At 50.5% G+C, this 461373-nt stretch carries 427 protein-coding genes, 5 tRNA genes, 1 other RNA gene and 3 pseudogenes (2 of these 436 running past the window's edge); 215 read left to right on the plus strand and 221 right to left on the minus strand.

All coding sequences use genetic code 11. The features are described 5' to 3' along the window. From IE181_RS00225 to IE181_RS00275, 11 genes are all read right to left on the minus strand, one after another. Positions 1 to 1503: the 5' portion of a sensor histidine kinase gene (locus tag IE181_RS00225; protein WP_191249555.1), read on the minus strand. Its footprint begins 681 nt before the window's first position; 1503 of the gene's 2184 nt are visible here — the first part of the coding sequence; the start codon lies at positions 1501 to 1503; its stop codon lies off the left edge, out of view. Positions 1504 to 1850: 347 nt separating this feature from the next. Next, on the minus strand, positions 1851 to 2252 hold the full coding sequence (locus tag IE181_RS00230; protein WP_191249556.1) for a nuclear transport factor 2 family protein: 402 nt from the start codon (positions 2250 to 2252) through the stop codon (positions 1851 to 1853). After that, positions 2249 to 2665, minus strand: a complete 417-nt coding sequence (locus tag IE181_RS00235; protein WP_191249557.1) for an MAPEG family protein — start codon at positions 2663 to 2665, stop codon at positions 2249 to 2251. Before IE181_RS00235 ends, IE181_RS00230 begins: the two co-directional genes overlap by 4 nt. 107 nt (positions 2666 to 2772) lie before the next feature. Further along, a complete protein-coding gene (gene htpG / locus IE181_RS00240; RefSeq protein ID WP_191249558.1) occupies positions 2773 to 4662 on the minus strand; it encodes a molecular chaperone HtpG in 1890 nt (629 codons plus the stop codon). A 174-nt stretch (positions 4663 to 4836) separates the two neighbouring features. Then, entirely contained in the window at positions 4837 to 5925 is a 1089-nt protein-coding gene (locus IE181_RS00245) for a DUF4340 domain-containing protein (protein WP_191249559.1), read from the minus strand. Between the two features lie 19 nt (positions 5926 to 5944). Continuing rightward, positions 5945 to 7798, minus strand: coding sequence for a GldG family protein (locus tag IE181_RS00250; RefSeq protein ID WP_191249560.1), 1854 nt, complete (start codon positions 7796 to 7798; stop codon positions 5945 to 5947). Then, on the minus strand, positions 7798 to 8529 hold the full coding sequence (locus IE181_RS00255) for an ABC transporter permease (protein ID WP_191249561.1): 732 nt from the start codon (positions 8527 to 8529) through the stop codon (positions 7798 to 7800). Before IE181_RS00255 ends, IE181_RS00250 begins: the two co-directional genes overlap by 1 nt. Then, on the minus strand, positions 8529 to 9476 hold the full coding sequence (locus IE181_RS00260; RefSeq protein WP_191249562.1) for an ABC transporter ATP-binding protein: 948 nt from the start codon (positions 9474 to 9476) through the stop codon (positions 8529 to 8531). Before IE181_RS00260 ends, IE181_RS00255 begins: the two co-directional genes overlap by 1 nt. A gap of 97 nt (positions 9477 to 9573) precedes the next feature. After that, complete coding sequence (locus tag IE181_RS00265; protein ID WP_191249563.1) at positions 9574 to 10269, minus strand: glutathione S-transferase N-terminal domain-containing protein; 696 nt, start codon at positions 10267 to 10269, stop codon at positions 9574 to 9576. A 370-nt stretch (positions 10270 to 10639) separates the two neighbouring features. Next, a complete protein-coding gene (locus IE181_RS00270; protein ID WP_191249564.1) occupies positions 10640 to 11356 on the minus strand; it encodes a head GIN domain-containing protein in 717 nt (238 codons plus the stop codon). A 38-nt stretch (positions 11357 to 11394) separates the two neighbouring features. After that, positions 11395 to 12093 (minus strand): head GIN domain-containing protein, encoded by a 699-nt coding sequence (locus tag IE181_RS00275; RefSeq protein ID WP_191249565.1) that lies wholly within the window; start codon positions 12091 to 12093, stop codon positions 11395 to 11397. 164 nt (positions 12094 to 12257) lie between these two features. Between IE181_RS00275 and IE181_RS00280 the strand changes: the two genes are divergently transcribed. From IE181_RS00280 to IE181_RS00310, 7 genes are all read left to right on the plus strand, one after another. Beyond that, a complete protein-coding gene (locus IE181_RS00280) occupies positions 12258 to 12635 on the plus strand; it encodes a DUF2794 domain-containing protein (RefSeq protein WP_229819031.1) in 378 nt (125 codons plus the stop codon). A gap of 215 nt (positions 12636 to 12850) precedes the next feature. Continuing rightward, entirely contained in the window at positions 12851 to 15268 is a 2418-nt protein-coding gene (locus IE181_RS00285) for a TonB-dependent receptor (protein WP_191249566.1), read from the plus strand. Positions 15269 to 15369: 101 nt separating this feature from the next. Beyond that, entirely contained in the window at positions 15370 to 17364 is a 1995-nt protein-coding gene (locus IE181_RS00290) for a tetratricopeptide repeat-containing sulfotransferase family protein (RefSeq protein WP_191249567.1), read from the plus strand. A 138-nt stretch (positions 17365 to 17502) separates the two neighbouring features. Continuing rightward, positions 17503 to 18732 (plus strand): glycosyltransferase family 4 protein, encoded by a 1230-nt coding sequence (locus tag IE181_RS00295; protein ID WP_191249568.1) that lies wholly within the window; start codon positions 17503 to 17505, stop codon positions 18730 to 18732. A 154-nt stretch (positions 18733 to 18886) separates the two neighbouring features. Next, positions 18887 to 19909 carry a hypothetical protein gene (locus tag IE181_RS00300; RefSeq protein WP_191249569.1) on the plus strand — a complete coding sequence of 341 codons (1023 nt, stop codon included), beginning with the start codon at positions 18887 to 18889 and terminating at the stop codon, positions 19907 to 19909. A gap of 67 nt (positions 19910 to 19976) precedes the next feature. Continuing rightward, positions 19977 to 20780 carry an enoyl-CoA hydratase gene (locus tag IE181_RS00305; protein ID WP_229819032.1) on the plus strand — a complete coding sequence of 268 codons (804 nt, stop codon included), beginning with the start codon at positions 19977 to 19979 and terminating at the stop codon, positions 20778 to 20780. 1 nt (position 20781) lies between these two features. After that, positions 20782 to 21201 (plus strand): CoA-binding protein, encoded by a 420-nt coding sequence (locus tag IE181_RS00310; protein ID WP_191249570.1) that lies wholly within the window; start codon positions 20782 to 20784, stop codon positions 21199 to 21201. A 29-nt stretch (positions 21202 to 21230) separates the two neighbouring features. Here IE181_RS00310 and IE181_RS00315 read toward each other — a convergent pair whose 3' ends face one another. Next, complete coding sequence (locus tag IE181_RS00315) at positions 21231 to 21671, minus strand: Lrp/AsnC family transcriptional regulator (protein WP_191249571.1); 441 nt, start codon at positions 21669 to 21671, stop codon at positions 21231 to 21233. A gap of 123 nt (positions 21672 to 21794) precedes the next feature. Between IE181_RS00315 and IE181_RS00320 the strand changes: the two genes are divergently transcribed. The 4 genes from IE181_RS00320 to IE181_RS00335 all read left to right on the plus strand — a co-directional run bounded on the left by IE181_RS00320 (position 21795) and on the right by IE181_RS00335 (position 30023). Next, positions 21795 to 25253: an indolepyruvate ferredoxin oxidoreductase family protein gene (locus tag IE181_RS00320; RefSeq protein WP_444542926.1), complete on the plus strand. Its 3459-nt coding sequence runs from the start codon at positions 21795 to 21797 to the stop codon at positions 25251 to 25253. Between the two features lie 10 nt (positions 25254 to 25263). Next, positions 25264 to 26451, plus strand: a complete 1188-nt coding sequence (locus IE181_RS00325; protein WP_191249573.1) for an amino acid aminotransferase — start codon at positions 25264 to 25266, stop codon at positions 26449 to 26451. Positions 26452 to 26458: 7 nt separating this feature from the next. Then, on the plus strand, positions 26459 to 27358 hold the full coding sequence (locus IE181_RS00330; protein WP_191249574.1) for a helix-turn-helix domain-containing protein: 900 nt from the start codon (positions 26459 to 26461) through the stop codon (positions 27356 to 27358). 325 nt (positions 27359 to 27683) lie between these two features. Next, positions 27684 to 30023 (plus strand): TonB-dependent receptor, encoded by a 2340-nt coding sequence (locus IE181_RS00335; protein ID WP_191249575.1) that lies wholly within the window; start codon positions 27684 to 27686, stop codon positions 30021 to 30023. A 100-nt stretch (positions 30024 to 30123) separates the two neighbouring features. Here the strand turns inward: IE181_RS00335 and IE181_RS00340 are convergent, their stop codons facing one another. Further along, entirely contained in the window at positions 30124 to 30438 is a 315-nt protein-coding gene (locus IE181_RS00340) for a DMT family transporter (protein ID WP_191249576.1), read from the minus strand. Positions 30439 to 30729: 291 nt separating this feature from the next. Here IE181_RS00340 and IE181_RS00345 point away from each other — a divergent pair, with 291 nt between their 5' ends. From IE181_RS00345 to IE181_RS00385, 9 genes are all read left to right on the plus strand, one after another. Continuing rightward, positions 30730 to 31386 (plus strand): TetR/AcrR family transcriptional regulator, encoded by a 657-nt coding sequence (locus IE181_RS00345; RefSeq protein WP_191249577.1) that lies wholly within the window; start codon positions 30730 to 30732, stop codon positions 31384 to 31386. A 139-nt stretch (positions 31387 to 31525) separates the two neighbouring features. Continuing rightward, entirely contained in the window at positions 31526 to 32683 is a 1158-nt protein-coding gene (locus IE181_RS00350) for an amine dehydrogenase large subunit (RefSeq protein WP_191249578.1), read from the plus strand. Positions 32684 to 32694: 11 nt separating this feature from the next. Next, on the plus strand, positions 32695 to 33234 hold the full coding sequence (locus IE181_RS00355) for a MauE/DoxX family redox-associated membrane protein (protein WP_191249579.1): 540 nt from the start codon (positions 32695 to 32697) through the stop codon (positions 33232 to 33234). Then, positions 33231 to 33833 (plus strand): redoxin domain-containing protein, encoded by a 603-nt coding sequence (locus IE181_RS00360; protein WP_191249580.1) that lies wholly within the window; start codon positions 33231 to 33233, stop codon positions 33831 to 33833. Before IE181_RS00355 ends, IE181_RS00360 begins: the two co-directional genes overlap by 4 nt. Before the next feature lie 74 nt (positions 33834 to 33907). Continuing rightward, complete coding sequence (locus IE181_RS00365) at positions 33908 to 34444, plus strand: methylamine dehydrogenase light chain (protein ID WP_191249581.1); 537 nt, start codon at positions 33908 to 33910, stop codon at positions 34442 to 34444. Positions 34445 to 34454: 10 nt separating this feature from the next. Beyond that, a complete protein-coding gene (locus IE181_RS00370) occupies positions 34455 to 34979 on the plus strand; it encodes a c-type cytochrome (protein ID WP_191249582.1) in 525 nt (174 codons plus the stop codon). A gap of 10 nt (positions 34980 to 34989) precedes the next feature. Further along, entirely contained in the window at positions 34990 to 35514 is a 525-nt protein-coding gene (locus IE181_RS00375) for a cytochrome C (RefSeq protein ID WP_191249583.1), read from the plus strand. 55 nt (positions 35515 to 35569) lie between these two features. Next, positions 35570 to 37258 carry an AMP-binding protein gene (locus IE181_RS00380; RefSeq protein ID WP_191249584.1) on the plus strand — a complete coding sequence of 563 codons (1689 nt, stop codon included), beginning with the start codon at positions 35570 to 35572 and terminating at the stop codon, positions 37256 to 37258. Positions 37259 to 37290: 32 nt separating this feature from the next. Beyond that, entirely contained in the window at positions 37291 to 38694 is a 1404-nt protein-coding gene (locus IE181_RS00385) for an aldehyde dehydrogenase family protein (protein ID WP_191249585.1), read from the plus strand. A gap of 89 nt (positions 38695 to 38783) precedes the next feature. On the opposite strand, the gene IE181_RS00390 is transcribed toward IE181_RS00385, so the two are convergent. Next, a complete protein-coding gene (locus IE181_RS00390) occupies positions 38784 to 39395 on the minus strand; it encodes a TetR/AcrR family transcriptional regulator (RefSeq protein WP_191249586.1) in 612 nt (203 codons plus the stop codon). A gap of 225 nt (positions 39396 to 39620) precedes the next feature. Here IE181_RS00390 and paaZ point away from each other — a divergent pair, with 225 nt between their 5' ends. From paaZ to IE181_RS00445, 11 genes are all read left to right on the plus strand, one after another. Continuing rightward, complete coding sequence (gene paaZ, locus IE181_RS00395) at positions 39621 to 41651, plus strand: phenylacetic acid degradation bifunctional protein PaaZ (RefSeq protein ID WP_191249587.1); 2031 nt, start codon at positions 39621 to 39623, stop codon at positions 41649 to 41651. A gap of 22 nt (positions 41652 to 41673) precedes the next feature. Beyond that, complete coding sequence (locus IE181_RS00400) at positions 41674 to 42462, plus strand: enoyl-CoA hydratase-related protein (protein ID WP_191249588.1); 789 nt, start codon at positions 41674 to 41676, stop codon at positions 42460 to 42462. Between the two features lies 1 nt (position 42463). Further along, a complete protein-coding gene (gene paaI / locus IE181_RS00405; RefSeq protein WP_191249589.1) occupies positions 42464 to 42898 on the plus strand; it encodes a hydroxyphenylacetyl-CoA thioesterase PaaI in 435 nt (144 codons plus the stop codon). Between the two features lie 12 nt (positions 42899 to 42910). Beyond that, positions 42911 to 44116: a 3-oxoadipyl-CoA thiolase gene (pcaF, locus tag IE181_RS00410; RefSeq protein ID WP_191249590.1), complete on the plus strand. Its 1206-nt coding sequence runs from the start codon at positions 42911 to 42913 to the stop codon at positions 44114 to 44116. A gap of 27 nt (positions 44117 to 44143) precedes the next feature. Continuing rightward, on the plus strand, positions 44144 to 45436 hold the full coding sequence (gene paaK / locus IE181_RS00415; protein WP_191249591.1) for a phenylacetate--CoA ligase PaaK: 1293 nt from the start codon (positions 44144 to 44146) through the stop codon (positions 45434 to 45436). 72 nt (positions 45437 to 45508) lie between these two features. After that, a complete protein-coding gene (gene paaA / locus IE181_RS00420) occupies positions 45509 to 46507 on the plus strand; it encodes a 1,2-phenylacetyl-CoA epoxidase subunit PaaA (protein ID WP_191249592.1) in 999 nt (332 codons plus the stop codon). A gap of 18 nt (positions 46508 to 46525) precedes the next feature. Further along, positions 46526 to 46810 (plus strand): 1,2-phenylacetyl-CoA epoxidase subunit PaaB, encoded by a 285-nt coding sequence (gene paaB, locus IE181_RS00425; protein WP_191249593.1) that lies wholly within the window; start codon positions 46526 to 46528, stop codon positions 46808 to 46810. 11 nt (positions 46811 to 46821) lie between these two features. Then, positions 46822 to 47610, plus strand: a complete 789-nt coding sequence (paaC, locus tag IE181_RS00430; protein ID WP_191249594.1) for a 1,2-phenylacetyl-CoA epoxidase subunit PaaC — start codon at positions 46822 to 46824, stop codon at positions 47608 to 47610. Further along, positions 47610 to 48110, plus strand: coding sequence for a 1,2-phenylacetyl-CoA epoxidase subunit PaaD (gene paaD, locus IE181_RS00435; RefSeq protein WP_191249595.1), 501 nt, complete (start codon positions 47610 to 47612; stop codon positions 48108 to 48110). The genes paaC and paaD overlap by 1 nt, the downstream gene beginning before the upstream one ends. Before the next feature lie 12 nt (positions 48111 to 48122). Beyond that, positions 48123 to 49184, plus strand: a complete 1062-nt coding sequence (locus IE181_RS00440; protein WP_191249596.1) for a 2Fe-2S iron-sulfur cluster-binding protein — start codon at positions 48123 to 48125, stop codon at positions 49182 to 49184. 212 nt (positions 49185 to 49396) lie between these two features. Further along, complete coding sequence (locus tag IE181_RS00445) at positions 49397 to 50125, plus strand: sulfotransferase family protein (protein ID WP_191249597.1); 729 nt, start codon at positions 49397 to 49399, stop codon at positions 50123 to 50125. Between the two features lie 51 nt (positions 50126 to 50176). Here the strand turns inward: IE181_RS00445 and IE181_RS00450 are convergent, their stop codons facing one another. After that, on the minus strand, positions 50177 to 51496 hold the full coding sequence (locus IE181_RS00450) for an acetyl-CoA hydrolase/transferase family protein (RefSeq protein ID WP_191249598.1): 1320 nt from the start codon (positions 51494 to 51496) through the stop codon (positions 50177 to 50179). A gap of 224 nt (positions 51497 to 51720) precedes the next feature. On the opposite strand from IE181_RS00450, the gene IE181_RS00455 reads away from it, so the two are divergent. Then, a complete protein-coding gene (locus IE181_RS00455) occupies positions 51721 to 52197 on the plus strand; it encodes a MarR family winged helix-turn-helix transcriptional regulator (protein ID WP_191249599.1) in 477 nt (158 codons plus the stop codon). 69 nt (positions 52198 to 52266) lie between these two features. On the opposite strand, the gene proB is transcribed toward IE181_RS00455, so the two are convergent. Beyond that, complete coding sequence (proB, locus tag IE181_RS00460; RefSeq protein WP_191249600.1) at positions 52267 to 53424, minus strand: glutamate 5-kinase; 1158 nt, start codon at positions 53422 to 53424, stop codon at positions 52267 to 52269. A gap of 321 nt (positions 53425 to 53745) precedes the next feature. Here proB and proC point away from each other — a divergent pair, with 321 nt between their 5' ends. The 3 genes from proC to putP all read left to right on the plus strand — a co-directional run bounded on the left by proC (position 53746) and on the right by putP (position 57446). Then, positions 53746 to 54525, plus strand: a complete 780-nt coding sequence (proC, locus tag IE181_RS00465) for a pyrroline-5-carboxylate reductase (protein ID WP_191249601.1) — start codon at positions 53746 to 53748, stop codon at positions 54523 to 54525. A 36-nt stretch (positions 54526 to 54561) separates the two neighbouring features. Next, positions 54562 to 55827, plus strand: a complete 1266-nt coding sequence (locus tag IE181_RS00470; RefSeq protein ID WP_191249602.1) for a glutamate-5-semialdehyde dehydrogenase — start codon at positions 54562 to 54564, stop codon at positions 55825 to 55827. Between the two features lie 104 nt (positions 55828 to 55931). Beyond that, the gene (putP, locus tag IE181_RS00475) at positions 55932 to 57446 is read left to right on the plus strand and encodes a sodium/proline symporter PutP (RefSeq protein ID WP_191249603.1); all 1515 of its coding nucleotides are present in this window, start codon (positions 55932 to 55934) and stop codon (positions 57444 to 57446) included. Between the two features lie 120 nt (positions 57447 to 57566). Here the strand turns inward: putP and katG are convergent, their stop codons facing one another. Continuing rightward, entirely contained in the window at positions 57567 to 59816 is a 2250-nt protein-coding gene (gene katG, locus IE181_RS00480; protein ID WP_191249604.1) for a catalase/peroxidase HPI, read from the minus strand. 350 nt (positions 59817 to 60166) lie between these two features. Between katG and IE181_RS00485 the strand changes: the two genes are divergently transcribed. Continuing rightward, positions 60167 to 60823 carry an EF-hand domain-containing protein gene (locus tag IE181_RS00485; RefSeq protein WP_191249605.1) on the plus strand — a complete coding sequence of 219 codons (657 nt, stop codon included), beginning with the start codon at positions 60167 to 60169 and terminating at the stop codon, positions 60821 to 60823. Here the strand turns inward: IE181_RS00485 and IE181_RS00490 are convergent. From IE181_RS00490 to IE181_RS00510, 5 genes are all read right to left on the minus strand, one after another. Next, positions 60820 to 61914, minus strand: coding sequence for a hypothetical protein (locus IE181_RS00490; RefSeq protein ID WP_191249606.1), 1095 nt, complete (start codon positions 61912 to 61914; stop codon positions 60820 to 60822). The genes IE181_RS00485 and IE181_RS00490 overlap by 4 nt on opposite strands. A 173-nt stretch (positions 61915 to 62087) precedes the next feature. Then, complete coding sequence (locus tag IE181_RS00495; protein WP_191249607.1) at positions 62088 to 63212, minus strand: nuclear transport factor 2 family protein; 1125 nt, start codon at positions 63210 to 63212, stop codon at positions 62088 to 62090. A gap of 105 nt (positions 63213 to 63317) precedes the next feature. Then, positions 63318 to 64352 (minus strand): helix-turn-helix domain-containing protein, encoded by a 1035-nt coding sequence (locus IE181_RS00500; protein ID WP_191249608.1) that lies wholly within the window; start codon positions 64350 to 64352, stop codon positions 63318 to 63320. Positions 64353 to 64498: 146 nt separating this feature from the next. After that, complete coding sequence (locus IE181_RS00505; RefSeq protein WP_191249609.1) at positions 64499 to 65095, minus strand: trimeric intracellular cation channel family protein; 597 nt, start codon at positions 65093 to 65095, stop codon at positions 64499 to 64501. A 136-nt stretch (positions 65096 to 65231) separates the two neighbouring features. Next, positions 65232 to 66314: a beta-eliminating lyase-related protein gene (locus tag IE181_RS00510; protein ID WP_191249610.1), complete on the minus strand. Its 1083-nt coding sequence runs from the start codon at positions 66312 to 66314 to the stop codon at positions 65232 to 65234. 136 nt (positions 66315 to 66450) lie between these two features. Here IE181_RS00510 and IE181_RS14670 point away from each other — a divergent pair, with 136 nt between their 5' ends. Then, positions 66451 to 66585, plus strand: a complete 135-nt coding sequence (locus IE181_RS14670) for a hypothetical protein (RefSeq protein ID WP_268245722.1) — start codon at positions 66451 to 66453, stop codon at positions 66583 to 66585. A gap of 339 nt (positions 66586 to 66924) precedes the next feature. Here the strand turns inward: IE181_RS14670 and IE181_RS00515 are convergent, their stop codons facing one another. Next, entirely contained in the window at positions 66925 to 67359 is a 435-nt protein-coding gene (locus tag IE181_RS00515) for a hypothetical protein (RefSeq protein WP_191249611.1), read from the minus strand. Positions 67360 to 67501: 142 nt separating this feature from the next. Here IE181_RS00515 and IE181_RS00520 point away from each other — a divergent pair, with 142 nt between their 5' ends. Then, complete coding sequence (locus IE181_RS00520) at positions 67502 to 67909, plus strand: PadR family transcriptional regulator (protein ID WP_229819034.1); 408 nt, start codon at positions 67502 to 67504, stop codon at positions 67907 to 67909. Continuing rightward, positions 67902 to 68774 carry a sensor domain-containing protein gene (locus IE181_RS00525; protein WP_191249612.1) on the plus strand — a complete coding sequence of 291 codons (873 nt, stop codon included), beginning with the start codon at positions 67902 to 67904 and terminating at the stop codon, positions 68772 to 68774. Before IE181_RS00520 ends, IE181_RS00525 begins: the two co-directional genes overlap by 8 nt. Positions 68775 to 68851: 77 nt before the next feature. Here IE181_RS00525 and IE181_RS00530 read toward each other — a convergent pair. After that, positions 68852 to 68927 (minus strand) — tRNA-Val (locus IE181_RS00530). Positions 68928 to 69087: 160 nt separating this feature from the next. On the opposite strand from IE181_RS00530, the gene IE181_RS00535 reads away from it, so the two are divergent. The 3 genes from IE181_RS00535 to IE181_RS00545 all read left to right on the plus strand — a co-directional run bounded on the left by IE181_RS00535 (position 69088) and on the right by IE181_RS00545 (position 72593). Then, positions 69088 to 70044 (plus strand): N-formylglutamate amidohydrolase, encoded by a 957-nt coding sequence (locus IE181_RS00535; protein WP_191249613.1) that lies wholly within the window; start codon positions 69088 to 69090, stop codon positions 70042 to 70044. 436 nt (positions 70045 to 70480) lie between these two features. Beyond that, positions 70481 to 71440 (plus strand): UDP-2,3-diacylglucosamine diphosphatase, encoded by a 960-nt coding sequence (locus IE181_RS00540; protein WP_191249614.1) that lies wholly within the window; start codon positions 70481 to 70483, stop codon positions 71438 to 71440. Positions 71441 to 71447: 7 nt separating this feature from the next. After that, the gene (locus tag IE181_RS00545) at positions 71448 to 72593 is read left to right on the plus strand and encodes a glycosyltransferase family 4 protein (RefSeq protein WP_229819035.1); all 1146 of its coding nucleotides are present in this window, start codon (positions 71448 to 71450) and stop codon (positions 72591 to 72593) included. A gap of 3 nt (positions 72594 to 72596) precedes the next feature. Here IE181_RS00545 and IE181_RS00550 read toward each other — a convergent pair whose 3' ends face one another. After that, positions 72597 to 74687 carry a M13 family metallopeptidase gene (locus IE181_RS00550; protein ID WP_191249615.1) on the minus strand — a complete coding sequence of 697 codons (2091 nt, stop codon included), beginning with the start codon at positions 74685 to 74687 and terminating at the stop codon, positions 72597 to 72599. A 185-nt stretch (positions 74688 to 74872) separates the two neighbouring features. On the opposite strand from IE181_RS00550, the gene typA reads away from it, so the two are divergent. Then, a complete protein-coding gene (typA, locus tag IE181_RS00555) occupies positions 74873 to 76717 on the plus strand; it encodes a translational GTPase TypA (protein ID WP_191249616.1) in 1845 nt (614 codons plus the stop codon). A 93-nt stretch (positions 76718 to 76810) separates the two neighbouring features. Here typA and IE181_RS00560 read toward each other — a convergent pair whose 3' ends face one another. Both IE181_RS00560 and IE181_RS00565 read right to left on the minus strand, forming a co-directional pair. Beyond that, on the minus strand, positions 76811 to 77626 hold the full coding sequence (locus IE181_RS00560) for a transporter substrate-binding domain-containing protein (protein WP_191249617.1): 816 nt from the start codon (positions 77624 to 77626) through the stop codon (positions 76811 to 76813). 163 nt (positions 77627 to 77789) lie between these two features. Continuing rightward, positions 77790 to 78932: an acyl-CoA dehydrogenase family protein gene (locus IE181_RS00565; protein ID WP_191249618.1), complete on the minus strand. Its 1143-nt coding sequence runs from the start codon at positions 78930 to 78932 to the stop codon at positions 77790 to 77792. A gap of 193 nt (positions 78933 to 79125) precedes the next feature. Here IE181_RS00565 and IE181_RS00570 point away from each other — a divergent pair, with 193 nt between their 5' ends. Further along, the gene (locus IE181_RS00570) at positions 79126 to 79314 is read left to right on the plus strand and encodes a YqaE/Pmp3 family membrane protein (RefSeq protein ID WP_191249619.1); all 189 of its coding nucleotides are present in this window, start codon (positions 79126 to 79128) and stop codon (positions 79312 to 79314) included. Then, positions 79314 to 79571, plus strand: coding sequence for a GlsB/YeaQ/YmgE family stress response membrane protein (locus tag IE181_RS00575; RefSeq protein ID WP_191249620.1), 258 nt, complete (start codon positions 79314 to 79316; stop codon positions 79569 to 79571). The genes IE181_RS00570 and IE181_RS00575 overlap by 1 nt, the downstream gene beginning before the upstream one ends. Positions 79572 to 79677: 106 nt before the next feature. On the opposite strand, the gene IE181_RS00580 is transcribed toward IE181_RS00575, so the two are convergent. Both IE181_RS00580 and IE181_RS00585 read right to left on the minus strand, forming a co-directional pair. Beyond that, the gene (locus IE181_RS00580) at positions 79678 to 80508 is read right to left on the minus strand and encodes an MOSC domain-containing protein (protein WP_191249621.1); all 831 of its coding nucleotides are present in this window, start codon (positions 80506 to 80508) and stop codon (positions 79678 to 79680) included. 1 nt (position 80509) lies between these two features. Further along, on the minus strand, positions 80510 to 81688 hold the full coding sequence (locus IE181_RS00585) for an NAD(P)/FAD-dependent oxidoreductase (protein WP_191249622.1): 1179 nt from the start codon (positions 81686 to 81688) through the stop codon (positions 80510 to 80512). Positions 81689 to 81757: 69 nt separating this feature from the next. Here IE181_RS00585 and hisN point away from each other — a divergent pair, with 69 nt between their 5' ends. Together hisN and IE181_RS00595 are read left to right on the plus strand one after the other, a co-directional pair. Beyond that, positions 81758 to 82549: a histidinol-phosphatase gene (gene hisN, locus IE181_RS00590; RefSeq protein ID WP_191249623.1), complete on the plus strand. Its 792-nt coding sequence runs from the start codon at positions 81758 to 81760 to the stop codon at positions 82547 to 82549. Positions 82550 to 82705: 156 nt separating this feature from the next. Continuing rightward, complete coding sequence (locus IE181_RS00595; protein WP_191249624.1) at positions 82706 to 83413, plus strand: transporter substrate-binding domain-containing protein; 708 nt, start codon at positions 82706 to 82708, stop codon at positions 83411 to 83413. 47 nt (positions 83414 to 83460) lie between these two features. Here the strand turns inward: IE181_RS00595 and IE181_RS00600 are convergent, their stop codons facing one another. After that, positions 83461 to 84432 (minus strand): alpha/beta fold hydrolase, encoded by a 972-nt coding sequence (locus tag IE181_RS00600; protein WP_191249625.1) that lies wholly within the window; start codon positions 84430 to 84432, stop codon positions 83461 to 83463. Between the two features lie 217 nt (positions 84433 to 84649). Between IE181_RS00600 and IE181_RS00605 the strand changes: the two genes are divergently transcribed. From IE181_RS00605 to IE181_RS00665, 13 genes are all read left to right on the plus strand, one after another. Further along, the gene (locus tag IE181_RS00605; RefSeq protein WP_268245730.1) at positions 84650 to 85948 is read left to right on the plus strand and encodes a pilus assembly protein TadG-related protein; all 1299 of its coding nucleotides are present in this window, start codon (positions 84650 to 84652) and stop codon (positions 85946 to 85948) included. Positions 85949 to 85952: 4 nt separating this feature from the next. Then, positions 85953 to 86444: a TadE/TadG family type IV pilus assembly protein gene (locus IE181_RS00610; RefSeq protein WP_191249627.1), complete on the plus strand. Its 492-nt coding sequence runs from the start codon at positions 85953 to 85955 to the stop codon at positions 86442 to 86444. Continuing rightward, positions 86444 to 86929: a TadE/TadG family type IV pilus assembly protein gene (locus IE181_RS00615; RefSeq protein ID WP_191249628.1), complete on the plus strand. Its 486-nt coding sequence runs from the start codon at positions 86444 to 86446 to the stop codon at positions 86927 to 86929. Before IE181_RS00610 ends, IE181_RS00615 begins: the two co-directional genes overlap by 1 nt. A 412-nt stretch (positions 86930 to 87341) precedes the next feature. Then, on the plus strand, positions 87342 to 87530 hold the full coding sequence (locus IE181_RS00620) for a Flp family type IVb pilin (protein WP_191249629.1): 189 nt from the start codon (positions 87342 to 87344) through the stop codon (positions 87528 to 87530). A gap of 115 nt (positions 87531 to 87645) precedes the next feature. Further along, the gene (locus IE181_RS00625; protein WP_191249630.1) at positions 87646 to 88131 is read left to right on the plus strand and encodes an A24 family peptidase; all 486 of its coding nucleotides are present in this window, start codon (positions 87646 to 87648) and stop codon (positions 88129 to 88131) included. Between the two features lie 70 nt (positions 88132 to 88201). Beyond that, entirely contained in the window at positions 88202 to 89200 is a 999-nt protein-coding gene (gene cpaB, locus IE181_RS00630; RefSeq protein ID WP_191249631.1) for a Flp pilus assembly protein CpaB, read from the plus strand. After that, positions 89197 to 90645, plus strand: coding sequence for a type II and III secretion system protein family protein (locus IE181_RS00635; RefSeq protein WP_191249632.1), 1449 nt, complete (start codon positions 89197 to 89199; stop codon positions 90643 to 90645). The genes cpaB and IE181_RS00635 overlap by 4 nt, the downstream gene beginning before the upstream one ends. A 12-nt stretch (positions 90646 to 90657) precedes the next feature. Further along, entirely contained in the window at positions 90658 to 91296 is a 639-nt protein-coding gene (locus tag IE181_RS00640) for a CpaD family pilus assembly lipoprotein (RefSeq protein ID WP_191249633.1), read from the plus strand. Positions 91297 to 91313: 17 nt separating this feature from the next. Next, positions 91314 to 92540: a CpaE/TadZ family protein gene (locus IE181_RS00645; protein ID WP_191249634.1), complete on the plus strand. Its 1227-nt coding sequence runs from the start codon at positions 91314 to 91316 to the stop codon at positions 92538 to 92540. Between the two features lie 56 nt (positions 92541 to 92596). Further along, positions 92597 to 94327: a TadA family conjugal transfer-associated ATPase gene (locus tag IE181_RS00650; protein WP_191249635.1), complete on the plus strand. Its 1731-nt coding sequence runs from the start codon at positions 92597 to 92599 to the stop codon at positions 94325 to 94327. A gap of 4 nt (positions 94328 to 94331) precedes the next feature. Next, on the plus strand, positions 94332 to 95318 hold the full coding sequence (locus tag IE181_RS00655) for a type II secretion system F family protein (protein WP_191249636.1): 987 nt from the start codon (positions 94332 to 94334) through the stop codon (positions 95316 to 95318). A gap of 19 nt (positions 95319 to 95337) precedes the next feature. Beyond that, positions 95338 to 96303 carry a type II secretion system F family protein gene (locus IE181_RS00660; protein WP_191249637.1) on the plus strand — a complete coding sequence of 322 codons (966 nt, stop codon included), beginning with the start codon at positions 95338 to 95340 and terminating at the stop codon, positions 96301 to 96303. A gap of 488 nt (positions 96304 to 96791) precedes the next feature. Then, positions 96792 to 97691, plus strand: a complete 900-nt coding sequence (locus IE181_RS00665) for a hydrogen peroxide-inducible genes activator (protein ID WP_191249638.1) — start codon at positions 96792 to 96794, stop codon at positions 97689 to 97691. Between the two features lie 11 nt (positions 97692 to 97702). On the opposite strand, the gene IE181_RS00670 is transcribed toward IE181_RS00665, so the two are convergent. The 8 genes from IE181_RS00670 to IE181_RS00705 all read right to left on the minus strand — a co-directional run bounded on the left by IE181_RS00670 (position 97703) and on the right by IE181_RS00705 (position 108234). Then, entirely contained in the window at positions 97703 to 98218 is a 516-nt protein-coding gene (locus IE181_RS00670) for a GNAT family N-acetyltransferase (protein ID WP_191249639.1), read from the minus strand. A gap of 88 nt (positions 98219 to 98306) precedes the next feature. Beyond that, positions 98307 to 99569, minus strand: coding sequence for an amidohydrolase family protein (locus tag IE181_RS00675; protein ID WP_191249640.1), 1263 nt, complete (start codon positions 99567 to 99569; stop codon positions 98307 to 98309). Next, complete coding sequence (locus tag IE181_RS00680; RefSeq protein ID WP_191249641.1) at positions 99566 to 101002, minus strand: amidohydrolase; 1437 nt, start codon at positions 101000 to 101002, stop codon at positions 99566 to 99568. The genes IE181_RS00675 and IE181_RS00680 overlap by 4 nt, the downstream gene beginning before the upstream one ends. A 165-nt stretch (positions 101003 to 101167) precedes the next feature. Then, complete coding sequence (locus IE181_RS00685; RefSeq protein ID WP_191249642.1) at positions 101168 to 101782, minus strand: sulfotransferase family 2 domain-containing protein; 615 nt, start codon at positions 101780 to 101782, stop codon at positions 101168 to 101170. Positions 101783 to 101867: 85 nt separating this feature from the next. Continuing rightward, positions 101868 to 103424 carry a peptide MFS transporter gene (locus tag IE181_RS00690; RefSeq protein ID WP_191249643.1) on the minus strand — a complete coding sequence of 519 codons (1557 nt, stop codon included), beginning with the start codon at positions 103422 to 103424 and terminating at the stop codon, positions 101868 to 101870. Between the two features lie 157 nt (positions 103425 to 103581). Then, a complete protein-coding gene (locus tag IE181_RS00695; RefSeq protein WP_191249644.1) occupies positions 103582 to 105570 on the minus strand; it encodes an alpha/beta hydrolase family protein in 1989 nt (662 codons plus the stop codon). Positions 105571 to 105803: 233 nt separating this feature from the next. Further along, a complete protein-coding gene (locus IE181_RS00700; protein WP_191249645.1) occupies positions 105804 to 106058 on the minus strand; it encodes a hypothetical protein in 255 nt (84 codons plus the stop codon). A 94-nt stretch (positions 106059 to 106152) separates the two neighbouring features. Further along, complete coding sequence (locus tag IE181_RS00705) at positions 106153 to 108234, minus strand: TonB-dependent receptor (protein WP_191249646.1); 2082 nt, start codon at positions 108232 to 108234, stop codon at positions 106153 to 106155. A gap of 129 nt (positions 108235 to 108363) precedes the next feature. Between IE181_RS00705 and IE181_RS00710 the strand changes: the two genes are divergently transcribed. Together IE181_RS00710 and IE181_RS00715 are read left to right on the plus strand one after the other, a co-directional pair. Continuing rightward, positions 108364 to 108966 carry a nitroreductase family protein gene (locus IE181_RS00710; protein ID WP_191249647.1) on the plus strand — a complete coding sequence of 201 codons (603 nt, stop codon included), beginning with the start codon at positions 108364 to 108366 and terminating at the stop codon, positions 108964 to 108966. Continuing rightward, positions 108966 to 110393 carry a protein adenylyltransferase SelO family protein gene (locus IE181_RS00715; protein WP_191249648.1) on the plus strand — a complete coding sequence of 476 codons (1428 nt, stop codon included), beginning with the start codon at positions 108966 to 108968 and terminating at the stop codon, positions 110391 to 110393. The genes IE181_RS00710 and IE181_RS00715 overlap by 1 nt, the downstream gene beginning before the upstream one ends. Before the next feature lie 61 nt (positions 110394 to 110454). Here IE181_RS00715 and IE181_RS00720 read toward each other — a convergent pair whose 3' ends face one another. Continuing rightward, positions 110455 to 110826, minus strand: a complete 372-nt coding sequence (locus IE181_RS00720) for a tetratricopeptide repeat protein (RefSeq protein WP_191249649.1) — start codon at positions 110824 to 110826, stop codon at positions 110455 to 110457. Between the two features lie 362 nt (positions 110827 to 111188). Between IE181_RS00720 and IE181_RS00725 the strand changes: the two genes are divergently transcribed. Next, positions 111189 to 111845, plus strand: a complete 657-nt coding sequence (locus IE181_RS00725) for a hypothetical protein (protein ID WP_191249650.1) — start codon at positions 111189 to 111191, stop codon at positions 111843 to 111845. Here the strand turns inward: IE181_RS00725 and IE181_RS00730 are convergent. Beyond that, the gene (locus IE181_RS00730; RefSeq protein WP_191249651.1) at positions 111808 to 113094 is read right to left on the minus strand and encodes an MFS transporter; all 1287 of its coding nucleotides are present in this window, start codon (positions 113092 to 113094) and stop codon (positions 111808 to 111810) included. The two genes, IE181_RS00725 and IE181_RS00730, sit on opposite strands and share 38 nt — an antisense overlap. Positions 113095 to 113213: 119 nt before the next feature. Between IE181_RS00730 and IE181_RS00735 the strand changes: the two genes are divergently transcribed. Next, complete coding sequence (locus tag IE181_RS00735) at positions 113214 to 113900, plus strand: DUF6134 family protein (protein ID WP_191249652.1); 687 nt, start codon at positions 113214 to 113216, stop codon at positions 113898 to 113900. Next, positions 113897 to 114664: an SDR family NAD(P)-dependent oxidoreductase gene (locus IE181_RS00740; protein ID WP_191249653.1), complete on the plus strand. Its 768-nt coding sequence runs from the start codon at positions 113897 to 113899 to the stop codon at positions 114662 to 114664. The genes IE181_RS00735 and IE181_RS00740 overlap by 4 nt, the downstream gene beginning before the upstream one ends. 59 nt (positions 114665 to 114723) lie before the next feature. Here the strand turns inward: IE181_RS00740 and IE181_RS00745 are convergent, their stop codons facing one another. The 19 genes and pseudogenes from IE181_RS00745 to hppD all read right to left on the minus strand — a co-directional run bounded on the left by IE181_RS00745 (position 114724) and on the right by hppD (position 132788). Then, on the minus strand, positions 114724 to 115248 hold the full coding sequence (locus IE181_RS00745; RefSeq protein ID WP_229819037.1) for a DUF3833 domain-containing protein: 525 nt from the start codon (positions 115246 to 115248) through the stop codon (positions 114724 to 114726). 44 nt (positions 115249 to 115292) lie between these two features. After that, positions 115293 to 116540 (minus strand): SAM-dependent methyltransferase, encoded by a 1248-nt coding sequence (locus IE181_RS00750; RefSeq protein WP_191249654.1) that lies wholly within the window; start codon positions 116538 to 116540, stop codon positions 115293 to 115295. Further along, entirely contained in the window at positions 116537 to 117364 is an 828-nt protein-coding gene (locus IE181_RS00755; protein ID WP_191249655.1) for a DUF1365 domain-containing protein, read from the minus strand. Before IE181_RS00755 ends, IE181_RS00750 begins: the two co-directional genes overlap by 4 nt. Continuing rightward, entirely contained in the window at positions 117361 to 118728 is a 1368-nt protein-coding gene (locus IE181_RS00760) for an NAD(P)/FAD-dependent oxidoreductase (protein ID WP_191249656.1), read from the minus strand. Before IE181_RS00760 ends, IE181_RS00755 begins: the two co-directional genes overlap by 4 nt. A 175-nt stretch (positions 118729 to 118903) precedes the next feature. Then, positions 118904 to 119779 (minus strand): HpcH/HpaI aldolase/citrate lyase family protein, encoded by an 876-nt coding sequence (locus IE181_RS00765; RefSeq protein WP_191249657.1) that lies wholly within the window; start codon positions 119777 to 119779, stop codon positions 118904 to 118906. Between the two features lie 11 nt (positions 119780 to 119790). Next, positions 119791 to 120543, minus strand: coding sequence for a PepSY domain-containing protein (locus IE181_RS00770; protein ID WP_191249658.1), 753 nt, complete (start codon positions 120541 to 120543; stop codon positions 119791 to 119793). After that, a complete protein-coding gene (gene mnmH / locus IE181_RS00775) occupies positions 120540 to 121634 on the minus strand; it encodes a tRNA 2-selenouridine(34) synthase MnmH (RefSeq protein ID WP_191249659.1) in 1095 nt (364 codons plus the stop codon). The genes IE181_RS00770 and mnmH overlap by 4 nt, the downstream gene beginning before the upstream one ends. Then, on the minus strand, positions 121635 to 122669 hold the full coding sequence (selD, locus tag IE181_RS00780) for a selenide, water dikinase SelD (RefSeq protein WP_191249660.1): 1035 nt from the start codon (positions 122667 to 122669) through the stop codon (positions 121635 to 121637). A 69-nt stretch (positions 122670 to 122738) separates the two neighbouring features. Beyond that, positions 122739 to 123437: a phosphate regulon transcriptional regulator PhoB gene (phoB, locus tag IE181_RS00785; RefSeq protein ID WP_191249661.1), complete on the minus strand. Its 699-nt coding sequence runs from the start codon at positions 123435 to 123437 to the stop codon at positions 122739 to 122741. 17 nt (positions 123438 to 123454) lie between these two features. Continuing rightward, positions 123455 to 124165, minus strand: a complete 711-nt coding sequence (phoU, locus tag IE181_RS00790; protein ID WP_191249662.1) for a phosphate signaling complex protein PhoU — start codon at positions 124163 to 124165, stop codon at positions 123455 to 123457. Between the two features lie 51 nt (positions 124166 to 124216). Then, positions 124217 to 125017 carry a phosphate ABC transporter ATP-binding protein PstB gene (pstB, locus tag IE181_RS00795; protein ID WP_373308329.1) on the minus strand — a complete coding sequence of 267 codons (801 nt, stop codon included), beginning with the start codon at positions 125015 to 125017 and terminating at the stop codon, positions 124217 to 124219. Positions 125018 to 125022: 5 nt separating this feature from the next. Beyond that, a complete protein-coding gene (pstA, locus tag IE181_RS00800) occupies positions 125023 to 126270 on the minus strand; it encodes a phosphate ABC transporter permease PstA (RefSeq protein ID WP_191249664.1) in 1248 nt (415 codons plus the stop codon). Continuing rightward, positions 126263 to 127207: pseudogene (pstC, locus tag IE181_RS00805) on the minus strand (phosphate ABC transporter permease subunit PstC); the annotation flags it as partial. The pseudogene pstC and the gene pstA, both read right to left, overlap by 8 nt. A 46-nt stretch (positions 127208 to 127253) precedes the next feature. Next, positions 127254 to 128282: a PstS family phosphate ABC transporter substrate-binding protein gene (locus IE181_RS00810; protein WP_373308354.1), complete on the minus strand. Its 1029-nt coding sequence runs from the start codon at positions 128280 to 128282 to the stop codon at positions 127254 to 127256. A gap of 149 nt (positions 128283 to 128431) precedes the next feature. Beyond that, positions 128432 to 129457, minus strand: coding sequence for a sensor histidine kinase (locus tag IE181_RS00815; RefSeq protein WP_191249667.1), 1026 nt, complete (start codon positions 129455 to 129457; stop codon positions 128432 to 128434). Positions 129458 to 129561: 104 nt separating this feature from the next. Next, positions 129562 to 130269 (minus strand): ChrR family anti-sigma-E factor, encoded by a 708-nt coding sequence (locus IE181_RS00820; protein ID WP_191249668.1) that lies wholly within the window; start codon positions 130267 to 130269, stop codon positions 129562 to 129564. Continuing rightward, the gene (locus IE181_RS00825) at positions 130266 to 130820 is read right to left on the minus strand and encodes a sigma-70 family RNA polymerase sigma factor (RefSeq protein ID WP_229819038.1); all 555 of its coding nucleotides are present in this window, start codon (positions 130818 to 130820) and stop codon (positions 130266 to 130268) included. The genes IE181_RS00820 and IE181_RS00825 overlap by 4 nt, the downstream gene beginning before the upstream one ends. 323 nt (positions 130821 to 131143) lie before the next feature. Beyond that, positions 131144 to 131692: a VOC family protein gene (locus IE181_RS00830; protein ID WP_191249669.1), complete on the minus strand. Its 549-nt coding sequence runs from the start codon at positions 131690 to 131692 to the stop codon at positions 131144 to 131146. Positions 131693 to 131702: 10 nt separating this feature from the next. Beyond that, positions 131703 to 132788 carry a 4-hydroxyphenylpyruvate dioxygenase gene (hppD, locus tag IE181_RS00835; RefSeq protein ID WP_191249670.1) on the minus strand — a complete coding sequence of 362 codons (1086 nt, stop codon included), beginning with the start codon at positions 132786 to 132788 and terminating at the stop codon, positions 131703 to 131705. Between the two features lie 165 nt (positions 132789 to 132953). Between hppD and IE181_RS00840 the strand changes: the two genes are divergently transcribed. Both IE181_RS00840 and IE181_RS00845 read left to right on the plus strand, forming a co-directional pair. After that, positions 132954 to 134153, plus strand: coding sequence for a lipid A deacylase LpxR family protein (locus IE181_RS00840; RefSeq protein WP_191249671.1), 1200 nt, complete (start codon positions 132954 to 132956; stop codon positions 134151 to 134153). Between the two features lie 138 nt (positions 134154 to 134291). Continuing rightward, positions 134292 to 135470 carry a pyridoxal-phosphate-dependent aminotransferase family protein gene (locus tag IE181_RS00845; RefSeq protein ID WP_191249672.1) on the plus strand — a complete coding sequence of 393 codons (1179 nt, stop codon included), beginning with the start codon at positions 134292 to 134294 and terminating at the stop codon, positions 135468 to 135470. Positions 135471 to 135548: 78 nt separating this feature from the next. Here the strand turns inward: IE181_RS00845 and IE181_RS00850 are convergent, their stop codons facing one another. Then, positions 135549 to 136280, minus strand: coding sequence for a Coq4 family protein (locus IE181_RS00850; protein ID WP_191249673.1), 732 nt, complete (start codon positions 136278 to 136280; stop codon positions 135549 to 135551). A 139-nt stretch (positions 136281 to 136419) separates the two neighbouring features. Beyond that, positions 136420 to 136737, minus strand: coding sequence for an ArsR/SmtB family transcription factor (locus IE181_RS00855; RefSeq protein WP_229819039.1), 318 nt, complete (start codon positions 136735 to 136737; stop codon positions 136420 to 136422). Positions 136738 to 136803: 66 nt separating this feature from the next. On the opposite strand from IE181_RS00855, the gene IE181_RS00860 reads away from it, so the two are divergent. The 3 genes from IE181_RS00860 to IE181_RS00870 all read left to right on the plus strand — a co-directional run bounded on the left by IE181_RS00860 (position 136804) and on the right by IE181_RS00870 (position 138790). Continuing rightward, positions 136804 to 137151, plus strand: a complete 348-nt coding sequence (locus tag IE181_RS00860) for a carboxymuconolactone decarboxylase family protein (protein ID WP_191249674.1) — start codon at positions 136804 to 136806, stop codon at positions 137149 to 137151. Positions 137152 to 137208: 57 nt separating this feature from the next. Beyond that, positions 137209 to 137769 (plus strand): Tll0287-like domain-containing protein, encoded by a 561-nt coding sequence (locus IE181_RS00865; protein ID WP_191249675.1) that lies wholly within the window; start codon positions 137209 to 137211, stop codon positions 137767 to 137769. A gap of 127 nt (positions 137770 to 137896) precedes the next feature. After that, the gene (locus tag IE181_RS00870; RefSeq protein WP_191249676.1) at positions 137897 to 138790 is read left to right on the plus strand and encodes a coiled-coil domain-containing protein; all 894 of its coding nucleotides are present in this window, start codon (positions 137897 to 137899) and stop codon (positions 138788 to 138790) included. Positions 138791 to 138919: 129 nt separating this feature from the next. Here the strand turns inward: IE181_RS00870 and IE181_RS00875 are convergent, their stop codons facing one another. Together IE181_RS00875 and IE181_RS00880 are read right to left on the minus strand one after the other, a co-directional pair. Then, complete coding sequence (locus tag IE181_RS00875; RefSeq protein ID WP_191249677.1) at positions 138920 to 139798, minus strand: TolB-like translocation protein; 879 nt, start codon at positions 139796 to 139798, stop codon at positions 138920 to 138922. 187 nt (positions 139799 to 139985) lie between these two features. Next, positions 139986 to 140072: transfer RNA gene (locus IE181_RS00880), tRNA-Leu, on the minus strand. Between the two features lie 150 nt (positions 140073 to 140222). On the opposite strand from IE181_RS00880, the gene IE181_RS00885 reads away from it, so the two are divergent. The 3 genes from IE181_RS00885 (at position 140223) to IE181_RS00895 (ending at position 141952) form a co-directional block, all read left to right on the plus strand. Continuing rightward, positions 140223 to 140813, plus strand: coding sequence for a YqaA family protein (locus IE181_RS00885; RefSeq protein ID WP_191249678.1), 591 nt, complete (start codon positions 140223 to 140225; stop codon positions 140811 to 140813). Between the two features lie 58 nt (positions 140814 to 140871). Further along, on the plus strand, positions 140872 to 141360 hold the full coding sequence (locus tag IE181_RS00890) for a disulfide bond formation protein B (RefSeq protein WP_229819041.1): 489 nt from the start codon (positions 140872 to 140874) through the stop codon (positions 141358 to 141360). A 94-nt stretch (positions 141361 to 141454) separates the two neighbouring features. After that, entirely contained in the window at positions 141455 to 141952 is a 498-nt protein-coding gene (locus IE181_RS00895) for a demethoxyubiquinone hydroxylase family protein (protein ID WP_373308355.1), read from the plus strand. A gap of 37 nt (positions 141953 to 141989) precedes the next feature. Here the strand turns inward: IE181_RS00895 and IE181_RS00900 are convergent, their stop codons facing one another. Continuing rightward, on the minus strand, positions 141990 to 142574 hold the full coding sequence (locus IE181_RS00900; RefSeq protein ID WP_191249680.1) for an HNH endonuclease: 585 nt from the start codon (positions 142572 to 142574) through the stop codon (positions 141990 to 141992). A 180-nt stretch (positions 142575 to 142754) separates the two neighbouring features. On the opposite strand from IE181_RS00900, the gene gluQRS reads away from it, so the two are divergent. The 7 genes from gluQRS to IE181_RS00935 all read left to right on the plus strand — a co-directional run bounded on the left by gluQRS (position 142755) and on the right by IE181_RS00935 (position 148227). Next, entirely contained in the window at positions 142755 to 143636 is an 882-nt protein-coding gene (gene gluQRS, locus IE181_RS00905; RefSeq protein ID WP_191249681.1) for a tRNA glutamyl-Q(34) synthetase GluQRS, read from the plus strand. A gap of 88 nt (positions 143637 to 143724) precedes the next feature. Beyond that, on the plus strand, positions 143725 to 143916 hold the full coding sequence (locus IE181_RS00910; protein WP_191249682.1) for a twin transmembrane helix small protein: 192 nt from the start codon (positions 143725 to 143727) through the stop codon (positions 143914 to 143916). Positions 143917 to 143981: 65 nt separating this feature from the next. Continuing rightward, positions 143982 to 144548: a cob(I)yrinic acid a,c-diamide adenosyltransferase gene (locus IE181_RS00915; RefSeq protein ID WP_191249683.1), complete on the plus strand. Its 567-nt coding sequence runs from the start codon at positions 143982 to 143984 to the stop codon at positions 144546 to 144548. A 268-nt stretch (positions 144549 to 144816) separates the two neighbouring features. Next, complete coding sequence (locus IE181_RS00920) at positions 144817 to 145563, plus strand: electron transfer flavoprotein subunit beta/FixA family protein (RefSeq protein WP_191249684.1); 747 nt, start codon at positions 144817 to 144819, stop codon at positions 145561 to 145563. Then, positions 145563 to 146489 carry an electron transfer flavoprotein subunit alpha/FixB family protein gene (locus tag IE181_RS00925; RefSeq protein ID WP_191249685.1) on the plus strand — a complete coding sequence of 309 codons (927 nt, stop codon included), beginning with the start codon at positions 145563 to 145565 and terminating at the stop codon, positions 146487 to 146489. Before IE181_RS00920 ends, IE181_RS00925 begins: the two co-directional genes overlap by 1 nt. Before the next feature lie 92 nt (positions 146490 to 146581). Next, a complete protein-coding gene (locus tag IE181_RS00930; protein WP_191249686.1) occupies positions 146582 to 147454 on the plus strand; it encodes a 3-hydroxybutyryl-CoA dehydrogenase in 873 nt (290 codons plus the stop codon). Between the two features lie 98 nt (positions 147455 to 147552). Beyond that, positions 147553 to 148227, plus strand: a complete 675-nt coding sequence (locus IE181_RS00935) for a glutathione S-transferase family protein (RefSeq protein WP_191249687.1) — start codon at positions 147553 to 147555, stop codon at positions 148225 to 148227. A 64-nt stretch (positions 148228 to 148291) separates the two neighbouring features. On the opposite strand, the gene IE181_RS00940 is transcribed toward IE181_RS00935, so the two are convergent. Then, positions 148292 to 148867, minus strand: a complete 576-nt coding sequence (locus IE181_RS00940; RefSeq protein ID WP_191249688.1) for a TlpA disulfide reductase family protein — start codon at positions 148865 to 148867, stop codon at positions 148292 to 148294. Between the two features lie 25 nt (positions 148868 to 148892). On the opposite strand from IE181_RS00940, the gene argH reads away from it, so the two are divergent. Then, the gene (argH, locus tag IE181_RS00945) at positions 148893 to 150353 is read left to right on the plus strand and encodes an argininosuccinate lyase (protein WP_191249689.1); all 1461 of its coding nucleotides are present in this window, start codon (positions 148893 to 148895) and stop codon (positions 150351 to 150353) included. Positions 150354 to 150507: 154 nt separating this feature from the next. Further along, positions 150508 to 151779 carry a diaminopimelate decarboxylase gene (lysA, locus tag IE181_RS00950; protein WP_191249690.1) on the plus strand — a complete coding sequence of 424 codons (1272 nt, stop codon included), beginning with the start codon at positions 150508 to 150510 and terminating at the stop codon, positions 151777 to 151779. Here lysA and IE181_RS00955 read toward each other — a convergent pair. The 3 genes from IE181_RS00955 to IE181_RS00965 all read right to left on the minus strand — a co-directional run bounded on the left by IE181_RS00955 (position 151719) and on the right by IE181_RS00965 (position 154021). Further along, positions 151719 to 152159 carry a response regulator gene (locus tag IE181_RS00955; RefSeq protein WP_191249691.1) on the minus strand — a complete coding sequence of 147 codons (441 nt, stop codon included), beginning with the start codon at positions 152157 to 152159 and terminating at the stop codon, positions 151719 to 151721. The genes lysA and IE181_RS00955 overlap by 61 nt on opposite strands. A 115-nt stretch (positions 152160 to 152274) precedes the next feature. After that, on the minus strand, positions 152275 to 152829 hold the full coding sequence (locus IE181_RS00960) for a phosphoribosyltransferase (RefSeq protein WP_191249692.1): 555 nt from the start codon (positions 152827 to 152829) through the stop codon (positions 152275 to 152277). A 4-nt stretch (positions 152830 to 152833) separates the two neighbouring features. Next, positions 152834 to 154021 carry a zinc-ribbon domain-containing protein gene (locus tag IE181_RS00965; RefSeq protein WP_308430906.1) on the minus strand — a complete coding sequence of 396 codons (1188 nt, stop codon included), beginning with the start codon at positions 154019 to 154021 and terminating at the stop codon, positions 152834 to 152836. Between the two features lie 164 nt (positions 154022 to 154185). Between IE181_RS00965 and ftsE the strand changes: the two genes are divergently transcribed. Genes ftsE through IE181_RS00985 form a run of 4 tightly spaced genes read left to right on the plus strand, consistent with a single transcriptional unit; the run spans position 154186 to position 157460 of the window. After that, positions 154186 to 154959 carry a cell division ATP-binding protein FtsE gene (ftsE, locus tag IE181_RS00970; protein WP_191249694.1) on the plus strand — a complete coding sequence of 258 codons (774 nt, stop codon included), beginning with the start codon at positions 154186 to 154188 and terminating at the stop codon, positions 154957 to 154959. Beyond that, positions 154952 to 155839 (plus strand): cell division protein FtsX, encoded by an 888-nt coding sequence (locus tag IE181_RS00975; protein WP_191249695.1) that lies wholly within the window; start codon positions 154952 to 154954, stop codon positions 155837 to 155839. The genes ftsE and IE181_RS00975 overlap by 8 nt, the downstream gene beginning before the upstream one ends. 13 nt (positions 155840 to 155852) lie before the next feature. Continuing rightward, the gene (locus IE181_RS00980; protein ID WP_191249696.1) at positions 155853 to 156407 is read left to right on the plus strand and encodes a YdcF family protein; all 555 of its coding nucleotides are present in this window, start codon (positions 155853 to 155855) and stop codon (positions 156405 to 156407) included. Positions 156408 to 156419: 12 nt separating this feature from the next. Continuing rightward, complete coding sequence (locus tag IE181_RS00985) at positions 156420 to 157460, plus strand: DUF2125 domain-containing protein (protein ID WP_191249697.1); 1041 nt, start codon at positions 156420 to 156422, stop codon at positions 157458 to 157460. A gap of 35 nt (positions 157461 to 157495) precedes the next feature. Here the strand turns inward: IE181_RS00985 and IE181_RS00990 are convergent, their stop codons facing one another. Together IE181_RS00990 and hisC are read right to left on the minus strand one after the other, a co-directional pair. Further along, positions 157496 to 158425: a prephenate/arogenate dehydrogenase family protein gene (locus IE181_RS00990; RefSeq protein ID WP_191249698.1), complete on the minus strand. Its 930-nt coding sequence runs from the start codon at positions 158423 to 158425 to the stop codon at positions 157496 to 157498. A 23-nt stretch (positions 158426 to 158448) separates the two neighbouring features. Continuing rightward, a complete protein-coding gene (gene hisC / locus IE181_RS00995) occupies positions 158449 to 159567 on the minus strand; it encodes a histidinol-phosphate transaminase (RefSeq protein WP_229819045.1) in 1119 nt (372 codons plus the stop codon). A 168-nt stretch (positions 159568 to 159735) separates the two neighbouring features. Between hisC and metX the strand changes: the two genes are divergently transcribed. Together metX and metW are read left to right on the plus strand one after the other, a co-directional pair. After that, entirely contained in the window at positions 159736 to 160869 is a 1134-nt protein-coding gene (gene metX, locus IE181_RS01000) for a homoserine O-acetyltransferase MetX (protein ID WP_191249700.1), read from the plus strand. After that, positions 160869 to 161480: a methionine biosynthesis protein MetW gene (gene metW / locus IE181_RS01005; protein ID WP_191249701.1), complete on the plus strand. Its 612-nt coding sequence runs from the start codon at positions 160869 to 160871 to the stop codon at positions 161478 to 161480. The genes metX and metW overlap by 1 nt, the downstream gene beginning before the upstream one ends. A 64-nt stretch (positions 161481 to 161544) precedes the next feature. Here metW and rraA read toward each other — a convergent pair whose 3' ends face one another. The 5 genes from rraA to IE181_RS01030 all read right to left on the minus strand — a co-directional run bounded on the left by rraA (position 161545) and on the right by IE181_RS01030 (position 164587). Then, positions 161545 to 162045: a ribonuclease E activity regulator RraA gene (gene rraA, locus IE181_RS01010; RefSeq protein WP_191249702.1), complete on the minus strand. Its 501-nt coding sequence runs from the start codon at positions 162043 to 162045 to the stop codon at positions 161545 to 161547. A gap of 2 nt (positions 162046 to 162047) precedes the next feature. Beyond that, complete coding sequence (locus IE181_RS01015) at positions 162048 to 162260, minus strand: SMc00767 family acetate metabolism repressor (protein ID WP_229819047.1); 213 nt, start codon at positions 162258 to 162260, stop codon at positions 162048 to 162050. Between the two features lie 135 nt (positions 162261 to 162395). Further along, on the minus strand, positions 162396 to 163106 hold the full coding sequence (locus IE181_RS01020; protein ID WP_191249703.1) for a class I SAM-dependent methyltransferase: 711 nt from the start codon (positions 163104 to 163106) through the stop codon (positions 162396 to 162398). A 94-nt stretch (positions 163107 to 163200) separates the two neighbouring features. After that, the gene (locus IE181_RS01025; protein ID WP_191249704.1) at positions 163201 to 164403 is read right to left on the minus strand and encodes an alpha/beta fold hydrolase; all 1203 of its coding nucleotides are present in this window, start codon (positions 164401 to 164403) and stop codon (positions 163201 to 163203) included. Then, a complete protein-coding gene (locus IE181_RS01030; RefSeq protein ID WP_191249705.1) occupies positions 164396 to 164587 on the minus strand; it encodes a hypothetical protein in 192 nt (63 codons plus the stop codon). The genes IE181_RS01025 and IE181_RS01030 overlap by 8 nt, the downstream gene beginning before the upstream one ends. 158 nt (positions 164588 to 164745) lie before the next feature. Between IE181_RS01030 and phaR the strand changes: the two genes are divergently transcribed. Continuing rightward, complete coding sequence (gene phaR, locus IE181_RS01035; protein WP_191249706.1) at positions 164746 to 165357, plus strand: polyhydroxyalkanoate synthesis repressor PhaR; 612 nt, start codon at positions 164746 to 164748, stop codon at positions 165355 to 165357. A gap of 261 nt (positions 165358 to 165618) precedes the next feature. Further along, on the plus strand, positions 165619 to 166791 hold the full coding sequence (locus IE181_RS01040; protein WP_191249707.1) for an MFS transporter: 1173 nt from the start codon (positions 165619 to 165621) through the stop codon (positions 166789 to 166791). Between the two features lie 53 nt (positions 166792 to 166844). Here IE181_RS01040 and IE181_RS01045 read toward each other — a convergent pair whose 3' ends face one another. The 4 genes from IE181_RS01045 to IE181_RS01060 are packed head-to-tail and all read right to left on the minus strand — an operon-like array spanning position 166845 to position 170348. Then, positions 166845 to 167474, minus strand: a complete 630-nt coding sequence (locus IE181_RS01045) for an ABC-type transport auxiliary lipoprotein family protein (protein ID WP_191249708.1) — start codon at positions 167472 to 167474, stop codon at positions 166845 to 166847. Next, on the minus strand, positions 167474 to 168442 hold the full coding sequence (locus tag IE181_RS01050) for an MlaD family protein (RefSeq protein ID WP_191249709.1): 969 nt from the start codon (positions 168440 to 168442) through the stop codon (positions 167474 to 167476). Before IE181_RS01050 ends, IE181_RS01045 begins: the two co-directional genes overlap by 1 nt. A gap of 2 nt (positions 168443 to 168444) precedes the next feature. Further along, positions 168445 to 169206: an ABC transporter ATP-binding protein gene (locus tag IE181_RS01055; RefSeq protein WP_191249710.1), complete on the minus strand. Its 762-nt coding sequence runs from the start codon at positions 169204 to 169206 to the stop codon at positions 168445 to 168447. 11 nt (positions 169207 to 169217) lie between these two features. Then, positions 169218 to 170348, minus strand: a complete 1131-nt coding sequence (locus IE181_RS01060; protein WP_191249711.1) for an ABC transporter permease — start codon at positions 170346 to 170348, stop codon at positions 169218 to 169220. A gap of 189 nt (positions 170349 to 170537) precedes the next feature. Here IE181_RS01060 and IE181_RS01065 point away from each other — a divergent pair, with 189 nt between their 5' ends. Then, entirely contained in the window at positions 170538 to 171935 is a 1398-nt protein-coding gene (locus IE181_RS01065) for an MmgE/PrpD family protein (RefSeq protein ID WP_191249712.1), read from the plus strand. A 45-nt stretch (positions 171936 to 171980) separates the two neighbouring features. Further along, positions 171981 to 172799, plus strand: a complete 819-nt coding sequence (locus IE181_RS01070; RefSeq protein ID WP_191249713.1) for a nucleotidyltransferase family protein — start codon at positions 171981 to 171983, stop codon at positions 172797 to 172799. A gap of 87 nt (positions 172800 to 172886) precedes the next feature. On the opposite strand, the gene IE181_RS01075 is transcribed toward IE181_RS01070, so the two are convergent. Next, positions 172887 to 173945 carry an ATP-grasp domain-containing protein gene (locus IE181_RS01075; protein WP_191249714.1) on the minus strand — a complete coding sequence of 353 codons (1059 nt, stop codon included), beginning with the start codon at positions 173943 to 173945 and terminating at the stop codon, positions 172887 to 172889. A 177-nt stretch (positions 173946 to 174122) separates the two neighbouring features. Between IE181_RS01075 and IE181_RS01080 the strand changes: the two genes are divergently transcribed. The 3 genes from IE181_RS01080 to IE181_RS01090 all read left to right on the plus strand — a co-directional run bounded on the left by IE181_RS01080 (position 174123) and on the right by IE181_RS01090 (position 176531). Continuing rightward, on the plus strand, positions 174123 to 174938 hold the full coding sequence (locus tag IE181_RS01080; RefSeq protein WP_191249715.1) for a nucleotidyltransferase family protein: 816 nt from the start codon (positions 174123 to 174125) through the stop codon (positions 174936 to 174938). A gap of 104 nt (positions 174939 to 175042) precedes the next feature. Then, positions 175043 to 176014: a prolyl aminopeptidase gene (gene pip / locus IE181_RS01085; protein ID WP_191249716.1), complete on the plus strand. Its 972-nt coding sequence runs from the start codon at positions 175043 to 175045 to the stop codon at positions 176012 to 176014. A gap of 46 nt (positions 176015 to 176060) precedes the next feature. After that, the gene (locus IE181_RS01090; protein WP_191249717.1) at positions 176061 to 176531 is read left to right on the plus strand and encodes a copper chaperone PCu(A)C; all 471 of its coding nucleotides are present in this window, start codon (positions 176061 to 176063) and stop codon (positions 176529 to 176531) included. 9 nt (positions 176532 to 176540) lie between these two features. On the opposite strand, the gene hemH is transcribed toward IE181_RS01090, so the two are convergent. Beyond that, positions 176541 to 177554, minus strand: coding sequence for a ferrochelatase (gene hemH, locus IE181_RS01095; protein ID WP_191249718.1), 1014 nt, complete (start codon positions 177552 to 177554; stop codon positions 176541 to 176543). Positions 177555 to 177723: 169 nt separating this feature from the next. Between hemH and IE181_RS01100 the strand changes: the two genes are divergently transcribed. Next, on the plus strand, positions 177724 to 177915 hold the full coding sequence (locus IE181_RS01100) for a hypothetical protein (protein WP_191249719.1): 192 nt from the start codon (positions 177724 to 177726) through the stop codon (positions 177913 to 177915). 138 nt (positions 177916 to 178053) lie between these two features. Here the strand turns inward: IE181_RS01100 and IE181_RS01105 are convergent, their stop codons facing one another. Next, entirely contained in the window at positions 178054 to 179202 is a 1149-nt protein-coding gene (locus IE181_RS01105; RefSeq protein WP_191249720.1) for a succinylglutamate desuccinylase/aspartoacylase family protein, read from the minus strand. 96 nt (positions 179203 to 179298) lie between these two features. On the opposite strand from IE181_RS01105, the gene IE181_RS01110 reads away from it, so the two are divergent. The 4 genes from IE181_RS01110 (at position 179299) to argB (ending at position 183096) form a co-directional block, all read left to right on the plus strand. Next, positions 179299 to 179928, plus strand: a complete 630-nt coding sequence (locus IE181_RS01110; protein WP_191249721.1) for a cation efflux transmembrane domain-containing protein — start codon at positions 179299 to 179301, stop codon at positions 179926 to 179928. 101 nt (positions 179929 to 180029) lie between these two features. Continuing rightward, positions 180030 to 181322, plus strand: coding sequence for an MFS transporter (locus IE181_RS01115; protein ID WP_191249722.1), 1293 nt, complete (start codon positions 180030 to 180032; stop codon positions 181320 to 181322). 125 nt (positions 181323 to 181447) lie between these two features. Then, the gene (locus tag IE181_RS01120) at positions 181448 to 182137 is read left to right on the plus strand and encodes a lysoplasmalogenase (RefSeq protein WP_191249723.1); all 690 of its coding nucleotides are present in this window, start codon (positions 181448 to 181450) and stop codon (positions 182135 to 182137) included. A gap of 74 nt (positions 182138 to 182211) precedes the next feature. Then, a complete protein-coding gene (argB, locus tag IE181_RS01125) occupies positions 182212 to 183096 on the plus strand; it encodes an acetylglutamate kinase (protein ID WP_191251463.1) in 885 nt (294 codons plus the stop codon). Between the two features lie 91 nt (positions 183097 to 183187). Here the strand turns inward: argB and IE181_RS01130 are convergent, their stop codons facing one another. Together IE181_RS01130 and IE181_RS01135 are read right to left on the minus strand one after the other, a co-directional pair. Further along, positions 183188 to 184456, minus strand: a complete 1269-nt coding sequence (locus tag IE181_RS01130) for a DUF2336 domain-containing protein (protein ID WP_191249724.1) — start codon at positions 184454 to 184456, stop codon at positions 183188 to 183190. After that, the gene (locus tag IE181_RS01135) at positions 184446 to 186116 is read right to left on the minus strand and encodes a bifunctional diguanylate cyclase/phosphodiesterase (RefSeq protein ID WP_191249725.1); all 1671 of its coding nucleotides are present in this window, start codon (positions 186114 to 186116) and stop codon (positions 184446 to 184448) included. The genes IE181_RS01130 and IE181_RS01135 overlap by 11 nt, the downstream gene beginning before the upstream one ends. 99 nt (positions 186117 to 186215) lie before the next feature. Between IE181_RS01135 and IE181_RS01140 the strand changes: the two genes are divergently transcribed. From IE181_RS01140 to dapE, 3 genes are all read left to right on the plus strand, one after another. Continuing rightward, positions 186216 to 186887 carry a pyrimidine 5'-nucleotidase gene (locus tag IE181_RS01140; RefSeq protein WP_191249726.1) on the plus strand — a complete coding sequence of 224 codons (672 nt, stop codon included), beginning with the start codon at positions 186216 to 186218 and terminating at the stop codon, positions 186885 to 186887. Positions 186888 to 186965: 78 nt separating this feature from the next. After that, complete coding sequence (gene dapD, locus IE181_RS01145; protein ID WP_191249727.1) at positions 186966 to 187811, plus strand: 2,3,4,5-tetrahydropyridine-2,6-dicarboxylate N-succinyltransferase; 846 nt, start codon at positions 186966 to 186968, stop codon at positions 187809 to 187811. Between the two features lie 4 nt (positions 187812 to 187815). Then, the gene (gene dapE, locus IE181_RS01150; protein WP_191249728.1) at positions 187816 to 188964 is read left to right on the plus strand and encodes a succinyl-diaminopimelate desuccinylase; all 1149 of its coding nucleotides are present in this window, start codon (positions 187816 to 187818) and stop codon (positions 188962 to 188964) included. 19 nt (positions 188965 to 188983) lie between these two features. On the opposite strand, the gene IE181_RS01155 is transcribed toward dapE, so the two are convergent. From IE181_RS01155 to ffs, 5 genes are all read right to left on the minus strand, one after another. Beyond that, positions 188984 to 189373: a GFA family protein gene (locus tag IE181_RS01155; protein ID WP_191249729.1), complete on the minus strand. Its 390-nt coding sequence runs from the start codon at positions 189371 to 189373 to the stop codon at positions 188984 to 188986. Further along, positions 189370 to 189975 carry a recombination mediator RecR gene (gene recR / locus IE181_RS01160; RefSeq protein WP_191249730.1) on the minus strand — a complete coding sequence of 202 codons (606 nt, stop codon included), beginning with the start codon at positions 189973 to 189975 and terminating at the stop codon, positions 189370 to 189372. The genes IE181_RS01155 and recR overlap by 4 nt, the downstream gene beginning before the upstream one ends. A 24-nt stretch (positions 189976 to 189999) precedes the next feature. Further along, positions 190000 to 190323: a YbaB/EbfC family nucleoid-associated protein gene (locus IE181_RS01165; RefSeq protein WP_191249731.1), complete on the minus strand. Its 324-nt coding sequence runs from the start codon at positions 190321 to 190323 to the stop codon at positions 190000 to 190002. Between the two features lie 22 nt (positions 190324 to 190345). Continuing rightward, the gene (locus IE181_RS01170) at positions 190346 to 192127 is read right to left on the minus strand and encodes a DNA polymerase III subunit gamma/tau (RefSeq protein WP_191249732.1); all 1782 of its coding nucleotides are present in this window, start codon (positions 192125 to 192127) and stop codon (positions 190346 to 190348) included. A 115-nt stretch (positions 192128 to 192242) separates the two neighbouring features. Continuing rightward, positions 192243 to 192340, minus strand: an RNA gene (gene ffs / locus IE181_RS01175) — signal recognition particle sRNA small type. An 82-nt stretch (positions 192341 to 192422) separates the two neighbouring features. On the opposite strand from ffs, the gene nudC reads away from it, so the two are divergent. Further along, on the plus strand, positions 192423 to 193355 hold the full coding sequence (gene nudC / locus IE181_RS01180) for an NAD(+) diphosphatase (RefSeq protein ID WP_191249733.1): 933 nt from the start codon (positions 192423 to 192425) through the stop codon (positions 193353 to 193355). 13 nt (positions 193356 to 193368) lie between these two features. Here the strand turns inward: nudC and IE181_RS01185 are convergent, their stop codons facing one another. Together IE181_RS01185 and IE181_RS01190 are read right to left on the minus strand one after the other, a co-directional pair. Beyond that, positions 193369 to 193662, minus strand: a complete 294-nt coding sequence (locus IE181_RS01185; RefSeq protein WP_191249734.1) for a 4a-hydroxytetrahydrobiopterin dehydratase — start codon at positions 193660 to 193662, stop codon at positions 193369 to 193371. A 25-nt stretch (positions 193663 to 193687) separates the two neighbouring features. Then, positions 193688 to 194392, minus strand: a complete 705-nt coding sequence (locus IE181_RS01190) for an NAD-dependent deacylase (protein ID WP_191249735.1) — start codon at positions 194390 to 194392, stop codon at positions 193688 to 193690. A 114-nt stretch (positions 194393 to 194506) separates the two neighbouring features. Between IE181_RS01190 and IE181_RS01195 the strand changes: the two genes are divergently transcribed. Further along, positions 194507 to 194995 carry a low molecular weight protein-tyrosine-phosphatase gene (locus IE181_RS01195; RefSeq protein WP_191249736.1) on the plus strand — a complete coding sequence of 163 codons (489 nt, stop codon included), beginning with the start codon at positions 194507 to 194509 and terminating at the stop codon, positions 194993 to 194995. Between the two features lie 30 nt (positions 194996 to 195025). Here the strand turns inward: IE181_RS01195 and IE181_RS01200 are convergent, their stop codons facing one another. Beyond that, the gene (locus tag IE181_RS01200) at positions 195026 to 195715 is read right to left on the minus strand and encodes an arylesterase (protein ID WP_191249737.1); all 690 of its coding nucleotides are present in this window, start codon (positions 195713 to 195715) and stop codon (positions 195026 to 195028) included. A gap of 118 nt (positions 195716 to 195833) precedes the next feature. Between IE181_RS01200 and IE181_RS01205 the strand changes: the two genes are divergently transcribed. Both IE181_RS01205 and IE181_RS01210 read left to right on the plus strand, forming a co-directional pair. Continuing rightward, complete coding sequence (locus tag IE181_RS01205) at positions 195834 to 196574, plus strand: ABC transporter ATP-binding protein (RefSeq protein WP_191249738.1); 741 nt, start codon at positions 195834 to 195836, stop codon at positions 196572 to 196574. Then, positions 196571 to 199108, plus strand: coding sequence for an ABC transporter permease (locus IE181_RS01210; protein WP_191249739.1), 2538 nt, complete (start codon positions 196571 to 196573; stop codon positions 199106 to 199108). Before IE181_RS01205 ends, IE181_RS01210 begins: the two co-directional genes overlap by 4 nt. Before the next feature lie 22 nt (positions 199109 to 199130). Here IE181_RS01210 and IE181_RS01215 read toward each other — a convergent pair whose 3' ends face one another. The 6 genes from IE181_RS01215 to IE181_RS01240 all read right to left on the minus strand — a co-directional run bounded on the left by IE181_RS01215 (position 199131) and on the right by IE181_RS01240 (position 206252). After that, positions 199131 to 199490, minus strand: a complete 360-nt coding sequence (locus IE181_RS01215; protein WP_191249740.1) for a hypothetical protein — start codon at positions 199488 to 199490, stop codon at positions 199131 to 199133. A gap of 80 nt (positions 199491 to 199570) precedes the next feature. Then, positions 199571 to 200101, minus strand: a complete 531-nt coding sequence (def, locus tag IE181_RS01220) for a peptide deformylase (protein ID WP_191249741.1) — start codon at positions 200099 to 200101, stop codon at positions 199571 to 199573. 23 nt (positions 200102 to 200124) lie between these two features. Then, the gene (locus IE181_RS01225; protein WP_191251465.1) at positions 200125 to 200778 is read right to left on the minus strand and encodes an RluA family pseudouridine synthase; all 654 of its coding nucleotides are present in this window, start codon (positions 200776 to 200778) and stop codon (positions 200125 to 200127) included. 69 nt (positions 200779 to 200847) lie between these two features. Continuing rightward, positions 200848 to 202551: a Na+/H+ antiporter NhaC family protein gene (locus IE181_RS01230; protein ID WP_191249742.1), complete on the minus strand. Its 1704-nt coding sequence runs from the start codon at positions 202549 to 202551 to the stop codon at positions 200848 to 200850. 41 nt (positions 202552 to 202592) lie between these two features. Further along, positions 202593 to 204956, minus strand: coding sequence for a patatin-like protein (locus IE181_RS01235; RefSeq protein ID WP_191249743.1), 2364 nt, complete (start codon positions 204954 to 204956; stop codon positions 202593 to 202595). A 105-nt stretch (positions 204957 to 205061) separates the two neighbouring features. Next, the gene (locus IE181_RS01240) at positions 205062 to 206252 is read right to left on the minus strand and encodes a hydroxymethylglutaryl-CoA reductase (RefSeq protein ID WP_191249744.1); all 1191 of its coding nucleotides are present in this window, start codon (positions 206250 to 206252) and stop codon (positions 205062 to 205064) included. 133 nt (positions 206253 to 206385) lie between these two features. Between IE181_RS01240 and IE181_RS01245 the strand changes: the two genes are divergently transcribed. Continuing rightward, positions 206386 to 206664 carry a hypothetical protein gene (locus tag IE181_RS01245; RefSeq protein ID WP_191249745.1) on the plus strand — a complete coding sequence of 93 codons (279 nt, stop codon included), beginning with the start codon at positions 206386 to 206388 and terminating at the stop codon, positions 206662 to 206664. An 86-nt stretch (positions 206665 to 206750) separates the two neighbouring features. Here the strand turns inward: IE181_RS01245 and IE181_RS01250 are convergent, their stop codons facing one another. The 9 genes from IE181_RS01250 to IE181_RS01290 form a co-directional block, all read right to left on the minus strand. Further along, a complete protein-coding gene (locus IE181_RS01250) occupies positions 206751 to 208181 on the minus strand; it encodes a serine hydrolase domain-containing protein (protein WP_229819054.1) in 1431 nt (476 codons plus the stop codon). A gap of 79 nt (positions 208182 to 208260) precedes the next feature. After that, positions 208261 to 209349 carry a hypothetical protein gene (locus IE181_RS01255; RefSeq protein ID WP_191249746.1) on the minus strand — a complete coding sequence of 363 codons (1089 nt, stop codon included), beginning with the start codon at positions 209347 to 209349 and terminating at the stop codon, positions 208261 to 208263. A 136-nt stretch (positions 209350 to 209485) separates the two neighbouring features. Next, the gene (locus tag IE181_RS01260; protein ID WP_191249747.1) at positions 209486 to 210628 is read right to left on the minus strand and encodes an aromatic ring-hydroxylating oxygenase subunit alpha; all 1143 of its coding nucleotides are present in this window, start codon (positions 210626 to 210628) and stop codon (positions 209486 to 209488) included. Positions 210629 to 210630: 2 nt separating this feature from the next. Next, positions 210631 to 211497: a dimethylarginine dimethylaminohydrolase family protein gene (locus IE181_RS01265; protein WP_191249748.1), complete on the minus strand. Its 867-nt coding sequence runs from the start codon at positions 211495 to 211497 to the stop codon at positions 210631 to 210633. Further along, on the minus strand, positions 211490 to 212803 hold the full coding sequence (locus IE181_RS01270) for an amino acid permease (RefSeq protein ID WP_191249749.1): 1314 nt from the start codon (positions 212801 to 212803) through the stop codon (positions 211490 to 211492). Before IE181_RS01270 ends, IE181_RS01265 begins: the two co-directional genes overlap by 8 nt. Positions 212804 to 212863: 60 nt before the next feature. Then, entirely contained in the window at positions 212864 to 214138 is a 1275-nt protein-coding gene (locus IE181_RS01275) for a M24 family metallopeptidase (protein WP_191249750.1), read from the minus strand. A gap of 12 nt (positions 214139 to 214150) precedes the next feature. Further along, positions 214151 to 215431, minus strand: a complete 1281-nt coding sequence (locus IE181_RS01280) for a Xaa-Pro dipeptidase (protein ID WP_191249751.1) — start codon at positions 215429 to 215431, stop codon at positions 214151 to 214153. Between the two features lie 12 nt (positions 215432 to 215443). After that, positions 215444 to 215992, minus strand: coding sequence for a hypothetical protein (locus tag IE181_RS01285; RefSeq protein ID WP_191249752.1), 549 nt, complete (start codon positions 215990 to 215992; stop codon positions 215444 to 215446). Between the two features lie 13 nt (positions 215993 to 216005). Then, positions 216006 to 217745, minus strand: coding sequence for an OPT family oligopeptide transporter (locus tag IE181_RS01290; RefSeq protein ID WP_229819057.1), 1740 nt, complete (start codon positions 217743 to 217745; stop codon positions 216006 to 216008). Positions 217746 to 217862: 117 nt separating this feature from the next. Between IE181_RS01290 and IE181_RS01295 the strand changes: the two genes are divergently transcribed. Then, a complete protein-coding gene (locus IE181_RS01295) occupies positions 217863 to 219227 on the plus strand; it encodes an MATE family efflux transporter (RefSeq protein WP_191249755.1) in 1365 nt (454 codons plus the stop codon). A gap of 202 nt (positions 219228 to 219429) precedes the next feature. Continuing rightward, entirely contained in the window at positions 219430 to 220311 is an 882-nt protein-coding gene (locus tag IE181_RS01300) for a MipA/OmpV family protein (RefSeq protein WP_191249756.1), read from the plus strand. Positions 220312 to 220377: 66 nt separating this feature from the next. Here IE181_RS01300 and IE181_RS01305 read toward each other — a convergent pair whose 3' ends face one another. Then, entirely contained in the window at positions 220378 to 221049 is a 672-nt protein-coding gene (locus IE181_RS01305) for a nitroreductase family protein (protein ID WP_191249757.1), read from the minus strand. Positions 221050 to 221122: 73 nt separating this feature from the next. Between IE181_RS01305 and IE181_RS01310 the strand changes: the two genes are divergently transcribed. The 3 genes from IE181_RS01310 (at position 221123) to IE181_RS01320 (ending at position 224032) form a co-directional block, all read left to right on the plus strand. After that, entirely contained in the window at positions 221123 to 222907 is a 1785-nt protein-coding gene (locus IE181_RS01310) for a serine hydrolase domain-containing protein (protein WP_191249758.1), read from the plus strand. A 215-nt stretch (positions 222908 to 223122) separates the two neighbouring features. Next, complete coding sequence (locus tag IE181_RS01315) at positions 223123 to 223392, plus strand: hypothetical protein (RefSeq protein ID WP_191249759.1); 270 nt, start codon at positions 223123 to 223125, stop codon at positions 223390 to 223392. Positions 223393 to 223402: 10 nt separating this feature from the next. Further along, on the plus strand, positions 223403 to 224032 hold the full coding sequence (locus tag IE181_RS01320) for a DNA-3-methyladenine glycosylase family protein (RefSeq protein ID WP_191249760.1): 630 nt from the start codon (positions 223403 to 223405) through the stop codon (positions 224030 to 224032). A 9-nt stretch (positions 224033 to 224041) separates the two neighbouring features. On the opposite strand, the gene IE181_RS01325 is transcribed toward IE181_RS01320, so the two are convergent. Beyond that, complete coding sequence (locus tag IE181_RS01325) at positions 224042 to 224671, minus strand: OmpW/AlkL family protein (protein WP_191249761.1); 630 nt, start codon at positions 224669 to 224671, stop codon at positions 224042 to 224044. A gap of 150 nt (positions 224672 to 224821) precedes the next feature. Between IE181_RS01325 and IE181_RS01330 the strand changes: the two genes are divergently transcribed. Beyond that, the gene (locus IE181_RS01330) at positions 224822 to 225262 is read left to right on the plus strand and encodes a TIGR01244 family sulfur transferase (protein WP_191249762.1); all 441 of its coding nucleotides are present in this window, start codon (positions 224822 to 224824) and stop codon (positions 225260 to 225262) included. A 27-nt stretch (positions 225263 to 225289) separates the two neighbouring features. Here IE181_RS01330 and IE181_RS01335 read toward each other — a convergent pair whose 3' ends face one another. Both IE181_RS01335 and IE181_RS01340 read right to left on the minus strand, forming a co-directional pair. Then, the gene (locus IE181_RS01335; protein ID WP_191249763.1) at positions 225290 to 225874 is read right to left on the minus strand and encodes a GNAT family N-acetyltransferase; all 585 of its coding nucleotides are present in this window, start codon (positions 225872 to 225874) and stop codon (positions 225290 to 225292) included. Beyond that, the gene (locus IE181_RS01340) at positions 225871 to 227937 is read right to left on the minus strand and encodes a S9 family peptidase (protein ID WP_191249764.1); all 2067 of its coding nucleotides are present in this window, start codon (positions 227935 to 227937) and stop codon (positions 225871 to 225873) included. Before IE181_RS01340 ends, IE181_RS01335 begins: the two co-directional genes overlap by 4 nt. Before the next feature lie 101 nt (positions 227938 to 228038). Here IE181_RS01340 and IE181_RS01345 point away from each other — a divergent pair, with 101 nt between their 5' ends. Then, positions 228039 to 229832 carry an aminopeptidase P family protein gene (locus IE181_RS01345; protein ID WP_191249765.1) on the plus strand — a complete coding sequence of 598 codons (1794 nt, stop codon included), beginning with the start codon at positions 228039 to 228041 and terminating at the stop codon, positions 229830 to 229832. A 70-nt stretch (positions 229833 to 229902) separates the two neighbouring features. Here the strand turns inward: IE181_RS01345 and IE181_RS01350 are convergent, their stop codons facing one another. Continuing rightward, positions 229903 to 230337, minus strand: coding sequence for an OsmC family protein (locus IE181_RS01350; RefSeq protein ID WP_191251470.1), 435 nt, complete (start codon positions 230335 to 230337; stop codon positions 229903 to 229905). 55 nt (positions 230338 to 230392) lie between these two features. Beyond that, on the minus strand, positions 230393 to 231091 hold the full coding sequence (locus IE181_RS01355; protein WP_229819061.1) for a glutathione S-transferase N-terminal domain-containing protein: 699 nt from the start codon (positions 231089 to 231091) through the stop codon (positions 230393 to 230395). Between the two features lie 95 nt (positions 231092 to 231186). On the opposite strand from IE181_RS01355, the gene bfr reads away from it, so the two are divergent. Continuing rightward, positions 231187 to 231666, plus strand: coding sequence for a bacterioferritin (gene bfr / locus IE181_RS01360; RefSeq protein ID WP_191249766.1), 480 nt, complete (start codon positions 231187 to 231189; stop codon positions 231664 to 231666). A gap of 66 nt (positions 231667 to 231732) precedes the next feature. On the opposite strand, the gene IE181_RS01365 is transcribed toward bfr, so the two are convergent. After that, positions 231733 to 231924, minus strand: a complete 192-nt coding sequence (locus IE181_RS01365) for a (2Fe-2S)-binding protein (protein WP_191249767.1) — start codon at positions 231922 to 231924, stop codon at positions 231733 to 231735. A gap of 189 nt (positions 231925 to 232113) precedes the next feature. Between IE181_RS01365 and IE181_RS01370 the strand changes: the two genes are divergently transcribed. Next, entirely contained in the window at positions 232114 to 232557 is a 444-nt protein-coding gene (locus IE181_RS01370; protein WP_191249768.1) for a Rid family detoxifying hydrolase, read from the plus strand. 162 nt (positions 232558 to 232719) lie between these two features. On the opposite strand, the gene IE181_RS01375 is transcribed toward IE181_RS01370, so the two are convergent. After that, positions 232720 to 232929, minus strand: coding sequence for a hypothetical protein (locus IE181_RS01375; RefSeq protein ID WP_191249769.1), 210 nt, complete (start codon positions 232927 to 232929; stop codon positions 232720 to 232722). Positions 232930 to 233235: 306 nt separating this feature from the next. Here IE181_RS01375 and IE181_RS01380 point away from each other — a divergent pair, with 306 nt between their 5' ends. The 4 genes from IE181_RS01380 (at position 233236) to IE181_RS01395 (ending at position 242069) form a co-directional block, all read left to right on the plus strand. After that, positions 233236 to 233919, plus strand: a complete 684-nt coding sequence (locus IE181_RS01380) for a PEPxxWA-CTERM sorting domain-containing protein (RefSeq protein WP_191249771.1) — start codon at positions 233236 to 233238, stop codon at positions 233917 to 233919. A 309-nt stretch (positions 233920 to 234228) separates the two neighbouring features. Further along, a complete protein-coding gene (locus IE181_RS01385; protein WP_191249772.1) occupies positions 234229 to 236622 on the plus strand; it encodes an ATP-binding protein in 2394 nt (797 codons plus the stop codon). A 231-nt stretch (positions 236623 to 236853) separates the two neighbouring features. After that, the gene (locus tag IE181_RS01390; protein ID WP_191249773.1) at positions 236854 to 238014 is read left to right on the plus strand and encodes a DUF4347 domain-containing protein; all 1161 of its coding nucleotides are present in this window, start codon (positions 236854 to 236856) and stop codon (positions 238012 to 238014) included. Positions 238015 to 238226: 212 nt separating this feature from the next. After that, positions 238227 to 242069: a beta strand repeat-containing protein gene (locus tag IE181_RS01395; protein ID WP_191249774.1), complete on the plus strand. Its 3843-nt coding sequence runs from the start codon at positions 238227 to 238229 to the stop codon at positions 242067 to 242069. Between the two features lie 159 nt (positions 242070 to 242228). Here the strand turns inward: IE181_RS01395 and IE181_RS01400 are convergent, their stop codons facing one another. Then, positions 242229 to 242567: a PilZ domain-containing protein gene (locus IE181_RS01400; RefSeq protein WP_191249775.1), complete on the minus strand. Its 339-nt coding sequence runs from the start codon at positions 242565 to 242567 to the stop codon at positions 242229 to 242231. A 302-nt stretch (positions 242568 to 242869) separates the two neighbouring features. On the opposite strand from IE181_RS01400, the gene IE181_RS01405 reads away from it, so the two are divergent. From IE181_RS01405 to cysK, 3 genes are all read left to right on the plus strand, one after another. Then, a complete protein-coding gene (locus IE181_RS01405; protein ID WP_191249776.1) occupies positions 242870 to 243445 on the plus strand; it encodes a lysophospholipid acyltransferase family protein in 576 nt (191 codons plus the stop codon). A gap of 188 nt (positions 243446 to 243633) precedes the next feature. Further along, positions 243634 to 244482 (plus strand): serine O-acetyltransferase, encoded by an 849-nt coding sequence (locus IE181_RS01410; RefSeq protein ID WP_229819064.1) that lies wholly within the window; start codon positions 243634 to 243636, stop codon positions 244480 to 244482. A 59-nt stretch (positions 244483 to 244541) separates the two neighbouring features. After that, positions 244542 to 245462, plus strand: coding sequence for a cysteine synthase A (gene cysK / locus IE181_RS01415; RefSeq protein ID WP_191249777.1), 921 nt, complete (start codon positions 244542 to 244544; stop codon positions 245460 to 245462). A gap of 71 nt (positions 245463 to 245533) precedes the next feature. Here cysK and IE181_RS01420 read toward each other — a convergent pair whose 3' ends face one another. From IE181_RS01420 to IE181_RS01440, 5 genes are all read right to left on the minus strand, one after another. Further along, positions 245534 to 245902, minus strand: a complete 369-nt coding sequence (locus IE181_RS01420) for a hypothetical protein (RefSeq protein ID WP_191249778.1) — start codon at positions 245900 to 245902, stop codon at positions 245534 to 245536. An 87-nt stretch (positions 245903 to 245989) separates the two neighbouring features. Then, a complete protein-coding gene (locus IE181_RS01425) occupies positions 245990 to 247060 on the minus strand; it encodes an AI-2E family transporter (protein ID WP_191249779.1) in 1071 nt (356 codons plus the stop codon). Positions 247061 to 247084: 24 nt separating this feature from the next. Beyond that, positions 247085 to 247843, minus strand: coding sequence for an SDR family NAD(P)-dependent oxidoreductase (locus tag IE181_RS01430; protein ID WP_191249780.1), 759 nt, complete (start codon positions 247841 to 247843; stop codon positions 247085 to 247087). Between the two features lie 81 nt (positions 247844 to 247924). Next, positions 247925 to 249013, minus strand: a complete 1089-nt coding sequence (locus IE181_RS01435) for a hypothetical protein (RefSeq protein ID WP_191249781.1) — start codon at positions 249011 to 249013, stop codon at positions 247925 to 247927. A 153-nt stretch (positions 249014 to 249166) separates the two neighbouring features. Continuing rightward, complete coding sequence (locus IE181_RS01440; RefSeq protein ID WP_191249782.1) at positions 249167 to 250060, minus strand: peptidoglycan bridge formation glycyltransferase FemA/FemB family protein; 894 nt, start codon at positions 250058 to 250060, stop codon at positions 249167 to 249169. A 107-nt stretch (positions 250061 to 250167) separates the two neighbouring features. Between IE181_RS01440 and IE181_RS01445 the strand changes: the two genes are divergently transcribed. Next, positions 250168 to 250407, plus strand: a complete 240-nt coding sequence (locus tag IE181_RS01445) for a hypothetical protein (RefSeq protein WP_191249783.1) — start codon at positions 250168 to 250170, stop codon at positions 250405 to 250407. Between the two features lie 18 nt (positions 250408 to 250425). Here the strand turns inward: IE181_RS01445 and bamJ (IE181_RS14580) are convergent, their stop codons facing one another. Next, the gene (gene bamJ / locus IE181_RS14580; protein ID WP_268245731.1) at positions 250426 to 250869 is read right to left on the minus strand and encodes a BamJ family beta-barrel-assembly machinery protein; all 444 of its coding nucleotides are present in this window, start codon (positions 250867 to 250869) and stop codon (positions 250426 to 250428) included. Further along, a pseudogene (bamJ, locus tag IE181_RS14585) lies at positions 250843 to 251388 on the minus strand (BamJ family beta-barrel-assembly machinery protein); the annotation flags it as partial. The pseudogene bamJ (IE181_RS14585) and the gene bamJ (IE181_RS14580), both read right to left, overlap by 27 nt. Positions 251389 to 251461: 73 nt before the next feature. Here bamJ (IE181_RS14585) and IE181_RS01455 point away from each other — a divergent pair. Together IE181_RS01455 and IE181_RS01460 are read left to right on the plus strand one after the other, a co-directional pair. Then, the gene (locus IE181_RS01455; protein WP_191249785.1) at positions 251462 to 251764 is read left to right on the plus strand and encodes a DUF3253 domain-containing protein; all 303 of its coding nucleotides are present in this window, start codon (positions 251462 to 251464) and stop codon (positions 251762 to 251764) included. Beyond that, positions 251742 to 252095, plus strand: coding sequence for an Hpt domain-containing protein (locus IE181_RS01460; RefSeq protein WP_191249786.1), 354 nt, complete (start codon positions 251742 to 251744; stop codon positions 252093 to 252095). Before IE181_RS01455 ends, IE181_RS01460 begins: the two co-directional genes overlap by 23 nt. A gap of 53 nt (positions 252096 to 252148) precedes the next feature. Here IE181_RS01460 and yihA read toward each other — a convergent pair whose 3' ends face one another. From yihA to rpmH, 5 genes are all read right to left on the minus strand, one after another. After that, positions 252149 to 252805, minus strand: a complete 657-nt coding sequence (yihA, locus tag IE181_RS01465) for a ribosome biogenesis GTP-binding protein YihA/YsxC (RefSeq protein WP_191249787.1) — start codon at positions 252803 to 252805, stop codon at positions 252149 to 252151. A 2-nt stretch (positions 252806 to 252807) separates the two neighbouring features. Further along, positions 252808 to 254565, minus strand: a complete 1758-nt coding sequence (gene yidC / locus IE181_RS01470; RefSeq protein WP_191249788.1) for a membrane protein insertase YidC — start codon at positions 254563 to 254565, stop codon at positions 252808 to 252810. Positions 254566 to 254639: 74 nt separating this feature from the next. Beyond that, positions 254640 to 254924, minus strand: a complete 285-nt coding sequence (gene yidD, locus IE181_RS01475) for a membrane protein insertion efficiency factor YidD (RefSeq protein ID WP_191249789.1) — start codon at positions 254922 to 254924, stop codon at positions 254640 to 254642. Beyond that, entirely contained in the window at positions 254924 to 255340 is a 417-nt protein-coding gene (gene rnpA / locus IE181_RS01480; RefSeq protein WP_191249790.1) for a ribonuclease P protein component, read from the minus strand. The genes yidD and rnpA overlap by 1 nt, the downstream gene beginning before the upstream one ends. A 137-nt stretch (positions 255341 to 255477) precedes the next feature. Then, positions 255478 to 255612: a 50S ribosomal protein L34 gene (rpmH, locus tag IE181_RS01485; protein WP_191249791.1), complete on the minus strand. Its 135-nt coding sequence runs from the start codon at positions 255610 to 255612 to the stop codon at positions 255478 to 255480. Positions 255613 to 255935: 323 nt separating this feature from the next. Between rpmH and IE181_RS01490 the strand changes: the two genes are divergently transcribed. Both IE181_RS01490 and IE181_RS01495 read left to right on the plus strand, forming a co-directional pair. Beyond that, positions 255936 to 257333, plus strand: coding sequence for a sensor histidine kinase (locus IE181_RS01490; protein ID WP_191249792.1), 1398 nt, complete (start codon positions 255936 to 255938; stop codon positions 257331 to 257333). A gap of 22 nt (positions 257334 to 257355) precedes the next feature. Next, positions 257356 to 258270: a P1 family peptidase gene (locus IE181_RS01495; protein ID WP_191249793.1), complete on the plus strand. Its 915-nt coding sequence runs from the start codon at positions 257356 to 257358 to the stop codon at positions 258268 to 258270. 59 nt (positions 258271 to 258329) lie between these two features. Here the strand turns inward: IE181_RS01495 and IE181_RS01500 are convergent, their stop codons facing one another. Next, positions 258330 to 258866 carry a hypothetical protein gene (locus IE181_RS01500; protein WP_191249794.1) on the minus strand — a complete coding sequence of 179 codons (537 nt, stop codon included), beginning with the start codon at positions 258864 to 258866 and terminating at the stop codon, positions 258330 to 258332. 168 nt (positions 258867 to 259034) lie between these two features. Here IE181_RS01500 and IE181_RS01505 point away from each other — a divergent pair. After that, positions 259035 to 259111, plus strand: a tRNA-Arg gene (locus IE181_RS01505). 317 nt (positions 259112 to 259428) lie between these two features. Here IE181_RS01505 and IE181_RS01510 read toward each other — a convergent pair. Continuing rightward, positions 259429 to 260622, minus strand: a complete 1194-nt coding sequence (locus tag IE181_RS01510) for a BaiN/RdsA family NAD(P)/FAD-dependent oxidoreductase (protein WP_191249795.1) — start codon at positions 260620 to 260622, stop codon at positions 259429 to 259431. A 245-nt stretch (positions 260623 to 260867) separates the two neighbouring features. Here IE181_RS01510 and IE181_RS01515 point away from each other — a divergent pair, with 245 nt between their 5' ends. Next, positions 260868 to 263096 (plus strand): methyl-accepting chemotaxis protein, encoded by a 2229-nt coding sequence (locus IE181_RS01515; RefSeq protein ID WP_191249796.1) that lies wholly within the window; start codon positions 260868 to 260870, stop codon positions 263094 to 263096. Positions 263097 to 263373: 277 nt separating this feature from the next. Further along, positions 263374 to 263461: transfer RNA gene (locus IE181_RS01520), tRNA-Ser, on the plus strand. 118 nt (positions 263462 to 263579) lie between these two features. On the opposite strand, the pseudogene IE181_RS01525 reads toward IE181_RS01520, so the two are convergent. The 12 genes and pseudogenes from IE181_RS01525 to IE181_RS01580 form a co-directional block, all read right to left on the minus strand. After that, positions 263580 to 263720: pseudogene (locus tag IE181_RS01525) on the minus strand (IS3 family transposase); the annotation flags it as partial. 269 nt (positions 263721 to 263989) lie between these two features. Then, on the minus strand, positions 263990 to 267076 hold the full coding sequence (locus IE181_RS01530; protein ID WP_191249797.1) for a type III restriction-modification system endonuclease: 3087 nt from the start codon (positions 267074 to 267076) through the stop codon (positions 263990 to 263992). Positions 267077 to 267086: 10 nt separating this feature from the next. Beyond that, positions 267087 to 269081 carry a site-specific DNA-methyltransferase gene (locus tag IE181_RS01535; RefSeq protein ID WP_191249798.1) on the minus strand — a complete coding sequence of 665 codons (1995 nt, stop codon included), beginning with the start codon at positions 269079 to 269081 and terminating at the stop codon, positions 267087 to 267089. Positions 269082 to 269093: 12 nt separating this feature from the next. Then, positions 269094 to 269789, minus strand: a complete 696-nt coding sequence (locus IE181_RS01540) for a DUF4391 domain-containing protein (RefSeq protein WP_191249799.1) — start codon at positions 269787 to 269789, stop codon at positions 269094 to 269096. Continuing rightward, positions 269789 to 273058, minus strand: a complete 3270-nt coding sequence (locus IE181_RS01545; RefSeq protein ID WP_191249800.1) for a helicase-related protein — start codon at positions 273056 to 273058, stop codon at positions 269789 to 269791. Before IE181_RS01545 ends, IE181_RS01540 begins: the two co-directional genes overlap by 1 nt. 116 nt (positions 273059 to 273174) lie before the next feature. After that, on the minus strand, positions 273175 to 273660 hold the full coding sequence (locus IE181_RS01550; RefSeq protein WP_191249801.1) for a hypothetical protein: 486 nt from the start codon (positions 273658 to 273660) through the stop codon (positions 273175 to 273177). 10 nt (positions 273661 to 273670) lie between these two features. Beyond that, positions 273671 to 275014, minus strand: a complete 1344-nt coding sequence (locus IE181_RS01555; protein WP_191249802.1) for an McrC family protein — start codon at positions 275012 to 275014, stop codon at positions 273671 to 273673. Next, a complete protein-coding gene (locus tag IE181_RS01560; RefSeq protein ID WP_191249803.1) occupies positions 274956 to 278240 on the minus strand; it encodes a DUF8426 domain-containing protein in 3285 nt (1094 codons plus the stop codon). The genes IE181_RS01555 and IE181_RS01560 overlap by 59 nt, the downstream gene beginning before the upstream one ends. A gap of 90 nt (positions 278241 to 278330) precedes the next feature. Next, entirely contained in the window at positions 278331 to 279725 is a 1395-nt protein-coding gene (locus tag IE181_RS01565) for a hypothetical protein (protein ID WP_191249804.1), read from the minus strand. Positions 279726 to 279739: 14 nt separating this feature from the next. After that, on the minus strand, positions 279740 to 282838 hold the full coding sequence (locus IE181_RS01570; protein ID WP_191249805.1) for a helicase-related protein: 3099 nt from the start codon (positions 282836 to 282838) through the stop codon (positions 279740 to 279742). 49 nt (positions 282839 to 282887) lie between these two features. Next, a complete protein-coding gene (locus tag IE181_RS01575; protein WP_191249806.1) occupies positions 282888 to 283385 on the minus strand; it encodes a hypothetical protein in 498 nt (165 codons plus the stop codon). Continuing rightward, positions 283372 to 286743, minus strand: a complete 3372-nt coding sequence (locus IE181_RS01580; RefSeq protein WP_191249807.1) for a TM0106 family RecB-like putative nuclease — start codon at positions 286741 to 286743, stop codon at positions 283372 to 283374. The genes IE181_RS01575 and IE181_RS01580 overlap by 14 nt, the downstream gene beginning before the upstream one ends. A gap of 174 nt (positions 286744 to 286917) precedes the next feature. Between IE181_RS01580 and IE181_RS01585 the strand changes: the two genes are divergently transcribed. Beyond that, positions 286918 to 287208, plus strand: coding sequence for a hypothetical protein (locus tag IE181_RS01585; protein ID WP_191249808.1), 291 nt, complete (start codon positions 286918 to 286920; stop codon positions 287206 to 287208). 661 nt (positions 287209 to 287869) lie between these two features. Here IE181_RS01585 and IE181_RS01590 read toward each other — a convergent pair. Further along, positions 287870 to 288853 (minus strand): helix-turn-helix transcriptional regulator, encoded by a 984-nt coding sequence (locus IE181_RS01590; protein WP_191249809.1) that lies wholly within the window; start codon positions 288851 to 288853, stop codon positions 287870 to 287872. 139 nt (positions 288854 to 288992) lie between these two features. Here IE181_RS01590 and IE181_RS01595 point away from each other — a divergent pair, with 139 nt between their 5' ends. The 3 genes from IE181_RS01595 to IE181_RS01605 are packed head-to-tail and all read left to right on the plus strand — an operon-like array spanning position 288993 to position 290049. Continuing rightward, positions 288993 to 289388 (plus strand): HNH endonuclease, encoded by a 396-nt coding sequence (locus IE181_RS01595; protein WP_229819067.1) that lies wholly within the window; start codon positions 288993 to 288995, stop codon positions 289386 to 289388. Further along, on the plus strand, positions 289381 to 289686 hold the full coding sequence (locus tag IE181_RS01600; protein WP_191249810.1) for a hypothetical protein: 306 nt from the start codon (positions 289381 to 289383) through the stop codon (positions 289684 to 289686). Before IE181_RS01595 ends, IE181_RS01600 begins: the two co-directional genes overlap by 8 nt. Positions 289687 to 289740: 54 nt before the next feature. Continuing rightward, positions 289741 to 290049 carry a hypothetical protein gene (locus IE181_RS01605; protein ID WP_191249811.1) on the plus strand — a complete coding sequence of 103 codons (309 nt, stop codon included), beginning with the start codon at positions 289741 to 289743 and terminating at the stop codon, positions 290047 to 290049. Positions 290050 to 290790: 741 nt separating this feature from the next. On the opposite strand, the gene IE181_RS01610 is transcribed toward IE181_RS01605, so the two are convergent. The 4 genes from IE181_RS01610 to IE181_RS01625 form a co-directional block, all read right to left on the minus strand. Then, positions 290791 to 290979 carry a hypothetical protein gene (locus IE181_RS01610; protein WP_191249812.1) on the minus strand — a complete coding sequence of 63 codons (189 nt, stop codon included), beginning with the start codon at positions 290977 to 290979 and terminating at the stop codon, positions 290791 to 290793. 394 nt (positions 290980 to 291373) lie between these two features. Further along, positions 291374 to 291556, minus strand: a complete 183-nt coding sequence (locus IE181_RS14720; protein WP_191249813.1) for a helix-turn-helix domain-containing protein — start codon at positions 291554 to 291556, stop codon at positions 291374 to 291376. A gap of 90 nt (positions 291557 to 291646) precedes the next feature. Continuing rightward, positions 291647 to 292510: a hypothetical protein gene (locus IE181_RS01620; protein WP_191249814.1), complete on the minus strand. Its 864-nt coding sequence runs from the start codon at positions 292508 to 292510 to the stop codon at positions 291647 to 291649. After that, positions 292510 to 293751 carry a tyrosine-type recombinase/integrase gene (locus tag IE181_RS01625; RefSeq protein ID WP_191249815.1) on the minus strand — a complete coding sequence of 414 codons (1242 nt, stop codon included), beginning with the start codon at positions 293749 to 293751 and terminating at the stop codon, positions 292510 to 292512. The genes IE181_RS01620 and IE181_RS01625 overlap by 1 nt, the downstream gene beginning before the upstream one ends. Positions 293752 to 294285: 534 nt before the next feature. Here IE181_RS01625 and IE181_RS01630 point away from each other — a divergent pair. Beyond that, a complete protein-coding gene (locus IE181_RS01630) occupies positions 294286 to 295473 on the plus strand; it encodes a DUF885 family protein (protein WP_191249816.1) in 1188 nt (395 codons plus the stop codon). Positions 295474 to 295535: 62 nt separating this feature from the next. Here the strand turns inward: IE181_RS01630 and IE181_RS01635 are convergent, their stop codons facing one another. The 3 genes from IE181_RS01635 to gabT all read right to left on the minus strand — a co-directional run bounded on the left by IE181_RS01635 (position 295536) and on the right by gabT (position 297759). Beyond that, entirely contained in the window at positions 295536 to 295979 is a 444-nt protein-coding gene (locus IE181_RS01635; protein ID WP_191249817.1) for a hypothetical protein, read from the minus strand. Between the two features lie 33 nt (positions 295980 to 296012). Further along, the gene (locus IE181_RS01640) at positions 296013 to 296309 is read right to left on the minus strand and encodes a hypothetical protein (RefSeq protein ID WP_191249818.1); all 297 of its coding nucleotides are present in this window, start codon (positions 296307 to 296309) and stop codon (positions 296013 to 296015) included. Positions 296310 to 296475: 166 nt separating this feature from the next. Beyond that, positions 296476 to 297759, minus strand: coding sequence for a 4-aminobutyrate--2-oxoglutarate transaminase (gene gabT / locus IE181_RS01645; protein ID WP_191249819.1), 1284 nt, complete (start codon positions 297757 to 297759; stop codon positions 296476 to 296478). Between the two features lie 185 nt (positions 297760 to 297944). Between gabT and IE181_RS01650 the strand changes: the two genes are divergently transcribed. Then, positions 297945 to 298865, plus strand: a complete 921-nt coding sequence (locus IE181_RS01650; protein WP_191249820.1) for a LysR family transcriptional regulator — start codon at positions 297945 to 297947, stop codon at positions 298863 to 298865. Between the two features lie 40 nt (positions 298866 to 298905). Here the strand turns inward: IE181_RS01650 and IE181_RS01655 are convergent, their stop codons facing one another. From IE181_RS01655 to IE181_RS01675, 5 genes are all read right to left on the minus strand, one after another. Further along, complete coding sequence (locus tag IE181_RS01655) at positions 298906 to 300501, minus strand: Na/Pi cotransporter family protein (RefSeq protein WP_191249821.1); 1596 nt, start codon at positions 300499 to 300501, stop codon at positions 298906 to 298908. Next, on the minus strand, positions 300498 to 301835 hold the full coding sequence (locus IE181_RS01660) for an APC family permease (RefSeq protein ID WP_191249822.1): 1338 nt from the start codon (positions 301833 to 301835) through the stop codon (positions 300498 to 300500). Before IE181_RS01660 ends, IE181_RS01655 begins: the two co-directional genes overlap by 4 nt. Before the next feature lie 74 nt (positions 301836 to 301909). After that, positions 301910 to 302290: an MGMT family protein gene (locus IE181_RS01665; protein ID WP_191249823.1), complete on the minus strand. Its 381-nt coding sequence runs from the start codon at positions 302288 to 302290 to the stop codon at positions 301910 to 301912. Then, entirely contained in the window at positions 302290 to 303675 is a 1386-nt protein-coding gene (locus IE181_RS01670) for an L-serine ammonia-lyase (protein ID WP_191249824.1), read from the minus strand. Before IE181_RS01670 ends, IE181_RS01665 begins: the two co-directional genes overlap by 1 nt. 79 nt (positions 303676 to 303754) lie before the next feature. Next, the gene (locus tag IE181_RS01675; RefSeq protein WP_191249825.1) at positions 303755 to 305191 is read right to left on the minus strand and encodes a helix-turn-helix domain-containing protein; all 1437 of its coding nucleotides are present in this window, start codon (positions 305189 to 305191) and stop codon (positions 303755 to 303757) included. Between the two features lie 154 nt (positions 305192 to 305345). Here IE181_RS01675 and aceB point away from each other — a divergent pair, with 154 nt between their 5' ends. The 6 genes from aceB (at position 305346) to IE181_RS01705 (ending at position 311911) form a co-directional block, all read left to right on the plus strand. Beyond that, positions 305346 to 306956 carry a malate synthase A gene (gene aceB / locus IE181_RS01680; protein ID WP_191249826.1) on the plus strand — a complete coding sequence of 537 codons (1611 nt, stop codon included), beginning with the start codon at positions 305346 to 305348 and terminating at the stop codon, positions 306954 to 306956. Between the two features lie 62 nt (positions 306957 to 307018). Next, entirely contained in the window at positions 307019 to 308644 is a 1626-nt protein-coding gene (locus tag IE181_RS01685) for an isocitrate lyase (RefSeq protein WP_191251478.1), read from the plus strand. A 250-nt stretch (positions 308645 to 308894) separates the two neighbouring features. Next, entirely contained in the window at positions 308895 to 309215 is a 321-nt protein-coding gene (locus IE181_RS01690; RefSeq protein ID WP_191249827.1) for a 2Fe-2S iron-sulfur cluster-binding protein, read from the plus strand. A 4-nt stretch (positions 309216 to 309219) separates the two neighbouring features. Further along, positions 309220 to 310608, plus strand: a complete 1389-nt coding sequence (locus tag IE181_RS01695; protein ID WP_191249828.1) for a leucyl aminopeptidase family protein — start codon at positions 309220 to 309222, stop codon at positions 310606 to 310608. 132 nt (positions 310609 to 310740) lie between these two features. After that, positions 310741 to 311097 carry a MarR family transcriptional regulator gene (locus tag IE181_RS01700; RefSeq protein ID WP_229819068.1) on the plus strand — a complete coding sequence of 119 codons (357 nt, stop codon included), beginning with the start codon at positions 310741 to 310743 and terminating at the stop codon, positions 311095 to 311097. After that, complete coding sequence (locus IE181_RS01705) at positions 311090 to 311911, plus strand: C40 family peptidase (protein WP_191249829.1); 822 nt, start codon at positions 311090 to 311092, stop codon at positions 311909 to 311911. Before IE181_RS01700 ends, IE181_RS01705 begins: the two co-directional genes overlap by 8 nt. An 83-nt stretch (positions 311912 to 311994) precedes the next feature. Here the strand turns inward: IE181_RS01705 and IE181_RS01710 are convergent, their stop codons facing one another. Continuing rightward, on the minus strand, positions 311995 to 312606 hold the full coding sequence (locus IE181_RS01710; RefSeq protein WP_191249830.1) for a c-type cytochrome: 612 nt from the start codon (positions 312604 to 312606) through the stop codon (positions 311995 to 311997). Positions 312607 to 312879: 273 nt separating this feature from the next. Here IE181_RS01710 and IE181_RS01715 point away from each other — a divergent pair, with 273 nt between their 5' ends. Beyond that, positions 312880 to 313740 carry a prephenate dehydratase gene (locus IE181_RS01715; protein WP_191249831.1) on the plus strand — a complete coding sequence of 287 codons (861 nt, stop codon included), beginning with the start codon at positions 312880 to 312882 and terminating at the stop codon, positions 313738 to 313740. Between the two features lie 72 nt (positions 313741 to 313812). Here IE181_RS01715 and IE181_RS01720 read toward each other — a convergent pair whose 3' ends face one another. The 6 genes from IE181_RS01720 to ubiE form a co-directional block, all read right to left on the minus strand. Then, the gene (locus IE181_RS01720) at positions 313813 to 314223 is read right to left on the minus strand and encodes a DsrE family protein (RefSeq protein ID WP_191249832.1); all 411 of its coding nucleotides are present in this window, start codon (positions 314221 to 314223) and stop codon (positions 313813 to 313815) included. Then, on the minus strand, positions 314216 to 314998 hold the full coding sequence (locus IE181_RS01725) for a HesA/MoeB/ThiF family protein (protein WP_191249833.1): 783 nt from the start codon (positions 314996 to 314998) through the stop codon (positions 314216 to 314218). Before IE181_RS01725 ends, IE181_RS01720 begins: the two co-directional genes overlap by 8 nt. Continuing rightward, positions 314998 to 315453 carry a dUTP diphosphatase gene (gene dut, locus IE181_RS01730; protein WP_191251482.1) on the minus strand — a complete coding sequence of 152 codons (456 nt, stop codon included), beginning with the start codon at positions 315451 to 315453 and terminating at the stop codon, positions 314998 to 315000. The genes IE181_RS01725 and dut overlap by 1 nt, the downstream gene beginning before the upstream one ends. Before the next feature lie 13 nt (positions 315454 to 315466). Next, positions 315467 to 316681 carry a bifunctional phosphopantothenoylcysteine decarboxylase/phosphopantothenate--cysteine ligase CoaBC gene (gene coaBC / locus IE181_RS01735; protein ID WP_191249834.1) on the minus strand — a complete coding sequence of 405 codons (1215 nt, stop codon included), beginning with the start codon at positions 316679 to 316681 and terminating at the stop codon, positions 315467 to 315469. Between the two features lie 65 nt (positions 316682 to 316746). Further along, positions 316747 to 318270 carry a 2-polyprenylphenol 6-hydroxylase gene (gene ubiB / locus IE181_RS01740; RefSeq protein WP_229819073.1) on the minus strand — a complete coding sequence of 508 codons (1524 nt, stop codon included), beginning with the start codon at positions 318268 to 318270 and terminating at the stop codon, positions 316747 to 316749. Positions 318271 to 318274: 4 nt separating this feature from the next. Continuing rightward, positions 318275 to 319030: a bifunctional demethylmenaquinone methyltransferase/2-methoxy-6-polyprenyl-1,4-benzoquinol methylase UbiE gene (gene ubiE / locus IE181_RS01745; protein WP_191251487.1), complete on the minus strand. Its 756-nt coding sequence runs from the start codon at positions 319028 to 319030 to the stop codon at positions 318275 to 318277. 121 nt (positions 319031 to 319151) lie between these two features. Here ubiE and mutM point away from each other — a divergent pair, with 121 nt between their 5' ends. The 8 genes from mutM (at position 319152) to gyrB (ending at position 328922) form a co-directional block, all read left to right on the plus strand. Beyond that, positions 319152 to 319988, plus strand: coding sequence for a bifunctional DNA-formamidopyrimidine glycosylase/DNA-(apurinic or apyrimidinic site) lyase (gene mutM, locus IE181_RS01750; protein WP_191249835.1), 837 nt, complete (start codon positions 319152 to 319154; stop codon positions 319986 to 319988). Positions 319989 to 320070: 82 nt separating this feature from the next. Further along, a complete protein-coding gene (locus IE181_RS01755) occupies positions 320071 to 320451 on the plus strand; it encodes a hypothetical protein (protein WP_191249836.1) in 381 nt (126 codons plus the stop codon). 99 nt (positions 320452 to 320550) lie between these two features. Further along, positions 320551 to 321327 carry an enoyl-CoA hydratase gene (locus IE181_RS01760; protein ID WP_191249837.1) on the plus strand — a complete coding sequence of 259 codons (777 nt, stop codon included), beginning with the start codon at positions 320551 to 320553 and terminating at the stop codon, positions 321325 to 321327. A gap of 264 nt (positions 321328 to 321591) precedes the next feature. Beyond that, a complete protein-coding gene (gene rpsT / locus IE181_RS01765; RefSeq protein ID WP_191249838.1) occupies positions 321592 to 321855 on the plus strand; it encodes a 30S ribosomal protein S20 in 264 nt (87 codons plus the stop codon). A 540-nt stretch (positions 321856 to 322395) separates the two neighbouring features. Next, positions 322396 to 323799, plus strand: coding sequence for a chromosomal replication initiator protein DnaA (gene dnaA / locus IE181_RS01770; RefSeq protein WP_191251489.1), 1404 nt, complete (start codon positions 322396 to 322398; stop codon positions 323797 to 323799). A 286-nt stretch (positions 323800 to 324085) separates the two neighbouring features. Then, a complete protein-coding gene (gene dnaN / locus IE181_RS01775; protein ID WP_191249839.1) occupies positions 324086 to 325201 on the plus strand; it encodes a DNA polymerase III subunit beta in 1116 nt (371 codons plus the stop codon). A gap of 91 nt (positions 325202 to 325292) precedes the next feature. Further along, the gene (recF, locus tag IE181_RS01780) at positions 325293 to 326474 is read left to right on the plus strand and encodes a DNA replication/repair protein RecF (RefSeq protein WP_191249840.1); all 1182 of its coding nucleotides are present in this window, start codon (positions 325293 to 325295) and stop codon (positions 326472 to 326474) included. Between the two features lie 18 nt (positions 326475 to 326492). Continuing rightward, positions 326493 to 328922: a DNA topoisomerase (ATP-hydrolyzing) subunit B gene (gyrB, locus tag IE181_RS01785; RefSeq protein ID WP_191249841.1), complete on the plus strand. Its 2430-nt coding sequence runs from the start codon at positions 326493 to 326495 to the stop codon at positions 328920 to 328922. Positions 328923 to 328994: 72 nt separating this feature from the next. On the opposite strand, the gene IE181_RS01790 is transcribed toward gyrB, so the two are convergent. The 5 genes from IE181_RS01790 to IE181_RS01810 all read right to left on the minus strand — a co-directional run bounded on the left by IE181_RS01790 (position 328995) and on the right by IE181_RS01810 (position 334255). Next, positions 328995 to 329861 (minus strand): class I SAM-dependent methyltransferase, encoded by an 867-nt coding sequence (locus IE181_RS01790; protein WP_229819078.1) that lies wholly within the window; start codon positions 329859 to 329861, stop codon positions 328995 to 328997. Positions 329862 to 330101: 240 nt separating this feature from the next. After that, the gene (locus tag IE181_RS01795; protein ID WP_191249842.1) at positions 330102 to 331067 is read right to left on the minus strand and encodes an Hsp33 family molecular chaperone HslO; all 966 of its coding nucleotides are present in this window, start codon (positions 331065 to 331067) and stop codon (positions 330102 to 330104) included. 31 nt (positions 331068 to 331098) lie between these two features. Further along, positions 331099 to 332034 (minus strand): ornithine carbamoyltransferase, encoded by a 936-nt coding sequence (gene argF, locus IE181_RS01800; RefSeq protein WP_191249843.1) that lies wholly within the window; start codon positions 332032 to 332034, stop codon positions 331099 to 331101. A gap of 5 nt (positions 332035 to 332039) precedes the next feature. After that, entirely contained in the window at positions 332040 to 333245 is a 1206-nt protein-coding gene (locus tag IE181_RS01805; protein WP_191249844.1) for an aspartate aminotransferase family protein, read from the minus strand. A 188-nt stretch (positions 333246 to 333433) separates the two neighbouring features. Beyond that, positions 333434 to 334255, minus strand: coding sequence for an ABC transporter permease (locus IE181_RS01810; protein ID WP_229819080.1), 822 nt, complete (start codon positions 334253 to 334255; stop codon positions 333434 to 333436). 153 nt (positions 334256 to 334408) lie between these two features. Between IE181_RS01810 and IE181_RS01815 the strand changes: the two genes are divergently transcribed. Both IE181_RS01815 and IE181_RS01820 read left to right on the plus strand, forming a co-directional pair. Beyond that, positions 334409 to 334825: a GcrA family cell cycle regulator gene (locus tag IE181_RS01815; RefSeq protein WP_191249845.1), complete on the plus strand. Its 417-nt coding sequence runs from the start codon at positions 334409 to 334411 to the stop codon at positions 334823 to 334825. 134 nt (positions 334826 to 334959) lie between these two features. Next, positions 334960 to 335403 (plus strand): c-type cytochrome, encoded by a 444-nt coding sequence (locus tag IE181_RS01820; protein WP_191249846.1) that lies wholly within the window; start codon positions 334960 to 334962, stop codon positions 335401 to 335403. Positions 335404 to 335487: 84 nt separating this feature from the next. Here the strand turns inward: IE181_RS01820 and IE181_RS01825 are convergent, their stop codons facing one another. Genes IE181_RS01825 through IE181_RS01835 form a run of 3 tightly spaced genes read right to left on the minus strand, consistent with a single transcriptional unit; the run spans position 335488 to position 338172 of the window. Continuing rightward, positions 335488 to 336144 (minus strand): cytochrome b/b6 domain-containing protein, encoded by a 657-nt coding sequence (locus IE181_RS01825; protein ID WP_191249847.1) that lies wholly within the window; start codon positions 336142 to 336144, stop codon positions 335488 to 335490. A 25-nt stretch (positions 336145 to 336169) separates the two neighbouring features. Beyond that, positions 336170 to 337189, minus strand: coding sequence for an alpha-ketoacid dehydrogenase subunit beta (locus IE181_RS01830; RefSeq protein WP_191249848.1), 1020 nt, complete (start codon positions 337187 to 337189; stop codon positions 336170 to 336172). Next, positions 337186 to 338172, minus strand: coding sequence for a thiamine pyrophosphate-dependent dehydrogenase E1 component subunit alpha (locus tag IE181_RS01835; RefSeq protein WP_191249849.1), 987 nt, complete (start codon positions 338170 to 338172; stop codon positions 337186 to 337188). The genes IE181_RS01830 and IE181_RS01835 overlap by 4 nt, the downstream gene beginning before the upstream one ends. Before the next feature lie 291 nt (positions 338173 to 338463). On the opposite strand from IE181_RS01835, the gene IE181_RS01840 reads away from it, so the two are divergent. From IE181_RS01840 to IE181_RS01890, 11 genes are all read left to right on the plus strand, one after another. Continuing rightward, on the plus strand, positions 338464 to 338922 hold the full coding sequence (locus tag IE181_RS01840; RefSeq protein WP_191249850.1) for an SUF system Fe-S cluster assembly regulator: 459 nt from the start codon (positions 338464 to 338466) through the stop codon (positions 338920 to 338922). Positions 338923 to 338983: 61 nt separating this feature from the next. Further along, positions 338984 to 340453 carry a Fe-S cluster assembly protein SufB gene (gene sufB / locus IE181_RS01845; RefSeq protein WP_191249851.1) on the plus strand — a complete coding sequence of 490 codons (1470 nt, stop codon included), beginning with the start codon at positions 338984 to 338986 and terminating at the stop codon, positions 340451 to 340453. A 6-nt stretch (positions 340454 to 340459) separates the two neighbouring features. Further along, on the plus strand, positions 340460 to 341197 hold the full coding sequence (gene sufC, locus IE181_RS01850; protein WP_191249852.1) for a Fe-S cluster assembly ATPase SufC: 738 nt from the start codon (positions 340460 to 340462) through the stop codon (positions 341195 to 341197). A gap of 27 nt (positions 341198 to 341224) precedes the next feature. After that, positions 341225 to 342511, plus strand: coding sequence for a Fe-S cluster assembly protein SufD (gene sufD / locus IE181_RS01855; protein ID WP_191249853.1), 1287 nt, complete (start codon positions 341225 to 341227; stop codon positions 342509 to 342511). Further along, positions 342508 to 343749, plus strand: coding sequence for a cysteine desulfurase (locus IE181_RS01860; RefSeq protein WP_191249854.1), 1242 nt, complete (start codon positions 342508 to 342510; stop codon positions 343747 to 343749). Before sufD ends, IE181_RS01860 begins: the two co-directional genes overlap by 4 nt. A 20-nt stretch (positions 343750 to 343769) precedes the next feature. Beyond that, entirely contained in the window at positions 343770 to 344309 is a 540-nt protein-coding gene (locus IE181_RS01865; protein WP_191249855.1) for an SUF system Fe-S cluster assembly protein, read from the plus strand. Positions 344310 to 344311: 2 nt separating this feature from the next. Continuing rightward, on the plus strand, positions 344312 to 344638 hold the full coding sequence (locus IE181_RS01870; protein WP_191249856.1) for a HesB/IscA family protein: 327 nt from the start codon (positions 344312 to 344314) through the stop codon (positions 344636 to 344638). Between the two features lie 212 nt (positions 344639 to 344850). After that, the gene (locus IE181_RS01875; RefSeq protein ID WP_191249857.1) at positions 344851 to 347154 is read left to right on the plus strand and encodes a putative bifunctional diguanylate cyclase/phosphodiesterase; all 2304 of its coding nucleotides are present in this window, start codon (positions 344851 to 344853) and stop codon (positions 347152 to 347154) included. 103 nt (positions 347155 to 347257) lie between these two features. Then, entirely contained in the window at positions 347258 to 348664 is a 1407-nt protein-coding gene (locus IE181_RS01880) for a sodium-dependent transporter (protein ID WP_191249858.1), read from the plus strand. Positions 348665 to 348715: 51 nt separating this feature from the next. Next, positions 348716 to 349378 (plus strand): GntR family transcriptional regulator, encoded by a 663-nt coding sequence (locus IE181_RS01885; RefSeq protein WP_191249859.1) that lies wholly within the window; start codon positions 348716 to 348718, stop codon positions 349376 to 349378. 24 nt (positions 349379 to 349402) lie between these two features. Then, positions 349403 to 350443: a trans-3-hydroxy-L-proline dehydratase gene (locus tag IE181_RS01890; RefSeq protein ID WP_191249860.1), complete on the plus strand. Its 1041-nt coding sequence runs from the start codon at positions 349403 to 349405 to the stop codon at positions 350441 to 350443. 30 nt (positions 350444 to 350473) lie between these two features. On the opposite strand, the gene IE181_RS01895 is transcribed toward IE181_RS01890, so the two are convergent. The 4 genes from IE181_RS01895 to hemC are packed head-to-tail and all read right to left on the minus strand — an operon-like array spanning position 350474 to position 354762. Continuing rightward, on the minus strand, positions 350474 to 351838 hold the full coding sequence (locus IE181_RS01895; protein ID WP_191249861.1) for a heme biosynthesis HemY N-terminal domain-containing protein: 1365 nt from the start codon (positions 351836 to 351838) through the stop codon (positions 350474 to 350476). A gap of 3 nt (positions 351839 to 351841) precedes the next feature. Beyond that, on the minus strand, positions 351842 to 353095 hold the full coding sequence (locus IE181_RS01900; protein ID WP_191249862.1) for a COG4223 family protein: 1254 nt from the start codon (positions 353093 to 353095) through the stop codon (positions 351842 to 351844). Beyond that, positions 353096 to 353812: a uroporphyrinogen-III synthase gene (locus IE181_RS01905; RefSeq protein ID WP_191249863.1), complete on the minus strand. Its 717-nt coding sequence runs from the start codon at positions 353810 to 353812 to the stop codon at positions 353096 to 353098. Next, positions 353809 to 354762 carry a hydroxymethylbilane synthase gene (gene hemC / locus IE181_RS01910; RefSeq protein WP_191249864.1) on the minus strand — a complete coding sequence of 318 codons (954 nt, stop codon included), beginning with the start codon at positions 354760 to 354762 and terminating at the stop codon, positions 353809 to 353811. Before hemC ends, IE181_RS01905 begins: the two co-directional genes overlap by 4 nt. 147 nt (positions 354763 to 354909) lie before the next feature. Here hemC and tsaD point away from each other — a divergent pair, with 147 nt between their 5' ends. The 5 genes from tsaD to IE181_RS01935 all read left to right on the plus strand — a co-directional run bounded on the left by tsaD (position 354910) and on the right by IE181_RS01935 (position 358176). After that, positions 354910 to 355989, plus strand: a complete 1080-nt coding sequence (gene tsaD / locus IE181_RS01915) for a tRNA (adenosine(37)-N6)-threonylcarbamoyltransferase complex transferase subunit TsaD (RefSeq protein ID WP_191251495.1) — start codon at positions 354910 to 354912, stop codon at positions 355987 to 355989. Between the two features lie 81 nt (positions 355990 to 356070). Then, entirely contained in the window at positions 356071 to 357060 is a 990-nt protein-coding gene (locus IE181_RS01920) for an NAD(P)H-dependent glycerol-3-phosphate dehydrogenase (protein ID WP_191249865.1), read from the plus strand. Positions 357061 to 357072: 12 nt separating this feature from the next. Continuing rightward, entirely contained in the window at positions 357073 to 357372 is a 300-nt protein-coding gene (locus IE181_RS01925; protein ID WP_191249866.1) for a YciI family protein, read from the plus strand. Between the two features lie 3 nt (positions 357373 to 357375). Next, positions 357376 to 357783 (plus strand): EVE domain-containing protein, encoded by a 408-nt coding sequence (locus tag IE181_RS01930; RefSeq protein ID WP_191249867.1) that lies wholly within the window; start codon positions 357376 to 357378, stop codon positions 357781 to 357783. Positions 357784 to 357795: 12 nt separating this feature from the next. Then, positions 357796 to 358176 carry a Rieske (2Fe-2S) protein gene (locus IE181_RS01935; protein ID WP_191249868.1) on the plus strand — a complete coding sequence of 127 codons (381 nt, stop codon included), beginning with the start codon at positions 357796 to 357798 and terminating at the stop codon, positions 358174 to 358176. 71 nt (positions 358177 to 358247) lie between these two features. Here IE181_RS01935 and IE181_RS01940 read toward each other — a convergent pair whose 3' ends face one another. The 3 genes from IE181_RS01940 to IE181_RS01950 all read right to left on the minus strand — a co-directional run bounded on the left by IE181_RS01940 (position 358248) and on the right by IE181_RS01950 (position 360302). Next, on the minus strand, positions 358248 to 358931 hold the full coding sequence (locus IE181_RS01940) for a hypothetical protein (protein ID WP_191249869.1): 684 nt from the start codon (positions 358929 to 358931) through the stop codon (positions 358248 to 358250). 82 nt (positions 358932 to 359013) lie between these two features. Next, positions 359014 to 359487, minus strand: coding sequence for a tetratricopeptide repeat protein (locus IE181_RS01945; RefSeq protein ID WP_191249870.1), 474 nt, complete (start codon positions 359485 to 359487; stop codon positions 359014 to 359016). A 290-nt stretch (positions 359488 to 359777) separates the two neighbouring features. Next, the gene (locus IE181_RS01950; RefSeq protein ID WP_191249871.1) at positions 359778 to 360302 is read right to left on the minus strand and encodes a SixA phosphatase family protein; all 525 of its coding nucleotides are present in this window, start codon (positions 360300 to 360302) and stop codon (positions 359778 to 359780) included. Positions 360303 to 360523: 221 nt separating this feature from the next. On the opposite strand from IE181_RS01950, the gene IE181_RS01955 reads away from it, so the two are divergent. Beyond that, the gene (locus tag IE181_RS01955) at positions 360524 to 362881 is read left to right on the plus strand and encodes a hybrid sensor histidine kinase/response regulator (protein ID WP_191249872.1); all 2358 of its coding nucleotides are present in this window, start codon (positions 360524 to 360526) and stop codon (positions 362879 to 362881) included. A gap of 31 nt (positions 362882 to 362912) precedes the next feature. Here IE181_RS01955 and acs read toward each other — a convergent pair whose 3' ends face one another. From acs to rpmI, 6 genes are all read right to left on the minus strand, one after another. Beyond that, positions 362913 to 364850, minus strand: coding sequence for an acetate--CoA ligase (gene acs / locus IE181_RS01960; RefSeq protein ID WP_191249873.1), 1938 nt, complete (start codon positions 364848 to 364850; stop codon positions 362913 to 362915). 115 nt (positions 364851 to 364965) lie between these two features. Further along, positions 364966 to 365961, minus strand: a complete 996-nt coding sequence (locus tag IE181_RS01965) for a methyltransferase domain-containing protein (protein WP_191249874.1) — start codon at positions 365959 to 365961, stop codon at positions 364966 to 364968. Positions 365962 to 366100: 139 nt separating this feature from the next. Next, the gene (gene pheT / locus IE181_RS01970) at positions 366101 to 368494 is read right to left on the minus strand and encodes a phenylalanine--tRNA ligase subunit beta (RefSeq protein WP_191249875.1); all 2394 of its coding nucleotides are present in this window, start codon (positions 368492 to 368494) and stop codon (positions 366101 to 366103) included. Further along, the gene (pheS, locus tag IE181_RS01975) at positions 368491 to 369570 is read right to left on the minus strand and encodes a phenylalanine--tRNA ligase subunit alpha (protein ID WP_191249876.1); all 1080 of its coding nucleotides are present in this window, start codon (positions 369568 to 369570) and stop codon (positions 368491 to 368493) included. The genes pheT and pheS overlap by 4 nt, the downstream gene beginning before the upstream one ends. 118 nt (positions 369571 to 369688) lie before the next feature. Then, entirely contained in the window at positions 369689 to 370048 is a 360-nt protein-coding gene (rplT, locus tag IE181_RS01980; RefSeq protein ID WP_191249877.1) for a 50S ribosomal protein L20, read from the minus strand. A 40-nt stretch (positions 370049 to 370088) separates the two neighbouring features. Continuing rightward, entirely contained in the window at positions 370089 to 370286 is a 198-nt protein-coding gene (gene rpmI / locus IE181_RS01985; protein WP_191249878.1) for a 50S ribosomal protein L35, read from the minus strand. A gap of 200 nt (positions 370287 to 370486) precedes the next feature. Here rpmI and IE181_RS01990 point away from each other — a divergent pair, with 200 nt between their 5' ends. Beyond that, positions 370487 to 371356, plus strand: a complete 870-nt coding sequence (locus IE181_RS01990; protein WP_191249879.1) for a TraB/GumN family protein — start codon at positions 370487 to 370489, stop codon at positions 371354 to 371356. A gap of 29 nt (positions 371357 to 371385) precedes the next feature. On the opposite strand, the gene pyrF is transcribed toward IE181_RS01990, so the two are convergent. The 5 genes from pyrF to cmk all read right to left on the minus strand — a co-directional run bounded on the left by pyrF (position 371386) and on the right by cmk (position 375756). Then, positions 371386 to 372096, minus strand: coding sequence for an orotidine-5'-phosphate decarboxylase (gene pyrF / locus IE181_RS01995; protein WP_191249880.1), 711 nt, complete (start codon positions 372094 to 372096; stop codon positions 371386 to 371388). Between the two features lie 58 nt (positions 372097 to 372154). Next, a complete protein-coding gene (locus tag IE181_RS02000) occupies positions 372155 to 372508 on the minus strand; it encodes a LapA family protein (protein WP_191249881.1) in 354 nt (117 codons plus the stop codon). Between the two features lie 81 nt (positions 372509 to 372589). Further along, positions 372590 to 372868: an integration host factor subunit beta gene (locus IE181_RS02005; protein WP_191249882.1), complete on the minus strand. Its 279-nt coding sequence runs from the start codon at positions 372866 to 372868 to the stop codon at positions 372590 to 372592. A gap of 306 nt (positions 372869 to 373174) precedes the next feature. Beyond that, positions 373175 to 374872: a 30S ribosomal protein S1 gene (gene rpsA, locus IE181_RS02010; protein WP_191249883.1), complete on the minus strand. Its 1698-nt coding sequence runs from the start codon at positions 374870 to 374872 to the stop codon at positions 373175 to 373177. A gap of 194 nt (positions 374873 to 375066) precedes the next feature. Beyond that, positions 375067 to 375756, minus strand: coding sequence for a (d)CMP kinase (cmk, locus tag IE181_RS02015; RefSeq protein ID WP_191249884.1), 690 nt, complete (start codon positions 375754 to 375756; stop codon positions 375067 to 375069). 108 nt (positions 375757 to 375864) lie between these two features. On the opposite strand from cmk, the gene IE181_RS02020 reads away from it, so the two are divergent. Together IE181_RS02020 and IE181_RS02025 are read left to right on the plus strand one after the other, a co-directional pair. Next, positions 375865 to 376284 (plus strand): VOC family protein, encoded by a 420-nt coding sequence (locus tag IE181_RS02020; RefSeq protein WP_191249885.1) that lies wholly within the window; start codon positions 375865 to 375867, stop codon positions 376282 to 376284. Positions 376285 to 376294: 10 nt separating this feature from the next. Beyond that, positions 376295 to 376975, plus strand: coding sequence for a phytanoyl-CoA dioxygenase family protein (locus IE181_RS02025; RefSeq protein ID WP_191249886.1), 681 nt, complete (start codon positions 376295 to 376297; stop codon positions 376973 to 376975). A 94-nt stretch (positions 376976 to 377069) separates the two neighbouring features. Here IE181_RS02025 and aroA read toward each other — a convergent pair whose 3' ends face one another. Next, positions 377070 to 378395 (minus strand): 3-phosphoshikimate 1-carboxyvinyltransferase, encoded by a 1326-nt coding sequence (gene aroA / locus IE181_RS02030; RefSeq protein WP_191249887.1) that lies wholly within the window; start codon positions 378393 to 378395, stop codon positions 377070 to 377072. Between the two features lie 161 nt (positions 378396 to 378556). Between aroA and IE181_RS02035 the strand changes: the two genes are divergently transcribed. The 16 genes from IE181_RS02035 (at position 378557) to IE181_RS02110 (ending at position 394979) form a co-directional block, all read left to right on the plus strand. Then, complete coding sequence (locus tag IE181_RS02035) at positions 378557 to 378868, plus strand: FYDLN acid domain-containing protein (RefSeq protein ID WP_191249888.1); 312 nt, start codon at positions 378557 to 378559, stop codon at positions 378866 to 378868. A gap of 129 nt (positions 378869 to 378997) precedes the next feature. Further along, positions 378998 to 379073 (plus strand) — tRNA-Ala (locus tag IE181_RS02040). A gap of 492 nt (positions 379074 to 379565) precedes the next feature. Next, positions 379566 to 380126 (plus strand): DUF2087 domain-containing protein, encoded by a 561-nt coding sequence (locus tag IE181_RS02045; RefSeq protein ID WP_191249889.1) that lies wholly within the window; start codon positions 379566 to 379568, stop codon positions 380124 to 380126. After that, positions 380123 to 380485 (plus strand): VOC family protein, encoded by a 363-nt coding sequence (locus IE181_RS02050; protein WP_191249890.1) that lies wholly within the window; start codon positions 380123 to 380125, stop codon positions 380483 to 380485. Before IE181_RS02045 ends, IE181_RS02050 begins: the two co-directional genes overlap by 4 nt. A 160-nt stretch (positions 380486 to 380645) precedes the next feature. Then, the gene (locus IE181_RS02055) at positions 380646 to 381065 is read left to right on the plus strand and encodes a winged helix DNA-binding protein (protein ID WP_191249891.1); all 420 of its coding nucleotides are present in this window, start codon (positions 380646 to 380648) and stop codon (positions 381063 to 381065) included. 131 nt (positions 381066 to 381196) lie between these two features. After that, positions 381197 to 383368 carry a TonB-dependent receptor gene (locus IE181_RS02060; protein WP_191249892.1) on the plus strand — a complete coding sequence of 724 codons (2172 nt, stop codon included), beginning with the start codon at positions 381197 to 381199 and terminating at the stop codon, positions 383366 to 383368. Between the two features lie 11 nt (positions 383369 to 383379). Next, entirely contained in the window at positions 383380 to 384321 is a 942-nt protein-coding gene (locus IE181_RS02065) for an alpha/beta hydrolase (protein WP_191249893.1), read from the plus strand. A 111-nt stretch (positions 384322 to 384432) separates the two neighbouring features. Then, a complete protein-coding gene (locus IE181_RS02070) occupies positions 384433 to 385602 on the plus strand; it encodes an NnrS family protein (protein WP_191249894.1) in 1170 nt (389 codons plus the stop codon). 198 nt (positions 385603 to 385800) lie between these two features. Further along, positions 385801 to 386658 carry a formyltetrahydrofolate deformylase gene (gene purU / locus IE181_RS02075; protein WP_191249895.1) on the plus strand — a complete coding sequence of 286 codons (858 nt, stop codon included), beginning with the start codon at positions 385801 to 385803 and terminating at the stop codon, positions 386656 to 386658. Between the two features lie 74 nt (positions 386659 to 386732). Next, on the plus strand, positions 386733 to 387038 hold the full coding sequence (locus tag IE181_RS02080) for an Lrp/AsnC ligand binding domain-containing protein (RefSeq protein WP_191249896.1): 306 nt from the start codon (positions 386733 to 386735) through the stop codon (positions 387036 to 387038). A gap of 322 nt (positions 387039 to 387360) precedes the next feature. Further along, positions 387361 to 389781, plus strand: a complete 2421-nt coding sequence (locus tag IE181_RS02085; RefSeq protein WP_191249897.1) for a TonB-dependent receptor plug domain-containing protein — start codon at positions 387361 to 387363, stop codon at positions 389779 to 389781. A gap of 193 nt (positions 389782 to 389974) precedes the next feature. Further along, positions 389975 to 391288 (plus strand): aminotransferase class V-fold PLP-dependent enzyme, encoded by a 1314-nt coding sequence (locus IE181_RS02090; protein ID WP_191249898.1) that lies wholly within the window; start codon positions 389975 to 389977, stop codon positions 391286 to 391288. Positions 391289 to 391304: 16 nt separating this feature from the next. Next, entirely contained in the window at positions 391305 to 391838 is a 534-nt protein-coding gene (locus tag IE181_RS02095) for an RNA polymerase sigma factor (protein WP_191249899.1), read from the plus strand. A gap of 147 nt (positions 391839 to 391985) precedes the next feature. Beyond that, positions 391986 to 393701 (plus strand): GMC family oxidoreductase, encoded by a 1716-nt coding sequence (locus IE181_RS02100; RefSeq protein ID WP_229819086.1) that lies wholly within the window; start codon positions 391986 to 391988, stop codon positions 393699 to 393701. Beyond that, a complete protein-coding gene (locus tag IE181_RS02105; RefSeq protein ID WP_191249900.1) occupies positions 393701 to 394333 on the plus strand; it encodes a gluconate 2-dehydrogenase subunit 3 family protein in 633 nt (210 codons plus the stop codon). Before IE181_RS02100 ends, IE181_RS02105 begins: the two co-directional genes overlap by 1 nt. 1 nt (position 394334) lies before the next feature. Continuing rightward, positions 394335 to 394979: a 3-keto-disaccharide hydrolase gene (locus tag IE181_RS02110; protein WP_191249901.1), complete on the plus strand. Its 645-nt coding sequence runs from the start codon at positions 394335 to 394337 to the stop codon at positions 394977 to 394979. 68 nt (positions 394980 to 395047) lie between these two features. Here the strand turns inward: IE181_RS02110 and IE181_RS02115 are convergent, their stop codons facing one another. Continuing rightward, entirely contained in the window at positions 395048 to 395959 is a 912-nt protein-coding gene (locus IE181_RS02115; RefSeq protein ID WP_191249902.1) for a sugar phosphate isomerase/epimerase family protein, read from the minus strand. A 1-nt stretch (position 395960) separates the two neighbouring features. Beyond that, entirely contained in the window at positions 395961 to 397103 is a 1143-nt protein-coding gene (locus IE181_RS02120) for a Gfo/Idh/MocA family protein (protein WP_191249903.1), read from the minus strand. A gap of 146 nt (positions 397104 to 397249) precedes the next feature. Here IE181_RS02120 and IE181_RS02125 point away from each other — a divergent pair, with 146 nt between their 5' ends. Continuing rightward, positions 397250 to 398485 carry a nucleoside permease gene (locus tag IE181_RS02125; protein ID WP_191249904.1) on the plus strand — a complete coding sequence of 412 codons (1236 nt, stop codon included), beginning with the start codon at positions 397250 to 397252 and terminating at the stop codon, positions 398483 to 398485. A gap of 87 nt (positions 398486 to 398572) precedes the next feature. Then, positions 398573 to 399574 carry a LacI family DNA-binding transcriptional regulator gene (locus tag IE181_RS02130; RefSeq protein ID WP_191249905.1) on the plus strand — a complete coding sequence of 334 codons (1002 nt, stop codon included), beginning with the start codon at positions 398573 to 398575 and terminating at the stop codon, positions 399572 to 399574. Positions 399575 to 399629: 55 nt separating this feature from the next. Here IE181_RS02130 and IE181_RS02135 read toward each other — a convergent pair whose 3' ends face one another. Beyond that, complete coding sequence (locus IE181_RS02135) at positions 399630 to 400649, minus strand: LacI family DNA-binding transcriptional regulator (protein ID WP_191249906.1); 1020 nt, start codon at positions 400647 to 400649, stop codon at positions 399630 to 399632. A gap of 243 nt (positions 400650 to 400892) precedes the next feature. Here IE181_RS02135 and glk point away from each other — a divergent pair, with 243 nt between their 5' ends. Further along, the gene (gene glk, locus IE181_RS02140; RefSeq protein WP_191249907.1) at positions 400893 to 401846 is read left to right on the plus strand and encodes a glucokinase; all 954 of its coding nucleotides are present in this window, start codon (positions 400893 to 400895) and stop codon (positions 401844 to 401846) included. A gap of 30 nt (positions 401847 to 401876) precedes the next feature. Here the strand turns inward: glk and IE181_RS02145 are convergent, their stop codons facing one another. From IE181_RS02145 to zwf, 4 genes are read right to left on the minus strand one after another with little or no spacing between them, the layout of a single operon-like run. After that, positions 401877 to 402509: a bifunctional 4-hydroxy-2-oxoglutarate aldolase/2-dehydro-3-deoxy-phosphogluconate aldolase gene (locus IE181_RS02145; protein WP_191249908.1), complete on the minus strand. Its 633-nt coding sequence runs from the start codon at positions 402507 to 402509 to the stop codon at positions 401877 to 401879. Between the two features lie 2 nt (positions 402510 to 402511). Then, positions 402512 to 404332 (minus strand): phosphogluconate dehydratase, encoded by a 1821-nt coding sequence (edd, locus tag IE181_RS02150; RefSeq protein ID WP_191249909.1) that lies wholly within the window; start codon positions 404330 to 404332, stop codon positions 402512 to 402514. Between the two features lie 24 nt (positions 404333 to 404356). Then, on the minus strand, positions 404357 to 405064 hold the full coding sequence (gene pgl / locus IE181_RS02155) for a 6-phosphogluconolactonase (RefSeq protein WP_191249910.1): 708 nt from the start codon (positions 405062 to 405064) through the stop codon (positions 404357 to 404359). Between the two features lie 21 nt (positions 405065 to 405085). Continuing rightward, complete coding sequence (zwf, locus tag IE181_RS02160; RefSeq protein ID WP_191249911.1) at positions 405086 to 406543, minus strand: glucose-6-phosphate dehydrogenase; 1458 nt, start codon at positions 406541 to 406543, stop codon at positions 405086 to 405088. Between the two features lie 176 nt (positions 406544 to 406719). Between zwf and IE181_RS02165 the strand changes: the two genes are divergently transcribed. From IE181_RS02165 to IE181_RS02180, 4 genes are all read left to right on the plus strand, one after another. After that, positions 406720 to 409536, plus strand: a complete 2817-nt coding sequence (locus tag IE181_RS02165) for a phosphoenolpyruvate carboxylase (protein ID WP_191249912.1) — start codon at positions 406720 to 406722, stop codon at positions 409534 to 409536. A 248-nt stretch (positions 409537 to 409784) separates the two neighbouring features. After that, a complete protein-coding gene (locus tag IE181_RS02170) occupies positions 409785 to 411221 on the plus strand; it encodes an amidohydrolase family protein (RefSeq protein WP_191249913.1) in 1437 nt (478 codons plus the stop codon). Positions 411222 to 411232: 11 nt separating this feature from the next. Beyond that, positions 411233 to 411727 carry an RNA polymerase sigma factor gene (locus IE181_RS02175; protein ID WP_191249914.1) on the plus strand — a complete coding sequence of 165 codons (495 nt, stop codon included), beginning with the start codon at positions 411233 to 411235 and terminating at the stop codon, positions 411725 to 411727. Beyond that, entirely contained in the window at positions 411720 to 412283 is a 564-nt protein-coding gene (locus IE181_RS02180; RefSeq protein WP_191249915.1) for a hypothetical protein, read from the plus strand. Before IE181_RS02175 ends, IE181_RS02180 begins: the two co-directional genes overlap by 8 nt. On the opposite strand, the gene IE181_RS02185 is transcribed toward IE181_RS02180, so the two are convergent. Next, entirely contained in the window at positions 412280 to 412438 is a 159-nt protein-coding gene (locus tag IE181_RS02185; protein ID WP_191249916.1) for a hypothetical protein, read from the minus strand. The genes IE181_RS02180 and IE181_RS02185 overlap by 4 nt on opposite strands. Before the next feature lie 361 nt (positions 412439 to 412799). On the opposite strand from IE181_RS02185, the gene IE181_RS02190 reads away from it, so the two are divergent. Together IE181_RS02190 and IE181_RS02195 are read left to right on the plus strand one after the other, a co-directional pair. Further along, entirely contained in the window at positions 412800 to 413138 is a 339-nt protein-coding gene (locus IE181_RS02190; protein WP_191249917.1) for a tRNA-binding protein, read from the plus strand. Then, positions 413119 to 413295, plus strand: a complete 177-nt coding sequence (locus IE181_RS02195) for a hypothetical protein (RefSeq protein ID WP_191249918.1) — start codon at positions 413119 to 413121, stop codon at positions 413293 to 413295. Before IE181_RS02190 ends, IE181_RS02195 begins: the two co-directional genes overlap by 20 nt. On the opposite strand, the gene IE181_RS02200 is transcribed toward IE181_RS02195, so the two are convergent. Then, entirely contained in the window at positions 413276 to 414895 is a 1620-nt protein-coding gene (locus IE181_RS02200; RefSeq protein ID WP_229819088.1) for an AMP-binding protein, read from the minus strand. The two genes, IE181_RS02195 and IE181_RS02200, sit on opposite strands and share 20 nt — an antisense overlap. Positions 414896 to 415199: 304 nt before the next feature. Here IE181_RS02200 and IE181_RS02205 point away from each other — a divergent pair, with 304 nt between their 5' ends. Continuing rightward, entirely contained in the window at positions 415200 to 415676 is a 477-nt protein-coding gene (locus IE181_RS02205) for a MarR family winged helix-turn-helix transcriptional regulator (RefSeq protein ID WP_191249919.1), read from the plus strand. 74 nt (positions 415677 to 415750) lie between these two features. Continuing rightward, entirely contained in the window at positions 415751 to 416542 is a 792-nt protein-coding gene (locus tag IE181_RS02210) for a cyclase family protein (protein WP_191249920.1), read from the plus strand. Positions 416543 to 416575: 33 nt separating this feature from the next. Here the strand turns inward: IE181_RS02210 and IE181_RS02215 are convergent, their stop codons facing one another. Continuing rightward, positions 416576 to 418966: an oxidoreductase gene (locus tag IE181_RS02215; protein WP_191249921.1), complete on the minus strand. Its 2391-nt coding sequence runs from the start codon at positions 418964 to 418966 to the stop codon at positions 416576 to 416578. Positions 418967 to 419081: 115 nt separating this feature from the next. Between IE181_RS02215 and IE181_RS02220 the strand changes: the two genes are divergently transcribed. Then, entirely contained in the window at positions 419082 to 419552 is a 471-nt protein-coding gene (locus IE181_RS02220; protein ID WP_191249922.1) for a MarR family winged helix-turn-helix transcriptional regulator, read from the plus strand. Between the two features lie 64 nt (positions 419553 to 419616). On the opposite strand, the gene IE181_RS02225 is transcribed toward IE181_RS02220, so the two are convergent. Further along, a complete protein-coding gene (locus IE181_RS02225) occupies positions 419617 to 420819 on the minus strand; it encodes an acyl-CoA dehydrogenase (RefSeq protein WP_229819091.1) in 1203 nt (400 codons plus the stop codon). A 243-nt stretch (positions 420820 to 421062) separates the two neighbouring features. Between IE181_RS02225 and IE181_RS02230 the strand changes: the two genes are divergently transcribed. From IE181_RS02230 to IE181_RS02260, 7 genes are all read left to right on the plus strand, one after another. Further along, positions 421063 to 421815 carry an SDR family NAD(P)-dependent oxidoreductase gene (locus IE181_RS02230; protein WP_191249923.1) on the plus strand — a complete coding sequence of 251 codons (753 nt, stop codon included), beginning with the start codon at positions 421063 to 421065 and terminating at the stop codon, positions 421813 to 421815. Further along, positions 421812 to 422324, plus strand: a complete 513-nt coding sequence (locus tag IE181_RS02235) for a MarR family winged helix-turn-helix transcriptional regulator (RefSeq protein WP_229819093.1) — start codon at positions 421812 to 421814, stop codon at positions 422322 to 422324. Before IE181_RS02230 ends, IE181_RS02235 begins: the two co-directional genes overlap by 4 nt. Then, complete coding sequence (locus IE181_RS02240) at positions 422321 to 423136, plus strand: enoyl-CoA hydratase family protein (protein WP_191249924.1); 816 nt, start codon at positions 422321 to 422323, stop codon at positions 423134 to 423136. The genes IE181_RS02235 and IE181_RS02240 overlap by 4 nt, the downstream gene beginning before the upstream one ends. 2 nt (positions 423137 to 423138) lie before the next feature. After that, on the plus strand, positions 423139 to 424341 hold the full coding sequence (locus IE181_RS02245) for an acyl-CoA dehydrogenase family protein (protein ID WP_191249925.1): 1203 nt from the start codon (positions 423139 to 423141) through the stop codon (positions 424339 to 424341). After that, positions 424338 to 424769 carry an acyl-CoA thioesterase gene (locus tag IE181_RS02250; protein WP_191249926.1) on the plus strand — a complete coding sequence of 144 codons (432 nt, stop codon included), beginning with the start codon at positions 424338 to 424340 and terminating at the stop codon, positions 424767 to 424769. Before IE181_RS02245 ends, IE181_RS02250 begins: the two co-directional genes overlap by 4 nt. Positions 424770 to 424781: 12 nt before the next feature. Continuing rightward, entirely contained in the window at positions 424782 to 425177 is a 396-nt protein-coding gene (locus tag IE181_RS02255; protein WP_191249927.1) for a RidA family protein, read from the plus strand. Positions 425178 to 425298: 121 nt separating this feature from the next. Further along, the gene (locus tag IE181_RS02260) at positions 425299 to 427320 is read left to right on the plus strand and encodes a TonB-dependent receptor plug domain-containing protein (RefSeq protein ID WP_191249928.1); all 2022 of its coding nucleotides are present in this window, start codon (positions 425299 to 425301) and stop codon (positions 427318 to 427320) included. A gap of 55 nt (positions 427321 to 427375) precedes the next feature. Here IE181_RS02260 and IE181_RS02265 read toward each other — a convergent pair whose 3' ends face one another. The 9 genes from IE181_RS02265 to IE181_RS02305 all read right to left on the minus strand — a co-directional run bounded on the left by IE181_RS02265 (position 427376) and on the right by IE181_RS02305 (position 441722). Further along, a complete protein-coding gene (locus tag IE181_RS02265; protein WP_191249929.1) occupies positions 427376 to 428368 on the minus strand; it encodes a dipeptidase in 993 nt (330 codons plus the stop codon). Between the two features lie 2 nt (positions 428369 to 428370). Further along, positions 428371 to 430038, minus strand: a complete 1668-nt coding sequence (locus IE181_RS02270) for a hydantoinase B/oxoprolinase family protein (protein WP_229819095.1) — start codon at positions 430036 to 430038, stop codon at positions 428371 to 428373. Positions 430039 to 430040: 2 nt separating this feature from the next. Then, entirely contained in the window at positions 430041 to 432119 is a 2079-nt protein-coding gene (locus IE181_RS02275) for a hydantoinase/oxoprolinase family protein (protein ID WP_191249930.1), read from the minus strand. A gap of 22 nt (positions 432120 to 432141) precedes the next feature. After that, the gene (locus IE181_RS02280; protein WP_191249931.1) at positions 432142 to 432477 is read right to left on the minus strand and encodes an AraC family ligand binding domain-containing protein; all 336 of its coding nucleotides are present in this window, start codon (positions 432475 to 432477) and stop codon (positions 432142 to 432144) included. A gap of 9 nt (positions 432478 to 432486) precedes the next feature. Further along, positions 432487 to 433797: a cytosine permease gene (locus IE181_RS02285; RefSeq protein ID WP_191249932.1), complete on the minus strand. Its 1311-nt coding sequence runs from the start codon at positions 433795 to 433797 to the stop codon at positions 432487 to 432489. Between the two features lie 121 nt (positions 433798 to 433918). After that, the gene (locus tag IE181_RS02290) at positions 433919 to 436054 is read right to left on the minus strand and encodes a TonB-dependent receptor (protein ID WP_191249933.1); all 2136 of its coding nucleotides are present in this window, start codon (positions 436052 to 436054) and stop codon (positions 433919 to 433921) included. Positions 436055 to 436105: 51 nt separating this feature from the next. Beyond that, the gene (locus IE181_RS02295; RefSeq protein WP_191249934.1) at positions 436106 to 437200 is read right to left on the minus strand and encodes an S-methyl thiohydantoin desulfurase family protein; all 1095 of its coding nucleotides are present in this window, start codon (positions 437198 to 437200) and stop codon (positions 436106 to 436108) included. A 21-nt stretch (positions 437201 to 437221) separates the two neighbouring features. Continuing rightward, positions 437222 to 438763 (minus strand): hydantoinase/oxoprolinase N-terminal domain-containing protein, encoded by a 1542-nt coding sequence (locus IE181_RS02300; RefSeq protein WP_191249935.1) that lies wholly within the window; start codon positions 438761 to 438763, stop codon positions 437222 to 437224. Between the two features lie 223 nt (positions 438764 to 438986). Then, complete coding sequence (locus IE181_RS02305; RefSeq protein ID WP_229819231.1) at positions 438987 to 441722, minus strand: LuxR C-terminal-related transcriptional regulator; 2736 nt, start codon at positions 441720 to 441722, stop codon at positions 438987 to 438989. Positions 441723 to 441957: 235 nt separating this feature from the next. Here IE181_RS02305 and IE181_RS02310 point away from each other — a divergent pair, with 235 nt between their 5' ends. Together IE181_RS02310 and IE181_RS02315 are read left to right on the plus strand one after the other, a co-directional pair. Beyond that, positions 441958 to 442920 carry a mechanosensitive ion channel family protein gene (locus IE181_RS02310; protein ID WP_191249937.1) on the plus strand — a complete coding sequence of 321 codons (963 nt, stop codon included), beginning with the start codon at positions 441958 to 441960 and terminating at the stop codon, positions 442918 to 442920. Beyond that, entirely contained in the window at positions 442917 to 443888 is a 972-nt protein-coding gene (locus tag IE181_RS02315) for a zinc transporter ZntB (protein WP_191249938.1), read from the plus strand. The genes IE181_RS02310 and IE181_RS02315 overlap by 4 nt, the downstream gene beginning before the upstream one ends. Here the strand turns inward: IE181_RS02315 and IE181_RS02320 are convergent. The 3 genes from IE181_RS02320 to IE181_RS02330 form a co-directional block, all read right to left on the minus strand. Then, positions 443885 to 445522, minus strand: coding sequence for a PAS domain-containing sensor histidine kinase (locus tag IE181_RS02320; RefSeq protein ID WP_191249939.1), 1638 nt, complete (start codon positions 445520 to 445522; stop codon positions 443885 to 443887). The genes IE181_RS02315 and IE181_RS02320 overlap by 4 nt on opposite strands. An 80-nt stretch (positions 445523 to 445602) precedes the next feature. After that, positions 445603 to 446067, minus strand: a complete 465-nt coding sequence (locus tag IE181_RS02325; RefSeq protein ID WP_191249940.1) for a Dps family protein — start codon at positions 446065 to 446067, stop codon at positions 445603 to 445605. A 220-nt stretch (positions 446068 to 446287) separates the two neighbouring features. Further along, positions 446288 to 447142: a LysR family transcriptional regulator gene (locus tag IE181_RS02330; RefSeq protein ID WP_191249941.1), complete on the minus strand. Its 855-nt coding sequence runs from the start codon at positions 447140 to 447142 to the stop codon at positions 446288 to 446290. Positions 447143 to 447259: 117 nt separating this feature from the next. Between IE181_RS02330 and IE181_RS02335 the strand changes: the two genes are divergently transcribed. Next, a complete protein-coding gene (locus IE181_RS02335; protein ID WP_191249942.1) occupies positions 447260 to 447466 on the plus strand; it encodes a hypothetical protein in 207 nt (68 codons plus the stop codon). Positions 447467 to 447586: 120 nt separating this feature from the next. Here IE181_RS02335 and IE181_RS02340 read toward each other — a convergent pair whose 3' ends face one another. Next, the gene (locus tag IE181_RS02340) at positions 447587 to 448642 is read right to left on the minus strand and encodes a succinylglutamate desuccinylase/aspartoacylase family protein (protein WP_191249943.1); all 1056 of its coding nucleotides are present in this window, start codon (positions 448640 to 448642) and stop codon (positions 447587 to 447589) included. A gap of 145 nt (positions 448643 to 448787) precedes the next feature. Between IE181_RS02340 and rimK the strand changes: the two genes are divergently transcribed. Further along, positions 448788 to 450188 (plus strand): 30S ribosomal protein S6--L-glutamate ligase, encoded by a 1401-nt coding sequence (rimK, locus tag IE181_RS02345; RefSeq protein WP_191249944.1) that lies wholly within the window; start codon positions 448788 to 448790, stop codon positions 450186 to 450188. A 31-nt stretch (positions 450189 to 450219) separates the two neighbouring features. Here rimK and IE181_RS02350 read toward each other — a convergent pair whose 3' ends face one another. From IE181_RS02350 to IE181_RS02385, 8 genes are all read right to left on the minus strand, one after another. After that, the gene (locus IE181_RS02350; RefSeq protein ID WP_191249945.1) at positions 450220 to 451335 is read right to left on the minus strand and encodes a DUF5700 domain-containing putative Zn-dependent protease; all 1116 of its coding nucleotides are present in this window, start codon (positions 451333 to 451335) and stop codon (positions 450220 to 450222) included. 114 nt (positions 451336 to 451449) lie between these two features. Beyond that, a complete protein-coding gene (locus IE181_RS02355) occupies positions 451450 to 452781 on the minus strand; it encodes an ATP-binding protein (RefSeq protein ID WP_191249946.1) in 1332 nt (443 codons plus the stop codon). A gap of 12 nt (positions 452782 to 452793) precedes the next feature. Continuing rightward, positions 452794 to 453453: a response regulator transcription factor gene (locus tag IE181_RS02360; protein WP_191249947.1), complete on the minus strand. Its 660-nt coding sequence runs from the start codon at positions 453451 to 453453 to the stop codon at positions 452794 to 452796. Positions 453454 to 453538: 85 nt separating this feature from the next. Further along, positions 453539 to 453838 (minus strand): DUF3240 family protein, encoded by a 300-nt coding sequence (locus IE181_RS02365; protein WP_191249948.1) that lies wholly within the window; start codon positions 453836 to 453838, stop codon positions 453539 to 453541. 15 nt (positions 453839 to 453853) lie between these two features. Continuing rightward, positions 453854 to 456919 carry an efflux RND transporter permease subunit gene (locus tag IE181_RS02370; RefSeq protein WP_191249949.1) on the minus strand — a complete coding sequence of 1022 codons (3066 nt, stop codon included), beginning with the start codon at positions 456917 to 456919 and terminating at the stop codon, positions 453854 to 453856. Continuing rightward, positions 456919 to 458037, minus strand: a complete 1119-nt coding sequence (locus tag IE181_RS02375; protein WP_191249950.1) for an efflux RND transporter periplasmic adaptor subunit — start codon at positions 458035 to 458037, stop codon at positions 456919 to 456921. The genes IE181_RS02370 and IE181_RS02375 overlap by 1 nt, the downstream gene beginning before the upstream one ends. Beyond that, on the minus strand, positions 458034 to 459329 hold the full coding sequence (locus IE181_RS02380; RefSeq protein ID WP_191249951.1) for a TolC family protein: 1296 nt from the start codon (positions 459327 to 459329) through the stop codon (positions 458034 to 458036). The genes IE181_RS02375 and IE181_RS02380 overlap by 4 nt, the downstream gene beginning before the upstream one ends. 161 nt (positions 459330 to 459490) lie before the next feature. Further along, positions 459491 to 460375 carry a hypothetical protein gene (locus tag IE181_RS02385; protein WP_191249952.1) on the minus strand — a complete coding sequence of 295 codons (885 nt, stop codon included), beginning with the start codon at positions 460373 to 460375 and terminating at the stop codon, positions 459491 to 459493. Between the two features lie 548 nt (positions 460376 to 460923). On the opposite strand from IE181_RS02385, the gene IE181_RS02390 reads away from it, so the two are divergent. After that, positions 460924 to 461373, plus strand: partial view of an SIS domain-containing protein gene (locus IE181_RS02390; RefSeq protein ID WP_191249953.1) — the 5' end (the start) only. It continues 588 nt past the right edge of the window; only the first 450 of its 1038 coding nucleotides appear in the window; its start codon is at positions 460924 to 460926; its stop codon lies off the right edge, out of view.

Genomic DNA, 461373 nt, shown 5'->3' on the forward strand with positions numbered 1-461373 from the left:
ATCCGAGAAACCAATGATAGCGTTCAGAGGGGTCCTCAATTCATGGCTCATATTTGCCAGAAATTCTGACTTGGCCCGGCTTGCAAGTTCCGCCCGCGCGCGCTCGGCCAACAGAGCCGCTTCCTGCTCTTTTTCGTAACTAATATCTCGCAAAGCAGCCGTGAAAAGTGTTTGTTCCCCAAAATCGACTTTCGCGATTGAACCAGCGGCCTGAAAAATTTCGCCATTACTGCGCCGCCCCTGAATATTGGCCCGCCCATTCATCAGGCGTGTTTGCTGCCCTCCTTTATCAAAGGAATTAACCTGCTGATGATGCATCGCACGAAACTGCTCAGGTAGCAGAATATTGATATTCTGCCCTATAATGTCTTTCGCGGCATAGCCAAACACTTCCTCAGCGTGGCGATTAAAAATACAGACCTTGTGATCCTTATCAATGGCGACAACAGCTTCCCCCATCAATTCCAGGATGCGAGAAAATTTTTGCTTTTCCTGCTCTAGCGCTTTTTCTGCTTCATTTCGTTTTTGAAGATAGGACCGAAAAATTGACAATGCGCGTGCAAGTGACCCAATCTCATCTGACCGCTTCAGATAATTGTCTACCTTTACGTCTTGGCCCCGTACCATTTTGCGCGTTGTCATGATCAACAGGTGCAGCGGTTTTGCCAATCGAAAATAGGTGAAGTACGTCACAATAATCAGGAGTACGCTAGCCACCAGCTGCCACTGAAACACGGATGCCCTGAAGACTTTTTCGGCCTCGCGTTTACGCATTGTCAGGGATGCATGCAATTGATCACCCAGCACACTTAGCCCAAGGTCTTTAACCTCGGAGACAGACTTTATACTAGCATTGATAGCCGTATTCAGCGCCTCCAGGCGCGGCAATTCCTTTGACAGAAAATACTGACGGGCTTCGTCTCTGCCACCTTTTGACACCACCATCGCCATTTCGGCGTGTCCTTCTGTAGCCGTTGCAGCAAGCTTCTCAACCTGGGCAATAGACTGCACGACACTGGGCCAGAGGTCATAGCGTATCTGGGTGAAAACAAATGCTTTTGAAGCCGGATCAAGCAAGCCGGCGGCAATGAATTCTTTCTCTAAATAATCTGCCATACCAACCAGATTATTTGCGCGCTTTACAAGACTATATCCGTCAGGCATTGCTACACTGTCTGCGGCTGTATCAGTCGGCCACAGAAGCGCATAATACCCATTTCTGATCTGATCCAGCTTTTCCGAGTAATCCGAGATTTCATTCTCTAGATCACTAATACCGTGGAACAAAACGACCTGTTTGGTACCTGTTTCTTCAATGACGGAATAAAAACGATCCCCGATATCCCCGAGGTCACGAAACGTACCAGACGACATATAAAGAAGGAGTGCAATCGGAAAAAAGGTCAGCACAAGAATCTGTGCGACAACACCTGTTAATGTTAAAAACAGTTTCTTCCAGAAAGGCAGTGATTCCAGATCATACTTTAGACGCTCATCTGTCATACACTCTTAACAACCCCGCAAATGCCTAGCAGACGTTCCAACCCAATATTCGATCACACAGGCAGCAGCCCCTTCCGGGAAAATGGCCGCTAAGTTATTGTCCTCTCTGACAGAGTTGACCTTGTGTGATCTCGGGTCGTCTTTTGCCTGATAGATACCCTACACCAAACCTTAAACTAACCAACGCACAACCTATGAGCGCAACTAAATTAAGGGTTGTATGATACCTTAAAGGAACGACCCCTAACAAAAAGTAAATTATAAGCAGAAATTTCAGAGTGAACTATAAATAAGCCCAGCGGTGCCCATAAGGTCAGTCACCTTCAGAGTCACCACTGGACATGCGTTTATTTCATAGTTTCAAGCATATGCATCATCTTTTGATGCAGCAGGTTCACAGCTTTAAGCGGACGCACCATGACCTTAAATTCAGTAATCTGACCGTCCTGATTGAAAGTCATCATATCAATGCCGTTGATAACAATGCCATCAATTTCAGTCCTAAACTCCAATACAGCACCAGTCTCGCTCTTGAATTCATTCACATATTCAAAACTGTCATTTGCCAACGTCAGAAACGCCGCCATCAGATACATCTTGGTAATGTCTTTTCCCTGTTGCGGTGTATGGACCACTGGGGACCAGAAAGTGACGTGATCTTCAAGGAGCGTATCCAGCCCCGATGGATCATTATTTTCAAGAATCTTGTGCCAGCTTTCCAGCCCAGCCTGAACATGCGAAACAGTCATACGAGGGCTCCGATGATAGCAACAAGCGACCAAACAAGAACAACGAACAAGGTAAGCATGTTAATGCCAAAACCAGGGCCGCGTTTTTCAGGTGTTGTCCAGTAAGTAACGGCATACATCAGGCGACCAACCACCCAAATGCCGCCCGCAATGCCGGCATACATGTCATCAACCATCACGGCGAACAACCACAACGCCGGCAGGAACAGCACCAATTGCTCAACCGTATTCTGCTGAACGCGAAATGCATTATTGAAAGCATCAGGGCCAGAAACAGACGGTGCCTGAACACCGTGTTTAACGCGCATCCGACCGACCTGAATAACTGTCATTAAAGCCACGATAAGAATAAGAACTGTTGCCAGCGCCGTATAAAGATAAGAAAAGCCCACAGTGGGCAATGAAAGATCCATCGAATTCTCCCCTCCTCAGTGATCAGAAGGAACGATAGCAGGCTTTATTCCCAAATAAAAGTGGGGAGCAAAGCCCCCCACGATTGATCATCTCAGCCGGATAAAAACTAGGCTGCAAGCCCTTTTGCCATTGCCGTTGACAACCGTTTTGCAAATGCTGTCGGGTCATCAAGCGTCTCCCCTTCCAGGATTTTAGCCTGATCAAAGACAAGAAGAATAATATCTTCCAGCGACTGCACGGCGCCAGTTTCTTTTGCTTTCTCGGTCAAGACTTTCATAAGTGGATGATCCGGATTAACCTCCAGCACCTTGGCAGCGATCTGGTCAAGCTGATTATGGGCTTTCAAAATACGTTCCAGGTGCATATCCATTGCATCATCGTCAGCAACCAGGCAGGCCGCCGTTTCCGTCAAACGGTCCGATGCACGCACATCCTTCACCTTATCGCCAAGAACTTCTTTCATCACGGTGGTCAACGTCGTTAGATCACCCTCCTTGACCGTATCATCAGAAGCGTCTTTTTTGTCTGAATCTAAATCTTTCAGATCGCTACTGCCGCGCGTGATGGACTTGAAAGGTTTCCCGTCAAAGTCTTGCACAACCTGCAGCCAGAATTCATCAACTGGGTCAGACAGCAAAAGAACCTCAACGCCCCGGGACTTGAAGCCTTCAAGCTGTGGGCTGCGCCGTGTCGTAGCTTCGTCCGGGCCAGTGACATAATAGATTGTCGACTGCTTATCTTTCATACGCTCAACATAGTCTGCAAGCGTAACCCAGTCGTCATCGGCTGTGGTTTTAAACCGTGCAAGTTTCAACAGAAGATCGCGACGTTCGAAATCTTCATAAATTCCTTCTTTCAAAACTGGGCCAAATGTCTCCCAAATCTTGAGGAATTTTTCCGTATCCTTGGTGGCTAGCTTCTCCAGTTCAGAGACAACACGCTTCGTAATTGCCTTAGACATACGGTTTAGTGTCGGATTGTTTTGCAGCATCTCCCGACTGATATTCAGCGGCAAATCCTGACTATCGATTACCCCGCGCATAAAGCGTAGCCATCCCGGCAGCATGTCCGTTGTGTCGTCTGTTATGAACACCCGTTTTACATACAATTTCACCCGGGACTTGCGGGCGGGGTCAAACAGATCAACCGGCCGGGTCGTCGGCACAAACAACAGCACTGTATATTCCTGCATACCTTCGGCCTTATAGTGCAGGGTCAATGCAGGGTCATCAAATGCATGGCCCGCATGGCGATAAAATTCTGTATACTGTTCTTCGGTTATGTCTGACTTGGCGCGTGTCCAGATTGCTGACCCCTCATTTACCACTTTCGGGTCTGCATCCGCTTCTTCGCCACCCTTTATTGCCAGCGTGATCGGTACGGCGATATGGTCACTGTAAGTAGTAACAATCTGCCGCAATCGGTGTTGCTCCAGGAACTCGGCAGCGTCTTCTTTCAAATGTAGAGTGATTTCAGTGCCGCGTGTGTCCTTCTCTGCGCCGCTAATGGTATATTCACCCTCGCCTGTGCTTTCCCATGCCCAGGCATCCGCATCCCCTGCACGGCGGGTTTTTACCACAACACTGTCCGCAACCATGAAGACACTGTAGAAACCGACACCAAACTGACCAATCAGCTGTACGTCTGTTTTTGCATCCCCGGTCAGCTTGTCCATAAATCCTGCGGTACCAGACCGGGCAATCGTACCAAGATTGGCCACCAGATCATCACGGTTCATACCGATACCATTATCCGACACCTGAATCGTTTTGGCAGCAGGATCAACCGTGATTGCAATACCGAAATCCGTATCACCGGCAAGCAGGCTATCATCACTTAAGCCTTCGTAGCGCAGCTTGTCACAGGCGTCAGACGCATTGGAAATCAGTTCACGCAAGAAAATTTCCCGATCTGAATAAACAGAGTGAACCATCATGTGAAGCAACTTGGAAACTTCTGCTTCAAATCCCAATTTTTCGGTTTTTACGTCGCTCATTGCTTACCTCATGTATAATTTTTACGATTGAGGGGCATGTCTGACAATAAACCGGTCAACACCAGCAGCCCCTGCCCCTTCGCGGTAGTGCTTGTTCCTCATTTAGGAAATGATAAACCGGCTTCAAGGGCCGGTTTATCAGTTTTATTATCAGGCTATGTATATTGGTCAGTTTTAATTCTGTTCCGGCGCTGCTGCTTCGACATACTCACTGCGGTCCCGCAGCAATACAACTGCATCAGCCGGTGACAATTTATATAGCCATCCTGCTGTATCCGCAGTCAGCTCAGCCGCTTCGGCGGCGCCGTCCTGTGGCGCACCGGGGAACTCTTGTGCCACTGTTTCTGCATCTACCGCGGCATCAGATACCGCATCAGACACACTTGCATCCTGCTCCAATTTGGCAGGGTCATAGCTTGGACGCACCTGCAGCCAGAAACTTTCTTCCAATTGATAGATTGCAAAATCAATATCAAGCCCATCAAAGGTAGTCAGCGCAATTGATGTTACCGGGTCGACAATTGGGTTCGACAGCTTTTGCACGTCTTCCACCTGCAGGCTCGTCAACACGCGGAGCGGCTCTGACACCTGATAGCCGGTTTTGGCTGTCTCACCTTGTGCAATCTCGCTGAGGATCATATCACCCGGCGTGTCAGCCCGCACCAGTGTATAGCGCCCAAAGTCAAGGGAAGCTACCCTGTCAGGATCGATTGCGTAAACATCTGGAACAATCCACCAAGCCGGATTTTCTGACAGTTCCGGAATGTCGGACACAAGCCAACTGCGGCTGTCTTCCTTTTTTAACACATAGGTCAGCGAACGCCCCGTCGCCCCTTCCTTGCGGGTGCCGATTTTAACAGTTGCAAGCGGTGTCTCCGCCGCAGCAAGCAACCTCACATCCAGGGCGCTTTCATCCAGTCCAATCCGGTCCATACGGTCCTGATTATCGGTTTTTGGCTCTCTCCGCGTTGACTGAAACAAACCACGCAGTATGTCCCGGACTTTCGCAGGATCTGCGGCATACCCGTTACGCTCCTGCACAGTCCAGCCAGTATCGCCGCTCAGCAAAGTGACTTTATCGTCCCCGCCCTGACCAATGCGAATAACAGACACCGTATCAATAGTTGCTTCCAGTTCAGGGAAAAGCTTCTCACCGCGCCCTCCCTGTTCCAGGGTCGGGTCTTCGCCAAACAACACCCATATGGCCGCCAGAAGGGCGATCAGGGTGGTGTATCCAAGAATATTTGTCAGTTTTTCAGACATAGAATTACTCTACTCTTTTTTATCTAGTACGGCGTCGAATAAAAGAACGACCCAGCGCAATAAGAATGATCAGGAAAGGCACCAGCGCGATGTTAATTATCGCCAGATTGGTGCCAAGGCTTTCAATTTCCTGACGCAGGCTTCGTTTCACTTCCCGCAGGGACTTCCGCGTTTTCAACAGTTCCTCACGGAATCTCTCTATCTCTGCTTCTGTCTCAGGCGTAACAATGGCAGCATCGTCACCCATTTGGGCTTCCAGTTCAGCCAAACGACTTTCTGTTGTTGCCATCTGATCCTGCAGGCGTTGTTCTTCAGCAAGAAATCTTGCTTCTGCTTCACGCCGCAAGTCCCCTACCACAGTAAAGGGCCGTTTGGAAACACCTCTGCCGCGCAAATCCAAAAGCGCTTCTGAACCAGAAATATGATCCGCCAAATTTAGGATGAAACTTCCGTTACCGGCAAGAGGAACAGTGATCCGTTGCCCCAGGAAGTTTTGCACCTGAACCCAGAAACGATCATCAAAGATATCTGTATCTGCCATCAGGACAATATTGATATCCCCATCAGACACACCTGGGTTCTCCACCGGGCCAGATATCTCAGCAACACGGTCAGGGAAGGCAGTCCCTGCTTGCCCCTGAATGCGGGCTGCAATGATATTGGTTTTCCCTTGCGGCTCCAGATCTCGCAGCAAGCCATCCGGGTCCGGCATACCAACTGCACGGTTACTGTCAAACAAGTCAGACACAGCACTGCTTGTCACAAGCGGTGTGACAGTTGTTGTAGCACCTTCTGCCACCTCAATAACGCCGGGTGTAGCAATATTCAAACTGTCTACCGCGACGGTTACGATGTCACCGGCTGCAAGGAACTCTTTTGTAATGCTTTGCCAGAAAACATAATCCTTAACACTGTCCGGGCCATAACCACCCATGGAAATACGCTGAGCCAGAGAGACATCGCCAATGATTTTATCCGTTGGCACGGAAACACCCCATGCAGGTAACAATGGCCCCAGTGTACTCATGGCCGGGACAGAGGCACGCGGGTTCATCGCCTCGGAATGCGGGTCGATGAAGAAGAGCGCCCGCCCGCCTTTCAACACATATTGATCAATGGCAAAAAGCTGATCGTCTGTCAGTTGCCAAGGCTGAGCAACCAATAGAACATCCGTCGCGTCCGGCAGACTGGTGAAATCCTGCTCAAGCGTCACAACATCAAAAAATTCCTGCAGTTGCTCATAAATGACATATGGCTGTGGTGGTTGACCAGACATCATAGCCTGGGCCCCGCCGGGTCCATACTCCATGGGCAAGCTGGTCACAAGTGCCAGTGTACGGCGACCTTCTTCTTCTAGCGAGGCAATCATCTTAACCAGATCATATTCCAGGAATGTTTCCCGCTCTTCTGACAGGAAAGGGATGGACCCTTCACCGTCCAGATCATTTCGCGCGGCGATACCCATATAAAGTGTTGAACCATCTCCGAGCGGGATGCCGCGGATACCCGCTGCGACCGCATCGTCTTCTTCTTCGGAGAAAGGCTCAGGATCAATAACATTCAAGAGAATCTTACCGCCAGCACGCCCTTCGAAAGATCGCAGCAAGTCTTCTACCCGTTTGCCGTAAGACAAAAGCTGGGCATACGGTGTTGCCAATTCGCGGGAGAAATAAAAATCAATCGTAACAGTGTCTTCCAGTGTGCCAAGCATGTCTTTGGTGCCTTCAGACAAAGTGTAAAGCTTGTCTTCTGTCAGATCGAGATTGATCCCACGCGTGAAGCGGTCAGCCAAGATAGTCACAGACAGGAACAAGAGTGTTGCAAGCCCTATCAGTACAGGAGTACGGGACATCAAAGATTTATTCTGTGTCATTAGCCTGCCTCCCTTTTAGAATCTACAATGATCCGCGTCACCCAAAGCCAAAACACCGTTACCGAACCGAAATAAATTATATCGGCCAGGCTTACGACCCCTTTTTGCAGACCGTCGAAATGAGTCAAAAATGACAGGTTTGCAATCGCAAGAAGCAGGGTCTCAGGTAGCCATGAGCTGAAGAAGTCCAGAACCATCGGCAAGCCCGACACAACAAAAAGAAAACAGGTGGTAACGGTCAAAATAAATGCAATGACCTGATTTTTTGTCATAGCCGACATAGCCGACCCGATCGCCAGATATGCAGCTGCCATCAGAAGTGAGCCCAAATACCCTGTCAGGATGACACCATTATCAGGATTACCCAGCCAATTAACCGTGATCCATATTGGAAAAGTAAGAAACAGCGCAAGGCCGACAAAGGCGATTGCCGCCAAAAATTTCCCTGCCACTATTGCTCCGACCGGCACAGGCAATGTCAATAGCAGTTCAATTGTGCCGCTTTTGCGCTCTTCCGCCCAAAGACGCATGGCAACCGCAGGCACCAGAAATAGATACAGCCAGGGGTGATAGGCGAAAAAGCTGGCAAGGTCAGCTTGCTCACGCTCGAAGAAGCCCCCAAGGTAGAAGGTAAACATGCCCTGAAGCACAAGGAAAATCACAAGAAATACATAGGCGAGTGGAGTGGCAAAATAGCTAGAAAACTCGCGTTTAAAAATAGTTCTAATCATTAGGCGCGCCCCCCGGCAGTCAATTGGCGGAAAACATCGTCAAGTCTGCCGGCATCAATGGCAAACTGGCTGATGTGCCATCCTTCTTTATCCGCAATGCCCGCAACTGCATCAGCAATCGCAACACCCCGTTTTGGAATGGCTGTTACGCGCACCCCCTGCCCCTCAGACGCGGTTTCAATATCCTGAATACCCGATATTGTTTTTAGTCCAGCCTGAATAATGGCGACTTCTTCTGCCTCCACCAGCATGGACACAGCCCCCGCATATCGGGACTTTTCCTTCAGTTTCGACGGCACATCATCGGCAACAATTCTACCTTTGTTGATGATGATCGCGCGGGTACACAAGGCCTCCACCTCTTCCAGAATGTGTGTCGAGATAATAATGGCCCGGTCTTTTGCCATTGCTTTGATCAGCCGGCGGACATCATGCTTCTGGTTTGGGTCCAGCCCGTCTGTTGGCTCGTCGAGTATTAATACATCCGGCGCATGCATGATGGCGGCAGCAAGGCCAACACGGCGTTTAAAGCCCTTGGACAGGGTTTCAATTTTCTGCCCCATCACACCTTCCAGATGCACTGCAACGCTTGCCTCTTCCACTCTTTCTGCGGCATCTTTGCCTTTAAGGCCATGTGTTTGTGCAACAAAAAGCAGAAAATCACGAGTTGTCATCTCGCCGTACAGCGGGGCGCCTTCGGGTAAATATCCAATATTCTTCCGGGCGTCCACGTTGCCAGTTGTCACCTGTTCGCCGCAAATGGATGCAGACCCAGAGGTCGGCGCCAGAAATCCGGTCAACATTTTCATCGTTGTGGTTTTACCCGCCCCGTTCGGGCCGAGAAAACCAAGTACCTCGCCCTGTTTGAGCTGAAGCGAGATTCCGTCAACTGCTCTCAGGCCACCAAAACTTTTATGTAAGTCTTGGGCCTCCAGAAGTAGGCTCATAAAAATATCCCCAGTTTATTGCTAATTACTGTTTCCCAGTGCTGCATCTAGATAATTTTTTCTGTGATAAAAAACAAGACCCGCAGGGACAACAAGTTTATCCGGAACGATGAACTGTTTTCGCTTTCCGACAATATCCGTCAAACAAATCCATCATACGACCAAACCAGCTATTCAAAATATCATCCTCTTCGAAAAGCTTGATGTCGCTAATTACTTGTGGCCACATCAGAGTTCCAAACACGGCATAGTCAAACCATGCAGGGGTTGGGCCGCACAAAAACGCATTATCCGCCAGCGCCTTACGAAGTGGCTGCAAAGACTGCCTGAACACCGGCAGTGCCTCTGGCCGCGTCGCTTGCGCATCTTCAAGCGTACAGCCAAGAAACTTTTCCCGACTAAGACGGAAATAGTCAGCACAGTCTTCTGTTTGCTCCTGCACAATATCAACGACGATCATCGGGAATAATGGCCTGACGACAGTGCGAGCAATCCAGTCATTAAGAAAATATGCCTGTGCTCTCGAACTTGCGCTGTCAAAAAGCGGGGCCTCCGGATAGGTGTCGTCCAGATAGTGCGCGATTACAAAGCTGTCGGCTACCCAGGTATCCCCATCCTTCAATACCGGCACTGTTTTGGAGCCTGACGGCGCATATTTTTCTTTTTCCAGAAAGCGCGTTGGAACTGATGTGTACGACAAGCCTTTATGCTGCAGGAACAAATGAACCCGCCAGGCAAATGGACTGAACACAGTATCCCTGTCTTTACCACATAATTCATATAACTGGATCATCCCTCTGCCTCCTTAATGTGGGTTGGTCGGTACGAGCCGTACTGCCATTACAGGCAAACTAAAGTGACGGTAGCAGATAGGGATGTCAAAATAAAAACTGGTCCAGTCTGGGGGTAACATGCGGATAAGGGGGCTAGGGTTATAGTACCGCATATAAAGACTGGACCAGTTGAGGCCAACAATGAAACTGTGGACCCCGACTTAGGCCGAGCCGTGGCTTAAATAAGGCGAGATTTGGGCAGGAGATACCCCCCTATTTGGGACAGAAAGAAAGCCCTAAAAAAAGCCCCATTCAGAAGAACAGGGCTTGCATACTTTTCTTATTACAGCCTTCAGACAGGTATTCCCAGAAGAAGGTTTGTGGGCCATTTTACCTGACCTCTACGTCCCCGGAACCGCGCACTTTGCTGGATACTTTATCAGGATCGCCGTGAACCGAGACATCGCCTGACCCCTGCAATAGCACATCTGCCATATCCGATGCATAAACGGTCACATCACCAGAGCCCTTTAAGGTCACATCCGCTGACTTACAGCGCATATCGCGTGCGTCAATATCACCTGACCCTGCTAGGTTTACAGTCACTGTATCACAGCTTCCACTGGCTACTATATCGCCGGACCCTTTAAGATTAATATCCAGGTCATCCACGTCCGCACTTTTCAACGTGATATCGCCGGAACCCCTAAGGCTCATACCGAAATCCTTGCGTTCAAGGCCTGTAATTTCCATGTCACCACTGCCGGTAAGGTCAACATCCGTTAAATCCGGTACTGTTACCTTCACAAGCATCTTTCGAATATTTCTGTATGAATGACCACGTTCCAGACCAATCACAAGCTCGTCACCTTCAACCTCTGTCTCAATCCGGTCAATAATATCACTGTCTGCGATAACGGTAACACTGCGTGCAGGACCAACTTTTATCTCTACATCCATGGAACCACGTAATTTCACCTGATCAAAGGAAGATACGGAACGTTCCTGTGTTGTGGTTGGTGTATCTGCCAGTGCAAAGGGACTATTTGTCATGACTGCGCCCACAACCAAGGCCGCACAGGCCGATGTCGCCAGTAGCTTATTCATCTGCTGTCTCCCATTTAGTATGTCAGAGCACTGTCTGCTTATTTGATAGAAATGGAACCAATACCACCGACAGACTTATTGACTTTGTCGGGGTTGCCGTAAACAGAGATTGACCCAACACCACTGACTGTCGCATCAACGGCATCTCTGGCATACACAGATGCGGACCCGGCACCTTTGACATGCACATCCACTTCGGCGCATTCAAAGTCGCGTGCATCAATGTCACCAGCACCTTTGACATCATAAATCGCACTGTCGCATGTACCTTCGATATCAAGGTCAGCTGCACCGCGCAGATCCAGTTCAAACGTGTCAGTTTTCAGATTTTTAATCCTGCCGTCGACTGCACCACTGATGTCCAGCTTTTTCAATGTCTCCATAGAAATAGTGACATCAACGTCAGTTTCATTCCAAAAGTCAGACCATTTGCGGGACGGGTTATCCATATCGATGACAAGCGTGCTGCCGTCCAGATAGGTTTTAACATTTTCCTGACGGTCCGCACGGGTTCTAACCTCAACCGACTGGTCTTCACCTGCGGTTACTATGACTTCAATCGCACCCTTTACCAGAATACCGTCAAACGTATCCAGATCACGTTTCTGGGTTACATACTGGTCATCCTGCGGCGCAGACAAACCGCTGACGCTGCCCGTGGACAAACCCACGACGCCTAATACGCCAACAATTGCTGCTGCTTTCCATGAAGAAGGTACACGTGTAGTGTAAATCATTTTAGTCTCCTCGCTATATGTCGTTTTTATAGTATCCGGCATTTTATTTTTTATGCGCCGAACCAGCCCTTTTTAGAGCTTTCACTTAATATGCGCTCATTTTTAGAAAAATCAACCCCCTGATTATCTGGGCTTGAATTCAGCCATTTTGTCCGGCATTCTTAATGCCGATGGAAAGTAATGCACTTATATATCTACACAGCGGTTCAGACACCTCCGCGCAGTCTCACAGCAAGACTGTCAACCGGGTCTATTTCCTGCGACAGGAACTGGGGAAAATCCTGAATGTATATGGCCGGATGGTCTCGGCGGGCATCTGGAAAGACTATGCCATTGACCAGTTAAAAGACGTTGCCATTTTCTCCATCCACCGACGTACAGGCGAAGTACCGCGATACAGCATTATCAAAGAACCTGCCCTTGCAGCCAAGCAGGGACAATGGCGCATAACCAGCATGAATGGCCAGATAGTCAAACGCGGCAAAAACCTTGATCACTTACTGCGGTACTTTGACAATAAGATCCTTAAAGACCTGAAATAAAACGATCTTTTCCTGACAATTACCGCTGTCCCGGGCAACAGGCGGTGCATTTTAGTCACACCCATAAACTTATTTATTAAAACTTCTGAGGTTCCTGCGGCTTGGCGTGTCTAAACCATAGGGCAATTAGACCGACCTATGGTCTAGGCCCTTTGGTGCGAAAGACACCACCTGTCCTGTTGGGGGGACACAACATTAAAAAATTGGAGGAAAGAATGTACGCAAGTTCTTACACGAAAGCTGGCCTGTATAGGTCGCTGATGTGCGGCGTGGCAATTGCCACGCTTATGCCTGCTGCATGGGCACAAACAGAATCTGATTCAGACGCAGTCACTGAAATCGAAGAAGTTTATGTAACCGCCCGAAAAAAACAGGAACTGATCGTAGAAGTTCCAATGAACATCGCAGCAGTAGGCGCGGAAGAAATTTCAAAAAGAAACCTGATTAACAAGGAAGATGTTTACCGCTCGATCGCCGGTGCCGCTGCTCCAGGCGTTGGGGATATCAGTGGACGGGGTCAGCTGATTTTACGGGGCCTCAGTGGCGGTAACGATGCTACACCGAACACAACAAGTACCTTCACAGATGGCATTCCGCTAAACTTCTCCGATCTGTATGATGTAGAGCGTGTAGAAGTCCTGCGCGGCCCACAAGGAACACTGTACGGGTCCAACGCCATCGGTGGTACGGTACGGATCATCACCAAAAAACCAGATTTGTCAGAAATGTCAGTGGGCGGATCAATTCTCTTTAAGACAGAGCATCACCGTCCTGGGACAGAAGTCCGCGGATACGGCATGATCAACGTGCCCATTATGGAAGACAAACTTGCCCTGCGCGTATCTGGCTCCAGCGGGTCCAAAGCGGGCAAGATTATCAACGTCTATAATGATCATAACGGCGAAGAAGAAGAAAAATTTATCCGGGCTCAGCTTATGTGGGCCCCGTCAGACACAACGCGCGTAAATCTTAGCTATGTCAATCAGGACTTTTATGACAGCACTTATCAAGCTGTAGATGTATCCACGCCGAGCTACTATTATGAAGCAATCCTGACGGCTAACCCTGATGCTCCTTACGGCTATGATGTTGCATTCGACTTTCCAAACTGCCCTACCGGAGCGTCCCGTCCTGAATGTAAGTCCGGTGGTAATATTATGGGTGACTACAACCCGGAATTTGCCGTCTGGAACTTGGTAGATAATTATACAGAATACAATATGGATGTCTTTGGCTTAACCGTCGACAAGGATAACCTGATCGACGGAATTGATATGTCGTATGCCGGGTCGTACCGTGACTTTACCACGTCTGGTCGCCAGGGCGGCTGGTCACGCTTTGATGCAAACGACATGTTCCGCACCTGGATTCTGGATCAGGATGCTTACGACCGCTGGACCCATGAAATTCGTTTTCAGTCTAATTCCGAAGGTCCGCTGGAATGGACAGTCGGTGCGTTCTATGACGAAATTGACTATGCACCAAGCGATTCCTGGCAGTGGCAGTATCACGCCAGTGACAATAAAAGCCGTGCAATTGCCGCTTATCTTTGGGGCGATTACTGGGGACTTGGTGATCCAACACAAATCGGCATAGATATGTATGGTGACCCAACCAAAAACTACAATGCTACACGGTTTGAGACCAACCTGAAGGAATTGGCACTATTTGGGGAAGCCAGCTACACCTTTGACCTGGGCGATAGTGGCAAGCTCGAAATCACAGGTGGCCTTCGCTATTATGACCTGAAAGATAAAATCCATACGGAAGTATCCGGCATCTGGGTCGGCGCTGAACCTAGTGTCACACGCACAGATGACGGGGAAAATGGTACCCGGAAGAAAGTCAGCGTCAACTGGATGCCAAATCAGGAATTTGCTGTCTTTGGTATTTATTCAGAAGGCTATCGTCAGGGTGGTAATAACGGCCCAACCGCACCAAATGACTGTGCCAATGATGAAAATATCGATTCGTATGTAGACCGATATTCATCAGACAAAATCAAAAACTACGAGCTAGGTATGAAGGGCTTCCTATTTGAACGGAAGTTCCAGTTCTCGTCAGCTGTGTATCAGATTGACTGGACCGATGTGCAGACAAGTGTCTACATGCCGTCTTGTGGCTTCAGCTATACTGCGAATGCAGCATCCGCTCGGTCACGTGGGCTGGAGTTTGAGAGCACAACCTCTCTGACCGATACGCTGAAATTCCTTGCTAACTTCTCCTATACAGATTCGAAAATGACATCTGATGTAGAAGCGCTTGGTGCGAAAGACGGCGATGATATGACCATGGTGCCAAAATATAACTTTTATGCAGCACTGGATAAGGAACTGGAAATTTGGGGACGGGAAGGCTCTGTCCGCATTGATGTATCCGGATACGGAAAATATAAATCACACTTCAATGTGAAGGATGAGGATATTTCCCCAGCTTATCAAATTGTCAATCTATCCGGCGGGATACAGGTCAATGAATATGCCCGTATCAGCCTGCATGTGAATAACATCTTTGATAAAAAGGCGGTCCGCTACGCGCGTTCTCGTAGTCGTAGTGACTGGTCCGGTAACACTTTGTCTGAATTTTACATTGACGAACGTACAGTCGCACTGCGCCTGGACTTTAACTTCTAGTAAATCCTTAAAAAATTGGTGGTCCTTTTGAGGTCCACCACCCTCTATGGTGTCTTAAGCTGATAATTATAGTAGATAATTTTACAGTCGGAATTTTGCCTATGTCAGCGCATCAAAGTTTTTATCAATCCGTTGCAACCCAGATCAAAATGGGAAGCACTGATGTCGCTATTCACCGATTGGATGCTTTTTTGCGAGATGAACCAAATGATCTGACAGCCCTGTCATTCATGGGATCTGCCTGTCTGGCATCAGGTGATCAGCATAAGGCTTTTTCTTATTTTGAGAAAGCAATCAAAATTGCGCCGAACTCCTATCAGGTTCATGCTGACCTTGCCTATGCCGCGATGCGGGCAAAACGACGGGAAAAGGCCGCCCAGCATTTTGAAATTGCCACCAAACTTAATCCTGATTTTTATCAGGCATGGGTCAATCTGTCTAAACTCTACTTTGAAATGGAACGCTTCACCGACGCAAGAAACAGTCTTGACCAGTCAGAAGCCTGTGATCCCATGGAAGCAGACTATCTGGATATTCATAGGGCCATGCAGGAAAAGGCCCACGGCAAAGCAGAGAAAATTGCCCGGTCCATGCTCGACAAAGTCCCGGGACATCCACGGGCGGCTTATGTTCTTGCCCATCTGGCAGGCACGGTTGGCGCCTACGAACAGGCAACCAAGATCCTGAAAAACACGCTTGATCTATACCCTGCCAACTATTGGACCAGGCAATCGCTTATTCAATATCTGGAGAAGATCGGTGCCTATATCCCTGCAATCATAGAAGCCAAAATACTGACGAAACTGCGTCCGGACAGTCATAGCTGGCTAATTCTTTCCCAAACCTATGAGCAAACTGGACAATATGAAGACGCCTTGAATGCCTTGGATAAAGCTGCCGAACTGATAGCGGAAACTCCGGAGCTACAAGCCACAATTGACCAAACACGCGGGCATCTTCTGAAAATTCATGGGCGCTACGGAGAAAGCGAACAAGCCTACCGTGCCTGTATCGCAAATTCCCCTGGAAATGGCGCAGGATGGTGGGGACTGGCTGACTTTGAAAACTTTCAATTTAGTGAAGATGACCAGACCAGCATGCTAATGCTGGCCGATGACTATAGTGCAGATCAAGATCAGCGTTGTCTGGCTGCTTTCGCACTGGCCAAGGCCTATGAGCAGGACCATGATTATGAAATGGCATTTCACTGGTTCCAAAAGGCAAATTCCCTTCGAACAGATATCTTCTTTGACCCCAATAAAAACCAGGAATTTTGCGACCTGCTGTGTGCAACCTTTACACCCGATATGTTGCAGGCTCAGGCCACCCCAGAGCCAGAAGGCCCAACACCAATATTCATTGTAGGCTTGCCGAGGGCTGGCTCAACCCTGCTTGAACAGATACTTGCAACACACAGCAAGATTGAAAGCACCACAGCGTTCACAACACTACCAAGTCTTGAACGGCGTATTACCATCAAAGGGAATGAATTTGGCGCCCGCTATCCTATGTCTCTTGAGTATTTCAGTGCAGCTGACCTGTCACGGTTTGGTCAATCCTATCTTGATGAGACCGCTGTCTACCGATCCGGAAAGCCCTATTTCATTGATAGACTACCACCAAACTTTGAGCGGATCGGATTGATTCATAAAATACTGCCGCAAGCCATCATTATTGATGTCCGAAGACACCCGCTTGATTGCGGGCTCAGCGCCTATACCCAGCATTTCGTAGCAGGACACGACTATAGCTATAATATGGACCATATCGGAGCATACTATAACGGATATCTACAAATTATGGATCACTGGGACGAGGTTATATCTGACAAGGTGATTTTGGTGCACTATGAACAGCTAATCAATAATCCAGCTGATACCATTCAAAACCTGTTTGAGTACATCGGCATCCCGTTTGAAGAAGAATGTCTGAACTTTCATACTAATCATCGCGCAGTCGGCACAGCTAGTTTAGAACAGGTCCCCGGGCCGCTTAATAAAAAAAGAATTGGTCGATGGCATAACTATGCCGATAATTTAACACCTCTTATGGATGCGCTTGGTGATACAACACTCGCCCGCTTTGACGATATTTAATCAGCCTGCCAGGCCATAAAAGCGGTAAGAGAGATATTACTCCGCAAAAGCGTAACATTTCTGTCACAATTCAGTTGTTATTATATCGTCAGGTGTAGATAATCCTGCACGCTTGGGATTGTTACAGAAAGAGTGTTGATGGTAAGTACGCGAAGAAACACAAACAAGACACAGGAAACATCTATTTCCAGCGCTTCAAATCGTGACGAAGTACCCTCTGCGTCTAATCTACGGATTGCTTTGTTTTCAGGAAACTACAACTATGTGAAAGACGGTGCCAATCAGGCGCTGAATAAACTGGTTGCCTTTCTTGAAGCGCAGGGCGCTGCTGTGCGTGTGTACTCACCAACCTCTTCTACCCCGGCTTTCAAACCGGCAGGCACCCTTATAAGCGTGCCGTCTATTCCAATTCCGCTAAGGGATGAATACCGTCTTGCCATTGGTCTGCCGCGCTCAATCATCCGCGACCTTGACCGGTTCAATCCCAATATTGTGCATATCTCTGCGCCGGACATACTGGGCCAAAAAGCCATTAGCTATGCCCGCAAACGCAGCCTGCCTGTTGTCGCAAGCGTGCATACACGCTTCGAAAAGTATCTGAGCTATTACCGGCTGGGCTGGTTAGAGAAATATTTAGAATCCAAGATCGCCAAAGTTTACAACAGCTGCGATGAAATTTTCATCCCTACCCCCTGCATGGAAGATATTCTGCGGGACACCGGGGTGATTGTGCCGATGAAAACATGGACACGCGGCATCGACCTTGATCTCTACAGCCCCACCAAACGGGATGAAAGCTGGCGGCAAAAACAAGGCTTTGCCAAAGATGATGTGGTTATCACTTTTGTCGGCCGTGTCGTATTGGAAAAAGGACTGGATACATTCGCTGATGCCCTTGATATCCTGATTGACCGCGGGGTAAAATTCAAAACCCTTGTGATCGGCGAAGGCCCCAAGCGTGAATGGTTCACAGAGCGTATGCCCCATGCCCAGTTCCTTGGCTTTCAAAGCGGCGAAGACCTGGCACGCGCATATGCGTCGTCTGATATTTTCTTCAACCCGTCCAATACAGAAACATTCGGCAATGTCACCCTGGAAGCGATGGCGTCCGGTGTAGCACAGGTCTGCGCGCAGGCGTGCGGTAGCCAGTTTCTGGTCGTGGACGGGGAAACAGGCTATCTGGCGCCCCATGATGATGCACCCGCGTTTGCTGAAAAACTCGAAATGTTGATCACCGACAAGGAAACCAGGCAGAAATTCTCAGAAGCGAGCATTGCCAGAGGGCTCAGCTTCAACTGGCGGTCTGTTCTTGGGCAAGTCATAAGCCACTATCAGGAACTGCTATCCCTGAAAGAAAGAGCCCACTAAGGCGGAATACGCCAATCCCTTACTTAAAGCCGTAGAAGATTAGCTATGCGGGGCTGTGTGCGGATAACAGGGGTGTACTTCTTCGTCCCATCTGGGGTAAAGGAAAGTTACATAACGACCCTGCTGGCAACACTAACAAGGAAAAGAACAGACAGTGCCCCTCGTACGCATGCGAAACCTGCTCGCGAGCATTGATCCTGATCTTTCGAAAAAGATTGGCGCTGTGCTACAGCTAACCCTGCTGGTTTTGCTTGTATGGTATCTGTTAGGGCGTCTGTCCGATCTGGGCTGGCGGGACGTGTTGGCTAACCTGCCAACCAATCCTCTGTTCTATGCTATTTTTCTTTTTAATTTTCTTTTATTCCCAACGAGCGAATTGCTGATCTACCGGCGTCACTGGCGACCCCATGCGCCGTCGGACAAAGCCCTGTTTTTTGCCTTTCTTCGTAAGCAGGCCCTGAATGATGCGGTATTAAGCTACAGCGGTGAAGCCTTCCTGTTTTTGTGGGGACGGCGAAACCTGACCCTAGGTGCGCATAAGATTTTCGCCATCGTCAAAGACAGCACCCTTTTGTCAGCCGCAGTGTCATCATCCGCAACCTTCTTCATTGTCTTGATTTTCTGGTACACAGGCGGGCTGGAGACTTTGCTGAACGGTATTCCAACCTCTCTGCCCTATATTGCCGCAGCCCTTACTGTCGGCATATTGGTTGTGCCAATACTATTGGTGTTTGGAAAACGCATTTTGCAGCATTCAAGGAAAGAGCTAAGACGCATTGCCGGGATGCACTTTCTTCGTATGATGCTGTTTGAAAGCCTGCTGATTGCACAGTGGTCCCTGATCCTGCCTGAAGTGCCACTGTTGACATGGGTCGGCTTTATCGCAGCCAAGCTTGTCCTGACCCGCATCCCCTTCATGCCCAACAAGGAACTGATTTTGCTGGGGCTGGCCGTAACGCTTGTCGCCTACATCCCAACACCAGAAGCAGCCCTTGCAGGGCTTTTTCTTGCAAACACGGCCCTTAGCCAAATATCCAATTTGCTGGTGATTATTGTTTTTGGCCTATTGGGGTTACGCAAGACACCCGGAGCCGCGCTGCCAGACGAGGCCCCTGTCACACCACCCGAAACAACTGAACAAGCGCACCCCGCACAGCAAGAAGCTAACAAGTCATAGACCTGATGCTAATCTCTCCTGTAGGGTATTTCCAAAGTGATAGAGAGAACAGCAGAAGGAAGGTTCCGTGCAAAATAATACACCCTTTGTATTGTATGAAATGTCAGGCCATGTTGTGTGGTTAACAATGAACCGCCCACAGGAACGCAATCCACTGTCATCAAAGATGATCCGCGCCCTGACGGAGGCAGTTGACAGGGCAACACACGACCCGGATGTCCGCGTCATCGTTCTGACTGGCGCCGGTCCAGTCTTCTCTGCCGGGCATGACCTGAAAGAAATGTCAGGCAAAACAGAAGGATGCGAACCCGATCCGGAAAAGCGCATATCTACAATTCTGGCAGACTGCGCCCACATGATGTTATCACTGGTACGGTCGCCCAAACCGGTCATAGCCTGTGTGCAGGGCACTGCCAGTGCAGCAGGCTGTCAACTGGTGTCGATGTGTGATCTGGCAATTGCGCAGAGCGAGGCAAAGTTTTGCGCGCCCGGCGTTAACATTGGCACATTCTGTACTACACCCCTTGTCGGCATTGGCCGCAATATGCACCGCAAACATGCTATGGAGTTGGCATTGACCGGCGATATGTTTAGCGCAGAAGACGCCTTCCGGTTCGGGTTAATCAACAGGGCCGTTGATGCGACTGCCCTTAGGGAAGAAGTGGAAAGCCTGGCCCAGAAAATTGCGGCCAAATCTGCAGTGGGTATCAGTAGTGGCAAGCGGGCCTTTTATCATCAAATAGAAGAAACCATGGAGCAGGCATATAAGATCGCCAGTCTTGACATGCTACAAGCCATGATGTCCGAGGAGTGCGATGAAGGCGTAGCTGCGTTTTTTGAAAAACGGGCGCCCCACTGGAAAGGGCTTTAACATGAACGATGCAGATATCGCGCACTGGCTGAAGAAAACAAAGACGATAGCACTGGTTGGTGCCAGCCCCAATGTATCCCGACCCAGTAATAGGGTTCTGAAGTTCCTTTTGCAGGAAGGCTATGATGTCTATCCAGTCAATCCGGGCCACGCTGGCAAATCGTTACATGGCCGCGAGATATTCCCGAATTTGCACGCCATACCAAAGCCTGTTGATATGGTGGATGTCTTCCGCCAGTCAGATGCACTGCCCGGCATCGTGGAAGACAGTATCGCCATCGGCGCACCGCTCGTGTGGACACAGTTAGGTGTTAAAAATGCCGACGCGGAACACATGGCGGCTAAGGCCGGGGTCACCATGATTATTGATCGCTGTCCCGCAATTGAAATTCCCCGCCTGCGTCGGCTGGGGCTTTTCTAATTTCTAAACCTAATAGGCTTCAAGTCAGGTTACCGTTTAACCTGCCGCAGGGAAATACTGGTGTGCACATGCTCAACCCCAGGCGCGCTGAATAATTCAGCATTCAGAAACAGTTCGTAATCCCGGATATTTCTCGCATGAATTTTTAAAAGATAATCTGCCTGCCCGGTGATGGAATGACACTCCAGAACCGCTTTCGATTGCTTTATCACGGTTTCAAACTTTCCCACATTGTCCTTGGAATGCCTGTTAAGGTTTACAAGCGCAAATGCGGTCAGCTCAAACCCCATTTTCTCGTCACTGACCCGAACCGTATATCCCTCGATAATACCCGCAGCTTCCAAAGCCTTGATTCTGCGCCATACTGACGCCTGCGAACTATTGACCTTTTCACCTATCTGCTGATGCGAAATTTTCGCATCTTCGATCAGGCAATCCAGAATGGCTTTATCAACATCATCAATCTGCATGTATTATTTATTCCATAATATAATTTATATGAATTATTCATTGCACAATTTCCCCTTACCTGTCGATATTTGATCAGATAATTCAGCAATTAGTGCTAAAATTACCCCCAAAGAGAGACGGAGCTGGATACAATGACCCCTTTGGATACACAGTATACGCTGAATGATCGCTACGACCGGACCACGGGCCGTATTTATATCACTGGAACACAGGCGCTTGTGCGCATCCTGTTGATGCAGGCCCAGATGGACAAACGGGATGGCATCAATTCTGCTGGTTTCATTAGTGGCTATCGCGGCTCGCCACTGGGAGCTGTGGATCAGGAACTGTGGCGTGCCAGCAAGCGTTTGGAGGCATCAGGCATTGAATTCCTGCCTGCAATTAACGAAGACCTGGCTGCAACAGCCGTTCTTGGAACGCAGCAAGTAGAAACGGACCCTGACCGTACCGTCGATGGTGTTTTTTCTATGTGGTACGGCAAAGGGCCAGGGGTTGACCGGGCTGGCGATGCGCTGAAACACGGCAATGCGTACGGTTCAAGCCAGCACGGCGGCGTTCTTGTTGTTGCCGGCGACGATCACGGCTGTGTTTCTTCATCCATGGCACACCAATCAGACGTGGCCTTTATGGACTGGTTCATGCCGACGCTTAACCCCGCTTCCATTTCAGAATATCTGGAATTTGGTCTGTATGGGTATGCCCTGTCTCGCTTCTCTGGCATGTGGGTGGGCTTCAAGGCCATTTCCGAAACCGTCGAAGGCGCAGGCTCTGTTGAACTTAAAGAACTGCCAACTTTCAAGAAGCCGGACGATTATGAAATTCCGCCCATGGGGCTGCATTACCGCTGGCCCGATCTGCCCGGACCGCAAATTGAAAACCGTATGGTGGTCAAAAAAGAAGCTGTGCTAGCATTCGCCCGCGCCAACCCGATCGATAAGACCATCTACGGCGTTAAAAACGCCCGTTTCGGTATCGTAACAACTGGCAAGGGGCACCTAGACCTGATGGAAGCGTTGCGCCTCCTTGGGCTGAACGAAGGCGCTTGTCGCGATCTCGGCATAGATATTTATAAAGTTGGCATGACATGGCCGCTTGAGATGCAGGGTCTGACGGACTTTATGCAAGGCAAGGAAGAGATACTTGTTGTCGAAGAAAAGCGCGGCATCATTGAAAGCGAAATCAAGGAATATTGCTTTGCAAACCAGACAGCACCGCAGCCGCGTGTCTACGGTAAAGAAGATGGCCACGGCAACGCCCTGCTGCCGTGGGTTGGGGAACTAAGCCCCGCACTGGTTGCAAAAGCCCTGACCGCCCGCCTGAAAGCCACCCTTGATCTGGACACATCAGATAAACTTAGCGCCCTCCAGCGTGCGGTTTCAAAAGTAGAGCCGGTCACAAACGTTAGTCGCCTGCCCTACTTCTGCTCTGGCTGCCCTCATAACCGATCAACCAAAGTCCCCGACGGTAGCAAGGCGCTTGCAGGCATCGGCTGTCACTTTATGGCAAGCTGGATGAACCGTGACACGGAAAGCCTGATCCAAATGGGTGGTGAAGGCATCAACTGGGTTGGTCGTTCCAAATTTACCGGTAATGGCCACATTTTCCAGAATTTAGGCGAAGGTACCTATTATCATTCTGGGTATATGGCAATCCGTCAGGCAGTCGCGGCCAAGACCAATATCACCTATAAAATCCTGTTTAATGACGCTGTTGCGATGACAGGCGGTCAACCCGTGGATGGCCCCATTTCTGTCCCGCAAATTGCAGCACAGGTGCGCGCCGAAGGGGTTGAGGCAATCTCTATCCTGACGGACGAGCCAGAAAAGTACCACGGCATCCCCCTGCCTAGCGGTGTAAAAGTCCATAATCGGGATGATCTTGATATGCTGCAACGACAGTACAGAGAAATCCCCGGGGTATCGGTTTTGATCTATGATCAGACATGTGCCGCTGAAAAACGCCGCCGCAGAAAACGGGGTACATTCCCGGACCCTGCCAAACGTGCTTTTATCAACAGCAGGGTTTGTGAAGGCTGCGGTGATTGTTCGGTCCAGAGTAACTGTCTCTCAATTGTTCCCAAGGAGACACTGGCAGGCCGCAAACGCCAGATTGATCAACATAGCTGTAACAAGGACTTTTCCTGCGTCAATGGTTTCTGCCCAAGCTTTGTCACCGTTGAAGGAGGCAGCCTGAAGCGCCCCGCAGTGACGCAGGCCGCAGGGTTTGACCAAGCCGCAGCGGCCTTGTCTGCACCGTCCCTGCCTACGATCGACGGTGCTTATGACTTACTGGTATCGGGCGTTGGCGGCACAGGTGTTGTGACCATTGGTGCCATTCTGACCATGGCCGGGCACCTAGAAGGCAAGGGCGCAAGTGTTCTGGACTTTATGGGCTTTGCGCAAAAAGGCGGGTCGGTCCTGTCTTTTGTTCGGTTTGCTCAGTCCCCGGACACGCTTAATCAGGTCAGAATTGAAAGTGCACAGGCCGATGCGGTTATCGCTTGTGATATGGTGGTCGCAACTGGCCCGGCTGCAATGCGGGTTCTGGGTACAGACACGACCAAGGTAACCCTGAATGACGAACAAATCCCGACCGGCGATTATGTCCTTAACCGTGATGCGGATATGAATATTGATTTGCGGACGGGCACTCTGGCACAGGTAGTTGGTAAAGAGAACCTGACAATTGTCCACGCAACTCATCTTGCACGTACGTTGATGGGCGACAGTGTCTTTTCCAACATGCTGATGGCTGGCTATGCCTGGCAGCAGGGATTAATACCGGTTTCTCTTGATGCAATCATGCGAGCCATTGAGCTTAACGGTGTGGCTATTGATAAAAACAAGGAGGCTTTCACCTGGGGCCGACTGTCTTTTGCAAATCCTGATTTTGTCAACGGCTGTGCGAAGCCGGAAGTTGCGCTTGATACCAGTCTGCCTGCCCTGATGGCCTATCATCAAGAATTCCTGACCGACTATCAGTCAGCAGACTATGCAAACGAATATCTGAAAGTCGTTGAGAGTGTCAAAGCTGCGGAGGCAAAAGTATCTTCATCATCCGACCTTACAGAGGCCGTCGCACGGGCCCTGTTCAAACTGATGGCTATTAAAGACGAATATGAAGTTGCACGCCTGTTCACGGATGGCAGTTTTGAAAAAGAACTGGCTGAAAACTTCGAAGGCGATTATGCGGTGAAATTCCATATGGCCCCACCAGTTTTTGGCGGCAAGCCCGGACCAGACGGACGTCCGAAAAAACGGGAGTTTGGTGCCTGGATGAAAGGTGCCCTGAAAATTATTGCCAAACTGCGCCCCATACGCGGCACCGCTTTCGATATTTTTGGATACGGGCAGGAACGCAAACACCAACGCCAACTGCTTGTGGACTATAAAGCACTAGTCGCTGACATCACCGATACTCTGACATCGGCGAACCACGATGCAGCAATTTCGCTGGCAAATGCCGTTCTGGAGGTTCGCGGGTATGGACCTGTGTTCGAAGACGCGCTAAGAGACTATCAACAAAATCTGCCGAACCTGAAAGCTGCCTTTAAAAAGGTGCAGGCTTCAGAAGCCGCATAAGGAGATCCGTATGTTTACCGCGTTGACCGAATTACCAACTGACCCGATCCTTGGCCTGATGGCAGCGTACCGCGCTGACACCCGCCCGGGAAAAATCGACCTTAGTGTCGGTGTCTACATGAACGAAGACGGGCATACGCCTATTTTTGACGCGGTCAAAAAGGCAGAAGCATACCGACTGCAGTCTGAAACGACCAAAGCCTATATCGGCATGGAAGGCACGCCGGGATTTAATACGTTGATGCAGCAGGAAGCGTTCGGCGCAGATCACAGTGTTTTAGCTGCTGGCCGTGTGGCAAGCGCACTGACCCCCGGTGGCTGCGGCGCCCTGCATCTGGCAGCACAACTGATCAAGGCCGCGAATGCAGATGCGACCGTTTGGGTCAGTGACCCAACCTGGGCAAACCATGTGCCACTGATCGGTGGCGTCGGGCTTAAACTGGAAACATATCCGTATTTTGACCGGGCCACTCACGGTGTAAACTTTGATGCCATGATGTCTGTTCTGAACGGCCTTGGACCTTCTGATGTTGTCCTTTTGCATGCCTGCTGCCACAACCCGACAGGGGCTGATCTACCCCCTGAACAGTGGGACCAAATTGCTGAAAGCGCGTCGATAAAAGGATGGATTCCGTTCCTCGACAGCGCCTATCAGGGGCTTGGAACAAGCCTGGACGCAGATGCTTACGGCATTCGCCGCATGGCAGATGCTGTTGATGAAATGTTGCTTGCCATGTCCTGCAGCAAGAACTTTGGACTGTACCGCGAACGCGTCGGCATGGTGGCTGCTGTCACACCTGCAGATAAACAGGCTGCAACGCTAAGCCATATCAAAACCATTGCCCGCGGCATTTACAGCATGCCACCTGCCCACGGCGGGGCGATCGTTGAACATATTCTCGGAACGCCAGAGCTGCGCACAAACTGGGAAAATGAACTGAAAGACATCTGCAGCAGCATCCAGACTAGCCGGGCCTTGTTGTCCCGTGCATTGACAGCGTCAGGTGCGCCGGGTTCCTTTGACTATCTGACAGAGAACAAAGGCATGTTCTCTTTCCTTGACCTCAGCAAGGAACAGATTGAAAAATTACGTACCGATCATGCCGTTTATATTGTAGGGTCTGGCAGAATCAATCTTGCCGGTGCCCATAAAAACAATGTGGACCGGATAGCAGAGGCAGTCAAAGCCGTTAGCTAAAGGCACTATGACAAACGATCAGGATATAGACCAACAATCTGAGCAAGCCGGTGTAGTGTCGGCGTCCGATAACAATACGTTTGGTAAATATCTAAAGTTCTGGCGTACCACCAAGAAAATCAGTCAGGAACAATTGGCATATGATCTCAATTGTTCCTCCAAACATATTAGCTTTTTGGAAAACGGCCATACGCGGCCCAGCCAGAACTTGATTCTGCGCATTTCAACCGCCCTGCAACTTGCCAAAAGCGACACCAACCACCTGTTGATCGCCGGGGGATTTCGCCCGCTGCATGATCTGCTTGAAGATGATGCCAAAGAGCGTGAGTTTTTAAATCAGTCTCTAAGCCTGTTGTTGCAAACAGTAGGCGCCGCACCTGCACTGATCCGTGACAGGATAGGCAATATCAAAATGATGAACAGGGCCTGTGTCGTTTTCTGGCAGGAATGGTTGGGCGACGCCATCTATGATCCGGACCTGATGAATATCTACCGCTTAGCGTTTAGCGAGCGGGGATGGCGCCCCTACCTGCTGAACTGGCCAGCACTTGCACAGAAATTCATGACAAACCTGAAACAGGAACTGCTTCTCGAATATGATCCAGAAGCCGAAGCCCTACTTGAAATTCTAGCAACACAAGTAGGCATAGAAGCGTCGACTACGCCAGATAATCTTGGTGATATCTATCTTACCAAACGGCCTTCCATCCTACTTGAACTGTATAACCCCGAAAAAGATCAGCGCATCTCTAGTCTGATTTGCACCAGTACCGTTGGCAGCCTGAGCCAGAATGTAAAATCCAGTCTGATCCTGGAGGTTCAGTGCCCGTATGATTATGACCCTCCTTTCAGCGCAGAGGAAATTGCTGCAATGGATGATGTGCGTCATCCACTTTTACCATACTAGACGGTCAAATTTCGTCCATTATTGCCCAAAAATGTCAAAATTTAATCCCTTCCATTGATTTTTTTACTAGCGTGAAACACGTAATTGATTGCATTAAATTTCACCTAATATCTAAAATATATTAAATATATCAAAAATTTAATGCCGTTTTATCGCAGGATATAATTTTTCAATTTTACCCGTTAAACGCGATATAAAATTGGACTAATGACCTATTTTGTTCATTTCGCCATCATTTTCGTATATAGTACATACGTCCTAGAAGAAGGGCGTATTACACAACAAAAAATAAAATAATAATATTTTGGAAACTCTGGAGGAAAATATGAACATTACGAGGTGCATTCCTGATTATCCGACTTCTCTGAAATCTATTCTTTCTACAACAACAGCCATCGGTCTTTCTTTGGTCGCTGCGGCACCTGCGATTGCCCAGGAAATGTTACTTGAAGAAATTCAGGTTACTGCGCAGAAACGGTCCCAAAGTGTACAGGATGTCGGTATCGCAATCACCGCGCTTTCGGGCGATCAGATGCGTGCGCTTGGCTATACCAACGCGCAGCAGGTTACTGCCCTGGCACCAGGTGTCAGCACGGTACAGCCCAACGGCGAAGCAAATTATGCTGTCGCTATTCGGGGCGTTGCCAACAGTGACTTCACAACCAATGTTGAAAGTCCCGTAGCGATCTATGTGGATGAGGTCTATATATCACAAATGTCTGGAACCGGGTTCCAGCTATTTGATATGGAACGGGTCGAGGTGCTTCGCGGACCGCAAGGAACTCTGTTTGGCCGTAATGCGACAGGCGGTCTGGTGCAATTTATCACTAAAAAGCCAACCGAAGAATTTGAAGGCTATGCATCTCTGTCATATGGTAGCTGGAACCGCGTTAAGGGCGAGGCAGCTATCAGCGGACCCGTCAGTGAAAATCTGTCTGCAAGGGTCAGCGTTACCGGGCATAAAGGCGGTGGCTACATTGAAAACCGTCTAAGCGACAAGGACCTGAATAACGTCAATGATTATGCGGGACGTCTTCAGCTTCTTTTCAAACCGACCGATACGATGGACATTCTACTGAATGTGCGTGGATCCAGTCAGGATATTCGTACTGGCTTCTTCGAGCATGCAACAGCGATCTATCCGGATTCGACACCAACCCCAGGAGTGCCGAACTCTAATCTCGACGGATATACGGATACAGATGGGGATGTCTATGCCGGCGACTATAACTTCCAGGGCTATAATGATCTGGAAACTATGGGGTATACGGCAACGATCTCATGGGATGTTTCAAGCAACATGACCCTGACAAGTCTGACCGATTATCAAACAGTGCAAAGAAATTATATTGAAGACTCAGATTCTTCCCCGTCTGACTATTTCAATTTCTTCCTGACGACCGATTCAAAACAGTTTTCTCAGGAACTGCGCCTGAACGGCACAACGGACAGAATGAAATGGGTCACCGGTTTCTATTATCTTGATCTGGACATTGATGACAGCAACGGCACAGTCGCCCGTGACTGGTTCAAGGATGCCCTGCCCGCACTGTTTGGCGGAACACAGGAAGAATTCGGTGGTCTGAATGGTATTTACAACCCATACAGCCTGCAATCTGAAAGCTGGTCCATCTTCGCGGATATTGAATATGACCTGACGGATACTTTGTCCCTGACAGGTGGTTTCCGCTGGATCGAAGAAGACAAAACCATGGAATACCGTGATATCGGCGTCCTCTTTACAGATAATGCTGAAGCAGCGCCCATTGAAAATTACACGGAACTGTTTGATCTGGTTATGCCCTATAGCGGCGAACGTGATGACGGCAACTGGTCTGCACGTGTGCAACTGAACTATAAGCCGAATTCTGACTTGCTGACATATCTTAGCTGGAACCGCGGCGTGAAATCAGGCAGCTTTAACGCGCCTGTTCTTCCAACCGATATTCTGGTCACCGATACATTCATGAACTATGAGCCAGAGAAACTGGATGCGTTTGAAGCAGGTTTTAAACTGGATATCCCAGACAGCAATCTCAGGATCAATGGTGCTGCCTATTATTACGACTATAAGAACTATCAGGGCTTTTCGATCGTAGGGCTGGATACTTTCACCCTGAACACTCAGGCTAAAAACAAAGGGTTTGAGCTGGAGGTCTTCTCCTCACCGGCACCGGGGCTGGATTTGATGGCAGGTGTTGGCTACATCGATTCTGAAGTAACCGACATTCCCGGCATGACCATTGATGTGGAAACACCAGCAGGTACCGCAGAAGCGTTTTTGCCCGGTGCAGTCCTGACGTCTGTTCAGACACCTAAATGGAATCTGAACGGTTTGGCGCGCTACGAATTTGCAGTCGGTGAAGGCAGCATGTCCGTCCAAACTGATTTCCAGTATCGCAGCAAGCACTATTTCTCGTTACTGCAGTCACCTGCATCAACAGAAAAAGGCTACGCAATTTTCAATGCATCAGCCGCATGGATGAATGCAGATGAAGACTGGGAGGTTCGTTTCTCTGTTGATAACCTGTTTAATGAGAAGTACCGCGTTCAGATATTCGATCTGTCGGGCAACATTGACAATGGCGGCCTGTTCTTTGGCATGATCGAAGAATATTACGGACGTCCACGGTCATGGCGTCTGAGCGTTACGCATAACTTCTAGAACCTAGGGACTAGATACGCACGGCCAAACATACAGTCTTTTTACTGCGTGTTTGGCCATTTAAATAGTGTCAGAATTAAAGGAAGCGCCACAGCACTCCTTAGGAGAATTTCAACATCGCGACACCGGAGACAATCAAAGCAACGCCAAAAAACCGGGCAAATGATGCAGGGTCTCCATACACCAGCACGCCAACCAAAAACGTTCCAGCCGCACCAATACCTGTCCACACTGCATATGCCGTACCCATCGGTATATGGCGCTGGGCCAACCACAAGAAAAAGCCACTTGCCACCATAAAGATCACGGCAAGACCAACGCCGAGCCAACGTGTGTCCGGAGCCTGTGCTATCTTAAGACCGACTGGCCAGCCAATTTCCAAAAAACCTGCAATCACCAAATATAACCAGCTCACGTATCCTGCTCCTTATTCAGCTACGGATAAAAACCGCACCACGTCATCCTTAAACTTTAGACTGTTCATACACCGGGTGCTTAACTGTATCAGGAAATACTGCCGGAAAAACGAATGTATGCGCATGCCTGCTATGCGCAATAGCACATCCGCACTCAAGTCCAAGATACAGAATCTGATCACAATAACTTGCAACTGCCGAATGATATTTGACCCACCGTTATACTTGATGCTAAATCCCGTTGAACTGGCTCAATCCAGACTATTCTTTAAATATTCAGGACACAGATTATGAAGAAGCTTCGCCTTCAAGGGCGTCACGATAAGGCAACATCCAAGAAAGGACGTGACCGCGTTCTGAAAATTTTGAATGCTGCCCGCGATCTCATCATCGATGAGGGCTTCCACCGCCTGTCTATGCGGCGTGTCGCAGAACGGTCAAAAATGACTGTCGGTAATCTGTCGTATTATTATTCCAGTAAATCTGACCTGCTTCATGATCTGGTAGAAAGTGTTTTGCAGGGGTATGAAGACGACTGGGACCGTTTCCTGGTTGATGAGCATCTGTCAGCAGAGGAAAAGCTTGCGTCTATCATCACGGCGATTATCGAAGATTTAGCAACTGTTGAAACGACACGTTTCTTCCCTGAATTGTGGGTTATGGCAACCCATGATCCGGTTGTGAAAGAATGTATGATTGATGTCTATTCTCAGGTCAGACTGATTATCGCGCGATTGATACAGGAAGTGAACCCAGCCCTTGATGAAACCTCCTGTTATGCGCTGGCATTATTCATTGTTTCATCTATCGAAGGGCATACCGTCTTTATTGGTGACGACAAATCCTGCACGCATCTTGCCCCTCACATCCTGAAAGTTGCTGTCCCTACGTTTTTGTCACTGGTAAAAAATGCCACGAACGATTCTGTTCAACCCCTTAGTGCATAATAAGTTTTCTTAAAAACCGCTGTTTCTTACCGCTTATGACATCAGAAATCTGATTTCTGATGCTTGACTCTATCTTTTTAATGGATAAGATTAGTACACATGTCCTATTAATGGGATTTCTTAAAGGGGAGACATCACCATGACGACACTGAAGTCACTAGTGGCAACAGCTTGTTTTTTTTGTACCGGCGCGCTTGCAGCCGATGACCTGCCAGTAGAACCAACGCCAAATGTTGTTACCCTGCCCTCGGAATATTCCAAGGACTGGATTTTTGCACAGGACCTGAATTTCGTGGAGCCCGTTGGCGGAAAAATTGTCGTCCTTGATGTCGCAGCCGATACCAGAAACTATAAAGGCGCGATGAATGCTTCCCTGTTCGCCAGTTTTACACAATCTACAACCCGCCCAGAACTATACAGTGCCCAGACATTCTATTCCCGCGGCACATACGGTGACCGTATTGATGTACTGGCTATCTATGATACTGCGACATTGTCGCCGGTAGATGAAATCATTCTGCCTGGCGGCAAGCGCGGTCAAACAATGTCTACCCGCAGCAACCTTGTTATGAGCGGTAATGACCGCTTTGCGTTCGTTTTCAATTTCACCCCTGCCGCATCGGTTCAGATTGTGGACATGGTTGAACGCAAACTGCTCGAAGAAATCCAAACCCCGGGGTGCTCTCAACTATATCCCACCGGGGATACGAACTTCGCGATGCAATGTGCTGCGGGTGGCATGTCCGTCTTTGAAATTGATGCATCTGGTGCCTTCCAGAAACGGCACGACACCGAGGCTTTCAACGACATTGATGACAATCCACTTTTTGTAAAATATGCGCGGATTAATGACGTTGCCTACTTCCCTACATTCCTTGGCGACATCCAGCCAATTGAACTGAAGGACGGTACGGCCAAGCCCCTTGAAAGCTGGTCAGTCTTAACCCCGGAAGAAAAAGCCCAGAACTGGCGCCCTGGCGGTTGGCAGGTGATCGACGGTGGTGACACTGATGGTCTTTTTTATATTCTGATGCATGCAGACGGCGTGGAAGGATCCCATAAAAATGGTGGATCAGAGGTTTGGGTGTTTGATCCGGAGACACGCACTAAAGTTCGTACCATACCGCTACCTAATTGGGGCATCACAATTGCGGTTACGCGCGGTGAAACACCGTATCTGACCGTGACCAACGGAAACTTTGAACTGGATGTGTTTAACGCCAAAACCGGTGAGCTTCTGCGCACGATCGGTGGCGGTGCTACCCAGCATGCATTCCAGCTATTCCCCGTTGAATAAAGGGTGCCGTCGTGATTGACCTTGGTATTCAGTTCGCAGTTTTAACATTTCTGGCAATCTTCTTTGCTGGTAGTGCCCTGCATAAACTTACACATTTTTCCAGCTTCCGGCTTGCCATAACCGGCTACGGAATTATGCCTGCCGCGCTTGTACCCACTGCGGCCGCTATCGCCGCAAGCGCGGAAGTACTGGTCGTTGTCTTAGCCCTACTGCCTGGATATCAGCCTGTTGCGGCCCTCCTTGGAGCCTCCTTGTTCCTTGGCTATGCCTGCCTGATGATGGTTGCTATTTTGCGCGGTAATGCCGGGGCAGATTGTGGCTGTAACTGGGGCAACAGTCGTCAGTCCACGCCTCTTGGCAGACCCCTTATCTACCGTAATCTGGTGCTTGCATTGATCACGTTGATCGCCGTTGCGACACCTGACATACGGTCACTTGTATGGCTTGACTGGGTAACCGCCCTTCTTGCATCCGCCGCGATCATTCTTCTTTATCAGGCATTTAACGCCCTGATCGCCACCCTTGCCTTTCAACAGGAGCATTCTTCATGACCACGGCCCTGATCATTTCACAAATCCTATCATGGGTTATTATTGTTGCACTGGCTTTGATGGTGCTGGCTCTGATGCGGCAAGTCGGTGTCCTGCATGAACGGATTGCGCCGGCAGGTGCCCTGTCTATGAACCAAAACTTAAAAAAGGGCGATACAGCCCCGACACTTGCAGCAAACCTGCTGGGTGGTGGCAAAGTTTCTATCGGCGGCGCGGAACGCAATGGCAAAAGCCAGCTTTTATTCTTCCTGTCGCCTGATTGCCCTGTTTGTAAAACACTGTTACCCGCGCTTGGTTCGATGAAAAAAGCCGAAGCAAAATGGCTGGACGTTATTCTGGCAAGCGACGGCGCAGAACCTAGCCACCGCGCTTTTATCAAAGAACGTGGGCTGGAACATTTCGATTATGTTGTCTCAGAACTGCTTGGCCGCTCATTCGGTGTCAGCAAACTACCTTATGCTGTGCTGATTGATGAAAACGGCAAAATCGCCTCGCTCGGCCTGATCAATTCACGCGAACATCTTGAAAGTTTGTTTGAAGCAAAAGAGCGGGATGTAGCTTCCATTCAGGACTATATGCAAAGCAGAACGGCAAGCTAAACACCAATAAGTATTCAAGAGGGTAGCCGGTAAGGCACCCAGTCAGAATTAGGGAAGTACGGAAGGAAAAATCGGTGAAATTTATTGACCAACTGACGGAAAAATTCTCCCGCCAAATAGCGATGAAAACATCACGTCGCAGTTTCTTGACGGGGCTTGGCGGTACATTGATCGGCGGTGCATCCATCCCGTTACTGCCTGTTGCTCGGGCTGCAGAAAATGGCTACCCAGGGGTTGCAACGCAAACAACCGGCAACATTCAGGACCCAGGCGACCCATCATCATGTGATTATTGGCGCTACTGTGCCATTGACGGTTTTCTCTGTAGTTGCTGCGGCGGCACGCAAAACGCCTGCCCACCGGGCACGGAAATGTCACCCATTACATGGATCGGTACTTGCCAAAACCCTGCTGACGGCAAAAATTACATCATTTCCTACAATGACTGTTGCGGCAAATCCGCTTGCGGACGTTGTCTATGCAACCGTAACGAAGGTGACCGCCCCATGGTTCGCCCACAGGCAAACAATGACACCAACTGGTGCCTAGGCACAGCCAGCACGTCCTACACGTGCTCTACGGCTGTTATCCTTGGCACGGCACTCGAATAGCAGAACCGCTATGAAATGGTCCGTGAAATCATCAGTTCGCAGTAGCTTCACAGCCGCTATAGTCGTAGGTCTTTTCTCTGCAATGCCAGTGTCTGCTCTCTCTGAAGTGTCTGCCCTATCTGGCACGAACGAAGCAGGTGCAAAAGCCTATAAACGCTGCGCTGCCTGTCATCTAGCCACTGGCAAAGGTGTCCCAGGCGCATTCCCGCCAATTGATAATCGCCTGACAGGATTAATGGCAACACCGGAAGGGCGCGACTATCTGGTCATGATTATATCTGCCGGTTTGATGGGGCCCATCGCGGTCGACGGCATGACATATCGCGGTATTATGCCAGCACAGGGCAACATCCTGAAGCACGACGGCATTGCAAATGCGCTAAACTATATCGCCACTGACCTGTCTGAGACACCAGAAGACTTTGCCCCGTTCACTGCGGAGGAAGTCAAGGAAATCACGGCACGCCACAAAGGCATGAACAGTCGCGGTACACACGGGCTCCGTCAGCCTGCCTGGGATTCGGTTAAAGAGTAAAGGGCACCCTATGCAGCAACGCAAATACCACACACAAACAGCATACGTGAAATCGGCGCTGATTGCCTGCGTGGGCATACTTCTTGGACTAAACGGCTCTGCCGCCACGGCATCTGACAGCACTACAAACAGTCTATCAAACAGCATGGCCCATGCCGCTGCTGAAATGCCGACACTGAATGCGCACCGTGCCATGATTAATTACATCATTCATTGTCAGGGCTGCCATCTCCGAAACGGCGAAGGATCTGAAGGCGGCGCTCCGTCAATGGTCGGTGTTGTTGCGAACTTTCTGAACGCCCCCGGCGGCCGGGAGTTTCTGTTGCGCGTACCGGGTGTTGCCACCACCGCGCTGGATGACGCTGCGACGGCAGAAGTGATGAACTGGCTAATTTTCGAATTTGACAAAGACCATATACCAGCAGATTTCAAGCCATTCACCCCGGATGAAGTGGGCCACATGCGCAAGAAACCATATGTGGAAGAAGCAGAGAAAATCCGCGCAGAACTGATTGACTATCTGAACAGTAATTAGGCCAACAACACAGGGCGTTTCACCCAGCGGCCCACAAGTATAGAGAGGATGCCCAGTGACACTTTTAAGCCATACCCAAGGTAAAACCGATATACCGCTGTGGGACTGTACGATCGGTCAGGCCCTTGATCAAACGTCAGAAAAGTTTGGTGACCGTGATGCGCTCATTAGTCTGCATCAGGGCATCCGTTGGTCTTATGCTGACTTTAATCAGAAAGTCGATGAACTGGCAGCAGGTTTTGTCGCGCTTGGCCTTGAGAAGGGTGACCGAGTAGGCATCTGGTCTCCGAATAATGCCGAGTGGGTTTTAACCCAGTTTGCCACAGCAAAGGCTGGTTTGATCCTGGTAACCATTAACCCTGCCTACCGAGTTTCCGAACTTGAATACGCTCTGAATAAGGTTGAATGTAAGGCGCTTGTACTTGCGCAGACCTTCAAGACATCCAATTACGTCGAAATGCTGCAGCGTCTGGCCCCTGAGATCAGCAACTGCGTGCCAGCAAGGCTTAAGGCTGCCAAGCTGCCACATCTGAAAATTGCCGCCGTTATTGCAGACACGGCACCAGACGGTTTTTTAACATTCAGCGACATCTCTGATCGTGCAACGGACACCGCGCGGCAAAACCTGAAAGAGGTACAAGCCAGTCTTTCCCCCGATGATGCCATCAATGTTCAGTTCACATCCGGGACAACAGGTTTCCCAAAAGGGGCGACCCTGTCCCACCGTAATATCCTGAATAATGGCTATTTCACAGGTCGCCGCCAGAATTTAACCGAGGCAGACCGTATGTGTATCCCGGTTCCTTTGTATCACTGTTTTGGAATGGTGCTTGGGACCTTGTGCTGCGTCTCTTTTGGTGCCGCCATGGTTTTCCCGGGTGAAGCCTATGACCCTGAAACAGTACTGAAGGCTGTCGAACAGGAAAAATGCACCAGCCTGTACGGGGTGCCAACCATGTTCATTGCGGAACTGTCGCACCCTGATTTTGATCAATATGACCTGTCATCCCTGCGCACAGGGGTTATGGCAGGATCCCCCTGCCCGATTGAAACAATGAAAAAAGTCATCGGCAAGATGCATATGTCAGAGGTCACAATTGGGTACGGTATGACGGAAACCAGCCCGATCAGCATGCAATCAAACCCCACAGACACGCTTGAAAAACGTGTCACAACCGTTGGCAACGTACACCCCCATGTTGAAGTCAAAATCATTGATGAAGACGGAAATATTGTTGAACGCGGCATACAGGGCGAATTTTGCACACGCGGATACAGCGTCATGAAAGGCTACTGGGGGGATGAAGAAAGAACCCGTGAATCCATTGATAAAGACGGCTGGATGCACTCCGGTGATCTCGCCACCATGGATGAAGACGGGTATGTCAATATCACGGGCCGCGTCAAAGACATGATTATCCGCGGCGGAGAAAATGTATACCCGAAGGAAATTGAAGAATTTCTCTACAGACATGAGAAAATACAGGATGTTCAGGTTTTTGGTGTACCAGACGACAAGTACGGCGAAGAAATCTGTGCCTGGATTCAACTGAAACCCGGACAGTCTGCGAATACACAGGAAATCAAAGACTTCTGCCGTGATCAGATCGCGCACTATAAGGTGCCGCGCTACATCAAATTTGTAGAAGAATTCCCAATGACCGTAACCGGCAAAATTCAGAAATTTGTCATGCGCGACATGATGAAAGAAGAACTGCATCTGCATACGCAGAAAACAGCCTAAAAATATCATTAGAATTGGAAGAGGGGATCGACGTGTCAGACTATAAATTATGGATTGATGGTAAAGCAACCGAAGGAGCGTCAAACCTTGATGTCGTAAATCCGGCGACAGAGAAGGTCTTTGCCTCCATCGCCAGATCAGACACCGCGCTTGCTGATAAGGCTATTGCATCGGCAAAGGCCGCACAAAAAATTTGGGCAAAAACGGCTATCGCAGACCGGCAGGTAGCACTGAATAAAATCGCAGATGCCCTGAACGCCAACGCAGACAAAATTGCTCGCGTCCTGACACAGGAACAAGGCAAACCAATCGCCGAAGCATCTGCAGAGGTCATGTATACCGAAGCCTTTATCCGGTATTTTGCGACCATGGACCTGCCTGTAGAGGTTCTTCAGGACGATGATGCCAAGCGTGTTGAATTATACCGTAAACCCCTCGGTGTTGTGGCCTGCATTATACCCTGGAACTTTCCCTTGCTGATCATTGCTTTTAAGGTTCCGCTGGCCCTTCTCGCCGGTAATAGCTGCGTGATCAAGCCGTCCCCGACCACGCCACTGACAGCTGCCCTGTTCGCTGAAATTTGCGCGGATATTCTGCCAGCGGGTGTCATAAACACCGTCAATGACGACAATGATCTGGGCGGCTATCTGACCCAACATGCTGATGTTGCCAAAGTCTCTTTCACTGGCTCGACCGAGACAGGTAAAAAAGTTATGGCGTCGGCGGCAAATACACTGAAACGACTGACCCTGGAACTTGGCGGCAATGACCCCGCCATTGTCCTGCCCGATGTGAATGTTGCAGAAACAGCCGCCAAAATGTACGGGGCAGCATTCATGAATTGTGGTCAGGTTTGTCTGGCGCTGAAGCGTGCCTATGTCCACGAAAGTATCTATGACGAAATGTGTGACGAACTTGCAAAACTGGCCAAGGCAGCCATTGTCGGAGACGGCCTTGAGCAGGGTACGCAAATCGGCCCGCTGAATAACAAAATGCAGTACGAGAAAGTCAAAGGCTTCCTCGAGAACGCCAAAAAAGCTGGCAAGGTTATCGCCGGTGGCGAATTGCCGGACGGTCCCGGCTATTTTATTCCGCCAACCATTGTCCGTGATGTGAAAGACGGCGATGAAATTGTCGATGAAGAACAGTTCGGCCCCATCATGCCTGTCATTAAATACACTGACAGCGATGATATTATCGGCAGCGCCAATGGCGTAGATGTCGGCCTTGGTGGCTCTGTCTGGTCAAAAGACATCGCCAAAGCCAAAGAAATCGCCCTGCAGGTGGAAAGTGGTACTGTATGGATCAACACCCATCTGGACTTTGGACCAAACATTCCCTTTGGCGGTGCAAAACAGTCTGGAATTGGCGTAGAGTTTGCGCAGGAAGGACTGAACGAGTTCACACAGGTTCAGGTTATTAATCAGGCGAAATAATCTCCCCCTACCCTCTGCGTCTGATTATACTTTTAGGGGAGCTCAATAGCTCCCCTTTTATCTGTAGCAACATTGATATAGCTGTCTGGCTAAACAAACACGTCCTCGGTCAGACCTTTCAGACCATCAATAAACATCTTGGTTATAATCGCTGCCAATTGCTCGGAGCTTACAGGCCCATCCGGTTTAAACCAGATATAGGTCCAGTTCACCATTCCCAGCATCAGCATGGAAATCGCCGTTTTTGCCTTATGCTTTTCAAAAGGAAGGGGTGATATTTCATTCGCTAAATCTGCAAATGCATGCACAACACTGTTTTGAAGGCCCACGACTTCTGCCTTTTGTTCAGCGGTCAGGGACTTCAGTTCATTGATCATCAGATGGTGCTGAGGCACTGTATTTTCATACACGATCAGATACCGACGGATAATCTTTTTCAGCCTTTCCTCGGCTGAAATATCCATCGCCATCACTTCCTGAGCCAGCTTGTCCAATTCAATCACATGATCCAGCATAGCGTGATACAGCATACTCTGCTTTGATTTAAAGTAATGATAAATCAAGGACTTGGACATGCCGCATGCATCAGCAATCTGGCTTATTGACGCCTTGTGGTAGCCCCCATCAGCAAATACTCTGGCGGCCGTATCCAGAATAGACTGCTTTCTTTCATCATAATCTTCGGCCTGTGGTCTAGCCATAATACCCCCTTGGAAACAAAAAGATGCTGCGTGCCTGTGATACGCCGTACACCCTTGGATGGTTGCCAGCTATATAAACGGATTTTCGATTCAAAATACACAGTAAATTGATCAGATTATTTAATTGACTGATTGGTCGGTTAATGTTTTACTCCCCACCTGCCCTTTCTGGGAGAGAATATGGGCACGCCCAAAAATCTATCACGCTGCTTTAAGGAGAGTTTCATGAAACTGCAGAGTTACGCTCTTGGTGAATGGTATACACCCCCACTTGACGGAAGCCCGATCAAGGACGCATCAACCGGCGAAACTATCGCTACAGTTTCAAGTGATGGACTGGATTTTAAAGCCATGCTGGAGTATGGCCGCACTGTGGGTGCCCCTGCACTGCGCAAAATGACATTCCATGAGCGTGCTATAATGCTAAAGAACGTTGGGTTAGCCCTGACGAAAGCAAAAGACGAACTGTACGAATTATCATACCAGACAGGCGCAACAAAGTCTGACACCTGGGTGGACGTAGACGGTGGTATCTCTACTTTCTTTGTCTATTCCTCCAAGGGTCGCCGGGAAATGCCAAACCAGCCATGGTATGTCGACGGTGATGTCGAGCAGCTCTCCAGAGGTGGCACATTCCTCGGCCAGCATATTATGGTGCCACGCCGGGGTGTTGCTGTTCATATCGATGCCTTCAACTTCCCTGTATGGGGCATGATGGAAAAGTTGGCGCCAACACTACTTGCTGGTATGCCGGCCATTGTGAAGCCTGCTTCCTCTACAGCGCATCTGACTGAAAAAGCCTTTAAATATATGATCGACAGCGGTGTCCTGCCGGAAGGTGCCATACAGCTTATCTGTGGCCGGACTGGCGATCTGTTTGATCATCTGACGTGCCAGGATGTTGTAACCTTCACAGGTTCTGCCAGCACCGCCCACTATCTGCAGAAACACCCAGCTTTCACCGAGAAGGCAGTCCCGTTTGTTGCAGAATGTGACAGCCTGAATGCCTCCATCCTTGGCCTTGATGTGACCAAGGACTCGCCTGAGTTTGATCTTTTCATCAAGGAAGTTGTCCGCGAGATGACTGCCAAAGCAGGCCAGAAATGTACTGCTATTCGCCGTACAATCGTACCGCGCAATCTGGTTGCAGACGTGAAAGACGCACTGATCGCGCGTCTTGGCAAAACCACCGTTGGTGACCCGCGCGCAGAAGGGGTCAGAATGGGCCCACTCGCCAGTCTTGACCAGCGTGAAGAAGTCATCAACCGTATTAATGACCTGAAAGAATACTGTGATGTAGTCCTGGACGGCACGACTGAATTTGACGTATCCGGTGGTGATTATAAGGCTGGCGCATTCCTGAAGCCTACACTTCTGTACTGTGATGCGCCGCTCGAAACTCCAGAGGTCCACAGCATCGAAGCCTTTGGCCCCGCATCAACAATTATGCCGTATGACACGACAGAAGATGCAATCACTCTGGCTAATATGGGTGAAGGTAGCCTTGTTGCGTCACTGTTTACCTATGACCCTGAGATTGTCTCAGACGTTGTGATGGGCATCGGTGCCTATCATGGCCGCCTTGTTGTCCTGGACCGTACCAGTGCAGGCGAAAGCACGGGCCACGGTTCTCCCCTGCCGCATATGAAGCATGGTGGACCAGGCCGCGCCGGTGGTGGTGAAGAACAGGGCGGTATCCGCGCCGTTAAACATTATATGCAGCGCATCGCTATTCAGGGCTCCCCTGATGTTTTGACGAAAGTAACAAACAAATGGGTTTCCGGCTCCAAAGAGCTTGAAATGGATGCGCACCCGTTCCGCAAAACTTTCGATGAGATTAAAATCGGCGATACACTCCACACCAAGGAGCGTACTGTCACACTGGAAGATGTTGAGCATTTTGCAAACTTCACCGGCGATACCTTCTACGCACACATGGACGAAGAAGCCGCAGCCGCAAACCCGATCTTTGGTGCCCGCGTGGCACACGGCTATTTGCTCCTGTCTTTCGCAGCGGGTTTGTTTGTCGACCCTGCACCGGGGCCAGTTCTGGCGAACGTCGGCCTTGAAGGGTTGAAGTTTACCAAGCCTGTGTATCCTGGTGACACCATCAAGGTTCGTCTGGTTTGTAAGCAGCGCACAGCCCGCATGAATGAAGACTTCGGCGAAGTCCGCTGGGATGTGACCGTTACCAACCAAGATGGTGACGAATGCGCAAATTATGAACTGCTGACGCACAACACACGCGTCCAGTAACACTGTATACCGGGAGAAAACCATGACGTACGAAACCATTCTTTTCCGTGTTGAAAACGGTGTTGCCTGGGTATCGCTAAACCGTCCTGACAGGCTGAACGCAATCAATGATCAGATGTTGAAGGAACTAACATCGGTCCTTGACGAGACAGAGAGCAACGATGCTATCCGCTGCTTGGTCCTAACCGGTGAAGGCAGAGCCTTCTGCCCCGGTCAGGATTTGAATGACCGGAACGTATCCGGCGGTGAACGTCCTGATTTGGGTGAAACGGTCGGCAACGGCTATAATCCTTTCCTGCGCCGTTTCTATAATCTGTCAGTTCCGACCATTGCAGCCGTAAACGGCGTCGCAGCTGGCGCTGGGGCCAACATTGCCCTGGCCTGTGATATTGTCATCGCTGCTGACACCGCCAAATTCATCCAGGTGTATTCCAATATTGGCCTGATTCCTGATGCAGGTGGCAGCTTTATCCTGCCAAGACTAATCGGCATGGCCAAAGCCAAGGAGCTGACCTTCACTGCACGACCGGTCAAAGCAGACGAAGCAGAAAGCATGGGCATGATTGCACGCTGTGTGGCCGCTGATGACCTGATTGCAACGGTAAAGGAAATGGCCGAAGGGTTCGCGGTAAAACCAACATTTGGACTGGCGAATACGAAAAAAGCTTTGCATGCCTCCTATTCCAATGACCTGGATACACAGCTCGATATGGAGCGGGACCTGATGCAAAAATGCGGATTTTCTGACGATTATAGCGAAGGTGTTTCTGCGTTTCTGGAAAAACGCACGCCTGTCTTTAAAGGGCGCTAGGATGACGGATACGCCGACCAACTGCCCAATTGATCTGATTACCTCTGTTTGGCACGATCGGGGGCTAGAGGGGTTACTTGGCGTTACCATAGACAGCATCGAAGACGGCAAAGCATCAGTGTCGATGGATCTGAAGCCAGAGCATCTGAACTTTGCAGGCACCGCCCACGGCGGCGTGCTGTTTTCTCTGGCCGATAGCGCCTTTGCGCTTGCCTGCAACACCCGGCACAATCTGAATGTCGCATCGGGCTGTTCGATAGAATTCATGCGTCCAGCGATGCCAGGGGATAAACTGACGGCCACAGCCCAGTGGGTGGATACAAGTGGAAGATCCTCTATTTACGACATTGTCGTTACCAACCAAAACAACGATACGATTGTCCTGTTCAAGGGGCGGTCTCACCAGACATCAAAATCACTAAGTGATCTAAAATAACGGAGAGTTTTCATGGCTGATGCCTTTATTTGTGACGGTATTCGTACCCCGATTGGCCGGTTTGGCGGTGCCCTTTCAAGTGTTCGCGCGGATGATCTGGCTGCCCTGCCTATCAAGGAACTAATGAAACGTAACCCTGGCCTTACGGCGGACGCGATTGAGGATTTGATCCTTGGCTGTGCAAACCAGGCAGGCGAAGACAACAGAAACGTTGCCCGGATGGCATCCCTTCTGGCGGATCTTGGTACACCCGTACCCGGAACAACGGTTAACCGCCTGTGCGGGTCTGGCATGGACGCGATTTCCATGGCCGCACGTGCGATCAAAGCCGACGAAGCCAACCTGATGATTGCTGGCGGCGTTGAAAGCATGAGCCGCGCGCCGTTTGTCATGCCCAAAGCCAGCAGCGCATTCTCCCGCAATGCTGAGATATATGACACCACCATCGGATGGCGTTTCGTTAACAAGAAGCTGAAAGCCGACTACGGCATCGACAGCATGCCTGAAACCGCAGAAAATGTTGCCGAAGAGTTTTCCATCAGCCGTGTCGATCAGGATATTTTCGCAGCTGCCTCCCAGGAAAAGTACCAAAAGGCAAAAGCAGACGGTTTCTTCGATGAAGAAATCATGCCGGTTGAAGTACGTGTCAGCCGTAAGGAAACAGCAACTATCACAGAGGATGAGCATCCACGTGCTGGTACTACGGCAGAAAGTCTTGGTAAACTGCCAACACCCTTCCGCGAAAACGGCACAGTAACAGCGGGTAACGCATCAGGCGTCAATGACGGAGCATGTGCGGTGATTGTTGCCTCAGCTGATGCAGCTAGAAAATACGGCCTGACACCAAAGGCACGGATTGTTGGTACAGCAGTTGCCGGACTACCGCCCCGCATTATGGGATTTGGTCCAGCGCCTGCCTCCAAACTGGTTCTGGAACGCACGGGTATTGCCCTTAGTGACATTGACGTTATCGAACTGAACGAAGCGTTCGCAGCACAGGGCCTAGCAGTAACACGTGATCTGGGTCTGGCCGATGATGACAGCCGGGTTAACCCGAACGGTGGTGCCATTGCAATTGGTCACCCACTTGGCATGAGCGGTGCGCGTCTGGTCTGGACCGCCGCGCGCGAGCTAGAACGCCGGGACGGCAAATATGCACTTTGCACCATGTGCATTGGGGTTGGTCAAGGTATCGCCATGATCATTGAACGCGTTTAAGGGATAGTCTGAATAAGGAAACTTGCAATGCATGTACATTTTGATGACACGATCATCCATATAGATCGTGACCGACTGAAAGAAATCCAGCTTCACCGGATGCAGAAATCAATCCGGCATGCCTACGATAATGTTGCACACTACCGCGCTACATTTAAAGAAGCTGGCGTCACACCAGACGACCTTCAGTCCCTTGATGATCTTGCCAAGTTTCCTTTTCTTACCAAACAGGACATGCGCAACAACTATCCTTACGGCCTGACAGCAGTTCCAATGGAAGATGTTGTGCGTACCCATGCTTCGTCCGGCACCACCGGGCAGGCAACTGTGGTTACCTATACCAAACGCGATATTGATATGTGGGCTGATGTTGTAGCCCGTTCTATCCGGGCGGCAGGCGGAAATTCAAGCGATACTGTGCATGTTGCGTACGGATACGGCCTTTTCACAGGCGGTCTGGGCGCCCATTACGGTGCCGAACGTGCTGGCTGTAACGTGATCCCTATGTCTGGCGGGGCTACTGCCCGACAGGTGGATTTGATCATGGATTTCAAACCCACCATTATCATGGTAACACCAAGCTATATGCTTGCACTGGCTGACGGTTTCCGCAAAGCCGGGATCGACCCGCGCGATACATCGCTGCGCATCGCTATTCACGGTGCAGAGCCGTGGACCGAGGAAATGCGCCGCGAAATCGAAGAAACTTTCGATCTTGATGCTGTTGACATTTATGGTCTCTCTGAAGTTATCGGACCGGGCGTAGGTCAGGAATTTGCCTCAACAAAAGACGGCCCTACTATTTGGGAGGATCATTTCTATCCTGAGATTATCAACCCGGAGACAGGTGAAGTCCTGCCGGACGGCGAAGAAGGCGAGCTTGTTTTCACCTCCCTTACCAAGGAAGCCTTCCCAATCATTCGGTACCGCACCCGTGACCTGACCCGTCTGTTGCCGCCAACAGCCTGTTCTATGCGTCGGATGGCGAAAATCACAGGTCGATCGGACGATATGATGATTATTCGCGGTGTAAATGTCTTCCCGATGCAGATCGAAGACCTGATCCTGAAAGATTCGCGCCTTGTGCCACATTATTACTGCGAGATCCGCCGGGAAGGTCCAATGGATACCTTAACCGTCGTCGGTGAAGCCGCTGAGCATGCTGCCGATGAAAATACCCGGATTGCCGCGAGCCAGCAACTGGCCCACGCTATCAAAGCTACAATCGGCGTTTCCTCGACTGTGGTTATCAAGGAACCAAACGCTATCCCGCGGTCTGAAGGCAAGGCAAAGCGGGTCCATGACCTGAGGAATAAATAATCGAATTAATTAATTGACCGAATGGTCAGTTAATTGTATAAACATGCATCACGCATTCAAAGGGGAGTGACAATGTATACGACCGACTTACGGACTGCGGAAGAGAAAGCCAAAGCTGCAAAGGACGAGATTAAGGTTGCAGAAGAAGGCATGGCTGAATTTCAGGCCCGCATCGACCGCGATGAGTTCATTGAACCAAAAGACTGGATGCCGGAAGGCTACCGCAAAACCCTGATCCGCCAGATGTCGCAGCATGCGCACTCTGAAATCGTGGGCATGCATCCTGAGGGCAACTGGGTAACTCGTGCGCCTACCCTCAAAAGAAAACTTATCCTGATCGCTAAAATTCAGGACGAGGCCGGGCACGGCTTGTATCTTTACAGTGCTGCTGAAACGCTGGGCGTTTCACGGGAAGAACTGGTACGCCAGCTGCACGCGGGCGAAGCCAAATATTCCACTATCTTCAATTACCCAACAATGAACTGGGCAGATGTCGGTGCCGTTGGCTGGCTTGTGGACGGTGCTGCAATTACCAACCAAATTCCGCTTTGTCGTTGTTCGTACGGCCCCTATGCCCGCGCCATGACCCGCGTCTGTAAGGAAGAAAGCTTCCACCAGCGTCAGGGCTATGAAGCGCTGCTGGAGATGATGAAAGGCACAGACGAACAGAAGAAAATGGTGCAGGACGCCTTCGACCGCCTGTTCTGGCCTGCCTTGATGATGTTTGGCCCACCAGACAGCGACAGTGCGCATTCAAGCCAAAATATGGCATGGAAGATCAAACGATTCTCCAATGATGAGCTGCGCCAGCGTTTTGTTGACGCCACAATTCCGCAAGCCGAATTCCTTGGCCTGAAGATTCCTGAGCAGATCAAATGGAATGAAGAAACTGGCCACTATGACTTTGGCGAGCTGGACTGGGATGAATTCTGGGACGTTGTTAAAGGAAACGGCATTTCCAATGATGACCGTATGAACGCGCGCAATGAGGCACTGGAAGACGGTGCATGGGTTCGCGAAGCGGCGGCTGCATATGCCGAGAAGCAACGCGCAAAGTCTAAAGCTGCATAACGAGGGAAGGATAAATCTATGCAAAACGATTGGGATCTTTACGAAGTATTCATCCGCTCCAAGCGCGGACTGTCTCACAAACACGTAGGTAGTGTGCATGCAGCTGATGGCCGCATGGCAATTGAAAACGCCCGTGATCTGTACACACGCAGAAGCGAAGGCGAGAGCATCTGGGTTATTCCAGCCAAGGAAATTGTGGCATCTGACCCGGCAGAAGGCGATGCGCTCTTTGGCCCTGCTCAGGACAAAGTGTACCGCCACCCTACATTCTACGACATCCCTAAAGAAGTCGGCAAAATGTAAGGAGCCAACGGATGACAAGCATCTATACAAACGGGGACAACCCCCATTTCCAATATGTTCTGGGACTTGGCGATGATGCGCTGATCCTGGGACACCGCTGGAGCGAATGGCTATCCAAAGGACCAAATCTGGAACTGGATATTGCTGCGTCTAACCTTGCACTTGATCTGATTGGTCAGGCTGATCTGTGGCTGTCCTATGCCGCCGAACTGCAGGGCGAAGGTAAATCGTCCGATGACTTGGCGTATCTGCGGGATACACATGACTTCCGCTGTCACTGGCTTACTGAACAGCCTAACACTGACTGGGGTCTGTCTACTGCCCGTATGCTGATGTTCAGCGTTTACCAGTATATCCGCTATGAGCGTCTGGTAAATTCTTCTGATGAACGGATTGCGGAGATCGCGAAAAAGGCACTGAAAGAGGTAACCTATCACCGCCGTTTTGCGACTGAGTGGACAATGCGCCTTGGTCTGGGTACCGATGAAAGCAATCGCCGTCTGCAAAAAGGGTTTGATACTCTGTGGCGTTTTGTGCCTGAACTGTTTGAAACAACTGCGTGGGAACAGGAACTGGCCGACAAGGGCATTGCTGTTGCTTCGAAGGACATCGAAGCAGAATGGACCGAAGTCATCAGCGCGATCCTTGCAGAAGCCGACATTACAATGGCTGACACTGCAGGAAAGCGTGTGATTGGCAGCCGCCATGATGGTCATCATACCGAGCATCTTGGCCACATTCTTGCAGAAATGCAGTTCCTGCAGCGTGCCTACCCAACAGCACAGGGTGCAACCTGGTAATGACACGCACGGCTGAGACAATGGAAATATGGAACACTCTGGATACAGTACTGGATCCAGAGGTTCCTGCCTTGTCAGTTACTGACCTTGGTATCATTCGAGATGTCAAACTGTCTGATGGCGGCAAAGTCGTGATTGATGTGACACCGACATACAGTGGCTGTCCGGCTACTGACCTGATCAGCGAAATCATCAAGGCAGCGGTTGTTTCATCTGGCCATGAAGATGTTACAATCAAAACAGTTCTTAGCCCTACATGGACAACCGACTGGATCACCGAAGACGGGCGAAAGAAACTGAAAGAATATGGCATCGCACCACCCGTGGGCGAAGCAGCCACTGGCAAGGCTGCGCTTCTGGGCATCAGCCCGGTAGTTCACTGTCCACGGTGCGATTCCACACAAACCGAACAAGTAAGTGAGTTCGGCTCAACCGCGTGCAAGGCAATGTATCGATGCACCTCCTGCCTTGAACCGTTTGAGTATTTTAAGTGTATTTAATGGGAAGCAACTATGCATCAACATCACGAACTTACCGTTTCCGGTGTCGAGAAAAACACACCGGAAACAATCGTCGTTACCTTTGACGTTCCAGAAGGCCTGCGCGACGCATACCAGTATAAACAAGGCCAGCATCTGACGCTGATCAAAGATCTGAACGGTGAAGAGCTTCGCCGTTCCTATTCCATTTGCAGCAGTGTTGGAGAATGCAAACTAACCGTCGCCATCCGAGAAGTGGAAAACGGTCGATTTTCAACTTATGCCAATGCAAATCTTGCGGTTGGTGACAAAATCGATGTTATGACGCCGACAGGCCATTTTTATGTTGATCTGGATGACACGTCATCCCGCACCTATGCCGCCTTTGCAGCGGGTAGTGGTATAACGCCCTTGATGTCGATCATCAAAACAACCCTCCAGACTGAGCCAAACGCACGCTTCCTGTTGTTTTACGGCAACCGCACAGGCCGGTCGACCATCTTCAGAAGCGAGATTTCCGATCTGAAAAACCGCTTTACCGACCGTTTTAGCTATTGGCATTTCCTCAGTCAGGAAGATCTTGAAATGGAATTTTTCAATGGTCGTCTGGACTGCAATAAAACTCAGGAAATCTTTAAACGCATCATCAGCGCCGACAAGATTGATCACGCCTTTGTATGCGGCCCCGACGCCATGATTGATGGCGTTATTGAAGGACTGAAGTCCAGTGGCTTTACTGACAAACAAATTCATAGCGAGAAATTCCTGAGCGAAGGCCAGCAGGCTGTGGCACCAGGCAGGGCCGCCGAAGTAGAAGGCGAAGCTGAAATGACACTGGTTATCGACGGCGACGAATTCTCGATCACCTCATCGCACAGTGTCGCCATTCTTGATGCTGCGATTGAAGGCGATCTGGATGTACCTTTTGCCTGTAAAGGCGGTGTTTGCTGTACCTGCCGCGCGAAAGTACTTGAAGGCGATGTGGAAATGGTCCTCAATCAGGGACTGGAGCCGGAAGAAGTGGCAGCCGGCTATGTACTGACATGCCAGTCGTATGCAGTCAGTGATAAAGTCGTCCTAAGCTTCGACGAATAAGCCTGCCCATCGCTGGCAATCGCTTCTTCAATTTAACACCAATTCCCCCTGCCCTTCTGGGCAGGGTTTTTTGCGCTTGCCACCCAGAAATCCACTTACTGCCATCACCAATAAATTGTGAATTGACCAATCAATAGCAATCATACTAAGAGTATATAAATTTACACCTTTAAGTATTTTTCCGCGCATTTCACTGAACAAGGAAACCAGGATTGGTTACTCAGACTTTAGTCCGCAAGCTATTTGCCTCCAAAAGGCCGAAGAAGCAGGAGCGTCATTATCTGGTGCTTCCACATCATAATATCGCCTACGCCCGGATTCCAAAAGCCGCCAATTCATCGGTAAAGCATGCTTTGCATGACTTTCTTTTTGGCCACGAGGCCACGATTGATGGTGGAAGACGAGACCGTTTCTGGTATCAACATCCTAGTGGTCTTGCCGATATGATGTCTTATGGTGCGCTAAAACAAAAGCATCCTGATGCGTTCATATTTTCTTTTGTACGAAACCCATACAGCCAGACGGTGTCCTGCTATCATGAAAAAATTGTCAAACGAAGGAAGTACGGTTTAATCAATTCTTTTCGGGATAGCGGCTTCACGCCTGAAATGACGTTCCGTGACTTTGTTGACCATATTGCAACCATTCCAGACGAAGTTGCAGACGTGCATTTCAAGTCTCAGGCCTCTATGCTGACTGTCAAAGGAAAAAGCACCTGCGATTTTATCGGCAAAACCGAGACAATGGATAAAGACTGGGCGCATCTGCAGGCGACAATTTCTGGCAAATCTGGACACCACCTACCAAACATACGGACCATTCACCAGCAAGCTGATAGACCAAAACCACGTGACCTGTATAACGACTATCTGATAACAAAAGTACGCGAAAGGTATGACAATGACTTTCGTCTCTTCTACCCAACCGACATCACGCCTTGATCCTTAATCAGGCTAAAGCCGCAACTGCTGGCCGGCATTCAGATAGATAGCTTAAATCAGGCCCATTTCATTGGCTTCGCGCGATAAATCCTCCCGAAACTCTGGCGCCGCAAGACTGATCAGTGCCTGCGCCCTGTCGCGCAAGGATAGTCCTTTCATATTGGCCATACCATGTTCGGTCACAACATAGTGGGTGTCCATCCGCGGATCTGTAACTGCCCCACCTTTCAGTCGGGGCACTATCTTACTGATAGTGCCGCCTTTGGCCGTAGAGTGCAGGGCAATAAAGCTTTTTCCGTTTTTGCCGTCATAAGCGCCGCGCACAAAATCCAATTGTCCGCCTGTTCCTGAAAATGGTCTGCCGTCAAGCTGCTCACTGTTGATTTGCCCGGTCAGGTCCACTTCAATCGCAGCATTTACACTGATCATATTACGATTTTTTCGAATAACACTCGGCGCGTTTACCCACGACACCGGATACCCAACAATTGATGGGTTATCGTCCATAAAATCGAACATGGCACGGTCCCCCAGTGCCAGCGTAAAGACATGCTTATACGGCAGAATTGATTTTTCCGCCCCAGTCAGAACCCCTTTCTTGATCAGGTCAACCATCGGCGGTGAAAACAGCTCTGAGTGCAGACCAAGGTCCTTATGGTTTTCCAGATTTGACAGAACGGCTGCCGGCACCCCGCCAACCCCCATTTGCAGCGTAGCACCATCCGGAATTTCCGAGGCTATCAAGTCCGCAATTGCTTTGTCAGTTTTACTGGGCGGCTTACCAACGGTTTCCATCAAATCGGCCGTATGCTCTACCACGGCATCCACATCACTGACATGAAGAAGACATTCCCCAAATACCCGCGGCATATTGGGGTTTACCTCAACGATGACATGTTTGGCCTTGCGTACAACCGTCGCGCCGTAGTCAGGATTAGTGCCTAGTGAAAAATATCCGTGCTTATCCATTGGGCTGACGGTAACCAGAAAATAGTCCGGGCTGATACTTTCGGTCAGTAAACGCCCCGCCTGGTGAAAGGCAGACGGCACAAAGTCCACATACGATTTTCCCACGTTGCGCCCCTTTGCAGCAAGCGCCCTGTCATGGCTACTCATAAACAGTGGCTTGGGCCGGATCACATCCATCAGGTCTTCGACAAGGAGTGTTTCCATAGCATCATGGGAAGCATGCATATAATATACATTCAAACTGCTAAAGGACCCTGCATATGCCCTGTCTGCAAGCGCTCTCATCAACGCTGGCGGCATGGCAACCCCCATCCCCAAAATAACATTGGAACGATCCTTGATAACTGACGCGGCATCAACCGGGCTCGTCAGTTTTTCTTGGTAGGCTGATTGTGGGTTCACTGCTCTCTCCCCTGTAAGGATCTGGCAGAAACACCAGACGGAAATTGCTACCGTATTTCTATAAGAAAATTATGAGACTGCAAAGCTTCCAGTCTTTCTCTTGTGGGTAAAATCAGCTAGGTTCAAACACATGGGTACAGAAACACTGCAAAAACATTTATGAACTCTTCGAGATCTGCATATCTTGAAACCAGGGCATACCTTTACGGATACTAAACACGATAATGACCGACTATGATGACATTTTGATTTCTATTCGCCGCATAACCCGCGCGATTGATCTTCAGTCCAAGCAATTGGTGAAACAAACGGGACTGACGGCACCGCAACTGGTTGTCATGCACGCCATCCGCAAGCAAGGCAGAATACCACCTAGTGCCGTCGCACGCGAAGTTGCGCTTAGTCAGGCAACAATTACATCAATTCTGGACCGCCTGGAAAAGGCTGGACTGGTAAGGCGCGAGCCAAGCGAAAAAGATAAACGGGTTGTTCACGCCTGCCTGACATCTGATGGCATGAGACGCCTGGAAGAATCGCCCGAACTGCTTCAGGCTGGTTTTCTGCGCCAGTTCCGAAAGCTAGAGGATTGGGAACGTTCAATGTTAATCAGTTCTCTGCAACGTGTTGCCGCCATGATGGATGCCGAAGGCCTGGATGCATCCCCTATCTTGGAGCTTGGTGATATTGTCAGCCCTAAATAAAGGCTGCAGCCTTCAGAATATATCGGTGCCCGTAACGCCTATACAGGCACCGAAAAACAGACTAGCCCGTTAACAGGCGACCGACTGTAAGGATTCTGTGGGAACATCCCAGGAAAGATGACTTTCTTTCAAGATCACCATATTTTTTGTTGTTATTACATCCGGCACCGCCGAATATCCTAACAGTTCTGCCGTGGACGATTCCGGGTGTCGCGCAAGAAGCAGCACTTCATCCGACGAGAAGTTGGTTAGCCCGCGCGCAATCTCCTGCCCTTGTTCATCATAAACATGCAGAATATCACCCTTTTGAAAGCTATCTGCCACGGAGATAATATCAGTGTGTTTGATAGGAGCGAGCTTGGATGTAAGCGCATCCGCAACATCCTGCTTGAGGATCAGGCTGCCTGCCACTTGCAAACGGTTCGTCAGCCATACTTTCCAAGCTGACTCTGGCGTCCCCTTGGCAACACATTCCGTATGACGGCGATTGCCTTCCAGGACCGACAAGATTGGGCGGTCGATAATGCCTTCTGCGATAATTGTACTGCAGCCAGCATGCTGGGCCATATTTGCGGCCTGCAATTTGGTATACATACCGCCGCTACCCAGTGCATTTGTGCCTGATGCAGCTTCCAAATATTCGCTTACATCATCCAGTTTCTCGATAAACTGGGCGCCTTCATCCCCCGGAGGTCGGTCATAAAGGCCATCAATGCTGGTCAATAATATAAGGTGGTCTGCCTGGATCATCTGTGCAACCTTGGCAGCCAGACGGTCATTATCACCAACACGCAGCTCCTCGGTCGTCACTGTGTCATTCTCATTAACGATAGGCATAATGCCATTATCAAACAATCGCTCGACCGTATTTTTAATATTGATGAAGCGGCGCCGCTCCTCCATATCGCCGATGGTCACCAGAATTTGGGCAATATCAAACCCGAACTCATGCGCGACTTGCTTATATGCGTTTAACAGTAGCGGCTGCCCGTATGCAGCAGCTGCCTGTTTATCAAGGATGCCGGCATCCTCTGGTGATTTATGAATTGCATTCAGGCCAAGAGCCACTGCCCCGGAGGACATGAGAACAACTTCTACGCCGCGCTCCTTCAATTTTGCGATGTCACTTAACAGCCCATGCATGAATGCGTAACGAAGCGTCAATTCCTGGCTATGAGCCAATAAGCTCGAGCCGATTTTGACTACAATACGCTTTGATTGAGACACGTGTATCCTCCTTGGTGTGTTATTCAACATGGCCCTGATATAAGCGGACCTCCGCCGCATTACCAGTTTTATTTCGCATTATAATTAAATTTACTCAGTTTATTTTTGCCGGAAATTAGTTTTTTGCACTATATTTCAATCGTTTAATAAATTTTTCCTTTCTGCGGTGCGACTAATTATTAATTTTTCCCTTGAAATATTGCTTCGTATTCTAATATTTAAGCAGCAACCCCGATGTGGGGTGCCTGTGGTTTCTTATTCCCGGACCATCACCCAGGACACAGGCAATAATTTTTTATTACGGATAAAAGGAGTTGTTGGATGGATATTCTAATGGTCGGTTGCGGCCGTATGGGCGGTGCTATGTTGGAACGCTGGACCACACAAAAGAATGCCATCTTTACAGTCGTTGACCCCGCCGCCACTGATCTTCCTGGTGGTGTTCGTGGCCTTAAACAGGCAGCGTCCCTTGGCTCTGATACATTTGACATGATCATCATTGCGGTTAAACCCCAGATGATCGAGGACGTTATGCCTGCCTATGATGGCCGTCTAAGGGATGGTGGATGCATGGTTTCCATCGCCGCTGGTTACAGTCTGGACAGCCTTACCAAAGCAGTCGGCGATGTGCCTATCATTCGCGTCATGCCTAATCTGCCAGCTTTGATCGGTAAGGGCGCGACCGGCTTGTATGCAAGCGAACACTGCAGCGATACCCACAAAGACGCAGTGTCAGATTTAATGGCGCACATTGGTCTGTCTGTCTGGGTTCCGTCCGAAGATCACCTGGACCGGCTGACAGCGGTATCCGGTAGTGGCCCTGGCTATGTTTTTCAGTTCATTGAAAGCTTCACAGAAGGCGCAAAAGCACTAGGATTCTCTGATACAGATGCCCAAACCTTAGTGCTGCAAACCGTACTGGGAGCAGCAGAAATGGCTGCAAGCACACGCCGCCCTGCCAGTGACCTGAGGGACAGTGTTACCAGCAAAGGCGGCACAACACAGGCTGGGCTTGATCAATTACGGACCGAACAAGCTCTGGACAAGTTGATGCAACAAACAACCCAGGCAGCTTACGAGCGCGCTGTTGAACTGCGCTAATCCTCCCCAATTTAAATTCAGAAAATGGAGCTATCCATGACCGCCCTCTCAAACGAGATTAAAGACTATATTTACGGCTTGGCAGAAAAAGCCAAAATAGCATCAAAACAGCTGGCAACAGCGTCGACCGAGCAGAAAAATCAGGCATTGCTCGAATCTGCTGGTGCCATCCGTAAGCATGCTAAACGCATCATTACTGAGAACGCCAAGGATGTGGAAAGCGCCCGCGCTGACGGCAAACCGGCATCTTTCATTGACCGCCTGACCCTGACATCAGAACGGGTCGAAGCTATGGCAGATGCAATCGAACAAGTCGCCAAGCTTCCAGATCCCGTTGGTCGACAACTTGCGTCCTTTGACAGACCAAATGGCCTCAGGGTGGAACGTGTCGCTGTGCCTATCGGGGTTATTGGAATGATCTTTGAATCCCGTCCGAATGTCGGTGCTGACGCTGGTTCCCTTTGCCTGAAATCGGGTAATGCCGTTATTCTGCGCGGCGGGTCAGAAAGTTATCATTCAACAACTGAAATCGTTTCCTGTCTGAAAACCGGACTGGCTGCCGCCAATCTACCGGAAGACAGCATCCAGGTGGTTGAGACCATCGACAGAGACGCGGTTAAATATCTCCTGAAATGTTCAGAATATATTGACCTGATCATCCCGAGAGGCGGCAAAGGTCTCGTCTCGCTGGTGAAAGAACAGGCAGAAGTACCAACACTGGAACACCTTGACGGCAACTGCCATACCTATATCCACGGTGCCGCAGATATGGACAAGGCAGTCTCCATTGTCCACAACGCTAAAATGCGCCGAACCGGTATCTGCGGGGCGACAGAAAGCCTGGTCATCGACGCTTCCATCGCCGCAAAGGTCCTTCCCAAAATCATTGACGCGATGCCGGACTGTGAATTTCGCGGAGATAACGGCGCCATCTCAGCAGATAGTCGTGTGCATGAAGCCTACGAAGAAGACTTTGGCACCGAATTTCTAGATGCTATTTTGTCCGTCAAAATTGTTGAGGATATTGACGAAGCTATTTCGTTTGTTGATGAACAGTCATCCCAGCATACAGACGCCATCATCACCGAAGATCAGGAAGCCGCAGATCTGTTCATGAACAAAATTGATTCTGCTGTGGTAATGCATAATGCATCAACACAATTTTCGGATGGCGGTGAATTTGGCATGGGTGCAGAAATTGGCATCGCAACGGGTAAAATGCATGCACGCGGCCCTGTAGGCCTTGAACAGTTGACAACCTTTAAATACAAGGTACACGGCTCGGGCCAAACCCGTTCTTAATCCGGACTACCTCAGAATATCCTTGCAGGCACCCCCGCAATAGTGGTTGGGTGCCTGTTTCATAGACAATTTGGACAATCTTTCAAAACACCGGGACACTATTTATGCAAACAGAAGTGATGATCTCCCTTGCTGGGTATTTTATCTTGATGATGGCCATCGGCCTGTATGCTTACCGTAAATCCACAAGCGATGTCTCCGGATACATGCTTGGCGGACGTCAACTCAGCCCTGCGGTTGCATCCCTGTCGGCTGGCGCATCTGACATGAGCGGCTGGATGCTTATGGGCCTGCCCGGCGCTGTGTATGTCACTGGTCTTAGTAGCGCATGGATTGCCGTTGGTCTGATGGTCGGAGCATTTCTTAATTATCTCTATGTTGCACCTAGATTGCGCGTTTACACTGAAATTGCGGATGATGCGATCACCATCCCTGATTTTTTTGAAAAACGCTTCCATGACACGTCTCATATCCTTCGGATTTTGTCATCCGTAGTAATAATTATATTCTTTACTCTCTATACGTCTGCTGGCGTTGTCTCGGGCGGCAAACTCTTTGAAGCATCCTTCGGCACCACTTACGAAGTAGGACTGTTTGCAACGGCCGGTGTTGTTGTGGCCTATACGCTTTTCGGTGGTTTTCTTGCCGTCAGCCTGACGGACTTTGTCCAGGGATGCATCATGTTTGTCGCGCTTGTCCTTGTGCCCGTTGTTGCCTTCTTTGATCTGGGCGGTGCGCCGGCTATTCAGGATACCTTATCCGGACTGGACAAAGATATGCTGAATATGGTCGAAGGACTGACAATTGCAGGCCTTGTGTCCAGTCTTGCCTGGGGTCTTGGGTATTTCGGCCAGCCTCATATCATCGTCCGTTTCATGGCCATCAGGTCCCTAAGCGATGTCAGTACGGCACGCAACATCGGCATGAGCTGGATGCTGATCACAGTAATTGGTGCCGTTGCAACGGGTACTGTTGGTCTTGCCTATATGATAAAGAATGATCTGGGACTTGAAGACCCTGAAACCATTTTCATTGTTCTGTCCGAAATCCTGTTCCATCCTTATATCGCAGGCTTCCTGCTAGCTGCCATTCTCGCCGCTATCATGAGCACCATCTCCAGCCAATTACTTGTCTCTTCAAGTTCACTGACAGAGGATTTTTACAAAACTTTCCTGCGCAAAAAGGCATCTCAGAAGGAGCTGGTTCTGGTAGGCCGTTTATCCGTTCTTCTGGTATCGTTGGTCGCTATTGCCCTTGCCTATGACCGGTCTAACACCATCCTGTCCCTTGTCAGTAATGCATGGGCTGGTTTCGGCGCAGCCTTTGGCCCCTTGATCCTTCTAAGCCTGCACTGGCGGCATATGACACGGGACGGCGCCATTGCCGGCATGATCGCCGGTGCGGTCACTGTCTTATTCTGGATTTATGCTCCAATAGGTGAAGGCGGTGCACCGCTTTCAGACACGCTATACGAAATGGTGCCCGGCTTTATTATAAGCACGCTAACGGCTGTCATTGTCAGCAAGTTCACCGAAGGTAGAGGCGAAGCCATCCGGTCCCAGCGTCTGTTCGCTGAAATGGAAGACGAAATGTCTGGCAACCCCGGGCCAACCCCATAAAACTGCAGACAGCATGACTTGAAAAACAAACACCCCCGGCAATACCGGGGGTGTTTTTATTTCTGGACAAATGGCCGGCAGGCATCAGGAGGGGTGTGACCTATCCAGCCAGGATACTATTTACATACGGTCCAGATTCATTACCTTGACCCAGGCATCCACGAAGTCACTGACAAATTTCTCTTTCGCACTGTCAGCAGCGTAGACCTGCGAGATTGCCCGCAGCTCAGAGTTAGAGCCAAAGATCAGATCAACGGGTGTTGCTGTCCATTTCACTGCGCCGCTCTCGCGGTCACGACCTTCATAAAGACCTTCGTTACTTTCTGATTTAGCCCACACGGTAGACATATCAAGAAGGTTGACAAAAAAGTCGTTATTCAGCGCACCCGGTGTATCCGTGAAGACACCGTGGGCAACACCGCCAGTGTTCGCGTTCATCGCACGCATACCACCAACAAGCACTGTTGTTTCAGGCACAGTCAGGTTCAGAAATGCTGCTTTTTCGATCAGCATTTCTGCGGGCGACCGCTTTATTCCGCCAGCGAAATAATTGCGGAAACCATCAGCATCAGACTTCAGGACTGCAAATGAGTCTACATCTGTTTGTTCCTGTGAAGCGTCTGTCCGGCCTGGCGTGAAAGGTACAGACACATCATACCCTGCGTCTGCGGCAGCCTTTTCAATTGCAGCCGCACCACCAAGAACAATCAGGTCAGCAAGGGAGATACGTTTGTCACCCTTTTGCGCATCATTAAAGTCAGACTGCACACCTTCCAGAACATCCAGTACTTTGGATAGCTCTGCCGGGTTATTAGCTTCCCACTCCTTCTGAGGCGCCAGACGTACACGGGCACCGTTGGCACCGCCACGCATATCTGTGCCGCGGAAAGAAGACGCAGACGCCCATGCAGTACGGACCAGTTCAGGGATAGTCAAACCACTATCGAGGATTACTGCCTTCAAGTCTGCGACATCGCCAGCGTCCACAAGCGCATGATCTACCGCTGGTACAGGGTCCTGCCAAATGAATGTCTCATCAGGCACCATGGAACCCAGATAGCGGGACTTTGGCCCCATATCGCGGTGCGTCAGCTTGAACCATGCCTTTGCAAAGGCCTTTTCAAACTCTTCTGGATTATCCAGAAAACGCTTGGAAATTTTCCGGTACTCTGGATCAAATTTCAGCGACAGGTCTGTTGTCAACATGATGGGAGCATGGAATTTATCCGGGTCATGGGCATCAGGCACCATTTGTGCCGCACTCTCATCAGACGGAATCCACTGGGTTGCACCCGCCGGGCTTTTAGTCTTCACCCAATCAAACATAAACAGGTTTTCGAGGAAATTGTGCGTCCACTGGGCAGGGCTTACCGTCCACGCACCTTCCAGACCGCTTGTGATGGTGTCACCGCCTTTGCCGCTTTTGTAGCTGTTTTTCCAGCCTAGACCCTGCTCTGACATGTCCGCAGCTTCAGGTTCTGCGCCAACATATTTGCCAGGGTTTGCCGCACCGTGCGTTTTACCAAACGTGTGACCGCCTGCAATCAGGGCCACTGTTTCTTCGTCATTCATTGCCATCCGGCCAAAGGTGCGACGTATGTCATGTGCCGCAAGAAGCGGATCAGGATTACCGTTCGGGCCTTCAGGATTGACGTAGATAAGGCCCATCTGCGTTGCACCAAGCGGACGTTCCAGGTCGCGGTCCCCACTGTGACGTTTATCACCCAGCCATTCGCCCTCGGGGCCCCAATATACTTCTTCAGGCTCCCACTCATCGACACGGCCACCGGCAAAACCAAGGGTCTTGAAACCCATGGATTCCATCGCAACCGTCCCTGCAAGTACCATCAGGTCAGCCCAGGAAATTTTCGCGCCGTACTTCTGCTTAATCGGCCATAAAAGGCGACGTGCTTTGTCAAGGTTGGCATTATCCGGCCAGCTATTGAGAGGCGCGAAACGCTGCATCCCGCCGTCTGCGCCACCACGACCATCACTGATCCGGTAGGTACCGGCGCTGTGCCACGCCATACGAATAAAGAGAGGACCGTAATGACCATAATCCGCTGGCCACCAGTCCTGTGACGTCGTCATAAGCTCTTCCAGGTCTTTTTTCACAGCATCCAGGTCAAGGCTCTCAAACTCTTTCGCATAGTCAAAGCCTGGTCCCATCGGATCAGATTTCGGTGAATTCAGCCGTAGTGGTGTCAGGTCAAGACGGTTTGGCCACCAGTAATCGTTGGAAACTGTTGTGCTGGACATAGACCCTTTCCTTTCAGGAACTGGTTTTTCTGCCGTCGCAGCAGGCGACAAAGCCAGGGTTGAAATACCCATTGCCAACACGGCGACAAAAGGCAAAGTACGCTTTTTCATAAGACTTTCTCCTGTAGGTTATCGGGACCCTAAAAATCCCGCACTTGTTTCACCTGGGAGCATAAAAGTCAGAGTATCCGGGCATTTTGTGCGTACTATACCAGCCACATTTGCACATGCCCTGACAGTCATGACAGTAATTTGGACCAAACTGATCTCCCTATCAGCCCGAAGAGTTATACCACCGCTGCACTTATCGGAGAAATTGAACTATATGATCACATATATCTACACAGACGATTAGTTTTGTAGCCTTTATGATTTTTGCATCTGTTTAATGCCAGGAATACGCGGTGACACGATTTCCCAAGACGCTTGAGAGCTGCACCACACTTTGATACATAAAGCACATGAAAAAGCAGGCTGAAAAGAAAAGCGAAACGATCGAAGTCCGGGTATCTCATAGCGAGAAGACTGCGTTTATGGACGCCTGTCAGGCAGCCGGGGTCACAGCCAGCCACGCCATCAGAGACTTTATCAGTGCCTCGCTCGACCCAAAGCAACAGCGTCCAAAATATCTTTTCCCTGTGGTTGGTATCCTTGGTGTTATTTTTGGCGCTGCACTTCTTATGTGGGGATATCAGACCAAGCAAGTCCCACAGCTGACGCCAGTTTCACAACTTGTGATGCAGCACTTTGACAAAAACGGTGATCAGTATTTATCAGTTTCAGATCTGGAAGGAACCAAGCCTTCTGACGAACCTTCCTTAACATGGCTGATCGACAGAGGGGACAAAAACGGGGACCGCATGCTTGATCAGAACGAGCTTGATGCCATTACACGCTTTTCCGTACAGATGCAGGCTGAACCTGATAAACTTGCACGCAACGCTCACAGTACCCTGCCCGAACAAAAAATTGTTCTTATCCCATCTGATTTATCCGCAGAGGAAAGAGCGGCTTATATGAAGGAGCACGGTCTCTCTCAGGACCTTTCCCCTGACGAGATGGCTCAACTTGAACAAATATTAGGGGCCCTCGCGGCGGAAGGCCCCAGACAAAACTAACGCCCACTTCTTTCGCGAGCGATGAACCATTGCTGAAAGCCCTTTTCTAGCGCATCAATTGTTGATGGCAACCCAAGCTCCTCTCCCTTCAGGTCCAGCCACTCATTGACTGTCTTCCCTTGCGTTATCGCGGCAGCAACTTCTGCAAAAATTTGGACATTGCCCGTTGTTTCAATCATATAGTCTGCAAACGCACGAGACTGGGAATAAAACATTACAGGGGCTGGGCCTTCCTCCGGCGGTGCCATGTCCGACTGGTTTAGGATAACAACACCGCCCATGCCTCCTGCATCTGCAGATTGACGACGCGCTTCCATGACTTTCCTTGCCTCGGCCAAAGCTGGGTGTCCCATGGTTAAATACTCTTCAAAGGACCAAATCTGTGTAAAGTCATTCTGCGTCTTTATACCCGTCATCCGTCCGTATCTGCTTTCAGTCAATACAGCATTCTCCAGAAGGACTGCAGACATTTCATCCATCCAGTCAGGCGCAGGACTTCCATATTCACTTGGCAAGGCTGGTGGCCCATCCCCCGCCTGCAAAAGGTTGGCATTCTGGTCCGGGTAATAGCTGCGCATGAAAAACATATGTCCCAATTCATGGGCCAAAATTCCATGATGAAGATCATCATCCTGTCTGCCACGTGCATTCAGGCTTGCCTCCACCGACTGGGCCACGACCTTTTCCAAAGCTTCATCCTTTAAGTCAGGGCGTGACGCTTGCACTTGTGCCCGCACACTGCGTTCAACCATCGCGCGGCGGTCATCAAGGGTCATCCAGGGCAGGACAACCGGAAACAATCTTAGTAAGTTAGTGCGAACTTCAGCGTCCCGCACCTCTCCAAGAACCAGCGCAGCCTTGGGAGCTTTTTTGCCAAAATATCTCTCAAACGCGGCAGCAGCCTCATCAATACTGTGGGCATAGGAAGCGGTTGCCCCTGCTTTGCCGATCACGGTCCCGGCTTCGCTTTCCAGACATTCAAAGCCGGGCCGGCTACAGATGTCCTCAATACTTAGGCCTTCGTCCGCGCTCTGTGGTAAAACACCCGCCAAAAGGGCACAGGTAAAAAGATAAACTTTCGACGTTTTCATAGAGTCCTCGCATAGTTATTTATTGGGAAATGTCTTGTTACGAAGACCGGGGCGTATCTCCAGACTTTTCGTGTCCGGACACTCCCTTTTGGAAGAGATATCTTGTCCGGACATCCTAATAAGCACCCTATAAGGCAGTCCCGTCACCATACTGGTGATGCGGGAACTGCCTCTTAATTTGTGCCTTTATCAAGCTGGTCAATAATGGCCTGTGCAACGGCTGCCGATGACAGGTGATTTTGTCCTGTGATAAGACGCCCATCAATCTCTACATGGGGGACATTTCTTTCTGCATGGCGAAAATCGCCGCCGTGGGCGCTGATGGTTTCAGTAATCTTAAATGGAAACGCCAAATAATATTCTGCGTCTTGCCGTTCAAATGCATCAGGGTAGCCACTAACACGCTTGCCGGATACAAGATACGAACCATCCTTTTCCTTTAGAAAGGCAATACCAGCCGTACCGTGACAGACCGAGGATATGATGCCCTTATTCTGTTCGTAAACATGCATGGCAATCTTTTGAATGTGCGCATTATCAGCCACCCCGTACATAGCGTTCCCGCCACCAACATAGTGCACTGCCTGATATTTACCCGCGTCAATTTGATCGGGGGACGCTGTATCGGACAGACGCGCCATCAAATCTTTGTCGTACAAATAGTCTTTTTGAATTGTCTCTGATGTATTGATGTAGGCCAGCGGAATGGCACCCCCCGTAGGCGTTACGAAATCAACAGCGTAACCTGCCTTTCGGAAAACATCATAAGCCTTCACTATCTCGGCAAAGCTGACGCCGGTCGGGCGGTTAGTATCGCCGTGATAATCCGCATTGGACATGATGAACAAGACCCGCCTGTCAGGAATAGTGCCTTCCAAAGCTGTCGCTGACTTACTGATGATTTTCCAGTCGCCCTCAATCTTCTTCAACAGGAACATATCAATATACTGTGTTCCCTGCGGAAATACGCTAATCGATGCCTTGGCCGTTGCAATATCATTCTCGATATCAATTGAGATCACATCCCCCACCCGGCGGCTGTCACCTGTGCGCGAGCTAAACCAGGATGCATAGTCCTCTGGTGCCACCAGCCAAACTGGCTTGTCATCACGCGCCAGATACAGGGTTGCCTCGGGGTGAAAGGCATCTTTGACCCGGTCAGGCTGATAGGTTGCAGTGCCTTCGATATAGTCGATCAAAGTTTCGCGGATCGCTGCCCGGTCATCACTTGCACTGATCGCCGGTGATAGAAATGCCAGCGCCGTTATGGCCACCATCCAGATTTTTTGTAACGTCATGATTAATTCCTCCTGTCGCATGTCGTTCGCGCAGACAGTGCCCATAGCAACGTTTGCCGACCATACGGCGGAGGATTTTCGGACTACGGTTTTATGATTTCGTAGTCAGGAAGGGCCTGTTTCCCGGAACGCGGCCGGGGTCATCCCTTTGTGCTTTTTAAACGCAGTATAGAATGTAGACAGCGAATTATAGCCACACGCTTCTGCGATAGTTTCAATGTTCTGGGCAGGTTGGCGATGCAGCATGTCGCAAGCCCGCCCAATCCGGTGTGCATTTATAAAATCATTAAAAGATGTCTGCCGGTGTTTATTCAGAAAACGCGATACTGTCGCTGAAGGCAGTCCAAGTTTTTTGGCGACCACCGTCAAACTGATGGTGGGCATGAGGAAAAAGTCAGTGTCTTTCTCCAACGCCTGTAATCTTGCCTCAATGTCAGCCGCTTCATCCGCAGACAAAGCAGAAGCTGCCGTGCCTTGCCCTAATGTCTGTTTGGGCTGCCTGGAGACCAGGAAACATAACAGGGTCAACACTAGCACCAGTGAAAAGCTCAGCGCCCCCATGATATAGGACGTATAGGACGCCGTGAAAAAGGCGGTCCAGATCAGCCAGTTGCCCAAAAGGGTAGCCAATGCAATTTGTTCATCTGCTGATGTCCAGGTCCTGTTACCTAAATACGCCCTGACCACACCGTACATGCGCTGGGAGGCAAGCACCAAATAGATCAACCAGACAATATTAACGACCTTATATATCAAGCCACCCCATAGGTCCGGGTATGTTTGATAGGGCCAAACAATACCCACAATCAGCACAAGGGCCAAATGAATGGATAGGTGCATACGCCATCCGCGCCACTGTTCCGGCGACTGATGCTGCACCGACATTATATAGGAATATAAAAAAGGACCGATCAAATAGCAGGCGGACAGCCCGACCTGCAACCAAACGCGAGAAAGGTCCGGGTCAAAATAAAACAGCACCGATTTGAAAATACGAAAGCCGAGCGCAATCAGCATGCCTGCCAGAAATTTCCGCGCAAAGTTGCCGTCGCTACGACAAAACAGCCATAGCGCTAAAAGTATCGCATTCAGCGCCCCCAGTGCACTGAAGGTAAATAAGAGATAACTGGAAAGCTCCATAACCCTGCTCGCATCACCGTGAATACCCCGCTACCAGATTAATCACTCAGATGGAAGTGCTGCAAGAGCTTCCTTCGTTTAGCTGTTACTTCAATAGTGAAAAGATATGATAAAATATGTCGGCCAAGTTTGGCGCAAATGGTTTGTCAGGACGCCCGTAATGACCAGTTATAGCGAATAGCAAGGGCGCGCACACTAAAGGCAAGCAGCACTGCAATCAATATACGCGTGGACGCTTCCAGTGTCTCTGGCATCAAAACAAAGGTACCCGCGCCGACAAGCGCCGCCGTGATATATATTTCCTTATGGAACAACACGGGAATTTCGTTGCAGATAATATCCCGCACAATCCCGCCAAAGGTTGCGCTCATGGCACCAAACAAGACTGCAATGAACGGGTGTGCGCCGTAATCAACAGCCTTCGATGCACCGAGAACTGCGAACAAGGCAAGCCCCACAGCATCTGCCCAGATCAGAAGCGACAAACGCTTCCCGACAAGAAACCTCGACAGAAGTACCGTAATAATGGCGGCTCCAATACAAATAAAAATATCAGTGGGTTTTGTCACCCAGCCAACAGGCGTTGCCCCCAACAAAAGATCTCGCATCGTACCGCCGCCAACACCTGTTACACAGGCGATGAAGGCCACACCAACAATATCCATTTCCCGCCGCATAGCCTGCAGCGCTCCGCTGATTGCAAATACAGCAGTCCCAAGAAGCGATAAGGTCAAAAATATCATACTGGATGTCATGGCCCGACATTACTCTGCGCTCTGCACCGCGTCCAGCGTGAACACTGTGTCCAGGTAAAAATAGAAATAAAAACTACCCCAGAGCAAACAATAGTGAATAGCCTGCCATCAGGCGGTGTACGTCCTACTCTACCAGCGACACAAAGCGGGCAACCAGTTCCTCATTTGTCCAGTCATCCAAGGCGTCCCCCACCTGTATTTCAAACCGGCTTGCATTCGCGCCCGCATTCACAATCCGATCAAACAACCAGACTTTTTCTTTCTCTGCGATGGCCAATGCTTTTTTCTCAAGCAAGTCTGCAGCAATCGGCAGTTCTACCTGAAATCCACTACACTGAATTCCTTCAGGTAAAGCGTTTTCCCCGAAGGCTTGCCGGATACTGGCTGACAGGCTCAAGGCACTCTGATGGAATTCAGGAATCCTTGGCAGATAGTGATCAAGCCCCCAAAGCGCCGTTAACACATACGGAAAAGCCGTGAATAAATCTCCGCCCAGTCTGGTACGCCACGGCACAAGACTGTCTATGAAATCAGCATCCCCCGCGACGATACCGCCCGCGGCAGCCCCAAGCGTTTTATAAAGTGAAACATAAACAGAATCCGCCATTGCTGCGACTTCATCATAGGACTTACCGTAATAACAAGATGCCTCAAAAAGCCGTGCCCCATCAAAATGAAGCGGGATATTGCTTGCTTTAGAGAAATGTTTGAGCTGTTCCAGCACCTGCCAGTCAGGAAGTTTGAACCCTGCACGTCTGGTTGGCAGTTCCACCACGATGGACGATAGATCAGTGGACAACGCGGCGATATCCGCTTCATCCACCGCGTATCCCTCTTTGCCGAACATCACGGCCTCCAACCCAAGCAGTTCGCTGTAGGCAAGGGCTTCATCCACCTGCATGTGGGACTGTGGGTGGACGGCAATCCTTTTCTTGCCTGACTGTCTCGACCGGGACAGTAGAACGCTATGCTGGCCTACCATATCCTTATGGAAAAACAGCGCCTTCTCCCGCCCTAAAATATCTGCCATTTTTTGGTCCAGAATAGCAATCGCATGCCCCTGGCCATAAAAGTCTATATCCAGATCAACCTCGGGCACCCCTTGCATTCTACTGATCCACTGGCTGTGACTAAGCGGCTTATGCCGTGTGACAAATTTTTCACACTTTGCCATCAATGGATGCCCCAACAATATGCCGTGATACACGTAATTATCTCCTGATGATCGTCTTTAGACTATTGGCTGGCGAAACGGCGCCATCTCTGCTGCGCATACCCTAAATATCATTCGGCAGATTTGCCACCAGTATCTAGGGATAAACAAACCAAGGCTTCGGAATGCATTGGCTCAGGAGCGTGCTGATGCCAGTGATGAATTGGCGAATGAGCTGCAAACACTTGCAGCGTTAAGTGCTACCAGCAGGGTGTCGGCAGAAGCGAAGGAAGCGCTGACAGGATATCAGTCTGTTTTGATCTAAGGTACTGAGCATCAAGCTAATGCTGAAAGAACCATAGTAGGCATGTTTTTGAGCTGAACTATTCTCCTTAGCCAAGTTTTGGACACCGCACGTGAGTAGCCTATACCACACCTTAAAAGACCGTATGCCAGTCAACCAATGTCGGATCATTTCAACTCAAGAGCCAAAGGTGCTGATTCCGCAAAAAAAGCACTCATTCCTCGGTTTTCGCTTTTTCTTAGAGGTTGGTGGAAAAATCATCCATTGCTACAGCAAGAAAACAGGGATCAATGAAACAAATCTTGATCCCTGCAATCTACTCAGCCCAATCAATTTTTACCTACGTTAAATCGCACGCCTTCAAACCGCATTCCCGGTGACTGGCTGGCGTCTTCTCAGCCACATTACCAGCGCTAACAGAACCGCACATACAGCGAGGTGTAGTATTTTCGGATTGATCGTCTGAAAATTGGCAAACAACAGAAACCATAATACCAAGAATACACCCACTGCTTTTTCGCCAATATCTTTATCTCGTAAAATTGCCACCGCACCAAAAACAAGAGCAGCCCCCATTATCCAAAGATAAAACAGGTATCCAGTAGAAGAAAATGCCACAATCGAACTATCCGATTTGTCCGACATGAATTGCGCAACTTCATCAAGTGGTCCCGCAAATATGTCGAAGGTATAGAGGCCAATTTCCTGGCCCAGTAACAGACTGCCTACGATAAGGCGCATGCCGCCGTATAGCAGGAACAACACTCCAATGATCAGTACACCCTTTTTAGTCATAATATCCTCGCTTCGGTTTATTGTTTTAATTTATCGATCACTATTATTAACTTCACAATAGCACTATTGTCAACTTATTACTAGTGAAGCCAATCAAGTGATGCTATCGTCATGCTTAGTTTTATTGATTGATGGATGTGGCGTGACGAAAAACAATACGAGCTCGGCTAACGCAGAAGAGACACTCGAGCTGCAGAATAAGAAATTCAGGAAGGAACTGAATGCTGGCACATCTGCACTTATCTTGCTTAGCTTGCTGCGCAAGGCTGGCAAGCCGCTTTATGGGTATGAGATTTCCAAGCTTCTTGAGAAAAACGCATCCGACAAACAAGGCGCCATTTACCCGGTCTTAAGAAACATGGTTTCAAAGGGTCTTTTAGAGGTAGATGTTAAACCGTCTGACAGTGGCCCTCCCCGAAAGTATTTCAGTATCTCCCCTCTTGGCAGGACGGTCTTGCAGGAATGGATTAAAATCTGGGCTGAAACAAAAAATATCGTTGATTTTTCAATATCTGAAACACCGATCAAAAGTGATCAAGGCAATGACTGATACCAATAAAAGCATCCAAAACTACCTGAATGAGCTAACGGCAGAGCTTGCCGGTCAAGATCCCGCACTAGTGCAGGATGCGCTATATGATGCCGAACAACACTTTATCGCCGCTCTGGGTGATCCGGCAAACGATCAAACCAGCATTTCAGACATCATTGAGAAATACGGGCCAGCTAAAGACATAGCGCAATACTACTGCGACATTGAAGCCTCGGTTGACTTTGCGCTCCACGGTGCGCGAGAGAGATCCCCCCAAAAAGATAGATTTGCGTTTTTCACGATCTTAAAGGATGCAAGCGCCTATCAAGCCATTGCATTCAGTATTCTATCCCTGCCACTGGGCATCCTCTATTTTGCATGGACCGTATGGGTCGGCGTTATCAGCCTGGGAGCCAGCCTGCTTATAGTGGGCATGCCATTCTTCCTGTTATATCTGAAATCCATGTCCTACTTTTCATTGTTCGAAGGCAGGTTAATTGAAAATATGCTTGGCGAACGCATGCCGCGAAGGCCATTTCTTACCCGGCACTATGAGGACAAGCCAATGAAAGAGCGGATTTCCCTTCTGATCAAGAATAGGCGTGTATGGTCATCAGCGCTGTATCTTGCCCTTAAGCTGCCACTGGGTATGGCTGTTTTCACGCTTGGGGCGATACCCGCCCTTATGTCATTCGCTCTTATTCTGTCACCGATCGTCGACCCATTGTTGCATTCGCTGGATCCGACATTCACGATCGACATTGATTTTTACTGGGCGCCCCTTAGCATACCTGCAGGCATTTTAGGACTGGTGGTCACTCTGCATCTGACCAAATTTCTGGCAAAGTTACAGGCAAATCTTGCGAAATCTATGCTGGTGTAGAACCTCGACGGACCACACTTTGAAACTTTATGAGCACTCTAGCGTGTTAATAAAATTATAGTGTTGTGAGGGGCATATGGTGGTCGGTATTGGGTTCGAACCAACGACCTCATCGATGTCAACGATGCGCTCTACCAACTGAGCTAACCGACCGTACCATATGGATGTGACCGCACATCTGCGCGATGAAAAGCTGTCTACACCGTCCCGCATTTGGGTTCAAGTCAAAAATACGCCTATTCACACTTGTATCATTTCGGGTCAAAAAAGAATAAGCGGTGACAAATTGTCGTAAAAAGTGTAGACAATTTTAATGGATAATTCGCAAAAAACAGGCTTTGCGCCAACGGCACTGCACAATGACCCGCAGGCAGAAGATACGGTTGATCCCTATATCGTCCGGCAATCGGTGAATAGCATAACACCTTTCCTGTTTACGGTCCCACACAGCGGCCGTCATTACCCGGCCAGGCTACTATCACGCAGTGCGCTTGGTGCCCATGACTTGCGGCGTAGCGAAGATGCCTTTGTTGACCTGCTCCTTGAAGATATTCCCAGCCTGGGCGGCCAGATGATCATCTCCAGGTATGCCCGCGCTTATGTTGACCTGAACCGGGCTGCGGACGAGCTGGACCCGACCATGTTTCATCCCCCCCTTGACGAAAAGACCAGCAACCGAACCATCCGCGTTCGTGGCGGTCTTGGCGTTATTCCGGCGATTGTCGCACAGGGTATCCATATTTATGATGACCCCCTACCCGCGCGGGAAGCGGACTATCGCCTGAATGAGATTTACCAGCCGTACCACAGTATGGTGGACACAACGCTGCAATCCCTGAAATCAAAATTTGGAAAAGCATACCTGATTGATTGTCATTCCATGCCGTCCGAAGCAACGGCCAAACGAAAATCCCGCGATACATGGTCCCCGATTGGTCGGGCAAGGTCAGGGCCCGACATTGTTCTGGGCGATGCATGGGGAGAAAGCTGTTCCCACCGTCTGTCCACCATAGCAGAGAATATGTTTGTGCAGGCTGGATTTAGCGTGCGGCGGAATATTCCGTATGCAGGCGGCTTTGCCACAAGAGTTTACGGCCAACCTCAAAAGGGCATTCATGCCTTGCAGATCGAGATCAATCGCAGCCTGTATATGAATGAAACCACGATCGAGCCTACACCGACTTTTCAGGAAGTACGGGCGCGCCTGACCAGTGTTTTAGCTGGCATTATGGGCACATTGGAAGCAGAACAACCCATCGCCGCAGAATAAGGCAATTGATAGGAACCAAACTCTCAAAAAAAAATGGCCACGCGGTTAAGCGTGGCCCAGGCTCAGGGAGGAAACGCCCACGGAGGGCATGATGAGAAGATCCCATCACAAAGTAACATAGAAGTTCACACCGTGAATTTCAAGATTACATTACTCACGATTCCTTGAAAAAACCTTAACCGTAGACGTTTTCAGCACCAAAAAACGCATTTTATGGTGTTTTTAGCACTGCACGTGATCAAGTACCCTTTGTTTGCCTGACGCGCCACTGGCAACCATGCATCATCCGGTTACACGCTCCTCGCCTCTAACAAATCTGTAATAAATCTCTCATGCCCTTGTCATGAAGCCCGGCAACACTCCCACCAGACGAAATACTGTGCCCCACTGGAAATACGGTGAGCACAGGACGGCGACCTTTAAGCAGAGCCAATTTATGACCAATATTTTCGCCAAAGAAGACTTCAGACCATTGTTGTCTTCCCTTACGGCAGACCCCGCGCAAAAATCACCACCCCCGAAGAAAGCGCGTAAAAGCAAACGCCACTACCGGGCGATATTTATTTCCGACACGCATTTAGGCACCAAAACCGCCCGCGCAGACTTGCTGCACGACTTTCTGAAGTCTGTTACCTGTGATCAGCTGTATCTGGTTGGGGATATCGTCGACGGATGGCGCCTGAAAAAAACCTGGTACTGGGACACTCTGCACAACGATATTATCAGACGCGTCCTGAAAATGGCCAAAACCGGGACAAAAGTAACTTATGTTCCCGGTAATCATGATGAAGGCCTGCGTGACTTCACAGGACACGACATGGCAGGCGTTATCCTTGAACGGGATGCAATTTATACTGACCTGGACGGCAAACAATATTGGGTGCTGCACGGGGACGAATTTGACGGCGTGGTGAAATATGCCAAATGGCTTGCCCATGTGGGTGACTGGGCCTACACGCTTTTGCTGAATCTGAACACAACCTTCAATGCTGTACGACGTGCACTTGGCTTGCCGTACTGGTCTCTTAGCGCCTACCTGAAACACAAAGTTAAAAATGCCGTGGAATATATCGGAAAGTTTGAAGAAGCGGTGGCAGATGAAGCACGCAGGCGCGGTATGGACGGGGTTATCTGCGGCCATATCCACCATGCAGAAATCCGGTCATTCGGCGGCATTACCTATATGAATGATGGCGACTGGGTCGAAAGCTGTACGGCATTGGTAGAACATTCACAAGGCGGCTTTGAAATCATTTATTATGCCAAAGAAGTCGCTCATGAAGAGGCTATCAGGGCGGAACGTAAAAAGCTGGCCAATGACAAAGAAAAACAGCGTATACGCGCACGCAAAAAAGCACCCATACCAAAGGCGACCATCACAGAGCCTGCAGAATAAACAGACTATGACAGGTGCAAGCGGTATGAAAATCTGCATTATCAGCGATGCCTGGCACCCACAGGTCAACGGCGTCGTCCGAACCCTGGACACCCTGCGTAAGAAATTACGCAAAGACGGACATAAAGTTCTGGTCATCTCCCCCGCTATGTTCAGAACCGTTCCCTGCCCTACCTACCCGGAAATCCGCCTGGCCATTGACTGTATCTGGAAGATGCCGGCCCTTCTAAAAAAATGGCAGCCAGATGCCATTCATATCGCTACAGAAGGCCCCTTAGGATGGTCTGCGCGTCGCTACTGCAGAAAAAGCCGCCTCCCTTTCACGACCGCATACCACACTGCCTTCCCCGAATATATTGAAGCCAGAACCCATCTCCCTGCCAAATTTTTCTATCCTGTATTCCGACGGTTTCATAATCAGGGCGCAGGTGTTCTGGTAGCTACACAAACAGTTCGGTCCCTTCTCGCCAGCAAAGGCTTTATCAATATAATCCCCTGGACCAGAGGGGTAGACACAGACCAGTTCAGGCCTACTGAGCAAGCACCCGCTGTACTGGACGATACTGCCGAAACTTCACCCCGTTCGTCTGCCCTTCTCCCCCGACTATTGTATGTTGGCCGGGTCGCCGTTGAGAAAAACATCGAAGCCTTTCTTGACGCCCCTGTCGAAGGTAAGAAAGTCGTTGTAGGTGATGGCCCCGCGCTGCACGCCCTTGCTAAAAAATATTCAGACGTAGAGTTTTTAGGCCCCTTATACGGCCATGACCTGTCGCGGGCATATTCTGCGGCAGATGTTTTTGTTTTTCCGTCCAAGACGGATACATTTGGACTTGTCATGATTGAAGCCTTAGCCTGCGGCACCCCTGTTGCAGCCTATCCTGTGCAGGGGCCACTGGATGTTGTTGGCTTCGACGGCACTGGGCCTTTCCCTGAGTGGGATAAGCCTGTTGCAGTACTGGATCATAATCTTGGAGCTGCGATTAAAACTGCACTGGCTATCCCGCGCCCGCACTGCACAGAGTTTGCCGCCCTCTATAGCTGGGATAACGTCAAGGATCAGTTTGTAGATGCCCTGCACCCAATTGCAGAACCACAAGAGTCCAGCAAAAAGGGCCGCCGCAGCGACCCTTTTCAGATCTCTCCGATTGAGTAGCTCTTACCAGATACGGACGCGGTCCTCTGGCTTCAGGTAAAGCTTATCACCTTCTTTCACGCCGAACGCTTCATACCATGCATCATGGTTCCGTACGGCCTGTGCACGGATCATGTCAGGCGCATGCGGGTCAGACTTCAGGCGCTGTAGTAGTGTTGCTTCCCGTACTTTTGACCGCCATACCTGCGCCCAGGACAGAAAGAAGCGCTGATCACCGGTCAGACCATTAATGACAGGTGCTTCCTTGCCGCCCAGACTAATTTTGTATGCGTGGTACGCCATCGCCAGGCCGCCGACATCACCGATATTCTCGCCCAGTGTGAAATTGCCGTCGACAAAATTCCCTTCAATGGGTTCATAAGCACTATACTGGTCAACCAGCATCTTGGTACGTTCCTCAAACCGGGCACGGTCTTCGTCTGTCCACCAGTTTGTCTGCACCCCCTTGGCATCAGATTTGGAACCCTGATCATCAAATCCGTGGCCCATTTCATGCCCGATAACGGCACCGATTGCCCCGTAATTGACCGCTGCATCAGCATTCGGATCAAAGAAAGGCGGTTTCAGGATAGCTGCCGGGAAAACAATCTCGTTAAACTGCGGGTTATAATAGGCATTCACAGTCTGCGGTGTCATGAACCATTCATCCCGGTCCGTTGGACGACCAAGTCGTGCAGCATCAACAGCATGAAAAAACTCCCGAACACGGGCACGGTTTCCAAACAGGTCGCCTGCCTTTATTTCCAACCCATCATAGCTGCGCCATTTATTCGGATAGGCAATTTTTGGATTGAAAGCCGCCAGTTTTTCCTGTGCTTTTTCCTTGGTTTCCGCGCCCATCCATTCCAGATCGTTGATACGCTGACCCAGTGCCAGACGCAGGTTTTCAACAAGCTCTTCCATCTGTGCTTTTGCTTCTGCCGGGAAATGCTGTTTGACATAAATCTGGCCCAGAGCCTCGCCCAGACTTTCTGTACCAGACAGCAGGCTTACACCGCGCTTCCAGCGCTCCCGTGGCTTGGGCTGTCCACCAAGTTCAGTACCGTAAAACTTGAAGTTGGCCGCATAAATTTCCTCTGACAATAGCGGCGCCGCATTGGAGATAGTGTGATATTTGACATAGGCTTTCCAGGTATCGAGGTCTTCTGAATTAATCAGCGCCACAATATCTTTCACTGCGCTGGGGTGCGAAACATTCAGTTCGTTTACCGCAAACCCTGAAGCAGCAAAAAAGGCGTTCCAGTCAAAACCTGCATATTCCTCTGCCATTTGATCCGCAGCAATTGGATTAAGGGTTTTATCGCGATTGCGACGATCTGCCCGTGGCCAGTGCGCCTCTGCAATCTTGGTTTCAAGCGCCAGAATTGCTTCTGCTTTTGCTGCTGCATCTGCCTCATCCGCAAAAGCCAGCATTTCAGCAATATGCGCCACATACGCCGCACGAATTTTCGTAAAACGTTCGGTGTCATCCAGATAATAATCCCGGTCCGGCAGGCCAAGACCAGCCGCGCTCATCGTATATTGATATTGGTCCGGGTTTAGGCGGTTAATCCCAATACCGCCGTAAAACGGGGATACAGTGTCTTCCAGAACTGAACGACCAAAAACCTCGGTCAGACCTGCCTTATCACTGATACCGTCAATCGCCTCCAGCGTTGGCATCAATGGCTTTATACCCAGCGCATTCAAAGTATCCGTATCCATGAAACTGGCATAATAATCACCGACCATTTGCTCGGCTGTACCGTCTGCGCCGCCAGCGGATGCAACCTCTTCAATGATTGCTTTTACCTGCTCCTGACTTTGATCATGAAGCTCATAGAATGAGCCATACACAGACTTGTCCTCTGGCATTTCGTAGGCGTCATACCATGTGCCGTTCGCATACATAAAAAAGTCATCGCCCGGGGTCACACTCTCGTTACGGTTCGAAAGTTCAATGCCAAAATCCCCTAAAACTGCTTTCTGAACAGATGCTTCCTGCATCTGCTCTGTTGCAGCTTTCTCTTCTGATACCGTTTCTGACGGGGTTCCGCACGCCGCAACCAACAGCGCCGATGCAGCAACAGACGCCTTCAACACGGATTTGATCATTTTAGTCCTCCCTATCCTGATCTCGTTTTTTTAATTGGATACAACTGAAACTATCGGATTAGAGAAAAATGTCAAAGGGGAACTAAATCCTTGCGTAGAGCCTGTTACAAGCGTATAAGCCCGGTCAAATTCAGAGATTATTCGGGCTTCGTTCAACCACGAAGCCTTTTATGTTAGGTAACACCATGTCAGACAGCCCCAAAACCTTAAGAAACGTTGCGATTATTGCGCACGTTGACCACGGCAAAACTACGCTCGTGGACAACCTTTTCAAACAAAGCGGAACCGTGCGTGACAATCAGCGCCTTGACGAACGTGCGATGGACAGCAACGACCTTGAGCGTGAACGCGGCATCACCATCCTGGCAAAATGTACCAGCGTTGTCTGGAACGATACCCGGATTAACATTGTTGACACCCCTGGCCACGCTGACTTTGGCGGTGAAGTAGAACGTATCCTGTCCATGGTCGACGGTGTTGTGTTGCTTGTTGACGCTGCAGAAGGCCCCATGCCGCAGACGAAGTTCGTCACCCAAAAGGCACTGGCACTGGGTCTGCGTCCGATCGTTGTTGTGAACAAAGTCGACAAACCGGACGGTAATCCGGATGCAGCAACCGACGCTTGTTTTGACCTGTTTGTCAATCTGGACGCCAGCGAAGACCAGCTTGATTTCCCAATTCTGTATGCTTCCGGTCGTGACGGCTGGTGCGTAGACAGCCTGGATGACCCGCGGGAGAACCTTAATCCGCTGTTCAGTAAAATTATTGAACACGTTCCTGCGCCAAAGCCTTTGGTCAATCAAGCAGAGGATAAGCCTTTCTCCATGCTGGCAACTCTGCTGGACCGCGACAATTTCATTGGCCGTGTTCTAACTGGCCGTATTGAGACGGGTCACATTAAAGTTGGCGACCCAATTCATGCACTGGGCATCACGGGCAAGGTTGTTGAAACCGGCCGTATTACAAAGCTCCTGTCCTTCCGTGGACTGGAGCGGGTGCCTGTTGAGGAAGCCCGTGCTGGCGACATCGTTGCGATTGCTGGCCTGCAGGTTGCCACCGTGGCTGATACAATCTGTGTACCTGAAGTAACAGTTCCTCTGAAGGCACAGCCAGTTGATCCGCCAACTCTTGCGATGACTTTCAGCGTAAATGACAGCCCACTGGCGGGCCGCGAAGGCAAGCATGTTACAAGCCGGGTTATCCGCGACCGTCTGCTTCGTGAAGCAGAAGGCAATGTGGCAATTAAAATCACAGAAACTGAAAACAAAGATGCCTTTGAAGTCGCAGGACGCGGCGAACTACAGCTTGGCGTTCTGATTGAAACCATGCGCCGGGAAGGCTTTGAACTTGCGATCTCCCGCCCACGCGTTCTGATGAAGCTGGACGAAAATTGCAAAAAACTTGAGCCTTATGAAACGGTTCAGGTTGATGTGGACGAAGCCTATCAGGGCACTGTTGTTGAGAAAATGTCCCTGCGCAAAGCGGAACTGACTGGCATGGTACCATCCGGTGGCGGCAAGGTTCGTCTGACCTTTGACGCGCCTGCACGCGGCCTGATCGGCTATCACGGTGAATTCCTGACAGACACACGCGGCACAGGCATTATGGCCCGTGTTTATGACCGCTACGACGCGTACAAAGGACCTATCACAGGTCGCCAGCGCGGCGTGTTGATCGCAACTGCACCGGGCAAGGCAGTTGCCTATGCACTGTTTAACCTTGAAGAGCGCGGCATCATCATGATCGAACCTGGTGATGAGGTTTACGAAGGCATGATCATCGGTGAAAACAGCCGTGACAATGATCTGGAAGTGAACGTACAGAAAGCGAAGCAGCTAACAAACATTCGCGCCGCCGGTAAAGACGATGCAGTCAAACTGACACCGCCACGCAAACTGCCACTGGAGGAAGCTCTGTCCTACATCAATGATGATGAACTGGTTGAAGTAACACCGGAGAGCATTCGCCTGCGTAAACGTTTCCTTCTGGCTCATGAGCGCAAAAAAGCAGCGCGTGCTGCAGAAGCATAAACCATAGAATAGTATCAGAGTAAAAAATTAAAGGCGCTGCATATTGTAGCGCCTTTTTCTTTAGGTGTATGGATTAAGCGCAAGCTGACGTAATTAGTCAGGAAGATCTAAAGCTTGATCCGCAAACGATTTTATACCGGTATCGACAACAGTTTCGTCCAAAACCAATACTTCTTCCTTATGCATCCCAACATACGTGCGTACAGCCTCCAGAATACGGGCCTGGCGTTCTTCTAGCGTGTCAGCTATCACGGTATTGATCACGGGCAGCCGAGATGCACATTCAGAATTTTTCCGGAACAGCATCCGCACATCAATCCCCGTTGTATCCGGTACAATAAGCTTGAATTTAATGCCCTGTGCGCCCGCTTCCATGTTGCGGGTATAGGAAGAAATATTATAGTCCCCAAACAATGCCATCAAAGCATCAAACTGGCCATTTGCCAGTTGGCGCAACCCCCGTTTGTAGGAGGCAACAAACACCACATCACCCGTTTCTCTCAGCTTCTCAATAGCCGTCTCGAATTCTTTAGCTGCCCTGATAATCGCTATCTTCTTACCAGACAGCCCTTCCGCTAAAATCCGGTCATAATCATCAGAGCGCACCAGATAAGAGAATGGCATTTCAAACCACGGCTCTGAATATAAATGTGTTTTCGCTCTATCCTCTGTCCAGACAGAATTGACAAGAATATCTACCTCACCGTTTTCAAACTGTGCGAGCAGACGGGGCCAGTATGTGTGATTTGCAAGCTGCGGCGCAATACCCGCTTGTGACAGCACTTCCATCCCTTCATCATAAATGATGCCTGTATGCATGCTACCGTCCTTGACACTGATACTATGCTCCCCCGGTGCAAACGCTACAACACAGGAAACAGTGCTGTCGTTCGCAAATGCGCTGGTCACGCTCAAAAAAGACAGACAGAATACAATTATGGATAGTTTATAGATTTGAATAGGACAAATAGAAGCCGGCACACTGTACCAGCTAGACTTCGATCGATCAGTGATCACATCGGTCTTCACTATCTGCGTCCCCAGAACAAGTTACCTATACATGTTCAATACACTATCTGCCCACCATTGATCTTGCAATCACTTCTTTCATGATCTCAGATGTGCCCGCATAAATTGTCTGCACCCGTGCATCCAGATAATAGCGAGAAATTGCATATTCCTTGGTATATCCATACCCCCCGAACAGCTGAAGACACTCATTCACTACTTCACACTGAATTTCCGTAGAGGTATATTTCAGGATAGCCGCCATTTCGGCGGTCATTTCATCTTTATCATAGGCCGCTTTACACTGATTATAATAGGCGCGGGCCAATTCCACCTTGGACTTCATATCTGCCAGCTTGAAACGCGTATTCTGGAAACTTGCGACTTTTGCGCCGAATGCCTTGCGCTCTGTGACGTATGCAATGGTTTCGGCCAGCGCACCATCGCACGCCCCAAGTGCAAGCGCTGCACACCCAAGGCGTTCGCGAGGCAGTTCATTCATCATATGGATAAAGCCCATACCCTCGGTTCCCAGAACACTATCCGCAGGCAACCGCACGTTCTCGAAGAACAGCTCGCAGGTATCGCTGGCATTCTGCCCGATCTTGTGAATGGCACCGCCGCGGGAAAAACCGGGCAAGGATGTATCCACAAGCATCAGGGAAATACCTTTTGCCCCTGCATTTCGGTCCGTTTTAGCCGCAACAAGCACCAGATCAGCGTGTAGTCCGTTGGTGATGAATATCTTGGAGCCATTTAAAACCCATTCATCACCGTCCCGGACCGCACTGGTCCGAATATTAGCCACATCACTGCCGGCACCCGGTTCTGTCATGGCGAGCGCGCCAACAACCTCACCTGTCCCCATCTTAGGGAGCCACGCGGCTTTCTGGGCATCTGTTCCCAAATTCATCAAGTAGGGCATAACAATGTTGGAATGGATATTATAGCTGGATGCAAATCCGCCGCAGTTCAGGCGCGACATTTCTTCAACGATCATCTGCGTCACTTCTGCGGGCGCACCTGATCCTCCATATTCTTCCAGGAGGTTCGCACCGAGAATACCTGCCTCTCCCAGCGTATTCCAAAGCTGGCGGTCAACAAGGCCCGCTTCTTCCCACGCTTCATAGAAAGGAAGAATCTCTTTTTCTATGACCTTAATGGTCATATCGCGAAACATGTCATAATCTTCTTGGGTAAACGTCATATCTGTAACCTTAACTCTGCAAACCAATCACATACCGAAGGGTCAAATTTCTATACTATTTTATACCATATTTCCATCTGAAACGTCATCCGCCTGCCCAACCCCCTATTAAACTTGAAATTACTTTGACGAATTCCCATCTTTTAAGCATAACAATAATTATGTGACATCGAGGAAACAGGAGACATCGATCATGCGCTTATTGCTCGCAATCTTTTTGCCCCCTTTGGTATTTTTTACAATTGGACGGCCATTTCAGGGTATTTTCTGTCTAATTCTAATGCTTACGCTTGTCGGATGGCCCGTTGCTGCCATCTGGGCAGTTTACAGCCTCAGCCAGTATAGAAACGATCAGCTACGTGACGAGCTGAGAGGCCGCTAATGCTTGCCGCCATCGTAACCGGAGGCCTTGCAGGCTTCCTTGCCGGGCATATTCTTCGCGGCAGGGGCTACGGCGTCATCGCTAATGTAGTTTTGGGTATTTTGGGCGGCGTTTTCGGCAACTTCCTGCTGGATTATGCTGGGGTTTCAACCACCGGCGTCATTGAAAGCATATATGCAGCCACATTTGGTGCAGTGCTAATCATCCTGATTTTCGGCAGCAGCAAAAAAAGCAATAATCAAGAAAATCAGCAATAACGAAAATGACACGCCTGATTAATCTGGGCGTGTCTTACCAATCTTTTCAACCGACCTTTCCCAGGCCCGGCATCTAAAACACTATGTCGCTGTAGCTTCTTACCCGTCAAAGACTGTAAACGGGTGTGTCCCGGCGCGGACCAAGGATAATTTCAGCCCCGGCTCGCAAAACACCGGCACGCGAAACCGCTGCATTCTGCCCAACATAGATTTGCTTATCGGGGCCTCGACGATATGAACCCAACATTTTCATGGGCTCTTTATCCTTTCTGAAAACCCCCGTCTCAGGGTCCGCTGTTGTCATCACACAGCGACTGCAGCCATACACAATGGTAATTTCAACATCCTCTGCACGGAAACTGGACCAATAATCCTCATCAAACGGAGAGGAAACACCAGACACATAGATGTTTGGCCGAAAATTCCGGACAGTGACCGGGCTATCAAGTCGGCTATTCATATCTTCAACCGATGCATCAGACAGAACAAGTAGCGGCATGGCGTCTGCATAGCTGGCCGGCACAAATGGATTGCCGTCCGATTGTCGGGAACTATTTTCAGCAAGTGTTTTCAGGCGTGCTTCCCTGCCAAGGAATTCACTGATCCAGTTGGCAGCGTCTTCACCACAGTCGCCCGACAAAATAGTATCATTCCAAACAGTAACAGGGACAGGTGCACTTTCATCTTCGCCGGGGTGTGCCGACACATGAAGCGTACCCGCAGGCCCTTTTATTTCCAGTCTATCAAAACCATCAACCCATCGCGGCTGAAGGGTTAAAAGCTTAGGATACTGTCTTGCGGTAATAAATTTGCCGTCTGGGCGCGTTACAACAAAACGGCGGTCTCCTTCTAAGCCGTTTTCATCGCAAAAGGCTGAAGGCACATCATATCCCGCCATCGACTTCACCGGATATAATGTTAGCTTTTCAATATGCATGTTATTGCCCCAACGTTTTTGCAGTTCCCGGAATACCGTTCACCTGACCGAATTGCTTTTTGTACAAGAATCTCTCAGGACTATAGCTGACTGCGTCCACACCAAAATCTGTCAAATCTTGAGGAAGTGGTGCCCCTTCCAACACAGCTGCCGCCGTTCTGGACCATGCTGGGCTGGTCTGTATTCCGAAACCACCTTGCCCGACGTTCCAGAAAAACGCTGGCATAGTAGTATCAAAACCAATAACCGGCTTTCGGTCCGGCGCAAAGGTTCGCAAGCCTGCCCATTTGTTTTCAATACGCTTTACAGGGATGCCCGTTGCTTCTTGAAAATGCTCGATACCTCTTGCCAGGTCTTCAATCTCGGGCTGAGCATCACAGGGTTGACTGGGTGTTTCATCGGCGGGTGATATCAAATATCCAATGCCTTCTGGCTTGAAATAAAAGGCCTCGTCAATATCAATGACAAGGGGCCAGTTCGGGTCAAACGGTAACCCACGGGGGCTGCCAACAACGGCAATCGACCGACGCATTGGCTGCAGACCAATCGCCGGAACGCCTGCACGCTCGGCAACAACATCGCCCCACGCGCCTGCTGCATTCACAAGTGTTTTCGCCTGCAGCGTATCCCCGTTAGTTTGTATGACCCAGTGGTCCCCAGTATACTCTGCTGACATAAACTGTGTACCGAACAGAAACGAAGCCCCCTTGCGGCGCACGTGACGGATATATCCCTGATGCAAGGATGCAACCTCAATGTCAGTGCAGTCATGGTCTAAAATGCCACCAATGATCCGTTCATTTTTCAAATGGGGGGCGCGTTTTTTTATTTCCTCGGCAGACAGCATCTGCGTCTCTGGCAAAACAGACTTAAGCTCTGCATAAAGGGAAGTCGCCTTGTCCTTCTGGTCGGCACCAAAAGGGTATAAGCAGCCGCGACGGTGCCCCAGAACCGGCCCAAAACCGTCAGGCGGGGAACGCAAAAACGATTTAGAAGCAGTGGTCAGAGGCTGGATCGCAACACCACCGTACGTTTCCGCATAAAATGCCGCACTGCGCCCGGTCGTATGGTATCCAGCCTGATCTTCCATATCGATCAAGGCAATTTTCGCAGAAGCCGGCAGGAAATATGCCAGTCCCGTTCCGGCAATGCCTGTTCCGATTATTAAATAGTCAAACATACTTTCATCCTTGCCCATTATGTGGTCTATAAAGCGCAAGATGGCAAGCCGGAATAAAGGGTGAATTTCATGACACAATTGCTAGATGTGAAAACTGCAGATGAATTGGCCGATTTTGCAGAAAAACTCGCGGATGCGGCATCAGACGTGACCATGAAATGGTTTCGCAAAAAAGTAGACATCGTCAATAAGGAAGATGAGCATTTTGACCCTGTGACTGTGGCTGACAGAGACGCTGAAACTGCCATTCGCGCCCTGATCGAGCAGCATTACCCTGATCACGGCATCATCGGGGAAGAACACGGTATAAAAGAAGCCAACAGCGCCTTCACATGGGTTCTTGATCCAGTGGACGGCACACGGGCTTTTATTTCTGGCCTGCCGACATGGGGCACACTTATTGCCCTTCTTTTTAACGGCATACCGGTTATTGGCGTCATTGAACAACCATACCTTCGGGAACGCTATGTGGGCAAGCCAGGCATTGCAACCCTGAACGGCGAGCCAATTACCACCAGACCATGCACCAGCCTGGCGGTGGCAACAATATCAACAACGGACCCGGCCCTGTTTCGCGGCAAAGATAAAGATGCTTTCATGCGCCTTTTGGACGCCTCCCGTCTGGTCCGCTACGGCATGGACTGTTACGCCTATGCCATCCTATCCTCTGGCTATATGGATGTGGTGGCGGAAACCGGACTCCAGATTTATGATATGATGGCGCTTATCCCGATTATTCGCGGTGCAGGCGGTATTGCTGTCAGCTGGACAGGAGCCGAAAACCCGGGCGAGGATGGCACTTTGCTTGCTTTAGGTGATTCTGCTTTATACCGTGACACCTTAGACCTTCTAAGGCATTAATAGAGCGAACGCCACTACAGACTCTTATCTAACTTGTAATATACTACCAGCGGGCATCGAATGACCGCATAATGTGCGCATCCTGTTTACAATCACAACCATGTCAGAGAAAATATGTGGGCGATTAGGTCGCTTATAATTAGGTAGGCATAGTTTATGCGCAGCATACTATCATTCATTGTTGGTTTCATTTTCCTTAGCCAAACCGCATGGGCCAATGATCTGCAAGTGATCGCCGTTGAATATCCGCCATATACTACTAGCAAGTCGCCATCAGGAGGCCTCAGCTTTGACCGGCTTAACAGCTTTATAACCAGCAAAGGTCTTCCAATACAGGTAGATGCCCTTATCCTGCCGCCTGGCCGCCTGCAGCTTTGTCAAGAACGGGGAGAATGGTGTGCAGCATTTTATCCCCCACCGGAAAATCAGCACGAAAACGTGCGACTTATCGAACTGGGGGAGAAAGTATTGCTGGGTCTGTATCGCCTGAAAGAGGAAACACCCTTTACCTGGCAACATCTAGAAGACCTGAAAGGTAAACATGTTGCCATTATGCGGCAGGATAAAAATAGTCGCTTTAATCAGGCATTACTGGAAGCCGGTATCCATTTAATGTCAGTGGAGTCAAATATGAACAGTTTCAGGCTGGTCCTAAATGGCAGGGCCGATTACGCATTCGGCGATAATCTCTCGCTTGAAAGCACCCCGCTATCATCTGATGACAAAGCGCGCTTGCAATTCTCAGAAACAAAGCTGATGGAAGTGAATATCGGCATGTTCATCAATTCAGAATGTCCTGAAATTGCCCCTTTCCTCCCTTATGCAACGAACACCAGTGAATATTGGACCCTTCGCCCGGAATAACTATAGAGTGTTCTATTGCTCGGGCCAAAAACGACCCTCCTGAAGAACTAAACACCCATCTCCACATCAAGCTCCATAAACGGTAGGATATAGGACCAGATTTCAGACCGTACCGCGTCTGTTTCCTTCAGCATTTCATGCTTTGCATTCGCAATGACCTGAAAGTCGCAGTGTGGTAGCCGTGCAGCAAAATTTGTCATTGCTTCATTGTCAACGATCTCGTCCTCTGCAGCCTGCAGCATCAAAACAGGTGTGTTAATCGCTTCGGCATACCCAGCTGCATTCAGCGTGTCTGTTGATGCAAGCGCCTCAACAATCCAGCGGTAGGTAGCCCCGCCCACCGCCAGGTTTCTGTCTTGGTTAAATATAAAATGATCTTCGTCCTTAAAGCGTTCGTCGTCATGGGTTAATTTCTTGCGCCACCCCCAACGCCCCGTCTTGAAAGCCGTGTGGCCAGGCACATAAGAATGCCCCCACCCAAGCTTCACCATCAGTGCCGGAAGCCCTCTGAACAACCAATCAGGTAAACCACCGCGTGCGATTCGCACCATCGGTGAGATGGTAACAGCACGGGCAACCATACTCCCGTGATCATGGAGAAAACGCAACGTCACATGACTGCCTGCCGAGTGTGCCATAAGGGTAAAGGGCTTTGGCATCCCTGCTGCGCTGAGAGCTTCAAGCACAGCTTTCACATCCTTAATATGCGGGTCGAAACTGGATAAATAATGCTTATCCCGGTCAGGGTCTTCGCGGTAACTTAATCCCTGACCACGCAGGTCAAGTCCTGCTACAGCAAACCCCAATTTATGCCATAAGTGCATGTCTTCATAGAATTTTTCAATAAATTCCGTGCGGCCGGGAAGAAATACAACAGTGCCTTTGGTTGCACTAGCTTGCCCCGCATACCCCATACGCAAATCGGCACCATCAAATGTTTTGATATACCGTGTGATAAATCCTTCGGGCGGTTGCAGGCGATTATCCTTAGCGTTCTGCATCCACTGTTTCATACCCATGCCCCGCACTCCCGACTACCGTTGAAAGATGGTTAAAATTTTATTCATCCATATACGAAATGACAAAGAATTTGCTATAGTCTATAGTACTTAGGCACATGTATCGAGTATTTGTTTGGCCAGCAAAAATATAGACATAGACGGGTCAAATCTGATGAAAAAAGAAATTTTATCTTCACTGTCACGACGAATCAAAGAAAATGATTCCGGAAGTATGATGACAATGACTGCATTTATAATGCCGGTTTTGATCGGCTTTATGGGTGTCGCTGTTGACATTAGTAACTGGTATTTGGAGAAGCGCGAAATGCAGTCTGTTACAGACATGGCAGCCATGGAAGCCGCGCACCTTCAGAATTATTATGACACGAATGAAGAAATCAAAACTGCTGTCAAGGCTTGGCTGGCAGATAAGGGGATTAATTCTGGCACTGATCAAGTAACCATCAACATCCCACCATCTTCTGGCAAATATAACGGCCTGAATGGTTTCGCCGAGATTCTAGTCGATAGAGATGAAGCGCTCTATTTTTCATCGGCCTTTTTTGCCCTGTTCAGTGGTGAAAACTTTGATGTTGAAGTTAGCACCCGTGCGGTAGCCGGAGGTATAGACCCAGGCGGGAATGCCTGTGTCGTCGCGTTCAATACAGCGGAACCTGGTGCCCTTGATTTTAGTGGTAATGCAGGCGTAGATGCCGAATGCGGCATCGCCACAAACAGCAACCACCTCCAGTCTATTGAGGTTGGTGGCACATCCGACGTCCTGGTTACTGACGTTTCCACTGCTGGCGATATTTACGAGTTCGGAAATGGCAATCTTTCCCTACATGATGAGCAAAGTGGTTCGGTCAGCACATTTGCACCAGATTTTGAAGACCCTTTTGAAGATTTACCCTTTCCGTCGAATCAGGGCTGTGATCATGCAGGAACAGTTTCCCCGCATAAAAACGGCAGCGTCGAAGACCGTACGCTGGAACCCGGTGTATACTGCGGTGGTATTGATATAGGGTCCGGTGTTGATATTCTACTGAAACCCGGCGTCTATTTTATTCAGGGAAGTGACCTGGAGATGCAGGGTAACATGTCAATCGACACAACGGGTTATACCGGCTCTGATCCAGGTGTATCTTTCATTTTCACACAGGATAGTGGCGGCAATGTTGGCACTATCAGCAAGTGGAATGCCCAAGCTTCAGTTAACCTGACAGCGAAAAATTCCGGCGATTATGCGGGACTAATTTTTGCGCAGGACCCGGCAGCAGGCGATAATGATGTTCACATCAATGGTGGGGCCAACACTATTATTGACGGTGCTTTGTATCTGCCCAAAGGCGACCTGAAATTCAATGGCAACTCCAGCAATGATGGATGTTTGCTGCTGTATGCCGACACCATTGAGTTTACTGGTACGAATGATGTCAATATTGATATGGACGAAACGTTTTGTGAAGATCTGGGACTAAGCTCCGCGATCATTGGCTTGTCAAACCCCCGCGTAATACATCTGGTGGAATAATGACATGATCACTCTTAATCACATCAGGAAAAACACCTCAGGCAGCATAACCGTAGAAACTGCTTTGATTCTGCCCATACTAATATTAATGTGTATGGGAACAGTTGACCTTGCTCTTGCCATCAATCAAAAGATGATGCTTTCCAATGCGGTGCGGGCGGGCATGCAATACGGTATCGTCCATAAACCCATTGATGGTGATTATTCTGAAATTCTCGCAGCTGTCCGTAACGCGCTGCCAGACTCAGCCAGAAACACTGTAGTCCTGACATCCTCAATGCACTGCAGTTGTCTTGATACAAATAACGCTATTGCATGCGTTAATTCATCTACAAACTCAGACACAATCTGTGATGACGGTTCCTTGCGCGCATCTTTTCTGAAAATTGAACTTAGAGCCACATACAATACACTTTTAAACTATCCTGGTGTTGTTGATGGCGGGCAGATTAATTTTCAGGAAGAAATTAATGTTCGTCTGAACGGAGGACACTAATGAATACAATTCTGAAAGATACACTTTCCGCTTTTCGCAGGGCCCGCAGCGCTGAAGATGGCGTGATGGCAGTTGAATTTTCAATATTAGCCCCAGTATTTATTGGCGTCATATACATGATAATCGAGGTTGCTTTTATGACATATAGTCTTTCAGCAACCAATTATGCTGCGGAACAAGCTACGAGGTACGCTGCTGTCAATTATAATGCTACACCTGCGGAAATATCTGCTGTCGCCAGTCGAAATTTGCTTGGCCTGCACTCAGACAATGTAGAATCAATTGTGGTTACAAACCCAGCCACAGGAAACACTAGAAGTGTAAGCGTAAGTATTACCTATCGTTACACACCCTTTTTACCTGTTCACAAATTATTCGGCCGTAAAATTGCGCAGGAAGGTTTCTCCATTACAAGTTCATCACGTGGGTTTACATCCTCTTTGGCCTCCAACCTCCCCGGCTCTGTTTCTGGGCCATCGTCATAAGGCGCAAATCAGCCCGGCTTCTAAAAATTAAGATTCTCTAGGCTTAAAATGCCTAGAGAATCGCTTCCCCCGCTCAATCCCCCCTCTAAACAATACTTTGTCATTATCAAACATTCTGGCTTACTATATTCCAGTCAAAAGGAAATACTTGAACTTTGACGCGTATTTCATGCCCTGACAAGTATGAAGTGTACACTCGCACAAGCAAAAAACCCACTCTAGGTTTCATTCCACGCGCCAAATAACCCTTATTTTTCAAGGAGTAAGGAATCTGGATAAATTTTTATCTATTTTTTAGACAAATATCTTGTAACCATATGTAATATATGTATTTTTTAAATGACTTAACTAATTGTTAAGCATTGGTGTACAATATCGTTGTCATCGAAACTTTGGTAGCTGGAGAAATAAAATGACCAAATTGTTGAAGAAACTACGTAAGAATGAAGAAGGCGCGACTGCAATCGAATACGGTTTGATCGCTGCTCTTATCGCTGTTGTAATCATCACTGCACTGACAAGCGTTGGCAGCAACCTGTCATCTACTTTCAGCAGCATTGCTAATGCGGTATCAAGTGCTAACAACGCTGGCACCAACTAATTTGGGCCGACTGATACTGATCAGAAATATATACTTCTGATTTTATAGCCGCTGGAAGTAAGCTTCCGGCGGCTTTATTATACCGAGACACTAAAAACACATATCAGGCACATTAATGAGTTTAGTATTCGGAAGCATCTATCTACTATCAGCAGGCTTACTGTTGGTGGCAGCATACACAGATTTTAAGGACCGTCTGATCCCAAACTGGATTTCAGTAGCCCTGATCTGCCTCTATGCGATTCTTGCTGGCATGCTGATATGGTTCGCCGATTCCTCAATCTTACCCACGCTTGTATATCCCTTTGGGGTTGCAGCCGCTGTGTTTGCTTTTGGTTTGTTTTTATTCGCCAAAAACATCATGGGCGGTGGGGACATTAAGCTTTTAACGGCGATGAGCCTGTTCGCGGGAACCCGATTCATAGGTAGTTTTCTTATTTATACTGCTATTATCGGGGGAATTATTGCTTTAGTTATGGTAATCTATAAACAAATAGTGCAAGATTCTGGTAAGAAAGCGTCGCAAGTACCTTATGGAATTGCGATTTCGCTTAGTGGGGTTTGGGTTTTGTATCAAAAATACATACAATTTGATCAATAATGCATACGAACCATTAACCTTGGTAGTGCCATAGTATTCGAACTGCTAGAGAATCAGGGAGTAGCAGGTCATGAACGGAAGAAATATAATTTTATTGATCGCAGCAATTGTTGGGGTCGTTTTGGTTGTTATTCTTACGCAGTCCTTCCTTGAAGGAGCACAGCGACAAGCAACGACCACCGCACAGCGTCCAGTTGTTGCGAATGAGCAAATCATGGTTGCTGCAAGGAAATTGCCGCGCGGTACAATTCTGACTATTAAAGACTTTAAATGGCAGGACTGGCCCAAAGACGCCATGAACCCAGCCTATCTACAGCGAAAAACCAGCAAAATGGAAGATCTGCAGGGCAAGGTGGTTTTGGATACTATTGCAGAAGCTGCACCCATTACCCAAACATCGCTTGTATCGATGGGCCAGCGTGGTTACATGGCGGCAATCCTGACCCCAGGAATGCGCGCTGTCACTATTAAACTGAATTCAATCGCAGGTGTTGCGGGTTTCATTTTCCCTGGTGACCGTGTTGATCTGCTGCTGACACAAAACATCCCTGACCCAAAAACCGGTATCGCTAAAAACATCACAGAGACAATTCTGGAGAATGTGCGCATACTGGGTATCGATACCAGAACAGAAAAAGCTGAAAATGTTGCACGTCCAGGCAAATCGGCAACCATTGAAGTGACACCAAAGATTGCGGAAAAGCTTGCAATCGTGCCCCGTCTTGGAAGCCTTTCTCTTGCCCTGCGCCCACTAGCACAAGAAGGCGAGCCCGATGACCAGATCATTGAAACGGCTGTGCTGGAACGTGCTTATACAGAATCAGCCGAGATTTCCCGTTTCCGGACGAAATTCAACGAAGAATCTGAAGAAGAAAAGAAGAAAAACACCTTGATTGTGCGTCGTGGTGGACGGATGCGTCAGATGGAAATTGATGCTGATAATGAGATCGATCGCGCAAGAGCACAGGGAGAGGCGATCGGGGAAGCATATGCCCGGGCGCAACAAGAATCAGCCACACCCGTAGAGGGCCAGGCAGGCGATGTTGATGATGAGGGGACGGATCCATGAGGAAAGCTCTTAGGCAAGCAGGGCTGATAACAGCAACAGGTTTACTACTTAGTGTTGCTACCCCTGCTCTTTCCAGTGACATTAATCAGGGGGCTGACATTATTCCCCCGGCTGAAACAATTCTTCCGCTTGAGGCAAGCAAAGGAAAGTTGATCAGACTAAGTCGCCCCGCAACAGAGGTTTTTGTTGTCGACGCGTCTGTAGCTGATGTTCAGGTTAAATCTAATCACCTGATCTATGTATTTGGTAAAACGCCGGGTGAGACCACCTTGTACGCCATGGACGAAAATGATCAGACCATTTACAGCACGACCGTGCAGGTTACGCGCAACCTGAATTCCCTGAATTCATCTTTCGCACAACTTCTGCCAGACCGTGACATCCGGGCACGCATGCTGGGCGGTGTTATTGTCATTGACGGTGCCGTTGCATCCCCCGAGGAGGCAGACACAGCAGAAAGCCTTGCCCGTGCAACTGTCGGTGAAGAAGGACAGGTTTTAAATAAACTCAAAATCACCCAACCAACACAGGTAAACCTGCGTGTTCGCGTTGCCGAAGTATCTCGCTCCGTCCTGAAAGAGCTTGGCTTTAACTGGGAAGGTGGTTTTTTCAAGTCTGGTTGGGGTATTGGCCTGGCACAGGGCCGGGATATTGTTGAAACAATTGCCGACCCTATAACCGGCCTGCCAACCAAAATTTTCACTTCTGGCGAAGCACCGAGCATATACGGTGATATCGTTGACATTGGATCTAACCATGTTCTGGACCTCAATTATGCCATTGATGCTCTCGACAACAACGGCATGATCACAGTACTTGCGGAACCTAATCTGACCGCAATGTCGGGGGAAAGCGCGAACTTCCTCGCGGGTGGTGAATTTCCGGTTCCTATCCCTAACAGGAACGGCAATATCGCCATCGAATATAAGCAATTTGGTGTTCGGTTGGACTTTAGCCCAACGGTTCTCAACACAGGTCGTATTTCCGTCCATGTTCGCCCTGAGGTTAGTGAACTTTCTTCAGCCGGCGCCATTGTAATTCAGGGGATTAGTGTTCCTGCGCTAAGTTCCAGAAAAGCGGAAACAACGGTTGAACTGGGATCCGGCGAATCATTTGCAATCGCGGGGCTTATTCAAAATACCACGACGCAAGCTGCGGATAAAATCCCGGGACTGGGTGATATTCCAATCCTTGGTGCACTCTTCAAGTCAGAGCAGTTTAAACGCAACGAATCAGAGCTGCTGATTGTCGTAACTCCGTATGTGGTACGACCGGTATCTGATCGCCAGCTAAGCCTGCCCACAGACGGTTTTGTGGCGCCGGGTGATATGGAACGCTATCTGAAAAACCGGCAGTGGAAACCAAATGTCGCTAACAAAGCTGGCAAAAGCGATGCTGCCCAAGGGCCATCCCGCAAGCAGCGCGCTGGCTTCCAGCTGAAGTAACAGGAGGAAATCATGCAAAAAGTACAGAAAGCTCTTCGTCTTCTCGTTCTTCCCGTTACTGCCCTCACGCTGGGTGCCTGTAATGGTCAGGACTATGGTCTTGCTAAGACAGCAGACAATGAAATACGTGGCAGCGTCCAGATGGTACGCTTGCCGTACCGCATAGCGGCGGAACCTGACGGCACAGATACACCGTCCCACGTAACCTATGCGGGGCTTGATAAATTCCTCGCCAGCATTGACGTTGGTTACGGCGATGTCTTGTTGCTTGACTCTGGCGCAGGCACTGCGCCTGGACGTGCAGACGCAATTGCCTCCTTCATCAAGGCCCGCGGACTTGAATATGGCGGTGTACAGGTTTTGGGTCCAAGTCCCCTGGACGGTGATTTAATCCTGTATGTTGAACGGCATATTTATGAGCCACCAGCCTGCGACAACTGGGAAGCAGAATTAACCGACGACCGCAGAAACAACCCGGCAGCTCGACATGGCTGTGCGAACGAACGCGCTCTTGGTCTGATGGTAGCGGACCCCCGGGACCTTGTAGGTGGTAAAAAGGGTGAAACCAGAACAGACCCTTCCGTCAAGGCCGTCGCAGCGGACCGTGCACGCGCAGCAAAAGCTGGTGCCTTCTCGACAACGAAGAACTAAGGGTAAGGTCTAGACACATGAGTGATAGGAAAAATACACCTGTGGGATCTCGCGAAACATTCGCAGCCTATATATGTGATGAACTAAGCAGCCAGCTAATCGCCCCGCATGCAAATGACCGGGGCTGGAACCCTGAAATGATATTCCAGGGTGGTATTGCAGCCGCCGTTAGGGCGCTGGGCGCCATGAGTTGCCCGGAAGTCTTAATCGTAGATATTTCTGACAGCCCCGACCCTCGGGAAGACATGCAGGCACTGGCCGAAGTATGTGAGGCCGATACTGTCGTGATCGTTCTTGGCACGATTAATGACGTGACTTTATACCGGGACCTGCTGCAGGCTGGTGTACTGGACTATATTGTCAAACCTCTCACGTCAGAGATCGTTCACGAAGTCCTGATGGCAGCAGAAGATGCACTTCATCTGGATGAAGACGCAGGTGATCAGGCGCAGGATCCCAACAGTCAAAAGCGCATTGTCTGTGTAGATGCTCGCGGCGGTTTGGGTTCGTCTACACTTGCCGCAAACCTGGCATGGATACGCTCCTCAGAGCTGCGAGAGCCGACAATCCTTCTGGATATGGATACATATTTTGGTACATCTTGCCTTCAGTTTGACATTGAGCCTGGTCGCGGCCTGGCTGATGCACTGGAAAACCCGGACCGGGTGGATACGCTTTTCCTGGAACGTGCCGTTGTAAAACCCAATGACAGGCTTTCTGTTCTAGCCGCAGAAGCCCCTATTGGGTCAATGGAACAACCACCAGCAGATGCGTTGGAACGCCTTATGGAAGCGTTAGGCGAAAATTATCAGACAGTCATTGCTGACATTCCGCGGAATATCATGGGCAGCAACCCAGATATTCTTACCGGTGCGACAGATGTTATTATTGTTACCGACCTTAGTCTTGCTGCTGCGCGCGACTGTATTCGCATCCGGACGCACATTTTGAATTATTCACCAGCTGCACGCATTCACCTTATTCAGGGAATGCAGGGCAGATCACCGGACGAAGTGAACAAGGTCGATTTTGAAAATTCCGTGGAAATGAAGATTGTCGCGGAGATTCCATTTGATTCAAAGGCAATGCTTACAGCGGCTCAAAAAGGCTCTGTCTTGGTTGATGCGGCACCATCATCCAGACTTTCAGGTGCTATTCATGATATTTCGTCTCTCTTCGGAGCGAATGAACGCGAATCATCTGCAAAACCAAAGTCATGGATGAAGAAAATTCTTTCGAGGTAAGGAAGATTACAGTTCGAAACACTGTGACTATAAGTAGTGGGTAGGGATATAAAACAATGAAGCCTCAGGCATTTGGCAAAAAACAGAAAGGCACACGACGTTCTTCGGGCGGCTTTGGGCGTGGATTAACCCCGTCTCCACAACAGTCAGAACCAAAAGAACTTGACCTTGATTCGCTCAGTTCCTCACCAGAGGCTGAGAAAATCCTTGCTGTTAGCCAAGACCTGGAGCCGACCTCAACTGCTGCTGCTGAGACAGTAGACATGCTTGCAGATCTTGCTGAAGAACGCTTGGGAACACAGTTCTCCAAGGCTGACATTCGCATGGCAACGCAGGCAGAAGTCCTGAATAAACTTGGCGCGCTTGTGGACGATATATCCTCGGCAAATGCTATTGTCCCGTCCGATCAGCAGCGGTCAGATATTATTACCTATCTCCTTAATGAACTGATCGATACCTACGGTGCTATTGGTGAACAAGCCAAGGCCGAAGACAAGCCGAAATCCAAGAAAGAAGCTGATAACAAGAAAACGCTGGAACAGGCTAAGGCTAAAATCCATCCCCTACTGATGGAACATATTGACCCGGCTGCCGCAGCGGAATTACCGCGCCCAGAACTTGCTGAACAGGTTGGTGAGGTTGTTGGAGAGCTTTTGGTTCAGGAAAAAATCAACCTGAACCTAAGCGAACAGCGCAATCTTGTATCGCTGCTTCTTGATGATATGCTTGGTCTTGGGCCGCTTGAACCGCTTCTCGCGGACCCGGAAGTCTCTGATATTATGGTCAATGGCCCTAATCAGGTGTATGTGGAACGTAAAGGCAAGCTAACCCTGACGGACGTTACTTTCCGTGACAATGGGCACCTTCTTAATATTGCCCAGCGTATTGTGTCCGCGGTTGGCCGACGTATTGATGAAAGCTCACCGATTTGTGATGCACGTCTTGCAGATGGTAGCCGTGTAAACGCCATTATCGGACCACTAGCAATTGATGGCGCTTCAATCTCTATTCGTAAATTTTCCCAGGATAAGATTACGCTCGACAAGATGCTGGACTTTGGCAGTATCTCACCACCACTTGCAAAGGTTCTGAAAATTGCAGGGGCTTGTCGATTAAACATTCTAATCTCTGGCGGTACCGGTTCTGGTAAAACTACCATGCTGAATGCGCTGTCTCGCATGATCGATGCAGGCGAACGTGTTGTCACCATTGAGGATGCGGCGGAACTACAACTGCAACAGCCGCATGTGGTTAGGCTGGAAACACGGCCAGCAAACCTCGAGGGCCAAGGCGAGATTACCATGCGTGATCTTGTGAAAAACGCCCTTCGGATGCGTCCTGACCGTATTATCCTGGGTGAGATCAGGGGCGGCGAGGCAATTGACATGCTCCAGGCGATGAACACCGGGCACGATGGCTCCATGGGTACTATTCACGCGAACCGCCCCCGGGAAGCCCTGACCCGACTGGAAAATATGGTCAATATGGCGGGTTTGAATTTGCCGCCAAAAGCAATCAGGGAGCAGATTGCAGGTTCCCTTGACATGATCGTTCAGGTTCAGCGTCTTCGGGACGGTAGCAGACGTACAATCTATGTAACCGAAGTCGTTGGCATGGAAGGCGACGTTATCACGACGCAGGATCTGTTTAAGTTCCAGTTCACAGGCGAAGACGAAAGCGGCAAGCTCATAGGTGAATTCCGGTCCACTGGCGTCCGTCCTCACTTCCTAACCAAAGCAGATTATTTTGGACTTGGTCGCGCACTAATGGAAGCAATGAGCGAGTAGAGGCATGCAATTTAGTAATACCGACATTATTCTACTTGCGTCCGGCTTAGGACTGCTGATTGTTCTTGGAGCCGTTTATTTCCTTATGGAAACGCTGAACGGTACGCGCAAACAAAACTCCCGCAAGCTGGAAATGTTCAAAGCCAAGTTTGGCAATATGCCTATGTCAGCCAAGGCGCGTTCTATTCGCGTCAAGTCTGATGAAGAAGGCCTGTCGGCAATGTTGGCTAAACTATTGCCCAACAAAGACATCATTGAACAGCGGTTGAAGAAAACCGGCAAAGATATTTCACTGCCACAATATGCTCTCTTCAATGCATTTGCTGCGATTGGAGCCTTCTTTGTCTTTATGGTCGTACTGCAACTTATGCCGATTTTGGCAATTGCACTATCAATCATCGTTGGTGTGGGTCTGCCGCACATGATCATTGGTAAAATGGTTAGCTCGCGCATGGAAAGATTCACTGCCCAGTTTCCAGAAGCACTTGACCTTATGGTCCGTGGTTTGAAGTCCGGTCTGCCTGTTAACGAGACTATCATTTCTGTGGCCGAAGAGGTAGAGGCCCCCACGGGCGCTGAGTTCCGCAAAATTGCTGATGCCATGCGCTTCGGCACACCTTTGGAACAAGCTCTGTGGGAAGCAAGTGACCGTCTTGATACAGCTGACTTTAAGTTTTTTGTTATTAGTCTGGTCGTGCAGAGGGAAACAGGGGGTAACCTTGGTGAAACCCTTGGTAACCTATCAAACATTCTTCGCGCCCGTCAGGCGATGAAGCTTAAAATCGCCGCTCTGTCATCAGAAGCCAAAGCATCTGCATGGATTGTCGGACTTCTGCCGTTTATCATGGCTGTCGTCCTGCTCATGCTCAATTATGATTATGCAATCATATTATATACCGATCCGCGTGCGCAGATGGTCGGCATTGGCGCTTTGCTCTGGATGGCTATCGGGGTCTTCATTATGGCGCGTATGATTGATTTCGATGTTTAGGGATTAAGGCACAGAAACGATGACTGAAATTTTTGGAATCCCAACGATTGATATTATCTCTTTTGCAGCAGGTGCCGTTGCCTTGCTGTTTTTGATTGTGATTTATCAGGCTTCTCTTGCTCGTGATCCAATGAAAGACAGAATCAAAGCACTGCAAGGCAGGCGGGATGAGCTGAAAGCTGGCTTAATTCGCACAAACCCGCGCAAATCCAGCATCAAAAAAACTGACAGTATTGATATGCTGCGCAGTATCGCAGACAAGCTGAAGCTGTTGCAGGATGAGAAGACCCAGCAGCTTACTATGTCACTGGCTCAAGCCGGATACCGTAGTAATGATGCATTGGTGATTTTTCAGATATCCCGTTTGGTGATGCCTGTCGTGATGGGTGTTACTGGTATCATCATGTTTTACGGCCTGAATGTAATGCCGGACCATGCCACGTATCATCCATTCTATGCAGCCGGTATGGTTTTTCTGGGCTTTAAAATGCCGGATATCTATGTCACCAATATGAAGCAGAAACGGTCTGATGCAATTCGTCTGGGCCTGCCTGATGCGCTTGACCTGTTGGTCGTCTGTGCCGAAGCAGGCTTAACTTTGGACTCTGGCTTGCACCGTGTTGCCTCGGAACTCGGGCGCGCCAGCCCAGAACTTGCTGAAGAGTTCTCACTGGCTGCAATTGAGCTGGGCTTCCTGCCTGAACGAAAACAAGCCCTTTTAAACCTGGCTAACAGGATTGACCTTCCGACCATTCGCGGGGTTGTTACAACGCTGATCCAGTCAGAAAAATATGGTACACCGCTTGCCACGTCCTTGCGCGTTCTGTCTGCCGAATTCCGGAATGAGCGGATGATGAGAGCGGAAGAGAAAGCAGCACGTCTACCTGCTATTTTGACGGTACCCTTGATCCTGTTTATCATGCCAACGCTGTTCGTTGTTCTGATGGGCCCTGCTGCCTGCAGTGTCAACGACAACCTAACGTAAGCTCGGCATAGGCACGAAACAATTGGCTCCGACATTATCCTATCTGGGTGATTCGGGGCTTTATTCTGCACAGTCCCAAAATGGACCAACTTCTAATCTAACGATTAAGCAGGTATGGTTAACAGGGCCATGCTACCCCGGTTTTCGATAACATTTCAGGTCAGAAAGCGTTATTTGTAAAGAGAATCGTTGACCCAAGCGCCCAAAAATGGTCTTTTAGGAATTGAGAGCGGACGCGACTCGACTGCGTCCACTCCTATTGTGATTACCTTTGTAATCACAATATCCTCGCTGTCGTGACTCGGGCCGGGTATTTACCCGGCCATTTTTTTGACCACATTCAATTCTGATGGTCGTCACCAGCATATACATGCACAGTATTCTCGATTTTAGAAAGAACCCCGCCACCCTTATATTTCTTGTCAAATGCATGTATCTATTTATTATTGCTATACACATTAAACTGACAAAATTAATCGAGCCACTGAATGAATTTTCCTCCGACCTTCAAGCAACTAAAATATTTGGTGATGCTCCATAAGACCTTGCACTTTGGCAAAGCTGCCGAGATGAGCCATGTCACACAGTCAACATTGAGTGCTGGCATTCAAGAGCTTGAGAACCTTCTTGGCCTGCAGCTTGTAGAACGCACCAAACGGTCGGTCATGTTTACTGATATTGGCAACAAAATTGTCAGCCGTGCACAAAATATTCTGAATGAGATTGAAGATCTGACGGACCTTGCAGCCACGGCTAAGAACCCTCTGTTCGGTACGCTCCGCATGGGGATTATCCCAACCATTGCACCATTCCTGCTACCGCGGATTATGCCTGCTTTAGGAAAGTCTCTGCCGAACCTGGAATTTCATCTGCGAGAGGATAAATCACAGACCCTGTGCGACATGATGCGTGCCGGAGAACTGGATGTAATTCTATTTGCACTGCCGTTTGATTGTGGCGATGTAAGCGAGATGCCTCTGTTTGAAGACCCCTTCTATGCGGCCTTCCCGCTTGGGGCAAACGCACCAGAGCATCTGACCTCCAGCAGGCTGGATAAAGAACGCCTGCTACTTCTGGAAGAAGGTCACTGCCTGCGGGACCATGCGCTGTCGGCCTGCCGTCTGGTTGGAAAGAACGCCAGAGAAGAATTATCAGGCACCAGCCTGCATACTATCATTCAAATGGTGGCTAACGGTGCCGGAGTTACCTTGCTGCCGGGCATGGCAGTCGACGCTGGGATTACGGCGGGCGTTGATGTAAAAATAGTACCATTTGAGGGCATAAGCCCCACCAGAACCATCGGACTTGTGTGGCGCAAGAGCTCCCCACGAGCAGAGACCTTCAAAGCCGTTGGAAACTGCATCAAAGACGTTATGGAACCTAATTAAGTACTTGCACCTTAAACGTCACCCCCCGAAGGTGCAGGCAAACGCCAGACCCACCCTTCCATCAATTCTGTTCGCCCTTTTGAACTGACAACATTTTCGCCCACTTCTGCAAAACCCAGTTTCTGCAATATCCGGCCGGAAGCAGGGTTATCCTTTGCAGTCCCGGCATATATATCGCCGGAGACACCATTAGCCCGGGCCAAGGCAATAATCGCGCGCGCTGCAGCTGTTGCCAGCCCCTTGCCCCGATACGCATGCCCTATCATATAGCCAATCTCTATTTCCCCGTCTTGATTGGTGAAATAGGAAACATGACCGCACAGTGCCCCGACACTGTCTAGTAGCCCCCTATGAACAGCACGACCAAGACTTTCTTCCGTTTCGTGCAGAGCCACCCAACCACGAACCCATTCAAGAGTTGGGTAAGGCGGAATGCTGGCCGCCATGGTCCACACGCTTTCATCACAGAGAAGCGTATACAGTGTCTGAATATTAGCTTCGGTAATTCTGGTCAGTGTAACAGTCATTTTTTCCAACGATCTGAGAGTCTCTTTGGACCCAATATAAAAAGGCCAGGATACTATCCCGGCCTTTCCATTTGTCTTCAAGCACTATTTAGCGATTGAATGCCGGCGATCTGGACGGTGCCATATAGCGGTCGCGCAGTTTTGTCTGCCGTGATACCAGTGGAATTTCTTCCCCCATGATCAACACGGCATCAGGACTGGAACTGATCTCAATCGGATCACCATCCCAGACCACTACATCTGCATCTTTACCCGCAGCCAGAGTGCCGTAACTATCTGCAATGCCGAAAATCTCAGCAGGGTTAGTTGTCATCGCTGCCATGGCATCTTCCCACGGCATGCCGTTAGCCACTGCATTTCCAGCAAATTGCGGCATCAGTCGAGCATTATTCGATCCGCTGCCAACAAAGCCAACCTTCACACCGGCCGCATTCAGGCGTACAGCATTCTTCATGGTTGCTCCGAGCGTATCAAACCCGCCAGGCAGGTTTGTCATAGCATTGACAATGACAGGAATGTTGGCGGCAGCCAGCTTGTCTGCGACCATCCATGCTTCTTCCGCACCCGATAGAATAACATCCACACCATGTTTTTCCTTCAACCGGATCATAGCCAGAATGTCTTCTTTACGAGATGCCTCGACATAAAGCGATGCATCCCCAGACAATACACGTTTTAAGGCGTCTTTTTCTGGGTCAGGCTTATCACTTTTCTTCTTGTCATCATCACCGGAAGGTTTTTCTTTAGCGCCTTCCAGTTTGGTATCCAGTGCTGTTAGGACAACCGCACGGCTGTCACCGGATTTAGCGATAGAACCTTGTGACAGGCTAACACCTACAAATGCCTTCCCACGCACAACAAGATCCTGGCCTTCGCCATTACCCAAATGGATCACAGCCCCCTGACCCAGCCAGAAGTCACTGGTGCTCTGGAAGCCCGTAACCGCACGGGTTACACCTTCGACACGTGTATTCGGGATAATCACACTATCCGCATTAAGGGCGGTGGTAGCATCCAGCGCAATTGTGCTTGGTGCCTTTTTCACAGTCGCATCATTCACGCCTGAATTTGACGGTACACCATCAAGTCCCAAAGCGCTTCCTGACACCATCAAACCAGTGGTGACCCACTTGCCAGTTGCATCAATAACCCGGTAGCCAGACGGCACTTCACCACCTGCCTGTACTGTTTTAATTTTGCCGTCAGACACAAGAACGGTGGCATTCTCTATTTTACCAGAACCACCATTTGTATAGGCCGTACCGCCAGTGATTGCGATATCCTCGGCTGATACACTAACCGACAACGCCAGTGTGGCTGTTGCCGCCAACAGGGATTTCAACTGTCTCATTTCGTGTCTCCTTCCCCAGGCATACCAAGTTCAAAATCGCTTACAGGGTTACTGTCAGGATTATTGCGGTCAAAAACCACAGCACCATCGACAAATGTAATCTCTGCCTGTGAATAGACACTGAACGGGTTACCTGACCACAAGACAACATCGGCATCTTTGCCAACGTCAAGTGTGCCTGTCTGCTCCTCAACCCCCAGAGACTTTGCAGGGTTCAGGCTGAGCCATGTCCATGCGGTTGCTTTCGATATGTTCAAGCCTGCCTTATTACCGTCTGCCAGCGCCTTGGCTGCTTCCTGATTAAGACGCTGGATACCGATATCATCATCCGAATGGACAATCGCACAGGCACCCGCATTATGAACCAGCGGAATATTTTCCTTGATACCGTCAAACGCTTCCATCTTGAAGCCGTACCAGTCTGCCCACATAGCAGAACACGTACCGGCATCACGCAACCGATCCGCAATTTTGTAACTTTCTACACCGTGGTGGAAGGTACCTATTTTAAAACCGAATTCCTTGGCAACATCCAACATTGTCCCCATGTCATCAGCACGGTAACAATGGTTATGGACGATGATCTCACCTTCCAGAATACCCGCGATTGTATCCATCTTCAGATCACGTTTCGGCGGAACAACATTTTTCCCCGCCTTATAATCCCGCTCATACTGTTCCCAGCGCTGAATATAATCCTGCCCATCAGCAAAAGCCTGACGGAACCCGGCAACATTGCCCATACGGGTGTGCGGACGCGCCAGTATCGGGTTATTCTTACCGCCGCCGTAAACACGCTTCGGGTTTTCACCACAGGCAAATTTAACACCGTATGGTGCACCTGGAAATTTCATATCCTGATTGGTACGTCCCGGCACATTCTTAATAGTAGCACTGCGGCCACCGATCAGGTTTGCGGAGCCTGGCAAAAGCTGCAGCGCCGTAACACCGCCTGCCGCTGCACGCATATATCCTGGATCCTGCGGCCAGTTACTGTGCTCTGCCCACACATCCGCTGTTACTGGCTCCCCTACTTCATTGCCATCAGAATGAGATCCCGTGCTTGGACTTGGATAAACCCCAAGGTGGCTATGAACATCAATGATGCCCGGCGTTACCCATTTACCGGTCCCGTCAATTACTTTAGCCCCGTCCGGCGCAGTCAGGTCCGTGCCTACGGCCTTAATCTTGCCGCCTTCCATCAGGATAGAGCCGCGCTCAATCTCGCCGCCCTTGCCGTCATACATGGAAACATTTGTAATGAAAGTGGTTTCGCTTGGTAGCGGTGTATAGGTGGATGCAAATGCATCGACATTGCGCTCGACAAATGCGCCTTGCTCAGCCTCCCCGCCACATGCGATCAGCGCAAATGACATGGTGCTGACCAGAAGCGCAGAACGCAGCGCTGTGCGATCTTTCTTCAGTCGTATCATACTTATTACCTCCCAGAGTTGGCCCCACTGGACTGACTATAGTCCAAAAGGGAAACCAGAACTGTAAGGGGCAACGAGAGAGTGTCAACCACCGGGTCAACAAAAGTTTGTTATAAAATCGCCAAAGCAATCACCACTTGGGGTTTTCGTGCTCCTCAAGCATATTTAGAGCGCATCGTAAATTTCATACTCACGCTTTAGCATACTGCGACAAAGCACCTGGTCTGCCGCACTGATTGCATCATCTATTTTAGGAGAAGTATTGTAATTAACCATTTCGAGTTGCTCGCCAACACGTTCACTAATAGCAGATACGCATTTTTCAATTTCTTCATACTTGAAAATAGACATATCGCCCAAACGGCCTTTCGCATCTGTCACAAAATTGCACTGATTGCCCACCCTTGCGAAGGGCGGACGATCATCAGAAAAATACGCGTCAAGAAACTCATGCCAAGTTATGTGTCCTGTATATTCCCAATGCCCAGGCTGCACTTCAGGCGAAATGGCGTGTCTTTGCCGAAATCTATACCAGCTAAAAAGCCAGTCTGTTGGCTCTCTGAACAAGCAAAAAACCTTATAATCAGACAGGTCTTCCTTGGTCATGAACTCAAGATAAGGTTCAACATATTTTTTATATTGTCTGTAATTTGTGTGACGTAAGCGATGGTCCACTTTTGCCGATAAGGCAGCAAAGGGTTCTAAAACATGCACCAACGAGGATGAAGCACATTTCCGATTAGAAAGAAAAACGAACTTATGTTTGGTAGAAATTATCATCGCACATTATGTCTTTAAAATTAATGTCAGGCCCAAGAGTGAGCCTGACATCTATATCCCTGAGGCATTGATCACAATAATAAAGTTAGTGAATGCCGTGCATATATTTTTTCATCAGCGGTGTCAGGATGAAAATAAACACACCAAGACCAATACTGATGAAGCCAATAGTGGTGTAAACTTCCATCGTGGCAGCAATATCCAGAGTGCCAGAGTCTGCACCGTGACCACCGCCACCCGTCAGACTACTGATCCAGCCCGCAACATTATTACCAAGCGCAGTGAACAGGAACCACGTCCCCATTACCATGCCAACAATCGTCTTCGGGCTCAGCTTGGTCACCATAGACAGACCAACCGGACTTAGGCACAGTTCCGCCACTGTCAAAGACAGATAGATCCACACCATCCACAACATGCTCTTGCTTGTGCTGTCATCAAGGCCCATACCCCAGCTAAAGATCACATACCCAAGACCGATCAACAGCATGGCAATACCGAACTTGCCTGGTGTTGATGGCTCGATCCCTTTACGGGAAAGCGCAACCCACATCCACGCAAAGACAGGTGCCAACAGGACAATAAAGCCAGGGTTCAGTGACTGAACGGTAGACGCCGGGATTTCAAATCCAAAGACAACACGGTCAAATTGCTGGTCTGCGAGAAGGGTCAGCGACGCTGCCTGCTGTTCAAACAGTGCCCAGAATACACTCTGCACCGCGATCAGGAAGCTTGCGACAATCAACCGGTTTCTGGCTTCTGCCTCGCATTTCATAAAGCCATACGCCAGCATAATGCCCAGCATAATAATACCGGTTACACCAAGAAGACTAAGAACCAGTTCATCATATTGCAGCATGATCCAGCTGATCAGAACCAGGACGAAACCAAACAGATACACAGCCCATTCTTTATTGATTGGACCAACTGCAGATTCTTTCAGCACCTCAGGCTTTGGTGGCTCTGCGCGACCTTCAAGCAGTTTCTGCCCGCCAAGGAAAACAAGAAGGCCAAACAGCATACCAATGCCTGCCAGACCAAAGCCGTAGTTCCAGCCGTATACTTCGCCGACGTATCCAACAAGGATGGTGGACAATACAGAGCCCACATTAATACCCATGTAGAAGATCGTGAAGCCACCATCGCGGCGTGGGTCATCCTTGCCGTACAGCGCCCCTACAATGGTGGAAATGTTTGCCTTCAGGAAGCCAACACCGCCAATGATAAGTGCCATGGCAAAGAAGAAAATATTGATATAAAAATCATTCCGTACAACGGCATCGCCGTCCATATAGGCTTGTGGCCCATGGAATGCCATCAGCGAGTGCCCTGCCACAAGCAAGAGCGCCCCGTAGGTCACAGCCTTACGGCTACCCAAATACCGGTCAGCCATATAGCCACCAATAATTGGCATCATATACACAAGGCCTGCATACGCCCCGTAAATCATGCTCGCTTTACCAGCAGAGAACAGATGATATTTCGTTAGATACAGAACCAAAATGGTACGCATGCCATAATAGGAAAAGCGTTCCCACATTTCTGTCAGGAAGCAAACCGTCAGCCCGATTGGATGGCCCATGAATTCCCGTTCCTGGGAACCAGCCTTCATCGCTTCCGGTGATAGTTTTGAATCAGTCATTTCTATCCCTTGGATTATAGTATTATAGACCTCGAAAGGTCAGTCCTCCCCACCGGGCTTATACCCGGCCAAAGCCCCGCGAAAACGAGGCAACAGGCTTTCTAAAAAACACAGCTTGCCGCCGGTGAAAAGTAAAATCGGTGTTAATCACCAAAATTCAGGGATTTTCGGGAGATTCATTCGTGTACTGGTTGAGAAAATCTAAAAGTTCCCCGAAATACACCCTGCGGTCCTGGGCGCGTATTAGTGTATGCCCGGCACCTTCAAGGGTTATGAAAGTATGATCCTTGTCGCGGCGGTTCAGGATATCCGCCATCAAACGCCCCTGAACATACGGAACATTCTGATCAAGCGTTGCATGCAACATCAAGACCGGCACCTTAATATCCTTTGCCACTGCGATGGGAGATAGATGCCGCAATTTGCGGTCACTGTTTTTGCCCCGGATACGCGGCAGTGTCTGCATGCTAAAACGGCCCGTTGCCAGATATTCAAGCAACAGTGGCACCGATGTCACCCCGTTATAACTGGCTGCACAGGTAATCAGATCACTGTCTACCGCAGCAGACATAAGCGCCGCATAGCCCCCATACGATCCACCCGCCACACAGAGACTATCCGTAGACGCATAGCCATTTTCGTGCATCCACATAAGGGCAATACGGACATCGCGCTGCATCCTGCCGCCCCATTCACCGTAACCGGCCCGGCGCCAACTTTCCCCATACCCGCTTGAGCCGATAAAATTCGGCTGCAAAACGGTATATCCGTTCAGCGCTAGCCAGCTAACCAAGGGGTTAAACTGCGACTGCACCCGTTTAACCGGCCCGCCATGGATCAGAACAACCGCCTTGTCCGACTTTTGGCCCGAGGCTGTCGTCAATATCGCCTGCATCGGTCGGCGCACCATATCCCCACGCTTACGACGTTCGGATACGGCGCGGTCAATCCAAACCTCGGTTTGCAAAATCGCATTCGCGGCCAAAAGCGGAGAAGTGTTTTGCTCATAGGGCCAGAAGGGGACGATCTCAAGCGTGCGACGGTTTAAACGGTAGTAGCGTGGGTGCGTATGAATTGGTTGTGTGCGGACAACCAGATACCTGCCGTCTCTCGACCCGCCGATGAACCTGATGCCCGGCTCCTTGATCGCGGCTTCTATTGCCGCCTGATATTGTTGCCACGCGGGCTGCCCTAATCGCTGCTCTGGACCAAAGGTTCTTAAATGTACCCCTGCATAAGCACCGCTGGCGGGGTCAATGATGGCGCCTGCTATGTCATAGGTCTGATCGCTCGCCAGCCGCGACAAATACTTGCCATTAGTCAGATCATACCGCCATAGCTCTGCCGTATCACTATCATGTGCGGACAAAACAATTGCTGTCTTACCGTCCGGGTTTACATGCTGCACTTCGAAATAGGGATCATCAAAAACATCCCATTCAACGAGCTTTCGCCAGCGCATCTCATCCGCAGCTGGCTTGAAGGATTGCCCCTCTAAAACGTCGGTATTGCCCCCAATGCCATCATCTCGAACGAACAGCATTTTCTTGCGGCCCGCTATACCGGTACCAAGCACAATATCGCCGTCCCGTGTGCCCCACCATATGAAAACTGGCTGGCGCGGCGTCTCCATCTCGGTTATCTCGCCTGAGGAAAGATCGACCCGGTACACTCCGGGATAGCTGGCTCGCGACCCTGATGACCACTGCATCAAAATTCTATCATTGTCATTTGCTACCGAAGAGACAAGGGAAACACCGGTTCTGTTTGCCTGATCAGCATCCAGCAGGGGACGCAAAACTGCCACCTGCGCATTAAAAGTCCAGATACTTTCATCCTGTCGGCAGATCAACAATACAGATGGCCCTACCCAGGACATCCAGCGAACATCCTCTCTGGTCAGCTCGGTAATGACGCCCAGGTCAATCCCCTCGTCCGGATTCCAAACGGCCAGGCGCTGGTCATCACCCTTGCGAACCAGTGCCGCGACGTACGTGCCATTATCGGATAAAGTGACAGAGCTGACAGGAGAGTGCGCCACCAATGCTTCCAACAGTGGTAAATTGGGCTGAGGTCTATCATCTACAGATGCGGCGGCGGCAAGTTCGGCCGCAGCGTGCCCAGACGGCTCCTCTGCCTGCCCCATTACGGAACCCGGCTGCGCTGAGACCCGCCCGAGGCCGGACAGGATTATCAAACATAACAAATATTGCTTCATGGCTTGATAATAGCAAAAGCGAACGACTTGTCAGCGATACATTTTTAAATTGCTACCAGTTAAACACTGATCGCACCCTTAGACAGCAAAAAGGCCGCTTACACGGCCTTTACATCTATACTATTGATCCTGCCTAGTAGGCAGTCTTGCGTGGACAGATATTAGCTGTCCTCAGACCGGCAACCATAAGAAATGCTGCCGCCTTCTTCTGTCTCGTCAATGACAAACGTTTCCATGTCGCGCGGACAACTGAATGTCACCCGGTCACCGTCCGGCAAGGTCAGGGTCATGCGGTTCTTATGCTTATAGTCGTCGTCATCGTAACGGGAGATGCCTTCGTCAGTTACGACAAATGCACAAGCGCTTAAACTTAGGGCAAGTATAGATAGACTGATGGCGTTAGATACCAGTTTCATAGTTTTTTCCTCGTGTCGTTTCCCGGACTATTGTGTCCGGATATTTTTATTAGACCCCTTCTTTACGAGGGAACGGACACGAGTTCAACTGTTTTTAAAAACCAACACGCAAACCAAGCATGATCCGCTGCCGCTGCGCCAGTGTTTCCAGGCCATCAGCAGAAAGCGCCGATACTACCTTGCTATCAAAGAGATTGGTGGCTGACACCTCTGCTTCTATTCCGCCAGCGATGCGGTACCGAACCGACGCATCAACTGTAACAATAGTATCAAGCCTGCGTTCGTTCAGAGCATCATCATACTGCGAAGACTGATACCGCAGCCCAAGAGTGGATGAAACCACGTCACCTTGATAGAGCGCCGTTACACTTGCCGAATGGCGGGGTGTCTGAACGGGACGCTTGCCGACAACCTCAGGATTATCATCAAACGCTGTCACCTTTGCCCGCGCATATTGGTATCGGCCAACTATAGAGAAACTGTTAGTCACAGATAGTCCTGCTTCAAGTTCTGCGCCGTCTGTAACCGACCGGTCCACATTTGCCCGTTGCCGCAGCACGCCGCCCTCCGGGACAAATCCGCCAAGTTCATAAAAGCCCGGACCATACCCGATGGTAACTGCGCTAACACCGTCTTCAAGCCACGCACGGTACAGCCCCGCATAGATATAACTGGTATCCGAATAGTCGTGCCTGATGCCTGCTTCGATGCCGTATAGTTTTTCAGGTTTCAGAAACGGATTAGCCTCGGTGATATCATTGCCCACACGGAAAGGACGGTAATATTCATTGATAGTTGGCAGACGCCATGTACGGTACATCGCCCCGGTAATCTGGGTGTCTGCATTTTGCTGTGCGCTCTCTGTCAGGGAATAGGAAAACCCAATCCGGCCAGATGGTATCCAGTCCGCTACATCCAGAATAGCGTCTTCCCGCAACAGGTCACCGGTTGCAATGTCTGTTTCTTCCCTTACGCCGTTATAGGTTTTATAGCGATCCAGCCTCGCACTAAAAGACACTTCAGAACGACCAAACTGCCGGGTCGTTTCCCCGTACAGGCCAACCGTCCACTGGTCGCCACCAGCCCGCCGGTTACGGGTAAATCCTGCACCTAGATTACGGAAATCTTCGTGCACTTCACCTGACAAACTGCGGCCATCCAGCCCGATTTCAGAGGTTCCAAACTGAAGGCGAGCCAGCAGCCCGATACCGCGACCGGGCACATCATACTGATTAAGCACCGCGCGTTCAGATGTTCGTTCATCGCGGGCCGCCGCGAAAGTATTTTCAAAATCCTGTGTGCGGTAATATGCCAACACTTCATAACGCATGTCCTGCCCACCACTTACCCGCAGGGAAGTATCAATCGTCTCGGTCGCGTTTGGAGCCGCCGCTAGTCCGTTGATACGGTTTTCTTGATACCAGCGCAGCGTAGTCACAATATCAGTTGTGCCAAAGCTCGTACCAGCCCGCGCAGAAATGTATCCCACATCACTGGACGCCGGTACATCAATGCTGCCGCGCTGATCCGGAGACAGCAGATAAAAACCGTCCGTTTCTTCGTACCCTGCTCCTAAGGTGACAAATCCTGCGTCACCCACCAAAGAATAATGCCCCGCCAGATCAACCGTCTCAAACGAACCAAACCGCCCATGGGCAGAACCGCCGCTTTCTCTTGGGCGCAGGCTTTCCAGTTCCACCACCCCTGACAAGGCCTGTGACCCGAATGCGCCGCTACTACCGCCGCTACGAACAGTGGCTGTTTCCAGTAAGTCGCCATCAATAGCAGACCAGTAAACCCAGCCGCCAAAGGCATCATTTTGCGGCACCCCGTCCAGGGTCACCAGAACACGTCCTGCGCCATTCGCGCCAACGCCGCGCATCGTCAGCCCCTGTGTCGTTGGGTGCGCCGAGTAACTGTCAGCCCGCCTGAATAATGAAATACCGGGGATAGTGGTCAGCATCTGGTCCACCCGCATCGGCGTTTCTGTCTGAATATCCAATTGGGTTTTCTTTTGTCCTGTGTCGACAAAGGACAAGCGCTGGCCAACAACTTCGATTGTCTCGAGAGACTCCGGCGCCGTTTCCGCAGACATTGCGCCAAAGGATACCCCAGTGATTACAACACCACTAAGAAGCGCTACACCCGATATTCCTGTCAGGCTTTTTCCTGTCACCTACTTTTCTCCCCGGTCAAAGATACTACATGGTATGTGTACGTACCCGAGTGCAACCGGATTTGGAAATGAAAACTATTCCTGCCGAAAATGCACCCGCTATAAATTTTGTCAGAAAGTAAGATTATAATGACTTTTAACACGCCCAACCCTGATGTTTACGATTTCCTGATGAACCGAAGATCGGTGAAAACACAGCAGATGGACGGCCCACCCGTTGACAAAGAAGATCTGACGAAAATTCTTGCTGCAGCGGCCCGCGTGCCGGACCACGGCAAACTGGCACCGTGGCGTTTCATCATCCTTGAAGGCGCAGACCAAGTCGCGTTCGGCCAGTTAATATCAAAGGCACTCCTCGAAGAAAATGAATGCAGCGAGAAAGTGGCCACCAAAATGCAAGGATATGCAACACAGGCACCTACGTTGATCGTTGCTGTCTCCAGCCCATCTGATGCACGCCCTATCCCCGAATGGGAACAGATATTATCCGCGGGCGCCGCCTGTCAGAATTTACTGATTGCCGCAACGGCGCTTGGATACGCTGGCCAGTGGTTAACTGGCTGGGCAAGCTACAGCGACACTGTAAAAAAAGGGCTGGGTCTGTCTGGGAAAGAAAAGATCGCGGGCTTCCTGTTTCTTGGAACAGCTAACGCAGTCCCCAGTGAACGTCCCCGTCCTGATCTGGCCGATATTGTCCAAGTCGGCATGCCAGCGGCGGCAAAGTCAGATTAATGCCCATAGCGCCGTCATATAGCCCCCAGTCCGCCTTTCTAAAGCTGGGCGAAGGATTTGCCGATCCCGTCACTGCCGCAAATTTTCCGAAGCATATCCTGCGCTTTAGAAATGACCGGGCAGCCCAAAGTGTTGGTCTTGATACCCTGACAGACGACGAATGGATTACATATTTCGGGCGGTTTCATCCTTTGCCGGATGCAATGGAGACACCGCTGGCGCAGCGGTATCATGGCCACCAGTTTCGCTCCTATAATCCAGACATTGGCGATGGACGCGGATTTTTGTTCGCACAGTTGCAGGACAATCACGGCCGCCTGATGGACCTGGGCACAAAAGGTAGCGGCCAGACACCGTACAGTCGGTTCGGCGATGGTCGCCTGACGCTTAAAGGCGGTGTGCGGGAAATCCTGGCAACAGAGCTTTTGGAGGCACTCGGAGCCAACACATCGAAAACATTCTCTATCATTGAAACCGGGGAACAGCTTGAACGCAATGATGAACCGTCCCCAACACGATCTGCCGTTATGGTCCGTTTGACACACGGTAATATTCGTATTGGCACCTTTCAGCGGCATGCGTATTTTTCTGACCAAGAACGAGTCCACAAGCTAACCCAATATTGTTTGGAGACATACTTCGCCCACTCCCTAAGCGGTAAACGGGAAGATGATGCGATTGCCTTCCTGTCACTTGTCGCTGAAAAAGTTGCTGAAAACGCAGCGCACCTTATGGCGGCCGGGTTTGTGCACGGGGTCCTTAATACGGACAACATCAACATCACCGGTGAAATATTTGATTTTGGCCCGTGGCGGTTCTTGCCTGAAATGGACTTGGGGTTCACCGCTGCGTATTTTGACCACAGTGGGCTGTATAGCTTTGGCCGTCAGGCAGACGCGATGCACTGGAACATCTACCAGCTAGGCGGGGCGCTGACAGAAATCGCCCCGGAAGAAGAACTGAAAAAAGTGCTGGAGACTTTTCCCAAACTCTATCTGACGGCACTGCGGACAGCACTATTAAACAGGATAGGTGTCAAACCAAAAGGCGACAAAGAGGACGACGAAGCCTTATCCCTGATCAATCACTTTATGATTAATAATAAAGTAGCCTACGAACAGTTTTTCTTTGACTGGTATGGCGGTCAGGCTGCGTCCTCGCACCTTGAACAAAGCGCAAGCCCACTTATCGCCCTATACCAGGAAGACCGTAATACAGATCTGGTTGCATGTCTCCGGTCCTATAGCCCGATCAAAAAGGGGATTAGAGACACAGCCTATTTTCTAAATGGTAGCCCCTGCACCCTATTGATTGATGAGGTTGAAAGCCTCTGGTCTGCCATTGCTGACAGGGATGACTGGACGCCGTTATACACTAAAATTGACGCCATCCGCACCATGGGCGCGGCGCTGGCACCGCTCTCCTGAAACTGCAAACGCCCGGCATCACAGAATACCGGGCGTTCAAAGAACAGACGATGGATCAACCTTAGTCCTGTGTAAGACGTTTCAGCCCTTCGCGAGCAATTGCCTTAACACGGCGGGGTTTACCCGACAGTACCATCGCGAATGAATTATCGCGACCATCCAGTATTTCCTGATAAATGGCTGCTGCCTGCTCACTGCGGCCCGTAGTACCGTAGAGGAACGCCAGATTTAATTTGGCATACACACTGTCCTGATCATCCAGTGAAGACTGCAGCAATTCAGCTTCTGCAGATGCCCAATCACCACTTTTCAAAGCCTCAGAAGCGGCATCAACGGGACGAACTTCATCAGCAAAATCGAAGGCAACATCCTGTGCTGTAACGCCTGCAGTCATAGTTACTGCCGTCAGCAACCCAATAATCTGTTTTTTCATATTCCCACTCCTACTCGCTAAAGGTTCGTAACATATCTCTGATAACTATAGTTACTAATATTGTTATTTATGTCAAATATGCGTCAGGAATGACCCTAATTTTATTACGAATATCATTAATTAGGGAAATTCCTATCCCTTTGTTTTACCTATGTTTTTTATTTTCTTTACGTGTTTGTTACAGGATTTTTACATGAATATTATTTTTTTATGACATCGGAAATTACAAATTTTTGCCCTAAAAACAGGCAGTTCGTAACATTTCTGTCGCATAAAGCTGCTTTAGTTCTGACACAAAAATGATCGAGTCTGCCTACGGCGTTCACTGCCTGACAGGCCAATACATGAACAGGGCTTTCGCTGTGCACGACTATAAAGCATTCATCTACCCCCGCGCATATCGGGATCAGCATATCGCCAAAATGATATTTTGCAGTGTAATCTTGCTAGCCCTACTAGCGTCGGCAGGCACCTATCCTGCCAATGCCGCTACAGCGAAAAACAGGGTTGCTGCTCCAAATCTGGGACATGCCCCCATCACGCAGGCTCCAATGCTTTTCACGGACGCTTCAGACGAGGCACCTCGTGCAACTGCACGCAGTTTTGTCCTGTCAGCGGGTCTATACCGCGGGATGAGCTTGATGATTCTGGATGATTTAAAAGTACATCCGGCTATCACAAATTATGTCAGCAGACACGGCATGAACCGTGTGCAGCCAATCGTTGTCCAACATATTAAAAGAGCCGTTGCTGCCCATACCTTTGAATGGGCTGACATGCTGGCCGACCTCCTTGCTGAAGAATTCTCCACTGAGGAATTGCGGTCCATTCGGGACCAGCAAACGGCCTCCCCCTATTTCGGCGCATTCGTCGCAAAACAGTCCGCACTGCAAACCCGCATCAGGGAACGCGGACAATCCATATTGCAGACCGCTACAGACGAAGTGCTTGCCGACGTAAGCGCCAGCTTTAGCAGCGTTTCTAATGCCCAGACCAGCCGGAGCGCGCTATCTGATTAGTGAGCAAGCGTCCGTACCCGCGCATCAGAATAACCGACACTAGTTTCAGCACTGCGGGTGCAACAGCATACAGCCCCAGTAACATGGCACTGTTTACTGATTGAACTTCATCAGGCGAGGCCCCCACAAACTCCATATCAAGCAAAGGGAAAGCAATTCCCACCGCCAGTGCCAATGTCAGTTTTGATGTAACACCCCAAACAGCAAAATACAGACCCGTACGACGTTTGCCCCGCTTCTGGGCATCCAGTTCGACCAGATCCGCCAACATAGAAGCAGGAAGTGCCAAGTCTGCGCCGGCCATCAACCCGGTCACCAGTGTAATCCCGACGAAAAGGGGCAATCCCAGTGTTGGTACAAATATGGTCAGTAAAAATACAGATGCCGCTACTATCATCCCCACCGACCAACAGGCTTCCTTAGGCCAATATTTTGTCAGCCGCACCCACAAAGGCACGCTAATCGCCGCGACAAGGAAATACAGCACCAGAAGCGGGCCAGCCATCTCCGGCCTTTTTAAAATATGCGCGGCAAACAAGATAAACACCGTCGCAGGAAAGGCATTTGCTGTGCCGTTCACCAACTGACTGATAATCAGAACATTAAACGCTGACCCCCGTCTAAATAGGGATTTCACATCGTCAAACCCAATCACCGCACCTGAATGCGCAGGAACAGTCCCAGGCAGGTTTCTAAGAAGAAGAAGGGCGACAATGAAAATAACGGCCGCCAACAGAATGTTGAAACGAATAACCTGTTCAAGCGGCGGCGCACCCCACAACAGGACAGGGATTGTCAAGGCCGCCACCGTCCCAGCCAGTCCAAAAACCACCCGCGATGCGGCAAAAACGCTGTGACCGTGATATGTGTCATCAATCTCGGCACCAAGCGCATAGTATGGTACCAGCATAACAGTGCCGCACACATACCAGAGCGTGCCCCAGAAAAACACGCCAACTGCCCCATAGTTTCCGTCCACCAGCATCCAGAACGACAGCAAGAAACCCGGCAGGCCGAATAAAATCCATAGTCTTCGGTCTCTGAAACGGCCAGAGGCGCGATCCAGCAGATATCCCACCACCGGGTCCGTGAAAGTATCAATCAACCGCGCCAGTAAAAAGACACTGCCGACAGCGGTCAGTGACAATATGCCCAAAGAAGCCAGATAAGACGGCATATAGACCTGCATCACCAAAAGGGAGATTGCAGCAGGGAAGGAAAAAACACCGTAATTGATTGCCAGTTTCATGCCGCTGTTCCGAGACTAATTGTTTTTACTAAAGTATTTCTACGAAACCCATGGTACCTTAGATCTGGAACACCTTTTAATCCGTACAATGTGTAGCGACTAACAAGGAGTGTTTCATAGTGTTGGCCTTACTTGCATCAACCTGTATCCTAACAGCCTCGACGGCCCCTACGCCGAAGCAGATAACAAATGATTGGGCGCTTGAAACGTACGGCCCCAAAATGGAGTTTCAGGTTCACCGGGACGGCAAAAAAATCGGCTCGCATCAAGTTACTTTTTCCGAGACGGAACAAGGGCATTTACAAGTGGAAGCCGAAACACGTCTGCGCGTGAAGTTTCTTTTCCTCACCGCTTATAAATTTGACTATAAAACAAAGTCAATTTGGCAGGATAGCACTCTCAAGCGTCTTGATGCCCGAACCCGGGACGGAGGCGATGTTACTGAATTTTCGGCAAACTTTGACATGTCTTCGGTTACAATCCAGATGGATGACAAACAGAAAACGCACGATATACAGAGCCCCCTTTTCCCGACAAACCACTGGAACCCTTCAGTCCTGGACCGGACAAGTGTTTTCAACACGATCACCGGACGGGTCAATGACATAGAAATCATTCCGCGGGACTGGGAAACAATTGATACGCCAAACGGTCCGATAAAGGCCAGACGCTATGATTATGCCGGCGACCTTCAGGATGTTTCCAGTTGGTATGATGAAAAAGGGCGCTGGGTTGGCCTAAGATTTAAGGGCCGTGACGGGTCCACCATTTCCTATGAATGTGTACAGTGCGGAGTTAGTGGATGACAGCCACCCACCAAAAGCCATGGGTGACTGCCTGGATTATCGGCGGCAGCAGTGGTCTTGGCGCAGAAACGGCCCGGCAATTAGCTACACAAGGATGTCGAACATATGTATCAGCACGTTCCGTTGGTGCGCTCACGGATTTATGCAAGGAAAATACAAACCTTGTGCCGCTGCCACTGGACATAACGGATAGGGCTGCCTGTAAAATTGCAGCCGATACCGTAGTGGCGGAGCTTGGGCACCTGCCAGACCTGATTATTCTAAACGCAGCAGTGTACACCCCGATGGGCGTGAAAGATTTCAGTGCTACCGCGATACAGACCATGGTGGATGTCAACTATATGGGGATCGTTCATATGTTTGATGCCCTGTTGCCTTTCAGAACGCAGAAACAGCGAACCGTTATTGCCTCGGTCACGTCCCCTAGCGGTTGGCGCGGCCTGCCAGGCGGTGTTGGTTATGCTCCGACCAAGGCAGCGCTGATAAATCTAGTCGAAGGGCTACGATGCGAACTGATCGACACCTCCCTGGATCTGCGGATAGTCAATCCCGGTTTCATTCGTACGCGTCTGACCGAAAAAAATAGTTTCTCCATGCCGCAACTGATGGAGCCTGCAGATGCAGCGCAGCGCATGTTGAAAGGTTTGTCTGGCGCCTCCTTCGAGACAGCTTTCCCGCGTCCTTTTGTGTCAGTACTGCGGCTCCTTAGCCGGCTGCCCTACTGGCTGTACTTTCGTCTTATGAAACAGAATCCAGACACATAAAAAGCTGCCCTAAGAGGCAGCTTTTGTAATCTTTATTCCACCAGAAAAACTATCCGATATCAGGGTTTGTAAAAACTGAGCGTAACACTGCCCACATTAAACCCCCATTTGGTCACATGTGCCCGGTTCAAAAGAACACCGTCTTCCTGCAGGAACATCCAATCATCGAACTTCAGCTTATAGCTGGTGTCATCCACAGGGAGATCAAAAACATATACCCAGTTAAACGCATTGCCGGACGCTTCGCCGCGGGCTATGCCAACTACACCGTCTGCTGACCCTTCATACGTACCGTCAGGCAATTTCCGGATTTTCCAGATACGTTTATCAACGCTGCCGTCCTTATAGAAAAAGTCTTCATCAAGCGTCAGGACGTTATCTTCGTATGTTCCGTTGATAACGACTTTGAATTGGCTTTTAACCTCCCCTGATCTGTTCTCAAAAACGCCATAAGCAATCGTTTCGCCAACGAAATATTCTTCGATTAACAGTGTTGGGGTCTGGTTGGTAAAATCACTAACTTTCATCGTACTGCATCCTGCGATAACAAAAGCAAAAAGCATCATTAAAATAGATCTGATCATTCATACGGCTCCTTTTCTGTGCACATTGTGGCTGCCGACAGTGCTCAGTCCTGATGACGCAAGCTAAACTGAACAACATCAATCGTGCCCGCATCAAATCCTGCTTCGCAATATTCAAGGTAATAGAGCCACATCCGGTAAAAACGGTCGTCAAATCCTTGCTGCTGCAAGCGTGGCCAGGACGTGATAAAACTCTCCCGCCACCGCCGTAATGTTTCGGCATAATCCGGACCAAAGGCAAAGCAGTCTGTTACCGTCAGACCCGCAGCATTTGCATGCTCTCTAAAAGCCTCTTTGCTGGGCAACATGCCGCCAGGAAAAATATATTTCTGGATAAAATCGACCTTGTCCCGGTATTTCAGAAAACGGTCATGATCAATCGTAATCACCTGAATGGAAGCTCTGCCGTTCTCAGCCAATCTTTCTTTCAATGTCTCGAAATATGTCGGCCAGTGGTTCTCTCCAACCGCCTCAAACATTTCAATGGAAACAATCTTGTCAAACTTCCCTTGTGTATCCCGGTAATCTTCAAACACCAGATCTGCTGACGGTTCGTTTTCCAGACGTTTTTGCGCGTATGCAAGCTGTTCGCGTGAAATGGTTATCCCTTTGTATTCGGCACCGTACCTACTGACCACATGCTCGGCAAACCCGCCCCAGCCGCAACCAATTTCCAAAACCCGGTCACCTGACTGGATATCTATCGCATCACAAATGCGGGCATACTTGGCATGCTGGGACTGTTCCAGACAGGTCGTCTTAGAAAAGTCACCCGATGAATAGCTCATCGTCGGATCAAGCCATTCCCGGTAAAAGTCATTACCAAGATCATAATGATAGGAGATGTTTTTCCGCGATCCACTGCGATTATTATTATTCAGAAATTTATGCGTGAAGCGGTTCCATAGCCCTGTTAGCCATGTTGCGGAAGGCGTATTTACAACAGCCTCTTCATTGGCCAGATACCAGGAAAACAAGTTGCCCGGGCTATCAATATTAAGATCTCCGCTGATAAAGGCATCCGCAAATCCCAACTCACCACTAGTCAAATACTTCCAGACTGCCCGCCAGTTGCAAATCTCGAGAGTGACCTTCGAGCCCGGATACATGCCGCGGTGGACTATTGGTGCCCTGCCTTTTACCACGACTGTAATTTCCCCAACTTGGGCATTCTTGAATAGCGCCTTAATATGGCGCGCCAGAAAGCCATTCTGCACTTGTTCACTTCTTGATCTCAGATAGTCGCTACCAACATCAATCACAGGATCAGAGAGAGTTTCAGGGTTCTTCATGCGGCGTCCTCCTGGTGCAACAATGTGGATTTTCGAGAAAGGGGTGGTGTCGTCTCTGATGACTGATAGTCATGCTTCTGACGGTGCGGAAATACTGTTATCCTCTTGACCCAAAGGCGGGCGGCTTCAAACAATATTCCTGCGAAAACTTTCAAGGTCATCAACGGCATCTGCGCACATAGTGTCGCAAGGTTCCTGTCAGTCAGAGAACATCTTTCGCCACAAAATGTAGCCGTCAAAAGCCGTGTACCCGTTTTCGAATAGTTGATGGCGACAGATAACTTCTCATCCGGTTCTGTCAGATTAAACCTGTACTGCCCGTCCATTTCAAAGAAGGGACTGACGTGAAAGACTTTTTCTGCGAAATGACTATCCGTCATACTGGCACCTTCCCGAAGCACATGAATATAGTTATGCCGCTCACCAAAAGTGTTACTGACTTCGTAGATCACGAAAAGGGGTTTACCGTCTGCACCGCAACAGTAAAAAACAGAAAGCGGGTTAAAAACATAGCCCAGTATGCGCGGATAGGTCAGCAGATAGACTTTCCGGACCGCTGCAGTGTCATGTCCTTCCCGGGACAGCATATCCAACATGCGCTGTTTCAGCGGCAGAGCGTCCGAGCTATCCCTGTCGCCGTGATCTTTTTCATAAAAACTGACAATATTAAAACGGTTCACGGAAAACAAGTTTAGCCCGCGGGCTGTCTCTGCCACCGTATCCAGATCTAGGAACAGGTTAAACACACGGTAAGTAAAGGCATGCACCTTCGGTCTATACCGTTTATGGAACACAGTTCCTGTATAGAGCCCGCTACCGGTCATACCGCTTCTGCCTTTACTGAGTGCAGGGGAGCCTGCGCAGTATTTTCAGCATCCAGCATAAGAATACGATTATTCATATCCGGGGTAATCCACGGCCTGCTGATATCGCCCATCTGTTCAGCAGCATGAAGCCCACTTTGAAGACCATCTTCGTGGAAGCCATACCCGAAATGAGCGCCTGCATACCAAATATTACGGTGTCCCATCAGTTCGCCCAGACGTAGCTGCGCTTCCAGTGTTTTCATATCAAAAATTGGATGCTCATAATCAGTGGTATAATGCACAAGCGCCGGATCTGGTTCGCTGGCCGGGTTTAAAGTGACAAACATCGGCTTATCTGTATCAAGCGGTTGCAGGCGGTTCATCCAGTAGGTTACAGACAGGCTGGACTGATCCTCATCTTTGCCGTGCAAATAATTCCAACTGGACCACGCTTTCCGCCGTTTAGGCATAAACTGCGTATCGCTGTGCAGAACTGCCTGATTGGGTGCATAGGAAAAGCTGCTTAAGATTTCTGTTTCCAGCGGGTCAGCATCCTCAAGAAGACGCAGGGCTGTGTTTGCATGTGTGGCAATCAGAATACGGTCATACTGCTGCACGTCATTGCCTGCGAAAACCAGCACACCGCTCTCTGTACGAATGATGCGGTTAACCGCAGTACTGGTCAGATACTGTGCGCCAGAATGCTCCTTCACTGCGTTTACGTAGGTACGACTCCCCCCGGGAACCGTGTACCACTGCGGGCGGTCAGACACCTGCAATAAGCCGTGATTTTGGCAAAACCGCAGAAAACTTTTCAGTGGGAAATCACCAACCTTTTCAGACGGCGTCGACCATACGGCAGCTGCCATCGGGAGGATATGATCACGCAGGAATGTCTCGTCATAGTTATGCTCGCGCAAATAATCCCGCAGACTAATCATACCAACCTGTTCAGGAGCAAGGCCATTTGTTGCCTTGTAAAAGCGCAACAGCTCCTTCAGCATCCGCCAGAACCGTGGCCGTAAAATATTACCCGGCTGGGCAAAAAGCTCGGAGAGCTTGTCACTGCCTGCATATTCAAAGCCGCCTCCGTCCATAGATACACCGAACGACATATCTGTTGCGTGAAGCGTGACACCTACGGCCTTCATCAGGGCTAGGAAGTTAGGATAATTACGGTCGTTACAGACAATAAATCCGGTATCAACAGGGATGGTTTTCCCGTCGTCTAATACATCTACGGTATTTGCATGCCCACCAAGATTGGGGCCTGCCTCATATACGGTAACGTTATGCTTCTGGGACAGTAACCAACTGGCCCCCATGCCAGAAATACCAGCACCGATAACTGCGATACGAAGAGGCGGTTGTGATAAATCCATGGAAAGAAGCCTTTGTAATTTCAATGATCTTCTTACGCCAAAGTGAGATCATTGGATTACAGCCATCCATCAGATTATGTGTTTTATCACAGCGCGCTGCAATTTACCGCATGGTGCCTATCTGCACATACCCCCACACTAACAGAAATAAGGCAATGTAGATGATGTCTAAGACTTACTCGGCATCAAAGGCCGCGATGGCCTGTGCGACAGCTACCAGTCTTTTTGCCTCTGCAACATGTAGATCCTCAATCATCTTTCCCTGATATGCCGCTACACCCTTCCCTGCTGCGAAGGCTTCCTCATAGGCTGCAATGATGGCATGTGCCTCTTCGACCTCTTCCTCTGCCGGGCTGAACACCCTATTTGCCGGTGCGATTTGGGCAGGATGCACCAGCGATTTACCATCAAAGCCCATTGTCAGTGCCTGTCTCGCTTCTGCGATGAAGCCCTCTTCATCCTTGATCGCATTATAGACAGCATCAAGAATTACAAGGCCGTGTGCCCGCGCGGCCAACAGCGCGAGCGTTAGGGCTGGCAGGATATTACTACGGTCAGGGATATGGCGCGCCCGCATATCCTTAATCAAATCATTACTGCCGATAATCATCCCTTTAAGACGCCCACCCGCACCAGCAATAGAGGCTGCGTTTAAAAAGGCAGCCGGTGTTTCCATCATGATCCAAAGCTGAAAAGTCTCCGGAGCGCCTGCCGCGTCCATCTGATCTTCGATCAGATTGACATCATCAATGCAATTGACTTTGGGCACCACAATTCCGTCTGCTTCGCTGCAGGCAATTGCACTTATGTCTGCCTGTCCCCACGGCGTATCAAGGCCGTTCGCCCGGATCAGAACAGATTTTCTGCCGTAGGCACCACTGTTTGCCGCCTCTACTGCCTGTTCGCGTGCGGCGGCTTTCGCATCGGGCCGAACTGCATCTTCCAGATCAAATATATACCCATCTGCCGGCAGTGACTTTGCCTTTTCAAGCGCACGATCATTTGATGCAGGCATATAGAGAAAACTGCGACAGGGCTGACTATCAGACATACAGAGTACTCTTACTTTTTCCTGGCAGAGCGCGGGGCCCGCTTTCCCATGATGAAATTGAAATCTTTGCGGTGGAACCGAAAATACAGCAAAACAAACCCCGAAATTACGAAGAATAATGCGGCAAATGCAGTGGTATACAGCAAGGGATTATTAAAATCGTCCCGCGTATCATAATCCATTATGTGCAACATCCACATAAAGTCATAAAACCGCCAAAGGTCTGTTCGGGTTGAAAGAAGCTGACCTGTTTCCGGATGGATATAAAGACTGGTATTCTGGCTATCAGAAAAATCAGCACGCCAGACAGGCAGGCTTCCCCTGTATTCCACTTCGGTCTCTTCCAAAAACTCCACAGAAGCAAGCGGCCCGTCCCCAACATAAAAGCCACTTGCAATCGCCCTGATCTCGTCTGCACCCAGCTGAGGCAGTGCGTGCCCGGTGGCAGCATCAAAATATACGACCTTGCCATCAGTTAGCGTAACCTTGAAAACCGGCTGCCCCATCAATTGATCCAGTGCAATCGATGTTGTTTCCTCTGCATACTCTGCAAGCTCTGCTTTAAGGGAGGGCAAACTATAATCCGCCACATCAATCCGACCAGGCGCTTCTATGCTAACGAGATGATCGCCGCGCACCTGGTTAATATGAAACCAGCTCATGACGAAACCACCAGATACCCAAAACAAGAGCTGAATACCAAGTATCAAGCCAATCCACTTATGGACTTTGCTCGCCAGAATATGAAACTTTTGCTTACTCACGCACACTGTTCCCTGCAAAATACTGCTGCTTCTTCAGGATGCCCACTGAATACAATCGGGTTATCCTTGCGGGATAACTGATAATCGTACATAGGATCATAATAGTTTAGCAGCAAATCCCTAATCCAGTCTTTATGACTGTGATTGTCCCCTTTTTCCTGCGCTAGTAAGGCGTCTTCAAGCAGGGTTGTCAAATGTTTATAATTGACACCGCCAAGTCTGTTTTTAATACGGGCGAAGGATTGCCGCATGAAATCCCCATAAGCTGCAAGCCCGCCGTCGCCAAAGTTCTGGATATATTCTTCTGTCAGTAAAACAACATAATCCCTGTGGATACGCTCAACCCGGCTTTCAAGCGGTTCATCAAGAATAACCAGTGGCCATTCTTTCATGCGGCTGACCAGTGACAGCGGCAATGTAATACCCCCAATCCGATTGCTTTCATCTTCTACAAGAATTGGCTTATCCGGATACCCATGCCTGATCTTCAGAAGCTTTATAGCAAGCGTATTTTCAAAATTAATCTGCGTAGGCTGGCCTGAAATTCGGCGCCCGAAGCTGGAGCCGCGGTGCTGCGCCAACCCTTCAAGATCAATTGCCGTTGGAAATGGCTGCAGAAAATCGGTTTTACCCACACCTGTCCGGCCAGCAATAATGAAAAATGCCTGCCTGGTTACAATTTCATCAATACTGTCAATAAGATAACGGCGAAGAGCTTTATAGCCTCCTTTCACCAGCGGATAAGGTAATCCCGCTTCTTTCATCCACTGCTGGCTTAATTGGGACCGCAGACCGCCTCGAAAACAATATAAATACCCTTCCGGATTTTCATCGATAAAAGCCTTCCAGGCGGCAAGCCGGTTTTCCTTGACCATTCCGGTAACAAGCGAGTGCCCTAAACGGATTGCCGCTTCCTGCCCGTGTTCCTTATATTCGATGCCCACACTTTCGCGTTCATCATCCAACATCAGCGGCAGGTTAACAGCGGTCGGAAAAGCCCCTTTGGCGAACTCAACCGGTGCCCGCAAATCAATAAGCGGCACATCCTTTAAAAATAAATCAAGATAAGCTGATGTATCGGGACGTTTCACCTACACCACCTGTACAAGTGCATTATCCGATGTGTGCGGCACCAATTCACCAATTGGCTCCAAGGAGAGTCCCGCATGGGCGGCACTGGCATAAAACGCCTCAAGACCAAATGGTTCGACTGCAACGAGCAACCCGCCGCTGGTCTGAGGATCACACAGTATCTGTTTCTGCCTGTCCGTCACCGGGCCAATCTTATGACCATAACTGTCAAAGTTCCGGTTCGTTCCGCCCGGGATACAGCCCAAATCAAGATACTCTTCCACAGGCGGCAAGACAGGTACTGACGCAAAATCAAGCACGGCACCCAGCCCGCTACCTTCGCAAATCTCCGCTAAATGCCCCAATAAGCCAAATCCGGTGATGTCAGTAAGTGCCGTTACTGATGGTAGTTTTGCAAAATCAGCCCCAACACTGTTCATCTGGCACATAATATCCCGCGCCAGATTTGCATGCTCTGATTTCAGTTTTTTCTGTTTGGTTGCCGTTGTTAGAACGCCGACACCTAGCGGTTTGGTTAGAAATAGTTTTGAACCTGCCGTTGCCTTGCTGTTTTCTTTCAGGTCTGCGATCTGGACTTCACCCGTGACAGCAAGTCCGAAGATAGGCTCCGGGGCATCAATGGAATGCCCACCTGCCAGTAAAATGCCAGCCTCGGCGCACGCCTGCCGCCCGCCATCAATAACCTTTGCTGCAACTTCTGGCGCCAGCACATTCACCGGCCATCCTAAAATAGCAATCGCCATCAAGGGTTTGCCGCCCATAGCGTAAATATCGCTGATTGCATTCGTCGCTGCGATACGCCCAAAATCAAATGGATCATCAACTATGGGCATGAAAAAATCGGTTGTACTGATAACCGCGCGGCCATCCCCCATATCATACACGGCTGCATCATCCCGGGTCGCGTTACCAACGAGAAGCTTTGGATCGTCCGCCGGGACAAAAGAGGACCGAAGGATCGTATCCAGTATTTTCGGCGAAATTTTACAGCCACAGCCCGCGCCGTGGCTATATTCAGTTAATTTAATATCCATGCTATTTCCCTTCGCTTGCTATGGCTATAGCAGGACTGGAAATGCAACTCAATTGGCTAGCGCCAACCATTAGGATTCTGCGGCATCAATCGCATAGCCTTCGCTGCGGACAGTACGGAATAAATCAGGTAGTCCGTGCATATTCAAAGCCATCCGCAAGCGCCTGATGGCAACATCCACAGTACGGTCTTCCACATACACATCATGACCCCACGCCAGATCCAGAAGCTGATTACGGCTAAACACCTTACCTGGGCGCGACAGGAACACCTTCAGAAGCCTGAATTCCGTTGGCCCCAGTTTGATGATCTTGCCTGCACGGGTGACCTTTTTGCTTTCAAGGTCCATGACGATATCGGCGTATGTCAGCAAACTTTGCTGCAAATCTGGACGCGACCGGCGCATGACCGCATTAATTCGGGCAACAAGTTCGCTGGGCAGATAGGGTTTAACCACAAAGTCATCAACGCCTACTTCAAACCCGCGCAGCCTGTCGTCTTCTTCACCGCGGGCCGTCAGCATAATAACTGGCAGGCCCTTGGATTCATCGCGCGCACGCAGCCACCGCATCAATTTGATGCCCGACATTTCCGGCATCATCCAGTCCAGCACCAGCAGATCAGGCTTTTCATCCTCAATCATCTGCGTAGCTGTTTCACCATCATTCGCGACCGATACACGGAAACCGGCATCTTCCAGATTATACTTCAGGATTTCCGCCTGACCAATTTCGTCCTCGGCGATAAGAATGTGTGACGTATCTTGCATAGTCTACTCTCGTTCCATCAAAGCTCGGCAACGATGGTTGCTGACTTATCTTTACTTTCGTGATGGTTGTCGAAGGTATCGCCTTCAACGATGAAATGAATTTGCTCTGCAATATTCGTCGCATGATCACCGATACGTTCGATGTTCTTCGCGATAAACAGAAAATGCGTACAAGCTGTGATATTACGAGGGTCTTCCATCATATAGGTCAGGATTTCCCGGAACAGTGATGTATGCAGGCGGTCAACGTCTTCATCACTGTAGATAACCTGATGGGCCTTGGCGACATCGCCCTGAATGTATGCATCCAGTACTTCACGGATCATGTCTTCCACCATTTTACTCATTCGCTCAACGGAACGGGAAATGCTGGACAAGATCGGCGACTGAGAGATGGTGATCACCCTTTTGGAGATATTCTTGGCATAGTCGCCCATCCGTTCGAGATCATTTGACAAGCGGATGGTCGCAATGACCTTGCGCAGATCCGCCGCCATTGGCTGACGCAGCGCCAGAAGCTTGGTCGCCCCTTCGACGATTTCCTGCTCGCACGCATCAATGCGCTTATCAGAGGCAATTGTCTGCTTCGCTAGCTCTACATCATAATTCACAACGCTGTTTGTAGCGTCAGACAGTAGTTTTTCAACCAGTCCACCCATTTCCGCGATTGTGCGGTCAAGGTCAGCAAGCTGATCGTCATAGGCTTTTACGATATGTTCCTGTGGCATAGTTTTCTTTCACTTTTTAAAATGCGTGGCCCAAAAGCCATGAAGCATTTATTAGCCAATACGCCCGGTAATGTAGGCTTCTGTTCTTTCGTCTTGCGGGTTGGTGAACATGTCTGCCGTTGCACCGGTTTCCACCAGATACCCCAGGTGGAAGAAAGCCGTCGTGTCCGACACTCGCGCAGCCTGCTGCATGGAATGCGTCACAATAACAATCGTGTAGCGCTGCTTCAGTTCGTTCATCAATTCTTCGATCTTGGCCGTCGCAATCGGATCAAGCGCAGAACACGGCTCATCCATCAGGATCACTTCTGGCTCAATCGCAATCGCGCGGGCAATACACAGACGCTGCTGCTGGCCACCTGAAAGACCTGTACCCTGACTATCCAGACGGTCATGTACTTCATCCCACAACCCCGCGCGGCGCAGGCTTTTCTCTACGATCGCATCAAGGTCAGCCTTCGTTTTTGCCAAACCGTGGATACGCGGCCCGTAGGCGACATTTTCATAAATTGACTTCGGGAACGGATTTGCCTTCTGGAAAACCATGCCGATACGGCGTCGCAGAACTTCGACATCGACACTTTTGTCGTAAATATCCTGTCCGTCCAGAGTGATCGTTCCCTCAACCTTACAGGTTGGTATCAGATCATTCATACGGTTCAGACACCGCAGGAATGTTGTCTTACCACATCCGGATGGGCCAATCAGTGCCGTCACCTTCTGGGGCGCTATTTCCAGATCAATGCCGAACAGAGTTTGGCGGTCACCGTAGGCAACATTCACATTTTTCGCCAGAATTTTAGGCTGCACCGCAGTATCCTCCGCTTTTACAAGTTTTTCTAAAACTGTCATTCGACTTACCATTTCTTTTCAAGTTTCTTCCGCAAAATGATCGCGGTCAAATTCATTACGAACAAAAAGAGCAGCAGAACAATAATCGCACCGGATGTTTTCTCTGCAAAAGCCCTCTCTGGACTATCGGCCCACAAATACACCTGGACTGGCAGCGCGGATGTCGGGTCCATAAAGCTGCTTGGAGGATCTGCAATAAAGGCAACCATACCAATCATCAAAAGGGGAGCCGTCTCGCCCAGCGCACGCGCCATACCCAGAATTGTTCCAGTCAACATACCCGGCAGTGCCAAAGGCAACACATGGTGGAACACTGCCTGAATGTGCGTAGCACCTAGCCCTAGCGCTGCTTCCCGAATGGATGGCGGCACAGACTGCAGCGCGACACGGCTGGCAATAATGATTGTCGGCAACGTCATCAGGGACAGAACCATACCGCCAACCAGAGCCGAAGAACGCGGCAAGCCAAAGGTGTTCAAAAAGACCGCAAGACCGAGCAAGCCGAAAATAATCGACGGCACTGTTGCGAGGTTATTGATGTTAACCTCAAGGAAAGCCGTAAGCTTATTTTTAGGCGCAAATTCCTCAAGATAGATTGCTGCAAGGATACCAATCACAAAGGATAGAACCAAACATACCACCAGTGTGAAGATAGAGCCCATCAGCGCACCCCCAATACCGGCACGCTCCGGGTCACGGCTATCACCGTTCACAAGGAAACCGGTATTGAAAGACATTCGAAGCCTGTCATCTGCGACCCATGTATCCAGCCACCCTTTCTGGCGGTCAGAAAAACTACCCAGCATATCCGGGGCAAAATCGCTTTTGTAAGCCATGTCGATATCATCGGACACAGGTATCCATACAGTTACTACAGCGGCTTGCGTCTGCTGATCCGCAATAGCCGATAGCAATTCGATATCTGAACCCTCGCCTGCCATCTTATAGGCTTCTCTGCGTGCGGAACGCCCTTTGGCATCCGGCAGATTATGCAACATGCTCTGCCGCAGCAAAGTAAAGCCGTCATCCCCATGCTCTGCAATCATCTCCTGTGGCACCTCCAGACGAACTTCCGTCTGAAAAAAGGCTCCGATACCCTGATAGACGATTGAGCCAATCAGGAAAGTCAGGAAAGCCAGGCTGAAGGCAACAGCCATTTTCCCAACAAGGTGGAAACGCCGTTCAGCACGGTACCGGCGATTAAGGCCTGGCAACGACTCCCGCGTCAGCGATGTTTTGTTAGTATCAGTCATATGCTTCTCTATACCGGTTCACAAACCAGTTCCCGACCATGTTGAACAATAGGGTTATGACAAAAAGCGCAAGGCCAAGGGCAAAAGCTGCCAGAGTTTTCGCACTGTCGAACTCCTGATCGCCTGTCAGCAGCATTACAATCTGCACAGTCACCGTCGTAACAGCTTCCAGAGGGTTTATTGTCAGGTTGGCGGCAAGACCCGCGGCCATAACCACGATCATTGTCTCGCCAACCGCGCGAGACGCTGCCAGCATCATACCGCCAGCAATGCCGGGCAATGCTGCGGGCAATACCACCTTACGAATTGTCTCTGACTTGGTCGCACCCAAACCGATAGACCCTTCGCGCAAGGATGCAGGCACGGCAGAAATCACGTCGTCTGAAATCGAGGATACAAGCGGAATGATCATCACGCCCATCACAAGACCGGCAGCCAGAGCAGACTCAGATGCAATCTCCAGCCCAATCGCAGCCCCTGCATCCCGTAATAATGGGGCAATGACAATCGCAGCGAAGAACCCGTAAACAACGGTCGGTACACCCGCGAGCACTTCAAGCGTTGGCTTCACGATAGCGCGACGTCTGGCTGACGCATATTCAGACAAATACACCGCCGAATAAATACCCAAGGGGCCTGCAACCAATAGCGCGATGGCACTGATTAAAATGGTTCCTGCCAACAAAGGCACGGCACCAAATGCCCCGGACGAGCCCACCTGATCCGAGCGCATTGCCGTTTGCGGGTTCCACTCAAGGCCGAACATGAAATCGAAAAAACTGACCTCAGAGAAAAAACGTACCGATTCCACGACGAGCGAGAAGACAATCCCGATTGTAACCAGAACCGCGATGCCGGATGAGGCTAACAGCCCAAGCTTGATCAGCCTCTCCGTCATCAGTTTTTTACCCTTGCTTGTGCCACGTAATGATGGACTTGCGGGCATATACCTGTCCTTCCAGACGATTGTTATTTACTAGGTACTACTTATTGAGCTGGCTAGTGATCTTTGAAAGAAACTCTGCTCTTTCTTCTTCACCCATCGGGATCAAACCCCGATCAGACAAATATCCTTCTTCGCCAGATGCAGCGTTACTGATGAATTCCTCGACAAACGGCTTCAGACTTTTTACCGACGTCAGGTGCTCACCCTTTACATAGAAATACAGCGGACGGGAAATTGGGTAGCTACCGTCTGCAATTGCTTCAAAGCTTACATCAACATCGTTGATTTTTGCAGCCTTAACCTTATCGCTATTCTGATCAAGGAAGCTGAAGCCAAAAATCCCAAGCGCATTTTCATTCGCATCCAGCTTTTGTACGATCAAGTTGTCATTTTCACCCGCATCAATGAAGGCACCATCTTCACGCATTGTATGACACACTGCTTTGTAAGCATTTTTGTCAGAAGACTTCAGCGCCTTGATGCTGTCAAACTGCTTGCAGCCTGCTTCCATCGCAAGCTCGAGGAACGCGTCGCGTGTACCTGATGTTGGTGGTGGGCCCAGAACTTCAATTTTTGTATTCGGCAGGGATGCATTCACATCAGACCAGGTAACATTGGTATTTTCAACCAGACTACCGTCGGCTGCAGGAATTTCTTTTGCGAGAGCAAGGAAAATATCCTTGGTTGATACAGAAAAGTCCCGTGCTGCATTAGAATTTGCCAGAACAATACCGTCATAACCAATTTTGACTTCGATGATATTCTGAACGCCGTTACCCGCACACATTTCAACTTCAGAGCTTTTGATCGCACGAGAGGCGTTGATAACGTCTACCGTATCTGAACCAACACCGGCACAGAAAAGCTTAAAACCGCCACCGGTTCCTGTGCTTTCCACGATTGGTGTTTTAAAACCGGATGTGCGGCCAAAACGTTCTGCAACAACTGTGGAAAAAGGATACACAGTGGACGAGCCAACGATGCGAACCTGATCTTCTGCATGAGCAGCAGAAGGGAGTGCAGCTGTACATGCCAGCGCGGCAGCAACCATTGCGGATTTTTTGATCTCAAACTTCATAATAAATTCTGTCTTTCATATCTATTTAAGAACGATGTTCACGGGACTCATCTCACCCGTTTGTGACAGAATTTATGACAGCTATGTTACAGTTATGTGACATTGGGAAATACTAGAGATTTCACCGGAAATAATGCCTATTTTTCAGGGAGATAGACAGTAAAAATTGTGCCACTTTCCTCGCTGCTTTCGACAGAAAGTCGCCCTTTGTGGCGACCAAGGATATGCTTTACGATGGCGAGTCCAAGACCCGTCCCCCCCAGATGACGGGACCGACTGCTATCCACGCGGTAGAAACGTTCCGTCAGTCTTGGGATATGGTCCGGGCTGATAACATTGCCAAAATTGGTAACAGAGACACCCTGCATGTTTTTAGCTGCATCGCGGAACAGGCGAATCTTCAGATCGGTAGACCGATCCCCATAGTTGATCGCATTATCGATCAAATTCTGGAACACCTGTGTCAATTGATCCGTTTCACCGGCAATCGCGGGCAAGTCAGAAGCAATATCTGCCTGAACTGTCATACCTTTTTGTGCAGCGCGTTCCCGCACCAGCTTGATGATGCTTTCCAAAATAGGTTTCAGGGAAACACGCTCGCTTGGCGTGATATGCTTACGGGCCTCAGTTGCGGATAGTGCCAGCAGGTCATTGACAATCCGGTGCATTCGCCCCGCTTCTGCCGCTGTCATATCAACAAAACGGTCCCGTGTTGCCTTGTCTTCGCCAGCACGGCCTTTTAACGTTTCAAGCGTCGCGATCATGGTCGTCAGTGGTGAACGCAGTTCATGGCTGACATCGGCCACAAATGTGGACCGCATCCGTTCTGACTCGTAGGCTTTGGTCGTTTCATACAGACTGATGATCAATAGATCGTCATACCCGACCAAGGGCTGGATATAGGATGTAAAATGACGTTCGGCCTGCCCCTTGGTACTGAAATTACTGGTCAGGCGTTCATTGGTATGCACCACACGGTCAATCGCATCCAGAAACCCTGGGTCCCGGATAACCATAGACATATCCAGTCCGACATTAGCTGACGGAAACATGTCTTCAAACTGGCGGTTAAAAGCAACAAGGTGACGGTCATACCCCACCAGCAAGGCAGGTAACGGCATCCAGTTCAGATCTGGTAAATATTCAGGTTTCAAAGGTGTCATGCCGTTTGATTACCGGATATATATTACAATTAAAAGACAATAATAAAGGCCCGCCAGCACCATGCCAGCAGGCCTTTGCAAAAATTGTAATGCCGCAGAAAAGCCTACAGACCAATGAAAGGCTGTACAAGCCGACCAATAAAACTATGCAGTTTGATAGGGGCTTCCGTCACCACAAGACAGATACAGTCTTCACCTTCATCAATCACCGGATGATGGTCTTTTGTGTCCGTATCAGCCAATTCGATCATGCCGGGTGTATAATGGGATGCACCCACCTGATAGCCGCCCTGCAGCACCAAAGTCATCTCCAGCCCGTTGTGATCATGAACCGGCATTTCGGTACCGCCGCGCGCTTTCAACAGCCACAACTTTTCACCCTTGGGGCCGTCCCACAAACGCACTTGCGACATACCGGGTCCCATCCTGCGCCATTTCAGACTGTTCAGGTCTTTATCTGCAATATATTGACTAAGCGAGGATGGCAAACTGGAAGCAGGCAATATATCTGTTCCCACCACAATCGGCGGAACAGTATCCTTCTGCTCAGTGTCCATGTGGACAGCACCAAACATGTCTTCCTCGAATGCAGTAATTTTTGCCATCACAGCATCAAAGGAATCGCTCTGCAGGCTGTCTGGCTCAGACACTTCCAAAAGTGCCCCACCAATATCTTCTGCATCCCGAAGCTTTGATTTCAAAGCCGGATGGTAATCAATGTGGGCCGCCACAACACAGGCATGGGCTTCACCAAGTGACCCTGCTGCGTAGGAAACCAGCCATTCATCCCCAATCAAGCCATGAGGCTTCATTCGTATTCTCCTAACTCTTTACGTAACGTCTTAAACGCCAACCGTATTCGTGACTTCACAGTTCCCAGCGGCAGCTGTAATCTTTCAGCAATTTCCGAATGGGACAATTCTTCAAAAAACGATAACTGGATGACTTCAACCTGCTCAGGCTTCAGGTGCTTCATTGCATTATTCACCCTGGCCGCAGTTTGTTTTTGTTCGAGAGGCTTTTCCGTTTTCTCATCGGCAACCATCTCCCCAAGGTGGTCATCGGCGTTTACCTCGGGATATTTTTGTTTCCGTACCTGATCGATATAACTGTTACGGGCAATGGTAAAAATCCAGGTCGATAACCGCGCTTTGGCCGGATTATATTGCCCTGCTTTGCGCCATACCTTGACCATAACGTCCTGCGCCAAATCTTCAGCCAGTCTGGGATCCATACTAAGCTTGACCAGATGTGCCTTGACCCGCGGCGCAAAATAAAGAAACAGCTCCTTAAAGGCTGCTTTGTCCTTATGTTCTGCAACGCGCATCACCAAGGATTCGTACTTTTCCCGCTCTGTTATCACACTGACCCCTGACCCTGTCGCAGCTTTACGTCGAATTGGCCGAGTATCCAACGCCCCGTGCACAGAAGTCAAGGACGGCGGAAGAATATCTTCCCGTCGAAGGGGACTCGGTCTTGCGACTGTCCGGCGTGTGTCTAACATCACTTGCATGTCTGTTATTACGCAGCCGATTTACGGCTGGATCAACAAAAAATACATCGACACCGGATACCCGTTTCGATGAGGGCCGCACAAACAAAAAGGGCGCTGCAACCGCAGCACCCTTAAGCCCCCATTCCCAGCTTTCCTGTCTTTGAGTAGGGAAAAGACAGGATATTGCCTATCTAGTCGACAAGACCGGGAAAACCTTCGCCTGTGTGGAGCCAAGCGGCATGTTTGGGCGCCTTTTTCGTTTGAGACCATTCTTCAATCATTGCCGGAGCAACTCTGTGAAGTTCTTCCATCGCACCTTCCGGGCAACAATTTGCTGCCAGTTCCAGTCGGTGCCCATTTGGGTCAAAGAAATAGATCGACTTGAAAATACCGTGGTCCGTTGGACCCAGCACATCAATACCGTGGGATTCAATCTGTTTCTTCGCTGCCATAAGGGCGTCCATATCTTCCAGCTCAAAGGCAATATGCTGTACCCATTCCGGAGTATTGTGATCCCGGTCCATTTCAGGGGAGTTAGGCAGTTCAAAGAACGCCAGAACGTTGCCCATTCCTGCATCCAGGAAGATATGCATATACGGGTCCGGCGCTTTGGTCGACGGCACCTGGTCTTCGGCAATCGCCAACACCAGGTCCATATCCATTACGTCCCGGTAAAAATCGACTGTTTCCTTCGCATCCCGGCACCGATAAGCCACATGGTGTATCTTTTTAATATCCACGACCTAGCTCCTATTCTGCAGCTGAATCGCCAATGACACCGCGAGACAGCTGATCCCGTTCAATACTTTCAAACAGCGCCTTGAAATTTCCTTCGCCAAAGCCCTCGTCGTCCTTACGCTGAATAAATTCAAAGAACACCGGACCTAACTGGGTTTCAGAGAAGATTTGCAACAACAATCGCGGCGCTTCCCCATCCGTCGTACCGTCCAGAAGAATACCACGAGACTGCAACTCGGACACTGGCTCGCCGTGACCTGGCAACCGCTCTTCCAGCATATCGTAATATGTTGCCGGAGGTGCCGTCATAAAGGGCATGCCCGCTGCCTTCAATTTATCCCAGCACGCAATCAGATCATCACAGGCAAAGGCGATATGCTGGATACCTTCGCCATTATACTGCATCAGGAACTCTTCAATCTGGCCGCCACCGCCAGCGGCTTCTTCATTTAGCGGAATACGGATTTTACCGTCCGGTGCTGTCATCGCCTTAGACAGAAGGCCCGTATATTCGCCCTTGATATCGAAATAACGGATTTCCCGGAAATTGAAGATTGTCTCATAATATTTCGCCCAGTGGTCCATCCGGCCCCGGTACACATTATGGGTCAGGTGATCAAGCGTATGGAAGCCAAAGCCTTTTGGATGCTTGTCAACACCTTCAATCCAGTGAAAATCAATATCATAAATGGTCTCGCCGTCTTTGTAGCGATCAATCAGATAAACCGTCGCACCGCCAATACCCTTGATCGCAGGCAGACGCAGTTCCATCGGACCAGTTTCAACTTCTACTGGCTGCGCCCCCATTTCCAGAGCACGGTCATAGGCTTTGTGCGCGTCCCGAACCCGAAACGCCATACCGCATGCCGACGGGCCATGCTCATCCGCATAGTAAGAGGCGTGGGATTTCTTCTCGTAATTAGTAATGAAGTTAATATCGCCCTGCCGCCAAAGGTTCACATCCTTGGACCGGTGAACAGCTACTTTGGTAAAACCCATCATTTCGAAAACCGGTTCAAGGATGCCCTTTTCCGGTGCGGTGAACTCAACAAATTCAAACCCGTCCAGCCCCATCGGATTTTCAAACAAATCAGCCATTACTGTCTCCCTAACAAAACTTTGGTGAATCAATTGGCGGCATTATACGCTGATAATCCATTAGTTTCAAGTGTAACTATTAGGGGCAGTACCTCATTCCATATACGGAATAAACTCTCTGCTTTTTCTTTGACGTTACAGATTTTCGGGCTGTATTATAGGGTTATGAAAAGGTTACTGGTTGCACTGATGGGGTCGACACTCATGCCGGTTATGGCAGATGCATCTATTGCTGCGCCCGAAGACCGGGCAGACAGCCCCGGTGAGATACCTGTCGCCAGCGATCGGGAAGTCCCGCAATCGTCAACACCCACAAGTGCAGAAGTCCCGGCCCAAGAGCCGGGGGGCTCCGCACCAGAAGAAGATTGCTCCATCTGTTCCATGTCCTTTCATATTGATCAGGACCTGTTTCTACCGATCCCCAACCTGAATGAAGACAGGGATTATACGATGGGATTTATGCTGTCGTGGAATGGTGACAAAACGAAGGGCTTTTCGCGTTTTGGCTATAAGCTGCTGGATGTCATCCATGCGCCGCTTCAGCCTTTGATGACAAATTTCCGCAACACCTATTATACAACATCTGTTGGGATCAGCGCCTTCACACCGGATGACCTGACGGCAGTAGACCCGATCACCGAAGACAGGCCTTATGCCTCTCTTCTCTATCTGACCACTAGCCAGGTTTATGCAAACCCAGGCAATGATGAAGCGTTCGAGACCAGCCTGACGCTTGGTGCACTTGGCCTACCGCTGGCAGAGTGGGGGCAAACTGGCTTCCACAAAGCATGGCGCGGGGTCACTGGGGACGAAGAACCCTTTGACCCGGAAGGCTGGCACAACCAGGTTTCCGACGGCGGTGAGCCCACCATGATGTATAGGGCAGCCTGGTACAGACGCGTCCCTACCGACCGGTTCAAATTTCTGGATATTGCCTATTCCGCAGAGGCCACACTTGGGTATATGACAAGCGCAAGTGCTGGCATCGTTATGCGCCTTGGCCAGATTGATAAATCCACCCCCGTCTGGAACGTGGTCAACGCCGCCAATTATCAAAGCAACACTAACCAATATGTAGCCGTCAGACAGCGCCAACACCAGGTCTATTTCCTTGCTGGACTAAGGGGCAGCCTTGTGGGTTATAATGCCTTATTGCAGTGTCAATTCCGAGACTCTGCCCACTGTCTGAGTAGTGACCAGGTGAAGGATTTTGTCTTTGACGTATCAGCAGGATTTGGCTGGACGTTCGGCAGGGACCAAAGCAAAAATCTGATCTTCACCTGCAACAGCCGCACCACAGAACATGTCCTGACCGAAAAACGTACCCATCACTGGTGTGGGTTTAACATTAGCTGGCGGCGCTAAACATCTTAAGCATCTAAAGTCCGACAAAAGGCTATACCAAGCTTATAGCAACTAGAAATGCCGCCATAGGCTTGCCATATGGGCTTTCATCTGGCACACGCTGATAGGCCAATGGTATTAGCAGCAAAGGATTTTCCCATGACAAACAGTTTTCATCCGCCGCAACGCACATTAATGGGACCAGGTCCGTCCGATGTCAGCCCCCGCGTTCTGGAGGCACTTGGCAGACCAACTATCGGCCATCTGGATCCTGCTTTTGTTGACCTGATGGACGACATCAAAGGGTTGCTGCAATATGCATTTCAAACTGAAAACGCCCTGACACTGCCTATATCGGCCCCAGGTTCCGCAGGGATGGAAGCCGCTTTTGTTAATCTTGTCAGCCCGGGCGACAAAGTTATTGTCTGCCAGAACGGTGTCTTTGGCGGCAGGATGAAAGAGAATGTCGAACGCTGCGGTGCGACAGCCATTATGGTAGAAGACACATGGGGCACCGCGATTGACCTGAACAAAGTCAAAGAGGCTTTCACCGCAAATCCGGATGCCAAAGTTCTTGCGTTCGTGCACGCTGAAACATCCACAGGTGTGGAAAGCGATGCCAAGGCACTCTGTGCCCTTGCCCGCGAGAATAATGCCCTGACTATCGTTGACGCCGTAACATCCCTTGGCGGCATACCGCTACTGGTAGACGCATGGGGTGCAGACGCTGTCTATTCCGGCAGTCAGAAATGCCTATCCTGTGTGCCTGGCATTTCTCCCGTCACTTTCAGTCAGCGGGCAGTGGATACAATCAACGCACGTAACACCAAGGTTCAAAGCTGGTTCCTCGACATGCAACTGGTCATGGGCTATTGGGGCGGGAACAGCAAACGCGCCTACCACCACACGGCACCTGTAAACGCCATGTATGCCCTGCACGAGTCGCTCGTAGCCTTAAAGGAAGAAGGTCTTGAAAATGCGTGGGCCAGACACAGCAAGCACCATGCGGCACTGGTGGCGGGCCTGGAAGCCATGGGCCTCGACATGCTGGTTGCCAAAGAACACCGCCTGCCCCAGTTAAATCTGGTAGCAATCCCAGACGGCGTTGATGATGCCGCTGTGCGCTCGGCCCTGCTGGCTGATTATAATCTGGAAATTGGGGCCGGTCTTGGTGACCTGGCTGGCAAAGCCTGGCGGATTGGCCTGATGGGCCATGCAGCGAGCAAGCAGAATGTGCTTTTGTGCTTGTCGGCGCTCGACAATATCCTGTCTGCTGCTAATGCGCCTATACAGTCAGGGCGCGCTGTTGCCGCAGCAAATGCCATCTACGGCGTCTAACTTCTAGCTACACTTAAAAAAACGGACCGGAGGGCAAGTGCCACGGTCCGTATTAGGCTAAGGCTGCTGTCTTAAATTCTATGCTGTCGCTGCAATGACTTCGGGACTTCCCAAATATTTACTAGGCGGCATGATATTTAATTCCTGCCGCACTTCCTCTAATGGGCGCGGCAGAATTTCCTCATACATTACAGCAGGCAGCCAAGCACTTTTTCTGCCGTTTCTGTAAGCCTGCCAAATCGCACTCCATATGCCATGACCCGGTACCTTTTTATTGAAATCGTATCCGCCCATCAAAGCAATGGCAGCAAAACCAAGACTTTTTGTCTGCGCATAACTAAAGGCAACCACGCAGGCCTCTCCAAAGCCATCACGACCATAGCCAGACAGAACATGCCACAGATCATGGACATCGCGCATACGCTCCAGATACAGGCGAAAATCCTCGCTTTCAACATCAATGGGTGACACCTCACTGGCTTCGACAAGACCATCAGCCGTCAGGTTTTCTTCTTCCATGAAACTGAGATACGTCCGCCCGACTGACCCCACTGGCAGGGATGCCAGATAGTCCCGGTCCATCAGAGTATTCAACAAAACAGGACGTTCCCGCAGAATGCGCTGGCCATTTTCGGTTTTCATGAAGCGCTGAAACTGACGGGACTGCGAACTACCTGACAAAGCCTTCATAATAATGAAAACCTGCTCGGTATCTTCTTTGTTTGCGATTAAATCTTTAAGCGCCTTCCAAGCCACCCGAAACTGCAATGGGTTATGCTTGAATGTAAAATCAGTTGCAATATCCGACACTTTTCCTCACCTCTGCCGTATCCACCAACTGCACTTTATATTAAATGGACTTACTAGTCCAGTTTTATTGCAGTGGGCAAACAGAGCTACGGCATTGCCTGTTTTATTGCCTTTGCTTCGCCGGATATATTCCTGCTATTCAGCGACAATAAAGGCTATATAACATCTTGATGATGGCATGGACTTCGGTGCTACTGATTTTATAGTAGATATTCTGCCCTTCGCGGTGTGACTGGACGATTCCCTGTTCACGCAATTTGGCAAGATGCTGGGAAACGGCAGACTGCGACAGGTCAACTGTCTCCACCAAGGCGCCTACCGTTTGCTCCCCTTCGTTCAGATGGCACAAAATCATCAATCTGCTGGGGTTTGATAATAATTTCATCATGGATGCCGCACGGTCTGCATTCGCGGACATGTTTTCAAAGGATGTTTCTTTTACTAAGGAATTTTTCATATTGAACGATATATTAGTAACTGCTAATAATTTCAAGTATTTTTACTCATAGAAAAGGAGCTATCCATGTCCAAGTCTTACCCGGAAATCATCAAACGTATTGGCACTGGTATGCGGACACTTCGCAAGGATATTCCCGACACCATGCAGGGTTTTTACGCCCTATCCCAGGCGGCGACCGCGGACGGTGCCCTTGACAAAAAGACCAAGGAACTGATTGCACTGGCCATTGGCGTTGCGACCCGGTGTGATGGCTGTATTGGTTTTCATACCAAAGCCCTGGTGGATTTGGGCGCAACCAAAGAAGAAATACAGGAAATGCTGGGGATGGCTGTTTACATGGGCGGCGGCCCGTCACTGATGTATGCGGCGGACACCATGCTGGCTTTCGAGCAGTTCACCGCTGAGAAATAAAAATCGTACATAAGTCTGGTTATATCTAAAACTCACCCTCTGCAGGAGTAGTGCCCCGTGAAATCAATAATCCTGATTGCCGCAATAATCTTGACACCCGCAGCTTTCGCCAGTGAAGAAAATCAAACGGCGCTGACCAATGAAGCCAGAGAGCTTGCAATGAATTTCGGGAAAACACTCAAGGCGCAGCTACTGACTGCTTTTGACGAAGGCGGTATTATGGCGGCCGTGTCTGTTTGTAATGCCCAAGCCCCGCAAATTGCCCAAGACTTTAAAAAAAGCACTGGCTGGACTGTCGGACGCACATCCCTCAAACCCAGGAACACTGCCAATGCGCCCTCCCAGTGGCAGGTAGAAATGCTGCAGATGTTCGAACAGCAGAAACTGGACGGCATGCCCCTGAAGGAGCTGGAATGGTCAGAAACGGCCGGTGGTACATTTCGGTATATGAAGGCCATACCTACTGGCGCGCTTTGCACTGCTTGTCACGGGACCGATATTGAACCTGAACTGCAAACGCACATAACCTCTATGTATCCTGACGACAAAGCCACAGGGTTTCAGACAGGCGACATTCGCGGCGCTTTTGTACTCACACGAGAAGTAATAGACGAATAGCATCACCCTCGCATTGAGGGGACCAAACCAGATAATATTGAAAATTAAGATCCTGTTAACTTTACACTTTAAATCAATAACTTAAGATGCCTCCTGAAATGGTAGCAAGTGCATACGGGATCTAAATATGAAATTAAAAGTGCTGGCAGTTACGGGTCTGATTAGTCTTCTGTACGGATGTGGTTCAAATGAAATAGACGTCGTTAAAAATGGGAGACTGCATGAAAAAGCGGCCTTTACCATCGGCGATATATTCGACAACAGAGCCCTGTGCAGTTCAACGTCATGGGACTACACAACCGACGACAAGGGCCGGGAAGTTGTTGAATATTCATGTACCCTGAACGGCAGCAAGGCACTCCTTGATCTGATGTACCATAGCTATGCAAATGCTCATGCTGCAAGCCTGAGTGGAGCGCTGCAATCCAGCCAGCAAAAACTTAACTCTTTGACAACCAGGATTGAGGAAAACAAAGAGAAGATAGCCAAATATGAGCGTGGAATTGTTTCCATCAAGGACACTATTCCTCAGCTGGAAGCGGGCATGGCGGAAGCTGTTTCAGATGTGGAACGGCAGAATTACAGCAGTACACTGACTTCCCGCAGAAATGAGATCCAGCAACTAGTCCGCGCCAAAGAATATGCGATGAATGAACTTGAAAAAAGCGAAGACAGTTATCAGACTTTAGCATCCCGTATCGAAGAAGAAATGAAAGCTCAAGGACCTGAAGTATCAGACATCCTTGATACTTTTAAAGACCGCTTTTATGCTGATGACCCTATATTCACAGAATATTATCAGTGGACCGTTCAAGACCAGTCTTACCATCTTGCCGCAGCAGGAATGCGCTTAGAAAGAGACGGAGAAGTTGAAAGTTTCGTCCCCTATGGCGATAGAGGCATTGAGGAAGCACTAGCCATTGCACACGGAAAACCGATCGAATTTTCCGCCATTGAGGATTCTAAATTCTATTTTTACAAAGCTGACTGGTTACTGGAGGAGTACAAAAAAAGCCCTTAATCGTCAGACTTGGCGGCGCAGTAATACCAGCAGTACCAGGAATTCCTGCTGGTCCAGAAGTAGAAGCCCTGACCGTCTTGTCAGGGCTTTATTGCCTGTCGGTAACTTCCTGGAAAACTGGCGATCTCTTTACTCAGCAGGCCTAAGGTCATACAAAACCTGCGCATCAACCCAGAAAATATCGACATTCTCATAACTATCTGACCCAACATTGCGGCTAAAGAACAAATATTTACCATCTGGTGTCACTGATGCTGATGCTTCCCAGGCATCTGTATTAATAGCATCGCCCAGATTAATGGCCTTGCCCCATGCCCCATTCTGTTTGCGGAAACTAACATAGATATCTGAATTGCCCTGTCCGTCGTCTCTTTTTGCATCCCACAAAATGTAAGATTCGTCAGGGGCAATGAAAGGATGACTTAGATAGGTTCCTGTATTGATCTCCGCGCTCAAGGGTTTTGGCGTTTCATACTTACCGTCTATCACCCGCGAATACCGGATTGGCGCGCTTTCATTGTCTTTATCATAGGTGTCAAAATAGTATGTGCCGTTGGCTGAGGCTGTCATACGCATAATCAATATATCACTGAAAGGCGCGTCCAACTGTTTGACATCCGACCAGCCTGCATCGGTGCGTTCCATATAGCGGCGACCAAGATGAAGAGTTTTGCCGTCTGGCGCAATAAAGGGCTGACCTTTTCTGGCAGAGATACGTGTCTCCTGCCATGTCTCGCCCTCCCTTTTAAACAGGATGAATGACGAGTCTGAATATTTTTCATTCTGGGCCAGAAAGTAAAATTCCTGCATGTCAGGGGAGAAGGTACCACCGTATTCCCAGCCGTTCGTAGAGACAAGACCCGGCGCAAACACTTCAGGGATCAAACCCGGCGGTTGCTGCCCCAGATAGGGCCCCGCCACTTTAGATTCACTACCGTCCGCCTGACTGACATTGCCACCAGAAGCCGCAGCAAGGAATGCCGCCGCAAGTACCGTAAAATACCTCATGAAAATTCTCGCCTTATCGTTACGTGAAACATTCTTATTAGTCAGTTTGTACCCGACGGATATCACGCCTAGCAGGCACCATTCGTTTTCCAAAGGTATCTACGATGAACCGTTTCCAGACGGCGACCAATGATCACAGTGGACTAAAAAAGCAAAAAGCCCCGACAGTACTGTCAGGGCTTTTTAGTGGTACCCACGGCCGGAATCGAACCGGCACTCCCGCGAGGGAACCGGATTTTGAATCCGGCGCGTCTACCAATTCCGCCACGTGGGCACGCTCGAATTGGTGGCCGCATCATACTCATGTTCCCTGCCCGGTCAAGCGCAGAAATGCGGCGCTTGCATTATTTTCACCAAAAGGTCAATTGCAACATGTGCCACAGCCTGATAGAGGATTTTCAGGGTGTGTCACGAAGGGGCGACGATGATTAAACCACTGTATGACTGGACGATGTCCAAAATTAACAATCCAGCGGGTGAACGGTGGCTTGGTATCCTGTCTTTTGCTGAATCCAGTTTCTTTCCCATTCCACCTGATGTCATGCTTATTCCTATGGTCCTTGCTGACCGCGCGAAAGCATGGCGTCTGGCAACTATAACGACGATTGCCTCTGTGCTTGGTGCCGTCCTTGGATACCTGATTGGTATGTTCCTGTTTGATTCTGTTGCCCAGCCTTTGCTGGACTTATACGGCTACGGCGAAAAATATCAGGCTTTTGCGGACTATTATGACGAATACGGCATCCTGATTGTCCTTGTTGCCGGTCTTACACCGATTCCGTTCAAGGTGATCACCATTGCAAGCGGCGTGGCCGGTCTGAACCCCTTTGTTTTTATACTGTCTGCCATCCCTGCACGCGGCCTGCGTTTTTATCTGGTCGCTGGTCTTCTGTGGAAATTTGGGGAGCCTATTCGCACTTTCATTGAAAAACGACTGACACTATTATTCATACTGGGCACCGTCCTGCTGATAGGCGGTTTCGTAGCCCTGAAGTTTTTAATACCTGCTAGCTAAGTAAAAACTGTTGCGCATTACCAAGCGACAAGCGAGATAGCCCGGAAAGAGAAACCATATGATCAACACGCTGAAAACTGCCATGAACGAGCAACCGGCCCTTTTCGCAGGGACCGCAGCTTTCTTGATCCTTGCCACCGCATTTGGCTTTCAATTCGCAGGGTACCCACCGTGTGAGATGTGCTGGTGGCAACGTTATCCGTACATGGCCGTTATCGCCGCAACAATCATTGCCCTGACTTCAGGCAATCACAAAAAGACATGGTTCCTCTTTTTGCTGGCCGCCCTGTTTTTAACGGATGCAGGCATCGCGGGTTTCCATGCTGGTGTGGAACAAAAATGGTGGGAGGGACCAACCACCTGTAGTCAGGCAGTAGATTTATCAGGCGATATCTCCACAGCCCTTGAAAACATTATGAATGCACCGCTTGTACGCTGCGACGAAATACCATGGTCCCTTTTCGGCATATCCATGGCAGGCTATAATTTCTTGCTTGCACTCGCACTTGGTCTATTTTGTCTGGTGAAAGGACGTACGAATGACTAAATCAGCTGACCAGCTTCCAAAACCTGTCTTGGAAAAACAAACCCCGGCCCGCGCGCTACCCGGCGACAAACCACTTTCTGATAAAGTGGAAAGCATGCTGCGGGTTGACCATGCAGGGGAATTTGGTGCGGTCCGCATTTATGCAGGCCAGCGGGCTGTTATGGGCGACACACACCCTAAAGCCGGCCTGTTGAAGCATATGTTTGAGCAGGAAGAAGTCCACCTAGACAAATTCAACAAAATGCTGACCGAGCGCGGTGTCCGTCCTACTGCAATGGGGCCGATCTGGCACGTTGCCGGGTTTGCTCTTGGCGCTGCGACTGCGTTCATGGGGGAAAAAGCTGCCATGGCCTGCACCGCCGCTGTGGAGGAAGTCATCGAAGATCACTATCAGGAACAGCTGGACTGCCTGGAGGCGGAAAATGCTGAACCGGAGCTGCAGGAAACCATCCGTGCTTTTCAGGCAGAAGAAGTAGAACACCGGGAAATTGCCTTGCAGCACGGGGCAGAGGAAACCCCTGGTTACCCTGTCTTGTCTGGCCTGATTAAACTGGGCTGTAAGGCAGCGATTGAAATCAGCAAACGCGTCTGAAGTTCGCCACTAGGGAAATCAACATCCCGTACAGGACTCACCGTTCCAGTTCGGTGTCCCAATAGAGAAAATCACGCCAGCTTTCATGCAGATAGTTGGGCGGGAAGGCCCTTCCCCGTTCATTCAGCTCAAATGTTGTAGGCTTATAGGGTTCTTGCAATAAATGCATCCCAGCCTGCGCCGGGGTGCGCCCACCTTTGCGCAGGTTACAGGGCGAACAGGCCGCGGAAATATTGGTCCAACTAGTTTTACCGCCAAGCCGACGCGGGGTCACATGATCAAATGTCAGGTCTTTGACCGACCGTGTTTTAGTCCCGCAATATTGGCAGGTAAATTGATCACGCAAAAAGAGGTTAAAGCGGGTAAAGGCCGGATAGCGCGCAGGCCGGACATATTTCTTCAGGGCAATTACGCTGGGCAGTTTCATGGTAAAGCTGGGGGAATGGACTTCCTCCTCATACTCACTCAGAATGCTGACACGTTCGAGAAAAACAGCCTTCAGCGCCGTCTGCCAATTCCAGATACTAAGAGGATAATATGTCAGCGGTCTGAAATCCGCATTCAAAACCAGTGCCGGACAATTACCCGGCCCACTACCATCTGGTGCAAAATTGACGCCCATTTCTTGCTCCCCCTTCATAAGTCGCGGGAACAGAACCGTTGCCCAGGCAGCTGGACACACCAGCCCCACCTGTCAGTGGATATAGAGGGCAACACGTCCCATATCCAGCATCGACATAATCAAGATACAGTGTTACAGAACAATGATAAAGCACAATATTTTGTGGTTCTGATAGTACCAATGAAAAATAGCACACCAAAGAAACAAACAGCTTCCATATCGCCAATCGGCCAGCCGTTTATTACCCGCTTTGCACCAAGCCCAACCGGTCATCTGCACAAAGGCCACGCCTATTCGGCACAGCTTGCCCATGACAGGGCGACAGCGGAGGGCGGTACATTCCTCTTGCGGATTGAGGATATTGACACCGTCCGATGTCGGCCTGAATACACTGAGAGTATTTTTGAGGATCTCCACTGGCTGGGCGTCTCATGGCCAGAGCCTGTCCGTGTTCAGTCGGAGCATTTCAGAACCTATGCAGAAGCCCTACAGAAACTTCGGGATGCGGGCTTGCTGTACCCCTGCTTCTGCACCCGGAAGGATATCATGGCAGCAGGCGACAAAACCATCACCGGACCTGATGGTCCGCTTTACCCTGGCACCTGCAGACACCTGCCCGCCCCTATTGGACAGGACAAGATCGCACGCGGTACCCCGCACGCCTGGCGACTGGATACATACAAGGCACTGGCATCCCTGCAAGCGCCCCTGCCTGACTGGATTGATGAAATCCACGGCAGACAAAAGACTGACCCACTGAAGTTTGGTGATGTCATTCTGGCCCGTAAGGATACACCGACAAGCTACCATATTTCTGTTGTTGTGGATGATGCACTGCAGAATGTCAGCCATGTAATCAGAGGTATGGACCTATTTGAAGCAACCCACATCCATGTCCTTCTGCAGACACTCCTGGGTCTGCCGACGCCTGTGTATCATCATCATCCCCTGCTGCTGGAAGACGACGGGAAAAAATTCTCTAAAAGCAATCGGTCTGTTACCTTGCGGTCGCTCAGGGAAGCGGGCTATGCCCCGGATGAAGTCCTAAAGACACAACCTTGATCGCGAAGGTGTGACAAGTTGCACCTTGTATGATGGTGTAATGCCCCTATAGTCGGGCAGGAATTTTCTTGATGAAACGGATACTAACATGAAGATATTACTGATTTTGGCTGTAATCTCGGCACTTGTCACACTGGGGACACTGGTGGCCGGTGTTACCACGATGGGCAAAGGCGGCGACGCAGAGAAAAAAGGCAACAAGCTGATGCAGATGCGCGTTTTCTTCCAGGCGCTGACAATCATTCTGGTTTTCCTGACAGCCGTAACAGCAGCCGCATAAAACGATGCACTGATACGTGGCTACACGGCATAAGAGACGCAAGACCTTAAAATGGAGACAGCACCGTGGTTAAACTGACAAAAATTTATACGCGCGGCGGTGACAAAGGCCAAACATCTTTGGCGGACGGCTCACGCCTGCCGAAACACCATGTCCGTATCAGTGCCTACGGTGCCGTGGACGAAGCCAATGCAGCGATTGGTATCGTACGCCTTCACACCGAAGGCCAGGCTGATGACATGCTGGCCCGTATTCAGAATGAAATGTTTGATCTGGGCGCTGATCTATCAACCCCGGGCGACGACTTCGCCCCAAGCGAGATGACACTACGTGTTACCGAAGCGCAGGTCGCACGGCTTGAAGAAGAAATAGACTCGATGAATGAAACACTGTCTCCACTGACCAGTTTCATCCTGCCGGGGGGAACGGCGGCGTCTACATATCTGCATCTTGCCCGCACAATCGTGCGCCGGGCAGAACGGGATGCGACCGAGGCAAGCCTTGAAGTCCCGATCAATCCAGTCGCCATCAAATACCTGAACAGATTATCTGATCATCTGTTCGTTCTTGGTCGGTATCTGAATAACGGCGGTAAAAGTGATGTTTTGTGGGTGCCTGGCTCTACCCGCTAAAACCTGTCAACTATCAGACTTGACGTTACGGCCTTCTAACACTGGAGCATACACGCCGATTAGCCGGAGCAATTTTTTGCACCTGCACCGAGCAAATACAACCACCACAGGCCGGAATGCTGCACTGCAATGCATTGACTCGGGAGTATGTTTCGTTTAACCCTTTCTTTCCCAGATTTCTAACGGCCTGCGATACAGGTTTTCTGTTCCGGGAGTACGATAATAACCGGGCTGAAAAAGCCCTCACAGCTATGGGAGTAAGTCAACCATGAAAGTTATGGTCCCCGTCAAGCGGGTCGTAGACTATAATGTTAAGGTTCGTGTTAAGTCGGACAATACCGGCGTCGAACTGGCAAATGTGAAAATGTCCATGAATCCTTTCGACGAGATTGCAGTTGAAGAAGCAATCCGCCTGAAAGAAGCTGGCAAAGTTGAAGAGATTGTTGTTGTGTCGATCGGCCCAAAAGCCGCGACAGAGACAATCCGCACTGGTCTTGCGATGGGTGCTGACCGCGGTATTCTCGTTGAACATGACGACGAAATTCACCCGCTGGCCGTTGCCAAAATTCTGAAAGGCATTGTTGGCGAAGAAAACCCTGACATCGTTCTTTTGGGTAAGCAGGCAATTGATGATGATTGCAACCAGACAGGCCAGATGCTGGCACAGCTTCTAGGCTGGGCACAGGGCACGTTTGCAAGCAAGGTTGAAGCCGAAGATGGCAGCCTGAATGTTACCCGTGAAGTTGATGGCGGTCTGGAGACAGTAAAACTGAACTTGCCAGCGATCGTTACAACAGACCTTCGCCTGAACGAGCCACGGTACGCAAGTCTGCCAAACATCATGAAAGCAAAACGCAAGCCGATTGATGAGAAAACAGCAGCGGATTACGGTGTGGATGCTACGCCTCGCCTGAAGACTCTGAAGGTTGAAGAGCCTGCAGCCCGTGAAGCTGGCATCAAGGTTGAAAGCGTTGATGAGCTTGTTGGCAAACTTAAAGAGAAGGGGCTGATCTAATGACTGCACTTGTTTTTGTAGAACACGATAACGCGGAAGTTAAAGACGCAACTTTGGCAACTGTTACTGCCGCAAAAACATTCGGCGATGTGCATCTTCTTGTCGCTGGCTCTGGTTGTGCATCTGTTGGTGACGCTGCAACGAAAATCGACGGTGTGTCCAAAGTACTGGTTGCGGACGACGCGCTGTATGAGCACGCTCTGGCTGAAGAACTTGCTAACCTCGTCATTGGTCTGGCAGACAGCTATGATGCCATTCTGGCGCCAGCAACAACAACCGGCAAAAACTTCTTGCCGCGGGTTGCTGCTGCTCTTGATATGGCACAGATCTCTGACATTATCGAAGTTGTCAGCGAAGACACATTCAAACGTCCTATCTATGCCGGTAACGCAATTGCAACGGTACAGTCATCTGACGCCAAGAAAATCATCACCGTACGTGCAACTGCTTTTGATAAAGCATCCGCCGAAGGTGGTTCTGCCGCTGTGGAGACAATCTCAGCAGCTGCTGGCTCCGGTGTGTCCTCATTTGTTGGCGCAGAACTCAGCAAGTCTGACCGTCCTGAGCTGACCAGTGCGAAGATCATCATTTCTGGTGGTCGCGGCATGGGCTCTGGCGAGAACTTTGCCCTTATTGATGCCGTTGCCGATAAACTTGGTGCTGCGGTTGGTGCGTCTCGTGCTGCCGTTGATGCCGGCTTTGTTCCAAACGACTATCAGGTTGGCCAGACGGGTAAAATCGTTGCACCTGAGCTGTATATCGCTGTTGGTATTTCTGGCGCGATCCAGCACCTTGCAGGCATGAAAGACAGTAAAGTGATCGTTGCGATCAACAAAGACGAAGAAGCACCAATTTTCCAGGTTGCTGATTATGGTCTGGTCGCTGATCTGTTTGACGCAGTACCGGAGCTCGAGAAGGCTCTCTAAAAAATATCGTAGGGGCAGTATTCCAGCGGACTGCTGCCTCTGCCAATAGATCGGGCAATATAAGCTCAAAAACAGTCTGGATAGAGTAAGTCATGGTAGAAAAAGTAGGTATAATCGGCGCAGGCCAAATGGGTAGCGGTATAGCCCATGTATGCGCACAGTCTGGTCTTCAGGTTGTTCTAAACGACCTTAGTCTGGAACGGGCAGAAGCAGGCCTGGAAGTTATCAAAGGCAACATGGCACGTCAGGTGTCAAAAGGAAAACTGTCCCAGGACGATATGGATGCCAGCATCGCGCGTATCGCTTTGGTTGACACAATTCCTGCGCTTTCCGACTGTGATCTTGTGATTGAGGCAGCGACCGAGAAAGAAGATGTGAAAACCTCTATCTTTCGCCAGCTTTGCGAAACATTAAAGCCGGATGCCCTGATCGCCTCTAATACATCCTCTATTTCCATCACGCGTCTTGCAGCCAGTACAGACCGTCCGGAACAATTCATGGGTGTACATTTCATGAACCCGGTTCCGGTAATGAAACTGGTTGAACTGATCCGTGGGATAGCTACAAGCGACGCAACCTTTGATCGTTTCCAGGCGTTTGTCGACGGCTTGAATAAAACCACTGCTGTATCAGAAGACTTCCCGGCTTTCATCGTAAACCGGATCCTGATGCCAATGATCAACGAGGCGATCTATACCCTCTATGAAGGTGTCGGTAATGTCGAAGCCATCGACAGTGCTATGCGTCTTGGCGCCAACCACCCAATGGGTCCGTTGACACTAGCTGACTTCATCGGGCTCGATACCTGTCTTTCTATCATGCAGGTTCTGTATGAAGGTCTGGGTGATAGCAAGTACCGCCCGTGTCCGCTTCTGGTAAAATATGTGGAAGCTGGCTGGCTGGGCCGCAAAACCAATCGTGGTTTTTACGATTATCGCGGCGAGGTTCCAACACCAACACGCTAGTATCTAAAAACTTCAGCTATTCACAGCACAAAGAAGCCCTGCCTTGACGTGGGGCTTTTTTCGTTTCTAATGACGCAGACAGAGAGGAAGGAAACAAAATGTCCCTAAAAATATATCTTGGCTCAAAAGCCTATTCCAGTTGGTCCCTGCGTGGGTGGCTAGCACTCAAACATTCCGGCCTGCCGTTCGAGGAAACAGTACTCCGACTTGATACACCTGAATTTTATCAAGGACTTGAAGGTATTAGCCCGACAAAATGCGTCCCTGCACTTGTCCACGATACAGTCACCGTATGGGATTCTCTTGCAATTATTGATTATATGGCGCGGATAGCACCGGAAAAATACTGGTGGCCAGAAGATGATGCCGCATATGGTCATGCCCGGTCCATTACGGCAGAAATGCACAGTGGCTTCATGGGGCTTAGGTCTCATGCACACATGAATATGAACCGCAGATTTTCCGGTCTTGAACTGGGGCCTTCGGTTCAGAAAGATGTAGACCGTGTTGTAGCATTATGGACAGATACACGGGAACGTTTTGGCCAAAACGGCGACTTCCTGTTCGGGGAATTCTCAGCGGCAGACATGATGTACGCCCCCGTTGCATCCCGGTTCAAAACATATGGCCTCCCCATTGACGGCATAGCGGCAGCCTACGCAGAGGCTCTCTACAGCCATCCCTTTATTACCGAATGGTATAATGACGCGATTGCGGATCCTTTTGTCGTTGAGAAAGATGAAGTAGGTCCAGGACTTACAAAACTCGGATAAGGCATGTTCTTCAAACAAAAAAGCCAGCAAAATTGCTGGCTTTTCATATAGAATCAGAGGGATTTTATTGTTTCTTGAGCGCGGTAAATAAATCAAGCGCCTCGGGTGCATCCCACTTAAGCGGCCCAAGGAAACTACCGCGCACCTTACCTGACTTATCAACAATCAAACTCATTGGCAGCGCTCCTTGCGCAAGATCGAACGCAATCTGCGCGGTAGGTTCCGCATAAAGCGGCAGGCCTTCAATTCCCCACTCTGCCAAAACATCGCGCGCCTGTGCAATGCCGCCGCGATCAACATTAATCGCCACAACCTCAAATGTGTCGTCACCAAGCTCCTTTTGCAGGTTAGCAAGTTCCGGCATCTCGGACTTACACGGCGCACACCAACTGGCCCATAAATTGATCAACATGACTTTCCCGGTCATATCCCGCAACTTGACTTTAGAGCCATCTTCACGGGTTACAACGTGTTCCGAAACCATGCCTGGAGCACCGTGAACACGGATTCTAGCCATTTCGCCGGTTAAATATTCAGAAAATCCGTCTTCTTTGATTGTTCTTGGCGCAAACTGACTATATGCTGCGACCGCGAAAAGTACGATAACCAGACCTGCAAGAATGGTCTCTTTTTTAAGCATGTAATTTAATCTCCGTAGGTACGCAATGAGTTCACAAAATACCCCCGACGCCCAGAATAACAAGCCCTCTTCCGCTTTGGAAAATACACAAAAAAGTGAAGGCGGGAAAGGAAACTCCATGTGGGGTGGTCGATTTGGTGATGGCCCGGGCGCTATCATGCAGGAAATCAATGCCTCCATCGACTTCGATAAGCGCCTGTACCGCGAAGATATCCGAGGCTCCAAGGCACATGCCAAAATGCTGGCGGCACAAAATATCATCACTGAAGCAGACCGGGATGCCATCCTGACGGGACTGGACCAGGTCGAAAAAGAGATCGAAGCCGGACAAATGACCTTCGACCCGGCACTGGAAGATATTCACATGCATGTGGAATCCCGCCTGCGGGAGATCGCTGGTGCAGCCGGTGCACGCCTTCACACAGGCCGGTCACGCAATGATCAGGTAGCGACCGATTTCCGTTTATGGACCCGCGATGCGTCCGACCGCATGATCGCGGCTTATGATGCGCTGCTCAGTGTCATTCTCAATCAGGCAGAGCGCTATGCAGACACGGTCATGCCAGGCTTTACCCATTTGCAAACAGCACAGCCAGTGACGCTTGGTCACCACCTGATGGCCTATTATGAGATGTTTGCGCGGGATCGGTCCCGTCTGCAGGACTGCCGGGCACGAATGAATGAATGCCCACTGGGTGCGGCTGCGCTTGCGGGTACCAGCTTCCCGCTTGACCGGGATATGACAGCAAGGGAACTTGGTTTTGACAGACCTATGGCAAACTCGCTTGATGCTGTATCCGCAAGGGATTTTGCGATGGAACTTCTGTCCGCGATGTCTATTGCAGCAGTGCATTTGTCACGCCTTGCTGACGAGATTGTCCTGTGGGCAACTGCGCCGTTCAAATTCATCACACTGTCTGATGCTTTTTCGACCGGATCCTCTATCATGCCGCAAAAACGCAACCCGGATGCCGCTGAGCTGGTCCGTGCCAAGGTTGGCCGCATCGTCGGTGCGCAAAACGGCCTGATGATTGTCATGAAGGGACTGCCTCTTGCCTATTCCAAGGATATGCAGGAAGACAAAGAGCCCGTTTTCAAGGCTGTAGACGATTTTGCGCTCTGTCTGGCTGCCATGACAGGTATGCTCGAAGACCTGCGCCCGAATGCGACTGCGATGGCTGCGGCCGCGGGTGGTGGCTTTTCAACGGCAACCGATCTGGCAGACTGGCTTGTCCGGGTACTTAAAATGCCGTTCCGTGATGCCCATCATGTTACCGGTACCATTGTAAAAATTGCAGAAGACCGCGGCGTTGACCTGTCTGACCTGTCCCTTGAAGACATGCAGGGTGTCCACGAAGCGATCACTGCAGATATTTTCACGGTCCTAAGTGTAGACGCATCTGTTGCCAGCCGGACCTGTTTTGGCGGCACTGCACCGGACAATGTCCGGAAAGCCGTACACGCAGCAAGAAAGGCACATAAATGATACGCCTTGTAAAAGTTATTTTCCCCGTGATTGCGGTCTGCCTTGGGCTTACCGCCTGTGGCAAGAAGGGAGAGTTGTTACCCCCGGACGCACCGGAAAAACAATCTCTGACAACACAGTTACCCAGTTAACGCCCTACTAAGGCTGCCTGACCATGGACCACTTTACTTACAAAAATGACATTCTGCATGCCGAGGATGTCGCTCTTACTACCATTGCACAAGCTGTGGGGACACCCGTGTATGTGTATTCCCATGCTACACTTACCCGTCATTACCGGGTCTTTCGGGATGCCTTCAAAGCACTGAACCCGTTGATTTGTTTCGCGGTAAAAGCAAATTCCAATCAGGCAGTTCTGGCTACTCTTGCACGAGAAGGGGCCGGCGCAGACGTTGTCTCCAAGGGCGAGTTGATGCGTGCCCTGCGTGCCGGCATACCCGCAGAAAAAATCGTCTTTTCCGGAGTTGGCAAGACTGCGGACGAAATGGAATATGCGCTTAAGGCAGGGATCAAACAATTCAACGTGGAGAGCGAGCCTGAGCTAGAGGTTTTGAGCGCTGTTGCCACAAGAATGGAGCAAACTGCCCCCGTATCCATCCGGGTAAATCCGGATGTGGATGCGAAAACGCACGCCAAAATCTCCACGGGTAAAGCCGAAAACAAATTCGGCATATCATGGACCCGCGTTGACGAAATCTATGCGAAAATTGCAGCCTTGCCTGGCCTTGTTGCCACTGGCGTTGACGTCCATATCGGTTCGCAGTTAACCGACCTGGCTCCATTCCGGGAAGCATTTATCCGGGTCGTTGACCTAGTAAAGCACCTTCGCGCCAATGGCCATGATATCCGTCACATTGATCTGGGTGGTGGTCTTGGTATTCCCTATGTTGCAGAAGAAAAAGCCCCGCCACTTCCGGCAGAATATGGGCAGATGGTTATTGATGTGCTCGGCGATCTGGACTGCGAACTGATTTTCGAACCAGGACGCCTGATCGCAGGCAATGCCGGTGTACTGTTAACCGAAGTCATCTACCGCAAAGAAGGCGAAGGCAAAACATTCTATATTGTCGATGCTGCGATGAACGATCTGGCACGTCCTGCCATGTATGATGCACATCACGATTTTTTCCCGGTTAAGCGTGATACCGATGCTGAAATGGACGTTGCTGATTTTGTCGGCCCCATATGCGAATCCGGCGATACCTTTGCAAAAGGCCGTAAGACACCGCGTCTTCAGGGCGGGGACCTGATGATCATGAAATCCTGTGGGGCTTACGGGGCAGTTATGTCGTCCACCTACAATACCAGACCCCTTGTGGCCGAAGTGATGGTCAAGGGTGATCAGTATGCCGTTATTCGCCCCCGTCAGTCGCTGGAAGAATTAATATCTCTGGACTGTTTACCCCACTGGGAGATCGTATCCTGAACCGAGGCAGTTGCGCTGATGGGTGACCCAAGGGCGGCACTCACAGCCGACAGCAGCTGATCCATGCCAAATGGTTTGGGAATAAGGCCCACGAACAGCGATGCAAGATTGTGCGCGCGCTGTTGCTCGTTCGCATAGCCTGTCATCAGGATAATCGGAACTGTGGGTCGCTCTGCTTTGATTTTCAGGGCAAGGGAAATGCCGTCCATCACCGGCATTGCGATATCGCTTAGACATAAATCAACGTCACGGCCTTGTATCATCGCAAGTGCGTCGGCACCGTCTTGCGCGGCCAACACTTCATGCCCATGCAAAGCCAATGTCCGCGCTACAAAGTCGCGAACAGCTCTTTCATCTTCAACCACTAAAATTCTGGCCATTGGTCACACATCCATCTTTCGCCTTTTGCGAAAATGCTGAAATTATTTTTTGTAACCGCTTACACTTCTTGCAGCCTGCTACAAATCCTCGGAACACACCAACGCTTGCGGGGTATTACGCCTGTCCCATTTTGCCGATGAATGGCAATTCCCGGTACCGGTATCCTACATCCATACCGTACCCGATTACAAAAACATCCGGACATTCAAAGCCAATAAAGTCGGGCTTGGCAAGTGTTTCCTTACCATTACTTTTATCCAGTAATACGACGCTTGTCACGCTTTCTGCACCTAGTGATAGAAAATTTTCCACCGCGAAAGACAAAGTAGCACCCGTATCAAAGATATCATCGATGATTAAAACGTCTCTTCCTTTGACATCCAGATTAGATGCAGCAAGGAGCTTCACTGTCTTTTCCCGTCTGTTTTTCTCCAGTTGGATAAAGTCCATTTCCATCACACAGCCGCGACTGGACATGGCGCGTGTCAGATCGGCTGCAAACATCATGGCACCGTTCATGATAACCTGGGCCACAGGTTCTGTGTCAAACCACCGGCACAGGCTTTTTGCCAGCTCCTCAATGCGTACCACAATTTCATCAGATGTTATGATAGGCTCTATACCGTGATGGGCGCTATGTGCTTCTTTCCAATCAAAAAAATAGTCCATGCCCCTAATTTTCCCGTTCGTCTGGATGGGTGCCAGGTCGCTCAGAATATTGACCTTCGACAACTTCAACGGTGGCACTGGACGCCCCGCGCGGAATAGGAAATCTGATTTCTTTAAACTTCAGTTTTTTACCGCGTGCAATCAACAAACCGGGCGGATCAAACTTCCAGCTATCAATAATTTTACCGTTACCGTCCAGAATATTGGCCTGTACTTTTGGCACTTTTGCACCCATACGGCCTTTGTTTTCGACATAGCCGTAAATCTCCAGCACCCGGCGTTTATCCTCAACAACAACTCTGGACCCTGTGACCAGCGCGACCACATTTGTTGGCTCCTCCACAACGGACGGAGACAGTGTTTCACCAGCTTCTTCGAACTCTTTTTTCAGCGACTCGGCGTCATTCATACCTTCAAAGTAGGCATAAATCATGCGGCTGGCAGGCCAGACCTCTTTGACTTGGTCCTTATAAAGCGCGAAAACCGCCCCAATACCAACCCACAGTGCGAGTAAAAGCAGCCCCAAAACGGACGCCAAAATACGTCTTCGGCGCAAACGTCCTCGTTCATGCAGGCGCCTTTGCTCGGCTCTACGCCTACTTAGAAAATCTTCTTCCTCCAGCGCGTCTTCATCAAAGTTGTCCAGCTCATCGCCGTCCTTCAGGGCCGCCCCTACGGAAATATCCTGTTCTGCATCGCCGCCGCTTGGGGCAGTGTCATCAGCACTGTCCGCGGAACTGTCAGATTGACCATGCTCCGCCCCTGATGCTTCACCCGGCGCTTCGTCCCCAGTATCTTCATGCTCTTCGCGGGTAAAAACGTCACCATTCTCAGATGACGTATTCGCATTTGATGCATCCCCAGAAGGTTTTTCGGCTTCAGCCAGCGGTGTGACTGTACCGGCAGCCATTTGCCCGTCTACTGGCTCGGCAGCGCCTTGCTCGTCACGCCCAAGAATCTCGCGGGCAGCTGCCGCTAATGCCTCATCGCGTTCTTCAACACTTTCAAGCACTGACAGTTTAGGCATAGGCGGAAGAAGGTCGTCCGGACGCGCATGCCAAACGTTGCTGCACATTGCGCAACGAACTTTGCGGCCCCGTTGGCCAACCGCATTTTTTGGCACTTGGAACTTAGCATCGCAAGAAGGACAAACTAGGATCATACTAATTCCATAATTGATAGGCCCAATCATTCCCGAACAAAGGGCGACTATTTAATAGTAACTGTATATGATATTCGGTAAAAAAAACAAGCAGATGCTATAGATTCTTATTCAGATAGAAGTTGGAGCACATCGGCCTCTGGACGAAAGAATGTTCATATGCAATGTTGCAAAGAAAATACGCGAGGATTTCAATGATCCGATTTGAAAATGTTGGCATGCGCTACGGAATGGGCTCAGAGGTACTGAAAGACATCAGTTTCACCCTTGAACGCGGGTCATTTCATTTCCTTGTTGGGCCTTCTGGCGCAGGAAAAACCTCGCTGTTGAAACTCCTGTATCTTGCACACCGTCCATCCCGCGGCCTTATACATTATTTCGGTAACGATACGACTGAGATGAGCCGGCTAGAACTACCCAAAATCAGGCGCCGTATTGGTGTTGTTTTTCAGGATTTCCGCCTGTTTGACCATCTGACGGCCTTTGAAAATGTCGCCATGCCGCTGCAGATAAACGGCGCCAAGAAAGCGCAAGTGGCCGGCCATGTTGAGGAACTTCTGGAATGGGTAGGGCTGAAAGACCGCATGCATGCCAAGCCGCCTACACTGTCCGGCGGGGAAAAACAGCGCGTTGCAATTGCCCGTGCCGTTATTAACAAACCTGATTTGCTGGTCGCGGATGAGCCAACCGGTAACGTTGACCCGGAAATTGCCAAACGTCTGATTCACTTATTCTCGGAACTGAATAAAACCGGCACCACAACGGTTGTTGCCACCCATGACGAATCGATCGTTGAGGCAGTGGGCGCCCCTGTCCTGCATCTGAACAAAGGCGAGCTGGAGAAACAGCGCGGCTTTAAATATCAGCCGTACGATAAAGCAGTTCACGCGGCTCAGGGAACAATAGACGGCCCAGCCGAACAGTCCCGCAGAGCAGCCATCCTTCAGGGAGGCAAGCAGGATGGTTAATATCTTTTACAGATCAGCGCGCTTTCTACCGGAAAGAGCCGCCGGAGAGGGCTTGCTGCCATGGGTGATAGGAGTGATGATATTCTTATGCACCTTGTCTTTCTCCCTGACTTCATCGCTGGGAGCTGGTCTTGAGAAATGGAGCGAATCGCTTACAAACAGTCTCGCCATCCAGATCGTGACAGAGAATGAAGCAGAACGAGATAGCCAGACAGATGCTGTCATGCGGATGCTTGAGGCAACACCAGGCATCAAAGGTGTCTCGGTCGCCGCACAGTCAGATGTTTTGGCGCTATTGGCGCCGTGGCTCGGCGATATCCCAATCGGATCAGGACTGCCTCTGCCTACTCTGATTGATGTGGAGCTCGAAGACGGCAATGCCCTGAATATCGAGGCGCTTAGAGAACGGCTTAAAGCCACCGCCCCAAACGCCAGCGTGGATGATCATCAGGAATGGATGAACCGTATCATTGAATTCGCAGCTGTACTGCGTATTGCCCTGACGGGTGTGATGTTTATGGTTATCCTATCCACCATCGCGATTGTTATTTTTGGTTGCCGGACCAGTTTGGCCACCCACCGCGAAAGTATCGAGATAATGCACCTGATTGGTGCAGAAGACAGCATGATCGCCCGTGCCTTCATGGACCGATATCTGGTACACGGCCTGCTTGGCGGGGTCGGCGGCGTCCTGCTGGCAGGTGGTCTTTTGCTGCTGCTTGCCAATATTGCCGAAGATATCGGCCAGGGGTTAATAAGCGCGTCTGTTCCGGACCTGTCCATCATAGGATGGCTTATCCTGATCCCGCTAATATCCGGAACATTGACGATGACAACCGCTTTTGTCACTGTCCGGCGTGCTTTAAGCAAAATGCTGTAAGACAGGAAATTTCATGGCACAAACCGTAAAAGGATTGAAATTTCTGCTCTGGAAAATACCGCTCTATCTACTGGTGATATGGGCGCTTGGCTTTATCCTATTCTATACAACAATTGATTCCGTTGAAGGGGAAAGCACAGAACGTGCCGACGCAATTTTGGTATGGACGGGGGGTGCCGGACGTATCACGACCGCCGTAAACCTTCTAAAGGCAGGCCGGGCAGAACGTCTGCTGGTGTCAGGTGTGCACCCGGACGTTGCCGACACGGACATCACGTCAATGACAAATACAGCACAAATCCTGTCCGAATGCTGTATTGATCTTGACCATACCGCCCGAAACACACTTGGCAATGCCCGAGAGTCAGCCGCCTGGGCCCGCAGCCACAATTTTGATACGCTTATTCTTGTGACAGCTGATTATCATATGCCGCGCAGTCTTATTCTTATGCGGCGCGCGATGCCCGAGGCAAAAATCATTCCTGACCGGGTCAAGAGTAATGCGTCACTACGCTATTTGGTGGTAGAATATAATAAATATCTGATCACCCTTCTTCGAATTGTATAGGGATACCCTTTGATGACTGAGCAAGAACCGACTGGACATAATGCGCCAACGACGGAGCAAAGCGCACAGCCTGCCAAGGAGAACAGTCTGATACGCAACTTCCGCAATGCTTCTTTTGTATTGATCACCGCGGTGCTTGTTTATAGCGGCGTGTGGTACACAACTGCTTTTGAAGCAAAAGAAGAAATCATCAAAGCACTGAATGCGGTTGAAGCAAAAGGGCACAAGGTAAAATATAAAGATGTGGAACTGGAAGGGTTTCCCTACCGGATCATCGTTACAATCCCGCAAGCAACCGTTATCAGCCGCAGCGGGAACATGAAATTTCAAACCCGCAATGTAACACTTATCAGCCATGTCTGGACGCCAACCCACTGGATGGCCGAAGCCAGCGATGTACAGGCGTCTCTGTTTGACCGGTCTCTTGAATTTACAGATGACAGAATGCGGGCCAGCTACCGGGTCATGTCAGATAAATCCACCATTATCGCGATTGATTCTTTCGGTGCTGATGATTTCACCCTAACCCGTGGTTTTGGGTTCCGCGGTGCATATACATTCAAAGACTGGCAACTCTTCTTCCGGCTACCCGACGTGGAAGCTGCATCCCCTTCAGACGCAAGTGGCCTTTATGGTACGCGGGCATTTGATTTTAAGGCAGTGATTGACAAAGGACTATGGTCATCAGAAATAACCGGTGGGCTAATTGGTGATATGCCGAAAGACTGGACAGAAAACAGTCTGGCAAACTGGCGCGATGAAGGTGGGCTGTTAATGCTGGATTCTGCATCCCTGACTTCAAGCGGCTCCGCCCTGAAGGGCAGTGCCAGTATCGCCCTTGATATGGAAATGCGTCCGCTGGGTAGTGCAAACTTCACAGTTAGAGGCGCTGACAGCCTGACCGCATTGTTAGCTGCTGCCACATCACTTGATGCACATTCCCTGGACAACGGCATCCAGAAAAATCAGGAAGACATCTCCCTTCTCATGCAGAATGGTACGGCATCCCTGAACGGCACCCCGGTCAAAAGGCTTAGCCCGATCATCGATTAAAGATACAGCGGAACCAGGCTGGCAAAACTGCCCTGCTAGTCTTCATGGGTGCGGCCAAAGTCAGCTGCATCTGTTTCCTGGCCTGCATCAATAATCCTGCGCCGGATTGTCCGCGTGCGGTCAAACAGATCATATAGAGCATCCCCGTCCCCCCAGCGAATTGCTCGCTGCAGCGCCGTAAGGTCTTCCGAGAAACGCCCCAACATTTCCAGAACAGCATCCTTATTATTCAGGAATACATCCCGCCACATGGTCGGGTCCGATGCAGCAATCCGGGTAAAGTCCCGAAAACCGCCCGCAGAATATTTAATCACTTCGCTGCGGGTCACTGTTTCCAGATCAGAGGCCGTACCCACAATATTGTACGCGATAAGGTGAGGAACATGGGATGTTATCGCCAGCACCAGATCATGATGCTCTGCATCCATAATTTCGACAGTACTGCCAATCGCTGTCCAGAACTCTGTCAGACGCTGTACGGCCGTCCGATCAGCCCCCTCTGGCGGGGTTAAAATACACCAGCGGCCATCAAACAGCCCCGCAAAACCTGCCTCCGGGCCAGACTTCTCCGTACCGGCCACAGGGTGTCCGGGTATCAAATGCACCCCTGAGGGGACCGACACTTGCAGTGCCTCAAGGACAGAAGCCTTAACACTACCCACATCCGTAACCGTGGCCCCGTTTTTCAGATAGGTGCCAATCTGACTACCGACGATACCAATCGCCCCCACGGGCACTGCCAGAATAACAAGATCGGCAGTTTCAACGGCGTAGCTGATATCCGTTTCAAAAACATCCGCCAGATTTAGCTCAAGCGCTTTTTCAAAGGCCTGCGGATCACTATCATACACCACCAGTTTGTCCGCCAGTTTCGCACGTTTGATTGCCCGCGCCAAACTGGATCCAATCAGACCGATTCCAATGATTGTTATCTGACTATACTGACCTGTATTCTGTTCACTCATATCACTTATCTAGCCCTGAAGTATCACGACAGTGCAGGATCACTATGGCCTGCACCGCTCATAAATGCTGTCAGTAATTCCACAACAGCCCGGTTTTGTTCCTCTGTACCAATCGACAGACGCAAGTGGTTCGGCAAAAATCCCAAATGCCGCAGGATATAGCCATTGTCCATCAAATATGCGTTGGCTTCTTTGGCAGTAAACGGGCTTTCATCAGGAAATTCAATTAGCAGAAAATTGGTTTCACTTTCCACCACATCAAGACCAAGGGCCATCAGACGGGCCCGCACCCAGTTGCGCCACTCCCGGTTAAACTCTACCGATGCCTTCAAGTGTGCCTGATCCTGCATCGCAGCAATGGCGGCATATTGACCAGGCAAGCACACATTAAACGGCATTCTGATTCTGTTCAGAATGTCCACTACTGCAGCAGGTGCATAGGCCCAGCCAACACGCAGACCAGCCAGTGCATACATTTTTGAAAATGTGCGGGTCATCACCACATTGTCAAACGCATCCACAAGCTCTTCGCCTGCCTTATAGTCCTCTGCCGTGACACATTCCGCATAAGCTGCATCCAAAACAAGCAACACATGTGCAGGCAGGCTACTGTGCAAACGCTTAATTTCGTCCCAGTTGAGATAGGCCCCTGTTGGATTGTTTGGGTTGTCGATAAACACCAGTGTCGTATTATCTGTGACTGCATCCAATATGCCGTCCACATCCGCCGCCCAGTTTTTATTCGGCACCGCAATACCTGTTGCGCCCACAGACTCTGTGACCAGCGGATAGACCATAAAACCATACTGGCTATAGATGACTTCCTTGCCGGGGCCTGCATAGGCATGGATTAAAAGCGTCAGCAAATCATCAGATCCGGCACCACAAACAATCCGGTCAGCGTCTAAGCTATGCACATCTGCAATCGCGTGCCGTAACGCATGGGAACCACCGTCAGGATACCGGCAGATATCGTCTGCTGCCGTGCGGGCCGCTTCCAGCGCCGCAGGGCTTGGACCAAACACAGATTCATTTGCAGAAAGCTTTACAACGGGACGCCCGTTATCAAGAGAAGCCTTACCCGGAACATATGGGTTCAGATTCATGATCCACGGGTGTGCCTGTGGTCCAGACTGTGACATAGAAAACTCCGTCATTATGCTGCAGACATAAGCCTGTTAAACTGGCACGGACACTAGCCCTGCGCGCCCCCAAAGGCAAAGGAAACTTTCCCTAAACCGCTTCGGAGATTGACATCCAGAGTCCAACCGGCTTTATGAAGGAATATTTTAGCAACGAAGGTACAACCGATGACGGCCGATACAGGTAAAACAGCAACCCTATTTCAGAAGACACCTCTGGAACTGGATAGTGGTGCGATGTTGTCCCCCGTCACGGTTGGTTATGAGACTTACGGATCGCTAAACGCTGCCTGCAATAATGCTATTCTGATCTGCCATGCCCTGACCGGTGATCAATATGTCGCCAGCAAACACCCCATAACTGGGAAACCGGGCTGGTGGGACCGACTTGTCGGCCCAGACAAGCTGATAGACACCAACAAATATTTTGTCATTTGCTCTAACGTGCTTGGCTCATGCCTTGGCACCACAGGCCCGTGGCAGGATAACCCAGCCACTGGCAAGCCCTGGGGCCTTGATTTCCCAGTCATTACAATCAGGGACATGGTTAAGGTTCAGGCGGCACTGCTGGATCATCTATCCGTCGAAAAACTGATGATGGTGATTGGTGGTTCAATGGGCGGCATGCAGGTGTTGGAGTGGCTCGCCACCTACCCGGAACGCTTGCACAGCGCCGTCGCCCTGGCAACCGCGGCCCGGCATACTGCACAGAATATTGCTTTCCACGAAGTCGGAAGACAGTCCATCATGGCAGACCCTAACTGGAACGAAGGTCGGTATTATGATACTGACGAACGCCCCAGAAAAGGGCTTTCGGTTGCCCGCATGACTGCGCATGTTACCTATCTGAGCGAAGATGCGCTGACACGGAAATTTGGCCGTAATCTGCAGGACCGGGACAAAATCACCTTTGGGTTTGATGCTGATTTTCAGGTAGAAAGCTATCTGCGCCATCAGGGCTTCAGCTTTGTCGACAGGTTCGATGCCAATAGCTACCTCTATATCACCCGGGCGCTTGACTATCTGGATATCGCAGGCAGACATGGCGGCCGACTATCAGACGCATTTAAAAACGCACGTCATGTCCGGTCTGCCGTAATTTCTTTCACCAGTGACTGGCTGTATCCAACATCAGAAAATAAAGCGATTGCCCACGCCCTGAATGCCGCAGGTGTGCCTGTCAGCTTTGCTGAGATCGAAGCAAGTCACGGCCATGACAGTTTCCTCCTGGATATCCCCGCCATGGACCAGATGCTACGGGGTCTTGTCACCGCAGCAGCCACATCGGGAGGAGTAGAATAATGACGACTATACTACGCCCCGATCTGAAACTGATTGCAAACATGGTCGAAGACGGCAGCAGTGTGCTGGACGTTGGTTGCGGTGAAGGCGATTTGCTTGACTATCTGGTAAAAGAAAAGTCCGTTGATGGACGCGGTATGGAGCTTAGCCAGGAAGGCGTGAATGTCTGTGTCTCCAAAGGCTTGTTTGTTATTCAGGGGGATGCCGACAATGATCTGGTCCATTACCCTGACAATAGTTTTGACTATGTCATTCTGTCGCGCACATTGCAGGCAGTTTACAAGCCGCGCGACGTACTTGTAGATCTGCTGCGCTTGGGCAAAAAAGCGATTGTGACAATCCCCAACTTTGGTCAGTGGCGCGTGCGTATGAGCCTACTGTTCAGTGGCCGTATGCCTGTCACCAAAAGCCTGGATCAAACATGGTACAATACTGAAAATATTCATTTCTGTACCATACTCGACCTGATTGACCTGATCGAGGCAGAAGGTTTTGTGATCCGGCAGTTCACGCCCTATATGCGCGACGGCACTGCCACCCGACCAAATCCGCGTCTGGCAAACCTGTTCGCTGATCAGGCATTGTTTCTCATTGAAAAATCCAGCGCGTAAAACCGAAAGCCCGCACGGGTGATGTTGACAAGGTACATCCGGGGAATATCCCCGGATGGTCACGTTAAAATTCGGGTCGGCTGGATGTCAGGACCACACCGTCAGCGTCTGCGGTAATCCAGTCTCCCGGATTGACAGTAACACCGGCAATCTCCAGCACAGCATCCAGTTGACCTTTGCCGAGTTTTTCCGTTTTACGCGGACAAGTGCCCAGCGCCTTTATCCCCACCGGCTCATCCTGTAACTCATGGCGGTCCCGAACACAGCCATACACAAGTATGCCTGCCCAGCCATTATCCGCAGCCATCTTGGCCAGGTTTCCGCCTACAAGCGCATGATCCGAACGGCCACCATTATCCACAACAAGGACCCGACCATTCCCGGCCGTACTGACCATCGTCCGAACATGGGTGTTGTCATTCTCTGCCAGTAAAGTCACGACAGGGCCAGCAAAGGCTGTTTTCCCGCCATAATCACGAAAATCAAGGGGCACCACGGTAGCCGCAGTGCCCAGATTGTCGCATACATCGCAGGTAGGCAGGTCCGGCGTTTCAAGCCGTGCCATATTTATTTATCCTGCTTGTGAATGATCGGTACCAGCATATCACCCCAGGCACCTTCTTCATTGTGATATCGGGAAGCCCGCATCAGTTCAACGGTCACACCTTTACCTACGGCACGGATAACGGCGTCATTCAAACGGTGCAAAGCGTTTGCTACGCTGCGGATTGCTGCTTCCTGATCTTCGTCCATTGGTTTATTTTCAGGTTGATCGCTCATAATACTCTCCAGATCAATAAAGGGGGTTTTCAGTATTTACAGTAATTTTATTATAACTTTGTCCCTTGTTTCGGCAACATTAATATAAAAAATGTCTTTGGCAAGGGGTAATTTGTATTTTTACTGCATTCAGCCCTAGGGCCCCATCACAACTGGAACCGTACGCGGAACCCGCCGTGATTTCACCACTGTACCATACATTTGTTTATCCGCATGGACCATCAAAGCGCCCCCCAGATTTTTACCAAGTATGCGTACAGGTGTTTCGACAAACCGCATGGATTTGGCAAAAAGCTTGATCCCGCATGGTGGCTGCATCAAAGCCGTTGACCACCCCAAAGGAGACAGCATCTGATCTTCCATTAAGGTGTAAAGCTGCCCCTTTGAATAGGGGCGACCATGCCCAAACGGCGTTGCTTCAAGGGCGGCCCACATGCGTCTGCGATTTGGCACAATTATCATGACCTTACCGCCCGGCACCAGCACACGCCAAATTTCCCGCAGAAACGCAGCGGGACGATTTGCATGTTCCAGTGCATGAACCGCAATAACCATATCAACAGACGAATCAGCCAAAGGCAAATCATACACATCAACCAGCGCAGACAGCGGACTTGCACTGTCTGGCCAGTGACATACGCCCTGTCTGGCCGGCATAAAAGCTACAGGCAACGCACCTTCTGCCATCAAACGTTCCAGATACGGCAGGCTGTACCCAAGCCCTACCACACGTTTACCGGATACATGAGGTGTATGGCGCATTACCATATCCCCGACAATGGACGCAGCAGCCGCGCCAAGCGGCCTTTGGTAGAAACGGTTATATGTCAATACATCAGGCTGCATATATCAAGCCTACCCTATCCTGTTACCCGTCCTGCGGCGGCATAGAGCCGCCTTGAAAAGCCTGCGAATGCGCACTGCAGTAAACCGACCCTGTCTATGCTTGCAGCCAATCTGCCAGTGGCTGCCACAACCCCGCTTCCGCTTTGCTGCCAACAACCATCCCGACATGACCCGCATTAGGCTCAAGAACAGTACAGTCCTGCATTCCCTGTGAAAATGCAAGCGCACTGGATGCTGGCACCAACCGATCCCCAGTGGGCGCTGCAACCAGTGTCGGAAAATCGAAATCTTGTGGTCTAACCGATTGATCACGAATAGCCCATTGCCCCTTAACAGGCTGATTGTCCTGATACCATTTTTGCAGACAGTCCCGTGCCGCCATCTGCGAAAGAGGGGCACCGCTATTGGCCCAGTGCTCCAGTGCCACGAAAAATTCAGCGGCAGGACTTTCAGTATCCATTGCACTGAAACGTCTGAATTTCCTATCTGTGAGCGTAGGATCAAGGCTGGTAAAAAACACCTGCAGCAAATCAATCGGAACCGGCATACTATCAGGTAATATATCCAGCAGTCGCGCCATCAACGGCAGAAAAGCACGGCCAGCCATAGGCTCCGCTGTGTTAAAGTCCCACGGAGATGCCAATAGCCCAAGACGACCAATCTGTTTCGGGCGCACCGCGGCCAACCCCGCAGCAAGTGTCCCCCCCATACAGTACCCAACCGTGGCAACTCGTTCTACCCCGACCACGGCCTGGATATATTCAAGCATGGGGGCAAGACACTTCAGGATATAGTCTGACAGTCCAAAACCACGCTCTTCTTCCGGTTCATTCCAGTTGACCAGAAAAACACGGAACCCAGCATTTTTTAAGTATGCTGCAAGGCTTCGCCCCGGCTTCAGGTCCAGGATATAATAGGGATTGATCAAGCTCGGGATCAGAAAAACCGGCTGCCCAATCCCGCCGTAGTCAAGAAGCTCCGCAGCTCCAACCTGCCGGACTGCCTGTGCCTGTGTCGCGGGCCTCTTGTAAGGGTGTTCCATATAAGAACGCATCCCGTGCAGAAAATCAGCCGCATATTGCTGCGCCTTTGCAGACACATCTGTCTGGAAGGCATGCCAGCCAGCGTCACCATCCCCAACCAGCTGTTTCAGTGCCGCGAAGTCATCTTGCAAACTATCATGGATAATAAGGCTATCCTGCGCGAACAGGCGCGCCGCAGATGATGCACTGCCCCACAAGCTAGCAGCATTCGCAAGATGAAGCGGTAGAGGTCTGGGCGCCTTACTCTCAGCCATCGGATGTATCACCCTTCCGACCGGATCCTGATTGCTGCAAAGTATGCTGCACCATTTGCTGCAACATTTCTTCCAGCCTTTCAGGCGTCATTTCCTGCTGGTCACGGCCAAATGCCTGAAGGTTTTTTGACCATAACTCCAGAAAAATAATAGATAAATCCTGCTTTTTATCATGTGACGCCATATGATGATCATACCGATTTTCTTCTTGATAAAAACTGAAAAATTACGCAACTGCACAATTTTCCTTGCGGCAGTGCGATATTCCCCCCTAGAGTATTACACAAGGGAAATCTGCAAATAAGGCGCGCATTTATACTGCGCAGCATAAAAGGGATACAGATGGCGAAGAAATCACATAAGAGCGGCGATCCAATCATCATCAAGAAATACGCAAACCGACGTTTGTATAATACAGCCACGTCCAGTTACGTTACCCTTGACCATCTTGCAGAACTGGTAAAATCAGATACTGACTTTGTTGTACGGGATGCCAAAACCGGCGAAGATATTACCCATAACGTGCTGACACAGATTATTTTTGAAAAAGAATCCAAGGCCGAAAATATGTTACCGCTGCCGTTTCTGCGCCAACTGATCAGCCTGTATGGGGACGGCTTGCAGGCAATGGTACCCGGATACCTGCAAAGCGCGATGGAAGCACTGAAGCAAAATCAGGATGAAGTACGCAATGCCTTCATGCAGGGCAAAGGCGCAGACACATATGTGTCTTTGTTTGAAGACATTACCAAAAGAAATATGGCCATGTTTCAGGAAACAATGTCCATGTTCTCAGCCCCTCAAAGTGCCGTGAGACCAAAGCCAGCACCAAAGGAAACACCAGAGGAACCAACCGACACCCCCGCTTCAACCGCATCACAAGACGACGAAATCGAAGCACTGCAGGCACAGCTCGCAGCTCTGAAAGACAAGGTAGACGCCCTGTCCAAATAAGCTGGCGTACAAATGTCCCGGTGCGGTCCTGCTTTGGCGGCTGGACAATCTTCGATCATTTGACAGGCGAGAACGGCGCACCAGGTATGATATACCACATTAGCGTTCCATATCTTACATGATACAGTCATACCTTTGCTGGCCCAGGTATGGTTTACGCCGTCTGACTACCACTTGAACCATACCAAGCGTAGTATAAACAGGCGGCCCCATGGGACCGCTCGACGAAAGCCCATCACATGTGCGGCAGGAGTATGTTGAATGCCCGTTATTCTTATCGCCGTTTTTATTGATCTGATTGGGTTTGGCCTGATCGTGCCGATCCTGCCATTTCTAACCCTGAAATATGGTGGCACCGCCTTAACCGGCGTGGGGCTGATCTCCATTTATGCGCTGATGAGCTTTCTGGCCGGTCCCCTATGGGGGCGTCTATCCGACAGGATAGGTCGTCGCCCTACCCTTATCCTGACATTCGCTGGCGCTGCCTGTTCCTATGTGGTGCTGGCAAATGCGGACAGCCTGATTATGCTGTATATCGCGCGGGCGCTTTCCGGTGCCATGGCGGGGAATGTTGGCATTGTAATGGCTGCCGTTGCAGACCTGACCACGGCGGAAAACCGCGGGCGCGCCCTTGGTTATGTCGGCGCTGTGTTTGGGCTAGGGTTTGCGGTAGGGCCAGGCCTGGGCGGCATACTCGGCAGTATTGGCGGGGAAGTCAGTATCTATTACCCCGGTATTGCCGCAGTATTTCTGTCGTCTTCAGCCATGCTTCTTGCATATTTTTTCATGCCGGAAACCAACATCCACAAAACGGAAATAACTGGATACTCGGACAGTGCCAGCAAACGTCAAAGCTGGACAAGCATACTCGGCGACACACGCAAAAAACTACTCTTCACCATGTTTGTTATCATTGCAGCGGGACAAAGTATTACTTTCTCTATCACGCCATTCTGGCTGGGTGCCGTGTTAGACTGGAACCAGAAAGAAGTGGGCTATTTACTGATGCTGGGCGGGCTTGCTGTTGCCTTTGTCCAGTCCATAGTCGTTGGCCCTTTGTTTAAGGCAATCGGAGAGGAAAAAGCGCTGATGGTCGGAGCATCCCTGTGCATCACGGGATGTCTGGTCCTGATCATGTCACCGCCAAGTATAATAATTGCTGTCTGCGCTTTCCCCATAATCATGAGCGGAACAACACTGGCCTTCCCGGCCATGAACAGCATTATATCCAACAGAACGGACCAGCAAACGCAAGGGGCAGCCCTTGGCCTGTCTAATGGCTTATCGTCACTGGGCAGGGTTATCGGCCCCTTAAGCGCCGGGGTGCTATTTACACCAGCCGCGCCGGATTCACCCTTTATTGTGGTTGCCTTCGTCGGCGGCGTTTGCATCCTCTGGTCACTTTTTGAACTACGTGCCCAGTCCAGGCCATAAAACCATAAATGCGCGGCACAATGCCAAACGGGTTCTAAGGCTATATACTGATACTAAGACGCAGGACAATTACCTAGTTGCGGGGCCAACCAGTCGGTCATGTCACTGCCTGCTGCTGCCATTGCGGCGTTAAAGCTGGCAACGATATCGTGCCGGTCTGTACCTGCAACAGTCTGTGATGCAGAAAAGTCGCGACGACCAAGTAGCTTGCTGTCCGTCAGGCGCACAAAAGACATTTCAATACGCACCAGCACTGTATCATCAGAAGATGCGTCAGAGCGCGGAACATAGTCAAAGGCACGCACCGTCAGGCCAACCCGGCAATTGGATGCAACATCCAGCGCCCCTTCACCAAGTGCCTGTGCGCTTGTTGCACCGGTAATGGCTTCTACCATATAGCCGCGGACCATATCACCAAGCGCAGTCGCCCACCGTGCTTCCTTCAGAAAGGTACGCTCGAAGCCCCCCAACTGAACCGCAACACGGCGGGTTCCAAGGTCCTGCGTCATAACAGGTTCGGAGACATACAAAACAGGACCTGCGGCATCATTTCGGGCAGGCCCTCTGTAATCGAGACTATAAATAGATGCAGGCTCATCAGATCCAAAAGAAACGATTGGTCCACAAGCAGACAAAGCGAGCAAAGAAAGAGCGCTACAAGCCTTTAAAAAGTTCTTTGCCATCAGGAATCGTCCTCTTTCTTACGTTTCTTAGGGTCATAGGGTTTTTCATCCGGGCCGAACAGAACCTCAGACGGGTTTTGCTCTATCCGGCTGACCACCCGTGACAAGTTACGCGCTGTACGCCGCAAATCCATTACCAGGCGCGTTACCTCAGGCAGTGTTCCACCAACAAACTGGGTAACAGCTTCCTCATTATTCCCGACGAGCGTGTCAAGCCGTGTTGCCAGCCCGCGTGCAGCTATCATTGTCTCGGATGCCTCTGCCATAAGGCGGCGTCCTTCATCTGACAGCAGTGTCTCCCCGGTGCCAGCAAGGCTTTCTACCGCGGTTGCTGCCTCCGTCACCGCAGACAGTGCAGCACGTAGATCCCGTACGAGCAAGTCCATTTCTTCCGTGCCTTTGGCGACATTAGCGGTCAACGAATCAATGTTTTTCAAGGTGCTGGAAACAGACGCCAGATTTTCATCATTCAGAACATCGGAAATACGACTGACAGCACGAATAGCCTCCTTCAGCAGATTCGGTGCCTGTAGATAAACTTCCTGCAGGGATGACGTTTCTGATGGAATAACCGGGAAATCCTGATCCTCGCGCGCCTGAATAAAAGGTTTTTGCGGATCGCCGCCATCAATTTCAATATAGGCAACCCCGGTTAGGCCCTGAAATTCCAGCCGCGCCATCGCGCCTTCATTCACGGGAACCTCTGCGTTCAGCCGTACTGTCACCCGCACTTTGCGCGGGTCGTTCGGCGCCAGCGTGATGTCGCGCACCTCACCGACGGGTATCCCCAAATAATAAACAGTGCCCCGCTTATAGAGGCCCGACACGGTGCCATCGAAATAAATGTCATAGTCGCTATATTCAGCATCCAGATCCACCTTGGCGATCCAGATAGTAAAGGCAACCAGTCCCCCTATAAGCGCAAGGACAAAGCCACCAACCAGAATATGTGACGCACGGGTTTCCACTGTTATACTTCCATTCCTGCTGCACGGGCACGTGGCCCTTTAAAATATTGTTGCACCCATGGATGATCAAATTCCATAACTTCCTTTAAGGGCGCATTGATCAGGATCTTCTTATCGCCCAAAACGGCAACACGGTCGCACACTGTCACCAGAGTATCAAGATCATGGGTAACAAGGAAGACCGTTAAGCCAAGGGAATCACGAAGCTCCTTGATCATCTGATCAAATGCGGAGGCGCCAATTGGGTCGAGCCCTGCGGTAGGTTCATCCAAAAACAGTATTTCCGGATCAAGCGCCAGTGACCGGGCAAGGGCTGCACGCTTTCGCATACCACCGGATAAATCCGAAGGGAATTTTTTTGCGGCGTCCAGGGGCAAACCAGCCATTGTAAGCTTGGAACAGGCCAGATCATCCATCAGACTTTGCGACATATTGAAGTGTTCCCGCAATGGCACCTGAACATTTTGCGCAACTGACAGGGATGAGAAAAGCGCCCCGTCCTGAAACAGCACGCCCCAATCACGGCGGCTTTCCATGTCTTCTCTTACCGACATGGTGGATCTGTCCCGGCCATTGACAAGAATACGGCCTGACCGTTCTTTCAAAAGCCCGATAATATGTTTCAAAAGCACAGACTTGCCAGTACCCGACCCGCCAACAACACCCAGAATTTCGCCGCGCTTAACCGTCAAATTCAAACCGTCGTGAATGACATTACTGCCAAATGCCGTTACCAGATTTTCTACTTCTATTGCAGCGTCCATCTTCCCTGCCCCTACAAATCAATTGCTGTGAAGAAGATGGCAAAAAGCGCATCCAACACGATTACAAGGAAAATTGCCTGCACCACGGCCTGGGTCGTATTAACGCCGAGCGACTCCGCGCTGCCCCTGACATTCAGACCGTTAAAACAACCGGTAATGGCGATCACAACCGCAAAAAACGGCGCCTTGATCAAACCGACAAAGAAATGATCTGCGCTTATAACCTCCTGAAAGTATACAAAAAAGTTCGCTGGCGTAATATTCAGCTGCACCCAGGCCATCAAAGCACCACCGAGAACCCCCATAATATCTGCGTAAAATGTCAGCAAAGGCAGAGCAATAACCAGCGCAACCAGCCGCGGCAACACCAATACATCAATTGGGTTCAGGCCAATTGTTTTCATTGCGTCCACTTCTTCATGCAATTTCATGGACCCGATTGCCGCCGTAAACGCGCTGCCGGAACGACCCGCAATAATGATGGCCGTCAGCAAAATTCCCAATTCACGCAGGTGCGCAATACCCAGCATATCAACAACGAAAATATCTGCGCCAAAACGTGCCAGCTGGATGGCACCCTGATTGACCATCACGGCACCAATCAAAAAGGCAATCAGGCCAACAATACCCATGCTTTTCAGACCAACTGCCTCGATCTGATGTATCAGCGCAGTCCAGCGAATGCGGCGTGGGTCTGTAAGGCTGCCAAATAATCTAACAAATACGAGCCCGATGAAATTCAGCTGCGCCCCGGTGATACGTGTCAGCTTGCGCGTAGCCAACCCTACATCTTCCAGAAACTGGAAATACCACGGCATCTCGTCTGGGCATGTTTGTGCAGGCGGCGGCTTACAACTTACAACTGCCATCAGTCCTTTATGCTGGGCCGTGACCCCCGTTAGAACAGCTCCAGTGTGGCTATCAAGCGCATCTGCATAGCGACGGATCAGCACCGCCCCTGTGGTATCCATTTTCCCGATATGACTACAATCAAGGACCGTCGCACCGCGTGAAGATTTGACACATACCCCCATCAGGCGGTCAATGGCTTCTGCAGTATCAATTGTCCAGTCCCCCGACAAGGCAACGATCTTGGTCGCGCCAAGATCTTCTATCTCAAAAAAGTCGGTTGTTACAGACATGGAGCACTCGCGTTATGCTGTCTTTTATTCTGGCAGCGATTTTTACATACCCACCTAAATTGTCAAATACTGAACCATTTCAAGTACAAAGGCAGGAAAAGATAGATAAATATATTCCTTATTTCTGTTAATTGGACTAGTTTATCGTCAAAGAAATAAAAAACTCAGCGACAAATCCTGAGGGACACTATGACAGACCCCAAGACGAATCCCCTACATCTTTATGCTAACTGGGCAGCAAATGTGCCTGCTGACTGGTCAGAATTGGCCATTTCACGAGCCCGCGACGCAGTCATTGACACGCTGGCGGTGACCATTCCCGGCGCCCAAGAAACCGTTTCCCAAAAAGTTGGCACCCTTGCCGTAAATTGGGGTGGTTCTGCCTGCAGCATTATCGGCCGCACCGAGAAAACATCACCCCCGATGGCTGCCATGGCAAATGGCACCGCTGCCCATGCGCTGGATTTTGACGATAATTTTGATCCTGCAAAAGCACATGCATCTGCGGTTCTGGTACCAGCGCTGCTGGCCCTTGCGGAAGACCGGGACAAAGACGGCACTGCTTTTCTGGATGCCTATATCGTTGGACTGCAGATACTTGGCCGCGTTGGGCAGGGGTTGAACCCCTTTCACCGCAGCAGGGGCTGGCACGCGACCGCAACCATTGGCACAGTTGGTACGGCGGCGGGCTGTGCCCGCCTGCTGGGATTGGACGCTGAAAAAACTGCACACGCCATTTCCCTGTCTACCAGTTTCGCGGGTGGTTTCATGAGCCAGTTTGGCACCATGACCAAGCCTTTGCACGCTGGGATCGCAGCGGCAGGGGCCGTGCAGGCCGCCCTGTTTGCAGAGGCAGGCATCACCGCGGGGGATCACACTCTGGAAGGCAAAAACGGCATGGGCACCCTGATGGTCGGCCCCGATGTGGACGACCTGCGTGCCATTATGAAAGACAAAGACGAATACGGACAAAAAGTCGACTTCCCAAAAGGGGACGTTGCTGACCCGTTGATGATTGAAAAGTACGGCCTTAAGGTCAAACGTTTCCCCAACTGTGGCAGTGTCCACCGTGCTCTTGACGGGCTTCTGCAATTACGGGAAAAACATGGCTTCAGCGCAGATAGTGTGACGCGCGTTTTTGTTCGTGCACCCGCTGCGCACCTGCGAAACCTGATGTATGACCGGCCCACAACGTCTGCCGAAGCAAAATTCAGTCTGGAATACGGGTTGGCGGTTGGCCTGCTTTACGGGGACGCAACCTTGGCAGACTATGAAGAATCAGCTATTTCCCGCCCAGAGGTACAGGCACTTTTACCTTTGATAGAAAAAGAATATGTCGAAAAACTTGAATCTGACTTTTTCACGCAGGTTTATGTTACACTGAAGTCAGGCGAGGAACTGTTTACCGAGGTCAACATGCCGGTTGGCAGCAGTGCTTCGCCCCTTAGTCACGATCAATTGATGGCAAAGTTTGACGCTTGTGCAGACGGCCACCTTGACGCCGTGAAACAAGAAGCTATTAAAGAGCAGCTTAACCAAATGAATGATAGTGTTGCTATCAAACATTTAATGAGCCAACTAAGTTAACTAATAAATACTGTGGCACCGCCACATCAGGGACCCGAACACCTTATGCCCTCCAACCAGAAAGTTACAGCCCTTATTCTTGCTGCCAGCCGCAGAGGCGCAGAGGATTCGGTCGCAAAAGTCCAGAATGTCAGCCACAAATGCCTCGTCACTATAGACGGCATGATTATGCTGGAACGCGTGGTCCGTGAAGTAAAGGCGGCGAAAGATGTTGGCGCGATTTATGTCTCTATTGAAAAAAGAGAACTGCTGGAACAGATACCGGCGCTGAATGAGATGCTAGAGAAAGGGGAAATTCACTTCACCCCCAGCGCTGATAATCTCTATCTTTCCGTTCGGGATGCCGTTGCCAATATAAATCCTGAATGGCCCCTGATAGTCACGACAGGGGATAATGCACTGCATACAGCTGAAATTATTAATTATTTCACCGATGCCCTTGCGAAGAGTGCACCGGATATCGGCGTGGCCATGACACCGGCCGATGTTATCCTAAATGCCTACCCCGACGGCAAAAGGGCATTTCACACCCTGAAAGACGGCGGATGGTCCAGCTGTAATCTGTATGCGATCAAAGGGCCTCATGCGCTTGAACCTGCCCGTGTTTTCGAAGGCGGTGGTCAGTTTGGTAAAAACCCGAACCGTATTTTGAAAGCCTTTGGCCTGATGTTCATGATTTTGTACCGCTGGAAGCTGACCACATCTACGCGCCTGTCAGAGATACTGTCCAAACGGTGGGGCCTGAAGGTTCAGATCATAAAAATGCCATTTGCTGACGCCCCCATTGACGTCGACAATCCAGGCGACCTTGAACGCACAGAACAGATTCTGATCGCGCGCAGAAATGGAACACCGGTAAAATGACCCTAAAAGGTTTTTAAACGGGACTGAGGGGTATTATAGGTCAGATGCCAACACCCATCGTGGCCTGATGACCACGCTGCCGACTACTTACATTTTATAACGAATTTGTTCGCCGCGGATAACAGCTTCGAACATTACACGTTGGCGTTCGATCGCATTTGCCAGAACCGACTCGACAATATCAACCTGCTCATACCCCAGTGATTTGGCAGATTGAATAATCGCCCTGTTGCTGCCCAGATTACAGCTCAGATTAAATTCAAGCGCCCAAACCTTGCCATTTGGTTCGATCCGGTAATCATACCGTCCATAATCAAAGGGCCAGATCATGCTGTTACTGGTTTTGGTGTAATCAATCAGTTCCGGGTATTTTGCTGCATCTTCAAATACTTCAATAGATGAACCACCCTGGAACCCACGCTTTTGTTCGTATGTCACAATGTTTAAATCGCCCTGGGACGGGTTTAACATCGGCGGCAATATCCACGGTTTTCCTGCACCAATTACCGGCACGGTGACATCCACACCGGGTACAAATTCTTCCACAATCACATCATGATTATCTTTAAGAAGTTCAATCACATGGGGTTTCAAATCATCCCAGTTTTCACTATGGGCAATTCCCCAGGATGCCGAGCTATTATTGGGTTTAACCACATATCGCTCTGCCTCGAAGGACGGTACCAGCGCTTCCAGAGAACTGGTTCTGTATATCTGCCAGCGCGGTGTCGGAATACCCTGATCGCGATACATCATTTTACTGAGATGTTTGTCATCAGCAAATCCCCGCATGCTTGGCGGTGCACCAAGATACGGTACGCTATGATATTCACATAAACAGGATGACAAAATCTCTGAATTTCGGAAACCGCCACGATTAAAAAGCGTGAAAATAAAATTGCTGTCCGGCGCCTTAAAGAGCGCTTCATACGTATTTGACAATTTCAGCCCGACACCCAGTCTTTCCAGACATGCCCGTATTTCGTCATGGTATACAGAATGCGACCCATCGTTTTTATCAAATGCACCACCAGACAAAGCATGTTTGGCAAGAAAGAGAACTTCCAGTCTCTTCTTATCTTCATCTTTCAGGCGCAGCGGTTGGCCTTCGCCAAACAACAAATGGTCTAGCTGTATCCCTGACAAAATAATTCCTTTCAGAAGACCTTATTGGTCGAAAACTATACTCTTTGCACTCTTGAAATCGGATGTCAATTGAATGCAATCACAACGATTCGGTGGGGGATATATCTTGCATTTGCCCATGTCAAGCATTAGGAACGCAGCATATTCCTTAGTAAATAATGCAACGAGTGTTCAAGAGTGAACGACAGACAATATACCGCCATAGTTCTTGCTGCCCAAAGACCGGGCATAGTCAATAGCGTCGCCGAACACTTCGGATACAGCCATAAATGTCTGGTTCCTATCGCTGGTCGCCCCATGATTGAAAGGGTTGTTACCACCCTGACCAAGTCCGAAAATGTAGGGCGCATTCAGATTGTGATTGAAGATGCTACCCTTCTGAAAGATCTTCCCGGCATTCAGGCTCTGATCACTGACGGCACTGTCACTTTTGTTAAAAGCGAAAAAACCCTATCGCAAAGTGTCATGGCTGCGATCCGGGCCGGTGGCTCAGATGGCCTACCGTATTTCATCACCACCGCAGACAACTGTCTGCATACGCCAGCCATTATTGACCATTTTCTGAACGAAGTGAGTTCTGAAAAAGCAGATGCCGCGTGGGCAATGACCAACGACAAACTGGTTCAGGAAACCTATCCCGGAACCGGTAAAATCACCGGGCAGCACAAGTTGACCGACGGCATATGGTCCAACTGCAATATTTACGCAGTCTGCAGCGAAGAAGCCTTCGCAGCGATCGAGCTATTTAAAGCCGGTGGCCAGTTTGGAAACAAGAAAAAACGCAAGGCCATGATCCCGATGATTGGGCTTTGGTCCTTCTTCCTGTACCGTTTTGGGCTTGTATCCCTGTCTGGTCTGGCAAAAAGAGCAAGCAAGCTTTTTGGCATTCATGCAGTTGCTGTGAAAATGCCCTTTGCCGATGCCCCGATTGATGCAGACGATCTGGTTTCCTATAATTTTATTGCCGACCGTCTTGCCGAACGGGAAAAATAGCCTGCATCCGGCGCGACACTATGTGACACCTTCAGCCGTACTGAAAGCTTGTGCCCCGTCATGTTGCCGAGTAGGCTAATAGCTAATAACAGTCAGGAAAAAAGATGCCAGCGGACGGCCCCCATTTTCAGAGAACGCTGTACCCAGCGATTGATCCCTATGCCACAGAGCATTTGGACGTTGGGAATGGTCACCATCTGTATCTGGAGCAGTCTGGCAATCCCAAAGGCATTCCAATTGTCTTCCTGCATGGCGGCCCGGGCGGCGGCACCAGCCCCATTCAGCGGCGCTTTTTTGACCCCAGAAAATTCAGGATACTTTTGTTTGACCAGCGAGGTTGCGGCAACAGTTTCCCCCATGCAAAGATCGAACATAATACCAGTTGGGATCTGGTCGAGGATATGGAGAAAATCCGCACCCATCTGGGCATAGATCAGTGGGCTTTGTTCGGCGGATCATGGGGCAGCACCCTTGCCCTACTATATGCAGAAACCCATCCATCGCGCGTAACGCATATGATCCTCCGGGGTGTTTTTCTGATGATGGAGCGTGAACTGGAATGGTTTTATGGGTCTGGCACACGCGCTATATTCCCCGAGGCATGGGAACGCTTCATCTCCCGCATACCAGTAGAAGAACAGCACGACTTGATTGCAGCGTACCATAAACGCCTGCTTCACCCAGACTATGCGGACGTGCAGCTAACTTATGCGAAAGAATGGAGTCTGTGGGAAGGCAGCACAGTTACCCTAATGCCGGACGAAGAACAAAAACTGCATTCGATGGACTCGATGTTTGCCAGTGCCTTTGCCCGCATTGAATGTCACTATTTTCACAATCGCGGCTTTCTTGAAGAAGATGGCCAGATTTTGCGTGATGCTTATAAATTGAAACACATACCAACCAAGATCATTCAGGGGCGCTATGACGCCATTTGCCCCCCATATTCTGCTTGGGAACTGGCGAAAAGAATGCCCTCTGCCACCTTAAAAATTGTCCCTGTTGCCGGCCATTCTGCTTTCGAGCCTGCAGTCAGACACGAATTGATCAAGGCTACAGATTCGCTGCTGCCATAAGTTTTGGTCATTGGATTTCCTCTAACACCCAACCATGAGATTGATTATGCAAATGTTCCTGAAAACTGCCCTTGCCGCCCTGATGATGCTATCTGGATTATGCACTGTGTCAGCACATGAAAGTGAAGATCATAATGCTGCACTTGATATTACTCAGGCATGGGCACGCACAACCGGCAACCGAACAGTATCCGGTGCTGCCTACTTCAACCTGCGCAATACTGGTAAAGAAGCTGTTGTAATCACCGGTGTAAAATCAGACGTCGCAGCCATGACAATGATCCACAAGTCCTATGAGGATGAAAACGGTGTCATGAAGATGGACCACCAGGAAACAGTATCAGTCGCACCGGGCGAAACGTTAGAGTTCAAACCAGGCGGCTTTCACATCATGATGATGCGTCTGCATGCCCCCTTCAAAGAAGGGGATGTATTTACTGTGACCCTGACATTTGAACACCGGGCCGACATTACATTGCCCGTGATTGTAACTGGCATGGCGGGACTAACCGACTAAGACCTGCGCCTATACCCAGCCCTGCAGCTCCTGGTCGGCTACTGATTTTAGCATCGTCATACCGACATCGCTATCATTCAGGCAGGGAATGAAATGAAAGTGGGTACCGCCCGCTTTCAGGAATGTTTCCCGCAGTTCCATATTGATTTCCTCAAGCGACTCGAGACAGTCTGACGCGAATGCCGGACTAAGCACCGCCAATTTGGTCACCCCACTTTCGACCAGTTCTTCTACCTTATTGTCCGTATAGGGACCAACCCATTCGGCCGGGCCCACACGCGACTGAAAACTGGTTTCCAGATACCCAGAATTCAGTCCAAGTTTTTCACTGAGCAAGCGCGATGTCTTCATACAGTGACACGGATACGGGTCACCTTTATCCCAATATGCCTTGGGTATTGAATGATACGATGCAAGAAGCTTCACCGGCTTCCAGGAAAGCTGATCCAGATCGGTTTGCACTGACGATGCCAATGCCGCGATATAGTCTGCATTATCATAGTAAGCTGGTACTGTGCGCACCGCCGGTTGCCAGCGAAGTTCTGCAAGCGCCTTAAACGCCTTATCGTACGCTGCCGCCGTGCTCGTGGCACTATACTGCGGGAACAGGGCGAACAAAACAATCCGGTTACAACCGGCTTCTTTCATCGCCTGGAGCTTTTCTTTCAAGCTGGGCGTGCCGTAGGTATAGGCCCAGTCGACCAGCACGTTGTCACCGTATTTCTCCGCCAGCTTTTCAGCCTGTGACCGGGTAATCGTCGTCAAGGGGCTTTCATTCTTCTCCCTGTTCCAGACCTTTGCATATGCCTTGGCAGAACGGGCAGGACGGAAAGTCAATATCGGCCCATACAGAATAGGTAACCACAGTGCGCGCGGTGTCTCAATAACCCGCGGATCGCCTAAAAACTCAGCCAGATACTTGCGAACCGCACCGTATGTCGGCGCTTCTGGTGTTCCAAGGTTTATGATCAGAAGACCGGTGCGCGGCGTTGCGATTTTTGGATGAGAAGCTGGCTTTTCCATATGTGATGCATTCCTGTTTAATAACAACTAGAGACATACCAAAATCCCTGAGAATTGAAAGGATTGAGTAATCGTGTCCTACGTATAAAAATAATTTATTGGCATTAAAGGCTTCTTACGCGCACAATACGCCCGCTGGATTACTGGAAATTTGAAGATGGAGGTAACCATGAAACAATCAACAGTCCACACCTATGCAAAAAGTCTGTATGAACAAATGGGCCCCAAGTCAGAGGCCTATGTAGCGCAGAAAATTGCTGCGCAACATGCAGACAAGGAAACGGGGGGCGAGTTAGATGCCGACACCATTAATTGGTCAAGGGTACGTGACGCCTTGCAGGTTATCAGGGCGTCAGAATAGTAAAAAACTCGACAACACCACTGATCACCCCATGGCGCACATTCAGACTTCTAACTGACCATAGTTTTCAGGGCCTATACTACAAGCTGGGTGCTTGCACCGTCCTTTCGCTGCTGACATGTAAGTCATAGATACTATTTAGTGAAGGATACGCACCAGCATGGTACCTGCTTCACGCAGGGGGTCGGTTGCGATAGCCAGTACATGCCCATCATGCGGTGCATAATAGCGCTGCAACTCGCGGCCAAACGGGTCCGCCATCGTCGCGATATGCTGCCCCTTCTTCACCGGGTCAAGAAGCCTGACATGCAGGCTGACAACACCACCTTTTTGCGCGGTGACATTGGTATAATTACTGCCAATAACAGGGGGGAGAAGTGGCTTCGTCACCGTACCAACCAACATTTCATGGCGGACCATCACATTCCGAATGCCCGCAACTGCGCGGTCGATCAACCGTTCCTGAAACTGTTTGGGGGCCCCAACTTCGAAAGTTACAGCGGGAATGCCTTCTTTTACAAATGTCGTCTCAAGTGCCCCTTTTTGTCCCTTATCCCGCTTGATAATATCGGGCATCAGGTCTTTGGCCATTTGCCAGACAACAGGCTTGCGAAAATCCGCGAACACAAAAAGCGGATAGGCAGTTCCGCGGGTCTGGGTATGCAGATCAATAGCCAGGTCCGCATTATCTTTCAGAATGTTATGCCACAAACCCCACACATAGCGTTCAGCCATAGAACCATGCCTGCGACTACCTGGCATAATACGGTTCAGGTCCACCATGGCACCACCGCCAGCCGCCATTTGAAAATGCCTGCTGCTTGCGACCATACCGGTTTGATTGATACCTGGAAGGGCGATTAAAGTGCCCAATATTGTCTCAGTCTCCAAAGACCGAATCAACTGGTGGATGACCCCAATGCCGTTCAATTCGTCCCCGTGTACCGCTGCGGTTAAAACCAGTCGCGGCCCCTCGCTTGCTCCCTTGACCACAATAATCGGCACAAAAATCGGATTGCCGGTTCCCTGTTCCCCGGCACGGTAATAGAAATAGTGTGTACCCAGCGCCAACGCACGCGTATCAAGTGCCGTGATAACAGGGACACCGTCCACGCGGTCACACGCATCTGCATTATCAAGCGCCCCCTCATCCGACCCGTCTGCAGAGCCGCCTGATACGTGCGCATCACAGTCCGTTTCGGTAACGTAACCATATGCGGGCGCTGCTACCATTTGCACCAACGTAATCGCACATGTTATTAGGATGACTTTAATACAGGAACCCACAATGCTACCCGTCTGAAAAGTTGATAAGTTTACTGTTGCGCTTTTTTAGCGCATCATGGCAAATATTAGTATTAAAAACGCAAAGGATCAAAGGTCATGAGTGCAGGATGTGGCTGCGATGACATCAAGTTTGATGGAATGGACCCCGCTTACAAACGGGCGTTGATCGCGGTTATTGTCATTAATGCCCTTATGTTCCTGATCGAAATGCCTATGGGCTTTGTCGGCAATAGCCAGGCACTGAAAGCAGATGCGCTCGACTTTCTGGGGGATACAGCTACATATTCCATTTCCCTGCTGGTGATTGGTGCATCGTTGAAAAAGCGGGCCTTTGTTGCCTTGATCAAAGGGGTCAGCCTAGGTCTGATGGGGCTTTGGGTACTAGGGAGCACGCTCTACAGCGTCTTTTACCTACAAGAGCCAGCAGCCGTCATCATGGGAAGTGTTGGCTTTGCTGCACTGGCGGCCAACCTCCTTAGTGTAGTGTTACTAATGCGTTTCAAAGACGGGGATGCCAACGTTCGGTCTGTATGGCTTTGTAGCCGTAACGATGCCATTGGCAATGTTATGGTAATTGTAGCCGCCTCCGGGGTTTGGCTTTCTGGAACGGGCTGGCCTGACTTGATCGTCGCGGGTATCATGGCCTCTATATTCCTGTCTGGTTCGTGGCAAATAATCCGGCAGGCACGGCACGAATTATCGCACACGCATGCGGCGGCGGAATAATCTTTGCTAAGGCTGGCGCACAGGCACCGATCAAGCGACAAAATAGTTGACCGCAACACTACGGCATTGCGGTTATGCCTGGGGGCTTTGGGGGACATAGAATGATTTTGAAACCACACCAGTTGATGGTATCTGGCCGGTTTTTACCTCTTTTTATCACGCAGTTTCTAGGGGCTTTTAACGACAACCTGTTTCGTTCCGCACTTATCATGCTGATTACTTTCCGACTGGCCGATCAGGTTGGGGTCAGTTCAGCTGTTTTAAATAATCTGGCAATTGGCCTGTTTATTCTTCCCTATTTTCTTTTCTCTGCACTGGCTGGCCAACTGGCCGACAAATATGAGAAAACGGGCCAGATAGTCTGGATCAAAATTTGGGAAATTGTTCTGGCCACAGCTGGTGCCATCGGTTTCTATTATGAAATCCTGCCGCTTCTTATGGCAGTGCTTGCGGGGCTAGGCCTTCAGTCAACTTTCTTTGGTCCGATTAAATATTCCATAATGCCGGACCTTGTGGACCGCCCTAACCTGCTGTCCGCAAACGCCCTTGTGGAAGCAGGCACCTTCATTGCCATACTTTTAGGCACCATTGTTGGTGGGCTAGTGGTTCTGTCCGACGGTGGGATTATGTCTATCGCGGGCCTGACCATCAGCATTGCCGTAATCGGTACCCTGTCCGGATCAAAGGTTGTCAAAACCGGACGGGCGGACCCGGACCTGATCATCTCCAGGAATATTTTCCAGTCCACTGGCCGCCTGTTGAAGCGCGCATGGGCTGACCCCGTCACCAGGCGTACCATTATTGGCATCAGCTGGATCTGGACGCTTGGGTCAATTTACCTCACTCAAATCCCTGTTATGGCCCGGGATATCCTTTATGGTGACGAAACTGTGGTCACTGCGATCCTGGCCATCTATTCGGTCGGCATTGGGGCAGGCTCGATTTTTGCCAGCAAAATACTGAAAGGCGACATCTCAGCCCGTCTGGCAACACCGGCCCTGCTCGGCCTTGCGCTGGTTGGCGGGCTTCTTTTTGTGTTACTGCAACTGCCCGGCATCCCGCCAGAAAACGGCGACTTTCATACTTTTAGCAGCTTCCTGAGTAAGCCTCTCTACTGGTGTATCCTTCTTGTATTATGCGCTACGTCCATTCTTGGCGGCATGGTTATTGTGCCGCTTTACACGATTTTACAGGATAAAAGTGAACGGCACACACGCTCCCAAATCATTGCCTCCAATAACATCATTAATAGTGGTTTTATGTTTACAGGTGCTGTCATTGCCGCAGGACTGCTTGCTGCGGGCCTTCAGACACAGGATTTGTTTTTGGTAGTTGGTGTGTTCAACCTGTTGATCATCCTTGCGGTGAAGCCACTGACTAAGCTTCTTTCCTAGGCTAATGAAAAGATTGTAATTTTCCCGCTTCATATTTGAAACAGACCCGGTATAGTCAGTGCAAAGAGAACGATGTGGGTCGGAGTTTTGCTGTTCTCTGTGCAAGACCGGGGGAAATGGGTCCTATGTTTCAGAAACAACACCATACAGCGCTGGAATTGGCTGGACAGCTGATTTTACTGCTTTCTGCTATTGTTGCCTTGATACACGGCTTAAAAATTTACCCGCCAGAATTGGTCTATGTCACTAAGACTACGCCTGTGGCCTTGCTGGCGCTACTTGCGCTTATCAACATAAAGTCTGTAGATCACGCGATCCTGTTTTTCGCACTCGCTATATCCGCGCTGGCAGACTATCTGATTGCCCAACCAACTGTTGACGCCTTCATGAACGGGCTTTTGACCTTTCTGGTTGTACAGATAATCTACATATTTCTGTTTCTGAAAAACCGGCTACCTGCCAAGGACGTTACCCCCATGCGGCTCAGGCTCGCCTCGCTTATGTGGGCGATGACCATCCTTGCCATTTTTGTTATGTATCCTGATCTGGACAGCGAAAGCTACAATGTCGTGATATATAGTTTCAGCCTGACTGCGATGGCAACAGCCGCACTGATCAGCCGCTTTCCTTTTACCATGGTCGGTGTTGGTGCAGTTCTTTTCTATATTTCTGACAGCCTGATTGGTGCACAACAATTTATGAATGCTCCGGACTATCTGGGATATATTGTCTGGGCAACATACTATGTCGCCCAGGTTTTAATTACCCTGGGCGTGTTGATCGGCAAGGGTCCAAACCGCGGTATCCGCTACTGAATTGACTAAAACCGTCCAAAAGTCTAAAAGCCGGACATACATGTGTTTAGATTAATGGAACCCTCAGGAAGATGATGTCGGTCAAAAGCGATCAATCCAAACTGCAACGCAAGGCAGCGATCCTTGTAGAAGCATTGCCGTATATGAAAAAATATAATGGCGAAACTTTCGTCATTAAATACGGCGGCAATGCAATGATCGACGAAAGTCTCAGCCAGCAATTTGCCGAAGATATTACCCTGTTGAAGCAGGTAGGCATCAATCCGGTTGTCGTCCATGGTGGCGGCCCCCAAATTGGCACTATGCTGAAAAAGCTGGATATCGAATCCGAATTTATTGATGGTCTGCGCGTCACCAGCAAGGATGCGGTCAGTGTCGCAGAAATGGTACTGTGTGGCGGGGTGAATAAAAACATCGTCGCAGATATTAACGCCAAAGGGGGGTGCGCAATCGGCCTGTCCGGTAAGGACAGTTCCTTGGTGACCGCTGAGAAAATCATCCGCAAACGCGCTGACGGCAGCGAAGTTGATCTTGGTTTTGTTGGCACGCCAAAAGCCGTTGATGCGACTTTCATCGAACAAAGCATCGCAAATGGCATCATCCCTGTGATTGCCCCGATCGCGATGGGCGAAGATGGACAGACCTACAACATCAATGCGGACACAATGGCTGGTGCGATTGCCGGTGCACTGAACGCACGCCGCTTCATCCTTTTGACCGATGTGTCGGGTGTTATGAACAAAGCCGGCGAAATCCTGACCGAACTGTCGTTCAGTGATGTCGATACCCTGATTAAAGACGGCACCATCACGGGCGGCATGCTGCCGAAAGTTGAAACCTGCGTTAATGCGGTGAAGGCCGGTGTAAACGGTGCCGTTATTCTGGATGGCCGTGTTCTGCACGCCATTCTTCTGGAAATCTTCACCGAGCGCGGCGCAGGTACCCTGATCCGGGAATAATTTCTCGGCCGCAAAAAATTGGTGGCAGCAGATCAGAGCACATTCCAGGCACTTGGAGGCTTGTAGATTTTGACAAGGCAGTCAGTTGCGGTCAGTCTTCCTGTTCAAGAAAATAGCTTAGGTGCCATTCCAGTTCATCTTCCCCAATCGGATATTTATCGCCGTCTTTACCCGGCAACAACTGGGCGGTTGGCACCAATGCAAACTTGGTTTGAATTTCGTACGCCGTTCGCATGACCAGCCCCGCCTTCCAGACAAGGGCTGTGACCGCACGCCCGCTTTTTGAATGAATAACACTGCGGACAGTCTTTGCATCAACATCTGCCAGAAGGGACAAACACTGGATAACAAGCTCCCGATTGTTGGATTCAATCATTTCCAGTAGATATTTGTCGGTAAGTTTGCCTGCGGCGAATAAATCACCTGCCTGCTTTGCCAGCATCTTTTCTTCGTCAGCACCGACACGTTCGGACGCCAACCTGTCGCGAACCCGGTCCAGAATATCGTCCGCGTCTTCCTCGTTCAGTTCAGAGTTTTCAGTCATTGCCAAAACAAGTGCCGAGGCAACAAAGCCCGCTATTCTCTTCATTGCCCGAATGGATAATTGTGGCCGCAATGCCAAGGGGCGGTGCAGGCTTTCAACTGTCTCGGCCTGAGAAATAATCTGATCCAGAGTTTCTTCTCTGATCTGTGCATTCTTGTTGGTCAACAAAGAGGCGACCGCAGGAATATCAAGACTTGCAGCAATGTCATCTGCCACAACCTCGCTGACCTCTTCACGGGACGCAATGGCAGACAGTACGGCAGAGCTTGCGCCCGCGGCGATTATCTCGCGCAGGTCGTCATCGTTCAACAGTGGTGAATAAGCCAGAATGGGTCCACAGACGATATCTTCCACGTCCCGTGCCAGCTTATCGACAATGGACTTTGGTACAGCGTCAGACCGCTTGATCTCCTCAGCAATAATCGCCCGTACTTTCGGCAATTGGTCAGCTGCCAGCTTTTCAAGGATGGCAATCGTTTTATCCCGCACGAGCTGCTGTTCGTCGCTAGGCATATTCGGAATCAGTCGGGCAATTTTTCGCGCCAGTTCGCTGCGGACTTCTTCGTCTTCATCCGCGGTTAGTTTTTCATCCGCCTGGATAGGTGTCGAAGGGTTTTGCGCAATGATTTTCCGAACCGAAGCCGATTGATCCTCAGCAAGATAATAGAGCACTTCCGGGCGGGCATCCTCTCGCGACGCAAGTTCCTTTTTCTCTGCGTCACTGCCGCTACTTAGTATCTGCTGCTCTTTTTCCGCTGTCAGCGTATCGGGTGCTTTCTTGTCAGAAGCGAACAGGCCCTTAAGTTTACTCAACATTATTCAAAGTATCCCCACACGTATCTTCGTCTTCTGCAAAAGCAATGGCCCCGCGCCCGGCACGTTTTACCATATATAGAGCGCGATCAGCTCGGTCACACAGAGCGGTGAAAGATTCACCAATACCAGACCGACTTTTACAAATTCCTACGGACATCGAAAGCTTTAAATCGTCCTTGTTTAACTGCATCCTGATCCCCGACATGGCATCAATCAGATGTCGTGCCCGTTCCTCGGCATCATTCCTGTCAATATTTTCAATCCAGATTACAAATTCATCGCCGCCGTAACGCCCGGCAATATCAATCGGCCTGATCAGGTCCCTGATATTGGACGCAACCAGACGCAAAGCCAAGTCCCCAATCTGGTGCCCCATTGTGTCATTGACCTCTTTAAAATGGTCCAGATCAATAAACATCAGACAACCAGACTGTCCTGTTCTATTCTGGTGCAGAAGCCGTTTGTTCACTTCGGCTTCAAAAGCGCGACGGTTCAACAACTGTGTAAGTTCATCCTGCCCCGACAGTCGGGATAGCTTATCAAACAGCGCAGCTTTTTTCTGCGCGGCAGCCAAAATGTCTCCGATTGCAACAAGCAGGGCTTTTTCCTGCCCTGACCAGGGGCTTACTGCGGTATCCCGACTAACCAGCACAACGCCTTCGCATACGTCACCCTTAACGAGGGGGACGATCATATGATCCCTGCCCTGCACATCCAGGAACACTATATCGTCAGGAAACTCGGTTGGCAGTTTCTCTGAAACGATATGGAAATCACATTCCAGCTCAGGGTCTTTTTCCGACGCGACCGGGATATATCCCCCATCATACAGCTTATAGATAAAAACCGCATCGGCGCGAAACAGGTCCTGCACCTCGGCAACAGCCCGGCCCAGAACCTCATCAGAACTTTCTGCTGTTACCAGAATACGGGTCAATCTTTCCTGCATTGCCAGACGCAGTTTTTCCTGCTTCACTGCTTGTTCGCGCCGCACCCGTTCTGTGATTATTCGCGCAGTGCCCCGGGTCCCGATACAAAATCCGCTGTCGTCCAGAACAGCTTTAATCGATATCGTCAGATATTCCCGCACACCATTTGCGTTTTCATACGGGACTTCCGAGAAGTCACTATCAGTACGCACCCCAAACGGATTTTTCTTGGGCGTTGCCTGCCCATCCCAGAAAACGGATGTTGCATCCTTGCCCACCCACGCGTCAGTGCTGCGCCCCAAAAAGTCAGCAGGCATGACAAATGTGATTATCCCCTTGTCATCCAGTTCAAAAGCAAGGTCAGCCGCACAGTCTAGCAAGTCCTTCATCAAGGCCCTACTGGTAATCAGGGCTTCTGTGACTTTATCAGGCAGTGTTGTATCGCGTGCGACAAGAAGAAAGCTCTCCTGCTCAGGCACGCAGACAAGCCACAAATTTTGTGCATAGTCAGCGCCGTCCATGCGCGCTTCAGACAAACAGCTCGTCTCTTGAACACGGTCTAGCAAACCCATGACAACCGGATCCCTCGCGGCAACCAAGTTTACAAGACTTTGTCCCGTTTGGGATACTTCCATAATCCCATAGTCCAGCCCCACGCGCACAGCCATCGCCGCCGATTGTTTAATCGGAACTTCCACCGGGTTTCTCGACAAAAAGTGCCTAGCTATCACATGATTATCCTTCGTTATCCTTTAACCTAAGCATATTCTCTGTTAAGCAGCAGTTAACTTTACCGCCCCCTGTGTAATTTTAGTGAAAGTCTATGCACCATGCCTCACAAAATTCGCGACAAAAAAGTTTGGGTCTTTGATCTGGACAACACTCTCTATCCCGCAGAATGCAATCTGTTTCAACAGATTGATGTACATATGGGGGAGTTTATTCAGCGATTACTGTCACTTGATCCGATCGAGGCCAGAAAAATTCAAAAAAAATATCTGGTGGAGTATGGCACCACGCTAAAAGGCCTGATGGCCAATCACGATGTTGATCCGCATGATTTTCTAGACAAGGTCCACAATATCGACTTTTCGCCCATACAAAAAGACGTACGGCTGCGCAGTGCACTTGAAAGGCTCGATGGCCGTAAGCTCGTGTTCACCAATGCCGACCTGCAGTATTCAGAACAAGTCTTGGACCGTCTGGGCATTGCTGACCAGTTTGAAGGGATCTTTGATATTCATGCAGCAGACCTGGAACCCAAGCCCAAGCTGGCATCCTATGAGAAATTCGCCCGCACATTCGAGATTGATCCGACACATGCCGTCATGTTCGAAGACATGGCACAAAACCTGATACCGGCCCACAGCCTGGGTATGTCGACGGTCTGGATTGATACCGGCAGCGAGTGGGGTGACCCAGGCCAAGATAAAGATCATATCCACTACGAAACAAACAGCCTGTCTTCCTGGCTGGACTCCTTTACAAAAGATAACAGTTGAAACCGTTGACTCTGGCGCGTTTCAAAGTATCTTCGCGCCAAACTCCCCCTGTCCCTTTTTACCGGATGAGAAACGACCATGACCATGACAGCTCTTGAAACCACGATTAACGATGCCTTTGATGCCCGCGACACCATCTCCACAAACACCACTGGTGCGGTGCGCGACGCTGTGAACGAAGCCTTGAACCTGCTGGATAGCGGCAAGGCACGCGTAGCAGAAAAAGGACCAGATGGATGGCACGTAAATCAGTGGCTAAAAAAAGCTGTTCTGCTGTCTTTTCGTTTGAACGATATGGAAGCCATCGCAGGCGGCCCCGGTGAAAACACCAATTGGTGGGACAAAGTGCCCTCCAAATTTGAAGGCTGGAACAAGGAAGAATTCTCTGCCGCGGGCTTTCGCGCTGTACCGGGTGCAATCGTGCGCCGCTCAGCCTTTATCGGCAAAGGCGTTGTATTAATGCCGTCATTTGTAAATCTGGGTGCCTATGTCGACGAAGGCACAATGGTGGACACATGGGCAACTGTCGGCAGTTGCGCGCAGATCGGCAAGAATGTTCACATCTCTGGCGGTGCTGGCATCGGTGGTGTTCTTGAACCTTTGCAGGCTGGCCCCGTAATCATTGAAGACAATTGCTTTATAGGCGCGCGCAGTGAAGTGGCTGAGGGTGTCGTCATCGAAGAAGGTGCCGTATTGTCCATGGGCGTCTTCATTGGTGCATCTACCAAGATCATTGACCGGGAAACTGGCGAAATCTTCATGGGCCGTGTCCCTGCGTACAGTGTGGTTGTACCCGGCACCCTGCCTGGCAAACCGCTTAAAGACGGCACACCTGGACCGAACCTTGCCTGTGCTGTGATCGTGAAACGTGTTGACGAACGTACCCGGTCAAAAACATCTGTGAACGAACTTCTCAGGGACTAGACACGTGACAATAATCAATCCCCTTGAACTGTCGCAGGCGCTGATCCGGCATGAAAGTGTCACCCCCGATCGGGGTGACGCACTGGACCTTTTGGCCGAAACGCTAACAGGCATGGGGTTCGACTGTCACAAACTTGTTTTCGAAGAAGAAGGCACTGATCCTGTTCCCAATCTGTATGCACGCCTTGGGACCAGCGCACCAAACTTCTGCTTTGCCGGGCATACGGATGTTGTGCCGGTCGGTGTCACAGATCACTGGCAGGACGACCCGTTTGCTGCCACAGTCCGCGACGGCAACCTATATGGGCGCGGAGCCAGCGATATGAAATCCGCCATTGCGGCGTTTGTAGCAGCCGTGTCCCGATATCTGGCCAACCAGCCTTCAGACATGAAAGGATCACTATCCTTTCTGATCACTGGCGATGAGGAAGGCCCCGCAGTAAACGGTACAAAGAAAGTCCTGAACTGGCTGCAGGAACGCGGCGAGGCACTTGATTACTGTCTGGTGGGCGAGCCTACAAACCCGCAGGAACTGGGACAGATGATTAAAATTGGTCGTCGTGGTAGCCTGCACGGTATGCTTTCCGTCAAGGGTATTCAGGGCCATGTCGCCTATCCTCATGTTGCAAAAAACCCTATCCCTGATCTGGTGAAAGTTCTGGACCAACTGGGGTTGGAGCCACTTGACAATGGCAACGAGCATTTCCAGCCGTCAAATCTGGAAATTGTGAATATTCATGTCGGCAATGACAGCCACAATGTTATCCCCGCAGAAGCAAAAGCGCGGTTTAACGTACGGTTCAACAATGAATACACACCCGAAGCCTTGCAGGCAGAACTGATAAAACGCATGGACCGTGCCGGTGTTGCCTACGATATCGACTGGTGGGTATCCGGTGACAGTTTCCTGACCCCTGTTTGTACCCTGACCCATGCAGTGCAGGACGCTGTGGAACATATAACAGGCCGCAAGCCAGAGCTTTCAACGACAGGCGGCACGTCTGATGCCCGTTTCATCAAGGATATGTGCGCTGTTGTCGAATTTGGTCTTGTTGGCGCGACCATGCATAAAGTGGACGAACATGTCGCGGTCACCGACATTGAAAAACTGACAGAAATTTATCTGGATGTTATTGGTCGCCTGTTAAAATAATATACTGGCGGGGGGATGATTAATCCTTCGTCCCCCGCAGGCCCTGAATATTATCTTCCCAATTTGCGCCGTCAAAATCACCGTAGGTGATATCGTCCACCGCCGTCTTATCAATACAATTGACATTCACTGACCAACCGTCCGGGTGGCTACGCGGAACATAAAATGCTTTGACCCCACAGGATTTGCAAAACAGATGTTTGGCAACACCCGTGTTAAATCGGTATTCGGTCAGATTGTCTGACCCTGCCGTGATCCGAAACTCGTCCTGTGTTGCAAAATAATGGACAAATCCGGTCATGGAACAAATGCTGCAACTGCACCGGATGGCCTTGATACTCCTTGGGGCATCAACCTCAAACTGTACCGCGCCGCAGTGGCAGCCCCCTTTGTGTGTGACCATTGTCATGTTACCACCCCGCGGGACCGCAGAGCAGCCGCAAGTGTTCCATCATCCAGATAATCAAGTTCCCCACCAACCGGCAGGCCGTGTGCAAGGGCGGTGACTTTGACGCCAGCGTCTTCCAGGCGTTCGGCCAAATAATGGCTTGTTGTTTGTCCGTCTACTGTAGCATTCAGCGCCAGAATAACCTCTGTCACGTCTTCCTGCGTTGCACGGCTGATCAGCTTTTCCACATTCAAATCGTCGGGGCCGACGCCGTCAAGCGCGGACAAGGTCCCACCAAGAACCTGATAAATGCCGCGGTACGTCTCTGACCGGTCAAGCGCCCATAAATCTGCGACGTCTTCAACCACACAGATTGTGGTCTGGTCCCGGCGGATATCGCCGCAGATATGGCACGGGTTGACGGTATCAAGGTTACCGCATTCGCTGCATATCTCGATACTGTCTGCAACATCATGAAGCGCATTGGCAAGCGGCACCATCACACTGTCCCGCTTTTTTAAAAGCTGCAGAGCCGACCGGCGGGCAGACCGCGGCCCAAGCCCCGGCAATTTCGCCAAAAGCTGGATCAGGGTGTCAATTTCAGAACCGTGGGAGCGAGGCATATGCAAAGGGACCAGACGTATATCTTAAAACGGCATTTTAAACCCATCAGGCAGTGGCAGACCGCCTGTCAGATCTTCCATCTGCTTTTGCATCATATCTGATGCCGCTGCCTTGGCTTGCGTGTGGGCTGCCATGATTAGATCTTCAACAACTTCTTTTTCCTCAGCACTAAAGAGGCTGGGATCGATGGACAGGGCTTTCATATCACCCTTGCCGTTCAACGTTACTTTCACAAGACCAGCGCCTGCAACACCTTCGACCGTCTGGTCTTCCATTTCGGCCTGCATTTCGGCCATTTTGGTCTGCATTTCCTGGGCTTTTTTCATCATTTGAGAAAGGTTTTTCATACCACTTACTCGCTATTCAAGTCTAAAAATCAAAATCGGACGTATCGTCCTCAGGGTCGATGAAGGACATATGGTCGCCTTCGCCAACCAGTGCAAGATCATCGTCTTCGTCGCGGTTTTCCCGTACTGCCAACAATTCTGCCCCCGGAAACGCCGAAAACAGGGCTGCTACGACCGGATCTTCCATCGCCTCGTCACGACGCTTTTGGTCACGGGCCACTTCCTGTTCACGAACAGAGGCATCCCCGCCTTCCTTCGTCAGGGTAATCACCCAGTCTTCTCCGGTCCAGGACTTCAGGCAGTTCTTCACCCGCATGATAAAGTCAGCCGGTAACCGGTTAGAGAGGTTCAGTGTCATTTTCCCCGGTGCATAGCTAACAAGCCGGGAGTTATCTTTAAGCCCCACAGCAAGGGACGCCTCTTTCTCCAGATGAAACAGATCAATCATCTTTTCAAAAGAAATCGGCATGGGGTGCGGCGCATGTCCCGTTGGCTCGCTTTGTCGCAAGGCAACAACCTGTGCCGTTGCCTGTGCCGTCATTGGCTGGCCGGGATTAGCTGCGGCACCCTGCATGGAAGCCTGCCCCTGCGTACCGCCACCTGCGGGGCCAGCGCCCCCCGCCTGCACGCCCGCAGCAGGTGCACCTGCATTTTGGAGTTTCTTCACCAATTCGGCTGGTCCCGGCAGGTCAGCTGCGTAAGCCAGTCTGATCAACACCATTTCCGCTGCAGAGATTGGGCTTGGTGAAACCCTAACTTCGCCAAGGCCTTTTAACAGCATCTGCCAGGCGCGTGTCAGTTGCGGCATAGACAGTGTCGTTGCCATCTTGCCGCCCTGCTCTTTCTCTGCCTCAGATACCAGCGAATCTGTCCCGGCATCCGGTGTCACTTTCAACCGGGTCAACCAGTGGGTTACATCCAGAAGATCATTTAAAACCACGCTTGGATCCGCGCCGCGGTCATACTGTGACCGTAGCGTTGCCAACGCCGCCTGAATATCGCCTTTCATAACCTGCTCATACAGATCAAGTACTTGCGCCCGGTCAGCCAGCCCAAGCATGGACCGGACCTGATCCTCCATGATATCACCGCCAGCATGGGCAATAGCCTGATCAAGCAGGGACAAACTATCCCGGACGGACCCTTCTGCTGCCCGCGCGATCATTTTCAGGGCACTTTCTTCAGCCTTACAGCCCTCTGCCTCAACAATGCCTGCAAGATGCGCAACAAGGGTGGCAGATTCGATCCGCTTCAAGTCAAACCGCTGGCAACGTGACAGAATAGTAATCGGCAGTTTGCGAATTTCCGTTGTCGCAAAAATGAATTTCACATGGGACGGTGGCTCTTCCAGTGTTTTCAAAAGCGCATTGAAAGCCTGCTTCGACAACATGTGCACTTCGTCGATGATATAGACTTTAAAGCGGGCAGAGACAGGGGAATACCGGACACTTTCGATAATTTCGCGCACATCATCGACACCTGTGCGGCTGGCCGCATCCATTTCAAGCACGTCAACATGCCGGGATTCAGCGATTGAGGTACAGGCTTCGCATGTCCCGCACGGATCAATTGTCGGACCATCATGGGCGGTACAATTCAGGGCCTTCGCAATAATTCTGGCCGTTGTGGTTTTACCCACACCCCGGACACCGGTTAGAACGAATGCATGCGCCAGACGACCAGCATCAATCGCGTTGGACAGCGTTCTGACCATTGCTTCCTGCCCGATCAGACTACTGAAATCAGATGGCCGATACTTTCTCGCGAGAACGCGATATTCCTGATTGGAGCCCTGTTCGCTCATGGTGTTATGGACCTCCCACACATCATACTGGATCGTTCACAGAGGAGTAGCAGCTAATGCCCCGCCATGAAAGAGGATATACACGAATTCTTCTGAATTTTTGGGGAGATTGTTTAGGGTGGAAGAACCAGACGACCCAAGCCAAACTCGTTACGGCTGCTTCCTTTCGGACCTGACCGGATTGGCGAGCGGATTGTCCGCCGGCTCTTCCGAAGCTGTATATGGCGATTCTTTCGGCCACTTGCAAGAGGTTTATTCTGCCTGTACCGTGGCGATGGTGAAAAAAGGTGTATTTATGACTTTATCTGCTATCCAAACAGTATTTTCCGGCAACCCTCTTGACCGCGCAGATACCTTAAGACCCGAGCCAACTTTACTAACCGATTGGGCTAACCGGGATGATGCCCGGTGTATGGTCTTCGCTGGCGACCGTATTCTTACGGGGCCTGATGTCGGGGAAATCATCTGGCTGACAGCATCACAGATGCGATTTCTACCGGTTGCCCTGAAAATCTTTTTGGGGCTGGACGGCGCAGCCCCGCGCTATGCAGCACGCCTTGCCGGATCAGCAGAAGATTTTGACGGCATGTTTGACCATAACAGATTTCGCGATGCACGCAGTATTGCGACAAAACGGGGCATGGCAGAACCCGAGCTAGGGATCATCGCACAGGCAAAATCCATTCTGGACTGGCATGTCAGCCACCGGCACTGTTCCAAATGCGGGCACGAATCTGCGCTTGTCAAAGGCGGCTACGAACGCGAATGCCCTGACTGCGGCGCCCAGCATTTTCCGCGCACCGATCCGGTCGTCATCATGCTGGCGCTTTCCAATGACAGAGCCCTGGTCGGACGAGGTTATCAGTGGCCCGAGGGACTGTATTCGGCACTGGCTGGCTATGTTGAGCCGGGGGAGACGATCGAAGAGGCCGTAGCACGGGAGTTGATGGAGGAAACAAACATCCACAGCTGCAATGTGCGTTACATTTGTAGTCAGCCGTGGCCGTGGCCTTCTTCCCTGATGATTGGCTGCATTGCGGATGCCACCACGACCGAGATAACCCGCGACGAAACGGAAATAGAAGATGCGCGCTGGGTAACCAAGCAGGAAGCCATAAAGGCGCTGCAAAAAGGCTCTGGCGATGAAACGGTGGACAGCGACATTTTCATGCCGCCCCCTGTGGCAATCGCACATACGCTCATTCGTCACTGGGTGGAGCATTATTAAGTTGCAAGCATGATTACGCGTTAAAAAACGCATCCATGGCGGCTGCCATATCCGTATCCCGGTGGCTTACACCTCCGACATCATGGGTCGTCAGATTAACATCAACCTTATTATAGACATTGAACCATTCAGGGTGGTGGTCCATTTTCTCTGCCAGCAAAGCGACGCGGCTCATAAACGCCCATGCGGCGCTAAAGCCTTTAAAAACATACCGTTTTTTCAGTGCCTTTGAGCCTGCGTCATAGTCCCAGCCAGACAGTGATTGCAGCGCTTCTGACCGCGCTGTATCTGTTAATTCATCAACCATCGTGTTCCTCTCCTCTGCGACAGGATTATCCTGCCGCTAAAATTTCCTCAACAAAGGCAGGTACCAAATCCCCTGCCCGGCCATGGCGACATTCTGCAAACATCGTCGCACCTTCACTGGGTTCCAGATTTATCTCGAGCGTATGCGCCCGCCCCAATCGCCGCACCGACGCCACAAATCCGGCAGCAGGGTAAACATTGCCGCTGGTGCCAATGGATACGAACAGATCACAGTCGGATAGTGCCATTTCTATATCATCCATATAAAAAGGCATTTCACCGAACCAGACAATATGCGGACGCAGCGAAGGAGCACCGCCACAGGCAGGACACGCTGTTTTCTGATCGCAGTCACCCTCCCAGAAATGCACGGTTTTACAGGACAAACAGCGCACTTTTTTCAGCTCTCCATGCATGTGGACTACAGAAGACGCGCCGCCCCGTTCATGCAGATCGTCAACATTTTGCGTGATCAAAGTAACAGTGCCGCGGTGTTGGCCCTGCAGTTTCGCCAAAGCCTTATGCGCGTTGTTCGGGTCAACAGTCCCAAGCTGGGCACGGCGCAAATTATAAAAATGCTGCACAAGGTCAGGATCACGCTGAAAGGCTTCCGGTGTTGCGACATCCTCTATCCTGTGCTGTTCCCACAGGCCGCCGTTATCACGGAATGTCGCCACACCTGATTCCGCAGAAATCCCTGCCCCTGTTAAAATGACTATGTTTTCATACATAGCAATTACACTTCCCCTTGTTACTGTCTCGGCGCTAGGGTACCAAGATTGACAACTGTTTCCAGCTTTTAGTGCGTCCTATCTTCTCTGTTTCAAAAAGGAAGTTTCCTAACCATGATCAAGGTCCTGTTTGTATGTATGGGAAATATCTGCAGATCCCCAATGGCAGAGGGAGCGTTCAGAAGCGCAGTCTCGGCTGCAGGACTACAGGATAGATTTCATATTGATAGTGCGGGGACAATTGGCTTCCATGCTGGTAACCCGCCAGACCGCCGCGCCATTCATACCGCACAGAAAAACGGTATCCAGATCAATAATCAGCGATCCCGCAAGGTCATGCCTGATGATTTCCGTGTGTTTGATTATATTCTGGCGATGGACCATGAAAATCTTGATGATCTGCTTGATCGCGCCCCAACTGAACACCAGCAGAAAATCAGCTTGTTCCTGCCTTATGCACCCCAATTGTCAATGTCGGAAATGCCTGACCCCTACTACGGCGCTGACAATCAGTTCGACCTGTGTTTTCGTGCGGCGACGATCGCAGCCGAAGAATTGCTGCACCATATTTCAGCGCAGCACAATCTGCCCATCAGTATTTAAAGTTTTTCACCCACGCGTTACCAAAGTGTCTTATTCGCTATCCAGTGACGTCAGATACGCCTGAACCACAGGGCCAACCTTACTGACAATAATGGTCACACCCTCTTTCGTTGGGTGAATGCCGTCAGGCTGATTTAATTCCGGGATAGCTGCGACGCCGTCCAGAAAAAATGGATAAAGCTCCACACCGTATTTCACAGACAAGTCTTTGTAGATGGAATCGAAAATTGCAGCATAATCAGGACCAAGATTTGGCGGTGCCAACATACCAAGCAGGAGAACAGGGATATCTCTGTCCGTCAGTGTTTTGACCATCGCGTCCATGTTGTCGCGGGTCACTGCCGGGTCAATGCCACGCAGCCCGTCATTACCGCCAAGACCCAAGATAACCAGATCAGGCTTGCCGTCTTTAAAGGGCGCCAAAGACCAGTCCAGACGGGACCGGCCGCCGCTTGTTGTATCGCCGGACACACCACCGTTCGTCACCTTAATCGTGGCGTCCGTCTTCATATTGCTGTTCAGCCAGACCTCTAACTGATCCGTGAAACCATCACCCGGCCCCAGGCCGTAACCGGCGGTCAGGCTGTCGCCAAAGGCCAGGATATTAACAGTTGCCGGCTCTTTTGCCCCATCTGTCGCCAAAGCAGCACTACCAAGCGCAAAAACAAGGACAAAAGCAGCAAAATTTGACCATAAAGCACGAATAAAAGCGAATGACATAATCGAACAGGCTCCTGATTGCGTATAAACTCTGGAATTCATATGGTTTTATACCTATCTAAAAGGACCATAAGTATAAATCTTGCCCTTAAAGTGGCAGCGGAGGATGTGAAAAACAATGGCTGATCGTAAATCTGTTATCAATTTGTCTGATGTGGAACTAACACTTGAAAGCGGCGCAGGCCCTGTCCACATCCTGAAAGGCCTGTCATTTGACATCAAGATTGGCGAAACAGTCGGCATTGTTGGCCCGTCCGGTTCCGGGAAATCCTCATTAATGAGCCTGATGACAGGGCTTGAACAGGCATCAAAAGGCACCGTTGATGTTGACGGCCTGATCCTGAATACCGCGGATGAAGACACGTTGGCGCGTCACCGTCTTAGCCGCATTGGTATTGTTATGCAGGCCTTCCATCTGATCCCGACGATGACAGCACTTGAAAATGTTGCCGTGCCACTAGAGCTTGCCGGTGTGGACGACGCCTTTGACCGCGCCGCACATGAACTGGAAGCCGTAGGTCTAGCCCACCGCATGGACCATTATCCTTCTCAATTGTCGGGCGGGGAGCAACAACGCGTAGCACTTGCACGCGCCCTGGCACCAGAGCCCGCGATCCTGTTTGGTGATGAGCCAACCGGTAATCTTGACTATAAAACCGGCCAATCCATCATCGAGTTGCTGTTTGACCTTGCCCGCAAACGTGGTTCCACACTGGTAATCGTGACGCACGACCCAAAACTGGCTGACCGCTGCGCGCGCGTGATTACCATGTCCGACGGCAAGATCGTCGATGACACAGGGGACACTGCCTCAATCACCGGGACGGAAACTGTCAGCAGCAAGGTAGCCAAATCATGATTACCCGCCACAGCCGGACCCCGGTTGCCCTGCGTTTTGCGCTACGCGAACTGCGGGGGAGCCTGAAGAATTTCCGTATTTTCATGGCCTGTCTGATTTTGGGCGTAGCGGCCATTGCAAGCGTCGCCTCCCTGACACAGGCGATTGAAGAAGGGCTGGCCCGTGAAGGGCAGAACATTCTGGGCGGGGACATTGAAATTCGCCTGTTCCAGCGCAAAGCAGACCCTTCGCTTGCTGACTTTGTCGCGGACAAAGGAACATTATCCAACAGCGCCCGCCTGCGAACCATGGCACGGGCACAAACCAGCGGCAAATCTACGCTGGTTGAGCTGCGCGGCGTGGACAGTTTTTATCCCTTGTACGGAGCACTGACAACAACACCCCAATTGGATAATGATGCGCTCTTTAAAAAGCGCGGGGAAACCTGGGGGGTGGCTATCGACCCACTGCTGGCACAGCGACTTGGTGTTGATGTTGGCGACCGACTGACATTTGGCGCGGTCACCACAGACATCCGGGCTTTAATCGACAATGAACCCGATAAAGCAAACCTCGGTTTCCAGCTTGGGCCAAGTGTTATGATCCGCATGGACGCTATAGAAGAAAGCGGCCTGATTACCGTCGGAAGCCTGGTGGATTATTACTATAAAGTGCGCCTGAATGACCCGTTAGCGGTTCAAGCGTTTCGTGATCAATTAGAAGAAGCATACCCAGAGGAAAGCTGGCGTGTGCGCGACCGCAGCCGCAGCGCCCCTGGCCTGCGCCGGTTTATCGACCAGATGGGCATGTTCCTGACGTTGGTTGGTCTGGCTGCCTTGATTGTTGGCGGCGTTGGGGTGGGTAATGCTGTGCGCGGCTATATGGACCGCAAGACAAAAACCATTGCCACTTTCAAGATTTTGGGCGCAGACGGCAATACGATTTTTGCCACATATTTCATTCAGGTCATGCTGATCGGGGTGATTGCGATCATCGCTGGGTTGACATTGGGTGCCATGCTGCCCGGCACGCTGGCGACGTTCCTGCCTGACACATTACCTGTCAAACCTGATCAGGGTGTCTATCCGCTGGCGCTCGCGCTTGCGGCAACATACGGTCTTTTGATCACGATTGCCTTTACTGTGTGGCCGCTGGGCGTCGCACGCGACTTGCCTGCGGTGCATTTATTCCGGTCCATTGTAACCGAAGATACACGCCGTCCACGCCGCATTTATCTTGCCATGATTGCGCTTGCTGCACTGTTCACTGGCCTGCTCGCCGTCTTGCTATCTGGCAACAAAATGCTGGCCGCCGGGTTTCTGGCAGGGGCCATAGGGGCGATTGCGCTTCTCAAGGTCACAAGTGCCCTAATTCAAAAGCTTGCCGCCCGGATCAAAGGCGTACGTAGTCCGCTGGTTCGGATGGCCATCGCCAATCTGCACAGACCGGGCGCCGCAACAGGCGCCGTTGTTATATCGCTAGGGCTTGGGCTGACGCTATTTGCAAGTCTTGCCCTGATCGAAGGCAATCTGGGGAAACAATTGCAGGAAGAAGTGCCAAGCGAAGCACCGGCCTTTTTCATCATTGATATTCAGCCTTGGCAGGTAGACGACTTTAAGAATGCTGCGGCATCCATTGACGGTGTCAGCGATATTATTATGGTGCCGTCGCTGCGTGGCCGTGTTGTCAAGATCAATGACACACCAGCCGCTGAATGGACAATACCAGACAGCCGGTTCCGCTGGATATTAAATGGGGATCGCGGTCTTAGCTATAATGCAGAATTGCCCCACGGCAGTTATGTTACTGATGGAGACTGGTGGCCAGAAGAGTATGCAGGCCCCCCCGAGATTAGTTTCGGCAAGGAAGAAGCCGAAGGGCTGGGCGTCAAAATTGGTGACACCATCACCGTAAGCGTCTTGGGCCGCGAAATCACGGCAACGATCCGGTCCCTGCGCCAGATTGAATGGGGCAGCATGGGCTTTAATTTTGTCATGCTGTTTGACCCGAACACGCTGAAAGCCGCGCCCCATACGTTTATGGCGACACTGAAAGCAGACACACAAACCGAAGAGATAGCCCACGCGGCCCTGACACAGCAGTTTGAGAATATTACCGCGATCCGGATGAAAGAAGTTCTGTCGACGGTGAATACCCTTCTGGAACAGATTGGCATAGCCGTTCGTGCAACTGCATTGGTTGCGATTATCGCTGGTGTATTTGTGCTTGCTGGTGCAATTGCCGCGGGCTTCCGCCAACGCGTCTATGAAAGCGTGATCCTGAAAGTAGTGGGTGCCGTGCGGTCGCAGATCCTACGGGCGTACCTGCTGGAATATATGATGATCGGATTGATCACGAGCGCGATTGCCATCGGGCTTGGCTGTCTTGCAGGGTATGTGGTTGTCGCACAGGTTATGGATATGACCTTCACCCTGCTGCCGGCACCGGTTGTCATCACCGTCTGTGTCAGCTTATTTGTGACAATCCTATTTGGTCTTGGTTCAAGCTTCCGGGCGCTTTCCGTCAAACCCAATGAGGCCCTGCGCAACGAATAAGGCCCTCATGCAGGACAAAAACTTAAGTACGACTGATACGGTCTATCACCGCGGCGGCAACAATCATAATGCCGCCGCCCAGTGCTGCAAAGGCACTGAAAGATGCAAGCAAACGGTCCAGATCCGGCGTTGATGCGGACTCCAGGAAAAAACTGGATACTGCAAGTAAGGGGGACAGAAGTATCAGTCCCGATCGAGCCAGCGTAATAAGTATATGCAAGGCCGCAAACCGTCCACGGTCTTCATCGGTGACGCGCAGGTCGTACGATCCCGCCAAAAATAGATTCAGCAGACATCCAAACAGAAAATATATATGGGCAGACCGGTAAAGCATCCTTGGGCCATCGGCCATGCCGGCAAGACCGTCCAGCCCCAGCGCCATATATTGTCCCGTTAAAGCGAAGGCAGTCAGGCCCACTATCCCAACCCAAAAATGCGACCGACACAGATATGGATATATCCCTAGCAACAGGGGCACCCTTCTCCGTGACTATGTTTCTTATATTTCTGCATTTTCTTGATCAGCATCTGACGTTTCACCGGCTTTAGATAATCGAGGAAAACCTTACCATCCAGATAATCAATTTCGTGCTGTAGTACCTGCGCGAACCATCCATCTGCCTTTAACGTCTGCGATATGCCATCCCGGTCGAGATAAGTGACAGTTATTTGTTTCGGGCGCGTAATTTCTGCCCGAATGCCGGGATAGGAAAGCGATGCTTCTGGGAAAGTTTGTGTTTCCTCTGACACCTCGGTAATTTCAGGGTTTACGAGTGCAAGGGGCGTGCTTTTACCGTCTTCCTGCATATCAACCACAACAATACGGTCCAGAATACCGACCATATTCGCGCCGATGCCTAGTCCCTTTTCCCGATACAGGACTTCGAACATCTGGTCGATCACTGCCCGGACTGTATCATCAACACTGGTAACTGCTGTTGCAGTTTTCTTAAAGATCGGATCAGGAGCCAAAATCAGGTCAAGAGACGCCATAGTTTCAATACTTTCAAAAGAGATTAGAAGGGTACAGGCGCAAAAAACTGGCACCGCTCTTCTGTAACAGGATGCGTAATTGTAAGGCGTTCAGCGTGCAGGAGCAACCTTTTAGACGCCGCTAGTGCCTCCCCTGTCGCATATAGCGCATCGCCCAGAATTGGGTGCCCAAGCGCGAGCATATGAACCCGCAATTGATGCGACCGTCCGGTTATCGGTGTCAGCTTTACCCGCGTGCGGTCGTCGTGTCTTTCAACCACCTGATACTGGGTCTGCGCAGACTTACCCAGTTCATGATCAATGATTTGCTTTGGCCTGTTTGGCCAATCACAGCGCATGGGCAGATCAATGGTGCCCCTATCCTGTTCTATGCGGCCAGCCACCACCGCCACATAGTCTTTATCCGTTTTTCTGTCCTGAAACTGTCGACTTAAGGCCCGGTGACTGTCTTTTGACTTGGCCATCACAATCACGCCAGACGTTTCCATATCAAGCCTATGGACGGTCAACGCTCCGCCCGTATGGTCCTGCGCCCGTAACTGCAGACTGTCTTTCCGGTCATCTGTACGGCCGGGAACGCTAAGAAGGCCAGACTGCTTATTAAGAACCAGCAGGCTGTCATCTTCAAACAGGATATCCAGATACGGATCCAGAGGCGGTGTGTAAACAGATGATATCACAGTGCAAATCCATTGCTTGCCAGGAACTACCGCCTCTTAGTCTGTTTTTGCGCTGCAGTCTATTTCCTAGACTGCATTCTTTTTCATTGATCGCCGCCCAAAGAGCATCAGAATGCCCCACAATGTGACTGCGCCGACGCCAAGTCCAACATACCAAGGAATTCCAAAGCCTGCCGGCAGTGTACCAAGGAGAATAGCAACCGCCCCGACAAGTAGTGCATAAGGCAACTGCGTCCGAACGTGTTCCACATGATTACAGCCAGACGCCATGGACGATAGAATGGTAGTATCGGAGATCGGGGAACAATGATCCCCCCATACTGCGCCCGCAAGAACGCAGGATATAGCAGAATAGACAACTGCCATATTCTCAGGATGCGGTGCATCACCGCCCCCGATAATTGCCCAGGCAAGCGGCACTACCAGTGGCATCAGAACAGCCATCGTGCCCCAGCTGGACCCTGTGCCCAATGCAGTCAGGCCAGCGATAATGAAGGTCAGCATCGGCAAGACTTCCATTGGCAAATCTTCTGCCAGCAAGGCGATCAGATAATCGGCGGTGCGAAGTTCACTTGTGATTTCTGCAAGCGACCAGGAAAGCGCCAGGATAACGATTGCCGGGGCAACACTGGTCATGCCTTCAAGCCAGGCATCAAACGCTTCTTCCAAATTCAACAAACGCTGTACAACAGTCAGCGCCACTGCAACTATACTGCCCAGAAGCGATGCCCACAAAAGCGATTTATACGAATCTGCCGTGCCCAGTATTTCCCGAATAGTCTCACCTTCACCGGTAATGATCAGCCCCGCAAACACCGTGACAATCACAACCAGAATTGGCAGCACCGCATTAATCGCCCGCGACGGCAACTCCATCGATACTGTGTCACTGCCAGAAAGGCTGTCCGGGATACCCTTACGTTCAAGGGGTGTCACATCATCCGCATCGGACAGCGAATCCAGCATATCATCCGCAGTGTCTGGCGCATCCACAGCACGCTGTTCGGCGCGCAGCATCGGGCCAAAATCGCGCCCCGTGAAACTGATCATCAATACAAAAAGGATCGCAAGTATGGGATAAAAACTATAGGCCAGTGTATTAAGAAAAATCAGATAGGCACTTTCCAAACCGCTGATGTTTTCAATGGCTTGGTCAATCAAGCCAACCTCGTAACCAATCCAGACCGAGATCAGGGAAATAGAGGCCACAGGCGCTGCCGTAGAATCGACAATATAGGCAAGCTTCTCACGCGATACTTTCAAACGGTCCGTCAAAGGCCGCATGGTGTTACCAACAACAAGCGTATTGGTATAATCGTCAAAGAAAATTGCCAGCCCCATAAAGGCGCTTCCCAGCTGGGCTTTTCTGCGGTTGGTGGCCCAGCGCGCCACTTTCTCAACCACACCCAGCATGCCGCCATTATTTGAAATAACGCCGACCATCCCACCGATCGTCAGCGAGAAAATTATAATAGCCACATGGTCTGCGTCGGCCAATGCCGTCACCGCGTAGGTATCAATGGTGCGAAATAGACTGGACCCCAGCCCCTCCAGCGTTAAGCCAGATACAATCCAGGCACCAGACCACAGGCCAAGAAAAAGTGCCGGGATAACCTGCCGGAACAAAAAAGCCGTAATGATGGCAATCGCAGGCGGAAAAATACTGAGGATTGTCGGATCAGAGGACCCTCCTCCATCAGCGGCGAGCGCAATACTGCTAAAAATCGAAACCGTTACAAGCGCACCAAGCATTTTCCGCTTACTGACCATAAAAGACCCTCCCATTCATTACCCACGTTGTACCCTAGCGGTTACTGAAATTTATGCAACAGATCCGAGATAATATCCTGCGCCCGTTCTGCGTGGTTTTTTTCTGTCTCAAGGATGCTGATATACAAGCGGCGCATAAAATCATCAATGTCGAAGTCTGGCGGCAATGCATCTGGCCCGGCTGCGTCGATGACAAAATCCACCAGCCTTTTTGCAGCGTGCAGTCGGCCCCACAGATAATCATTCTCCCGCGCCCGACGAGAAAAGAAAGCCCCGAAATTATTCAGCCTGTTGCCCATCAACACACCGGCCATATCCTGTCCCAGCATTTTGGGACAATCCTGCGGACTGATACGGTCGACACGAATTTCGTCATTTTCGATAACATCGGTCTGAACAGACAGGGGGAAGGTCACAACATCAAAGAAAGCAAACCCGACATAGGCACGAAACAGTTCCTGCCTAAGCCCCGTGTCCATAACTGTTTTCAGGATCTGCGCCAGTTCATAGTCAAGATTGTAATCCTGTTCTTCAAGGTTCATTGCCTCTTCCAGCACCTTTAAGACAGCATTCACACTCTCTGGATCGCCCGGCCTGATGGATGCCCAGTCAAAAGAAAATCCCATATACGGATCAGGCGTCAAATATGCGGTAAACCCTTCAAGGGCCGTATAGAGAACCTTTTTCAGGCGCGCGCCACCACGGGACACGGCCCCTTGCCCAGAACGCTGCACATAGCGGTTTATTTTCTTGATTACGAACCGTATGCGCCGGATCCGAAAATCAAGATCAAGCCCCCGGAACAGAAGGATACGCGCTTTAAAGGCTGTTCCTTCATCATAGGTAACAGCATCCATACTGGTGCCCGTAGGCAGAAGCCCGGTCACACTGGACCACCAGACGAGAGTATCCTGAATATCCTTGATGCTATCCTTGTCGCCGCTACGCTCTGCGACACATTTGGCAATATCCGCAATATGATCCAGAAGCTGAATGGCCTTGGTATGCGAATAGGCACCATAACTATAGCCAGCTTCGCTGTATGCCATTGTGTGGGCCTGCTCTCGCCAGGAAGCAAGAAGTGCCGTATCAATCATCCTGGATGCATCCAGTGACAGCAAACCGTCCACATGCTTGCGCACTTGCTTTTCTACCGTATCTGTCACCAGGTCATGGCGGCGAGCCAGTTTGTTTTGTCGGGCGATACCGCGTAGATCCTCATAGATAGGCTCCCGGCGTGGTATCTCAGCCAATGACGACAAAATGGTCCTGAAAAAACCGGGCGGCGCTGGTACCGCACCTGTGTCCGGCCCCTGCAGATCATCCGGCATTGGATCAACATAGATAATACGGCGGTCAACCTCGCGGTGGGCCGGGCGTTCATAAATGGCCTGAATTGCGGAAGCGAATGGTTTATTATTGGTCACCCCGCCATCAATAAACGACATATCAAACAATGTGTCTGTATCGTCCACAAACGCTGGAAAATTATGAGCGATAAATGTATCGCGTCCATCCCATGTTTGACCTCTTTCCTTCAGTGTTTCGGCCAGATCTTTCAACCGAACAGGCGGAAAGGCCCCAGGAAAAGACGAGGTCGCCCGTGCCACAAATCCAAGCCCCGCTATATGGTCATCATTCAGTTCTGACCATTCTGTACCATCTGCCTGCCGTCTGTAGGAAAACTTCGCCGTTAGACCGTGCTGGTGCTCTGTAACCTGATCAGGGTCATGCAGACTTAAAGATCGCCGTTGGCCAAAGAAATTTGTCAGACTGACAAAGAGATCAAGCTTATGACCAGGGGGCAACAAACTGTTGCAGGTTTCCGCTTTCCCCATGTTCGTACAGGCATCAAGCATCCACCCCAGCATAACCTTCCCTGAAAAAGGCGGCTGAAACCACCTCGACCGGACAAACCGCATCAGTTTGTTTTCCATCTCGGGATCACCCTGAGAAAGGGCATGGATACGACGCTTGAACAGATAAAACAGCGGATAGAGGTAAAACTTGCTCCATTTACCGGCCAACGTGTCCTGATCCATTAATTGTTCAATATCCCCCAAATTCAGCCACATATGGCGAAGGGGTGCCAACGAGAGATCGTGCGCGAGTGCCCGTGACAGGAATATGCCGTTAATGCCACCAGCTGATGCACCGGACACAACATCCACGATCACACGCAGCTTAACCTGTGGCGCCAATGCTTCCAGCAGTTCGGCATACAGGCGCTCTGTGTCAACTTCAGGATATTTCTGAAAGCGCTCTTCCGTGCCCATGTCAGAATCATGAAATGCCCGGGATGCCCGAACAAGCTTCAGTATTTCATTAGAAATACCATTCATGTAAACCGCAAGGGATGCACCGCCATAACAGACAAGTGCCAGCCTAAGTTCCAATTCGCGCATACTGCCTCTTCTGAAATTCTGCGTTTATAGTGCCACGAGTGATGACTGATTACCACCGGGAAAACACGCACTAAACTCAGACGGCGAGCAAGTCTTCACCCTTCATCAGGGACGGTTACGACCAAGTTTATCATGAGCATCCACCCAGTCACCTGCAACCACCGCGCTGGCAAGAGATATTTCACCGGCCAGCACCGTTGCCGCACAGATTTCGATAAATTTTTGGACCTTATCCGCACCGTAACACCCTAGCATTTCCAAGCATTCACGCTGTGTTGCAAGACCGGTACCGCCCCCATATGTCGCAACGATCAAAGACGGAATTGTGATGGACCAGTATATATCTCCGTTATCAAGAAGATCGGCATATGTGATCGCGGCATGAGATTCTGCGATATTGGCCGCGTCCTGCCCTGTTGCGATAAAAAGAGCAGTGAGCCCATTTGCCGAATGCATGCCGTTATTTGCCGTACCCGCCAACATACCGCCCGCGGACGACACAAGCCGTGCCCGAAACAGGGCAGCCGCCGTCGTGCCCATACGCTGTTCAATCAGCTCTTTTGGTATCACTGCTTCTGCGATAACACGCGCCCCGCGTGAATGCAGCATGTTCATATGGGAATGCTTTTTATCGGTATCTATGGCACCGGATAATGTATAGCGTGTTGGAAGGTCATACGTGCTTACAATCCATTCACAGGCAGCCTGGGTTGCCTTGCCACTCATATTCTGACCAGCAGCATCGCCGGTCGTATAATTGAAACGCAGGTACAGCATGCGTCCCACACACCACTGCTGAATTTTTACCAATTTGCCAACACTTGTGGTCGTCTCCGCCTGTGCCTTAATGGCATCAAACCGCGCCTCAATCCAGTTCCCCAGATTACGTGCGCCCCGGGCGTCTTCGCAGTGAAACACTGGCGCGCGCTGCATATATCTTTCGGCAATCGTTGTTTTCACACCGCCCATTTCAGACAACAGACGCATGCCGCGGTTATAACTGGCAACCAGTGTTCCTTCAGTTGTCGCAAGAGGAATGTAAAAATCGCCCTTCGCATACTCGCCCTCTATCCGCAGCGGGCCCGCCAAACCAATGGGAACCTGCGCAACGCCCATATAGTTTTCAATATTGCCAGGCAATGTTGCAGGGTCTACAGAACCGCTGCCAACATGGGATAGTTCAGCACCAGATACTTGCTGCATGAAGGACCGACGCTTTGCCGCCATATCGTTCGTGTAATCATTTTCCTTATCACGAGGAACCTTCGGAACTTCAGACACAACATCACCCGACATATCACCACCCACCTATTTTTAATGATTAACATTATATTGTTTTTTGGCAAATTCGGTGGAAATGACAAGGGTTTTCTTCAAACCATCTACTATTTAGTGTATAAAAATACCATAAGAAGGAAAGGACACCCGTATGACTGACTTTCTCCATGCGCTGGCCGAGGGGCTGCGTACCAAAGAAAAACTGCTTGAAGACCATAATGACCATCCGGCCTTTGACAGCCCGGAAGGCGCCTCTTTCAAACAGGAATATGATGACCTGCTACAACAGGTAAAAGAATTGAATGACCGCATTGATGCTGCACGCCGGGAAGGCAAAGACTATGACGAGCATTTCGAGCGTACAATCAATGACGACACCCAGAAAATTTCCGTGGCTATTGATAGCTGGTCCAAAAAAATAAAGCGGTAAGACCCGGTTTTCACATGAATAAGCCGCCCCTGACAAACAAATCAAGGGCGGCTTTTACTATTTAAATAATGTCCGCAATAAACGGCCTATTTAGAATCTAGCGCCTCAAGAATATCTGCGGAGAATTTTGCAATATCAAACCGCTGCCCCGTCGCGCTATCGTAGCCTCGTCTGATAATCACCAGATTTCGAGACGGAATGACCATCATAAATTGTCCTCTGTTGCCAGCGGATGTAAACGCATCGTCCGGCATTCCCGGGAAACGACTAGGATATAGCCAAAACTGGGCACCGTAGCCTGCGCGTGGTTTCCCGTCCTCTGTGTAATGAGGGGGCTGTACCGGTGCTTCGGTGCTGACATAGTCGCGCCAGCCTTCCGGCAGCAGACGTTCGCCCCGCCACACACCATCATTCAAATACAGGATACCCAGACGCGCCAAATCACGGGAAGTGGTCCAAACCTGACTGGACATAACAAAATTGCCCTGCCAGTCCGTTTCAGGTGCGGTGTTATACATCCCAATTTTCCAGAAAAGATTATCAAAAGGGAACCGCAGCATGGCATCTGTATCATCGCCCAGAGATGCCTTGATACTGCGAACAGCCAGCATTGTATCATTATTGGCATACTTCCAGCGCGTACCCGGCCGGGCTTCCAGCATCTTCTCTGTGGCATTGTCGGTTACCAGCCCGCCACCAAAATATACAAAACTAGTGCGGTTGCCTGCAACAGTGCTATCCAGTCCTGATGCCATATGCAGCAAGTGTTCCAGCGTAATCTGCCGGCGCGGGTCTGCGGGCGATGTCCATTCCGGAATGTTTGCAGGGGCTTTGACATCTGCAATACCCTTTTGGACCGCTATCCCAACAACCGTCGCCGCAATTGACTTTGCTGTTGACCATGTGCGCTGCGATGTAAAGGGGGTATAGCCTTCCTTATATTGTTCAATCAGCAACCGATCAGGCGTGGTAACCAGTGCAGCCGACATGACAGACGGATCTCCGTACCTATCTGTGGTAAAAGCAGCATTAATCACAGCTTTCAGCGCCTCACTTGCCCCCGTGCTGTCTGCTTCTGGAATACCATCGCCAAATGGCCACGGTTTTATATCCTTCGTGCGCATGCCAATTATACCGTCCGCGCCTGCGATCTGGTTCCGCATAGACAGATCAGCACCAGGCGGCAACTGACTGCACCCAAGACCAGGACGCCAAACGGCGTAACGGGGCGGCATATCGTCACTGTACCAGGCAGAAACATATTTTTCTTCCGCGTGGATTTCAGCGTCCGGTAATTCAGCAAAGATTTCGCGGTAATCAGGTCTGATGCCACTTAGCTCATCGGCATTGATCATTTCTACCGGCTTGCGGGCGTTAAAAGTTGCGCTGCACGTGAATGCAGCCTTGTAGCCTGCCACCTGTGATTTTAACGTTTCCGGCATCAGCTCGATGGCTGTAGCACTCTGGCTAACTGTGGCTAAAAGGCCCAGTCCGAATAAATATGCGGTGGATTTCATCTGTCCCTCCCTTTTAAAATCTATACAAGACCCCATAGTCAAAATGCAGGGCCAAGCTAGACAGGGCAGAACATTCTGATTAGGCCGAGGCCAATTCCTTCACCCGACATCGCAGACGTTCCAGATCAGCCTTCAGGGGTGCGGCTTCGATTTTCATATCATCGGCGACTTTTAAAAGCCGGTGACGCCAATCGAACCGTTCAAGCGCGATGCGATGTAACCGCATATGCAATGACGGGTCAAGTGCATCAAGTTCGGACCGCAGCACCGGTGCCAGTTCCTCAAGCGTAGCAGCGGGTGTTTCAATCAACCCTTCTTCTGGATACAGCTCTGCAAACTCCGGATCTTTCCAGGGCGGCATACCAAGAACCAGACACCCCGCAGCAAGCGCGTCTGTCCAACGGGCCGTCATATATTCCCGCGTAGCATGTGTATAAGTTGACGGCGCAAATACATTGTTATGAGCCACTGAAATTTTCGACCGGCAATAGGACTGCATCAGAGCTATATGCCTTTCCGAGGTTACAGACTGTCCATTCCCTTTCCCGGTTTTGCCTGGTGGAGGAGGCGGCATCTCCATCTGAAAGCCCCGATTAGAAAGTTGTTCCCGTGCCGTCTCTGCCTTACCCCAGCCCGCTGGCATACGCCCCAGGCATAAAAGATCTTTTTCCCTCTCACATGCTGCCGACCCAGTATCAAGCGCATCAGTTCCCCAGGGCAATACATCAACCGGACAGTCTGCCAAAGCGGAGAAATACGCACAGTCATCCCGTGAAGAAACGTAAATCTGATCAAAATTTCTAAAAACAGAATGCGGCATTTTGGAAGAATGCCAAAAACTATCAATGATCCAGACTGCAACGTGTCCAAGTGAACTGCGCCAATCCGGGATATCCGCCAATAAAGCTACATCCCCAATAGAGCGGGCAATGATTAAAGCCGGCCTGCCGTCATCAATGCGCTTCCGTGACAATAAACTTCGCAGTTTACGGGTCTGTTTTAAAAGACGGATTGTAGGTTCTCGAGAAAGAAGCAATTCAGCATCCAGCATACGCGCTGATAATGTCGCCAAATGAACAATTGGGCCCCATCCCCCGGATAGAGGATCAGCAGCAATCACATAAGGAGAATATTTTTTAGTTCCACCCCCCAACTCAAGCCCTACCATATTTAATGCTTCAAAATAATAAATTGCAGTTAAACAAGCATATATAACTATTTTAGGCAAATCCTTACCAAAATATTAACGATAAATATTCACAAAGCATACATGATATCAATGCTTTTGTGGCGGGCTTTTTGTTTTAGCCATCTTTCTCATATGGCCCAGCGGGCTCCAGACGTGATGATGCCACAGGAAGAGCATCCCGCATCTGGCGCGCGCTATCCAAAAGGCAGGTCTCTGTCTTTGCCAGTGGGCCTGAGGTAAAGGCAGAAGACTGCATGCCTTCCTGTACCCGAATAATCAGCTCTGTATCCTCCCGGTTTACCTCACGATTTATCCGCCAGTTCAAATAGCGCGCAGCTTTCACCTCCCGGCGGTCATCCGGTAGTCCATAAGGTATCTCCCGTATCATGGTTTCTGTGGCACTGATTGGGATAAACTGCATGAAATCAACCTGCTCAGGATAGATGTCAAATGCAAGAGCTGGCCACATCCGGTAATAAAGCCAGTGATGTTTCTTACTGTCTGGCAAATGGTCCATGTCAGGCAAAATTTCCCGGTACATTCTGACACTAGGCCCTTGCCCCCGTATGGTTCGAACATCCCCCCACATTTTATGCAAGCCGCCAACAACTTCCAGTCCGTAGCTGTTACCCATCAAACTGGTCAGCCCCGGGTGTGCAACAGGGATATGCAGTGCATCCACATAATTATCTGCCACCTGTTTCCAGTTTACTTGACGAGGCCGCATGGTTACCCGTCCAAGCGGCTGCAACTCTTCAAACCGGTAGGGCGCAAGATCCTCTAACGCGGGGACAAATTGATCCGCTACACTGGGGCCGTCCCCTTTTATGCGAATGAAAATGAAACCAAGAAATAGCTCTACCTCTACCGGCACCAAACCAAGCCGCGTTTCATCAAGCCCGACAAATTGATCTTTATAAGGAACAGCCTTCAAACAGCCATCCAAGCCATAGCCCCAGGCATGGTACGGACATGTTATCCTGCCTTTGGTATTACCTGACGGGCCATCCAGCAACCGGGCAGCACGGTGCCTGCAGACATTATGATACCCACTAATACTACCCTTATCATCCCGTATGACAAAGACATGCTCCCCCACAAAATCAAAGGTGAAATAGTCGCCAGCATTTGGGATATCTGACGTATGGCAAACCAGTTGCCAGTTTTTACGAAACAGTTCTTCTGCTTCCAGTTCGAAAAAATGCTGGCTGGTATATGTCCAGGCAGGCAGGCTTTCATACTTCAGAACATCATGCATTGTTACCTCCGCAGCAATGGACGCGTAAGACAGGTTGGACCGCCTTCGCCTTTCCTGCTGATTTCATCACCCTTATATATCATAACATCACAGCCCGCCGCTTCCAATCTGGCCTTCGTACGCGGCAATTCATCCAGCATAATTACCTTGCGCGGCGCAACAGCTAGGACATTACAGCCCATCGCAAGGAACTCATCATCTGGCACCTCAACAAAAAGGATGCCGCGATCCTGTAACCAGTCTGCAAACGCCTCTGTCAGCCAAGGCCTGTAAACCACAGCCAAGTCCTTATCCACAGGGGAGATAATAGACATCAAATGCAACACATCGTCGGGATGGTCCGGACTGGGCAGGTCAACCACATGCAGATCAACATCCTTGCCTAAAATATCAGCTAACTGTTTGATACCCTCATCATTCGTGCGGGGACCCCGCCCGACTGCTGCGGACCGTTCGTCAATCCAGATAAAATCACCACCTTCAAGCGTGCCGGGGGCCGTGATTTCGCCTGCAACCTGATAGCCATGTTTCTGAAGTGCTTCGGCATTTATCCTTGCTTCCGGGCGGCGACTTTTGCGTCCCATATTACAAACAATCAAGCCCTTCGGCGATACCAGGAGGGCGTCCCGTACATAAATGCTATCCAGTGTCAGATCTTCATCCGCCGGAAGCGATAGTAACTTTACACCCTGATTGCGAAGCTGATAGCGAAGCGCAGCATGCTCCTTGATAGCCTCATCCAGCATTGGCCTGCTGTGAAAGCGCAAAACCTCCCAATCCCGGTCCAGTCGCGCTTCATCCTTGAAGCTATCCTGACCATTACGGACCGCCATAACCTCTATCTGACTATATTCGTTAAACTTACTCATACTGAACCTTACTTTTCTTTTTCACCAGGACATACACTGGCATGGCCGACATCAGGAGCAGGAAACCATAAAAAACAGTTTCTTCCCCCGCTCCGTAAATTACCAAGAGGCTATAGAAAAATGCCAGCAAAGCAACCATACCGGCACGAAACCTTTTCCTGCTGCTTCCTTCTTCCTGCAAAAGCCTTAAATCTGCCACGGCTGCAAACGCCAAAGGGATTAAAGTCGTCAACGTCGACAAAAGCGCCATAAACACGAAAGCATCAACCAGTCCCTTGGTGTAATTCATCGCGGCCAGAATACTGGCAAGAGTCGCAGATATCAGAAGGGCATACACCGGCGTACCACGGCTGGAAAGCGCCCCGGCCTTTTTGGGAAACAACCCGTCCAGCGCCATCGCCCGCACAATCTGGCCCGAGAATAAAACCTGGGCATTTGTCGCGCCAAAAGTTGAAACAATTGCGCCCACGGCAATGATCGCAGCCCCTACAGGACCAAGCGCAATCAGGCCAGCATCCGCAAATGGCGAAGATGACGCGGCAAGGTCTTCGGCGGGCATCAAGAGCATCACGCCGACAAAGGACACCAGATAAACACCGAGAACCGTCAATGTCCCGGCGATCAATATTTTAGGGATGGTTTTGTCCGGTCCTTCCATATCGTCGGCGGGAACCGTACCCCCCTCCAGACCGACAAACGCCCACATCAACAGTGTAACACTGGTTGCCAGAACCGACACATAGGACCCACCACTAGGGTTGAAATCGGGCATATTATCTACCGATCCCATGCTAAACCCCATCACGGCGATCAACAACAAAGGTAAAATTTTCAGGATTGTCGTCAGAAGCTGTAACAAGCTTGCACCCTCAACCGACCACAAATTAAGGAAGGTCAATCCCCAAACAATCGCAAGGGTGGCGATCAGGCCAGCAAAAGGGTCGCTCGAAAGAACTGGTATGAAGAAACCAAGATACCCAACACACGCAATGGCAATGGCCGCCAACGCGGACCATAAGGATATCCAGTAGCCCCAGCCGACCCAGAATCCGATAAAATCACCGAACCCAGCACGTGCATACGCATAAGGCCCCCCAATTTTTGGAAGCCTGCTGGATAAATCAGCCAACATTAATGAAAGTAATAGTGCGCCGATACCGCACAGTATCCAGCCCCCCATCCCAAGAAGGCCATACGGCGCCATAACAGAAGGCAGCATAAATATACCAGACCCAATCGTGCCACCAACGACAAGGCCCCAGCCACCCCAAAACCCGATGGCCTTCTTAGCAGAAGAGTTTTCCATAGCTCCCCCTTTCCCCGAAAAGGAGCCTAACGGGGAAATTAAGGGAGAGCAAGCAGTCTATTAGGCGCCCATGGATCCAACTGGATCATCAAGGCTACCCGGTGGCGTTGTGAACCATTTCGGCCCCGTATCAGTCATATAGATACAGTCCTCCAGCCGCACGCCAAACTCACCAAAGATATAGATACCAGGCTCGTTAGAGAAACACATGCCCGTTGCCAGTTTTGTGGTTTCTCCGTGGACGAAATTCACACTTTCGTGGCCATCCATACCAATCCCGTGACCGGTACGGTGGCTTAGGCCCGGCGTCTTATAGCCCGGTCCGTATCCCAAAGTTTCATAATAGGCGCGAACGGCATCATCAACCTGGCCCGCCGGGGTTCCAATTTGCGCCTTCTCAAAGGCAATCTGCTGGCCTTTACGTACATTGTTCCAGACCTCACGCTGGCGTTTGGACGGCTCCCCATACACAAAAGTCCGGGAAATATCAGACTGATACCCATGGACGTTACAGCCACAGTCCATCAGGACAATCTGCCCATCCTTGATTTCCTGCGGTTGCGAAGTGCCGTGCGGATAGGCACTGGCTTCACCAAACAAAGCCATATTCCAGATACCCTGTCCTCCAAGCGCAGCTTGCGCCGACCGCATCAGGTCGTTCACGTCTGCCGGGGTCATCCCTTTATCCAGCTTGTCCCAAACTTCTCCGTACGCACGCAGCGTGATCTCGTTTGCTTTGCGCATCAAGGTCAATTCGTGGGCAGACTTAAACATCCGACACCCCAGCGTAATCGGTAAAGCAGACACGATAGAATGCCCAGGAGCATCTTTTTTCAGACCATCGACGACAAAATACCGCACGGTATCTTCAAGCCCAAGTTTGCCGTCGACAATCCCTCGATCTTTTAGAATGGAGGCGACCTGTTTGAAGGGACTTTCATGCTCATGCCAGGGCCGCACATCGTCCCCGAAAGTCATGCTTTCCCGGACACTCGGTTCCTCGAAAAAAGGCGTGACGACACCAATATCCCCCTCACGCGGGATAACAACAGCAGTCAACCGCTCTGACCGCCACCAGCGTATGCCGGTGAAATAGAGCATTGCTGATCCGGGTTCCAGAAGAATGGCATCAATGCCCTGCTGCTGCATCAGTGCCTGCGCCCGCGCAACACGGGCCAGCCTTTCCTCTCTGCTAATCGGGGAAACATCACCGGTAATATCAGTCAGCGTATCCTGCTCTGACGCGCTTGCACTCGCCGCTGATATGCTGCCAACAGCGGCAGCCCCAAGAGCGCTACCGGCAAGTTTAAACAAATCCCGTTTATTCAGATTCATAAATGATCCCATCTATTTTTTGTACACAACACCGTCTTTCATGACGAAAGACACTTTTTCAGTCAGCGTGATATCTTCAAGCGGATTGCCTTGCACCGCGACAATATCCGCAAAATTTCCTTCTTCGATGGATCCGAGGTCATCACTTTTCATCAAAGTCGCCGCATTAATGGTTGCCGCCTGCAAAGCCTGCATTTCTGTCATACCAAAACGGACCATACGCTCAAACTGTTCCGCATTACGACCATGTGGATAAATCGCCGCATCGGACCCAAAGACCATTTTGACACCTGCTTTTACAGCCGCAGAAAACCCGTCCCGCTGGATTTGTGCAATGGCAGCATCTTTTTGCAGATTTTCTTCGGGGACCCCATTCGCACGCCCCTGTGACTGCGTATATTCAGTATTATAAATGTCCATTGAGAAATACGTGCCGTGCTTCTTAGCCAGTTTAATTGTTTCGTCATCCAGAATGCTGGCATGTTCAATGCTGTCAACACCGGCCAGAATAGCCGTTTTGATACCTTCGGTGCCGTGCGCATGTGCCGCAACCACAAGATCGCGGTGATGCCCTTCTTGGACAATCGACTTCATTTCTTCAAGCGTATATTGAATTGCCCCCACTTTGGTACCGCGGGAAAAGACGCCGCCCGTTGCACAGAATTTTACAGCATTGGCACCATATTTAATGTTCTCGCGGATCTTGGCTTTGATCTCCCAGGGGCCGTTGGCAACACCTTCGCTTTCAAACTTCATCTCTGGCGGATAAAAGTTATTATCGCAGTGCCCCCCTGTAACGCCCAGAGCAGGCCCAGTAGCCCAGATGCGCGGTCCGTCAAGTTGCCCGTCATTGATAGCATTACGAACATTAATAACTGAATAGCCAGACGCACCCACATCCCGCACGGATGTAAAACCTGCCATCAAGGTGCGTTCTGCATTGGTTACGGCATTGATTGTTTGACGCGGAACAGAAAGCAGCATTTCCTCCAGGAACGGCACGCCTTCCATGGCAGACGATAGATGGACATGCATATCCATAAAGCCCGGCATAATAGTCTGACCATCAAGATTGATCGTCTCTGCCCCTTCCGGTGCAGACAAAGAACCTTTTGTGCCGACCTTTACAATCCGATTATCACGAATAAGCACTGCCGGATTATTGATCAACTTGCCATTAGCCGTATCAATCATGGCATCCGCGGTCAGCAATATGTCACCCGCCAGTGCGCCGCTTGCAAGAAGGGTGGATGCAGCAAGTGTTGCCGCCAGTTTCGCGTGAAGTTTTTTCATAATCTCTCTTCTCTATGCAGTTACAGACTGCTCAGCAGTCGCTTTTTCAAATTCTTCTGCGGCATGATGGAATTGGTACAAGGCCTTTTCCACATACATCAACACTTCGTCAACATAGCCGTCCGTTGAAGCCGACCAAACCCGGTTGATATACCGCTCCCCCGCAGCAAAGCTGGACATGATATCCGCATAATGCTGCAACCCAAACAGATGCTTCATACTTTCCCGTGCATCTGCAAAACGCATCAGATCCTCGCGGAAGATTTTGTCAATCTCAAACCGCATATCATAGGTGGGAACCTTGTCTTTCCTACCGTTCAGGTCTTCTAAATTCCGTACAATGTTACCCAGGCTTTCTTCCAGGTCCGTTCGGTGCTGGGTCAGCCTATCATCAGACCGGGCTGCCGCCCCTTCAAGCTTTTTCAGGAGCACAAGACCAATCACACCGGCTACCATCACCGGAATAAAGGCTTCCCAGGTCATACTATACTGATCCAGAGACGCCAGAAATGCCCCGCCAACAAAAGAGAGAACAACCAGCATGCGTGCAAAAAATATCATTGTCTGTCTCCCTTTATGAATTGGCTATCAGATAAACGGCAAAACCAACACCGACGAGCGCTTCCCCGACGATCAACCCTGCTGCGATTGGAATACCTTTATTGTCAGACCAGTTCTTCCCTTTTTTCCGGTCCGCAATTTCGCGGGCCAGTGTCCCAAGCGAATAGGTCAGCACAATATTGAACGGCAGATAAAAGCCTAGACCGACCGTGATACCAAGGCCGCCCTGCATTGCCGACAACAAACCGCCAAGCGCCGCGCCCGCCAGGTATTTTTCGACCGGTACATTACCGCCCAGAATACCATCGACCATGGACGCCAGAACCTTGCCTTGTGGTGCCGGTAATTTATCCGATCCCAGCACATAGGCATCGTGCAGAATATAAATAAGCCCGATAATCAGGATCGGCCCCAACCAAGCGCCAAAGAATTGGCCCATCTGCTGCATCCGCGGTGTTGCACCAACCAGATACCCGGTTTTCAGATCAAGCATCAGATCGGTCGCCTGGCTCATGGCAACGCATGTCGCCGCCCCAACAGTGATGGCCGCGACAATCGCCTGCGGCTTGTCCATACCGCCAAAGCTTTGTGTGATAATGATCAAAAGCGTTACCGCAACCAGTGTCATCCCGGAAAGCGGCGACCAATTGGTGCGACCAATGGCTTCGGACAGGATGATACCCGCCATCCATATCCACAGGGTACCCAGAACGCCCATCATGATACCGCGCGTCCAGCCAACCTGCTCAGCACTGGTAACAGCCATCATCATCAAAAGAAGGGTCGCCCCCGCAATCGCGAAATAGAGCATCTTGATCGGCAGTTCATCCCGGCTCATGCTACTGCCGGAACTGGAGGCAGACTGCATTGACCGGACCGCACTGGTGATTAGCGGGAAGGCAAATAAAACCCCCACAACAGCACCGCCGATTAGCATACCAATACCCACTGGCTGGAACAGCAGTTGACGCAGCGCCCCGGGACTTGTGACCGTCATCCCTTCTGCGGTAACAGGCAAGAGCGAGGTCAGATCAAGCATCGGTGCCAAAAACCAGTAACAGAGATAGCCGCCGATAATAAAGGCCAAGCCGCCCCGGCCAGCGATAAAGCCGACCCCTGCGGTCATTAACGACAAATACCAGACACCATTGAAATATTCCGGCATTCCTATCATCTCAAACAGTGGCAGATTATCATAGCCCGTCATCTGCGTGACCAGATGTACGGCCCCCGATATCACCATCGCGCCCAATAAAAGCTTCGCCTTTTCAACACCAGCCCCCGGTGATTTCAGGATCGACGCCACTGCGACACCGCCCGGGTACGTCAGGCGTTCATAATCAATCATCTGTTTACGAAGCGGGATGATAAAGGCAATCCCAAGGAAAGCCCCGGCAATGGCACCGAACGTCAGCACCACGGGATCAAAATCAGTCCCGTACCCAAGAATGAAGATGGCTGGCACCGAGAACATCATACCGGACGATGCACCATTCACCGCGCTGGCGACCGTTTGCGTGACATTGTTTTCCACGATCGACCGGCGTTTCAGAATACCGCGCAGGATGCCAAAACCCAAAATAGCAGCCAATTCCGACCCTTCGATAGAAAACCCGAGTGTCAAAGAAGCATAGCCAATTGACAATGCAATGATCGCCCCAAGGAAATATCCAACAACGACCGCATGCGGCGATAATTCCGGATATGGACCACGCACCAACGGCGCGGTTGATGATGATACTGAATCTGACAAAGTTTCCCCCCTCACAGATAGTATTTGTATAGCCATGCTTTTTGAGGCATGACAATTCACTGTATTTCATGGCAGGGCAATTGTCACCTGTCTACGTTTCACCAGAAGGCAACAACTGTGCAGTGGACCAAAGAAGAAAACCTGTCGCCGCGCTGGCTGGCTGAAAGGCTAACGCGCCATTTCAGTGAACTGGTGCGTCTTGCTGCACCGGCCGTCATGATGCGTATCGGCATTGTCACCATTGGTATGGTCGACACGGCGCTGGTTGGGCACTATGCGACCAAGCATCTGGCATGGCTGAACCTTGCGAACCAGTCGGTGATTATGTTTGCGCTGGTTGTTGGTCTTGGTTTGATGTCCAGTATTCTGGTGTATGCGGCGAATGCTTTCGGGGCTGACGACTTTGAAGAATGTGGCCGTGTCTGGCGCAGAAGCCTGCCATTCGCCATTTTGTTTGGTGTAGGGGCCATGATCATTGTCTGGCCAACCGAATTCTGGCTAACCCTGCTTGGCCAGCCCGAAGAAAATGTCCGCGAAGGGGGTAGGTTGATCCGCATCATGGCACTTGGCCTGCCCGGTCATATGTTGTTCATTGCCTGCACCATGTTCCTTGAAGGGGTCAAAAGAACCGACATTGGTTTCTATGTCATGATCGGCGCCAATATCGTGAACCTCATTTTGGACTATACCTTGATCTATGGTCATTTCGGTTTCACGGAAATGGGCGCGGCTGGTGCTGCATGGGCATCCACCGGCGTGCGCTGGTTTATGGCACTCGCTGCCATGGCCTATGTCTGGTGGGCACCGAGTTTGAGACAATTCCATGTCAGAAATCCGCACGGACAGAAATGGCGCGATTGGAAAGACCAGCGCATGATGGGATACGCGGCTGCTGTTTCCCTGGCGGCAGAAGTCCTTGCGTTTGGTGCACTGGCCGTTTTCGCGGGCTGGCTTGGCACCGTTACACTGGCCGGGCACGGTGTGGTGTATCAGGTGCTAGGGATACCGCTGATGATTGCAATCGGCATCGGTGTGGCAAGCAGTGTGCGTGTCGGCATCACCTTTTCCCGACGGGACCGCTGGGATACCATTCTTGCTGCCATGTCCGGTACGGTCCTGAATCTGCTGATAGCAGGGCTTTTTGCGGTAATTATCTATCTGTTCATGGAACCCGTGCTGGGCATTTTCACAGACGACGAACGGGTAATCGCCCTTCTTGTACCACTGGCAACCATTGTCACAATCGGCATGGTGTTTGACAGTGCCCAGATGGTTATCTCCAGCAGCCTGCGCGGCCTGCGGGAAACCTGGTGGCCTACGGCATTGCAGGCATTTTCCTTTGGTATTGTGATGCTACCGGTTTGCTATATTCTTGCCATTACCCTTGAATGGGGGATGACAGGACTAATGACAGGCATGCTGGTCGGAACGGCGGTATCCTGGGTATTACAAATGTGGCGTTTCTGGTGGCTTGTGCGCTAGCAACTACAGGCACCTGCCCGCCTATCCTGCGTCCTACATTATAAACAGCGCGTCTTTTCCTTGCAGAAACCTTAACGTCTCTGGACAATTTTAGGCATCCTTTTGCCGCACTTTTACCTTTTTCCTGCAAAATCATTGTCAGTGGGTTTCACGCAGGTTCACGGGCATCGCCGCTTCGGCGTCGAAAATGCGGGAAAAGGAAATGGGTAAGAAAAAACAGTCGCTATTGTACAGTGCGGGCATTGCTGCCCTGCTTTCAACCATCTGGTCGGTGGGAACTGCGCACGCAACCTCCCAGCCGATTGATATTAGTGACCGAGTTGAAAGCGCCGTAGAGGCAGTGCAGGAAGGCCTCGAAATTCTTTGGCCTGAAGGCTTCCCCAAAGAGGATTTTTCATTCCGGCTAGGCATTGGCACAGGATTTACGCCTGATTATGTCGGCTCGGATAATTACCGCCTGCGTTTTCTGCCAATCCTGGAAGTTAAATATAAAGACGTTTGGCGTCTTAACGGCACCAAGCTTTCCTACACCGCTATCAGCCGAGGCCATTTTGAAGCCGGCCCCCTTATTAATTACCGGTTTGGCCGCAGCGAGAGCCAGAATAAAGCCCTTCGCGGATTGGGTAACATCAGCGACACAGTCGAAGTGGGTGGTTTTATCCAGTACCGCACAAAAAAAATGTTGCTGAATGCTGACTTCCGGCAGGCACTGGGCGCAAGTCAAGGACAGACACTAAGACTAACAGTTGGCCACGGCATTTTGAAGAAAGGCCCCTTTTTCATGGGGGTCGGCGCACGTGCGAAAATCATGAATAAAAAAGGGATGCAGACCAATTTCGGCATTACACAACAACAATCAGACCAGTCTGAATACGGCTTCACTCCTTATGAGGCAAAAGCCGGTTTCTCCGAAGTCTCCGGAAACGTGGTCGCAGGCTATAGACTGAATGAAAATGCCCGGATCGTCAGCCTTTTATCAGTCGGCAGATTACTGAACGGGGCGAAAAACTCCCCGCTTGTAACATCGGGAACCGGGTCCAAATATCAGATCATTGCCGGGACAGCTATTACCTTCTCTTTCTAGATAGTCAAAAGCACCGCAAACATGCAGTGCTTTCATACCTATGAGTGCTGCCCAGCCCCTGTTTCATCAGAGCCAGGAGGATATTTCATCCAATGACTTTTTGGAAATAGGCGGTACCTTACAATTGTCAGCAGGCCGCCCCGTGACAATTAGCATGGTTGCTTTTTCATTTTTCGGACGCCCACAAATCTCACCAAGGAAATTCATCGGAGACGGCGTATGCGTAAGCGTAGCCAACCCTGCCTGATGCAAGCTGGCAAGAAGGAAACCACAAGCAATACCAACGCTTTCCGGCACATAATAATTATTGGTGCGGGAGCCATCATCCTCAGAAACACCGTACTGCTCGCGGAAAACCACGATCAGCCACGGGGCAATTTCGAGGAAAGGTTTATTGGCATCTGTCTCAAAAACCTCCAGATCCTTCAACCATGTCTCTGACGCACGACCACCGTAGAAAGCACGTTCTTCCTCCTCCGCCGCCTCGCGAATTTTCGACTTCATATCGGCGGACGATATCGCCGCAAAATGCCAAGGCTGTTTATTTGCACCTGAAGGTGCCCGTCCTGCGGTCAGGATAGCTTGTTCAATCACTTCCCGGCTAACAGGTGCATCAGAAAAATCGCGGACCGTACGACGACGTTTCATTGTTTCAAAAAAATCATGCGCACGACGCGCCATGTCTTCATCTGAAACCATCTCAAAGCCCTCTAGCGGCACGAAATTAGAAGTATTCATTCCCCCCTCCTTCCAGTACAAAGGAATTAAAGGCGGTCAGAAAACAGGAAAACACGAAAGGATGCAACAGGAAATGCGAAGATGGCTTCTTCAATTTTTACTGATATGCACCGGCGTCTTTTCCCTGCTGTTGACCTCGGCACATTTGATTACGCCCATGGCCCACGCACAATCAGTCGCCATTGACCCGATTGAAGCCCGACAAGCATTCAGTAGTATTCCAACCAGCAGCGTGTCCACGCAATCCGCTATTATCCTGATTAACGGTCAGTCGATAACCCCCCTGACACCACAAGACGAAGCCCATCCCGTCCCCATGGGGCACACTGGGCATCTGGTCTGGTCAATGATTGCACTGCGCCTTGCGGATGAAGGCATTCTGGACCTTGACGCACGCGTATCGACCCACGCCCCTGACCTGATAGCGGATGACCCTTTTGAGGTACCGGAACAGATCAAACATCTGCTCCTGTCTAATGCTGGCTTTGTTGTACCTGACTGGTACCGGGAAAACGGTCCTGCTCCCAGCCAAGACAAACCACACGTCTATATGACGAAGGCCCGTTCAGCGGGGCACATACCGTATGACGACCCTGCTGGCCGCGCACTGTTGGCCTATATACTATCCAACATTACCGGCAAATCCCCTCAGGACCTGATACAGGCAGAGCTGCTTGCACCGCTTGGTCTGGGGCCAGATGCGGTTCGGATAGACGGAGCAAACTACCCTGCCTTTCTCGCCCCTGCGGTTGGCCTGTACACCACAGAAGATGGTCTGGGCGCGCTTGCAACTGTCCTTGCAACGAACCGACTTCAAAATGGTAGCCGCTATCTGTCACGCGACCTATTTAAGACATTCATCACCACCCCGCAGTGGTTCATGCACCCAATGGGACGCCGCCAGACGTTTGCCGGGCAGCTTGAAACCATCAAAGGACATCCCGCTTTGCTGGTTGGTGATACTACTCATTGCCGCGGTCCCCTGATTTACGCGGCACCGAATGATGGCATAGGTTTTGTTTTCATCCCGTCCCGGCAAACCCAACAGCCGGCTATCTGCAACAACAATCAGTATAAAAACGAGGCTCGGAAATTGCTGGATTCCGTCTTTCCGGGTGCCACACAAAAAGACGGACAAAATGATGCAAACAAAATCACAAGCATCAGTCGCCTGTCTGGCATCTATGTTCGGGATGACAGCCCTTCACTGTGGCTGGGACAAAAATATCAGGCCGTCGCCAACACCGCCCTTGAAATAAAGATGCTTGGAGATGGCAGTCTTGAAGTGACAAGGCAAGGTCAGGAAGCCAAACGGTATTTTACGCAGGCACCGCTCTATTTCACATCAGAAGATGGCCAGACACTGATATTCAGTGTGCGTTTCTCAAACGGGTACATAGAACTCGACGGGCACATCTACCGCTATGCGGGTTTTCTTGGAAATACCCGTACACTGGTCAAACCAGCAGCCTGGATGCTGCTGCTTTTGTTAACCGCAGGAGTGTATGCCTTCTCACAAGATGGGCGCAGCTGGCGGTCACTTGGACGCTTTGGCCCCATTGGTGCTGTTTGCATTTCAACAGGCGTCTATCTGGAAGCAACATATCTGCCGCATATTCTGTATGAAACAAACGCAGACTATCTGATCATCCTCTGGCGTATCATGCTGAATGTGGGGATTATGCTAACATTGTCCGTGGCCTTTTTTGCACTGTCACTGACAAGACGGACCCCAAGCGCCCAAGGCGTGCTAAGACATCTGGTACCGCTACACTTGATTCTCCTGTGCGCTGCCGCCTTTTATACCGTCTATTTGACCATTGCCTGGGGACTGGCTGGCGAAATCCGCCCTTACTAATAAGGGAACTAGCTGCAATCGGACCTGATTGTGCATTTAAGTCTTGTCTGCACCTGAACGCCACATTATGGTCCGCGCCATGACATATTTGCATGCAAATACACTGTTGACAGCTTGTCGAATGTGGACGGGTCGAATGATCCGCCCGGTTCTCAATGGGGACCGGGGCACTTTTTCACACCCGCACGACATTCTGAAAACAGGAACTATGCATCATGGGCAGACAAGCCTTTCGTTATAATCACTTCATTCTTCTTGCCGAGGATAAACCCGGCACTTTAATTTCTGTGTTAAACCGTTTTGAAGCCACATGCAGCCAGTTGGTTTCCATCACGGCCAAACATGTTGCCGGTACGGACAGTCTTGCCATCCGTATCATTGATGACAAGCTGGACGACCTGGAGGCCAGATCAATTGTCAGTACGCTGAAAAGTGACAATGGTATCCGGTCCGCAGAACTGGAACAGGTCATAAAAGCTGCATAGGAGACAGGGCATGATCGATTTTTCATTAACATCCGAGGCCATCAAATCCCGTCTTGATGCGATTGCCGAAAATGACAAGCACATTCGGGCGGCCCTCGACCATGCTGGCTATCCTGTAGAAAGAAGAACCGACCACAGCTTTACGGCGCTACTGCGTATCATCGTCGGACAGCAACTGTCCGTCAAAGCAGCCGCCTCAATTTTTGACCGTGTCGCCACGCTTATGGAAGGCGACCCGGCACCAGACAAAATACCGGCCCTAAGTGACGAAACACTTCGCGGCGCGGGGCTTTCTTTTCAGAAGATTCGCTACGTTAGGTCCCTTGCCGAGGCGGTTGACGGTGGCCCGCTTGATCTGAAAGCTTTGCCACATATGGCGGACGAAGAGGCCATTGATGCGATCACAAGCGTCAAGGGGCTGGGCCGGTGGAGTGCACAAATGTATTTGATGTTCGCCTTGGGCCGCGAAGACATATGGCCGGTGGACGATCTGGCGGTACGGGTTGGTGCCGGACGCATTATCGGGCTGGAAGACAGGCCAAGCGCCAAAGAACTGGACCTGATAGGCGAAAAATGGCGACCACACCGAAGCGTGATCGCCTTATTGTCATGGCATTATTATTCTAATGCCCCGCTGTAATACTGCGGCTTAGAAGCGGCGGCCGAAACCTACACCGATAATCCATGGGTTGATGTCAACGTCAGCGTTAATGGCGCCGTTATTGATTGATACATCAGTTCCCAACCACAGTTTCTTCACATCAGCGTTGAAGAACCATTTGTCATTGATTTCAATGTCTGCACCAGCCTGCAGAGAGAAACCAAAGCTGTTGTCATAATCGATCTGAGTTACAACATCACCAGTAGCGTCCTGATCGTAGAACATAGTGTAGTTGATACCAGCACCGAAGTATGGGCTGAACTTTTCACCAGCCATTGGGTGGTACTGGAAATTCAGCGTTGGTGGCAGCAGACGAACAGAACCAAGTGGCACGTCGCCTGCAGCAGTGTCGATAGCAACAGGGCTATGCTTGGTAGTCGCAAGGATCAGCTCAACTGCAACTTTATCAGTTAGGAAATAGCTGATGTCCAGTTCAGGAACAGTCGCAGTATCAATAGACGCATCGCCACCGATCGCAGAAATTTCTGCACTTTCGCTAGGTGCTACATGGATCGCACGAAGACGCACGAGCCAATCACCAGCATCGGCCTGAACAGACGGCGCAGCCATGCCAGCAGCCAGCGCAACAAGCGAGATTGATTTAAGAAGTTTGTGCATAAATGCCTCCCAAAGTTTAAGCGCAACATATGTTGCCGTTTCTTTCTGACACCCTAATGCCAAAAAAGTTGCTGAATTAGTTTGAGATGCGTCAACATTTAATGCGATATTCGGTCGCACGGTAAAAATAATTGTTTTTTTGAGGGTCCAATGAGCCAATTCCGCAAGGTTACTGACACTATCTCTGTTTCACCCCAACTTGGGCCGGCTGATGTCCAACATGCAGCAGAGCTGGGTTTTAAGACAATCATCTGTAATCGCCCGGACGGCGAGGAGGCCGGACAACCGGATTCTGCCACTATCGCAAAAGCTGCCGCAGAGGCGGGCCTTGCCTGGCACTATGTGCCAATGGCTGGTGGCAATCTGACCCCTGATCTGATTTCAGAAACAGCGAATATTCTGGCATCAGCAGAAACGCCAATCCTTGCCTACTGCCGCAGCGGCACCCGGTCCTGTAATCTTTGGGCGATGGGATCAGCGGTGAACGGTACGGGCAACCCCGAAGAACTCGTCGCTATGGGCGGCGCTGCCGGTTACGATCTGAGCGGCATTCAGGGGCTTTTGGCGCAACTGCAGAACTCTGGCCAATAACACCCCCTGTATCTGGGAAGCGCGGGATCAATCCCGCGCCGGATCTGCCATTTCAAGATACCAAACATCGGCACCGTTCTCTTTATAGATATAGCGAACGTCCAGTCCTGTTTTCTCTAACACGCGTCGGCTGCCGGTATTGCCCACCGCAACAGACGCCATAATATGCTGACGCGGGAACCCCATCAGTGGCGGACAGTACTGCGCCACCGCACGCGTTGCCTCGGTCGCGACGCCCTGCCCCCAAACTTCTGTAAGGAACCAGTAGCCTATTTCCATACCCGTCCCGTCTTCAAGCGGCCGCATGATCTCTAAGCCGATCATCTCGGATGACTGGTCCGCGTCCGGGTTTTTCCAGAAAACTGCAAAGAAAAACTTAAAACGCTCTCCTTTTGCAAAGTCTGCCTCTATCTCGCGGAACAGTTCGTCTTTATCGGTTGCGACATCCACAGGTATAAACCGCATTACCTCTGGTGAAGACCGCATACGCCAGAATGCTTCTTTGTCATCAAACGAGATTGGCTGCAGGCGCAGCCGCTCCGTCTCAAATGCCTCGGAAGGCAGTGTCATATCGCTGCGACTGTAGGTACCTGCTGGTGCTGGACCATTCATACGCCGTCCATCCCATAACACATCAGGAGAAATGTATATTCTTCTGCAACTTCACGGTACCGGTCAAAACGGCCAGACTTCCCGCCGTGGCCAGCACCCATATTTATTTTCATCAATAGAAGGTTGTCATCGGTTTTCATGGCCCGCATTTTGGCCGTCCACTTAGCTGGCTCCCAGTAGGTAACGCGCGGGTCGTTCAGCCCGCCTGTGACCATCATTGGCGGATACTCTTTTGCCTCAATATTCGTATAAGGGCAGTAGGATTTGATATGATCAAAGGCATCCTTGTCCTTGATTGGGTTGCCCCACTCAGGCCATTCCAGCGGTGTTAGCGGCAAATCAGCGTTCAGCATCGTATTCAGGACATCAACGAAAGGCACATGCAGCATCGCACCACAAAATAATTCAGGCGCCTGATTAAGCACTGCCCCCATCAACTCACCCCCTGCGCTGCCGCCAGATATAGTAATCTCACCCGCTGCGACATATGCCTTGTCCGTTAGATACCGGGCAACATCGACAAAATCATTGAAGGTGTTAGTGCGGTCTTTCAGCTTCCCGGCTTCGTACCAGCCGTACCCCAATTCGTCTCCCCCGCGAATATGCGCGATAGCATAGGTAAAACCACGATCAAGAAGGCTTAATCGTGTTGCGGAAAAGGCTGGCGACATACCAAGACCGTACGCACCGTACCCATAAAGGTGCATGGGAAATGAACGCCTGTCTGCTTCTGCAGTCTTTTTATAAACAAGGCTGACAGGCACCTTAACCCCGTCCCGTGCCGGGACCAGCAGGCGTTCGGTCACATACTGTGTCTTATTGTAACCAGACGGGATTTCCTGTTCTTTACGGACGGTCAGGTTATCTGTCTCCAGGCTATAGTCAAACACACTGGGCGGTGTCACCATACTGGTGTAGCTTATCCGTATAAAGGATTGGTCAAACTCACTGTTGTTGCCAAGCTCCGCCTCGTACGCAGTTTCCGGGAAATCAACATGGCTGTGCTTGTCCCCTCGGATAATCCGTATCTGGTCAAGGCCACCAAACCGTTCCTGCACGGCGATAAAATCACGGAAACAGTGCATACCGCGAATGTATAAATTATCATCCCCAACGAGGACTGTGCCCCACGGCCCGTCCCCCTGGGGGCGATACAGGCCAAAATTCTTATGGTCGTGGTTAGACCGGATCAAAAACCCGTCCTTGTCATGATCCACATAATAGTCGTGCCCTGCCTGGCGGTGGGAAAGGCATGCGGGTGTTATAGAAAAATCATCTGCCGGGATAACCCAAACTTCTGCGGTAACATGGTCAGCGGTCCTGATACACAGCTGGTGCTTGTCACTGGTCAGACCGATATGGACAAAATAGCCGGTGTCCGCTTCCTCAAACAGCGCTGTTTCGCCCTCTTCCCCCAAAGCATGACAAACAACCAGATAAGGCCGCCATTCACGCGATACCTTAACCGCAGCCAGCGCCTGGCTGTCTGATTGCCAACAAATTTCCCCGGATGTTTCTTCAATCACATCATCCAGGAGCTTCCCTGTTTCGATGTTTTTAATGCGTATGGTGAAGCGTTCTGACCCGTTTGTGTCTGCGCTGTAGGCAACAAGACGGCCATCTGGGCTGACTTTCAGATCACCAAGCCGGAAGAATTCCTTGCCGTCAGCTTCTGCTGCTTCATCCAACAGGACTTGCCAAGGGTTATCTGAGTCTTTTTCTCTGCGGTACCAACACCTATATTGTGCCCCTTTTGCAAAAGCCCAGCGATATTCATACGCGCCTTCAATCCACGGAACACTTTCATCATCATCCTTGATACGGCCTTTGATTTCACTGAACAGTGTCTCGGTCAAAGCTTTTCTATCGTCCATTACAGCAGAAAAATATGCATTTTCTTCTTTCAGATAGTCCAGAATTTCTGACTGGGTAACCTCTGGATATGCCGGATCTTTCAACCACGCATAATTATCAGACAATTCTTCACCATGCCAAACGGCCGTGCTGGCATGTTTATTGGCAGTGGGGGGCAACGGTGACACAGGGGCAGAAAGACGAACCATGAATTTTCCTGAAATATGATTTAACGCAAAATATTCTTGTCTAAATTGCCTAGATAGGAAGCTGGAAGTCAACCAACAAGAAGTCAGTGGAGCGGAAAGATATGTCAATCTATCAGAAACGGCTGGATGCCCTGCGATCAGAGCTAAGAAAACAGTCTCTTGATGCATTCGTTATCCCTCTGACTGATGAACATATGAGCGAATATGTCGGCGACTATGCCAAACGCCTTGCATTTATCAGTGGCTTCACAGGTTCTGCCGGCAATGCAGTAGTGACCCTGTCTGCTGCGGCCATATTTGTTGATGGTCGTTATACTATACAGGTTGCAAATGAAGTGGACGGTACTCTTTTTGAAAGGCATCATTTTGAAGCACGTCCTTTGTTGCAGTGGCTTAGAGAGACCGTAAAAGAGGGCGGTCAGGTTGGCTACGACCCTGAACTTGCAACCCTGCCCTGGGTTGAAGAAGCCACAGATAAGCTTGCGCACAAAAATATTGCCCTTGTGGCAGTATCGCAAAACCCTGTTGATGCAATCTGGCATGATCAGCCTTCCGCCCCTCAAGCAAAGGCATACCCGCACCCGGATATCTATAGTGGTCAGTCAGCGGAGGAAAAGCGATCTGATCTGGGCCAGCTCATAAAACAGGCAGGCGCGGACAGCGCGGTTGTGACCATGCTGGACAGCGTTGCATGGGCCTTTAACATGCGCGGCGATGATGTCCGCAACACGCCAGTTACACAAAGTTTTGCGATCCTGAACAAGGATGAAACAGCCGACCTTTTTATCAGTTCTGAGAAAGTAGACGATACACTTCGGTCCCATCTGGGTAACCGTGTTCGCATCCGGGACCGTGCAGACTTTTATCCTGCCCTGCGAGAACTCGGAGAGGCCAATAAGTCGGTACTTTTTGACCCAAAAACAAATAACTCAGCCGTGCATCAAAGTCTGTGCGAAAGCGGTGCAACTATTCTAAAAGGGGATGACCCCTGCATCCTGATGAAAGCCAGAAAAAACCGAACAGAACAAATGGGGGCGCGCAGTGCTCATATTCGGGACGGTGCTGCTATTGCAGAGTTTCTGTGCTGGTTCGCCGAGGAAGCACCAAAAGAAACGCTCGACGAATTAAAAGCCGCACAGAAGTTGTGGGAGTTTCGCCAGAAGCGTGATCTGATCACTGGAATTAGTTTTGATACAATCTCTGCAGCTGGTCCAAACGGTGCCCTGTGTCATTATAGCGTGACCGAGAGAACAAACCGGCCCATCAGACTCGGAGAACTATTTCTAATTGATAGTGGCGGACAGTATCTTGACGGCACTACTGATATTACGCGTACGCTCGCGGTGGGGCATCCGTCCCGGGAGATGAAGAAAAACTTCACCCGTGTGCTGAAAGGGCATATCGCCCTGGCGACAACACGCTTCCCGATTGGCACACCGGGCATGGCGCTCGATGCAATTGCACGGCGCCCCTTATGGGATGCTGGTCTTGATTATGATCACGGGACCGGCCACGGCGTAGGGTCCTTCCTTGCCGTCCATGAAGGGCCACAGCGCATTGCCAAGTTTGGCACCTCTGTGCCGCTTGAAGCAGGTATGATTTTATCAAACGAACCCGGATATTATAAGGAAGGCAGTTACGGTATCAGAATTGAAAATCTGGTGCTTATTGTTGCATCGGACAATGTCGGAGAACGACCGATGCTGGAATTTGAAAATTTAACATGGGCCCCGATTGACCTGGCTCTTGTTGACCCGCTTATTATGACCCGATTGGAAATAGACTGGCTCAATGATTATCACCGGCTGGTATGGGAGAAAATCAGCCCTGAAGTAGACGGCAAAACCCGACAATGGCTGGAGGCTGCTACCAAGCCAATAACCCGCCCTCACTGATAAACTGCCAACAAAAAACGGCACCAGAGGGTCTGGTGCCGTCACCGAATGCAACTAAAATAGTTTCGGCTTATTTTTCAGCCTCAACAATCTCAAACTCAGTCGTGATTTCTGCAAGTGCTGCCAACTGTGCAGATGCAGAACAATATTTATCCATGGATAGCTGGATCGCGCGTTCAACATGACGCGGGTCAAGATCATGACCAACGACCGTAAATTTGGCGTGGACTTTATTAAAGTAGCGCGGCATTTCCTCACGGCGGTCAGCATCAAGATCAACCCAGGCATCAACCACTTTCTGACGCGCTTTTTTCAAGATCAGGATAACGTCAATACTGGCGCAGCCGCCCATACCAAGCAGCAGCATTTCCATGGGGCGTATGCCGTGATCCCGGCCACCATCAGCAGAACCTGAATCCATCACGACCGCATGCCCGCTTGGAGACTCGCCAATGAAAGTCATATCACCCGCCCATTTAACCCGCGCCAGTTTTTTATCGCTCATCATCTGTCCTTCTTTATTCAAAACATATTTGTAAAAGCCGCGCTGGGCGGCAGTATCATTGATCTTTTGGGAAATATTCAACCGGGCTGTCCGGCGTCCACTGATCATATTTGACCATAGCAGTAGCAAAAAGCTCGCTTGTTACAAAATCATTTAGCCATGCAACAACCCGTTGTTGGGGCATTTCGACAAACCACTTTGGCTCTGGCATAGAAAACTGTCTTACAAAGGGGGCAATCGCAACATCAACAAATCCCATTCGGTCACCCGCCAGGTAGGGCTGCGACATAAGAATATTTTCCAATCCTTGTAAATACATCTGCGCACTGTCTCTGTGCTCCATCGGATCAGCCCCATCGTGCCAGGAAGCATATTTATAGCGGTTCAGGTGATGCACAAACATGCTGTCATTGTCCCGGATCAAATTAAAGTGATCCTCTGAGAAGCACCTATGAACATCCAGTTCATTTTGACTATCACAAGTGTCCGCAGCAAATATCATGATCTCCAGACTTTCATCAATCACCTGCCCATCCGGCAGCTGCAGAACCGGCACGCTGCCTTTGGGAGAGATCTCCAGCATTTCTAAAGGCTTCTCTTTCAAGCGAACTTCACGAAGTTTCACCCTGATCCCTGCACAAAGAAGCGCCATACGCGCGCGCATGGCATAGGGGCAGCGGCGAAAACTATAGAGGATTGGAAGCTCTGTCTCTGACATGGAAATATCTGACCTGCTGATTTCGGTTTGCCCCATATAGAAGGTGTCACAAGTTGTGCGCAAGTGGATTTGATTTGTTCCCAAATACAGGTAAGATACTTTTCAGTCAGTTACAAAGCAGGAGAAGCATCATGAAGGGCGATAAAGTCGTTATCAAACATTTGAATATAGTTCTGAAAAATGAACTAACAGCCATCAATCAATATTTCCTGCATTCCCGCATGCTGAAAGACTGGGGCATGACCAAATTGGCCGAAAAGGAATATGAAGAGTCCATTGATGAAATGAAACATGCTGACGAACTGATCGAACGCATTTTATTTCTCGAAGGTCTCCCTAACCTGCAGGACCTGGGCAAACTATTGATCGGTGAAAATGTCGAAGAGATCTTGTCTTGTGACCTGAAAATCGAACAAACTGCCCATGAAGACCTGAAAGCTGCTATCGCATACTGTGAAGAAACGAAAGACTATGTCTCCCGCGATTTATTCAAGGATATTCTGTCTTCTGAAGAAGAGCACATAGACTATCTGGAAACACAGCTTGGCCTGATCGACAAAATGGGACTGCAAAATTACATTCAATTGCAGTCCGCTTCAGCCGACGAATAACTCATACGGTTTGGGAGTGGGAATACCCTGCTCCCTTTACTGATACGAATGGGAATACTATTCGGACTATTCTGCCGCCAACAGGACCTGCTCTGACAATTCTTCGCTCACCAGACCTTCCGCGCAATCACGGCACATGCCACAGCAAAAATTATTGCCCAGCGCCTTATAAGTTTCTTCGGCATTCTGAACGCCACCCGCGCGAACCGTCTGGCGGATGTCAGTATCAGTATATCCATTGCACATGCAAACGTACATAGCTTGTCCTATATCGAATCACTTATTGCGAATAGTTATCAGTTTCATTATCAAAAGAGAAAGAATGCGTCAAGACATTAGCGCACGGAAACATGACGATTTCAGATGAAAGCATACAGGAAGTATGGTTTAGTCTGCCTATGGTTTTAATGGTGCAGTCATGCACAAAAATTACAGACGGGGGATCTTATGTCTTTGACCAACAAACTTACTGCAGCTCTTTTTGCGACGGCACTGACCGCTGGCGCGGTAAACGCAGATGTAAAATTTCACCAAAAACCTGGGGACACATCTGGATATCCCTTCTCTGAATCGGTTGAAGTGAATGGTTTACTGTTCATGTCAGGGCAAATTGGCACCGGCCCGGACGGCCAGCTTGTAGAAGGCGGGATTGTCGCTGAAAGCAACCAAACCATGAAAAATATTCAGGAAGCTTTGGCACGTCGCGGTCTAGATACCAGCGACCTGGTGAAATGTACCGTTTTCCTGCAGGATATTAAAGAATGGGCATCCTTCAACACTGTTTACCGCCAGTACTTCAAGGGGAGCTTTCCGGCAAGAAGCGCATTGGCGGCAAGCGGACTGGCCCTTAATTCACGCGTCGAAGTAGAATGTATCGCTGCCTTGCGGTAGTACGCAGCAACAGCAATAAGCGGCCTTTACGCTACCGTGTGCTTCACTTCCAGTGACGACAAGCACTAGATAGAAAGAGTGAAACGACCCATTATGGCTGCCGTGCACCATCTCGGCGGCCATTATTATAAAAGTAGCATCACAATTCGCTATGCTGGTTCTCTATACTGTAATTAACACATCCAACGCCTGGGCAAAGTCGCGGGGCTTCATATGCTGAAACCGATCAAAAAGCTCACTTGCAATCTGTTCACAGTGACGCAGTTCATCAACAGAATTTACCCGATACTCACGCACAATGTCAGATGATGCCGAAGGACCGCGCCGCACCTGCGGTATCCCGTCTTTATCAATTAAACACATGCTTGGCATGTCTATTCCCTCCTGTGGGTTACACTCGCCTGAGATTCGATTAACCTGATTGTATTTTACCACCCGATTCGTGCCAAAATGAAACACTTTCAGGGCCTTATAGTGCCATTATAGGCAATTTTTACGACAAACTCAATCAAATCGAAGCAATTTGTTAACTTTTTGTTAATATTGATTGACTCACCCACCCCCCTCAGGTAGTTTAGCTTCAAATAAACGAATAAATCTATCGGGCGACGGGAACATTAATCTAGGCAGATTGCTCCCAACATAGTGTAGATAAACCGCGAATAACGGGAGGTTTTCATGCGGAAACTTATTTCAGCAGCAGTACTTGCACTTGGGTTTGCTATGCCATCTCAGGCTGCAGTTACATTTGACTTTATTAACGACGATCCAAACGGTGCGGACGCACCTGGCGCGTGGAACAACAAAAACGAACGTGCCGAAATGGACGGTACTATTCTTGAATTTGATGGCATTTATATCGAATTCAGTGCATCGTCCACCTACGGTGACGGCTATGCATACTTTGACTCTGGCAATGCCGGTCTTGGTGTTTGTAGCAACATTGGTGACCGTACAGACTTCTTCGGCAATGTTGTATCCAATCAGTGTGTTCCAGGCAGCGACGATAACCTGACACAGGGCGAAAATCTTACCCTTACTTTCTGGTATGATGCTGCTGGTACACAAGCAGCAGAATTGCAGCTATACGACATTGTATTCCGCAACGCAGCACACGAAGTTATAACTGATTATAACTTCAACGTGAACGGTTCTGACATGGCGATGGGTGGTTACGATTCAGGCTCAGTAAACCATAGCTATACTTTTGCATATGCAAATCAGAACGCTAACCAGTACTACATCAGCTCTATTAGTGCTATCAGCGCAGTGCCTGAGCCTGCCACTTGGCTGATGCTGATCCTTGGCTTTGGTATGGTTGGTGTTGCAACACGCCGCCGTAACAAAATCGCCCTTGCATAAGCAATAGCGACATAATTCTTCGATTAAGGCGGCTTTCACAGCCGCCTTTTTTGTGCCTACTACACTTTTAAAAAACCTCATTATACCAGCATAGATATTACCGCTTCCCGTGATGAGATAACCCCGTACTCTATTTGTTAATTGCCAAGGGTACCGCTTGCACCTATTCTTCAAAGTAGATACCATTCTACCTGACCTAACCGAAAAAACTGTAAGCAAAGGCAAATCTGCACCATTCGCAGCAGGACCCATATTTTGAAAAAACGATATCTATATCGATTTATAATATTACTCTTGTTATACGGCTTTGTGGCTGCATTTATCAGTTCAAGCATTGAAAAAAACAATGAAGCAGATCTCAGAGCTGAAACAAGCGATGCTGTCGCCGCCTACAGGGCACAGCTGGAACATGCGATAGCGACTAATCTGGCACTGACCGCCAGCCTGAAATCCTACATTGCTGTAAACCCAGATATCACTCAGGAAAGATACGCTACCTTTGCAGCAGACCTGCTGAGCTACCGGAACCACATTCGCAATATTGGTGCAGCGAAAGACCTGATAATAACGCATATGTATCCGGTTGAAGGCAATGAGCGTGCAATCGGCGTCGCTTATAAGGATATCCCTGATCAGTATCAAGCTGTCCAAGAAGCATTAGAAGCAAACCAAATCATTCTGGCTGGCCCGGTCAATCTGGTTCAGGGTGGGAACAGTATTATTGCCCGACTGCCAGTATATTATGCCGGAACAGATAAACCGTGGGGGGTTGTCTCTGTTGTCATCGATTCCGATGCCCTGTTCCGCGACATGACATATGATACGGACAGATGGAACATAGCGATAAAAGGCAAAGACGCTAAAGGCGCCGCTGGAGAGACCGTGCACGGTGATATGGAAGCCTTCACAGATGCCAGGGCCGTTACCTCTACCATGCTATTACCGTACGGCAGTTGGCAAATAGCTGGCGTCAGCCGAGAAGCCCCTTCCACCCTTTGGCACCGAACCGGGCTGTTCCTGGCGTTTCTGTTCGTGACTATGGTCACTTACATGTTTGTCCGCAATCAGGAGCGATACACACAAAACCTTCAGGCAGAGCGCGAACATGCACAGCAGGCTAATGAAGCCAAAAGCATCTTCCTGTCAAATATGACCCATGAACTGCGCACCCCGCTCACTGGGGTCATTGGTATGCTTGATCTGGTGACGCGGACAAACTTGACATCTGAACAAGAAAACATCCTAAGCACTGCCCGCCATAGCGCAACCCTGTTGATGAATATTATCAATGATATTCTGGATATTTCGAAGCTGGAGGCAGGCAAAAAAACGCTCGACTACTCTAGCGAGTCGCCCATAAAAGTAACCCAAAACGTACACGAAATATTATCCGCTTTCGCGCAAAAACATTCGGTCAAACTTATTCTTGATTTTGATGATTGTAGCCTAAGAGACAGTCAGCGCCTTAAACTACCGGTACAGGCCATAACGCAGATTTTGATGAATCTGGTCAATAATGCGATCAAATTCTCGCAAAATGGCACTGTCCGTATACGCTTAAGCTGCACTACTTTAGCGGATACGGGTGATGACATATCCCTTCAATGGCAAATCATTGACACCGGCATTGGCATCCCTTCCAAAGACCTTGATCGAATTTTTGACCGTTTCGAGCAGGAAGATGCAAGCACTACAAAGTCCATTCAGGGTACAGGGCTTGGACTGGCAATATGCAAACAGTTGACAGATCTTATCGGCGGGAGCCTGTCTGTTGAAAGCGTACATGGCCATGGATCAGTATTTATACTAAGCGCGGCTTTCAAACCCGCAGCAGGTGAACAGGCCCCGACCAATGATGCCCCAACAATCAATCCCGCCCCTCGGCTCAGACCGGCTATGGATTCCAAGCCGCTCGAAGGGTTAACAATTCTTTTTGCTGACGACAATCAAACCAACAGGTTTCTTGTCAAAACCCTGTTACAGCACAATGGGGCCAACTATTTTGAAGCGGAAAACGGTCAAGAGTGTATAGACGTTTGGCGCCATAACCGGGAGCATATTGATCTGATTCTGATGGATATAAGCATGCCAGTCATGAACGGCATCACTGCGACACAAAAAATCCAGGCAGAGGCAACATCACTAGGTGAAAAAGCACCGCCCATCTTGGCGCTGACAGCTAATTCACTCCAGTCCGATATCGATTCTTATCTTCAGAACGGGCTTGATGGCTATATTGGTAAACCCATTAATCCAGAACAAATGAACGAGACTATTCTCGCATTTCTCACTAAGAGCAATGACAACGGTTCAGCCCCCGAACGGCAGATTCCCCCTTATCAGGCCGACGTATCGCTATTGCAGGAACCGGTTAATGCTGAAACACTGGCAACACTCCGCCAAGTCGTTGGCACTGAATTTGGTACGATCATACGCAGCTACAAAACGTATATAGAAGAAAATACCCCCAAAATACTTACAGCGGGTCACGAAAAGGATACTGTTCAACTGGCTGAGTGTGCCCATTCATTCAAGTCCTGCAGTCTGCAGCTTGGTGCAGAACATCTGGCCGAACTTGCAGTTCAAATTGAACAGTATGCGAACGCCGGAGACCTGGACAAAACCATCCCCATTCTTTCAGAATTTGAGCAAGAAGCCCTGCGTGTCCAAGCCTATCTCAGGGAGCACTTTCCGACGGCCTGACGAAACAGCGAGAAGTCTTTGACGCAGCAATTCTTTCATTAATTGCAACACTTCATATTTTCTTTACTTATTATCGGGTAAGATCCCACCTGATAGGGGCCTAGTGGACTGATAAAGAACAATTTTATTCAAAAACTGTTAACTTTACTTCAAAAACCCCGTACAGAGTAATTGCATGTATGAAAACAACCTTAAGCTGGTTTTTACTTTAATGTTGGGGAGTCAATACCGATGTCATTTCTGCGTCAAAACCATCCAAACACAGAATCAAAAGAAATCTTAATAATTGCACATGATGTGGAAGACCAATCCGTTCTTCTTGACGGGTTAAAGGATGGCATAGCCGTGCATCACCTCGACCCTTCATCACCTGCGCTGGAGCAAATTGCCGCCGCTACAGCAAAATTCCCTGCGATTGAAACCCTGCATATTCTGTCCCACGGTGCTCCGGGCCAACTTAACATTGGCGACATGCCTGTTACTAACGACACTCTTCAACGGGCAGACGGCGCTATCTCAGCGATAAAATCCAATCTTGTCAGTGGCGCAAAAGTTGCCTTGTGGGCCTGTAATATCGCAGCAGAGAAATCCGGTGCGGTCTTTATTGATACACTAGAGCGCCTGCTCGGTGCCAATGTTTTTGCATCTAGCCAGCCTGTAGGGGCCGTAGCCCTGGGCGGTACATGGTCGACCGGGACATTGGTCCCTTTCAGCAAAGCATCCATAGATTCTTACCCACATACACTCGGGGTGTTCGATGGCGTTGGTGGCTTAGCGAACGCCACAGATTACACTGAAACCGACAGTGGAATCGACATGACAGTGACATTCAATAATGGCACTGCAAGTAATCTTGACGCGGGTGGCCTTGGTGGTTCTACAGACTTTGTGTGGACTGACGTCAGTGGGGGTTTTGTTTCTAGCGTCACTTTTACCTTTTCGGCTGGTATTGATATCTCTTCCTTTGTCTATTTTGAAACAGATACTGTATCACCCGGTGATTATGTATTCACCGTAACAAACGGGACTGGAACAACCCAAACTCTTACTGATGCCAGCTTCACAGGCAGCGGCGTTGTTGTAACTCCAGGTGACTGGACTAATGTGACTGAGTTTACAGTCACCACTACTGCGACTGACTTTGCTCCTGGATTTGATACTCTGAACTTTACTGCAACGGTTACAAATAATAACCCCACACAGACTGGGGTCATGCCTGTCGATCTCACGGTCACGGAAGACACAGCGTCCAATCTGGACCTGTCTGGCCTGACACTCGCAGACGCGGACGGCGACACCGGCGTCGTTCTGACCCTGACAGCATCCGCAGGCACCATGGCTGCCACGTCAGGCGGCGGTGTTACCATTGGCGGCTCCGGCACGGGCACCTGACCCTGACGGGCACGGCAGCAAACATTGACACCTACCTGAACACGGCGACAAACATACAATATACTGGTGCTGCAAACGTAAATGGGAATAATGCAGCGACACTCGATATTGATATCAATGATCAGGCTGGTTCCGGTGACATTGATCTGAATGCCACAGACACAAACATCGACATTACTGCGGTCAACGATGACCCAACACAATCTGGCATAATGCCAACCGATATCACGGTCACGGAAGACACGGCGTCCAATCTGGACCTGTCTGGCCTGACACTCGCAGATGTCGACGGTGATACTGGTGTCGTTCTGACCCTGACAGCATCTGCAGGCACCATGGCCGCAACGTCAGGCGGTAGTGTTACCATTGGCGGCTCCGGCACGGGCACTCTGACCCTGACGGGCACAGCAGCAAACATTGACACCTACCTGAACACGGTGACAAACATACAGTATACGGGTGCGGCAAATGCCAGCGGCGATAATGCAGCAACACTCGATATTGATATCAATGACCAGGCCGGTTCCGGTAACATTGATCTGAATGCCACAGACACAAACATCGACATTACTGCAGTCAACGATGACCCGACGGCTACAGGAATTCCAACCGACGTATCTTTTATTGAAGACACGCAAGGTGATCTAAACCTGTCTGCCATAACCTTTGCTGATATTGACAGCACTGGAAGCGTCACAGCGACACTAACCGCATCTGCAGGAACGCTCGTTGCTTCAAATGGTGGTGGAGTAACTATCAGTGGCTCTGGCACTGGAACACTGGCCCTAAGCGGCACAATTGCTGATATTAATACCTACCTGGATACTACCACAAACATCCAGTATACAGGTGCCGCGGACGTAAACGGAAATGACGCAGCGATAGTAACGGTTTCCATGAATGACGGCGATGGATCCGGAGATGTTACCCTTGGCACCGTCAATGTTGATCTGACCGCCGTCAATGACGAACCAACATTGACCGCAACCGGACAAAACCCAACATATATTGAAGGCGCAGCAGCTTCTGACCTGTTCTCTGGTGTAACGGCTTCTACGTCTGACACCGGCGAAGGCCAAACTTTCTCAGGCATGACACTAACGGTCACGAACCTTTCTGACGGCGCGAGTGAACTCCTGAACATCGACGGCACAGCGATATCACTGAACGATGGTGCCAGCGGTACGACCTCAACCAACAGCCTCAGCTTTGCTGTTTCTGCTGCTGGCGGCACTGCGACGATTACCTTGTCTGGCGGCACGCTCTCTGAAGCTGCGCTGCAAACGCTCGTTGACGGTATGTCCTATGAAAACACAAGCGATAATCCAACTACTGGTGCCAACCGTGTTGTTACCATCACCAGCCTGACTGACAGTGGCGGCACTTTAAATGGCGGCGACGATACAGTCGCGCTTGCCATCTCTTCAAGCGTGACAATAACGCCCGTTAATGACGCCCCAGTTGTGAATAACCTGTTTGGTGATAACACGAGCCAGGTTGTCGCTGGCTCAGGCGCGACCGCGGTCTCAGATATGGCGGATGTAACGGTAAGCAACGCTGATTCTTCTGATTATATCGGTGGTCTTATCTCAATCACTCAAACAGGCGGCACCGCAAATGGCACATGGTCCCTGGACGGCACCACCGTTACCTCCGGAGGTGATGGTGTAATCACCGCGGGTCAAACCATCTCAGTTGGTGGTCTTGCCATTGGCGTTGTAGATGGCGGTTTTGATGGCAGCGCCGGCAGCCCGTTGCAAATTAGCTTCAATACGACAGATGCTACATCCGCAAACATTCAAACGCTGATTCAAAACCTTCGCTATGAAGCGCCGTCCGGGATAGGTGCCCGCGACTTCACCCTGACCCTTAATGACGGAGACGGTATCGCAAATGGTGGCGACCAAGACGTATCTGGCAGCTTCACTATTAACGTAACCCCGAACCCGCCAGTCATTGGTAATCTTGATGGTGACAGCATTAGCTTCACTGAAGGGGACAGCGCAACCACACTTGATGTCGGCAGCAATGCAACCCTTACAGACGTTGACTCGGCAAACCTTGATACTGGTAACCTGACAGTATCCTATGTATCCGGGCAGGCGGCTGAGGATATTCTGGTCGTGGATACCTCTGGAACAGTTTCCCTGACAGCTGGGATGACTGCAGGGTCTGACGTATCCGTTGGCGGTACAGTAATTGGTACAATTCAGGCAGGATCAACCGGCGGATCGTCAGAAGATCTGGTTATCACCTTCAATGCGGATGCAACGCTCGCACGGGTAGAGACGCTTCTGCAGTCGGTCCAATATCAGAACACCAACACTGACAATCCTGACGAGACAGACCGTGTACTTCGTTTTTCTGTGACCGACGCAAGCGGCGGCGCAACTGATACAGCTGATGTCACCGTCTCTGTTGCTGGTGCGAATGACAATCCAACTGTAACCGGTCTGCCATCCGATATCGCACTGTTAGAAGATACTGCAGGCAATCTTGATCTGTCAGCTTCTGCCTTTGCAGATGTAGATAGCGCGGGAACTGTCGTTGCAACGCTCACAGCCAGTGCCGGTACACTAACAGCCATAAGCGGTGGCAGCGTAACTGTTGGCGGCGCGGGAACAGGCACCCTGACACTAACAGGAACTGTTGCTGCAATTAATAGTTTCCTCGATACCGCTTCCAACGTTACCTATACGGGTGCGCTGAACGCTAACGGTAATGACGCTGCAACGGTTACTGTTGCAATGAACGATGGAAATGGTTCTGGCGATGTTACGCTTGGTACTGTCAATCTGGACCTTGGGGCCGTCAATGATGCCCCGGAAGGAACAGATGGGTCTGCATCCATAACCGACGGCGACAGTTATACCTTTGCGCTTAGTGACTTTGGCTTCACAGATATTGACGGCGATACACTCAACCGCGTTCAAATCAACGTACAGTCTATCGACAATGGTACGCTGGAACTGGGTGGCCTGACCGTCAGCGACGGTGACTGGATCAATGCGGCTGATATTACAAACCTTGTCTATGAAGGCACCGCTGCCGGCGCAGACAGCTTCACCTTCACCGTTGAAGACAACGGTATGGGCGGCAGCCTTGTCGATGCTACACCAAATACCTTCACGATTACCACGAACCCTCGCCCCGTAAACAACGACCACGCGGTTAAATCAACTGATCCTGATAAAATTGTGTCAACATCCGGTGACGATACGATCGAAGGTGGCAAAGAAAACAACTTCCTGGTTGGCGGCGCAGGCAACGATTATATCGATGGTGGTGACGGCAACGATAAAATCCTCGCGGGCGCTGATGATACCGGTAATGACACCATCGAAGGTGGTGCTGGCAACGACACCATTGGCGGCGGTGCTGGTGATGATTTCCTTGAAGGCGGTTCTGGTAGTGACCTCTTGTGGGGCGGTTCTGGCAACGATGTGATCTACCTGGCTGATCGCATTAATGAAAACGGTGATTTCAGCAGAAGCACTGCATGGGCAGGCTCTGGACAGGATACCGTATTCGGTGGCCTCGGTAGTGATATCATTGGTGGCGGCCTAGGCTCTGACGACATCTCCGGCGGCTTGGGGGCTGATACCATCTTCGGCGGTAGAGACAACGGCGATGACACCATTCAAGGCGGCTTCGGCAATGACCGAATCTTTGGCGGTAATGGCTTCGACACAATCGACGGCGGTCATGATAATGACATTCTCTATAATGGTGAAGGCGACGATACCGTTTATGGCGGTAGCGGTGACGATCAGCTTTGGGCTGGGGCCGGCGATGACATGCTATTTGGCGGCACGGGTCGCGATACCTTCAGCATCATTTCCAAATCTGGTAATGATGTCATTGGGGACTTTAATATTGATCAGGATATTCTGGACCTTCGGTTCTCAGGCCTCATCAACCTCAATGCCGTGAAGGCGGCTTCAAGTCAGGTTGGCGATGACCTGTTAATAAATCTGGGTGACGGAAATTCGATCAAGTTGCTGGATATCTCGGCAAGTGATCTGGATGATATGCAGATTACCTGGCTGGACTAAATCCTGTTACACTGGAAACACCAAGGGTCGACAAATTGTCGGCCCTTTTTCATGGGGATGGGAAATAAAGGCGCATAGCGCACAGTGGGCAAATGATAGTCCGCAACGCCCCCTACCACCGCAGCACAAAGATACTGAATTTAATATGAATAGCGTCCGTTACGGGCCAACGTCTTCTTCTGGCTTTTCTGGCACCTCAGAGAGATCAGCCCCTGCCTTTTCAGCGAACTTCTTCAGTAGCAGATCAGGGCCAGCAATCAATGTCAGCCCCAGTGTTCCCTCACTAGTCCAACGAATTTCACCCGCAAACTCGCCCAGTCCGTCCACATTCAGTATTAGCTGTGTGCCAATGGGCAGTTCCGATTCTGATGCGACAAGCGTTCCCGCCAGTGAGACATCCCGAATTTCAACCGGAAAAGACGTTTCATCGTCGGTTGTGACAGTTGCACGCCACGAAACAGGCAAACGGCTGTCGTTTCTTTTTTCGCTATCTGTCACATTCATTCCTTTCACGGGGGTTAGTCATTAAGGAATATCTCATTTTTTTCTTGAGTTAAAGTACCTTCAAATGGCATTTGATGCCTTATTACATCTTTTTAACCTTCTAGTGGCGGAGATAAGCAGTGCGCACGATAGTAAATGGGATACGGTCAATCGTGTTCAACTTGTCCTTTTACCTATTTACAATAATCTTCTGCACCTTTTTTGTCCTGCCAACAGTGCTTGCCAAAACCGATGGTCCAGTCAGAAAAGGCATAGGATATTATTGCAAGGGATCCCTGTTTCTTGCAAGGGTGCTGATGGGTATTCGCTATGAATTTAGAAATGCTGACCAACTGCCGAAAACAGGCGGCATCATATTAGCCGCTGCGCATCAAAGCTATATGGACCCGTTTCTTGCCTATCAGTTACGACAGGACGTAACAGCACTGGCAAAAAAAGAACTTTTTCAGATACCCATGATAGGCCCACTATTGAAAAAAATCGGCGTGGTGCGAGTAGACCGTCAGGCAGGACGATCCTCCAAGGGTATGGAAGACGTTGCCAAGCGCGTGAAAGAAGAAGGTAAAGTTCTGATTGTCTACCCGCAGGCTACCCGTGTACCAATCGGCGAAAGCCGTAAACTAAAACCCGGCGCTTTTTTCCTGCAGAAATTTGGCGACATGGATGTGTACCCTGTGGCCACGAGTACAGGTGTATTCTGGACAAAGGGATTTTGGCACCGCCCCGGCACGGCCGTGTATGCAATTGGGGAGCCCATCACCAATCGGCCCGAAAAAGAAGCCTTCATGAAACACCTGCAGCGCGAGGTTGTCGACAAAAGTGACGACCTGGTGCGCGAAGCTGGGTACGCGGCACTGTTGGACCGCCGTTAATCTTACCGGCTCCACTTCCTGCATAGCAGGTCTGCTACCTGAAGTACTGATACCTTCAGCCCCGACACGACACAGCCATATGGGTTAAGATCAAATCGCGATAATGTGAAGAATTTCTCGTTTAAAAGCCTCTTGTTGCCAGTAGCTTCAGCGCATACACTATGACCGTGCAGCAAGGGAGAGCCCCGATGGAAACAGCACATGTTCAAGACATGATCACCGAAGATTCTTTTGACGCAGAAACAATACGGCAGAAACTGCAGCGTCACTATGAACAGTATGACAAGCCAACCGGATTAACCCTTGAGAGTGTTGGCCATCTTACAGAACGTTTGATGGGGTTGATGTTCCCGCATCTTACGCCTGAAAATGAACTGGCATTGTCCCTGGACGAGCGCCTGGAATCTATCCGGAACGAGATAAAGCGCATTTGCAAACGCCTGAGCGGTGCCCACTGTGCCAGCCTTGATGCTTTTCTAAGCGACCTGCCTGACATAGCGAGCGTAAGCCATCAGGATGCCGTGGCAATCTATGAAGGTGATCCCGCTGCCCGATCACTTGAGGAAGTGATCCTCTGCTATCCGGGGCTATTTGCTGTAACTGCCTACCGGATCGCCCATGATCTTCTGAAACGAGACATACCGCTGCTACCACGGATGATTACAGAGTTTGCACACCAGAAAACCGGGATGGATATTCACCCCGGCGCCAAAATCGGCAGCCCGTTTTTTGTCGACCATGCAACGGAAATTGTCATTGGCGAAACAACTGTCATTGGCAACAATGTGAAACTTTATCAGGGTGTAACGCTTGGTGCCTTGCGCATTAAGCCGGGCGACAAAGTTACCAAACGCCATCCCACCATCGAAGACAATGTGGTAATCTACGCCAACGCAACTATTCTTGGGGGCGAAACGGTTGTTGGCAGGAATTCAATCATTGGCGGTAACGTATGGCTGACCCAGTCAGTACCACCGCATTCCCGCGTTATGTTTAAATCCTGCGAAACAGAGACCATTACCAAGATCGTCAAATAACAGCCTGTTACGCCGCTCGTTAGCATTGCTTGCAATAACACTATTAGGGGAGAAATCCAGTGAAGGTACAGTCTATTCTCGAAACCATCGGGGGGACACCCCATGTCAGACTTTCCCGCATGTTCCCTGACCATCAGGTCTGGTTGAAGCTAGAGCGCACAAACCCAAGTGGCTCGATCAAGGACCGAATTGCCCTGTCTATGGTCGAAGCGGCAGAACGTGATGGCCTTCTGAAGCCCGGCGGCACAATCGTTGAACCCACGTCCGGTAATACCGGCGTTGGGCTTGCGATGGTAGCTGCAGTGAAAGGCTACCGACTGATCCTTGTAATGCCGGATTCCATGTCTGTGGAACGCAGACGTCTAATGCTTGCTTACGGCGCAGAGTTTGTGCTGACCCCGCGCGAGTTGGGTATAAAAGGGGCGATTGCCAAGGCGGAAGAACTACTGCAGTCAATTTCAGGGACCTGGATGCCGCAGCAGTTTGAAAATGAAGCCAATTTGGAAGCTCACCGCCAGCATACCGGGCCAGAAATTATCGCCGATTTCAAAGATACTGGCGTTGATTATATGATCACGGGTGTCGGCACTGGCGGCCATCTGACTGGCTGCGCCGAAGTTATGAAAGCTGAATGGCCGAACCTGCAGGTATATGCGGTTGAGCCTGAGCTTTCCTCCGTTCTATCAGGGGGTGAACCTGGCCCCCACCCCATACAGGGAATTGGCGCAGGATTTATACCGGACGTGATGAATGTCAATATTCTGTCTGGTGTAATACCCGTGGATGCAGAAGATGCAAAAGCCGCCGCCCGCGAAGCGGCAACAAAAGAAGGTATTCTTGTCGGTATTTCATCCGGCGCGACCTTGGCGGCGATCCGGTCCAAGCTTACGGACATTGGCACTGACAAAGTTGTGCTTGGCTTCTGCTATGACACCGGCGAAAGATACCTGTCGGTACCTGACTTCCTGCCAGAGGAATAATCCCGGCAGGACACCGCCTGCGTGCATGGATACTTCTGAAGGTGATAGAGCCGGCTAATAAGCCAAGGCCGTTACACAGCAACGGCGTCTTCGGCAGCTGGCTCTTTATCTTCTTTATACTGGCCGGATTCCAAACGAACGATCATGGCGATCATATCCCCGCGAGTAGTCAGTTCCTTGTAGGAGCCACGCGGCAAGGGTATCCCCTGATCAATACAGTGGTTCAGAATAGCCGCACCAATTTCCTTGCTGAACAAAACAATATTATCAGTGGAATCATCAAAACAGATCGTCAACATCACTTCATCATTGTCATCAAGGCCGATCTCCAGCCCTTCAACAATCTCTTCGCCAGTTAGTCCCTTCATTTCCAGAAGTGGCCGCAACGCGATCAAAACTTCATCATGGCTGAAAACAATGCTGCGCGATTCTAATATCATCTGACTGATACCTTTATTCTTGCCCCAAGGTAGCAGGCCATCAGGCCCGAACGGGATATAGTATTATTGATAAGACTTTTCATTTGGTTAACAGGCTGTCTCTTTTTCGGCCGCAGATCGTTCCTGCCATGCACGAATAACCGCATTGGCAACGGTGGCAAGAGGAATAGCAAAAAACACGCCCCAAAAGCCCCACAGGCCGCCAAATATCAAGATGGCAATAATGATCGCATTGGGATGCAGGTCAACAACCTCGGAAAACAACAAAGGCGCCAAGAGATTGCCGTCCAGAGCCTGCAGAACCAGATACGCAACTATGGCAATGGCCGTTTCAGCCGCAAGTCCCCACTGGAAGAAAGCGACGACTGCCACCGGAATAGTAACCGTTGCGGCGCCAACGTATGGGATCAAAACGCTAAAGCCAGTCGCCACTGACAGGAGGGTCGCATATTGTAGCCCCAATACCTGATACGTTACAAAAGCGGCGGAGCCCACGATGATAATTTCATAAACTTTGCCCCGGGCATAATCCCCTGCCCGTTCCAGCGTTTCGCGCCAAACCTGTTCGAGGACGGGACGATCAGTTGGCAGAAACCCACCGATCCAGCCAAGAAGCTTATGCTTGTCCTTCATGAAGAAAAACACCATCACTGGCACCAGAACAGTATAGACGACCAGCGTGATAGCGCCCGTTAAACCATCCAGCGACCATTCCAGCAATTTTGGCCCGATGTTTGCCACTTCATTCCCAAGACCTGATAACCAGTTTTCCACCTGGGTTTCAGAGATCAGGGTCGGTATTCTTGTCTGCATATCAAGAAGCAAGGTCTGAATGCGACTGGCAATCGCAGGGGCATCATTCACAAACTGGGTGATTTGCTTAATCAGGGGCGGAATAACCGCAAGTGCCGTCAGGACACTGGCAACCAAAAACACGATGAACACAAGGATCACCGCAGCAAGTTCTGGCACCCCTTTACGCTGGAGCCAATTGGATGGCCCGTCCAACAAAAAGGCGATCACAACAGCAGCCAGGGCAGGCGTCAGCATCCGACCAAAGAATGTCAAAATCAGGAAGACAACAATCAGAGCAAGCAATAGCAGAACCATTTGCGGGTCTGAAAAAGTGCGCTGGTACCAGTCTTTAATCAAATTCATTCCGATTGCCTACCTTATGCGGGATTACCCGCTACTGGCGGCGCCGTCCACGACGACGTTCGCCCCATTCATCGTACCTGCTTCCTGACTTGCAAGATACAGGACAGTTTTAGCAACATCAAACGGATCAGCAGGCCCAGCCTTCGGGAAACCACCTGCAAACTTGCTCATGTCGCCACCAATATCAGCCAGCGCCCGGTCAAACATAGGTGTTTGCATTGGCCCCGGCGACACCGCATTAATGCGAATATTCTTCTGTGCATAATCAAGCGCCGCGCTTTTAGTCATACCCAGTACCGCATGTTTACTGGTGCCGTATGCCGCCATCCATTCAGCCCCAGATTTAGAGAGGATTGATGCAATATTCACAATCGCCCCTCCTGCACCAATGGCTTCCATCAGCTTGATCTCCTGACGCATGGCATACCAAACCCCCATTACATTGGTTTGAATGACATCCTCGACCATGCTGATATCCTGATCTGCAAATCGGGCAGCACTGTGGCTAATGCCTGCGTTGTTGACAGCAATCTCAAGTCCGCCCATAGCATCGGCGGCACGCCTGATAAAATCTGTGATACTGGTTTCACTGCGCACATCGGCATGATGATAGGTTACTGAACCGGGTAAGTCTGTAGCAGACGCACAAACACGCAGCCCTTCATCATCCAGCAAGCCACAAAAATGCACATCTGCCCCCTCAGAGGCAAAGGATTTTACAATGGCTTCCCCTAAACCGGATGTACCGCCGGTTACGATGACTTTTGAGCTTTGAAACCGCATGAATTACTATCCTGACCGTTTCCCTGCTGTTACTCCCTGCCAACACGATGTGCAAGGAAAGAGTAGGGAAAACAGGAAGAATCAGCCTTTACTGTGAGCATGGCCGTGGGAATGCCGGTGGAACGGGGCAAAAACACCCCCAAAGAACACCCGCGCCCCTTGATACATCAAGGTGCCTACTATGATAGCCAACCAAACAGCAAACAACAAGAAGCTGCCCCGCCCAAGCGGCATCAAATCAGGCATCATTTCTGCAAGGATGGACATCCCGAACCAGGCGATCAATGTCCACGGAACATAGGACATGGCACCGCGCAGCGCCGGACGCCACTCTTTATAGCGGGATTTGCTGATACCCAGCGCCAACAGAACACCCAGCATCAACAAGGGCGCCGTAAAGACCCCAACTTCGACAAGAAGATCAATCGTGTGATGCGCAACATGCGGGAAGGTATCACTGTGCGGCGTATGTTCAATATAATGAGTGATAATCAGCATGCTGATAAACACAAGCCCCGCCGCTGTGCCGACACGGCCACCTTTGCGGATAATATCCTGATTGCCAGCCGTATCTGCATGGCCAAGCGGGTGCAGAACAATATGCAGGAGCGACCCAGCAGCAAACGCCTGCCAATAGCCAAACATAGGCAGGGAATATGCCTCGGACACACTGTTGAAGAAGAAATATCCAAGAACCGTCGTCATGCCCAGCGCACCCAGCAGAAGGAGACCCGTCATGCTGGACAGCATAGAGCGAAACAACCACCAAAGTGTAATCGCGATCCCGGCACGGTGCAGTAATATGCCAAGCTGGATGAATGTCCCGTCCGATGCTTCGTTGGCAAAGGCGATCAGCGCCCCGTCCGTCGCCGCATGAACAATCAGTGCAAGGGAAGCAACCATCAGCACAATACGGTGCGTCATGGCTTCCGCCTTGTGAAACAACAGTTCCGATATCCAGGGGATACTAAGACCAAGTGCGGCGATCAACAGCGCCAGAATCCCACCATGCGCCATGGCTTCCGGTAACAGAGTTAGCGTGACAAGGCCAATGACTGTAATCAAAACGAATCCGTCAAACCCGGCCCTGATACCAGGTCGGGTTTTTACAGATCGCGCCAATAGCGGTGCGAAAAGTAGCAATAAAACAGAGACGATTAACGCGGTCATTCAGTCATCCAGAATCAATTTCTGCACTATATGGTTATAAAGTAACATTAACACAAGAGATAAAATAAAAAAACGACAATGTTTCGAACAATTCCATTTAACGGGAAACCATATCTTCATAAGTGTAACGGAAAAGCCGCAGTGGGTAGTCCTTTACACATATGTTCCAACAAAGGTGACGGGCTCTGCGCCCATACCAAGTTTAAAGCGCGCAATCCCCGCTAAATCCGCCGTATTTAACCCGCCAAGATCAAGAAAACCTATGCCGCGCTCTTTCAGGGCTGTGATGGCTTCCCACAATACCCTGTTGTGGATATTCAGCGCCCGCGCTTCGTCTCCGGCCCACCCGATATAATAGGTGGCGCTGTTGCCGTGCAGCAGGAAAAGTGCCGCCGCAATCCGTTCTTTCCCCTTATGGGCCGTAACGGTCAAAACAGGCGGCGCATCCTTGGGGCGAAACTGCTTATAGGCACTGATATATTTTGGTGTCATCCCAAGCGGAGTCGCCTGATACCGGCGATTACTACGCTGCATCGCCTCCTTTTCTAACAGCCAAAGATACTGATGCTCGCGCTTTCCCCCCAGGCTGATTGTACTATCCGATGCTTCGGCTTTTTTTAGCTGATTGCGCCACTTGCCGTGCAGCCCTGCCCGCAAAGTTTCTGCATCCGGCCTGATGTCCAGCCAGACGGTTGAAAATCCGGTCATAACGCGTCTGGTCTTGGCCGCTTTCATCATCTGCCGGGAAAGAGGAATATTCGGCAGGTCCGGTTGCAGCGCGAAAAAGTCCCACCGCAGTTTGGAATGCCCTGCCTTCAGAGCCTTAAACCCGTCAACCCACCGCGGGTCATCACTATTTGTTGGCTGATACCAAAGGGGCCCGCGCATGCATACGGACAAATCAGCAAAACGAAACATCTTGCGCGAGGAAATCAGCGCATGACCCACCGGGGTTTCATTCTCAAACAAGGTCTTCTGATACACTGTTGCACCGTAAGAAGAAATCGCAAGACCATAGGCCCAGTGCTGCTGCAATGGTAACGGCATATCAGGGGTCACATGCGCATAACTGACTGGATTCAAAGGGCCGATTTTTGCAGTGATGGACACGGGATAGTCTTGCCTCTTGTCAGTGATCTGGTACGGTGGAGCTTATGACGATATTTTCTAAAAAACCAGAGACAGTTATGGGGTGGACCATTGCACCGCCGCGTCTTGGCTTGTGGGCGTATCTTTACGGCATCCTGTATTTTGCTGTGCCGTTTTTAGGGGCAATGGCGCTTCTGGATCTGGTCTTCTATTTCATTTTTCAGGAATTTTTTGACAGCTGTTATGCTGTTTTCTGTCTGTTTGAAGGTACCGACGCAGTATCCGTACCTTCTTCTGTTACCTAAGACGTAAGACACTAAGCCCTAGTCGTTCACCTTGATCAGCTCAACATCAAAAATCAACGTTGCGTAAGGTGGGATATTTTGACCAGAACCACGCGCACCGTAACCCAGCTCAAAAGGAATGGTGAATTCAAACTTATCACCTTCTTTCATCAACTGAACACCTTCAGTCCAGCCAGGGATAACCTGATTCAAACCAAATGTCGCTGGCTCACCACGGCGGTAGCTGCTGTCAAACTCTGTGCCGTCGATTAACCGACCAGCATAGTGAACAGTCACGGAAGACGATGGACCCGCTGGTGATGCGCCTTCACCTGATTCAAGAACCTTATACTGCAGACCGCTTTCAGTCGTGGTTACGCCCTCTTTTTTGCCGTTCATCTCAAGATATGCCAGACCGGGTGCCTGCATCTCTGCGATCAGATCTTTTGTCGTTTGAACTTTCAGCAGTTCAACCGTGAACAACAATGTGGAGTTTGGCGGAATAACATCGCCCGCACCATTTTCGCCGTATGCGATCTCGGCCGGGATAACCAGCTCCCACTTCGCACCCTCTTTCATCAGTGCCAGAGCCTCAACCCAGCCCGGGATCAAACGGCCCGCAGGGAAAGTTGCCGGTTCGCCGCGCTTATAGCTGCTGTCAAATTCAGTGCCATCAATCAGCTTGCCTGCATAATGGACGGTCACATAGTCACCGTGGTTCGGGCTTGCACCTGTGCCTTCGGTAACAACCGTATACTGCAGGCCGGATTCGGTCACTGTAACGCCGTCTTTGGTTTTATTTTCTTCAAGGTACGCCTGATTTGCGGCGGTATAGTCTTCTGACATTGTATCACTTTCACTTTCTGGTGTGACTGGGGTCGACACGTCTGTGCCGTCTTGAGGCTTTTCATCCTCTTTCGTTTCACTGTTGCCGCAGGCAGTGGCCAAAAGGCTTAGACTGATAACGGCTGCGAGTGATTTATTTGAAAATCTTCTTTGCATTTTCCTCTCCGGTTTTGCATTCTGGCGGACCCTAGCTTGGGATCGCGCCAGTTAAAAGCAAAAAGGCCAGAAAATGCCCATTTCCGATGAAGAAATTGTTGAAACAACCTTGAAACTTGTCGGACCTGACCGGTCAGTCGCACCGCGGGATATTGCACAAAAGCTGATCCCAGCCGAAGAAGACGGGAAAGATTGGCGGTCTTTGTTACCGCGCATTAAAAAACTGGCTACCGTTCTGGCAGGTGATGGACAGCTGCAAATTCTGCGTAAAGGCAAACCTGTCTCTCCGGCGGGTCTGAAAGGGGTGTACCGGATTGCCGGACCCGACTATCAGAAAGTCAAAGATACAGCGAATGACCAGGCAAGCGATGCTTGATCTTAGGCAATCTGCAACAGTTCAGCAACTGATCAGCGATGTTGGAGAGGATGCATTTCTGATGCTGTCAGAAGCCCTGATTGCAGAAATCCAAAATGCACAACAAAGCTTACCACGCTATCTGGCTGACAAAGACTGGCATATGCTGGAAGTTGACGCTCACGCCATGAAAAGTGCGGCAAGGAGTTTCGGTGCAGAGGCACTGGCGGATGCCTGCCTTGATCTGGAGAAATACGGACAGTCCAGTGGTACAGATGGGGACGCGAAAGCGATCCTTAATACCTTTGATACCGCAGCAGTGGAAACGCTGAACGCCATAAAGAAACTTTAATGACAGAGATATTATCAGTATCAGGACGCGTCAACCACAAAGACGCCAATACATCAGCCCATCGACGCAAGCAAACCAATCTCAGCCTTCACCTCAGCCAATCCAAACCCCTTTTCACTACTTGTCGCCAAAAGAGTTGGGTGGCAGGCAATGAACTTCTTCATATCCGCCAGAGTTTTGTCGAACATTTTCTGCCGGTCCGCGACCTTCAGCTTATCCAATTTGGTCAGGACAATCTGGTAGTTCACCGCAGCTTCATCCAGCATCTTCATGATTTCACGGTCATTGTCTTTCAGGCCGTGACGGCTGTCGATCAACAACATAACCCGGCGCAGGCTTGGCCGCCCCTGTAGATAGGTTTTGACCAGCCGTGTCCAGCGTTCAACCTTCTTCCGTTCGATTTTGGCATAGCCGTACCCCGGCAAGTCAACCAGATAGAACGGCAGGTTCATACCGCTTCCGAAATCAAAATAATTCAATTCCTGTGTGCGGCCGGGGGTGTTTGATGTGCGCGCCAGGGTTTTACGCCCCGTAAGCGCATTCACCAGGCTGGATTTCCCCACATTGGAGCGCCCGGCAAAGGCAACTTCGGGCCGATCAGCAGGCGGCAGCGTATCAAGCGAGACTGCCCCCATGACAAAGTCAACGGGGCCGGCGAAAAGCCGCCGGCCAATATCCAGTTGTTCATCGCTGTAAGGCGCGTCAGTCACGATTATTCACCTGACCGCGCTTCTTCACGCCGCATGATGTACCACTGCTGCGCAATCGACAGAACGGAGTTCCATGTCCAGTAGAGAACAAGACCCGCGCTGAACCCTGCCATAATAACGGTGAAGATAATCGGCAGCATGGCCATAACCTTCTGCTGTGTTGGATCCATACTTGCTGACTGCGGGCTAAGTTTCTGTGTCGCCCACATGGAAATACCCATCATGATCGGCAAAATACCGATGGCGATAAAGCTTGGCGGATCCCACGGAATCAGACCAAACAGGTTCACTGGTGTCAATGGATCCGGCGCAGAAAGGTCCTTGATCCACAGAACGAACGGCTGATGCCGCATTTCAATGGTTACATAGAGAACCTTATAAAGCGCGAAGAACACAGGAATCTGCAGGAGCATTGGCAAACAGCCCGCAAGCGGATTGATTTTTTCCTTCTTGTAAAGGGCCATCATTTCCTGCTGCAGTTTCTGTTTGTCGTCCTTGTAACGTTCCTGCAGAGCCTTCATTTTCGGCTGCGCTTTTTTCATGTGGCTCATGGACACATAGGATTTGTTCGCCAGCGGGAACAAAATCAGCTTCACCACCACTGTCAGCAACAGGATTGCAACACCGAAGTTGCCGGTCAGTTCAAATAAATAATGCAGACCCTTGAAGATCGGACGCGTCAGGAAATAGAACCATCCCCAGTCGATTGTGCGGTCAAACAGCGGAATATCCAGCGCAGTCTCATATTTATCAATCGCGCTGACAATTTTGGCACCGGCATAAAAATGGTTGGTGGTTTCATGAGTTTCACCTGCACCGATCTGCTGCCAGTTTTGAACATAGTTTGCACCGTGATAGACGCCAAACTGATTGGTCTTGCGCGTCAAGGCAGCCTTATAAAGCGGAGTGTTCTGATCAGGGATCAGGGTCGTCATCCAGAATTTATCTGTAATCCCCATCCAGCCACCTGTGGTAGCTGTCTCAAAGTTGCCGTCATCTTCCAGATCTTCGTAGGTGCGCTCTTCAAGCGTATCATTGAACGCGCCGATCGGGCCTTCGTGCAGGATAAACATGCCTTCTGTACGCGGGAGACCCCGACGATTAATCAAGGCATAGGGTGCGATTGATACCACATCCCCAGACGTATTGATCACACTTTGGTCAACAGTGAACAGAAACTGATCATCCACGCTGACTTTCATCATGAAGACAAGACCTTCAGCGTTTTTCCAGCTGAGGGTAACCGGATTTGTCGGTGTCAGAACATCACCGTCAGCAGACCATACCGTGTTTTCACCTGGCACATAGTCGTTGCCGCGAACATCCGCCGACCAACCAAACCGCACGAAATATGCATCTTCGGCACGCGCTGGCTTCAACAGCTGTATATTCGCAGAATCAGGTGCCGTTGTTACTTTGTGATTGCGCAGGGACAAATCATCAAACCGCGCACCAGCCAGTGAAAGACTGCCGACAAGTTCCGGTGTTTCAATACGAACGGACCCTGCATCAACAAAGGCAGGAGCCGACGTTTCTACGGCCGTGTTCTGTGACGCCGGGGCAAGGTCATCTGATGGCGCCATGCTGCCAGGAGCACTTTGATCAGGATTCGCAGCGGCATTTTGTGCCTGCTGTTCCTGTTTCAAGGCTTCGAGACGCTGCGCCTCTTTCATTTGCGGTTGCAGGATCAACTGATCATAGCCAATCATGACCAGGAGCGAGAGCCCCAACGCAATAAACAGATTCTTATTTTCGCCCATGTGATTACACACCTAAAAATTTGACAGTAAAAAGTCCAGCAGCCCTTCAGAGCATTTCTGTCTGAAAGAAAAGCCTACCGGTTTGTTTCCTTCGTTTTTCTAATCTCATCCTTTGTAGGAACAGGGTCATACCCATATCCCCCCCAAGGGTGACATCGCAGCACGCGTGTTATAGCCATCCAACCCCCCTTAAGTCCACCATGAACACGCACAGCTTCGATTCCGTACGCAGAACAGGTCGGTTGATACCGACATCTGGGGCCAAGATAGGGAGAAATACCAAAACGATATAGTTTAAACAGCCCGATTAACAGCTTTGCCAGTATTGATGGTGGGTTTTGCTGTTGCGAATCGGTCATTATTTCTTATGTCGGTTGTTGCGGACTGTTGGCTTTAGATCAGCACTGGAAGACAGTTTTGCAAGAGCCCAGCGCATATCAGCGACCAGTTTTTCAAAATTATAGTCAAATGCCGCCTGTCTGCCGATCAGCACATAATCCCATCCTTGGGCCGCCGTTTCTGGAAATGACCGGCGCGCGGCTTCTTTCAGCCTGCGCCTTACTTTGCTGCGAACAACAGCATTACCGACTTTTTTGGACGCGGTGAACCCGACGCGGGGCGGTTTGTCGCCTCCGCCAGCTTTACCGGTTTCACTGGCTTTCGCAGGTTTTGTCTGCAGGATAAAGGCAGGCGTCACCCATTTCCGACCGGTTTTGGCGACGGCCAGATAGTCGGGGCGCTCCTTGATGCGGGCCAGTTTTGGCAACGCAGCCATGCTTGTATCCTTTTACCCTATGTCCTGTGCGGGACTTTTGTCTGTATATCAGACAAAACAAAAGCCGACCGGATATCTCTCGGTCGGCTTATTGCTATCGGTGTACATTGTGTCCAGTCAAACTGAAACAACTATCCTTAAGCGGACAGATTCTTACGACCTCTCGCACGGCGAGCAGCAAGAATCTTACGACCTCCTACAGTCGCTTTGCGAGCACGGAAACCGTGGCGACGCTTGCGGACAATGTTACTTGGTTGAAATGTGCGTTTCACTTTTCATACTCCAGCTTGCTGCCATGCTTCGCGTTTAAAGCCTGGCGCCTAATTTCGAGCGCGCTGTATAGCCCCCAATTGTTACTAAGTCAACTGTGGAAATACCCGCTTTATCCTTCTTTTCTGGTACTCAGCATAACAAGGAAGCCCGGCAAATGCTATTTTTTCTGGAATTGGCATTAAATCTGGCTAGACTATACCTTGTTATGTCCTGAAAAGACAAAAGTACAGGTGGGGTAGCTGTCGCTGATTTTCAAGACTTGATTTACACGGTAAAAACCCGCAAACAAGGGTGTATCGACGCAAGGAATGTCCCACCAATCATGCCTGAACGCTACAGACCAATAACATCCAGTCTACGGTCACGCCTGCTGATTCTTACCATATTTTTCGTAATGATGGTTGAAGTCGTTGTGTATGTGCCGCTTATCGCAACCTTCAGGCAGACATATCTGGAGGAAAACCTGGTAGCAGCGCAGATTGCTGGCTTATCGCTGGAAGAGGCCCCCGGCAACAATGTCAGCCCTGAACTGGAACAGGAGCTTCTGGAAACTGCTGGTGTTATCTCTGTGGTGATGCGGCGGGAAGACCGCTCACTGATGCTTGGTTTTGATCGGATGCCGGACGGTGTAAACGCCGTTTATGATCTGCAGCAACCTGCCCTTGGCATGCTGATTGCCGATGCCTTTGCAACCCTGAATGCGAAAGGGGAGCGAATCATACGGGTTGTTGGTTCACCTGCTCTTTCGGGTACACGGTACGTCGAAATTACCCTGGATGAAATGGACCTTTACCAATCGCTAAAGGCATATTCCAACAATATCCTGATCATATCGCTAGTGGTGTCGATCTTTACCGGGGTGTTGGTGTATTTGTCACTGCATTGGCTTCTGGTTCGCCCGATGCGCCGGGTGAAAGAAAGTATTGTCACCTTTCGCCGTAACCCGGAAGGCAAAAACAAGGCCCGGATTGACTGCAAACGCCGCGACGAAATTGGCGTGGTTGAGCGGGAGCTTGCCCGAATGCAGCAAGAACTGCGTTCAAACCTGCAACAGAAAACAAAACTGGCAGAGCTGGGCGAAGCCGTATCAAAGATCAATCATGATCTGCGCAATATTTTGGCAACGGCCCAACTGGCAACCGGCGCACTCGAACGCGTCGAACACCCCGGCGTGCAAAAAGCATCAACCCGTCTGGTTAATGCAGTTAGCCGGGCAATATCCCTGTGTGAACGCACCCTAAGACACGGTAGTGTAGAAGATCCGGAGCCAGAAAAAGAGGATATACCGCTCTTTGGTCTGGTGATGGATGTGATCGATTCGCTGGGCATCCCGGACGAGAAACATTTTACCTTTCAGGCCAACATTGACGAAGACCTTCAAATCTATGCCGATCCACAGCAACTGCACCGCGTTTTGCTGAATCTGATTCGCAATGCTCGCGATGTACAGGGCGAAGACGGCAACATTGCCGTCTCTGCAATGGCCGATGATACAGGTACGGTACATATGGAAATTGCCGACAAAGGGCCCGGCATACCGGACAGCGTACGCCCCAATCTGTTTAAACCCTTCATGACCAGCAACCGTGCCGGCGGTACCGGCCTTGGCCTTGCAATCGCACGCGACATTGTACTGGCGCATGGTGGCCAAATTGGTCTGAAGTCATCAGATGAAACCGGCACTGTCTTCGCCATCTGTATTCCTGGCCGGGACATGTAAATACACCGCGCAAGGGGGATATATGCACATTACCGCGAAACCAGGTCCATCGGACAGTTTTACTGATATCAGGGGTATCAGGGTTGGGCAGGCAGCGTGCCGTACAGCTAAAACAGGGGTTACTGTTATTTTACCGGATGCACCGGTTGCCATGGGTGTAGATGTACGGGGTGGCGGCCCCGGCACCCGCGATACCGACGCGCTTAACCCCGAATGTCTGGTTGAAAAAGTCCACGGCCTTGTGCTTTCCGGTGGATCTGTCTTTGGCCTTGCTGCCGCGGACGGTGCTACAAGCTTTTTGTCTGAAAAAGGAATTGGTCTGCCCCTTGGGCCGCACGCAGTCCCCGTTGTGCCGTCCGCTATTCTGTTTGATCTGATGAATGGGGGCGATAAAGCATGGGGCGATACACCGCCCTACCGGCAGCTCGGTATCGATGCAGCCAAGGCAGCGACACATGATCCAGTCGCCTCCGGTTCTGTTGGTGCCGGATACGGTGCCCTGTGCGGCGGAGAAGCGGGCGGTCTGGGCACCGCAAGCCTGCAAACTGACGACGGTATCTGCGTCGCTGCACTGGTTGCCGTTAACAGTTTTGGACCGCGAACTGACATCGCAGGTGGAGAGGCCGTGGAACACGGGCATGTCTCCCTGCCCAAACTGGGGTTCATAGGCGCAAACACCACGATTGCCGCGATTGCGACCAACCTTGATCTGGATAAAGCGGCCTGCAAACGGCTGGCAATTATGGGGCATGACGGGCTCGCGCGCGCTATTCGCCCACTGCACACCCCCTTTGACGGTGACACCGTCTTTGCCCTGTCGTCAGGCGCTAAAAAGCTTGATGGGGATAAGGCAAAAACCCTGGCCGTCGTCGGTACTTTGGCCGCAGACTGTCTTGCAATCGCAGTGAAACGAGCCGTTGAAAATGCAGATAGATAATACCAAACTCTGCCGTGCCCGGTAAAGCCGCCGCTCTATGCCGTAGATAATAGAAGACCTTACTGTTCTCTGCCCGGTTCCTCTGATGTCAGGCGCTTGCGTTCTGCCACGATGAAGGCTTCCAGTGCGGCCTGCAGGTCTGTTGCCTCCTGCCGGGTGGCAGCATGCATATCACCTTCTTGTGCTGTAAGTGTATCTAACCGTGACACGGCACTGCTTAACCGCGTTAGCATCAGTTGGCTTGTTTGCCACAGATCACCCAGGCTTTCACTCACCGCAGGGTCAACATCATCCGGTGCAGTTTTTCGATCAGCAAAGGCGGTTAAGGCTGTTTCATAAGCTGCGCGCGCTGTCTCAATGTCGGTACGAAGTGTCACTAGCCGCCGCGCGGCTTCCTCGGGGCTAAGTTTTTCCTCCCCCTCCCCTGTATCCATCACGGGATACTCTGCAGCGGAAGAATCAGCAGTTTCCTGTACACGCTCCCTGTCTGCTGGATCAGGCAGCGGATCCGTCAGTTTGGGCCAGTCCTTGCCCGCGCTGCCACACGCAGTCACCAGCAAACAGGAAATTAATATAAAGGTATATTTACCAAGCATTTAAGAAGAAAACCCGATCATGATTAGAGGTTCATATGACCATACGCCTACGGCCGAATAATGGCAAATAAAAGAAAATATGAAATAAGACTTGCAAACCGCATTTGATGTGATTAGGTTCCGCCCACGTCGAGCCGCTTCAGGCGGTTTTGACCCTGTATATGATGCGCGCCGGTAGCTCAGCTGGATAGAGCACCAGACTACGAATCTGGGGGCCGGGGGTTCGAATCCTCCCCGGCGCGCCACTTACGGTCAGAAATACGTACCGGACCCATCTTCCCTTTTTTTACATCAAATACTGCTTCGGCAAGCGCTTGATCACATCATCAAGTGGACGAGAATACCCTTTACTTACTAGCTTAGATAATGATCTGAAATATGTGGCACTTATACTGTGGGCGGGGCTTTCCCATGGCAGCTAAAAACTTCTACTTTTGAAGCCTCTTAAGTATGGGCTTCATATCTGAGACTGGCGCTTGACCGTCCCAAAGTTTTTGCAGGTGATGGGGCAGGCTACGATTGACCCGCAGCATTTTCCTGTTTCGCCCAAAATATCCAATTTCTAAAGCGCTTGTGCAGCGGCCCAGGCGCTGGACCATGCCCACTGGAAATTATAGCCGCCAAGCCACCCGGTCACATCCACACATTCCCCGATAAAATAGAGCCCAGGCTGTTCTTTGGCTTCCATCGTCTTGGAACTTAAGTCCGCTGTGCTAACGCCGCCGCGGGTTACTTCGGCTTTCGCAAAACCTTCTGTGCCGACCGGATAGACTGTCCAGCCTTTCAGCTCACTGACCAGGCGATCAATCAAAACATTGGACATCTGCCCCAATGAAACATCCGCCGCTTCTGGCACATACAGCTGCAGAAAGGCACTGACAAACCGGTCAGGAAGATATTCCTGCAAACATTTCACCAACTGTAGCTGCGGATTTTTCGCCCGCACGGAGCGCAACCATGCAGCGCAGTCTGGAACACCCGGCAAAACGTCAATGACAAGTGGTTCGCCTGTGTGCCAGTAGGAAGAAATTTGCAAAATTGCCGGACCAGACAGTCCCCGGTGGGTAAACAGCAGATTTTCCCGAAACCCAACTGTGCCGCACCGGACCTCGCTATCCAGGGAAACTCCCGCCAACGCCTTCATAAACACCAGATCCGTGTTAGAGAAGGTTAGAGGTACCAGCGCAGGTACCGGATCAACAACACCAAGACCAAACTGGCGGGCAAGATCATAGGCAAAGCCTGTTGCCCCCATTTTGGGAATAGAAGGGCCCCCTGTTGCGACGACCAGCTTTGGTGCAAAGAAATCCCCTTTTGTGGTGGCAAGCTGATAACTTCCCCCACCATATTCGACACCCGTAACACTGCAATCTGTCAATAAAGTCACCCCAGCCGCAGAACATTCATCAAGCAGCGCCTGCAAAATAGCTTTTGATCCCTGGTCCGAGAACAATTGGCCCAGCTTTTTTTCATGCCATGTAATGCCGTGCTGACTGATCAGGGAAATAAAGTCCCAGTGCGTATGCCTGCTAAGAGCAGACTTTGCAAAATGGGGATTTTGGCTAATGTACCGCGTAGGTAGTGCTTCTTCATTTGTGAAGTTACAGCGCCCACCGCCTGAAATCAGTATCTTTGCCCCTGCTTTTTTACCGTGTTCCATCACCAGCACACGAAGCCCGCGCTGCGCAGCCGTCAGGGCACAATATAATCCCGCCGCACCACCACCAAGGACCACAGCATCATAAGACACAGGCATCTGTTTTTCCGGATCAAACAAAGTTAACAACCTTCATACGGACACAAAGACAATTGTATTCAACATTTCAATACCGACACCATACTGCACACCATAAAAGCTACATGCATAAATTTTATCCTCTTTTAAATAGTATTTGTGTGTTTCTTTGAATTGGCTTTATGTTTCGTTAACAGTGTTATGCAATTACTAGTGGGAATCAATCTAGGGTATTAAGTTACGGGGTATATTTCAGGGATTAAGTGATGTCGATTATAGATTCAATTCTACATAACAAAGTATTTAGTATACGAAACCTTTTACTTGCGATTACCGCCTTATTATTGACGGCGGTGATTGTGCAAACCGGTCTTCGTATGGCGACTGCCTTTGACAATAAAGGCAAAGCAGAGCTTGCCATGCAGATCAACTCGTATTCTGATGAACTGAGTACACTGCAGGACGCTCTTGCTATCCAGCGCACAATCGTTGCAACAGCCTACGGCATGGACGGGGTGCCAGACAGCTCGCTAATTCAGCAGGCAACAATCCAGCAAAATGCAATCGAAGGGGCTCATCAGAATGCCACAGCAGACTTTGATGCACTCCCTGACTTTCCCCGAAAGAATGCCGAGAAGAAAGCCTATTTAGACGCCTATAAGGCTTACAAAGATGTCAGCAGTCAGATTTCCGCAGATATGGCGACGTCAAAGGCAGGCCGCACAGGCAAAAGCAGCGATGCAATTCGTGCCTTTAATGCCCTGATTGATGCCGCCGCCGATATTAAGGCAACACTGCAGACGGACTTTGCACCGGAAAACCCTGCCGTTGGTGCCGTCACGCGGCTTAAGTCACAGCTTTGGGTGATGCGGGAATATGCTGCGCGCGAATCTGCCACTATTGGTGAAAAAGTGGCGAGCCGGCAGCCATTTGGCCCCTTTGACATGATTACGCTGAACACATACGGCGGTAATGTGGAGGGCGCGTTCCGCGAAGCAAGGGTAATTGCAAAGTCTTCCTTAACGACAGAAGAAATCACCAAACTGGTTGGCGAAATCCAATCTTCGTTTCTTGAAGAATTCAGCTACACCAAGGATGACATTTACGGCGCCTCTGATGATGCGGTTGCTGACGAAGCTGACGAAGCTGATTACCCTGTCACCGCAGATGAGTGGGTCGAACAGTCCCGTGCAGCTGCGGCGCCAATCCTGCAGATGAGCGAACTGGCAAGCACTCTTGCCCGGTCTCTGAACAATGATGCCGTATCTTCTGCCAATTTCAATGTGACGATTTCCCTTATTATTCTCGTTAGTATGATCGCACTTGGCGCCATTGCGGGCTGGGTCGTTCTTGTACGGGTTGTCAAACCAATCAATGCTATTTCCGATACCATGATGGTTCTGGCAGATGGGAATCTGGAAATTGACGTACCGGGTGTTGACCGGGTTGATGAAGTAGGTGACATGGCTCGCTCTGTCGGCATCTTTAAAGAGAATGCGATCGAGCGTCAGAAGCTCGAGGAAGATCAGCGTCGTCAGGCAGAGGAAGAGCAGATCCGAAAAGAGCGCGAGAAAGAAGAGCAGGATGCCGCTGACAGCGAACGCCGCAAGCAGCGCTACGAAGCGGAAGAAGCTGCCCGTCAGGAACGCCGCCAGGCCATGCTTGATCTGGCTGACAAGTTCGAAGCTTCTGTCAAAGGTGTTGTGGAAGGTGTGTCCCAGTCGGCCCGCGAGATGGAAACATCTGCACAGACCATGGCAACAACCGCTGCAGAGACAACGCAGCAGACAGAAGTGGTTGCCAATGCATCCCAGCAGGCAAGCTCGAACGCGCAGATGGTGGCAAGTGCAGCCGAAGAACTGTCTGCGTCTGTCCGCGAAATCACCACACAGACAAACCAGTCAAGCGCCGCAGCACGCGATGCGGTGCACAGAACCGAAAGCGCAAGCCAGGATATCGCAAATCTCGAATCTGCCGCGCGCAAAATTGGGGATGTGGTTGATCTGATTAATGATATTGCCGAGCAGACAAACCTCCTTGCACTGAATGCCACGATCGAGGCTGCCCGTGCCGGAGACGCTGGTAAAGGCTTTGCTGTTGTGGCATCCGAGGTGAAATCACTTGCAAACCAGACCGCGCAGGCAACGCAGGAAATCTCCAGCCAGGTTGGCGGCATGCAGCAGGCAACAAGCACAGCAGTGGGTGCGATGAATGAAATTAAAAACATCATCAGCAACATTGAAACCACTGCCGTGTCGATTGCATCGGCGGTAGAAGAGCAGGATGCCTCGACACAGGAAATCGCCCGGAATGTGGCGGAAGTGTCTTCCGGTACTGAGGAAGTTACCTCAATCATCCACGATGTTAGTGCTGGTGCTACCTCAACTGGTGCTGCCGCGTCGCAGGTGCTTGGTGCTGCCCAGTTGATGACGCAGCAATCAGACGAACTGCGCACACAGGTTGACAGCTTCCTCGCAACTATTCGGGAAGAATAAACGGATAAGGGCGCATATTCACAAAGGATTGCCCCCCGCTACTACCAACGAAAAACAAAACGGAGGCAGCTTGCCTCCGTTTTTTTATGGGTACTCACCACAGGAATTGATCAGTGATTGCTGGCCCTTACCCCCTGCCGGTCAGGATGTGCCGGGAAGGCCGGCCGATAAAAAGAGGAAATTCTGATCTTTTGCAGGAAATTATGTTGCGCTCCCGCTTAAACTGGCTATATTGCCCCCGCTGCCCCTCCACGGGGTATAGACCGATTTATGGACCGGAGCGGTGGCCGAGCGGTTTAAGGCGCACGCCTGGAAAGCGTGTTGACAGCAATGTCTCGAGGGTTCGAATCCCTTCCGCTCCTCCATAGACCTATTGAAATCAATAGGTTACAGCGGATTTTCATTTTTACCCCCAAACCTACCCCCAAATACAAACCTGCAAAGTGACGTGTCTTTCTAATCAACCTCTTTAAGCCAAAATATAGCGATGCTATCATCCCCGCGCAGTTCCCCAAGGACAATACGGATCTTCTCTTCAGCGCTATAACGCTTCCGGGTTGCTCGAAGGATGTATTTAACCACCCGATTTGCTGAAGCTTTTGAGGTCTTTTGTTTTGCTTTCATCTTCATTCCTTACGTCACTACGATGAAACCAAAACACTCACATGTTTACAACATCAATTCTGTGTCGTAGGCCCTAACGGGTGACAGAGAGATGGTAGCGAGGACTCCTTTGTCCTTTTCATTAAATTGTTTTGTAAGTTTTTCGAACCCAGCATCAGTTATCTACTGTTGTAATGTAGCTCTTTCTTGTGATGCGCCATCCTCTTCAGAGAGCCTCTTTAACTGTTTCTGATACCAATTAATTCTCGCCTGGATTGGATCCTTAGTCATTACCGAACCCCTACAATATCCATCAGCTTACCGTAGTCGGTGACAACATCGTATTTCACGTTGTCATGGGCGATGCGTTTGTTGATCTCATCAAAATATTTTCGGGCACATTTGATCTTGCTTTTCTCTACTTCCCGGAGCTGCATGGACGACATCGATCCCTTTGTTTCAGCCACAAAATAGACGTGCTTCACACTGCCTTCCCTGAAGGAAATGGCCCAGTCTGGGTTATAATCGCCAACAGGTGTCGGGATCAGGAAGCCGTTGGGCAGTTTAGCATAAACAACAACCTCGTCGCTGGTGTCCAGCTCTGCTACAAACTTGCGTTCCTGCTGTGAATCGGTGATGGCATAGTCATAGACATGACGTTTCAGTTGTTCGCCCGCCTTGCTGAAGTCCTGCTTTGACTGGCTGGCCATGAAGATATCAACATCGTAGCTGTCAGCTGTTTCATCATATTGAAGCTGCTCGATCACCATTGAGGCTTTCTGCTCGTTAATCAGACGCGAGGCTTCAGCAATGAAGTGTTCCGGGTTCTGTTTGAACTGCCCAAAGACAGCTGGCGGAATGCCAGTCAGGATTTCAGCAATGGTTTGGCGCTTCAGATGGACCTGTTCAGACAGCTTGCCAAGAAGGTCATATTTCACCAACGAATGAACAGAAGCGCCTTGTTCTGTTTTGGTGTTGGTAACCTTGAAGCTATCACCCGTGCGTAGTTGCTCGTCGGTAATAGAGCCTTTCTGCTCACCCGTGTGAATGGTATATTGCAGCGGCGTTACCCTCAGCTCGCTTTCCAACGCACTGATGCACTTGCCAACCAGTTCAGCAGAGTCAAATTCCACACGGTAGACCGCCTTGCGATTAATGCGGTTCCATAGCTCCTGGAATTCCTTCTTCTCAAAATTGCTATTGAGCGGATTGGTCTTTGGCTTGCGGCCATCGTCAATCTTCGGCAGAGCGGCCTCACTATAGACGCTGTCAATCAGGTCAATAATTTCCGCTGCATAAGGCGCGAGGTCATCAGGCAGAGCTTCTAGGGTGCCATTCGCTTTGGCATCAATATAGGTGCCGCTGATCTGATCTTCATCATCGATATAATCGTTCTTGAGCAGATAGCGGTATATTTGGCGGGCGAGGCGTTCGTCAATTTTGACCTTGCCAGCCTCGGTATCCATAAACTTGCCAAGGAAGAAATGCTCGTCTGCCTTTTTAGGTCTTGAGGCAACGGCATCGCTGATTTCGCTTTGCAGATTCTTCACAAAGTCCTGATAGCTTTCACTGGCAACAACCGTCAGCTCGTTAATTTCATGAACGGTTGCTGGGTGATCCATGCGGTCACCGTTGCGGTCCACAGATATGCGCAGGCCACGGCCTACTTCCTGACGACGGGAAATGGTGTTGTCGCTGTGTTTGAGCATACACATGACGAAGACGTTCGGATTGTCCCAGCCTTCACGCAGAGCAGAGTGGGAGAAGATAAAGCGGGTAGGCTCCGCAAAGGAAAGTAGCCGCTCCTTATCCTTCAGGATCAGGTCATAGGCATCAACGTCATCGGAATCCACTGACCGCGCCCCGGTTTTGGGGTTGGTCATACGGTTGGTTTTCTTGTCGATTGCAAAATAACCATTGTGGGTCTTGTCAGTGTCTATGCCAGCAAGGTGCTTTCGGTAGTCTTCATTATCGATTGCCAACTCAGACAGATATTCATCCCGCAGGGCCTCATATTCCTGCTCAAAGACACGGGCATATTCGCCTTTGTCTTCTGGCTGGTCATAGTCCCGGTATTTGGCAACTTCATCAATGAAGAAGAGCGACAAGACCTTGATGCCCTGGGCGAAGAGCTGCTTTTCCTTTTCAAGGTGGGCCTTGATGGTTTCACGGATTTGTATGCGGCGAATATGGTCTTCATTCACATCACCTGTTGCTTCACCGGCAGTAAGGGTGACGCCATTGGTAAACTCAACCGCATCCTTGTTGTAATCGATCTGGGAAATGGTGAAGCCACGGTACTGATCCAGCCCATTCGATTCATCATAAAGGTTGGTGTCTACCGTGAACGACCTGACTTGACGCTTAATCTCGCCGCTCGCCAGCTTTACTTCCATTTCCAGCCGCGCCTTTGGCGCTTGCTTGGATATTTCAATGGATTCCAGATAGAGATAAGCATTTGTGCCTGCCAGGCCGCGCATCTGAATACCGCGCACTGCAATCTTTTTTACCAGCTTCTGGTTATAGGCGTCCAGCGCATCGAGGCGGTGAATGCGGTTATGCACCACCTTGTGGGTGGCGGAATAGCGCAGGATGAATAGCGGATTAAATTCTGGCAGCGCTTTTTGTGTCGCATTACCCTGCATTTTCTGCGGTTCATCCAAAATCAGGATAGGGCGGTTGCTCTTGATAACATCAATGGGGCGTCGGCTTTGGAAATCGTCCAGCTCATCATAAATCCGGCGGTTATCGGCACCACTGGCATTAAAGGCCTGAATGTTAATGACCATGACATTGATGCCTGCGTCACTGGAAAAGCTTTCCAACTCATGAAGGCGCTTGGAATTATAGATAAAAAAACGCGCTTTTTTGCCGTAGCCTTCCGTGAAATGCTCTGCCGTCATTTGAAGGGATTTATAGACCCCCTCACGGATAGCAATACTTGGCACCATGATGATGAACTTTGACCAGCCATAACGTTTGTTCATCTCAAAAATGGTTTTGATATAGCAATAGGTTTTACCCGTCCCGGTTTCCATCTCTACATCAAGGTTGATATCACACCCCGCAATATATCCCTTGGGCATGGCCTTGTTTTTTTCTGCGTCCCAGTAGGACTGCAAACCATCAGAAAGCGGGATATTCTGGCGGCGCTGCACATCCCGGATGTTATCCAGCAGCTTCGCATTAGTCAGTTGCAGGTCGGTATTTTTGAAACCTTCATATTCAGAATCTGGGCGATAATATTCACCCTTTTTGACTACGCCTCTATCAATGATATAATTGATATTATCGTTGAAAAGCTGGCCCGCAAAACAGTCCACAACACTTTCAACCGCATTTGTCTGGTAAGGCTGAACCTTGAATTTAATCTTCATGGCTTGCCCCTTAAATGGATTTCACTTCGGTTGACGGGGAAAGCTGACGAAAGACCTGATCCACGTTGATCTTCACCGAGTCAGAGACAAAACCGTTATCTTTAAAGACAACACGGAGTGGCGCATGCCCCGCGATTTCCTTCACCAGTTCTTCTGTAACTCCTGTGTCAAAACAGGCCACCAGTGCATTCTGGTCAACAAAGTAGACGTCTTTACCTCGGATAGATTTCTTTTCAATCGGCAGGGTCAGGTCAACACCCCAATCGAGCAAGACCTGGAATAGCAAATCCTCAGGATTGTCGCGCCCTTCCTTGATATTGCTGACAGTTGCCAGAAGGTCACCCTGCTTGATCTCATCAGGACGGTAGTAGACGTCCGCCATATTAGACGTATCGATTTTCAGCACGCGGAAGCCAACGTCTTTGTTCCAGTCCTTATGATGACCGCTACCTCGTACCTTTTCTCCAGCTCGTCTGATACGCTCTTTTGATATCTCAGAAATATAAGGTTTAGTGCCCGAAGATTCGCAGAATGCCAGAGCCTCTTTGGCGTCTTTGGTAGTTGGCTCTATTTTCTCAGGGTACTGAATGCTTATGAACCTACGGGAGCTTCCTTGTTCGGCATTTAGTTCCATGACAGCCTGTGAAAGGGTCGAGGATCCTGCAAATAGATCAACACATACCGCGTCATCGTGTGTACAGAATGACGCCAGTTTTTTAAGTAATTGAACAGGTTTAGGATTTGAAAACACTTTTTTCGCTTCAGGAAAAAGCGTCTTCAGGTCATAAGGACCTGTACGACCGTCCAGTTCAAATACACTAGACAATTTATCTTTGTATTCGTGAGCATAGACTTTCAACTCGATGATTTTGTTTTCGTCGGAGCCAAAGAGAATTTTTCCAGAAGCAAGTAGCTTATCCATAGTCTCCTTGGGAAAGCGATATCCCATTAATGGCTCTTTACATGGCATCCCTGTGTCTGGATGCAGCACGTCATAGCGATAACCTTCTGATCCTGGGTTATGTACACTCTGACTACCGGTATAGACACCTCCATGATCAATATATTTATACCTATCTAAAGGGCCCAACTGGCTTTTGTTTTCCCTAAACCATTTTGTATATTCTGCTTGAAGCTCATCTTGTGAAGGAAATTGTTGTGACAGTGTATTCCCGACCTCGATTAGGGCGTCTTTTATAGCCGAAACAGATGATTTCCATACATTCTCAAGTTGGAGTTTGCTTTTCGCGTAGATGTGAATGCTTTCATGCTCAATAGCAACATTTGTTGGATTATTGTCGGTAACGTTTTTCCAGATCAGTGTTCCAACAAAGTTATTCTCGCCAAAAACCTCATTGCAGAGCTGAATAACGTTGGATGTTTCTGAATCATCTATTGCAATCAATACAACACCTTCATCGGACAGGATGTTTCGTGCAATTCGTAATCGTGGATACAACATGTTCAGCCAGTCAGAATGAAATCGTCCATTGGACTCAGTGTTAGCAACTAGCTGCTCACCTGCCTCGCTTATCTGATTTGTTTGTTCAAAATATTCGTAGGAATTACCGGTAAAATCATCTCGATAAACAAGGTTTTCACCCTTTTTCCTATTATATGGTGGATCTAGATAAGCCATCTTAATGCTTGCCAAGAAAGTCTCTTGGAGTAGTTTCAGGGCTTCAAGGTTATCGCCTTCGATAAAGAGGTTTTTCGTGGTGTCAAAATCCACGCTCTCTTCACGGCAAGGCCGCAGGGTTTTTGCAATTGGGGCGTTAGCTGTCAACAGGGCTTCGCGCTTGCCAGGCCAGTTCAGGTGATAACGCTCTTGGGGACCTTCAACGATATGGTCAGATAGCTCTTGCCTCAGCTGGTCAAAATCCACAGCCAGCTTGATCTTGCCGTCTTCATCTCTCGCTTCTGTCACCACTGACGGGAACAAATCCTTGATCTTCAGAATATTGTCATCCGTCAGGTTGGGCGTGTGCATTTTCATTTTTTCCATTATCATTGACCCTTAAATTGCCTGTTCAGCCCTGGAAATATTATCTAATTTTTCCAATTCTTTTAGTTTTTGTTTCGCATCCCGCAAAGTGGCATTGATAGCAACTTTCTTTTTAAATTGCTTCTCTTTCTTCAATTTGGCCTCAATATTTTCCACTTCCCTGCGCTGTGCCTTTATCTCTTCCAGCCTGTCAATGCGGGCCTGCATGGGGGCTTCCGGGGCCACCTCGTCAGGGAACAGGGGCGCCAACAATTTTTCATAAAGTGCCTTCAGGTCAAGCGTAGGTGGCAGGCTTGAGCGTTCAACAGGCGTCTTGTGCCAGGCCGACTCCAAATGGTCACTGATCACCCATTTGGATTTGTCGGCTTCATTCTGCCGCTTGTAGGTGGCTACCATCTTGCGCCTGTCGCCGTGAACGAGTTCAAAAATCAATGGAAAGGGAATGGCCTTGTCAATTGCAGTCAGGATGTCCTTGTGCAGCGCATTCGATTTTAACCTGATTTCAAAGACCTGAATTTCCGGGACAGACCTGGTGGCGTTGATGTTGATAGTCTCAGGGGCCAGTTTATAGGCCCAGGTGATTTTGTCGACCTGCTCAATAAAGAGATCCTTCAGCCGGATTGAGGCCTTGGCATGCTCATAAATCTTGGATTTCGGCACCATGCGGCCATATTTGGCGCTGTCTGGATAGTTGAAAAATGGGGACATTATGCATCCCCCTGAATAACGATGAAGGCAATCAGCTCAAAATCATCAAGGCCTGCAATGGTATTGATCAGGGCAGTGGTTTTGCCTCCGCTGAACAGGCTGTCAATGTCCCTTTCGTCCTTGACCTCAATCATTGACTGGATGGACTGGGTTAGCAGGTCGGAATATTCCTGCATATCGCGCCCATCATCGGTGTGGTCATTGAATATTTTGCAGATATCCTTGATGGGCTCTGATTTGCCCTTGCAGCTGGTGCGGATCAGATCAAGCAGGCGTTTGACCTCTGTATGGTCAGCGATAATCTGACCATCCTTGTTGATATAGACCAGGTAATAGGGGTGCAGCCTGTTTTGCTGGTTGACGTTCACCTCATGATTAATGTTGCGCAAGGCGAATATCGCGCCCTCTTGCAGGCCTTTATCCTCATTCACGGGCACCACGGCATGCATACCCTTGGGCATGTCGCTCAGGTCGCCATTCTCTTTGACATAATTCAGCAGGTCCATGCGGAAGTCATTCAGGCCAAGGTCTGTGATTGATACGCCTGTCTTGACATCCTCAAGCTCAATCACTTCATCCTGAAGGCGGCGGAGCTGGTCTTTCCTGTAGGCAATCTCACTGCTTTTGGCGGTCAGGACGTTATCGTCACCTGTTGCGGTTACATCAGCGATGACCATCCGGTTTTCAACCCGTTCCTTCAGGTTGATATAATCGTCCAGTGTAATGTCAGGCCAATAGTTGACCAGCTGGATTTTATCGTTGGGCGAGCCAATACGGTCAACGCGGCCAAAGCGCTGAATGATGCGAACGGGGTTCCAGTGAATATCGTAATTGATCAGATAGTCACAGTCCTGAAGGTTTTGGCCTTCTGAAATACAGTCGGTACCAATCAGGATATCCAGCTCGTTGGTGTCATTCGGAAAGAGGATATGCTTTTCCTTGGACTTTGGAGAGAAGAGCGTCAGCAGTGATGTAAAATCATAGAACTTGCCAAGGTTTGAAGTATAGCGGTTGCCAGTCAATATCGCTGAGTTGAGCCTGTGCTGTGAAAGCATGGCTGGGGCGAGGTTTTTATAAAGATACTCCGCCGTATCCGCGAATGCCGTGAAAATGATGACCTTCTTATTGCCCGTATTTATGGGATTGTTGATCTTGTCATTGATCTGGGCATGCAGGTGTTGAAGTTTGGCGTCATCCTCTGGCGCAATCTTCCGCATATTTTGAAGCAGGTCATCAATAAGCGTCATGTCTGCTTTCAGGTCATGCTCCCATGACTTCACATCCATATCCGCCAGGCTGATCTGTATCTTCTTGCCCACAGTAAATTCACCAAGGCCAGAAAGGTCATCATCATCAGCCTCAAGCCCACCCAGGCCAGCGGTGTAATCATCGATATCAATGGCGCTGCCGCTTGCATTAAACCCTTCAATCGCCCTGAGAGTATTGCTGTGGTTTTCTTTCAGGGCGTTGAGCGTCAATCTGAAGGCCTCAACCGAGCTTTCGAGGCGCTTGAGCAGGTTGGTCGTCATCAGGGCTTGAAGGCTGCGCTCCCGGTCGGCCTGGCGCAGCTTGCCCTTGCCGCCTTCAACTTCGGTGTCATAGAGGTCTTCATATTTGGCAAGACGACTTGGCAGGATATAGCTGATAGGGGCATAGACGCAGAGCTTCAAAAGTGACAATTGGCCCACAATGTCATTCAGGCCCATCACATCTGTCCGTGTGGTCAGGGGGCAACGGTGCGATTTTGGCTTCAGACGTTCAGGGAATTTCCCAATGTCCTTGGTGTCATAGAAAGTTTCAATATGCTTGCGGGAGCGGGCAATTGTCACACTGTCCAGAAGCTCGAAGAAGTCAAAGTCCAGCGCCTTCAGAATGGTTTCAGCCGTGCGGCGCTCTGGCGGAAGGTTTGACCATTCATTGAAAGCGGCCTGAGCGCGCTTGAAGATATTTTCAATGCTGGTGGAGGTCTTCAGTTTCTGACTGAGGTCGTCAGAGTGGCCTTCATAGGCCAGCGCCAGCTGGTTTCTGAGATCGGTAAACCTGTTATTCACAGGGGTAGCCGAGAGCATCAGAACCTTTGTTTTAACGCCAGCCTTGATCACCTGGTTCATCAGCTTCTGATACCGGGTTTCCTTGTCCTTGTAGACGTCATTGTTTCTGAAGTTGTGGCTTTCGTCGATGACGACCAGATCATAATTGCCCCAGTTGATAAGCGCCAGATTGGTGCCGAAGGAGTCACCGCTGTCGCGGGACAGGTCCGTATGACAGAGAACATCATAATTAAAGCGGTCGCCTGCAAAGATGTTGTTCTTCTGGTTGCGATTATAAGTCAGCCAGTTGTCGGCCAGCTTTTTGGGGCATAGAAGCAACACAGATTTGTTGCGCAACTCATAATATTTCATCACGGCAAGGGCAGTGAATGTCTTGCCCAGCCCCACGCTGTCAGCCAGGATGCAGCCATTATAGGTTTCGAGCTTGTTAATCAGGCCTGTGGCTGCGTCGCGCTGATAATTAAACAGCTTTTTCCAGATCAGGCTATCCTGGTAGCCTGTCAGGTCATTCGGCAGGACGTCCTCGTTAATATCGTCCAGAAATTCGTTAAAAATATTGTAGAGGATTTGAAAGTATATCCGCTCCGGCGAATTTTCCTGATAGACGCTTTCAATATGCTCGCAGATGATCTCTGTGACATCTTCCAGCTTTTCGGTGTCATGCCAAATCTGGTCGAAGGTCTGAAGGTAGGTTGCTGCCTGCGTGGGTTCTTCAATTTTATGGACATAATTGAATACCGCGTTGCCCTGTTCATACCCCAGGTCCACGGCTGTAAAGCCATTCAGTGGCATAAAGGCCGAATTTCTGTCCTTGCCTTCGATACATGCAAACTGTGGCATGGAGGCCTTACTGTTGTTGGACTTGAAGGTGGCCTTGCGCCTGATCCATGCTGCGCACTCACGGGCAATCGCACGCTGGGTCAGCTTGTTTCTGAGCTTAATCTCAAACTCAGACCCATAAAGGCTGCTTTCGCGGCCAACTTTCGGGATAAAAAATTCACGCTTTTCCTTGCGCATTTTATCTGCGGCCTGATTAGGCGTAAATGTAGGGGCGGTAAATATAAACTCCAGGCCGTCGATTATCTGGAGTTCATTTTTCAGGGCTTCAAAGGCATAAATAGAAAAGCAGGAGGCTGCAACCCTCAGTTTCCCAGCATTCTTGAGAGACTGTTTCAGCTCGTCCCCCAGCTTATTATTGATGTTATCAATTATAGCCACATTTCAACTCCCCCAACCAACCGCAAATAGTTCAGATAGCACTTAAAATTACAAATTGTGATAGTTTTACTATGTATCAATGATATCTGATTGATTTATAGTGGTTATTTGTAAGTTTAATAATATTTCTGATAGTATTTTTCTTCTAGGTATTCTAGGTCCTCCTCCCATTGGTGGACTGCTGTGTCCATATTTTGAAACTTTTTTCCAGAAGAAGCCAATACTCGGATTACGCGGTGCAACTTACGATATCTTTCCTTAGTGTCAGGTTCTCCCCATTCAGCTAAGTACGCAGGTGAACCAATAGAGGGCAATGACCGTGTCATCACATAATCCAGTAATTGGTGTCTTATTTTGTGAGTAACCCCATCATTTCCCACTTTATACCCAACTGCTTTTAAGACCCCTTCCTCGGGTGTATCTGCTTTGTATAGCCCTTTGTCAAATCGCTCAAGGCGCCGTTGCCACTCACTTTCAATTGCATCAATCACAGCATTAGCTTGTTCAACCATTTTAGATTTCTCAATCAGATGATTAGCATTCAAAAATAATTGCCGAAGATCATTATCATTCATTTTAGGGATTTTCTTCAACACTGACATATTGCATCGCCTAGTTTAGATTCTGTGGGAATTCAAAGAGTTCACTTGCAACTAGTCGATTTTTTTCAATATCAAAGGGAACTACGTTCATATCTAAGTCACCATCATATTTGAAAATTGATAATGGAGTTAAAAACTTCTCATAGGATGGGTAGATTAAGTAAAGTTTCCCTGCCCCTGCCAGATACTTTTTGCCATAGGCATACATCTGATACATATCGGCTTGGCTGATACCATAATTCTTACCCCGGTCATTCTCATCGATTAGCTTCCATTTGGTATCCAGAATTATTCTTCTGCCCTCTGGTCCAATCAGCATAAGATCAGGATTCAGGTTAAACATTCTTGATCCGAAATGGTCTTCAATCAGATATTCGCTTTTGGCTTGTACCTTGAGGGACCAGCCCGTCGGTAATTGTTTACGCAAACGATTTGCAACATAGTCCTCAAACAAATATTCCATTGGAAAAAGCATAGCTATACCCGTGTGGTTGCCTCTTTGAGTTGTCGGATTTTGTTTATAGAGGATGAGTTCCGTCCAGGTCCGGATGGCTTTATAACTTTCCATCAAACGGTCGGTTGACCATGCCTTAAAATCCTCTTTCATATTCTTACTTAGTGGAATTTCATGTGTTTGGTGATATAGCTCATTCGCAAGGCGCCAATTGTTTGGTGTCTTTGTGTTTTTGATTACCCACTCAAGGGCGGACTTGATTAGGCGGTTAGCAGATCTGTTCACCGTGAAAATGTCATGGCTGATCTGAAAGAAGTGGGCACGGGAAACCGGTTGTCTGGTCTGTTGGGCAATTCGCAATTGACCACGCAAATATTTGCTTTCCTCCTCTATGCGCACATAAGTATGCCTTAACCCCTTGCGGATAAGAAGGTTCAGCTCTTCAAGAAACCTAGCCATAATAAACTCTGATACGGGTTTCTTAAAGAGTTGCAGATCAGCCTGTTCATAGCTGCGTTCTTTGTTTCCCAGATACGTATAAACCATGTCACAGAGTGATCTGCGAATTTGGGCGATTTCGTCATCTGTGTCAGGGATTTTTTCAGAAGTTTTGGGCAGGATTTCGATTTCTGTGCCGCAAGGACTTTGCAGATATCCCACATAACTGCCAAGCTTTAAAGCATGCTTCCCATCAATTTGTAATATTGGCTGACCGTTTTTGAAAAACTTGGCTTGTTCCTCAAGTAGCCAGTCAAAGGCTGACCTCCTGATCGTGTGCCGGTCCAATGATGAGTATCCCTCGCTCAACGTGAGGCTGGCGTATTCCCTGACTGTGATGACTTTAGTCGCCATTTTCGCCGTCACGATAGTCAGTGTATATCTGGACGAAAGACTGCTCATGACCAAAGGCTTCTTTGTTCACTTTCCAGCGCTTGTCTTGACTTTCATCTAGGCCATCCAAGTTGCCGAATAGCTGAGCGATAGATTTACCGGATTTATCGACCTTTCTGATAAAGCGATAAGTGTCATCGCTCTTCCTATGATCATTCAAAACCCAACTGATGTGTTCCCAGTCCTCGAAGAAATATTCCTGCAACAAAGGGATTACTTTGTTGGCAAAGATTGCAGAAACCGCACCGAGGCCATCGCCGTCATTCACATTGATAAAATAACTATGGCCAATCATGTAATCACGACCCAAGAGCACCTCAATGCGCTCGTTCATAGCTGTGAGCATCTTATTCAGGTCTATTCCCGCGATGGCCCGCAGCAAATCTGGCCGAGGCATCATTTCCTCGAAATGGAAGCGCCTGCGCAGCGCAATATCGATCCCAGCAAGGGAACGGTCCGCCGTATTCATTGTGCCAAGGAGATAGAGATTCTCAGGCACACTGAAGGGCTTCTTGGAATATGGCAGAACAACCGATTGCTCATTTTCCGTGCCCGCCCGCTTATCATCTTCAATCAAGGTGATGAGCTCACCAAAAATGCGGGAAATGTTGCCACGGTTTATCTCATCAATGATTAAGACATAATTCTTGTCTCTGTTATCACCCCCAGAAGTGCCCTGATTCAGAAAGGCCGAAAGTTTCTCCTTTGAGAGGGCTCTCGCGGTTGGCTGATAAAGAGTCATTTGCGAGAAGGCTGTGTGCATAATACGGTCATAAGGCAATGACTTTTCGCTCACGAAGAGCCATTCCACAGACCGGCTCTGCAAATATGCGCCTCGACCCGCCTCATCCAGAAACCTGTAATCACCATTTACCCTGCCTATAGCCCGGAATTTGAGATTGCCGTCGCTGACGATAATCAAATCACCCTGTTTGATGCGGTTCTTGAAAGTATTGACTGAACTAACAGGATATGAAGATTTGGTGACCTCCATCTCTGCATCTTTAAATCTTTCATGGACTGACCCCCGGTCATCGCAACCGGCAAAATCGATGTCATCCCCATAGCCAAGCAGAACATATCCATTATCAATACACTCGTTATAGATTTCCGCATCATCCCCCTGGGTATTACCAAGCGACATCTTCCATACGTCACCAGAAATCACATCAACAGGTTCACCAACAGATATGGAGATGGCACTGGCCTCCTCACAGATTTCCTTAAAGACGCCCGCTTCAGGAGGATAGGTCAATTGACCATCCTCACCTTCAACAGGCTTGATACCCTCAACAAAATCCTCATAGGAAAAACTCTGATGGAACGTAACAAATCGAATTTGCCCTGCAGCCACATATTCATCGTAGGTCTTCTTATAGGCGGCCCGGTCACCTGAGAAATCAGGGTCGATCAGGTTCACCGCCTTATTGATAGTATTGTAGGTCTTCCCCGTACCCGGAGGTCCATAAAGAATAGTATTCAAGGCAGGCATGAACCGCTCCTTTGCTGCGCTCACTGCAGCTACAGTTTCAACTTGTTCCACATCGGCATCGTCATAGCTAAAGACAACCCACAAAAAGCTCTGGGCATCGAGGAGGTCCTGTGGCTCCCAGCCCCAATCCTCAAGAATTTCCATAGTTTTACGATAGAGTTTGTTCAGCAACTTAAGCTGGGCCTCGTCGATATGCCCGACTGTGCCAGACTTCTTCAAAATACTGGCAAACGCCTTTTCAAGAGCGGTCGTTTTGAGGAATGAATATTTGTCTGGGTAGGCCAGCATCAACAAGAATAGAGGAATATCCCTCGTCAGGGCCGGTCTTTGAACATTTTCACTGGAACCCTCCAACAACGCTGCAAGACCAGTATTGAAGCTTTCAATCCTTGCGATGTCTGGCTCAGCCCCCAAAATCAATGCTCGCCACAAGTCCACGAAGCCTTCCTTGCGGCCCAACTCCCGGATAGCCCCCAAGAAACTCATCGTGCGCCAATCCCAGAGGTTTTGAACAACACCCGTTTCAGGCAGTGACTTGCTAGAAAGCTCTACCAACCCATCAAATACAGTTTCCTTTAAAGCAGTGTCGCTGCCAGATGACTTCAGGCCAGCGTGCAGCATGTCCTGATAGCGAGTGACCAGTTCGACCTTGTATAGCCGTTCATTGCAGTAGGCTGTCTGATTTTCTATTGCTTCCGAAAACGTCGTAAAGCCCTGCATGTGGTGAAGGAATTTTGCCTTGAGATACTCAAGGTCGAAGAGATTTCTCTTCACAAAATTCATACGAAAAAGGTTTTCATCTTCATCTTCGACCGAAATATGAACCTCGTCGCCCGGTTCAAGGTCGTGATCACGAAACAATCGCGTAAACCTGTTTCGTATTCGCCCATGATCGGAAAGGCACCAACACTCGAGGCTCTCACCATCGGGCAGTTCCATCATAAAGGTCGACGACGGCTCGTCACTGCTCGCACAAAAGAAATCAGGATCAAAAAAGCTCTGGTCTTTTCGGAGCGAGATATAACCGTTCTTGATAGCCCCTTTGGTCAACTTGATAACCAGTGAATTAGCCTTTTCCTTGGTTGGCCTGATGCCTAACTCATCCGAATACAAAGCCTTCATAAATCCATATGTAGTCAGCTCAGGTACTTCGGCGTGATATGCATTGTAGATTTCTGTCAGCTTTGCTGAACGTTGCAATGCCGTGGCGGGAACAGCATCATCAGGCGCCAGTATCTTAATGAAGTGGCTCAAATGCCGTGTTGAATTGATTGGCACCACCCATTCAGGATGATAGATTGATAGCAACCGGATTTTTCTGGAATCCCCAATTGAACAGACCGGTTCCACACCCGCGAAATCAAAGATCTTTGCATCTTCGATTTCTCCATATTGCTCGATAGAGTGCAATTGAGCGACAGCTTGATGGACATGAAGCGTGTACTGAAGGGCCTCCTCCGGATCGGGGTATGCGGCCTTGATCAGCCTGTTGACATACAAGTCGCCGGAGTTTTCCTTGTAGATCAGATGTCCCCGGGAAGTGCCGGGAGTATAAAGCCCGAAGGCTCCCTGAAGCCCCCTCTCGATGTACCAGCAAAACGTTTGTTTTTCCGCCGAATTGTCGCCAATGCAATAATCATCCAGAGAGATATGCCCGATCGCAGTGGCCGGAAATTTTTCCAGAAATGCCTTGTATGCCTCAGGGTCGCCACTTGACGCCTGGTATAAGGCATCTTTAGCCACCAGACTTCTGACTTTCTCCAAAACGCCTACTTGTATCTGTATCAAAACGGACCGCTCCCAAATTCCTTCAATGCGCCTGAAACCCTATTCTCAAGTATAAACCCAACCACTACTGCCGCATTTCGGGCAAAATCCAGCGCCATGGCACTTGGGGCACAATTGCGGCGAAGATGCAGCGCCTGTTTCATGAAAATCAGACACTTCATTCTGCTTCTTGATTTCTCCCAAATCGAAGGCATCGTATGATAATCCATATGCTACCGATAGCCGGTCAAAATGATCAGGAAGTAAACCTTCTGCAATAAAGTTTTCGGGTCGCGGCAGAGACTTGATCTGGAATGGACAATTGCTGAATTGTGTACCATCCGCAATTAGCTCAGCATAAAAATCGCACTTTCCACCACCACCGCAAAGGAATACTGGCAAACCGACTTTCCATTTTTCTGAAGTGGGATATCGAGTCTGCTTTGTGTACATCAAAAGCGACCTGATCACTGTAGCCACATCTTTGGCAAAGGCATTATCACGCAGTTTTAGCTCACCTTTTGTAATATTAGTTAGTTCGCACATTCGGGCGAACGTTGGTACCGCGTGAAACGGGTCAAGCTCCAGAGTATCTGTAGTCTGCACCCCCACCAGCCGCCGCCTCTGCAAATAGCGCGTACCCAGCTTTTCAATCCGTCTATCAAAAATGGGGAACTTGTCTTCAAGGTTGTCGTTTTTAGTTACGTTGAAGGAGGTCACATCCAATGTACCTGCACCTACATCAATTAGCAGGTGCAAGTCTGGCTGTCGCTGGGGAGATCTGACATATCCTGTGATCTGTGCAACAAACTCGGGAAAGACGCAGATAGCATCGTAAGAGAACGATGTTTCAGCGGATTTAGGTACTAAAGTAGCCAATTTTCCCCGGCTAATCACTTCCACCAAACCAAGGCTCCAAGCTTTAACAATCAGGTTGCGATATAATTCAGAAAGCTGCTCGTCATGAAATCCATCTGTTGGCAATCCAACATTAATAAACCAATTGATTTTTTTTCCTGCGAATATCTCTTTCAGATCGTTAAAAACGAAACTTCGCACGCCCTGGAAAGCCAAAGCGAGAAACAGGATCGTATCTTCCTGCGTATTCGCTCCGTGGCTACCGTCTAATAACCTGAGCTTCATATCTGAAATTGGTCGCCCACCATTGTCGCTTAATGAACAAGTGCCGTCGGGCGCCTCATAGAATCGGCCCGGAAGAAGAAAAGGATTTCGTTGGCCGTCAAGATGCCATTTGACGGCATAATGCTGACTTCCGTTGCTTATTACTACTTTTGTGAAGGCCGTGCCGAAGTCCAGACCTATAATGATCTGCTGCTGCTTCGCATCCCGAGGCAGCCCTGGAAACTGTTCGCGGCATCCTGCAACCGGCACTGAAGATGCAAAGCTTCGATCTTTCGTTCCTCTTTGCTTGAGCCTGTTAAGACGATCCTTTAAATCCATTTACGTCCCCTCCGTTAGATAACCCGAATTACTCCAACGCAAACCTCACTTTGTGAACTTGATAGCTCTGACTTTTGCTTCAGTCGCTCCTCCTGAATGACAAATTTTTCCTTGATACTCGCAATGCGCCCCTTGGTCGCCGGGACCATCTTCATATTGCCGCTGTCCAAAAAACGCTGCAATACGGCCTGTCTGGAATTCAGCTGACGTTCCATATGTCGTCGGGCGGACTGAATCTGCAGACTAATCCGGTCCAGATTTTCACTTCGCCTTTGATTTCGCTCGAACAAAAAGTCGTTTTCAAGCGCGCCCCCACAGAATTCCAGACCCTCAACCACTTCCTCGATCTCAATAGCTCTCGCCACCCCCGGCCAGTCTCTTCCCACTACTCGAGCCTGATTGACCAATGCCCAGGACTCATCGCGGTCCAGAATTTTCCTGTTTTCGACCGACCAGACGCGGACCGGCAGTTCCTCATCGTGCTTGATGCCGGAAAACTCCCACTTGTTGACATAAAAAACATACGTTCCTGGCAAAGCTTCCTCTGACCCAGTAACTTCTGCGGCGATCAAAGGGTAAAAAGCCTCATCTCTGTTCCGTAGCTCGTCACTGATAAACCGAACTAACGGATGAAATTGACTTATATTTTCGTGGCGAGATCTGACATCACGAACCTTGTTTGCAAAAAGACAGCTCACCCGCTCCCCTGTTGCCAGTCTGGTCTGCCCTTGCAATCGCCGCTCTTTTATGAAAACTTCCATACGACTGGCGGCATCAGCAGGCAACTTCACGTCAAATTTAAGTTCATTGGTACTTGCTTGCCGGAACTCATGCCCAACGCAGTATTTCTCCAGATAATCTTTCACATATGATACGAGATCCTGATCTGTGATCCGCTTCTTGAATTGATGCGCTGCTTTAACCTCATCGAGAATATATCCGCCATGAGCAATCAGGTGCGATGCCTGACTTTCAAGCTCGTCTTCGTCCCGCCTGATTTGCTCAAGGGCCAAAGCTGTTTGCTCAATTCGCGCATATTCCTGCTCTGGCGTCAGGGGCCTGGTTAAGAGATCTGCAGTCAGATTTTTGATTTCTTCGCCCAATATGGCTTCCATGCCACCTAACGCATTTTCAAAAACGTGTAAGCGCTCATAGAGCCTGTCGTGAATTCTATGATCAATGGTATTGCCATAAAAAAGATTGAAAATACTGATCTTGTCTGCCTGCTGACCCAGTCGATCAATACGGCCAATACGCTGCTCAACCTTCATGGGGTTCCATGGCAAATCATAGTTCACCACTACTCTGCAAAACTGTAGATCAACACCCTCAGAAGCCACTTCGGAAGAAAGCAAAACTCGGATGCCAGGGTCACTTTTGAATTTTTCAATGATCTCCTGCTTGGTTTCACTCATGCCACCAACCAGAACCTGGGCCTTTATCCCATCTTCAGCCAATCGCTCTGATAAATAGGACAAAGTTCTTCTGAAAAAGCTGAACACAACAATTTTTTCAGCTGGATTTTCCGTCAGAAAATCGAATGTCGCGTCCTTGAATTTCTTGTATTTACTATCATTGGCTCTCAAGGTGGGAAGATCAATGTGGGGCAATACATCTCTCTCGAGCACTTCAATTAGTGGAGACAGATCGGGTTCACGCTCGAGCTCCTGACCAGAGTCTTCATAAATTTGCTCTGAAAATGAACTGACACGATCTTTCCACGCCCTCGCCGCAGCATACATACAACTCGAAACCTGCCGCTGTGGCCCCGACAGCAAGAAACCATCACTGATCTCTCTCTCCCAGGCGTAGTTCCTGATTGCTTCTGTAACAGCCTGATAGAACTTGTATTCTGGACCATCAGTCTCAATATCAACAAACACTTTTACTGGTTCTCGAACAACGCGCCACTCTGTTACCTGGGACTTTCTTGTTCGAGTAACGGCATTACGCAGGAGGTTTATGCGTTCAATCTTGTTTGCAAGGCGAATGCGTTTTCGTTTATCATCCAGTTGACCCTCGACCCCCTCCGAGATCAGTGCCCTCAACTGATGGCTTTCACTCAGAAGCTCATGCTCAGAGGCATCGAGTAGTTCTTGCATAATTTCCTCAGCTGAAGAGCTGGTATTCAGGCAAAGCTCTCTAGCTCGCTGCAACGGAGCATTAGCAGCAAGAACCTGGGGAAACACCTCCTTTACACCGAAGGTATCGGGATCGACCAAATTCAAAAGGTGGAACAGGTCATCACTCTTTAGATTAATTGGTGTTGCGGATAGAAGAACTACATGCTCAGCGACATTTCGTAGCAACTGACCCAGCTTGGCAGTCTGACTTTCCGGGTTTCTCATATAGTGGGCTTCGTCAAAGATAACCAAATCGAAAAGAGGCTCTTCATCAGCATGAGCGTCTAGAAACCGCGCCAAGTCTCTCTTGGGGCCAGATTTTCCCTCTTCACCTTCTCGCCATTTTCTGGTTGGCCGCAACCCTTGCAGGCTACAAACAAGACCTTTCCCATCTTGAATCTTGTGACGGGGCTCCTTCAAGTGCTTCAGGAGGCCTTTGGCATCCGTAATTTCCGCATTAACGCCAAAGCGATGGCTTAGCTCCGCCTCCCATTTCTCCCTGAGCATTGCAGGGCAAACTACCAGCAATCGACGAGCGTCCAGGCGAGCGCGCAGTTCAGTCCAAATCAACCCAGCCTCGATGGTTTTACCCAAGCCCACTTCATCGGCTATCAGCAAGCCATTGGAAGGGGAATCCAGAAATGAAAGCACTGGCTTGTATTGGTACGCGTAAAAATCGGTGTTGGTAGCGTCCATGCTGTAAACAAGATTTGCCAAACGACCGCTCAGGTGAATATGCGTCAAGCTTCTTCTGAGGTCACGAACACGGCCAAAGCGGCCTTGCTCGAGCAAATCTACCCAGTCACTATTATCATCTTTTATCAGTTCAAGTTCATAATCAGGCTGAAAACTTGGGCCTTCAGGAAATATTACCTGGTATTTAAGGGTTCCCGCTTGCTCCCTGATCCTGCCAGACAGTACGCCAACGCGTCCGGGATCGTTTATCAGACGAACCTGGGAACCAGCAGAAAATTCAACTTGATCCGGCATGATATGTTACCTTGGCTTTCAAATATTTGTTGATCTTGTCCCTACAACCTCAAACGCCGTAGGTTGACAGAAATTCAAGAAAATCAGCTTGTTCATCGTTTGAAACAGGCCTCCCCTCATTGACACTGTCATCGTTAAATTCCCGAAATTCACTTCTGACTGTTACAGCGAAGGCGTTTCCGGAAGCCTTCAGATCTCCATATGTTCCAATCCACGTTATCTGGGAGTAGGCTTTTAAAGCGCCGTTTAATTGCTCGATGCTTTCCAACAGTGTACGCTGACAACTATCAAGCTCGCTCACAATCCTGTTTACTGATAAAGCAACTTCATTTTCGTCTGAACTGGAAGGTCCGGGAGGGGCATATGGCAGGGTCTCTGAGATAAATTTCAGGAGCTCCGGCTGAGTTGCAAACCAAACAAAACTTCCAAACCCGCCACCGAGCGCCCCTGGTGCATCACCATAAGAGTACATACCCCATGCTTCAATACCTTCAGACAGATGTACAGCTTCAAGCCAATTAGTCTCCGCCTGTTCATGGCTGTCCATTATCTATTACTCCACAGTAAAAGTTGATCAATTCCATTTGTTCGGGACTAGTAACTGGCGTATTAGCAAGCGCCGGATTACCAACGACTATTGCCAGTGCCTGTGCCCTTGAGAGCGCTACATTCAAGCGGTTCTTACTAAAGAGAAACTCAATGCCACGTGGACTTTCTGCTGCATTAGATGCGCACATACTGATAATGACGATCGGCGCTTCCTGTCCCTGAAACTTATCAACGCTACCTACACGTGCGCCGGGGCCAAGGACGGCCTTCAATTTGTTGACCTGGAAATTGTAGGGCGCAACGAAGAGAATATCATCCCAGCCAATTCGGCGTTTGTTTCCTTCTTCATCATGCCAGTATTCACAGTCAAAAAGTTCAACGGCAATCTTTAAAATTTTTTCGACTTCTTCATCGCTCGCCTGACTATTGCCTTCATGCTCGACCGGAACAAATATGACACCGGATTTTTTCGTGATGATGGGGCCGGTTACCTCAACCTGATGTTTATAAGTGCCTTCATCTGATTTCAGCCGGGATTCGTAAACTTGTGCCGAGATCAAGCCACAAACATCAGGATGCATCCGGTAAGTATTTGGCAGAAAAACCCCAAGGTCAGGTGGGATGGTCGCATGACCTTCCAAGAGATATTCCAGAATTGACATTCCGCTTTCACCTGGATGGCTGCCTTGAATTGGCTGCCCGAGCTGCATCTGGTCGCCCATGATGATGATATTACTTGTCGACTGGCTCATGCCGATCATATTTGCGACTGATACCTGCCCGGCTTCATCAATAAACAGAAAGTCATACTGTCCTGCTACTTCTCCGTTACAAAAAGTCCACGCTGTACCGCCAGTACATTGGCCCAAGTCAGCATTCTTGACTCCGCGTTCATATCTGACGTTTGAGAGAGTGAATATAGGATCATCAATACTGCCGCCAACCTTGACGAAATCGCACTCAATATTGTTGCCCAAACAGTACTGGGCTGCACCCTGCATGAGATTGATAATGGCTTTGTGGGAGTTGGAACTAATTCCAACCCGCTTCCCGCGCTTAACCAGCTCGCCGATAATATGCTTTGCCGTATAGGTCTTGCCTGCGCCAGGAGGGCCTTGGATACAGAGGTAACTATTTTCCAGATTGGCTGCGGCTTCAATTGTATCTTCAAGCAATGACTTTTCACCCTTAAGGATAGTTCCTTTCAGATTACCTTTAATTCGTGGGCGACGCCTTTCCAGAAAATCAGTGATAGCGGATAGCGGGAAGTTGTCTTCCACCACCTCATCAACCACATATTTAATGGCGTCTGGGATTGGCTGCGGGTTCACATATTCATCAGGAACGAGATTGAGATGTCTGGGAATTGGTTCCCTTCTTTTCAGGTCTATAGTGCCCTGATCGGGACTATAGTCATGAGCCGTAACCTTCATATCCTCTTCACCAATGACGTAAAAGCCCTTGGCTTGGCCCCGATACGGCTGGTTGGGGTCAAACCGGTATCGCCAAATGGATAAAGCATCTTTGCGCGTAGAGGTCTTTTTCTCTGGTTCAGCTGTTCGCTTAAGACCGACAAGGCAGTCCATATCGTCATAGAGTTCCAGCTCTGTCTGCCCCATTCGGTCAAATAGCCGCCACCAGGTTGGTTTGTTTTCCCGGCGGTGAAACTCCAACGACCAGGCCAGTGTCTCCATGATTTTTGATTTGGACAAATCGCTGGCTGCAAGGTCCTGTGATTGACCGAGCAGCTTGTCGCGCAGCAGCGTGATCTTCGTAACTTCTTCCGAGATTTCTGCTTCGCCACCCCCCGCACTAAGGAGAAAAGGTATGTCATTTTCTGTCTGTACCTGTCTTAGCCAAGCCGTCAGTTCTTGGGTGCTATCACAGTCGTCAATATTATAATCCCGGATGGAATTCAGGATTTTGGAAGTTTGCCAAGTGTCCCCGTCCGGGTTTTCTCGCCACTCTTCATAGACGATTATGCTGTCGGCCCCATTGGCAACCTCGGTATCTCGCTTGCCGCGATACAGTAACTCGACACTTTTAATGGAATAGTTGGGAGTGCCGATAAGAAGCCCCTGCCGAACCACATTAAATAGGTCTACGAAGACTTTGTTTCTGAGCAGGTTATCAACCTTATCTTCACAGACACCGTACCGCCCCATCAGTTTGCGAATGGCCGCAATCTCATAGTTTGCATAATGGTAAATATGCATGTCTGGGTCTTTGAGCCAGCGGTCATACACCCAGTCAATGAAGGCTATAAAGCTGGCCTTCTCCTCTTCAGCATTATGCGCCCAAAAGTCGATAAATGTGCGGCTTCCGCCTTCATCAAAATATGTATTCCCCCACAAGTATTCGAGCCCGCCATCAACGGCAGGGTAGCCTTCAATATCAAAGAAAACATCCAACGGACTGTGAGGGGGCAGCATTGAGAGGCCACGGACTTCACCGGGATCATGAGGCAATACTTGAAAGACAGGGATATCCTTGTCTCGTGACTGAATTTGCAGCTGTGCTTGCTGCTTCGCTCTCGCAAATACAAGGTCGGACATATTTGATATAGAGGTTAGCTCAGTCCCTGCCAGAGTTTGCATGGTCAAGATACCAGCCTTATTGAGGTTTTTAATCTGGTTCCTGGTTAGGTTGGCGACCTGCGACAAGTGATCCTGTTCTTTCAGCTTGTTATGTGCCAGTTCCGACCACCGACCAAAACTTTGATTGGCGGCAGGGTCAGGAAACTGGCCATCAAAATTATCATGAAATTCGAGGAAGCTTTTCTTCAGCGATCTATAATACCCAAAGTAATTCTCAACAGGAAAACGCCTCTTACTTTTGTCTCCGAGGACGACAGCAATTTCTTTCGGACGAATTCCTTGAATAGTTTCCAGCATCTCTACATAGCAGCACAATTGCATGATGAAATAGGGCTTTACAGATCGGGCCAGCTTACTATCCCAGACTTCATAATGATAATCGCCCAGTTTGCTATCACCCGGCACTTTGACGAGATAATCAGCATACCCCGCAAAATCACCTGATTTCAAATAACCCTGAATGATGATTTCCTGTCCTCGCATCATTGCGGTCATTGTCGCGGCTTGCATTACATCCTTGGGGGCTTTTTTGATCTCAAGTACATCATAACCGGCGTCACTCAGCCCTTGGTCCACTTCATTTTCGTGGGCTGCGCCTTTTTTTTGCAGACTGGTGAGCAAGGCATCTTCTGCATCAATCAAGTCGGCTAGGTTAGGATCTTGAAGGCGAAGCCGTTCCATGCCCGACGCAAATGGAGAATCCATATAGGTTGTCAGATCTGACGGAGAAAACAGTAGATGACCATCAATTAGTTGCATAGACCCCTCGTCAAAATAGCTTTCACTATTCTTTTTGGACAAGCAAACTTATTTTGCATTTGAGAATAACTTATAAAATGGAGGGTGGACAAATTCGGTCATGTCTTAGGTGCTGTTCCATGACCAAATTTGGCACACATAAACCCTATTACTTATTTTAGAGGAGTAATAGTGATGACAAATAAACCACAATCAAAGCTTGAAATAAGCCCAGTCGGTTTTTGGCCAATGCTTTGGTGGCATTTTCTTGATCAGAAGGTACCGCATAAATTTTTATCTACTATTGTGATTGCTACAATAGGTAACTTATTTGAGTGGGACGCCTTCTTCATTATATTCCTAGTCTCCTTTGTCTGGTTTAGTTGGGGGCCGGCTCCAGAACCGAAGGAAAAGAATATCAAAATTTCTATGGACGCCCGTATATTGCTATCAAGTATCGCTGATGAAAATCTGAAAGAAATATAAATGTGTAATGCATGGAACCATCCAGAAGAATGTAAATGTGGCTGGGGTGGCGATGGTCACACTGGGTATCGGGTTAATGCATTACCTGACCCAGTATACTTTTTTAATCAATCACTTGCCAGTTTTGTAAACCCAAATGCATCCTGTCCAGTCTGTAAGGCCCCCGTATTTTATTACGAAAATTCTCATGGTGGAAAAGTATTTTTTGACGAGTTAGGTCCACCCTGGCCTAAGCATTATTGCACTGAGGACAACACACCTAGTAGATCGACACGCAATAAAAAAACAGCATGGTCACCTTTTCTGCATCCGACGGTTGGCGGAAAAGTTATTCGTAAAGGTTTTGCCTCTATTGAGGGTAGCTATAAGGGTAAATGGTATAAGCTGTACTATAAGACGACCAAACATGGTTTACTGGGGCCCCTTAAAAGTGGATGTGCCTACATGTGTATTCCAAAACTTGGCTCTTTTAGGATTTCATTTATTGATGGAGACTCCGGCGAAATTATACAAATCAGTGCTTTGAATCAGATACGATAATCGTATCAAAGATCAAAATTATAATTATGCACCCCCAGTTTGCCAGGCGCTTTTGATTCACAAGCTTTACTGCTCTTTCAGTTTAACGTTTGACAACAATCCATTATCAGCATGTTTAAATTTATGGCAGTGTATCCCATTGATTCATCTGATTTTTCATCATTTCAACAAGCTCAACAGGCTTTATCACCTCAACATTCTCACCCCAAATGACTAAGTGCCAAGCCATTTCCTGCAAACCACCAGCCCTAAATTTAACCGTCAGGCTACCATTCTGGTTGCGCGCAATAGTCTGTGATGGATGAAAGACATAGTCTGCTGCAGTGTCCGCCGCTTCTTTGGTAAACAGCCACTCAGCGTCAAAAGGGCCATCTGCAAACACACCAAAAGATTGGTCGGAATATTCCTGTAAGTTAAAATCATTCAATCGTGTAAAAGGTTCATTCAGGAGCGTAACAGACAAAATATCACCCAGGCGAAATTTCCTGACATAGTCCTCGCCTCCTTCAGGTTTAAAGGCAATAAGGTAATGCCTGTGACCATACAGGAAGCCATAGGGGTCAAGCTTATAGTCTGCTTCTTCACCTTCTCGTTTTCGGTAACGAATAAGAATGCGTGTTCCGGCCATAATGGCCTGCCGGATCGTCTTTACCGTCTGAGCGGGAATCGCTCGTTTGGGGCCAGGAATAGCAATCAATCCTTCTGCCTGCATCAGGACTTCCAAGTCAGGCTCGATGCGTCTACGAACGTCTGACCTAAGAGCAACTCTTAGTTTCTGCTCGAGGGAGTTCAATTTCTCCGCCTCTACCTGACGGCCAGAGGTGGTCAACTGAACTGCGGCTATCTCAAGAGCAGCTACTTCCTCGGCCTCAATATTCAAGAAGCCATTCAAGGATCCAGCAGGCAGGCGCCATCTATATTCCCGGTCCTCGCCTTCCAATTGTTCCAGCTGGGGAAAGACGGTTTCCAGTCCGCGTACAATTCTTTGTGCAGTACGGTGTGAGACATCCAGTTTATCTTTGATGTCATTCAGGCTGAGCCCCATATGACGGGCCTGCATCTCAAGCGCCAGGTCAAGTACCTGCATCAGTTTTTCAAAGCGCATAAATCCCCCAAGGCTTACACTTGTACAATCTCCATACGATATTTTTCGCTCCATGACCAGTTTTGTCATGCCTTGCTTCGATGCTGCAATCTGGCAAAGACGGGAGAAGTGCAATGCAGATTGGCAAGGGGTAGGGAAAATGTATGTTTCCAATCACGCCACATTTCTTTTGGCATTAGTCGCGCAGAGTGATGTTGCAGGCAAAAAAGTAGCTTTGGCACAACAAATAGCCCGAAGTTCAAAGAAAATACGCCGCAAACGTCCGAAAGGTATGGCTTCCAACAGGAAGAAGATGATCAGGGTAAGGCTGATCTTTGAACAGGGAGGCCTGTGCTACTACTGTGGCATCCGGATTATCATTGGTGACAATCACCCAAGAGCCGCCACACTTGATCATATTGTGCCGCTAGGGCTTGGCGGCACCAATAAACTCTCTAACCTTGTCATGGCCTGCCGATCCTGCAATGGCGCCAAAGGATGTAAGTCAGAGAAGAGGTTTAAATCAGAAATGGACCAGGATCGTGCGGGTGGTTAATGTGCTGATGTGGGCGATATTGATCCTGGTTGGCATTGCCAGCGTTCGGGCAGACGAATTGGCCCGCTGGTCGTATAGCGCCTATTCAGCGGATATCATCTTCAGGGTCGTAGATGAAACGAGCGCCCCGAAGTGGTATATCGGAGAATGTGCAGGGGATATCGCGCCGCTTTCGGGCCGAATTAAACTCTATGAAACCACACGGCGTGGACTAGGGATTACAAAAGTCCAACTAACCTCCCTCAAACATCAGGCCGATAGAATATTCTGTGTCAAAGATCATGACAGCGTAAAATAGTCTTCCCTAACTTCTGTGGGTTGGTTGAGAGGCTTTTGTTAAGGAGCAAACACGGTGAAAGTAAAATCATCTTTTAAAGGCTGCCCTCTAAAATATAAGTGCAATGAAAAATGGGAAGACCTTCAGCGAACGCCAGTTCCGGAAGTTCGACATTGCAGAGTTTGTGAAAAACCTGTGCACTGGATCAGTAGTGATATGGAACTTTTTGACGCCTGCCAAGAAGGGAAATGCGTTGCATTTTATGATTTCTCTACGGATGAATCCTCATTACCAGTCATGGGCACTACATTCGTCAGTGCTGAGGAATATGAAAAGTTGATAGAAGAAATGACGAACCCGCGCGGCACAATTGCACACCGATAACACATGACAGCGAGTGACAATTCGAGATGCAAGGTGCACCTTTGGGAGATGTTAACTAAAGTTAACCTCAAACGAATTTCGAGAGCTCATAATAATAGGAAACTGCGCTGGCTCATCGAGCAGTCCGGCAGGGACCATTTCCCCATGGAGGCTCGACTTAGCCAGCCCGATGAAGGTGATCTTACTTTGAAGTTTTGTCAACAACCTTCAAAGCGTCACTAAATATTGGAATGCTATTAATAGCTGCCTCTATGTCGCTGCTTTTAGCAAAACTTAACATAGACGCAATTTTTGCCCTGGAGGATATTGAAGCCCGGTCGCAAATTTCTTATAGAATAAGAGCCGCACCGAGAGGGAGTAGCTTGTCCGTCCCTCTGGAAACCCATATGCCGGTCTGTCCTGCGTATATGGCGATGCGGCGGGCCTATCCTGACTTCTCCCGGAATTGGACCGGGACTTACTCAGGTTAGTGCCCGACTAAAAGAGGACCCTCCCGACCTATTCTGGAATTGGACCAGGTCTTACTCGGGATGATTTCCCTATGGCAGTGTTGAAACAGGTTTTGACATCGTCATTGATTCATCGCTCGCGCTAGGCGTTCCTAAAGATTAATTCTGAGGTAAACGTCCTTGCCGGGCGATTTTTTTACACACTTGATCAGACTTAACCTGATCAGAAATTAGTATTGAAAAAAAATGGCTGTGAATATGGCCATCGCAAGCATGGCCAAGTTTTCCTGTCCTAATCGAGATTGCAGCCCAAAACTCGTTCCCAGTATCTTTTCTTCAGCGTTTCCTGGTACTGTATGTCCTCTTTGATTGACTTCATCATCCAATCGAATTCTTCCATACTCAGTTTTGGTCCCTCTGCAAGAATACGCTCTTGATGTTGGACTCTGGCTAATCTTTGTGCCTTGGATTCTTCAGACATGTTATTTCCTAATGACCATGATAACTGATCCTAGTAACCACTGTTGAACTTCTATATCACCTTAGATGAAGTACCAGTAGCCTTTAATAGCTTATACTCTTTGGTGAGGTTTAGAGTAGAGGGCAAGAGCGAACAGTCCCGACTAAAAGTCAGGCTGTCCCTTCCCTCTACGATCTTGACATACTCTTCGGAGCCGGTCCGTCGTTTGCGGGCCCCTATGTCTCGGCATTGAGCATAGAGATGGTATCTAGTTGCGACGATAATATGCCTCACCGGGGATCGCGCTTTTACCTTTGAGCCACGCATGGACTTTGACCCCATCCCACAGTAGTCCAGTGACAATGTGCGCTGCCGTCTTTCAAACCCGACCACACATTGCTAACCACTTGAAGCTTTATGCAGCCTCGCGGTGAGTATTTATGAAGTTACTGATTTCTGAAGATTCAACAAATCGGCGTGAGCCAAATTTGATACTTTTTAACTCACCACTCGTGATGAGACGATGAATAGTAGCGCGGCTGAGGCGTAAGCGCTGGCATGTTTCAGAAATTGTATAAAGGTCTGACTGTGTGTTCATAGCATTCTCCTATGTTCTAGGTGTCGCTATGATAGGCACATTAGATATTCTAATATCAAACAGGTAAAAAGGGGAAAGTACAGAGTAATTTTACCCTTCTGATTTTGAAGGAACATTTCTCAAAAAATTTCTCGTCAAAGTATCTGGACTTTGAGCTTTTCCAAATTTTTTAGTCAGTGATTTATGGAGCTTCTCAACCTGCTCATTTGGCCGCATATCCTTTGATATCTCACCATTCAAAGCCAAAATTGCTATTTCTTTGTAAACATCTTGGGCCGGTATAATTGGCTTTCTGCCCTGCAGTTTAAGCTGTTGTGGGGTACTTGTCTCGTCAAGTTTCATATGAATATTTTTTAGATCAACCACAATGGAGCTAAAGCATCTTGCTATGATGGGGGTAGGAAATAAAGTCAGCAATTCTGAAGTTAACAATTGAATGTTTTTGAGTATGCAATTTTCGCGTAATGACTTAGCGTCTATAACCGGAAGGTCAAAAGCTTCAAGCATTTTATCTAATGGACAGAATAAATTGCTTCCAACAATACTTTGATTAACAAGAAGACCTGACAAGGAAATGTGTGACCATAGAGCAGCGGGTATTTCTCTGGAGTGAATAGTAGCTTTATCCGGTCTGTCCATTTTACTGGAATGATGTGAAATCACGATTTCTGCACTTGCACTTAAAGTTCCCTGGATGAGGGCATTTTTTATTTCTGCAAGAGCCTTCTCCGCAGCATCTTTTTTTATTTTATCTGGGTCTTCATCATGGACACGAAGTCCTTTGTCTCCAATCATAACTCTTGATTCCCACAACGTATGCAGATCTTGAGGCACCCCCAAGAGCAGTTCGAGTTCCCTTGTGGTCGGAGGCACTCCAAAAGCTACCCAAAACACTGCCTGCCTCAGATCACAATACTTTGTGGGTTCAAGCTGTATTTCATTGTCGTTCATCATCACTGTACCTTCATAAGACCAATACCAATAACCATAGATTCATCAACATTGGCCTTAGAACAATACCCAGCCCAAGCCTTCATCACTGGTCGACGTTTCTCTAGAAGGTTGGAACGATGGTAGGCTGCCTCAACCTTGTCTTCCAACTGATGCGCCAAGCACTTCTCAATGACATTGCGCGGATAATTAGTTTGCTCCCCCGCCCAGTCCCTGAAACTTGAACGGAAGCCATGAACTGTTGCCTTTGGTATCTTCCTGTCTCGCAACTGTTTTGTAAGAGTCATATCGGAAAGGGGTTTACCGTCTCGCATACCAGGAAACACATAACTGTTGCCTGCGAGCTTGGGCAGTGCCTGCAAAATATCCATAGCCTCCTGGCTCAAGGGCACAACATGCTCTCTACCCGCTTTCATTCTCTCTGCAGGAATAGTCCATGTCTTGGCGTCCAAATCTATCTCGTCCCAGGTGGCCAATCTCACCTCTGCGCTTCTGGCCGCTGTTAGAATGAGGAAATTGAGGGCTTTGGCTCCCATCGACTCACTTTCCCGCAGATCCCAAACCAGGGCAGACACTTCCTGATAAGGCATTGCAGTCATATGCTTGACCTTTCGAAGAGCGGATGGCGCAGGAAGCAGCTCACTAAGATGGCCTGTCCAGCGCGCTGGGTTATCACCCTGCCTAAACCCCTGCACAGTCGCCCAGTCCAAAATGCGCTCCACACGTCCTCTGACCCGTGTTGCTGTCTCAGTCTTGGACCGCCAGATCGGATCAAGAACCCGCATAATGAGAGCGGTATCAATCTGGTCAACAGGCGTTTTACCTATAACAGGTGTCGCATAACGCTCAAGTGACCCTTCCCACTGCGTAAGTGACTTCGTTCCTTTCCATGCGCTGGCATGTGACTTCAGAAACGCATTCCTACACTCATCAAAAGATTTACAAGTGTCCTGTTGTGCCCGTAGGGCCTCTTTGCGGGCCTTTCTTGCCTCAATAGGATCAATACCCTCACTCAGCATGGTTCGGCATTCACTCGCCTTTTGCCGAGCCTGTGCAAGACTTACATCTTTTACTGGCCCAAGTCCCATTTCACGCGACCGGCCATTCAACATGAAACGGAACTGCCAGGACTTGCTACCGCCTTTGCTAACCTGCAGCCTTAACCCAGCGCCGTCAACATAGGACCCCGGCTCCGAAATTGCTGAAATAGCTCTTGCAGAGAGCTTATTGATACCTCGAGCCATGTTTCATCCTGAATCTCTACCCCCAAATTGACCCCCAAATGATTCTGCGTATATAGTATATTTCAGGAAACATGGTGAAACAAGGTGATTGTATCATCTTGTTATTATTACAGTATTTTTTACATTCTGAAACAATCTGAAAATCAGGTTATAAGGACTTCCGCTCCTCCATAGTCTTATCTTCTATTTACCGCATCTCAAAACAGCTACTTATGGTGCTTCCATTATCATGGTTGCCTTTGCTGCACCGTCATGTCTGCAGGCAATCTTGATGGAGATTTACACAGGCGCCTGTTCCTTCATCTATGAACCGTGTGAAAGATATGAAAAGGTGACGGATGCGAAATTTCCTATTGTCCACGACGGTTATTGCTGCTGATATTCCTGCGCTACTGGCAGGGGGTAATATGAAGGCTGGTTCAGCCGCGAAAATTGATCCCAAATGTCCGTGATAAGCCCTGGAGCAACTGTATGATCAGATTTCTCGTAACCTGCATTCTGTCTTTTACACTCCTCTTACACACTGTGGGGATAATGGCTGAAGACGAGGGGTCACCCACGGCAACTCTCACGGAACTGCGTGCAGAATTTGATGCGCTTGTGGATATCCCCGTTCAGATGGACTTTGCAAATTTTTGGCAAGATCTGTCCCGCGAGCACGCTGGCGACAAAATCGCCCTTACTCAGCTTCGACAAAAACTGGATGACACCGAGGAAACCGGAAATACCTGCCACGATACCGCCCTTAGGGAAATGAAGGTTCTGAGCCAGATAGCTTCGGAACGGTTTGAACTATTACAGACCCTGCAGAAGGGTAAATCCCCTTATAAAGGCACATTCACCCAATTGCCAAACGGGACAGCATGGTACAAACACTGGCTGAAAAGCTGGCTAACATCGGATGTATCGCCTGAAACCCTGAAAGCTATCGCGCTGAATGACATTGCGCAGGCGCGTGCCAAACGCAAAATACTGGATGCAAGTAGCCTTCCAGAGAATAGCCGCACTTTTGCGGCATCAGACCATGCTGGTATCGTCGCGGCGTTCCGCACGCGCGAGCGAACAGTCCTTAAGCATTTACCCAACGTCATTGCCTCCGAGTTCCAGGCACCGCCTGTTAAGATCGTGCCGTCGACATTTCCAAAATCATTTCCGGCACCGGGTGTCTACAACATGATGACAAACGAATTCATCTACCACCTTGCCGGGGATACCCTGCCCGACAGATATATGGACTGGCTATTTCTGCATGAAGCGATCCCGGGGCACCATTATCAGTTTCATTTCAGAACCAGTAACAGGGCTTGTGACCTGCCGCCTGCGTCCCAATCTACTGTTCTGGGCGAAGGGTGGGGAGCCTACACAGAAACTCTTGGCAGTACACTCGGTCTCTACACCGATAAATCAAGTGCAGCCTATGCCCTTGACTGGCAGGAAATGCGGGCCGTACGTGTCCTGATTGACATTGGCATCCACTATGAAGGATGGTCAGATGATCAGGCACGAGACGTCTGGATGACCTATATCCCCAACCAGACAGACATAATGGAACGGGAGATCAACCGCATCCATAATTGGCCCGTGCAGGTCATCACCTACGTTTTTGGAAAGGCAGTAGTACAAACCTTTACTGAAAAAAAGCTATCTTTGAACCCCGACCGCCCCCTTGCTGAGATACACGCAGAATTTCTGGCGCATCCATCGGCGGCACTATTTTACTAGAATATGATCAGAGCAATTTGCCGCCACCCAAGACCACTGCAAATCATAGTTTGATAGCCAGGCTAGGATAAACTTGGCAATATAAATACCCGGCGGGCATAATCCGTTGTCAGCACGTCAGGCGGATAGTACCGCCCGAGAATGCCGGAGTCTTTTTCAAACAAGTCTGGATTATCTGATTTGAAAGCAGCGAAACTGTCATAGCCCCCAGCACGTTCCATCCTTTCATTAATCAACACCATGAAGAACCAGCTAATGGTTTCATGATATTTATCCGTCAGTCCGTGTTTGACCGTAAGCGCCTTCAGCCCAGTCGTATAGGCCTCCACTGCCCGCGCAAGCGGCATCGCCTCTAAATACACATAGGCAAGGCGCACGTGCTGTTCATGGCTAAAACTTTCCAGCGCCAGCGTCATATCTTCAAAGGCCTCCATAAAATCTGCGCCCATTAATATTGCTGCATCCTGGAAGGATGTCAGCGTGCTTTCTTCCTGTAGATTTGACACACTATTTTCCTTTCTTCCGGCTTGCCAAGAGGCTCAAACCTGATCAATCTCGGTCAGACGATGACTGTCTGCGGCCTGCAGTTCACAGTCATAGACATCTTTCAGCTTCTCGATAACCTCCCGCAGTTCCGCCCGAACAAACGGTGATTTCCCTTCAAACGCATGAAGCACAATGCCTTCCAAAAGGTCACCCAGCGACAGGTCCGCATATTCCGCAAACCCTTTCAAGACTTTGACCAAGGACTTTTCCATACGAACACCGGTTTGGATTCGCTCCACTTTCTTAAGCGGTGCGGCTTTTGCGCCCGCTTTATCGTTACTACCCGTCATGCCATTCTCCATTTTGTTATTTTTATATATTGGTACATTGGTAACATGTAAAGATGGTATGCGCAGTTTTGCCCGCTTACAGTGTATCTCTTCCGAATAGCGCATAAAAAAAGGCCAGAAACTTGCGTTTCTGACCCTTTGTTCGCTCTAAATTTCTATGCCGGTTTTAAGCTGCCGCTGCTTCCTGCAGGGCTGCTTCCAGGATATCCAGCGCCTCATCCAGCTGATCGGTCGGCACTGTCAGCGGCGCCAGAAGGCGTACGGTATTGGCAAAATATCCACACGACAGAATGATCAAACCACGTTTCAGGGCTGCTGCCACCACCTTTGGCACAATATCGGGATCAGGGGTGTGACCGCCCCGCTCTTTAACCAGCTCGAAGGCAACCATCATACCCACGCCGCGCACATCACCGATTGGCACGACATCATCACGGTCTTTGATTTTATTCAGGCGGTCCAGCATGTAAGCACCCAACTGTGCGCTGCGTTCGACCAGTTTTTCTTCCTCGATCACCTCGAGCGTGGCGAGACTGGCCGCACAGGCAACAGGATTGCCGCCATATGTACCACCCAGCCCGCCGGGATTTACTTTCTCTAAAATAGACCGTTTGCCAACAACACCACTGATCGGGTAACCGCTGCCCATTGCCTTGGCGATTGTCATTAAATCAGGTTCAATGTCTGCATAGTCGGTCGCAAACATACGGCCCGTGCGCGCAAAGCCTGATTGCACTTCGTCACACACCATCAGGATGCCGTGTGCATCGCAAATGGCCCGCAGTTCCTGCATAAACTCTTTTGGTGCCTGATAGAAACCACCTTCACCCTGCACAGGTTCAATCACAATGGCTGCAACATCACATGGCTCGATATCTGTTTTGAAAATGGTATGAAGTCCCGCCACCGCGTCAGCAACGGTAATCCCATGGTGCGGAATAGGAAAAGGTGCGTGATAAACGGCTGCGGCGCCAAGCCCCGCCCCCGCACGGTAGGGTGCAATCTTGCCTGTCATGGTGCTGGTCAAAGCAGACCTGCCGTGAAAGGCACCGCGGAACGTAATTACACCGGGGCGTCCGGTTGCAGTCCGTGCAATTTTAACAGCATTTTCAACTGCTTCTGCCCCTGTTGAGAAAAATACAGACTGCGCATCCCTGATCGGCACAATCGCATTGATCTTCTCTGCCAGCTCAATATAGGGCTCATACATAGAAACCTGAAACGCCGTATGACTGAAATTATCAATTTGCGCCTTGGCCGCTGCCTGAACCTTTGGGTGTGCGTGGCCGGTGTTATTCACGGCAATACCCTGCGCGAAATCAAGATACCGTTTACCGTCAGCATCCCAGACTTCCGCATTCTTTGCTTTTTCAATAAACAGTGGCGTTGCATTCGCCACGCCGCCTGCCACCGCAGCTTTACGCCGTTCTAATAATGAAGAATTACTCATAATTTTATTCCCTGTTACATAGGAGGAGCCAAGCCCCACAATTCGCCCACCATTTGCAGCCACTAGAGCAAAGCATGTAATGTGAATAAATGATCACTTTTTACCAATTACTTGCATTTTTATACATATAAATGCATGCTATATCCTTTCTTGGATCAGGAACAGAAACACCAAGCAGAACACCTATGAACAGGTTGCCAAAATCATTTTCCGGTCAGATCAATACTGTCGATATCAGGCTCCTCAGAATATTTTCTACAATTGTAGAAAATGGGGGACTGACACAGGCTGCCGCGCATTTGGGCGTAGACAGCAGCACTATCAGTCGACAGCTTACCGACCTTGAAACCCGTCTTGGGCTGCGGCTGTGTGAACGCAGCCGCGCCGGCTTCTGGCTGACCGATGAAGGCACACTAGTGTTTCGTTATGTACAAGATCTGATGACAGCGCTGCAGACCTTCCGCCAGCAAATTCACGATGTTCATGATGCGCTGGAAGGCGAGTTAGTCGTCGTCGTGGCAGAAACCACACTGATGGACCGTGATTTGAAACTGGCTGACGCTATCACAGCCTTTCGCCATGTGGCACCAAACGTAACTGTTCGCATTGAAACTGCATCTATGGATCAGATTTTCCCCATGCTGGAAGACAGACGGGCACAAATTGCCATCATGCCCGTGCATGACAGGCGGTCAGACCTATACTACCAACCTCTGTATCAGGAAACCATACGACTTTGTTATCATGACAGGCATCCCCTTCGAACCACCACATCGCCGATCACGCCGGATATGCTATCCGCCTACGATACAGTAACGGTACAGTTTGAAACTAAAATGGGACGCATCCTGTCTGATCTCGGCCTGAAACGCGGCCCAATGGTCAACAGTTACGAAGGGCTGGTTGCCATGGTCAAAACCGGTCTTTACCTAGGATATATCGCCGAAGATTATCTTTCGGCCTGTAACGCGGACAATCAGCTCCATGTCATTCCTATCGACGGCATGCATTATCAGGTGGATATTATGGGGGTCACCCTTGACGGCGCACAGAAAAAAGCAATCACCAGTCGGTTCCTCTCCCTTATGCAGGAACAATCCAGGTAGAAAATCACTCCAAACGAAATGCCCCTCTTATCAGCATGTCCTAGCTGGATGGAGATACTTTGTGCATGTGATGGGTGATCCGCCATAAATGATAGGTTACGCGAAGAACCCAGCGCTGTGCATCCAGTTTAGCAATCAGGTCGGGCGCCTTGTCCGGTGTCGTCGCAATCAGGCTAATCGTTTCCCGCCTACCCTCGACACGCCAGTGTTTCATGTCGCGATACAATTGGTGAAAACAGTGTTCGTCCTCTCCCGTGATACTGTCAATTTTGGCCTGCCGCAGCCCATCAAGGAACCTGTCCCTGAACGGCAACTGCTCCCCGGCCTTTAACAGCGTGTGTATTTTCTCGTCTTCGTTCATGCGGTAGGCCAACCGGCTTAGATGATCAAGAATATGCAAATCATCAACCAGCGTTATGGTCACATCATCTTCTGCCCCTTTGCCAACCGGAATTTGCTGGACAAAATCATGAAGTGCATTCAACGCCACGGTCAGTCTGGCAATTTCATGCCCCGCCGCTGGTTGCTTCATTCGACCAGTTAAGCGGTCATCCAAAGCATCGGCAAACGCGGCAAACAATCGGCACAATACTGAATGTGTAGCAGCGAGCGCCGCCGGCACAGACTGTAATAATTCCGGGTCCAGCTCGTCTGTCAGCGATGCCGTTTTTTCAGGGAACAGCCGCATAATAAAATGAGCGAACGACTTGGTGAACGGCAAAATCAACACGACACCCAGCCCGTTAAAAAAAGTATGAAAGGCCACCAACATCATCTGAACTGAACCTGTTCCGTCCTGCACAGGTATCTCAGCCCCGGCGAACCACCAATCAACAACCAACGCAAATGGACCAAGCATTAAGAAGGCAACACATGCCGTCATCACATTATAAATGACATGCGCAAATCCGGTTCGGCGCATTGCAACAGATCCGCCAAACGTCGCAAGTGCCGCAGTAAAAGTGGTCCCCACATCCATACCGATTACAAGGGCTGCTGCCTGCGGCAGGTTTATCGCCCCCGTCCCCAACGCGACCATGGCGGTTGCAATACCCGCGCTCGAAGACTGGGTTATTCCAACAATTACCATCCCAATCAGAACAAGCTTGAAACGGCCAAAGTATGTATCATCTGGAAAGCTAGCTGGTGTTACATACTGGTCCACACCGGCCATCCCTGCCTGCAGGGTATCAATACCAAATAATATCAAGCTAAATCCTGCGATCACCCAACCGATGTGACGCCACCTTCCTGTTGCAAACATACGAAGCAGCACACCAATCATTATCCCGGGCATCACGATAGCACCCAGTTCCATTTTAAATCCAAGAAGTGCAACAATCCAACCGGTAGCCGTGGTGCCGATATTAGCACCAAAAATAATCCCCAGTGCCTGCTGGAATGTCAGCAAACCAGCCCCGACCATTCCGACTGTGGTGACCGTAGTTGCGCTTGAAGACTGAATAAGCGCGGTCATCCCTGCACCTGTTACAGCACCTGATAACGGGCTTTGCGTATAGGTTGCCAAAACTTTGCGCAGGACCCTGCTTGTCAGGCTTTTCAACCCATCCGTCAGGATCAACATCCCTAAAAGGAAAAGACCAATCCCGCCAATGGCTGTCAGTACCTGTGTCATTTGGCCCCTACCTTATTGCCTCGCAAGGAAAACCCCAGGGATGAGATGGTCAATAAAACATATAGCCCCACGATGAACAGAAGCTGTTCTGGCTGAAAGGTGAACTCATAATAAAATATCATCATGGTGCCGACCAACAGTGCCACGACTGCAAAGGACGTCAGCAAAAGAGACGACCCGGTTTTGTGGCGAATTTTCAAATTTGCAATCGCCATCAACAAGGACACTAAAAGAAAGGTTACACTACCAAATTCCAGAATGACCTGCAGATTGCCCGCGAGCACCAGCAAAAATGCCAGCCCCGAAATGGCAAATATTGAATAGACCGGGATACCGTTTACCCGTCTGCCCAGAAAAGACGGGAAGAAACCGTCGCGGGCAATTACCGCCATCTGCCGAGACGCACCAAACACCGTGCCGCTGATAGCACTGCTTGTTGCCAGAAGGGCACCCAGAACAACCAAATCCGACCCCCAATGCCCAAGGACATTCCCCGCACCCGCCGCCAGCGCATATTCTTTGTTTTGGACAATCTCTGCTGTCGGAATTGCCAACATCGCACCAAAGGAAATCACCACATAAATCACAACTGCCAGAAACAGGGAGGTATAGATCGCCTTGGGGATATTCCTTTCTGGTTCGTCCATTTCCTTCACGGCATTGATCACCAGCTGAAACCCTTCATAGGATACAAAAGTCAGGGACGAAACAATGAGAATAGTTGCCAGACCAACATCACGCGCTTCCTCGAACAAGACCGGTAGGCTTGTCTGGCTATTGTTCACCAGCACAAAGGAGATCACTGTCAGAATAATAAGCTTGGTATAGACAATAACATCCTCAATCTTGCCCATACCCTTCACGCTCCAGACATTTACAAGGGTGAAAATAAGCAAAACTGCTCCTGCAACCAGTTTGCGGGTCATCTCACTATCTGCAAAGGCAAACCCGCTGATTGCATAGGATGCAAAGGTATAAGCATATAGCGCCATGGTGCTGATATAGCCGAACATAACCCACCATCCGATAAGGGACGCGGCAATATGGGATCCGGGGAAGGTCCGCTTAAAGAACGAATAGGTTGCCCCTTCATCCTTATAAAAAACACCAAGCTTTATGTAGGAATAGGCAGCCAATGCCGCCAGCATCCCGCCAAGTGTTATTGCAACCGGCGTGTACACCCCGATCAGAGAAACTGAAATACCAAGTACCGTAAAGATACCGCCGCCGACCATACCCCCAAGCGCAATGGCAATAAGTTCAGGAACGCCAAGGGTCTTCCCGCGTTTGCGGTGACAGGCATGGTGATTTTCACTGTGATTGAATGAAAACATTTTCAGTACATTCCCTAACGCATAGGGAAAGCGTACCGCCCGAAACAGGAAAATACCAGCAGGATTTCAGGTGTTTATCTGCGACCCGGCCATGCCTGGGTAATTGCCAGATACTCGGGGATTTCAAGTCCCACACTTGCAAGCCAGTCATCGGATGGTCCAGCCCAGCCGTGCTGCTTCCAACTGATTCGGCCAGAAGGTGAAAAGCTGACACCTTCTTCTTCCAACCGCAGTCGCTGGCGATCCGCACCATCCCGATCACTGATCTTACCACCGCTATTGATAATCCGCTGCCACGGCACATCCTGCGGGGCGCCCGACATTGCGGTACCAACCATCCGTGCGGTTACACCTGGCAGCAGGCTTGCAATCATTCCGTAGCTTGCCACCTCCCCAAATTGCACATGGCGCACCAGGGCATAAATACGGTCGGCAACATCCGGCCGAACACGCATCAACAGTCCACAACGTTTGAAGTAATCGGCACTGTCACAGCCAGACCGCCCTGCGCCGTTTCCTTGTATTTCGATTTCATGTCACGGCCGGTGATGCGCATGGTGCGAATGACCTTGTCCAGCGATACAAAATGTTCACCGTCACCGCGCAAGGCAAGCCGTGCCGCATTGATCGCCTTGATAGATGCCATGGCATTTCGTTCAATACAGGGTACCTGCACCAACCCGCCGATTGGATCGCAGGTCAGTCCAAGATTATGTTCCATACCAATTTCGGCAGCATTTTCAACCTGCTCGGGCGTACCGCCCAACACTTCAGTCAACCCCGCTGCTGCCATGGAACAGGCGCTTCCCACCTCTCCCTGACAGCCAACTTCTGCGCCGGATATGGATGCATTTTCCTTAAATAAAATACCAACAGCCCCAGCGGTCAGCAGAAATTTCACCACGCCGTCTTCGCTCGCATGCGGGCAAAACCGTGTGTAATAGTGAAGCACGGCGGGGATAATACCCGCTGCCCCATTTGTGGGCGCAGTCACCACGCGGCCGCCAACGGCATTTTCCTCGTTCACAGCCAGTGCATACAGATTCACCCAGTCCAGAATTGTCAGTGGATCGGTCAGCGCTTTCTCCGGCCTTCCGGCAAGCTGGTCATACATATCCGCTGCCCGGCGCCGTACATTCAGTCCCGGCATGGCTCCACGCGTTGTACAGCCCCGGTTCACACATTCCTGCATTACCCGCCAGACTTCCAGAAGCTGCGCCCGCACCTGCGCGCGACTGCGACGGGCAGATTCGTTACACAGCATAATCTCGCTGATCGACTTACCGGACGCCTTACAGTGCGCCAGCAGTTCCGCACCCGACGTGAAGGGATAGCGTACTTTTGGATCTTCTGTATGGAAACTGTCGTCACGGGCCTCGGATTCGTCCACGATAAACCCGCCGCCGATAGAGTAATAAATTGCACCGTGTAGTTTTGCACCGGCTGCATCAAAAACCTGAAACTCCATACCATTTGGATGGAAGGGCAGCCGTTCCCGCGGCAACAATAATAAATCCGTGTCTTCTTCAAACGGGATTTTATGGTCGCCATTCAGGGCCAGTGTTTTCGTGCTGCGCACCTCGTCGATCATGCCCGGTATGGCATCAACATCCACATCTTCGGGGCTTGCCCCCATCAACCCAAGGATAATCGCCGTATCTGACCCGTGCCCACGCCCGGTAGCACCCAGTGACCCAAACAAACGGACCTCAACTCTGGCAACCGATGTCAGCGCCTCAAGGGTTTCCAGGAACTGATGCGCCGCACGCATCGGACCTACCGTGTGTGAACTTGAAGGGCCAATACCGATATTAAAAAGATCAAGCACATTGATAGTCATAAAAGTCCCGCTTACCATTAAAGAATTTCAAGAGGGTGACGCTACGGCAGGCTGGTGTTTTTCGCAATGGATTTCCGCACTATTCCTGCGAAAATCTGTAACTGGATACCCCCCGGCTCCGTTCGTCCAGCACCAGTGATTTTGTCAGTGGCGGATTGGACCGCTGCGGACACGCAGGACGTTCGCACAATCGGCAGTTCGGGCCAACCGGGGTTGCGTCCAGATGCTCCAGATTATGGCCCTTCGCGTAGATAAGATCCTTGGCATACGTAATATCACATCCAAGTGCGATCCCCAGCTGTTGATCCGGGGCCCCGTAGACCGCACCAACCTTGTGCACGGTGCGCGCAACGGAAAAATAGGTCGTATTATCCGGCATCTGAATAATCTGGGTCGCGATCCTGCCGGGGTTGGCAAAGGTATCATGCACATTCCACAGTGGGCACGTACCACCAAACCGGCTGAAATGAAACTTGCCGGCAGAGAACCGCTTGGACACATTCCCGGCCTTATCAACCCGGATAAAGAAGAAAGGAATACCCCGCTCCCCCGGCCTTTGCAGCGTGGACAGTCTATGACAAACCTGCTCAAAGCTTGTGCCGTAACGGCGACCTAGATGCTCAATGTCATACCTAAGTGTTTTCGCATCCTGCAAAAATCGGCTGTAAGGCATTAAAAGCGCACCGGCGAAATAATTGGCCAGTGATATACGTGCCAGTCTTTTTGCCTCTTCTGTCGCAAACGGGTGTCCGTCCACAATCCGCTGGATCACCGGACGGTATTCCAGCATGGCAATCTGAAACGCTATCTGGAACAAACGAGCCGGTCCATCCAGCATTTCGCTTAACTGCAACTGACGGCGGTGCAAATCAAAGTGCCGCAAAGTTTCCGGCATGACTTCGTACGGCATGACCCGTACACGCACCTGAAATTCTTCATCCAGTCTGGCGGTCAGGGCCATCATGGCATCTTCACGCGACAAACCCAGCTCCGTATTCAGCGACTCGGCAGCTTCATCCAGTTCTGAGAAGTGATTCTTACGTTCGTGGATAAAATCACGCACCTCATCCACAGGAAATTGACCTTCTGCGGCAAGGGCGCCGCCCTCCAGCACCTTACTGGACAGGTCGGTGGCATTCTGGTTGGCCTGCCGGAATGCCCGGTAGAGAATCGTAAATGCCTCAACCGACTTGGGTGATGTATCGGCGAAATCCTGTATCTCCCCCCGGGACATGGCGAGATTTTTAAAGAGCGGATCTGATAAAATTTCCAACAGATCAGCAAAGGCGCGCGCTTCGTCCGTACCGGCAAACGCCGTTAATTCAATGTCATAGACCTCAGCAAGGCGCAGCAGAAACTGGGCAGAGACAGGGCGCTGATTACGCTCCACCAGATTGAGATAACTGGTTGAAAAGCCAAGCTCACCCGCCATTTGCGACTGGGACAGGCCCAGCTCGCGCCGAAGTCGTCTAATACGGGGACCCGCAAAAATCTTCTTTTGTGAAAAATCTACCATTTACAAATTTTACATTTTTACTTTTTGACATTTACTTAGTCATACAATGGAACTCTTTTTGTATCAATAGTTCTTTTTATTGCGGTAACATTATGAAATATAAAATGCCTTATACGGTAATTATATTTCTTGTTTTGATTTAAAGGACCAAAAAATGTCAACATCTGCACAGCAAAAAGAAGCGCCTTTTCCGCTTGAGATCATCGCTCCCATGGAGGAGCTTTACAGCCGCGTACTAACCGGTGATGCACTCGCGTTTGTCGCAGAGCTGGAGGCAGAGTTTGGTACCCGTCGGGAACAGTTGCTCGAAGACCGGGCAAGCAAGCAGGAAGAGTATGATGCGGGCAGCCTGCCCGATTTTGACCCTGAAACTCGCGATATTCGTGACGGAGACTGGCAAATTGCCGGAACCCCGGATGACCTGCAGGACCGCCGGGTAGAAATCACCGGCCCTGTTGACCGTAAAATGATGATCAATGCCTTCAACTCCGGCGCCAATGTTTTCATGGCGGATTTTGAAGATGCCTCTTCTCCCACGTGGGACAATATGGTGTCCGGCCAGATCAATATGTATGACTATGCCCGCGGTCAGCTTGCCTACACGGACCCGAAAAGCGGTAAAAACTACGAGATGGCCAAGAAAACGGCGGTACTGAAAGTGCGCCCGCGCGGCTGGCACATGACGGAGGCCCATGCCTGCCTGAACGGCAAGCCCATTTCCGCTGGTCTGTTTGATTTTGGGTTGTTTATGTATCACAACGCCAAAGCCCTTCTGGACGCAGGCAAAGCGCCGTATTTTTATCTGCCTAAAATGGAAAACCACAAGGAAGCAAAATTGTGGGATGATGCCATCAGCTTTGCTGAAAATGCCCTTGGAATTCCGCACGGCACTGTCAAAGTCACTGTCCTGATTGAAACGCTGCCTGCGGCCTTCCAGATGGACGAAATCCTGCATGCCCTGAAAGACCATATCGTTGGTCTGAACTGTGGTCGCTGGGACTATATTTTCAGCTACATCAAACGGATTGGCAAAAACGCAGCCTATCTACTGCCTGACCGCGGCAAGATTGTCATGGGCGAAGCCTTCCTGAAGGCTTACAGCCTCTTGCTGATCCAGACTTGTCACAAACGTGGTGCCCACGCCATGGGCGGCATGGCTGCCCAAATCCCGGTCAAGGGCGACGATGCAGCCAATGAAATTGCATACGGCAAGGTCCGGGCCGACAAAGAACGCGAAGCCAACAATGGTCACGACGGTACGTGGGTTGCCCACCCAGGCATGGTCGCGCTTGCTAAAGAGGCATTCGACAAGATCATGCCGGGCAAAAACCAGATTGATAATCTGCGCACCGACATCACCATCACACAGGAAGATCTGCTGCGCCCACACGAAGGCGATGCAACAACGGACGGTCTGAAAGAGAATATTCGTATTGGCGTCCAGTATCTGGAAGCCTGGATTTCCGGACGCGGTGCTGTCCCTCTTTATAATCTGATGGAAGATGCCGCAACGGCTGAGATCGGCCGGACGCAGATTTGGCAGCAACTGTATCACAAGACAAAGCTGGCGGACGGTCAGACCGTCACACAGGCACTTGTCAAAGACCTTTACGAGGAAGAAATGGCTGCCATCAAAGCCGAAGTCGGCGCAGACCGCTACGACAGCGGTCGGTATGACGAGGCTGGCGCCCTGTTCCTTGAGCTTTCCTTCGCCGACAGTCTGGCAGAGTTCCTGACAACCCCGGCTTATGAACTAATTAAATAATCCCCACTTTTCTGAACGGAGTACGACCAATGAGTAAAGCAACTACAGACGCAGGCAAGACAATGAACTACAATGACAATATCGCAAGTATTCAAAATCTGATCAGCGGCTACAAGGGTACATGGGACGGTATTAATGCCGAATCTGTCGCCCGGATGCGTGCTCAGAACCGCTTCCATTCCGGCCTTGATATTGCCCGGTACACGGCCAAGATCATGCGCCAGGATATGGCCGCTTATGACGCAGACCCTGCAAACTATACCCAGTCATTGGGATGCTGGCACGGCTTCATTGGCCAGCAAAAGATGATTTCTATCAAGAAGCATTTTGGCAGCACAAAAGGCCGGTACCTGTATCTTTCTGGTTGGATGGTTGCTGCGCTGCGGTCTGACTTTGGCCCGCTACCGGACCAGTCCATGCACGAGAAAACTTCTGTGCCTGCCCTGATCGAAGAACTTTACACCTTCCTGAAGCAAGCAGACGCACGCGAACTTGGCCTGCTGTTCAAAGACCTGGACGAAGCACGCGCTGCAGGTGACGAAGCGCGCGAGAAAGACATCATGGACAAGATTGATAATTTCGAGACCCATGTTGTTCCAATCATTGCTGACATTGATGCAGGTTTTGGTAACGCCGAAGCAACGTACTTGCTTGCCAAGAAAATGATCGAAGCCGGTGCCTGCGCCCTGCAGATTGAAAATCAGGTTTCCGACGAGAAACAGTGTGGCCACCAGGACGGTAAAGTAACAGTGCCGCACGAAGATTTCCTCGCGAAAGTACGCGCATGCCGCTATGCCTTCCTCGAACTGGGCGTAGAAGACGGTGTTATTGTTACCCGCACAGACAGCCTTGGCGCTGGCCTGACCAAACAGATTGCTTTCTCCAAAGAACCTGGTGATATCGGCGATCAGTACAATAGCTTCCTGGACTGTGAAGAAGTGTCGGCAGCCGACCTTGCACCAAACGATGTTGTTATCACCCGCGACGGTAAATTGATGCGTCCAAAACGCCTGCCGTCCAACCTGTTCCAGTTCAAGCCTGGCACGGGCGAGGACCGCTGTGTTCTTGACTGTATTACGTCACTTCAGCACGGTGCTGATCTGTTATGGATTGAAACTGAAAAGCCACACGTTGAGCAGATCGCAGGCATGGTTGACCGTATCCGCGAAGTGATCCCGAATGCGAAACTGGTTTATAACAACTCACCATCCTTTAACTGGACCCTGAACTTCCGCCAGCAGATATTCGATGCATGGGAGGCAGCTGGTAAGGACGTATCTGCTTACGACCGCGCTAAACTGATGAGCGTTGAGTATGACGACACCGATCTGGCAGCAGAAGCGGACGAGAAAATCCGTACATTCCAGAAAGACGGCGCAAAACGTGCTGGCATCTTCCACCACCTGATTACCCTGCCAACGTATCACACTGCAGCTCTGTCCACTGACAATCTTGCAAAACGCTACTTCGGAGAAGAAGCAATGCTTGGTTACGTGAAGCAGGTTCAGCGTCAGGAAATTCGTCAAGGTATCGCCTGTGTGAAGCACCAGAATATGGCCGGCTCTGACATTGGTGATGATCACAAAGAGTATTTTGCCGGTGAAGCAGCGCTGAAAGCGTCTGGTAAAGACAACACGATGAACCAATTCGAAGACACAAGCAACCCGTCTGTTCAGGCTGCCGAGTAAGACTAGTTGCCGGCTCGGTCCGCCGGACCGGCGCCTTCCATTTGTCCCTCACACCCCCTATGGGTGTGACTTAGGCCGGCCCTTGTGGTCGGCCTCTTTTTATCTGAATAACAGTACAGACGTATCGCATCATATTCGACGATAATTTTTATACACAGAATAAAAACCCTGTTTTTGATCTTGATTTCCGGAGCAAATTTCAGTTGATTACAAGACTATTGACGCAATGCAACAAAGTGGGGTTTGCTTTATGCCTAGAGTAACTGTAACTGATCTTTCCGGCGAGAGCCGTGCAATTGACGCAGAGGTTGGTCTTTCATTGATGGAATCACTGCGCGAGAATGATTTTGACGATCTCGCAGCCATTTGCGGGGGCTGTTGCAGCTGCTGCACCTGCCATGTGTATGTTGGTGGCGATGCTGCTGACAAACTGGACCCCATGGATGATGATGAGCAAATGCTCCTTGAAGACAGCCCGCATTATCAACAGGGCGAAAGCCGCCTTTCCTGCCAGATCGAAGTCACTGACGACCTAGAAGGTCTTCAGGTAACAATCGTCGCAGAAGAGTAACCCCATGGACCTTACCAGATACATTGCAGCTTACGACCCAACGTCATCCACAGTTCCTGTGTATCTGGTGTCTGGTATCGACGCCTTCGAAAGTCTGGACACTCTGACTGGACCCCAGAAAAAGTGGCTTACAGCGACCGGCTTTGACGCAAAACCGGGTAGCCATGCCACCTTTATGGATCAGGACGGTGCTCTGGCAGGGGTTGTCGCCAGCGTAAAAGACGGAGATTTCTGGGCGCTGGCGAAAGTATCCTCTGCGCTTGAAAGCGGGCGTTATGTCATCGCCAATACCGAGACAACCCACGCCCATGTCGTTGCATGGATGCTGGGTAAATACAGTTTTGACCGCTATAAAACGCCAAAGTCTGACAAGTGCCCCGTTTTGATGCTGCCGGACGGCTTTTGCGGTAAACAGGCTGGTGCAGAAGCAGAGGCAATCACGCTGGTTCGCGATCTGGTCAACACGCCAACCGAAGATATGGGACCAACGGACCTTCAGGACACTGCTGAAGCATTGGCCGAAGAATTTGGCGCTACCTGCCAGACGATCATCGGCGATGACCTTCTGGATGAAAACTTCCCTGCTATTCATACGGTAGGCCGCGCCGCAGCGGCTGGACGCGAACCCCGCATTATTGATCTATGCTGGGGCCGTGAAGATGCCCCCAAAGTTACACTGGTTGGCAAGGGGGTTTGCTTTGACACGGGCGGACTTGACCTGAAACCATCGCAGTTTATGCGCTGGATGAAAAAAGACATGGGCGGTGCTGCACATGTTCTTGGGCTCGCACGTCTTTTGATGACAACCAATGTTGATATCCGGCTCCGCGTACTGATTTCCGCCGTCGAAAATGCGGTTGACGGTAATGCCTTCCGTCCGGGCGACATCCTGAACACCCGCAAAGGACTAACCGTCGAAAACGGAAATACCGACGCTGAGGGCCGCCTGGTTCTTTGTGACGCGCTTACCCTTGCCTGCGAGGAAAGCCCGGAACTGCTGATTGATTTTGCAACACTGACCGGCGCCGCCCGGGTCGCGCTGGGGGCCGACTTGCCGGCGACCTATACCAATTCAGAGGACGTCTGGAACACGCTTGAAAACTGCTCAAAAGAAGCAGCTGATCCTTTATGGCGTCTGCCCCTTTACGGTGATTATGACAGCCAGCTTGATAGCAATATTGCCGACCTTAGCAACATTTCTGAAAGCCCTTTTGCCGGCTCCATCACGGCCGCACTTTATCTGCAGCGTTTCATCACCGAAGGCACAGACTGGTTGCATCTGGATGTATTCGCTTGGAACCAAAGCGCACGCCCGGGTCGCCCCAAAGGCGGTGAAGCACAGGCACTGCGCGCCGTGTACGGGCTTATCAAAAGTCGCTTTACTGCTTCCTAAATCCTTGTGATTGCACACAAGATGCTTTCGCGTTAGTCTATTCCCATGGGGGAAACTGGACAGTCTTAGATATTGCCTTGCATCAGCAAGGTTTCTGCAAGGACCCTATGCTGTATTGAGACGGGGGAAGTTATGAGCGAAAAAACTAATCCAAAGATGCTGCGATTATGGCGGGAAGCAATGTTAAGTGACGTTCGGTCTTCCCACCCAGATCTGACCATGCGCCAAATGTCGGTTCTTTTAAGTGTCTATATGACGGAACCACCCCATACCGTTCGCGGTCTTGCCAAAGAATTGAAAGTTACTAAGCCGGTTATCACCCGTGCGCTAGACACACTTGGTAAACTGGACCTGCTGAAACGCCTGCCGGACGAAAATGACAAACGCAGCATTACTGTTGCACGCACAGTAAAAGGGGCTGTTTTCCTGTCTGAACTATCAGACATACTTGTCGAAGCAGAAAGACGGCTGGATGCTGAAGATGCCTGATCTGATCGATCCTACCGGTTTAGTCAACAGTCATCCCAGTCTTTCCTCACCATCCGCCGCCACACATTCTGTGTGTAGCGCCCGCACACCAATGAAAGCAGAGCCTGACGGTAGTGGCCAAACCATCAACGAGCTTCTGTTTGGGGAATTAGTGCAGGTGGTCGCGTCAGACGGGACATGGTGTAAAGTCATATCGCTGACAGATAATTATACGGGATGGATACTGGCGGATGCACTCTCTGAGCCTCCTTCTGCGCCGACGCACTATATTGCGGTGAAGTCTGCCCATACCTATGACCGCCCGCATTTGAAGGCAAGCCCGGTCCATCATTTGTCCGCTGGTGCGCTGATCACTGTCACTGATACAGAAAAGCGGTATTTCAGGATTGAGGACGGCAGCTGGATATTCTCAGGCCATGTTCGGAGACTGGGTGATTATGACGCCGACCCCCTTGATTTTGCCATGCAGTTTTTGGGAACGCCGTATCTATGGGGTAGCCGCAGTGCTGCCGGCATCGACTGTAGTGGCCTTGTGCAGATAAGCTGTGCACAAGCGGGTATTCGCACCCTGCGTGATAGCGGTATGCAGTGGGAATCACTTGGCACACATCTTGATACCAATGACATCCCGCGGAAAGGCGACCTTGCCTTCTTCCCAGGACACGTAGGCTATATGGTTAGTGAAACACATATCCTGCATGCAAATGCCACCAACATGGCAGTGACGATTGATCCCCTTGTGGATGTTACCGCGTGGGTGGCAGCCGATACGGACAAACCATCCTTCTCTGGTTTTAAGCGCCTACACATTTAACCGCCACACGGTGACCATCCCGCAAAAAATAACGGCGCACCACTGGCACGCCGTTTCAATTGCTTCAAAAGTTTGGGAAAGCTTTACTGGCCTTCAACCGCACCTTCTACGGTTTCTGCAACTTCTTCAGTTGCTTCTTCCACAGCTTCTTCAACTGCTTCCACAGTTGGAAGTGGTGCAGGACTGTCTGCAAAGGAACGCAGATACGCTATCAGGTCAGCACGCTGGTCAGGCTTACGAATACCGGCAAATGACATAGAGTTGCCAGGAATTGCCGTTTTTGGATTTTCCAACCAGTGATCCAGCAGCTCATATGTCCACTCACCACCATGATCAGCAACCGCGCTTGAATATTTAAACCCGTCCACAGACGCTACAGCACGACCAATCAAACCGTACAGGTTTGGACCAGTGCCCTGACGGCCACCTTTTTCAACGGTGTGACACGCTTTACATTTCGCGAACTGGCGCTCGCCTTTGTCAGCGCTTGCACCAACCATCAGCTCAGCTAATGTTGGGCCTTGCTCTTCAACAGCTTCTTCAGCACCTTCAGCGCTTGCCACTTCAATCGTGTATGCTGGTTTTTCAGGATGGTTTTCAGGATATACCATTCCAGATACGGTAGAAATCACCATAATAACCAAAGCACTTGCGATTACGGCCCCAAAGACCTTATTCCACTCAAAAGAATCCACGGGTACTTCTCCTTAACTGGCCTCACTCAAAAGGGCCGAGATTAGCAACGACGCAGACACGCATGTAAACGTCTGCTTATTCGGCGCGACAATAACCGTTCCTACGTACGAAATTCAAGTCGTCTTTTGCCACATTTCGCGTGATTCGGCAAAAAAATGCCTTTTTTCAGGTTTTATTGGCCGGAAGCAGTGCCAGAGAATTGACATATACCCCTCCCATTGGCACAAATCGCACAGTTTATTTATGCCATTTGATAAGGTCTACGCAACATTATGTCCGTTACAGAAAAAAATCCCGATACGCTTATCGCCTTTCAGGGCGAACTTGGTGCCTACTCTCACATGGCGGCCAAGGCCAAGTTTCCGGACATGGATGTTCTACCCTGCCCCAGTTTTGATGACGCCCTTGACGCGGTGAAAAACGGCGCGGCCAAACTTGCCATGATTCCTATTGAAAACTCGACTGCAGGACGGGTGGCAGACATCCATATGCTCCTGCCTGGCAGCGGTCTTTTCATCATTGGTGAACATTTTGAAACAATCCGCCACTGTCTGCTTGCAACAAAACAGGCTGATGCTACGTCTCTTAAGACTGTTACAAGCCACGTGCAGGCCCTTGGTCAGTGCCGCGAAACACTGCGGTCGATGAATCTGGCACCGATTCCTTTTGCCGATACTGCAGGGGCTGCAAAACATATCGCAGAAGCAGGTGACCCAAGTGTTGGCGCCATTGCAAGCAAACTGGCCGCAGACGTGTATGACTTGCAGGTGATCAAAGAAAACCTCCAGGATCAGGGACATAATACGACGCGCTTTGTCGTCTTGTCGAAAACGCCTTTGGTGATTGACGATATCTCGGGTGCGACGATGACCAGTTTCACGTTCGAGGTTAAAAATATCCCAGCCGCGCTCTATAAAGCCTTGGGCGGGTTTGCGACAAACACTGTTAATATGACCAAGCTTGAGAGCTACTATGAAACAGATAGTTTCACCGCGACCGAATTCTATGCTGACATTGTTGGCGACGAATCAATGGCAAATGTTGCACGCGCGATGGAGGAACTGCGTTTCCATGCCAAACGGGTTCGGATTTTAGGTACATATCCGCTCGAACGCCCACGCAATATGCGCTAGGTTTTCCTAGGGCTGAAACAATACCAGACAGTGCCCTTTTCTGATGGATCTGTCTGGTCGCACCCCTACTTTTTAAAAAGTCATCCAGTCCCCGCCGAAACCTTGCTTAAGGAGTTCTCCGAGGCTCAGGACTTCTATATGTGGATGGCTAAGAAGCTGGTCACTGGTTATGCCGTATTCCGTGACCGCAGCATCACAGATCAGAAACCGGGCATTCACGGCGCCAAGCGCTTGTGCAAGAAGGGCAAAATCAGGCAACCCCGCGTTTTCGTGATGGGCATCAAACGCACCGGCTGCGTATCCTTCTGCCTGACACAGCCGGTCCCAGCCGCCGCGCGTTAAAACGTCCGCTGCCTTTTTCGCGAAAAACAGGCTGGTTGGTCGACCCTCCGACGCCGCAGTGACCGCCAGCGTCATCGCCATATGAATTTTATCAACGTCAGGCGACAGGATAATAAGGGTCATCGGGTATTTTTTAGACATGGCCTACACTCTTCCCGCAAGATGGGCACGCAGGGTCTTTCGGCAATTTAATCAGCCGGGACCGCATGGATAGCGCATCAAAAATCAGAAACTTGCCAGCCAGACTGTCCCCGGCACCTGTAATTTCCTTCACGACTTCGAGCGCCTGCATAGAGCCGGCCACACCGGCGACCGCGCCGATTATGCCGGTATCAGCGCACGTTCGGTTCTGATCATCACCCGGCAGTTCGGGCATATAACACCGGTAGCAAGGCAATTCGTCCCCCTTGTGGGGTTTGAAAGTTGCCAGATGCGCTTCAAACGGACCAAGTGCCGCGGAGACAAGCGTTATACCAAGTGCCACGCAGGTATCACTGACCAGGAGCCTTGTCGCAAAGTTATCGCAGCCATCAGCGACCAGATCATACGTCGCAATAATCTGCGCCGCATTATCGGCTGTCAGTCGGTCACTATATTTAACAACACGTACATCCGGGTTAATGGCAGACAGGGAAATTTCCGCACTGTCCACTTTTGCCGCACCAATACGGTCTGTCGTATGAATGATCTGTCGCTGCAGATTAGAAATATCAACGCGGTCATCATCGATAATACCGATGGTGCCAACACCAGCCGCAGCCAAATACATCAAAAGCGGCGACCCAAGCCCCCCGGCGCCGATCACAAGCACTTTGGACTTCAATAAAGCAAGCTGCCCTGCCCCGCCAATTTCCTTAAGGACAAGGTGACGGGAATAACGCTCTAGCTGCTCATCACTGAAATCCAGCAAGCTCATCAGTGGGTTCCTGTGCTACCAAAACCACCTGTACCGCGCTCGGTCTCATCCAGGTTTTCAACTTCAACCCACGTACCTTGTGTGACAGGGGCAATCACCATCTGCGCAACGCGCATGCCCCGCTCAATCGTGAAAGGATCATTGGACAAATTCACCAGAATAACCTTCACTTCACCGCGGTAATCGGCATCAATCGTGCCCGGAGAGTTCGCAACAGTAACACCGTTTTTCGCGGCAAGCCCGGACCGGGGGCGCACCTGCGCTTCATACGCATGCGGCAGGGCCATGGCCAGTCCCGTTGGGATTAACGCCCGCTCAAGCGGCCCAAGGGTAATCGTCTCCCCCTCACCCAGGGCTGCATATAAATCCATGCCCGCACTATCAGATGTTTCATACTTGGGTAGCGGTAACCCCTTGCCGTGGTCCAGCGTTACAACGTTAATTTTACAGTCCATGTGCCCCATGAATTTATCCTAATCTTTCTGCTATTTTGTCGGCCAGCTTTGCCGCCACTAAATCTTTGCCCGCTCTTGGCCAAGCTTCTTCTGAATCCTCGGTAATCAGATACACCTGATTTTCAGTACCGCCCATGATCCCGGTCGCGCCGGACACATCATTGGCGACGATCCAGTCACATTTTTTGCGATCGCGCTTCGCCCTCGCATGTTCAACAACATTTTCTGTTTCGGCTGCGAAACCAATCACCAGTTCCGGCCGTCCGGTGGTCATAATGGAAATTCCCGCAAGAATATCGGGATTTTCCACAAGGGTCAGATTGGGCAAACCGTCGCGCGTTTTCTTCATTTTCTGTTCTGCTTCTGCGTCCACACGCCAGTCCGCAACAGCCGCCACACAAATCACCGTATCGGCGGGTAACGCTTTACGGACGGCAGCCTGCATCTGCCACGCGGTTTCAACATCAACACGGGTCACACCGTCTGGTGTATGTTCAATTGTCGGACCTGCCACCAGGACAACGTCTGCCCCCAAACGCGCCAAAGCGCCTGCAATCTCGAAACCCTGCTTTCCTGACGATCTGTTGGCGATATAGCGCACCGGATCAATCGGTTCGTGTGTGGGGCCTGCGGTCACAATAACCTTTCGGCCTTTCAGGGGATAAGCCGAACCACCGGCAAAGAAGTCATCCACCGCGGAAAGAATATCCGGAATTTCTGCCAACCGGCCGGGACCTACCTCGCCGCATGCAAGCATCCCTGATCCGGGGTCAACAAACAATATGCCGTCCCCTTTAAGGGTTTCCACATTCCGCTTGGTTGCTGGGTGGACCCACATTTGTGCATTCATCGCAGGGGCAACCATCACTGGCTTGTCCGTTGCCAGCAATACCGTGCTTGCCAAATCACCGGCCAGGCCGTGTGCCATTTTCGCCATCAAGTCGGCCGTTGCCGGACACACTAAAATAAGGTCAGCTTCACGGCTCAGACGGATATGTCCCATCTCTGCCTCGTCTTTCAGGCTGAACAGGTCCATATAACATTCATGCCCTGTCAGACTTGCGACGGACAAAGGCGTGATAAATTCAGCGCCCCCTTTGGTAAGAATACCTTTAACGCTGGCCCCGCGTTCCATCAAACGCCGAGCCAAATCAAGGGACTTATAGGCAGCCACACCGCCGCCAATGATAAGAAGGATAGATTTACCGGTCAGATCAGTTGGTTGCATTGAAAGGCGCCTTTTATGAGTAATTCCGGACTTCTGATATAGGATGAATTCTCATCCCCCGCAATTCAAAGTGCTGTTAGATAGGTACCAAGCACAATTCCCAAAGCAAAGATTATCAACACGCCAAGCGTACCTGTCCCCTTTTCAATGACTATCGGCTCTACTTCCGGTGTCTTCTTTTCCTCAGAAAGTCTCTCAAGGGTTGTTGGCAGTCTTTCCAGCAGGCGCGGCAGAGACACAATGAAATCAGCCAACCGCGCTTCGGGGGACAGATTATCCCGTATCCAGCCTTCAAGGACAGGACGCGACGTTTGCCACATATTCGTCTTAGGGTTCAGGTGCAGCGCCATTCCTTCGGCCATCACCATGGTTCGCTGTAACAATAACAGCTGCGGCTGGGTCTGCATTTTAAAACGTTCTGTTGTGGCAAATAACTGTGCAAGGAGTGCCCCCGCTGAAATTTCCTCAACCGGCAGATCAAGAATTGGGTCCGCGATCGCCCGCAACGCAACAGAGAATTCCTCGACCGACTGTTCGCGCGGTACATACCCTGCATCAAAATGAACTTCTGCCACCCTGCGGTAATCGCGCATGATAAAGCCGTAAAGAATCTCTGCCAGAAAACGGCGCTCTTTCTTGCTCAGTCGCCCCATAATGCCAAAATCAATGGCAACGATCGTCCCGTCTTCTTCGACAATCAGGTTGCCCTGATGCAGGTCCGCATGAAAATACCCGTCCCGGACTGCCTGCTTCAGAAACACCTGCACCACGCGCTCGCCCAGATACTCAAGGTCATGACCAGCCGCTTGCAGTTTCTCAGAATCAGCCAGACGAATGCCGTCCACCCATTCAAGGGTCAGGACCATCGACCCGGTACGCGCCCAGTCAATCACTGGCACACGGTAACCGCTTTCGCCTTTCATATTCTGGGAAAGTTCTGTCGCCGCAGCGCCTTCGATCCGCATGTCCATTTCCTGCGAAACTGTCTCCCGCAGTTTATCCACAACTGAGCGAAGTCGCAGCCTTTTAGCCGTCGGGACATGCGTTTCCGCAAGTGTTGCAAGCCAGTCAAACAGGGCAATATCTTTTTTAAAGCGTCCTTCGATCCCCGGACGACGAACCTTGACCGCGACAGCCTGCCCATCAGTGGTTACCGCCTTGTGCACCTGTGCAATCGACGCTGCAGCGATGGCGTCAGTTTCAAAACTGCTGAAATGATCAGCAAGCGTGCCGCCCAGTTCCGTTTCAATAATATCAATGGCAAGAGCACCGGAAAATGGTGGCAACCTGTCCTGCAGAGCGGTCAGACCTTTGGCCAGTTTATGCCCGATAACATCAGGCCGCGTAGCCAGTGTCTGCCCCAGCTTAATATAGGCAGGCCCCATCCCGGCGAGGGCCGCTGCAAGTCTTTCCCCATCATCATCAGGCAAAGAGACTTTGCGCGGAATATAAAATGTCAGAATCCGCAAGGTTGTTGGCGCCCACCGCGGAACCATTTCAATATGAGTCAGCGACCGTATGGCACCGTACCGGCGCATACGTGCTGCCAGGCCAAAAAGTTGCAATAAAAACCGTAGCGTTCTGATCATATATCTAGATCTTTACACCTGTATGAATGGCGACGACACCTGCACTCATGGTGCGGTAGCCTGTCCGGGAAAATCCTGCAACCTTGATCATTTCTTCGAACGCGTCAGGCGCCGGAAAACGGCGGATAGATTCGACCAGATACTGATAACTGTCCCGGTCATTGGCAACAATTTCGCCCATCTTGGGGATGACATTAAAACTGTAACTGTCGTAAACAGACTTCAGAAGCGGCACAACCTTGTGCGAAAATTCCAGGCAGAAAAAACGCCCGCCCGGCTTCAAGACCCGGTACGCTTCTTTCAGCGCATCTTCAATGCGGGTTACGTTCCGGATACCAAAGGCAATGGTATAAGCATCCACCGACCGGTTTTCGACGGGCAGCTGCATCGCATCACCGCAAACAAAATCCGACCGGTCAGCATACCCGCGGTCCGCCGCCCGTGCCTTGCCAACCCGCAGCATTTCAGCATTAATATCACATACCGTCACTACACCCCGAGGCGCTGCCTCCAGAAACCTGAAGGCAATATCACCGGTACCACCTGCAACATCAAGAAGGTGCATGTCCGAACGCGGGTTCAAACTATCCAGAAGCGAATCCTTCCAAAGACGGTGAACACCCACGCTCATGACATCATTCATGCGGTCATAATCATCGGCAACACTATTGAAGACCCCTCTGACCAATTTGGCCTTGTCTTCCTCTTTTACTGTCTGGAAACCAAAATGCGTGGTTTTATCGTCCGGTGTAGACTGCATCCCCGCGGGTGCGCTAACAGTTTCAGTAGCATCAGTTTCAGGCATCTTGTATTCGTCCGGTTATTGGCATTACAGTCCGATAGCAGTTTACGGGATATAAATACAAGGGGATAGCGACAAAATGCCGGAACTTCCAGAAGTAGAAACCGTTAAGGAAGGACTAGTCCCTGCGCTCGAAGGAGCTGTGTTGTCACGGGTCGAGATACGCAGGCCAAAACTTCGGTTCGACATCCCTGCCGACTTTGCAGAGAAAACATCAGGTCAGAGCGTTGAACGCCTGGAAAGACGGTCAAAATATATTCTGATACATCTGAGCAATAGCCTTGTAATCCTGCTGCATCTGGGCATGTCAGGCAGGATTCGTATCTATGGCCCGCAGGAACCACTGTCTGAGATTGGCAAACATGATCATGTCAGCTTTTACACCCAGGCAGGCCACCATATTCTGTTCACGGACCCAAGGCGGTTTGGTGTCCTGACATACTTTCAGGCACACGAGATGGAGATGCATCCACTGCTGAAAAACATCGGACCGGAGCCTCTGAGCAATGCTTTCAGCGAACAGCATCTCGCCGCGGGACTGGCCAAACGCAAATCCCCGATCAAAACAGCCCTGCTGGACCAGAAGCTGGTGGCTGGCCTTGGCAATATTTATGTCTGCGAGGCCCTTTGGCGTAGCCACATTCACCCGGAGAGAAAAGCAAACAGCCTCAGCAACACAGAAATTGCGCGTCTGTTCCCTGTGATTAAAGAAGTACTCCAGGATGCGATAAAGGCGGGCGGGTCAACCCTGAAAGACTATGCAACAACCGATGGGGAACTAGGATACTTCCAGCATCAGTTCAATGTTTATGGTCGCGAGGATGCCCCCTGTTCAAACCCAAAGTGCGGTGGTACCATCACACGCATTGTGCAGTCTAACAGGTCGACATTCTTTTGCCCGAAATGCCAGAAATAATATCGCGTTCAGGTATGGAGTATTTCATCCATGCTACAAAAGGCATCAAAACCATCTGCAACAATAGAAAGAGAGGCGCACCATGATTTCATCTGTTACAGCGACAATCCTGATGGCGCTCTTGTCACAGGATACAGGCAGCGAGCAAGTCACACCGTTTCTGCCCGGTTTCCCAGATATACCTGTACTGGAATGTTGTGCGGAAATTGACCCGGATGACCGCCTTATCTTTGATACACCCGCAGGAACAGTTGCTGAAACTCACCTGACCTCTACCGATTCGGCAGAAGCTACAATAAAGGCATATGATATTGCTCTGACAGGGCTTGGCTGGGCTTGTTCTGCGAACAAAAAAAGCCTTACTTGCCTAAGAAGCGGCTATCAACTTTCCATTAAAACGCTGAAAAATAAAAATAATTCCAGTATTCTAGCCATTGAGTCCAGCCCAGTTCGCACACCCTAGCCGACATAGTTCACAGCCTATTTAGATAAAATCCTTTGCAAATACCGGCCGTGACCGATAGGACTCTGCCAAAGTATTAACAGACTATAGGAAGTCTTTATGAGCTTTGAGACAATTCTTCTGGACAAACAGGACGGCGTTGGCCTGATCACTTTGAACAGACCTGATGCTTTAAACGCCCTGAATTCAGTACTTGTTTCTGAACTGATTTCTTGCCTCAACGATCTGCAAGCCGATGACGATATTGGCGCAATCGTTATCACAGGCAGCGAAAAGGCTTTTGCAGCCGGTGCCGACATCAAGGAAATGGCTGGCAAAACATACGCCACCGTTCTTGAAGAAGACATGTTCGGCAATGCGACCAAGGCATTTCGCGACATCCGCAAACCTGTCATTGCCGCGGTTGCTGGCTATGCCCTTGGTGGCGGCTGCGAACTTGCAATGTGCTGTGACTTTATCATCGCCGCACAGAATGCAAAATTCGGCCAGCCGGAAATCAAGCTTGGGGTAATCCCCGGCATTGGTGGCACCCAGCGCCTGACACGCCTGATCGGCAAGTCAAAGGCCATGGATATGATGCTGACGGGTCGCATGATGGATGCTGTTGAGGCGGAGCGCAGTGGTCTGGTTAGCAGAATTTTGCCAACCGAAGACATGCTTGACGGTGTTCTTGATATCGCCCGCGATATTGCGGCGCTCTCCCGTCCGTCTGTCTATCTTGCAAAAGAAGCCACGAATCGTGCACTGGAGACAACCCTTGAAGAAGGGTTATTGTTCGAACGCAGGGTTTTCCACTCTCTGTTTGCAACAGAAGACCAGAAAGAGGGTATGAATGCGTTTGTCGAAAAACGGCAACCGCAGTTCAAAAACCGCTAATCTGCACCTGATTACCCACCCATAGGGGCAGATTCACGCTCTCTTGACGTGTCAGCCCCGTAAAATGGGCGTTTTCTATGTTGACCTTGGGACAGATCAGGTCTATAGAGCGCCCTCGAATTTAATTTTTCTGCAAGCTAAATCTGGCTGGCAGAAGATAGTCCGGGACCCAACTCTTTTGAGTCATCGCCAAATATGGCGGCAAGGTTAAAGCCCGAACTTCAGATAGAAAGAGATGGCCCGTAGGCCGAAGGTAGGAATTACATGGCAAATACTATTCAAGCCAAAAAGCGTATCCGTCGTAACCAGCGTCGCGCAACTATCAACCGCAATCGCATCAGCCGCGTTCGTACATTTATCCGCGGCGTTGAAGAAGCAATTGCAGGCGGCGACAAGGCAGCAGCAACAGCAGCTCTGAAAGCAGCTCAGCCTGAAATCATGCGCGGTGCGTCTAAAGGCATTCTTCACAAGAAAACTGCTTCACGCAAAATCTCTCGTCTCGCGAAAAGCGTAAAGGCGATGGCGTAAGCTATTCGTCAGCCGATTCGCTCGGCAGACAGATAAAATTCTCAAAAACCACTCTGCTTTCAGAGTGGTTTTTTTGTGTGCACTGCACAGAGATCAGAACAAACAGTGTACCTCTAAAAAGCATCAAATCAGGCATTACTATATCTTGTGGCTAAGCCGTAACGACCCCCAAGAGAGCAAAAAGAATCATGCCAGACTGCCATGGAATCAGTTGCTAGCTCCCACCAGTGTTTGTACATTGTCCAACAGCGGCACGGTGGGCCATCCGGATATCCTTTCTTCCCTTCGCGGGAAACATCTGGAACGTACTTCAGGTTCAGGGGACCGATACGGGGGCTGGGAGTACTCCACCAAACTTATTTGACATACCGTCGGTAACGAAGAATAGGCGATTATGCATTTTCTTGGTTGATGGATTTTTGTCTGATCTGGGTCAGACACAGTATGAAGTTTGCCGGGCACTCAGAAAAATGCTGAGGCCATATAAACGGCACGACAAGGATAAAAATAAAAGTGGCAAACTCTAGGGAGGAAAACAATATGGGGGCAACAGGGAGTATCGCTGACACCTCGATCCAAAGCACGGATCCGTGGGGAAGAGTGTGCAGACGCTTCCAGAATGAGTTTGGCGACCAGGCGTATAGTACCTGGCTGGACCAGCTTGCTTATAAAGGTATTGATGGCTATGTCGCAGAACTGACCGCGCCGACCAAGTTTGTGCGCGACTGGATACAGCGTCACTACGCCCCTAGACTAAAAGACTTTTTCCTTGCCGAAGACCCAAAGGTCAAAGATTTAACTATCCGCCTGGAAACCCGTCCTGCTGTGCAGACCGCACCCGGTGCACAGTCGCCTACGGCAACAGCGGCCTCGACTTATCCTGCGCGCCCAAGACAGGCTTCTGCGCAGCAGGAGGCTGAAGGCGCATCGCTGGACCCCAAATACACCTTTGACAGCTTTGTCGTTGGCAAATCAAACGAACTGGCATACGCCGCCGCCAAACGTATCGCAACCGCGGGTGAAGTACCCTTCAATCCGCTGTTTCTTCATGGGGGCGTTGGTCTTGGCAAAACGCATCTGATGCATGCAATTGCCTGGGAAACACGTCTGAACCAACCGGAAAAACGGGTCGTGTATGTCTCGGCGGAAAAATTCATGTTTGAATTTATCGCAGCCCTGCGATTCAAAGACACCCATGCTTTCAAACAAAAGTTCCGGAATGTGGACTTGTTGATGGTCGATGATGTGCAGTTTATAGCCAACAAGGACAGCACACAGGAAGAATTTTTCCATACCTTCAACACGCTCGTCGACAACCGCTGTCAGGTAGTTATCACGGCTGATCGGTCCCCGACCGACCTTGAAGGTATTGAAGACCGCATTATCTCCCGTCTGGGATGGGGGCTGGTCGCTGATATTCACCCAACCGACTTTGAACTGCGCCTTGGCATTCTGCAGTCAAAGGCCGAACAAGCCAAAGGCGTGGACGTGCCTGTTGAAGTGCTGGAATTTCTTGCACGCAGAATTACATCCAACGTACGGGAACTTGAAGGCGCCCTGAACCGGGTTGTTGCCTATGCAACGCTTGTTGGCCGCCCTATGACCATGGATATGACACGGGACGTCCTGCAGGACTTGATCCGCGCCAACGACCGAAAACTAACTATTGATGAGATTCAGCGAACCGTCGCAGACTATTTCAATCTACGGCTGGCAGAAATGCTGTCCGAGCGGCGTGCGCGCAACATCGCCCGCCCCCGCCAGATCGCCATGTATCTATCAAAACAGCTAACCAGTCGTTCCCTACCGGAAATTGGCCGCCGTTTTGGCGGAAGGGACCACACAACAGTGATGCATGCTGTGCGCAAAGTCGAAGATTTGCGCCGTGACGATGCCCAGATTGACGACGATATCTGTCGCCTGCAGAGACTACTGGAATGCTAGTTTCAGGGGGGCAATAGCCCCCTAATTTCCAATCGGAGAGCAACCATATCCGACTCGGCAGAAACCGGCCATTTTTACCCATAAAAAAAAACGCCTTTTTCGAAGGTTTTTGTTTGGTTTCCCTGTGAAATTCGCTATTGTCTTAAAAGACATTCATGGTGCTTGTTTCTGTGTGTAATCCAATAGGAAAATCGCAACAGAGATAGCTCCATACCCGGGCGGCGCGTGGGGCGCTGTCTGCGGCGTAATCATAGACTTCAACTACTCAAGCAAGAAGATATCATCCATGAAAGTTACTATTGAACGCAATTCACTGCTGAAATCTCTGGCGCATGTTCAGTCGGTTGTCGAAAGACGCAACACGATTCCTATTCTGTCAAACGTCATGTTCGAAGCAGAAGGTAACGAGGTCGCTCTGACCGCGACGGATCTTGATATCGCAATTGTCGACCGCACCGGCGCAAATGTTGTGGATGCTGGTTCAACGACTATTCCAGCGCATACCCTGTTTGACATTGTACGTAAGCTGCCTGACGGCTCAGAAGTAGACCTGACCCTCGAAGACGGCGAACGTCTGACCGTTAAAGCCGGTCGGTCCCGCTTTACCCTTGCTTGTCTGGACCGCGAAGAATTCCCGGTCATGAACGAAGGCGACCTGCCCCACCGGTTTGCAATTGCCGCCGAAGAATTAAAGCGCCTGATCGACAAGGCCCGCTTTGCGATTTCCACCGAGGAAACCCGCTACTATCTGAACGGTATCTATCTGCATGTTGCTGACACGGAAGACGGGCCACGCCTGCGTGCTGTTGCAACGGACGGACACCGCCTGGCGCAGGTTGAGCAGGAAGTCCCTGAAGGGGCATCCGGCATTCCCGGCATCATCATTCCGCGCAAGACAGTGGCAGAAGTACGCAAGCTGATTGACGAGTTTGAAGGCGCTGTGGAAATTGCCCTGTCAGACACGAAAATTCGTTTCTCGTTCAATGGTGCAGTTATTACCTCCAAATTGATTGACGGTACATTCCCTGACTATTCCCGCGTTATTCCAAAAGGAAACGACAAGGAACTGCAGATGGATTGCCGCCTGATGGCAGAGGCCGTTGACCGGGTATCAACCATCAGCTCTGACAAAACCCGCAGCGTGAAGTTCTCGCTGGCAGATGACCTGCTGACACTATCGGTGAACAGCCCGGACAGTGGCACGGCGACAGAAGAACTATCCGCGGCCTACACTGCTGACCCAATGGATATTGGCTTCAACAGCCGCTATCTTCTGGACATTCTGGCGCAGGTAGAGGGCGAGACCGTTATTCTCCAGTTGGCAGACGCGTCTGCACCTACGGTTCTGAGCGATACAATTGACGAAGCCGCTCTGTACGTTCTGATGCCGATGCGGGTCTAAGGGACACTGATAGTCGGTCTGGACCTTGACATATTCGGCCAGAAAATTGAACGGACTGGGCTTTTGTGACGAAGGGATGCCACAGCATCAAATGCTTCAAAGTGCTAAAGCAAACCTACCCGCACCGGTAAAAATCGGCAGGCTTGTTCTGACTGATTATCGCGGATACAGCCGGGCCCAGCTTTCGGTGGACCCGGACAGCCCGCTGATTGTGCTGACGGGGCCAAACGGTGCTGGCAAAACCAATGTGCTTGAGGCAATCAGCTATCTTGCCCCCGGTCGGGGTTTGCGGGGGTCTGGACTTGGTGACATCACGCGCGCTGGCACGTCAAACGGATGGGCCGTCTCTGCGCAACTTGATATCGAAGGTGAAGCGATAAAGGTTGGCACAGGCTTTGGCCAAGTAGCAGGAAACGGCAGCCGCAGACTGGTCAAACTGGACGGCGAGACACAGAGCACGTCCAATTGTCTGGGCGAACGCTGGACAGTTAGCTGGCTAACCCCGCAGATGGACCGTCTGTTTATCGAAGGCCCGTCTTCGCGAAGACGTTTTCTTGACCGTCTGGTGATCGGGCTTTTCCCCGATCATAGTCGCCAGATTGGTGCGTACGAACGGGTTATGCGTGACCGGAACAAACTATTGTCCGAACAGGGCCTGCGTGCCGATACGGCGTGGTTGTCTGCCCTCGAAGTCAAAATGGCAGAACATGCCGTAGCAATCGCGGTTGCCCGTCTCGAATATGCCAGCCAGCTGGCCGGTAAGTTGGCAGACAATTCCGACGGTGCCGGGTCTCATTTCCCGAAAGCGGGACTGGCACTGGATGGTGAACTTGAGCAAATGCTGCAGGAAGGCATGCCGCCCGTAGAGGTGGAAGCGGCCTACAAGGATACTCTTAAGGCTGTGCGGGCGGTGGATGCCGGTGCCGGCAGATCAAGCCGCGGCGTTCACAAAAGCGATTTGCTGGTAACGCATTTAGGCAAATCCATGCCGGCAGAGTTTTGTTCGACAGGCGAGCAAAAGGCATTGTTGATCGCCTTGACGTTGGCCAATGCACGGCTGGTCGCAGACTTACGCGGCCATAGCCCTGTGTTGCTCCTGGACGAAATTGTCGCCCATCTGGATGATAAACGCCGGGCGGCACTATTTGATGCGCTAAAGGATATAGGGGGCCAGTGCTGGCTTACAGGCACTGATACTGTTTTATTTGATGCAATAAAGCAGGACGCCCAGTTTTTTAAAGTTTGTGATGGAACCATCCATCCATCCCAGTAACCATAAGGGTCTGATACAATGAGCGAAAACAACGAAATGAATACGGAAGAGTATGGCGCCGATTCGATCAAGGTTCTGAAAGGACTTGATGCAGTTCGCAAACGTCCGGGCATGTATATCGGCGATACCGAAGACGGTTCCGGTCTGCACCATATGGTTTTCGAAGTATCTGACAACGCTATTGACGAATCGCTTGCTGGTCACTGTGACCTTGTCACCATGACGCTGAACCCTGACGGTAGTTGCAGTGTCACCGATAATGGACGCGGCATCCCGGTTGATATTCATGAAGAAGAAGGGGTGTCCGCCGCCCAGGTTATCATGACCCAGTTGCACGCTGGCGGTAAATTTGACCAAAACAGCTACAAAGTCTCTGGCGGCTTGCACGGGGTGGGGGTTTCTGTTGTGAACGCCCTGTCTGATTGGCTGGAACTGCGTATCTGGCGCGACGGCAAAGAACACCATATGCGGTTTGAACGCGGCGAACCAATTGATGATCTGGTTGTTGTCGGTGAGGCTATTGGCAAAAAAGGGACCGAAGTTACCTTTATGCCGTCTCTGGAAACCTTCAAATTCATCGAATTTGATTTTGACCGCCTTGTTCACCGTTTCCGCGAACTTGCGTTCCTGAACAGTGGTGTGCGTATTCTTTTGAAAGACAAACGCCATGCGGAAACACAAGAAGTTGAGCTATATTACGAAGGCGGCATTACAGCGTTCGTGAAATATCTAGACCGCACGAAAACCAGCCTGATTGGCGACCCCATCACCATCACAGGGGAAAAAGACGGTATTACTACCGAGCTATCGCTGCAGTGGAACGATAGCTATCATGAAAATGTCTCCTGTTTTACCAACAACATCCCCCAGCGGGACGGTGGTACGCACCTGGCAGCATTCCGTGCTGCGCTGACCCGTTCGATTAACAGCTATGTGACGGAATCAGGGCTAGCGAAGAAATCAAAAGTGAATCTGTCCGGCGATGATGCACGGGAAGGCCTGACCGCAGTTCTTAGTGTGAAGGTACCTGATCCAAAATTCTCCAGCCAGACAAAAGACAAACTGGTATCAAGTGAAGTCCGCCCTGCTGTTGAGAGCCTTGTCAATGAAAAACTGGCAGAGTGGTTCGGCGAGCATCCGACAGAGGCCAAGATGATTATTCAGAAAATCATTGATGCGGCATCTGCACGCGAGGCAGCCCGAAAAGCGCGCGAGCTGACGCGCCGTAAAGGGGCTCTTGATATTGCATCGCTGCCGGGCAAGCTGGCTGATTGTCAGGAACGTGACCCAGCCCTTAGCGAACTCTTCATCGTGGAGGGCGACAGTGCGGGCGGTTCTGCAAAGCAGGGTCGTAACCGAAAAAATCAGGCCATTCTGCCCCTGCGTGGTAAAATTTTGAACGTAGAGCGCGCACGCTTTGACAGGATGCTGGCATCCAATGAAATCGGTACGCTGATCACAGCCATGGGCACGGGGATCGGACGCGACGACTTCAATATTGAAAAACTGCGGTATCATAAAATCATTATCATGACCGATGCGGACGTCGACGGCGCGCACATTCGGACACTCCTGCTGACATTCTTCTACCGTCAGATGCCCGACATTGTCGAGCGTGGCCATCTCTACATTGCGCAGCCACCGCTTTATAAAGTTGCCCGCGGCCGGTCCGAAGTTTACCTGAAGGATGACCCGGCACTGGACGAGTATCTACTGCAAATGGGCACCAATGATGTGGTTTTAACAAGTGCCGACGGTCACCAACATGCTGGTGCTGAAATTGTTCAGCTTGCAGAAGAGGCGCGAAGCATCCGCTCCGTCATGCAAAAAGTACCCGACAGCTATGATCACGGCCTGATTGAAACCGTGGCCCTGCTTGGCGGCTTTGACACAAACCTGCAAGGCGATCAGGATGCCCGCCAACAAGCAGCCGATGTGGTTGCTGCGCGCATGAATGCCATGGCGGAAAGTCTGGACGAAAAAGGATGGTCTGGCGTTGCCCTTGAAGAAGGCGGATACAGCTTTGCCCACGAAGTACGCGGTGTCATTGATAATCACCGTATCGATAGCCAGTTCATGGATAGTCAGGAAGCGCGCGGCCTCCATCAGCGGATGGCCTCTGTTCGTGCCCTCTTTGAAAAGCCAATAACAATTACCAAGAAAGAAGAAGAACACACTGTCAGCACCCCACTGGAGATGCTCACGCTTCTGCTGTCTTTCGGCAAAAAAGGCCAGTCTGTTCAGCGCTATAAGGGACTGGGCGAGATGAACCCTGACCAGCTTTGGGAAACAACGCTGGACCCGGAAGTACGGTCCCTGTTGCAGGTAAAAGTATCCCAGGCAGACACAGCCGACGAAATCTTCTCCAAGCTGATGGGGGATGTTGTCGAAGAACGGCGTAATTTCATTCAGGATAATGCCCTGAATGTTGCCAATCTGGATATTTAATCCACCTTATCAGACACACTAAGGAAGGCGGCTTATTGTAAAGCCGCCTTTATTTTTGCCTCGCGTCTACTATCAGGACGGGATACGTGCAATCACTGCAAACGTCTGGGCTGACGAATCGTCCTCCGCCACTTCTATTGAGGATGCCCGGCCGCCGGTTAGATATTTTTCATCGACTGTAATATCCGTAAAGCCATTCGCCAAAAGTTCGTCCCCAATCATTTGGGGCGTGAAATATCGCAGCCAGTTAAAGATACGAAATGTCCGCCTTTCTTCCACCACGGTATAAGCATCCAGACTGACAAAATCAGCTGCATATTTGTGCCGGCAGTGAATGGCATAATAAGGGTTTTCTGACCAGAAGCCTGCCATCATATTAAAATCCAGATCACACCCTTCGGTATATGCAGAGAAGGCAGACATATGCATCACATCCACTATAAACATGCCGCCGGGGACCAAAGACCTTCTGACATTTGTATAAAGATGTTGTCGCTGCGCCGGGGACAAAACGCATAAATCACAGTAAATAAGCGTAACGATATCCTGACGGTCAGGCAAAGAACCTTCCAGATAATCTGCAACATCGTACCTGATGGATTGCTTTGCAGTTGCTGCCTTTTCACGGGCATATCCAATGGAATGGGATGAGAAGTCTACGCCGTGCACTATTGCTCCGCGCTCGGCAAACTGGCTGGCATAAAGACCCGGCCCGCATCCAAGGTCCAGGAGACGACGTCCCTCCAACCCCGCATGGTCATCAATCCAGTCGGTAATATGTCCTATTGTTTCAAGTCGTCTGGATGCCAGATCAGTTTCCTGACTAAGGTGGTACGCCAGCATTTGTTTTGATATATGCGGCGAAGTCCAGAGTTCCTTAGCCGTGTACCGTGCGTAAAGATCAGGGCGGGTGGTATATTCTTGTAGTTTTCTAAACATAGTTTTTCCGTAAACGAGCTGGTGCACAGCACACCTTTGCCGTTTTTCATCATTAGGTATTGGAAAGAAAAAGAGAGAAGCCCAGGACACGACAGAAGCCCCTGAGACACCAGTGGTATCAGTGGTACTATCTGCCTGCGGGGCACGTATGTTAAATACTAAAGAATTCGCGCTTGTCGTACCACGAAAGAACGATACGCACAATATAGAACCGGTACTCTCAGTTTCTCAGAGTATAGCCTATGATCTGGCCTCTTTGCCCAGTGCCCGCACTTCATCAGGGGCAAAATCGTAGGTCGTATTACAGAACTGACAATTCACGCTGATTTTTCCGTCTACTGTTGCATGATCAATGTCATCGTCACTTAGGGTTACGAGGACTTGTTCTAACTTTTCACGGCTGCACCGGCAGCCCATTTCAACACGCATAGGGTCAAAAACCCGAACGCCATCTTCGTTGAACAGACGGTACAGAAGCTGGTCCAGGTCCAGGGATGGGTCTACCAGTTCTTCTGTTTTTACACTGTGCATCAGGATGGCAGCGCGGTTCCATTCTTCCTCGGTCTCGCGCTCCAAAATCCGTTCCTGCCCAGCTTCGCCGCGGGAAAGATGCTGTACCATTATGCCGCCGGACCGCCAGTTTCCAGTGACCGGATCCCGGCCACAGATCAATCTGATTTCTGTGGGCGTTTGTTCTGAATTTACGAAATATTCCCGGGCAACCTCGGCAACCGTCTCCCCTTTCAGATCAACAATCCCCTGATACCGGTCCATATCCGCACCCTGATCAATGGTCAGCGCCATATAGCCCTTTTTGTTGCCGATCAAACCATGAAAGCTGGGGTTTTTACCGTACTGCTTGAGCTTGTCTTCATCAACAGACGCATAGCCGCGCAGGCTGGCTTTGCCGCCCTCCGTAGATTCGTAATCAGCCACCAACATCGGCACAGCGCCGTCAGACTTCGTCTGGATCGTGACAATGCCGTCAAATTTCATCATCGACCCCAGAAGTGCCGCAAGTGTCAACACTTCGCCCAGAATACGGGCGACTGGCTCGGGATACTTATGTGCATCGAGAATTTTGTGAACCGTAGTTCCCATCCGAACGGCACGGCCCCGCACATCCATCCCTTCAATTGCAAAGGGACGGACTTCATTATCGCGGCTAAATGCCGGATCACTGATCACGATGGAGTTGTCGGTCATTGCACTGCTATCCTGCTGGTTTGTGCTGTATTTATATCTTACCCAAACACCATGCAAGAACTGCTTTTTGCGCATGCAGGCGGTTTTCTGCTTCGTCCCAGATTACTGACTGCGAACCATCGATTACATCGGTCGTCACTTCTTCTTCCCGGTGTGCCGGCAAACAGTGCATAAAGAGCGCATCCGCCGCCGCCAGCGCCATCAGGTCTGCATTCACCTGATACGGTGCAAGGTTTTTATGACGCTCCTCAGCGTCTTTGTCTCCCATGGAAACCCACGTGTCGGTAACAATACAGTCTGCGCCCGTAGCTGCCTCTTTCGGATCAGTCGTATAGCGAACCTTACCGCCCTCTGACGCAGCCCATGCAAGTACATCCGCGTCAGGCGCGTATATCTCAGGGCATGCAAGAACCAGTTCAAAGTCGAACCGTACTGCCGCTTCGATAAGAGACGTTGCAACGTTATTTCCGTCGCCGACCCAAGCAAATTTTTTGCCCGCAACCGAGCCACGATGCTCTTCATACGTAAGAATATCTGCCATCAATTGGCATGGATGTGACCGGTCCGTCAGGGCATTGATTACAGGGACAGTCCCCTCCTCAGCCAGTTCAACCACTGCATCATGGCTGTTGGCACGGATCATAATCGCATCCACCATCCGGCTAAGCACCTTTGCCGTATCGGAAACCGTTTCCCCGCGGCCAAGCTGCATACTGTCACTTTGAAGGATCAGACTGCTGCCGCCAAGTTGCTGCATCCCCATCTCGAAACTGATACGGGTCCGTGTTGATGATTTCTCAAAAATCATTGCGAGCGCATGACCAGTAAGCGGTGCACCTGTATCGAGTGCCCCTTTCGGACGCCCCTGACGGGCCTGCTTCCAGCTTTTCGCCGTATCAAGAATATGCCGCAGTTCCTCAGAAGTCAGGTCTTTGAGGTCAAGAAAGTGTCTTACTGTTTGTGTCATTTTACTTATCCGGTTGGGGCCCCATTACTCTGCCAATCGGCAAAGGCCTTATCTAGAATTTCCATTGCATCGTCGATGTCTGTTTCTGTCAGAATCAGCGGCGGCAACATACGAATTACATTCTCACCTGCAGGCGCAGCGCATAGACCACGTGATACCAGATCAGGTACAGCCAGACGCGGTTCAATGTCGGGGGTTCTGATACCAACCATCAACCCTGTGCCGCGAACCTCGGCAATCATATCCGGGTAGCGCTGTTGCAAGGCGCCAAGGCGCCCAAGAAGAAGCGACGACATTTCCTGCACATGGTCAAGGAAGCCGGGCTTCAACATTTCATCAAGAACCGCATTACCAACCGCCATCGCCAGCGGGTTGCCGCCGTAGGTAGTTCCGTGGGTGCCGGCTGTCATGCCACTTGCAGCTTCCTTGGTCGCCAGACAAGCTCCCATTGGGAAGCCGCCGCCAATACCCTTGGCACAGGTCACAATGTCCGGGGTAATGTCGGCCCATTCATAGGCAAAAAGCTTACCCGTGCGGCCCATACCACACTGAATTTCATCAAATACGAGCAACAGGCCATGGTCGTCACAAATTTGACGCAGGGCCCTCAGTGTTTCAACAGGTAACGGGCGAATACCGCCTTCACCCTGTACCGTTTCAACCATTATGGCGCCGGTATTGGGACCAATCGCAGCCTTCACCGCATCCAGATCGCCGAAAGGTACTACATCAAATCCGTCTGGCAGGGGTTCAAACCCCTTGGTAAGCTTTTCCTGACCGGCCGCAGCAATCCCCGCCAGCGTTCTGCCGTGGAAAGCAGAGGCCATGGTAACCATCCGGTATTTACCTTTGTCACCTTTATCATTGTGGTACTTGCGGACCATCTTGATGGCACATTCAATCGATTCTGCGCCAGAATTGGTGAAAAAGACATAATCAGCAAATGTTACATCCGCCAAACGCGCTGCCAGTCTTTCCCCTTCCGGAATTTGGTAAAGATTTGACACATGCCAGAGTTTTTCAGCCTGATTCTTGAGAGCATTGACCAGCGTAGGATGAGAATGCCCCAGACACATAACACCGATCCCGGAATAGAAATCCAGATACGATTTACCATCACCATCGAACAGACGCATGCCTTCCCCGCGCTCAAAGGCAACAGGCATTCTGCGGTAGGTTGGCAGCATTGCTGATTCAGGGTTGGACGACATCTTCTGGCTCCCTATATAAAGACGGTCTTATTGCGTAAGTACCTGTGTGAAAAAGGCCAGCCGGCGTGCACTTAACACACCGGCTTATTCCTTGAATTGAAAGCGAGGATGCCCCTACGGCAACAGCAAGTCAATTGCCTGAACAGAAAATTTTCTACCCCCGGGAAGTGACTTATCCTTTCGGTCCATCAAGCCTTCAACCGGTACCCTTTTTTGAAGACGAAATAGACAGCGAACATCAGGATAATATTCAGAACAAGGGTGAAGGTAACACCTACCATCAAATCACTGTCTGCCCGCCCAATCAGCCCGTAGCGAAACCCGTCAATCAGATAAAAGAACGGGTTCAGGTGCGAGAAAAACTGCCAGCTTTCACTCAGACGGCTAATGGAATAAAAAGTCCCAGACAAAAGGCTTAGCGGGGCAATGATGAAATTTGTTACGAAAGCGGAATGATCAAACTTTTCCGCCCATACGCCTGTCAGAATACCCGCCAGTGACAGCATCATGCTTGCCGCCAGGCCGTAATAAATAACGGCCCACAAATGCGCAATCGACATGTCAACGCCCGGCATCAGGATAAAGGCGATACCAACAGACAGCCCCACAAGAATACCGCGCGTGATACCCCCGACTGCAAACCCGGCTGTTAGTTCCAGCGCACTAAGCGGCGGCATGAGCGTATCAACGATATTGCCCTGTACCTTTGCGATCAATATGGACGAGGATGTATTGGCAAACGCATTCTGCAAAATAGCCATCACAATCAGGCCCGGCGCCAGGAACTGAGCATACGGCATATCCGCGACCATTCTGCCCTGCCCGCCAAGCGCCAGAGAGAAAATCACCATAAAAAGCACTGTCGTCACCGCTGGGGCCGCAAGTGTCTGTGCCCACACCTTCATGAAACGGCGGCACTCTTTCAAATAGAGAGTGTATAAACCAAGCCAGTTCACCGTACCGATTGACCGGCCAGGTAGTTGCTGGGCGTTCTTGAAAGTATCTGACACGTGCTAATCTCCGTAAAAATGAAATGCTGCCGACGGGCTATTTCTATAATAAATTACAAGAGTCCTTGGCAAGGACCCCCTTGGAGCGATATAAACAGAAAAATTCTGCGGCGGGTAGCCCGGAAGTATAAAGAATATGTGAAGGATGGGAAAATGGCCTGGACTGATGAAAGAATTGAAAAGCTGAAGGAGCTGTGGGACAGCGGACTTAGCGCCAGCCAAATTGCAAAAGAACTGGCCGAAGGTGTGACCCGTAATGCCGTGATCGGCAAGGCACATCGTTTGGGCCTGAAATCACGCCCATCGCCGGTAAAGTCCGATAAAACCAAGCCAAAAGCGGCCCCGAAGAAGGTTGTTAAGAAGGAAACCAGCAAGTTTGTCACCCTTCTTGACCTGACAGACCGCATGTGCAAGTGGCCACATGGTCACCCCGGTGACGATGACTTCCACTTCTGCGGAAAGTCTTCTGAGCCAGGCATGCCTTACTGTGCTGCACACTGTGCTGAGGCCTATCAGGCACAGCCACCGCGCCGTGACCGCAGACAGCAACAGCGCGCACCGATTCGCTAATTTTCAGAGTCGCGACGCGTATGAATCGGTTGCGACTCGAACTGATCACAAAAAATCTATTTTCGAATTCTTGCCTTAATCAGCTCATAGGATACAGTTCGAAATATTTTCAAACATTAATGGGGAAGCATCTAATGAAATCTAAAACCTTGTCTCTTTTGGTTGCCACTTCTGTACTTGCTGGCATTTCCACTGCATCTATTGCCCAGGAAAAGAAAGATCCAACGCTGGCATACCGCCATCATGCTATGGAACTGATTAAGGATGCTGCTGGATCGCTCGTCGCGATTATGAAGGGTGAAGGCAATGCAGCAGATTTCGAAGTACACGCCAAAGTCTTAGCTGCAAGCGCACACGGCTCCAAATGGGCTTTTGAGCAAAAAGTTGCTGGCGGTGAGACTAAAGACGCCGCTTGGAAAAACTGGGATGATTTTTCCTCAAAGCTGGACGAATTTGTTGTAAGCGCGGACGCTTTACACGCCGCATCTGACGGTGATATGGCAGCTAAAGCAGCGGCGTTTAAAAGCACAATGTCCACGTGCAAGGCTTGCCACGACGATTACCGCGAAGAACACTAAGATCGCGCAGGCATTTAGCTAATACTGCAAAACAAAAGGGGCCCAGTGGCCCCTTTTTTCATGTCAGTTGCACACTTATATCACCTAGAAAACAGACAAACACACCCCGCTTCCGACCACAAGTAACAGGATAAAAGCAAGTATCTGTGACCGGACCACAGGCTGGTCCTCTGTATCAGGTTTGTACGCCCGACCGGTTATCATTGGCCGCACCAGGTCCACCCGCTTCAAAAGCGCATAGACCATAATCATCACTACATGAAAAATGGTAAAACCGATCAGAAACAGGCCCAGCAATTCATGAATTTCTGTTGCGCGGTTAGATAGGGATCCGTCAACAGCGCTAACCAGCGGCCCTTCGAAAAACATATCATCCGACGAAAAAAGCCCCAGAACCGGCTGGATAAGCAACAGAACCAGCATCAAGATAACTGCATAGCCCCCCAAAGGATTGTGCCCCACTTCTGAATAGGGTTCCCGGCGCACCAGCGACCCAAACGCGCGTATGGCTGCGGCTGGTGATTTCACAAAATGAGAAAAGCGGGCTGTGTCACTGCCAATCAGACCCCAAATAATCCGCCAGGAAATCAGGATCAGAACGGCTATGCCAGAATAAAGATGCATGTCCGCATACATGCCAAACTTATCCTCAAACGCCGAATAGGCCGCCAGAACGAAGGCTACCACTAACGACCAGTGAAACAGCCGTGTCGCCAGATCCCATATCTTTATTTTACGCATAATACCCCCTAGGTGGAATGTGACCTTATTTGGAAAAGTGTCTTAGCGCACACTCTACAATCTTTTCATGACTGGGCAAGTATGCAGCCTCCAGCGCCCTACCGTACGGCACTGGTGTGTGCGGCGGCGTCAAGCTAACGGGCGCTGACTTCAGGAACGCAAACGCCTTTTGTGATATTTTCGACACGACAGCATCCGCGAATCCGGCAAAGGCAGCCCCTTCATCCACGACAAGAAGACGTCCTGTCCCTGCCACGCTTTCAATCAGAATTTCCATATCAAGCGGGCTAATGGTGCGCGGGTCAATAATCTCGCAGCGCATGCCCCGTACCGCCAGAATGTCCGCAGCTTTTTCCGCTTCCTGTACCATGGCGCCTGTCGCAACCAGCGTGAGATCCGTACCCCGCCGCACATACCGTCCCTTGCCAAGCGGGATGGGAACAATATGCCCGTCTTCGTCTTCCCGAAGTGGACCGGTCAAACCATACAGCCCTTTATGTTCCATAAAAATAACAGGGTCAGGTGACGCAATAGACGTTTTCAACAGCCCTGCTGCGTCCGCCGGTGTTGCGGGGCAAACAACGCGCAAACCCGGCACAGAGGCGACCAGTGCATGCAGTGACTGGCTATGCATGGCACCAGAGCCGTCACCCGCCCCCATCGTGGTTCGAATCACAAGCGGTAACTGAATCCGGTCATTCGACAGGAACCGCATTTTAGCCGCCTGATTTATCAACTGGTCAAAGCACACGCCAAAGAAATCACAGAACATTACTTCGATTACCGGACGCAGCCCCGTGGCCGCGGCACCAAGCCCCATCCCGACAAAAGCGCTTTCCGTAATCGGTGTATCCAGAACGCGGCCGGTTCCAAATCTGGCTGCAAGACCGCGCGTGACCCCAAAAACACCGCCAAGTTCAACATCGCTGTCTTCTATGCCTGCACCGCCGGCAATATCTTCGCCCGCAATGATAATGCTGTCATCTGCTGCCATACAGTCGTGCAAGGTTCTGTTTAGGGCGTCACCAAAACTAATCGCTGTCATGTATCTGTCCCCCCGGCCTGAAGAAGACCCACACCACTATTCCAGTGCAGTTTGGCAGACCATTTCGCCATCAGACTTTCCCCTGCGGGATAAAGCTTTGCTGCCTGTTCAACCGCACTGTCTGCATCCTGTCTGGCACGGGAAAGAATATCCTGTATCTGGTCTTCTGCCAGACCACTGTTCAGTGCCTTTGTCTCCAACGTATGGAGAGGGTCCGGAACTTTCTGATCGCCCAGATAGGCTTCATTTTCCCCATGATAATGTCCACCCAGTCGCGGCACTAGGGCTTCGATCACGGCAGGCGACCCATTGTTCCTAACCCATGCGGTCATTGTATCTGTCACTGTGTCCACCGCCTCAATATCGTTACTGTCGACCCGCTCTGCAGCGATTCCAAGACTGCGCACCCGCTGAATCACAGATCCTGCGGTCGCATACCCGGCCGCCGTAGACTGACCCAGCCCATTATTTTCGACGATGAACAAAACGGGTAAGGACAGAACCGCTGCCAAATTCATCGTTTCTGATATGGCGCCCTGATTAAAGGCGCCATCGCCGAAGACCGTTACAGCAATACCGCCTGTACCGCGCACTTTTGCACTAAGCGCCGCCCCAGCTGCCATCGGCACTTGTCCGCCAACGATACCATTGCTGGAAAGAAAACCACTTTCCGGGGCCAACAGATGCTGCGTACCACCAATGCCGGCGGACAGACCTGCTTCCAGTCCAAGAATTTCTGCCGCAACTGAAACCGGATCAGTCTCCATTGCCAGTGCAAGACCGTGGCTTCGGTGAGAGCCCGTCACCTGATCACAGGACGAATCCAGTTTCGAACATAGAATCACTTCAAACACCTCTGCACCCAGACAAAGATGCAAAAGCCCCGGCACCAAACCCTTCTGTGAGAATTGCGCCAGACGCTGTTCAAAACTTCGAATAAAAGCCGCCTTGAAGAGATATTTTCCAAGGATTTCAATATCCATAAACCTACCTGCCTGTCTTCGATGATCCCGCCAAGTTTTATATAGGGGTTTTGCCGCCGCTAGTAAATCCCGTCAAATTGCGGTTTTTCATTAGGAGTCCCTTGTGTTTTTCCACATTTTAGCGCATTTTGTGCGCCAACTGAGTGTGGTCGCCATACTATGGCCATCGGCGGGGGTTAATTCTTTGTCCTGAATGGCATTGACACAAGGCCAGACAGGTACCATATAGAAAATCTAACTAAATTGGTCATATTTTAGTGATAAGTAAACATGGCCATAAGGATGTAACCGATGATTAAATTGACCAACCTTGCAGACTATGCCGTTATTCTGATGGTGGACATTGCGCGTCTGGACAGAAAAATCAGCGCACAAGAGCTTTCCCGGCAGTCCGGGTTGCCGCTACCCACTGTGTCTAAAATTCTGAATGCCTTGGGACGTGCTGGCCTCTTGGAATCGCACCGCGGGCTGAAAGGCGGGTTTTGCCTGGCAAAATCAAGGGATGACATTTCGGTCGCCAGCATTATCGAAGCTGTAGACGGACCCATCGCCCTTACGCACTGTGTTGATGGTACGGAAGAAGCCTGCACGGTCAGCAGCATTTGTCACATGAAACCACACTGGGCCATGATCAATGACACGGTCCGCTCAGCACTGGATACTGTGAAACTTTCAGAGATTTGCAATACCGACGCAATGTCACCTTTCGCGATTGAGCCACACAGAGGCCAGCGTCAGGCAACTATCTAACCCGTTGCGGTCAATTTTTATCTAATACTTTTGAGTTCTGCTCAATTTATGGAGCTATGGAATGGCAGGCACTGTCGAAGCCAAAAAACAGATTGAAGAAGCTACTAAAGAATATAAGTACGGCTTCTCCTCTGACATTGATATGGAAATGGCGCCGAAAGGGCTGAATGAAGATGTCATTCGGTACATTTCTGCCAAAAAGAATGAGCCAGAATGGATGCTGGAATGGCGCCTGAAGGCCTATCATCAATGGTTGAAGATGGAGGAACCGGATTGGGCCAAGCTGAATTTCCCGAAAATAGATTATAACGACATCTATTATTATGCAGCGCCCAAGTCCCAGGACAAGCCCAAGAGCCTTGATGAGGTGGACCCGGAGCTATTGCGCATCTACGCAAAACTGGGCATCCCGCTTGAGGAACAAAAGGTACTGGCAGGCGTTGAAGGTGCCCGCAAGGTCGCGGTTGATGCCGTCTTTGATTCCGTTTCTGTGGCAACTACGTTTCGTGAAGAGCTGAAGAAAGCCGGCGTGATTTTCATGTCCATTTCCGAGGCGATTGTCGAATACCCGGAGATGGTAAGAAAATATCTGGCAAGCGTTGTCCCTGTGCGTGACAATTATTTTGCCGCCCTGAACTGCGCAGTATTTTCCGACGGAACCTTTGTCTATATCCCCAAGGGCGTACGCTGCCCGATGGAATTGTCGACCTATTTCCGAATTAATGCGGAAAACACTGGCCAGTTTGAACGCACCCTGATCGTTGCCGATGAAGGGTCGTACGTATCGTATCTGGAAGGTTGCACCGCCCCGATGCGGGACGAAAACCAACTGCATGCGGCTGTTGTGGAACTAATCGCGCTGGATGATGCAGAGATTAAATATTCAACGGTACAGAATTGGTACCCCGGCGACAAAGACGGCGTTGGCGGTATCTATAACTTTGTAACCAAGCGCGGCAACTGCAAAGGCAAGAACAGTAAGATTTCCTGGACACAGGTTGAAACAGGGTCTGCAATAACCTGGAAATATCCTAGCTGCATTCTAACCGGCGAAAATTCGGTTGGGGAATTTTATTCGGTAGCAGTTACCAATAATTATCAGCAAGCGGATACAGGCACCAAGATGATTCATCTGGGTGCGGGGTCACGGTCTACGATTATTTCCAAGGGTATTTCCGCAGGTCGTTCACAAAATACATATCGGGGGTTGGTGAAAATTCTGCCAAGCGCAGAAGGTGTCCGCAACTATACCCAGTGTGACTCGCTTCTTGTGTCCGACACATCTGGCGCACACACCGTACCCTATATTGAAGTTAAGAACCCATCCGCCCAGATCGAGCATGAGGCTACAACCTCAAAAATTTCTGAAGACCAGCTCTTCTACTGCCGGTCACGCGGTCTGGATGAAGAAGAAGCCGTAGCGATGATCGTCAATGGTTTCTGTAAAGAAGTGATGCAACATCTCCCCATGGAGTTTGCTGTCGAAGCTCAGAAGCTGCTGGGCATCAGCCTTGAAGGCAGCGTAGGATAATAAAGAATGATCAAAATCGACAATCTACATGTAAATGTCAGCGACAAAGAAATCATCAAGGGCCTGAACCTTGAAATTAACGCTGGCGAAGTTCATGCAATCATGGGCCCTAACGGTGCCGGAAAATCCACTCTTGCCAGCACGATTGCCGGCCGTGAAAACTATGAAGTAACAAGTGGGTCTATCACCTTTGACGGTAAAGACCTGCTGGAACTTGAAGCACACGAAAGAGTGGGCGAAGGTATTTTCCTCGGCTTCCAGTATCCGGTGGAAATCCCTGGCGTGTCTAATCTGAACTTTATGCGTACGGCGCTGAATGGTGTACGCCGTTACCGCGGCGAAGACGATATGTCTGCGGCTGAGTTTATGAAGCTGATTAGAGTGAAAGCTGCAGATCTGAAAATGGACATGGACATGCTGAAACGTTTCGTCAATGTCGGTTTCTCCGGCGGCGAAAAGAAGCGGAATGAAATGGTTCAAATGGCCGTTCTGGACCCTAAATTTGCTGTATTGGACGAAACTGATTCCGGCCTTGATATCGACGCCCTGCGCACTGTATCAGACGGCATTAATGCCCAGCGCCGTGACGATACTGCTATACTGTTGATCACCCACTATCAGCGTCTTCTGGATTATGTGAAGCCTGACTTTGTGCATGTGCTCGCAAATGGCAAGATCGTGAAAAGCGGTGGCCCTGAACTCGCTCTGGAACTGGAAGAAAAGGGATATGCCGACGTTGCATAATGATGCACGGCATACTGGAGTTCTTTTATGACTGCTACAGTTTTGGAAACATACCAATCCCAACTTGAATCCGTGATCGGTGCTATTCCTTGCACCGATGCACTGCGCCGGTCCGCGATGGACAAGGCGCTTACGGCTGGCCTTCCCACGCCCAAGGATGAAGACTGGCGTTACAGCGACCTGAAACCATTTCGCACTGGCGCTTTTGCCTTATCGAAAGCAGCACAAACAAGCGACATGCCGATCCAGTATTTTGCTGACAAACCAGCGGCGCGCCTTGTCTTTATTAACGGTCAGTTTTCCGAGGAACGAAGTGATCTGGGTACCCTGTCCGACAGTGTACGCCTGAAAACACTGACCAATCACTGTCAGGTTGATACCGCGCGGGCAGACGACTTACTAGAAGGCGTTGATGCCCTGGATTATCTGAACACGGCATTGATGCGCGACGGAATCGTTATTTCCGTGCCAGCAGGTGTGCATGTAACGGCACCGGTTGAACTAATCAATCTGGTCACCAATTCCGCGAAGGCTGCCACCCACACCCGTCATCTGATTGAGTTGGGGGAAAATGCATCCCTTACCCTGATCGAACAATATGTCGGGGACGCAACAGACTATTGGTCCAATCCGGTAATGCAGGTTCGCATGGGCGAAGGTGCCCGGTTTGACCATATCCGCATGCAGTCAGAAGGATCGCATGCCGTCCATACAGGTAAACTCTATGTCGATCTGGATGCACGAGCGACCTACCGCGGCACCAGCATTATGACAGGTGCTGCTTTGTCACGGCTCGAAATCACTGCGCGCATTCTGGGAACAGGTGCCCATGCAGATATCAACGGCGCAGCACTGGCTGCACCTGGTCAGAGCCATGACACGATCACGCGTGTTGATCACCGTATTCCCGGTGCCACATCCGAGCAAATCTACCGCACGATTGCAGACAAACGGGCTAAATCCTCTTTCCAGGGGAAAATTACCGTTGCTGTGGATGCACAGGAAACTGCAGCGGATCAGTCGTTCAAAGCCCTGTTGCTGGACCGTACCGGCGAAGCCAATGCCAAGCCGGAACTGGAAATCTTTGCAGACGATGTTAAATGCAGCCACGGCGCAACGGTTGGCGAACTTGACACAAGTGCGCTCTTTTACCTGACATCCCGCGGCATTGATCCGGACACTGCACAGCAAATGCTTGTCGAAGCCTTCACAGGCGATGCCTTGATTGCTGTTGAGGATGATGATCTGCGCAATGCCCTGATGGACAATGTATCCCGGTGGATGCAGGAACGCAGCAAAGGGGGTACACAGTGAGCCAGCTAGACACCCTGCCCAAACTTGATGTTGCGGCAATTCGTGCTGACTTTCCTATCCTGCAGGAAACCGTTCACGGCAAACCGCTTGTCTTTCTGGATTCTGCTGCCAGTGCACAAAAGCCGGAGTGTGTGATCAAGGCAGAGGTAGATCTGTATCATCACTATTATGCCAACATCCACCGCGGGGTCTATAAATTCAGTCAGGACGCCACCGAGGCTTATGAAAACACCCGCGAAACAGTTCGGGCATTCATCGGCGCACGGTCAACGCGCGAATGTCTGTTTGTTCGCGGTGCCACCGAAGGGATTAATCTGGTTGCACAGGCTTGGGGCCGTGCCTTCCTGAAAGAAGGTGACGAAATCATCCTGTCTGAGATGGAACATCATTCCAACATCGTTCCCTGGCAAATGGTGGCAGAGGAAAAAGGTGCAACAATCAAAGCGATCCCGGTACTTGACGACGGATCACTTGATATGGAGGCTTATAAGTCCCTGCTGAGCGACCGAACAAAAATGGTTGCCGTTGCGCACGTGTCCAACAGTATCGGTACGATCAACCCGGTCAAAGACATTATCAAAATGGCGCATGATGTCGGTGCGCTGACACTGATTGACGGCTGTCAGGCGGCACCACATTTCCAGATTGATGTGCGGGACCTTGACGCGGATTTCTACGCCTTTTCTGCCCACAAGGCATACGGGCCAACAGGCATCGGCGTTATCTACGGTAAGGAAGACCTGCTGGACAAGATGCCGCCATGGCAAGGGGGCGGCGATATGATCAGCACCGTTTCCATTGAAAAAACCACCTATAATGACCTGCCCCATAAGTTTGAGGCAGGAACACCAAACATCGCTGGTGGTATTGCAATGGGGGCCGCAATATCCTACATAAATAGTGTGGGTTTTGATGCTATTGAAGCCCATGAGAAGGCTATCACGGACTATGCAATGGCTGTCCTTGGTCGGGTAAACAGCCTGCGCCTTATCGGCACCGCAAAAGATCGGTGTTCGGTTATCAGTTTTGTGATGGATCATGCCCATCCGCATGACATAGGCACCATCCTTGACCGACAAGGTATTGCTGTGCGTGCCGGGCACCACTGTGCACAGCCCATGATGGACCGGTTTGATATACCGGGTACAGTGCGGGCAAGTTTTGGTATTTATAATTCAACAGACGATGTTGATCGTCTTGTTGAAGGCTTACAAAAAGTAGTGGACATCTTTGGATGACCAACAGCAAAAGAGATATTATGAATTTGGATTCTCCTCAGACCGATACCGCAGAGTATCCGGAAGAAAACAAGCCACAGACTGCCACCGCTCGCCCGGTGACAGACGGTGACGGCGGCTATTTTCTGAATAAATTTCTGGATGGCGGTGAGGATGACAAAGCTGACGCATCCGAAAAGGACACAGATACTGCGCCGTCCGTAGCGTCTGCGCAAAGCGCGGCGCCGGAGCCAGAATCAGATACCAGCCCAGAAGCAGAAGAGCTTAAGGAACGTATCATTGATACCCTACGGGAAATTTATGACCCTGAAATTCCGGTAAACATCTACGAAATGGGACTGATCTATGATGTCGATGTAAAAGTCGACCAAAGTGCCCGTGTTACCATGACCTTGACGACACCGCATTGTCCGGTGGCAGAATCCATGCCGGGTGAGGTTGAGCTGAAAGTCGGCTCGGTTCCTGGTGTCAGCTACGCTGTTGTGTCTCTGGTCTGGGAGCCAGCGTGGGATATGTCACGCATGTCCGATGAAGCACGGCTAGAGTTAGGAATGTTATAATCATGAGTGCAATCACTGTAACAGATACTGCCGCTGAACATATTCGGGCACTGCTTGCCAAAAATGCTGATGCCATTGGAATCCGTCTTGGTACAAGCACGCACGGTTGTTCCGGCATGGGCTATACAGTGGATTATGTTGAAACACCTAGCGATGACGACGAACTGGTGGAAACCCAGGGTCTGAAAATCTATGTTGACCGTAAATCCCTGCTATTTATCCTTGGCACTGAAATGGACTGGGAAAACAGCATGTTCTCAACCGGTTTCAAATTCACCAACCCGAATGAAAAGGGACGGTGTGGGTGCGGCGAAAGCTTCCACGTGTAGACCCATACTATCGCTGCCCACATTTCCACTTAACCGTACCGACCACTTTCTGCGATAAACGTCTACGTCCTTTTGACTGCTATGCCCGGATTAAAAAAGGTGGCATAGACCGTCTTTTTGGTTAAAGTATTTCACCAGTGAAGGGAAATCTTTGAAAAACCATCAGTTTTTGCCGCTCCATGAGTGGCATGACTTGGGAGGTTGGGAGCCGTATGGGGTCGCAAAAGCACACGGAAGATATATTGAGAGAGCAGATATCCATGCTCTATCAAGGCGGCAAAGTATCCGTTCCTGTCAACATCATTACCTCTCTTATCCTTGCAGCGTTAAGCTGGCCTGCGCTTGATCACACAAGCTTGATCATTTGGGCCAGTGCGATGGTCATGCTTTCTATTCTGCGGCTTTTCAGTTGTTTTCTCTATTTCAGCCAGCCGCGCCTGTTCAGCACCCATGGTTGGGCGAACACCTTTGTCGCGGGGTCCGTACTGACTGGACTTTTGTGGGGATCGATCATCTTCCTTTTCCCGCACCAGTCAACTTTATCACCCTATTTGTTGATTGTAGTGATCTTCATTGCGGGCATGACTGCGGGTGCCACATCAACATCCGGCACCTATTTCAAGGCAAGCGCAGGTTTTGTTGTACCTGCGACAGCCCCGCCCATTGCCTATTTTTCAATGGGTAGCACGTCTGTTGAACTGGCGATCAGCATCGTTCTGATTGTCTATACGGCCATGCTGCTTCGCACCAGCCAAACCAGTGACAAGACGATCCACGGCTTTCTGGAACAAAGACGCCTGAACCGCGCTCAGGCGGCAGAACTGCATGAGCAGCAGGAATTGCTGCAAAGTGTGCTCGACACCATTGAAGTCGGTGTCGTCGTGTTTGATCGCGACATGAAACTGACACTTTGGAATAATGCGCTTACCCGGTATCTAAACATTAGCCCGAACTGGCTGAAGACCAAACCAACAATGGAAGACTTCATCCGCCTGAATGCCGAAAACGGTGACTTTGGCCAGGGTGACATTGAAGAACTGGTTCGGTCCCGCATGAAACGGTTTGATGACCCCCAGAATATTACACCGCACCGATTTGAACGTACCCGCCCAACCGGTACACGGCTTGAGATTATGGGCAATCCCATGCCAGAAGGCGGCGTTGTAACAACCTATACAGATGTTACCGAGCGTTTTCTGCGGCTTGAGAAAATCCGACTGTTGGCCGACCATGACAGCTTGACCGGTCTGGTCAACCGGCCCGTCTTTGAACGCAGATTACGACACGCGATTGCCAGCGCCAAACGTAGCGGCAATATGGTCAGTATTTTCTATCTGGATCTGGATCACTTCAAAGACATTAATGACACGATGGGGCACCCAACAGGTGACCAACTGCTGAAGCAGGTTGCTACCCGGCTGAAAAAAACCGCACGGGAAACAGACACAGTTGCCCGTCTTGGCGGCGATGAATTCGCCATCATCGGCACGCACCATTCTAATGTGCATGATGTCTACCGGTTTGCAGAACGCATTCTGGATATCCTGTCAGAGCCGGTGGAGATTGGTGAACAAATTGTCCATACGGGCGCCAGTATTGGCGCAACTATCTTCCCGCTGGACAATTCAACGCCGGTCGAACTTTTCAGTCATGCCGACATGGCGCTCTATAAAGCAAAAGAAGCGGGGCGTGACCGCTTTGCCCTGTTCGACAGTCATATGAATGACGAATTGCAGGACCGTAAACGCATTGAAACCGAACTACGCCATGCCATTCATAATAATGAGTTTGTTCTATATTATCAGCCACAGATAGATTTCGAAACCAAGGCAGTTATTGGCGCCGAAGCCCTACTTCGCTGGCAGCACCCCGAGCGGGGTATCGTGGCTCCCGACCTGTTTTTACCCATCGCGGAGACCAACCGTCTCATCAATCCGATTGGCAACTGGGTAATCGAAGAGGCCTGTGCCTTCACCAACAGAATAAACGGTGCCAAGTCTGAAAACTTCAAAGTTAGCATTAACCTGTCCGCGGTTCAGTTCCGCAGTGAAGGATTGCAAAGCTTTATTATGGAGACAATGACCAAAAGTGGTGTTACCGCCGATCAGATCGAGCTGGAGATCACTGAAAGTATGGTCATAACCAATGTTGAGGACGCTATTAAAACCCTGCGGCGGTTCCAGTCACTCGGCATAAGTGTTGCGATTGATGATTTCGGCACGGGCTATTCGTCTATGGCCTATCTGAAAGATTTCTCCGCCAATGTCCTGAAAATTGACCGCAGCTTTGTCTCGGAAGCAAACAAACGGGATGAAAACCGGAAAATCATTGCCGGTATTATCAGCCTCGGTCATAGCCTAGGCATGCAAATCGTTGCAGAAGGTGTGGAAGACGCAGATCAGGAAAGCCTGTTGCAGTCCCTGAAGTGTGACTTTGCCCAAGGGTACTATTATGGCCGCCCAATGCCAGAAGCAGACTTTCTCACCTATCTGGAGGAGCGTTCCAGCCAAACTTAACAGGCACAGAGGTGCTCAGATGTTTGGTGGCTGGTGAGCCAGAAGAGGACAAATATACTATACCCTGCTCTGGGGAGGGCAGGACCGAAAAAAGGGGGGATATATGGCCGGACTTTCCGCAGGTGCTGACAAAACGGGACCGACACAAGAACACTGGTCCTCACGGCTGACATTCCTGATGGCTTCGATTGGGTTTGCTGTTGGGCTTGGTAATATTTGGCGCTTTCCCTATGTCACTGGGGAACATGGTGGCAGTGCTTTCATTCTCGTCTATCTATTCTTCGCCTTTGCGATTGGCGTGCCGCTGGTTATGACCGAATGGGCTATTGGTCGCCGCAGTCAACAGGCTGCCTCAGCATCCGGCAGTTTTCGCGATGTCGCCGCAGAGGGGGGCCGTTCCCGGCGCTGGGGTAATGTTGGGGGCATGGCTATTCTGGCCGTCTTCATGATCATGCTGACATACAGTATCGTTGCTGGCTGGACGCTGGATTATTTCGTTCGTGCCGCAACCGGCAGCTTTGATGCCATAACAGCCGATGCATCCCGTAGCATGTTTGCCGACTTGCTCGCCGATCCTGTTCGGTTAGGGTTCTGGCAGGCAATTGTTGTCGGCCTGACCGTCTATATTAACTCTCGCGGCATACATAGCGGCATTGAACGGGCCGTCAACATCCTGATGCCTGCCCTGTTTGTCTGCCTTCTTATTATGGTTGGCTATGCTTTTGCCATCGGGGACATGTCCGCCGCCGCCGACTTTATCCTGACCCCTGATTTCAGCAAAATCACAGGCGAAGCAGTCTTAATGGCGCTTGGTCAGGCTTTTTTCTCGATCGGTGTTGCCATGGCCGTGATGGTTACATACGGATCATATCTGGACGCGGATACGTCCATTCCTCAAAATGCCTTCATTGTGGTCGGCGCGGATACGCTGGTCGCTCTTTTGGCTGGCTTTGCCATTTTTCCGCTTGTATTCGCATACGGGCTTAACCCGGGTCAGGGAACAGGCCTTGTCTTTGAAACTCTGCCCCTTGCTTTTGGCGCCTTGCCGGGTGGACAGATATTCGGCAGCATTTTCTTTCTCCTGCTGATCGCAGCCGCCATTACGTCCTGTATTGGAAACTTTGCCCCGGTCATTGCCTGGACTGAAGAACGCCTGAAAGTAAGCCACACAAAAGCAGCATGGATTTCCGGCTTAACGCTATGGGGGTTGGGCCTTATTGCTGTATTGTCTCTCAATGTCCTGAAAGATTTTCACCCTCTGAACTTTATCGGCTTTTTCGAGGGGAAGACTATCTATGATATTATCGACATTGTGTCGGCCAACATTCTGCTGCCGGTCGGGGCACTGTGCACAGCGCTGTTTGCCGGATGGGTATTACCAAAAACACTTCTAACGACAGAAATGGGATTAAAAGAGGACAGCATAGGCTACAAGCTGTGGATTTCTTTGATGCGGTATGTCATTCCAATAGCAATTACCATTGTACTGGTGGTTAGCCTTGGCGCCTGATAAGCCCTCGCGGCCACCAACGAACCGAGATTTGGAAAGAAAGTAGCAATTATGGGAACCTCTCTTCGTCCTTTGACTATGGCACAGACCGTTGCAAAGAACCTGAAGGAAAAAATCCTGACAAATCAGATCGCCGGTGGGGAACCCTTACGACAGGATGCCATCGCGAAATCCTTTGGCATAAGCATCATTCCTGTTCGTGAAGCCCTGCGCCAACTGGAAGCTGAAGGGCTGGTACAGTTAATTCCGCACCGCGGTGCCATTGCAACAGAACTTACCGTCGACAAGGCCCTTGAATGGATTCATATGCGTCTACTGTTGGAAGTTGACCTTCTTGGACGCGCGATGGATGTCATGACCGACGAAGACGCTGATAGGGCCGAAACAGTTCTAAGTCTCTATGAGACCAACCTGAAAAATCGCACCCATATCGAGCAGTGGAGCGATTTTAACTGGGATTTTCATAAAGCACTTTATGCCCCTGCCAATCGGCCGGAAACACTGGATATTCTCGCCAATCTTCACAAGAAAAGTGACTGTTATGTCCGCCTGCAACTGCTTGATGGTGATAATGTTGAGCGCGCCCAGTCGGAGCACAGGGAACTGCTGGATTTATACCGCGCGCGAGACAAGGATGGTGCCACCAAGGTACTTGCAGAGCATATAATCAATGTAGCCAACGACTTGACGACGAACCTGCCGTCCAGTGCATAAGATATACACCACAGGAAAGCCGACGTGAAACTTGATGCACCTATCCATATTGTCGAATGCCACGCAGAAGGCGAGGTTGGTGATGTCATCGTATCAGGCGTAGAAGCCCCACCAGGGGATACGCTGTGGGATCAGTCCCGCTACATCGCCCACGATAATCAATTGCGGCAATATGTTTTGAACGAACCTCGGGGTGGTGTCTTCCGGCATGTCAACCTTCTGGTTCCAGCGAAACATCCAGATGCCCAAATGGGATGGATCATCATGGAACCGGAAGATACACCGCCCATGTCTGGTTCCAACTCCATGTGTGTTGCCACCGTCCTTCTGGAAACCGGCATTCTGCCGATGACAGAGCCACAGACACATCTGACACTCGAAGCTCCGGGCGGCCTTGTTCGGGTATGTGCAGACTGCAATAAGGGTAAAGTCACCCGCGCTACTGTGACCAATGTGCCGTCCTTTGCAGCCCATCTGGACACTAAGCTGGAAGTAGAAGGCATTGGCACCCTCACGGTTGATACAGCTTACGGCGGTGACAGCTTCGTCTTCGCCAGTGCAAAGGCGCTCGGTTTCTCTCTCACCCCTGATGAGGCAAAAGACCTGGCAGAAACAGGCACCAGAATAACCAATGCAGCCAATGAACAGTTAGGCTTCCACCATCCGGACAACCCGGACTGGACCCATATTTCATTTTGCAGCATCGCAGATGCCGTAACAGGCGAAAAGGGCCAGTTTCAGACAAAGAATGCCGTGGCGATCAAGCCAGGCAAGATTGACCGGTCCCCCACCGGGACAGGCGTGTCAGCCAGGCTGGCGATTTTACATGCAAAAGGCATAGCAACCGTAGGGGACATGCTTACCGTTCAGTCCCTGATTGGATCAACTTTCACCGGTAAGATAACAAGCACAACATCCGTTGGGGCCAATAAGGCTATACCTGCGATTATCCCATCGGTTTCCGGCAGGGCTTTCATCTACGGTACGCGCCAGGTGGTCCTGGACCCCGATGACCCGTGGCCACTTGGCTACCGTCTTAGCGATACGTGGCCGGTGATAAAATAACGAGCTAGCTTACGCCTTTTCCAGACCTATTCAGGTTCGAATTTCCGGCAACAGCTCCTCGTCAGATAATAATGCAATGGTATTGCCCGAATCAAACGCGGGGCGCTTCAAAGCAAACTGATCTGCGCTGATCCAGTGGATAGTGTCAAAGCTTTTGCAAGACGGACACAGGACGGACCAACTATGGTGCCGCGTGCCACAATCATCGCACACCCACCCTGCACGGTCGACAGCAGTATCAAGCGATGCTTCGATCGCATCGGCATCTTCGCCGGTTGCGTGCGCGAGCGCGAGCCTATACTGCAAAACACGGCGCCCCGGATGCGATTTTATCAAATCCTCAATCACTGGCCGCACCGCATCATACCGGCGTGCATCCATCATCGCATCGACCATCAACAAGCGCGATTCCCCGTGGTCTGGATTTCTATCTGCGAGTTTTCTTGCTCGTTTTAACCAGTCTTCCCGCGATTCTGCTGAATCCATGTCTTTATAAAGAGTAGCATACATGGGATGCGGTGCTTCCTTCCACGCATCCATAATCAGGCGTCCTGTTTTGCGGGAGTTTCCGTCCCCTAGTTCAAGACGTCCGAGCGCACACACTGCTGCAGGGAAATCCGGCTTGGCCGCCACTGCTGCTGAAAGAAGCTTCTTCGCCTCTGCTCGCTTACCACCAACTGACTGTTCCATCGCTTCTGCATATTGCAGAGCTGCACCGTGGCTTTTCGAACGCTCTGTACTCAGAAGCCCTTCTTTTGTTGCTATTTTGAGCGCATCCCGGGCTTCCGTCCAGTTCGCTGCTGCAATCTCTAGCGCAAAAAGTGTTTTAATAACCCAGGGGCTTTTCCTATTTTCCTTAAACGCCTGCCGCGCCAGTCTTAGGGCTTCATTTTCCGCTCCCTTGCGGCGCGCCTCGGTCAACAGTCCCCGTAGACCAAGCAGACGCCCCTCTTCTGTTTTCTCAAGCTCCCGGTACCGTGTGGATGCAGCTTCAAAATCCCCTGACCTGGTCGCTGCTTCTGCGGCAATCAAATGGACCATTGGCTGTGGGGGCAACAGTGCTTCTGCCTGCCCAATCAGCCTGCCTGCCAATTTATGGTCACCGGCCGCCAGCGCCACAAGCGATCTGTTCAACAACTGAATACCCCGGCCCTGACGTTTGAATATCTGGTTCTTGCCAACAATGGGCATATCCCGGCGGATCCAGCCTGCAAGCCAGACAAGCCCCCCGGCAGAGACCATTAATATCGACGCCATAAGCGCCAGTGCCGCCAGCGTTGTATCAACGCGGTACGCCCCAATATCAATAGTAACCGCACCGGGATTGTCGGCAAATGTCGCACTGATAAAGGCGATCAGCAGAATAGCAATGAATAGAAGGATCAGTCGTAACACCGCTTACCCCTCGCTTTTGGAGGCTGCCAAAACCAGACGGTCAAAGGCACCAAGAACATCGACATAGCGTTGGGCGCTTTCTGTCCACGGCTTGGCCACCTCGGCTGCGTCCGGCGTCAGCTTGGACAAAGCCGCGACAGCACCAGCAACATTTCTGGCGCCAAGCGCATTCTCTGCCTCGACTAGCACAGCATCATTCCCCGTTGCACCGGCGCCGCGCCTGCGGACAGTGAACAAATTCACCAGAAAAGATCCCGACGCCTTTTCGGTTGCCGCGCTGACATCACGGGCCATGGCTTCAAAAGATGATACGAGCACAGCATAGGACGGAATACCATTCTGCCCCGCTTCCAAAATAGCCAGATCGGCGCCAATCAACTGCTGGTCCATCGCCGACAATGTTGCAAAATCAGGCCGCAGGCTGGCAAGCTCCACACCATATGCCTGCCCGGACAAGGCCAAATCCTTCACACGGCCCAGCATCAATACCAGCCGCCCTCGCGGTGAAGTCTCTATCGCCCCGGATTTTATTGCCTCCAGATCTTCTACCAGTGCCTTGTTCATCGCTTTTTGCTGTTCAAGCTCCGCCCGAAGCAGTGCTAAAGACCCCGTAAGTTTAGTAACATCAGGATTCGCTTGGGCGTTTAGTGCAGACAACCGCGCAATTTCACCCGACAAACGGTCAAGCTCTGCCTGCATTTCTGTGGGCATCGCGCCGACTGCATCAGGTGATAAACCACCTTCCACCGCCAATAGGGAGAGCTGGTCCTGCAGGGTTTTAACATCAGACCTGAGACTGTCTACCGACGCCTGCAAATGTCCACTGGTTTCCCGAAAGAGGCTATTAGTTTTTTCCACTTGGTCAAGCCGGGCGGTCAGGCCGCTGGTGTCAGGTACACTGGCCGCAGGCTCTACCGCTGCATCCTGGGCTGGTAACAACCCCATATCCACTAGTGTCTGTTCACCGTATGGGGCGGCGAACACACCGCCGATAAAGGCGATGAGAAAACCCGACAGTATCCACCCGGCTTTGCCACCGCCTGATTTGGTAACAGGCGAAGTGTCTTCCCTGTAAGAAGATGTCGCAGTCTTTTTTTGCCCGGCGCCGCGAGTGCCCTTTTGATCCGCTGACTCTGTCGTTTCCTCGGCCAGATCCTCGGCCAGAATTTCTGCATCAATGATTGTGTCAGAAGGGTCGGGCGTACCCTGCGCTGTGTCTCTTTCTGGGTTGCTGTCAGTTTCCTTACGGTCTGTCACTCAAAGTCCCCCGTTTTCAATCATTCGTTTCATACTGGCAAGCAGGCTAAACTCTTCTGGGTACGGCGCGGCGGTAAGCCCTTTCCAAGGTTGTGCGCTTGCAGCTTTTATCCGTTCGGACAAGCAGTGCGCCGACAGCCCCAGACTTTCCGGTGTTGCACCAAATTTACCAACTTCTTCTTCAAAGATGGTAAGCGCCGTCGCAGAATAAAAGACAACCCAGGAAATTTTCGCCTGTTGAAAAGTGTCCATATCCTCCTGCGTGAGGTCTAAGCGGTGCGTTTCATAACAAACTTGTCTGTGGGCCGTATAGCCTGCACCCGTAAGGTCGGCCACAACATCATGAGCCAGGGTTTCACCGCTCAGATGCACTATCGTGCCGCCAACTGACTGCTGGAATGTATGGACAAGGCCCAGAATACTTTTAGCCGTGCCGTCTCCATCAATCACAATATCAAAACCCATTTCGCGCACCACTTCTGCCGTGCGCTTACCAACCGTATAAACACGCGTGGATTTATTCGCGATCCTATTCAGACCGTGGAGGGCACCATTAACACTGGTGACAACAACGGCTGCTGGCTCATAATTCAGTTCAAAATCAACTGGTTCAACACGGGTCAGTGGACGCACGATAGCATTCAGGCCCATATCCCCCAATGTGCGTACTGTTGTCGACGTTTGGCCTTCAGGTCTGGTGACTAGAATGCTGGTCATTCAATTGTTGCCTCAATTTCCCGTTTCAGCGTTTCAAAAAACTCCGGCCCGGCCTGTGCCCGGATTTTCTGTCCAAGCGTATCCCCAAGGGCGGCACCTGCATCGCGGTCAGACGTCCCCGTTTCTTCGAACACGGTTGTTCCGTCCAGCGACAATAGAAGCGCCCGCAAGGTTACCATGTCGTCCGACAGGCTGGCAACGGCTGCAATAGGTGTCCTGCAGGAACCGTCAAGTGATGCCAGAAACGCTCTTTCCGCTGTTACCTGTGCCGCCGTATCCAGACAGTGCAGCGGTGCCAGGCGTTCCTGCATATGTGTATTGGTATCCTTGATCTCGACCGTTACAGCCCCTTGCGCAGGGGCAGGCGGGAAATCATCCAGCGACAGTGTCTCGGTAATCTCTGCTTCCATACCCATCCGGTTCAAGCCTGCGCGGGCAAGAAATGTTGCTTCTGCCTGGCCTTCATTCAGCTTGCGAAGCCGGGTCTGAACATTACCGCGAAAAGTCACAACATTCAGGTCTGGCCGCAACCGCAGGGCCAGTGCCCGCCGTCTTAGGCTGGCGGTGCCAAGGGTCGCCCCTTCCTGCATGCCCATGAAGTTGTTTGCACGCGGCGAGATAAAGACGTCCCGCACATCTTCTCGCGGCAAAAAGGCCGTCAGGGCCAGGCCGTCTGGCAAACTGGTTGGCATATCCTTGGAACTATGGACCGCGCAGTCGATATCACCGGACAACAGGGCATCTTCCAGCTCTTTGGTAAAAAGCCCCTTGCCGCCTGCTGTCATCAGGTGCCGGTCGAGGATAATATCCCCTGTTGTTTTAATCACGACAATTTCAATGGACTCGTCGGTCAGGTCCGCATGGGCGGCAACTAATTTTGCCTTCACGTCATTTGCCTGCGCCAGCGCAAGCACACTGCCCCGCGTCCCAATCTTTATTGTTTGTTGCACTTGTGCCTCTCCAAATGCTAATGCCAATCTTTAGTAGGCTTATAGGCCGTTGGGGACAATGTCCCAAGTAGAAAGATATATTAGCCGTAAATGAGCGACAAACAACCGCATATAATAAGTCCGGCAAACTCGGATGGTTCACGCCCTTTGACAGTTCTTGGAATTGAGACAAGCTGTGATGAAACAGCTGTCGCCGTTGTGACCGCTGACAAACGTATTTTGGCCCATAAAATTTTATCCCAGGTTGACACGCATGCGGAATTTGGCGGGGTCGTGCCTGAAATTGCTGCCCGACAACATATATCGAGCCTGGATCATCTAATCGCCGCCACCTTAAAGGAAGCCGAGCTTACAATGGCAGATATAGACGCCGTGGCGGCCACCACTGGCCCCGGCCTTGTCGGCGGGTTGATGGTTGGTGTCATGACCGCCAAGGCCTTAGCAACGGCCAGCGGCAAACCCTTCATCGCGGTCAACCATCTGGAAGGTCACGCCCTTACAGCACGCCTGACCGACGATATAGCGTTCCCGTTCCTATTGTTGCTGACATCGGGCGGGCACTGCCAGTTACTCGAAGTAAGCGGTGTAGGGAATTATAAACGCCTTGGCACCACGATTGATGATGCCGCAGGGGAGGCCTTCGATAAGACGGCAAAATTGCTCGGCCTTGGATATCCTGGCGGACCCGCTGTCGAGCGGGAGGCAGCTAAAGGCAATCCAGACAGATTTAAATTACCGCATCCACTGAAGGGAAAACCAGGATGTGATTTTTCCTTCTCTGGCCTGAAAACAGCCGTCCGCCGCCTTGCAGAAACATGCGTCAGTGAACGCGGCGCGCTTTATGAAGACGACAGAGCTGACCTGTGCGCCGCCTTTCAACAAGCCGTTGTGCGCTCCCTGACCGACAGGGTGCAGCGTGCCGTCACTGATTTCCGGTCGCGCCACGGCGCAAAAAGCTACCCGCTTGTAATCGCAGGCGGTGTTGCGGCAAACAAGGCAATCAGGGCTGCCTTGGTAAAACTAGCCACCGAAGAAGATATGATCTTCTATGCTGCGCCCATGGAATTATGCACCGATAATGGTGCTATGATAGCCTGGGCTGGTCTTGAACGACTGCTTGTTACACCTACCTTAAACGATATGGACGTTTCTGCGCGTCCCCGCTGGCCGCTGGATGAAAATGCCTCATCCCGCATTGGTGCAGGGAAAAAGGGTGCCAAAGCATAAGAAGCCGTCTAAACGCTTGCTCTGCAAGGAATTTCAAGGCACTCTTCTTGGAAAGACTGCCATAACAAAGGGGATATACACTTGAAAAAACTGGGAGTATTTGGCGCAGGTGCCTGGGGTACCGCTCTTGCCACTGCGGGTGTTCGCGCGGGACTTGATACTGTTATCTGGGCGCGAGAGGAGGAAGTCGTTTCCTCTATCAACCAGTCCCATGAAAACACCCTGTTTTTGAAAGATGTACCGCTTGACCCTGCCCTGAAAGCAACGGGTGATTATGCCGTTTTATGCGATACGGATTTTATTCTTCTGGTCACACCAGCCCAGCATATGCGTGCCGGCGTGGAGGCCTTAAAGCCCCACCTGAAGAAAGAAACTCCGCTGGTAATTTGCTCCAAGGGGATCGAGGTATCGACCGGTAAGCTATTAAGCGAGGTTCTTGCGGAAACGGTACCAGACAACCCCGTCCTGGTATTATCTGGCCCGACGTTCGCAGCAGAGGTTGCAAAGGGGCTGCCGTGCGCTTTGACCCTTGCGGGCAGTGATCCCGTGCTGACACAGGAAATTGCTGCAGCCATTGGCCAGCCAACCTTCCGTCCATACCAAAGCGCTGATATCATTGGCGCCCAAATTGGCGGCGCTATCAAAAATGTCCTCGCCATTGCGACCGGCATTGTGGTTGGCCTAAAGCTGGGTGAAAATGCAAAAGCAGCCCTGATTACCCGTGGCCTTGCTGAAATTATGCGGTTTGGCGAACTATTTGGCGCAGAGAGGGAATCACTGATGGGGCTTGCAGGACTGGGCGATCTGATCCTGACATGCTCCAGCACCCAATCCAGAAATATGTCACTGGGTAAGGAAATTGGTGAAGGCAAAACCATGGAAGACATCATGGCAACACGCAATTCCGTGGCCGAAGGTGCCCACACCGTCGATATCGTCTATTCCATTGCCAAAGACAAAGGCATCGATATGCCGATCACTTCGGCCGTGTATCAAATTTTGAAAGAAGGACGTGACGTCTTTGAAACCACAGATGTTCTTCTGGCTCGACCCTATAAAACAGAACTGTAAAAGGAACTTCAGATGCTTTTCACCCTGATCTGCAAAGACAAGCCAAACAGCCTTCAACTCCGCATGGATTCCCGGCCTGCACACTTGCGCTACATCGCCGATGCAGGCGAGCGCGTTAAGCTTGCGGGCCCTTTGCTATCGCCAGGTGATGACCCCAAACCAATTGGCAGTATGATCATCATTGATGCCGCCAGTGAAACGGCTGTGAAATTATTTGCCGAGAATGATCCATATGCCAGCGCCGGATTGTTTGCGTCTGTGGAAATCCACCCATGGAAAGGTGCCGTTGGTGCCTGGTTGCCGCAGGAATAAAAAGTGGCATACTGGCTAGTGAAATCTGAACCCGAGGACTGGTCCTGGCAGGATCAGTCTTCCGTCGACAAAGAACCGTGGACAGGCGTTCGGAATTATCAGGCTCAGAAACATATGGCCGCCATGCAGGTTGGCGACAAAGTATTTTTCTATCATTCTGGCAAAGCGCGCGAGATCGTTGGCATCTGCACGGTTGCCACTGCTTCCTACCCGGACCCGGACGACCCGAAAGGGCGCTTCATTCTGGTCGACCTGAAAGCGGAAAAGGCACTGAGTATCCCTGTGACACTGCGCCAAATCAAAGAAGACGAAAGCCTTAGCCATCTCGCGCTGGTTCGCCAAAGCAGGCTGTCTGTAATGCCAATTGACGACAAGGCGTGGGAAACTATTCTGGCAAAGTCTGCCGGATAGAAAGCCAGCAGCGTGGACCAACCAGCCCCCCTTTATCTTTCAGATACCATGACCGGCCCGGAGGCTGGCACAGAGATTCTGGACCTGGCCACACTTTCTGACGGTGACGCCCGCGAACTTATTTTTGAAGAAGGGCGATTTCAAACGCGGATCTTTGTCCAGAAAATTGGGACGACAGTGCATGTATTTGAAAATGTCTGCCCCCATGCCCGGGCGCCACTGAATCTATTCGGGGACAAGTTTCTGAACCTGAACGGCAGCGCCTATCTTTGCCGGACCCACGGGGCAGAATTTGACCTGAACAGCGGATTATGCACCCGCGGCCCCTGCAAGGGTGCTTATCTCCGCGCGGTTGCGGTCGAGGAGAAAGACGGCAAGCTTTACAGCCTGTAACAACCACCTTGGCGAACAAGCGAGAAGCTGAGCCAACGCCAGTCTGTGTTTACAGTCAAAGCAAACAGAACCTAGATCATAACAGTGCCAGATGGCAGGGGCTTTTTCCGTTCAGGGAGCTGCTGGCCGGGCGCAGGTTCTTTCAAGGACACAACACGCCAGAATTTCTGGGCACCGTCGCGGTGCGTAACCGATTTTAAAATTAGGGACTTGTCCGGGGAATAATAGACGGTGCTGGCTTCGCGGTAAGATTGGTCCCCATCAGAAAACTCGCTGACAATTTCAACGATAAAGACGGCAACATCGCCGTCGGATAAATTGATGGTCTTCTTCTCTATCACTTCGAGATGGGACCAAACATCTATATCCCGGCCCGCTTCGATCAGCTTAACATTACCGTTCAGCGAAACAGACTTTCCTACCTTAAGCGGAAAAAGTTTTTCAAGGTTTTGATCCTGTAAGTCGATTTCAAAACGGCTGATGTATGTGCCGTTCTTATATTCAATACCAGACAGGGCATAAAGACCGCGGTAATAATCGCGCACCATCAAGGGCGTACCCTGTAATTGAAATTCCGTCGTGACCATGCGGCCATTGACCTTGGTAACATCTGCGGTAACTTCGCGGCCATGCCACTGAATATATGCCCGGGTGCCGACTTTTGCCTGTGCAGTTTCGGGCATCGCCTGCGGTAAATCACACGCAGCGATAAAGAAAGCGGTCATCAGTACCGACAGCCTGATAAATCGTGACACTAACTAGGTCTCCTCAACCCGCAGTAGATTTTCTGATCTCTGATAAGAATACTGGCAAACGACGCAGTAGCAAGTGTGAAAATCACGCGCCGTCATATCCTTTTGTTTCTGCACGGGTTTTGGCGAGTGCAATATTATACTGAATAGTTTGGGATTGAGGTGCCAGTTTCAAGCCACGTTTATACTCTTCCATTGCACGTTCAACGTCACCAATTTCCAGATAAATATTGCCGCGATTATTATAAAACCGCCAATTATTGGGGACCATCTTGATTGCTCTGTTGCAATTTTCCAAAGCATCATCCCAGTCTTCATCCATGATATATGTCGCACACAGAGAGTTATAGACCCGTGCTTCCTGATTAAAGGACAGGCTGGACTTTAGCGCACGATAATAGAGATCCCGCGCCTGTTCACTCTCTCCGATCTGAACAAGGTAATTACCCTTATTGATAAGCTCTGATGGCTGCAAAACGATGTCATAAGTATAGGCATACGCTGGTGTGGCGGTCATCGCGAGCGAGACAAAGCCATAAAGAATGGATTTCGCTCTCATGATAGGCTCCTTTCTGTTCGCCTTACGTCAAACACAAACCCCTGAACGCGTTTTATTGTACCATATTCTGGTACAATTAGAAACAGTCACCCCTGTACAGACACCGCAGACCACCATTCCCGTGATCCGCAGGCACACTATTTTCCCCAAAACAGTGGCCCACACAGCAATCTGTTTGGTTAGTAAACACCATTGCCGACTGGACGGCAACTAAGCTTTCGTTAGGTGATACGCAAATGGGAACGCCCAAAGGACGCCTGAAGTCAAAGAGTTATAAGTAACCCGCAGGTTTACATCATTGCATCCAAGTCTTTTGGTCGAACAAAGCGATTAAGCCTGCCCTTGCGAATCGTCAGATCAGCAAAGGAGGAAACCGGCACCTTGATCGCAGACAGGGTGCATGTTGGATATTTGCGGGCCAGGTTAGCCATATCGACCTTTTCACCGTCTTTAACAAGCTGCATAGCCAGATCGTGAATACCAGGGTTATGACCAATCAACAGTACCGAGGCGAAGTCATCAGGCACACCGCGCAGCGTCTGCAACATAGAATGAGACGGTGCCAGATAAAGATCATCCAGAAACTGACAATCCCATCCCCCGTTACAGGCCTGCTTCAGGCGGGCTTCTGTTTCACGGGTACGCGCAGCTGACGAACATAACACCATGTCAGGTTCAATGCCCTGTGCCAGAAAATAACGGCCCATGTCACTGCTGGCCTGCCTGCCGCGTGCGTTCAGGGGGCGACTAAAATCATCCTGTGTCATATCCTCCCAATCGGATTTGGCATGACGTAACAGAAATATCTTTTTCATAAAAACTCTCCCCCCGCGTGAAGCCTGATGTTGGGACACGCTGCACATACTCACCATCCATCAAAATGAACCAGACAAGAAAAAAAGTACAGAAGAGTTGCTACGAATAAGCGACAATCGTCCATATGGCAGGCAAGACTGCTTGTCTAAGTAGATCAAATATCTCATAGTAATAAAAGTTTGACGCGAGGGGGCACGCACCTGCAAAGGTAAGCATGTATATGGGTTTAATGTCAAAAAGCGATGCCCTGAAAACTTTCATGATGTGCACAATGATGATTGTCGCCTATTTCAGCGTCGTCTATCTGGCAGAGTTCTATCTAAAACTGGACGAAAAAAACACACTCTACCAAACACTGCGGACACATTTGACCAACAGTCATACGGCCCTGAAGTCCTGGCATGAAAAACAGCAGAAGGTTGTTCATCAGGTAAGCTTAAATCCTGCTCTTCAGGCCCAAAGTGCTACGCTGTCCAAAATCCGCCAAACCTTGCCGGCTGAAGAACTACGCAGACAACTACAAGTGCATACTTCGCAGGAAACCATTGCGACAACGCTTGCGCCGTGGATTGATACCTATGACGTCACACAATATTACCTGATCTCGCCGTCAGGTATCATACTGGCTTCGTCACTCTCTGACCGCATCGGCAACGACTCCGTTATTGCACGCCGACAACCAGAGCTTTTCAATGATATTTTGAACGGTGACATCAAAATCACCAAGCCCGTTGTTGCCCTCAAACGAGATGGTTCCAGCGAAAAAGCAGCTTACTTATATGCGCTTGCGCCTGTTTTCTCGGCAAATATTGACCGACCAAACGTACTTGCCTTCCAAATTGATGCGGCCGGGTCATATGCCACAAACTTTGAAATCGGGCGGTTTGGCACAACCGGGGAAACCTATGCATTCGATGATGAGGGGCGCTTTTTAAGCGAAAGTCGATTTAAAGAATCTTACCTGAAGTCGCTTGGACTGAACCATCAGGATACAGGCATTCTGGTGACTGTTGCACGCGACCCTTCCAAACGATTTGAGCGGGATGAACTGATAGCACGCATCGATAACGGTCTGACCTACATGGCGGCAAGTGCCGTTCAGGGTGTCTCTTCCGTCAATCTGAACGGCTATAACAATCACCGTGATATTCAGGTGGTTGGCATGTGGCTTTGGGATAGGTCCCTTGGCCTTGGCATGGCAACAGAGATAAGTTTGGAAGAAGCCTTTACTGGCCTGACAACCAGCATGACGTTGATCAAACTACTGGCGTTTGTGGCGTTGGCCGCGCTTCTCTTCACCGTGTTTCAGATACGAAGCTATGCCCGCAAACGAAGTGATCATGAGCTGGCCCTTACCCGCGCACGCGATACAGCTGAACTGGCCAACCATTCAAAATCCGTCTTTCTGTCTTCTATGAGCCACGAATTACGGACACCCCTGAATGCAGTGATAGGCTTTGGACAGATATTATTGAAGTCCAAGGAAATTCTGGACAATGAAGAATTGAAAGACAGTGCCAGAAATATCGTGAACAGTGGTACACACCTGCTGCGCCTTTTGAACGAAGTCTTAGACTTTGCGAAAATGGATGTTGGAGAATTGTCATTTGAGTATGTACCAATCAATGTGCATTCAATCATCGAAGACTGTGTGGCCATGGTCAATCAGGAAGCCACCAATCGCGGCATCAAAATCGTAACAGAACATGACCTGCGTCACCTGCCCGACTTTATCGCCGACGAAACACGCACCAAACAGATACTGGTGAATTTTCTGACAAACGCTGTGAAATATAATTCAGAAAACGGCCATGTTTTTATTCGCGTGGATCACGAGCACGATGAATTACGGTTCAATGTGCGGGATACAGGCAAAGGCATCGATGCCAAAGACCTGAAGCAGGTTTGGGAACCCTTTAACCGTGCCGGCGCAGAGAATACAGATATTGATGGCTCCGGTATCGGACTTGCCTTCTCAAAAAAGATTATCGAAGCCATGGGCGGACAGGTAGGTGCCAGCAGTGTGCTCGGCCTGGGGAGTACTTTCTGGTTCTCTTTGCCACTATCAGAGATCGCTTCCAAAAAAGCTTCAGCCGCCCGGTACGCTGCTGACACTGGCGCAGATCATCTGGAGGAAAGCACAGAAACAGCACCACGGCGTAACTTGAAGACCCTATGCCTGGAAGACATGGTGCTAAACCAGAAAATCATTGCGAAAATGCTGGATCAAAACTTCGACCATGCCACGACATTCTGCTCCACTGGTTCAAGGGGGCTGGACCTGCTGAAAACAGAGACTTTTGATATTATCCTGCTGGACCTTAACCTGCCTGACATGTCTGGCTTTGAATTTCAGGAAACCCTGATCCGTGAAAACCTGGCGCCTGACACGCCGGTTGTTGTCGTCTCTGCAGATGTTTCCAGCACCACCATGGCAAAGGTTCAGGACGCTGGCATCGTCGCCTTTGTCCCCAAACCTATCCGTTTGGCTGATTTATCTCTCGCCATTGATAAAGCACTGGAATTAAAAGAAAAGCCCGACCAGCCCAGTGCTACTTCTATAGCAGTCAAGCAATAGGCGCCGGGCTTTCATACTGTTTCAAATCTGCTTATCTGTTCAACCGCTTTTCAATCAGGCTATCAACAATAGACGGATCTGCCAGTGTGGACGTATCCCCAAGGTTGCTGAATTCATTTTCAGCAATCTTGCGCAGAATGCGCCGCATAATCTTGCCAGATCGTGTTTTAGGTAGCCCCGGTGTGAAATGAATCAAGTCAGGCGTGGCGATCGGACCAATCTCATGCCTGACCCACTGAACCAATTCTTTCCGCAGTTCCTCAGATGGCTCCACCCCGACAGGCGGCGTGACATAGGCATAGATCCCCTGCCCCTTCACATCATGTGGATAGCCTACAACGGCGGCTTCGCTCACTGCCTCATGGGCAACGAGGGCTGATTCAATCTCTGCCGTTCCCATCCGGTGGCCAGATACATTGATCACATCATCGACCCGGCCGGTTATCCAGTAATAGCCGTCTTCATCACGGCGACATCCATCACCGGTGAAATAGGTATTTTTATAAGTCGAAAAATAGGTTTGCTGGAACCGTGCATGGTCCCCGTACACGGTTCGCATCTGCCCCGGCCAGCTATCTGTTACCGCAAGATTGCCAGATGCCGCCCCTTCGAGTTTTTTACCTTCATTATCAAACAGCGCCAATTGCACACCGAAAAATGGACGGGTCGCTGATCCGGGCTTCAGTGGTGTTGCGCCGGGCAAAGGTGCGATCATCACGCCGCCGGTTTCTGTCTGCCACCAGGTATCCACAATCGGGCAACGCTCCTGCCCCACGACATTATAGTACCAAAGCCATGCCTCCGGATTGATCGGTTCTCCCACACTGCCAAGCAATCTTACCGACGACAGGTCCGCAGCTTTGACATAAGAATCGCCTTCCCGCATCAAGGCACGCAGGGCGGTCGGTGCAGTATAGAAGATATTGACCTTATGCTTTTCACAAACCTGCCAGAAACGACTGGCATCCGGATATGTTGGCACCCCTTCAAAAACAAGCGATGTGGCCCCGTTTGCAAGGGGTCCATATACTACATAGCTGTGGCCTGTAACCCAGCCCACATCTGCCGTACACCAGAAAACTTCACCGGGTTTATAATCAAACACATATTGATGGGTCATGCTGGTCCAGACAAGATAGCCCCCCGTGGTGTGCAGCACCCCTTTCGGTGAACCAGTAGACCCAGATGTATAAAGGATAAACAGCGGGTCTTCCGCGTTCATTTCTTCGGGTGGGCAGTCGGCTGAAACGTCTTCCACCGCCTCATGATACCAGATGTCGCGATCTGCAGCCCAATCGATATCACCGCCCGTATGCTTAATCACAAGCGTCTTTTCCACAATCCCGCTGATCGAGATTGCTTCATCAACATTCTTTTTCAAGGGAACTTTCTTGCTGCCCCGCAGGCCTTCATCAGCGGTGATGACAAACCGGGAATCACAGTCTTCAATCCTGCCAGCCAGCGCATCCGGAGAAAACCCACCAAAAACCACCGAGTGAATGGCTCCGGTCCGGGCACAGGACAACATCGCATACACTGCTTCGAGGATCATCGGCATGTAAATGGTAACCCGGTCCCCTTTTTTGACGCCCATTCCCTTCAAGACGTTAGAGAATTTGCAAACCTTTTCGTACAGCTCACCATAGGTTACTTTTTGGGACTGGTCCGGTTCATCCCCTTCCCATATCAGGGCGACATCATTCGCCCTTTCTGGCAGATGACGGTCAACACAGTTTGCACAGACATTCAGGGTGCCATCTTCGAACCATTTGATGGATACATCCCCGCCAAAGTCGGTATTTTTTACCTTGGTAAACGGCTTGATCCAGTCAAGACGCTGTGCCTGTTCACCCCAGAATGTATCCGGGTCTGCCACCGATGCGGCATACATTTCCTGATACTGTTCATCAGTACATAAAGTTACCGCTTTAACGTCCGGCTTTACGCCAATGGTGATAGACTCGCTCATTCTTAGATTCCCCTTCCTGTTAGCGCCACATAATGCAGCGCCAGCCCCTTGTGTGCAAGAGGCAGAACATAACTTTCATTGGGAAATATTAAGGAAAAATCAGATAACGGTAAAATCACCAATCTGACATCATGCCAGGACCAGAATCCTTTTTATTGGCGACAAAGCGCCACAGACGGAGATCCCCACTTTCAAGCATCTTTTTACGGCGCGTCCAATATTCTGCTTCTTTCATCAAAACCTGAATAAGACGGGCACCGTCTTCCTCCTTGGCCAGCTTGGCTGCAACCTTGTCAGCACCCGCCCAGGCTTGATTAATCATGGTGATATATTGATCAGAGATATCCTCTGAGACCCGCACCTGAAGGCGCTTGCTTTTCAAAATCTCTTCATAGTCCGAGGTCAGGATAGGATACGGGTTATAGCGTTCCCCCACTTTCCATTCGCCGTAGCTTTCTTTACCAACCACAGCCTCTGAACTTAGAACATAATCGGTAATCAGGAACAAACCACCGGGTTTCAGCTTTTCTTCAACCTGGCCAATAATTTTGCTTTTATCCTGAATGGTATACAGAGACTCTTTGGCAAGCGCCCGGTCAAAATTCCTTAAGAACCCTTCGTGAACACTCGGATCATACTTGACGATCTCAGCCTTCTTCTCCATGCCTGCCATTTTGGACAGTTCACGCCCTTTGGCGACCATCATATCGTTTTCTTCAAAACCGGTCATCCACACGCCAAATTTATCGGCAAGAACACGGGCACGCCCACCAAGGCCCGCACCGATTTCCAGCATCGACATTTCCGGGCTAAGAGCCAGTAGTTTCGAAAGCGCAACAATATATTCCGGGCCACCCGGACCGCAAAAACCCTCGCCCCATATATACTGAGCAATATTGATAGTGTCCGCATCCCATGGGTCCAGCTCTGATCTGTCCTGCGGTATCGGCGCTGCTTCTTTTTTGGGTTTTTCCTTCGCTGGTGCCGTAGGTTCTTCAGGCATGCGGGCGGCCAGCCGGGAGCGCAGCTCTTCCGGGTCATATCCTTCCCACCATGCAGCAAGCCGCAATTTCAAAGGAAGCTTAACTTTTTTTCCTTTTTGCTTACTCACCCGAAACCTCTAACACCTTGATATTCTAGGTACCCTCTACAAAATCTAATAGTATCCAAGAAGCACAGTCCACAAAAAAAATGACCGGCACCACCAATGCAGTACCGGTCATTCCAGCATTCCCGCCTTGGTTCGCCTTCTAGCTTCTGAGTTGTGCCCCCACCGACTTTTCAGCCGCTGCACAAACCTTCATCGAAATCGCTTCAATATCAGACTCGGAGAATGTCTCCTGATCTGGTTCTAAGTATACGGAAACCGCTAACGACTTCTGGTTGTCCGGAACACCTTTACCTTGATATACGTCGAAAACGTTAACAAATTGGATATGTTTCTTATCGGCGCCGCGAATTGCGCGCACCAGATCCTGTGCAGCCACATCCTGATCAACAAGGAAGGCAAAGTCCCGCTGAACCGCCTGCAGGTTGGAAATGTGAACCGCCCCCTTAGCCGCAGACTTGTTTTTTGCTGCTGGAACACGGTCCAGGAACACTTCAAAACCAACAATCGGGCCTTCAACATCAAGCGCTTTCATCACACGCGGATGAAGCTCACCAAAGGATGCAAGGATATTTTTAGGACCAAGACGCAGCGTACCAGATCGTCCAGGATGGTAATAGTCAGGTGCTTCACTAAACACCTGCAAATTCTCGACAGGGGCACCAATTGCCGCCAGTGCAGTCAGTGCATCAGCCTTGGCATCAAAGACAGAAACCGGGTCGCTTGCACCCTGCCAGCTACGGTCGGATTTTTGTCCGGCCCGGATACCAGCAGCCACCAGAAGCTGACCCTTTTCTGTATCATTTTGATACACCGGCCCCACTTCAAACAAACCAACCACGCTTGCACCGCGGTCACGGTTACGCTGGGCCGCCTCAGCCAGATTCGGCAAAATAGACGGGCGCATGAAATCCAGTTCGCTCGAAATCGGATTATCCACCGTCAAGGCATCATCTTCACCGCCAAAATAACGGGCCAGATCACGGTTCATGAAGGACCATGTCATGGCCTCGTTCAGGCCGGATGAGGCCAGAGCACGTTTCGCTGCACGGGCACGCTTCTGCAGGGTGCTTAGTGTTGACCCTGCCTTATGATCAGTCCGCGGCAACTGTACGGACGGAATGTTATCAAGACCGTGAATGCGCAGTACTTCTTCCACGATATCCGCTTCACCTTCCACATCAACGCGCCAGCTTGGAACTGTCACTGTGTATGGGCCTTCGCCTTCAACGGCGAAACCCAGACGGGCCAGAATTGCCAGGCTCTCTTCGGTTGGCAAATCAAGACCACCCAGGGTTTTCACCCGTTCGCTACGGAAAGAAACCGTCTTGTCCCATGACGGCACTGTTCCGGCCGAGAAAACATCACTGGCTTCACCGCCGCACAGATCAAGGATCATCTGGGTGGCAAGTTCAATACCGTCTGCAACAAATTGAGTGTCAACACCGCGTTCAAACCGGTAGCGCGCATCAGTAATCAACTGATGCTGACGGCCTGTCGTCGCGATTTTCACCGGGTCGAACAGGGCCGCTTCCAGAATAACATCGGTGGTGGTTTCATCGCAGCCGGTGCTTTCACCCCCAACGATACCACCAAACCCGATCAGGCCACTGTCATCGGTAATGGCTATTTCACCACCCTTTGCCGTGTAGGCCTTGTCGTTCAGGGCATCGAAGCTTTCGCCCTCTTTCGCCAACCGTACAACAATGTTTCCAGACAGTTTCTTAGCATCATATACGTGCAGGGGACGACCAAAGCTGAAAGTGATATAGTTTGTCATATCCACCAGCGCACTGATTGGACGCAGACCAATTGCCGTCAAACGGTCCTGCAGCCACTGCGGGCTTGGACCATTCTTCACACCGCGGAAAGCCCGCCCCATGAAATAGGAACAATCCGAATCTGCTTCGTCTTTAATGGCAACAGACACGCTGCTTTTAAAACTTTCAGCCACCTGTGGCACCTGAAGCGGCTTCAGCGTTCCGAGGCCAGCTGCTGCCAGATCGCGGGCAATACCGTAAATCCCCAGACAGTCCTGACGGTTCGGCGTGATTTCAATATCGACCACCGGATTATCAAGCTTGCGATACTCAACAAAAGACATGCCAACCGGCGCGTCTTCTGGCAGCTCAATAATACCGTCATGATCATCACCCAACTCGAGTTCTTTGGCAGAACACATCATGCCAGACGATGCCACACCGCGAATTTTTGCTTCCTTCAGGGTGACATCAAGACCGGGCACATAATCGCCCGGACGACCCAGCACAACCTTGATCCCCTTGCGGGCATTCGGGGCACCACAAACAATTTGCAACGTCTCAGATCCGTTAGAGACAGTGCAGACTTTCAGCTTGTCCGCATCCGGATGTTTCACCGCGTCAACAACTTCGGCAACAGTGAAAGGCGCGAGCGCTTCTGCCGGGTTTTCAACTGTGTCTACTTCAAGGCCGATGGCATTCAGCTTTGCTACAATCTCGTCGATTGACGCGTCAGTGTCTAAATAGTCTTTCAACCAATCTAACGTAAATTTCATGAGCTTAGCCCTCCTGCCAATGTAGGCACATTCAGGGCACTGAACCCATAGTGACGCAACCAGCGCAGATCACTGTCAAACACACTGCGCAGATCATTAATACCGTATTTCAGCATTGCCAAACGGTCGATACCACAGCCAAAGGCAAATCCCTGATATTCGTTCGGGTCCAGATTGCAGGCTTCCAGAACCTTTGGATGCACCATGCCAGAGCCCAGAATTTCCAGCCAGTCATTACCGTCACCAATTTTCAGGGTGCCGCCATCAAAGCTACACTGGACGTCCACTTCCATTGAAGGTTCTGTGAACGGGAAGTAGCTTGGACGCAGACGCAGGGTTACGGCATCCACTTCAAAGAAGGCCTTGAGAAAAGCCTCAAGCGTGCCTTTAAGGTGCCCCAGGTGCGTATCACGGTCGATTACCAGACCTTCAACCTGGTGGAACATCGGGGTGTGCGTGGCGTCCCAGTCGCTGCGGTACGTGCGGCCCGGCGCAATAATCCGGATCGGCGGCTGTTTATTCAGCATGGTTCTAATCTGCACCGGACTTGTGTGCGTGCGCAAAACCTTACGGTTGCCGTCTGCGTCAGGGCGAAGATAAAATGTATCATGGTCCTGTCGGGCGGGATGCTCTTCTGGAATATTCAGTGCTGAAAAATTATGGAAGTCGTCTTCAATATCCGGGCCTTCGGCAACGTCAAAACCAAGATTGGCAAAAATTTCAGCAATCTCGTCCATAACCTGAGAATTGGGATGGATGCGGCCCTGAACACCGTAATCAACCGGCAGGGTTACATCGACACGTTCACTGGCAAGACGCGCGTTCAATGCCGCTTCTTCTAATATCTCTTTACGGGCAGCCAACATATCAGCAACGTCGGTTTTCAAACCGTTCAGCGCTGGCCCCATCACCTTGCGCTCATCCGGGCTCATACCGCCAAGGCCCTTCATCAGCCCCGATACGCTACCTTTTTTTCCCAGGCTGGCGACCCGAACCTGTTCGAGTGCGTCGAGATCAGCAGCAGCAGCAATTGTGCTTTCCAGCTCCTGACGTAATGTATTGATTTGTTCCAGCATATTGCCCCGATTTCCTGAACATTACTTCCAAATGTGTTTCGCAAATAAAAAAGGAGGTCTCGCCAAATGGCAAGACCCCCTTCACTAATTTTTGTGTGCGGACGATCCGCAGCAGCACTTATTTCGCGAGGGCGGCCTTAGCCTGATTCACGAGTGCTTCAAAAGCTGCCGGTTCATTGATAGCAAGATCAGACAGAACTTTTCTGTCGAGCTCTACACCAGCAAGGCTCAGGCCATGCATGAACTGACCGTATGGCAGACCGAACTGACGGCTACCGGCGTTGATACGCTGGATCCAAAGTGCACGGAATGTGCGCTTGCGAGCCTTACGGTCACGGTATGCGTACTGACCGGCTTTCTCAACTGCCTGACGGGCAACTTTAATAGTATTCTTACGACGACCCCGGTAGCCTTTAGCTTCCTCGAGGACTTTCTTGTGACGAGCGTGTGATGTCAAACCGCGCTTAACACGAGCCATGATATATTCTCCTTAACCTGTAATCTTAATGTGCCCGGTGTTAACCGTATGGCATGAATTTCTTGACGATTTGCGCATCACAATCGTTAAGGATTGTAGTACCACGCAGGTTACGGATCTGTTTGTTCGTGCGCTTGATCATACCGTGCTGTTTACCAGCCTGGTTACCGCGGACTTTGCCTTTTGCGGTCAAGCTAAAGCGTTTTTTCACGCTGGACTTCGTCTTCATTTTGGGCATTTGCTTTCCTCATTCTTTAAGGTTGCTCTCAAAAACGGCCACGGCAGCCCTTAATCGGCCGGACCATTCGTTCGAAGACGGGTGTATACCGGCGCAGCCGTTTAATTTCAAGGAGTTTTTGTCCTTTTCGCATTCAGTTAAGCCTTGATAGCACACACCTTGCATGGAAAGATGCGGATGAAAAATCAAGGACAGCGAGAATGAAGCAAGTAAAATCCCTTATCATATTGTTTTTTATTAGTATTTTCAGCACATCCGCCGTCACGGCATCAAGTCCGGCCCTATGGATGTTTGGCGATGAAGATACCAAAATTTACCTATTTGGCACTGTTCACATACTGGAAAAAGATGCCGCCTGGGGTACGCCTGCACTGAAAACTGCCTTTGACACGGCTGATGCGCTGATTCTTGAAGTCAGCGAAGAAGAGCTGAAAAAAGCGGCGCCACTGATGGCCGCAGCAGGCAAACTGCCTGCGGGTCAGACACTGCGCACAACCCTCGGAGACGGTCTATATAGCGATGTTTCCCGACAGATTGGTGCCCTGAACCTGCCGCGCAATGCGTTCGATCAGGCGCGCCCATGGTTTGCAACACTGTCGCTGGGTGTGCTTTCCACAGTACGGGCTGGTTTCGACCCAAACATGGGCGCCGACCAGATGCTGCTGCGCATGGCAAAAACCAAGGGCAAACCAGTCTATGGTCTGGAAACTGCCGAACAGCAGGTAGCAATTTTTGCACAGTTCTCGCCAGCTGAGGAACGTCAGTTTGTCATTGATAGCCTGTCTCAATTACAGGACATTGCCACCCACACCAAAAATCTGCAAAACGCGTGGTTAAATGGGGATGTTGATACCCTCGATACCCTGGTGAACGGCGCCATGGAAACAACGCCTGAGTTCGCAAAACGCGCCCTGGAAGACCGTAACCGCGCATGGGCTACGATACTCGCGGACAACCTGCAATCGCCGGGCACGTTCCTTGTCGCGGTTGGTGCCGGCCACCTTGTTGGTGATAAATCCGTTCAGGTCTATTTAAATGATGCGGGGATTACAGTCAGCCGCATTCAGTAGCGCCTGACCAAATCTGCCCTATGTGATGATCAGGCCAGGCTGTCGGCAATTGCGCGGGCAGCGGCCACTGGGTCAGATGCTTCGGTGATCGGCCTGCCAATTACCAGCACATCGGCCCCGTTAGTAACCGCTTCCTGCGGGGTCATCACCCGTTTCTGGTCCCCTGCTGCACTACCGGCTGGGCGTATGCCGGGGACAATCAGCTTAAAGGACGGATTTGTTACAGCACGGGCAAGGCTGATTTCCTTCGGGCTGCACACCATGCCGTCCAAGCCGCTATGGGCGGCAAGTGACGCCAGACGCGCAACCTGATCGCCAACACTGTCAGACACACCAATGGCCTGCAGGTCAGATTGGTCCAGGCTTGTTAAGATGGTCACCCCTACGACCCACGGCGTGGGCACGCCGTTTTTTGCAGCCTCTTCCTTCGCGGTTTCAGCCGCACGGCGCATCATCTCAGGACCACCCTGCGTATGAATAGTCAGAATACGCGGCGCAAGCGGTGCAACTGACCGAATGGCGCCAGCAACCGTGTTCGGGATATCGTGAAACTTTAAATCCAGAAAAATCGGCATCCCGACCTCGGACACCTTTTTAAAGCCTTCTGCACCGCAAGCACAGTAAAACTCCAGCCCCAGCTTCATACCGCCAACAACCCCCTTTAATTCACGGGCCAAAGCAACAGCCTGATCGGTGTCAGTGGTATCAAGGGCGCAGAATATTCTATCGGAAGGTTTCATTGATCAGTTCCTAGCTAGTGCGGGCAGAGGTAGGGACAGGTTCCCGTCCAGCCTTCTATTAACGCGGTCCGGTTCCGGCTTCCAGCCTTTTATGACCTTCTTCTGCACGTCTGGTATGTGCATCCTCGGACATTTCTGTGACCTGTTTCTCCAGTTCCGTGGCCCGGCGCTCTGCTTTCCGGCGCTGAGCAAACCCGCGCAGACGAAAATAACTGCTGACACTCGCGGCCACCAAAAGTCCGAGAAATATGCCGGCGAAAAGAACCAGATACACAGGCAGAGCTACCAGCGTATCAAAAGGATAAAAACCTATGTCGACAACCGATCGGTTGCTGACGGAAAATACCACCAGCACTAGCGCGGTCAGCACCCAGAAGCTTCGTTTCAAAATAAGTGACAAAGATTGGAGCACGGCAAATATCCAAACGGGTTATAGATGCCAGAATCATAAACGCCCGAAGGCGGGCGTTCAAGAATTTAGAAGAGAAAGAGTTTAGGAGTTTAACCGTTCCCGGAGATCCTTACCGGTTTTAAAGTAAGGGACACGCTTTTCTTCAACATGAACCTTTTCTCCGGTGCGTGGATTACGGCCTGTGCGTGCAGGGCGTTCCTTGACCGAGAATGCACCAAACCCACGAAGCTCCACCCGCTCACCCCGGGCAAGCGCCCCGGTAATCTCATCAAAGATAGTGGAAACCAGACGTTCTACGTCACGGTAAAACAAATGTGGATTAGCTTCTGCTATTAGTGTGATCAGTTCTGACTTGATCATATGTTTCCTCCCGGGGGTATGGAAATCTACCTTGAGCACTCATTTCCAAATACTCTGTTAACGCAAAAAGTGCCAGAGCATCGGCAAAGCGTCAAGATAACTAGTTCATTCAACACGGTTTTTCTGCAGATTTATGCATTTCTTGGCACTTTTAGGCCCAAATTGGCCCAAATATCACAAAAAATTTAACTCGCAACACCAGAATCACCGCCCTTAAAACGAGAATCAGAAAAAGCCGCCCCCACGAAAGGGACGGCTTTTCGAAATGTTTCTAACTGATTCTATCAGTTCGCAGACCGTATGGTCTTAGTCCTGCTTTGCTTTTTCAAGAGCAGCACCAAGGATATCACCAAGGCTTGCACCGCTGTCAGTAGAACCATACTGCTCAACAGCAGCTTTTTCTTCTGCAACTTCCAGCGCCTTGATAGACAGGTTCACACGACGGCTACCTTTATCAACGCCAGTTACCTGTGCATCAACCTTATCGCCAACAGCAAAACGCTCTGGACGCTGGTCAGCACGGTCACGTGCAAGATCACCACGACGGATGAACGCGCTAACGCCGCTGCCTTCTACTTCAACTTCAAGACCATTTTCAGTCACTGCAGTTACAGTACAAGTTACAGTCTCGCCACGCTTCTTGGAAGATACGTTTGCAAACGGATCACCACCAAGCTGCTTGATGCCAAGGCTGATACGCTCTTTGTTAACGTCAACATCAAGAACAACTGCTTTAACAGTATCGCCCTTGTTGTAGTCCTGGATGCTCTCTTCGCCAGACTTTTCCCAGTCCAGATCAGACAGGTGCACCATACCGTCAACATCGCCTTCAAGACCGATGAACAGACCGAATTCAGTGATGTTCTTGATCTCGCCTTCGATTTCAGTGCCTTGTGGGTGCTTGGCAGCAAATGCTTCCCAAGGATTGTCCGCACACTGTTTCAGGCCAAGGCTGATACGACGCTTGCTCTGGTCCACTTCAAGAACCATTACTTCAACTTCCTGAGAAGTGGAAACGATCTTGCCTGGGTGAACGTTCTTCTTAACCCAGCTCATCTCACTTACGTGAACCAGACCTTCAACACCGCTTTCAAGCTCAACAAACGCACCGTAGTCAGTGATGTTTGTAACAGTACCGTTCAACTTCGCACCGATTGGGAAACGCTCTTCAATGCCAGACCATGGGTCAGCTTCAAGCTGCTTCATGCCAAGGCTGATGCGCTGTGTCTCAGGGTTGATACGGATAACCTGTACTTTAACAGTTTCACCAACAGTCAGAACTTCTGATGGCTGGTTAACCCGGCGCCAGGAAATGTCTGTAACGTGGAGAAGACCGTCGATACCACCAAGGTCAACGAAGGCACCGTAATCAGTGATGTTCTTAACAACACCGTCAACTGCATCGCCTTCTTTCAGCTTGCCCATCAGTTCAGCGCGCTGTTCCGCACGTGACTCTTCAAGAACAGCACGACGGGAAACAACGATGTTACCACGACGGCGGTCCATTTTCAGGATCTGGAATGGCTGGCTGATGTTCATCAGTGGCGTAACGTCACGGATTGGACGGATGTCAACCTGGCTGCCCGGCAGGAACGCCACAGCGCCGTTAAGGTCAACAGTAAAGCCACCTTTAACGCGACCAAAGATAACGCCTTCAACGCGCGCATCGCCTTCAAGAGCTTTTTCAAGCTGCTCCCAGCTTTCTTCGCGGCGTGCTTTATCACGGCTAAGGATTGCTTCGCCCATCGCATTTTCAACGCGCTCGACGTAAACTTCTACCTCATCACCGGCTTTGATTTCTGCAGGCTTACCTGGTGCACCAAATTCTTTGAGAGGAATGCGACCTTCAGCCTTAAGGCCGATGTCAACAATCGCAAAATCACTTTCGATGGATACTACTGTACCCTTAACAACTTGACCTTCAAAGCCACCTTCGGCTGGAAGGGTTTCATTGAGAAGCGCCTCAAAATCAGAGAGGCTAGGCATATTTGCCGCTTCACTCATAGGATAGTCCTTTCGACATATATTTGTTTTTCTGCCAGCCGGTTGGCTCCGGCGGTCTGACATGTGGTGAAATCAGGGTGGGACCATCCCAGCCCTTTCACGTTGACCACAAGCCTCATTCTCCAAGCAAAAAATACCCTTTCCCTTTTCCGCAATGGAGGAAAGGAGAAAAAGATCACACAAGGATCATCAGGTTATTGGGACGCCAGCGCCTTTTGTACCAACGCTTTCGCCCTTAAAAACACTGCGTCTATATCCAAATTGGTCGTATCAAGCAAGAGGGCATCTTCAGCAGGCTTGAGAGGTGCGTCTTTTCTGCCACTATCGCGGGCATCCCTAGCCTTCACATCTGCGAGTATTTCACCGAAATCCACCGCTTGTCCTTTGGCCAAAAGCTCGTCCGTTCTGCGTCTTGCGCGTTCTTCCGGACTTGCTGTTACAAAGAGCTTCACTGGCGCGTCCGGGCACACAACCGTACCGACATCACGACCGTCCAGGACAGCACCTGCCTTATCATCAGGCGGGTGCTGCGCAAAATTTCTTTGAAATTCCAGCAGGTTAGATCGAACCATCGGCATAGCCGCCACAACAGAGGCTGCCCCGCCAGTCGCTTCATCACGCAGTGCAGGGTCACTTAACAGGGCCGGTGCCAGATCGGCCGACGCCGCGACCGCAGCATCCTCATCCGCGGGATCAACCCCTGCCCGCAACAGGCTAAGCCCCACCGCACGGTAGAGCGATCCTGTATCAAGATAGGCAAAATTAAATTCCCGCGCTAAACGGCGCGCCAACGTACCCTTGCCTGCCGCTGCAGGCCCATCAATCGCAATAATCACGCGAATCACCCTGTTTAAACAATCCTGGCCTTTATACGGGCTAATCATCCCGACCGCCATCACCGTCTATGTGCCACGCCCCTGAAATTTTGACAAGCTTGACACCGGCAGAAAGCTGCGCAATCATTCGAACAAATCAGGAACAGGAGCCTCGTCATGTCAACCGTCACAACAACCAGTTTACATGTTAATATCCCGGTTGCAGAGATAGAGCCTTCCTTGCCCTTCTGGGAAGCCGTCGGCTTTACCGTCACTGATAGCGTGCCTGTTGACGGACCGGACGGATCCGGCCCTCTGGGTTTTGCCATAGTATCCAACGGGTCACATCACTTTATGCTGCAATCTGTCGCCAGCATCGAAGACGATCTGGAAATTTTCGGCGGCAAGGACCTGACAGCGAGCCCCGTTCTTTTGTACCTTACCGTTGAAGATATTGATGCAGTTGCCAATGCACTGGCTGACTATCCTGTGGTCTTACCGCGCAGAGACACGTTCTACGGCGCTACTGAAATTGGCTATTTCGCACCAGACGGCACGCAGGTAACCTTTGCACAGTTCAACACGCAAGATACCTGAAAGCTCAAGCATGCAGCATTCCCTTACGCAGTTTGCCAAGACTGGCTTTGAAGTTATCCCTGACTTCCTTTCTAAACAGCAATTGGAGCAGGCTAGAGAAATACTAAAGCCCTTTAGCCTGGACCAAGGCCGAGGGGGCGTACGCAACATCCACCAGAGCAGTGCAGCAACATTAAACCTAATCAAAAACTTAGGCTTCGAGGCCATAGCACGCAGCTATCTGGGTGATACTCCACACCTTGTCCGGTCCATATTGTTTGATAAAACAGCCCGGAATAACTGGACCGTTGCGTGGCATCAGGACAGAACAATTGCAGTAAGTGGCATGCAAGAGCTGGAAAACTGGGGACCATGGACAGTGAAAGCTGGAGTTATTCATGTGGAACCACCGCGTAGCGTCCTCGAGAGCATGATAACATGCCGCTTGCATCTGGATGATACCAACACCGAGAACGGCTGCCTGCGCATGCTCGCTGGCAGCCATAACGAGGGTATTTTAACAACCGAAGACATCAAAGAGCTTCTTAAAAACAATGAGCCTGTTGAACTTGAGGTTGCTGCAGGTGCCCTTATTGTGATGCGACCTCTCTGTTTACATGCGTCCAGAAAAGCCAGTAACCCATCAAGCAGACGGATTTTGCATCTTGAATTTTCCAGCGCCGAGTTGCCATCAGGAATATTCTGGAACTAAAACATCAGGCAACAAGACGTGCAAGCTGTCACGAAACCGGTTGAGGCATCAAAATACGCCCAAATGCATTCCGGGGCTTTCCTGAAGCCAACATTTACGCCTGCAGGCTAAGCCCTGCACCCAAGTCAGACATAAGGGATACAAATGTCGGAAAACTTGTCTGAATTGGCGAGGCATCATCAATGGTAATAGGCTTTACTGCCATTTGTCCAAGCACAGCAAAGCTCATGGCGATACGGTGATCAAGATGGGTTGCAACCTCTGCCCCGCCCGGCACCTTGCCGCCGCAGCCAGTTACCTTCAGACCATCTTCCAATTCTTCAACCTGCACTCCGTTTGCTGCAAGCCCGGCGGCCATTACCGCGATACGGTCCGATTCTTTAACCCGCATTTCTTCAAGACCGGTGAAAACACTCTCCCCTTCTGCGACAGCTGCCGCACAAAACAGAACAGGAAATTCATCAATCATTGTGGACGGATCAACCGGCAGGCTTGAAATACCTTTAAGGGCAGCCCCCCTGACATGCAGATCTGCCACCTCTTCCCCGCCAACGGTCTTTGCATTCAGAATGTCGATATCAGCGCCCATTGCCTGGAGTGCAGCAATGATCCCTGTACGCAAAGGATTCATTCCAACATGCGATATCATCACGTCTGCACCGGGGATGATGCTGGCTGCAACCAGAATGAAAGCCGCGCTGGAGATGTCTCCCGGTACGATAATCGAGATAGGCTGCAACTCTGGCTGGCCCACCAGTGTAATGGTGCGCCCTTGCCCGTTTTCCTCCACAGTAATGTCCGCCCCCATCGCTTTCAGCATCCGTTCGGTATGATCGCGAGTCGATACTGCCTCGCGCACTATGGTGGTGCCCGGCGTGTTCAACCCTGCCAAAAGTACGGCACTTTTCACCTGCGCGCTGGCCATCGGTGTTGTGTAATCAAGCGGCAGCGGCATTTTCGCCCCTATCTCCGTTACAGGCAACCTGCCCCCCTCTGACGCCACAAACTGCGCCCCGACAGACATAAGCGGGTTCATTACCCGGCTCATCGGACGGGACCGCAGTGATGCATCGCCCGTCATCATCACTGTAATATCATGGCTGGCGATAAGCCCCATCAAAAGACGGGTCGACGTCCCGGAGTTGCCAAAATCCAGAACTTTGTCGGGAGACGTCAGGCCGCCAACGCCAACACCCCACACAGACCAAGACCCATCTGCCTGTTTTTCCACCCGCGCCCCCATCGCCCGCATGGCATCTGCGGTGGCAAGAACATCTTCGCCTTCGAGAAGGCCCACGATCCGGCTTTCACCAACCGCAAGGGCCGGAAGCATGATAGAACGGTGAGAAATAGATTTGTCTCCGGGGACAGAAATTTGTCCCTCAAAGGCAGTGAAAGGGCTTGTTAATAGCTTTGGCACGTAAAAAAATCCACTTTAAGGTCGAATCAATTCAGTAAATCTTTGACAGTTGACGGTGTTCATGGCAAGTGAAGCGCCGAATATTTATCGAATCGCTGGCATTATAAAGCGGACTGTAGAATACTTTCTATTCCATGCCCGCAAAAAACACGGAGAATGACGTGGCGAAAGAAGAATGGGGTACTAAGCGGACTTGCCCAAGTTGTGGCACCCGTTTCTATGACCTGAAAAAAAATGACCCGGTTACATGTATTGACTGTGGTAACGAATGGGTTCCGGAACCTGTTCTGAAAACCAAACAGCCAATCATCGTTGAAGACAAAGAAGAAGACAGCACTGAAGGCGCTGACGCGCTGGATTCTGATGATGACGATATCGATGTAGATGACATCGACGACATCAGCCTTGATGACGACGACGACACCGAAGTCAAAGGCATGGTTGACACCTCTTTGTCGGATGATGACGAATAAGGTCAATAATCGGTCGCGGTGAATTTTTCAGGCAGCGCCATGAAAGCCCTTGCCTCGAAAAATACCTCCGATTATAGTCCTGCCAGATTTTAGGAATTGGACTGAAACGCCCCACGGGCGGACAGTCACGGGGCCGTAGCTCAGCTGGGAGAGCGCTACACTGGCAGTGTAGAGGTCAGGGGTTCGATCCCCCTCGGCTCCACCAATATCTTCAAGGGCTTAGGAAGAAATTCCTAGGCCCTTTTTCTATTGGTGTTCACACCGGGGCCTACAGTTGTTTCCCAACTCTTGGCATTTTTCCGTCATTCTAATCCATGCAATATCATTGAAAACTGAAAAATTATGTACAGTCATAAGATGGGACAAAATGCTCAAATCCTTTGTAAGCCCCCATCCAAAAAAACTATAAAGTCCCTTTCACCCACAAAGGTAAACGCATGATCAACTAGGAAGCTGATATCAGTGTATACAGTGTAAAAACGACCCCTGAGAGTAAACTATACTGCTTACAAGCGCATTTTGATTGACTTGAGTTAAGCAGGAAAGCATTCTGAGATAGGTCTGCAGTTCACCTAGACGTTGCCACCCAAACGGGATGCTAAACCTGCCTCAATGTATTCAGCATGATGACTTGACTCTTTGCCCGGGTCGTAAGTTGGCAACTCCGACAAGCCGATGGCATTTAGAGGACCAAGTTATGCCTAAAACCAAACTCGCCTATAATGTCTCCGATATTTCAAAAACGGCCAGATCAATTCGCCAACAATTACTGGATTTAGATCGACTGCCAAGCCATGTTGAGCTTCTAAATATCTTAGCCCGTTCGGCTGGTTATAGAAATTTTCAGCATTTCCGTACCCAGCAAGAACCAACACAGGATTTGACACCGCCTGTCAGCGAATCCCCGCACATCGACCTTGCCATGACTGAACAGACAGCGCGCTATTTCAATTTTAACGGCCAATTAACAAGGTGGCCATCAAAGGATTCACGAGCACGTCTTTGTATGTGGGTGATCTGGACGCACCTCCCTGCGCATCAAGATTTAGGAGAGCACGACATGAACAACCTCCTAAAGGACTTAAATACTTTCAATGATCACGCACTTTTGCGCAGGGCTTTAATAGACTTCAAACTCGTTACCAGGACCCCATCCGGCAATGTGTATCGACGCAATGAGAAAGAACCTCCCTTAGAGCTGGAACTCGTACTAAAGCTGATCCGTACCAAGAAAACCCAAAAACGACCAGCCATATGATTGCCTATTCAACACCCGGCACCAACGATTTGGACAGAGCCATTATATTCTACGATGTAGCTTTCAGTGCTATTGGTAAAATCACAAGTCCAGAATGGACACAATATGGGCGTCCAGGAGACGAAGGGAAAGTCTGCATCGTCCTTCCATTTAACGGAGACAATGCAACAAACGGAAATGGAACCATGCTTGCCTTCGAGGTGGGAGATTATGATAGGGTTAATGGGTTTCACGCTGCGGCCCTAAAATCCGGCGGATCGGATCAGGGAAACCCCGGCATTCGTGAACAAACACATTTTGTAGCATATGTCCGCGATCCAGACGGAAACAAGCTGTGTGTGTTCACTAAGAGAAAATAGATGATTGCCCGCGAAAAGGCAGTACATATATACTTACTCGCCCCAACACTTGATAGAGACCACATTATTATTGCAGGCTATGTGATTCTACTTCATGCTTGTCACAGAGCCGAAGAATTGCAGTTGTAACAGGCAATTAAAGAGATTATGGTCGCCGAATATGAGAGATTTTCACACAGTCGATTTGGATCAGGAATATCCGGACTATCCACTGGACATATTGTCCAAGTGGGTGGACGTTCTGCTATTCTATGCGAATGACTGGGATGCCATTTTTGAGAAACGACCGACCTATTTTACGCAGGAATTCTGGTACCTTCTTGTCGGCTGCGTTCTGAACAAATGGCAAGGGACGCCGCTGACGGTTTCTGCCGCTGCCCAGATGATGAAAACCGGATCAAACCGCACCCGTGAAGAGCGAATCAAAAAGGCCGAACAAGACCGCTATATCATCAAAACGCCTTCGCCTGCGGACGGCAGGGTTATGCTGGTTCTGCCGTCGCCCAAACTGGAAGCCCTGATGCGCCGTCATCTTAGTGTTACAATTGATAAGGCCATGTCTGCCCTGAAGGCCGATTAGCACCCTCTATTCAGACAAGCGTAATTACCCGCAAAATATGCGGGTAATTTTTCGGTAAACTCTTCCGTATTCTTTTTCTTAAAACACTGCTGTTGTCATATGGGAAGAGTTTATAAGGGCAGGAAAAAAACATGCAGACCCATACAAAGTATTTACTAGCGTCAACGGTCCTGACGTCCGGATTAATTTTTTGTGCAGGCAATGTTGCCGCACAGGACACCACATCATCTTCATCCGCCGTGCTGGAAGAAATCCAGGTATCTGCCCGCCGAGTTTCTGAAAGCCTTCAGACTGTACCGGTATCGGTTACAGCAATCGGCGCAAGCATGCTCGAAGACGGTGATTTCACCGATCTTGGCGACATTCAGAAAATGGTACCAAACCTGACACTGCATGTGGGTGATGCCTCTAACGCTGTTGTCTACATCCGCGGTGTCGGGCAGGTGGACTCTCTGGCTTTTGCCGACCCCGGTGTCGGCATTTACATGGATGATGTCTATCTGGGACGGGCACAAGGTGCCTTCCTTGATGTCCTGGATGCAGAGCGCATTGAAGTATTGCGCGGTCCGCAAGGAACACTATATGGCCGTAACACAATTGGCGGCGCCGTCAAATTTGTCTCCAAAAAACCGGGGGACACCCTTGCCGGGGATGCGTCGATCACAGTTGGCAGCTATGACAGACTGGATGTAAAAGCATCCGTTGGCGGCCCGATCGTTGAAGACAAGCTGGCCGGTAAAATCAGTGCCGCCTATCTAAGCCGTGACGGGTTCGCGACGAACGAAGCCAATGGCAAGGACGACAGCGACAAAGAAACCTGGGCTTTGAAAGCTGGACTGTATTTCACGCCGACTGAAGACCTGTCCATCGATTTCACACTGGACGGATCAGAAAGCCACCCGGACACATCCCGGACACCCGCGCGCATGACATCTGTCTTCGGCGCTGCAGAACCAAATGACGATCCTTTTGTGATCGCTGCAGACTTCAATGATTTGAACAAACTGGATGTTTACGGCGGTGCCGCAACAATTGCGTATGACGCCACAGATTCTTTAACCCTGAAGTCAATCACCTCATACCGTGAAATGACATACGATACCCACCTGGATCTTGATGCCACCGAGTTTGCGTTCTTTGGTATTTATGTTCACGAAGAACAGAATCAGTTCAGCCAGGAACTACAGCTTTCCTACACATCTGATGCCCTGGACGTTATTGGCGGGCTTTATTATTTTAAAGAGCATGACAATACATTCGCCGGTGTATTTGGACCTGTGATCGCGTTTGTATCCGGGTCGGTTAATGACCAGCATAACAAAAGCTATGCCGGATATCTGAACACGAATTACCGGATGAATGACCGGCTCTCTCTGACTGCGGGCATTCGCTATACAAAAGAAAAGAAAGACTTTGACCGGATTCAGGAGTTTTTCAGTGCTGACACACTCTTGCCGGTACCGATCGGACAAGGCGCACGGGTCACCGACCTGACCGTTGACGACACCTGGTCATCCTGGTCCCCCAAGGTCGGCTTTGATTATCAAATTAATGATGATCTGATGGCCTATGTCAGTGCAAGTCGCGGCTTCAAAAGCGGTGGTTTTGATGGGCGATCAAATTCTGCGGACGAAGCAATCCCGTTTGATCCTGAAACCATGTGGTCCTATGAAACCGGCTTGAAGTCAACACTACTGGACGGCCGGATGACCCTGAACATTGCCGGTTTCATGAATAAATACAAAGACCTGCAGCTTTCCAGCTTTGTTGCCAACCCAGACGGCAGCTTCCGGGCGCTCTTTACCAACGCAGGCCGGGCAACCACCAAAGGCATTGAAATGGAAATGCTGGCGCGCGTGTCAGAAGGGCTCACCCTACAGGGGTCTCTTGGCTATATGGATGCTGAATATGACGAATATATCGGCCCGGACGGCAGCGATATCAGCGACATGCGGCACATGGTCAACAGCCCAAAATGGACGGCTCGACTGGGCTTTAACTACGAACATCAACTACAGTCAGGTGGCAATATTCGTTTGATGGGGGATGTGAATTACCGGTCTAAAACATATTCCACCGTGTCCAGTAGCGAGATACTGGCACAGGACGGCTATGCCCTTGTATCCGCAGGCATCGCCTATGTAGCAGAAGGCGGCGCATGGGAAGTCGCACTGGACGGTAAAAACCTGACAAACAAGAAATACCTCAGCCACGGTTTTGACCTAAGCGACTCGCTTGGCTACCAGCTTGGATACTACGGTAATCCGCGCACATGGGGCCTTAGCCTGAAGACACGTTTTTAGGGTTCATTACTATGGTTCTTGATACCCAGACAAAGCAGCTTCTCGACGAGATGGCTGCAGGTGGCAGGTTTGTAGATGGCCTGCCACCTCTCCCCGATTATAGGAAAGCCGCAGAGGAAATTATGATCTCCCTCGCGGTGCCTTCTTCTGAAATTGATAGTGTTGAAAATGTGAGATTAACAGGCGGCACGGTGCTTGTGCGCAGGTATGTCCCAAACGACATAACTGATGCAGAAAATCCTGCCATACTGTTTGCACACGGGGGTGGATGGGCGCTAGGCACACTTGATGGATATGACAGTTTTTGCAGACGCCTGGCTAAGCAGTCAGGCATGCAGGTTTTCTCCGTTGAGTATCGCCTGGCGCCCGAACATCCCTTCCCCGCGGGATTAAACGATGTGATCGAGGCATACAAGGCCCTGCGCCTTGATGCTCAGACATACAACATTGATAGGGACCGCATCCTTCTATGTGGGGACAGTGCAGGGGGAAATCTCGTTGCGGCAACCTGTGAACATCTGTCAACTACAGACATTCCCATGCCGGCCGGGCTTGCGATGATCTACCCAATGACAGATGTATCGGGTCAGACCGACTATCCTTCACGCCGCCTGTTTGGTACTGGAGAGTATTTCCTTGAGGAGGCCATGATCGACTGGTCAACTGAACAATATCTCACCGACAAGCAAGACAGGCATAACCCCTTGGTATCTCCAGTCCTGTCCGATAACCTTGGTCTGTATCCGAAAACGCTGATCATTACGGCGGGCTATGACCCGCTACGGGATGAAGGCATTGCCTTTTATGACCGCATGGTCAAGGCAGGCGGGCAGGCGACGCATGTTAATTTTGAAACAACTATTCATGCCTTCCTGTCGTTTGACCGGGTTCTGCCTGTAGCTGAAAAAGCACGAGACGTTCTGATTGAGCACCTAAAGAGCATGGCAGCATAAAAGTAGAGATGTACACGAAATCTATATTTTAGGCTGGGACAATCTGCCCCCTAGGTAGGTGTATCAAAGTCCTGTATGGTACCCTTTCATACCCACTGGAAAGGTACCAAAATGGGGACAAAAACCTATACAGGCCCGGCGATATTAAGCTTTGGCTTTCGTCCGTTTTTCCTGCTGGCGTCCTTGTTTGCCGCAGGTCTTGTCCCCTTTTGGGTCTATATGTTTATCCGTGGTGGCGATACCGCCGGACCCTACACGCCACTCGACTGGCATGTGCACGAGATGATCTTCGGGTATCTTGCCGCTGTTATCACGGGTTTTCTGCTAACCGCTATCCCAAACTGGACTGGAAGGCTACCAGTCAGGGGTGGGCCACTTTTGATACTTGTCCTACTGTGGCTGGCAGGTCGGGCCGCGATGATTACCCCGCTGCCGTATATGCTTGCAGCCTGGCTGGATAGTCTGTTTCTGTTAGCTGTCGCAGGCGTTTGTATCCGCGAAATCATGGCAGGAAAAAACTGGCGCAATGCCCCTGTCTCAGTGATCATCAGCCTGCTTGCGGCCGCCAACATTGCCTTTCATCTGGAAGCGACCGGCATACTTGGCACAAACTTAGCCGGCACTGCGGCAGTTGCGCTGATCGTCATGCTGAATGCCCTGATCGGGGGCCGTATTGTGCCAAGCTTTACAACAAACTGGCTTATCAAAGCTGGCCACAAAGCCCGTCCTGTCCCCTTTAACCTATATGATAAAATACTGCTGGCCGTTACCGCCCTGTCACTGCTTGCGTGGATACTATTGCCCGATACTGTCATGAGCGGCACACTGTTACTTCTGGCTGCAATAGGGCACCTTGTCCGTCTATGGCGCTGGAAAGGCTGGACAACCGGCACCAGTGCAATTGTTTTGGTCCTGCATGTTGCCTATCTGTGGCTGCCGCTTGGTCTGGGACTACTGGGCATTGGGATGATACTGCCCGACCTTGCCGTCCCGCCCACCAGCGGCATTCATGCACTGACCGCCGGATTGATGGGCATGATGCCTTTGGCTGTTATGAGCAGGGCAACCCTTGGCCATACCGGACGACCCCTTGCCGCCGGCATATCTGGCACAGCAATGTATATCTGTGCGTTCGCAGCGGCGGCTACCCGGACGCTGGCGCCGATACTAGTGGATCACTATCAGGCTCTTCTGGTAATCTCAGCGATATTGTGGTGTGCAACCTTCCTTCTGTTTGTCGGCATATTCGGCAGAATGCTGTGGCGGCCACGCCTGTCCTGATCGCAACAGTAACAAGTCAAATGTAACCCAAAACGGGAAACCCGCACACCGCGCGGCGATCTGCAATCCTTTACCTTGTTGGAACTTTTTTATCAGGGTATAGGACAGAGGTGCTGTGGGTCAGACATCAAGTATTCTGTGCCCCGAGCACCCCCGATTATGGGGTATGTACCGAGTGACTATACCAGCGAGGCCCCTATGAACCATTCTGAAAACGCTTTTATCCTGACTATCGCCTGCACAGATGCCTGCGGGCTCGTAGGTGCCTTTTCCAGTCTCATTGCTTCCATGGGCGGGAACATCACAGAAGCCAATCATCATACGGACATAAAAACGGGTAAAGCTTTCCTGCGGTTTGTCTTCACGAATAAGACCGGCAGTGCAGATGATTTGCGGGCTGCCATTCAACCGCTGACCGAAAAATATGCCGCAGACTGTTCGGTTTATGATGCGAACAAACCAATGAAAGTGGTGATTGCCGTTTCCAGATTTGGGCACTGTCTGCAGGAGTTAATTCACCGCCAGTTGGCTGGCATTCTGCCCATTGAAATATGCGCGGTCCTGTCCAACCATGAAGATATGCGCGGATTTGTTGAATGGGCTGGCATTCCATATCACTATCTGCCTGTCTCGAAGGAAAACAAGGCAGAACAGGAACAGCAGATACGCAGCCTGTTCCAGTCGCATGATGCGGAACTTCTTATTCTGGCGCGTTACATGCAAATTCTGTCGGCGGATATGTGCCGGGATTTCGACGGCAAAGCCATCAATATTCACCATTCCTTCCTGCCCAGCTTCAAGGGTGCAAAACCCTACAGCCAGGCCCATGATAAAGGGGTAAAAATCATTGGTGCCACGGCCCACTATGTCACCACCGATCTGGATGAAGGCCCGATTATCGAGCAAGCAGTAGAACGGGTAGATCACTCCGTATCTGTAGAGGAATTTGTCAATGTTGGTCGGGATACCGAGACACTGGCACTGACAAGGGCCGTGCGCTGGCATGCTGAGCGCCGTGTCATGATGCACGGCAACCGAACGATCGTCTTCAAATAATGATCGTGATCTGCGAATAGACTGGCACCGCCGAGGAAGCAAGCCCCTGCAAACTGACCCAACAGGATAAAACCATGGAAATATCCAGCATCCCCTCACAGAAAAAACCACGTCGTCGCGGCAAGCAGGTCGAAGAACCAACCGTGCGGGCCTTTATCATGATTGGCCTGAAACATCAGGACGATGCCACATTGCAGGAATTTGAAAAATACCTGCACACCTCGGCCGAGGTAGTAACCTTTACCATGGTGTCCGGGCAATATGATTATATGCTCGATGTGCGGTCCACATCACTGGAGAAAATTCACACCTTCCGCGAAGCCTGTATTTCAAATTATCCTGCTGTGCAGACGACCTGCACCCTGATCGCGCTCGGGTGATATCCGCCTTGCTGGCTCCTTTGAGATACTCTCATCTACCGGGTAATTTTCCCGTCTATAAGACGTAAACACTCGGCAGAAGAAAACACAATCAATCTTCATATGAAAATCAATTAACATATTGTTTTAATTTATTAATTATCAATTTTAATAAACATTACAACCGTCCTATTTCATGACTGTTTTGTGACAATTACACCTTTGTCGACAAAACCCACATTGCGCCTCGTCTTATGTTTTGAGCGCCTGGTTTCACGTTCCCACCAGAGGATATTTTCCAGACGTTTAATTTCAGGGATTCATTTTTTAATGAGGAAACGCAATGTTACCTAAATATATAAAACTTGCCGGAGTATTATGCTCCAGCGTCGCTTTTTCTGCTTTTAGTCCAGCTGCACTGGGTGCAGAACCCGCAGAAAGCGCCGAGACAATTGACACAATCATCGTAACAGGAACCCGTCAGGCAGACAGAACGGCTTTCAGCTCGCTCGCTCCAATTGATGTGGTTAGCAACTCTGCCATCAACAGCACATCTTCCGAGGACCTGCTTGATACCATTGCGCAGATTGTACCGTCTTTTAAAGTACAGCGACTGCCGATGAACGACGGCTTGATTTATGTTCGCCCGGCAACACTGCGCAACCTGTCTTCTGATCATACGCTCGTTCTGATTAACGGCAAACGCCGTCACCGGTCTGCCCTTCTGGGATTCAGTGGTGCACAGTCAGCCGATATGGCAACAATCCCGTCATTCGCCATTAAACGTATGGAAGTCCTGCGGGACGGTGCATCCGCACAGTATGGGTCAGATGCGATCGCCGGTGTTATCAACGTTATTCTGGATGATGAACCAGGCTACAAATTGTTTGGTCAATATTCTGAATATTATGAGGGTGACGGCACAAATTATCGTCTGGGTGGCCGTGGTGGCTGGGAATTGGGAGATACGGGTTTCCTGTCCCTGACCGCAGAATATTATGATGCAGCACGCACGTCCCGGTCCCGTCAGCGTCCAGACGCCATTGATTTTCAGGAAGCTAACCCGGACATCACCCTTGATAATCCTGTCCAGAACTGGGGCCAGCCGGAACGCGACGGCCTGCGCCTGGCGCTGAATGCATCTATGGAAGTTGCAGACAGCACCAACATGTATGTGTTTGGTACCTACAACGAAGGCGAAGGTGTCTCTGACTTTAACTGGCGTAACCCGGAATCCGGTGTCTTCAATGTCAGCAGTGTCTACCCGGACTTTGATCTTGCTGATCTGTATCCTGCAGGTTTCTCGCCGCAGTTTGGTCAGAAAGACAAGGACATGTCCATTGTCGCAGGCGTTGAAGGTATGCTGATGAACGATGCCCTTAGCTGGGATCTGAGCATCGGGCAAGGGGCGAATAAAATCGATTATTTCCTGTCAAATACCATCAATGCGTCGCTTGGGCCAAACAGCCCAACCAGCTTTGAGCCAGGTACACTCGAACAGCGCGAAACCAACATCAACCTGGATTTCGTCTACCCGTTTACGGTTGACTTCCTCGCAGCTGACGCCAACCTTGCCTTTGGTGGCGAACGCCGAAAGGAAACATATGAGATCACAGCGGGGGATGTCGCCTCCTACACAGTAGGCCCGGCTGCGGTTGACGGCCTGCCATCAGGCTCCAACGGTTTCTTTGGCATTGCACCAAGTCAGGCTGGCACCTTCGATCAGGAAAGTTACGCGGCCTATGTTGATCTGGAACTACCGTTCACAGACGTCTGGACCGTTGGCATTGCCGGTCGGTACGAAGATTACTCCCAGTTTGGTGATACGCTGAACGGTAAAATCTCCACCCGTTTTGAACTGACAGAAAACCTGGCGCTGCGCGCAACTGCATCAACCGGTTTCCGGGCGCCTACACCGGGCCAGTTGTTCAGTGAACGTAATTCACAGGGGCTTGATACCAACACGCTGGAGGTCTTCACCAATGGCCGGTACAGCCCGGAAGGGCCGGTTGCCGCTATCATCAATGCCCGTGCTGATGCGACCGTCGACCCCCTGACAGCTGAGGAGTCTGAGAACTTCACCGTTGGTCTTGCCTACCGCGATGCAAACGGCTTCAGCGCATCCCTGGATATCTACCAGATCAACATTTCGGACCGTTTCGGCAGTTCACAGGGGTTCACCCTGACGGATGAAGAACGGTCACAGCTTGTTGCCCTTGGTGTAACAGGCGCAGAAAGCATTGCCCGTGTGAGCTTCTTCCAGAATGATTTCGATACCCGAACACGCGGTCTTGATCTTGTTCTCAGCAAGAGCTTCACAGTCGATCAAAACACACTAAACCTGACGTTCTCTTATAACTATAACGACACCAAGGTTACCGGCGGTACGCTGGAAGCGAACGAAACACAGCGTGTTCGTTTTGAAGAACGCCTGCCGCAGCATGCTGCAAATCTGGCCGCGACATACACCGTGGGTGATCTGGAGTTCTTTGGGCGCGTTCGGTACTATGGCAGCTGGACCGACTATTCCGACAATACAACGGGTGACATTTTCCAGAAGTTTGGTGCAGAAATGTTCTTTGATGCATCAGCAAGCTACCGGATTAGCGAAACTGTTTCCGTACGTGTAGGCGCAGAAAACCTGTTTGACACCTACCCTGACGAAGCAACATTCCAGGCGAACCGCGGGCTTATTTACTCCCGGAATGCACCGTATGATACCGATGGTGGTAACTATTACATTCGTCTTGATGTTACTTTCTAGGCTATCATGCGCTTAACAGATGTCGGGCGGGTGAAGATTGAATAGCCGCCTGACCATCTGGTAATTCATCGGTGGGGAGCATACTGTGCTCCCTCAGCTATTTCTCAGTCACAGGACATCGGCACTGCAGCACTGCTTCACCGCGACACCGCAACGCCCAGTACCCGACCAAACAATCATCAGGGGGACATTTATGAATACCGCAGCTATAAACCGGCGCCAATTACTCAAATCCGCTACACTGACCGCCGTGGCAACCGGCCTGTCCGGCAAAGGTGTATATGCCGCGAACGCAGCCCCAAATACGGCAGAGACCATCACCGCCACCGCTGATAATGAGGCTTACTGGGCATCGATCGCCAAACAGTATGACGTTACCAGGGCGATCACCCATGTTGAAAATGGCAACTGGGGCATGATGGCACGCCCGGTGATGGAAACCTATATCGAGGCAACAAAACGGGTTAATTTTGAGAACTCCTATTATGCCCGTCGGCAGTTCGGCAAAGACTTCGTCGCAATTCGGGATGACGTTGCAAATCGTCTTGGTGTGAAACCTACTGAAGTTGCGCTGACACGCGGCGCGACTGAGGCCCTGAAGAACATCATTGGCGGGTATAATCGCTTAACCCCTGGCGATACGGTGATGATGGCCGATCTGGATTACGGGTCCATTCAGGCATGTATGACCGCCGCCTCCAAACGCGTAGGCTGTTCCACCGTTATGCTGTCTGTACCCGAGCCAGCCAGCCACGATGATCTGATCGCCTTTTACGAGGAAGCTTTTGACAAACACCCCAAAACGCGACTGCTGCTTCTGACCCACATCAGCCACCGGACGGGCCTTGTCATGCCGGTTAAAGCCATCGCAGAACGCGCACGCGCACGGAATATTGATGTGGTTGTTGACGCGGCCCATTCCTGGGGGCAAATGGATTTTTCAGCCGCGTCGCTTGGGGCAGACTTTATCGGTTTTAATCTGCATAAATGGATCGGCGCACCCCTGGGAGTTGGCGCCATGGTCATTCGCGAAAGCAAACTCAAAGATATCGACCCGGACATTGCTGCAGGGGACTATGAAAGGGACCGGATCGAAGGACGGATCCATACCGGCACCAGCAATTTTGCTGCCCTTCTGTCAGTACCCGCTGCCTTTACATTTCATGACAGTATCGGAGGCAGTAAAAAAGAAGCCCGATTGAGATATCTTCGTAACATTTGGGTGCAAAAGTGCCGCCCTGTAGACGGTATAGACATCCTGACAGGCGATGACAGTCGCTTGCATGCAGGCATCACCTCTTTCCGGTTTAGCGGTCAGACATCCGCCGAACAGAATAAGGCGGTCGCCAAGTATCTGCTGGAAAACCACGGTGTATTTACTGTCCACAGAACCGGTGTAAATGCGGGCGCTTGTATTCGTGTAACCCCTGCCCTGTTCAACAGTGCAGATGATATGGAAAAAACTGCCCGTGCAATCATAGACGCTCGCCAGAAGTTCGGCGCGTAACAGAGCGGAAATATCAATGCAGGCAAAGGTACGTGAAACAAGGATAGAAAACTTATACAGGTACCATTTGCAGGATTTCCTTGCCTATACACGGGCGCGCGGTGTCTCCAGAGACGATGCAGAAGAAATCGTTCAGGATGCCTTTGCGCGCATGAACAATTATGACCAGTTGGAAAAGGTGGAAAATGATACTGCCTTTTTGCGCACAGTGATCATTAACATCATCCGGGATCGTCTTAGAAAACGGAAAGTCACACCCGCCTTCATCACCTATGACGATCTGACCGTGGAAATCGCAACCGATGCACCCAGCGCAGATGACAAGGTATGTGCCAGACAGATTTTGCACCAAACCATGAAGGATCTGGGCAGTCTTCCAAAACGGACCAAAGAAATCTTTCTTCTCTATAGGCTGAAAGACAAAACCTATGCGCAAATTGCACGGCACTATAATGTCTCTATCTCCGTTGTACGGCGACACCTCCGGGATGCTATCATGCACCTGATGCAAAAATGCTGCGAACGCGAACTGGCTATCTCCCTACCATAGTCAGAAACGTACACTCTGTTGTCATTCCTCCCGCCGTGCGCTCTGTTCGCAACGATTGACAAAGCCGAATGTAACCGGTTACATTTTCTTTTGTGAGGATGCCTGCTCCCACCATGGAAGCACGCAAGGGAAAAGAGAGGGATATCCGTGAAACAGCCAACTCCGTATGACGTGATCATCGTCGGATCCGGTGCCGGTGGCGGCATGAGTGCATATGTTCTGGCAAAAAAGGGGCTAAAAGTCCTGATGCTGGAAGCTGGGCGAGATTATAAACCCGAAGAAGAAACGCCCATGTTCAATACGAACGATGAAGCGCCTCTGCGCGGTGTATCCACCCCCGATAAACCTTTTGGCTATTATGATGCCACTGTTGACGGTGGCTGGACCGTGCCAGGCGAACCCTATACCAGTGACCCTGGCGGTGAAGAGTTCCTGTGGTGGCGCCCCAGAATGCTGGGCGGCCGGACAAACCACTGGGGGCGTATTTCGCTCCGCTTTGGGGAATATGACTTCAAACCCTACAGCCGGGATGGTCTGGGCGTTGACTGGCCCATCAGCTATGAAGAGCTGGCCCCCTGGTATGACAAAACCGAAGAAATTGTTGGCGTGACCGGCGGCGGCATCTATCACGGTGCCAATCTGGAAAACACACCCGACAGCCCCCCTGGCATTCTACACAACACTCCAAACCGTCGCCTGCACGAAATCATGTTAGCCCGCGGTTTTGAAAGTATGGGCATACCTGTTGCCCCAATGCGTGCCGCGGTTATTCAGAAACCCATGAATGGCCGGGCTGCCTGTTTTTATGCCACTGCCTGTGGGCGCGGCTGTTCCATCAAAGCAATGTTCCAGACAACAACAGTTCTCATACCGCCTGCCCTCGAGACAGGCAATCTGGAAGTGGTCACCGATGCAATGGTCTATACCGTTGATATGGGCAAGGACAATCGGGCCAAAGGCGTAACCTATATTGACCGTCATACCGGCGATCATAAAACCGTTACTGCCAACGCTGTTGTGCTGGCAGCAAGTGCGGCTGAAAGCGCCCGTATTCTCTTGAATTCAAAAACAGGCAAATATCCGGACGGTGTCGCCAATTCATCCGGTACAGTTGGCAAATATCTGATGGATACGGTCGGTGCCTCATCCGCAGGCCATATCCCAATACTGGAAGGCATGCCGGCCCGTAATGATGACGGCATGGGCGGCGCCCACATTTATGTGCCTTGGTGGGGATATGGGCAACAAGCCCGCGGCGAATTACCGTTTCCCCGCGGTTATCATGTTGAAGTGGGAGGCGGCCAGCGCATGCCGGGCATGGGCATAGCCGAACTTGCCAATCATAGCTCCGTACCGTTTGGTAAAGGTCTGCGTCAGGAAATGCGGCGGCAATACGGTGCCGATATATATCTGGCAGGTCGCGGTGAGATGATCCCCAATGATGACTGCTACGCTGAAATTGATTCAGACCTGAAAGACCGGTTCGGTATTCCTGTGCTCCGATTCCACTGGAAATGGGCAGACTATGAAATTAATCAGGCAGCACACATGCGCCGTACATTCCACGAACTGATAGACAGGCTTGGTGGGACCGTCACGCGTGGTACTGGCACAGACGGACGCGAGGCAATCGCAAAAGGCGGGGAAATCATCCATGAAGTTGGCTGTGCCCGCATGGGCGCGGATACCCGCACCAGTGTTGTCAACAAATGGGGGCAAACGTGGGATGTGAAAAACCTGTTTGTTCTGGATGGGGCCATCCTGCCATCAAACCCTGATAAAAACCCGACCCTGACGATTATGGCGTTGGCGATGCGCGGTGCCACCTATCTCGCTGATGAAGCAAGAAAGGGGAACCTCTGATGACACCCTATGTTTCCAAGATTGACCGCCGTACTGCCCTGAAATGGCTTTCAGCCGCAGCTGCCACCCTACTGACGGCCCCGCAGATTGCCCGCGCACGGACATATGTAAAAACACCTACCGGATACGGCACAGACCCTGACATGCTGAACCCCACATCGCCCTGGGACCGCATCATGACAGAAAGGCAATTGCAGGTTGCTGCGGTGATGACCGACATCATCTTGCCCGAGGAGCCCCCGCACCCTGCACCAAGCATGATTGGTGTCCCCGACTTTATCAATGAATGGGTCTCAAGCCCCTATGAGCAAACACAGGATGACCAGAAAATCATTCTTGATGGTCTAGACTGGATTGATGCCGAAGCAAAGCGCCGTTTCAGTGCCGGGTATGCTGAGTGCGGCCATGATGCCCAAGTCACCATGATGGCGGACATTGCAACCGACACAGACAGCACCTATCACCGGTTTTTTGACCGGTTTAGAACACTAACCCTTGGCGGCTATTACACCACACCAGCCGGGTTTGAAGACATAGGATATCTTGGCAATGTTCCCATGGAACATTATCCCGGCCCCGCTGACGACATAAAAGCCATGCTGGAAGAGCGTATGAAAAAGATTGGAATTTAAAATGAAAGCATTTCTAGCAGCAGCCCTATTGTTCAGCACAACAGCTGCATGCGCCGAGGAGAGTACACTTCTCGATGCAAGTCAGTGGCGCCGTTACCAAAGCACCGACATATCAGCAGGCTGGGAAGCAAAAGGTGAAACGTTACGTGTTATCGCCAAAGGGGCGGGCGATCTGATTTCTAAAGAAACATACAGAAACTTTGACCTGACCTTCGAATGGAAAATCTCTGAAGGTGGCAATAGCGGCGTTTTCTTCCATGTGCAGGAGACACCCGATTTGAAACAGGTCTATTTTTCTGGCCCTGAATATCAACTTCTGGACAATGTCGGACGCGACGAACCCCCGCTTGAACAAGCCGGGGCTCTCTTTGCCCTTTATGCCCCAACAGAAGACACCACAAAACCCGTCGGCGAGTTTAATACAAGCCGCCTGATTGTTCAGGGTGATACTGTTGAACACTGGCTAAACGGAAAACTGGTCGTGTCCTATGATATGGGGTCACAGGACTTTAAAGCAAAAGTGGCCGCCAGCAAATTCTCAAACTGGCCCGCGTTTGCCGCCAAACGGGAAGGTCACATCGCGCTGCAAGACCATGGGGATCCAGTGACATTCAGAAATATCCGCATCACGCGCCTGCCGGACTGATGTCATACCTCTTCTGTAGCTGACTGCCGGTAGACTTGGACACAGGCAGTCACACGCTACCAGACCGGTTAAACAAGTGGCCTTAAGTGTTCATAGGACACCCTAAGCGCCTGTTTCCGGTCTTCCAGGCTGCCTTCATATTTTTTGTCTTCAACTTCAATACAGAAGGCACCATCAAAACCCGTTTCCTTTAACCGACCGATGAACTCCGCCCAGTTGATATCACCCTCCCCTGGAATACAGGGGTCATGATACTCAAGCGGGTACGCCATCGTGCCCACATCGTCCAAACGGTCCTGATCAATACGCACGTCCTTGGCATGTGCGTGGAATATCCTGTCCTTGAATTCTTCGAGCGGTTTTAGGTGGTTCATCTGCATCCAGATGAAATGGGACGGATCATAATTCAGACCAAAATAAGGGGTTGGAAAGTCCTGATACATGCGCCGCCAGATTGATGGACTGCGGGCCAGATTTTTCCCGCCGGGCCATTCATCTTTAGTGAAATACATGGCGCAATTCTCAATACCGATCCGAATTTTCTTGTCTTCGGCATAGGACAATAAGGGCCCCCATGTTTCAATAAACGTCGGCCAATTACCATCCACCGATTTTGTCCAGTCATTACCGACAAACGTATTCACAACATCCAGGCCCAAAAGAGACGCTGCATCGATCAGCTTCCGAAGATGTGCCACAGCAATTTCTGCCTCCTCCGCATCCGGCGATAACGGATTTGGGTAATACCCAAGGGCGCTGATCGCCACCCCTTTAGACGCGCAATATGCCAGAACACGCTCGGCATCTGCCTTAGTGAAACCGTCCACATCCAAATGGGTGACGCCAGCATATTTACGATCGCTCTTTCCCACTGGCCAGCACATGATCTCAACACAATCAAAGCCAGTGTCAGCCGCAAAATCAATGACCTCTTCGAAGGACAAGTCTGCAAGTATGGCGCTTTGAAATCCAAGTTTCATATCAGTCCTCCACTTCCACCCATTTTTCCTGGCGGCTGCTGCTTAAGATGGCTTCACACAGTTTGACCTGACGGTGACCGGCATCAAACCCGGGAAAAGCGGGATCAACCCCGTTTTGGATGTAATCGTAAAATGCCTTGAAACACTGCTTGAAAGTGTCCGGGTACCCTTCCGCATGCCCACCAGGGTAGGAAGCGTATGGACGTGCCGGCGCATCCAGCAAGCCCGGGTCCTTTAGCAAAATTTCATTCGGCTTGTCCCGGTGCCCCAACCATAGTTCATTCGGGCTTTCACCATCCCACGCAAGCGCACCGTCTGCCCCGGCGATTTCGTAGCGCAAGGCATTTTTGCGTCCCGCCGCCAGTTGGGAGACATATAAACTGCCCACAGCCCCACCCGACATCCGAAACATGATATTGCCGTAGTCTTCGGTATCAATTGCAACATCTTCGACGCCAGCCGCGCCAGCAGGTCCACCACTGAATGTGGTGACATCGCCCGTAGGTCGCTTTCTGGTAGGGAAAAAAGTCTGTAAATCAGCAAAAACGCTTGAAATTTTCTGCCCTGTGATCATCTCAACCAGGTCCATCCAGTGCGTACCGATGTCCGCCACCGCCCGCAATGCACCGCTTTCAGCAGCGTTCAAACGCCAATTATAATCAGTTTCATAAAGAAGCCAGTCCTGTGCGTAAGAGCCGTTCACATGAAACAAACGACCCAGTTTACCACCACGAACCAGTGACTGTGCATGAAAATGCAAAGGATAGAAGCGTAGGTTATAGCACACAGCTGCTGCACAGCCGCTTTTGGCTGCAATTTCCATCAAGGACGCTGTTTCCAAAGAGGTCATGGCCAAAGGCTTTTCGCACATCACATGCTTCCCGGCTTCTAACGCGCGTTTGGCATGATCATAATGCAGCAAGTTAGGGGTACAGAGATGGACAGCATCCACCGATGTATCCGCTAAGATTTCTTCAAAATCTGCAAATGCTCTGGGCAAACCCATCGCCTTTTTGGCTAGTTCAGACTTCTCAGGACTACTGCCCAAAATGCCGCACACCGTAATACCAATACGGGCCAAGGCTTCGGCATGGACAGGCCCCATAAAACCGGTTCCTACTATTGCAGCGTTGATGCCTGTCATTTTGCACTCACCTACTTCAAAGGACTATATGCATTGATGTAACCGGTTACATTTGCCCTTGTCAAGCCAACGAAATTCAGGTTAGCTCTGATAAAACTGTCATTGCAGACACGGAAATGAAGGACAGATTTTCTGGGGAGGAAAGTATGGGTAACAAATACTATACACAGCTAAGTATAATGATGTTCCTGCAATTTTTCATTTGGGGGGCTTGGTTTGTTACGCTTGGAACCTATCTGGCTGCGCAGGGTTTTAGCGGGTCCGACATTGGTACTGCCTATCTGACCAATAATATTGGCGCTATAATTTCCCCATTCTTTATCGGACTGATCGCAGACCGTTTCTTTGCCTCAGAAAAAATCATGGCAGTGCTGCATATTCTTGGTGGATGCATATTATATGCAGTCTCTGGCCTTGAAGGCACTGGCCCGATTATCCTTGGCCTGATGCTATATAATGCCTGCTATATGCCCACACTTGCGCTTGTTAATGCCATTTCTTTCCACCAGATGACAAGCCCGGACATCCAGTTTCCAAAAGTCCGCGTTTGGGGGACCGTCGGGTGGATTGTTGCAGGCTTTGCTATTACGTATGGTCTGACACAAATAAACAGTACCGTAGAAGCCACCGCGCTTCCGATGAAAATGGCTGCGATTGCCTCAATCATTCTTGGGCTGTTCAGCGTGACCCTGCCCCACACCCCGCCAGGAAAGGTAGGCGAGAAGGTAACCATTCGAGATGTTCTTGGTCTTGACGCCCTTGTTTTAATGAAAGACCGCTCCTTTGCAATTTTTGCCTTCAGCTCGCTTGCCATCTCCATTCCGCTGGCTTTCTATTATGCTTTCACTAACCTATATCTGAATGAAATGGGGGTTGAAGGTGCCGCTGCTAAAATGAGTTTCGGGCAAATGTCCGAGGTAGCCTTCATGCTTCTGATGCCGCTCTTGTTCCGGCGCCTTGGTGTCAAATGGATGCTGCTGATTGGTATGTTCGCCTGGGTTCTCCGGTATGCGCTGTTCGCGCTGGCGGCCGACCAGGCCCTTGTCTCCATGCTGTTGGCGGGGATAATTCTGCACGGTATTTGCTATGACTTTTTCTTTGTCACCGGCCAGATATATGTAGACCGCAAGGCAGGAAAAAAAGTCAGAGCAAGTGCACAGGGTTTTATCACGCTCATGACTTACGGGGTTGGACTTGCCATCGGGTCAAGCCTGTCCGGACGCATCGTTGACTATTATACCGCCGACGGCGTGCGTGACTGGGGCCAGATTTGGTGGATTCCCTGTATTGTCGCCGGTGTCGTTGCGCTATTGTTCGCCATTTTCTTCACGGACCGAAGTGCCGAAGAAGCTTCAGAACAGGAAGACAAACTGCACGTCTGAGGACGGTCCAGTAGATTAGCTTGGGGGTTGGCTAGACCAGCCCAGTCTGTCTATAGTGCGCGCGACCACCATGAGGAGTAGATCGGCATGACGAATATCCGCGCAGTTTCAAAGCTTGCTGGCGTTTCGGTAGCAACCGTTTCGCGCGCTTTGCGCAAACCGGAAATGGTCTCAAAAAACACACGGGAAAAAGTCCTGTCCGCAGCAAAAACTGCGGGGTACAAACCCAATATGATGGCCAGAAACTTCCGTAGCAAAAAAAGCTACTCTGTGATGGTTCTCGTGCCGGATATTTCCAATCCCTTCTTTTCCATGGTTATTCGCGGAGTGCAAACGGCCGCTAAAAACAAGGGCTATAGCGTCTTGCTGGGCAATACCATGGGCGATGTTGATGCAGAAAATGAACTTGCCCACATGCTCCACACCAACCAGACAGACGGCATCATTCAACTTAGTGCCCGTAATCCTCTCGCCCCCGAAGACAGGGGAGATACAGCCGCACCTATTGTCAATTGCTGCGAATGTCTGGGCGACGGCAGTATGCCGACTGTTTCCCTTGATAATGTTGGGGCATCTAAGGCCATGACAGAGCATTTGCTGACACTCGGGCATAAAAAAATAGCAGTGATAACTGGCCCCTACGATAGCCCCCTGACAACAGCACGCCTAAGCGGCTATAGTGCAGCCGTCGAAGCAGCAAATCTTACCGTTGATTATGCCCTTGTGAAAGAAGGGGATTACAGCCCTGCATCCGGCGCGACTGCAACCAAACAATTACTGGCACAAAGTGTACATCCTACGGCGATCCTGTGTTTTAATGACGAAATGGCTATCGGGGCGATGCAGTCTATTCGGCAGGCTGGCCATAAGGTGCCTGCAGATATTTCTGTTACTGGTTTCGATGATCTGCCATTATCCGCCTACACACACCCGCCCTTGACTACAATTGCGCAACCCACCGAGGAATTTGGGGCCAGTGCCATGGCAATTTTGTTCGACTTGATGGACGGACAGGAGCCAGCAGAGCGAAACCGAATAGTACCCTACAAACTGATTGTGCGAGACAGTACCGGCCCCGCCAAAAAATAAGCCACAATACCCGTAAACAGTATTAGGTTATAGCGGCGTATACCTGCTGTTTCGATTATTTAGGCCCACCAGTGCTGTGCCGTATCACCAGTTCATACGGCAAAGCAGTGCTCGCGGCATCTCCCGACTGGCGAATACGGCTAATCAGCATCCTTGCGGCGCAGCCCCCCATCTGACGAATAGGCTGGCGCACTGTTGTCAGTGCCGGCCAGATTTGCCGTGACAAAGGTGTGTCATCGAAGCCGACAACCGATACATCATCCGGTACTTTCAGGCCGCGTTCATGCGCCACATGCAGAACCCCGGCTGCCATTTCATCGTTACTGGCAAATATTGCGGAAGGCGGCTGCGGCAGGGCTAACAGCTCTTCTGCCGCCTTCACCCCTGATTCAAAATCAAAATACCCCTGCTTGACCAGCTCAGGATCCAGATCAAGCCCTGCCGCCTTCAAAGCATCCTTGTAGCCATCAAATCTTTGCAGGGCTGCCCCGTGTGTCGGCGTACCCTTTATAAACGCAATGCGCGTCAATCCTGTCCCCAGAATGTAGGCGGTCATTTCCTGCGCCGCGGCCTTGTCATCCACATAGACACACAAACCGCCCGATGTTTCCATATATGTCGCAGGAGGGGACACAATAACATGCGGAATACCCGCGTCGACAAGGCTGTCGATAAGTCCCCTGTGATCGCTCAATGGCGGTGTCAACACCACCCCGTCAAGCCGGGCATCGCGGATTGTCGTCAGTATTTTATCTGCCAGATGCGGATCATCATACTGACAGGGCTGCAAAACCATCCCGTAGTTTTCGGCCTGTGTTGCAGCCAGAACTCCGGATTGAAGATTGGTCAGATACGCCGCGCTGGGACTATCATATAATAAAGCTATCAAATAGCTGCGATTACCGGCCAGCCCCCGGGCAGACGCATTGGGCCGGTAGCCAAGCCGTTTCGCAGCTTCCTCAACTTTTTGTCTGGTCGCAGGCCGTACATTGGGTTCACGGTTCATAACCCGCGAGACAGTTTTAATCGAAACACCTGCCTCGGCTGCAACATCATCAATGATTACTTTTGTCACGTTGGCCCAGTCCCCATATGCCCTTAGTACTGTTTCTGCCAATGGCGTTTCCGATACCCCTGCTGCAAATTCAGATAGACCGGAAAAATATCAGAATCAGTGGCTTGCATGTTTGATAGCGCTGTCATTTTAGGATAAAAAAATCAGAAACACCAAAATAAAAAGCTATTGCATAGTGACTAATGAAAAGTGACTGTTTAAGAGCAATACTGCAGAGGCATGAGTAAGGTAGGAAAAGCGTGTATGAGCAGCAGGACAATCATTGTCGGAGACATTGGCGGCACTAATGGACGCCTGGCGTTGGCTGACATTCACGAAGATACCCAGACAATCCAGACAATGTATACCTACCAATGTGCTGACTATGCTGGCCTTACCCCTATGCTGCAGGATTTTATCGCCGATACCGGTGCCAACAATATTACAGGTGCACAGCTCGCGATAGCCGGGCCAACAGGCAGTCGTTCCGGTATGATAACCAATCTGGGCTGGACAGTGGATGCGGCGATGATGGAACAGGAACTCGGCTTTCAAAACATTCTCTTTATGAATGATTTTGCGGCACTCGCCACCGCGGCAAGCAGCCTTACCGACAGTCAAACCCTGACTGTGAAGGAAGGGACAGCTGATCCGCGTGGCCCTATTTCTGTCCTTGGTCCCGGCACTGGGTTTGGTGTTGCGCTCCTTGTCCCAACCGAACAAGCCTGGCACGTCGTACCGACAGAAGGGGGCCATGTAACCTTCTCCCCCGTGACGGAGCTGGAACAAAGCCTGTATAATCACCTGAAACAAACAGTGGGGCATGTGTCTGTCGAACTACTTCTTAGCGGTAGCGGTCTGACACAAATCCATCAATTCCTGCTTTCGCGGAACGGTGAAGTGCCCAGAGATCTATCACCCGCTGACATCACCAGTGCCGCCCTGAACGGCACCGATGCATCCTGTGTGCAGGCGGTTGAGGTATTTTTATCCGCCCTGGGTAGTGTGGCTGGCGATATTGCCCTGACCCACGGTGCAACGGGCGGCGTCTTCCTTGGCGGTGGTATCCTGCCAAAGATCACACCGTTTCTGGAACGAAGTGATTTTGCCGACCGTTTTATGGCAAAGGGACACTTGCATGAGTATCTGCAAACTATCCCCGTCCGGTTGATTACTGCCGGTGATGTTGCCCTCATTGGGGCTGCAATCGCCGCCTAGCTAACTGCGGAATTGGCTTCTACACGTGTCCTACAACAACAATGCTGCCTTGGCCCGTGCAGCCGTTTCCGGATGGTCCGTCCGCCCGACGTCATTGCGGGCAATAATCCATGATCCGCCGACGACAGGTACATTGCCAAGCTCCAAATATCCTGGCGCTTTCTCAGGCGTGATGCCACCTGTCGGGCAAAATCTGACATCAGGCAATACAGCATAGAGTGACTTTAAGAACCCCGCTCCGCCTGCGGTTTCAGCCGGGAAGAATTTCAGAAAATCAAATCCCCAGGCATGGGCCTGCATCGCCTCAGATACCGTGGCAACACCCGGCAGGAACGGCCAGTTAGACGTTTGAGCACTCTCTGCCAGATTAGCCGTCAGCCCCGGGCTAACACCAAACTTTGCGCCTGCGTGTTGCGCGTCTGAAAGAAGCGCCGCATTCATCACTGTTCCCGCACCCACAATCGCATCCCCCGGCAGGGTATCCACAACCGCACGAATTTGTGCAATAGCGGTCGGGTGCCGCAGGGTGATTTCAAATACCCGCATCCCGGCATCATAAAGGGTCTGGCACGTCTCTACCGCCTCCCCAACTGATGAGAAGGACAACACCGGTATGACCGGACCCGCAGCAAAAACAGCTTCTATATCAAAACCTGATGACATACCTATTTCTTTCTTAACTGGCCAAACTGACTAGCGCCCGAATGGGCAAGCCCAACATTATCCCGCATTGCTGCAAACAATCCGCGTCCGAATGTTGTTGCGGACTGGGTGACGGCGGCTACGTCCCTGCTGGCAAGATCAGCAGCAACCTCAAGACTACCACCCACCGCGTCCAGACGGATCATATCCCCCGTTTGAATACGGCCAATCATCCCGCCTTCGCTGGCTTCTGGTGACACATGAATTGCCGCAGGTACCTTTCCGCTGGCGCCTGACATTCTGCCGTCCGTCACCAGGGCGACCTTGAACCCTTTGTCCTGCAACACACCAAGTGACGGTGTTAATTTATGCAACTCCGGCATGCCGTTCGCTTTCGGCCCCTGAAACCTAACAACCGCAATAAAGTCGCGTTCAAGCTCCCCCGCTTTGAAGGCCGTCAAAAGATCATCCTGCGTATCAAAAACAATCGCCGGTGCTTCCACAAATTGATGCTCAGGCTTCACCGCCGACACTTTGATCACGGCTTCACCCAGGTTGCCAGCCAACAATTTCAAGCCACCTGTGTTTTGAAATGCCCTGTCGCAAGGCCGCAAAATAGTATCATCCAGAGGCTCCGCCACCGGAGGGATAAAGGACAAAGTACCCTTTTCAAGGATTGGACCAACAGCGTAACTGGACAGATTTTGGCCAGTAATTGTCTGTGCATCACCGTTCAGATACCCTGCTGTCAGCAGTTCCCGCATGACATAAGGCGTCCCGCCCGCGGCGTGAAACGCATTAATATCCGCCAAGCCGTTCGGATACACCCGCGCAATCAAGGGGACAAGATCAGACAGGTCCGAAAAATCCTGCCATGTTACCTGCCAGCCAGCGGCAGCCGCAATCGCGGGTATATGCAGTGTATGGTTCGTCGAACCGCCTGTCGCCAACAGTCCCACAATACCGTTCACCACAGCTTCTGCCGAAACTATTTCGCCCAGACCAACAACCGCTTCTGCCTTGGCGGCTTCAACTACCACCCGGGCTGCCTCGGCGTTCAACTGGTCACGCAGGCTTGTGCCAGGGGCGACAAAGCTGCTGCCTGGCAACTGCAGTCCCATCATTTCCAGCATCATCTGGTTTGAGTTCGCGGTACCGTAAAATGTACAGGTCCCCGGACTGTGATACGCCTTTGATTCGCTTTCCAGTAATTGATCGCGACCAACCTCGCCTGTGGCATAGGCCTGCCGCACCTTGGCTTTTTCCGTATTAGAAATGCCCGTAGGCATTGGCCCCGCAGGCACAAAAACAAAGGGCAGATGTCCAAACGACAAGGCACCAATCAACAAGCCGGGCACAATTTTATCACAAACACCAAACAGCATGCCGCCATCGAAAACATTGTGCGTCATCGCAAGCGCCGTTGCCATAGCAATCACATCGCGGCTAAACAGCGACAATTCCATGCCCGGCTGACCCTGTGTAACACCGTCACACATGGCAGGGACACCGCCCGCCATCTGCGCCACACCCCCGGCGGCTGCCACTGCTGCCTTTACCTCATCCAAAAAGCGGTGATACGGCTGATGGGCGCTAAGCATATCATTATAGGCACTGACAATGGCGATATCGGCAACGGGACCGCCCGCATCCTGATCCGTAAGTTTTCTTTTATCTGCGCGGTTGCAGGCTGCAAACGCATGAGCAAGATTACCACAGGAAAGTGTATCCCGCGCCCGCCCCTGACCGCGCATCGCATAGACGTCTTCCAGATATCGGTCGCGACTTTCCTGCGACCGGGCGATAATACGCTGCGTTATTGCTTGTATGTCTTTCTGTACCATGGTGTGCCGTCCTGTACCGTCCTTTTACGGTGCCCAATAAACTTTTAAGGGCTTATAAAGGCCCGCAAGTAACCTGCCGATTGGCAAATCCGATCCGGGCTCCAATGCTGCTTCGAGCACAGCACGTTTTTCCTTGCCCGTTATCATCAAATCCAGATGATCCGCCGACGCAATCGCCGGTGCCGTCAGGGTCAGTCTTTCAAGTTCATCCCCTGTTATGTCCGACTGCGGCGCTGTCACCGCAACGATATACCGATCACTGTCCCAGTTAAATGCCTCTTCTTGTCCTTTTGCATTCTGAAACAGGCTCGCCGTGTGTCCGTCACTGCCCATGCCTAGCAAAATACTGTGTATCGGACGAACCTTGTCGAGATAATGGCGGTTGGCCTGATCAGCGGCTACATCAGCTGTATCAGCCCCTTCCTGCCAAAGCCCGACGAACGACGCGGCAGCTGCCTTGTCTTTCAGAAGACAGGTGCGAACAAATTTCTCATTGCTGCGGGGATGACCCGGCGGGACAAATCGTTCGTCCACCAACGACACCACCACGCTTGACCATTTTACATCTGTTTGGGCCATCGCACGGAACAAAGGCTTCGGCGTTGACCCGCCACTTACCGCCCAACTGACTGTACCACCGGCCATCAGATGATTTGAAAAGCGCGCCGTCAGATCATGGACCATCTGCACGACCATATCATCTGGTGAAGCAAACTCACGAAACTCTATCATGCTACATCACTTCCCTACTGATTAACCGCGTTTTTCATGGAACCATGCTCTGCCGTCACTGCGCAGCAAGTCATGGGCTTCATAAGGCCCCCAGGAGCCTGCCGGATATTCAACCGGGGTAATGTTGAAATAGTCCCACTTGCTAATGATGCCGTCAACCCAGCGCCAGGCATACTCAACTTCTTCCCGGTGCACGAACAGGCTTTGGTCCCCTTCCGCCACGGCGAAGATCAACCGCAGATACGGCCCCAACCTGTTCGGATCAGACACATCCAGATTCAGTTCAACCTCTTTCAGATCCGCCTGACCTTCTGCACTGTTTTTAACCATCATGCGCAGCGCCAGATGATCAACCGGTTGCAGGCGAATGATGAAACGGTTTGGCCGGTTGTGATACTGCCAATCCGGGCTACTGCTATGCGGCACATCCTTGAACTGGATCATGATCTCTGCAAAACGGTCCGGCAATCGCTTGCCTGTCCGCAGATAGAACGGAACACCGGCCCAGCGCCAGTTCTCGACAAATGTTTTAATCGCTACGTAGGTTTCTGTATTGCTATTGCCGTCCAGGTTCATGTCTTCGCAGTAACCATCCACCTGCTGTCCGGCCACTGTTCCAGCGCTATACTGACCGCGTACCACATCGGTTTTAATAGTCTCGTTGGTGATATTGCTCAGCGATTTTAGCACCTTCAGTTTTTCTTCCCGAATGGATTCCGCGTCCATCCGAGCCGGTGGCTCCATCGCAACAAGGCAAAGCAATTGCAGCAAATGGTTTTGCACCATATCGCGCAAAGCACCGACACCCTCATAATAGCCCCCACGCCCCGCAAGCCCAAGGTCTTCGGCTATACTGATCTGAACGTGATCAATGGTCTGGTTATTCCACAGCCGCTCAAACAAGATGTTGGAGAATCGTAGTGCCAAAAGATTCTGCACCGCTTCCTTACCGAGATAATGATCAATCCGGAAAGTCTGGCTTTCGTCAAAATGACACGCGACATCCGCATTGATTTCACGCGCACTAGCCAGATCATGACCCAGCGGTTTTTCCAGGACGATCCGGCACCGATCCGTATTTAACTGGTGATGGCTAAGGGCCGCACAGACACTTGTAAAAACACTGGGCGGGATTGCCAGAAAATGAATGATCGGCCTGTCTGCACAGGATTGAAGTGTCTCAACAAGCCACTTCCAGCCGTCGTCTTCTTTATCCGTCAGGGACAGGGGTACAATAGAAACCATCGCCGCAAACTGCTGCAGCTTCTGATCGTCTGCAGACACGTCATCACCGTTTGCAGCCAGCACATCCGCAAGCCACGGCAATACGTCTTCGTCTGGTGCGCTGCGTGTTGTCAGAAAAATACGCGATACGGGGTCTACCCGCCCGGATACAAACCCGGCATACAGCGCAGGCAATAATTTCTTCCGCGACAGATCACCAGTACCGCCATAAATAACCAAATCAAAAAGATGCACGTAACCTTACTCCCCGCCAGAAATTTCCTGACATTGTCCAAATTTGACGTGACACTCCCATAAATTGACAGCGCTGTCAATTCTTGTCATAACACTTTTCATTCGGCTTTCGGGCTAGACACCACAGTGGTCGAAACGTACGCTATGATGCAAGAAATGACGGGATGGGGTATTTTATGTCAACGGACCTAATAAACGAAATTCAGGAATCTATTGCCGCTTACCGGGCAAGCGCGAATGAAGATCCGGTGATTAATCCCTACTCTCCTTTGGCGTTCAAGCTTGCACGGGCCATTGATGAGGGCACCTTTACGCTGGATGCTGTCAAAGCTTCACTGAGCGATCTTAACGAAAAAGCGTTTAAGGCAAGGGTTCGCCGGTTGCGCGCCTATATCGGGCAGACATCACCGGCAGATAACCAGCAACAGCTGACCGCCGCCATTGATAATATTGCCGATAAAGCAGACACATTTGACCAGTTTCAAGACCATATTGAACAAGACCTGATCGGTTTGGTGATAACGGCGCACCCCACTTTTGCATACGACGAAAACACCTATGCCAATCTGGTTGCGGCCACGTTTGACCAACCCCACAAGGCGCATTTATCCCCGCCAGACAGCAGCCTGGATCTGAACAGCGAGTATAAGCAGGCCGCCCATGCGCTGGAGACGTTTCACAAAGCATTTGACAAGCTGGCTGCAACAATCCTTCAGGCGGCACAAAAACATTACCCTGAGGACTGGAAACTATTGACGCCGCGCCTTATTACGATTGCCAGTTGGGTTGGCTTTGATCTTGATGGCCGGTCTGACATTACCTGGCTTACCAGCGTCCGGTTCCGTCTGAAAATGGCAGCAGGCCAGCTCCGCAGCTATGCCGACCGCTGGGCCGAACTTTCCAAGCGTATAGAAGATACTGCGGACAGCAAAACAATCGGCGCATCTTTGCAGGCTTACACCGAGTATTACAGTCGCGCCTATGACCATATCCCGTCTGAGCCGGATGATATCGACGCTGTGCGCACCTTCAGTAAAAACATTGCCACCAAATTGCCGGATACAACTCTGTCGTTCTCCGGCCTGAAATCACGGTTGGGGGCACTGGCTACGCACACAAAAGACTCCGCGCTTGCAACCGACATTCTTGTATTCCGGGCACGGCTGTCTGCGTTTGGCTTTGGTCAGTCCCATATGCACTTCCGTCTGAATGCGTCACAGCTGCACAACGGCATTCGGCCACTGGTTTCCATGGAAAAATCCCCGGATATTGCATCCAGTAAACGGCGGTTCATTACAGCCGTTAGCTCGTTACTGGACACAGTAGAAGCACAAACAGTCAGCTTTGAACATGTTGCAACAGAAAGGGTAACAGCTGCCCGTCTGTTTATGCTGGTTAGTCAGTTCCGGCGCTACTTTAATGACGATACCCCAATCCGTTTCCTGATCGCCGAGGCAGACACCCCCTTCACCGTTCTGGCAGCGCTATATTATGCAAAACTGTTCGGTGTTGATGATATCACCGATATTTCGCCGCTGTTTGAAACAGAAATAGCGCTCGAACGCGGCAGTAAGGTGATCGAAGAGCTGCTGGAGAACCCTCATTATTATGCCTATGTAAAAAAGCGCGGCAGACTGGCCGTACAGGCTGGCTACTCTGACGCTGGCCGATATATGGGACAGGTCGCAGCCGGATTATCCATCGAACGCCTTCGTATGAAATTGATGCGTCTTTGGCAGAAATTTGATCTGGAAGGTGTTGAGCTTCTGATTTTTGACACCGGCGGAGAAAGTGTTGGGCGCGGCGCGCATCCGGAAAGCCTGCAGGCACGGCTGCGGTACTATAATAGTTATGCTGCCCGGGGGCTTTGCCGCGACCTGGGGATCAGCTACAAGCAGGAAATCAGCCTTCAGGGCGGTGACGGTTACATGCTTCTTGGCAACACAGAAGCGGCGCTTGCAACTGTCTCTCAAATCCTGACGAGTGAGCTGACAATACCCCCAAGGGACGCAGCGGATTATCTCTATGAAGATACTGACTGGTCGCTGGATTTTTTCCTGAAGCTAAAAGAATTTCACAGCCGGCTAACGGATGACCCCGATTATCTGACCCTGATTGCATCCATGGGACCGGAAATACTGTATCCCAGCGGGTCCCGCATGACGATCCGTCAGGTAGAAGGCCGTGCGCCAGCTGCTCTGGAAAAACTAAGTCAGATTCGCGCCATCCCGCACAATGCCTTATTACAGCAAATGGGCTTTTTCTCTAACAGTGTCAGCGGTCTTGGCGGGGCAATCAACAGCGACCCGGACAGCTTCGAAGCAGCGATAGAAAAGTCAGAACGACTGCGCCACATCCTGAAATTGGTCAATACGGCGCTGGACCTGACGGACGAGGACCTGCTGCGTGGCTATATCGCCCAGTTTGATCCCCAATACTGGATTGACTGCCTGCGGTTTGAAAAAGAAGAGCACCGTCACCGGCGCATCAAACGTCTGGTCAAACTGCTTGTCAGCCATAATATCCATGAACCGCTGAGACGCATGAACCGAGTTTTTGATGAAGACCTTATAGACCTGAAGGACCAGTTGGAGACCATGTCTCTCGACAAGGGCTTTACCCTGAGCGATGAGGAGAAAAATGAATATATTCTTCTGCATGTCATCAGAATAGCCCTGATCCAGCGCCTGTTTATCCTGACCACACGCATACCACGGTTCGCGAGCCACAAAGGCACAACAACAGAGACGATCAAACTCCAGATCCTGAAATTTCAAATTCCGTCAGCCCTTAGCCAGCTTCGGGAAATTTTCCAGGCCGGACCCGACACACGGGATGCTGGTCCAAACTATGAGGGTGCATCCTATACGCCGCCCAACACCAGCGGATATGCCTGGGAACATGTCGAAGTCTTTGATGCCATCGAGGACCATTTCAACCTGATCCGCGACGTTAGTATGACACTTAGTGGCTATACGGGGGCGATGGGCTGATCCTGTAATCACGCCTGCTCCGCTGCCCTGAACCATTCATAAAGACCGTACAGCTACGCCGTGGGCATACCCGCCGCAGTAGGAAACCGTCCCACATTTTTTAGCGAGAAACCACCCTTTACCTTGCCCCCTGCTGTGCTTTAGCCATTGGCTGGACCACGAAAAGGATCTTTTTTATTGTTTCTTTGAAAGAATTTTATGCCGGCACTGACTATGTCTTCAGGGTCTACTTAAACAAGGACATATTCATGCCTACTAAAGCCATCTTCACGCACCAGATTCCCCTGATAGCAATTGTACATTTTATTCTGCTGTTCTTTATCCCCCTTTCAGACGTTAAGGCACAGGACCAGACAGTGATCAGGAACGTTACTGTCATCAAGGGAGACGGGACACAGCCGCAGCGGAATAAAGATGTGCTTATTAAAGACGGACGCATTGTAAAAATCACTCACGCTGCAACCGATGATACACCGTACCAAGGCATGAAAATACTGAACGCAACTGGTCAGTATCTCTCCCCCGGGTTTATTGATACCCATGCCCATCTTGCCATGGGTCCGGTTTCAGTTTCCGTGATTGACGGGGGCCCCATTCTGGCGATGCAGCCATCGGAAAACCTGCCCCGTGTTACCCTTGAGCGCCTCTTGGCGCACGGTGTCACCACTAGTCGCGATCCCGGCGGGCACACGGAGACAACCATACGGGCCAAAAGCCAACAAGCAACCGGCGCTATTACGGGCGCTTCCCCGCACGTGGCCGGCCTGATTTTTGACATAACCCGCTTTGATAATTTGGTAGAGACTGTCGAAACAGCCGATGACCTAAGGAACAGGATTGACCGTCAAGCTGAGGCCGGAGTTGACTGGATCAAACTCTACACCGGCCTGCCGTCCGATCTGGTTAAAGCCGGCATCAACCATGCCCACAAACGCGGGCTAAAAGTCACCGGCCATCTGGATACAACCACCTGGACAGAAGCCGCCCGCGCAGGCATCGATTCCATCGTACATATTGTACCGGGTTCCGCCGCCTTGCTGCCTGAAAATACGCGTGACAGCTATGCTGCCTCCCGCCTTATAACCCGCGCCTTTTTCAGCTGGTTTGAACATGTGGATTTTCAAAGCCCTGCCTTTCAGGAAATGATCACGGCACTAAGGGAAAATAATGTATCCATCGACCCAACACTCGTACTGTTTCATTCCATTGCCTTTGGTAACACAGATACATACAAGGCACAGCCCGGGCTGGATGATCTGCCCGCAGAGCTGACAGAGAACTGGCGCACCAGTTTCCACATGAACATTGGCTGGACGGACGCTGATTATGTTTATGCGCAGGCACAGTGGGGCCGGGTGCTGGACTTTACAAAGCTGCTCTTTGATGAAGGTATCATGTTAACCACTGGTACAGATGCTAATAACCCCTTTATCCTGCCAGGGGAAAGTTTCCATCAGGAACTGGCGCTTTTGGTATCCGCGGGGATTTCACCGCTGGAGGTGCACCAGATGGCAACCCTGAACGGTGCCAAACTACTTGGACAGGCAGATGACATCGGTACTGTGGAAGAAGGCAAGATTGCGGACCTCGTTCTTCTTGGCAGCAACCCTGTAACCAGCATCAGTGCGACAAAAGAGATTGTTTGGGTTATGCAGCGTGGTACGCTGGTTCATGACACTAGATAAAGTCTGACACTATGGCTGACACGCGCGATACAATAGTAGCCGAATACGCTGGGCTTGTCTGGCGTATTGCAGGCAGCTATGAGGCAAACCCGGACCTTCGACGGGACCTTAATCAGGAAATACTTTTTTCTGTCTGGAAAGCGCTGCCTTCTTTTCGCGGGGATGCCAGCGTCAAAACATTCATCGCCCGAATTGCCCACAATATTTGCGTCAGTCATGTAGCAAAAATCATGCGTAGCCCCCGTGAAATGGAACTGCAGGACCAATTCACCAGCGACGCAGCAACCCCGGAAGAAGCTGCAGACGCAAACCGGCAAAAAGAAATGCTGGCCGCAGCCATCCGCACATTGCCGCTGGAATGGCGTCAACCCCTATCCCTAACGCTTGAAAGTTTTACCCCAAAAGAAATTGCGGATGTTCTCGGAGTATCCCCCAACATTGTGTCCATTCGTCTGACACGCGCCAAAGCCGCACTGAAACAAAAACTGGAACACCATCATGCCTGATACAAACGATCTGGATCTGGAAAAACTGACCGCAGCCTGGGAGCACGACACAGCGCCTGACCTGGACACACTCCACCGGGACATACTGAGGCGACAGCGCGGGTCTTACCGGATTCTGATTGCCGAACTTTTCATTGCTGCTGGCGGCACGCTGACCGGCCTTTATATGGTGTTTTCAGACGTCCCTGCGATTGGTATTGTGGTGATGCTCTTTTCACTTTTCGCTGGCTGGATTTCGCTTCTGGTTAGACGCCGATTTGCCCGCGTCCCCACCGGTACTATTGCCTCAGAAACGGCGGCACTGGTGCAGTCGTACCGGCGGTACATTGATATTCAATTGATGGGCGGTATGGTCATCGCGGGCGCCCTGTTGTTTATAGCCGTACTGCTGTATGTCAGGCCCGCAGAACAGAATGATCCTATGGTCTTCACTGCGTCGATTGGTACCATATCAATCGCGCTGACCCTAACACTTGTGAAAATTCGGCGCGGCGTGAACCGACTGACTGGGCTATTAACCCTTGGCCAGTCGGTGCAAAATCCGGAAGATTCCTAAGCGGAGAAAATGCCTTTCACTTTGCCCATAATGGTTCTTCTGGCTTCATAAACAGCAACCCCCATAATCGCCGCCGTCAGCCAGATTGCCACCTCTGTCAGGACGGCAGTCGCCGTTGCAGAATAGACCAAGGCTGACCGGTCCACATCCATCATTAGCACAATACCAAGCGCAACCTAGGACAGCCCCGCCAGTGCCCAGACACTAATCAGACACGTTTTTTTCCAGTTTTCTTTCAATTTCATTGTTTATCCTTTCTGTCATGACCGGGCCGTCATCAACCCTGCGGCGCCGTCCATACCTATTAGTCGTCCGGCGCCGAAGAATCTTTCAGCATTCCTGCAAAAAAATTAGAAAGGGTACTTGTCAGACCACATTTCCCCGCACGCCCCACCGTTTTCACGCTGCAGTGCAGGTGTTGTTTTTATTCTTATGCTACTGACAAGATTTTCTGGATTGCGGTGCAGGATAGCACTGATACTGTGATCCCAAAATTGCAGAAAGAAGTAGAATTTTATGAGTACCATTGATTGGCATGACTTCACAAAAGTCGAACTACGTGCAGGCACCATCGTGGATGCACAGGTTTTCGAAGAAGCCCGAAACCCGGCCTATATCCTGCACGTAGATTTCGGTCCTGAAATCGGCATTAAAAAATCCAGCGCCCAGATAACCGACTATTATCAGCCGGATGACCTGATCGGTAAACAGGTGCTGGCTGTTACCAACTTCCCGCCCAAACAAATTGGGCCAATCATGTCAGAATGTCTTGTAACCGGCCTGTTCGCCGAGGGTAAAAAAGTCGTGCTGGCTGTGCCAGACAAGCCGGTTCCAAATGGTGTCCGTCTGGCCTGACGCAAAACCAAATACCTATGGCGACCGAGCACTGTCCATTAAAGCCCTGACAGGTAGTATTATGTCCGGTAGTGCTCCGATCGATAGTGTTCTGATCGATAGTGCTCTGGCCGGCACGGCAGACTGCTCGATCGCCTCTAATGCGCCCGAAGTTTAAACCGCTGGATTTTTCCGGTTTGGGTCTTGGGTAATGCGTCGCAAAACACAACAGACCTTGGATATTTATAAGGGGCAATTGACTGCTTCACATGGTTCTGAATATCAAGGATCATGGCATCATCACCACTTTGACCGTCTTTCAATACTACATGCGCTTCCACAAGCTGCCCACGTTCAGGGTCCGGGCACCCAATCACCGCACATTCCAGAACCGCTGGATGGGTCAACACCGCGTCTTCCACCTCTGGCCCCGCGATATTATAGCCGGACGACACAATCATATCATCCATGCGGGCCCGGAAATGAAAATACCCGTCTTCATCCTGTTCAAACGCATCCCCTGTGATATTCCAGCCGTCGCGAACATACTTGCGCTGTCGGTCATCCTGCATATAGCGGCATCCGGTCGGACCACGGACAACCAATCTGCCCGTTGTGCCTCTGGGTACTTCTTCAAAATTGTCATCCACGATCATGGCTTCATATCCGGATACACAGGTACCGGTAGCCCCTGGCCGGGCGTCATCAGACCTGTTTGATATGAAAATATGCAACATTTCAGTGGCACCGATACCGTCCAGTATGGGCGCATCCATCGCAGCATTCCATGCGTCAAACACTGATGGCAGCAACGTTTCGCCTGCGGACACTGCAATCCGAAGCGATGCCATGGACTTGGTGGCATCCGGTTGCTGCAACATAACCTTGTAAGCCGTTGGCGAGGTAAAGCAGATAGACGCATTATAGGCATCAATATACTTCAGCAAATTAAGCGGCGTGGCATCTTCGAGTAGCACCGCAGACGCCCCGAACCGAAGTGGAAAGATAGCCAGCCCACCCAGTCCAAAGGTAAAGGCAAGAGGCGGTGACCCGATAAAAACATCCTCCTCTGTGGTGCCTAAAACCTCCTGTGCATATCCGTCCGCAATAATCAGTAAATCCCGGTGGAAATGCATGGTGGCTTTCGGCTCCCCCGTCGTGCCGGATGTAAACCCAAGAAGCGCAACATCGTCCGCAGCCGTTTCCACCCCCTCAAAGCGCACTGACTTTGTCAGCGCCATCCGGTCCATATCCCCGTCATGGCCCATCTCCCCGTCAAAACAAAGAATATCGGTAAGAAAATCACTTGTTGCTGCACAGGCCTGGAGCTCGTCTGCAAGGCGTTTGTCACACAGCGCAAGACTGATTTCCGCCTTGTTCACAATCTTGGACAGTTCCGCCGCGCGGAGCATCGGCATGGTATTCACCGCAACCGCGCCCACTTTGGTCACAGCCAGCCACACAGCAACCATGGCAGGGGTGTTCGGCGACCGCACCAAAACCCTGTGCCCCGGCACCACACCGTAATCATCAACCAGCACATTGGCTATCCGGTTGGACCAGTCGGTAAGCTCCTTGTAGGTCCGTGTTCGGCCATGCCCAATCAGGGCAACATGATCGCCAAACCCTTTTTCAACCATGCGGTCAGACAGCTCAACACCTGCATTCATCCTTTCCGGATATGTAAATTCCGGACGGTCCAGTATCAGGTCCGGCCATTCTGATTTTGGCGGCAGTCTGTCTTTTGTAAATGTATCTATGTGTCCCGTGTAGCCCACTGAAACTATTCTCCCCTTGTGCCTCCTCTCTTCCCGGAGGAAGGCAATTGTCCCAAAATCAGGCTACCGCTTCCTGGGTAGTTTTGTCATTAGCAAAATCCGATTTTCCACTGGTCCAAAAGTTGCCCAATTTCCGCTGTAGGTGCAGTACGCCCAATCCTGCCATAAAATGCCGTAAACAGCGGGAGGGGGAGAACACTTGCAAGATGATCAGACTTCTGTACAGAATAACTGGTTGTTGCTGAGTCTACTGTCCCTGCCTGCAAGGATTTACCTTGCCGGCATAAAAAGCGAGAGGCCCGACATGGCTGCAAAAATTGGAAAGACATTACCCGATATTGCCGATTTCAAATTGGATGACTATCCGCTCTATCATCTGAATCGCACGGCCGCGACATATACCGCGAAAATGACCGAAATCCTGAAAACAATCGGTGTTGGTCAACCCGAATGGCGGGTTTTGATGATCCTGAATGACAAAAACCCCAGCACCGTCAGCGAACTGTCACGGCGATCTGTCACCAAACTTTCGACCATCACACGGATTGTCATACGGATGGAAGAAGACGGGCTGGTGACACGCTCCCGCTGTAATGATGACAGCAGGGTAACCCAGGTTTCGATCACGGACGATGGCCGCCGGGTGGTGGTTGATCTGCACGAAATCGCCAGCCGCATCTACGAACGGGCGTTCACAGGTATGGATGAAGGAACGATTTCTTCCTTCGTGGATATATTAAAGCATATTCGTGCAAATCTAAACGAAGCACCCGCCGTATGATACTACGGCCCTGCACTATCTCGCACCGTATCAGAGCATCTTAGGTAAGGCATGTTAGAAAATAGGGAAGCACCATGTCACAGGCGAAAACCATATTATCCCTTCTTGCTGAAAGCCTATCCGGCGGTTCCGTTCGTATAGTTGATCTGACGCAGCCGCTTGAACCCAAAACACCCGTCCTGCAGCTTCCGCCTCAATATGCTCAAAATCCGCCATTTGAAAGTGGTATCCTGTCTGAATACGATGATAGGGGCCCTGCCTGGTACTGGAACTGGTTTAAATGCGGGGAACACACCGGGACGCATTTTGATGCACCGGTTCACTGGATAACCGGCAAGGATCACGAAAATAATACGACCGACACTATCCCGGTGGACAGCTTTATCAGCCCTGCCTGCGTGCTTGATGCCGTGCCAGAGGCACTGAAGGATCCTGACTTTCTTGTTTCGCCTGAATTTGTGGCCGCATGGGAAGATAAATACGGCCAAATCCCCGCTGGGTCATGGGTGCTTTTTCGTACCGACTGGTCCAAAAGAACGGATCCTGTTGCTTTTCTGAACGAAGATGCCAGCGGCTTTCACACACCCGGATGGAGCAGCGAAGCAATCACCTTCCTTCTGGAAGAACGGGACATTCGGGGCATCGGCGTGGAAACTGTTGGCACCGATGCAGGACAGGGAGGAAAATTGCAGCCAGCCTTTCCGTGTCACTCCTTGCTGCACGGGGCCAATAAATACGGTCTGGCCAGCCTGACCAATCTGGACCAGCTTCCGCCAACGGGGGCACTTATCATCGCTGCCCCGCTGAAGATTGTTCGCGGGTCCGGTAGCCCCTTACGGGTTCTGGCTCTGATACCAAACAACTAGCAAAGCCCACTGCGGCATCTGCGACAGGTAGTTTTATGTGTCAGTCTGCCGTCGCTTCAATGTTGCAAATGTATGGTGGCGTTTTGGTCTGGCTTTCTGCTGCCAGTCAAGCTGTTGTTCCCGTGACTTCATCAGCGTTGCATATGCTTGCTGCCTGCCGGACAAATACTGTTTTTCCCAGTCTGTATGGTCTGTCATCACCCCATACCAGGCCGCTGCCTGCCGGGTGAAGAAAGGATTCCACAAATGTGTTCTGCCAATGGCTACCAAATCTGCCCGCCGGGTATGCAGAATAGTATTGACCTGTGATGCTTCTGTAATCGCTCCAACTGCCATCGTGGCGATCTTGGGAACATTGCGGATAGCTTCGGCAAAACCGGTTTGGAACATTCTGCCGTAAATCGGTTTCTGGTCCGGTACAGTTTGTCCGGCAGATACGTCAATCAAGTCGCAGCCTGCATCTTTAAATGCCTGAGCGATTACAAAGGTATCTTCCTCTGAAATTCCGCCTTCTTTCCAATCTGATGCAGAAATCCGTACCGACATTGGCTTGTGCTCAGGCCAAACCGCCCGCATGGCGCTAAACACTTCAAGGGGGAAACGGAGCCTGTTTTCAACCGCCCCCCCATAGTCATCAGTCCGTATATTTGTCAGCGGCGACAGGAAACTTGCCAGCAAATACCCGTGGGCGCAGTGCAGTTCGATCATATCAAACCCGGCGCGGTCCGCCCGCTCTGTCGCGCGGACAAAATCACTTTTAATTCGGGCCATACCCTGCTGGTCCAGCGCGGCCGGGGTTTGACTTTCGCCTTCAAAATATGGAATTGGTGACGCAGAATAGAGCGGCCAGTTCTGATCCGCCTCCGGCAGGGGATGATCCATCTTCTCCCACCCTACCTGCGTTGACCCTTTGCGCCCGGCGTGGCCAAGCTGCATACAAAGTTTGGTTTTTGTCGTATCGTGGATAAAGGCCACAAGGCGTTTCCACTGGGCTTCGTGATCATCGTTCCACATGCCGGGGCACCCCGGCGTAATGCGTGCGTCCGCAGACGGGCACGTCATTTCCGTATACATCAAAGCCATACCGCCCCGTGCAGCACCCGCATAATGGGCAAAATGCCAGTCCGTCAGATTACCATCCGCATCAGCGGAATATTGTGCCATCGGGGACATTACCACCCGGTTACGCAGCTCCATCCCGCGCAGTTTATATTTGGTAAACATGGGCGTCGGACGGCTTTGACGGTAATCATACCCAGATTCTCTGAAATAGCGTTCATACCATTCAGTGTCTGCGGCCGCGACAAAGTCAGGATCACGCAAAATCAAGTTATCATAGGTAACCGATTTGGACCGGCACATAACAACCATGGCAAACTGATACGGATCCATATCCCACGACCGGTCCATATGTTCAAACCATGCAAGCGATACATCCGCATTATGCTGGACGATTTGTGCTGGTACCCTGCGTGCCTTGTCGTAGGCGCTGAATGCTGCCTGATGGCCATCCTCTTGCAGATGCTCCAGAACCGCTTCATGCAACCCAATGGCACAGTCCATGGCAAGTTTTGTCCCCGACCCGATCGAGAAATGAGCAGATGCTTTGGCATCACCAAGGATCACCATTTTCCCGACAGACCAATTATTACAGAAAATTCGCGGAAATTGCCGCCAGTGTGATCTGTTCAGAACAAGGGGGTAGCCCTCCAGTTCATCAGCGAAAATCTCTTCCAGAAGGGCCTTGGAGCCTTCTTCATCAAACTCCTCAAAACCATGCCCCTGCCAACAGGCGTCCGACATTTCAAAAATCCACGTCGACATATCTGCGTCATACTGATAGGTGTGCGCACAAATCAGGCCGTGCGGAGTTTCCTTGAAGAAATAAGTAAAATCAGTAAGGGGCCGCGTTGACCCCATCCAGCAAAAACGGTTGGACTTTGTTGTAACACTGACATCAAACCCGTCCGGCCCCTTGTGGGCATCCCGAATGGCAGACCCAATGCCGTCAGCCACCAGTATCATGTCTGAATCAGCAAATCTGTCTTCGACTGTCAGGGGGTCAATGCGTGTTTCAAAGGTCATCTGCACGCCCACTTCCCTGCAGCGATCCTGCAAAACCCGCAACAGATGCACTCTGGACGTTCCGCAAAAACCATTGCCGCGGCATTTAATCAGCGAGCCCTTGTAGGAAATATCAATATCATCCCAATAGGCAAATTCCTCGCGCATGCGTTCATAGGTTTTCTTGTCACGGCTTTCATACTCATCAAGAGAGCTGTCTGAAAACACCACCCCGAAACCGAAGGTGTCGTCAGCCCGGTTTTGTTCGAAAACTTCAATGGTCCAGTCTGGCCGTGCCTTCTTGGTCAACAGTGCGAAATACAGCCCGCCCGGGCCACCACCAATGATACTGATTTTCATCCCTGCTCTCCGCAGTTGCTTCTTTTTTACCGAATTAAGACTGTATCCACATTTACTTTATGTGTAAAGTAAATGGAGGTTCGGCGCCAAAGGTGCAAATACAGAAAGAAGCAAAATGGCCGATAATCCGCTGATTACTAGTGAGCGTGAAAGAGAAGCCCTGCGGATGTGGCTTGAATTAACCCGTGCTACCAAGTCCCTGGAGGCAAGTATAAGCGCACGCCTGAAAAAGGATTTTGGACAAAGTTTTACCCGGTTTGATGTCTGCTCCCAGCTTTACCGCGCCGTCAGTAAAACACTCTCTGTAACGGACCTGGCCAAAAGGCTATTGGCATCCTCCAGTCATAATATAACCGGTCTTCTGGGCCGTATGGAAAAAGACGGGCTTGTGTCGCGGCAAAGAAACCCCGATGACAAACGCAGTATGTTCATTTCCCTGACGCCAGACGGTATTCAACTTTTTGAAGCAATGGCGAAAGAACACGGCAACTGGGTTCAGGAAAGTTTCAATAACCTCGGCACGGATGAAATGCGATCTGTGCGCAGCGCGTTACAGCAAATGCGTATCAAGCTCGACACCACCTAAACAAAAAGAAAGGGCCAGCATGCCGCCAGCCCTTTGATCAATCATTTTTCAAACCGCAGTGGATTTAACCAAACGCCTGTATACCCGTGATCGCACGTCCTAAAATCAGCGCGTGAACATCATGCGTACCTTCATAGGTATTCACTGCCTCCAGGTTCATGACGTGGCGAATAACATGGAATTCATCAGACACACCGTTACCGCCGTGCATATCCCGTGCAACGCGGGCAATATCAAGAGCCTTACCGCAGTTGTTCCGCTTGATCAGGCTAATCATTTCAGGGGCAAAATTATCATTGTCCATCAGGCGGCCAACCTGCAAAGCAGCTTGTAGCCCGAGGGTGATTTCAGTCATCGCATCTGCCAGCTTTTTCTGAACAAGCTGTGTCGCCGCAAGCGGACGGTTAAACTGTTTGCGGTCCAGTGTATATTGACGGGCAGCATGCACACAGAATTCCGCAGCACCCATGGCACCCCATGCAATACCGTAGCGTGCCCGGTTCAGACAGCCAAACGGTGCTGCAAGCCCCTCGGCATTCGGCAGAAGGTTTTCAGCAGGAACGAAAACATCATCCATCACAATCTCGCCGGTAATGGATGCCCGCAGAGAGAATTTACCCTCAATCTTCGGCGCGGAAAGACCCTTCATTCCCTTGTCCAGAATGAAACCGCGAATGGCGCCGCCGTGTTCTTCCGACTTGGCCCAAACAACAAAAACATCCGCAATCGGACTGTTCGTAATCCACATTTTAGCGCCGTTCAGCAAATAGCCACCATCCACAGGTTTCGCGCGCGTCTCCATTCCAGCGGGGTCTGATCCTGCGTTCGGCTCGGTCAATCCAAAACACCCAACCCATTCGCCAGAAGCAAGCTTGGGCAGATACTTCATACGCTGCTCCTCAGAGCCATACGCATAAATTGGGTGCATAACGAGCGAGCTTTGAACCGAAATTGCAGACCGGTAGCCGCTGTCTACGCGCTCTACTTCCCGTGCAATCAGACCGTACGCAACATAGCTTGTTTCTGCGCAGCCATATTTTTCTGGCAAAGTGGAACCAAGGAAACCCTGCTCGCCTGCTTCATTCATGATCTCACGATGGAAAATTTCGTGACGGTTTGCCTCCAGAACCCGCGGCATCAAACGGTCCTGACAAAAACTATGCGCCGCTTCTTTGATAATCCGCTCATCCTCGGTTATCTGGCTATCCAGAAATAGGGCATCATCCCACTGAAAAGGCACCAAACCTTTTTTATAGTTCATGCTCATCTAAAAATACCTTCCTGCTACACCGTATCCGGTAATTTTCGTCCGGTCAGGCGTCCCTCAATTATGCATAAATGTGTATCAGAATTAGTAAAAAATTCGACGCGACAGCTTAAACAGGATCATTAATCACGCACAAGAAAAATATGCCCGAACACGCGCAATTCCGGGCAGATTATTGACTGAAAAAATTATTTCATATATAAAATAATTCTTCTTCTCGCTACGGAAAGGCAAACCAGTCTGATGCGCTTTACCAACCGTCATGTTGTCATCACCGGCGGCGCAACCGGGATTGGCCGGGCTGTCGCCGCAGCTTTCTTAAAAGAAGGGGCGCAGGTCACAATCGCCAGCCGCAATGAAGAACGATTGCAGGACGCCAAATCCGCACTGGGAGGCAACGTGTCCACTGCCGTTTTAGACGTTACAAAAGAAGATGACGTAACCCAGGTTTTCGCAGACATTGGCCCAGTTGATATTCTTGTCAACAACGCGGGAGCGGCTGGCACGGCCCCTCTTCATAAAACCAGTCTTGATCTGTGGAATCAGATGTTGTCCGTCAATCTGACGGGGGCGTTTCTGTGCACAAGGGCAGTGCTGGACGGCATGAAAAAGCGCAATCAAGGCCGCATCATCACGATTGCCAGCACGTCGGGGCTGAAAGGATATGCCTACACCGCAGCCTACACAGCCTCTAAACACGGGGTGATCGGTATGACACGGTCCCTCGCGCTGGAACTTGCCAACAGTGCAATTACCGCCAACTGTGTCTGCCCAGGCTTCACTGACACTGAAATCGTGGCCGAAGCACTGGACACCATTATTCAAACAACGGGCCGTTCACGCAGTGACGCCCTTGCAGAGCTGGTCAGCCATAATCCGCAAAAACGTCTGATCACACCTGAAGAAGTCGCCTCCGCCGTCTTATGGCTTTCAGAAGACAATAACGGATCAATGAATGGTCACAGCATGGTTGTCGCGGGCGGAGAGGTTATGTGACAGCCCGCACTATCAAGTCAGAAAATAGCATGGATACGCCCCCAGACACCCTGCGATCCAAACAAAGTCTGCGTCTGTGGCTTAAACTGCTTGGGCGTACCAATCTGATTGAGAAAACCCTGCAGGGGCATCTGCGGGACGCCTATCAAACCACACTGCCGCGCTTTGATGTGCTTGCGGAACTATACAGACGTCCTGACGGCGTTACCATGGGTGACCTGTCTGCGATGTTGATGGTATCCAACGGCAATGTAACCGGACTTGCTCGGCGCCTGCAGGAAGACGGACTATTGATCCGCACCCCAAAACCCAGTGACAAGCGGACCATACTGCTGCGCATAACGGATGCAGGAAAATCTGCCTTCGAAGAAATGGCCACAGCGCACGAACAATGGGTCAGCACAATTTTCGCATCCCTGTCTGCGCAAGATATAACCACGCTTATGGCCCTTCTAGACAAAATCAATTCAGATAGCCCCGCGTCCGGGAAAGAGGAGACACACGTATGACATTTGATCCCGCCACTTACTGTCCGGAACATTTCCTATGGTCCTACCGGGATGGCATTGCCACCATCCGTCTGGATCGGCCCGAGCGCAAGAACCCGCTGACTTTTGCATCCTATGCAGAACTTCGGGATACGTTTCGGGCCCTTGTATATGTCAAAGACGTCAAGGTAGTTATCTTTGCCCCGAACGAGGGGAATTTCAGTTCCGGTGGTGACGTTCATGACATTATCGGCCCGCTGGTCCGCATGAACATGACAGAACTGATGGACTTCACCCGCATGACAGGTGATCTCGTCAAGGCCATGCGCGGCTGCCCGCAACCTATCATCGCCGCAGTGGACGGCATCTCGGCCGGCGCGGGCGCCATCATCCCCATGTCCGCCGATATGCGTCTTGGAACGCCGGATGCCAAAACCTATTTCCTTTTCAACCGTGTTGGCCTTGCTGGTTGCGATATGGGCGCTTGCGCGATCCTGCCGCGCATCATTGGTCAGGGACGTGCCACGGAACTGTTGATGACCGGCAGGGGCCTTGGTGCGGAAGAAGGGCTAAACTGGGGATATTTCAACATGGTAGTCAGCAAAGAAACTCTGATGGAAGAAGCAAACAAACTTGCTACCCAAATTGCCGCCGGTCCAACGTTTGCTAACGGTATGACAAAAAACCAGTTGAACATGGAATGGGATATGAGCCTCGACACCGCTATCGAAGCAGAGGCACAGGCACAGGCCATCTGTATGCAGACCAAGGACTTTGAACGTGCTTACAATGCCTTTGTAAATAAGGAAAAGCCCGTTTTTGAAGGAGACTGATTATGGCAGATATGACCTTCCTGAGCTGGCCTTTCTTTGAAGAGCATCACCGAGTGTTATCGGCAAAACTGATCGACTGGTGCGAAACCGATCTGACCAGCTTTCTGGCGACCAACGACCCCCACGCTGACCTTGACGGCAGTTGCAGAACGCTCCTTTCCATGCTTGGGGACGCAGGCTTTACACGCTATGCGGTGCCAAAAGCCTACGGCGGTATCCATGAAACGCTGGATGTACGGTCCCTGTGTCTGATCAGGATGACACTCGCCTACTATTCAGGGCTGGCTGATTTTATGTTTGCCATGCAGGGGCTAGGCTCCGGCACTATCACGCTGAAAGCATCGGACGCAATCAAACAGCGATACCTGCCAGGGGTGGCCGAGGGTCGCTTGTGCGCGGCCTTTGCCCTGACCGAGCCGGAATCAGGATCGGACGTCGCCAAAACTAGGATGACAGCCGACCGGACAGGGGATGCATTCATATTAAACGGGTCCAAGACATTTATCTCTAACGGCGGAATTGCCGACCAGTATGTGGTCTTCGCCCGAACCGGGGAAGGTGACGGTGCACGCGGCCTTTCTGCCTTTGTCGTCGACGCAGATACCCCCGGCCTGAGGGTCACCAAACGCATTGATGTGATTGCACCACATCCCCTGGCAACACTCGAATTCAGCGAATGCCGTGTCCCGGCGACAAATCAGTTGGGTGAAGGCGGTGACGGGTTTAAGGCAGCGATGGCGACGCTGGATATTTTCCGGTCTACCGTTGGTGCCGCAGCGCTCGGCTTTGCTAGGCGCGCACTGGATGAAGCAACACAGCGTACCCGCGACCGGACCTTGTTTGATGCGCCCCTTCATGATCTGCAACTGGTACAGGCAATGCTGGGTGACAGCGCACTTGATGTGGACGCATCCGCCCTCCTGATTTTCCGCGCGGCATGGGCAAAAGACAGTGGCCAGCCTCGGGTAACGCGGGAAGCCGCCATGGCGAAACTGTTTGCAACAGATCAGGCCCAGAAAGTTATTGATCGCAGTGTCCAGATCTTCGGCGGGATGGGCGTTGTCCGCGGCGTGAAAGTCGAAGAATTATACCGTGAGATACGCGCCCTGCGAATTTATGAAGGCGCATCCGAAGTACAGAAAGTTGTCATAGCGCGGGCGCATCTCGACAGCAGTCTCCCAACGGGTGAAAGCGGTAAATCATGACAAAAGTCTATGAAGTTGATCGCCTGATCAGGCACGGCCATACCGACCCGGCGGGGATTGTCTATTACCCCCGCTACTATGAAATGATCAACGAAACAGTAGAAGATTTCTTCCGCGATGTCCTGAACCTTCCATTTGGGCACCTGCATCTGGAACAGAAACGCGGATTTCCATTAGCGCACATGGAAACCGACTTTTTCGCCCCCAGTCGGTGCGATGATATCATACGGTTTTGTCTGACGATTTCACGTCTTGGAAACACTTCGGTCACGTTTGACATCAAGGCAGTTTGCGGTGACGAGGTCCGCCTGCGGGCACGCCCCACGCAGGTATATCTGGACCTGCAAACAATGCAGGCGCTACCCCTAAGTGAGACAATCCGCACCCGCTGCGCCGACTATTTGTCCCCCACCCACGACAAAGAATAAGGAACAAGGATCATGCAAACATTATTGCCCGAAGGATGGCCACGCCCCAAAGGATACTCAAACGGCATCGCCGTGAACGCGGGACGCATGGTATTTGTGGCCGGTGTTGTCGGCTGGGACAAGGATGAACAATTCCGTTCAGAGAATCTGGTCGACCAATTCCGCCAGACCCTTATGAACACAAAAGCCATTATGGCAGAAGGGGGAGCAGGCCCTGAACATATGGTCCGGATGACATGGTATATTACTGACAAGAAAGACTATCTGGCGAACCTGCGAGACATTGGTGCCGCATACCGGGATGTCATGGGCAAAAATTATCCCGCCATGGCCTGTGTAGAAGTCAGTGCCCTGATGGAAGACGCTGCAAAAATAGAGATTGAGACCACCTGCGTCATCGAGCCGTAGTTTTTCGCAGATAATGGCAGGGTTTCTGTCCCGATTTTCGTATCATTTCCACATGGCATGTCCTATGACTGGACACTAACCATTCTAATAATGTGTATGAGTATCGAGAGCGAGGGACTTCGTGAAACAATCAGGCACAAACTGGAGCAAACTTGCCGGTCTATTGCTTGCAGGATCATGTCTGCAAAGCGTGCCTGTTGCCCCCCTTTATGCCAGTGCCGGTTCCCCACCGGTTGCAGAGATATCTGTAACGGCAGAACGGACGCAAGACAGGGCACTGCCAACGACATCCTTTCTGTCAGAAGATGAGATCGCAGTAAAAGCCCCGGCAGTACTGACAGATATTCTACAAGCCGTTCCCGGGATCGGTATTCGGGTAAACTCCCGCGGTGAAGCCGTCTTGCGCTTGCGCGGGTCCGAAGAACGCCAGTCCCAGGTATTTGTAGACGGTGCCCCTATCAGTGTACCGTGGGACGGGCGATCAGATCTTGGGCTACTACCTGCAGATATTGTGCAGTCTGTTGCTATCATTAAATCAACAGCCCCCATAGAATTTGGCACCAATGCCATTTTGGGCGTGGTAGATGTGGCGACCCTGTCACCGGATAGCAATCAGTTAAAAGCACGGGCAGAAATTGGCACCCTTGGCCGGGACCTGTTAAGCAGCAGCATCGCCTACCGTTTCGGAGGCGATACAAAATCAGAGACAGGAACCGGTGTCGTCGCGTCCGTCAGTCGCTATTCGCAGGATGCTGACCCTGTGGCTGACCGGGATGCAGTCCCCTTTGATCCCTTAGCGGAAGACGGCAGAACCAACACCGATATGGCACGTGATAGCTATTATGCCAAACTGATGCACGATGGTGACCGGTTCCATATTCAGGCATCCTTGATGCATATCGAGGCAGAGAAAGCGATCGCCGCCGCGGCTCATTTAAATCCGGAAACAGAAAAGCCGCGTTTCTGGCGCTACCCCGAGTGGTCCATGACCCAGATAACCGGCAACGGGGAATTTTTGCTTGGGGAACGTTTGGATTTATCCGTCACCGCCTGGCAACAATGGTTTGATCAAACTATTCACGCATACGAATCGCTTGAATACGATTCGGTAACAGACATCGAAGAAGGTGATTCTTCAACGCGCGGTGCCCGACTGGTCCTGACACATATCCAAGACAGCTATAGCGCAAGGTTTGTTGCCTCGCTGCAGGACAGTACTTACAAAGAACGTGCAACGACTCCGGCCGAATCAAATACGGGTGATAGGGATACCTACCAACAAAAACTTTCCAGCCTAGGCATAGAAATTGATATTCCGTTTGGCGCGAATGTAAAACTTTCAAGTGCCGTTGCCTATGACCGGGCATCCACCCCATTGACCGGTGGCCGCGACAAACAACCTGCCATGGACGACTGGGCATTCAGCACGTCCCTGTCATGGCAGGTTTCAAACGATTGGTCCTTGTTGGCATCCCTCGGCAAACGTACCCGATTTCCGACCATGAGGGAGCTATACGGCACCGCAATTGGACAGTTCCTCCTGAACCCCGACCTTGGCCCGGAGACTGTATTTTCTGCCGATGTGACCGCCTCCTGGACACCGGAAGGCAGCACAGTGTCCGCGTTTATTACCCCTTGGTATAATTCAATTGATGACACACTCAGCAGACGAAATGTCATAATAGACGGCACTCGTATGCGCCAGCGCTACAACCTGAATGGATCGGAAGGATACGGTATCGAAGCGGGGCTACGCTGGGATCTGACTGCGGCCGTGACGTTTGACAGCCAGTTATTCTGGCAGCATCTGCAAGCAAAGAAGAATGCAGATGGTAGTCGCGACACCCTTTATCAGCGGCCAGAATGGCAAGGTCTGGTCGCCCTGGATTTCGCACCTATGGAAAACCTTACCTTACGGTCAGAACTGAATATGACTGGCAGCTCAAAGGATGAGGGCCTGGACGGCTTGCCAGTATCTCTTGGCTCCTCGGCAGAGATAAACCTGCGGGCGCAGTATCAGGTAACACCCAATCTGATGGTCTATAGCTCGGTTGTTAATCTGACCAATACACTGGTCCTGCCTCAACTGGGGCTGCCACTGCCTGGCCGTGTGGTAAAAGCGGGTATTAGTGTCACGTTGTAGGCGCAACCGCTATATTTTATTTCATACCCGAAACATTATGCCATGAACTGAACTGCTACCATACCTGACGGGCAACCCGCGCCCAGTTTTCACCAAAAATCTTGCGGATATCCGCAGTGCTGTAACCAAGCTTTTCGAGGCTTGTCTGTATTGCGGGCAGACGTTCAGGTTCGATCAGTTTCATACCGCTTGCATAGTCATCGGCATCAGGAAAACGGTCCCGGTTAGCCTGTATCCAGTCGTCCAGTTCCTGCCGGTCAAAAACAAAGTCCAGACCCAAGCCAACATGGTCGGCCCCAATTCGGTCAACTGCGTAATCAAGCGCCCTGATAAAAGCCTCGGTCGAATTATCATTTTTACCCAGGAAAGGCCCCACACCGTTGATGCCCACCACACCGCCCGTTTGCGCACAGGCGTCCAGCACAGCATCAGACACATTACGGGCATGGTCCCACACAGCACGCGGATTGGCGTGCGACAGGATAACCGGCCCGGTTGAGTGCTCCATGATCTGCAGGCTGGATATCTCCCCCACGTGGGAACAGCACGGTATGATGCCAAGGCGATTAATCTCCTGCAGAACATCGCGCCCGAATGGTGTCAGACCTGTATCCTGACCCATACAACCACCTGCCAGCAAATTGTTCTGGTTATAGGCAAACAACATCCAGCGCACACCAAGAGCATGCAAAATCTCCAGCCTTTCCAGCTTACCATCCAGCGCGGCACCGCCTTCCAGATCGAAAAGAACACCAAGTCTGTCCGTTTGAATTGCCAGATCAAGGTCATCCGCCGATTTGATCTGCACATACCTGTCTGCGTTATCTTCAATCCAGCGCCGGAATGTCTCGGCAACCCCCATGATCTGATCCCACGGAGTCATATCCATACCGATATTCAGGGTCACAATGCGGAAGCCCGCCGCCCGGTGGCGGGCGAGCTCTGGCAGGAAGTCTGTGTCACCCGGGCGCAGGGGCATACAGGCATGGTTATCCCATACGATGGCGTTTGGTGCGTTATGGGCGACACCCCCGGTCCCGGTAGTCATAGTTATACCTTCATTCCATACAGGTTCTCCGCCTCATGCGGCGTGATAAACCCATTCTTCAAATCTGCGGCTACTGCTTCGCGCGGGCGCTCAGCCGGATTACCATAGCCGCCGCCTGTTGCGCTGACCAGTCGTACCGTATCCCCTTTACCAAGGGCAAGATTGTTGACCATGGTATGCGCTTCCTCCGTCCCGTCTGCACGGAAGACCGTCACACCGTTTAGCGTCCCTTCAAGACCACCATCTGTGCCCCACGGTCTGGTCGTGGTCCGGCAGGCAGAATAGGTAAGCGCAGCATCATCTGCAGTGATCTTATAGTCCAGCACAACACCTTTACCACCGCGGAACTTCCCGGCACCGCCTTCGCGTTCATCAAAACTGTAGCGCGTTACCTGAAATCCGTACCGACTTTCCGCAAGCTCTACAGGGATATTATATGTCTCGCCGTTACCGCAGCAGAACTGCCCGCTGTCGCCGTCATGGTCTGCTGTGGCACCCCATCCACCGACAAGAGGCTCGCCCATTACAAACAGATCCCCGGTTGCAGGGTGCGTGCCTGAAATGAAGGTTGCCCCAACGGTGCGCTGGTGCCCAACCGGTAAGCGTGACGGCAGGATTGGCTGCAAAGCCTTCCACATGACTTCAATCGCTGCAATCAGTGGTTCATAGTAAATAGATACCGGCGCGGGCGCCTGTGCAGAAATAACCGTGCCGGGCGGACAGATTACCGTCAGCGGACGAAAACTGCCACCATTGGCCGGAATATCCGGATTGGTCATAGCCTTGAGAACCGTCCGCGCCCCTGTTGCAAGCCCGGTATAGGAACAGTTGATCGGCCCCTTGGCCTGATCGCTGGTACCGGTGAAGTCTGCAATCACTTCATCATCCTTGATGGTCACAGAAACTTTCAGCGTAAAAGGCCCGTTACCCAAACCATCTTCCTCGACGATATCTTCTGCCTGCCAGGTACCGTTCGGTAGCTTTGCCAGCTCTAGACGGGTCATGCGTTCCCCGTAATCCAGCAAATCTTCGATCGCATCTGCCATACCGTCTTTGCCATATTTTTTGGCAATTTCCGTGATACGCGCCGCGCCAACACGCGCGGCCGCAATCCCCGCCTGCATATCACCGATTGTACTGTCAGGCAGGCGCACATTGTCCCGGATCAACTGGATCAAACTTTCATTCGCCTTACCGCCGTCATACAGACGCAGGAAAGAAAAGCGTAGCCCTTCCTGATAGATCTCTGTCGAGGTGGTAGAAACAGACCCTGGGAATGTACCGCCCACTTCCATCCAGTGTGCTTTGTTTACCGTGAAAGCAACCAATTCCCCTTCAAAAAATACCGGGAGAATGATCACCACATCTGACAAATGCGTGCCGCCCCCCTCATATGGGTTGTTGGTGATGAAAAGATCGCCTTCTTTCAGCGTCTTGGCCGGATGATGTTCCAGCAGGCTTTGAACCGCCGTATCCAGTGTTGCCAAAAAGGCTGCCACACCGTTCCCCTGCGCGATCAAATTGCCTTTAGTATCGGTCACACCAACGGCAAAGTCTGTTGTCTCATAGATGATCGGGCTCATGGATGTGCGGATCATCGCGCTGAACATCTCATCCCCAATTGCCTGAAGAGCATCCTTGATGATTTCACGTGTGAAAATATCGGTCATGATTATTCCCCTTTACCAGCAGGTTCAGCGTGGATGTGATAATTGCCGTATGCATCAACACAGGCGGTATGCGCCGGTGGCACAACCAGCGTAACGGACGGCTCCTGAATAACCGCAGGACCAGAAAGTTCCATCCCGGTTTCCAGCCGCAAGCCATCATAGATAGTTGCCTCGTGAAGCCCGTGTTCATCAAAATCAACCGACCGAGTGTGCAGGATCACATCCTCAATTTTGGCGCCGGTCACTGGCCGCGCCACCGGATTTGCCTTGGCAACCGGCTTGGACGCCACCAGATGCAGATTTACAATCTCCACCGATAAATCGAGACGGTAGGTAAACTCTCGCTCGTACGTCTCATGGAAGGCAGCAAGCGACCTGAGAGTATCTACGGATCCGTCTGCTGTGTAGGCGACAGGGATTTTAACAGTATGTTCCTGCCCCACATACCGTGCATCCACATACGGCGTAAATATCAAGGAAGTACCGTCAGCTTCGTCTTCGGCAAACTCACTGGTCGCTTCCTGCATCAAGGCAGAGAACCGGTCGGCAATCAATGCCGCATGGTCATCGTCAAACGCCATTGGGGCCGTTCGGATATAATCACGGCGCAGGTCTGTCATCAACATGCCCCATGCAGAGAAAACAGAACTATTCACAGGAACAATCACATGCGGAATATTCAATTCATCCGCCAGTGCAACTGCATGCATCGCCCCGCCACCACCAAAGGCAATCAGCGCAAAATCCCTGGGGTCATAGCCTTTATTGACGGACACTAGGCGCAGGGCATTGACCATATTGGCATTGGCAATCCGGATCACGCCGCGTGCGACTTCCTCCTGCGAGGCGCCCAACCCTTCACACAGTGGTGCAAAGGCATTTTCAAGCGCGGTCCAGTCAGGCTCCAGGTCCCCGCCGACGAAACTTTTCGGATCAATCCGGCCCAGCACAAGGTTGGCATCGGTTGTCGTTGGCTTGTCACCGCCCTGACCATACGCAGCAGGTCCCGGCCGTGCACCCGCACTGTGGGGGCCAACATGCATTTTCCCGCCTGCGTCAAGCCAGGCAATAGAACCGCCACCATTTCCGATTTCCACGATTTCCGAGACAGGCGTCTGGATGGGATACCCCGGCGACTTATGATCTTTTTCAATATAATAATTGGTGCTGACACGTACATGACCATCTTCGATCAGGGTACATTTTGCAGTCGTGCCGCCGATATCAAGAACGATCAGGTTTTTATGTCCGGTAATTTCACCAAGACAGGCCGCCGCGTGGATACCACTGGCCGGTCCACTTTCCACCATGGTAATTGGGTTCTTCTTCGCCGCACTGGCGGTGGAAATACCGCCGTTCGACTGCATCATATAGAGGGAGCCACCAAAGCCCTTGTCAGCGAGCTTGTTTTCCAGACGCTGGATGTAGGTTTCTGCAATCGGATGCACATAGGCAGAAAGCACAGTTGTGTTGGTGCGCTCATATTCGCGCCATTCCCGACTGATCTCATGCGAGGCGATCACAGAAACGTCCGGCCACAGGTTTTTAATCTCGTCGGCGACAGCCTGCTCGTTCGCAGGATTCAGGTAGGCATGCAGAAAACAAATCGCAATTGCCTCCACCCCTTCTTTTTTGAAATAATCGAGTGTTGCCGCAAGCCCGGACAAATCCGCCGGGGTTTCAACCTGCCCCTGATAGCAGGTACGCTCCTGCACTTCGCGGCGCAGATGCCGTTCAACAAACGGAGCGGGCTTCTGGAAGGCCAGGTTGAACAAATCAGGCCGATTGCCGCGGGCGATCTCAAGCACATCGCGGAACCCGGCAGTTGTCAACAGGCCCGTCTTGACCCCCTTACGTTCTGTAAGGGCATTGATGACAACCGTTGAACCATGCGCAAAAAAATCAATCTCAGCCGGATTAATACCAGCCTTCTCCACCGCATTTAAAACACCGTCCTCAAAATTAGGCGGTGTTGTGTGCGCCTTGGCGATTTTAATCTCGCCCGCTTTGCCGGTTTCAGCATCAAAGTCACAATATACCAGGTCGGTAAAAGTACCGCCCACATCGGAGGCTACTCGCATAATTAATCCTCTCTCGCGGCCCCTAGCCGCACAACATGTAATAAACGGTTAAATCGGTCAGGGCTTTTGCCGCGTTGGGCACCCCCGGCGGGATCATCACCAGATCACCGGCTTTCAAAACATAGGTCCTGTCTGGCGTATAAAGTTCCGTGTCTCCAGACAGAATCAGGGAAATCTCTACTTCCTCGCGAGAGACCAGACCTTCCGGTGGCTGGCGTACATCTGCCTTAAAAGATGCAAAACCCGTTTTCAGCGTTGCCTGGTTAACCGGCAGATCAAATGCCTCGGATAACATCATGCCTGATGTTGGGCTTTCCCCGTCTTTCAGGCTTTCCTGCATATGAATAATTTTTACCATCGAAAACTCCTACAACTGGGATGGAACCGCTCGCTGCGAAGACATTAGTTTTGCAAACACAACATAAAGAAGGGCGGACATAAGGATCGCATCTACGGCGGCAATTTTCGTTAATGAAATAGATTGACCGTCCAGCCACAACGTCAGGCCAGTTGCCCCAAGCCAGGCGATAAGGGCTGCAGGTGCAATAGCTGGCGCACGCGCCACAGCATCCTGATACGTGCCGTGCCTGTGCACGATATAATAATCCGCCAAAAACACCCCGCACACTGGCGGCACTGCAATTCCCAGGAACAATAGAAAACTGACAAAATGGTCCATGATACCAAGAAGGGCGCCAAGCGTGCCAACACTGCCGGCAACAAACGGGATCAACCATTCCCGCTTTGTCGTAAATATCTGGGCAAAACCAAGCGAAGTAGAATAAAGATTGGACACATTGGTGGTCCATGTAGCAAAAATCACAATAATCACCGCCGGCACGCCAAGGCCAATTGCCGCCAGATTGCCGACAAAGTCATGGGATCCAATCACAAGGGCAGGCAAACCCGCGACAATCAAAACGGCCTGATACCCAAAACCGTAACTAAGGACCGATGCGGTTGCCGCATCTGATTTCGACCGGGCAAAACGCGCATAATCGGGGCTGATGGTAACACCGACCATAAACCCGCCCACCAGCGCCGACATCGCGGCCCCGATTTTGGCAAGAGGACCAGCACCCGACCCCTGCATCGAGAAAATATCCGGGAGCGAATAATCACTTAAAATAGCGTAGGATGCCCACACCAGAAGAAGAACAAGAACAGGAACCGCCAGCCTGCTGAGTTTATCCATGGCCTTAAAGCCGAAGATCGTGGTGCCGATCATTAATAATCCGCCTAGAACGGAATAAACCCACTGCGGCAAAGAGGCGTCAAACGCAGCCATCGAGGCATGGTAACAGGCATCCGCAAAAAGGCTGACCGTAAAGCCAAACCAGCCTAGAAGCGTCACCCCGATAAAGAATGAAACAAGTTTGGCCCCAATACGGCCAAAGGAAGCGATCAGGATTTGACCTGTTGGCAAATGCGTATTTGCTGCAATTGTCATGGTCAGTCCTGCAATGATCGCCAGGATGATGCCAGCCCCGCCAATTGCCAGAATACCGTCCACGGCACCCAGTGCGGCAAGGGTCTGTGATCCAATCAGGAAAGCAGGCAGCGTAATGGCAATACCAACAATGATAACAGCCATCCGAAGGCCTGATACACGTTCGGACTCTGGTACCGGTTCCCGCGCATGGTTGGTAGAGACAGTATCAAGAAGGTCGGTACTCATTGTGCGGTGTCACCTTTGGCATCAGACAAAAGAAGGGGGTGTGCGGCCCGGATAAACAGAACAAAACGGGCCGCACGAGGTTTGGATATTAAAGCGTCAATACTCTGAACTTTTTAGCTACTTAGAACTTATAAGACGCTTCAATGCCGTACGAACGAGGCTTGTTGACCGCCCGTACAAATCCAATACCAAAGTCTGTGAAGCTGTTTGGCTGACGCTCGTTGGTCAGATTGTCAACGAACAGACCGAACAACCACTGCTCTGAGCGCAGGGAAATTCGTGCGTCGACATAATCCTTGGCCGTAACCTTATAGGCATTGGCAGCATCCATGTAGAATCTGCCCTGCTTGCGGTAATCAACGCGGGCAAGGAAATCATACTCGTCGTTAATCGGCTGGGTGTAACTTGCAGACAGGTTCGCTGTATAGTTCGGAACCGTCGGCGCAGTTGTACCGTCCGCAACGTCCGCATCGACCACACCAATACCACCGCTAAGCTCCAGGCTTTCGGTCAGGGCTGCTGTGATTTCCACTTCCATACCGTCAATATTGGTAGACGGAATGTTTGTGGTGTCACGGAATGGAGGCTCCGCCAGAATGAAGGTGAACTGCTGATCAGAATAATCAATATGGAACAATGCACCATTCAGACGAACCCGGCCATCAGCAAGCGTGCTTTTGAAACCAACTTCATAGTTTTTCGTTGTCTCTGGCAGGGTCAGGTTGCCTGTGGCAAAGAAGCCTGTCCGGAAACCGGTCGCATAGGTCGCATAACCCATCACATCGTCACTGAAATTATATGACAACTGAACCTTCGGCTGGAACTTATTGTCCGTTGCCTTCAGCGTATCAACCAGGTCACCCTCCGGATTTACAAGCTGTACAACCTCTGTAAGGGTGCGGTCAGTGTATGTTGTTGAATTATAGTTATTTTCGTCATAACGACCTGCAACTGTCAGTTCAAGGTCCTCTGTAATGTCATAGTTCAACTGACCATAGAGACCCCACATTTCAGCTTTCCGCACATCCGGACGGTTCAGGAAATAAACGCCTTCCAGATTTTCGCGGTTTGTACCACCTGTCATCATCCCAACACCCAGGACGTTCAGCACAGTACGGTCCAGATAGGACGCACCGAACATCCAGCGTAAGTCCTGATCAGAATTAGACGTCAGACGAATGTCGAATGTTGTTGTCTCAAAATTATCTGCCAGATCCTGAAACGCATCTTCAAACGCATCATCAGGGCCGCCAACCGGGCCAAAGATAGACGCCGTAGGTGGTTTGCCCCAAGAGGCCGTCGCAAACAGGTCCTGTTCGATATCGCTATATCCACCAACAGCTGTCAGCGTACCGAAATCAAGCTGCCAATCCAGCTTGGCAGAGAAATTGATCAACTGACGATTTTCATAACCAATCAGACCACGTTCCGGGGTGCCCCAGTTGTCGTCAAACGTTTCAATCAGATCAGCGCTTGGCAGTTTCTCCTGATAGGCTGCACCAGCTTCAACATCTGTGTATTCACCTTTGACGTCCAGCTCGATATCATCCGACAGATTGAAAAGAAGGCGACCACGCAGCGTTACCTGCTCTTCAAAATCCAGGTCAACACCGTCTGTGCTGTCGATCAGACCATCTGATTTATTATAATAAGCGTTTAGACGGTACAGGACTTTGTCTTCCACAATCGGGCCACTTGCCATGCCGGACAGTTTCAGATCATTGCCTTTGGCGTAACTTGCCTTAACCGCATATTCGCGTTCGTTCGTTGGCTTTTTGGTAACAACATTGATCGCCCCGGCAATCGCGCCCGCACCGTACAGTGCACCTTGCGGGCCTTTCAGCACTTCGATACGCTCGATATCAACCAGTGATCCCTGGTTAATTGCGTCAAGCGAACCGGACTGAACACCGTCCACCACATAGGTGATTGGCGGCCAGCCCTGCTGACCTGTACTGATGCCGCGGATACTGATAAAAGTAACACCCGCCCGGAACGTTTCCCGCATCATGATGTTCGGTGTCATATCAATGAAGTCCTGGACATCATCAATGCCGGCCCGTTCGATTGTGCTTGCACCAAAGGCTGTTACAGAATCCGGAACATCCTGCAGGCTTTCCGCCCGTTTACGGGATGTAACAACAATTTCCTCCAGAACGATGCCAGTATCGTCGGCCTGAACAGGCGGCAATACTGCCAGACTGGCACCCGCCGCCAGACTACTTAATAAAACTCGGGTCAGGTTTCTGTTTTTCACTCTAGGTCTCCCTGTTTACACGTGACGGTGCACGCACTTTGCTCTGTTTTTTTAAAGGTTATTCAAGTCTTCGATCGTGGTGAATGGCTCGTCGATGCCAAACGCCTGCGGTCCAAATACATCCAGCGATTCCGGAGTGCGCATGATGGCTGCGGCACTAACACCAATGACCTTGATCCGCTGACCATATTTCAGCCCTTCGGTTGTGATCGGCTCTGCTGTTTCCCGGTCAACCACACAAATAAGGTCAGGCACGAGGGTCATCGTCTTGTCGCCTTTTTTCGCGATAAGAAATTCATTCTGGAATAAAATGTTCATGGTTTCACCGGACCCGTCCAACGCCTCTACATCACAGTGTCCAATCGCAAATCCGCGCGTGGTTTCCCGGCGTATATCCGTGATCTTGCCGTCAAACAATACGGCACATTTATTGTAATATTCTGTCGTCCGTAAATAGGACAATAGCGACGCCACCGGATCACCGGATTCGCGGCCCGTGCGAATAGCGCGCCCAATTTCAAGCGCCAGTGTCAAGGTCCGGTGAACACCGTAAGCCTTCACATCCTTACCCGTCATGGGGTACACAGAAACAAGTGTCGACAACCCCATCTGAATGGCGACCGCCCGCACAAGATCTTCGGCCTGCTTGGCACCGTTTGCCTCAATAATCGCAGAATTCAAATGTTCGTCCACAATAGCAGCCGGGCATGGTTCAATACCGTAGACATTGAACGTCACCATCTGGATTTCCGGGAAAGCGCGGCCCATTCCGTCCGCATTGATCAGCGGTAGACCAGCACGGGCAGCCGCCAGAATTGGAATCATGGAATTCAGTCCACCGATTTCAATCGGCATAATATAATCCGGCGTCTTGCCTGTACGCTGTGACAACCGCTTCAGTGCAAGGTCGATATCCTCGCCGTTAGCCGCCTTTTCAATCAGCACGGTCGGCGCACCGAGCATTGCCGCTGTAAAGACAGTTGCATCATCAGGGACATCTTCGGGCTCTACTACTTCCGGCATGCCAAACTCGCCAATGGCTGCCTGTGCCAGAAGGCGCCCGATATAAGGATCACCCCCGCCACCGGTTCCCAAAAATGCGGCACCCCGTGCCAAATCTTCCATATCTGTTACTTGCAGTTTCATAGTCTTATCCTTGCCACCCGTTTATATCTTCAAATCGCCCGCTGCTTTTACGCGCAGCCTGACTGATCCACCCGGCACATAGGCAAGAGGGAGTTCTTCAAGATCAATAATTTCGACAGTTTCAGGGATTGCACCGCCGGCAATCGCATTGTCTTTGGCTTCTTGTTTCGCGGCTTCAATCGCCGCTTCCCGGCCCATATTTTCGTATGAATAGACCCGGTCCACTTCCCCGCCGATTTGGGCAATGGATGCACCGATCGCATTGGCAACACCAGCGTTCTCGGGGATGATAACCTCCGACGTACCTGCGATATCACGGTTAATCAGGACAGACCCGCCGCCCACAAGAATAAGCGGCATCTCCGCCGCACTTGTTTTCATTCTGTCCACACCGTCTGTAACGATGGCATGTATGACGTCAACCGCCTTGGCGACAAAGTCTGGTGCCAGATGCTGGACTTTCGATTTATCACCGAAGTCGGCATAGCCTGCCGCAACAGCAATATCGGACGATGTGACCGTGTCACCCCCGAAAACCAGCGCATCTTCAAGTAGCCGGTAGCCAACAGACTGTGGCCCGACCCGTACATCAGGGTCAGCTTCGACAATGGAACCACCGCCCAGCCCCAGCGCAAAAACATCCGGCATTCGGAAGTTGGTGCGTACACCGCCAATATCAACCGCGATGGAAGATTCGCGTGGGAACCCATTGGACAGCATGCCGATATCCGTTGTTGTACCGCCAATATCAGCCACCAGTGCATCCTTCGCACCCGACAGGTAAGCCGCGCCGCGCATGGAATTTGTCGGGCCGCTAGAGAATGTCAGGACAGGATATTTTTCCACCTGCGATGCCTGCATCAAAGTGCCGTCGTTCTGACTAATGTAAAAGGGAGCGGTAATATTCAAATCCGCAAGTGCAGACCGGAAAGAAGCAACAACATTTTTTGCCAGATCAGCAAGAGCCGCATTCATAATGCCTGCATTTTCCCGCTCCAATAGGCCAATGCGGCCCAAACGGCAGGATAAAGTGATCGCTACATCAGGAATTATGTCCTGAATGATCTCGGCGGCGCGTTCTTCCATTTCATTATTAACAGGCGAGAAAACCCCAGAGATAGAGACAGCGCGAATGCCTGCAACTTTCATCTCGCGGGCAGCGGCGATGATTGCGTCTTCATCAAGCTCGCTATTGATCCGACCATCATACTGATAACCACCCTTCACAAGGTAATGGCTGCCATAAACCGCGTCAGCAATATCTTTGGGCCAGTCGATCATCGGCGGCAGTGCACGGCTGGCAGGCAGCGCAAGACGCAATATACCCACATGCAACAATTCCCGGCGCTGAACAAATGCGTTGGTAAAGTGGGTTGTACCGATCATTACCGCCCGTACATCAGCCGGGGAAACCTCACCATCTTTCAGAATTTTTGTTATGGCATTTACAATGCCGTCGCTCACATTTTTGGTTGTCGGCATTTTACAGGCGGCAAGAACCTTTGCGCCATCCATCAACACTGCGTCTGTGTTGGTTCCACCAACGTCTACACCAATACGCATTACACTTCTCTTCCTGTTCCCGGTTAGTTGACTTGCACAAAGCAAGAAATCCTGAACCTAGTAAATTAGTGCATTCGATTAATTGCAAACGTACGAATGAGTAGGCGGCAGCTTTCTTGAGTAGGGGACGGAAAAAGGGTGGAAATTCTACACCTACCATTATTAGTAGGTGCGCAGTGCAATCATAGGGTTTTCAAGGGCTGAAAGAGCACGTTCGGTGCTGTTAATCATCCTGATGACGGTGTCTTGTATAATGACCAGCCGCCTCCATTCGATTTCTCGCACCGGTTTTGGCGTAAATATTTTTCAGATGATACCGTACTGCATGTGGGGTAACGTCTAGGACTCGGGCAATTTCCTTATCCGACAGCCCCGTGACAAGCTGCGCCAGCACCTCCTGTTCGCGCGGACTGAACTGCACGGGACTATCCCCAGCCGAGGCATAGTTTCCTTCTATCTCTTGCAGGTAGGTCAACAGCGGCTGCACATCAGAACGGTCGCCTGCTGCACTCAGGGCAGCACACAGACTGTCGGCTCTGCGTCCCAAAATGGTCGCAATCTGATATTGGGACGGACAGGGAACCCGCTCTGTAACAGCAGTCAGGTCACGGATAACATCCTCTATAGGCTCCGACGCCGCAAACAATCGCAACCGCCAGCAAAGTCCAACAACATAATTGCGCACGTTTCCTTGCTTTTGTGCTGCCGTGATGAAGGTATCCAGCACGTCCCTGCTGACTTGATTTCGTCCCTGCTTGACCAGAATACGGGCATGCGCAACCGCTAACGTTTCCTGCTCACGCCAGACCAAAGACTTGATCGTGTGATCCGCTCCCCAGTCTCTGTATATGTCCAAAGCTCTGTCGAGTTGTCCCAAATCCAGATAGGCAGAAACTCTAAGCGCCTGAACATACTGTTCCAGCAGTTCCAAGTCTTCGCGCCGGGTATGGTCAAGAACGGCTTGGAAAAAACGGTCCAGACCGTCCGTATCACCGGACGCAACCTTCGTCGCGACAACAGTCCGGTAACTGGCCATATAAATATCAAACCATGCTTCCCTGTTCTCAAGGGTTGCTGGCACCCGCTGTAAATGACGGCGCGCCGCAGCCAAATCCCCGATTTCGAGATGATATTCCGCCCATATAGCGTCCAGAATGCAGGCAAGCCCCACGTCTGCTGGAAAATTATCCCGCGCCATGGACGTTGCCTTGGCGTATTTCTTTTTAACCTCTGCCAGATTGCCTTCTGCCAGTGCAACCATGCCAGTGTGAATATAGATGAACAGCTCACCATAAAATGACTGCGCCAGCTGATATTCTTTGATCGCCTGAATGCTGGCCTGCTTCGACAGTTCAAACTGGCCAATTTGCTGCATGGACAAACAGTCAATGGTAATAATATAGCCGCGGATCGTGTGATCCTCTCCGGCATTTTCCAGTACGACCTTGACCGAGGTATGGGACAAATGCTGATGAAAAGGCAAACAACTATAGCCCAGCAATAATGTTTCCGTCAGATACCGGTCCGTCAGCAGCATTTTACCGCTACCGCCGGAACGGTCCTGGGTAAAACCACGGGATACAATCGATGCTTTTTCCTGAAAATGGCGTGCTGCGCGGATATGTCCCTTTTTCATTTCAATGATTGCACGGGCCAGAATCAGGCGCGGATAGGTGTCCAGAATGTCGGGCGACAATTTAGCCATCAAGCCTTCCAAACGGTCCATACCCTCATTGATCCAGATTTGCAGCCCTTTGACCCGCTCAACAAAATCACCTGCCAGCTGTTCATCACCGGCACGCCGGGCATGATCAATGGCACGATTGATTTCAGAGCGGTCAAAATACCACGATGCCGCCCTGATATGCAGATCGTTGAATCGTGACAGGTTTGTCGTAGCCAGTGATTTTTGCAGATATTCACGCAGTAGCGGGTGCAGTCGTCTTTCCTGCGCCCCTGCTTCCACCTCCGGGAACAGACTATCCAGCGCAGACAAAGAGGCCATTAAGGCATGGGTATCCTCCCGCTGCCGGAGATAGTTTCCTGCCTCTGGCGACACACGTTCAAGGATTGAAATATCTTCAAGGAACGCACGCTCTTCCTGTCCCAACCGGTCAAAAAGCTGTTCGCTGAAATAGGCTGCAGCCTGATCGCTCGCACCTGTAAAACGGTCAAGCTGTTTCTGCCGCTCGGAAGGGCTGTCAGTGCTGATGGATTTCAGCAACTGGATTACAACAGGCCAACCCGCCGTTCGGTCCGTAATCGACTGTGCTTCATCATCGCCAAGTGTATCCCCGAAGAACTTCTGCACTTCATCCGGTCCCATACGCAGCGTCTCAGCGTTGATCCGTTTCAGGTCACCCCCGATTTCCTGTCGCGACAGAGACAAGCCTGGATTCTGGCGACAAGCAATAATCAGATGCAGATTATCCGGCAGATTATCAAGCAGCCGTGCAACAACACGGTCTACGATTTCAGCTGGCGCACGCTCAAAATCATCCAGGATCAAAATTGAAGGCGTTTCACTGCGTTCAATGCCGCCGATGAAGGCATTCAATTCATAATTTACCTGATTGTCCCCTTTGAACTGTGGGGACAAAAGACCATGCGCAGACATATCCAGCCCCGCCACATGAAACGCAAAAGCCATATAAGCTATATAGTTTTCTGGGTCGTCGGCTTCCTCTGTCGATACCCAGGCAGTTTTATAGCCCTTTTCCCTAGCCTGCGCCGCCCAGTATGCCAGTAGAGTGCTTTTGCCAAAGCCGGCCGGAGCCTCAACCAGTGTCACCGGTTTCTGATAAATTTCGTCCAGTTGCGCGAGCAACATAGGGCGAAAAAATGCAAGGGATTTATACTTGGGCGGGGAAACCTTTGCCTTTAACAACCACGGGGCAATCTCTACAGCACGGCTGTCAGACACATCCTTACGATCAGTCGGTGATTGCGGGCCTGTCATACTCACGGTTGGTCCCTGTCTGGTAAAATACTGTCAACACACTGCAGATATGTACAGGACAAAAACCCACAAATCAAACGGGGACAACTAGATCATAGTCATAGAGCGAATATCGCAAAGAAAAGACGTACGGATTTTCATCAGTATATCTGCCGATAAGCCTTGATTTTAAACGTATTTTGATTGACTAACGGCAGAAATTTGCCACAGTCAGAGAAAAGAAGCGGAGCACCCTGTGAGTCTATTTTGGAAAACATTCGTAAGGCCCAAGGCATGGGTCGCCAAGCTATTGCTGCTGGTCCTGATCGCAGCCTTTGGAACGCTTGCCTATTTGGGCTACCTGAAACCGATTGTTGCCTTCCTTGATTCAGAAGACCTTACCTACGTTATTGGTAACTCCAGAATATCAGCCTATCTTGTCCTGAAAGGGCTGTTGACTGTTTCGATCGGCTTCTGGCTCGCTGGCTGGTTCACTGACTATACTGACGAGAAGATCAAATCTCTCAATCATGTTGGTACACGCAGCAAAGCTATTCTGGGCAAAGTGCTTCAGATCGTTATCTATTTCATCCTGTTCCTGATTATTCTGGATATTCTAGGGGTTGATCTTGCCACCTTGGGCATACTGGGCGGTGCCATCGGTATTGGTATCGGTTTTGGCCTGCAAAAAATCACCTCCAACTTTATCTCCGGTCTGATTTTACTGTTTGAAAACTCCATTGAAATTGGTGATTTGGTAGAATTACAGGACGGATTATTTGGTTTTGTCCGCCATACCAGTGCACGCTACACGCTGATTGAAACCTTTGACGGCAAAGAAGTCATGATACCGAACGAGGACTTTGTCACCAATCGGGTGGTAAACTGGACTTATACTAACAGCAACGGCCGTGTGGAAATCGCCGTTGGTGTCTCCTACAACTCCGATCTTGATCTGGTCCATAAACTGCTGATCGAAGCGGCGAAAGAACACCCGACCTGCATGGAAGACCCCGAACCCGTCTGCTATGTAGATCAGTTTGCTGACAGCTCTGTAAATTTCCTACTGTATTTCTGGGTAGCGGATGTGACCCTTGGACGGCGTGGTCCTAAAAGCGATGTCATGCGTACCATCTGGTATAAGTTCAAGGAAAACGGCGTTACCATACCATTCCCGCAACGGGATTTACATATGATCCCACCAGAGGAAAGAAAATGACCGGGTCTTTACTGTGTGCCTATGCCTTTACTGCTGATAACCAGCCACAATCCTGCGTTCCTGCCGAAGGCCTGAACGCACTTGCCAACAGCGGCAATACTTTCTGGGGTCACTTTGAGGTAGGGGAAACATCCGCACAGCTAATTAAAGACTTGCCCATCGCAGTACCAGATATCGCGATAACGGCGCTGATGGCTGATGATACGCGCCCCCGCATCACCAATTTCGGGGATAGTTTCCTCCTGAACCTGCGTGGTATTAATCTCAATGATCAGGCGGCGCCCGAAGATATGGTTTCTATCCGTTTATGGAGCGACGGCAAAAACCTGATCACCACCAGACGCCGCCGGCTGAAAGCTGTTGACGATCTGCGTGCTAGTTTTGAAGAGGGCACTGGTCCTAAATCCGTTAATGAATGCCTTGCGGATTTGATTGGTAATCTGGTCAACCGTATGGAGCCAACTGTCTTCCGCCTCGAGGAAGAACTGGAGGGGCTTGAAGAGCAGTTTCTTGATACCCCTGATGATCTTGACGCAGCCGAACTGACCGAACTAAGGCGCCGCGTTATCCTGTTGCGCCGTTATATGGTTCCGCAGCGCGAGGCACTGACTGGTCTGGTAACCGGCACAATCAGCTCCATACCGGCCCCTGACCGGGTCTTGATTAACGAAAGTCTGAACCGACTAAGCCTATATTTGGAGAATCTCGATGCGCTGAAAGAACGGGCACAATTAATCAAAGACGAGATTGCCGCCAAAGCTGCGGACCACATGAACCAAAATACCTATGTGCTCTCTATCATTGCGGCCGTGTTCCTGCCTCTTGGCTTCCTGACCGGACTTTTGGGCATTAATGTTGGCGGCATACCGGGCGCGGACAATACGGATGCATTCTGGATTTTCTGCGGCATCCTGATTGTGCTGGTTGCCTTGCAGGTAATTTTTTTCCGACGGAAGAAATGGTTTTAGTGACTATTTGCCTTCGGAAATTCCAGACAAAAGCGCGCGCCCCCTTCTTCGGCATTTTCGCACCAAATCCTGCCCTCCAGATGGGTCATGATTTTCTCTGCTGTCGCCAGCCCTAGCCCAAGACCTGGCTTTTGGACATTACTTTTAAGCCTTGTGAATGGCTGAAATATTTCTAACAGCGACTTTTTGGGAATGCCGGGGCCGTTATCCGTAATCGACAATATTCCTGAAACCGGCGTTTCTTCGATTTTACAGGAAATCTCCGGGGCGGTCTGTGCACCATATTTCAGAGCATTACTCAGAATATTTTGAATTACCTGAACCACAAAGCTTTCAGTCGCCATTATCTGACAGTCCGTATCGTCGGTATGAATTGTGACACCGGAAAGTTTATCCCCAACATTATGCAAGGCTTGTTTCAGCGACCCCTGCAGGGAAATAGGCAAAAGTGCACTATCATCTGGCAAACCGGCCTGAACGGACGCGTATGTATATAAGTCAGTGATCAGCTCAATCGAATGTTCTGATGTTTGTTTCAAAATATCAACCATCCCAAGCGCCCTGTCAGGACGGTCGTTCTTCAAATTCAATTCGATAGCTTCAGCAAGGGTCTGAACCCGTCCGATCGGATCACGCAGATCATGGGCGATAATACGCGCAAATGCATCCAACTCGCTATTACTGCGCTCAAGCGCGGCAGCAAATTTTTCCAGCTGCAGCTGCCCTTTCACGCGGGCACTGATATCAACGGCATTGACCAGAACGCCATCAACCCCATTAAAACTGATCGGGTTCAATGCCAGCTCCAGTGCGATCTTATGTCCAGACTTAGTAACGCCGTATACTTTACTGTCATTACCCATCACCATGGGCATAGGCGCCTTAGCATACCCTTCCACTAGTGAATGGTGATGCTCCCGACTACTGCGCGGCACCAACTGGCTAATGGATTCCTTCAGAAACTCTTCTTCTGAATATCCAAACATGTCGCATGCAGCGGCATTCACATACATGATCTGTTGATCATGTCCCACCACCAAAATAGCGCTTGCCATGCCCCCCAAAATAGTTGACTGGTTTTCCGAAGAGGCCCTCAAATCAGCATTAAGCGCGGATATTTCCTCGTTCTTTCGGTGTAGCAGTTCTTTAGCTTGCTCAAGAGACTTTTCCCGTGAACGTATCTCTGAACGCATCTGGATGTTGGTTTTTTCCTGCTCAGCCATCAGCGGTGTGATGTCATTGTGCGTACCCAACATTCTTATGGGCGTACCGTCTTCACGGCGAATGGCAATACCCCTACAGCGTATCCAGACAACAGAACCGTCCGCATGTCTGTAGCGCACAATCTGGTCATACGGGTGATCAGGGTTGTCAGCGTGCTTTTGGAAGTTATCAAGCGCCAACACTAAATCTTCCGGGAAAATCAGTTGCTGCCACTCATGGGCTTTATGCTCCTTGGTCGCAGGATCAATACCGAAGGTTTGCCAGAACTTCGGGCTCATCCATTCGTTTTCCGGGTCCTCAAGATCCCAAAACCAAATGCCGTCGATTGCTGCATTCTCGATAAAGGAGAAAATCCCAGCATCAGACTTCATCAAGTCCACTAATTCTTGTTGTAAATAATGCTGGCCCATGACCCCCTCCAGAACAGATGATGCAACCTATTCTGGAGAGATTAATAGATCGTTAACCGGATATATTTCTTGCTAAACCTTTAATTTTCCATCGAACGTAGCATCCACGCAGTTTTCTCATGGACCCGCATTCGGTCAGATAAGAGCCCGGCAGTTGATTCGTCATTCACTTTTTGTGCTGATGCCAGCATGGTTCTGCAGGATTTGGCAATATGTTCGTGGCCTACAAGAAGGGTAGAAATCATGTCCTCGGGATCAGGTACATTTGCCGTTTCCTTAATTGATGTCAGCTCGGCGAACTGTTTGTATGTACCGGGGGCCGCAAACCCCAGGCTGCGAATGCGTTCTGCAATTTCGTCAACCGCAAGCGCCAGTTCCGTATACTGCTCCTCAAACATCAAATGCAGTTCGCGGAATTGAGGTCCTGTGACATTCCAATGGAAAAAGTGTGACTGTAGATACAGTGTGTAGCTATCAGCTAGAAGGTGTTTTAGTCCCTGTGCAATCTCAACACGGTCAATTTTATCAATACCAATATCTACCATCTTTGTATCCTTTCGCTGTGGTCTAAAACCGGGTGTTGCCCTTTTTTGTCAGACCGACTGTTACCTCTGCCGCAGTCTATCTGATACTGCCTGCAGCGTGCAATCACTATCCCATGCGGCGCAATCTGTCGCGTGTTCATAAGATATTACATCCATGCAGTTCACTCTGCGCTTCAATCACACATACTGACAAGCGCCATAATGCCGCAGCAGGGTCTTTTTACCCAAGCCCCAGTGACTGCGCACATAGTGCAAGTCCTTTTCTGATCATCTGAGTAACTCTGTCGTCCAGTCCTTCTGGATACATGGCATAGGCCGGATAGTGAAACACAGGCGCATCTGCCACTTCGAACAGTAATTTATCTTCGATCAGTGCCTGCACACTGCGACGCGGGAAATAGGCCGCACCGCCCTGCTGCAGAAGATAATCGATACCCAGCGTCCCCAGATCAAGCGATACGGGCGGAATGCGTAAATCAGGGAAGTTCAAAGCATGCTCGGCCTGAAATTCAGGCCCCCAGTATGTCAGGAAATATTCCTCGCTGTAAGGGGTGATGACCCGCTCTTGATCAGACACAAGAATGATTTCCTCATCAAAAATTTTCTGTGCAACATATCCTGGGCGATACTGCGGACGATACATAACAATCAAATCATACGACCCACCAACCAGATATTCTGTCAGGTTCATCGGATTATTCATTTCAGCAACAATGGCAATGTCGGATGCCTGCCGCCGCATCCACACAAGCCAGGGTACCAGATAACTGTCCCAAAGGCTTACCTGCGCCCCTACACGCAACGTAAAACCGTGATCAGCAGAAACACCAACATCCATGCGAGCCTGTTCCCAACCACGCACAAGCGCGGTTGCATGCGGAACAAAACGGTGACCCGCGGGCGTTAGGAAAGCCCCTTTCTTCCCGCGCTCAAAGAGGACAACCCCTAACTGGTCTTCAAGTGTTTTAATACGCGTACTTACAGTTGACTGGGTCACACAAACCACATCTGCGGCACCAAGAAAGCTTCCGGTTTCAGCGGTTGCAAGAAATGTACGTAGTAAGGTGATATCCATGAGCTTTTCTATCTGTAATTTCAATATAAACTATCTAATATATTCGTTTTACAAATTCAAGAATAAGCAGCACTCTATGTTTACAGCCAGTAAGGCGTTTTAAACATGAGACAGATTATGAGCGATTATAACAATTTATCTGACCCGTACGATCGTGATGACTATTCTGATTGGATGACTGCCGATAACCATCGGCGCAATCAGCGCAGAAATCAGCGTGGAGATGCCGAGGACTATTCCGACAATCCATTTATGGGTCGGGCAAAATCTCGGAAGCAAGCACGCCGCTACCGGAACAGACGGGATGAATCTTTCGGTTTTTAACCTCTGAACGCTGCGAACTTACCTGAAAAAGCTATACGGCACCGGGTTCAATGCCAGCCCCCGGTGTCGTTTTCTACCCCTGCAGCACCGCGAGCCATCCCGGCGTCACGATTAATCCCCCTAGATTATCTCGTCTTCATCAAAAAGGGGCTCGCGGTGTAATCCTTCTTCCAATTCCTCCAGACTGACATGATCTGCGGTCTGTTTGGCGACTTTCGCCACGTGGAAGATCGCATCCCCTTCATGCACCATTGGTAAATTTGTCCGGCCAATAATGACGCCGGCCTCTGTGGCGTTGATCTCGGTCTCGACCTTGCCCATCGTGTCAGACAACAGACCAAGCAAATCACCTTTTTCCACCACATCGCCAAGAGACCGGTATGTTCTCAGTAGTCCACCTGCAGGCGAGCGCACCCAAAAACTGGAGGTCGACAGTATGGGGTTGATCTTATGTTTGGGTGCCTTGCTTTTCGGGATCATCTCAAGCGCGCGTAAAACCTTCATTACACCGCTGAAGCCAATTCTTACCGCAAATTCATCAAACCGGAGTGCTTCCCCTGCTTCAAAAAGAAGAATATCAACTTTTTTCTGGTGTGCGGCTTTCCTGAGCGAGCCTTCTTTCAGTGCTGACGTTAAAATCAGTGGTGCTTCGAACGCCTGTGCCAGTTTCATTGTATTCAGACTGGACGGTGTAACCCGGATCTGAGGTAAATTCTCGCGGTGTATAGCAGCCGAATGAATATCAATACCAACATCACAGCGCTCCACTACTTCTTTCATGAAAATATGCGCAAGACGACCGGCAAGCGACCCTGTCGTATTACCGGGAAAGCACCGGTTCAGGTCGCGCCTGTCAGGCAGGTACCTGCTATGGTTCGCAAACCCAAAGGAATTCACCACCGGAACCGCCAACAAGGTCCCGCGTAAGCCATCAATATTTTTCGTGTTCAAAAGGCGGCGAATAACCTCCACCCCAATGATCTCGTCCCCGTGGACTGCACCGCTGACAAACACCGTTGGCCCCGGACGTCGGCCATGAATAACATGGACCGGCAAGGAAATAGACGACAGATCATGGCTGGTGCTGACCGGTAGATGAACCGTCTTGCGGGTGCCCGGTTTGACGGATTCCGTACCAATTTTAAAAGCGTCTCTCGTTTTAGTCGTTTGCGTCATATTTGTGTCTCGCACCCTTATGAATATGCGGGAGTTTTTGGACATTAACAGGAAATCCTGTTACTTGATATTCCTTGGTGACATTCCTGCAGGTTTAATGCTATTGCCACCAATCTTTTTACAGATCACGTTCAGGGAAGTAAAGATGACAACAAATTCAGTAGGTTGGGAAGAATGGGTATCGTTGCCTTCACTGGGCATTCCTGCCCTGAAAGTTAAAACGGATACCGGCGCACGCACATCATCGCTGCATGCTTTTAACATTCAACCATTCGGCAGTGAAAAAAATCCCAAAGTCCGATTTGGCATTCACCCTATTCCAGAAAAACCGGAAATCGAGGTTTTTTGTTCGGCTCCCGTGATTGATAAACGTGAAGTAACCTCCTCCAACGGTCAAACCGAACTGCGCTATGTAATCAAGACGCCAATCACTCTGGGCGATCAGACATGGGACATCGAAGTCACCCTTGCTAACCGGGAAGGTATGTCCTACCGGATGCTTCTGGGGCGAACTGCACTTGAAGGTATTACCGTCAAACCTGACGAAAGCTTTTTGCAGCCGACACTTTCCTACGACCTGTATGCCAAACACAAAAAATCTGTGCCCATCAAAAGGCCGCTACGTATCGCCATTCTGACAAGGGCACCCTCTATTTATTCAACGCGGCGCCTGGTCGAAGCTGCAGAAGCCCATGATCATGAAGTTGAACTGATCGACACAAAACGCTGTTACCTGAATATTCAAAGCCATAGTCCCAACGTACATTACGACGGCAAACCACTGCCGTACTATGATGCGGTCATCCCGCGAATTGGGGCGTCGCTAACCTTCTACGGCATGGCAGTTGTCCGACAGTTTGAAGCCATGGGCACGTACTGCGTGAACACGGCAGATGCGATCGGCATGTCGCGGGATAAGCTGGCAGCACATCAGATTTTAGCCCGGCACCGCATTCCAATGCCAACAACGGCGTTTGCAAATTCGCCCAAGGACACCAACAGCCTGATTGATCTGGTTGGCGGTGCACCGACTGTCCTGAAGCTGCTGGAAAGCACGCAGGGCAAAGGCGTGGTGCTTGCAGAAACGAAAAAAGCTGCTTCTGCGGTGATCAGCGCCTTCCAGAATCTGGAAGCAAACTTCATTGCCCAGGAATTTGTGAAGGAAGCCGCAGGCTCAGACCTTCGGTGCTTTGTCGTCGGCAAGAAAGTCGTGGCATCCATGATGCGGGTAGCAGGTGACGATGACTTCCGGTCAAACCTGCATGCCGGTGGATCTGCGAAAAAAGTACGGATCACCAAGGAAGAACGCTCCCTTGCCCTCAAGGCTAGCAAAGCCATGGGGCTGAAGGTAGCCGGTGTTGACCTGATACGTGCAGAATCCGGCCCGAAAGTTTTGGAAATTAACAGTTCTCCAGGTCTTGAAGGCATTGAAAAGACATCTGGCATTGATGTGGCGGATGCTATTATCCAGCACATCGAAAATCACGTCATTACAAGTCCAATCGCTAAAGCCAAAAAACCCAAAAGCGGAAAAACCGTATCCTGAAGCCTCTAGGCTATCACGGCCAAATGTCCGCCTAAGACTTACAGGGTGTGAAATCCCGGTTGTTCAGATATTCAAGAACAGCCGGGCCAAATCCTTTGAACCGTGTATCCCTATCCGCCAGGCCCTGATATGTCAGCAACATGTCAGCCGGGTCATTTTTCATCAGGCATAAAAGGGTCTTGCTGTCCACATGGTTCACAACCGTGGCGAAAACGACGCGCCCAACACCGTACATCGGGGCGTCATACGCGCCGGACATACCTATCGTGTAAAGGTGCCGGTAGGTTTCTTCGTCCGGATTTGCCTGCATTTGACTGACCGCGATATTCAACAGATCAAAATTAATCGGCATCCGACGGTCATTGGTCTTTTTCTGGCGTAAATTCATCTGGCTGTAGGGGCCAGGCTTTTTAATCTGTTCAAAATCGACAATGGCTGTTGCGCTACCCTCTGTCATCATTTCAGTCAGAAATTTGTCAACCGAGCTACTGCCATCCGACGCATACATAAATTCTTTCTGGATCAGGTGATAGATTTCGTGTGCCGCCAGATATTTCAACCCAGACACATCCCCGCGCAGACACGGCAGATCGACAAAAAAAGCATCCGATCCGGACCACCCACCACAAGACGGCGTACCCAGTACCGGTACGGCACGGGCCGACACCTGTGCATCAGACGGACTGAACCTGCGCAGTGTCGGCATCATGGACTGGAACGTTACCCGGCGAACCTGTTGCAGATTTTCTGTAATCGCTTCCCGTTCGTCGACAATCTGATGAAAACGAAAATGGTTGGTCGCAGCTTTTTGACAGTTTGCCGCCGCCTGTCTTTCTTCAAAATAGGCATCAAAGGTAAAATACTCTCGAAACCGCTGATAATGACCCAGCATATCCTGCACAACGGGTGATGCCGCAACGGTATCACGGTCCAGTTCCTTGTTTGAACATACCTCTGCCAGAACTTCGTCCGCGAAAGACGTATCCATAACAATATCAATGGAAGCTGCTTCCGACTTTACTGGAGAAGCAAGAATGCCCGCAAAAGCTAGCACCACAACCCCTGCCGTCTGGAACTTTTGGCGCCAAAACCCATCTAGTGATAAACAGTGCTTGCTGCCAGCTGAGTGTCTAATATCTGCAGTCATTGTATCCCCCCGTCCGTTGCTACCCGCAAGGTAACTATACCCAAAGAAACAGTTCAGCAAAATGAATTCAATCACGGCAGCTACACTGCCCCAGTTGTAGGGAGCAGAAAGCGTCTATGACTGTGGCAGGGTAATTGTAACCTGCAAACCGCCCAACCGTTCTGATTTGGTGAAAGCAACCGAAGCATTATATAGGGTGGTAATTTCCTTAACAATTGAAAGGCCAATACCGTGACCGTCTGCAGATTCATCCAGTCTGGCACCCCGCCGTTCCATTGATGAAAACACCTGCGGGTTTGCGCCTGGACCATCATCATGAACCTCTATGACCGTACCGTCCCCTGACAAGCCTACAATGATCGCAACCTCTGCCTTGGCCCACTTGCAGGCGTTATCAAGAAGGTTCCCCATCAATTCTACCATATCGTGGCTATCGCCGGAGAATTCTGCCCCTTCGTCCATTTCAAGGGTAAAGACCAGATCACGCCGTGCATAAACCTTGCGGAGCATCTCAATCAGTGGTGTCAGTGTCTTGGCGATATTGACCTTTTGCCCCCGCGTCAGTGGGCCGATAATACGGGCCTTTCTAAGCTGACTTTCAACCTGATACTGAATAGCGGCGATGGCATCGCGCATCTCTTTTTTCTTTTCTTCTTCGATGTCCAGCGCGCCGGACGTCAACACATGTTCAAGCAGTGACAACGGTGTTTTCAGACTATGCGCCAAATTACCAATCGCATTGGAAGACCTGAGAATACGGTTGTCAGCCAGTTTCAGAAGCTGGTTAATCTCTGTCACAAGCGGCATGATCTCCACCGGGACATCCTCTGCCATCAGCTGCAGATCACCTTTGTTCAGTTTGGCCAGATCATCTTTGGTTTTTGTAAGCGGCGACAATCCGTGCGCAACGGCAAAACGCTGCATCAAACTAAGAAGAATAATTGCCGCAACTGATAACAAACTGATCAACAGCCCCAGCCATTTCAGGTTTTCAAAAATCGGGGAATAATCCTCCGATACGGCAATCTGCAGTGTTTCTTCATCAAATTCGTACCTGCCATTCAATAGCAAGAGCGACTGACCCGCAGGACCATCGACCAGCGACAAGGTGATTTCACCGTCACTGACAGGAAGCACTTCAATATCAAAATCCCCCATGGATTTCGACCGGATCGTCTGATCATGGATGGTTATCTCGTAATAATGCCCGGAATGATTTTGCAGAAAAACGGGGTCAATTTCGTTGGTCTGGACAGTGTACAGGCCTGTCGCGGTTTCCACGCTAAGTGCCTTCAGAAGTGTATTGGTGTCATGCTCCAGCCGGGTGCGGACAAACTCGGACCCAAAACTATTAAAGAAATAAACATTCAGCCCAATGATGAACAAATAAAACAGAACAGAGACGATAAGAATATTCGTCGTCAGGCGGTTTTTCAGACTGCGCATATCTGTTCTGTCCTATCCATTCAATAAATATCCCTGCCCCCGTTTGGTAGAGATACTGTCTTCAGGAAGTTTTTGGCGCAAACGGCGGATATATACTTCGATCACATTACTGTCTTTGTCAGAATCGTGATCATAGACCCGTTCCATCAGCGCAGTTTTTGAATGAATTTTGCCGGGATTCATCATCAGATACCGCAGAAGCTTAAATTCCGTGCCCGTTAATGCGTGCACAGCCCCCGTATCAAGAACCAGTTCCTGCGATTCCGGATCAAGGGAAAAACCGCGCTCAGATGTCAGTTTTTTAATCGGCCCATGGGACCGGCGCAGGATCGCATTCAAACGCTGGGTTAATTCTTCAAAGTGAAACGGCTTGGCCAGATAATCGTCCGCACCTGCCTGAAAGCCGGTCACTTTTTCTTCCCAGCTACTGCGGGCGGACAGAATAATTACTGGCGTATCCAGATGCGCTGCACGCCATGTTTTCAATACTTCAATGCCGTTTTTCTCCGGCAGGCCAATATCCAGAATAACGACATCATAGTCGATTTCCTGCCCCATATATTCGCCGTCGGTAGCAGAAGCGGTCAGATCCACGGCATAGCCGGCCTTGGTCAGGTCTTTCCGCAGATGCGGTCCCAGCTTCGGGTCATCCTCTACCAACAACAAACGCATAACCTGGCCCCAATGTTCTACCCATTCCTATAATGGATCAGACACTAAGACCACGCGGCGTGTGATTCCAGCGAAAACTGTTACGTTAGAAAGAACCAAATTCCAACACGGGCGAAATGGCATAAAAAATATTCGCGCCGGTATATTGGTCTTTCAAACTACTGATAACCCGTCTGGCTGCATCCTCACCTAGAATAATTTGCAGTTCGACCCTGCGGTCCCTGCCCATTACCTGATCCAGCGCAGAGGATTTATGCAGGGACGAGCCGTGACCCGACACCTGCTGGCTTTTAAAACCATCAACATCAGCGCTTTCCAGCAACCAGTCGACAATCGCCTCTTCAAGGCCAACAGATACATTAAGCGATAATAAAACAGTCGTCATACTTAGTGGCTCCTACTACTCTGCTTTGAACCCGAAGGACCGATAAAGAATGGGCAACAGGATTAGTGTCAACACTGTTGACGTGAAAAGCCCGCCAATCACCACAATCGCCAGCGGACGCTGAATTTCCGATCCGGGACCCGTAGCAAACAACAGCGGTATCAACCCAAATGCTGCGATGCTTGCCGTCATCAAAACCGGGCGCAGTCGCCTGCGTGCCCCCGTAAGGATCACATCAATCATGGCCATACCCGTCTCTTTAAGCTGGTTAAAGTAGGACATCATCACAACACCGTTCAGAACTGCGATCCCGAGCAGGGCAATAAAGCCCACGGACGCTGGTACTGATAAATACTCCCCGGATGCCCACAATGCGATGATACCGCCGGTCATGGCAAAAGGAATGTTGGACAAAACCAGAAGTGCCTGACGAACCGATCCAAACGTGGAGAACAACAAAAGGAAAATCAGACCAAGAGCAACCGGTACAACCAGCCCCAGCCTTTTCGCAGCACGCTGCTGGTTTTCAAACTGGCCGCCCCATTCAATATAGTATCCACTTGGCAGGGCGATCTGTGCATCAACCGCCGCACGGGCTTCATCAACAAAGCCAACAAGGTCACGGTTTTTAACATTACCAATCACAACTACCATGCGGGACCCTTTTTCCCGCTTGATAGACACGGGGCCTTCCACCTGTTCAATGCTGGCGATCTGGCCAATTGGAACGCTTTCGCCCGTCGGCAGCACAATGGACTGGGCCTTAAAGAGCGCAGGGTTATCTTTCAAATCCTGTGCGCCGCGCACCAGAAGCGGTGTCCGGCGAATACCTTCATAGACGGTACCGACGGTAATACCTTCGACCTGTGCCCGCAGTGCCAGGGAAACATCCTCAACATTCAGACCAAGGCGTCCAATTTCCGTACGGTTCAGCATCAGTTGCAAATACTGGGCGCCTTCGTTCGCCGGCTTATAGACATTACCTGCACCGTCAATACCGTTCAAAAGATCAATCACCTGTTCTCCAAGCTGGTTCAGGACATCCTGATCTTCACCAAAAAGCTTGATGGCAATATCGCCGCGAACTCCGGTCAGCATTTCTGACACGCGCATATCAATCGGCTGGGTGATATTGAAGGCTGCCCCCGGCAAATCTGCCAGAACCTCGGTAATCTTCTCGATCAGCTCTTCCTTCGTATCAACCGACCATTCATCCTGAGGCTTTAGAACCAGAAATCCATCTGTTTCATTCAGCCCCATTGGGTCAAGGCCCAGTTCATCGGACCCGGCACGGGAAACATATCCTGTAATCTCGGGGATACGGTCCATCAGAATTCGCTGATGAGTCATGTCAATTTCCAGCGACTGATCAAGCGTGATGGACGGCAGCTTTTCTGCCTGCAGGATTATATCGCCTTCATCAATCACAGGCATGAATGTTTTGCCGACATTTGCGTAGGTGAATCCGGCAACCAACAGCAAAACAGCAGACCCCACGGCGACTGGCTTTGTATTATCCAGTGACCACATCAGCATGGGCTGATAACGGCGCTGCAACCAGCTAACCAGTCGGGTTTCTTCGTGATCCAGATTAAACTTCAGGAACGACGCAATCACCGGAATAACGGTCAGGGACAACAAAAGCGATGCCGACAGGGCAAAGACAATTGTCATGGCAACGGGAACAAACAGTTTTCCTTCCAACCCCTGCAGCGACAAGAGCGGCAGGAAAACGATAATGATGATTGTAATCCCCGATGTGACAGGCACGGATACTTCGCTCACGGCCCGGTAAATCAAATGCAGGCGTGTATGATTGCTGTTTTTATAGCGCGCCAGATAGGTCACAATATTTTCCACAACAACAACAGCAGCATCAACCAGCATACCAATGGCAATGGCAAGACCACCCAGGCTCATCAGGTTTGCTGACATATCAAACTGGCGCATCATAATAAACGTACTAAGAGCCGCCAGCGGCAAGATAGCCGCAACAGAGAGAGCAGCACGCATATCCCCAAGGAAGATCACCAACAGCACCAACACCAGAACAATCGCTTCCAGAAGTGCTTTGGAAACCGATGTAATCGCTTTGTCAATCAGGGTACTGCGATCATAGAAGATATGCAGGCTTATGCCTTCCGGCAGGCTGGGTTCAATTGATTCCAGTATCTCCCGGCTACCACGGACAACATCCTGTGCATTGGCGCCGCGCAGGCCCAGAACAAGGCCCTGTACCGTTTCCCCTTTGCCTGCTTCGGTTACACCGCCGTAACGGGTGATCGCACCCAGGGTAACTGTGGCCACATCGCGCACAAGGACGGGTTCCACCGGATGACTTTTGACAATAATATCACCAACATCAGCCAGCGTTTCAATGGCGCCACCTGTGCGTACCAGCAACACTTCTTCACCGTCATTCAGGCGCCCGGCACCGTCATTCTGGTTATTGGCCTCCAGTGCCGCGATCAAGTCCGTCAGCGGAATCTGGTTGGCCATCAGGGCTTTCATGTCCGGGATCACTTCAAAACTGCGAACATGTCCGCCAAGAGCGTTCACATCTGCAACACCAGGGACAGTTCTAAGGGCAGGACGAATAACCCAGTCCAGAAGCGACCGTTTCTCCATCAGGGACAAAGTATCCCCGTCAATAGAGAACATGAACATTTCACCAAGCGGGGTTGTCATCGGGGCAATACCGCCGGTCACACCTGCTGGCATATCTTCCATGATCGCACTCAGGCGTTCATTGACCTGCTGACGCGCCCAGTAAATGTCCGTACCTTCTTCGAAATCAATCGTAATATCGGTCAGGGCATATTTAGTGATCGACCGCAAAATGCTCTGTTTCGGCAGACCCAGCATTTCCACTTCAACCGGTGCCGTAATACGGGTTTCCACCTCTTCCGGTGTCATGCCCGGTGCCTTCAGAATAACCTTCACCTGTGTAGTCGACACATCAGGAAAAGCATCAATCGGTGTATCCTGAACCGCAATCCAGCCACCCCCTGTTATCAGGGCAGCGAACAAAAGAATGATCAGGCGCTGTACCAGCGAGAACTGAATAAGGCGTTTTAACATTATTCCTCGCTCCCCAGACCTTGGACCATACCTTTCAGCACAGCAATACCCGTTACAGCAACGTCCATGGACGCCGTAATATCTCCGGTAATGCCGTAGAAGTCTGGCTCTTCACTTATCAGCGTGACTGGCTGAACAGAGAAGCCTGCGGCGGTTTTAACGAACACATAATGCTTGCCCGCTTCCTTGATAACAGCCTGGCGCGGTACTTTCAGCGTATGCCGTGCATCACCTGCAAGCGCAATGGACGCCGCCGTAAACTGGCCTGGGATAAGCTTTTCAGTGCCTTCCCGGATCTCAGCAGTCACAAGAATACCCTGATCGGCACCGTGGATCATACGTCCAACCGACAGAACCTTGCCTGCGATCTGTTCTTTGACAAGCCGAACTACAGCACCGGTGGCAATTAAAGGACGCATGTCGGCCGGCACATGAATACGCACCCACAAGGCATCCATCTGCCCCAGCGTATAGAGCGCCTCACCTTCCGTGACATTATCGCCCACGTCCGCCGTCTGTGTCAGGATTTCACCCGCAAACGGCGCTTTCAGCGACAGCGTTTTATGAAAAGCATCCCCTGTGGCCAGTGCCTTAAGTCCTGCATCCGTTAGCCCCTGTAATTTCAGGGAGGTTTCAGCCTGCCGCAGTTTATTCGCGGCCTGATCGCGTTCCAACTGCGCATCCAGACGGCGTTTTTCAGAGATAATGCCCTCTTCAAACAGTTTCAAATCCCGCTGGAAATTGATTTCACTGGCGCGAAACGCACTTACGGCATCCAGATACAGACGCTGTTCCTCCAAAAATTCCGGGCTGGCAATTTCGGCCAGAACATCCCCTGCGTCGACCCGCATACCTTCAAGCGCGGACATGGATGTGACCACCCCCGCATGCAGCGGCGATATTGCTGACACCTGATTATTGGCGATCGAAATTTCTGCCGGATAAGCAGGGCTGAAAATCGTTGTATCAACTGATGGAGCTGCAGTCGTTATATTGTGGGTCCGCATTTGATCGGCCGATATCTGCAAAATAGTCTCTTCAGCCTGAAGGCCAGCGGCTGGCAAAAGAAAAAAGCCCGCAAGCGACGCTACTGAAACGATGTTAGAAAAACGGTTCATTGTGGAAGTACTCCTTTGGCCTGATTGTGTCGCGCAACCGCAAGGCCGCATTCCAATTTTTGGATTTCATACTGACGAATAGATTCAAGGTGAGTTTCCTGCACCCGCAGGAAATCAATTAGACTGTACTCACCAAGCTCATACGCTTTTTTACCAGAAGACTGGGCGGTCTCTGACGCTGCCCAGTGTGCTTTGGCTGCTTTTTCCTGAAGGTCACAGGTTTGCAGTTCGTGCTCTACCTCATGAAACAAGAGCGCCTGTTCTCGTTCCGCCAGCTTTAGATCACGTTCAGCAACTGCAAGCGCGCTCGCGGCTTCCGCGCGCTCCCTAGCATTATAATCGCGCCCCCCTATCGGGATGGACACACCTACATTCACGGTATTGCTGGCAGACACACCATATTCGCTTCTGGAGCGTTTCACACCCAAAGACACTGTCGGGGCCGTTGCCCATTTTTTGTTAACGGCAGTTGCCTCAGCCCGCTGCACTTCTGCCACCTGGCGAGCGTAGGCAACAGGCGGCGTGTCCTGCCCTGCAGGAACCGTTGCAACCGTCTCACTGCTTACCGGGGGCATTACATCAAGACCAGTGAAGGAACGATAGGCCAAAAGGCTGTCCACCAGTTCTTTTTCTGCTTCCTTGATGGCCATTTGCTTTTCCAGAAGCGTTTGATTTACAAGCAAAAGTTCCTGTTTGGAACGTTCCCCAAGTGCCACAGATCGCTCCACCTGATTTTTGAAGGAAACAACCATATCCAGTTCTTTCTCTGCCAGACGGTATGACTGATCAGTCATTTTTATCTGCCACAGAAGTTCGCGAACCTGTCCTGCAACATACCAGCGCAGACGGACACGATATTGTTCGGCTTGCTCCCTGCTCGACGAGGCGGCAATTCGGGAATATTTCTTTTGCCCTGGCATCCACACAGGCGCTGATAAAATACCTTCGTATTCCCGCTGCCCAATGTCAGACGCAAAACTATCATTCTCATAGCGCAGGGAAAGTTCCGGTGACCCGGCAAAAAGCTTCGATGCCTGTGCCTTATAGGCATCCCCTTTGGCATCAAGGGCCTTTGCCATATGCTGCTCTGGAACGTGGTCAAAAACCAGATCAATCACAGCGCCCATGGTCAGGGTTTTATCAACGGTTACCTGTGCGTGATCAGGTGCATGCAATTCATCATGTTGCGATACCGAATCTGTGGCCGCCATGACGTTACCGGCCATTAATGCAGCGCCTACACATAGCGCCAAAGGACTAATCCAAAATGTTTTCAAATGAAATTTGTACATTTGTCTCTCCATAATTAAGGAGAGATGTAACGACGCAACCTGAAACGAACCTGAAAACATAGACTTTTTTGATGCTCAGGCTGCCTGCGTTCCTTAGGCCAGAGACACACGCGCTAAAGATAGATTACATGCAGTGGGTATTATACTGGTTTATCTGACGATCAATCAGGCTCTGCAATAGAGGTCAGCAAAGCGGCAGCTTCTTTGGATAAAGATGCACGAGATGCAGCCAGATATATATCCAAATCCGGGAATCGCATCAAAATTGCTTTCTCTGGCCCTTCCCGCCAGACAGGCAACCGCTGTGCTGCTTGCAGATCATCCTGGTGCAAGATAAAAACCTGGGTGCGCAACCGGTTAAAAAGATGGATATCCTTCTCAAGTATGAGATTGGAAATCTGAATAACCCGATTAACCGGAAAACCCATTGTCTGCAGCATACCGCACTGTGCCGTATTAAATTCACAGGACGCAACAATGTTACCTTTTAAAATATTGATCGGTTTCAAGTCCTCAACCGACAAGGCAGCATCACCAATCAGATAATAATCCATGCTTTCTATTTTCTTAAGCCATATATACTCGGTCTCGCGCTCCTTTGTACGAATAAGCGCATTGACCAGCGTATTTCTGCCGTCTCCTGCCTCCCGCATGATCCGTGTCCAGGGTAGGTACCGCACTCTGTACCGCAGGCCCACCCGGTCCAGATACTCTTGAGAGAATTTTAAAAACCTCGCAACCTGCTGAATGTTCTTTGAATCCGGGGTGACTATAACCGAGTGATCTACATAGAGATCAAAAACCGGGGGATCTTGATCTATAGGGGCCTTACCGCCCAAGCTTGAAGTATTCGTCGCCCCCTCGGGGCTAGTACCATCAGATGCCTGTCTGCCCGCAGGATGGTCTGGCATGATTCGCTGCCCTGTTGCAGAGGGTGATGTAACGACCTCCTTGCCGTGCATGGCACTCGCAACTGCGGCCCCACCGAAGGAACCTACCGCCAAAAGCCCGGCGAAAACCATTATGAGTTTCACAAAATTCGACACAAAATCCACCGCCCACAATCATAAGAGGTATTTCTTAGTGTACACCTACGTCTATAGACCTAAATCTTGCCCTTAGATAAACTAAAACTATTTAGTTAATAAAGACTTTCGTCCATACCTTGCCTATATTTGTGTAAAATATACATAAAATCTATGGTTTTATTACTATACAAAGCATCAGACGTTCTGCCACAAAAATCATGCGATATGATTGCACTGCAGGCTAACTCCTGCCTCCCCGCCTGAACATCCAGCGTGCACCACACATGTCCCCTTGGTTCTGTTTTTTGACATTATGATTGACAACGTTGTCAGTGCTGCGTATGAAAGCATTGGGAGGTTTACAGCATACCGTTCTGCAAAACAGAAATGCAGCCTGCAGGGGCATATATACTTCTGCGTATTCAGCTAACAGGCAAACGGCACATTCTTCTGAATGGCGGTATCTAACCTTAACCATAGAGGTCCATAGGCAGAGACGGAAAATCTTCCAGCCGGATGCACACCTCTGTATGCAGGACATAAAAGCGGGGACTATTAGAAAGACCATGACACTTTTTGCACAAGACACCTTAATGCACAAAGAAGCACGGGAAGCAGGTGCGGTTGTGGCGCATCAATATGCTGCCAATCTTCCCATCATTGAAAAACTGATTACTGAGTTGAGAGCCTCTCCCCCGCATGCAATTGTAACCTGCGCCCGCGGCAGTTCCGACCACGCTGCCACATACGCGAAATATATGTTTGAAACCCAGGTTGGTCTTCTCACAAGTTCGGCGGCCCCTTCGGTCCGGTCAGTATATGGAAGCACACTGAAACTGAACAACACATTGTTTGTCGCCATATCACAGTCAGGGGCCAGCCCGGATTTGGTAGCAACAGCGCAGGCCGCAAAAGACGCCGGCGCACTGGTTGTTGCCTTTGTCAATGTGTCCGACAGCCCACTTGCCGCGCTTGCAGATTATTTTATTCCCCTGCACGCAGGCCCGGAAAACAGC

The organism is Kordiimonas sediminis, from assembly GCF_014656395.1.
GTDB lineage: Bacteria > Pseudomonadota > Alphaproteobacteria > Sphingomonadales > Kordiimonadaceae > Kordiimonas_A > Kordiimonas_A sediminis.

Bases quoted from the DNA above. Each gene is read 5' to 3' on its own strand.
- argB (WP_191251463.1), top strand. From the start codon at position 182,212: ATGTCGGTCAAAAGCGATCAATCCAAACTGCAACGCAAGGCAGCGATC.
- IE181_RS02020 (WP_191249885.1), top strand. From the start codon at position 375,865: ATGTCAACCGTCACAACAACCAGTTTACATGTTAATATCCCGGTTGCA.
- IE181_RS01660 (WP_191249822.1), bottom strand. From the start codon at position 301,835: ATGTTTTCATTCAATCACAGTGAAAATCACCATGCCTGTCACCGCAAA.
- IE181_RS01280 (WP_191249751.1), bottom strand. From the start codon at position 215,431: ATGAAAAAACTTCACGCGAAACTGGCGGCAACACTTGCTGCATCCACC.
- IE181_RS01685 (WP_191251478.1), top strand. From the start codon at position 307,019: ATGAACTACAATGACAATATCGCAAGTATTCAAAATCTGATCAGCGGC.
- IE181_RS00580 (WP_191249621.1), bottom strand. From the start codon at position 80,508: ATGCATATTGAAAAGCTAACATTATATCCGGTGAAGTCGATGGCGGGA.
- IE181_RS01245 (WP_191249745.1), top strand. From the start codon at position 206,386: ATGACTGACTTTCTCCATGCGCTGGCCGAGGGGCTGCGTACCAAAGAA.
- dapD (WP_191249727.1), top strand. From the start codon at position 186,966: ATGACCATGACAGCTCTTGAAACCACGATTAACGATGCCTTTGATGCC.
- IE181_RS01885 (WP_191249859.1), top strand. From the start codon at position 348,716: ATGGGAACCTCTCTTCGTCCTTTGACTATGGCACAGACCGTTGCAAAG.
- cpaB (WP_191249631.1), top strand. From the start codon at position 88,202: ATGAACGGAAGAAATATAATTTTATTGATCGCAGCAATTGTTGGGGTC.
- edd (WP_191249909.1), bottom strand. From the start codon at position 404,332: ATGGTACAGAAAGACATACAAGCAATAACGCAGCGTATTATCGCCCGG.
- IE181_RS01705 (WP_191249829.1), top strand. From the start codon at position 311,090: ATGCCTGATCTGATCGATCCTACCGGTTTAGTCAACAGTCATCCCAGT.
- pstB (WP_373308329.1), bottom strand. From the start codon at position 125,017: ATGACAGTTTTAGAAAAACTTGTAAAAGCGGAGGATACTGCGGTGCAG.
- IE181_RS01305 (WP_191249757.1), bottom strand. From the start codon at position 221,049: ATGAATACTTCTAATTTCGTGCCGCTAGAGGGCTTTGAGATGGTTTCA.
- ubiE (WP_191251487.1), bottom strand. From the start codon at position 319,030: ATGCAGTCTACACCGGACGATAAAACCACGCATTTTGGTTTCCAGACA.
- IE181_RS01140 (WP_191249726.1), top strand. From the start codon at position 186,216: ATGCCTCACAAAATTCGCGACAAAAAAGTTTGGGTCTTTGATCTGGAC.
- paaB (WP_191249593.1), top strand. From the start codon at position 46,526: ATGCAAAACGATTGGGATCTTTACGAAGTATTCATCCGCTCCAAGCGC.
- IE181_RS00750 (WP_191249654.1), bottom strand. From the start codon at position 116,540: ATGAAGAACCCTGAAACTCTCTCTGATCCTGTGATTGATGTTGGTAGC.
- IE181_RS00295 (WP_191249568.1), top strand. From the start codon at position 17,503: ATGGTAAGTACGCGAAGAAACACAAACAAGACACAGGAAACATCTATT.
- IE181_RS01795 (WP_191249842.1), bottom strand. From the start codon at position 331,067: ATGACCGACAACTCCATCGTGATCAGTGATCCGGCATTTAGCCGCGAT.
- IE181_RS01555 (WP_191249802.1), bottom strand. From the start codon at position 275,014: ATGAGCAGTCTTTCGTCCAGATATACACTGACTATCGTGACGGCGAAA.
- IE181_RS01625 (WP_191249815.1), bottom strand. From the start codon at position 293,751: ATGGCTCGAGGTATCAATAAGCTCTCTGCAAGAGCTATTTCAGCAATT.
- IE181_RS00485 (WP_191249605.1), top strand. From the start codon at position 60,167: ATGAAAAAGCAGGCTGAAAAGAAAAGCGAAACGATCGAAGTCCGGGTA.
- IE181_RS01805 (WP_191249844.1), bottom strand. From the start codon at position 333,245: ATGTCGTCCAACCCTGAATCAGCAATGCTGCCAACCTACCGCAGAATG.
- IE181_RS01405 (WP_191249776.1), top strand. From the start codon at position 242,870: ATGGGTATTCGCTATGAATTTAGAAATGCTGACCAACTGCCGAAAACA.
- IE181_RS02240 (WP_191249924.1), top strand. From the start codon at position 422,321: ATGACATTTGATCCCGCCACTTACTGTCCGGAACATTTCCTATGGTCC.
- dnaN (WP_191249839.1), top strand. From the start codon at position 324,086: ATGAAAGTTACTATTGAACGCAATTCACTGCTGAAATCTCTGGCGCAT.
- IE181_RS00670 (WP_191249639.1), bottom strand. From the start codon at position 98,218: ATGACTGTTACACTGACCAGAATTACCGAAGCTAATATTCAGACACTG.
- IE181_RS02265 (WP_191249929.1), bottom strand. From the start codon at position 428,368: ATGACTACCGGGACCGGGGGTGTCGCCCATAACGCACCAAACGCCATC.
- IE181_RS01550 (WP_191249801.1), bottom strand. From the start codon at position 273,660: ATGTCAGTGTTGAAGAAAATCCCTAAAATGAATGATAATGATCTTCGG.
- IE181_RS01945 (WP_191249870.1), bottom strand. From the start codon at position 359,487: ATGAGAGCGAAATCCATTCTTTATGGCTTTGTCTCGCTCGCGATGACC.
- IE181_RS00755 (WP_191249655.1), bottom strand. From the start codon at position 117,364: ATGACCGGTAGCGGGCTCTATACAGGAACTGTGTTCCATAAACGGTAT.
- IE181_RS02270 (WP_229819095.1), bottom strand. From the start codon at position 430,038: ATGACCGATATTTTCACACGTGAAATCATCAAGGATGCTCTTCAGGCA.
- IE181_RS02095 (WP_191249899.1), top strand. From the start codon at position 391,305: ATGCAGGCAAAGGTACGTGAAACAAGGATAGAAAACTTATACAGGTAC.
- IE181_RS00440 (WP_191249596.1), top strand. From the start codon at position 48,123: ATGCATCAACATCACGAACTTACCGTTTCCGGTGTCGAGAAAAACACA.
- IE181_RS01070 (WP_191249713.1), top strand. From the start codon at position 171,981: ATGCCCTCCAACCAGAAAGTTACAGCCCTTATTCTTGCTGCCAGCCGC.
- IE181_RS01210 (WP_191249739.1), top strand. From the start codon at position 196,571: ATGATTACCCGCCACAGCCGGACCCCGGTTGCCCTGCGTTTTGCGCTA.
- yidD (WP_191249789.1), bottom strand. From the start codon at position 254,924: ATGACCGATTCGCAACAGCAAAACCCACCATCAATACTGGCAAAGCTG.
- IE181_RS00855 (WP_229819039.1), bottom strand. From the start codon at position 136,737: ATGAAAAATTCCTTAGTAAAAGAAACATCCTTTGAAAACATGTCCGCG.
- mutM (WP_191249835.1), top strand. From the start codon at position 319,152: ATGCCGGAACTTCCAGAAGTAGAAACCGTTAAGGAAGGACTAGTCCCT.
- IE181_RS00310 (WP_191249570.1), top strand. From the start codon at position 20,782: ATGAACGATGCAGATATCGCGCACTGGCTGAAGAAAACAAAGACGATA.
- IE181_RS00650 (WP_191249635.1), top strand. From the start codon at position 92,597: ATGAAGCCTCAGGCATTTGGCAAAAAACAGAAAGGCACACGACGTTCT.
- IE181_RS01425 (WP_191249779.1), bottom strand. From the start codon at position 247,060: ATGAATTTGATTAAAGACTGGTACCAGCGCACTTTTTCAGACCCGCAA.
- pip (WP_191249716.1), top strand. From the start codon at position 175,043: ATGCCAGCGGACGGCCCCCATTTTCAGAGAACGCTGTACCCAGCGATT.
- IE181_RS01365 (WP_191249767.1), bottom strand. From the start codon at position 231,924: ATGTACGTTTGCATGTGCAATGGATATACTGATACTGACATCCGCCAG.
- IE181_RS02250 (WP_191249926.1), top strand. From the start codon at position 424,338: ATGACAAAAGTCTATGAAGTTGATCGCCTGATCAGGCACGGCCATACC.
- IE181_RS01200 (WP_191249737.1), bottom strand. From the start codon at position 195,715: ATGTCATTCGCTTTTATTCGTGCTTTATGGTCAAATTTTGCTGCTTTT.
- IE181_RS02175 (WP_191249914.1), top strand. From the start codon at position 411,233: ATGGCTGACACGCGCGATACAATAGTAGCCGAATACGCTGGGCTTGTC.
- IE181_RS01720 (WP_191249832.1), bottom strand. From the start codon at position 314,223: ATGTCTAAAAAATACCCGATGACCCTTATTATCCTGTCGCCTGACGTT.
- def (WP_191249741.1), bottom strand. From the start codon at position 200,101: ATGGCGTCTCTTGACCTGATTTTGGCTCCTGATCCGATCTTTAAGAAA.
- hemH (WP_191249718.1), bottom strand. From the start codon at position 177,554: ATGGAAAAGCCAGCTTCTCATCCAAAAATCGCAACGCCGCGCACCGGT.
- IE181_RS01990 (WP_191249879.1), top strand. From the start codon at position 370,487: ATGAAGCAAGTAAAATCCCTTATCATATTGTTTTTTATTAGTATTTTC.
- IE181_RS00265 (WP_191249563.1), bottom strand. From the start codon at position 10,269: ATGATCCAGTTATATGAATTATGTGGTAAAGACAGGGATACTGTGTTC.
- IE181_RS01205 (WP_191249738.1), top strand. From the start codon at position 195,834: ATGGCTGATCGTAAATCTGTTATCAATTTGTCTGATGTGGAACTAACA.
- IE181_RS01285 (WP_191249752.1), bottom strand. From the start codon at position 215,992: ATGATATTTTTTGCACGCATGCTGGTTGTTCTCTCTTTTGTTGGCGGG.
- metX (WP_191249700.1), top strand. From the start codon at position 159,736: ATGACGGCCGATACAGGTAAAACAGCAACCCTATTTCAGAAGACACCT.
- paaK (WP_191249591.1), top strand. From the start codon at position 44,144: ATGCATGTACATTTTGATGACACGATCATCCATATAGATCGTGACCGA.
- pstA (WP_191249664.1), bottom strand. From the start codon at position 126,270: ATGACTGATACTAACAAAACATCGCTGACGCGGGAGTCGTTGCCAGGC.
- IE181_RS02295 (WP_191249934.1), bottom strand. From the start codon at position 437,200: ATGAAACTGCAAGTAACAGATATGGAAGATTTGGCACGGGGTGCCGCA.
- IE181_RS02005 (WP_191249882.1), bottom strand. From the start codon at position 372,868: ATGATCAAGTCAGAACTGATCACACTAATAGCAGAAGCTAATCCACAT.
- IE181_RS00565 (WP_191249618.1), bottom strand. From the start codon at position 78,932: ATGACGTTTACCCAAGAAGATTATGACATGTTTCGCGATATGACCATT.
- metW (WP_191249701.1), top strand. From the start codon at position 160,869: ATGACGACTATACTACGCCCCGATCTGAAACTGATTGCAAACATGGTC.
- IE181_RS01665 (WP_191249823.1), bottom strand. From the start codon at position 302,290: ATGCGTGTTCGGCCGGATGTTGCCGACCGTATTTATGCCCTGGTGCGC.
- IE181_RS00255 (WP_191249561.1), bottom strand. From the start codon at position 8,529: ATGATTAGAACTATTTTTAAACGCGAGTTTTCTAGCTATTTTGCCACT.
- paaD (WP_191249595.1), top strand. From the start codon at position 47,610: ATGACACGCACGGCTGAGACAATGGAAATATGGAACACTCTGGATACA.
- IE181_RS01215 (WP_191249740.1), bottom strand. From the start codon at position 199,490: ATGGCGCTGGGGCTGGACGGTCTTGCCGGCATGGCCGATGGCCCAAGG.
- IE181_RS01055 (WP_191249710.1), bottom strand. From the start codon at position 169,206: ATGGACGCTGCAATAGAAGTAGAAAATCTGGTAACGGCATTTGGCAGT.
- typA (WP_191249616.1), top strand. From the start codon at position 74,873: ATGTCAGACAGCCCCAAAACCTTAAGAAACGTTGCGATTATTGCGCAC.
- IE181_RS01235 (WP_191249743.1), bottom strand. From the start codon at position 204,956: ATGCGCGAATTGGAACTTAGGCTGGCACTTGTCTGTTATGGCGGTGCA.
- IE181_RS01170 (WP_191249732.1), bottom strand. From the start codon at position 192,127: ATGAGCGAACAGGGCTCCAATCAGGAATATCGCGTTCTCGCGAGAAAG.
- IE181_RS00570 (WP_191249619.1), top strand. From the start codon at position 79,126: ATGCGCTTATTGCTCGCAATCTTTTTGCCCCCTTTGGTATTTTTTACA.
- IE181_RS00315 (WP_191249571.1), bottom strand. From the start codon at position 21,671: ATGCAGATTGATGATGTTGATAAAGCCATTCTGGATTGCCTGATCGAA.
- IE181_RS01165 (WP_191249731.1), bottom strand. From the start codon at position 190,323: ATGAAAAACCTTTCTCAAATGATGAAAAAAGCCCAGGAAATGCAGACC.
- IE181_RS02300 (WP_191249935.1), bottom strand. From the start codon at position 438,763: ATGCGTATTGGTGTAGACGTTGGTGGAACCAACACAGACGCAGTGTTG.
- IE181_RS00965 (WP_308430906.1), bottom strand. From the start codon at position 154,021: ATGATTGGGCCTATCAATTATGGAATTAGTATGATCCTAGTTTGTCCT.
- IE181_RS01020 (WP_191249703.1), bottom strand. From the start codon at position 163,106: ATGCAGCCTGATGTATTGACATATAACCGTTTCTACCAAAGGCCGCTT.
- rplT (WP_191249877.1), bottom strand. From the start codon at position 370,048: ATGGCTCGTGTTAAGCGCGGTTTGACATCACACGCTCGTCACAAGAAA.
- IE181_RS01230 (WP_191249742.1), bottom strand. From the start codon at position 202,551: ATGGTCAGTAAGCGGAAAATGCTTGGTGCGCTTGTAACGGTTTCGATT.
- yidC (WP_191249788.1), bottom strand. From the start codon at position 254,565: ATGGGCGAAAATAAGAATCTGTTTATTGCGTTGGGGCTCTCGCTCCTG.
- IE181_RS01675 (WP_191249825.1), bottom strand. From the start codon at position 305,191: ATGGTAGATTTTTCACAAAAGAAGATTTTTGCGGGTCCCCGTATTAGA.
- IE181_RS00400 (WP_191249588.1), top strand. From the start codon at position 41,674: ATGACGTACGAAACCATTCTTTTCCGTGTTGAAAACGGTGTTGCCTGG.
- IE181_RS00895 (WP_373308355.1), top strand. From the start codon at position 141,455: ATGCTGCGGGTTGACCATGCAGGGGAATTTGGTGCGGTCCGCATTTAT.
- IE181_RS01700 (WP_229819068.1), top strand. From the start codon at position 310,741: ATGAGCGAAAAAACTAATCCAAAGATGCTGCGATTATGGCGGGAAGCA.
- IE181_RS00330 (WP_191249574.1), top strand. From the start codon at position 26,459: ATGACAAACGATCAGGATATAGACCAACAATCTGAGCAAGCCGGTGTA.
- IE181_RS01950 (WP_191249871.1), bottom strand. From the start codon at position 360,302: ATGAAAAAGATATTTCTGTTACGTCATGCCAAATCCGATTGGGAGGAT.
- IE181_RS00675 (WP_191249640.1), bottom strand. From the start codon at position 99,569: ATGAGACAGTTGAAATCCCTGTTGGCGGCAACAGCCACACTGGCGTTG.
- IE181_RS02070 (WP_191249894.1), top strand. From the start codon at position 384,433: ATGGGGACAAAAACCTATACAGGCCCGGCGATATTAAGCTTTGGCTTT.
- recF (WP_191249840.1), top strand. From the start codon at position 325,293: ATGCTTCAAAGTGCTAAAGCAAACCTACCCGCACCGGTAAAAATCGGC.
- IE181_RS00245 (WP_191249559.1), bottom strand. From the start codon at position 5,925: ATGTCTGAAAAACTGACAAATATTCTTGGATACACCACCCTGATCGCC.
- IE181_RS02375 (WP_191249950.1), bottom strand. From the start codon at position 458,037: ATGAACCGTTTTTCTAACATCGTTTCAGTAGCGTCGCTTGCGGGCTTT.
- IE181_RS01830 (WP_191249848.1), bottom strand. From the start codon at position 337,189: ATGACAGCGATTAGTTTTGGTGACGCCCTAAACAGAACCTTGCACGAC.
- IE181_RS02105 (WP_191249900.1), top strand. From the start codon at position 393,701: ATGACACCCTATGTTTCCAAGATTGACCGCCGTACTGCCCTGAAATGG.
- IE181_RS02210 (WP_191249920.1), top strand. From the start codon at position 415,751: ATGTCACAGGCGAAAACCATATTATCCCTTCTTGCTGAAAGCCTATCC.
- htpG (WP_191249558.1), bottom strand. From the start codon at position 4,662: ATGAGCGACGTAAAAACCGAAAAATTGGGATTTGAAGCAGAAGTTTCC.
- IE181_RS01565 (WP_191249804.1), bottom strand. From the start codon at position 279,725: ATGGATTTAAAGGATCGTCTTAACAGGCTCAAGCAAAGAGGAACGAAA.
- IE181_RS00535 (WP_191249613.1), top strand. From the start codon at position 69,088: ATGGATAATTCGCAAAAAACAGGCTTTGCGCCAACGGCACTGCACAAT.
- IE181_RS00585 (WP_191249622.1), bottom strand. From the start codon at position 81,688: ATGTTTGACTATTTAATAATCGGAACAGGCATTGCCGGAACGGGACTG.
- IE181_RS02315 (WP_191249938.1), top strand. From the start codon at position 442,917: ATGACCGGGTCTTTACTGTGTGCCTATGCCTTTACTGCTGATAACCAG.
- IE181_RS02275 (WP_191249930.1), bottom strand. From the start codon at position 432,119: ATGCGAGTAGCCTCCGATGTGGGCGGTACTTTTACCGACCTGGTATAT.
- sufB (WP_191249851.1), top strand. From the start codon at position 338,984: ATGGCAGGCACTGTCGAAGCCAAAAAACAGATTGAAGAAGCTACTAAA.
- IE181_RS02090 (WP_191249898.1), top strand. From the start codon at position 389,975: ATGAATACCGCAGCTATAAACCGGCGCCAATTACTCAAATCCGCTACA.
- IE181_RS00940 (WP_191249688.1), bottom strand. From the start codon at position 148,867: ATGCTTAAAAAAGAGACCATTCTTGCAGGTCTGGTTATCGTACTTTTC.
- IE181_RS01515 (WP_191249796.1), top strand. From the start codon at position 260,868: ATGTCGATTATAGATTCAATTCTACATAACAAAGTATTTAGTATACGA.
- IE181_RS01815 (WP_191249845.1), top strand. From the start codon at position 334,409: ATGGCCTGGACTGATGAAAGAATTGAAAAGCTGAAGGAGCTGTGGGAC.
- IE181_RS00285 (WP_191249566.1), top strand. From the start codon at position 12,851: ATGTACGCAAGTTCTTACACGAAAGCTGGCCTGTATAGGTCGCTGATG.
- IE181_RS01435 (WP_191249781.1), bottom strand. From the start codon at position 249,013: ATGACCGCGTTAATCGTCTCTGTTTTATTGCTACTTTTCGCACCGCTA.
- lysA (WP_191249690.1), top strand. From the start codon at position 150,508: ATGGACCACTTTACTTACAAAAATGACATTCTGCATGCCGAGGATGTC.
- IE181_RS02230 (WP_191249923.1), top strand. From the start codon at position 421,063: ATGCGCTTTACCAACCGTCATGTTGTCATCACCGGCGGCGCAACCGGG.
- IE181_RS00820 (WP_191249668.1), bottom strand. From the start codon at position 130,269: ATGAAGCCTCATGGCTTGATTGGGGATGAATGGCTGGTTTCCTACGCA.
- dut (WP_191251482.1), bottom strand. From the start codon at position 315,453: ATGGACTGTAAAATTAACGTTGTAACGCTGGACCACGGCAAGGGGTTA.
- IE181_RS01670 (WP_191249824.1), bottom strand. From the start codon at position 303,675: ATGACTATCAATGTGCTTGATCTTTTTAATATCGGTATTGGCCCTTCA.
- IE181_RS00715 (WP_191249648.1), top strand. From the start codon at position 108,966: ATGCCCATAGCGCCGTCATATAGCCCCCAGTCCGCCTTTCTAAAGCTG.
- IE181_RS01650 (WP_191249820.1), top strand. From the start codon at position 297,945: ATGAACAGGTTGCCAAAATCATTTTCCGGTCAGATCAATACTGTCGAT.
- IE181_RS00980 (WP_191249696.1), top strand. From the start codon at position 155,853: ATGGCACAAACCGTAAAAGGATTGAAATTTCTGCTCTGGAAAATACCG.
- IE181_RS02080 (WP_191249896.1), top strand. From the start codon at position 386,733: ATGGAAATATCCAGCATCCCCTCACAGAAAAAACCACGTCGTCGCGGC.
- IE181_RS01100 (WP_191249719.1), top strand. From the start codon at position 177,724: ATGAAACAATCAACAGTCCACACCTATGCAAAAAGTCTGTATGAACAA.
- IE181_RS00910 (WP_191249682.1), top strand. From the start codon at position 143,725: ATGAAGATATTACTGATTTTGGCTGTAATCTCGGCACTTGTCACACTG.
- IE181_RS00250 (WP_191249560.1), bottom strand. From the start codon at position 7,798: ATGACACAGAATAAATCTTTGATGTCCCGTACTCCTGTACTGATAGGG.
- IE181_RS00815 (WP_191249667.1), bottom strand. From the start codon at position 129,457: ATGACACCTTTGAAACCTGAATATTTACCAGATCTGAACTGGATGCCG.
- IE181_RS01870 (WP_191249856.1), top strand. From the start codon at position 344,312: ATGAGTGCAATCACTGTAACAGATACTGCCGCTGAACATATTCGGGCA.
- IE181_RS00360 (WP_191249580.1), top strand. From the start codon at position 33,231: ATGACCACGGCCCTGATCATTTCACAAATCCTATCATGGGTTATTATT.
- IE181_RS00640 (WP_191249633.1), top strand. From the start codon at position 90,658: ATGCAAAAAGTACAGAAAGCTCTTCGTCTTCTCGTTCTTCCCGTTACT.
- IE181_RS02180 (WP_191249915.1), top strand. From the start codon at position 411,720: ATGCCTGATACAAACGATCTGGATCTGGAAAAACTGACCGCAGCCTGG.
- IE181_RS01350 (WP_191251470.1), bottom strand. From the start codon at position 230,337: ATGAGCGATAAAAAACTGGCGCGGGTTAAATGGGCGGGTGATATGACT.
- pheS (WP_191249876.1), bottom strand. From the start codon at position 369,570: ATGCTGGAACAAATCAATACATTACGTCAGGAGCTGGAAAGCACAATT.
- IE181_RS01630 (WP_191249816.1), top strand. From the start codon at position 294,286: ATGGCTGAAGACGAGGGGTCACCCACGGCAACTCTCACGGAACTGCGT.
- recR (WP_191249730.1), bottom strand. From the start codon at position 189,975: ATGCCTCGCTCCCACGGTTCTGAAATTGACACCCTGATCCAGCTTTTG.
- IE181_RS02205 (WP_191249919.1), top strand. From the start codon at position 415,200: ATGGCTGCAAAAATTGGAAAGACATTACCCGATATTGCCGATTTCAAA.
- IE181_RS02325 (WP_191249940.1), bottom strand. From the start codon at position 446,067: ATGGTAGATATTGGTATTGATAAAATTGACCGTGTTGAGATTGCACAG.
- IE181_RS00290 (WP_191249567.1), top strand. From the start codon at position 15,370: ATGTCAGCGCATCAAAGTTTTTATCAATCCGTTGCAACCCAGATCAAA.
- IE181_RS02025 (WP_191249886.1), top strand. From the start codon at position 376,295: ATGCAGCATTCCCTTACGCAGTTTGCCAAGACTGGCTTTGAAGTTATC.
- IE181_RS01835 (WP_191249849.1), bottom strand. From the start codon at position 338,172: ATGGATATTGAAATCCTTGGAAAATATCTCTTCAAGGCGGCTTTTATT.
- pheT (WP_191249875.1), bottom strand. From the start codon at position 368,494: ATGAAATTTACGTTAGATTGGTTGAAAGACTATTTAGACACTGACGCG.
- IE181_RS01715 (WP_191249831.1), top strand. From the start codon at position 312,880: ATGTCCGTTACAGAAAAAAATCCCGATACGCTTATCGCCTTTCAGGGC.
- IE181_RS00270 (WP_191249564.1), bottom strand. From the start codon at position 11,356: ATGAATAAGCTACTGGCGACATCGGCCTGTGCGGCCTTGGTTGTGGGC.
- IE181_RS00350 (WP_191249578.1), top strand. From the start codon at position 31,526: ATGACGACACTGAAGTCACTAGTGGCAACAGCTTGTTTTTTTTGTACC.
- glk (WP_191249907.1), top strand. From the start codon at position 400,893: ATGAGCAGCAGGACAATCATTGTCGGAGACATTGGCGGCACTAATGGA.
- bfr (WP_191249766.1), top strand. From the start codon at position 231,187: ATGAAGGGCGATAAAGTCGTTATCAAACATTTGAATATAGTTCTGAAA.
- IE181_RS02185 (WP_191249916.1), bottom strand. From the start codon at position 412,438: ATGATGGATGTGGACCGGTCAGCCTTGGTCTATTCTGCAACGGCGACT.
- hppD (WP_191249670.1), bottom strand. From the start codon at position 132,788: ATGGCTGATTTGTTTGAAAATCCGATGGGGCTGGACGGGTTTGAATTT.
- IE181_RS00540 (WP_191249614.1), top strand. From the start codon at position 70,481: ATGACCAATATTTTCGCCAAAGAAGACTTCAGACCATTGTTGTCTTCC.
- IE181_RS02170 (WP_191249913.1), top strand. From the start codon at position 409,785: ATGCCTACTAAAGCCATCTTCACGCACCAGATTCCCCTGATAGCAATT.
- IE181_RS02145 (WP_191249908.1), bottom strand. From the start codon at position 402,509: ATGTCATCAGGTTTTGATATAGAAGCTGTTTTTGCTGCGGGTCCGGTC.
- IE181_RS00345 (WP_191249577.1), top strand. From the start codon at position 30,730: ATGAAGAAGCTTCGCCTTCAAGGGCGTCACGATAAGGCAACATCCAAG.
- IE181_RS01015 (WP_229819047.1), bottom strand. From the start codon at position 162,260: ATGAGCGATCAACCTGAAAATAAACCAATGGACGAAGATCAGGAAGCA.
- IE181_RS00335 (WP_191249575.1), top strand. From the start codon at position 27,684: ATGAACATTACGAGGTGCATTCCTGATTATCCGACTTCTCTGAAATCT.
- ftsE (WP_191249694.1), top strand. From the start codon at position 154,186: ATGATCCGATTTGAAAATGTTGGCATGCGCTACGGAATGGGCTCAGAG.
- pgl (WP_191249910.1), bottom strand. From the start codon at position 405,064: ATGATAGAGTTTCGTGAGTTTGCTTCACCAGATGATATGGTCGTGCAG.
- IE181_RS01395 (WP_191249774.1), top strand. From the start codon at position 238,227: ATGCCAACCGATATCACGGTCACGGAAGACACGGCGTCCAATCTGGAC.
- IE181_RS02165 (WP_191249912.1), top strand. From the start codon at position 406,720: ATGTCAACGGACCTAATAAACGAAATTCAGGAATCTATTGCCGCTTAC.
- IE181_RS01955 (WP_191249872.1), top strand. From the start codon at position 360,524: ATGGGTTTAATGTCAAAAAGCGATGCCCTGAAAACTTTCATGATGTGC.
- IE181_RS00615 (WP_191249628.1), top strand. From the start codon at position 86,444: ATGAATACAATTCTGAAAGATACACTTTCCGCTTTTCGCAGGGCCCGC.
- IE181_RS00740 (WP_191249653.1), top strand. From the start codon at position 113,897: ATGACAGCCACCCACCAAAAGCCATGGGTGACTGCCTGGATTATCGGC.
- aceB (WP_191249826.1), top strand. From the start codon at position 305,346: ATGTCAACATCTGCACAGCAAAAAGAAGCGCCTTTTCCGCTTGAGATC.
- IE181_RS01195 (WP_191249736.1), top strand. From the start codon at position 194,507: ATGATCAAGGTCCTGTTTGTATGTATGGGAAATATCTGCAGATCCCCA.
- IE181_RS01695 (WP_191249828.1), top strand. From the start codon at position 309,220: ATGGACCTTACCAGATACATTGCAGCTTACGACCCAACGTCATCCACA.
- phaR (WP_191249706.1), top strand. From the start codon at position 164,746: ATGGCGAAGAAATCACATAAGAGCGGCGATCCAATCATCATCAAGAAA.
- IE181_RS01490 (WP_191249792.1), top strand. From the start codon at position 255,936: ATGCCTGAACGCTACAGACCAATAACATCCAGTCTACGGTCACGCCTG.
- IE181_RS02110 (WP_191249901.1), top strand. From the start codon at position 394,335: ATGAAAGCATTTCTAGCAGCAGCCCTATTGTTCAGCACAACAGCTGCA.
- IE181_RS00390 (WP_191249586.1), bottom strand. From the start codon at position 39,395: ATGGCTAGACCACAGGCCGAAGATTATGATGAAAGAAAGCAGTCTATT.
- IE181_RS01300 (WP_191249756.1), top strand. From the start codon at position 219,430: ATGGGTAAGAAAAAACAGTCGCTATTGTACAGTGCGGGCATTGCTGCC.
- IE181_RS01410 (WP_229819064.1), top strand. From the start codon at position 243,634: ATGGAAACAGCACATGTTCAAGACATGATCACCGAAGATTCTTTTGAC.
- IE181_RS01040 (WP_191249707.1), top strand. From the start codon at position 165,619: ATGCCCGTTATTCTTATCGCCGTTTTTATTGATCTGATTGGGTTTGGC.
- IE181_RS01255 (WP_191249746.1), bottom strand. From the start codon at position 209,349: ATGGTAGGGCTTGAGTTGGGGGGTGGAACTAAAAAATATTCTCCTTAT.
- IE181_RS00975 (WP_191249695.1), top strand. From the start codon at position 154,952: ATGGTTAATATCTTTTACAGATCAGCGCGCTTTCTACCGGAAAGAGCC.
- IE181_RS00900 (WP_191249680.1), bottom strand. From the start codon at position 142,574: ATGGGCGTCAATTTTGCACCAGATGGTAGTGGGCCGGGTAATTGTCCG.
- IE181_RS02285 (WP_191249932.1), bottom strand. From the start codon at position 433,797: ATGAGTACCGACCTTCTTGATACTGTCTCTACCAACCATGCGCGGGAA.
- IE181_RS00660 (WP_191249637.1), top strand. From the start codon at position 95,338: ATGACTGAAATTTTTGGAATCCCAACGATTGATATTATCTCTTTTGCA.
- IE181_RS02215 (WP_191249921.1), bottom strand. From the start codon at position 418,966: ATGAAAATCAGTATCATTGGTGGTGGCCCGGGCGGGCTGTATTTCGCA.
- IE181_RS01455 (WP_191249785.1), top strand. From the start codon at position 251,462: ATGCCCATTTCCGATGAAGAAATTGTTGAAACAACCTTGAAACTTGTC.
- IE181_RS00760 (WP_191249656.1), bottom strand. From the start codon at position 118,728: ATGGATTTATCACAACCGCCTCTTCGTATCGCAGTTATCGGTGCTGGT.
- IE181_RS01375 (WP_191249769.1), bottom strand. From the start codon at position 232,929: ATGCCAAGCATGTGTTTAATTGATAAAGACGGGATACCGCAGGTGCGG.
- hisC (WP_229819045.1), bottom strand. From the start codon at position 159,567: ATGTCACAGTCTGGACCACAGGCACACCCGTGGATCATGAATCTGAAC.
- IE181_RS00885 (WP_191249678.1), top strand. From the start codon at position 140,223: ATGATTAAACCACTGTATGACTGGACGATGTCCAAAATTAACAATCCA.
- IE181_RS01155 (WP_191249729.1), bottom strand. From the start codon at position 189,373: ATGACAATGGTCACACACAAAGGGGGCTGCCACTGCGGCGCGGTACAG.
- IE181_RS01875 (WP_191249857.1), top strand. From the start codon at position 344,851: ATGGGGTCGCAAAAGCACACGGAAGATATATTGAGAGAGCAGATATCC.
- IE181_RS02305 (WP_229819231.1), bottom strand. From the start codon at position 441,722: ATGACAGGCCCGCAATCACCGACTGATCGTAAGGATGTGTCTGACAGC.
- pyrF (WP_191249880.1), bottom strand. From the start codon at position 372,096: ATGAAACCTTCCGATAGAATATTCTGCGCCCTTGATACCACTGACACC.
- selD (WP_191249660.1), bottom strand. From the start codon at position 122,669: ATGGATATTAAATTAACTGAATATAGCCACGGCGCGGGCTGTGGCTGT.
- IE181_RS00745 (WP_229819037.1), bottom strand. From the start codon at position 115,248: ATGATCAGATCTATTTTAATGATGCTTTTTGCTTTTGTTATCGCAGGA.
- IE181_RS01620 (WP_191249814.1), bottom strand. From the start codon at position 292,510: ATGATGAACGACAATGAAATACAGCTTGAACCCACAAAGTATTGTGAT.
- IE181_RS00645 (WP_191249634.1), top strand. From the start codon at position 91,314: ATGAGTGATAGGAAAAATACACCTGTGGGATCTCGCGAAACATTCGCA.
- IE181_RS00505 (WP_191249609.1), bottom strand. From the start codon at position 65,095: ATGATATTTTTGACCTTATCGCTTCTTGGGACTGCTGTATTTGCAATC.
- IE181_RS02360 (WP_191249947.1), bottom strand. From the start codon at position 453,453: ATGCGTTTGTTGTTGGTAGAGGATGACCCGAAGCTGGGACCGCATCTG.
- IE181_RS01330 (WP_191249762.1), top strand. From the start codon at position 224,822: ATGAGCCAATTCCGCAAGGTTACTGACACTATCTCTGTTTCACCCCAA.
- IE181_RS00985 (WP_191249697.1), top strand. From the start codon at position 156,420: ATGACTGAGCAAGAACCGACTGGACATAATGCGCCAACGACGGAGCAA.
- IE181_RS02045 (WP_191249889.1), top strand. From the start codon at position 379,566: ATGCCTAAAACCAAACTCGCCTATAATGTCTCCGATATTTCAAAAACG.
- IE181_RS01240 (WP_191249744.1), bottom strand. From the start codon at position 206,252: ATGTCGGGTGATGTTGTGTCTGAAGTTCCGAAGGTTCCTCGTGATAAG.
- IE181_RS01690 (WP_191249827.1), top strand. From the start codon at position 308,895: ATGCCTAGAGTAACTGTAACTGATCTTTCCGGCGAGAGCCGTGCAATT.
- IE181_RS01060 (WP_191249711.1), bottom strand. From the start codon at position 170,348: ATGTCTGTAACAACCGACTTTTTTGAGATAGAAGATCTTGGCGCGACC.
- IE181_RS00605 (WP_268245730.1), top strand. From the start codon at position 84,650: ATGACAATGACTGCATTTATAATGCCGGTTTTGATCGGCTTTATGGGT.
- IE181_RS02355 (WP_191249946.1), bottom strand. From the start codon at position 452,781: ATGCGCAGTCTGAAAAACCGCCTGACGACGAATATTCTTATCGTCTCT.
- IE181_RS01130 (WP_191249724.1), bottom strand. From the start codon at position 184,456: ATGTTGAGTAAACTTAAGGGCCTGTTCGCTTCTGACAAGAAAGCACCC.
- IE181_RS00710 (WP_191249647.1), top strand. From the start codon at position 108,364: ATGACTTTTAACACGCCCAACCCTGATGTTTACGATTTCCTGATGAAC.
- IE181_RS01820 (WP_191249846.1), top strand. From the start codon at position 334,960: ATGAAATCTAAAACCTTGTCTCTTTTGGTTGCCACTTCTGTACTTGCT.
- IE181_RS02335 (WP_191249942.1), top strand. From the start codon at position 447,260: ATGAGCGATTATAACAATTTATCTGACCCGTACGATCGTGATGACTAT.
- IE181_RS01115 (WP_191249722.1), top strand. From the start codon at position 180,030: ATGATTTTGAAACCACACCAGTTGATGGTATCTGGCCGGTTTTTACCT.
- IE181_RS01865 (WP_191249855.1), top strand. From the start codon at position 343,770: ATGAATTTGGATTCTCCTCAGACCGATACCGCAGAGTATCCGGAAGAA.
- IE181_RS00990 (WP_191249698.1), bottom strand. From the start codon at position 158,425: ATGAGTGAACAGAATACAGGTCAGTATAGTCAGATAACAATCATTGGA.
- IE181_RS01275 (WP_191249750.1), bottom strand. From the start codon at position 214,138: ATGAATCTGAATAAACGGGATTTGTTTAAACTTGCCGGTAGCGCTCTT.
- phoU (WP_191249662.1), bottom strand. From the start codon at position 124,165: ATGCCACAGGAACATATCGTAAAAGCCTATGACGATCAGCTTGCTGAC.
- hisN (WP_191249623.1), top strand. From the start codon at position 81,758: ATGACACAATTGCTAGATGTGAAAACTGCAGATGAATTGGCCGATTTT.
- IE181_RS01380 (WP_191249771.1), top strand. From the start codon at position 233,236: ATGCGGAAACTTATTTCAGCAGCAGTACTTGCACTTGGGTTTGCTATG.
- IE181_RS01120 (WP_191249723.1), top strand. From the start codon at position 181,448: ATGTTTCAGAAACAACACCATACAGCGCTGGAATTGGCTGGACAGCTG.
- gluQRS (WP_191249681.1), top strand. From the start codon at position 142,755: ATGAAAAATAGCACACCAAAGAAACAAACAGCTTCCATATCGCCAATC.
- IE181_RS00870 (WP_191249676.1), top strand. From the start codon at position 137,897: ATGAAATTAAAAGTGCTGGCAGTTACGGGTCTGATTAGTCTTCTGTAC.
- IE181_RS00260 (WP_191249562.1), bottom strand. From the start codon at position 9,476: ATGAGCCTACTTCTGGAGGCCCAAGACTTACATAAAAGTTTTGGTGGC.
- IE181_RS02195 (WP_191249918.1), top strand. From the start codon at position 413,119: ATGGTGTCCGTCTGGCCTGACGCAAAACCAAATACCTATGGCGACCGA.
- IE181_RS00230 (WP_191249556.1), bottom strand. From the start codon at position 2,252: ATGACTGTTTCGCATGTTCAGGCTGGGCTGGAAAGCTGGCACAAGATT.
- IE181_RS02115 (WP_191249902.1), bottom strand. From the start codon at position 395,959: ATGAAACTTGGATTTCAAAGCGCCATACTTGCAGACTTGTCCTTCGAA.
- IE181_RS01190 (WP_191249735.1), bottom strand. From the start codon at position 194,392: ATGTATGAAAACATAGTCATTTTAACAGGGGCAGGGATTTCTGCGGAA.
- IE181_RS01760 (WP_191249837.1), top strand. From the start codon at position 320,551: ATGAGCTTTGAGACAATTCTTCTGGACAAACAGGACGGCGTTGGCCTG.
- IE181_RS01430 (WP_191249780.1), bottom strand. From the start codon at position 247,843: ATGCGGTTTCAAAGCTCAAAAGTCATCGTAACCGGCGGTACATCCGGT.
- rraA (WP_191249702.1), bottom strand. From the start codon at position 162,045: ATGGCACGGCTTGAAACGCCGGACCTGCCTACCTGCGATGTATGCGAC.
- IE181_RS01825 (WP_191249847.1), bottom strand. From the start codon at position 336,144: ATGCGTAAAATAAAGATATGGGATCTGGCGACACGGCTGTTTCACTGG.
- IE181_RS00845 (WP_191249672.1), top strand. From the start codon at position 134,292: ATGACAAACAGTTTTCATCCGCCGCAACGCACATTAATGGGACCAGGT.
- nudC (WP_191249733.1), top strand. From the start codon at position 192,423: ATGACTTTATCTGCTATCCAAACAGTATTTTCCGGCAACCCTCTTGAC.
- acs (WP_191249873.1), bottom strand. From the start codon at position 364,850: ATGAGCGAGTCTATCACCATTGGCGTAAAGCCGGACGTTAAAGCGGTA.
- IE181_RS02225 (WP_229819091.1), bottom strand. From the start codon at position 420,819: ATGAGCATGAACTATAAAAAAGGTTTGGTGCCTTTTCAGTGGGATGAT.
- phoB (WP_191249661.1), bottom strand. From the start codon at position 123,437: ATGCAAGATACGTCACACATTCTTATCGCCGAGGACGAAATTGGTCAG.
- IE181_RS01355 (WP_229819061.1), bottom strand. From the start codon at position 231,091: ATGGGGCAAACCGAAATCAGCAGGTCAGATATTTCCATGTCAGAGACA.
- IE181_RS00610 (WP_191249627.1), top strand. From the start codon at position 85,953: ATGATCACTCTTAATCACATCAGGAAAAACACCTCAGGCAGCATAACC.
- IE181_RS01725 (WP_191249833.1), bottom strand. From the start codon at position 314,998: ATGAGCTTGCTGGATTTCAGTGATGAGCAGCTAGAGCGTTATTCCCGT.
- IE181_RS00500 (WP_191249608.1), bottom strand. From the start codon at position 64,352: ATGGAGCTTTCCAGTTATCTCTTATTTACCTTCAGTGCACTGGGGGCG.
- IE181_RS01595 (WP_229819067.1), top strand. From the start codon at position 288,993: ATGTATGTTTCCAATCACGCCACATTTCTTTTGGCATTAGTCGCGCAG.
- IE181_RS01320 (WP_191249760.1), top strand. From the start codon at position 223,403: ATGATCGATTTTTCATTAACATCCGAGGCCATCAAATCCCGTCTTGAT.
- IE181_RS00545 (WP_229819035.1), top strand. From the start codon at position 71,448: ATGACAGGTGCAAGCGGTATGAAAATCTGCATTATCAGCGATGCCTGG.
- IE181_RS00525 (WP_191249612.1), top strand. From the start codon at position 67,902: ATGACTGATACCAATAAAAGCATCCAAAACTACCTGAATGAGCTAACG.
- IE181_RS01390 (WP_191249773.1), top strand. From the start codon at position 236,854: ATGTCATTTCTGCGTCAAAACCATCCAAACACAGAATCAAAAGAAATC.
- IE181_RS01315 (WP_191249759.1), top strand. From the start codon at position 223,123: ATGGGCAGACAAGCCTTTCGTTATAATCACTTCATTCTTCTTGCCGAG.
- IE181_RS02350 (WP_191249945.1), bottom strand. From the start codon at position 451,335: ATGACTGCAGATATTAGACACTCAGCTGGCAGCAAGCACTGTTTATCA.
- IE181_RS01265 (WP_191249748.1), bottom strand. From the start codon at position 211,497: ATGAGTAAGTTTAACGAATATAGTCAGATAGAGGTTATGGCGGTCCGT.
- purU (WP_191249895.1), top strand. From the start codon at position 385,801: ATGAACCATTCTGAAAACGCTTTTATCCTGACTATCGCCTGCACAGAT.
- IE181_RS02370 (WP_191249949.1), bottom strand. From the start codon at position 456,919: ATGTTAAAACGCCTTATTCAGTTCTCGCTGGTACAGCGCCTGATCATT.
- IE181_RS00720 (WP_191249649.1), bottom strand. From the start codon at position 110,826: ATGAAAAAACAGATTATTGGGTTGCTGACGGCAGTAACTATGACTGCA.
- IE181_RS00875 (WP_191249677.1), bottom strand. From the start codon at position 139,798: ATGAGGTATTTTACGGTACTTGCGGCGGCATTCCTTGCTGCGGCTTCT.
- IE181_RS01440 (WP_191249782.1), bottom strand. From the start codon at position 250,060: ATGCCGTTACCATTGCAGCAGCACTGGGCCTATGGTCTTGCGATTTCT.
- IE181_RS01345 (WP_191249765.1), top strand. From the start codon at position 228,039: ATGTCAATCTATCAGAAACGGCTGGATGCCCTGCGATCAGAGCTAAGA.
- rpsA (WP_191249883.1), bottom strand. From the start codon at position 374,872: ATGAGTGAAGCGGCAAATATGCCTAGCCTCTCTGATTTTGAGGCGCTT.
- IE181_RS00695 (WP_191249644.1), bottom strand. From the start codon at position 105,570: ATGGGGCAGGCAGAGGAGCCGTCTGGGCACGCTGCGGCCGAACTTGCC.
- dnaA (WP_191251489.1), top strand. From the start codon at position 322,396: ATGGGGGCAACAGGGAGTATCGCTGACACCTCGATCCAAAGCACGGAT.
- IE181_RS01420 (WP_191249778.1), bottom strand. From the start codon at position 245,902: ATGATATTAGAATCGCGCAGCATTGTTTTCAGCCATGATGAAGTTTTG.
- IE181_RS00620 (WP_191249629.1), top strand. From the start codon at position 87,342: ATGACCAAATTGTTGAAGAAACTACGTAAGAATGAAGAAGGCGCGACT.
- IE181_RS01905 (WP_191249863.1), bottom strand. From the start codon at position 353,812: ATGACCAGCATTCTAGTCACCAGACCTGAAGGCCAAACGTCGACAACA.
- IE181_RS01535 (WP_191249798.1), bottom strand. From the start codon at position 269,081: ATGGAAAAAATGAAAATGCACACGCCCAACCTGACGGATGACAATATT.
- IE181_RS02120 (WP_191249903.1), bottom strand. From the start codon at position 397,103: ATGACAGGCATCAACGCTGCAATAGTAGGAACCGGTTTTATGGGGCCT.
- paaC (WP_191249594.1), top strand. From the start codon at position 46,822: ATGACAAGCATCTATACAAACGGGGACAACCCCCATTTCCAATATGTT.
- IE181_RS01325 (WP_191249761.1), bottom strand. From the start codon at position 224,671: ATGCACAAACTTCTTAAATCAATCTCGCTTGTTGCGCTGGCTGCTGGC.
- IE181_RS02085 (WP_191249897.1), top strand. From the start codon at position 387,361: ATGTTACCTAAATATATAAAACTTGCCGGAGTATTATGCTCCAGCGTC.
- sufC (WP_191249852.1), top strand. From the start codon at position 340,460: ATGATCAAAATCGACAATCTACATGTAAATGTCAGCGACAAAGAAATC.
- paaZ (WP_191249587.1), top strand. From the start codon at position 39,621: ATGAAACTGCAGAGTTACGCTCTTGGTGAATGGTATACACCCCCACTT.
- IE181_RS01065 (WP_191249712.1), top strand. From the start codon at position 170,538: ATGACAGACCCCAAGACGAATCCCCTACATCTTTATGCTAACTGGGCA.
- IE181_RS01590 (WP_191249809.1), bottom strand. From the start codon at position 288,853: ATGCGCTTTGAAAAACTGATGCAGGTACTTGACCTGGCGCTTGAGATG.
- IE181_RS02190 (WP_191249917.1), top strand. From the start codon at position 412,800: ATGAGTACCATTGATTGGCATGACTTCACAAAAGTCGAACTACGTGCA.
- IE181_RS02280 (WP_191249931.1), bottom strand. From the start codon at position 432,477: ATGGTAAAAATTATTCATATGCAGGAAAGCCTGAAAGACGGGGAAAGC.
- IE181_RS01445 (WP_191249783.1), top strand. From the start codon at position 250,168: ATGACGATATTTTCTAAAAAACCAGAGACAGTTATGGGGTGGACCATT.
- IE181_RS00275 (WP_191249565.1), bottom strand. From the start codon at position 12,093: ATGATTTACACTACACGTGTACCTTCTTCATGGAAAGCAGCAGCAATT.
- IE181_RS02255 (WP_191249927.1), top strand. From the start codon at position 424,782: ATGCAAACATTATTGCCCGAAGGATGGCCACGCCCCAAAGGATACTCA.
- IE181_RS01185 (WP_191249734.1), bottom strand. From the start codon at position 193,662: ATGGTTGATGAATTAACAGATACAGCGCGGTCAGAAGCGCTGCAATCA.
- IE181_RS01030 (WP_191249705.1), bottom strand. From the start codon at position 164,587: ATGGCGTCACATGATAAAAAGCAGGATTTATCTATTATTTTTCTGGAG.
- IE181_RS02220 (WP_191249922.1), top strand. From the start codon at position 419,082: ATGGCCGATAATCCGCTGATTACTAGTGAGCGTGAAAGAGAAGCCCTG.
- IE181_RS00635 (WP_191249632.1), top strand. From the start codon at position 89,197: ATGAGGAAAGCTCTTAGGCAAGCAGGGCTGATAACAGCAACAGGTTTA.
- IE181_RS02060 (WP_191249892.1), top strand. From the start codon at position 381,197: ATGCAGACCCATACAAAGTATTTACTAGCGTCAACGGTCCTGACGTCC.
- IE181_RS01310 (WP_191249758.1), top strand. From the start codon at position 221,123: ATGCGAAGATGGCTTCTTCAATTTTTACTGATATGCACCGGCGTCTTT.
- IE181_RS02050 (WP_191249890.1), top strand. From the start codon at position 380,123: ATGATTGCCTATTCAACACCCGGCACCAACGATTTGGACAGAGCCATT.
- IE181_RS01755 (WP_191249836.1), top strand. From the start codon at position 320,071: ATGATTTCATCTGTTACAGCGACAATCCTGATGGCGCTCTTGTCACAG.
- IE181_RS01250 (WP_229819054.1), bottom strand. From the start codon at position 208,181: ATGAAATCCACCGCATATTTATTCGGACTGGGCCTTTTAGCCACAGTT.
- IE181_RS00455 (WP_191249599.1), top strand. From the start codon at position 51,721: ATGACCGACTATGATGACATTTTGATTTCTATTCGCCGCATAACCCGC.
- IE181_RS00600 (WP_191249625.1), bottom strand. From the start codon at position 84,432: ATGGGTATGAAACAGTGGATGCAGAACGCTAAGGATAATCGCCTGCAA.
- putP (WP_191249603.1), top strand. From the start codon at position 55,932: ATGCAAACAGAAGTGATGATCTCCCTTGCTGGGTATTTTATCTTGATG.
- IE181_RS00665 (WP_191249638.1), top strand. From the start codon at position 96,792: ATGAATTTTCCTCCGACCTTCAAGCAACTAAAATATTTGGTGATGCTC.
- IE181_RS00700 (WP_191249645.1), bottom strand. From the start codon at position 106,058: ATGAAACTGGTATCTAACGCCATCAGTCTATCTATACTTGCCCTAAGT.
- IE181_RS00280 (WP_229819031.1), top strand. From the start codon at position 12,258: ATGCCGATGGAAAGTAATGCACTTATATATCTACACAGCGGTTCAGAC.
- IE181_RS01575 (WP_191249806.1), bottom strand. From the start codon at position 283,385: ATGGACAGCCATGAACAGGCGGAGACTAATTGGCTTGAAGCTGTACAT.
- IE181_RS02330 (WP_191249941.1), bottom strand. From the start codon at position 447,142: ATGGATATCACCTTACTACGTACATTTCTTGCAACCGCTGAAACCGGA.
- argF (WP_191249843.1), bottom strand. From the start codon at position 332,034: ATGACACAAACAGTAAGACACTTTCTTGACCTCAAAGACCTGACTTCT.
- IE181_RS00840 (WP_191249671.1), top strand. From the start codon at position 132,954: ATGAAAAGGTTACTGGTTGCACTGATGGGGTCGACACTCATGCCGGTT.
- IE181_RS00685 (WP_191249642.1), bottom strand. From the start codon at position 101,782: ATGATAATTTCTACCAAACATAAGTTCGTTTTTCTTTCTAATCGGAAA.
- IE181_RS00930 (WP_191249686.1), top strand. From the start codon at position 146,582: ATGGTAGAAAAAGTAGGTATAATCGGCGCAGGCCAAATGGGTAGCGGT.
- IE181_RS00960 (WP_191249692.1), bottom strand. From the start codon at position 152,829: ATGGACTATTTTTTTGATTGGAAAGAAGCACATAGCGCCCATCACGGT.
- IE181_RS00325 (WP_191249573.1), top strand. From the start codon at position 25,264: ATGTTTACCGCGTTGACCGAATTACCAACTGACCCGATCCTTGGCCTG.
- IE181_RS00890 (WP_229819041.1), top strand. From the start codon at position 140,872: ATGATCAACACGCTGAAAACTGCCATGAACGAGCAACCGGCCCTTTTC.
- IE181_RS01270 (WP_191249749.1), bottom strand. From the start codon at position 212,803: ATGGAAAACTCTTCTGCTAAGAAGGCCATCGGGTTTTGGGGTGGCTGG.
- IE181_RS01495 (WP_191249793.1), top strand. From the start codon at position 257,356: ATGCACATTACCGCGAAACCAGGTCCATCGGACAGTTTTACTGATATC.
- rimK (WP_191249944.1), top strand. From the start codon at position 448,788: ATGACAACAAATTCAGTAGGTTGGGAAGAATGGGTATCGTTGCCTTCA.
- IE181_RS01925 (WP_191249866.1), top strand. From the start codon at position 357,073: ATGCTTTTCACCCTGATCTGCAAAGACAAGCCAAACAGCCTTCAACTC.
- IE181_RS00595 (WP_191249624.1), top strand. From the start codon at position 82,706: ATGCGCAGCATACTATCATTCATTGTTGGTTTCATTTTCCTTAGCCAA.
- IE181_RS02320 (WP_191249939.1), bottom strand. From the start codon at position 445,522: ATGGGCCAGCATTATTTACAACAAGAATTAGTGGACTTGATGAAGTCT.
- IE181_RS00495 (WP_191249607.1), bottom strand. From the start codon at position 63,212: ATGACGTTACAAAAAATCTGGATGGTGGCCATAACGGCGCTGGCATTT.
- gyrB (WP_191249841.1), top strand. From the start codon at position 326,493: ATGAGCGAAAACAACGAAATGAATACGGAAGAGTATGGCGCCGATTCG.
- IE181_RS01510 (WP_191249795.1), bottom strand. From the start codon at position 260,622: ATGCCTGTGTCTTATGATGCTGTGGTCCTTGGTGGTGGTGCGGCGGGA.
- sufD (WP_191249853.1), top strand. From the start codon at position 341,225: ATGACTGCTACAGTTTTGGAAACATACCAATCCCAACTTGAATCCGTG.
- IE181_RS00680 (WP_191249641.1), bottom strand. From the start codon at position 101,002: ATGATACGACTGAAGAAAGATCGCACAGCGCTGCGTTCTGCGCTTCTG.
- coaBC (WP_191249834.1), bottom strand. From the start codon at position 316,681: ATGCAACCAACTGATCTGACCGGTAAATCTATCCTTCTTATCATTGGC.
- IE181_RS00920 (WP_191249684.1), top strand. From the start codon at position 144,817: ATGAAAGTTATGGTCCCCGTCAAGCGGGTCGTAGACTATAATGTTAAG.
- IE181_RS14720 (WP_191249813.1), bottom strand. From the start codon at position 291,556: ATGAACACACAGTCAGACCTTTATACAATTTCTGAAACATGCCAGCGC.
- gabT (WP_191249819.1), bottom strand. From the start codon at position 297,759: ATGAGTAATTCTTCATTATTAGAACGGCGTAAAGCTGCGGTGGCAGGC.
- IE181_RS02130 (WP_191249905.1), top strand. From the start codon at position 398,573: ATGACGAATATCCGCGCAGTTTCAAAGCTTGCTGGCGTTTCGGTAGCA.
- IE181_RS01530 (WP_191249797.1), bottom strand. From the start codon at position 267,076: ATGAAGATTAAATTCAAGGTTCAGCCTTACCAGACAAATGCGGTTGAA.
- IE181_RS01655 (WP_191249821.1), bottom strand. From the start codon at position 300,501: ATGACACAGGTACTGACAGCCATTGGCGGGATTGGTCTTTTCCTTTTA.
- IE181_RS00765 (WP_191249657.1), bottom strand. From the start codon at position 119,779: ATGTCTGATAGTCAGCCCTGTCGCAGTTTTCTCTATATGCCTGCATCA.
- IE181_RS01025 (WP_191249704.1), bottom strand. From the start codon at position 164,403: ATGGCTGAGAGTAAGGCGCCCAGACCTCTACCGCTTCATCTTGCGAAT.
- IE181_RS00955 (WP_191249691.1), bottom strand. From the start codon at position 152,159: ATGGCCAGAATTTTAGTGGTTGAAGATGAAAGAGCTGTTCGCGACTTT.
- IE181_RS01580 (WP_191249807.1), bottom strand. From the start codon at position 286,743: ATGCAACTAATTGATGGTCATCTACTGTTTTCTCCGTCAGATCTGACA.
- IE181_RS02245 (WP_191249925.1), top strand. From the start codon at position 423,139: ATGGCAGATATGACCTTCCTGAGCTGGCCTTTCTTTGAAGAGCATCAC.
- IE181_RS01640 (WP_191249818.1), bottom strand. From the start codon at position 296,309: ATGACGGGTAGTAACGATAAAGCGGGCGCAAAAGCCGCACCGCTTAAG.
- IE181_RS01110 (WP_191249721.1), top strand. From the start codon at position 179,299: ATGAGTGCAGGATGTGGCTGCGATGACATCAAGTTTGATGGAATGGAC.
- IE181_RS00625 (WP_191249630.1), top strand. From the start codon at position 87,646: ATGAGTTTAGTATTCGGAAGCATCTATCTACTATCAGCAGGCTTACTG.
- IE181_RS01090 (WP_191249717.1), top strand. From the start codon at position 176,061: ATGCAAATGTTCCTGAAAACTGCCCTTGCCGCCCTGATGATGCTATCT.
- IE181_RS00235 (WP_191249557.1), bottom strand. From the start codon at position 2,665: ATGGATCTTTCATTGCCCACTGTGGGCTTTTCTTATCTTTATACGGCG.
- IE181_RS01045 (WP_191249708.1), bottom strand. From the start codon at position 167,474: ATGGCAAAGAACTTTTTAAAGGCTTGTAGCGCTCTTTCTTTGCTCGCT.
- IE181_RS01460 (WP_191249786.1), top strand. From the start codon at position 251,742: ATGACCAGGCAAGCGATGCTTGATCTTAGGCAATCTGCAACAGTTCAG.
- IE181_RS01790 (WP_229819078.1), bottom strand. From the start codon at position 329,861: ATGTTTAGAAAACTACAAGAATATACCACCCGCCCTGATCTTTACGCA.
- IE181_RS00370 (WP_191249582.1), top strand. From the start codon at position 34,455: ATGAAATGGTCCGTGAAATCATCAGTTCGCAGTAGCTTCACAGCCGCT.
- IE181_RS01570 (WP_191249805.1), bottom strand. From the start codon at position 282,838: ATGCCGGATCAAGTTGAATTTTCTGCTGGTTCCCAGGTTCGTCTGATA.
- IE181_RS00935 (WP_191249687.1), top strand. From the start codon at position 147,553: ATGTCCCTAAAAATATATCTTGGCTCAAAAGCCTATTCCAGTTGGTCC.
- IE181_RS00575 (WP_191249620.1), top strand. From the start codon at position 79,314: ATGCTTGCCGCCATCGTAACCGGAGGCCTTGCAGGCTTCCTTGCCGGG.
- paaI (WP_191249589.1), top strand. From the start codon at position 42,464: ATGACGGATACGCCGACCAACTGCCCAATTGATCTGATTACCTCTGTT.
- IE181_RS01840 (WP_191249850.1), top strand. From the start codon at position 338,464: ATGATTAAATTGACCAACCTTGCAGACTATGCCGTTATTCTGATGGTG.
- ubiB (WP_229819073.1), bottom strand. From the start codon at position 318,270: ATGATCAGAACGCTACGGTTTTTATTGCAACTTTTTGGCCTGGCAGCA.
- IE181_RS02340 (WP_191249943.1), bottom strand. From the start codon at position 448,642: ATGACGCAAACGACTAAAACGAGAGACGCTTTTAAAATTGGTACGGAA.
- IE181_RS00550 (WP_191249615.1), bottom strand. From the start codon at position 74,687: ATGATCAAATCCGTGTTGAAGGCGTCTGTTGCTGCATCGGCGCTGTTG.
- IE181_RS02365 (WP_191249948.1), bottom strand. From the start codon at position 453,838: ATGACGACTGTTTTATTATCGCTTAATGTATCTGTTGGCCTTGAAGAG.
- IE181_RS00730 (WP_191249651.1), bottom strand. From the start codon at position 113,094: ATGAAACTGGCAATCAATTACGGTGTTTTTTCCTTCCCTGCTGCAATC.
- IE181_RS00925 (WP_191249685.1), top strand. From the start codon at position 145,563: ATGACTGCACTTGTTTTTGTAGAACACGATAACGCGGAAGTTAAAGAC.
- IE181_RS01610 (WP_191249812.1), bottom strand. From the start codon at position 290,979: ATGTCTGAAGAATCCAAGGCACAAAGATTAGCCAGAGTCCAACATCAA.
- cmk (WP_191249884.1), bottom strand. From the start codon at position 375,756: ATGATTAGCCCGTATAAAGGCCAGGATTGTTTAAACAGGGTGATTCGC.
- rpmI (WP_191249878.1), bottom strand. From the start codon at position 370,286: ATGCCCAAAATGAAGACGAAGTCCAGCGTGAAAAAACGCTTTAGCTTG.
- paaA (WP_191249592.1), top strand. From the start codon at position 45,509: ATGTATACGACCGACTTACGGACTGCGGAAGAGAAAGCCAAAGCTGCA.
- IE181_RS00375 (WP_191249583.1), top strand. From the start codon at position 34,990: ATGCAGCAACGCAAATACCACACACAAACAGCATACGTGAAATCGGCG.
- IE181_RS01340 (WP_191249764.1), bottom strand. From the start codon at position 227,937: ATGGTTCGTCTTTCTGCCCCTGTGTCACCGTTGCCCCCCACTGCCAAT.
- IE181_RS02055 (WP_191249891.1), top strand. From the start codon at position 380,646: ATGAGAGATTTTCACACAGTCGATTTGGATCAGGAATATCCGGACTAT.
- IE181_RS01880 (WP_191249858.1), top strand. From the start codon at position 347,258: ATGGCCGGACTTTCCGCAGGTGCTGACAAAACGGGACCGACACAAGAA.
- katG (WP_191249604.1), bottom strand. From the start codon at position 59,816: ATGAAAAAGCGTACTTTGCCTTTTGTCGCCGTGTTGGCAATGGGTATT.
- IE181_RS02380 (WP_191249951.1), bottom strand. From the start codon at position 459,329: ATGTACAAATTTCATTTGAAAACATTTTGGATTAGTCCTTTGGCGCTA.
- IE181_RS02125 (WP_191249904.1), top strand. From the start codon at position 397,250: ATGGGTAACAAATACTATACACAGCTAAGTATAATGATGTTCCTGCAA.
- IE181_RS01500 (WP_191249794.1), bottom strand. From the start codon at position 258,866: ATGCTTGGTAAATATACCTTTATATTAATTTCCTGTTTGCTGGTGACT.
- IE181_RS02065 (WP_191249893.1), top strand. From the start codon at position 383,380: ATGGTTCTTGATACCCAGACAAAGCAGCTTCTCGACGAGATGGCTGCA.
- proC (WP_191249601.1), top strand. From the start codon at position 53,746: ATGGATATTCTAATGGTCGGTTGCGGCCGTATGGGCGGTGCTATGTTG.
- IE181_RS00470 (WP_191249602.1), top strand. From the start codon at position 54,562: ATGACCGCCCTCTCAAACGAGATTAAAGACTATATTTACGGCTTGGCA.
- IE181_RS01585 (WP_191249808.1), top strand. From the start codon at position 286,918: ATGACAAATAAACCACAATCAAAGCTTGAAATAAGCCCAGTCGGTTTT.
- argH (WP_191249689.1), top strand. From the start codon at position 148,893: ATGAGTTCACAAAATACCCCCGACGCCCAGAATAACAAGCCCTCTTCC.
- IE181_RS01540 (WP_191249799.1), bottom strand. From the start codon at position 269,789: ATGTCCCCATTTTTCAACTATCCAGACAGCGCCAAATATGGCCGCATG.
- rnpA (WP_191249790.1), bottom strand. From the start codon at position 255,340: ATGGCTGCGTTGCCAAAACTGGCCCGCATCAAGGAGCGCCCCGACTAT.
- IE181_RS00655 (WP_191249636.1), top strand. From the start codon at position 94,332: ATGCAATTTAGTAATACCGACATTATTCTACTTGCGTCCGGCTTAGGA.
- IE181_RS01335 (WP_191249763.1), bottom strand. From the start codon at position 225,874: ATGAATGGTCCAGCACCAGCAGGTACCTACAGTCGCAGCGATATGACA.
- IE181_RS01260 (WP_191249747.1), bottom strand. From the start codon at position 210,628: ATGCATGATGTTCTGAAGTATGAAAGCCTGCCTGCCTGGACATATACC.
- IE181_RS00515 (WP_191249611.1), bottom strand. From the start codon at position 67,359: ATGACTAAAAAGGGTGTACTGATCATTGGAGTGTTGTTCCTGCTATAC.
- rpsT (WP_191249838.1), top strand. From the start codon at position 321,592: ATGGCAAATACTATTCAAGCCAAAAAGCGTATCCGTCGTAACCAGCGT.
- IE181_RS00860 (WP_191249674.1), top strand. From the start codon at position 136,804: ATGTCCAAGTCTTACCCGGAAATCATCAAACGTATTGGCACTGGTATG.
- IE181_RS00690 (WP_191249643.1), bottom strand. From the start codon at position 103,424: ATGACTGATTCAAAACTATCACCGGAAGCGATGAAGGCTGGTTCCCAG.
- IE181_RS01370 (WP_191249768.1), top strand. From the start codon at position 232,114: ATGTCTTTGACCAACAAACTTACTGCAGCTCTTTTTGCGACGGCACTG.
- IE181_RS00490 (WP_191249606.1), bottom strand. From the start codon at position 61,914: ATGAAAACGTCGAAAGTTTATCTTTTTACCTGTGCCCTTTTGGCGGGT.
- pcaF (WP_191249590.1), top strand. From the start codon at position 42,911: ATGGCTGATGCCTTTATTTGTGACGGTATTCGTACCCCGATTGGCCGG.